Source organism: Flagellimonas maritima, from assembly GCF_003269425.1.
Lineage (GTDB): Bacteria > Bacteroidota > Bacteroidia > Flavobacteriales > Flavobacteriaceae > Flagellimonas > Flagellimonas maritima.
This window is the reverse complement of the sequence record NZ_CP030104.1, coordinates 634,387-985,000: the sequence shown is the minus strand read 5'-3', so window position 1 is coordinate 985,000 and position 350,614 is coordinate 634,387. Positions and strand designations below refer to the sequence as shown.

Genomic DNA, 350,614 nt, shown 5'->3' with positions numbered 1-350,614 from the left:
GACGTTCACCGGGCTTCTTTTCCCAATATACTTCTGAAGTAATAAGTCCTGTTAAGTTACCATCTTGATCACCTATAAATTTTTTGGTCAAAATACTGAAAACTCGTTCAGCTCCTTCTTTATGTGATGAACTTGTCCTTAATCGCATGGGCCAAAATGGCCATGGTTGTCCTTCGGGTCTATGTATAGTTGATTTGGGCATGATTTCAAAATTAATAACTGAAACTGCTCCTTGGCGAATAGAAGTTCCAATACAATCAGAACCTGTGTCTCCTCCACCAATGACAATTACCTTTTTTTCTTTGGCGGAAATCTCTTCACCTTTATATGGAATATCATCAACTTTTCTATTGTTTTGAGGAAGAAAATCCATGGCTTGTACTATGCCTTTTAACTCTGAACCGGGTATTGGAAGATTTCGTCTAATTGAGGCACCGCCACAAAGTACAATTGCATCGAACTTCTTTTGGAGTTCTTTAGCTTCAATATCAAAACCAATATGTACACCTGTTCTAAAGATAATTCCTTCTTTGGTCATAATATCAAGACGTCTATCAATTATGCTTTTTTCCAATTTAAAATCAGGAATACCATAACGTAATAAACCACCAATTTTTTCGTCACGTTCAAAAACAGTAACGGAATGCCCTGCTCTATTTAATTGCTGGGCCGTAGCAAGTCCAGCAGGACCTGACCCTACAACAGCAACTTTTTTGCTAGTTCGATTAATCGGGGGCTCTGGTTTGATCCAACCATTTTCAAAAGCTGTTTCAACGATGTTCTTTTCGATGTTTTCTATAGAAACAGGGTCTTCATTTATGCCCAGCACACAAGATTCTTCACATGGAGCGGGACATAATCTACCTGTAAATTCCGGAAAGTTATTGGTTGAATGTAGAATTTTAGTAGCTTTTTCCCATTTTCCCTGGTATACCGCATGGTTAAAGTCTGGGATTAGGTTTCCTAAAGGACAGCCGCTATGACAAAAAGGAATACCACAATCCATGCAACGGGCACCTTGATTTTTTAATTCTTTTTCCTTTAATGGAACAGTAAACTCATTATAATTCTTAATTCTTTTTTTGACAGGTACATAGGCTTCTACTTTTCTGTCAAATTCCATAAAGCCAGTAATCTTTCCCATATCTCAAATTATAAAGTTTGTAATTTTTCTTTTTCTAGTCTAATTAGAGCTTGTCGGTATTCTTCTGGAAAAACTTTTACAAATTTTGATAGGTGTTTTTCCCAATTTTCTAAAATATTCTGTGCCAAAGGGCTTAACGTGGCATTGTAATGATTCTCTATAAGTTCTTTTAACTGTCTAATATCAATATCCTCTTCAACGGGCAGAAAATTCAATGTTTCCGCATTGCATCTTTTTTCAAAAGATCTATCCGTATCAAAAACGTAGGCTATACCACCACTCATGCCAGCTCCAAAATTTCTTCCCACACTACCTAAAATCACAGTAATCCCTCCTGTCATGTATTCGCAACCATGATCACCTATACCTTCAACTACGGCCTTTGCTCCAGAATTTCTGACACAGAAACGTTCTCCTGCCTTACCGTTGATATATGCTTCTCCTGAAGTGGCGCCATAAAGTGTTACGTTGCCAGTAATAATATTATCTTCAGGTTTCAAAGTAGATTTATAAGGAACTTTAATAATCAGTTTTGCTCCAGAAAGTCCTTTTCCTAAATAATCATTTGTATTTCCATTGACCACCATAGTAAGTCCTTTTGTAGCAAAAGCACCAAAACTTTGCCCTGCCGACCCTGTAAAATTGAGTTTCAGCGTATTGTCCGGTAACCCATCTGCACCATAGATTTTAGAAATTTCGTTACTAATAATTGCTCCGACAGCACGATCTGTATTATATATGGGGAAATCTAAAGAAATCTTTTCTTTTCTGAACAACGCTGGGTGAGCCTGGGCTATAATATCAAACTCTATGGATTTTTCAATATTATGGGTTTGTTTATCAGTGTTATGGAATTTAGTTTCTTCAGGCACGTCTACTTGATAAAGTATCGGACTTAAATCAATACCCGCAGCTTTGTAATGTTCTATTGCCGATTTTCTGTCCAATTTTTGTACCTGGCCTACCATTTCGTCAATGGTTCTAAAACCAAGTTTGGCCATGATACCACGCAGTTCTTCCGCAACAAAATACATGTAATTAACTACATGTTCTGGTTTCCCTTTAAACTTTTTACGAAGTTCGGGTTTTTGGGTAGCTATACCTACGGGACAGGTGTTTAGATGGCAAACACGCATCATAATACAACCTGATGCCACTAGGGGCGCTGTGGCAAAACCAAATTCTTCTGCTCCTAAAAGACAGGCTACGGCAACATCCCTACCAGTTTTCAATTGTCCATCGCATTCCAAGACTATTCGATTTCTCAAATCATTCATGACCAAGGTTTGTTGTGCCTCGGCTATTCCTAATTCCCAAGGGAGACCAGCATGTTTTAATGATGTAAGTGGTGATGCACCAGTACCCCCATCGAACCCCGATATCAAAATAACGTCGGCTTTTGCTTTTGAAACCCCTGCTGCGACCGTTCCAACCCCAACTTCTGAAACTAATTTTACGTTGATCCTTGCATCTCTATTGGCTGATTTTAAATCATAGATCAGTTGTGATAAATCCTCTATGGAATAAATATCGTGATGTGGCGGTGGTGAAATTAATCCTACATATGGGGTTGAGTTCCTTGTTTTGGCAATGGCGGGGTTAACTTTTGGGCCTGGTAATTGACCGCCTTCTCCAGGCTTGGCACCCTGTGCCATTTTTATTTGTATTTCTTTGGCATTGGTCAGATAATCTGATGTTACACCAAACCTGCCTGAAGCTACTTGTTTAATGGCACTGTTCTTCCAGTCACCAGTTTGATTTTTATAGAAGCGTTCAGAATCTTCGCCACCTTCACCGGAATTACTTTTTCCTCCGATTCTATTCATGGCGATGGCCAGATTTTCATGTGCTTCTTTGCTAATGCTTCCATACGACATGGCACCGGTCTTAAATCGCTTTACAATTTCTGTCCATGGTTCCACTTCTTCAATTGGAATAGGGTCATAGTTGGAAAATTCGAACAGTCCCCGTATCGTCATTAAATTTTTGGATTGTTCATTTACCAATTTAGAATATTCTTTATAAGTATCCGGTTCGTTATTTCGTACCGACTTTTGAAGCTTTGCAATACTTAATGGATTGAACATGTGTTTTTCCCCGTCTCTTCTCCAGCGATATTCTCCACCAATCTCAATGTTAAGATTTGCTGCCAAATCTTGGCTCTTGAAAGCTTTTTTGTGGCGCTTTGCTATTTCTTTTTCAATTTCATAAAGACCTATACCCTGAATACGAGTTGGTGTATTTGGAAAATATTTATCTACCACTTTTGTATTGATGCCTATACACTCGAACAACTGAGAACCTCTATAGGAATTCAATGTGGAGATTCCGATTTTGTTCATCACTTTTAAAATTCCTTTTCCAACCGCCTTATTGTAATTTTTTATAGCTTCATCAAAAGTGTATTCCGTAATGTCGTTTTCTTGGATTTGTTCTCCAATAATCTCATTTACCAAATATGGATTGATGGCACTTGCACCAAATCCAAATAACAATGCAAAGTGATGTACTTCCCTAGGCTCCGCAGATTCAATTATGATACTGAGCTTGGAACGCTTTCTTAATTTCCTTAAACCGCTGTTCACAAATGAACATGCCAAAAGGGCGGGTATTGCAGCCATTTCGGAACTTACCATTCTGTCAGATAGAATAATGATATTGGCACCTCCGTCAATTGCAATTGAGGCTTGTTTTAGAACTGATTCCAAAGCCTCTTCCAATCCATTATGACCTTTTGCAATTTCATATAGAATGGAAATAGAGATAACCTTATAATCCGGACTTGCATCATAATTTTTTATTTTATCCAAATCTTCTTTAGAAATTACCGGATTTTGAATTTTTAGTTTTCTACAATGCAGTTCTGTGACATCAAAAATGTTTTGGTCACTGCCCAAAGTCAAACTTATATCCGTAATCAGTTCTTCCCTGATGCCATCCAACGGGGGGTTAGTGACTTGGGCAAATAATTGCTTGAAGTAGTTATAAAGCAATTGTGGTCGTTCGGATAAAACGGCTATTGGTGTATCTGAACCCATAGAGCCAATAGGTTCCTTACCATTTTTGGCCATGGGCAAGATAATAGTATTAATATCCTCAAGAGTATACCCAAATGCTGCACGTCTGGTATCCAAAGGAAACTCCCCAAAAAAAACGGGACACTCATTATATGGAATATCCTTTAAGTGTACCAAGTTGTTCTTGAGCCATTTTTTGTAAGGATGTTTTCCAGCAATCGATTCTTTTATTTCTTCATCATTGATTATTCGACCTTCCTCCATATTGACCAAGAACATCTTTCCTGGTTCCAGCCTTCCGTGGAATTCGATGTCCTCTGGCTCCAATTCAACCACACCGGTTTCTGATGACATGATTACATAACCCTTTTTTGTAACCGAATATCTTGAAGGCCTTAAACCATTTCTATCCAAAACGGCGCCTATATAGTTTCCATCTGTAAATGGAATGGAAGCAGGTCCGTCCCATGGTTCCATTAAGCAAGAATTATATTCATAAAATGCTCTTTTGGATGACGACATTTCTGCATTTTTTTCCCATGCTTCAGGAACTAACAGCATCATAACCTCTGGTAAAGAACGACCCGTCATAAGCAAAAGTTCGACAACCATATCCATACTTGCCGAGTCTGACTTTCTTGGCAGTACAACTGGTAATATTTTTTTAATATCATCGCCAAACCAATCGCTTTTTAGCAGTTCTTCCCTGGAACGCATTCTAGATACATTTCCTCTAAGAGTGTTTATTTCTCCATTGTGGCACATGTAGCGGAAAGGTTGGGCTAAATCCCATGTTGGGAAAGTATTGGTCGAAAATCGCTGATGTACTAGAGCTAATCGCGTTACTACCCTGGGATCCAAAAGGTCTTCGTAATATCTGCTAATGTCATTTGGTACCAATAATCCTTTAAAAATGATGATTTTGGTGGAGAGACTTGGTAGATAGAAAAACTGATGTTGTGAAAGTTTACTTTTTATGATTGTGTGTTCTGTAATTTTTCTGGCGATAAATAGTTTTAAGTTAAATTGAAAATCGTCAATAGCATTGCCTCTGCCAATAAAAACCTGTTTCACATAGGGCTCTGTTTCGCTAGCAATTCTTCCAGGTACAGAACGGTTCACGGGTACATCTCGCCACCCCAATAACACTAGGCCTTGTTTTTTTATATTTTTTTCTAAGCTTGAAACACAAAAATCCCGTTGATTCTCTTTTCGCGGAAGGAAAACGTTGCTTACAGCATATTCACCTGCTTTTGGGAGATTAAAATTACACACTTCCGTAAAGAAATCATGAGGGATATCAATTAGTATTCCTGCTCCGTCCCCAGTCTTGCCATCAGAACTTACAGCCCCTCTATGCTCTAGTTTGTCTAAAATTTCAAGAGCTTTATGTATAATATCATTGGATTTTCTGCCTTTTAAACTACAGATAAAACCTGCTCCACAATTATCATGCTCAAATTCAGGAAGGTATAAGCCTTGTTTTTCTAACCTCATTATTATGGTATTTATTCAAAAATATCATTATTAATGAATAAAAATCAATATTTTGAATCATACTCAAAAGAATAATCAAGGTTTTGATTAAATGGTTAAAAAATGTTCAAATACAAAATTTGAGATAGGTTAAATTGAGATTATCTCAAAATAGATGTAAAAAAGTACAGGGATATAGTAAATTACGGGGTGAATCATTATTATGACAATAAATTTGTCCTTGAGTGCTAGAAAAATAATGCCAAAACACTTTAAAAAAAGTTATTAATGGCATAAGCCCCTATTATATATAGGGGTATAAAAATACGTTCTTCAAATAAACTTCTTATTTTAAAATACTCCTAGAAATAACGATTTTTTGAATTTCGGATGTACCTTCATAAATCTGGGTGATTTTTGCATCTCGCATTAATCGCTCTACGTGATAATCCTTTACAAAACCATTTCCACCATGAATTTGAACAGCTTCTACTGTGGTTTCCATAGCTACTTCTGATGCATATAATTTGGCCATGGCACTAGAGAGCGTGTAATCAGCACCATTGTCTTTATCACATGCAGCCTGGTAGACCAAATGGCGTGCTGCTTGAATTTTGGTATGCATGTCCGCCAATTTAAAAGCTATTGCTTGGTGGTTTGCTATCTCCGTGCCAAAAGCTTTTCGTTCTTTTGCATATTTTTTTGAAAGTTCATAGGCTCCGGCAGCTATACCCAAAGCTTGGGCCGCAATTCCAATTCTCCCGCCAGCTAGGGTTTTCATTGCAAACTTAAACCCAAACCCATTTTCTCCGATTCGATTTTCTTTGGGAACCTTGACATCGTTAAAGATTAAGGAATGCGTATCGCTTCCACGGATTCCCAGTTTATTTTCTTTTGGTCCTATTTCAAAACCCTCCATACCTTTTTCAACAATTAGGGCATTAATGCCCTTATGGCCTTTTTCAACATCAGTTTGGGCTATTACCAAGTATATTTCTGCTGTACTACCATTTGTTATCCAGTTTTTGGTGCCATTTAAAATATAGTGGTCACCTTTGTCTAATGCCGTTGTTTTTTGCGAAGTGGCATCGCTGCCTGCCTCAGGCTCAGAAAGACAAAATGCTCCTATGATTTCCCCAGTGGAAAGTTTTGTAAGGTACTTTTGCTTTTGCTCTTCGGTACCAAAAGTTTCCAATCCCCAACAAACTAAAGAGTTGTTCACCGAAACGATTACTGAAGCCGACGCATCTATTTTAGAAAGTTCTTCCATGACAAGGACATATGAGAGTGTATCAAGCCCGCTTCCACCGTACTTTTCGTTAACCATCATTCCCATAAAACCGAGTTCCCCCATTTTTTTTACCTGTTCTGTAGGGAATTTTTGAGCATCATCTCGCTCTATCACTTCGGGAAAAAGTTCATTCTGGGCAAAATCTTTTGCAGCCTGTTGTACCATTAACTGCTCTTCGGAAAGTGTGAAATCCATAAAATTGTGAAATAATTAAAAATGGACTACAAATATAACTTTATGATAATAATTTCTCGATAAATAGTTGCAAAAAGCGAGAATGATTCAATCTTAATTCTATAATTAGGCTAACCAAGAGATAAACATGTTTTTTCATCATTTTTCTAAGATTTAGATTATGAGGGAAAACTCATTTTGAATATCTTTAGCAAAGTGGATTACATTTAATAAAAAGTTTTACATAAATAAACCAACTAAATATGGAGACCGTTCTAATTGCCGTATTCGTCATCGGATACCTCGCTATTACCATTGAACATACTATTAAGATAGATAAACTCATTCCCGCTTTGGCAATGATGGCTATCTTGTGGGCGCTTATAGCATTTGGAATTGACGGCTTTACAACTTGGTTTGATTCTGGCAAGCATGCACTTTTGGACAATTTTGGTCTTCTAGATCATGAAGAAAAGATGCATATCATGGAAGAATCCCTGTTGCACCACTTGGGAAAAACAGCTGAGATTTTGGTATTCCTTCTGGGAGCAATGACCATTGTAGAAATTATTGATTATTTCGATGGTTTCGCAACAATTAAATCCTTTATAAAGACAAGAAGCAAACGTAGAATACTATGGATTTTTGCTTTCTTGGCATTTATACTTTCTGCTATAATAGATAATCTTACGGCAACTATAGTCTTGATTTCTATTTTACAGAAAATCGTTAGGGAACGAAATGATAGGTTGTGGTATGCAGGATTAATTATTGTTGCGGCAAATGCGGGCGGAGCTTGGTCTCCAATAGGTGATGTTACCACTACCATGTTATGGATAGGTGATAAAGTTACCACAAGTAGGTTAATTGGCTACTTATTGATACCATCTTTAGTATGTATGTTGGTACCGACATTTATAGCATCATTTCTGCCTGCCTTTAAAGGAACTATAGATAGTGAGGAAACAGAGCCGCCAAAATCAAAATTCGGTTCGACCATGTTATATTTGGGATTGGGAGCGATTGTCTTTGTTCCAATTTTTAAAACAGTAACACATTTGCCACCTTATGTGGGAATGATGTTGTCCTTGGCGGTAGTTGCCACTTTCGCGGAAATTTACAGTAATTCCAAGATTACTATCTCATCTGTTGATATGGATAGTGATGCTGAGTCACATAGCGGTCCTGTGCATAGTGCATTGACCAAGATAGAATTGCCAAGCATATTATTTTTCTTGGGTATCTTAATGGCTGTTGCCGCATTGGAATCATTAGGGCTGCTGTTCAATTTTGCGGATAATCTCAAAGAAGGTATTGGTTTGATGGGCACTGAATTGCCGGGAACGGAAGTTTCTGACCTTGTCGTCATTATACTTGGCTTTGGTTCAGCAGTAATTGATAATGTGCCTTTAGTAGCAGCAAGTTTGGGAATGTTTTCTGAGCCTCAGGATAATCCTCTCTGGCATTTTATAGCATACTCTGCCGGTACAGGTGGTAGCATGCTCATTATTGGTTCTGCTGCAGGGGTGGTGGCTATGGGGATGGAGAAAATAGATTTCTTTTGGTATCTTAAAAAAATAGCATGGCTTGCGGCAATAGGTTTTATTGCGGGAGCAATTTGTTTTATAGTTATGCGATATTTTTTATAAAAAATACTTTAGGTCAAAAATCTCCGTTATTATTGCAACTTAAATTGGGGATTTTATATGATTTTTTTTCAAGATTTAGAAGAAGGGGCTGAGATCGGGACATCCATCTCAGAGGAGAAAACCCTATCCGTTATCGATTTGATCGTTAATGGGGGAGCGGGCAGTATTATTATTATAGCAGTGCTTTTTGTTCTTCTTTTTACAGCACTTTACATTTATTTTGAACGGATCTTTGCCATAAAGGCCGCCTCAAAAATTGATAAAAACTTCATGAACCAGATTCGCGATCACGTGATGAGCGGTAAATTGGAAGCTGCAAAACTTTTGTGCGCCCAAACAGATTCTCCTGTTGCACGACTGACAGAAAAAGGGGTGTCCCGAATAGGAAAACCTTTGGATGATATTAATACCGCAATTGAAAATGCAGGAACACTTGAAGTATACAAACTCGAAAAGAACGTGAGTGTCTTGGCAACTGTAGCAGGTGCGGCTCCAATGATAGGATTTTTGGGGACCGTAATCGGAATGATTTTGGCTTTTCATGAAATGGCGAGTAGTGGCGGCCAAGCAGAAATGGGTTCATTGGCTTCAGGAATCTATACTGCTATGACAACGACAGTAGCAGGATTGGTAGTTGGTATTATAGCTTACATTGGCTATAATCATTTAGTGAACAGGACAGACAAAGTGGTGCACAAAATGGAAGCCAATGCTGTAGAATTTTTGGATCTGTTGAATGAACCTATCTAAATTTCAGAATGAAATTAAAAGGAAGAAATAAAGTAAGCCCAGAGTTTAGTATGTCTTCAATGACGGATATTGTATTCCTGTTGTTGGTATTTTTCATGCTAACCTCCAACGCTCCCAACGCTTTGGATTTATTGTTGCCAAAAGCAAAGGGAAAATCTACCAATACACAAAATGTTTCGGTTACAATCAATAAAAACTTGGAGTATTTTGTAAACAATGAAAGGATTAACGAGGAATACATTGAAATTGAATTAAAAAAGGCACTCGAAGGTCAAGAAAAGCCTACAATCATTCTAAGGGCGGAAGAAAGCGTGGCAATTAAAGAAGCCGTAAACGTAATGGACATTGCCAATAGGAATAGTTATAAGGTTATCTTGGCTGTGCGGCCAAAATAATGTCATTTTTAGATACGAGACACAAGAAAAAATCATTCACGCTTACCACATTGTTGTTAAGTGTGCTATTGCTGTTGCTTTTCTATATAGGCTTAACCTACATGGACCCCCCTATTGAAAATGGTATTGCAGTGAACTTTGGCACAATGGATTTTGGCAGCGGTGAAGTACAGCCCAAAGAAAAAGTCCGTTCAGAACCAAAAACAGAACAGGCGACCCCTGCCGAAGAAATTCCAGAACAATTTCAAGAACAAGAAACTGCGGAAAACAAACCCGTAGAAGAGGTTCTGACCAATGAATCTGAAGAAACTATAAAAATCAATCAGCAGAAAGAAGCTAAGCGCAAGGCTGATGAAACTGCTAAAAAGGCAAAGGCCGAAGCAGAGCGTGTTGCACTGGAAAGAAAAAAAGCCGAAGAGCAGAAAAGAAAAGAACAAGAAGCAAAGAAAAAGAGTCTCGATGCCTTGATCGGTGGCATTGGTAAATCTGATGGTACAACTACAGGCAGTGAAGGAGATGATAATAAGGCTGGAGGCAAAGGTCAACCAGATGGTGATCCTTACGCCACAAGCTATTATGGCAGTCCAGGTAGCGGAAGCGGGACAGGCGGTTATGGGTTGAATGGACGCTCTTTGGTGAATAGTGGAAAAGTGCAACAAGAATGCAATGAGGAAGGCCGCGTAGTCGTTAGAATCGTTGTGGATAGAAACGGAAAAGTAATAGATGCCACTCCAGGAGTAAAAGGAACTACGAATAATGCTCCTTGTTTACTGAAGCCTGCAAGAGAAACAGCTCAGCAGCATAAATGGAACTTAGATTCCAATGCTCCTTCCCAACAGATTGGTTTTGTAGTGGTCAATTTTAAGTTAGGTCAATAATTCATGACTTACGCAGCAACTTTGGATTGGATGTTTCAGCAGCTTCCAATGTACCAACAAAAAGGTTCTTTAGCTTACAAGGACAAGTTGGACAATGTTATTTCTTTTTCAAAAGTGCTTGGAAATCCCGAAAAGAAATTTAAAAGTATCCACGTAGCGGGGACCAATGGAAAAGGTTCAAGTAGCCATATGCTTGCTTCAATTTTACAGCAAGCTGGGTATAAAGTAGGCCTGTATACATCTCCACATTTAAAGGATTTTAGGGAACGAATCAAAATCAACGGAGAAAAGGTCAGTGAAGATTATATCCAGAAATTTGTTGATGTCAACAAAAACTTTCTAGACCAAAATGAACTTTCTTTTTTTGAAATGACCGTTGGTATGGCGTTCAACTATTTTGCAAAAGAGAAAGTCGATATAGCAGTAATTGAAGTTGGATTGGGGGGAAGGTTGGATTCTACGAACATTATTACTCCAGAGATTTCACTTATCACCAATATAGGATTGGACCATGTGCAGATTTTAGGCAATACCTTACAAAAAATTGCTTTGGAAAAAGCTGGTATCATCAAAAAAAATATACCTGTAGTAATAAGCGAAAAACAACCTGAAACAGAAGTCATATTTAGGATGATTGCAGCCCAAAAAAATACTGAAATCATTTTTGCTGAAGATATTGATATAAAAAACTACGAAACGGATTTACTCGGCAGTTATCAGAAAAAAAACTGCAAAGGTGTAGTAGCTGTAATAAATGAGCTAAAAGGTTTCAAGATTCAAGATAAACACATAGAAGTAGGACTTAAAAATACTGTTACCAACACCGGACTTTTGGGAAGATGGCAAGTTTTGGGAGAAAACCCTAAAATAATATGTGATACTGCCCATAATAAGGAAGGTCTAACTTTGGTAATGCAGCAAATAGAAAAACTTGGATTTTCACAAGTTCATTTTGTTCTGGGTTTTGTTAACGATAAGAGTCTAGATGACGTGCTTCCCCTTTTTCCAAAAGAAGCTGAGTACTATTTTGTAAGACCAAATATACCAAGAGGACTATCTGCTGATGAGTTAAAAGCTATCGCCTCTAACTTTAATTTGAAGGGTAAAGTCTTTAAATCTGTTGGTAAGGGGCTTGAGGCAGCCGTAAAGAATGCGAAACCAAGAGATTTAGTATATGTTGGCGGCAGTACCTTTGTAGTGGCAGAGGTGGTTTAGATATTTTATCTTTTTCTTTTTGGTAAAGAAAAAATGGTGCTATATTTGCACTCCCATTTGGGAAAAATTAATAGGGCGCTTAGCTCAGTTGGTTCAGGGCATCCCGATTTTGCATCGGGAGGGTTCAGGTTCCCGAAAAATAAAGATTTCGGGCGCGTAGCTCAGTTGGTTCAGAGCACTTGGTTTACACCCAAGGGGTCAGGGGTTCGAATCCCTTCGCGCCCACAAAGGCTTCCCATGTATGGGAGGCCTTTTTCTTTACACGATGTTCTACACCTATATATTATATTCACGGGTCCTCGATAAGTTCTATATCGGGTATACCGAAAACCTGGAAGCCCGCCTTATAAAGCACAACTAGTTCCATAAAGGGTTTACGGGCAGGGCAAAGGACTGGGAGATCAAGTTCGTCGAAGGGTTCGTTTCTAAGACCGAGGCCATGTCAAGGGAAAAGCAGATCAAGCGATGGAAGAGCCGCAAGATGATCGAAAAATTAATAGGGAAGTAGTGTTTCAGGACATCCCGATTTTACATCGGGAGGGTCAGGGGTTCGAATCCCTTCGCGCCCACAAAGGCTTCCCATGTATGGGAGGCCTTTTCCTTTACACGATGTTCTACACCTATATATTATATTCACGGGTCCTCGATAAGTTCTATATCGGGTATACCGAAAACCTGGAAGCCCGCCTTATAAAGCACAACCAGTTCCATAAAGGGTTTACGGGCAGGGCAAAGGACTGGGAGATCAAGTTCGTCGAAGGGTTCGTTTCTAAGACCGAGGCCATGTCAAGGGAAAAGCAGATCAAGCGATGGAAGAGCCGCAAGATGATCGAAAAATTAATAGGGAAGTAGTGTTTCAGGACATCCCGATTTTACATCGGGAGGGTCAGGGGTTCGAATCCCTTCGCGCCCACCTTCGCTCGCCGAAGTTTTCACTTAAAAAAAACTTCGGCGAGCTTTTTTTTCAAGATGATTTTTTGAAGGTTCGCAAGAGTTCGGTCAACTAATCTAGATTTCAACTTTATAGAGAATAGGATTGAATGCTTTAGTGGCAACCATGACTTTATCACCAACACGCAATTGTTGAATTTCAGAATCTAGAACAATGACTTTTACAACACTGGATTGTATAAGAACCGTAGCAATATTGACTATTTCTTGTTTTTCAATCTTGAGAATTTCGCCCGTAAACTTAAATTTGCCGCTTATATTTCTGTTTATAAAAAGGTCATCTGGATTTCCTTGGCGGACGACTTTTCCTTTTTCCAAAAAAATAACATGGTCTGATAGCTTATTGATTTCACCAATATCATGGCTTATGAGCAGGGTAGTTAGATTGAATTCGCGGTGCACTTTTAGAATATAGTCCTGTAGTTTTAAGCGAATTTTAATATCCAATGCGGCCAATGGCTCATCCAACAACAAAATTTCAGGCTGTTCGACCAATGCCCTTGCCAAAGCTACACGTTGTTTTTGGCCACCTGACAAAGTTTCGGGTTTTCTATATTGGAGTTCACCTAGTTCCATAATTTCAATCAGGTCGGATACTTTCTTCTTGTCTTGACCTTTGCTTAATGTAAACTCAAGGTTTTTATATACAGTCATGTTTGGGAACAAGGCATAATCTTGGAACACGTAGCCTATTTTCCTTTTTTGTGGGGGGAGATTGGTTTTTTTATCAGAATCAAACCATGTTTTTCCTTTTACGATGATTTTCCCTTTGTCCGGTTTCATTAATCCGGATAATAACCTTAACGTTGATGTTTTTCCTGCACCTGACTCTCCATAAAGCGTAATCAATTTACCCTTTTCAATGGAGAAATGAAGTCCAAGATTCATTTCTCCATCGGCTGCATGTAATTTTTTATCAATATCCAGTTCAATCATCTTCCTAGTTTATTCAGATGTTTTCCAGTTTTCAAATAAACAGCTAGTAGAATACAAAAAGTTATTGCAAACAGTATAATGGAATATAGGTTCGCAGCTTCATAATTGAGCGCTTCCACTTCATCATAAATGGCAATGGAAGCCACTTTTGTCCTTCCAGGTATATTTCCACCAATCATCAGGACCACACCAAACTCTCCAACTGTATGGGCAAAGGAAAGTACGATTCCGGTAAGCAAGGACGTTTTAATGTTTGGGAGTTGTATTCTGAAAAGGGTCGTCAATTTTGATTTTCCCATAACGTAGGCCGCTTCCTGTATGGATTTGGGTAGATTTGAAAGTCCCGATTGAATGGGATGGACCATAAATGGTAAGCTGTAAATTATAGAGGCGATAACCAGTCCAGGAAATGAAAAAACCAATGTAATCCCTAACCATTCATTGATCCATTCACCAAAAAAATTGTTCGGGCTAAAGGCCATTAAAAAATAAAATCCTATAACCGTTGGAGGTAAAACCAGCGGCATGCTTACCAAAGTTTCCACTATTGCTTTAAAACGGGTTTTAGTATTGGAAAGCCAATAGGCCAAGGGAATGGATAGAATCAACAAAATTACAGTAGTTGCAATTGCCAGCTCAAAAGTTAACAACAATGGATTCCAATCTATCATTCCGAAAGCATGATTTCGTTCAACTTGACCATAGCAAAAACCATATCACCCTTTTTTAAATTTAAATATTCGCAAGAATCGGTACTTATAACAGAGATAAGTTTTCCAGCATCGGAATCGATTGAAACTTTGCTCAACAGCGTTCCTTTTTCAATTTCTTTAATAGTTCCAAGAATTCTATTTTGAAGTGTGATAGCATGATTTTCGTTATTGCCTATAATCACTTCAGTCTCTTTAAAGAAAACCTTTACTGGTTTGCCCGTTTGTAGATAAGGTGCTGTTTTTGGAGTTTCTATAACAATACTTTGTATTGTTGCATTTTTGCCCAAACCAATTGTAACCAATGATAGACTACCATTCACTTTTATATGGGTTATATGTCCATTTAAGCTATTCATTCACCGAATATCCGAAGTTTTCTAAAATTTCCCTGGCTTTCTTACTAAATAAGAAATCATAGAACGACTCGGCCGATTCTTTATTGACCTCTTTATGGATTATCTGCACTGCGCTTTGTGCTATCGGTTCATAAAGGTTATTTTCCAGCTCAACCCAAGTGCCTTTCTTCTTCAATTCTGGTGCCAATACAACGGACATAGCTGTAAACCCCAATTGTGCAGAAGTTGATAATATGAACTGATTTGTCTGTGATATACTTTCCCCATAAACCAATTTGTCTTCAACTTCATCCAAAAGCTTGTAATGGTTTAAAACGGATATTGCCGCCCTACCGTAAGGTGCAATTTTAGGATTGGCTATGGCGATATGGCTTATCGAGTCATTTTTTAGCATGGATATAGCTGGTTTTATGCCTGATTTCATGGTCCAGAGCACCAATTTTCCATAGGCATAAATTTTAGGAGGTTTTTCAGTTAATCCGCTTTCCCATATTTCTTCTGGATATGTTGTATCGGCAGAAACAAAAATATCGTAAGGCGCTCCTTGTTTTATCTGTGCAGTTAAGGTACCCGACGAACTTATTACCAAATTGCATTTTATTCCTGTTTCTTTTGTAAAAGCTTTCGTGAGTTCCTTCAAAGGATACCTCATGTTTGCCGCTGCTGCAATCGTCACCGTTTCACCTGTGTTTTGAATATCACAACTAGAAAATAGATAAAGGAAAATTCCTATGAACGAGTAGGTTATTGCATTAGATAATCTCATATTTTTTATTGGCTCAAAGAAATTTACTGTAAACAGCTATACTTAAACACCTAAATTACATTTTTATGGATAATATTTTAATGATAGTATATCTTATCGATTTATCCGAAAATAGGTAAAGCATCCCGAATATTTCTTACGTAAACCCTTATCGGGCAGAACCTTCACGGAACGCTTATATGATTGTTTTGTGGTTGCAATTGTAAAGGTAAGGCGGTGAGATGCCTTGCTACCATATAAATAGAAACTTTCCATTAAGTTTTGTTTTCGTACTAGGGAGTATTATTTGAATTAGCTATCAAAAACCTTCTCCCGCCTTCCTTTCTCAGTTGCGCTAACTCATTAATTACTAACAAAACTTTTAATTCTATGAAAGTAAAAAAGCTATTTGGGACATTTTTTGTTATGCTATTTTTTATGGCATTTGCACATTCCCAAGAAAAAACAATCACAGGTACTATAACGGACCAAGGCGGAATGCCCCTGCCTGGTGTAAACATTGTGGTAGAGGGCACGGCCAATGGAACCCAATCCGATTTTGATGGCAACTATACCATCAATGCCAGTGAAGGACAAGTATTGGTGTTCACGTACTTAGGACAAAGAACCGTACAACGTACCATTGGAGGTCAAAGCACTATAGACATCCAAATGGAGGAAGATGCTTCACAATTGGAAGAAGTTGTAGTGATCGGTTACGGCAATCAAGAAGAAAGAAAAATCATTCAGAACGTTGGAATAGTAAAGGAAGAGGCTATCGAGAACTTGCAAGTAGTTTCTGCAGATCAGTTGTTGCAAGGACAAAGTGCAGGTACACAAATTGTAAATGCTTCAGGGGTTTTAGGATCTGCTGCTGTCATTAGGGTAAGGGGGGTAAACTCCATAAATTCAGGTAGTCAACCGTTGATTGTGATTGACGGAGTTCCCATTACGGATACAGAAGGAAATACATTGAACAGAGGTGGCAATACCGACATTAATCCACTTTCCTATGTTAATCCAAATGATATTGAATCCCTTACTGTATTAAAGGATGCCGGTGCAACGTCTATTTATGGGTCAAGAGGAGCAAACGGTGTTGTATTGATAACGACTAAAAAGGGTAGACGTAACTCCAAGGCACAGCTTACTTTGGATATAAGTACACAATTTTCAGAATCAACCGATGTTCCGGATATTTTGTCGGCTGATGAATTCAGGCAATGGAAATCAGAAATAGCAACCATCCAAAACGGGACCTTAACAACTCCGGAAGATTTAGGATTGGGCGCGATTGGTTCTGGCGGTACGGATTGGCTGGAAGGTGTACAGCGCACTGGAATATCCCAAAACTATAATCTGGGCGTTAGAGGCGGAGGCGAGAAAACGTCGTACTTCTTTGGTTTGGATTTTCAGGATGCACAAGGATTTGTAATAGGTAACGATCAACAGCGTACTGGAGCTAGAATAAATATAGATTCTGATGTTACAAATTGGCTAAAGGCAGGAATGAATCTGGGGATAACCAACAATCGCCTGGCAAGGGTTTTTGTTGAAAATGAAATCGATGCCCCATTCACAACTGCTTTTCTTCAAAGTCCTGTAGTGCGTGCGTTCGATGATGAAGGTAATTTTTTGCAGTCGGGGTCTTTCATTCCCAATATATTTGCTAGGGTAGCTTTAGATGATAGAGAGCTCAAGACCTTTAGGGTTATCGGTAATGCATTTACTGAAATAACTCCTTTTGAAGGTCTTACTTGGCGTTCAGAATTTGGAATGGATTGGCTTAGTGTAGAAGAAACCACCAGAGAAGCAGAATTCAATACGCCGGGCGGTCTCGGTCAAGTGGTAAGTGTAAGGGAAGAAAGATGGTTGACCAACCAAACTCTTAATTATACACCAAATCTGGGCGAGGACCATAGCCTTAATATATTATTGGGACTCAATTACGAAGAAACCTTAAGAACACGACTCAACGTATCATCTACAGGGTTTTTAACGGACGGTCTTAGAAATTTAGGCTCTGGTTCAACACCATCAGTATTAAATGGAGATCGTTTCCCATCAAGACTATTTGGACTTTTCTCAAGAGCTTCGTACGATTATAAAGGCAGGTATTTGGTAGAGGGCTCACTTAGAAGGGATGGTTCTTCTCGTTTTGGTGTCAATAATCGTTTTGGATACTTCTGGTCCGTTGCTGCGGGATGGATAATTTCTGATGAATCTTTTATGGATGATGTCTCTTTTGTAGACTACCTTTCACTAAGGGCAAGTATTGGAACCGTAGGTAATGACCGATTGGGCACTTTCCCATCTTTGGGACTTTTTAATGCAGGAGCATTTGGAGATTATAATGGTGAGTCGGGCGTGGTTCCCAACCAACCTCCAAACCCAGATTTAAAGTGGGAGGAAAGTGAGACATTGGATATAGGATTAAAATCTACTTTTTTAAATGGTAGACTGAACTTTAACATGTCATATTTCAAAAAAACTACGAGCGATCTTCTATTGAATCAAGTGCTTCCTCCACAAACAGGACTCCGATTTATAAGTAGGAATATTGGGGAATTGGAAAATAAAGGATGGGAATTCGATGTAAGCAGTATCAATGTTTTAACTGAAGATTTTGAATGGAGAACCAGTTTTAACATTACCACCATAGAAAATACCATTACACAATTGAATGAGGATGCCGCCACGGATGCACAAGGAAGAAAAATCATAGACGGGCCGATACAGAGAGCAATTGAAGGCGAGTCTTTAAATAATTTCTTCCTGATCAGGTATGTAGGTATCAATTCGCAAACAGGCGATGCAGAATGGTTGGATGTTAACGGAAATATTACGACGACACCAAATTCTGGAGATCGTGTAGTCACTGGAAGTCCTTTACCGGACTTTTCTGGGGGGATGACAAATTCATTCCGTTTTAAGGATTTTGACCTTTCCGTACTTATGAATTATTCCTATGGAAACGATGTTGTCATTGATGGTCTAAGGTTTGCGGACGGCGCCGATGCCATTGGAGGGATAGTAAATGTTAGAAAGCAAAATCTGAATATTTGGAGGCAACCAGGGGACAATGCCTTTCTGCCAAGCCCCAACAGCTCAACATTCAATCCCTTCAACCAACGGTCCACACAACAGCAATTGGATGCATCTTATTTGCGTGTTAAAAACGTGACGTTGGGTTACAACATGCCGGAACAAGCTTTGGAAAAATTGGGGGGACTTTTCTCTGGAATAAGGTTCTATGCTACGGCCACCAATTTATTCACACTCAAAAAAGATGAAATGAAGGGAATAGACCCAGAAGTTACTGATGATATTGACCCAAGGTTTCAAGGAGAATCTTTCTTTACCGCACCACAGGCAAAATCATATTTAATTGGAGCTAGACTAACTTTTTAATAACAATAGAAATGAAAATATATAAAGCAATAATAATTTTCTTGGGTATAGGCATTTTCTTTGCTTGTGAAGATCGTTTAGACGTTGTTCCCGAGGATAGTGTAGAGATTGAAACAGTTTTTGATACAAGAGGATCAATTAATGGAGCGGTCGTCGGTATTTACAGTAAGAATCAAAGTGGGGATTTAAACGGAAACCCTCAATTGATTTCGGATTTTATGGCCGATGATGTAAATTTTGTGGGGAGTTTTACCAGTTTACAGGAAATAGACCAGTTTGAAACATTGGCTACAAACACGACCATAGATAATATTTGGTTGGATGGATACGAGCTTATTGGAGCTGCAAACAATATCATAGTTAACCTTCCAGATATAGATTTACTGGATTTATCCGAAACAGAGAAAGCACAGTTTATTGGTGAGGCAAAATTTTTGAGGGCATTGACCTATTTTACACTGGTCAATCATTTTGCACAACCATTTCAAGTAAGTGGTGGCAGTAATTTGGGAGTCCCTTTGGTTTTGGTTCCCTATGCACCGGAAGTGGATATTTCTGAATTTCAATTAGAGCGCTCTACGGTAAATGAGGTTCATGCGCTCATTGAACAGGACCTTTTGGATGCTGTGGCAAGTTTGCCTGAAGATAATGGGGAACGCGCAGAAGCTGGAGCGGCAAGAGGTCTTCTTGCAAGGCTTTACCTATATCGAGAAGATTGGGCAAGTGCAGCCAATTTAGCAGATCAGGTAATCAGCTCGGGGGAGTATGCCTTAGCCCCAGATTTTGATTTTTATGATGATAATCCAACCTCGCCCGAAAACATTTTTTCCGTAATCAATACACCTACAGATGGGCCACAAGATGAATCTGTTCCAGGATCGGATGAAGTTTACGTGAACTTTTATAATCCTGCTCCCGGCGGAAGGGGAGATGCTCCCTTTAGTCAAGATTTATTGGATGTTTTCGCTGGCGAACCTGGCGATAGAAGATTTGCCGAATTATCTCAAGCTGCGACGGATGCCGGTGGAAATGACACATTCTTCACTACAAAATATCCAGATATTGTAAATAACGCTTCAGATGGAATGGTCTTGCGCATGGCTGATATGTACCTTATGCGTGCAGAAGCTAATTTAAGAGGTGGTACTGCCATTGGTGATACCCCTTTGAACGATGTTAATACCGTAAGAGCCAGGGCAGGATTACCTGCTTTGGTTACTGTGGATTTGGATGCCATTCTTTTGGAAAGGAGAAAGGAGTTTTGTTTTGAAGGACTCAGAAGAATGGACCTTTTAAGAAACGATAGAAATTTGCGCCCTGCAGGTGGCGCAGAATCAGCACCAGGAGCGGATAAGGTGATTTTCCCCATTGTGGATGATGAACTCACCAACAATCCCAACATAACTCAAAACCCGGGTAACTTTTAAAAAAATGACTAACTAAACTGTAAAGCCACCATTTGTGCATACTAATGGTGGTTTTTAAATTCATAACTGTAAATGAAAAAGATTATATCATATGTGACGAGCATACTTTTTTTAACATCCCTGCAATGCCAAATAGTACAGAATAGTGCTGAAGGTTTAAATGAGCTTGACTTTTTTATACATTTAAACAATACTAAATATGATAATGTAGAAGGTTCTAAATATCTTTTTGATGAGTTTAGACCAGCTAAAATAAATACTATCAAAACTACTCATTTGGTACGATTTGATGTTTTGGAACATATCATTGAGCTGAAGAAAAGTGAAAGCGAGATAATGGGATTATCCAAAAACAAAACTTATTCGGTAACGTTATTGGATGGATCAAACAGAATTTTCTTGACTAAAGATTTTCAGGATGATAATAAACAGGTAAAAAATGGAATTTTTGAGCAGCTTCATCAAAATCAAAAGTTCATCCTTTTTAAAAGGTCCAGAATAAAATTTCAGGAAGCGAAACCTATAAAAAGTAGCTATGAAAAAGCTGTACCTGCTAAATTTATACCATTGGAAGATGTTTTTTATGTTTCCTTTAGAAAAAATGAAGAATATAGTGGGTTAATCAAAGTCCCACAAAAAAAGAAAGCACTCAAATTATTTTTTGGGAAATACTTTGCCAAGATTGAAAAATTGGTAAAAGAAGAAAAATTAAAGTTTGATTTGGAGCAAGATTTGATTAAAATATTTAACTATTACGTAGAAATAAGAAAGGAATAAAAGCTTTATCAGCACATATATTTTTTTGAAAGTCATTTATAGCCTTTGTATAACTAAGGCTTTTTCTATTTTTGTGAAATGATTGCGACGATTTGTAGAAAAGCCCATTTTAATGCAGCACATAGGTTGCATAATCCCAATTGGAGCGATGCAAAAAATATTGAAGTTTTTGGAAAGTGCAATAGCCCTAACTACCATGGGCATAATTTTGATTTAGAGGTAAGGATTAGGGGAGAGGTGAATCCAGATACAGGATTTGTTATGGATTTGGCTGTATTGGGCATACTAATCAAAGAAGAAGTTGAAGATAGGTTCGACCATAAGAACCTAAATATAGATTGTCCTGAATTTGATGAAATTTTACCAACAACAGAGTATTTTGTCAAAATAATTTATGACATTTTGAGACCAAAACTCCAAAAAGAGCAGTTATTGCATATTACGCTTCATGAAACACAAAAGAATTCCGCAGAATATGGAGATTGGTAACTTTTTTACGATATTGCGGCACTTTTATGAAGGGATATTAGCTCAGTTGGTTTAGAGCGCTGCCTTGACAGGGCAGAGGTCACTGGTTCGAATCCAGTATATCCCACTTCCCTACTTAAAACTTACTGTACAGGTTCTGGATTTTCCAAACCATTTTACCCTGTTCTTGGATGCCATGTTGTAGATAGTGTCCCTAATAATTCTTGGGACAAAAGCTAGAAGGGCCGCCACTAATTTCCATTTGGGTATTTTGGAAATGATTTTTAAGAAACCATCGGAGTGTGTGTGTTTTCCGTTTTTATCAAAAAGAATTACAGTTTCAAGTTGTCTTGTTGAAAAGCCATGTTTCTTTAACAATTCTTGGCCTTTAGGAGATTGGAAAGGAACAAAATGAAAGATGTCTTCCGGCGCAAATTTAAGCAGCCACCCCACTACTCCATTGCATAGATTGCATTCCCCGTCAAAAACTATGATACTTTTTTCCATGATTTCAGTTATTGTTCAACTGTTATGTCGAAAAAAGGAGGGAATCATTTCAATATTATATTTTTTTAAAAATATTGATCCATGAGGATGACCTGTTATAGGAACTCCAAAATTCTTTCAAGGGCCATTCCACGAGACCCCTTTATCAAAACATTTCCTCTATCCAGAGAAGTTGTATTGATGTTTTTCTTCAAATCTTCAAAAGAATTAAATTTTTTGAAAAGGGTTTGGGTTTTTGAAAAATTCTCCCCGATAAGGTAGACATCAGTAAAACCAAGTTCTTTTATATAATCCACGATGGCCTGGTGTTCTTTTTCCGCGTCCTTGCCCAACTCAAACATATCACCAAGAAATAAGTATTTCTTGGGTGCATCGACAATTTCAAAATTCTCCAAGGCGACTTTCATGCTGGAAGGATTGGCATTATATGCATCTAAAATAATCCTAAGGTCTTTTTTATCAATAATTTGAGAACGGTTATTTTGTGGTCGATAAGACTCAATTGCATTTTTGATATCCTCTATAGAAACATTAAAATATTTTCCCATTAAAATTGCTGCGCAACAATTGGAAAAATTATACTTGCCGATCAGTTGGGTTTCGACCTTTTCATTTTCAAATTCGATAATAACAAATGGATTTGCGCCCAAGAATTTGATAATGTAGTATTGATGGTCCTCTATGCTGAAGCCAATTTTTTTAGTGTAAAGTTCCAACTTTCGTTTTTGAATGGAATCATCAGCATTTAAAAAGACATATTTATTATTTAAAATTAGATAGTCATAAAGCTCGCTTTTGCCTTTAATGACTCCTTCTACTCCGCCAAAACCTTCTAAATGTGCTTTTCCAAAGTTTGTGATGTAACCGAAATCAGGTTGCGCTATACTGCTTAAGAATGCTATTTCTCTTTGATGGTTTGCACCCATCTCGACTATGGCTATTTCGGTATCTGGCTTTATGGACAATAATGTTAGAGGAACGCCTATGTGATTGTTTAAGTTTCCTTGTGTAGCGATGGTCCTGTATTTTTTTGAAAGTACCACATTGATCAATTCCTTCGTGGTCGTTTTACCATTGCTGCCAGTAAGGGAAATTACTTTTGCCGAACTATGGTTTCTGTGGAAGGTGGAAAGTTTTTGAAGGGTTTCCAAAACATCACTGAACAATAGATGCTTGTCGGATTTTTTATATTTTTCTTCATCAATTACAACATATTCTGCTCCATTTTTGATGGCTTCATCTGCAAAAGTATTTCCATTAAATTTGGGGCCTTTTAATGCGAAAAAAATACACCCTTTGGTTATTTTTCTGGTGTCCGTGCAAACGGTTGGGTGCTTTAAAAAAAGCGTATGAAGCTGTTCCAATGTCATAAATCGAAGATAAAAAAAAGCCCTGATTTTAATCAGGGCTTTTAATAAATTCTTGCGGTATCTATTTGGCTTTTTTGTGCCGGATAGTTTTGTTCTTGCTTTTGGACTTGGAACCTACTCGAGACATAGCACATCTAAATCCAATGTCGTCAGTGGCCATATATTGTGGCAGGTACCTACGTTGAGCAGGGTCTAACCAAAATGCTCTATCTCTCCACGAACCGCCTTTGTAAACGCGAACCTCATCATTTATCAATGAAGTCCTATAGTTGGACGTATCGTATTGTCGAAGGATTTTACCCGTAGAATCACGTTCAACTTTATGTTTTGGTGAATCATACATTTTTCTATTGTCAGACTCATCACTAAATCTCTGAAAGAATCTAGATGAACCTGGGTCACCATCTCTGTAGCCTCTGTTATCACTCTTGGAGAAGTTTGTTCTCAAGTATGTTTCTTCGTCACCAACAGGAATTTCTTTTATTTCACCTGGAAGGTTGAGTGCTATAATTTTGCCATTGGGCAATGTGTCATACAAAATAGAGTCACGTAATATTTGAACCTTTCCATCCTCGCCGATTGCTTTCTTCATAAAGACGTTTCCACGATAGTAATTGAAATCGCTTATTTCGTCATCTACTATTGGACGATATACATCGGCAACCCATTCAGAGACGTTACCTGCCATATCATAAAGACCAAAATCATTGGGTTTGTATGATTGTACCTGTCCAGTAATGTCGGCACCGTCGTCTGACCATCCCGCAATTCCGCCGTAATCACCTTTGGCTTGTTTAAAGTTTGCCAATTGATCTCCACGACCTACGCGCTGACCATTTCTGGTGTAGTCACCTTCCCATGGATATTTTTTTCTCCCCCTATAGTTATTATATTCCCTAGACCCAACAAGTGCTTGTGCGGCATATTCCCATTCGGTTTCTGTCGGCAATCTATATTCAGGCATGATGACACCACTTGTTCTTTTGGCAAAGACACTGATGGAATCCTTTTTGTTCTTTCCTTGTAAAGAATCTATTTGTCCATTATATACGGACTCTGGATTGTTTAAATAAGCTTCGGTACTGAACGTGCCTTCAATTTCACCGTTCATTGCTTTGTATTTGGCATCTTCTGCCAAATACCCTTCACGTTCTAGCATGGCTTCGTTCACTCTATCGGTTCTCCATTCGGCATATTGGGTTGCTTGAATCCAATTAACACCAACAACGGGATATTCCGCATAGGCTGGATGTCTCAAATAATTATTGGTCATGGTTTCATTGAAGCCCAATCTATTTCTCCATACCAAAGTATCTGGCAAAGCTCCAGTATAGATGTTCTTGTAATTTGGATTTTCCGGTGGATAGACCGCTTTCAGATAATCTAAATATTCCAGGTACATTACATTGGTCACCTCTGTTTCGTCCATATAGAAAGACTGAACATGCTGTTGCGTTGCAGTATTGTTCCAATCGTGCATGATATCATCTTGAACCTTACCTTTGGTAAATGTTCCACCTTCTATAAAGACAGTTCCTGGAGGAGTCTCTTGCTCCTTAAAATCAGAATTGTATTGAAACCCACCTTCCTTGGCATTTATTTTCCATCCGGTGGCTCTTGAAACATTCTTGGAAGAGGAAGAAGAGTTTTTACAACTTGAAAAACCTCCTACTATAATAGCGCAAGAAAGTACAACTTTGATAAAGTGTTTTTTCATAATTTGGGCTTGAATACTTTAAAACTAAGGGTTTAACCCCTTGGTAATCTTAATTCGATTTAATTTTTAAAATGCTTTAATGGCAATAAAACGATGTTTTCGCCATAATATTTCATCTTCACAAAATAATTGTTAAAACCTTCATTCTGCAAACAAACTATATTTTAAACGCGGAAGGTTTTAAAATAGTATGTTAAATGAAGGTTTTAATAATAGGGAAGCCCAAAACAAGAATCTATTATACAAACTGTTAAGGATTATCTCAATCTCTGACCAAAAAAATACGTCTTGGTTACAAGAATTTTTGTAAATGTTCGTTTACATGTAATACGTCTATATGTATTCTAATTTATAGTACTTTTAGACTTCGACTTTTACTAAACGCTAAACGCTTAAAATGAAGAAGTTACTTATACTTATCGTGTTTCTTACCATTGCCCCAAAGATAAGTGCACAACAAGAAAGGGTAATTACCACGGCTGTACCATTTTTAACCATAGCTGCAGATGCCAGGGCATCAGGTATGGGGGATATGGGAGTCGCCACATCTTTTGATGTCTTTTCACAACAATGGAATCCTGCAAAGTTCGCTTTTGCCAATCAAAAGACAGGAGTAGGGGTCAGTTACACCCCATATTTGGAAAGTATTGTTAACGATGTATCGCTGTTGAATGCCAATTTTTACAATAAATTAAACGACCGTAGTGCCTTTGCATTTAGCTTACGTTATTTTGGACTTGGTGAAATAGAGCTTCGTCAAACTATAGATGAGGATGCAACTTTAGTTAAGCCAAACGAATTTGCTATTGACGGGTCTTATTCCTTGAAATTGAGTCAAACATTTTCCATGGCCGTTGGTGGTAGGTTCATAAGTTCTAACCTTAGATTTCAAGATGGCGTTCAAGACTCGCAGGCAGCCAATGCCTTTGCAGTGGACGTAGCAGGCTTTTATCGCTCAAGGGAAATTGCTTATAATAGCTTCAGCGGTCGTTGGCGGGCAGGATTCAATATATCGAACCTTGGAGGTTCATTGCAATATGACGCTGGTGGACAGGAAAACTTTTTGCCCACCAATTTAAAACTTGGAGTCGGTTTTGATTTTATAATAGACCAGGACAATGTGCTGGGAGTTCATACAGAATTTAATAAATTATTGGTTCCAACACCCAGGGATTTTAATGGTGATGGTGAGATTACTGCTGCAGATAATGACGAATATCAGCAAATCACGTTTTACAATGGGGTTTTTGAATCTTTTGGGGACGCTCCGGATGGATTCAGTGAAGAACTCAAGGAAATTACTTGGGCACTAGGTACGGAATACAGATATCGAGAAGCATTTATGCTAAGGGCCGGATACTTTAATGAAAACGAGGAAAAAGGTGCAAGACAGTTCTTTACTTTGGGGGCAGGGTTTAAATTTAAGGCAGCACAAATAGATTTATCGTATTTATTTAGCACATCCCAAGTTAGAAACCCTCTTGAAAATACATTGCGTTTTTCGCTTACCTTTAATTTTGGGGAAGAATTTTTTAACGATTGATGAAAATGACTTAAAAATAAGAAAACCTGCCCATCGGCAGGTTTTCTTATTTTTGGTCAATATCCAAACTAATGAAGAAAAAACATATTGGTTTTGAGCTTTCTATCTTTGATAACAAAGATGAGCTATCCCCTGAAGAATTAAAGGTGTTGAAAAAAGCTGAGCAGGCCAGGGAAAATGCCTATGCCCCCTATTCAAACTTTAAAGTAGGGGCAGCGGTATTGCTGGAAAATGGAGAAATCGTTATCGGAAACAATCAGGAAAATTCATCTTATCCTTCCGGGCTTTGTGCAGAGCGTGTAGCAATATTTCAAGCTGGGGCAAGATACCCTGGAGTTGTTATAAAGTCTATAGCCATCACAGCCACCTCAAAGGATTACGACGTAAACTTACCAGCTGGACCATGTGGTAATTGCAGACAATCCATCATAGAGTACGAACAAAAACAAAAATCCCCCATTTCAATAGTATTATACGGTAAATCGGGGCCAATATACAAGTGTAGTTCCATGGCCGATATTTTACCGCTGGCCTTCAACAGTTCATTTTTGAGCGATTCTTAAATCAATTCTTTTCACAAAACAGATATATACGTATTTTTGTTTCTCTTCAATACTGAAGAAATTCAATTAATACAGCCATTAATGAAAAAAATTACCAAAGAAGTCTACCTAAAATGGTATGAGGACATGTTGTTCTGGAGAAAATTTGAGGACAAGCTTGCCGCAGTCTATATTCAGCAAAAAGTTAGGGGTTTCCTTCATTTGTACAATGGTCAAGAAGCAGTTTTGGCGGGTTCTTTGCATGCAATGGACTTGACCAAGGATAGAATGATAACTGCATATAGGAACCATGTACAGCCCATTGGTATGGGAGTTGACCCAAAGCGTGTTATGGCGGAGCTTTTTGGTAAAGTAACAGGTACCTCAAAAGGTATGGGCGGTTCCATGCATATTTTTTCAAAAGAGCATCGTTTCTATGGCGGTCATGGTATAGTTGGCGGTCAAATTCCACTAGGAGCTGGTCTGGCTTTTGCTGATAAATATTTTAAAAGGGATGCCGTAACACTTTGCTACATGGGCGATGGTGCTGTTCGTCAAGGTTCTCTGCATGAAACATTTAATTTGGCTATGCTCTGGCAATTACCAGTAGTATTCATATGTGAGAATAACGGGTATGCCATGGGAACATCTGTTGCGCGCACTTCGCATTCAACAGAAATATGGAAGCTTGGTCTAGGGTATGAAATGCCCTGCGGCCCTGTTGATGGGATGGATCCTTCAATTGTTGCAAAAGAAGTAGATAAAGCCATAGAACGTGCACGTACAGGAGGCGGTCCAACTTTCTTGGAAATGAAAACATACCGCTACCGCGGACATTCTATGTCAGATGCACAGCATTATCGTACCAAAGAAGAAGTTGAAGAATACAAAAAAATTGATCCCATTACTCAAGTTAAAGAAATCTTATTGGAAAAGGGATATGCATCCGAAGATGAAATTAAGGAGATGGATAAAAGGGTCAAGGAATCAGTATCAGAATGTGAGAAATTTGCTGAAGAGTCTGATTTTCCACCAATTCAACAAATGTACGATACCGTGTACGAACAAGAAGATTATCCATTTTTACAACATAAATTATAAGTAAATGGCAGAAGTAATCAACATGCCCAGGCTGAGCGATACCATGGAAGAGGGAACCGTGGCGAAATGGCTCAAAAAAGTCGGAGACAAAATAGAAGAAGGCGATATTTTGGCAGAAATCGAAACTGATAAGGCCACTATGGAGTTTGAATCCTTTCACGAAGGAACTTTGCTGCATATAGGTATTGAAGAAGGAGATGGAGCGCCTGTTGATTCTCTTTTGGCCATTATCGGTGAAGATGGAGAAGATATTTCGGGATTGCTTAATGGAAGTCAGGAACAATCCAAATCCGAGGAATCTTCTGAAGAAAATGAAAAGTCTGAAGCAAAAGATGATAAACCGGAATCCACAAGTAATACAGATACATCTGAAAGTACTGATATCCCCGAAGGTGTAGAAATTATCTCAATGCCAAGGTTAAGTGATACCATGGAGGAGGGAACTGTCGCAACCTGGCTCAAAAAGGTTGGGGATGCCGTTGAAGAAGGTGATATTTTGGCTGAAATAGAAACCGACAAGGCCACCATGGAGTTTGAATCTTTTTACTCGGGAACTTTGCTCTACATCGGAATTAAAGAAGGAGAATCCGCACCCGTAGATGAAGTTTTGGCGGTCATAGGGCCAGAAGGAACAGATGTCGAGGCTGTACTGAAAGCCCCATCTAAAAATGATACGTCCGAAACTACTTCAAAAGAGGAAGATACTACTAAAGATGAGGGTCCTGATGAGAAAGAAACGGCCGACGATACAATTGCTTCAAAAGACGGACAGCGAATCTTGGCCTCTCCATTGGCGAAAAAAATAGCGGAAGAAAAAAGTATAAACCTTTCAGACGTTAAAGGTTCTGGAGACCACGGAAGGATTATAAAACGTGATATTGAAAATTACCAACCTTCAGAATCTGCTGCTACAGCTTCAGCGGAACCAGCTAGTGCTTCGCCTGCTGAAACTCCAATGGCACCTATTGATCTACCTGTTGGAGAAGAAAGTACCGAAGAAGTCAAGAACTCTTCAATGCGCAAAGCAATTACTAAACATTTGAGCGCATCCAAGTTTTCTGCCCCACATTTTTACCTTACCATAGAGGTAGATATGGATAATGCAAAGGCATCCCGCGCACAAATAAACAGCTTGCCCGATACTAAGGTATCTTTCAATGATATGGTGTTAAAGGCTTGCGCCATGGCATTAAAAAAACACCCACAAGTTAATACGACCTGGACCGATGATGCTACAATTTATAAGCATCACATTCATATGGGTGTTGCCGTAGCAGTTGATGAAGGACTCGTAGTACCCGTAGTAAAGTTCGCCGATCAGCTTAGCTTGACCCAAATAGGTGGAGCGGTAAAGGATTTGGCAGGAAGGGCAAGAACCAAAAAGATAAAACCCGATGAAATGGAAGGTAGCACATTTACTGTTTCCAATTTGGGCATGTTCGGTATATTGGAGTTTACATCCATTATAAACAAACCAAACTCTGCGATTTTATCCGTTGGGGCGATTGTTGATAAACCTGTAGTAAAAAATGGGGAAATCGTTGCCGGTAGTACCATGAAGGTAACTTTGGCCTGTGACCATAGAACCGTTGACGGTGCAACGGGTGCACAGTTCCTTCAGACGCTGAGGGCTTATTTGGAGAATCCTGTAACAATGTTGGCTTAACCCAATAGTCTTTAGAACGATACCCCGAAATCGTTTAGACTGATAATCAGAAACAATAATGTTTAGAAGCATCCTAAAATAGGATGCTTTTTTTATCTTTAGGAAAATTAAGCAAAGTACAGATGGTTAAAATTTTAAGCTTCTTTCTTATAGTTTTAATGGGTTGCGGCTCCACCCAAACAGTGGAAACCACAATTGTTCAACCTTCTGGTCCAGAGGGTGTAAAAGGAAGTATTGTTGAAGAAGTACCCAAAACTGAGACCAATTCCATTGCAAATTCAAATTTTTCGAATACTGAGCGAGTTAGGGATATCATGAACTATTTGGCATCGGACGATTTAAAAGGACGTGATTCAGGTAGTGAAGGAATCGAAATTGCTGCGAAATACATTGAAAATTATTTTAAATCATATAAAGTAGCTCCCTATTTTGATTCGTACCGTGATACACTTTCCAACTATAAAAAAACTTCGTACAATATTGTTGGAATCGTGGAAGGAAATGATCCTGTCCTCAAAAAAGAATATATCCTTATAGGAGCACATTATGACCACATAGGTATAATAAAAATTGAAAACGGCGACGCGATTGCCAATGGCGCAAATGATAACGCTTCCGGTACTGCAACTGTGATGGAACTTGCGCGGTATTTTGGAACAAAGAAAACCAATAAACGAAGCATTATATTCGCTTTGTTCAGCGCAGAGGAGAAGGGACTGTTGGGTTCAAAACATTTGGCAGAAAAGCTAAAATCACAGAACCTGAATTTATATACAATGTTAAATTTTGAAATGACGGGAGTGCCACTAAAAGGCAAAGACTATTTGGTTTACATCACTGGTTATAAAAAGTCCAATTTAGCTGAAGTTGCCAATAAATATTCAGATGAAAATTTAATAGGGTACTTGCCTACGGCCAGAGAGTATAACCTCTTTCAGCGATCGGACAATTACCCCTTTCATAAAGAATTTGCAGTGCCCTCACATACCTTTTGCACTTTTGACTTTACGAACTTTGCATATTACCATAAAGTGGATGATGAAGTCAAGTTAATGGACTTTGACCATATGACTGCTCTAATAAATAAAATGATTCCTGTTTTGGAAGGAATCTCAACTTCATCTATCCAAGAGGTTAAAGTAAATTGAATTCTTTTCAAGGTATATTTGGACGGATTTAAATTGTCCTTATCATAAACACAGCATCTATTATGGCCAATATCATTATTACTGGAACAAGCAGAGGTATAGGTTTTGAACTTGTAAAGCTATTTGCTGAAGAAGGCCATACTATTTTGGCATTGTCCCGTAATGTCTCGCCCGTATCAAATTTAAACCTAATCAATGTACAGAGTATATCATTCGATTTGGCCAACCCAAAGCATTTTAACGAAATAGATAATGTTCTTGAAGCTTGGGAAACGGTTGACATTCTTATTAACAATGCGGGCAGTTTACTGAACAAACCTTTTTTGGAAACCGAACAGGAAGAGTTTGAGTCGGTATATAAAGTCAACGTTTTTGGAGTGGCCGAATTAACTAAAATTGTATTGCCAAAAATGCCTAAAAATGGTCATGTCCTTACTATTAGCTCAATGGGCGGGGTACAGGGGAGTGCAAAATTCCCTGGATTGTCCGCATACAGTTCCAGCAAAGCTGCAGTTATAACATTGACGGAGCTCTGGGCCGAAGAATTTAAGGAAACCGGTCCAAATTTCAATGTGTTGGCATTGGGTGCGGTGCAAACCGAAATGTTGGAAGAAGCCTTTCCAGGTTATCAAGCTCCTGTAACTGCAGTCGAAATGGCAAATTACATAAAGACCTTTGCACTTACAGGTCACAAACTCTACAATGGAAAATTGTTGCAAGTGAGCAACAGTACACCTTAAAATAATAAGTCTTGATAGGTGAATGTTACATTACAAAAATACCTTCCTGAACGTGCAGTGCTCCCTTGCTTAACCTTGATAGAGCGGCACGGAGTACACCTTAAAATTGTGGATCACAGGGTCACCAGACATGGAGATTATAGAAGATTGCCCAACGGTCTGCACCAAATAACGGTAAACGCTTCATTGAATAAATATCGATTCTTGATTACTTTGGTACATGAGATAGCCCACCTAGTTGCGTTTGAAAAATATGGACGTTTGATAAAGCCCCACGGTTTGGAGTGGAAACGAACCTTTCAGCACTTAATGATACCTTTTATTAGACCGGAAATATTTCCATCTGGATTATTGCCAATGTTGGCAAGACACTTTAAAAACCCTAAAGCCAGCAGTAGCACTGATGCAAAGCTTTCAATCGCTCTAAAAGCGTACGACCCTCAACAATCCCTTGACAAATCTTATGTTTTTGAACTTCCTTTTGGAAGTACATTTAGATTGTATAATGGGAAGATTTTCCAGAAAGGAAAAAAACGAATAAAACGATATGAATGTATAGAATTGTCAACTGGAAAAGTATATTTGTTTCAACCCAATGCAGAGGTCGAGTTGATTCGGTAGCCATTACGCTTTAAAAATATTATCCCGCATCCCTCAAATAGGTTAAAAGTGGAAAAGCATAAAAGTAGTAACAATGAACAAAAATTATTATGCGGTATTAATGGCCGGTGGAGTGGGCTCTAGATTCTGGCCAGTGAGCACATCTGAATACCCTAAGCAGTTCCATGACATGTTGGGAACTGGAAAGACCTTGATTCAAAAAACTTTTGAGAGGCTAAATCAATTTATTCCAACACAAAATATTTTGATTCTTACCAATGAGCGCTACAATGATTTGGTATTGGAGCAATTGCCATTGGTAGATAAAGAACAAGTGGTTTTGGAGCCTGCTATGCGCAATACGGCACCATGTATTCTATATGCCTCACTAAAGATTCAGAAAATGAATCCTAATGCAGTAATAATCGTGGCGCCTAGTGATCACTGGATAGAGGATGAAAAAGCCTTTGAGGAAAATGTAATCACTTGTTTTGAAAGATGCGGGAAAGAAGAAATACTTTGTACTCTTGGTATTAAGCCCACGTTCCCCAACACTGGATTCGGTTATATCGAATTTGAGAAGAACAATGGGGAAAAACTTAAAAAAGTATCTCAATTTAGGGAAAAACCCAATTACGAGACTGCGAAGGAATTTTTGGCACAAGGTAATTTTTTATGGAATGCGGGAATTTTTATGTGGAGTGTTGAAACCATTGTAAGTGCATTTCAAAAGTACCAATCCGATCAGTTTGAACTTTTTCAAAAAGGAAATAGTTGTTATAACACATCCAATGAATATGATTTTATACAGGAAAATTATGCCAAGGCAGAAAATATCTCAATAGATTATGCCATTTTGGAACAATCAGAATCTATTTTCACTTTGCCGGCCACTTTTGATTGGAACGATTTGGGAACTTGGGGTGCTCTATATGATAAGCTTGATAAAGATAATGGCGGGAATGCGGTAGTTAATAGTAAAACTTTGTTAGAGAATGCCAAGAGAAATATGATTAGGTCGCCAAGGGATAAGATTGTTGTAGTGGACGGACTTGAAGATTATATAATTGTGGATAAGGAAGAAGTGTTGCTGATATACCCAAAATCCAAGCAACAGGACATTAAAAAAATTCTTGGACAGGTAAAGGAATTATTTGGTGAAAAATATATTTAAATATGGAAAACAATTTGAATCAAGATAACATAACCCCTACGGAGAAAGATGAAAGTGGAGAGGATGTAAAAAGAGATTTTAAAGGACTTTTGAGCAGTACAAGAAGGTTTCTTTTTGAACTTTTGGAGATTCGTACAAATACTGATGCATCCGCAACCAAAGAATCAATAATTGCAGATATCCCATTTAAGGGGCACACATCTTGGATTCTTATTTGCTCAATTTTCATAGCATCTATAGGTTTAAACGCCAATAGCACTGCCGTGGTAATTGGAGCAATGCTTATCTCGCCGTTAATGGGGCCAATTCTGGGAATGGGACTTTCCTTGGCCATAAATGATATTGATACGCTCAGAAGATCGTTAAAGAATTTTGCCGTAATGGTAGTACTTAGTGTAATAACGGCGTTTTTATTTTTCTATCTATTTCCATTGCGTGATGAATCCTCAGAGCTTTTGGCAAGAACGAAACCTGATATACGTGATGTTCTTATAGCATTTTTTGGTGGATTGGCATTAGTAATTGCAAGGGCAAAAAAAGGAACTATTGCCAGTGTTATTTTTGGTGTTGCAATTGCTACTGCACTTATGCCACCACTCTGTACGGTAGGTTTTGGCTTGGCCATAGGAAAACCTTGGTATGCAGCCGGGGCAATGTACCTGTTTACCATTAATACCATATTTATAGGGCTTGCAACGTTCTTGGTCATTAAGTTTCTACGGTTTCCCATGGTTCGTTATGCAAATTCAAAGAAAAGACGCTTTATAGCACGGGTCGCATCTATTATCGGTTTTGCCGTTATGATCCCTGCCGGTTTCACTTTTTATAATGTTTTTCAAGAATCTCTTTTTAAAAAACAAGCTCAAGAGTTTTTAAATGAAACTATTGAGGTTTATCAATTTAATGACTCTGGTCGTTACGTGGACAACCTAACTAAAATTCAGTATGTGGATGATGGAACATCTTTGATAGAAGTGGTTTGTATGGGGGATGAATTGATTCCAGAGAATGTTATCAATACATGGAGAATCCAAAAGAACGATTACTCAAGATTAAAGGATGTTGAATTCAGGATTTTACAGGGAGGAAGGGACGACTCTCAAGAAAAATACAATTATATAAGTGAACTTTATGAGAGAAATAAGGCAGATTTGCTTACTAAGGATGAGCAAATTCGATTATTGGAAGAAGAAGTTTCCAATTTGACAAAAAACGTTGGGAAACAAATTCCATTCAACAATATAAGTTCAGAAGCGAGGGCCAATTACGGCAATATTGCCAGTTTGGGTTTCTCTTACCAAATACGAACAGATTTTAATAAAATTGATACTATTCCTGTTTTTGAAGTAAAGTGGAAAGATGAAACAAGGGAAAGTCAAAAAAAGTCTGATTCTGAAAGGATGTTGGCCTGGTTAAAATTAAGGATTCAAGATTCTACGCTTGTTGTTAAAGAAGTAGATTAGCAGTCAGTAGAAAATTTGCGAACCTAAAAAGAAAATTATTTTCAGTTCCGCTCTTCAATATACATTTGGCGTACTTTTTTAAACAGGTCTGAAGAATACACAAAATCGGTTACGGCATCATTATCAGTTTTAAAAATCTCTTTATTGGTGCCTTCCCATTCTTTGAGACCATTTTTCAGAAAAATAATTTTCTCGCCAATTTCCATTACCGAGTTCATATCGTGTGTGTTTATAATTGTAGTGATATCATATTCCCTAGTAATTTCTTGAATCAATGTGTCGATCATAATCGCAGTTTTGGGATCTAGGCCAGAATTAGGTTCGTCACAAAATAAATAACTCGGTTTCATGACAATAGCTCTTGCAATTGCCACTCTTTTTTGCATACCGCCGGAAATTTCTGAAGGATATCTTTTATGCGCGTCAATCAGATTGACACGTTTTAAAACAAAATCAACACGCTCTTGCTTTTCTGTTTTGGATTGTTTTGTAAACATATTCAGCGGGAACATCACGTTGCCTTCAACGGTCATCGAGTCGAAGAGAGCACTCCCCTGAAAAACCATTCCCATTTCTTGGCGCAGGTTTCGCTTTTCTTTTATAGTGAGTTTGGAATACAAACGCCCATTATATTTAATGTTCCCTTGTTCAGGTTCAAAAAGTCCCAAAAGACACTTTATAAAAACGGTTTTTCCAGATCCACTTTGGCCTATGATCAAATTGGTTTTACCACTTTCAAAGGTTGTGCTGATTCCCTTTAAAACTTTAGTTTCACCAAAGGATTTATGAACATTTTCTACTTCTATCATTAGCCCAACATTAATTGTGTGAGAATATAATTTAAAATTATGATGACCACACTGGTCCATACAAACGAAGTGGTACTTGCTTTACCAACTTCTAGCGCACCACCTTTCATATAATATCCATGGAAAGAGGGTACTGTGGCAATCACATAGGCAAATAGGAATGTTTTGATAAATGCATAGGTTACATGAAACGACTCAAAATCCAATTGAAGCCCCTTTATAAATTCTCCACTTGGTGCATAACCTCCAAAAACAGCAGCGATCCACCCACCCAATATTCCTACGAACATCGCTATAGCGACAGCAAATGGATACATAAACATTGCCACTATTTTAGGAAAGACCAAATAGTTCAAGGAATTGACGCCCATTACTTCCAAAGCATCGATTTGTTCGGTCACTCTCATGGTTCCAATACTTGAGGTAATGTAAGATCCAACTTTTCCCGCCATTATTATGGAAGTGAACGTAGGGGCAAATTCCAGAATAACCGATTGTCTTGCCGCAAAACCAATAAGGCTTTTGGGCAAAAAAGGATTGGTAAGATTCAACGCGGTCTGTATGGTGACTACCCCACCAATAAAAAATGCAATGAAAATGATGATGCCCAAGGAACCGAATATCAATTCATCGATTTCTTTTAAAATGAGGGTTCTCATGATTGGCCATTTCGTAGGCTTCTTGAATACTTCCCATGCCATGATGAAGTATTGTCCAATCGATTCAAGGTAGTTCATTAACTAAAAATAGACTTGTAGCCATAAAAATAAGAATATTGTAGAGCATTTAACCTTCATTTAAAATTTAATAGTTTTAAATGAATAGTTTTGTGTTTCTTCTTATTTGACCATTCATGAAAAAACATACGCTTTTACTACTACTTATAGTTCTTTTAACGTCAATTTGTTCAATTGCACAACGCAAGAAAAAGAATAACGTTGCAGAGGAAACGCTCCAAATTGCACATTCTCCAAAATTGGTTGTAGGTATTATAGTTGATCAAATGCGATATGATTATTTAACAAGGTTTTGGAACCACTATGGTGATGGAGGTTTTAAACGTTTGATCAAAGATGGATTTATTTGCAAGAACAATCATTTTAATTATGCACCTACCAGTACAGGCCCTGGACACGCCTCGGTATATACAGGCACTACACCAGCTGTTCATGGAATCATAGGTAACAATTGGTATGAGAAAGAGGGGAATACAACATTGTACTGTGCAGGTGATGATTTATGTAATTCTATAGGATCAAGTTCAATGGCTGGGAAAATGTCGCCGCGTAACTTGTTAACTACAACTATTACCGATCAATTACGGTTACATACGCAGAAAAGAGGTAAAGTAATTGCGGTTGCTTTAAAGGATAGGGGAGCGGTATTGCCGGGCGGACACATGGCCAATGCTGCATATTGGTTCGAGGGAGCTGATGAAGGAAAATGGATCAGCAGTTCTTATTATATGTCAGAACTTCCTAAATGGGTAACGGATTTTAACGCATCCGGTAGAATAAAGGAGTACAAAAAACCATGGAATACTCTAAAGGACATTGACACATATCTGGAAAGTGGCAGTGATAACAATAAGTATGAAGGCACGTTCGATGATGAAAAGACACCTACATTTCCACATAGTACACCTAATTTATTGAGCAAGGAAAAGGACTTTGAAATCTTAAAATATACACCGTATGGCAATAGTATTACTGCAGATTTTGCTTTGGAAGCACTCGAAAAAGAAAATTTGGGAAAGGATGCCATTACTGATTTTTTGGCAATAAGTTTTTCAAGCACGGATTATATTGGACACAAATTTGGAGTAAATTCAAAAGAAATGCAAGATGCGTATTTACGATTGGATCTAGATCTGGAAAGAATTCTACTGGCGCTCGATGAAAAAGTTGGTGAGGGGTCCTATACAGTTTTTCTAACTGCGGATCATGGAGCAATAAATGTTCCAGCTTACTTGAGGGACCAGAAGATACCTGCCGGTTATTTGAACCTAAAAGAGTTAAAAATAAAATTTAATGAATTTTTAAAATATAAATACGGCTCTACAGATATTGTCAAGAATATTTCCAATACTCAGGTTTTTTTGGATAAAAAGATAATTGATAATCTAGATATGGATTTAAATGATGTGGAAGAGGAAATTGCTCAAGAACTACTGAAGCACGAGGACATTGCACAAGTGTTTACGGGATATCAGATGTGGAACAATGCTTATAGTTCTGGGTTACCTTACATATTGCAAAACGGTTGGAATCAAAAAAGATCAGGTGATATTATATTCGTTCAGAAGCCAGGCTATGTTGTTTCATACAGAGAAACAGGTTCTACCCATGGATCACCTATGATCTACGATACTCATGTGCCACTTCTGTTCTTTGGGAATGGCATCAAGAAAGGTAGTACTGCCAAAAGAACAGAAATTCCAGATATTGCACCTACAATTTCCACTTTACTGGGTATAGCTTTCCCTAATGGAACAACTGGAACACCCATAGAAGAGGTTTTGGACTGATTTGAGAACAAAAATCTTTTATTCCGATGATTTGGTATCCTGATATTAAGAATGAATAGGTTATATCATTTTCTATTTTAGAAATAATTGTTTCCTATTTACTTATAGCGATTTTCTTTATGAATTTCCTTAAATTCTTTGAATCCAGAAATATCAGCGTATAGACTCCTTCCTGTAACTGGTCAAGATTCAATATATCCTGAACCTCATCCACAAGCACCAATCTTCCATTACCATCAAAAACCGAAACCTTATATAAGGTATTTTCCGGTCCGGAAATATACAGCAGTTCTTTAGTAGGGACAGGATAAATCACAAAACTTTTATCTTCAGGTTTTTCAGTGATTTCAGTGATACCCGTATCATTTTTGTCCAATGTTGTCGCATCGCAATCATCGTCAATACCATTATTTGGGATTTCTTCGGCATCAGGATTTATTGTCACATCGTTATCGTCGCAGTCGTCTGCGTTGACAAAACCGTCCCCGTCAAGGTCATCGTCTGGCGTATCGGGGTTGCAATCGTCATCAATGCCGTTGTATGGAACCTCTTCAGCATCTTGATTTATAGCGGCGTCGTTATCGTCGCAATCGTTGACGTTAATGAATCCGTCCCCGTCAAGGTCATCGTCGGGCGTATCGGGGTTGCAATCGTCATCAATGCCGTTGTATGGAACCTCTTCGACATTTGGATTTATGGTCGCATCGTTATCGTCGCAGTCGTCTGAGTTGACAAAGCCATCCCCATCCAGGTCATCGTCTGGCGTATCCAGATTGCAGTCATCATCAATGCCGTTGTAGGCAATCTCTTCGGCATTTGGATTTATTGTGGCGTCTGTATCGTCGCAATCGTTGACGTTAATGAATCCATCACCGTCAAGGTCATCGTCGGGCTTATCGGGGTTGCAGTCGTCATCAATGCCGTTGTATGGAACCTCTTCGACATTTGGATTTATGGTCGCATCGTTATCGTCGCAGTCTTCTGCGTTGACAAAACCGTCCCCATCGAGGTCATCATCGGGCGTGTCCGGGTTGCAATCGTCATCAATGCCGTTGTATGGAACCTCTTCGGCATTTGGATTTATAGCGGCGTCGGTATCGTCGCAATCATCGACGTTAATGAATCCATCACCGTCAAGGTCATCGTCTGGCGTATCGGGGTTGCAATCGTCATCAATGCCGTTGTATGGAACCTCTTCGGCATCAGGATTTATTGTCACATCGTTATCGTCGCAGTCGTCTGCGTTGACAAAACCGTCCCCGTCAAGGTCATCGTCTGGCGTATCGGGGTTGCAATCGTCATCAATGCCGTTGTATGGAACCTCTTCAGCATCTTGATTTATAGCGGCGTCGTTATCGTCGCAATCGTTGACGTTAATGAATCCGTCCCCGTCAAGGTCATCGTCGGGCGTATCGGGGTTGCAGTCGTCATCAATGCCGTTGTATGGAACCTCTTCGACATTTGGATTTATGGTCGCATCGTTATCGTCGCAATCATCGACGTTAATGAATCCATCACTGTCAAGGTCATCGTCTGGCGTATCGGGGTTGCAATCGTCATCAATGCCGTTGTATGGAACCTCTTCGGCATTTGGATTTATTTGTGCATCGGTATCGTCACAGTCGTCTGCGTTGACATAGCCGTCCCCGTCGAGATCATCATCGGGCGTATCCAGGTTGCAGTCATCATCAATGCCGTTGTACGGAATCTCTTCGGCATTTGGATTTATTTTTGCATCGGTATCGTCACAGTCGTCTGCGTTGACAAAACTGTCCCCATCGAGGTCATCATCGGCCGTATCTGGATTGCAGTCGTCATCAATGCCATTGTATGGAACCTCTTCGACATTTGGATTTATGGTCGCATCGTTATCGTCGCAGTCTTCTGCGTTGACAAAACCGTCCCCATCGAGGTCATCATCGGGCGTGTCCGGGTTGCAGTCATCATCGATACCGTTGTATGGAACCTCTTCAGCATTTGGATTTATTTGTGCATCGGTATCGTCGCAGTCTTCTGAGTTGACAAAGCCATCCCCGTCAAGGTCATCGTCTGGCGTGTCCGGATTGCAGTCGTCATCAATGCCGTTGTATGGAACCTCTTCGGCATTTGGATTTATTGTGGCATCAAAGTCATTACAATCTACATCGCTTAAAGCGCCATCGTTATCAAAATCAATTATGCCGATACCATAGTGCAAGCTTAAAAATTGGTGTAAGGAAAGTGCTGCGGATACTGCAAATTGTTGTCTAGCTTCCTCCCCACCATTGATTCTAATATTTTGATCACATTCAATTTGAAACGAATCGATAGGACCACCATTATTTCTAGATCCATGCAAAAACGTATTATAGCCTCCATTAAAGAAGGGATCGTCTGCTAATGGAAAGAAATCTTCTGGGCTGGGTACTGCGGGATAGCCTTTTTGCACGAGCAATGAACCAAAACTCAAAGGGCCTCTTAATAATTCTGAATGTTCCAATGATAATTGATTGTCATAAATCAATGATCTAATGCTGTTATTATTAATATTTAATGGTGTGTTCAAAGTTTCATCGGTATAGGCTAATTGCGTATTGTCCAATATATAGCCCAACTCCACTCGTTGTTTGGGGTGGCCATGCCCGTGAAGTTCTACGAATAATCCCCTATCGAAATCTTGAATAACATCTTCTTTTGCCGATTCTATAAAATCTTGGTGGGCTTCCCATGCTTGCTCAGCAATTAAATCACCATCCGCACCGGTATCGATTGAGCGATTAGTATCTAATTTACGCCTATGGAGCAAGGTTATAATGACATGGGGATAGTATCCTGTTTGATTGAAAAACGACTCGGTTATTTCCTTTCCCAATTCTTGTGTAAATAAATCCGGCTGATAGGTACATCCATTACAATCCCTATCCGCTATTTCATCAGGCTGCAAATATCCTCCATGAGGAACAGATATAATAAGGGGGTAATTCCCGTAAATATATTCAATGTGTCCATTATCATCAAAATAGCTTTCACCCGGTACCTGGGCATTGACAGATTGTATTTGTAAAAAGTAAAAAAAAGTTAAAATAAAGCTGCAAAAGATTTTCCCTATAGATAGATTTTGAGTTATTATCTGAACTTTTTCCATTTTGTAAGTAAATTTCAATAGTTGTTCTATTCTCAAATTACTTTTTCAATATGGTTTTAAAGGGTCTTAATTGATGAATGGACATTTTGAGTTAACCTATTGGTTATCAAATATATAATTATGGTGAAATGTATTTAATTTTTGATATGTGTTGAAAGCAATGTCTTTTAAGGCTATCAGAAAATAACTCAACTTTTAAATAGTATTCGCTTCACTTTCTTGTAGTCCTATTGATTGATATTTTAAATAAAATCAAAATTATAAGACAATAATTAATCTCTTTTTAGGATTGGCTAGAGAAATTGTTTCTGGATATTTTGCTCCAAATACCCTTCCACCGATACTTTCGTATAAAAATACCTTCTTCCTTGGAAACATATCTTGGTAATTGACGGATGGCCGCTTTGGAATGACCAATGAGCATTTGAAAAAAAAGATTAGGATTTTTTGCTTGCCAGGCCATCTTAAGCGCAGCTATTTTTGTGAGCAGGATTCCGTAGCGCATTTTGTACAATGCTTCGCCCTTTGCTTTATAATTTTTGGAACTGTATCCATGTCCCGTGGGGCGAAGATGCTCTACTTTTAGACTTGAATCGGTTTTGATTTCAAAATCGTGGTATTTGGCCAAAAGTACATCCACGGTATCCCAACCTACTCCTGGACGTAATCCATCAATTTTATTGAAACAGGCTTTGTGATATAATTTTATGGGGCCTCGAATATGGTCTTTATCAGCTATATTTTCATAGACCCATTTTTTTTCTTTATTAACGTAGAGCAATCCAGAGCACATTCCCAATTTCCAGTTGCTTTGAAAATGGTTCAGCATGACTTCAAAATAGTTGGGTGGAAGTATTATATCGGCATCGAACTTTCCTATTAGGTCGAAGCCCGAAGCATGTTGCAGTCCAAAATTAAAAGTATCCACCACCTTTTTTCCGGGAATATGTTCGTCTATCGATTTTCGTTGAAACACTCGTATCCAATCGAACTTGTCCGAGTATGTTGAAGCAATGGAAAAAGTATCATCACTGGAATTGTCGTCTACAATCAACACCTCATCTGGAGTAGAGGTTTGGGCAACAAGAGCATCCAAACAATCGCCCAAATATTTAGCTTCGTTATGTGCAGGAATGATGATGCTTATTCGCATATGCTAAAATTCCAAAAAACCGACCACTTATCCGAAAGAAATTTTATGTTCTTTGAAAATAGGGGATGAGTGATTAACCTTTCGTACTTAACTCCTTTATGATGAATACTTCGCCTAATAAAATATTTCTCGACTGTGCTCGGAATTGTAAAGGTCAGGACTTTCGCTCTGCGTAGACGATGTAATACCGAGGTGTAAAAAACCGCAATAATGGCCTAACCCCTATTTTCTTGGTTGGATTTGTCCATTTGGCACTGTCCTTTATAGTCCACCCTGCTTTTTCCAAAAGCCAATCAAACTGCCAATCCTCAAATTCGTGATAGTGTCGGTCCCAAGGATCCGTCTTGCTTCGGTATGCGGATGTAAACCATAACCGCATAGGTATGCTAGCTACCAATTTTTTTGCCCTCGTTTCTTTTAGCACATTAAAAGGAGCGACCAAATGTTCGAAAATCTCAAAAGCGGTAATCACATCGGCGTTACTATTGGTGACTGTTTCAAAATCAACGTCCAAATCCTCTCCTCCTGTGTTTTCAACCTGATATCCTTTAGACTTCATGATTTCTGAAAACGGATTTTCCACACCCAAATCCAAAATAGATTCCGAAGTAGCTATGTGCTTTTGCAAAAATGCCAATGTGTGTTTATAACGTTTGTTGGGAAAGTTGTTTTCGTACATTTAATATCTGTAAACAATGGCGTTGATGTTCATACCAGCGCCAACGCTTGCAAAGATAACAACATCTCCCTTTTTTATTTCATGTTGGTCCAGTTCCCCCTTTCGTACCAAATCAAATAATGTTGGGATAGTTGCCACGGAACTGTTGCCCAGTTTATGGATGCTCATTGGCATAATGTCTTTTGGAGCTTCCTTATCATATATTCTATAAAATCGCTTTATAATGGCTTCGTCCATTTTTTCATTGGCTTGATGGATAAAGACTTTTTTTATCTCATCTATGGACACTCCACTTTCATTCAAGCAAGTGGCCATGGCTTTGGGAACATGGGTACATGCAAATTCATATATTTTTCGCCCGTGCATTTTTATATACCTCGTATTCGAGCATCCCTCACTATCATTGGTTTTATCGAAAAAGAGGTAATATGCTTCTTCATTGGCGTAAGTGGCAGAAATATGTGAAAGTATTTCGCTCGATTCTTGATCAGCTTGGATTATAGCTGCACCTGCACCATCTGAAAAAATCATACTATCACGGTCATATTCGTCTATGACCCTGGAAAGTGTTTCGCCACCGATAACAAGGCATTTTTTTGCCAGACCACTTTTGATAAATGCATTGGCTTGGATGACTCCTTCGATCCAGCCAGGGCATCCAAAAATCATATCATAGGCCACACACTTTGGGTTTTTGATTTTCAACAAATGTTTCACCCTTGTTGCCAAACTAGGTAATGTATCGCCTTGGATTTTTCCAGGTGTCAAATCTCCAAAATTATGTGCAAAAATGATATAGTCCAGCGATTCCTTCTCTATCCCTGCATCTTCAATCGCCCTTTCTGCGGCCAAATACCCCAAATCCGAGGTTTTTAATTCAGCTTGGGCGTAACGCCGTTCTGCAATTCCTGTGATGGACTTGAATTTTTCAATGATGACAGGATTGTTGTCCCCAAAAGTTGCTCCATCGCTCCCTAAAAACTCATGGTCTAAAAAGTCTTCATTTTTTGTGATAATCGATGGAATATAACTTCCGGTACCGGTGATGCCAATTTTCATATTGAGGTTTTAAGCGTAAAGTTAGTTACCATATTTTATTTTATTATGCATGCATAATAACACCTACGATGTTCAAGTGTACTATTCTTGGGCGAGAAAAGATAAAAGTCCTTGATTTACCAAAGAAATCAGTGGTTTTTATAGCTATATCAATACCCGGGCTATGCTTCGGCATAAGCCTCAATAGGTGCACACGTACAAATTAAATTACGATCCCCAAACGCTTCATCGGTTCTTCTGATTGATGGCCAAAACTTATTTTCGTGAACATAAGCTAACGGAAAAGCAGCTTTTTGCCTGCTGTAGGGATAGTCCCAATTATCGCTTGTCACCATTTCTAAGGTGTGTGGTGCATTTTTAAGCACGTTGTTGTGGTCTTCTGTACTCACCTCATCTATCTCTTCACGAATAGCTATCATTGCATTGCAAAATCTATCCAATTCTGAAAGACTCTCACTTTCCGTAGGTTCTATCATCATGGTCCCAGCGACAGGAAAGGATACGGTGGGTGCATGAAAACCGTAATCCATAAGGCGTTTGGCAATATCTGTTACTTCTACGCCATTTACTTTAAAAGGTCTGCAATCGATAATCATTTCATGGGCAGCTCTTCCTTTTTCCCCTGCATAAAGAACATCAAATTTACCTTTGAGCTTTTCTTTGATATAGTTGGCGTTCAAAATCGCAATTTCTGTGGACGCTGTTAGTCCTTTTGTCCCAAGCATTTTAATATAACCGTACGAAATCAGACAGGCCAGAGCACTCCCCCAAGGTGCTGCCGATATTGCGGTAATTGCCTTTTCTCCTCCGGTTTCAATCACTGGGTTCGTGGGAAGAAAAGGTTTTAATTGCTCGGCTACGCATATTGGTCCCACACCTGGGCCACCACCACCATGGGGTATGGCGAAAGTTTTATGTAGATTTAAATGACACACATCGGCACCGATGACGGCTGGATTGGTAAGTCCTACTTGGGCATTCATGTTTGCGCCGTCCATATAGACCTGACCACCGTTTTTATGGATCAAATCGGTTATGTGAACAATAGAGGATTCAAAAACGCCATGGGTGGAAGGATATGTTACCATTAAGGCGGCAAGATTTTCGGAATGTAATTGTACTTTTTCTTTTAAATCTGCAACATCGATATTTCCTTTTTCATCGGTTTTGGTAACGACCACTTTCATACCTGCCATTACGGCCGATGCAGGATTGGTTCCGTGAGCTGATGCTGGGATGATGCAGATATTGCGATGTTCTTCGCCGCGGGATTTGTGATATGCCCTAATGGTCATCAATCCAGCATATTCACCTTGCGCTCCCGAATTTGGTTGCAACGACGTTGCAGCAAATCCAGTAATGACATTCAGTTGTTTTTCAAGTTCATTTAGAACAGATTGATATCCCTCAGCCTGATCAAGCGGTACAAAAGGATGAATATTGCCCCAATTTGCCCAGCTTAAAGGAAGCATTTCAGATGCCGCATTCAATTTCATGGTACAACTGCCCAAGGAAATCATCGAATGGTTCAATGCAAGATCTTTTCGCTCCAATTTTTTGATGTAACGCATCAATTCTGTTTCGGAATGATAGGAGTTGAAGACTTCGTGCTCCAAAAACGGAGCTTTTCTTTGCAAAGAACTTGGAATTACGTCCGTATTATCGGCAGAAGAATTTTTCTGTTCCGTATTTTGGAATTCGGAAAAACAGGAAATTAAAAGTTCGAGGTCATTTTGGGAAACAGCTTCGTTCAGGGAAACGGAAACTGTTTCAGCATCGATATAATTGAGATTGATGTTGTTTTTTTCAGCAATGGCCTTTAGTTTTCTTGAATCCGGGACCTTTACTTTAATCGTATCAAAAAAGGCAGTGTTTGTTTGTTCTAATCCCAGTTTCTTGAGTTCTTTGGAAAGAAGTTTGGATGTATCGTGCACCTTGTTGGCGATGAATTTTAATCCGTCCGGTCCATGGTAAACCCCGTACATTCCCGCCATCACGGCCAGCAGGACCTGAGCCGTACAGATATTGGAAGTCGCTTTATCCCTTTTAATATGTTGCTCCCTGGTCTGTAGTGCCATTCGCAATGCACGATTACCGTCTGTATCTCTTGTAACCCCTATGATTCTTCCCGGAATACTTCTTTTGTAGGCTTCTTTTGTGGCAAAGAACGCTGCATGTGGCCCGCCATACCCCAAAGGAATTCCAAAGCGTTGCGTTGTGCCTACCACTACGTCCACGCCCCATTCACCAGGAGGGGTCAATAAAACCAAGCTGAGAATATCTGCGGCAACGGCAACTGTAATGTCGTTAACTTTTGCCTTTTGCACAAAATCTGCATAATCATGTACTTGACCATGTTTGCCGGGATATTGTAGCAATGCACCATAAAACCCTTCGGAAAAGTCAAATTCCTCATGGTTGCCTATCACCAATTCAATTCCAAGTGGAGTAGATCTTGTCTGAAGCAAGCTTAAAGTTTGGGGCATCACTTCTTCGGAAACAAAGAATTTAAGTGCACCGTCTTTCTTTTGTTGTCTTGAGCGAACGTCAAACAACATGGTCATTGCTTCAGCAGCAGCAGTACTTTCATCCAAAAGAGAAGCATTTGCCAACGCCATTCCCGTTAAATCGCATACCATGGTCTGAAAATTCAACAAGGCTTCCAAGCGGCCTTGGGCTATTTCGGCCTGGTATGGCGTATAAGCAGTGTACCAGCCCGGGTTTTCCAGAATGTTTCTTTTGATTACGGACGGTGTTAAACTCTCATGATACCCCAATCCTATATAGGTTTTGAAAACCTTGTTTTTTTGTGATAATTGCTGAATATGGGAAAGGAACCCATGTTCGCTTATTCCTTCTGGGAGTTTCAACGGTTCTTTTAGTCTAATATCATCTGGGATAGTTTCGGAAATCAATTGCTCCATGTTTTCAACCCCAATAGTTTTAAACATATGATGAAGGTCTTTTTCTGAAATGCCAATGTGCCTTTGGGCAAATACTTCTGTATTCATAGCTAGTTTAATAAAGTCCACAAAATTAGGGATTAATTCGATGAAAATAAGCAATTTTGAAAACAGTGGATTCAAAGTTTGCAACTGGAAATCAACTTTTTTCCAAGCCCGCTAATTCTGTTTAATGAAATTATTAAAGGACCTATTTAATTTTTATTTGGACGCTAGTATTCATGTAGCGTTGGCCGTGGTTTCTTTAGCAGGTGTAACTACCCAAATGTTAAACATTTCATCAAATCTTTACTTAAGCGGTTTTATATTTTGTGGTACTATTGTGTGCTATAATTTTGTTAAATACGGGGTGGAGGCTGAGAAATATTTAATTGTATCCAATACATACCAAAGGAATATCCAGGTTTTAAGTTTTTTGAGTTTTTTAATGGCATTTTATTTTTTGATGCATTTAAAGCAAGAAATATGGCTGGCGACTGCTATTTTGGTTTTAATTTCCACGCTCTACGCTGTTCCGCTTTTGCCCAATGCAAAAAACTTGCGAAGCCTTGGCGGGTTCAAAATTTATATTGTGGCTTTGGTATGGGCCGGGTTCACTGTTTTATTGCCCGTTCTGGATGCTGAACTAGGCTTTAACAATAACGTTTGGTTTTATACAATGCAAAGGTTCATTTTTGTACTTATACTTATTTTGCCCTTTGAGATACGGGATATGGAATGGGATGCTAAAAGTTTGAGGACATTGCCTCAGGTACTGGGTGTCAAAAAAACAAGAATCTTGGGTTTTTTGTTGATTATCATTTTTTTTGCAATAAGTTTTTTAAAAGACGATTTCACCACAAAAGAAATCTTGTCCAATCTCGTGGTATCCGTTATTTTAATGGGAATATTTACTGCAAAGGCTAAAATGAAACATAACTATTTTGCTTCATTTTGGGTAGAGGGTATTCCGGTAATTTGGTTTTGCTCAAATCTGATTTTAAATAGGATGTTCTAAAGATGTTCTTTCAGTTTTTTGCGCATTTCATCTTTATCATTTTCAGAGAGTATACTAAGGCCCGCCTTATCGCAAAGCGAAGTCAACACAGTATTTTTTCTTGAGAATTTTGCGCATGTTTTGCACATTAGTATATGGAGCTTCAGTTTTTGTATTTCCCAAAAACTAGCTTCTTGGTATTGTGATTTGTTACATATGGTCGAGGCTTGCTCGCACGAAATCTTCATAACTAAAACCAATTTTGATTTAGGCAGCCCATAAGTGCTGTACGTGCTCTATGGATCATAACCCACAAGTTGGACGGATTAATTCCCAATTCATTACAAATATCTTCGGTGCTCATTCCCTGAATGGTCTTCATGCTAAAAACCAAAGATTGCTTTTTCGGTAATTTGGAAATGCATTCCTGAATGGCGACACCAAGTTCCTCGTTTTCCATTGCACTGTCACCTTCCTTGCTAAAAGGGTCCGCAACCTGTTCTTCTAGCCAATCTCCTTCAGAATCTGTGCTGGCATTATAATTTACACGAACTTCTGCTTTTCCTTTTTTAGAATTTATTTTTCGGTAATGGTCAATAACTTTTCTTTTTAAAATTGCAATCAACCATGTGCGTTCGGCTGCGTCCCCTTTATAATTTTTTGCTGAATTGAGTCCCGCAAAAAATGTTTCTTGAACCAAGTCCTTTGCGATTTCCGCATCGCTAACTCTTGCCACCGCATAGTTGAAGAGGTAGTCGGCATAAAGGTCGATCCAAGTGTCCGGATTAAGTTCGTTTGCTGCCATATCTTTTAAGAAGTACCAAAAGTACTGGATTTTAGTTAATGATTTCTTGCTTTGTTCACTACAAACGACTTTAAAAAGTATCACAAAAAGTTCATGAACCTGGAATTTGGCTTTTTGTTATGATTTTATGGTAAGAACTCATATGCAACACAAAATCTTCAACAGCTTTTAATCATATTATTTAGTACAAGTAATCAAATAATACCCAAAACTTTTCATATGCAAACCGGATAGTAAAGCATAGAACGAACCTTTGAGATTATGCAAGCTTTCCTTTTTTAACGTTCTGTTTTTCCAAAGTTTTTTGAACATAAAGCCAACTATGGCAAAGGGAACATGAAATACGGAGGGAGCAACTCTAAAAGAGACATCTTCTACCGCTACATTTTTAAAACCTACATTCTTTAAATCGTTGATTACGCTTTTGATGTCTCCCAATTTTTCAAGACTCCAATGGTCACAGAGTTTGTTGTATGCCATGGAACTGCCATAACAAAGCTGTTCTGCATCTTTCTTTAGAAATGCATCGGCAATTACAAATTTAGCGTTGGGTTTTAAGATTCGATATGCTTCGGCAAACGAGGATTTGGTATGTCCTGAGTGGCAGAAACTTTCTATGGCGATGGCACCATCATAACACTTAGAGGTCAAAGAAGTTCGATTGTAGTTTTCCTTTAAAATAACCCCATTTAAATCCTTCAAAAGTTTATTGCCTTCGTTGACTTGGAATTCGGATATAGTAACGCCAATAGCGGAAAGGTTTTTGTTCCTTTTTAGCGCATACCTCATACTCCCACCCATTCCACACCCTAAATCCGCTAATAGGTTTTTGCTTTTATCCATATTCAGCCGACTTAGAACTTGTTTGTTCATCTCGTTCAGCATTTCGTCCCGTTTAAAAGGATTTGTTTTAAAAAGATTGAAATACCCAAAATGCATATTAAAATCCTTGCTCCAAAATTCGTAGTCCTCCGTTGCTTCATTATAGAAGTCGATGATATCAACTTCTGTTTTTGAATTGTTTTCAGTAGCGTAATATTGTTTTTCTAGGATTAGATTTTTCATAACTGAAATTTTAACTATTAAAAAATTGAATGCAATTGTTAACGAATAGCCAGGCAAAGACAACTGCGAAAAGCGTGAATAACATATTCATTAGGTAACTGCCAAACTTGAATATTGGTTGTTGCGGGATAGTGTACATTGGGTAATACGCTATTTGGGTAGCAACTTTCCCTATCCAATAAGCTCCAATTAATCCAGTTAGGGCCATGGCCAATCGGGTTCCGTTTTGTAGATCGGTGGTCAAAAGAATGGCAATGCAGCCAAAAGAAAAGTTTAGACCTTGAATGTATCTGCCATAGGTTTTTGCAATTTCTTGATTTAAAGGTTTCAGCTGTTTTACATCATTGTACCAATCAAAAACACTGTGTCTTATATAGGGATAGATCAGTGCGGTAAAAATTTGACCGACCCCACTTAAAATGATAAGCCAATTTGGAACATTATATTTCATAATATATATTTTTAAAGTTTCAGAAAATATTGAAATTAAAATTTAAAAAAATTATTTCAATAGTTTGAGCAACGTATTGCTCATCCAATTTTGTTTATGATTCACTGCCTTATCCAAAAGGTTATCTGCAGTTTTTGCTAAATCGTGCAAAGCTTTTGTTTGTTGGATCAACTCTTTTGTTTTTTCGGTGCCATCGTCCGTTATTGAACTTATTTCCTCCAAAGTCTTGATTACGGGTTTTATTTCTCGTCTGCTACGTTCTTTGGCGATTACCCTAGCCAATTCCTGTACATCTTTTTCGGTGGTAAAAAATTCTTTGCGTTCTCCTGCTTTTAGCTCTTTGGTCACAATGCCCCAATCGATTAATTGACGCACGTTCATGCTTGTGTTACCCCTAGAAATTTGAAGTTCCTCCATAATTTCTTCTGTGGTCAACGGTTTGGTAGAAATAAAAAGTAAGGCTTGAATCTGGGCCATGGCTTTATTTATGCCCCAGAGGGTACCCAAGCTCCCCCAGGTACTTATAAATTTATTTTTTGCTTCTTGATATTTCATATGGTAAAGATAATAATATTTCTATACTTTCAAAAATTATTGAAAGTATAAAATATTAACTTGATTTTTCCACAAGCCCAGCTCGTTCCAATAAAGGTTCTATTTTAGGCTCTGCACCTCTAAAACGTTTGTAGAGTATCATTGGATTTTCCGTACCACCTTTGGAAAGTATATGTTCCTTGAATTTGTTAGCTATTTCTTTATTGAAAATGCCATTTTCCTTAAAGAATGCAAATGCATCGGCATCCAAAACTTCTGCCCATTTATAACTATAGTAGCCAGAGGAATACCCTCCTTGAAAAATATGGGAAAAGGCTGTGCTCATACAGGTCTCTGGGATATTGGGGAATAAGTCGGTTCCTTTAAAAGCTTCAGATTCGTAGCTTTTTACATTCGTAATATGTGTAGGATCTGTTCCATGCCATGCCATGTCCAAAAGACCAAAGCTCAATTGGCGGAGCGTTGCCATTCCTTCTTGAAACGTAGCGGATTGTTTTATTTTCTCCACCAAATCCATGGGAATGACTTCACCTGTTTCGTAGTGGAAAGCAAATAATTCCAAAGCTTCCTTTTCATAGCACCAGTTTTCGAGTACTTGACTTGGTAGTTCAACAAAATCCCAATACACCGATGTTCCTGAAAGACTGGGATAGGTGGTATTTGCCAACATGCCGTGCAATGCATGGCCAAATTCGTGGAAAAGTGTAGTAACCTCGTTAAATGTTAAGAGGGATGGTTTGGTATCGGTAGGTTTGGTGAAATTACAGACATTGGAAATATGCGGTCTGCTGTTTTTGCCATCTAGGGTATATTGTGGTTTATAGGAGGTCATCCAAGCTCCGCCTCGTTTTCCAGGTCTTGGATGAAAATCGGCATAAAATAGTGAGACCAGATTTTTTGAACTATCATAAACCTCAAAGGTTTTCACCTCTTCATGGTATTTTTCAATACTGGTTACTTCCTTAAAGTTAAGGTCAAACAGTTTTTCAGCCACTTTAAAAACACCATCGATTACATTTTCCAATTTAAAAAAGGGCTTCAATTTTTCGTCGTCCAAATCGAACAGCTTTTGTTTCAATTTTTCCGAATAATAGGAGCTGTCCCATTTTTCCAATTGCGAGAGGCCATCAAGTTCTTTTGCAAAACTCGCTAATGCTTCAAATTCTTTTTCGGCGGCTGGTTTTGCTTTCTCCAAGAGCTCTGCTAAAAAGGCATGTACTTTTTCAGGTGTTTCCGCCATGCGTTCTTCGAGAACAAAATGTGCGTGGGTTTGGTACCCTAATAGGTTGGCTCTCTCGTACCTGAGTGTGGCAATCTTCAGCACGTTCTCTTGATTATCCAGCGCGTCATTGTGAAATCCTTTACTGCCGAAGGCGAGTGAAAGTTTCTTGCGCAGCTCCCTGTTTTCGGCATATTTCATAAAAGGAATATAGCTAGGGTAGTCCAATGTTATGAGCCAACCTTCTTTATTTTTGGTTTTTGCAAGTTGAGCTGCTGCTTCTTTGGCTCCGTCAGGGAGGCCATTTAAATCTTTTTCATCCGTAAGGAACAATTCGAATTTATTGGTTTCTGCTAGAACGTTTTCTCCAAACTTTAATTTCAGTTTTGATAATTCGGCATCGATTTCCCGAAGCCTTTTTTTAGCATCATCACCAAGATTCGCACCATTGCGACTGAAGCTTTTGTACCTTTTCTCCAACAAGGTTTGCTGTTCTGTGGAAAGATTCAAGGAATTTTTTTGTTGGTAGACTGATTTAATTCGTCTAAAAAGTTCCTCATTCAACGTGATATCATTACTGAACTCGGATAATAGTGGAGAGATTTCTTGCGCGATTTTTTGAATTTCATCATTGGTTTCGGCTGAATTCAGATTGAAGAAAACACTGGAGATTCTATCCAACTGACGACCTGAAAAATCCAGAGCTTCCAAGGTGTTTTCAAAAGTGGGAGGATCTGGGTTCTTGGCAATTTTATCAATTTGAATCTTAGCGTCTTCAATAGCCCGTAAGAAAGCTGGTTTAAAATTCTCATTTTTTATTTGCTCAAAGGGCGCTTGGTCAAAAGGTTGAAGAAGGGGATTTTGCATGGCTTAGATATGAGATTTTAGAATTGAGTATTGAGAAAAATAGTCTTAAAATAGATTGTTGGATTTTTAGGCTGTTGGACTTTTTGATTTTATAAAATTGATTTATAATATATGTTTTAACGAACAACGAACAACGGACCTTTTACCTCTTACCTCTTACCTCTTCGGCTCCCTTGATAACTTTTTCCTTTAATCCTTGTTTGTAGACTTCAACTTTATCCAGCACACATTTGTCCGAAGCCCCAATAATCTGGGCTGCAAGAATACCTGCATTTTTGGCTCCGTTAAGAGCTACAGTGGCAACGGGAACTCCACCAGGCATTTGAAGTATGGAGAGTATGGAATCCCATCCATCAATGGAATTACTGCTTCTTACAGGGACTCCTATTACGGGCAAAGGCGATAAAGAAGCCACCATGCCAGGTAAATGGGCTGCACCACCTGCCCCAGCTATGATAACGGAATATCCATTTTTATGGGCATTTTTTCCAAAATCAAAAAGTTTTTCCGGGGTACGGTGCGCTGAAACGATATCGACATCCACCTCAATGTCAAAACCCTTTAAGATTTCAACAGCATCTTGCATTACGGGAAGGTCACTTGTGCTTCCCATGATTACGGCTACTTTGCTCATATTAATTAAATTTTCTTATGGTATAAAGATTCGTCTTTTTGTCAAAATAAGCATAGAAATATTTATTCTGAAATTTAAATTGGATTTCCCCTTTTGGTAGGTCTTTATTTGGATCACTAAATTTTTTTCCAAGAATTCGACTTTGATTGAAAAAAGATTTTTTTCGAAAAGCTTCAATTTTTTCAAAAGGATGGTATTCCATTTCACTGTCTTTAACAGAAAAATTTATGTCTAAAACAAGCCTTATGGATTTCGCTATTTCGTAGGAATAGATTGAATTTAAAGCACTGCCCATAGAACCTCCTATACTATTTCTAAGACCACTGCTTTCTTCGTAACCTCCTAAAGTTAAATAATACACGCTATTCAACTTATTAATTTTCAACCCAACCCTACTTAACTTGAGGATTGAATTTATTTTTTTTTGTGATACTTTTTTGTCGTTTACAGCGTCGTTTACAAACCATTCTTTAAGAATGCTCTTTTTTGCATCGGTATCAATAATCGACAATAAAAAATTGTCTTTAAATCCTACTATGGCAAATAACGTATTGTCTTGCAAATAAGAACAAGATTTTTTAAAAGATTTAAATCTATCATCAGATTTGGGTAAATCAATTTTATAATTATCCGATATGTATTTAAATTCTTTTAAATCTATCTTTAATACACTGAAATTCAAATGATTTTCATCTTTCTTTGGATTTAATGTAACTATCAACTTGTTGTCAAGAATGTAAAATTTGTTTTTACGAGAAATTTCCTTGACTGTATTGACTTGTTGATAGCTGATTTCATCAAATTTCTCATTGAGAAAAATCTTTTTAATGGAAGATCTAGTTTTTATGTCAAAATTTTTAAACAATAGCGCAAGGCTAAATTTTCTTGTCGTTATGTTTAAATTAGTATCTACCATATTCAAAATCAATTCATTTTCTTTTTTATTGTAACCTAATTGATAAAATATACTAGAATTGATGAATGCACCGATAAACCTGCTTTTATCAAATTTGATAATTTTCTCCTGTTGTTTGTCACTACTATTACTGAAGAGAAATTTATTATCATCAAATCCCTTATAAACCAACCAATGATTTTCTTTTGCTCCGAAGCTCTCTATAAAATGTCTAAATTCTTCATTTCTATTTTTTTTAAATTGAACTTTTAAAGTGTTAAAGTTCTCATCAATTATGAAGCTGTGGCTGTAATTATTCCTTGTATAGTCAATGATCAAATAATTTTTTAAATCTGATACTTTGACATTAGTACTTAAAAAACTATTAGGACTGTTGAAAATATTATTTGGATTATACTCAAGTTCAGAAGAAAAAATAATTTCTTGTCCGTAAGCATTATTAAATAGAATTAGTAGGTATAGTATTAAATATTTGGGCATATAACAGTTTTATTTACTTATAACTTTAATCGTTTCCTTCACTTTTTGTGCAATGGCTCTGGCTTTGCCCATATCCTCATCAACAATCGTAACATGTCCCATTTTCCGAAAGGGTCGTGTTTGTTTTTTTCCGTATATGTGCGGGGTCACTCCATCCATTTCTAAAATGGCATCTATATTTTCATAGACAACGTCTCCCATATGTCCTTCCGCTCCTACAAGATTTACCATTATTCCCGCCACTTTGCTTTTCGTTTTACCCAAAGGTAATCCCAATATAGCTCTAATGTGTTGCTCAAACTGATTGGTGTAACTGGCCTCGATACTATAATGGCCACTGTTATGGGGTCTTGGCGCAACTTCGTTCACTAAAATTTCATCATCCTTGGTTTGGAACAATTCTACAGCAAGTAATCCGACGTGCTCTAATTTTTCAGATACCCGTAAAGCGACCTCTGTAGCTTTTTTAGCTACGGCTTCTTCAATCCTGGCGGGACAGATAACATATTCCACTTGATTGGCTTCGGGATGAAATTCCATTTCAACTACAGGATAGGTTTTTACCTTACCGACCGTATTCCTCACAACGATAACCGCCAGTTCATTTTTAAAATTGATCATTTCCTCAGCAATACATTCAACATTCGGAAGTTCATCTAAATCTGCCAATTTTCTTATAATCTTTACGCCCTGTCCATCGTACCCGAACTGAGCACTTTTCCATACAAAGGGGTACCGAAGTCCGCCATTGGATATACTATCCTCTATTTCCGAAGTGTAGGCAAATCGAGTAAATGGAGAGGTAGGGATGTCATTATCCGTATAAAACAACTTTTGTGTTGCCTTATTCTGAATAGTTCTCAATGTTTTTGTGGGAGGATATACTTTCACACCTTCATGCTCCAACTTTTCCAAGGCATCCACATTAACGTTTTCAATTTCAATGGTAAGGACATCTACATCTTTTCCAAAGTTATAGACCGCATCAAAATCCAAAAGGTTGCCCTGTATGAATTCATTGCATGCTATTCTGCAAGGGGCATCCGTGGAAGCATCCATTACCTTAGTGCGTATGTCCCATTTTCTGGTTTCATAGAGTAACATTTTACCTAGTTGCCCGCCACCGAGAATGCCAAGTTTAAAACTGGAAGAGAAAAAATTCATTGAACTGTTTTTGCAAGGAAAACAAAAATACATGAATTCCTTTAAGGGATAAAAGTATGAAGCGGTAAAGCGCCCCTAAAGTGTTATCTTTGCCAACCCAATAAAAGTAAGAAGGCATTGATTAAGCTTCATGACAAGGTTTTTAAGCCCTATTTGAAAGAGGAAGAAATTCTGGCGGCCGTAAAAAGGATTGCGTCGGAAATCACTGCCGATTACAAGGACGATACCCCTATTTTTGTTGGGGTGCTCAATGGAGCTTTCATGTTTGTCTCCGATTTTCTAAAGGCATATCAACATCCTTGTCAAGTTTCCTTTGTGCGATTGAGTTCTTATCAAGGATTGACTTCCACAGGAATTGTAGAGACTTTATTGGATGTACCCGAAGATATTGAAGGACGTAGCGTAATCATTCTCGAAGATGTTATCGATACTGGCAGAACCTTAAAAAAATTGGTGCATCTGTTTTCCCAAACCAACGCAAAAGAATTCAAGATTGCTTCATTGTTTTACAAGTCGGATATTTATAATGGCGAGTACACCATTGACTATGTGGGCATGGAAATTCCTGATACGTTTATCGTGGGATATGGATTGGACTATAAAGAATTGGGCAGAAATTTAAGAGAAGTATACCAACTAAATCAAACAACTATGATCAACCTAGTGCTTTTTGGAAAGCCTGGTGCAGGAAAAGGAACCCAAGCTGATGTTTTAAAGGAAAAATACAATCTAAAACATATATCAACAGGAGATGTTTTTAGATATAACATAAAAAACGGCACTGAACTAGGCAAATTGGCCAAGTCGTTTATGGACAGAGGTGATTTGGTGCCAGATGAGGTAACCATTGATATGCTGAAAGAAGAAGTGGAGAAAAATCCTGATGCCGCAGGTTTTATTTTTGATGGTTTTCCAAGAACAACGGCCCAGGCGGAAGCATTGGATAACTTTTTAGGTTCTAAGGATATGGAAATCAACGCCACTATTGCCTTAGAAGCAGATGATAATATTTTAGTTGCCCGTCTGTTGGAACGTGGAAAGCTTAGCGGACGTACCGATGATCAGGATGAAGGTAAAATACGAAATCGATTTGATGAGTACAATCAAAAAACAGCCCCTTTAAAAGCTTACTACGAAAAACAAGGCAAGTTCCATTCGGTAAATGGAATAGGTGAGATTTCTGAAATTTCCGAGCGTTTGGGTGCGGTTGTCGACACCCTATAAATTCATTTCGTTTAGACCATTTTTTAAAAAGAACCATGACCGAAGGTAATTTTGTCGATTATGTTAAAGTAAATGTAGCTTCTGGTAATGGAGGTAAAGGATCCGTACACTTGCATCGTGAAAAGTATATCACCAAAGGTGGGCCAGATGGTGGTGACGGAGGCCGTGGCGGACATGTGATCGTTCGAGGTAACAGCAATCTTTGGACATTGGTCACCTTCAAATTCAAAAAACACTTTAAAGCAGGCCATGGAGAGCATGGCAGTAAAAATCGTAGTACTGGAGCAGATGGTCAAGATGTTTATATGGATGTACCATTGGGCACTGTGGTCAGAGACAGCGAAACAAATAAGATTCTTTTTGAAATTACCGAGGACGGAGAAGAAAAAATTGTGGCCAAAGGTGGAATGGGAGGTCGAGGTAATTGGCATTTTAAAAGTGCTACCAATCAGACTCCACGGTATGCCCAGCCAGGAATCCCCGGTGAAGAGGCTCAGGTTACTTTAGAATTAAAGGTGCTGGCAGACGTAGGACTTGTAGGTTTTCCCAATGCCGGTAAATCGACCCTGCTATCCGTGATGACCTCTGCCAAGCCAAAAATCGCTGATTATGAATTCACGACCTTAAAACCTAATCTGGGAATTGTGGAATACCGTGATTTTAGAAGCTTTGTTATGGCCGATATTCCCGGGATTATTGAAGGTGCTGCTGAAGGAAAAGGATTGGGCCACTACTTTTTAAGACACATTGAGCGTAACGCGACCTTACTTTTTTTGATTCCTGCAGACAGCAATGATATTTTTAAAGAATATAAAATCCTGCTTGATGAGTTGAGGCGTTACAACCCCGAGCTTTTGCATAAGGAAAGATTGGTTGCAATTTCTAAAAGTGACATGTTGGATGAAGAGCTAATGGAAGAAATGAGTGTTGAACTTGATAGGGATTTCAAGAGTGTTGGCTATAGATTTATATCTTCAGTGGCACAGCAAGGTATTCAAGAACTTAAGGATGACCTTTGGAAATTGTTGAACGAATAAGCGCGTTCATAGTTCATTCGAAACTAATTTTGATTAAATTTATATCAAACAGTTCTATGTTTTTGTAATGGCTGCTCTCAAGTTATGCTGAACTCGTTTCAGCATCTCATATAGTAGTAAGCCGAAAATTTTGATGTTACCCTGAAATAAATTCAGTGTGATGATTGATAATAAGAAATTGTTGATATTGATTTTATGAAGACTCTTGAATGTATAAAGCCTTTTTTAATTTTATTGTTTTGCTCAATTTTTTTGGCCTGCAGTAGTGTTCGGGTTAATTATGACTATGACAAATCCACAAACTTTTCAAACTATACCAGCTATAATTATTTTTCCGATATCAATTCTGGATTGAGTGGGTTGGATGAAAAAAGATTATTTAGGATTTTAGACTCCACTTTACAATCAAAAGGATATCTTCTGGCAGAAGAACCAGATCTCTATATCAACATTCTCAGTAATCAATTTAGGAACAATCCCAATAATAACGTTGGCGTTGGTGTTGGGGGAGGTGGAAGAAATGTAGGAGGTGGAGTTTCCTTTGGAATCCCTATTGGAAATTCGGGAATTCAAAGAATGATACAGTTTGATTTTGTCGATGCGGAAAAAGATGCACTTATCTGGCAAGCCTCCAGTGAAAGTGGATTTCGGGAAAATGCCTCGCCCAGCGTACGACAAGAAAAATTGAGGGCGGTCGTTAAAAAAGTTTTTTCAAAATTTCCTCCTGAAAATAATTAAAATCCGTTGACCTTAGTTAATTTACCGCTTGTCATAATCTATTTTACTTATTTTCTTTTCTAAAAGTATATTTACTTCCATAAACATGTAACGCTAATGTTATAAAACAGTCATATTAGAAACTTATTTTAAACTACTATTAATTTATTTAAGCACAATGAAAACACTATCTAATTTTAAAATTATCGGTAGTATCCTCTTTCTATGTATGGGGATGACCACATTTGCACAGGACATTGCAGGTTCTTGGCAAGGTACACTAACTGTACAAGGCAACGAAATGCCTCTTATTTTTGATATAAACCAGGAAGCGGGAACATTAAAAGCTACCATGGATAGCCCATCGCAAGGTGCAACAGGTATTCCTATGGACGAAACTTTATTTGCGGACAACCAACTAACCATTGTCTTTAAGCAAGCAGGAATTAAATACGTGGGTACGCCCGAAGGTGCTATGATGAAAGGTACATTTTACCAAGGAGGAATGGAGTTTCCCTTGAATTTGGAAAAAAAGGAGAAAACTGTTCCTGGAAACCCCTCATTGGTAAGTTCGGATGAGGAATTAAAAGCTTTGGCAGCATTGGATAAAGGTGATTACAGGTATACGGTAGAAGATTATTTTGCAAGGCCCAAAGCCTCGACCTTCCGTTTTTCTCCCGATGGTACATATATGTCCTATCGTGAAAAAGATGAAAACGGAAAAAGGCATGTAATGGTCAAGAACATTTCAACAGGAGATGTAAAAAAGGCCATTGAGGAAAAAGAAGAATTGGTTAGGGGGTACGCTTGGCTAAATAACGAGCGTTTGGCCTATATTATGGATAAGGGCGGCGATGAAAACTACCATGTATATGCAGTGGATTTGGATGGATCTGATTTAAAGGATTTGACTCCGTTTGAAGGGATTCAAGCTCAGTTTACTGAACTTCTTAAGGAGGATAAAGACCATATCATCGTCTCTATGAACAAAAACAACCCTCAGGTTTTTGAACCCTATAAGGTAAATGTGGTTACCGGTGAGCTAGAACAACTATTTAATAACGATGACCCTGCAAATCCAATAGCGGGCTATGATTTTGATAAAGATGGCAATCTAAAAGCTTATACTAAAATGAGGGACGGTGTTGAACAGGACCTGTATTATGAAGATGGAAATGGAGGATATAAGATTGTAAAAAGCCTTAACTGGAAAGATTCTTTCGGTATTCTGGATTTCAACTATGCCACTGAAAATCCTGATGATGCTTATGTAATATCCAACCTGGATAATGACAAGGCCGAGGTTGTTCTTTATGATTTAAAAGAGGGAAAGATTCTTAAAAAGGTTTTTTCCAACGATCAATATGATGTACAGGATATGCACATATCCAAAAAGCGAGGATACGAATTGGATTATTTTATGTACGAGGGTGAAAAAACAGAGATTGTACCCATAAGTGAATCTTACAAAAAACTACATAAAAAAATTACTGATAAATTCCCGAACAAACAATACACCATTGCCGATGCAACTGATGATGAAAATAACATTTTGATTTTCATACAAAGTGATAAACTATATGGAGAATACCATTCTTACAATGTAAAAGACGATGAGTTTAAATTCTTGTACAACCTAATGCCACAGCTCAAGGAAGAAGATATGTCAGAAATGCGCCCTATCACTTTCAAGAGTAGGGACGGCATTACCTTACATGGTTATATTACTTTGCCCAAAGCAGCATTGTCCGGACAAAAAGTTCCGGTAATAGTTAACCCACATGGAGGTCCACAAGGTATCCGCGATTCATGGGGCTTCAACCCTGAAGCCCAATTGTTTGCTAGCAGGGGATATGCCACACTCCAAGTTAATTTTAGGATTTCAGGGGGTTACGGAAAGAAGTTTTTGGAATCTGGATTTAAGCAGATTGGAAGAAAGGCCATGGACGATGTGGAAGATGGATTGGCATACGTGGTTGACCAAGGTTGGGTAGATGCCGATAAGGCAGCAATATACGGAGGAAGTCATGGTGGTTATGCCGTTTTGCGCGGATTGACAAAAACACCGGATTTATATGCCTGTGGTGTTGACTATGTTGGTGTTTCTAACATTTTCACATTCATGAAAACCATTCCACCATATTGGAAACCTTATCTAAAAATCATTAAGGAAATTTGGTATGATGAGGATATTGCCGAAGAAAAGAAAATAATGGAGGAAGTATCACCAGTGTATCAAATCGACAAAATCAAGAAGCCTTTATTCGTGGTTCAAGGTGCTAATGACCCAAGGGTAAACATTGATGAATCTGACCAGATTGTCAGTGCACTTAGAGCTAAAGGGTTCGATGTTCCCTACATGGTCAAGTATGATGAAGGCCACGGTTTTGGCAAAGAAGAAAACAGGATAGAACTCTACAAGACAATGATGGGCTTTTATGCCAAGCATTTAGGGGACAAAGAAATTCCTACGCCTTTAAAAGACTAGTTTCAAACTTTTGATTAACGAACAAAAAGGAGCCACATGGCTCCTTTTTGTTTTTGCATTTTGTTCAAAAAGTAGCTTTGCCGTTCGCGGTTTCAATTTTACCATTGGTCATAATCTATTACAAATAGCAGTGTATAGACTTTATTTTTGAAGTGTAATCAGTAAAACAATAATCATGATAGCATTAGCCAAATTAATCATCTCATTACTTGTAACGGTTCTTGTATAAAATTCTACGTTTTAAAATCTAAAATAGCGACCATGAAAAAATTGAATGTAACTCAAAAGGCAATATTGATTTCGGGAATAGTGGGAATATGTATTGGTATTTATGGAAAATGGCTAGGCTGGGAATATAAAAGTTATTTTATACCTCTTTATATAGGAACTTCTTTTATATGGATCGCTTTTCTGAATACTGACAATAAATGTGAATACCGATTCCTAAAGAGGATTTTTAAAAGATGATAAAATGGATAAGAATAAAAAAATAATAGAAATCATGGCTATCATTCTATTTGGCTTGGGATTTGGTTTAGGAAAAATTCTATTCCATACCTTGCATTAAATCTCAATTTCCCAAAGAGCTATATTTTGACCTTTTTTGATTTGATTTATGGAAATAAACAAAAGAAATAGCAATTCTATTTTTTGGCTACTTCAGTTTTTAGGATGGGGTTTCTTGAACTCGTTGTCTTTTTTCACATTGAAAAACAGTAGTTCAGAATTTATGATGTACAACTTTGTGGGTGGAATTTTTATTGGTATCTCATCAACTTCACTATTGAGATACTATTTAAAGCGCAATATTTCTTTTGAAGATTTTGGTGTCTCGGACATAATCAAAATCATAATTGCTGGCCTAATCGCCTCTTTATTATATGGACTATTAAACGTAGGACTCGGCTATTTGTACCATACTTTCGGAACTTCGGTTTCTGAAGAAGAACTAAAAATTTTAAAAGCCTATAATAAAGTATGGCTGCTCATTATTAGTTCGCTTTTCATGATTTTTGCTTGGGTAGTCTGCTATTTGGTCATAAAACTATTACTTAAACTGAATAGGGATAGGATTGAGCGTTTGGAGTTGAATGCAAACTTAAAACAAGCTCAACTCAATACGTTAAAAGGACAGATAAATCCCCATTTCATGTTCAATAGTTTAAACAATATAAGGGGATTAATGTTGGAAGATATTGAGAAATCTAGGGAAATGCTCACAAAACTCTCAGAGATTCTACGCTACTCCCTGACCAAAAACAATACAAATGCAATTTCAGTTGAAGAAGAATTGGATATGGTGGACAACTATATCGATCTATCAAAAATACAGTTCGAAGATAGATTGGAATTCAACAAGGACATCGGTAAGGAAACACTGTCCTTGCAGATACCGCCTATGATTGTTCAATTATTGATTGAAAATGCCGTTAAGCACGGAATCTCAAATCTAAAAAATGGAGGTAGAATAGTTTTGAGTTTGAAGCAAGAAGGGCAGCAACTTATAATCGAAGTCAGGAATAGTGGAAAGCTTCAAATAAATAAGAATAGTACACAACTGGGATTGAAAAATATAAGACAGAGATTAAAATTGTTATACGCTGAAAGGGCTTCATTTCAAATTAATGAGGTTGATGGCGAAGTTGTAGCGAACATCAAAATTCCTTTGGTATGAATATAAGGGCCGTAATAGTTGAGGATTCCAGGTTAGCTCGCAATGAGCTAAAGGAACTGATAAAAAAACATGATGGAATAGAATTGTTGGGTGAGGCTGAAAATGTTGATTTAGGTTATGAACTCATACAAAAAGAACGACCGGATTTGTTGTTTTTGGACATCAATATGCCGGAAAAAGATGGTTTTGAACTTCTTGAGATGCTGGATGACGTGCCCATAACTGTATTTACTACCGCATTTGACGAGTACGCTATAAAATCTTTTGAATACAATGCCCTAGATTATTTATTGAAACCCATAAACGAAAAGCGTTTTGCCATGGCTCTGGATAAAGTAAAAGCAAAACTGGCAGGTAATAAAGATGGTATAATAAAGACAGAACAACTTTCATATAATAGTCAGATTTTTATTAAGGACGGAGAGTCATGTTGGCTTGTCAGGATTAGGGATATTTCACATTTTGAAATCGTAGGGAATTATACCAGGGTATTTTTTGAGGATAAAAAACCTTTACTCTATAGATCATTGAATCAAGTAGAAGAAAAACTCCCTGAACAGTCTTTTTTTAAGGCAAATAGACAACAAATCGTAAATACCAATTTTATAAATAATGTGGTACCATGGTTTAATGGTAAGTTGAAATTGCAAATGAAAAACGGAGAAGAAATTGAAGTGTCAAGAAGGCAGTCCTATATATTTAAAGACAAAATGAGTCTGTAGGATGACTTTTTCAATGTAATTTAAGTCGTGGCAGAAAAAAATGTATAGAGCAGAAATTTTTAAATTCTCAATGATAGTTGCATTGCCAGCACTTATTATTGGTAGCATGGTCATGCTAACAAAATCTGTATGGTTTCAAAACAGTCCAGATATATTGGCATTAGGTATCACCTTTGATATATTATTGACTGCACCATTTGCATATTTTTTATCGATCAGAAAAACAAATATTCCAAATACTACGGTTATCCCTTTTTTGATTCTTGCAACAATTATTTGTTCAATCGTTCTCCCCCAAGAAAATCAATTTTATTTGGGACTTTTTAAAGTCTGGTTTCTTCCGGTAATCGAATTGTTCATTTTAACTTTTGTGCTTTATAAACTATATGGAGCAATAAAACGGTTCAATACTGAAAAAAGAAATTCTTTTGATTTCTTTTTTACCCTTAAAAAAGTATCCGCTGAAATTCTGCCTAAAGCCGTAACGATGCCCGTTGTTATGGAAATCTCGGTTGTCTATTATGGCTTTTTGTATTGGAAAAAAAGAAATTTAAGAGAAAATGAATTTTCTTATCATAAAAATTCGGGAACAATAACCTTGCTAGCTTCAATAATTTTCATTGTGGCTATAGAAACCGTTGTGTTTCATGTTATCATTTCCAAATGGAGCGTTATTGCCGCCTGGATTTTAACTTTTTTGAGTATTTATTCAGGAATTCAAGTCTTTGGGTTCTTAAAATCCATGCTCTTTAGGCCTATATCCATTGAGGGCGATAAGCTCTACCTAAGATATGGAATTATGAACGAATCCATTATCGATTTGAGCGATATTGACGCTATTGAATTGTCATCGAAGGAAATTAAATTGAATCATGAAACAAGGAAATTATCCTTCTTAGGAGATTTAGAGTCCCATAATACGGTAATCCGATTAAAAAATGAAAACATTCTAATTGGACTTTATGGAATTAAAAAGTCCTACAAGAATCTAGTTCTATTCGTAGATGACCCTATGAATTTTAAGAATGCTATTGAGATTGCCCTAACAAAATAATCCGTAAAAACTAAAAAAGGGTAACCCCATTAAAGCGACTTCAATAAACCACCATCAATTGGAATATTGGTCCCGGTAATGTAAGCGGACTTTTCCGAAGCTAAGAATGCCACTAAAAAACCGTATTCATGAGGATTTCCGATACGTTGTGCTGGAACTTGATTTTCCATATTAGAACGAACCTCTGATTCTAAAACTCCTAGTTTTTTGGCTTTTTTTGCGTTGAGTTGTGTAATACGGTCAGTATCAAAATAACCTGTGAGTACATTGTTTATCGTAATTCCGTTTTTTGCAACATCGATGGAAAGACTTTTTGCCCAAGTGACCACTGCTGCCCTTATCGAATTTGAGAGCGCTAAGTAACTTAAGGGTTCCTTAACGGATATCGAGGCCACATTGATAATTCTTCCCCATTGGTTTTTTATCATGTTTTTTAAGGCAAGTTCCGTAGTGAAAACAACAGATTTGAACAATAGATCAAACGCTTGCTGGTAATCTTCAACATTCTTTTCCAGAGCTCCTCCTGCTTCGGGGCCTTGCGTGTTGTTTACCAATATATCGATAGTATTTTCTTGGAAAAACTTGGAAATTCTTTGTTTAAAAGCTTCAAAACTTGAAAAATCGACAACCAAGTAGTTATGCTTTTGTCCTTGCTCAGAGTCAAACTCAGTAATGAGTCTCTTCATTTTGGTTTCATTCCTAGACATTAAGGTTACATTGGCACCACTTGCGGCCAGTTGTCTCGCAATGGCCTCTCCAATACCTTTGCTGCTGCCACCTACGAGCGCATTTTTTCCTAATAATGAGATTTCCATATTATTTGTATTCCTCCCTTACAGGACTAAATACATCCATCAATTTACAGGGCGTCAGTGCTTTTCCGCTATGGGGTACGTTGGATGGCACTATGACCACATCACCGGATTGATAAATTGCAGTGTTTCCTCCAAGCGTAAATTCAAAACTACCTTCCAGAACATGCATAATTTGCTCGTGCACATGATAATGTTCTGGTACTTCTGCATTCTTTTCAACATCCCAAAAGGCCCAGGTCATGGATTCGCCATGTACCATTCTTCCATGATACCCTGGCATAATCTCCTTAGATTTTATGGTAGATAGATTCATAATTTCTTATTTACCGAAAAATAGCAATAAGAAATGAATGAAATACTGTAAACGGAGTTTTTTAAAAAATCATTTCCATTTAACGATAACAAATTCGCAACGTCTGTTCCGTTCATGATCTTCTTCGCTGCAATCATTTTCTATTGTACATTCAATAAGTGGTCTTGATTCTCCATATCCTTTCGCTATCACTCTATCTTGGTCTATTCCTTTGCTTATTAAGAATTTTTTTGCCGAATCGGCACGTTTCTGGGAAAGTCCTTGGTTATAGTTTTCGTTTCCTCGGATGTCGGTATGCGTACCAATTTCTATCACCATGCTAGGATTACGTTCCATTATCTGGACAACAACGTCCATACGATTTCTAGCTTCTTTTCTCAAATACCATAAATTGTAATCAAAATATATTTTCTCGGTCTTGATTAAAGTTCTATCCTTTTCTTTTATAAGAACACTTTCATCACCAGTGATATCTCTACCATTATCAGGAGCATTCAAAGGCAATAATTGCAATGACCCATCGAAAGTCTTTTTTCGTTCCTTGGTACTTGCTATGCTTTTTGAACTGTCTTTATAACCCAAACGGCTTCCATGGACCTTAAAATTGGAGGAGCAAGAGATTTTAAAATTATATTTTGCCTCTTTGCCCGTCAGTATTTCCCTCAATACATTTCCATGGCTGTCCAATAGCTTTACCGTGCCGTTTGAAATGGGTTTCTTAGTTGTTTTATCGGTAAGAGTTCCAGCGATAAACTGTTGACAATCTTTTATGATTAGCGGCTTAGTCTCATAAAAGGAATAAATATCGTCACTGCCTTTTCCAGATGGCCTGTTTGATGCAAAAAAACCATCTTTTTTAGAGTGAAACGAAATTGAAAAATCATCATAACCGCTGTTTATGGGCAATCCCAAATTATCGGGTTTACCATGATTTCCAGAACTATAAACAGATTTGAAAATATCCAGTAGACCAAAACTTGGATGCCCGTCAGAAGCAAAGTACAGGTTGTTCTTCACATCCAAATATGGAAATTGCTCTCTTTGAGTTGTGTTAATATCGTCTCCGAGGTTTTCTGGATTTCCAAAATGACCGTTTGGAAGGATTGAAACCTTGTAAAGATCAAATGAGCCGTAGCCACCTGGCCGATTGGAAGAAAAATAAAGTGCTGTCTCTTCATTGTTCAAAGCAGGGTGTTCCGTAGAGAATTCTTTGCTATTAAAGGGCAGTTCAGTAATGTTGGTCCATGCCGTACCGGACCGTTCCGCCCTATATATTTTCAAATTGTTTATTTTATCGTCATCAGTACGTTTTTTACCGTTTAAAAAGTTGTTGCGCGTAAAATAGATTGTTTTTCGGTCCTTGGTCATTGCAAAGGTACCTTCGTGCATTTTGGTGTTGATGTTTTCAGAAAAACTTTGACTTTCAATTTCGGGTTTGTGTATTTTGTCAATAGGATGTGAATAGATGTCAAGATAACCTTGGTTGTTCCACCTATATATCTTTTTATTCTTGTTTCTTTTTGATGCGGTGTATATTAAGCTGGAATCTATTTTCATGGCAGAAAATTCAGATGCGGGAGTGTTCAAGGCCAAGTTTTCAATATCAAACCGGTTTCCAATGGCACTCACGTTCTCTAAATATTTTGATCCTTGAAATAGCTTATTTTGTGAGGCGATATCGTTTGATCGGGTATAGAAATCCTCCAAGATTTTTTCGGCTTCATCATATTTGCCCAGTGCCTTCAGGGATTGGCTGTACTTGAGATGATAGGATTCATCCAGATTCTCGCCATACTTGGAAAATAGAATCTTGTACCATCGGGCTGCCGAGCCTAGGTTATAAACGCTATAATAAGAATCTGCCAAATTTTTTAGCACTTTTTTGCTTCGGTCATTAACCACTATTTTTTCATATAGTGGAATCGCGTCAGCATAAAAGGCCCTTTCAAAATAGGTATTGGCCCTATGCAACTCTTGTTGAGCCGATATCGACTGTAATACTGAACAGAAAATGACGAATAGAAGTGTTCTTATCATATTTTAATAAAATCTGGGGGATTTATCATATCCTTTTTTGAGACCGAAAAGGTCAAGATCGAACAGAGCAAAAATCTCATGGGTACCCGAACTGAAATCTCCAAGATTGGATAAAGTATAATCGTATGCATATCCCAAGCGAATGGATGGGAGCACATAAAAATTGAACATGGCCGCTATTGAATCTTCCCATCTATAGGACAGCCCTCCTTCAAATTGGTCATTGAACAAAACATTAAAGGAAGCATCAAAAGAAATGGGCGATCCTTGTACAATTTTACTCATGATGGATGGTTTTAATTTTAAATCGGGGTTTACCTCGTACACATATCCCGATGTAAAAAACAGATGAATCTCTTCGGAACCTATCCTTTTTATTCCATCTTGATTGTCCAAATGTTTTGAGGTTAAAAGGTTGGGTGCAGATATACCGGCGTAAAAATTGGGCCTCGTATAAAAAGCTCCAATACCGACGTTGGGGAAAATACTGTTGATATTTTCATTGAATGCGGAGTCATCTTGAAATTCGGGGAGTACAAAACCATCAAAATTAGCTTCAAAACTTGTGAAGCCCGCTTTAAGTCCAAGTGATATATTACTTTCGCTATCCATTTTTAACACATAGGCAAAATCGGTATAAAAGTTACTTTCCTTTAATGCACCCTCCCCAATTTCATCGCTTATTATGGAGAATCCGGTTTCTATTTTATCGTTTAGTGCGGCATGTGCAAAGAAAGTGATTGTCTGTGGTGCTCCAACAACGTTTTGCCATTGGGAACGGTACAGGGATCCTAAATTTACGAGCCCTCTTTCGTTTGTGGTATAAGCGGGGTTTAATACGCTCATATTGTACATGTACTGGGTGTATTGTGGATCTTGTTGGGCTTTTGCCATAAGGGCGTATAGCACAAAGGTGATGGCCACCTGTATTTTTTTTATTTTCATGCTCATTTATTGATTGAGATACAGTCTGCCCTGTCTTGGTTCAAAACCTTCACGATTAAAGTTTATAATGAAGAAATATATTCCATTTGGAGCCATGTTTCTGCCCACTTCCGAACCGCTCCAAGCTGGATTGCCAGCATCTCCCTTAAAAATGGAATTGCCGTAGCGGTTGAATATTTCAATAGTAAAGTCAGGGAAAATAATTTCAATGTTCGGAACATAGAACGTGTCGTTTCTTCCATCACTGTTGGGAGAGAAACCATCAGGGATGAAAAACCCGTATTTTTCTGGATCGCAATTGTTCAAATCTACGGTAACGGGAAATCTTTCAAGGTTGATACAGCCAGTTTCAATATCTTTGCTTTGCGCATAATAAATGGTGTCATCGAGTAGAAGTTCTGAACTTGATACTACATTTTCTCCTTCTTCTTCCAAGAACCACTCAATCTCGACACCATCAATGGGGATTTCTAAGTTTTCAAGCTCCACTACCGTGGGATTGTCCAAGGCACAAAGTGTAAGTTCACTGGCCGTTAAGTCTGGTAGTAGAGGATTTACGATAGTTGGCGTGATTTCTAATCGTATTTCACTTTCGCAGAATCCGCCCAAGATTTCCGCTGCAAAATATGATTGGTTATCGATAAGCGTTTCTGTGATATCCAATGGTGCTCCTCCCGAAGCTGAATCGTACCATATTATACTTCCGTTATTGGGAGAACTTACCTGTATATCGGTCAACATTGGGTTTTCACTACCGCACAGTACCGGGTTTGGATTTTCCGATGTTGGGGTTGATGCTTGTATGAGGGAAACTACTATCCTTATCCTTTCGTCAGGGGAACAATTATCGTTTTCGTTCTCGCTGAAGACATAATAGTCTTCACCATTTACCAGAAGGGTATTCAGTGGAAGGGGAATATCGTTTTCGGCGTTTTCATAGAACACTACATCTCCAAGTGTATTGACCTCCACATCGACTAGCGTGGGCACGCCATCGTTTAGGCAGAAGGTTTGACTACTTTCCGCATCAATTACCGTAGGGGATCCTCCAATGGTGAAGCTTTCCTCTAGTTGAAATTCGAATACCTCTCTACAAGGAGTATTGTCATTCTGGATGCTTTGTAGCAACACCAGGTAATCACCATCGGGCAAATTGGCTATGTCTATTTCGTATTGTGCAATTCCACCTGCAAAATTTATAGAATTATCGGTTAGTATCTCCATAGAATTTTGTTCCACCACTTCGTAATCTATGGTATAGCTCCCATTAACAAGTATGGGCGCATCTACCAAAACATCTATTCCTGTTGCATCACAACTATTGTCCACTATGATTTGTAGTTGAATTTCTTCAGGGGTTGGTATAACTTCAATATTGGTACTGATCGTACAATCTAGGTCGTAGCTATCTTCAATCTCTATGTCCACAGTATACGAACCATCTAGGTTAAAATTTGAAGATGGAATGGTAAATGAAACCACACCGTCCGTAAAATCAAGGCTTCCAGTAGTGAGGTCTGTGGATGTATTGTCAGGGAATGTCAGGGAATAATTAACAGCATGAGATTCATTGGATAGATTACCACCCATGTCCAAGATATTTTGCAATTGAATGTCCACTTCATTGTCTGGGCATACGCTTTCACCTGTTGCGGAAGGGCTAGCGGTTAAAAAGCTTACTTGAGGAACGTCAATATTAGTACAGACATCTCGTTCTGGCACTTTACCAATAATGCCGATAATATTCAAATCTACATCTTCATTTAGAGGTACTGCCGCTGGAAGTACGTTGAAGGTGCCAGATCCATTGTTAAATGGAATGGAGATTATGATATCTTCCATGCCCTGTGAACTTGTTACCCTATAAGTAAGATCATAGGTTCCAGCAGGTAAAAGGGAATCATCATACTCTAGGGAAACTTCATAATCCGAGCCAGCACAATAGTTATCCACTTGCATGTTCCCTTGGAGCGTGGGCAGAATAACAATGGATATTGTAGTAGAAGCTTCTGAACAAACGGGGTGGTCCGGCAATACTGTATAGGTAAAATCATATACCCCATATCCAAAATTTGCATTGATTTCCTCTACATTTATGATATCGTCCAAGATTCCGTCAATCTGGTTTGTAAAAGCTTCGCTCCAAGTACCGTTCATGTCTTCCCCTACAAGTAGACTATTCAGATTTAAATTGGTAAAACCAGATAGATCATCCGTTGTACAAACCACAAATTCCAAAGGATCTCCCGATTCGGGTGCTTTATGAACCTCTAGAAAGATAGTTGATACGCTGCCTAGGCAAGCATCGACATCAGGTACTGTGTAAGTGAAGATATATTCCCCTGGTCCAGCCAATGTGGTGTCAAAGATATTTCCGCTCAAATCTCCTGTTGCGGTCATGGGGTCTTCTTCCCATACACCATTCGAATCTGGAATAGCACCATCTACTAAACTACCGAGAAAGTTGAACATGTTTGTAGGCATATCACTGCATGCATTCGCACTTCCATCCACATTGTCTTCTCCAGAGTATCCACCTAATAGTAAAGTAACGATTGCGGATTCTCCACAATTCCCGTTGGTATAGGTAAATTGATGTTCGCCAAACTCATTAATCAGCCACAGGTCTAAAGTTCCTGTATTGATATTTAAAGCATCTAGATTAGCGGAATTGGTTGTTGACCAAGTACCGCCCATTTGGGGCATACCGTTCAGGTTTGAAAATAAATCAAAGTTTTGGTTGGAAATATCCAAAAATTTATCACATACGGTAACAGTATTGTCCTCTCCGGCACATTGGGACTTTCCTACATATATGTTCAAGATAAAAGCAATCGTTAACCATATATAGGTTTTCAAGCTGTTGTTCTTCATCTAAAATAGTTTTTTGCTAAATCTTGTTGGGTGTTGCATATTGGAAAGTTGCATCTATTTCATGCGTATAGTGATAAAAATTATAGTTTAAGCCATCCTTGTAAATATTCTTCAAAATTGACTTAAAGGCCAATATCGTTAATTTCATTTCATGAACTTTTTTAAACTGATAGAATAGCGATATGAGTTCATATAAGCCTTGTTTCATTTGACGGATTTAAGTGAGCTTTATTATTTTAGATGTAAGATTCGCATTAAATGTCTATGAGTATATTTGGACATTTATTAAGACCAAGAAAATGCAGATACATTTTATAGCTATCGGGGGGAGTGCCATGCACAATTTGGCCTTGGCCTTGGAACACAAGGGGTATGTGGTTACAGGAAGCGATGACGTAATTTTTGAACCTTCTAAAAGCCGTTTAGAGCAAAAGAATTTGCTGCCTTTGGAATTTGGATGGTTCCCAGAAAAAATCCATGATGAATTGGATGCCGTTATTTTGGGAATGCATGCCAAACCTGACAATCCTGAATTGCTAAAGGCACAACAATTGGGATTGAAGATTTACTCTTACCCAGAGTTTCTTTTTGAACAATCAAAGCACAAAACAAGAGTCGTTATTGGGGGAAGTCATGGCAAAACGACGATAACCTCAATGATTCTTCATGTATTGGACTACAATGATATCAATGTAGATTATATGGTAGGTGCACAATTGGAGGGTTTTGATCGAATGGTTCATCTTACGGAGGAGAACGATTTCATAGTTTTGGAAGGTGATGAGTATTTATCCTCTCCAATCGATAGAAGACCAAAGTTTCACTTATATCAACCGAACATTGCCCTTTTAAGTGGAATAGCATGGGACCATATCAACGTTTTTCCAACCTATGAAAATTACGTAGAGCAGTTTCGGATTTTTGTAGATAGTATAGTCAAAGGGGGAAGCATTACTTATAATGAGGAAGATAGCGAGGTAAAAAATGTAGTTGAGGCTACTGAAAATCCCATTCGTAAATTTCCATATATTACCCCTAAGTATAGGGTTGAAGAAGGTGTTACTTTACTGGATACGCCTGAAGGAGAAATGCCCATTGAAGTTTTTGGGAAGCATAATTTAAACAACCTTGCGGGGGCAAAATGGATTTGTCAACAAATGGGTGTTGACGAAGCTGATTTTTACGAGGCTGTAGCATCATTTGTAGGAGCATCAAAACGATTGGAAAAAATTGCAGAAAGCTCAAATAAAGTGGCATATAAAGATTTTGCGCATTCGCCAAGTAAGGTAAGGGCAACTACTATGGCCGTAAAAGAACAATATCCACAGCGAAAATTAATAGCCTGCTTAGAACTTCATACATATAGCAGCCTTAATCTGGATTTCTTAAAGGAATATGACGGAGCTTTGGATTCGGCGGATGAAGCGCTTGTTTTTTATTCGCCCGAGGCCATTAAAATAAAACGATTGCAAGAAGTCTCTTCAGCACAAATTGAAAAGGCTTTTAATAAGCAAGGGGTTAACGTTTTTACGGACGCAAATACTTTTAAGGAATATTTGTTCAGCCAAGAATTTGATGAAACTGCTTTGCTATTAATGAGTTCAGGAAATTATGGAGGGTTGGATTTTGGCAAGCTTAAATCCCACTTTCAATGATAAAGTATAAGTTTATTGCACTGAATTAAACCCCAAACTGTCTTAAATGATGGTCTAGATGTTTATATTGCATTTGTCCCCATTGCTCATGCGTGAAAGCACCAAAAGCAGGATGGGGCTCCCACGACTTTTTATTTTTTTCTCTGTGAAAGTCATTGATAAGCGATATCAATTTTTCTTTTTCTTGATCAAACCCTTTTTCTACTTCTACTTTAAAAGGACTAGGAGTGGGTAAGCTATGTTTCCATAATTTATCATTGTACATACTCTTTTTAAAGCTTTTGAACAAGAGCTTCATGACAGGGTTTGGTTTTTCCATCTCATACCTTCCCAATGCTAAATTTAGGGGAAATTGACAATGGTAGAGCATTTGTCCAACCTTCATTTTGCCCCATTGGGGTTTAGTAGATTTATCCAATTGATTTATACGTTCAATAATTTCGTTATGGGATTGGGTCTCAAACAGGGATTTCATATATTTCGATTTGTTGATCTTCAAATTACGAAGTTCATAATTCAGTTTCAAGTTCCTATAGAATTTTTGTATAAAAACCTTGGACCGATTCGGTTATCGAGCTTTAAAGCAATCTAAATTCCATTATATTTAGACCATGCAAGAAAAAATGGTTTCTTTTCCCATAAAAAGATGGGCAGACGATGATAGACCAAGAGAAAAGTTGGCGCACAAAGGACGATCAGTACTGTCTGATGCAGAATTAATAGCAATATTGATAGGTTCAGGAAATAAGGAGGAAAGCGCTGTACAGCTCGCCAAACGTATTTTGGCATCGGCAAACAACAATCTCAACGAGCTTGGCAAACTTTCCATAAACCAACTGATGCAGTTTAAGGGTATCGGAGAAGCAAAAGCAGTTTCAATAGCAGCCGCTCTCGAGGTAGGGAGACGAAGAAGGGGCGAAAATAACGAAAAAGTATCTAAAATTTCTGGAAGTAGGGACGCCTTTGAACTTTTGTATCCTCTAGTGGGCGATTTGGAACATGAAGAGTTCTGGATCGTGTATCTAAACAATTCCAACAAGGTAATCCATAAAGCCCAATTAAGCAAAGGTGGCATAACGGGAACTTTGGTAGATGTTAGATTGGTATTAAAACAAGCTCTGGAGCTTGGTGCAGTAGGTATAGTGTTGGCACACAATCATCCATCGGGCACACTAACTCCGAGCACTGCGGACAAACAAATCACCCAGAAGCTAAAAAAAGCCTCAGAGGCTTTGGATATAAAGATATTGGACCATTTGATACTTACAGGGAATTCATACTTAAGTTTTGCCGATCAAGGAATACTTTAGTCGATATAGCTATGTTATTGATATATACCCATAAAATCACTAACCGTCTCACATTTGTGACAAAGCAGATTTTTGAGAACATTCTTGGTCTGGAAATAACGTTTACGACAAAGGTTGAAGATTTTATAAAACACTCTGGTCCTAAAATAACCTATTCAAAAAAACCGCTGCAAAACGAATTCTTCATTAGGTGCAATGACCTATTATTTGAGCAGGGGATCAACGATTTGGACATTAAAATTTCTGATTGGGACGGTATGCCCTGCTTTTTTTCTTGTGGGGAAAATAGTTCAATACCATATGATGTTTTTTCAGCAAGTTTTTTTTTATTGAGCAGGTATGAAGAATACTTGCCTCACGTAAAAGATAGTGTTGGGAGATTTCCTGCTAAAGAAAGTGTGGCGTACCAAAATAAATTTTTGGAGCTTCCTATTGTTGATATTTGGGCCTATAAACTCTTAAATTCCCTTCAGCAACGTTTTCCAGACATTAAAAGTGCCAAAAGAACCTATAGTTTTACGTCGATAATTAATGTTACCACTTCGCATTGCTACGCATTGAGAGGTTTTACGAGAAGTGTTGGGGGGTTCTTTTTAGATCTGGGAAGTTTAAAATTTAAAAGTTTGGTCAATAGGATGTCCGTATTATTAGGACTAAAGAAGGACCCGTACAACAATTTCAGCGAATTGGTGGAAATCCATAAAAAATTTCCCATAAAAACTATGTTCTTCTTTCAGTTTGCAAAATATTCCTCTCACGATAAGAATATTTCTCCAAACAATAATAAGTTTGGGTATCTGATTAAATCAGTGGCAGATTATAGCACAGTATCTTTAAGTACTTCTTTTCTGTCATCTACGGATAAGATTGTATTAAAAGAGGAGAAGAAGCAACTAAATAATCTGATCAATAGACCGATAAATTATTCACGACTCAGGTATAATAGAGTAAATGTTCCAAGTACATATAGAAATCTAATAGAAGTGGAGTTTACAGATGATTTCTCTATGGGGTATACACATGAAATCGGTTTTAGGGCTGGAACGTGTACGCCATTTTATTTTTATGATATAAATATGGAGGTAAGGCAGCCTTTAAAGGTACATCCTTTCGCCATGCATGATTATGCTATGATACATTATAAAAAAAGAGAAGAAGTCTTCAGCAAAATGGATAGCATTTATAGAAATGTAAAGCAAGTAAATGGACAATTGGTAACAGTTTTTTCCAATGAGCTGCTGGGCAGTAACCATAAATTGAACTGGTTGGAACTCTATCAGTCTTTTTTGAAGCGTTATTATGTTTAAAGAAACAATCACTGATATTTTTTTTGATTTGGACCATACACTTTGGGATTTTGAAAAGAATTCGGCACTTACATTCCAAAAAATCCTGAAGAATACTAACATTGATGTTCACTTGGATGATTTTCTGAAAGTTTACGTACCTATCAACTTTGATTATTGGAAACTATATCGAGAGGAAAAAATCAGTAAAAAAGAACTCAGGTATCAACGATTAAGAAAGACTTTTGATACTATGGGCAAAACCGTTTCAGATAGTTCAATTAATACTTTGTCCCATAAGTATATAGAACAACTATCTGTTCACACCCATCTTTTTCCGCACACCATTGAGGTCTTGGAATATTTATCGCCAAAATACCGGTTGCATATTATAACAAATGGATTTCAGGAAGTTCAAGAGAAAAAACTGAAGAACTCAAGAATCCATAAATATTTTCAAAATATAATAGATTCTGAAACTGCAGGCGTTAAAAAACCGCATCCATATATTTTTGAACTGGCCCTTGAAAAAGCCAATGTTAAGCAAAAGAATGCTTTGATGGTGGGCGATAGTTTAGAGGCAGATATTAAAGGTGCGCAAGCAATTGGAATAAACACAGTGCATTTCAACTCACATAATGAACAGCTGCACGATTTATGTAAAATCATCAATAATCTCATTGAAATAAAAAGTATATTGTAGAGTTATATATGGTATAACAACTTTCTTTTGCGCCTTCTTAAAAAGCCTCAACCCCCATGAGAAAATTGCTATTTTATTTATTTATTGTTTTTTACTCTTTGATATCATCGCTTGGATGTTCTGACGAGCAGGACTTCGACCAAATTGACGATTTGGACGTAATTTCAAATGTAGCATCGAGTATTTTTTATCTAGAATCTGACGAACAATTTATAAACTCGGCGACAACAATCCAATCATTTTATTCCCAAACTTTCAGTTTTGATGCATTTAACGAGGAATTCGTAGCTGAACGATTATTGGAAGGTGTAATAATTTATGAAATAGAAAATACTACGAGTAAAAGAATTAGAGTTACTGTGGAATTTCTTGATGAAGCTGGCAACGTAATTGATTTGGAACTGTTTGAGATAGAACCCACGCCAGCTCAAATGCAGCGCATTGAAGTGCCATACGGTCCCAACGGCAAAGATTTAGGTATTCTCACCACTACCTCAAACCTTAGGGTAACTGGAAATAATTTAAGCGATACCTCTAGTACTTCTTCAATCTCAGAACCAAAAATTATCTTCAGGTCCGCTGCTGATTTTATATTCGGAATAGAATGAGATTTATCACTCTATCTTTTTTGATAACTTTTTTTTGGGCGATATTCCTGAGCGCCCAAAATAAGCAACTACTTTATGACTTTTATGAGATTCCCCAGGCTATCATGGTAAACCCTGGAGTAAAAACCCAACAAAAATGGCATGCAGGGATTCCAACCTTGTCCGGTCTTTCATTTCAAGCTGCTACAAGTGGAGCCACAGTAAATGACCTTTTTGCCAACGATGGAATAGATTTTACCACAAAATTTAGAGAAAGGTTAATAGAGGGAATGAGCCAAAAAGATGATTTTAGCACTACTAGTCAAATAGAAGGGTTCAATATAGGGTTCAGAGGAAAAAACAGGCCAGAAAATTTTTATTCCTTCGGGATGTACGGTGAAACGGATTTAATTGCATATTGGCCCAAAGATCTTGCAACATTGGCTTTTGAAGGTAATGGGGGTGCCAACATTGGAAGAAGCTTTGACCTTGGTCATCTGAATCTTAGGGGAGAAATGGTCAGCGTATTTCATTTTGGTATCAATCGTAAGGTCAATAACGAGTTGACTATTGGGGGTAGAGCCAAGATTTATTCCAGTATTTTTCACTTTAGGTCTACAAAAAACTCAGGTTCTTTCAGTACAACTGAGGGTGTGAATAACATCTATGCAAATTCCATTACGGCAGATATGGAATTACAAACATCCGGCGCTGATGGCTTTTTAGATATTATAGATGATGATACATCTTCCTCAAGAAGAGATGACCTACAGCGTTTGTTCACTAAAAGGGTTTTATTTGGGGGAAATTTAGGCTTGGGTTTCGATTTGGGATTTTCATATAACTTAAGTCCGCAAACGACCATCACGGGCAGTATATTGGACATTGGGCTTATTTATAATTCAAAGGACGTTCGAAATTTTACTCTAAGGGGAAGTGCAACCAATGAAGGTATAGAAGTTGTTTTACCCGAGGATGTTACCAATTTAGGAGTAGATCTTTGGCAGGATTTGATAGATGAAATTGAAGCAACCGTGCCTTTCGATGAAAATTCTTCAGGGTATATATCGTTTAGGCCGATCAAGCTTTATGGCTCTATTCGCCATAATTTTGGACAGCGGGAAAATTCATTTAAAAATTGTGGCTGTGCGGTTAATACCACTTCTGGTCAAAATGAAGATTTGTACGGAAATAGTGTGGGCGGACAATTGTTTCTTATGAAAAGACCTTTGGAAATACAGGCAGCACTCACTGGTTTTTATCAGAAAAGATTGGGCAGAACCCTTTCTTTAAAAACTGCATACACGGTGGACAAGTATTCTTTTACCAATATTGGATTAGGCCTAAATTTACAAGCGGGCCCTCTTAATTTTTATATTTTGGGAGACAACCTTCTGGCATATAGAAATGTTGCCGACAGCCATTACGCCTCTTTACAATTTGGATTTAATATTATATCTTGGAACAATAATTGATTACTTGCATTATATGAATTCGAAACTAATGTTTTTAATGGTTTTTGCGATGGTTTTAAGTAGTTCTGTGTATGGACAGCTTAACGATTATAAATATATTATTGTGCCAAAGAAGTTTGATGCATACAAAACTGAGAACAAACACCAGACCAGTACGATGATAAAGCACCTTTTTGCACAAAAGGGATTCAATGCAGTCTATGATGACGAATTACCGGAGGATTTGAGCAGGGATAGATGTCTGGGGCTTTTGGTAAATCTTGAGGACAATTCATCGATGTTTAGTACAAAAACTGTTCTAGTAATGAGGGACTGCACATCCAATGAGATTTTTAGAACATTGGAAGGTAGAAGTAAAGTAAAAGACTATAGAGCGGCATATTCAGAAGCTATTGAAAAGTCATTCGGTTCTTTTGATGGACTGCAGTACAAATACGAACCAAGGAAAAATATAGAAGTAACCGAAAAACCTATAACAGTAAGTTTTAAAAATGATGTGAAATCATTGGATGAAGCATCAAAACCCAAAATGGTCGTTCAAGAAGCTACTCCAGAGAACCAGAGCTTTAAAAGTATGGAGCCCAAATCTTCAAACTTTAAAAAAGCGGAAACCAAGATGAATGAATCCTTTACTTCTGAACTTTTATATGCGCAACCTATAGAAAATGGCTATCAACTTGTGGACAGTGCTCCTAAGGTTAGGATGAAATTGATAGAAACCTCCATAGAAAATGTTTTTTTGATAGATTATAAAGGAATAAGCGGTGTTGTCCTAAAAAAAGAAAATAGATGGTTCTTAGAATATTTGGAAGGGGGTACCAAGAAAATAGAAGAGCTCAACATCAAGTTCTAAAATTGGTATTTATCCTTCCAACGTTTTTTTAAAAATTCCTTCATAGCTTTTTCTCTAGGATTTTCTCCAGGTCTATAAAATGTTGTTCCGGATATTTCTTCAGGTAGAAACTCGATATCAATAAAATTGTCCTCATGGTCGTGGGCATAGCCGTAACCTTTTCCATAACCTAAATCCTTCATCAGCTTTGTTGGAGAGTTTCTAATAGCTAATGGAACGGATAAATCCCCTGTTTCCTTTACTTTTTGTTGTGCTTCTTTTATGGCCAGATAGCTTGCATTGCTCTTCGCGGAACTTGCAAGGTAGGTTGCACATTGGCTAAGGATTATTCTAGCTTCTGGATATCCAATCGTATTTACCGCTTGAAAAGCTGATGTAGCCATTACCAGTGCTGTTGGATTAGCATTTCCTATATCTTCAGAAGCCAAAATGACCATTCTCCTTGCAATAAACTTAACATCTTCTCCACCTTCAATCATTCGTGCCAACCAGTATACTGCAGCATTTGGATCACTTCCTCTAATGGATTTAATGAATGCAGAGATAATATCATAATGTTGTTCTCCTGTTTTATCATAAAGAACCGTATTCTTTTGAACTTTGTTAAGCACCAAATCATTGGTTATGATAACTTCTATATCTCTTTCAGAATTGATGATCAATTCAAAAATGTTCAGCAGTTTTCTTCCATCACCGCCAGATAATCGCAACAAGGCTTCAGTTTCTTTAAGGATTATTTTTTTTGACTTGAGCATATTGTCAGTATGCATAGCTCTGCTCAAGAGAGCTTCCAAATCTTTTTTTTCAAAAGGATTCAAAACATATACTTGACATCGGGATAACAATGCTGGAATAACTTCAAAACTTGGATTTTCGGTAGTGGCTCCAATAAGTGTGACCCAGCCTTTTTCAACCGCACCCAATAAAGAATCCTGTTGAGATTTACTGAAGCGATGGATTTCATCAATAAATAAAATAGGATTTTTGGAAGTAAACAAACCTCCACTCTGTTTTGCTTTTTCAATAACTTCCCTAACATCCTTTACCCCACTGCTTATTGCACTCAACGTATAAAAAGGTCTCTGGCTCTCGTTGGCTATAATGTTTGCGAGTGTGGTCTTACCGGTTCCGGGTGGCCCCCACAAGATCAGTGATGGTATAATCCCGTTCTTGATTTGGTTGGTTAAGGAACCTTGCTCGCCGACCAAATGGTTTTGGCTTATGTACTCTTCGAGTGTTTTAGGACGTATTCGTTCTGCAAGAGGTTCGTTCATAAAGATAAAAATAATATAAATTTACAGTATAGCTATATGGTTTTCTCTGTGTAGAAATGTAGATTACATGACAATTTGTAAAGGCTCAACGGTATGGTCAGGTAATTGCTTACCTTTTTCGATATGACAACGAATAATCATTTCAATTTTTCAAATTGGGTTATATTGGCTCCTCTGTTAGCCATATTGACTATTTGGACGGTTTTTTTGATTGAGCTTAGATTGGGCGCTAATTTTAATGAATATGGTATTTATCCCAGAAACCTTTCAGGATTGAAAGGTATTCTGTTCAGTCCTTTTTTACATGGTTCCGTGGAACATTTATATAACAATACCATTCCATTGGCGGTTCTTATTTCATTTTTAATGTATTTCTATAGGGAGGCAGCTTTAAGAACACTTATTCTGGGCATTTTTATATCAGGAATTTTAACATGGATAATTGGAAGGCCTTCCTATCATATTGGTGCAAGCGGGGTAATATATGTCTTGGCAAGCTTTATTTTTTTTAAAGGTGTTTTTGCAGGACATTTTAGATGGATAGCACTTTCATTGGTTATAGTTTTCATTTATGGTAGTATGATTTGGTATATTTTTCCCATTAAAGAGGGTATTTCATGGGAAGGACATCTTTCAGGCTTCATTACAGGTCTTCTTTTGGCAATCTTGATTAAAGTGAGAATTCCTTTGGAAAAGAAATATGATTGGGAAAAAGAGGATTATGACGAAGGAAAAGATACTTTTCTAAAACATTTTGATGAAAACGGAAATTTTATTGAAAATGGTGTGGATGAGTTGGATGATGAGAAAGTCAAAATCAATTATCATTATAAAAGGAAACCCACTGATAAAATCTAAGCCATCCTTTGTCGTACTGCTTCATAAAGAAATACTCCACAGGCCACAGAAACATTTAAGGAACCAATTTTACCAAGTAAAGGCAATTTGGCCTTATGATCTACCGAATCTATAATTGAAGACGATATACCCTTGCCTTCGGCTCCCATGATGATGGCGCATGGTACATTGAAATCAATGGCATAAACAGTGCTTTCTGTTTTTTCAGTAGCCGCCACAATTTGGATTCCCGAAGATTGTAAGTAGAATATGGCATCTTTTAAATGATCTACTTTTGAAACGGGAACATTAAATACCGCTCCCGCTGATGTTTTTACAGTATCTTCCGTTATAGGTGCTGCCCCACTTTTGGGAATTATGATTCCATCAACACCACAACATTCGGCAGTTCTTATGATGGCACCAAAATTTCTGACATCGGAAACTTGGTCCAGAAGCAAAAATAAAGGCTTATGATCCTTTTCAAGAATTCCTTCAACTAGTTCCTCAAAATCATGAAAATCAACAGGTGAGATATTTGCAACGGCGCCTTGATGATTATTTTTTGTTAAACGATTCAGCTTTTCAACGGGAACATAAGAGCAACTTATGCCATTTTTTCGTATTGAAACTTCCAATTCTTTAAACAATTCACCTCCCAAGCCTTTTTGAAGAAAGATTTTATTGATTGGACGTTGGGAGTCGATAGCTTCTATAATGGCGCGTATCCCATAAATTTGGCTGGTTTTTTGCATAAAAGCAAAAATAGGCAAAAACGTAGGTTCTTAAATATTGAAACACCAAAACTTAGCGCTAGAGGATTTTCATTTAATTCTAAAATGTGAAAAATTGACAAATGCTCCTAAAAAAAAATTGATATATTCATTTTTGTAAAAAGAAGCCTATAACTCTTTTCATATCTTTAAAGAATAATTCTATAATCAATTAAGTAATAAACAAATATCAATCATGAAGCGAAGTTTTTTTTATATCACACTTGGACTACTATCCGCTCAGTCCGTTTTGGCACAAGGAGCTGACTACAATGCAGATAATGAGTCTTTTGGAAATCAGCCTATGTTACAATATGCTTTTCAACAACTAAGCAGTAAATCATTGCAAAAAATTGATGAAGCTAACATTAAGGGATCGCCTTTTTATAGAAGGGGTTTTTTAGAGGGCTCAATTTATAGTAAAGATGGCCTAGAGGGCAAAAGTCTTATGCGCTATGATGGTTATAACGATGAGGTGCAAATAAAAATTAATCCAAAGGATACGGCCATAGTTAAATTGACACAGAATAAAGACATATACTGTGTTTTAGGTAGGGAAAAAATAGTTTACAGGGAATATTTCAATAAAGATGGTGAAGCTATAAACGGACATCTGTTCAAATTGGCAGAGGCAGACGATTTGGCACTGTATGAGCGTAGAATGAAAAAATATAAAGAAGGAAAAGCAGCTACAACATCTTTTGAAGTACCTGTTGCAAGCCGTTTCGTTTTACAGACAGAACTCTATTACTTGGATAAGGATGAAAATAAAATTCGGTTCTTTAAACCTTCTAAAAAAAATTTAATGACGCTGTTTAAAACTGATGATAAAACCAAAAATGAAAAATTGAAAAAATTTATTTCGGGTCACAATTTAAATCATAAAGATACACGGGATATTGTCCAAGTTTTTTATTTCTACAATAATTTATAATAGACCTTAATTTAAACATAAAAAAACCGCGCTCTTAGCGCGGTTTTTTAATTAAGCTTATTTATGGATTTCTTTAGTTATTTCCTAAAAATATAGCTGGCCAATCTTCACCACCTTCTCTTGTAAGTACTACACTTCCTGTATCACCTAGAGAATTGGAAAAGTCAATAGTCATTACTGGACCAACAACACTTGTGATTTCATATCCATAGGTGAAATCAGTATCATCGTTGTCATCATTGGGAACCACAACACTATCTTTTAAGTAAACTTCGCCATCAGGATTTAAACTTATACAATCCCATATGATAGTTACGTCTTCACCAGTTGCTGGACCTCTACCTGGGTAGCAGCTTTCAAACTGGCCAAAGCTCATATCTGAGGAAGAATACTCTCCAGATATAGGACTTCCTTCTCCGCCAGCAATTTGTGTCCAAGTAACATTTCCTGCAACTATGGTACCTTGTGAGCAACCTATTGGAACATTATCTCCAGGAGGCTCTTGACCGGGTGCAGTAGTATTTATAGTCGTTACATAGCTGTGCGTTCCGGATAAATCATCAGTGATGGAACAAGCTATCACTGGGAAATATTCAAAAGGTGCAGAGAAATAAGCTCCTCCACTTACTGGACCACCAACATCTGAATTCGTATATACTTCACCATTGGTCAATGATAGCACTAGACGGAATTCAAAACGATCTTTTCCTACAATCATAGTCTCATCAATACCAGTAGCAGCTATCAACTCGTCGGCAGTATATGAAACGGTTGCAACAGGAAGTCCTCTCTCACCATCCGTAAATTCGCTTGCTGTAAGTGTTTGTAATAACACTTCTGTAGTGGAGATGTCGGTACCATCATCAGAATTATCATCAAAGTTCACATAAACCTCTACACTTTCCAAAAGGTCGCCACTTTCTTCATCCTGTTCTTCTAAATCTATTGTATATGATGATCCATCCTCAAATTCGTTGGTATCAAAATTGTACACAAGATTATTGTCCTCATCTATGGTTCTTAAAACTGCTCCAGTACCCACCTGTGCGAGAATCTCATCAACGACCTTTTCTTCATCATCACAGGCAATTAGGGTAGCGAGCGCCAAACCTAAAATTGCAATTTTATTATTATATGTTTTCATATTTTTTTTTATCAAAATTATTAGTTTGCTGGTGGAAATTCTGGAAAGTCTCCATTGTTATCCCAAAAAACCTTTACAGTTTGATTAGGCTTAGGATCTTGAGAAGAATTATTGTTCACAAAATCGGCTGGATAATTCAATGACCTGATAAATGCTCCTGGATCAGGTTCAAAATTTGGTTGCAATGTAGTTGGATAGCCGGTTCTTCTATAATAATTGTAACCATCTATACCATTTCCGAACAATGCTACGAAATATTGTTCTGCAACAAGATCCCATTTAGCATCATCATCAGCTGCATTGTCAAAATCTTGATCAATTTGATTTACAAAATTAGTTACGTCACCTGGTGCAGCAGCGAATGAGTCATCAGCTCCACTATCCAGTGAACCGAATGTAAGCACTTTTTCGATAGACTTTCTTGCTCCCTCAATCATAAAAGCTTTACCTGCATCTATATCAGAAAGCATAGCTTCCTCTGCTCTCCAGAAATCTACCCAAGAAGCCAGTAGAATAGGTGTTACACCGGCTCCACCACCACCCGAGCCTACGGATAAGCCGTCAAAGCTACTATCATCAAATTTTCCTCCTGATGGATAAACACCATATACGGTTCTTAGAAATCCATCTGGCGGAATACCTGCGTTTTGTCCGTGATCTCTTCCCCAGTATCCATTGGGAAGGAAACAAAATGTGAACCCACCATCTATGTAGTGTGCAGGAACAGGTTCTAAAGAACATGCCAAAGTCTCTTCATTTGGTGGAGCTTCTGCTCCAGGAGTAGCTGAGTTTTGACGGTAAAAATAGTAACGGATCCTTGGATCACTACTTTCGTTCATATAGTTCATCAACCAATTTGGGAGATAATCCCCACCGCCCGAAGGAGTATAATTCTGCGCGTATCGTGGATGTCTTGCATCTGGCTGTACCGGATTCGATCCCCATTGGAATTGAAAATCCTCAGATGTCTCGTCGATATAATCCCCAGAATCCAAGATGGCATTAAAGCTGGCAATGGCGTTAGGCTCCACCAATCTTCTTTGTAAATGGATTTTCATTTTTAAAGTGTTGGCTGCCTTGATCCAATTGTCCCAATTTCCATTATAATAAAAATCATTGGCAGGCTCATTGGGTGCATCGAGTTCAAAATTTGCAATGGCATCGTCCAAAAGTGCCAATGCCGCATCATAGATACTGGACCCTGAATCTACATTTGGATTTAGGATTGGAGTTTCCGCATCACCTTGTAATGCCTCAGAATAAGGAATGTCCCCAAAGAAATCTACTAATGTCACAATAGTATAGGCTTCGATAACCTCTCCAATACCTATATGATGATACAAATTACCTTCTACAGCAGCTGGGGTCATCGCTCTAATATCAGCTAAAATTCCGTTGAATTCAAGACCGCTGGCCAAGGTTTGGTTGGCATCTGCTTGAAAAGCTATTTGCCACTCTGCGTTAAGCTGATTTGGATTGTAGTTAACGACATTTTGATAGTTACGTCCGTTCATGTAACCAATTCGTACCAAATCTCCTCCATTCCAACCCATCAGTTCTGTGAAGGTTGCAAAATCAACTTGAATGGAGTTCAAGAATAAATCTGGACTCGATTGGTCTGGTCGAAGTTGATTAGGATTTTCCGTTAAATCTAGTTCCACGGTCTCACAGGAGGTCATGAAGAGTACTCCTGAAAACAACACCAAACCTAGATATTTATATATGTTTTTCATTGTCATAATTTTTTACTGTTGTTTTACTTAAAAAGTAGCTTTTATACTTAAACCATATCTTCTGCCACTAGGTCCTGCCAAATAATCAAAACCTCTACCGTTACCTACACCTAAACCAGCTTGGTTAGGGTCGAAATTAGTTCCATCAGGCACATTCAAGGCTTTGTAAAATAAATTCTGACCTGATACCGTAAAGGTCAAGGCTCCAAACGGAGTCTTATCCAAGAATTTGGAAGGTAAGGAGTAGCCTAATGCAACTTCCTGTAAACGAATCACAGTACCATCAAAAATTCCAAGCTCATCAGGTCCGAACAACACGTTATTAAAGTAGAACGTGGAGTTATTGATTTGTTTTGTATTTACACTACCATCAGATTCTTGAACTCCAGGTAAGATGAATGTATTGATACGGTCAACTGTATCAGTTGTTAAACCTCTACCGAGCAGTGTGGAAACTGTTCTTGAATAAATATCGCCACCTTGTGTGTAATTCATCAAGAATGAAAAATTGAAATTCTTGAAAGAGAAATTATTGCTAACGTTCAATACCCAATCCGGATTAGGATCTCCGATTACGAACTGTCCTTGTTCAACAACATAATCTCCACCACTATCTACTAAGAATTCACCTGCATCGTTTCTGGCAATTCTATTTCCTACTATTACACCCAGTTGTTCCCCTTCTATGGCAGCATTACCTAAACTGTTAAGCGTACTGGCACCTGCATAAACAATAATATCGGTATCTTGACCCAAATCATCGACTGTGGTGTTATTGGTCGTGAAGTTTCCGTTGATTGACCAATTCACGCCATCTGAATCATTCCTGAAAATATCTACACCAAGATCAACTTCCAATCCATCTCCGCTGATTTTACCAACGTTGGTCTGTTGTGCATAAAATCCAGTAGATGGATCAAGCGGACGTGTTACAATTAAATCTGTTGTTGTTCTGTTGTAATAGGATGCTTCAAGAGAAACCCTATTGTTAAAGAAACGGGACTCTATCCCAACTTCGAATTCCCTTAATAGTTCAGGCTGTAGGTCAGGATTTCCCAAAAGATTTCCAACAGAGTTGGTCACTATATCGTTCCCGCCATTTTGAAAAAACTGTGTATTGATGTTTAGAACAGAAACCGTTGGATATCCGGTCGGGAAGTTTGCAGATGTTCCGTAACCAGCTCTAAACTTTAAATAGTTAAGTCCTTTTTCACTTTTAAGCCCATCAATTACTGTTGTAGGTATAAAAGACAAACTTGCACTAGGATAAAATGCTGACCTGTTCTCAGTAATTAAATTTGAGACCCAGTCATTTCTGGCGGCAAGCGTCAAATATATCCAGCGATCATAGTCGATATCGGTCTGCGCAAAAACACCTGCAATATTACGTTCTTGAAAAGACTGTATCTCATTTTGATTAGCAAAGTTCACGTGTCTAAGAACATTGAATACTTGTTGACCGTTACTGGAAACTCCATTTTGATCAAAAACTTCTCTTCTGGAAGTAAGCCCAGCATTGAACGTTAGGCCAACTTTGTCGGAAATATCATAATCACCATTTAAAATAATATCATGGTTTTGAATGGTATTGGTGTTGTTCCAAGTTTGATAAATACCGCTTACCAGTGCAGCATCTTCTTGTCCACGACCACCCCTGTTCTGATAATTCGTGTTGTTTTCACTATAGACATCCAAGCCAAAACGGTAAAGGATGTTCAAGTTATCATTAATGTTATAGGTAATTGAAGATTGCCCAAAAACTCTATTTACATTCTGTCTGAAACCTGAATTATTCACGGTCCAAAGTGGATGTTGGATACTATTGTTCTGTCTGTAGTAGGTACTGGAACCATCAATTGGATTCTGAAAAGGCAAGCCTTGTATATCAACACTTCGCGGTGTGAAGAACAGTTCCCCAAAGATTGATGAGCCTGTACCTGTAGCACCGTTACCTTCACTTGCGGCAACAGGAGGTGACCTAAAATCCGTATTCGAGAAGTTAAGTGTTCCTGCTACAGTGAATTTATTGGATAAAATTGCTCTACCTCCAACCCCTAAAGTGTATCTTTTAAGGTTGTTGCCAGGCGTAAATCCAGTATCATCCAAGTGGCCAAAGTTTGCATTATAAGATACTTTTCCATCTTCAGATGAACCTCTTACGTTAACCGAGTTACTCGTAACCGCTCCTGTTCTAAAGAAATTCTCGACACTATCATAAGGTCTCCAATCATAACGAGCACCTGCAAATTCTGGAAAAGCAGCTGGAATTCCAGTCGCTGCTGAAGCTGTGGAATATGGATGCGCCAAGGTGCCATTTTCATCAAAACCTACATTTGGTCTTGCATCTATACCATTCCCCCAACCTGCTACTCCATCTCTATCAAAACCAGGTCCCCAGTTACTGAAGAACCAACCAAATGCTTGATCAAATCCGTTACCAAACTCATCTTGGTAATCAGGCAAGGAGGCAATTTCGTTAAAGAACAAAGAAGAATTAACGGTTATTTCCGTTTTCTTTACTGCTCCGGATGCAGATCCGTTTTTGGTAGTAATAAGGATTACACCATTACGCCCTTGCGTTCCGTATAAGGTGGCTGCAGCCAAACCTTTTAGAATATTTACACTTTCAATGTTATTTGGGTCTAAGTCCAAAAATCTACTGGATCCCGAGTTACCGTTGAGGAAATCATCCCCAGAAGCTCCGGTTGCAGCTCCAGATGAATTCGTCTCACTGGAGAAAGGAACGCCGTCAACTATAAACAGTGGTTGGTTACTTCCGCTAAAAGAGCTGAAGCCACGTATTACAATATTCGTTCCCGAACCGGAAAGACCACTTTGTTGGGTAATGTTAAGACCTGATGCCTTACCAGTTAAAACCCTTCCGACATCTCCTTCAGGTCTTTGCTCCAATTCTTCGCTTCCAACTTCAGATACCGCATATCCTAAAGCTTGCTTTTCACGCTTTATACCCTGGGCGGTCACAATAACCTCTTCAAGTGCTTGGGCATCTTCGGACATCTGCACGTTAATCGTGGAACTGGCTCCAACTGTTTGTCTTTGCTCCTTTTGACCTATATAAGTAAAAAGAAGTGTTTGACCTGTACTGGCCGTGATGGAATAATTTCCATCAAAATCTGTTTGGGTACCATTAGTAGTACCTTCCACGACAATGTTAACTCCAGGCAACGGTAATCCATCGGAATCCGTAACTGTACCTGAAATCGTCTTGTCTTGTGCAAAGGTTACCTGCACAACAAACGCCAATAACAGCGTTAACAATCCATTAAGTTTTGTTCTCATTTTTAAATTTATTTGAATTAGCTGGCCCTAAAGTCATAATTTCATGTTAATAATCCAAACTAATGTTACTAATTTTTTAAGAAATCTTTGGCAAATGTGTTTTAATCAAAATCAGATTCAATTTTTAAAGAGTATTCAATAGGGTGGGTAAATTATTGATAGGATGATAAATAGGAATATAATTTGAGACTATTATATTTAAATAAAAAACGATTACTCGTGGTATTTATCATTCAATAAAATTATTTTTAAATGTGTTGCTGGTAATATATATGTTGGATTTATAATTATACCTTAATATTATATGTACTTTTTTTATCCTTTTTATGTTGATTGGATTTTAATATCAAAGAATATAATCACTCAAATCCGTAAAAGCTATCAATAGCTCAAAAGCTTTTAAATAAAGCTGATTTCATATTTTTTTTCTATATGTTTAAAATTAATCTTCTGGGATTTGAATTATTCCGAAATATCACTACATTTGCAGCCCTCAAAAAGAGGGTTGTTTACATTTTTAATAGAAATTTTAATGCCAACAATTTCACAATTAGTACGAAAAGGAAGAGTCACAATTACCAAGAAGAGTAAATCGGCTGCTTTGGATTCGTGTCCTCAACGAAGAGGGGTTTGTACACGTGTATACACAACCACGCCAAAAAAACCAAATTCTGCAATGCGTAAAGTTGCAAGGGTTAGGCTTACAAATGGAAAGGAAGTAAATGCGTATATCCCTGGTGAAGGTCACAATCTGCAAGAGCACTCGATAGTATTGGTTAGAGGTGGAAGAGTAAAGGATTTGCCAGGGGTTCGATATCATATCGTCCGTGGCGCATTGGATACAGCGGGTGTTGCAGGTAGAACGCAACGTAGATCTAAGTATGGTGCAAAACGTCCTAAAAAATAAGAAGAGATGAGAAAAAAGCAGGCAAAGAAAAGGCCATTGTTGCCAGACCCAAGATTTAATGACCAATTGGTTACACGTTTTGTGAACATGATGATGTGGGATGGAAAAAAATCAGTTGCTTTCAAGGTTTTTTATGATGCAATCGATATTGTAGAAGAGAAAAACACAGACGAGGAAAAAACTGCTTTGGAATTGTGGAAAGATGCACTTTCCAATGTAATGCCACATGTTGAAGTGAGAAGTAGAAGAGTCGGTGGTGCTACATTTCAGATTCCAATGCAAATACGTCCAGATAGAAAAATATCTACAGCCATGAAATGGTTGATCAGTTACTCTAGAAAGCGTAACGAAAAATCCATGGCTCAAAAATTGGCTGCAGAAGTTTTAGCTGCAGCAAAAGAAGAAGGTGCAGCAGTTAAGAAAAGAGTGGATACTCACAAAATGGCTGAAGCCAATAAAGCATTCTCTCACTTTAGATTCTAGTTGGTAAAATGTCAAGAGATTTAAAATATACAAGGAATATAGGAATTGCAGCGCATATTGATGCTGGAAAAACCACCACTACAGAGCGTATACTTTTTTATACAGGTGTAAGTCATAAAATTGGTGAGGTGCACGATGGTGCGGCCACTATGGACTGGATGGAGCAAGAGCAAGAACGTGGTATTACCATTACCTCTGCTGCAACCACCTGTACATGGGAATTTCCTATAGAAAATGGAAAGCCTACAGAAGATACCAAAGGATACCATTTTAATATCATTGATACTCCTGGACACGTTGATTTTACTGTAGAAGTGAATCGTTCACTACGTGTCTTGGATGGTTTGGTTTTCTTGTTTAGCGCAGTTGATGGTGTTGAGCCACAATCAGAAACTAACTGGAGATTGGCCGATAATTACAAAGTTCCAAGAATTGGGTTCGTTAACAAAATGGACCGTCAAGGATCTAACTTTTTGATGGTTTGCAAGCAAGTGAAAACCATGCTTGGATCTAATGCTGTTCCAATTGTACTACCAATTGGAGACGAGGCCGATTTTAGAGGTATTGTCGACTTGGCCAAGAATAGGGCTATAGTTTGGCACGATGATAATTTTGGTTCAACATTCGATGTTGTTGATATTCCAGAAGAAATGAAAGGTGAGGTTAAGGAATATAGAGCTGCCTTAATTGAAGCCGTTGCAGAGTACGATGAAGAATTGATGGAAAAATTCTTTGAAGATGAAGATTCTATCACAGAAGAAGAAGTGCATGCCGCATTAAGAGCAGCTGTAATGGATAGGGCTATAATTCCCATGATTTGTGGTTCTTCATTCAAGAATAAAGGAGTTCAGTTTTTATTGGATGCCGTATGTCGTTATTTGCCATCACCAATTGACAAGGACGATATTGTTGGGACTGATCCAGATACAGGTAATGAAATTACCAGAAAGCCAGACCCAAAGGAGCCATTTTCTGCTTTGGCATTTAAAATTGCTACAGACCCTTTCGTAGGTCGCTTGGCATTCTTTAGGGCATATTCCGGTCGCTTGGATGCAGGTTCTTATATCTTGAATAATCGTTCAGGAAAAAAAGAACGTATTTCCCGTATTTACCAAATGCATTCAAATAAGCAAAATGCTATCGACTATATAGAAGCTGGTGATATTGGAGCTGCTGTAGGTTTTAAGGATATAAAGACTGGTGATACTATGTCTTCCGAAAAGCACCCTATCATACTTGAAAGCATGGATTTTCCAGATCCTGTAATAGGTATCGCAGTGGAGCCTAAAACCAAAGCTGATGTCGATAAATTGGGTATGTCTTTGGCAAAATTGGCCGAAGAAGATCCTACATTCCAAGTAAAAACGGATGAGGCATCTGGCCAGACCATTATTTCCGGTATGGGTGAACTTCACTTAGATATTATCGTTGACCGCTTACGTCGTGAGTTTAAAGTTGAGGTTAATCAAGGTCAACCTCAAGTTGAATACAAGGAAGCGATTACACAATCTGCCGATCATAGAGAAGTCTACAAAAAGCAATCTGGTGGTCGTGGTAAATTTGCAGACATCGTATTTACTATGGAGCCCGCTGGTGATGATGTGGAAGGATTGGAATTTGTAAATGTTATTAAAGGTGGTAACATACCTAAAGAATATATTCCATCTGTAGAAAAAGGATTTAAAGAGGCTATGAAGAATGGTCCATTGGCCGGGTTTGAGATGGATAGTATGAAGGTTACTTTAAAGGATGGTTCTTTCCACCCTGTGGATTCAGATTCACTATCCTTCGAGTTGGCCGCAAAAATGGGATACAAAGCCGCTGCAAAATCTGCAAGGTCAGTATTGATGGAGCCTATCATGAAAATTGAGGTATTAACCCCTGAAGAAAACATGGGTGATATTGTTGGCGACCTTAATAGACGAAGAGGAACAATTAGCGATATGAGTGATAGAGCTGGTTCCAAAGTAGTTAAAGGTGAGGTGCCTTTATCAGAAATGTTCGGTTATGTTACGTCATTGAGAACATTGTCTTCGGGTAGAGCAACTTCAACTATGGAATTTTCGCATTATGCAGAAACTCCAACCAATATTGCAGAAGAAGTTATTAAATCAGTTAAAGGAGTAACCGCTTAATTTTTCAGCAAGATGAGTCAAAAAATTAGAATAAAACTTAAGTCTTATGATCACAACTTGGTGGATAAATCTGCTGAGAAGATTGTAAAGACAGTTAAGACAACAGGCGCTGTGGTTACGGGTCCAATTCCATTGCCAACGCACAAAAAAATATTTACGGTTTTGCGTTCACCTCACGTGAACAAGAAATCCAGAGAGCAGTTCCAATTGAGTTCTTACAAGAGGCTCCTGGATATTTATAGCTCTTCATCAAAAACCATTGACGCACTTATGAAGCTTGAGCTTCCTAGTGGCGTTGAGGTGGAGATAAAAGTGTAAGTTATTAAACTACCTTGTTAAAAGGTGGTGGACATGTCCTGAGCGTTTCGCAAAGGAAAAATGGTGAAAGAAAAAAATCTGGGTCAGAGGATTTTCTTGACCCAAATTTTTTTGCCAACAAATTGGCACAATAAAATTTAAACAATTAATAATTATAAATATGTCTGGGTTAATAGGAAGAAAAATCGGTATGACCAGCATCTTCGACGAGAATGGAAAGAACATTCCATGTACCGTTCTTGAAGCTGGACCATGCGTGGTTACCCAAGTCAGAACCGAAGAGGTCGACGGGTACAGTGCCCTTCAGCTTGGTTTCGATGACAAGGCAGAAAGACGTGCAAACAAGGCTGAATTGGGTCATGTTAAAAAAGCAGGTGCTTCTCCTAAAAAGAAAGTCGTTGAGTTCCGAGATTTTGAAGGTGAGTTTAAATTAGGAGATACTTTAAATGTTGAGCTTTTCACAGAAGGAGAGTTTGTTGATGTTATTGGTACATCAAAAGGTAAAGGTTTCCAAGGTGTTGTTAAAAGACACGGTTTTGCCGGTGTTGGTCAAGCAACCCATGGACAGCACAACAGATTAAGAGCCCCCGGTTCTATTGGTGCTGCCTCGTATCCTGCAAGAGTTTTTAAAGGAATGAAAATGGCAGGTAGAATGGGTGGTGAAAGAGTAACAGTTCAAAACTTGAGAGTATTGAAAGTGGTTCCTGAGAAAAACCTTATCGTAGTGAAGGGTTGCGTTCCAGGTCATAAAAATGCTTACGTAACAATTGAGAAGTAATGAAGGTTGCAGTTTTAGATATTAAAGGAAAAGAAACAGGAAGAAAGGTTGACCTTTCTGATGATGTTTTCGCTATAGAGCCCAATGAGCATGCTATATATTTAGATGTTAAGCAGTATTTGGCGCACCAAAGACAGGGTACCCACAAAGCTAAGGAAAGAGCTGAAATAGCCGGTAGTACTAGAAAAATCAAGAAACAGAAGGGCACTGGTACAGCTAGGGCAGGTAGTATCAAATCTCCTATTTTTAGAGGAGGTGGTAGAATTTTTGGCCCAAGACCTAAAAATTACCAGCAAAAATTGAACAAAAATGTTAAGCGTTTAGCTCGTAAATCAGCCTTAACATTAAAGTCAAAAGAAAAGTCTATAATGGTGGTCGAGGACTTCAATTTTGAAGCTCCAAAAACTAAGGATTTCAAAGCATTTTTGACTTCTCTTGGAATAGAAAATAAAAAGTCTCTTATCGTGTTGGGCGATTCAAATAATAATGTATATTTGTCGTCGCGCAATTTAGAGCGTTCAGAAGTCATAATCAATTCAGAATTAAGTACTTACAAAATAATTAATGCTAAAAATGTAGTATTGACCGAAAGTGCTCTGGAAGGAATAGAATCGAACCTAAAGAAATAAGAATATCATGAGTGTGTTGATAAAACCAATCATTACGGAAAAAATGACCGCGGACAGCGAGCTTTTCAATCGTTATGGTTTCTACGTTAATCCAACGGCCAACAAGCTTCAAATTAAAGATGCTGTTGAGGCCACCTATGGTGTTTCTGTGAAAAAGGTTAGAACTATGAATTATGGTCCAAATCGTAAGAGTCGTTATGCCAAAACAGGAATCCAACACGGAAAAACAAATTCCTTGAAAAAGGCAATTGTTGATGTAGTGGAAGGCGATATTATTGATTTTTACAGTAATCTATAAAGACGAGAAATGTCAGTTAGAAAATTAAAACCGATAACCCCTGGACAGCGTTTTAGAGTAGTAAACGGATTTGACGCGATTACTACTGATAAGCCGGAGAAAAGTTTGCTTGCTCCGTTAAAAAAGTCGGGCGGTAGGAACAGTCAAGGAAAAATGACCATACGCCATAGAGGTGGAGGTCATAAAAGAAGGTATCGTGTTATCGACTTCAAAAGAGATAAACAAGGAGTAGATGCTAAAATTGTATCTATACAGTACGATCCCAATAGAACTGCATTTATTGCGCTAGTCGAATATAAAGATGGTAAGAAGAGATATGTAGTTGCCCAAAATGGAATGCAAGTAGGTCAGAAGATATCTTCAGGATCAAAAGCTTCTCCAGAAATAGGAAATGCACTTCCATTGAGTGAAATTCCATTGGGTACTATTATTTCCTGTATCGAATTAAGACCTGGTCAAGGAGCCGTTATGGCTAGAAGTGCAGGTACTTTTGCACAGCTAATGGCTAAGGATGGAAAATTTGTCACTATTAAATTGCCATCTGGTGAAACACGTATGATTTTAGCCAACTGTTTGGCCACTATTGGAGCTGTTTCCAACTCTGATCACCAATTGTTGGTATCCGGTAAAGCAGGTAGAAGCAGATGGTTGGGCAGAAGGCCAAGAACTAGACCAGTAGCAATGAACCCTGTCGATCATCCAATGGGTGGTGGTGAAGGAAGGGCTTCTGGAGGCCATCCAAGATCTAAGAACGGTATTCCTGCCAAAGGATTTAGAACCCGATCTAAGACAAAAGATACGAATAGATATATCATAGAACGTAGAAAGAAATAAAAGTAAAAGAAAATGGCACGTTCATTAAAAAAAGGACCTTACGTTCATCATAGTCTGGAAAAGAAAGTCCAGAACAACATAGATTCAGGTAAGAAAACGGTTATCAAAACATGGTCTAGAGCCTCAATGATAACGCCAGATTTCGTAGGACAAACCATAGCTGTACACAATGGGAGACAATTCGTTCCTGTTTACGTTACGGAAAATATGGTGGGTCACAAGCTTGGGGAATTTTCACCTACTAGATCTTTTAGAGGTCATGCAGGAGCTAAAAACAAAGGTAAAAAGTAAGTAAGCTATGGGAGTTCGTAAAAGACAGATGGCCGAAAGGTTAAAAGAAGAAAAAAAGCAGCTTGCTATTGCCAAGTTGAACAATTGTCCTACTTCACCAAGAAAAATGCGTTTGGTCGCCGACTTGGTAAGAGGAAAACAAGTAGAGATGGCACTCGCAATTTTGAGATTTAATCCTAAGGAAGCTTCAAGGAAGCTAGAGAAATTATTACTTTCCGCGATCGCCAATTGGGAATCGAAGAATGAGGAGGCCAATATTGAAGATGCTGACCTTGTTATAAAGGAAATCCGTGTGGATGGAGGTACTATGTTAAAAAGACTAAGACCAGCGCCACAGGGGAGAGCACATAGAATTAGAAAACGTTCCAATCATGTTACCATGATTTTGGAATCCAATAACAACGTTGAAAGCTAGAGTATAATATGGGACAAAAGACCAATCCGATAGGGAATCGTTTAGGAATCATCAGAGGATGGGAATCCAACTGGTATGGTGGTAACGATTATGGCGATAAGCTGGCTGAAGATGACAAAATAAGAAAGTACATTCATGCACGTTTGGCAAAGGCCAGTGTATCAAGAGTAATTATTGAAAGAACTTTAAAACTAATTACCATTACTATTACTACAGCTAGACCTGGTATTATTATTGGTAAAGGTGGGCAAGAAGTTGATAAGCTTAAAGAAGAGCTAAAGAAAATCACCAATAAAGAAGTTCAAATCAATATTCACGAAATAAAAAGACCTGAAGTTGATGCCAATCTGGTTGCTGCTAGCGTAGCACGACAGATTGAAAGCAGGATTTCATACAGACGTGCCATTAAAATGGCAATTGCAGCAGCAATGCGTATGAATGCAGAAGGTATAAAGATTCAAATCTCCGGACGTTTGAACGGAGCTGAAATGGCACGTTCAGAATCGTACAAAGATGGCAGAATACCTTTGTCTACATTTAGGGCAGATATTGATTATGCTTTGCATGAGGCGCATACTACTTATGGTAGGCTTGGAATAAAGGTTTGGATCATGAAGGGTGAAGTTTATGGTAAAAGAGAACTATCCCCGTTGGTAGGATTGTCAAAAGGTCAAGGAAAAGGCGGCAAACAAGATGGCAAAAAGCCACAACGCCGTAGAAAGTAATTAAGATAAAGTAAAGGTAAAATGTTACAGCCAAAAAGAACAAAATTTCGTAAAGCCCAGAAGGGACGTATGAAAGGTAATTCACAAAGGGGGCACCAACTTTCCAACGGAATGTTTGGTATCAAGTCCTTGGATTCACACTTCATAACTTCCCGTCAAATAGAGGCTGCGCGTATTGCTGCGACAAGGTATATGAAGAGGCAAGGTCAACTTTGGATTAAAATATTTCCGGACAAGCCCATTACCAAAAAGCCTCTTGAGGTACGTATGGGTAAGGGTAAGGGTGCTCCAGAATATTTTGTAGCGGTTGTCAAACCTGGAAGAATTATGTTTGAAGTTGCAGGTGTTCCCATGGACATTGCAAAGGAAGCTTTAAGACTTGCAGCTCAAAAATTGCCCGTGAAAACTAAATTTATCGTAGCTAGGGATTATTCCGCTTAATATTTAGAAGAAAGATGAAACAGTCAGAGATAAAGGAACTTTCAATTGAAGAGCTAAAAGAACGATTGGCCGAGTTGAAAAAGCAGCATGCCGATTTAAGGATGGCACATTCGGTTACACCTTTGGAAAATCCATTACAGATAAGAAAAACAAGAAGGACGGTAGCAAGACTTGCAACAGAATTAACTAAAAGGGAATTACAATAATTGGTTCTGCCTTATGGAAAAAAGAAATTTAAGAAAAGAAAGAGTGGGCGTTGTTACCAGCAACAAAATGGAGAAATCAATAGTGGTTTCTGAGGTAAAGCGTGTAAAACATCCAATGTACGGTAAGTTCGTTTTGAAGACAAAGAAATATGTTGCCCATGACGAGAAAAATGATTGTAATGAAGGTGACACCGTCAAAATAATGGAGACAAGACCATTGAGCAAGACTAAATGTTGGAGATTGGTTGAAATCCTTGAAAGAGCTAAATAATTATGTTACAGCAAGAATCTAGATTAAAGGTCGCGGACAATACAGGTGCAAAAGAAGTTTTGACCATTCGCGTACTGGGAGGAACAAAAAGAAGATATGCTTCTCTGGGAGATAAAATAGTGGTTACTGTCAAAGAGGCCGCTCCAAATGGAACAGTAAAAAAAGGTTCTGTCTCTACGGCTGTTGTAGTTAGAACAAAAAAAGAAGTAAGAAGACCTGATGGATCTTATATTCGTTTTGATGACAACGCTTGTGTTTTGCTGAATCCAACAGGAGAAATGAGAGGGACCAGAGTATTTGGACCAGTTGCCAGAGAATTAAGGGACAAACAGTTCATGAAAATAGTTTCACTAGCTCCAGAGGTGCTTTAAAAGAAATTTCAGACAGATGAAGTTGAAAATTAAAACAGGGGATACGGTTAGAGTCATTGCGGGAGACCACAAGGGCACAGAAGGTAAAGTACTTCGGGTTGACCGTGAAAAGAACAAGGCTATCGTTGAAGGTGCTAACACAGTTTCCAAACACGAGAAGCCAAGTGCTAACAACCCTCAGGGAGGAATTGTAAAAAAGGAAGCCCCTATCCATATTTCCAATCTTTCGTTGATTGATCCCAAATCAGGAGAAACAACAAGAATAGGTTATGAAGTAAGGGATGGGAAAAAAGTAAGGCTTTCCAAAAAATCCAATGAAGTAATTTAGTTATGAGTTACATTCCAAGATTAAAAAAAGAATATAAAGAACGTGTTGTTAAGGCACTTTCTGAGGAATTTGGTTACAAAAATGTAATGCAGGTCCCAAAGTTGGAAAAAATAGTGGTAAGCCGCGGAGTTGGAGCTGCAGTATCTGATAAAAAGCTTATTGACCATGCTGTTGATGAGTTGACAAATATCACTGGTCAAAAAGCCATTGCTACAATGTCCAAGAAAGATGTTGCGACCTTCAAATTGAGAAAGGGCATGCCTATTGGAGCTAAAGTTACACTACGTGGAGAAAGAATGTATGAGTTTCTGGATAGATTGATTACTTCCGCTCTTCCCCGTGTTCGTGATTTTCAAGGAATCAGAGCTACTGGTTTTGATGGTAGAGGAAATTATAACCTTGGTATTACTGAGCAAATTATTTTCCCAGAAATCAATATAGACAAAATCAACAGAATAAATGGGATGGATATCACATTCGTAACTTCTGCAGATACAGATAAAGAAGCAAAATCATTGCTAAGCGAATTGGGATTACCCTTTAAAAAGAACTAGTATGGCTAAGGAATCAATGAAAGCCCGTGAGGTAAAAAGGGCAAAAATGGTTGCAAAATACGCGGAAAAGAGAAAAGCTTTAAAAGAAGCTGGCGATTATGAAGCTTTACAGAAGCTTCCTAAAAATGCTTCTCCGGTTCGTATGAGAAATCGTTGCAAATTAACAGGTAGACCAAGAGGATACATGAGAACATTTGGTATATCTAGGGTTACTTTTAGGGAGATGGCCAATCAAGGCTTGATACCAGGAGTTAAAAAAGCAAGTTGGTAAATAGATAAAGAAAAGAAATGCTTACAGATCCAATTTCAGATTATTTGACCAGAATAAGAAACGCTAGCAGTGCGGGTCATAGGGTAGTGGATATCCCTGCTTCCAACCTAAAAAGACAGATTACTAAAATATTGTTCGATCAAGGATATATATTAAGTTACAAGTTTGAGGATAACAAAGTTCAAGGGAACATAAAAATTGCCTTAAAATATGACAAGTTTACCAAAGAACCAGTAATCAAAAAATTACAAAGAGTCAGTAAGCCAGGACTTCGTAAATATTCAGGTTCAGGTGAGCTTCCAAGAGTGCTTAACGGGTTGGGTGTGGCCATAGTCTCAACATCATATGGTGTTATGACAAGCAAACAAGCAAAGCAAGACAATGTTGGTGGCGAAGTATTGTGCTACGTTTATTAATTGAGTAAAGAGAAAAAAAATGTCTAGAATAGGTAACAATCCAATTGCAATTTCAGAGGGTGTCACTGTAGAAGTGAATGAGAATGTAGTTACCGTAAAAGGTAAATTGGGGGAGCTTTCCCAAGAATTTTCAGGAGTTGCTATAAAAGTTGAGGAAGGAAATGTTCATATAGCTCGCCCATCTGATTCAAAGGAGCACAAAGCAAAACATGGACTATATCGCTCCTTGGTAAGCAATATGGTAGACGGTGTTTCTAAAGGATGGACAAAAGAATTGGAATTGGTAGGTGTAGGGTATAGAGCAAGTAACCAAGGTCAAAAATTGGATCTGGCTTTGGGTTTCTCTCATAATATCGTATTGGATATAGCTCCTGAAGTAAAAATCGAGACGATTTCTGAAAAAGGAAAGAATCCTATCGTAAAACTAACGTCTCATGACAAACAATTGGTAGGTCAAGTAGCGGCGAAAATTAGGGCTTTCCGTAAGCCTGAGCCTTACAAAGGAAAAGGAATTAAGTTTGTCGGTGAACAATTAAGAAGAAAAGCAGGTAAATCAGCATAATTAACAGTACTATGGGATTATCTAAAACTGAAAGAAAATTACGAATCAGAAGAAGAATACGAAAAGTATCTTCTGGTACTGAAACAAGACCAAGATTGTCTGTTTTTAGAAGTAATAAAGAGATATACGCTCAATTGATAGATGATATTAATGGAGTTACGTTAGCAGCTGCATCATCACGAGATAAAGGTGTAGAAGCTAAAGGAACAAAGACTGAGATTGCTACTCAGGTTGGTAAGGCAATTGCAGAAAAAGGAAAAAAGCTAGGTATAGAAGCTGTAGCTTTTGATAGAGGCGGAAACCTTTATCACGGTAGGGTAAAATCATTGGCAGAAGGCGCAAGAGAAGCAGGACTAAAATTCTAAAAAGACTATGTACCAAAAATATAAAAACGTAGAAACAGTCAAGCCAGGAGGACTGGAGTTGAAAGACCGCTTAGTAGGTGTCCAAAGGGTCACTAAAGTTACTAAAGGTGGTAGAGCATTTGGTTTTTCGGCAATTGTTGTAGTTGGTGATGAGAACGGGGTTGTTGGACATGGATTGGGAAAATCCAAGGAAGTTGCCACTGCCATTGCAAAAGCAATTGAAGATGCAAAGAAAAATCTAATTAGAATTCCTTTAAATAAAGGAACGCTTCCACATGAGCAAAAAGGTAAATTTGGAGGTGCACGCGTGTTTATTAAACCAGCATCGCATGGTACGGGAGTAATTGCAGGAGGTGCGGTTAGAGCAGTACTGGAAGCAGTTGGCGTTAACGATGTATTATCAAAATCGCAAGGTTCTTCCAACCCACATAATGTTGTTAAAGCTACATTTGATGCTCTCTTACAACTAAGAGGAGCTCAAACCGTTGCCAACCAAAGAGGTATTTCTTTGGAAAAAGTCTTTAAGGGATAAATAGAAGGATACAATGTCAAAGATTAAAGTTAAACAGGTAAAGAGCGCTATTAAAAGAACCCAGAATCAGAAGAGAACTCTGGAGGCATTGGGACTGCGTAAGATTGGGCATGTTGTTGAGCACGATGCAACCCCCAATATCCTTGGAATGATCAATAAGGTAAAACATTTAGTTTCCACTGAGGAGGCTTAAAAATATATAACGGTAATGGATTTACATAATCTTAAACCAGCAGAAGGCGCTGTAAACAGAGATGGAAAACGTTTAGGAAGAGGCCAAGCCTCTGGTAAGGGCGGAACTGCAGCAAGAGGTCACAAAGGAGCAAAATCCAGATCTGGATATTCCAAAAAAATTGGTTTTGAAGGTGGACAAATGCCTTTGCAAAGACGTGTTCCTAAATTTGGTTTTAACAACATCAATAGAAAGGAATATCAAGGAATCAATTTGAGCAAATTGCAAGAGTTGGTAGATAACGGTACTATAAAAAATGAAGTAACGTTGGATACCCTTGTAGAAAATAGATTGGCCCGCAAAAACGATTTGGTGAAAATTTTAGGGGATGGCGAGTTAAAAGCATCTTTAAAAGTATCCGTACATAAATTTACTGCTTCAGCTAAATCTGCGATTGAAGCTGCAGGAGGAGAGGCAATAAGTCTATAAGGAATAGAATAGCATGAAGAAATTTATTGAGACCATATCAAATATTTGGAAGATAGAAGAACTAAGGCAGCGAATCCTCGTTACTCTTGGTTTGCTTATAGTGTATCGTTTTGGTGCCCAAGTCGTCCTTCCCGGTATTGATACTTCCCAATTGGCACAATTAAACAGTGCTGCCGGTGAAGGAATATTGGGCTTACTTAATGCTTTCACAGGAGGTGCTTTTGCAAATGCTTCTGTATTTGCATTGGGTATCATGCCTTATATTTCAGCTTCCATTGTAGTGCAATTGATGGGTATTGCGATTCCTTATCTTCAGAAATTGCAGAAGGAAGGAGAAAGTGGTAGAAAAACCATCAATCAAATCACACGTTGGCTGACTATAGGGATTTGTATCGTTCAAGCTCCTGCTTATTTGTTCGGTTTGGGTGCTCTGGGTGTTCCTGACAGTGCCTTTGTTTTAGGGAAAGGTTTAGATTTCATTATCCCAGCGGTAATAATATTGGTTACCGGATGTGTTTTTGCAATGTGGCTTGGTGAAAAAATCACCGATAAGGGTATCGGAAACGGTATTTCTTTATTGATTATGATTGGAATTATAGCCACTATGCCACAATCATTTGTTCAAGAATTTATTTCAAGAACTACAAATAACACTGGTGGTATCATGTTCATACTTATCGAAGTGATTCTTTGGTTCTTAGTGATTTTGGCAAGTGTACTACTGGTAATGGCAATAAGGCAGATTCCCGTACAATATGCTAGAAGAACTGCTTCAGGAGGATATGAAAAAAACATTATGGGTTCTAGACAGTATATTCCATTAAAACTGAATGCATCTGGAGTAATGCCTATCATCTTTGCACAAGCTATTATGTTTGCGCCAAGTCTATTGGGCAGAACTTTTAATGACACAGCTGTAGGACAGTGGATGGAAGTGCAGTTTGCAGATATTTTTGGACTGGCGTATAATATATTGTTTGCAATATTGATTATCATATTTACCTACTTCTATACTGCCATTACAGTTCCAACAAACAAAATGGCAGATGATTTAAAAAGAAGTGGCGGTTTTATCCCTGGAATTCGTCCAGGTAAAGAAACTGGTGATTACTTAGATAAGATTATGTCCTTGATAACACTTCCAGGCTCTGTTTTCTTGGCACTGCTCGCAGTTTTACCTGCAGTGGTCGTAAAGTTAATGGACGTTCAAGCTGGTTGGGCATTGTTTTATGGGGGGACATCATTATTGATTATGGTAGGAGTTGCGATTGATACAGTTCAACAAGTAAATTCATATTTGTTGAATAGGCATTATGATGGTTTGATGAAAACCGGTAAAAATAGAAAAGTAGCATAGTTAGTTAATAGTTGATAGTTGATGGTAAAGCCAACAACAGCAACGAAAAAACAAACAACTAAATAATATGGCAAAACAGCCAGCAATAGAACAAGACGGAACTATTATAGAAGCATTATCAAATGCTATGTTTCGAGTAGAATTGGAAAATGGGCATGTGGTTACGGCACATATCTCTGGGAAAATGCGAATGCATTACATAAAATTACTTCCTGGTGATAAAGTAAAGTTGGAAATGAGCCCGTATGATTTAACAAAAGCAAGAATTACTTACAGATACTAATTACGATGAAAGTAAGAGCATCAATAAAGAAGAGAAGTGCCGAATGCAAGATAGTTCGCAGAAAAGGCAGATTATACGTGATCAACAAAAAGAATCCTAGATTTAAACAAAGACAAGGGTAATTATGGCAAGAATCGCAGGTGTAGATATACCTAAACAAAAGCGTGGAGTTATTTCACTTACCTACATTTACGGAATTGGCAAAAGTAGGGCCGAAGAAATTTTGGAAAAGGCACAAGTAAGTGTAGATACCAAAGTTTCGGACTGGAATGACGACGAAATAGGAAGGATAAGAGAGGCCGTGTCTTCTTACACTATAGAAGGTGAACTCCGCTCAGAAACACAATTGAACATCAAAAGATTGATGGATATTGGGTGTTATCGTGGAATTCGCCATAGATCGGGATTGCCTTTAAGGGGCCAGCGTACCAAGAATAACTCTAGGACAAGAAAAGGAAAAAGAAAAACGGTTGCCAATAAAAAGAAAGCAACTAAATAATAATTAGATAGTAGTCATTAGTATTTAGACGTTAGAAGAATCTGTTCGAAATGTAAAAGTCTAGGATTCCAATAACTAAGAACTAACAACTAGAAACTAACAAATATGGCAAAGGCAAGCACTAAAACAACTAAAAAGCGCAAGGTAGTAGTAGAATCTACAGGTGAGGCACATGTTACCGCTTCATTTAATAACATCATCATATCCTTGACAAATAAAAAGGGAGATGTAATTTCTTGGTCATCTGCTGGTAAACAGGGATTTAGAGGTTCAAAAAAGAACACACCCTATGCAGCCCAAGTTGCTGCGGAAGATTGTGCTAAAGTAGCACACGAAGCAGGTCTTAGAAAAGTGAAGGTTTATGTTAAAGGCCCCGGAAACGGTAGAGAGTCTGCAATACGAGCTATTCATAATTCAGGAATAGAAGTTACCGAAATAATAGATGTTACACCATTGCCACACAATGGTTGTAGACCACCCAAAAGAAGAAGAGTTTAATTTTAATAATTACGTACCCGATAGGGTTTTCAAAAAGGTGCTTTATTGATTATCGAAGGATAAGCCTTAATTCATAATCGCACTTTTTAATTTAAAGAAGATGGCAAGATACACAGGACCAAAATCAAAAATCGCTAGAAAATTTGGAGAAGCGATTTTCGGAGACGATAAAGCCTTCGAAAAGAAAAGTTATCCTCCAGGACAACACGGCAATAATAGACGCCGAGGAAAAAAATCTGAATATGCAATCCAATTAATGGAAAAGCAAAAAGCCAAGTATACTTATGGTATATTGGAAAAACAGTTCAGAAACCTATTCGAAAAAGCTAATCGTAGTAAAGGAGTTACAGGTGAAGTTTTACTTCAAATGTGTGAATCCCGATTGGACAACGTTGTTTACAGGATGGGTCTATCCCCTTCAAGAAGTGGTGCTAGACAGTTAGTTTCCCATAGACATATAACCGTTAATGGTGAAATTGTAAATATTCCATCATATGCCCTAAAACCAGGTGATGTTATCGGAGTTAGGGAAAAATCAAAGTCCGTTCAAGCAATTCAAGATTCATTGGACAACAATAGTAGCGTTTACGAATGGATTACCTGGAACACTGAAAAGAAAGAAGGTACATACGTAGCTATTCCAGAAAGAATGCAGATTCCTGAAAATATCAAGGAACAATTAATCGTCGAGTTATACTCTAAATAAAATCAACATTGATCCAATATGGCATTACTTAATTTTCAGAAGCCCGATAAAGTTATAATGATAGATTCTACAGATTTCGAAGGGAAATTTGAATTTCGCCCTTTGGAACCTGGCTATGGATTAACAGTTGGGAACGCGTTGCGAAGAGTTTTACTTTCCTCTTTGGAAGGTTTTGCAATTACTTCAGTACGTATAGACGGAGTAGAACATGAGTTCTCTGTTATACCGGGCGTTGTAGAAGACGTTACAGAAATGATTTTGAACCTTAAGCAGGTTCGCTTTAAAAGACAAATCGATGATGTTGAAAGTGAGACAGTTTCTGTTTCAGTAAGCGGAAAAGGTCAGTTGACTGCTGGAGACTTCCAAAAATTTATTTCAGGATATCAAGTTCTCAATCCAGATTTGGTGATCTGTAACATGGATCCCAAAGTAAGTATTAACCTTGAGGTTATTATTGAAAAAGGTCGTGGTTACGTTCCTGCGGAAGAAAACAAAAAATCCAATGCACCTTTAGGAAGCATTGCTGTAGATTCTGTCTATACTCCCGTAAAAAACGTAAAATATAGCATAGAGAACTTTAGGGTAGAGCAAAAGACCGATTATGAAAAATTGGTTTTTGAAATCGTAACAGATGGCTCTATTCATCCTAAAGATGCATTGACCGAAGCTGCAAAAGTTTTGATTCACCATTTTATGCTGTTTTCAGACGAACGCATCACTTTGGAAGCTGATGAAATTGCCCAAACAGAAACATATGACGAAGAATCGTTACATATGCGTCAGTTGTTAAAAACCAAATTGGTAGATATGGATTTGTCCGTTAGGGCATTGAACTGTCTTAAAGCTGCTGAAGTTGATACTTTGGGAGATTTGGTTTCTTTCAACAAAAACGATTTGATGAAGTTCAGAAATTTTGGTAAAAAATCATTGACCGAATTAGAAGAGTTGGTTATTAACAAGGGGCTTCAGTTTGGAATGGATCTTTCCAAATATAAACTGGACAAAGACTAATAATCATATTTTGCTCTCCCGATAGCTATTGGGATTTAGAAGCAAGATGATAAATAAATAACATGAGACACGGAAAAAAATTCAACCATTTAGGTAGAACGGCCGCCCACAGAAAAGCAATGTTGGCAAATATGGCCTGTTCCCTAATAGAACATAAAAGGATCAACACAACCGTTGCGAAGGCAAAAGCATTAAAGCAATTTATAGAGCCGTTGATTACGAAGTCCAAAACCGAGAACAACCAAACTACCGAAAAAGGTACACATAACAGAAGGGTTGTTTTTAGCAACTTAAGGGATAAATATGCGGTTACCGAACTTTTTGGAACCGTTGCAGAAAAGGTTGGGGATAGACCAGGAGGATATACAAGAATCATTAAGTTGGGAAACCGTCTTGGTGATAATGCCGATATGGCTTTGATAGAACTGGTTGATTTCAACGAGCTTTACAATGCTGGAAAATCTACCAAGAAAACTACAAGAAGAAGTAGAAGAGGTGGTAGTAAAAAAGCAGAAACTGTAGTTCCTGTAGCTGAAACCAAAACTACAGATGATTCAGAAGAATAACAATATGTTATTAACTATTGTATTAGTAAAAAAAGGATAAGTGGAAACTTATCCTTTTTTTATGTTTTTTTGTCAAATCGAAATTTAAAACCAAAATGAAGTATCACTCAAAGAAAAAAGCAATAGTACTACTTGCAGATGGTACTATTTTTTATGGTAAGGCCATTGGGGACAAGGAAGGTACAGCCGTAGGAGAAGTTTGTTTTAATACGGGTATGACAGGTTACCAAGAAATATTTACAGACCCATCTTATTTTGGACAATTAATGGTCACCACTAACGCACATATTGGTAATTATGGAACCAATCCAGATGAAGTGGAATCTGATTCAATTAAAATAGCTGGGCTCATTTGTAAAAATTTTAGTTATGAATATTCTAGGCCAAGTGCAAATATGAGCTTGCTGGAATTCTTGGAAAAAAACAATCTTTTTGCAATTTCAGATGTAGATACAAGGGCCTTGGTGAGTTATATACGGGATAACGGCGCCATGAACGCTTTAATCTCCACTCGGGTCAACGATATTGAAACATTGAAAAAAGAATTGGCAGAAGTGCCTAGCATGGAAGGTCTTGAACTTTCTTCGAAAGTGTCCACAACGGAACCTTATTACTTCGGTGAGGAAAATTCAGCATACAAAATTTCTGCTTTGGATATAGGGATAAAGAAAAATATACTGAGAAATCTTGCTAAAAGAGGTGCCTATATAAAAGTGTTTCCTTACAATACCTCATTTGAAGAAATGTCTAAATGGAATCCTGATGGCTATTTTATTTCTAACGGTCCAGGGGATCCAGAGCCTTTGACCGAAGCCATTTCAACCACGAAGGAGATGATCGAATCCAATAAACCACTTTTCGGCATATGTCTAGGTCACCAAGTACTTGCATTGGCAAATGGCGTATCCACCTATAAAATGCATAATGGGCATAGGGGCATTAATCATCCTATTCTAAATTTGGTAACGGGGAAAGGTGAAATTACTTCACAGAATCATGGTTTTGCAGTCAATAGGGAACAAACAGAAGCAAATTCAGCTTTAGAGATTACACATGTGCATTTGAATGACGATACGGTTGCTGGTATAAAAATGAAAGGTAAAGAGGTCTTTTCAGTTCAATATCATCCAGAAGCAAGTCCTGGACCACATGATGCAGATTATTTGTTCGATCAGTTTTTTGAAGCAATTAAGACAAGTCGCAACTAAGGGATTTTTCCAAACCACTTTAGCAAAGCTATATTACATTTGATACCTCCTATGCCCTTCGCTCAGTTAGCATATTAAAGTAGGGCAAAAAGTACATTAAAATTTTGTACATATTAAAAATGGTTTCTCAAACGTTATAGTTTATTTTTTAGGTTTTCATCCATGTTTTTATGACCCTTATCATGAAGGTTAAAACCTCTCCTTTCGTATCTTAGCCGAATTAATTTCAACCATAAATACTAAGTTCAGATGAGCATTATTATCAACATCCATGCAAGACAAATTTTAGATTCAAGAGGTAACCCTACCGTAGAGGTCGATGTAATTACCGAAAACGGAATTTTGGGAAGGGCAGCAGTGCCATCGGGCGCTTCTACCGGTGAGCATGAAGCCGTTGAACTTAGAGATGGTGGAGATTCATTTATGGGAAAAGGAGTGACGAAAGCGGTAAACAATGTAAATACAACTATTGCTGAAGAATTAGTGGGTACTTCTGTTTTTGAGCAGAACCATATAGATGAAACCATGATTGCTTTGGATGGAACACCCAATAAATCAAAATTGGGCGCAAATGCGATATTAGGCGTTTCACTTGCAGCCGCAAAAGCTGCCGCTAATGAATTGGGGATGCCATTGTACAGATACGTAGGCGGGGTAAGTGCGAACACATTACCCGTTCCTATGATGAATATTATAAATGGCGGCTCCCATTCTGATGCCCCCATAGCATTCCAAGAGTTTATGGTGATGCCGGTCAAAGCAAATGACTTTAGCCATTCCATGCAAATGGGTACGGAAATTTTCCACAACCTGAAAAAAGTATTGCATGATAGAGGGCTTAGCACTGCAGTTGGTGATGAAGGTGGATTTGCCCCAACCCTTGAGGGAGGAACGGAAGATGCACTCGATACCATTGCCAAGGCTGTTGAAAAGGCCGGGTATACATTGGGAGATGATGTAATGATTGCATTGGACTGCGCCTCTGCAGAATTTTATGTTGATGGAGCCTATGATTATACCAAATTTGAAGGCGGCAAAGGTGTTGTTAGAACATCAGAAGAACAAGCACAATATCTTGCGGATCTTTGTGAAAAATATCCCATTATATCCATAGAAGATGGGATGGACGAGAACGACTGGGACGGTTGGAAAATGTTGACCGATAAAGTTGGGGACAAGGTTCAGTTGGTAGGTGACGATTTATTTGTGACCAATGTGGAAAGGCTTTCCAAGGGTATTGAAAATGGTATTGCAAACTCTATTCTGATCAAGGTCAATCAAATTGGAACACTTTCCGAAACCATAGCTGCGGTCAATATGGCTAAAAATGCGGGATATACCTCAGTAATGTCCCACCGTTCCGGTGAAACAGAAGATAATACTATTGCGGACTTGGCGGTCGCCTTGAATACAGGACAGATTAAAACAGGTTCTGCATCCAGAAGTGATAGAATGGCAAAATACAATCAATTGCTAAGAATTGAGGAAGAATTGGGAAGTACGGCATATTATCCACAAGAAAAAGCCTTCAAGGTGAAGTAATGATAATGTTTTTTTAGCATAGCAAAAGCCTTTCCCAATTAGGAAAGGCTTTTTTTTGTTTCAGAAATAAACTTTGGTTAACTTAAGAGACTAAACCAAATGTAACTTATCAAAATTAACTTAATGAACAATTTTCTCTTTGTCGCGGCAGAAAATGATGCCTTGGCCAATTGCAAAGCGGGTGGAATGGGTGATGTTGTTAGGGATGTTCCAAGACAAATTTCCGAACGTGGCGATAAGGTCCACGTTGTAGTTCCTTCCTATAGTAGACTTCATCATAATGGCCTGTTTAAAACAAGTCTAAATTTTAGTTTAAGAGGGTTGTCATATACTGCAGAGCTCTATGAGGTCAAACCCAAGAAGGAATTTTCCAATATTGTTCACTATGTACTGCATCACCCAGAAATAGAAGCTGGGGACATAGCGCATATATACCACAATGACCCTGAAGAGCCTTTTTATACAGATGCCATAAAATATTTTATCTTTTGCACCGGTGTCGCAGAAGCAATAAAAAAGGGTGCTTTTGGAAATTTGGACATCATACATCTACACGATTGGCATTCGAGCTTATTGTTGTTTCTAAGAGAGTATCACAATAGCTATAAAAATTTAAAAAGTATACGGACTGTATATAGTATCCATAATTTGGCCATTCAAGGTATTCGCCCTTTTGCCGATAATTATTCCTCCTTAAAAAATTGGTTTCCAGAAGTGCCGATAGATTACAAATCCTTGATGGATTATCGATACCAAGATTGTATCAATCTAATGGCCGTGGGCATACGTTTTGCGGACGCTGTACATACTGTTTCCCCTTCCTACAAAGAAGATGTGCTGTTGCCCAGTTCTCCGCCAGAATTTATTGGGGGGGAAGGTCTCGAAAAAGATTTGGGAAAAGCTGATAATGAGTGGCGGCTGTTCGGTATCTTAAATGGGTGTAATTATAAAAATATCAATCAAGAGGAAAAAGGCTTCATTTATAGAAATACCGTCAAAGCACTGTTTAGATGGCTCCAAGAAGAATCTAAAAAATATAAAGCGGATTTTTTGGCGCATACTGGAGAAAAGATCATGGATTTTGTTGATAATAGGCCAAAATTCATAGCTTCTAGCGTAGCACGATTGACCGAACAGAAATTTTATTTTTTCAAGCGTTCACCAGAAGCATTTGTTGAAATCTTGGAAAAACTAAAAAGAGTGGATGGAATTTTTATGTTATTGGGCACAGGTGCACCGGAATACGAGGAGCTGTTCAGGCAATTGAGCTATGAGCACAAAAACTTTGTATTTACCAACGGACAATCCGAGAGTCTGATAGACTCTATTTACTTGGAATCCGATCTGTATTTTATGCCCAGTCTCTTTGAGCCTTGCGGTATAAGCCAAATGCTGGCCATGCGGAATGGCAATCCCTGTTTGGTTCACCATACGGGTGGTCTTAAGGATACCGTTTCGCACATGAAAACTGGATTCAGTTTTGATGGAAATACCTATGATGAGAAAATCAAGAGCATGCTAAAAGGTTTTGATATTGCCTTGGATGTCTTTAGCAAAGACAAGCCTACATGGAAAAAAATCCAGTCCGCGGCCAAAAGGAAAAGATTTACTTGGAAGAAATCGGTTGACAATTATTACAGAGACCTTTATGGTTTTGGCAATATTTGAACCCCTTTGAACTTAACATTTTTTTGTGCTTTCAACCTTGCAGAAAGAAAGTGTATAAATTGTTAATGGTCTTGGTTTTTCGTAATTTTCCCTTTCTATTTTTTTAATCTTTTAAATTATACAATGTCTGATAAAGCTACACTTGAGTACGAGGGTAAAAAATATGAATTCCCAGTTATAAAAGGCACTGAGGACGAACTAGCCATAGACATAAAAACACTTAGAGCTATAAGTGGTATGGTGACCATTGATCCAGGTTATAAAAACACGGGTTCTTGTGAAAGTTCTATAACTTTTTTGGACGGGGAAAAAGGTATACTTCGCTATAGGGGCTATGCCATAGAGGATTTGGCTGAAAAGGCAGATTTTCTAGAAGTAGCTTATCTATTGATATTTGGTGAATTGCCCAATAAAGAACAGCTCACTACTTTTCACAACGATATCAAAGAAGAATCCCAAGTTGATGAAGAAATGAAAAAGATTTTGGATGGTTTTCCAAAATCAGCACATCCTATGGGCGTTCTGTCATCATTAACAAGCGCTTTGGTAGCTTTTAACCCAACCTCGGTAGATGTATCATCAGATACTGCAATGTATAATTCAATCGTCCGTATTCTCGCTAAATTTCCTGTACTTGTAGCATGGACACAGCGAAAAAAGAAAGGATTGCCCTTGGATTATGGTGATGATACTTTAGGCTATGTGGAAAACATCCATAAGATGATGTTCAAGAAGCCAAACCAAGAATATAAAAAGGATCCTATTGCCATCAACGCACTGGATAAACTTTTGATTCTTCATGCCGATCACGAACAGAATTGTTCTACCTCAACGGTCCGTATTGTAGGTTCATCACATGCTGGACTTTTTGCTTCGCTTTCTGCAGGGATTTCTGCACTTTGGGGGCCTCTACATGGTGGCGCCAACCAAGCAGTATTGGAAATGCTCCAGGCCATTCAAGAAGATGGAGGTGATACTAAAAAATACATGGCCAAGGCCAAAGATAAAGACGACCCGTTTAGATTAATGGGTTTTGGGCATAGAGTATACAAGAATTTTGACCCAAGAGCAAAAATCATCAAAAAATCCGCTGATGAAGTTTTGGGAAATTTGGGTATCCAAGACCCCATACTGGATATTGCCAAGGGCTTGGAGAAAGAAGCCTTGGAAGATGATTACTTTGTAAAGAGAAAATTATATCCAAACGTAGATTTTTACTCAGGAATCATCTATCGTGCTTTGGGGATACCTACTGAAATGTTTACGGTAATGTTCGCTTTGGGCAGGCTGCCAGGTTGGATTGCACAATGGAGAGAAATGAGATTGCGCGGAGAGCCAATAGGCAGACCAAGACAGGTATATATAGGAGAAAATCTAAGGTCTTTTGTAAAACTGGACAATAGATAAGATGGAATTATTTGAAAATTGCGATTAAAAGTAGTTTTTTTAAAAAGTAATTGCAGTCACATTTTTTTTGCTTAAATATTTTGGCAAATAAATATTTATCATCGGTTTTGACGGCCTAAATCTGATAACTCTATTGAACTTTGATTTTTTTTGGAAAGCCTCTGTTTTATTTGTGCTTTAACAAATTTTTGTTCGAATCCAAGTTTAGATACTTGTCCTTTTCGTAACACATTTTCATTACATGGAAGTTGTAATATAATTGAATCTCTGACCGCAGGTTCTTGCGGATTTTATTTTCACATCTTTCAAATTCATTGTGTAGAAATTCGTGTGCATCAATGGCATTTAAATTTTTTACTGTAGCATCCAACGAAACTTCATATTCTTTCAGAAATCTATTTATTTCCTTTAAGAAATCAGGTTTTTTGGGAAATGGTTTATCCAAATCATAATCATCAAAATCTGAAAAATTCATTTCGCTGATACAATCAGAATACTTCACGGAATATTCCGATACTGAATTTTTACCATCCGCGAATATATTCGAAAAACTAGTTTTACCAGAAAAAGAATTCATTGATAAAATGCCTACACCGATCATAGCCAAAAAACATAAAGGGAAAATAGATTTTTTCATCCTCAAGCTTTTTTCTTAAGTTAAACATAGCAATTTATTCGTGTTCCCAACGGCTTCACAATTTAAATATATGTATTTTTATTGACTTTATGTAGCTGCAAATCAGATAGTTGAATGATTAAGATAAAAATTTAAATGGTATTACGGAAACCCATAATTTGACTAATTATTTTTCTGTGTGCAGAAAAGGAAAATCGCAAGTAAAGCACTAGTTTTGCCTTAGATTTTTTAAGGATTTCCTTTAACGGCATATTATATATTCCTAAGCTATTAATTATAATTTATGATGCGATTGCATATTCAGAATGAAACAGATTCTTTAAAGGCAGTGGTTTTAGGTACGGCAAAAAGTAGTGGACCCATACCTGATCCGGACGAAGCGTATGATCCAAAATCTTTGGAACATATCTTGGCAGGGACTTATCCCAAAGAAGATGATATGATAAAGGAAATGGAGGCTTTTGCAGCGGTTTTTGAAAAATATGATATAACGGTTTTTAGACCTGAGGTATTAAAGGACTGCAACCAGATATTTTCTCGGGATATCGCTTTTGTGATTGAAGACAAACTGTTTCATGCTAACATTTTACCGGATAGGGAACGCGAATTTGTGGCAATCCATGAGGTTCTGGAAAAGATAGACCCAAGCAAAGTTATCAGACCACCCGAAGAAGTTCATATAGAAGGTGGTGATGTAATGCCATGGAACGAATATATTTTTATTGGAACATATACCGGAGAGGATTATGCAGACTTTATTACAGCAAGAACCAATAAGGAGGCTGTGGAATATATACGCGAACAATTTCCACATAAAAAAATAAAGTCTTTTGAGTTGAGAAAGTCCAACACCAATGCCAAAGAGAACGCCCTACATTTGGATTGTTGTTTTCAGCCCATTGGCAAAGGCAAAGCCATACTTCATAAAAACGGATTTTTGATTGAAGAAGAATATCAATGGTTGGTAGATTATTTTGGAAAGGAAAACATCTTTGAGATTACCAAGGATGAAATGTACAGGATGTTCAGCAACGTCTTTTCCATTTCACCTGATATTGTGGTTTCGGAGCAAAATTTTACACGACTGAACTATTGGCTCAGGGAGCAGGGTTTTATCGTAGAAGAAATTCCATATGCGGAAATTGCAAAGCAAGAAGGACTTTTACGTTGTAGCACGCTGCCTTTAATAAGGGAATGAACCAAACCAAATCAATGCAAGTAACAAATACAATTCTAATGATCAGGCCCGTCAACTTTCGTATGAACGAGCAGACTGCGGTCAACAATTACTTTCAAGAAGATTTAAGTATAAGGAACGACCAAATCAACAAAAAAGCGCAAAAGGAGTTCGATGATTTTGTGAACACCTTGCGAGATCATGGGGTCAATGTTATAGTTGTAGACGATAAAAAAGAGACCGATACGCCAGATTCCATCTTCCCCAATAATTGGATTTCATTTCATAGTAACGGAATTGCCTGTGTTTATCCCATGTTTGCGGAAAATCGTAGAAAAGAGCGTAGAGCGGATATTTTTGATATTTTGGAAACGCATGGTTTTCGCATAGACAATGTTGTCGATTATACCGCTGCAGAGGAAGAAGGTGTTTTTCTTGAAGGAACAGGTAGTATTTTAAAGGACAGAGTAAACCAAAAAGCATATTGTGCATTGTCAGAACGTGCTCATGAAGAACTTTTTATAGAATTTTGTGAGGACTTTGATTGTTTCCCGGTGATATTCACGGCCAACCAAACTGTTGAGGGCGAACGTTTGCCCATTTATCATACCAATGTTATGATGGCAATGGCGGAAACCTTCGTAGTAATCTGCCTAGAGACCATTGATGATAAAAAAGAGCGAAAGAATGTAGTGGAGCATATTAAAAAGGACGGTCGGGAAATCATTTCGATTACCGAGCAGCAGATGTACCAATTTGCGGGCAACATGCTTCAGGTAATAGGTGCCGATGACCAACGTTTTATGGTGATGAGTTCCGCAGCTTATAAAAGCTTGGAGAATTCACAAATAGAAGCCATTAAAAAACATTGCGCCATTATTCACAGTCCATTGGATACTATTGAAACCTGTGGTGGTGGCAGTGCACGTTGTATGATGGCAGAAGTGTTTTTGCCGAAAGCGTGATTTTTGTTGACTGATGACAGTTGACTGATGATTGATGACGGTTGACAAATGACCGATGACAGTTGCCTCATAACGGATAATGGCTGACGGTTGACAGGTGACGAAATGCAGTTGAACTTATACTTGAGCTTGCACTTATTTTTTGAGCTTGAACTTGAACCTTGATTTTTGTCTTTGAACTTGAGTCCTGACTTCAGCTTCTTAACCCAATTATCAACCCCCTCATAGCCGAAACCACTTCTTGTACTTCTTTAGGCTCAAATGAATCAGGCTTCAGATAAAACAGCATTTCAATACCATAATCCAACACTTTTGCTAATTCTTCAGGAATTCCATAGGTGTCTTCAATCCATTGTATTAAAACTTTATCGTTGGTCACGCTTGCTCATTTTATAAGCAAGGAAGCTTATTTTTAGCAGTTATTAAATGTCATATATGACAAGTTAAAAAAGAATGGTTTAGAGAAAATTGGTAAAATATCAACTGTATTCGCTTAAAGAAAGGGCTTGCACAAGTGGATTTGGTGGACAGAATTGAAGCGAGAATTGATACAACAAATATTTCCAGAATAGAAAAAGGTCGTACCAATGCAACTGTTCATACCTTGTTCCGTATCAGCCAAGCTTTGGAGGTTCCGCTTTCAGAAATCTGTAGTCTTAAATCTACTCAACCACAGTAAACTCCCGTATCGCTTGGTTGGGTTCCATTATAGTATAGCCCTTCCAAAATTCTGGATTGTAGGCCGATAGATAAATTGCTTTTACGGTTTCATCTTCTTCCAGGTTTTCCAAACTGGATTTTGGGACCACATCAGAATCAAAAACCACCATTTCAAATTTTTCAGTGTTATAATTGATAATATCCAAGGCAAGGGACAGTTCGTTTTGTTTTCTTCGCCCCTTGACATGTTTATTCTTTTCAATCACTTTTAAAGGTCGGTCCACACCCATTTTACGTCCAAAGGTCAATGCCATAAACTTGGGCACATATTTATCTTTGCCAAATTTGGAAAAAACGGTAGTGCCCTTATAGGTATGTTCTTGGTAACTGAACCCCAGTAGTTTAATACTTTTTAAGGATTTTACATTTTCGTAGTCTATGCGCATGATTGCAAAATCCTCTATGTTCACAAAAAGTTTGCCCCTGAAATCTGCACGCCGCGAAGGTTCGTAGCCGATTACATAAACTCCTTGGTTTTCCAATTCTGAATATCCCAGAAGCTCAAAATCATAACGATTTAATTTTTTTGCTACATCCAATTTGGATTTCTTTCCGAAGAATTGATTATGGATTTGATTTAGTACATACTTCCTATTTCCTAAAAAATCGGTCTTTTCAGGTTCTTTTAATTCTGCTTCCAATTCTGAAGCCTCATCTTCTGCATCCAAAATGGAATCCACTTGTACTTTTTGCCCAAATATGCCTGATTTTATTTTTAAGTATGAGTCAGGTTTTACGTTGGCCTTAAAAATGGCTTCCATTTTATCTGAAAGTGCCTCCATGGAACCTTCATTGCTTTTGTCATAAAGCTCGGCCGCCTTGATGACTTCAAGTTTGTTCAATTCTTCAGAGCGGTAAAAATCGCCTAGTGTTTCAGTATAATACTGCGCATTTCTGGGAAGGATTGAGATAATGCTGTCTATCAATTTTTTGTTCAATTCTTCTATGGTGGATTTTTTGAACTCAATGTTGAGCTTCTGCATGGTATTGAAAGTGGACTGCCGTAGAAAAAACCGCTGTTTTATCGGTGCTTTATTGTAATTAATGGGAAGACGTTCTTCTACTCTTTCCATAATGTCATCAACGCTGAGCTCTTTGTCAAAAAGATATACACCGCTCAGTTCAATGGCTTTAGGGGTAATTGATATAATACTGTCCAATGACTTTTGAAACGGGAATCCAGTTTTGGCATATCCTATACTTGAGATATAGATAGAATCCAAATACTGTACGGATTCTTCCAACTCAAAACTAAAACGTCCTTCTTCGTTCGTGATGACACCTAGGTTCTCACCGTATTGAACGGTGGCGTATGGAATGGGCTCTTTGGTCTTGCCATCAATTATTTTGGATGCTATTGTCTGTGCGGATAGACACTGGCAAAATAGCATAACGAATAGGGATGATACGGTAGGTTTGAGTAACTGCATAGTGTAAATTTTCTATAACTTATATTGGAAAGACAGTATTTTGCGTAGAAGGGTTGCTTTCAACTTTAAGATTTGACGATATATTGGGGAATTTGTTTCAAAATTTGGACCGGAACGTTATGTTTTGGAAAGATTTCTGATCATTCCTCCAAAAATAAAATAATGAAAAGGCAATACGCTGTACCAATAGAGCCTGCCCCTAAGTCCTTTTGGCCTAAAGGTTGCTACTTGGTGAAGAACATTTTTATCGTCTATTTTAAACTCTAGCCATGCTTCTCCAGGCATTCGCATTTCAGCAAAAAGCAGTAAGCGTTTTGCTTTCTTATCGGCAAGCAATACACGCCAAAAATCAAGGGCATCCCCAGGAAAAATTTTATCAGGATTGGTACGTCCGCGCCTTAAGCCCGGACCCCCGTTCAGCTTATCCAAAAAACCTCGAATTTTCCAGAGCCAATCGCCATAATACCACCCTTGCGAACCACCTATACGCCAAATATTGTTCAAAACTTCTTCTTCATTTTTGATGGGCATTTTTTTTACATCTTTCAGCACCCCGTATTTTGGCACTTGAATGTATTTTTCCAAATCATCACTGATTCTTCCACTTGCTATACTATCTTTCCAACTGCTAAGAACCAGGTTCTGCTCAATTTTTTTGAATGCCATTTCGATAGCCTGTTCATACGAGTGGGTTTTCAATCCCAATAACTTCTGTAATTTGTTATCCTTTGCAACCACCTCCATCTTCATACTATCAACCAGGTTTACGGCTAATTTATAGGATGTTGACGTTACAAAATATAGCCAATAAGAAGATAGTTTGGGCGTCATTATGGGAACGGTAAAAATCCAGTTTTTAAAACCTCTTACCTTGGCGTACCTATGCAACATTTCTTTGTAGGTAAGCACATCTGGCCCACCAATATCAAAAGATTCCCCGTAGGTTTTTTTGTTGCCAAGTACATCCGTTAGAAAATTGATGACGTCCCGTATGGCAATGGGTTGGGATTTTGTCAAAACCCACTTTGGCGTTATCATAAAAGGAAGTTTCTCACACAGATCACGAATAATCTCAAAAGAGGAGCTACCAGAACCTACGATGATACCTGCCCTAAGAACGGTCAAATTAAAATTTCCTTTGTATAAAATATCCTCTACGTTCTTTCTGGAACTTAAGTGTCTGGAGAGTTTTTTGTCATTTACAATACCACTCAAATAAATGACCTGCTCAATATTGGTCTCAAAGACATATTCATTAAAAGTTTTGGCGGTTATAGCCTCTTTTTCATCAAAATCATCAATAGACGAAGCCATGGAATGAATCAGATAGTATGCAGCATCGATATCTTTTGGAATCTTTGTTTTATCCAACTCTTCCAGAAAATCAATTTCCACCACCTGGATTCTTTTACGGGTTTCTTTATCAACGGACAACCGTTTTTCATCCCTTACGGCACAAACTACTTCGTGCCCTAGTTCCAGCAATCTTGGCAAAAGACGCATTCCTATATAACCATTGGCTCCAGTCAATAGAATTTTCATAGGTCTTCTATTGATGTGGGCGCATTGTCAGCTTTATAGTCCAATAGTTTTCTAAAATACTTTTGTATGGCCTTGGTATCGGACTTTACTTTTATAAAATAATGATCGCGATATATAGAGTAGATTGCTAAATCGCCTTTGTAAATAGTGAGTTTGTAATAGGGGATTATTAAGCCAAATGTTTCCAACAGGGACCTAAATCGTACCACGATACCTTTAGGACGCATTTCAATATTGCATACGTTCAGGTTGTTGTCCAAAATCAATAGATTCTGGATTTCTACACTGGCCTCAGTAATAAAAAGTTTTGGGGAACCTATCCCTTTCAGTGCGAAACGCTCTTTTAGGGTAAACGGTTTGCCAACGGCTTCATCAATTTTCTTTGTAATTTTCCTGTTATTGTACGAGACATTTAAAAGCATTCCTAAAATTAACAAAAGCAGTCTGATCAAAGGGGCAAAGGATAATAATCTTATCATAAAAGCACAAAAAAAGTGTAGTTTTGCAGCCTGAAAAGGCTTTCTACATGAGTTTACAAAAAGTATTGTCCCAAAATGTTATTGAAGCGGTTTCCAAATTGTACGGTAAGAGTTTGCCTTTGGTGGAATTTCAACCTACGCGCAAGGATTTTGAGGGGGATATTACAATAGTTATTTTTCCCATGTTGCGCACTGTTAAAGGTAATCCTGTCGAAATAGGAACCAAAATCGGGGATCATCTTCAAAAACATGTTGATGAAGTATCCAAATTCAACGTAGTCAAGGGTTTTTTGAATATTGTTATAGATGATAGTTTCTACCTGAAATTCTTTAATTCAATCTTTGAAGAGAAAGATTATGGCTATTTAAAAAATGCATCTGATGATGCCGTTATGGTAGAATATTCTTCACCTAACACCAATAAGCCTTTACATTTGGGCCATATTCGTAATAATCTTTTGGGGTATTCGGTTGCGGAAATCCTAAAAGCTTCAGGCAAGAAAGTCTATAAAACACAAATAATCAATGACCGTGGCATCCATATTTGTAAAAGTATGTTGGCATGGCAGAAATTCGGTAAAGGCGAGACTCCAGATTCATCAGGAGTAAAGGGAGACCACTTGGTAGGCAAATATTATATAGAATTTGATAAGGTCTATAAGGAGCAAATTGGCAAGTTGGTTTCAGAAGGGCTTGAGAAAGAGCGTGCTGAAAAAGAAGCGCCCATTTTGTTGGAAGCCCAAAAAATGCTTCGTAAGTGGGAGGCTGGTGATACTGATGTCGTTGTGCTTTGGAAAAGAATGAACGGTTGGGTCTACAAAGGGTTTGATACCACTTATAAAAACCTTGGCGTTGATTTTGATACACTTTATTATGAAAGTGACACCTATCTTTTGGGAAGGGACGTTGTTAAAGATGGACTTGAAAAGGGTGTATTCTTTAAAAAAGAGGACGGAAGTGTTTGGATAGACTTGACGGATGAAGGTCTGGATGAAAAAATTGTATTGCGATCTGATGGAACTGCTGTCTATATGACACAAGATATAGGTACAGCAATCCAAAGGGTGACCGATTTCCCCGATATTAATGGAATGGTGTACACTGTTGGAAATGAACAGGACTATCATTTTAAAGTTTTGTTTCTGATTCTTAAAAAGCTAGGGTATGATTGGGCCAAACAGCTTTATCATTTAAGCTATGGCATGGTAGATTTGCCAAGCGGCAAAATGAAAAGTAGGGAAGGTACTGTTGTTGATGCCGATGACCTTATTGATAAAATGACCTTGACCGCCAAAGAAATTTCTGAAGAACTGGGAAAACTGGAGGGTTATTCGATACTAGAAAAAGAAGAATTGTACAAAACCATTGGTTTAGGGGCCTTAAAATATTATATTCTTAAGGTGGACCCTAAGAAGCGAATTCTTTTTAATCCAGAAGAGTCCGTTGATTTTCAAGGGAACACGGGTCCATTTATTCAATATACCTATGCGAGGATACAATCCATTCTAAGAAAAGCTGATTTTAATGTCTCAGCACCGTTGGACATCAATTTTGCTTTGCACCAAAAGGAAAAGGAACTTTTAAAACTTTTTCAAGTTTTTCCCGAAACGATACAATTGGCCGCCGAGAATTACAGTCCTGCACTGATTGCCAATTATACCTATGATTTGGTCAAGGAGTTCAACTCTTTCTACCAGCAAGTATCCATTTTAGGGGAAGTTGATGCCAATAAAAAACTATTCAGGGTACAACTGGCCAAAAAAGTGGGAGAAGTAATTCGGTCTTCATTTAAGCTTTTGGGAATTGCTGTGCCAGAAAGAATGTAAAAAGAGGTTGTTTAAAAAGTCTACCGTCATTAAATCTATCAGGTTGAGCCTATTAAAACCAATATTGAATATCAGTTAGTTAAAAACATTTGGACAGGCTCAGTGTGAATTAGTATTACTTTCTAAACAACCTCTTTTTTCTTGACCAACTAAAACGGACAAGAAAGGTTATTATTGATCGATATTTTTATACCTCCAATGTTTTCTCGCTTTGAGAAACTGCAAGACCATAGATTACAAGCCCAAATCCAATCTTGTTGATTGCATCACCTATATTGTAAACTACATTTAAATCCAGACCTCCAAAGATTCCGTCGTACCAACCAGGAGTGCCGGCCATATAACCCACTGGATATATTGCCCATCCAACCAGTACAAACCAACACAATGTTTTGTGGGCTGTCAATACAGAACCTCCTGCTTCAATAGCGAGTTTTTTGGCTTTGCCCAGCCAAATATCATAGACTATTACGAAGTAAGCAATTCCTGAAATAAGCCCCCATAACCATGCATTGTCCCTATCGACTGCTTCACCAACATATCCTGTTACCAGCATGATTACTGATAAAACTATCAACCTCCACATTAAAGAGGTTTTTGCCCCGGCCACTCGAAGGATTAAAAAGAACTCAACACACATTAATGGCACTGTCAATATCCAGTCTACGTATCTAAAGAATGTTGGCGATTCTGCAAATCCGGACCAATAATCCCTCATATACCAATAATGTACCGCAGCAATAAAAGTAATTAATCCTGATACTAGAATAGAAGTTCTCCATTTTCTATCAAAACTGTTCATTGATAAAAAGAAAAATGCGGAAGCCGCCATCATGGCCATACAACCTACAAAGAAGGTAAAGCCTACATAGTCATCGGTAGCCATCCTTGCTACCATAGGTAATGATGTAAATAAATTTTCCATGCTATTTTTTTGATTTTGTTTAATCAAATCTATCAAAAAATAAACAAAAAATTCATAATTTTGTTCATTATTTTTTATAAATGATTCAACAAAGTGATTTTAATTTTGTCAAATTGAGAAATATTTTGCTTTTGGTTACCATATTTGCATTATGGTTTTCTGTGTTCTCAAATGAACAAATTGAAGGAACCATTGCCTATGTTCTTATATTTTCTTTTGGAATTCTCCATGGCTCTAACGATATACTCTTAATACAGGTTGCTAGTAGGGAATTATTTGGTAATCACCATAAAATCAAAGTACTTGCCTTATATATAATGACAATTTTGACCATATTGCTACTATTTTCCTTTCTTCCAAAGTTGGCATTGCTCTCTTTTGTTTTAATCAGTGGTTTTCATTTTGGAGAGCAACACTGGGGAAAGAATTTGATAGGAAAAGACCATTGGGACAAGCTTTTTTTTACTTTATATGGGTTGTTTATTCTGTTTATGATTTTTTATATAAAAAGTGAACAAGCGTCAGATATTATAAATGATGTTTCAGGTTTTTCAATAAAAAAGGAAACTTTTCTTATCATTTTAAGTATAGTTGGAGCGTTACTGGCAATACAATGGATTCTTTATGTTTATATGAAGAGATTAAAAGCCAATGTTTTTGAGGAATTGTTCTTTTTAGTTGTATTTTTTGTTGTTTTCAGCACAGCTACTTTGCTTTGGGGATTTAGTATTTATTTTATAGTATGGCACAGTGTACCTTCATTGATAGACCAAATGAATTTTCTGTACGGTAGGGCTAACCAAAAGACCTTTTTTAAATATTTGAAGTCATCATGGTGGTATTGGTTGATTTCTATTATAAGTCTTATTGGATTTTATTTTTTGCTAAGAGACGATAACGAGTTCTTTACATCAATATTAATATATTTTTTGGCAGCTATTACTTTTCCGCATGTAATTGTAATGTCAAAGTTGGAAAGCAGCTAGTAACTAACTCTTAAGCTTACGTTTGGGGTAAATCCCAATGAGGTATTGTCAACGGTTTCAATTTGATTGTCATCTGTAACTCTATAGTATCGATTTAGTGAGTTATTTCGATTTGTTAGATTTAAAAGAGAAACCCCTGCACTTGCTTTGATTCCTCTATTTAACTTAAACATATATATTGCAGAAGCATCCACTCTAAGATATTCGGGCAGCCTACTACTATTTGGAGATTTAAAATTGATTCTTGCAGGAAAAACGGAAGTGTTTAAAGCAGAATCGCCGTCTTGCGGTTCGGTAAAAGGCCTTCCAGTGCGGTAGTTAAGCCCCAGGCCTATTTTTAAATCTTTGTGGGTGTATGTACCAGCAAGAGAAATGGTGTGTGTTATATCCAAATTATTTGGAAAGTTGTTCGGTTGAAGGGAATCAAAATCGTAATCGTTTTTGTTATAGGTATAGCTTAACCAAGTGCTGTAGTTGATACCCTTTTTATTTATCAAAAATTCCATGCCCCTAACATCATAACTGCCAATTTCTCCATTAAATTGATTTTGGTTTTGAAACCCCTGTGTGCTCGTACTAATCCCGTCCACTCTTTTATAAAAACCTTCCAATCCCAAATAAATACTGTTTTTTTCGTAGTTTAATCCTATTGAGCCTTGTTTGCTTTTGGTTATTGGCAACATGTTATCATCAGATAGAATCCATCTGCGTTTTTCTATTCCCAAAAAATTTTGCTCAAGGTCGACAATTTGGTTGGTAGTCTGACTTTTAAATTCCCCCAGTATTTCAGCTCTAAGATGATTTGCCAATCCAAAATTCAAATTCAAACGGGGTTCAACTATAATTTTTGAAAATGTTCCAAGGTTTTCTATATAATTAAGGCGAAATCCCGTCTTGCCTATAAATTTATTATCAATAGTGCTATAGCCTATTTCGGTAAAAGGAGCGTGAATTCGAATTACACCCTTTACATCACTGTTAAATGGCGGCTGTGTAAGATTGGTTGTATTTATGATACCCGTTTCAATATATTGGTATCCATTGTTCCAAACTACGTTATCGTTGATTGTGTAATTTGTATTCAATTTTATAGCTGTCTCGAGTACGCGATTATTTTGAAACAATAATTGGATTTGATTGCCAAAACGATTTTGGGAATCCAGATTGTATCGACTGTAATACACGTTTAAATTAGACGAAAATCTATCCGTCCACTTGGTGAGCAACTGGCCACCTATTGATAAATTTATTTGTTCAAGAATACTTCTAGTCGTTTCAAGCTCATCCAGATTGGTTTCGGAATATTCAAGTTTATTCGCAATCGTTATAAAACTCAATCTTAGTTTATGTTTTTTATCGATGTCATATAAAAATTTTCCAGAGAAATCATAAAAGAAGAAATTTTCGTCCCTTGTTATTTCCTCATCTACAGAAATATTATTTTGATTGGTGACTTCACTATCCTGAAAGGCCCTATCAAAGAAATTACCATAAGTGGGTGTTTTCAGAAAGTCTGTGGAAGAGCGTCTTGCGGAAAATTGAAAGCCAATTTTTTCTGTCAATGGAATCTGACCAAAGACATCACCACTGATAAAGTTAAAACCCGCACCACCAGAGAAATTATTAACAAGACTGTTATTGGTCTCCATTTGTATTACACTACTTACGCCATCACCATATTCCGAAGGGGTTCCGTTTTTTATAACGGTGATTTTATCGGTGAGATAGGGATTGAAAGCAGAAATAAGACCAAAAAAATGACCTGATTGATACATTTTAATTCCGTTCCAAAGGATAAGATTCTGATCGTTAGTGCCTCCACGAACATTTATGTCCGATACGGTTTCGTCAATACTTTTAATGCCAGGTAAAGCCTGAACCGTCTGTAATATATCGGGTTCAATTAAACCCGGCAAAATCCCGAAATCAGCAGTATTTAAGGTTATACTTGCATCCTTCTCTTTAATAAGGCCAGTTGTCAAAAATTGATATACAATTACTTCTTTCAACTTTTCATAATGCTGAGCCATCAATATTTTTGCACAACCTTGATTTTTTAATATTTCATCAACAGTTACATATTGGGTCGTGTAACCTAGGTATCTAAATTTTAATGATTTATTTCGGGGAACGTTCTCTAATGTAAAAAAACCTTTTGCATCTGTATCTGTAGCTATTGCTGTTCCAACCACTTCAACTGTAGCCCCCGGAACTGTATTTTCGGCAAAGTTGTCCAAAACTGTTCCGCAGACCGCAACATTTGGTATTTTGATAAAGCTGTAATACCGTTCATCCAGCTTTTCAATATCTACTTGCAGTTTCTTCTCAATATAGTTTAGGATATCATCTAACGCTATAAGATTTTTGGGTATGGAGATAGTAAAGTTATCCAAATCTTCATTGATGTATGAAAACTTGACATTGAACCGATCCTCCAGATTCTTTATGTAAGAGACCAAAGCCATTGGCCTGTCCTGTACATCCTGAGCTATTGATTTTGGGAAATACAAGAAAAAGAAGAACCATAATAAAAGGTAGGAATACCTTCTAAGGCATATTTTCTGCATAAAAAAGTACATTATCACCCTCAATTTTGTATTTAATCCGAGATGGGGTACTAATACTTTTTAACGCGGTATTTAAGTCCGTGTTGCTGAAAGATCCGGTGAATAGTAACTTTTCATCAACATTTTTTAAAGAAATATCAATTTTATACTGCCTTTCGAGCTCTGCGAAAACGAAACTCAACGGAGTGGCTTCAAAACTACTTTCATTGTTCATCCACGATGGTTTCGTTGAATTTGGTTGGCCTGCGTCCACAATTTTATGGTTGATGACCAAAAAAGTATTGCCTGCAGGTAACATGTTTTCTTTATTATTATGAATAACACGCACTAAACCTTCATAACAAGTGACCTCAAAAAAACCATCTCTATTTTCCACGTTGAATTGGGTGCCCAGAACAGCTATGGTTCCTTGATCAGTGGAAACAGTGAATTTTTTTCCTTTAGCAACCTTGAAAAATGCCTCTCCTTCCAAGCTGACATTTCTTTTTTGGTTCCAATCTTTTTTACTATACGAAATCTTGGAATCGGCATTTAGGAAAATTTCGGAATTATCCGGCAAAAGCACTTCGCCACGTTCCGCAACTTCTGTAGTAATAGATGTGTTGAACGAATTGAAATAAAAGTAAGAACCTACAAGTAGTATTGCGATTGCTGCTGCCACACGCAAAAAATTTCTGTACGGATTAAGTGCCACAATCTTTGGTGTGTTCTCAATACGCTCTTTTTTCAATTGCTCTAAAACTGTATCCGTATTGTAATCTGGTGCTTGCAATGTATCGGAAACTTGTTTAAGTCTCTGATAGGAAGCATACGAGTCGGATTTTTTGAATTCCGCAAGGTCTTCCTCAGAAAGGTCTCCACTTAGCCATTTGGCTAGATAATTTTCTTGCATGGGTGCTATGCTTTACATATTAATAACAACACTACTATAAAAAACCCTACTTTATAGTTGTTCGTTGTTCTCAACAAAGAATTTAAAGATAGTTTCAATTTACTGGATTTCCTTGGAACATGTAAATGGAAATTTATACAAATCATTGATAGATAAATAATTATATTTTTAGGTTGAAAGATATCAAGATTTTGAATATTCCTAACTCCTAACTCCTAACTCCTAACTCCTAACTCCATTAAATCCCATCAATTTGTTCTCTCAAACGCTTTAATGCCAGATGCATTCTCTTTTCGATAGCTTTAACGCTCACCCCTTCCATTTCGGCAATTTCAGCATATTTTTTACCATCAATTCTATTTAGCAGAAACGTTATTCTCTGGTTTTCCGGTAAATCGTTCAATGCTTTGTCCAATTTTGCTTTGTATTCTTTTTCTTCTAGCAAGAATTCTGGAGATTCATTGGAATGTTCTAGAGTAGGCTTGGCATATTTTAATCTTACTTTTTCTGCTTTGATTACATTTAAATATAAATTGTTCGCAACAGTGTATAGGTAGGATTTAGCTTTTTCTGGCAGGACTTTTTCACAGTTTTCCCATAACTTTACAAAAGCTTCTTGAACCGCGTCACTTGCCTTTTCCTCATTACCGAACTTATAATAAATATAGTTGAAAATCGTTTTGGAGTTAGCCCTGAATATTGAGCTGAAGACCTGATCCTCACAGACGTTGTTCATTAAAACAAGCTTTATAGTTTTGTCCAAAGGTATTTTAAAAAAATAAATTGTAAGTAGGGTTTTTTTTTAAGAAGTTGTTTTAGGGGTGTAGTATAACCCTAAATTCCAAATCGTTATGAAAAAATTTATAACCAAATTATTTTACACAGCTATTTTTGCAATGGCGCTTAGCTTTGGCGCCTGTCAAGAAGAGTTTGAGGAAGTAGCTGGAGTAGATGACCAAGAAACAATCACCGCCAATTCATCCACTGCCACATTGATTAAGAAAACTTCATCCAAAGATGGTTCTTTTGATAATATAGTGGACGGTGCAAGTTGTATAGCCATTAATTTTCCATATACAGTAGAGGTCAATGGAATTCAGATTACCATAGATGCTGTGGAGGACCTCCATACCATAGAAAATATTTTTGATGAGGTTGATATAGATCAAGATATTTTGGACATTCTTTTCCCAATTACAATTACCCTTGCGGATTTTACCGAAATTGTAATTGAAACCAAAGAAAGATTACGAGAATTGGCTGCAGTCTGCTTGGAAGGCGGCAGTGATGATGATATTGAATGTATTGACTTTGTATATCCGATAACACTTTTCACTTTTAATATAGATAATCAACAAACTGGGGAGATCGTAGTTAACAAGGATTCAGAATTGAGAAGATTTTTTGCCCAGTTGGAAGAGAATGCTTTAATCAGTATAAACTTTCCATTGACTTTAAAAAAGTTTGATGGCACTGAAATAATGGTTGATAGCAATGCAGAATTGGTCAACGCTTTGGAAAGAGCAAAAGACGAATGTGATGAAGATGATGATAATGATTATAATGATGACGATTTTACAAAAGAGCGCTTGGATAATCTCTTGGTTGAATGCCCTTGGTGGATAGAAGGTATATGGAGAGATAATCTTGATATGATATCCGATTTTGAACAGAACTTGATTCAGTTCAATGAAGACGGTACGGTAACAATACAAAAAACAGGTGCTATTTTTTCTGGAACTTGGGAGTCAAAAATTAAAGATTGGAGAGTTGCTCTGACCCTAGAATTTGAAAACGTGGTCGATTTAAATTTGGAATGGTTTGTATATGAGATTGGTGAAGGTAAAATAAAGCTTTTCAAAGATGGAGCCAACAGGATAATACTGGAAAGCGCCTGTGATTATGAGAAGGAGTCCTGTACGGACGAGGAAGTGGTTAACAACTTGTCCGGATGTAAATGGATTGTTGCCAATGCAGAAGAAGGCAGCTTCCTTACAGACTTGACCTTGGACTTTTCGAATATGAATATCCATGTACGAAATCCCAATGAAACGGTAGTTGATGAAGGAAACTGGGAAATTGAAAATGGTACGCTCACCTTTAATGACTTGAGCATGGTACTGGCAAACTATATCGGCGAATGGGTAATAATTGATTGCAGGAGTGACCGTTTAGAAATAAAACGTGGAGAAGAAGTTTTAGTGATTGAAAAAGATTGCGATTGATAGTTTTATAAAATTTCAGCTTTTTTGCCCCAATAATTTAAGTAGCGCCTGTCGAAAGACAGGCGTTTTTCATGCATAATTTATTCAAATATTTATCTAATTATCAAAACCCTTGTTTTTCAATGTTCTATTGGGTTAGGTTTTTATCTTTAATTTCAACCTACTTTTTTTGTAGAGAGATTGGAACAAATGCCTTTTGTCTGACCATATTTTTCTAGCGGTTTCCTTCTTGTTCCCTAGGTTATTCTTAAATTTGCCTTTCTTCAAAATTAAACAGGAGTATGTTCGATAATTTAAGCGATAAGCTGGACAAAGCACTCCACGTCCTAAAGGGGCATGGACAAATAACGGAGATCAATGTAGCGGAAACTCTTAAAGAAGTTCGAAGAGCCCTTTTGGATGCCGATGTCAACTTTAAGATAGCAAAGGAATTTACCAATCGTGTTAAAGAAAAAGCACTTGGTCAAAACGTACTTACAAATTTACAGCCTGGCCAACTTATGGTCAAAATTGTAAAAGATGAGTTGACCGAGTTAATGGGCGGAGAAGCAGAGGAAATTGATCTTACGGGGAACCCTTCCGTAATTCTAATGTCTGGCTTGCAAGGTTCCGGTAAAACCACCTTTTCAGGAAAATTGGCCAACTATCTAAATAATAAAAAAAGCAAAAAACCACTTTTGGTCGCTTGCGATGTCTATCGCCCTGCAGCAATTGATCAATTGCATGTAGTAGGCGAACAAATTGGTGTTGAGGTTTTCTCAGATAGAGAAAACAATGATCCCGTTTCAATTGCAAAGTCAGGTATTGCATATGCAAAGACAATAGGATGCAACGTAGTAATCATTGATACGGCAGGTCGTTTGGCAGTAGATGAACAAATGATGAACGAAATTGCCAACATTCATAAAGCTATAACTCCCCAAGAAACCTTGTTTGTAGTTGATTCCATGACAGGACAAGATGCCGTTAATACTGCTAAAGCCTTCAATGACATCTTAAATTTTGACGGCGTTATCTTGACGAAATTAGATGGTGATACTAGGGGCGGTGCTGCTATTTCCATAAAATCCGTAGTGGACAAACCTATCAAGTTCATTGGTACTGGAGAAAAGATGGAGGCTATAGATGTCTTCTATCCTTCAAGAATGGCGGATAGGATATTGGGAATGGGAGATGTTGTGTCTTTGGTCGAGCGTGCACAAGAACAATTTGATGAAGAACAAGCTCGAAAAATTCAAAAGAAAATTGCTAAAAATAAATTTGGATTCGATGACTTCTTGAGCCAGATACAGCAAATCAAGAAGATGGGCAATATGAAGGACTTAATGGGTATGATTCCTGGTGCAGGAAAAGCCATGAAAGGATTGGATATTGATGATGATGCTTTCAAACATATTGAAGCCATAATACATTCTATGACCCCTGATGAACGTTCTACACCAGCCAAGTTAAATGCAAGTAGGAAAAAACGAATTGCCATGGGCAGTGGGCGAACTGTACAAGAAGTGAACCAGTTATTAAAACAGTTTGAACAAATGAGCAAAATGATGAAAATGATGCAAGGTGGTGGTAGCAAGAAAATGATGCAGATGATGCAGAACATGCGTTAATTTCACTTAGTAGTCAGTAGTCAGTAGTCAGTAGTCAGTAGTCAGTAGTCAGTAGTCAGTAGTCAGTAGTCAGTAGTCAGTAGTCAGTAGTCAGTAGTCAGTAATCAGTAGTTTATAATTCGTTACTTAAATAAACCATCCAAATGGAAATCCTAGACGGAAAAAAAGTATCCAACGACATAAAAAATGAAATTGCGGCAGAGGTGGCAAAAATGAAGGAAAAGGGAGAAAAGGTTCCCCATTTAGCAGCAGTTATTGTTGGTAACGATGGCGCAAGTTTAACTTACGTGGGCAGTAAGGTGCGTTCATGCGAACGTGTGGGTTTTGAATCTACCTTAATCCGTTTGCCAAGTACGACTTCCGAGCAGGAACTGCTCAAAAAAATCGAGGAACTTAATGAGGATACAAATATTGACGGATTCATAGTACAATTACCACTTCCGGAGCAAATCGATACCCAAGAAGTGATTATGGCTATTCATCCTGATAAGGATGTTGATGGTTTTCATCCAACCAATTTTGGCAAAATGGCACTGGATATGAGTACGTTCATTCCCGCAACCCCATTTGGAATATTGGAACTTTTGGAACGCTATAATGTCGATACCAAAGGAAAACATACCGTAGTAATCGGTCGCAGCCATATTGTAGGGAGGCCAATGAGTATTTTAATGGGGCGTAAAGGATGGCCCGGTAACTCTACGGTAACGCTTACACATAGCCATACCAAAAATATTACTCAGATTATATCACAGGCAGATATCGTAATTTCTGCACTGGGAGTTCCCAAATTTTTAAAGGCCGAGATGGTAAAGGATGATGCCGTAATAATTGATGTAGGGATAACACGTGTTCCAGACGATTCGCGCGAAAGGGGATATTATATAACTGGAGATGTGGATTTTGAAAACGTCAGTAAAAAAGCATCTTACATAACACCGGTACCTGGAGGCGTAGGCCCTATGACCATAGCCATGCTGTTAAAAAACACCTTATTGGCACGTGAGCGCCATAGAATGAAGAAATAAGCACTTATTTCTTCTTTAATTGTGTCTCTTCTTCTGGGGTCAATATTTCTAGGTCCTGATCATCCTCGTCATTTGTGCAGCTTGTAACTGCAAAAGAAGAAAACAATACCGTTATAATCAGTAAAACTTCTTTCATCATTTGGTAATTTAGTAGGTATGGTACCCTATGATTATTACATATATAACGTTTAAAAAAGAGAAAATAGTATCAATTGTATCCAGATGCGAAAATTGGTTTGAACAGGGTTGTTAAATTGAGTATCTTTTGTTTAAAATAAACCAATCATGAAAATTCAAGCTTACCTGTACTTATCTTTTTTAATTATTTTTTCTTCTTGTACCCAAAAGGATACTACAAACCGTATCTCGGTTTCATTCTCAAATGATGCCAGTGGTGATTCATTGGATGGACGTCTGTTATTGATGCTTTCCACAAATGATGAAGATGAACCTCGTTTTCAAATTAATGCAGGTCTTGGTGCCCAATTGATTTTTGGTATGGATGTAGAGGACATGAAAGCGGGAGATAATATAATTTTTGATGATTCGATTTTCGGGTTTCCGTACTCGAGCTTAAAAGAAGTACCGCAAGGCGAGTATAATGTCCAAGCACTATTACATACATACGAAACATTTAACTTGTCTACGGGCCATACCGTTAGTTTGCCCATGGACAACGGTGAAGGACAGCAATGGAATAAATCCCCTGGAAATCTTTATAGCGAACCCTTTAAGATTACTGTTGGTGAAAATGGTATTCAAGATGTTGATGTTGTTATGAACAAGGTAATTCCTCCAATTGAAGAGGCTAAAGACACCAAATGGATTAAACACATCAAAATAAAATCAAAAAAACTCTCTGATTTTTGGGGAAGGGATATGTATTTGGGGGCTCATGTCCTCCTTCCCAAAGGTTTTGAAGAACATCCGGAAGCCAAATATCCCCTAATGATTTTCCATGGTCATTTTCCTGATGATTTTGGGGGATTCAGAACGACACCGCCAGACCCAAGTACAAAACCTGAGTATTCTGAGCGCTTTGGTGTAGAAGGTTACAATATTGTTCAACAACAAGAGGCTTATGACTTCTATAAACGTTGGAACGAACCGGACTTCCCTAGGTTTCTTATTATTGAAATTCAACATCCTACGCCTTATTACGATGATTCTTACGCAGTAAATTCCGCCAGTCAGGGACCATATGGTGATGCAATTACCCATGAGTTGATTCCATATATTGAGGAAAAGTTTAGAGGTATGGGAGAAGGTTGGTCACGATTTTTATACGGAGGTTCTACAGGTGGCTGGGAGGCGTTGGCAGTTCAGGTAAAATACCCAGAGGAGTATAATGGCTGTTTTGCAGCTTGCCCGGACCCAATAGATTTTAGGGCCTATTGTTTGACCAATATTTATGAAGATAAAAATGCTTATTACTATGATAGTGACCACAAAAAAATAGAAGTTCCAGCACATCGGGATTATTTAGGCCATGTTCAGACCACTACCCGAGAGTACAATCATTTGGAATTGGTTTTGGGAACCAAATCACGCTCCGGTCAACAATGGGATATTTGGGAAGCCACATATTCACCACAGGGAGAAGATGGCTACCCAGAACGCATTTGGGATAAAATGACAGGAGATATCAATCCAAAAGTAGCAGATTATTGGCGCGAGAATTTTGATCTCAGACACATTCTGGAACGGGACTGGAACAAATTGGGCGATAATTTAAAAGGAAAGATTCATATCTATTGTGGCGATATGGACAATTACTATTTGAACAATGCGGTTTATTTAATGGAAGATTTTCTTGAGAGTACTACAGACCCCTATTATGAGGGTGAAGTACTGTATGGGGATAGAGCAGAACACTGCTGGAACGGGGATCCAGAATTGCCCAACCATATTACCCGTATGCGTTATAATAGTATGTATGTGCCCAAAATCATGAACCGTATTGCAGAAAGTGCCCCAAAAGGTGCCGACTTAAAAAGCTGGAGATACAAATAAGCGATGAAAAATTCGACGAACAAGGTAGCTTGGTTCATTTTTGCCTTTTTGGCATTGGGTGTGGGGCTTTATCCGCTAACTTATGTATTCGCGGGTAAGGATATAGGTCTGTTGCTTTCAAAAACTCCTGAACTCTTATCAAATGTTATTTGGAATATTGGTTTTTATGGACACATAACTTTTGGTGGGTTGGCATTAATGACGGGATGGTCCCAATTCAGTAAAAAAATTCGTTCAAAAAATTTGAGGCTCCACCGCAATCTTGGTAAAATATATGTTGTTGCAGCTATGGTCAGCGGTATATGTGGTATCTACATTGCTTTTTTTGCTACGGGAGGACTTATTACTACGATTGGATTCCTCTGTTTGGGCATTATATGGTTATATACGACATTTAGGGCTTACATGGCAGTAAAATCAAAGGATTTAACATTGCACCAAGGCATGATGATTTATAGCTATGCGGCATGTTTTGCAGCAGTCACGCTTCGAATTTGGTTACCACTTTTAACTGTAGTTTTTGGAGCATTTTTACCTGCATACAAAATAGTGGCTTGGCTTTGTTGGATACCAAACATGATATTTGCCTTCTTTTGGATTCGAAAAAAGGGCATTATTTTGGCGTAAACTTATTTTATAAACGACTATTCCTCTTAAAGCTATTCATAAAACACACAAATACATTTTGAATATATAGAGTATATTATATACAAATGGTATACTTGAAACAAGAATAAAATATTGATACGTTCACTATGAGAAAAAATATTGATATTGATGAATCCATATTAATGAAACTTTAGATTCTTTTCAACCTTTGAAGATATGAGTGTTAAAGCACTTATGGAGAAAGCGGTTTTTTTGTAGAACAAAAGGAACGTGAGCGTTTTGAAAATTTATTGGATGAGAAAAAGGAAGATTTGGGATTACTATTGCTAATGCAGCAAGCGGATAGAAACGGAACCATAGATTGTGAATCTATTATGAATTTATTGGACGAATGAATGTTGTCTTTTTAAAAAGTTTTCAGAAGGATTTGGAAAAAGTAGCGAATAAAAAATAAAGGCGAAATTAAAACATATCATTTTAGAACTTGAAGACGCAGCCACCCTTTCCAATATCAAGAATATTTACAAGATTAAGGGACATCCACAAGCTTACCGAATCCGTTTGGGTGTATACCGTATAGGTCTTTACAAAGAAGGGAATAGGCTTGAACTTGTGAGAATTTTAAAGAAAAAGGATATTTATAAACTTTTTCCATAGCGTGAATCCCATCTTTAAAATTATAGTTCTCTTGTCTAAAAATTAGAATTACTACAAATTATTCACTTTGCGAACAATTGCCCAACATCTTTAAATGCTTTAAACTCTAGGGCATTACCCGAAGGGTCCATAAAAAACATGGTAGCTTGTTCACCAACCTCGCCTTCAAACCTTACATAGGGCTCAATAACAAACTCAACACCTTTGGATTTTAATTTTTTGGAAAAAGACTGAAAAGTATCCCACGGTAAAACTACACCGTAATGTGGCACAGGAACATTTTTTCCGTCCACTGCGTTTGTGTGCAATTCTTCTTTCGATTTTGGTTTATAATGAATAACGACTTGGTGGCCGAACAAGCTAAAATCTACCCAGAGGTCGCTACTACGGCCTTCCTCACACTCCAGCACATCTCTATAAAAAGTTCTGCACTCATCTAAATTGTGAACTGGAATTGCAACATGAAAAGGAGCAATATTTTGCATAATTTATACTTTTCCCGAAAAGTAGGATTTCTTTATCAAGCTTGCAAAAATTCAACAATTTGATTGTTGACTTCTTCTTGGTGCATAGAATGTCCCAAACCTTCAGTAGTGACCAGTTTACTGTTTCTCCAATTTTCATGTACTTTTTCAGAAGCATGGTAGGGAGCTATTAAATCAAATCTATCATGGAACAATAGGCCCTTTTTTGTATTTTTTAAAGCAAATTTTGATGTCGAAAAATCACGGATATGAAACCCAAACCGCTTAAAGATATATGCATCCAAAGCTTTCATCACCCTATCATTAAACTTTAACAGACTTTGGTAATGTTCCATGATTTCATGAAATTCTGAAGGAGCACCAATAACAACAATTCTTTCAACTGTGGGATTTGGATTTTTATATTCGTTGTACATGAGCGTCATTCCGCCAACAGAATGCCCAATAAGATATTTGGGATTATACTTTTTTATCATATACTGTACCGCTTCTTCATATAAAGGAACATACAGTTTATTTCCCGAAGAGTAACCATGCGAAGGTGCATCAAAAGCGATGATGTCAAAATTAGCGTTTTGTAACTTCTCTATAAGATTTCTCCAACGATAAGTATTACTTTCCCACCCATGAACGAGTAAAACGGTTTCTTTATCACCTGACCAGTGGTAAGACTGCAGCCGATGTCCTGCTATTTGTTCCATTGTATTTTTAACTGGGTCCAAATATTTTTTTTGTTGGGGCAACACCCGTCCTTTTCTAACCGTGCAAAATAGGTTGAATGCCTTTTTGGCCGTTTTTTGTGGCGCAAAAAGTGAGAGCGTATTGAAATACTTTCCATATACAAGTGGAAGTATTGCCAAAATATGTTTTTTCATCTGGTTACTTTTTGTAACTTACTCTATAAAGGAAATTAAAAATACAGATTACTTTTCAAAATAAATAGCGTTACTAAAAACAAATCAAGTGTAAATATGGAAACTGTAGTTGATAATCAGAAAGTTAGAACTGTAAAAAAGTTAGAAAAAATGTTTGGGCATATTGATTTCAAGCATCCTCCGGAACTCTGCCCAGTAAGGGATGTTATGTCAGTGGCATCAGATCAGTGGAGTACTTTAATCATCCTATGGCTGGGATACTTTCCAGTAATGCGATTTAACAAGCTAAAGAAATATGTTTATGGGATATCCAATAAAGTCTTGAGCCAACGCTTGAAGGTCTTGGAGGCAGATGGATATATTTCAAGAAAAGCCTATGCCGAAGTACCGATACGTGTGGAATATAGACTTACAGATTTTGGGCAATCTTATGTAGAGAAACTTTTGGAACTTACGGAATGGATGCAGACCAATAGCCCCAAGGTAATTGCCAACCGTGAAAGATATGGATTGGTTTAATAAATTAAAAAAGCTATTCCCACCCAAGCATAAGATATTTCAATTTCGCATCGTTTGGAATCTGAACCGCTTCAATATCCTTATTGGTATATTGCAGATTAGAGGGTAATTCTTTACGGTCTATAGTAAAATAAAAATTGCTCGCTTTTGGAAAAACAACTATACTGTTCAACGTAGTGACCACTTTTTTAAAGTTATAGTTTTGCTGAATTTCTCCAAATCTGCTGTTTAGGCCTATACCTTTCTCCGTTTTATAACGCGGATCAAATATTCTTATATTTTCTACGGTAGGCACACTATCAAGATTTGGACTGAGTGTTAGTAAATGTTTTCCGCCTTTTTCAAAAATCTTGATTTTCTTGTTCTTTGTTCCAATATTTAACCTTAAGGTATCTTTTACAATGGAATCTTGAGCATAAATGGTTTCCAAATCATCAATTGGGGTTGTACTCAAAAGTGGACCAATACTATTTTCCGTAATTAAGAATGTAGTATCTTTTTCTTCACATCCAAAGGAAAATAGGAGACCTAAAAAACCAAAAATCAATTGTTTTTTTTTCATTTTACTGATAGCTAACTAACGAATAACTTTTTTTAAAACTCCGAGTACACCGCGAATAAATGTAGCACTGGTCAAAACCTTTACAACGGGGTTCATTCGTGTACTCCTACGGCTAGAGGTGCTTCTTTTTGAAGTTGCTTTTCTTTCTTTCACTTTTTCCGCCTCTTTCTCAGCAATTTCTATTTTTTCATTCAGGATTTCATAGGCACTTTCCCTATCAATATCCTCGTTGTATTTTTTTATCAATTTTGATTTGCCCAAAGTTTCTTTCAGTTCAGCATTTGTCAAAACATCCATCCTGCTCATCGGAGCTCGTAGCATGGTTGCCGCCAATGGGGTAGGTCTGCCTTTTTCATCCAAGGCGGAAATCAAGGCTTCGCCTATTCCCAATGAGGTCAGCACCTCTTTTGTGTCATAAAATTCAGAATCTGGATAATTTTCAGCGGTAAGTTTGATGGCCTTTCTGTCTTTTGCTGTAAAAGCCCTGAGCGCATGTTGCACTTTAAGTCCCAATTGCGCCAAAACATCATCCGGTACGTCCGTAGGATTTTGGGTTACAAAATACAGTCCGATACCCTTAGATCTAATCAATTTTACGATACTTTCAATTTGATCCAAAAGTGCTTTGGAAGCTTCTTTGAAAATAAGATGCGCTTCATCAATAAAAAGAATCAACTCGGGTCTGTCGCTATCGCCCTGTTCTGGAAACGTACTGTAGATTTCGGCCAAAAGGCTGAGCATAAATGTTGAAAATAGCTTGGGCCTATCTTGGATATCCGTAAGACGAATAATATTGATGTAGCCTCTGCCATTTTCATCGATTCGGACCAAATCATCGACTTCAAAAGATTTTTCACCAAAGAACATATCTGCTCCCTGCTGTTCCAGCTCTATGATTTTCCTTAAAATTGTTCCTGTAGAACTAGTGGAGATGCGACCATAGGAAGCTTGAAACTCTTTTTTGCCCTCACCCGTGGCATATTGCAATACTTTCTTAAAATCTTTTAGGTCCAACAGCGGTAACTTATTGTCATCGCAATATTTAAATACAACGGCAACAATTCCTTCTTGTGTGACAGTTAGGTCTAAAATCCTTGAAAGTAGAACAGGGCCAAATTCGGACACCGTAGCGCGCAAACGGACACCATCCTGTTCGGATAGGGATAAAATTTCGACAGGAAAAGCACTTGCATTAAAAGGGATTCCTATCTTCTCATGGCGCTCCTCTATTTTTGGATGGCCAGGGCTCGGTTGGGCTATTCCGCTCAAATCACCCTTAAGGTCCATCAATAATACGGGAATCCCCTTGTCCGATAAATTTTCCGCAATCACTTGAAGCGTCTTTGTCTTTCCCGTACCTGTGGCTCCGGCAATCAATCCATGCCTATTGAGGGTTTTCAAAGGAATTTTCACAAAGGCATTGGTCACTGTTTCTCCATTCAGCATTCCTGAGCCCATGGTTATAAAGTCCCCTTTTGTTGTGTAGCCTTTTTCTATATGTTCAAAGAATTCCTCTTTGCTGCCCATGGACTTCAATTTCCGATAAAAATAGGGTAATTTTAAGCAAATTTAAAACTTGCACCATGAAACCGATTCATCGTATTTTTCTTTTCATTTTGACAGTGGGAATATGTACTACTTCATACGCTCAGGATACCACAGAAATTGTTTTTCACAAATCTCACGAAGTTAAAAAACAAAATGCTCCTTTCAGTGATGCCGTACAAGCAGGGAACCTATTCTTTTTGGCGGGCCAAATAGGGATGGACCACACTACCAGAACAATGGTTGATGGCGGAATTAAAGGCGAGACCGAACAGGTGATTAAAAATATTGAAGCAGTTTTGGCACAACATGATATGAAGTTGGGGAATGTTGTAAAATGCACCGTGATTTTAAGCACCATGGAAGATTTTGGAGATTTTAATGAGGTATATTCCAAGTTTTTTACAAAAAAACCTGCAAGAACTACTTTTGCCGCGAGTGGATTGGCAAGAGATGCCAAAATTGAGATAGAGGTGGTAGCTGTACGATAGCTAAAGACCTTTAAGAAATCAAGCAATTTCAATTGTAAGGGTTGATTCCTCAACTACTACCATCAAAAAATCCAGCCAACCGAACTATCTTTGCAAAATGGTTTCAGAAAAGGTCATGGATTTGGTCGGTAAGGGATTAATGCTTCCACTAATGGAAGAATTCTATACCATTCAGGGAGAGGGATACCACAAAGGTACTGCTGCTTATTTTATTAGAGTTGGAGGTTGTGATGTTGGCTGTCATTGGTGCGATGTAAAAGAAAGCTGGAATGCTGAGACGCATCCACCCACCGCAATAGAGCGTATAATTGATAATGCCTCAAAATATTCGAATATCATAGTAATAACTGGTGGAGAACCCCTTACTTGGGATATGGGTCCCTTGACCTCTGGACTAAAGAACAAAAACCTACAGATTCATATCGAAACTTCAGGGGCCTATCCACTAACGGGCAAATGGGATTGGATATGTCTCTCACCAAAAAAGAACAAACTTCCCAAGAACAAAATTTATGCCTTGGCAAACGAACTTAAAATCATTGTTTATAACAAACATGATTTTATTTTTGCTGAAGAGCAAGCCGCACAAGTAAGCGAAGATTGTATTTTATATTTACAGCCAGAATGGAGTGTTCGTGATAAAATGGTTCCAGAAATCGTAGACTATGTCATGAAGAATCCAAAATGGAAAGTATCCTTACAGACCCACAAATATTTAAATATACCTTAACAGGTGTTACTAACGACCTCCGTTACTCTCAAGATCTAGAAGACATTCAGCATCAAGTAACGGCACCGCAGCGAATCCTCTAGAAACATTACTTTCCAGTATTTTAAGTACCGAATTTCCGTTTAGATTACACGCAGATCGAATAGTCGAAGCTTTCCCGGTTAAATTTTGTGTTCTTGCCGTAGCACCAAATTGCAATTGTGCCCGCATGAGGCAACCATCCACTATGCAATGATTATCAGCTTCTGGATCTTCATGGTCATTAATGGCATCAGTTCCCAAGTTCACCAATCCAAACAGATGTCCAAACTCATGATTTAAAGTGGCCGTTTCCAGTTCTGTAACACTTACCAAAGAACTTCTGCTGGCAAGATTGCGTATAGTGGATTCGTAGATGATCATAGATGTATTCTGGTATACAGCGCCCAAAGTGACCAGACCTTCATCTAAATCGTCACCATCAGAAGGGGCATCGGCAAAATAAATGTAAATGGCCAAAGTGCTTCCATCATTATATGCAGTTCTGTTTTCTTCCTCCAAATCCGCAATCTCTTCCAATACCAAAGTTTCTTCATTTGGAGAGGGCAACTCGGTGTAAATGATTTCAATGTCCTGTTTAAAAGTCCTGTCCCGTAGAAAATCAACAAAATTGTTCATAGCTGTTTGGGTAGGCCTGAATCCTGTAACAAAACCTATTTCAATTCGCAGTTCATCAAAATTTGCATTGGATAAAATATCGTTGGCGGAGGCTCCCGTTGCCAATAGATTTGCTGACCTATCAACTCTTACGGTTATTGTCTCGGAATCATCGGAATCGTTAGAACAGCTAAACACGAATCCTAGACAAAAAATCATTATAAAAAGGGTTTTCTTTTTCATAGGGAAAAGATATATAATGAAAACGACATGCGGTAAAATCTATTATACACTTAACGAAAGTTTTGCTAAATAGTCGTAATGTTTGCCCTTACTTACGAGTTCACAATTAAAACCATTGCTTTTACAGACTTTTTTTAACGTATTGAAATCAATATAGAGCCACTCAAAAGGTGAACTTTTCTGTCCTTTATATTCCATGGTAAAAGTTACCTCCCCATAATAACTTCCAGTATCGGGAACCCAAAACCCTCCATCCTCATCTTTGTCGAACATGTAAATAATATCACTTGAATCCAATAATATTTGACCGTTTGGATTCAATAAAGTTTTTAAGTGCTTTAAAAAATAGCCTAAATCAATAATTTTTCCAGCAAGACCAATTCCATTCATGAGCAATAAGAGCGTATCGAATTTGAAATATTCAAAATCAAGAATTTTGCTGTGAATCATTTTTTTTACACCTCTTTTTTCGCAAACTTTCATCGCTCCTTTTGATGAATCCAAAGCAGAAACATTCAACCCCTTATTTTGAAGATATAATGTATGACTTCCAGCACCACAGCCAATATCAAGAACATTTCCTTTTGCCAATTCCAATGCTTTTTGCTCTAATCGTGGCATTTCATCAAAGCTGCGAAAGAGATAGGGCAGGAGAATGGAATCAACCTCATCAAGAGATGAGTACGTTGTAATATCTTCTGTGTGCTTACCAGCTTGATAGTCCAAAAGGGCATTTCCAATTATATCTTCCATATTCTGTAATAACATGGTACAAAAGTGGGACTTTAATCATATATAATGGTTTAATGGAATTCAATTTTTTAAGTTTGCCCTACTATGCAGCAACGTCTTGAACAGTTACCTAAGAAAGCCGAGGAAAAACATGCGGAGAACAGAAGATTTTTTACGAAGCTTAAAAAAAGGCCTCCAAAAGATTTGGATTATACCATGCAGAATCTTCATAATGAAGAGTTTGAACAAACAGATTGTCTTACTTGTGCCAATTGCTGTAAGACAACAGGGCCTCTTTTTACCAATACCGATATTGGCCGTATAGCCAAGTACTTTAGAATGAAACCTTCAAAATTTATTGACAAATTCTTAAGGGTAGATGAAGAAAACGATTATGTTCTAAAAGGAGTCCCATGTACTTTTTTGGGAGCTGATAATTACTGTTCCATTTATACGGTGCGTCCGAAAGCATGTCGGGAATTTCCGCACACAGACCGAAAAAAGTTTCATCAGATATCAAATCTTACCTTGAAGAATGTTACTATTTGTCCTGCTGCGTTCAATATCGTTGAGAAAATGAAAAAGACAATCAAATTTTGATGATTTCTTATATTTGGTACTATGGAACAATTGATTACGTATTTTGAAAGCATTCCCCCTTTACATAGAAGTCTTATTTTAGTTGGGGGTATCACTTTCTTCTGGATACTGGAAGGTATCGTACCTCTATTTAGCGTAAATTACAGAAAATGGCGCCATTCCGTTCCTAACTTCTTCTTTACGTTGACGACTATCATCGTCAATTTTCCACTAGCATTTTTGTTGCTAAAAACCGCGGATTGGTCCGTAGAAAACCAATTCGGAATCATCAATTGGCTGCCAGAAATGCCCTTGTGGTTGTACGTGCTTCTCGGTGTTATGCTTCTGGATTTGATAGGGGCTTATACGGCACACCTTGTAGAGCATAAGGTAAAGCCGCTTTGGATGGTACATTTGGTGCACCATTCCGACCATAATGTAGATACGACAACGGCTAATCGCCATCATCCCCTGGAAAGCTTGATTCGATATGCTTTCACTTTAACAGGTGTTTTTCTTGTTGGGGCGCCAATAGGCATAGTTATGTTGTACCAAAGTCTGTCCGTAGTGCTTTCACAGTTCAATCATGCCAATATTCGATTGCCAAAAAAATTGGATGACGCCATAAGTTGGATTATAATAAGCCCCGATATGCACAAGGTGCATCATCATTATCAACTTCCCTATACAGATTCCAATTATGGTAATATCTTTTCAATTTGGGATAGGCTTTTCGGTACTTACATGAAAATGGATGTGGACAAGATAGTTTACGGTGTCGATACTTTCCCCGATGAAAAGGAAAACAGCAGTATATGGGGCTTGCTAAAGCAGCCTTTCCATAAATATAGAAGACCCACTACAAACAATTAATCATAAATTAAGTACTTTTCTCTAATTATTTTAAAAAACTCCAAATCCTTCTGCCAGGTTGCTTTAATTTCTGATTCTGAGAGTCCCGCTTCAATTTGTTTCTGCAAACTATTGGTCCCTACATGTTTAGTGAAGGATTCAGTTTTGAAAATCTTTGATTTATCCGAAGCATTGATATATGCATCCATCAACCATTGTAAGGAAACAGTATTCATCTGTGCATGTCCTGATAAATCTTTTCCAAAACACTTTTCGCCCTCTTCTTTTGGATTTTTGGAACCAAAATTAGGTTTGGGAACATAGCTAAAATCGTATAGATTACTATCCAAAAATGATGCTCCGTAGCGTTGAAACTGGAACTCGGTTCCCCTTCCTGCATTAACGTTGGTACCTTCAAAAAGGCCTAGACTTGGATAGAGATTGATGGCAACATCGTTGGGGAGGTTTGGCGAGGGTCTAATTGGGATGTGGTACTTGGATTGATGGGAATAATTTTCAAGTGGGATTATGGTCAAGTCCGCACGGACTTCTTCACGCAACCATCTTTCGGAATTGATCATTTTCGCATATTCTCCAATAGTCATTCCGTATACTAAAGGGATAGTGGTCATCCCTAAAAAGCTTGTATGCTCTTTTTGCATAGTAGGGCCGTCTACATAATGCCCGTTGGGATTAGGCCTATCTAAAACAACGATTGGAACATTATTTTCTGCACAAGCTTCCATGACCAGTTGTAGCGTTGCGATATAGGTATAGAACCGAACACCAACATCTTGAATATCAAAAAGAATAATGTCCAGACCTTTTAGTTGGTCTTCGGAAGGTTTTTTGTTCTTCCCGTAAAGTGAAACAATGGGGAGTCCAGTTTTGGTGTCCACACCATCTTTGACCAATTCGCCTGCATCCGCTCTACCACGAAACCCATGTTCCGGCGCAAATACTTTTTCAATATTCGTCTTCAAGGAAACCAATGAATCCACTAAATGGGTGTATCCATTTTCTTTAAAAATCACACTGGTCTGATTGGCCACCACTCCAACATTTTTATTTTTGAGTAATGGTAGATATTCCGTTGTTCTATTCGCAGCAACTTTAATTGCCGATAGAGTATCTTTTTCTTTATGGTCGGCGGTATGCACAATTTCCTTTTCCTGTCCCCTGCATGAAGAAAACAGTAAAAACAACAATAAAGCAGTATTTTTGAAAATAGATAAAACGGACATTCGTTGAATTTAGAATTGTTTATTGCCAAACGCCTGATTACAGGGAAGGAGCATAAAATTAGTATTTCCGCTCCTATAATAAAAATTGCCATAGCAGCAATTGCCATCGGTATCGTAATGATGTTGATTGCCATTGCAACAGGTGTGGGGCTCAAGCAAAAAATCCGTGAAAAGGTTGCTGCCTTTAATGGCCATATCCAAATCTCCAATTTCGATAACAATACTTCCGAAGTTTCCGTAGTGCCTGTTTCTTTGGAACAGGAGTTTTATCCCAAATTCAAGGATGTCGATGGCATTTCACATGTTCAGGCCATTGCTACCAAAGGTGGGATTATAAGAACTGAAGATACGTTTGAAGGGATGCTTGCAAAAGGTGTGGGCCAAGATTACAATTGGAATGTTTTCGAGGAATTTATAATTGACGGAAGGTTGCCTGATTATTCGAAAAATCTAAATGATGAGGTTTTGGTTTCTAGAATCATGGCAGATAGATTGCAATTAACGGTCGGAGACTCATTTTTTTCTTTTTTCTTGAAAGATGGGGACGCTTCTAAAGTTCCCAATACCAGAAAATTCAATATTGTTGGTATTTACGACAGTGGTTTTGAGGAATTTGATACTACCTATGTTTTTGTTGACATTCGCCACCTACAACGTATGAACAGGTGGAAAGCTGATGAAATTGGAACTTTTGAGGTTTTTTTGGAAGACTTTGACGAATTGGAAGAAAAAAGCAATGAAATCTACGGAAAAACACTTTCCAGTTTAGATACGCAAAATATCAAGACCAAATATTTTAGAATATTCGAATGGATAAGCCTTTTCGATTTTAATATTGCACTTATCATTGGTATCATGATTATTGTTGGAGGCATCAATATGATTACGGCATTGCTCGTACTTATTTTGGAACGTACCCAGATGATAGGTGTTCTAAAAGCATTGGGGTGTGAAAATTGGAGCATTCGAAAAGTTTTTTTGTACAACGCAGCTTATCTAATCTCTATAGGTTTGCTGTGGGGTAACGGTATTGGTTTGGGTTTGTTATACCTTCAAGATAAATATCGCTTGTTCAAATTTCCAAATCCTGAAGAGTATTATATCGAATACATTCCTGTGCACATTGATGTTCCAATGATTTTATCTTTAAATCTGGGTGTAATGCTCTTATGTTTGTTGATGCTTTTGTTGCCTTCGTACATTATTACTAAAATAACCCCGGTAAAGGCCATTAAGTTTGAGTGAGGGTATAGGTTCAAACATAAAATTCAAATACAAAAATTAAACTCAAATACAAGTTCAAAAATCCAAGTATAAGCTCAAGTTCAAGGTATAAACACAAGTTCTAATTTTACTTTTTTAGCCGAAACCCTAGACCCTAGACCCAAATACAACTACAAACTCAATGTTCAAACAAAAGTTCTTTTTGAATGCCGAACAATGTCTCTAAATAACGAACAAGAAACAAGGAACAAGGAACAACTACATCTTGTTTGATTATCTTTGCGGCGATTATGGAATACGCTAAAAATATACTCGAAACTATTGGAAAGACTCCTTTGGTCAAACTCAATGCTTTAACTGCTGACCTACCTTGTTTAGTGCTGGCAAAATACGAAACATTTAATCCTGGGAACTCCGTAAAGGACCGGATGGCACTTCAAATGATTGAAGATGCCGAGGCTGCAGGAATCCTTAAACCAGGAGGAACGATTATAGAGGGCACGTCTGGGAATACTGGAATGGGATTGGCCTTAGCAGCAGTTGTAAAGGATTATAAAATGATCTGTGTCATCAGTGACAAACAATCCAAGGAAAAGATAGATATTCTAAAAGCGGTTGGTAGCGAAGTTCATGTCTGCCCTACAGACGTAGCTCCAGAAGACCCTCGTAGTTATTATTCTACTGCCAAACGCTTATCCAAAGAGATTCCCAATTCTTGGTACGTCAATCAATATGACAATCCGTCAAATTGTAAGGCCCATTATTTGAGTACGGGACCGGAAATCTGGGAGCAAACCCAAGGTAAAGTGACCCATTTTGTGGTCGGTGTAGGCACAGGTGGTACCATTTCCGGTGTAGGCAGCTATTTAAAAGAAAAGAATCCCAATGTAAAAGTATGGGGCATCGATACTTACGGCTCGGTTTTTAAAAAGTTCCATGAGACGGGTATTTTTGATGAAAACGAAATCTATCCCTACGTAACCGAGGGGATAGGAGAAGATATATTGCCCAAAAATGTACGTTTTGAAATTATTGATGGTTTCACCAAAGTGACCGATAAAGATGCAGCGGTTTATACCCAACGTTTAGCAAAAGAAGAAGGCATGTTTCTGGGTAACTCTGCCGGGGCGGCCATCAAAGGATTGTTACAGTTAAAAGAGCACTTTTCAAAAGACGATGTGGTCGTAGTATTGTTTCACGATCACGGTAGTCGATATGTGGGCAAAATGTTCAATGATGATTGGATGCGAGAGAAAGGATATATCGATTAATTTTCTCTAAATTAGGGGCAAAATCCGATTTTATGTCAATTAAGAACCTCCTCACTGTTAGCAGTTTTTTGCTGACCATCACTCTAGTTGCCCAAAATCTTTCAAGAATAGAAAAGAAAATTATTGCATCAGTTGAAAATAATAATACCGATGCAATCTCCTTTTTGGAAAAAGTGGTCAACATCAATAGCGGCACACTAAATTCTGAAGGGGTAAAAGAAGTGGGCATGGTCTTTAGTAATGCCTTTGAAGAAATTGATTTTAAGACTACCTGGATCGAAATGCCAGAAAAAATGAATCGTGCAGGCCATCTCTTTGCTGAAACGTCCGGGAATAAAGGAAAGAAACTATTGCTCATTGGTCATTTGGATACCGTTTTTGAAGAAGATAGCCCTTTTCAAGAATTTACAATGGTGAACGATAGCATTGCCCACGCTCCAGGTGGAAACGATATGAAAGGTGGCAATGTCATTGTATTGTATGCATTAAAAGCACTTCATGAAAACGGATTGCTAAAAAATGCACAAATAATCACCGCTTTTACAGGGGATGAAGAAAGCACGGGCAAACCTTTGTCCATCAGTAGAAAGGATTTGATAGATGCTGCAAAACGGAGCGACATTGCACTGGGTTTTGAAACCTCAACAGGTTTTAACTATGCCACTGTGGCAAGAAGAGGTTCCTCTGGTTGGGCTGTTGAAGTGGAAGGCAAGCGGGCACATTCCTCTGGAATTTTTAATGATAGGGTGGGAGCAGGTGCTATTTTCGAGATGTCGCGAATCCTGCATCAATTCTATACCGATGTTAAAGGAGAAGATCTGCTCACCTTCAATCCAGGAACACTTTTAGGAGGAACCTTCGTAAATTTTGATAATACCACCAGCAAGGGGGACGTTTTTGGAAAGACCAACGTGGTTGCCCAAGAAGCATTGGTCAGGGGAGGACTTAGGTTTATTTCTGAAGAGCAGAAAGAAAGGGCAAGGGGGAAAATGAAGAAAATTGTATCGAATAACCTTCCAAACACTTCGGCAACAATATCCTTTACAGATAGTTATCCAGCCATGAAGCCTACAGAAGGGAATGAAGCTTTATTGAATATTTTGAACGAAGTAAGTATCGATTTAGACCAGGGAAAGGTTTTGGCATACGACCCCGGTAAAAGGGGAGCGGCAGATGTTTCTTTTGTTGCCGAGTACGTAGATTGTTTGGATGGCTTGGGCACTATGGGTTCTGGTGCACATACGCCAGAAGAGACAGTCAATCTGAACACTATAGAAGCGCTGACCAAACGTACCGCAATTTTGATCCACAGACTTATCAATACCAAACAATGATTTTATTAGAAAATGTAAATAGCTCGGTTGGGATAGATGGAGGAGAACTTGTTAGTTTTAAGGTAAGTGGCCATGAGTTTATACATCAAAAGGGTAGTCCGGGATGGTCAAGTTCAGATACTGAAATGTTTCCGATTATAGGACCGGTAAACGAAGCTGATTTTAGGGTACAGGTCTCCAAAGGTAACGCTATACAGGATCAACATGGTATTCTGCGCGAATTGGATTATCAACTGATTTCCAATACCGATACGTCAGCTATTTTCAAAAAAGAATACATTGCGGGAACACCTGTCAAAAATTCCAAGTATCCTAAAAAATCTACCGAACAATGGCTAATGTGGCCTTTTACTTTTTGCTTTGAAAAAACCTTTGAACTGAACAATTCAACTCTGGAAATTATCTTTAAAATCTCAGGAGAACGCAATATGCCATTTATGTTGGGATATCATCCTGCATTTAAACTGTATACCGATAGCCCAATCATTAGCACTGGTCAAAGAGAGATTACTCTGGAAGAGGTGTTGAAGGTCGGTAGTAGGGCTTTGCAAGTTGCTGACTGTAATTCAATTATACTAAAAGATAAAAAATCAATTGCAATTGAAACCGAAGGTTTTGGGCACTTTATGTGTTGGACGGAAGTAAATAATATGGTCTGTATAGAACCTATTACTTTTTATCCCTACGTAGTTGAACAAAGAGAACTACATGAAGGATTCCAATACGTAATGGATATTGAACATTTCAAGGTCATTTTAAAAATGGTCGATTAAATTTTGTATAATCTACTAGCTAGTTTTAATCCTAGTATTTATTTACAGCTTATGAAGAATTAACGCTAATACATAAGTTCGATACTATCTGCAATAGCATATCTTTCAAATCATATCCCAGATTTTTTTTTGAATAGTTAAAAAGTAATTGTTTAAGACATAATATCTAGAACATAATATTTCTAAAAATTAACTGTAGTTTCCGCATGAGATACCAAAATTCTTCAATCTAAAATCAGTTTGTTGAAATATCCCAATTGGAAGCATTTTTAACTCTAACGCTTTTTTGTTAAAAAAATCACAATTTTTTTAAATGTTTCAACGTTATATTGGGTATATTAGAGGGTATAATCTTACGAAATACGCTTAATGTTCCGAAAATTTATTGAGAGGATTGGAGTGATGAATTGTATTATGCTTCTTGTGGTAATTTCTATCATCATTGTTTCCGAAACACTTTTCCTTCAAGGAAAAAAATTGGATGCCATTTTTATTGCATTCTGGGCACCTACAATGTTGGGTTTTATGAATTACTTGAAATATAAAAAGTAGTGGATTTTGTGCTGATATATTCAATCGTGATTGCCATCATCTTTTTGATATGGTTCATTTTCATTGTACATATGTACAGGAAAATAAAGGATTGACGTGTTTGGTTTTTAGCTTGAATACACAGGAATTTTTTTGCTCAGAACATTTTTTTTCAGTAGATAAGAATTTATGATTCTATTTGTCTCCAAAGTATTTTTTTGTGGAATTATAAAAGCCTCGATATCTTCCTTTGTTGAAATTTCGGACTCATTATCTATAAATCCATAACCTTTATAGATTCCTTCGTCAATCAATACAACAGCATTTTCATTACTATTTCTTCCTTCCTCCTTAATGATTCTTGCCTCTGAAAGAGTTGCTTTTATGCTTGTGATGGCCGCTTTCACTTTTTTATTATAATCGACCACAGATTCTTTGGAAGTGCAGATGCCCTTACAAGAATTAATGAAATGGTGAGAGCAAGGAGAATTGGTATCTTGTAGATTACAGTATTTGGGACAAAGAGAAAAAATTTGGCAGAGCTCTTCTAAAAAAGCCCTGCAATCTGTTTGATTATAAAATATTCTTAAAGGGTTGGGTGTACCTTTTAAGGCGTTATAGGCAAGGTGTACTATACCCTTTCGGTCTTCATAGCCAAAAATGGCATATTGTTTTGTTATCCTTTTTTGCGACCTGTTATATTTTGGAAAATAGTCTTTTATATCCGTTGATTCCATTAGAAGTGCAAGCAACTCACTGCCAGAAAGCTTAAAATTGATATTTACTGTTTCATTGCACATTTTAATCTCTTTTGTGCTCTTATCGTAGAAATGCCCCAAAACCCTGTTTTTTAAATTATTTGCTTTTCCTACGTAGATAATTTCTTTTTTTTGATTTATAAAATGATAGACCCCAGGCTTTTGTGGGATATTGTTAAAAATTGATTTAGGGAGATGTGGTGGCAGTGTGGCTTCTTGACTTCTTGCATTCAAGAATTTTTGGAAGATATCTGTTGCTTTGGGAGCGTTTATTAATTTTTGAAAAAGCAATACTGTCGCATGTGCATCACCTCTTGCCCTATGTCTATTTGTTAAAGGAATATTTATGGCCGAACATAATTTGCCTAAGCTGTAGGATCGTAAACCTGGTATTAATCTTCGGGACAAACGGACGGTACACAGCTTTTTTCTGGTAAAATCGATTCCTATTTTTCTGAACTCTTCTTTGATGACGCCATAATCAAAATTAACAGAATGTGCCACAAAAATGGAATCCTTGGTAATTTCGTTTATTTTATTCGCAACCTCTTCAAAAGTGGGAGCGTCCCGAACCATTTCATTATCAATTCCCGTTAATCCTGTAATAAAATATGGGATGGGACAACAGGGATTTACCAATGATGTAAACTCATCAACTATTTTCTCGCCATCATACTTAAAAATGGAAATCTCGGTTATCTTGTTTCCCTTTATTCCATTTCCAGTGGTCTCTATGTCTATAATTGTATACAAATCCTAAAAATCAATTTTTATTTGAATTTAGGAATAAAGTGAAGCGCAACCAAATGGAAGTGCTTAACGAGAATACTGTATTTTCTGTTTTATCTTAAATTAAAAAGGGGGCCTTTATTTATTACAAGAGGATTTCCCTGTTTATAACAGCCAAAATAAAATAAATGGTTATGGAAATTATTAGACAGCTAATGGCCGCCGTCATATTATCTGGAGTAAACTCTTTCTTAATATTTTTTAGTAGGATTTTCATGGGATTTGTTTGTTACAAAGATGCCAATGGTTAAGATGGTAGCATAAAGCAATCGTTCTACGAAAAAAAGAATGGATAAAAGGTATGGACGGAGAGTTTCATCGAAAATTATATCTTTTTCATCTAATTTATAAGGACAAACTTCTCGATAATATTCAATAACGCGAATTAGATTTATCATGAATAAAAAGCCATCTTGATAGAGGTGGCTTACATTATGTGGGACGGTTAATGGAATTCTCAAAGTGGGATTTCCTTAAGGAATATTTGGAATAGGTTCTGTTTTTAATTATTGCTTTATTAATAAGAACAGGTCCCATTTTTAATCTTCCAATATCTCTTAGATTGGATTCAAAAGTTAAAAATGATTTTTGTGTTAATACATCAAAACACCATTTATTGACTACCTTTAAGAAGCAATCGCTTTCACTTTCTTCAAGAGCATTAGAATCCTATTATTCAGCGCGGAAACCTGTTTTTAATTTTCTGGGATTTAAAATATAAAAGTCTATTGATGGTTATGTGCCAGCTAGGTGACCACCTTTATTTTTAAACTAAGGATATGAGATTATATATAAAATACATGGTCAGTCTTCGCTGTAAAATGTTGGTAAAGGAAGAACTGATAAAGTTGGAACTGGATTACGTTAAATTGAATCTAGGCATGGTTGAAATTATGGGAGAAATTGCCCATGAAAAGCGAATTCAACTCAAGAATAATCTGCTCAAGTCCGGATTGGAATTGTTGGATGATAAGAAGAGTATATTAATCGAAAGAATAAAAAATGTAATAGTTGAAATGGTTCATTACAATGATGAAATTCCAAAAACAAATTATTCTGGTTACTTAAGCGAAAAATTGGGATATGATTATACCTATTTGGCGAATACATTTTCTGAAGTGCAAGGAATCACCATACAACACTATATTATCAAACATAAAATCGAAAAGGCGAAAGAATTATTGCTATACAATGAGCTTAATTTGGCCGAAATTGCTTATAAACTCCACTACAGCAGCCCATCGCACCTGTCAAATCAATTTAAAAAAGTTACTGGTCTCACACCATCTTTTTTCAAAAAAATGAAGAAAAAAAGACAGCAAAATTTGGAAAACCTGTGATATATGTAAGGTTCACAAATATTTATATAGCAAAATTCCCTTGTTTCTGTCGCATCTTTACTCGCTGTTATAATGTTAATGAACATTACTAAATACACAACATTTATGGACATATTCGAAAAGAACAATTTGGTTTACGGGATTCTCAAAAAATTAGAGATGTCTTTAGGCCCGTGTTCGATAATGAAAACCAAGAAACTGCAAGATGGAAGGAATTGGAGAAAAACCTAAAACCCAATTTGATCAGAATCAAGAAATGACTTCGGGAAATTTCAAAAACATGGCCTGAACAATACTGGGAGGAAGAGAATTTAATTTTGTTTGTTGATAAGTGCTTTTAGATTGTTAAAGGCACAAAAAAGAGCAGGAACTAAAAAATACTGCTCTTTTTTTTGTGAAAAGCAAAATGGTCTGGTATTGTAGCAACCATTGTTTTGGTCAAGCGATTTTGTATCGCACACAGCAATTATAAATAAACACCGTGAGAAAATGCGCTATTTGTTTTGTGCTTTTATTAATAATGTTGGGGGTCGCTGTTTCAATTTCATAAAGCAATAAAAGTAAAATATATGTCAAGAGAAAAAGAAGGAAAACAGAAATTAGGAAAAACAACGCCCTCTAGTACGCCTAAAGAGAAAAAAGCCGCCAAAAGAGCAAAACGGGATGCCAAAAAAAGAACGGAGTAGAACAAAAGGAATACTATATTATATTTTAAATTATGGACACAGGTGAATTTGAAGAATTCATTACGTTTAACTTAGCTGCAATATTGGAGTTCAAGTCTAATGCTATTTTCGTAAAAACATAGGTGTTCAGAATAATTGTGGCATACAGGCATTCGCATTTGATTTTGTTAAGATATTGCCCCACAAGGAATCCCCATTTATCTGCTTCATCCATAGAATTGAAGGAAAGACCGAGGTTGTTATAGGAGGTAATCCCAACTTTATGCAGAAAAGGGATTCCATACTTATCCCTGCATGTTCTTCCAATTCAATTGAAGCATATCATAATCTCAAGATAATCTGCACCACTATTAAGAATCAACCATAACGCATGAATGGATTATTGGTATAATCAAAAAACGGTTCAGGGTCAGCTAACGCTAATGCATAGGTTTGTTTTGATAGAGAATTAAAACCTTTTGAGGTAGTACTATAGATTCGGACAACTAAACAATATAACTTATGAGAGCTAAGGCTTTAATTTATTGCGAGAATGAATTTGGATATATAGATGGTAAAGTGGCGAATGGACTTATTCGGCAGTCGGAGACCTATGATATCGTTGGGGTCATAGATAGTTCAAAGGCTGGTCAGGATGCAGGAGAATATCTTGATGGTGTAAAAAATGCCATTCCCATCTTTGAAAGTATAGCACTAGCCTTAGAAGAATTAAACGCTATCCCTGAATATTTTATCTACGGCATCGCCCCACTCGCTTCCTTTTTAAACGATGAACAAAAAGAAATGATTTTTACCGCTATGAAAAGTGGGATGAACATTGTTAATGGTCTTCCCGAATTTTTTAGCGAGAATTCTCAATTTGCCCGTATGGCCCGTAATTATGGAGTAACTATACTGGATGTTAGAAAGCCTCCAAAACGTGAAAACCTCCATAATTTTTCGGGACGTATTCAAGAGGTAAAGGTTCCGATAATTACGATAATGGGCACTGATTGTGCGGTGGGTAAAAGAACTACGGCATTAGTATTGGTAGAAGCCTTAAGAAATGAAGGTCTTAACGCTGTCTTTGTGACAACTGGCCAAACAGGCCTGCTCCAAGGCTCCAAATACGGAGTGGCCATAGACGTCTTAACATCTGGGTTTGCTACTGGTGAGGTTGAAAACGCCATCTTAAATGCCTATGAGCAAGAACAACCCGATATCATTGTTGTTGAAGGACAGGGAGCATTAAGCCACCCTGCGTTTACTTCTTCAAGTGCCATTATTCGGGGGGCAATGCCCGATGCAATCATACTACAGCATCCCCCAAAGCGGAAAAGTTATTGCGACTACCCTAAAATTCCTTTGTTGGACTTGGTAGACGAGATTGAAATGATAGAGGTGTTCTCCAAATCAAAAGTTATAGCCATCACCATTAACCATGAAAACATGACCCAAGCAGAAGTGGGTCATGTAATAAATCAGTATGAATCAGAATATAATCTACCTGTTTCGGATGTCTTACTGCACGGATGCGATAAACTGGTAAAACAGTTGGTCAAAACATTTCCAGAGTTAAAAAGAGAGTCGGTGTTGATTTGAACCTTCCCAGAATCGATATTGATTTAGCAAAGATTGCCCACAACGTGCAACAGTTGAAAAAACTGTATGGTTCTAAGGGCATTGATATAATTGGGGTGACCAAGGTAATCGGGGGCAATCCAATAATCGCAGATGTTTTGGTTCAAAATGGTATTGAAATCCTTGCAGACTCCAGAATTGCGAATATCATAAAAATGCGTAGAGCAGGTATAAGGGCACAATACCTGTTACTCCGAACACCAGCACTCAGCCAGGTAGAAAATGTGGTTACCCATACGAACATAAGTCTAAACTCTGAATTGGAAGTTCTAAAAAAACTTTCGGAATATGCATTAAAGAACCATATCATACATAAGGTTGTTCTTATGGTGGAGCTTGGGGACTTACGGGAAGGGATTATGCCATCGGAAATGGATGCCATTGTAAAAGTGGTGTTGAAACTGAAAGGCCTGGCCTTGGTAGGCATAGGAACAAATCTTGCCTGCTTTGGAGGAATAAGTCCTGATGAGGACAAAATGAACGAATTGTCTTCAATAGCGATCCGTTTGGAAGAAAAATTTAAAATCACCCTGGCCATGGTGTCCGGCGGAAACTCCGCAAATTACAAATGGTTTACATCTTCAAAAGATGTGGGCAGAATAAATAGCTTACGAGTGGGGGAATCCATTTTTTTGGGTAGAGAAGCACTTTGTAGAAAACCGATACTAGGACTTTTTACAGATATCTTCACTCTAATGGCCGAGGTAATCGAAGCAAAAAGAAAACCATCACAACCCTATGGGACAGTATATCAAAATGCAAGTGGTAATACCCCTCGGTTTAAGAACAAAGGCTTTATGGATAGAGCCGTTCTTGCAATTGGAACACAGGACGTTGTTGTTTCAGGAATTACCCCAAAACAAGAAATAATTGTACTGGGTGCCACCAGTGACCACATGTTGATAGACAATACTAAAACAAGTCTAAGAGTTGGGAATACCGTAGCGTTCAATCTGAATTATAGCGCATTGTTAAGCGTATTTTGCACCCCTAGCATTGTAAAAAACACGATCAATCAATATGAATGTGCAAACATACTGTGAAGCTGTCGAGGCAAAAGACCTTCAGCATAAACTTCTCGCACCCTCCATTTGGATAAGGGAAAATCATTCACCATTAGTGAGTTTGATGCACACGAATTTTAATTTGATTTTTGAGCCATCCATTTTGGAAGATTATCAATATTTGATCAGAGAAGATATGGTTGAAAAAATAGGCCGAATCAGCAAGGTGTTGGACAAGCAGGATAAAATCCTGATTATTCGCTCTGCTTGGAGGTCTTATCAACATCAGCAACTTCTTTGGGATACTACATTTACTTCCTTTAAAAAAAAACATCCCAAAAAATCCAATAGTGAAATCAAAGAAACCATAAGCTATTTTATTGCTCCCCCAACTATGACCATGCATGCCACAGGTGGGGCAGTGGATGCCTTGATTTATGACAAACTTGAAGATAGCGTGATGGATTTTGGAACCAACAATGGTTTGGAAATCGATCTTTCAAAAAAATGTTATCCCAATCATCCAAATATTAGTACTAAAGCGAGAAAAAATAGGGCCTTACTTATTGGTCTATTTGAAGGCGAAGGTTTTGTATGTGATTTGAAGGAATATTGGCATTTTGATTATGGCAATGTTGTTTGGGCCATTGAAAAAGAAAAGGAGTATGCCATTTATGGGCCCATAACCTAGATATATGAACCGACTGAATGAAAAGTAAAGGTTTAATTACTATCACCAAACCCTTGGTTGATTTTCCTCTTACGACCAAAAGACGTTTGCTATATAATAATTACTTCACAAGACGAAACAAAAAAAAGGGCGAAAGCCCTCTTTAGCATTCCTAGTCACTAAGAAAACCGTATTAATTTTAAGGCAGTATGCCTACGGTTATTTTTCCAACTCTCATGACGGGACAATGGCCTTTCAAAACCACTATTGCTGTCCTGAAACCCCTTCTTTATCTGCTTCATAATTCCTTCTCTATTAACTTATTTGTGATAGGCGTAATACACACCTTTATCTACACAAATCTTAAGTCGCAAAGATACTGGAAACATAACACTATTAGGGTAAGTTTAACACGGTGCTATGATAGATAAAATAAGTGATACAAGCTATTTTGGCACCTAGAATTTTGACTCAGTTCGCCTGCCCATAGCACCGTTTAAAGCCAACTCATCCTATATTGACGTTACTCACTCTTAAAACACCTCGAGAATAGCTTAAAATGCCCTTTATATTAAGAATAGTCTTTCGCTAGAAGTTAAATCGCATACTTTATTTTCCTTTGGAATCGCTTTTTTTTCATAGCGATAAACTTTATAATTAAGAGAACTTAGACTAATGGGATCTTGTCCCTAACAGACCACGTGTGATTTATGTAAGATTTGCTTGAATTAGTATAATATGCTTAGGTATGGGAAAGCCTATCTTTATAATTAAACCTAAATTACTATGGATAATGATCCTATGGGAGATATAAAAAATATATTAAAAAAAGGGCAATCGAGAAACCTGATCATTATTGCAGCATTGGTGGTATTGCTGTTTGCATTTAGACCATGGGTTCAAATTGGTGCAGGTGAGCGGGGAGTTGTCCAGAATTTTGGTGCCGTACAGGACAAAGTGTTGAATGAGGGAATCCACTTTAAGATACCGATAGTACAAACGGTCATCCTAATGGACGTAAAAATTCAAAAGGCAATGACGGATGCGGCCTCTTCATCTTCTGACCTGCAGGATGTAGACCTATCCGTAGCACTTAATTATCATATCATACCAGACAAAGCCAATTTGGTATATCAAACCATTGGCGTTGAATTCAAGGAGCGTATCATTGACCCTGCAATTCAAGAAGTAATGAAAGCAGTTTCTGCCAGATATACAGCAGAGGAATTGATTACTAAGAGACCTGCTGTAAGCACCGAGATGCAGCAAGCACTTACATCACGGTTACTAGCTTCCAATATATCCGTAGACGCTTTTTCGATCATTTCATTTAGTTTTTCACAAACGTTTACCGATGCCATCGAAGCTAAGCAAACTGCTGAACAAAATGCATTGAAGGCAAAAAGAGACCTAGATCGGATTAGGGTCGAAGCCGAACAGACAATTGCAGCGGGAACAGCCGAAGCCGAGGCGTTACGATTACAAAAAATGAATATTTCCCCGGACCTTATTGAGCTAAGAAAGATAGAAGCGAACCTTAAGGCCATAGAAAAATGGAACGGAATCCTACCTGAAGTAACAGGTGCAGGGGCCATCCCTTTTATTGGCGTAGGAGATGCAATTAAGAAAAAATAGTGTGGGAATATCCAAGGATTTGAATGCAGGATCTATCATTACGATGCTATTGTTTATTCACTTGATAGTGGGCATCGTTAGAGGGTTATATAGATATCATATGATTGAAAAATACCAATATAATTATTATGGCGACCCTCCCATGAATATTTTTGGAAAATTGGCACACAATTGGTTGGCCGGTACTTTTAGTTCTACCACTTTTATCCTTTCAGCTTCTATTACCGTAATGCTTTTTTCGTCCTTTTAAAAGATGGAATGAGAACAAAAAGTCATTCTTAAAGTTTATTTTCAATTAAACTAGAAGTTTTGTCGGCATACACCCCAAAACACCAGATGCTCAAAATCGTAACATCTTCTTCTTCTGATTCTTAGGTAAAAGTTGACGCCGTAATTTTCAAACTTTCACCCTTTAAGGTGCTGACCTGGCATAAGCTTTTGTAAGCGTATAACTGTGGATGTTTTCTCCTTATCATCTCGCCAAATCATTATACTCTCAATAAACGAGATGATAAAATTTTCCCCAATGTATTTATCTTCATGTAGTGGATACTTTTCAAGTATAACTGACAGGACCTCATCAAAAATAACTATTTGTTCCATACCCAATGCTGTTTTGCCACAAAACGAGTATCCATTCTCAGCACGCCCAAGAAAGACCCCTTCTATTTTTTTTATTTGGCTTGTTTCTTGAATAGGGGAAATACCCAATGAAATCAGAAATATAAAAATCAACATCGTTCTCATCATTGTCTTAATTTTGTTTGAAAGGTAGTTTAACTGTTGCGAATTATGTTCAATAACTCTCCTGCCATGCAGATATCTCGTTTACTGATTAAGAAAATAACAGACAATATTTAAAATGCCACCTTTAAAGGTGGCATTTTAACTTATAAGGAAATTAGAGGTTTTTTAGGACAACTTCACATTTATCGCGTTCATTCCCTTTTCGCCTCTCTCCACAGTGAATTTGACACTGTCATTTTCACGAATTTCGTCAATAAGACCGCTTTGATGGACAAAAACGTCCTCATCGGAATCTTTGGGTTTAATAAAACCAAAACCTTTGGCACTATTGAAAAATTTTACTGTTCCTTCTTTCATTACTTTGTATTTATGGTTTACTATTTTGTTCAATATTCGTTTTACAATGTTCATTTATTTGTTTAATTATGTTCTTAAAATTGGATTATTCGGTATAGTAATAAGCTGTATTTTTCTTTGCATTTGGAGAAAACCTAAGGAAAAAGATAAACTTATATCATCATCGGCCTCTTTTATATTGGTATAGAAATGGTGCAGATAATTGTGTTGGATTTTCCATGCCGTAGCGTTAGCGCCTATGAGGTTCATGGTGTAGCCTAAGTACTTGTTTACTTTTTTGCTTTTGCAATACGAGCCATGTATGGCGTTGTGCATCATGAATATGCCAATTCCTGGCATCCCTATTCCACTTGTGATGTACAGTATAAAAAGCAACCATGGACTTATCAAAAGGCTAATATTGAACATAACCAATTGACCGAAGAACAAGGTTAATATTGCTACATTCTTTGTAATCATTCTTTTGTTGGTATGCTTACTAATGTTCTTTGTTTTGAAATAATTGTTAACCCTTCTTCTCAATATCCTTGAGAAATCAGTATTTGTTCTTTCTGAAAAAGTTGGATTTTTGATACTACTAACGTTTTTGTTTTGAATCCTCCAAGCCTATGGCCTTAAGAATTATGGATAAGCATAAAAAAGGATGACGTACACAAAAAAAATCTCATTGTGCAAACTGTGTCCCAACCACAGTCATTATATCTATGTTTAGCTTAAAATTATTTTTTGCACTATTGCTTTAAAAATGAAGAGAGCTGAAATGAATTGTGAATCTTGGAAGACTAAATTAATCGGAGCTTTCCGAATTTTAACGTAATAAAGGTATCTGTTATTTATGCAATGTTCCCCAATTGTATGTTAAATACTGATATTCAATATTTTATTATTTAAAATAGGACAATAGATTAAAAAAGTAATGAGACAGTTCTTTGGTTTAAATGTACCCGTTCACGGGATGGTCTATCCCAAAGATGGTAGTTCATCGTATTTTATCAAGCGTTTTGATTGCCATGGTAAAGGGAAAAATTTACTGTCAAGGATTTTGCACAACTGACTGGAAACACGAGGGATACCAAAAATGGTTTTACCATGGAAAAATTGGTTCCGGTCCTTGATGAATTCTGCTCATTTCCTTTGGTCGAAAAGACCCCTTTTTTTAAAAGGGTTATCTTTTGTCATGTTAATGGAAATGAGGATATGCAGCTAAAGAACTTTTGCCTCATCCCAGAAGATGGAAAAACAACCTTGCCACTGGCTTACGATTTGTTGAATACCTCAATTGCCATCAAAAGTCCTGGTGAAGAAATTGTATTGACCCTTAAAATGAAAAACACAATTTAAAGGCACCGGACTTTATAAACTATTATGCAAAAGAGCGATTACAACTCGGCGAAAAAACAATAACGGTAATTCTTAGAGAAATGCAGGGAAGAATATCGGAATGGAAAGAGTTGATAGAAATCTCGTTTCTTTCAGATGATATGGAGGGGGAGTGCTATAAATTGTTGGAATCAAGGTCTGGCATGTTTTGACATATAGATGTTATTTTACCCTGTATCCCATTACCGCAAAAAATCTTGACAAAGGCTTTGCAGGAATTTATTATATTTAGAACATTCGGGCGAGTCCAGGTCTGTTGTATTTTGGCAATGATTCTGATTTTTCATTGATTTCTATAGATTATATAATCTACTTTAAATGTAAAGCATCAAATTTCTATAGCTATTGATAATTACTAAACAAAATCATACTTTAAAAAAACTTTTTTACCACTATATGTTTTTAAGTTCTTGATTTGGATGAAGATTTGCTGCGACAAACATATTTACCTCATAAAAACAATTCATTTGTATTTGTAATGGAAATTTCTCTAAATCCAATTATTTTAGCCTTAAACGCAAATAGAAATGAAGCGTAGAGATTATTTGAAAACAATTATACTTGGTTCGGCAATACCTTATCTATCGAATTCGGTATTTTCAAAGACCTTTACTGACCGATGGCCTTATCCAGTAGGGGTAGAATTTCAGAGTGAGTGGCAAAATTGGCCGGACATGAAATGGGTAGGCCCGGAATATTGGGGAAATCGGTTACAAGACTGGACAATTAAGGGCGGAAAAGCCGTATGCGGTGTAACAGCTCCGAACAGGAATTTACACCTGCTTCCCATTCAAATGCCTGAAAAACTTTTAGGCTTCAATACAAGCGTAAAGGTTTCTATTTTAAATAACGCTTTACAGCAATTAAAAAACGGATGCTATGGCATTCGTTTGGGAGCGAAGGGTCCGGTGGATGATTATAGATCCGCCGCCGTATTTGGAGTGGGAACGGATATTGGTTTAAATCATAAAGGAAATCTGGTCATAGGAGAAGAGACCATCCTCACGAGTCTGGGAATACTCCCCGAGGAATTTGTATTACTGGTAAAGGCAAAACCTTTGGACGACAATTATCTGCTTGAAATTCAAATCATTGATTCTGACACTGGTAAAATACTATTTTCCTATAATAAAAATGATTTCCCTAAATCAAAGATTACCGGAAACTTTGCCCTTGTGGCACACAGTACCGACGGGAGTCGGCGTTTTGAAGAAGATATACCTTCGGTAGCTTTTGAAGAATGGTCGATCAGATCGGAAGAATTGACATTCAACGATGCGCATTTTTTTGGTCCCATATGTTTTGCCCAATATACCCTTAATCGAAAAAAACTAAAATTGACGGCCCAATTGGCCCCTGTTGAACAGATTGAAGGTCATCAAGTACGATTTGAAATCAAAGAGAACAATTCTTGGCAGACCCTTCAAAAAACTGACATATCCCATGAGGGGAGAGCCATCAACTTTACCATAGATGATTGGGTCAAAAAATTCGACGTTCCATACAGAATCGTCCTTTCACTTCCCATTGCAAACAAAGTAAAAGAATATATATACGGGGGCACTGTCGCCAAAGAGCCAATACATGACAAAACGTTAAAGACCGCTGTGTTCAGTTGTAACTTTCATTATGGTTTTCCCGATAGTGATATACCGCAAAATGTCGGAAAATTAGCTCCTGATGTCATTCTCTTTTTGGGAGACCAATTCTACGAGGGAACTGGAGGGTTTGGAGCTGTTTATAAAGGTGATTATGACAAGAGCTGCTTGGACTACCTTAGAAAGTGGTACATGTTCGGCTGGTCGTACCGTGAACTGTTTCGACATAGACCCTGTGCCATAATACCTGACGACCATGATGTATACCATGGAAATATTTGGGGTGAAAGTGGAAAGGAAGCCGATACAACCAACGGCTTTGGTGCCTCTGCCCAAGATTCAGGAGGGTATAAAATGCCCGCCGATTGGGTCAATATGGTACAATTTACCCAGACCAGCCACTTACCGGATGCGTTTGATCCCACACCTGTGAAACAAGGAATCGGTGTCTATTACGCACATTGGAACTATGCTGGTATAAGTTTTGCCATTCTTGAGGACAGAAAGTTCAAATCAGCACCTAAACATATTCTTCCCAGAGAAGCCCAGGTCGAGAATGGTTGGATTATGGCCGATGATTTCGACATAAAAAAATACAAGAACCTAGAAGCCGATCTACTAGGTGAGCGACAAGAGCACTTTCTTGAAACATGGGTCGGCGATTGGTCAGAAAATGCTGAAATGAAAGTAGTGCTGTCCCAAACCAATTTTGCAACGGTGGCCACACTACCTGAAGGAGCCAAGACAGGTGCAGTAATTCCTTCATTGGATGTCCCCGAAAAAGGGGAATACATTAAAGGTGACCGACCCACAGTGGATATGGATTCCAATGGTTGGCCATCATCAAAGCGCGACAAGGCGGTAGAGATTATTAGAAAAGGGTTCGCTTTCCATATTGCCGGGGACCAACATCTGGCCAGTTTTGTACAATATGGCGTAAAAGCGCATGGCGATAGTGGTTTTGCCTTTGCAGGCCCCGCCTTGAACAATATTTGGCCCAGAAGGTTTTGGCCTGATGTTGATTCTTTGGGGCATACTTATGAAAATCCCGCATATACAGGCAAACATATCGACGGTTTTGGGAACAAAATGACGGTATTGGCCGTAGCCAATCCCCATAAGAACCACAAAGAGCCCGCTATACTGCATGATAGGGCCGTGGGCTATGGTCTTGTAACCTTTAATAAAGAGAATAGGACCATAAAGACCCAATGTTGGCCTAGATTTGTAGATCCGACCGCAAAGGAAAACAAGCAATATCCGGGTTTTCCCATTACCATTCTACAGGAAGATAATTATGGGCGAGAGGCTGTGGCCTGGCTGCCTAGCATTAAACTGAAGGGAAATCAAAAACCAACGATTACCATCTTTGATGAAAATAACGGTATGGTATATTCCATTAGAATGGGAAACAGCTTTTTTAAGCCCAAAGTTTTCAAAAAGGGTTATTACACCATCCTTATAAAAAATGACGTATCTGGATTTGAAAAGAAAATGGAAAGGGTAAAGGCAAAAGCCGGACAAAGAAGGACTATTGAATTGGACCTTGAAAAGAAAAACTAAGGGAACGATCGGCAAAGCATTTTTGACCATACGTAGTCTCCCTATCTGTAAATAAATTTTTGGAAAATGTTTCTTTGAATATGGCCCGTACCGTTTGATGTAAAAGAAAAGTAATCGATAAATCTTTTATAGAAATCAATATCGAAGATTATCATGGCCATTTTTGATCTAAAATAACGGGCGCCAAAATACCCCTGCCCAGAACGAGCCTATTATTCGTGGCTATCGATTGGGGGAAACACTTTCCGATCACGGTTCGGTTTTCAGAGGCATGTACGAATCGAATGTATCATTTTCCAGGAATCTTAAATGGACTTGAGTCCATACTTTTTAAATAAGGCGTTCATGTCCATTTTCTGTCCTTCGTTCTTCATGGATTGGGGTGCAGTTCCAAATTCGCCCCTAAAACATTTTGAAAAATATTTGGAATCTTTGTAGCCCACCATGAAGGCTGCTTCAGAAATGTTATAACCATTTTCGACGATTAAAAGCGCAGCCCGTTTCATTTTAAGGCTTCTATAATATTCGACCAGGGTTTTTCCAGTAATTTCCTGACATTTTCGGTAGATAACGGAATAGCTCATGTTCATTAGATCGGACAGTTGTTCCAATTTAAAATCTGAGTCATCGATATTATTGTTGAGATTCTTTACCAAGTCCTTTAAAAAAGTATGGTCTTTGGATTCGGGCAGTTCACTTGCCCCACTACTTATGAAATCTGTTTTGACCTTTGAAATGATCTGTTCTTTGCTCTTTAGGAGATTTTGGATTTTGAACACCAATTCTTGTGGATTAAAAGGTTTGTTGATATAGGCCACGGCTCCAGATTGAAGCCCTAATAATTTTGATTTTGTCGTATTCTTTGCCGTAAGCAGTACCAAGGGAATATGGGAAGTTTTTTTGTTTCGTTTCAACAATTGGCTCATTTCAATTCCATCCATTACAGGCATCATAATATCACTTATAATAAGATCTGGCACCTGTTCTTTCGAAAATTCAAAACCTTCCTTTCCATTTTCCGCTATAGTTATCTCATAATCCTTTATCAATAGATCCTTAAGGAAAATCTGCATTTCAACATTGTCCTCTACGATCAAAACGCGATGATTTCTGTTTTCCTTGGATATTTCGCTTTTTGAAGGCTCGGACTCGGGGGCATTAAACTCATCTTCCTGGTGGTCGTGCAGCACACCACTATGATTATCGTTTATTTTTTCTTCATTACTAAAAACATCTTCACTTGTTGGAAGATATATATGGAACGAGCTGCCCTTTCCTTTGGAAGAGTTTACTTTGATCTTTCCATGGTGTATACTTACCAATTCTTTGGTCAACGCCAACCCAATACCAGACCCACTGAGATTTTTATCGGAATCTGAACGATAAAACAAGGTAAAAATATCTTTGAGCTCTTTTTTTGGAATACCTGAACCTGTGTCGATTACCGAAATTTTTATTTGTTCCTTTTCTGCGTTCTCAGAAATTTTCAAGGTAATCGTACCCTCAGAGGGCGTGAACTTAAAAGCATTTGACAAAAGATTGTACATCACATGTTCAATCTTGTCGCTGTCGTACCACATTAAGATTCCGTGCTTTGGAAGCTCTTGGATAAAATCTATTTTTTTGAACCTGGCCTGCTCATCAAAAGACATTGCAATATTTTTTATATCCTTTACAATGTCATTTTTTAATGCCTTTAATTTGAGCTGGTTCAATTCCTTATTTCGAACGGTGGTCAGGTCCTTTGATATCCTTGAAAGCCTTTCAGCGTTTTTTTTGATGAGCGTAAGTCGCTGCATCAGTAATCGATTCTTGTTGACAGTCGCATTATGGAGCATATCATCTATGGGGCCTAAAATAAGAGCAAGCGGGGTTTGGATTTCATGGCTCATTTTTGCGAAAAAATTCATCTTCAAGGCGTATAGCTCTTTTTCATTGTTGTACAGTAATTCTTCTTGGTGTAGTTTGTTTCTTAATTGAAGCCACCGGTATGCCCCAAAAAACAAAAGCGTTGCAACAAGGGCATATATTAAATAGGCCCAGATGGTCGACCACCATGGAGGCGAAATTGAAATGGCAAGTTGTTTTGGCCCAATATCCCAATTATTGATTTCTGTACCCGCCTTGACCCTAAAAACATAATCGCCAGGCGGCACATTGGTATAGGTGGCCCTTAAGTCTGATTTAGGCACGATCCATTCCTCATCAAATCCTTCGAGTTTGTATGTGTAATTGTAATTTGTACTTAACAGATTATCGATTGCGGAAAAGCGGAATGAAAATGAGGATTGGTTCGACTTCAGTTTTAACGATGTTATGGATTCATAACTCCCATCTATCTGCTCCGGTATCAATTCTTCGGCAGGTTTGTGCAAGATATCGATGCCATTGATATAAAGGTTCGCATCATGGACTTTATCGATAAGATTAGTGGGATAGAATGCATTTGCACCGTTGTTTCCACCAAAAAATAGTTTGTTTTCATCGGATTTGAACGAACTGCCCCTTTTATATATATCGCCCTGAAATCCATTGGTAGCATAATAAGACCGAAGGACGCCCTTTTCGCTATCGAATTTATGGAGGCCCGATGTACTTCCTATCCAAACCTTGTCCTCGGCATCCAATAAAAGCGAGAGCATATTGATATCGTTCAGAATTTCGAGTTTTCCGTGATCCATATAACTCAGGTCACGTGTGTTCAGCTGTATCAATGCTCCACCTCGTGATGTAAACCATAAATTTTCCTGGGAATCCAGATTTAGGTTAGAGACCGTCACACCATCATTTTGTTCTGGACCATCCTTAGAAATGGGAACGTGCTCAAAAGTCGATTCCGAAAATGACACACTATCCTCTTTAAACCTGAACAACCCACCATTAATGACACCTATCCATAACGTTCCATCTTTGGACTCCAAAATACTTTCCGAGATAGTTCCCTTAAGCCCTTTCCCATCAATGGCAAAAGATGTAATGGCTTTTTGCTTGTCCGAGAACACATGGAGTCCCAGACTTGTTGTCGCCCAGATTCTACCCTTTGAATCTTTGTAAACACATCGTATATCGGAGACGGCCCTACCGTTTTGGTCTCGAATAGGTATGCGCTTAAATTTATTGTTGGCCCTATCGTACAGATGCAAACCATTCTGATAGGTACCCATCCAAATATTACCTTTATTGTCTTCCTCTATAGATTGTATGAATTTTCCCTGAAAGTATTCGTTTCCTTCTTTCTCCATACTATATTGCAAGATTCGTCCATCCGTTAGAATCCTACTCAGCCCAAAACCATCTGTGCCTAACCAAAGCTCACCATAAGTTGTCCTCAAAATCGATAATATTGGTTTTGGGGCGCCATTTTCGGAGCCACTGTAATAATCCACACCTTGGTCTACCTTTGGTAAAACATCTATAAAGCCATCTTTGGTCAAGAGCCAAATATTTCCATTGGGGTCTTCATTAATTTTTAATACAGTGTTGTTGCTCAATGAAAACCTATTTGAACTCTTATAGGTAAAATGGTCTATTTTATTGTTCGTGATGTCTATCCTATACAGACCATCGCCATCGGTACCGGCCCATATTTTGCTAGTACCATCAAAATAGATGGAGATGAAAAGGGGTTTGGTCCGATTTTCTTTTGATAGGGTCACTGCATAATCAAAAAACTTGGAATCATTGACATTATAAACATAAAGCCCCGTATTTTCCGAAATTATCCAAAGCCTCCCATTGTTGTCCGCAACAAGCTTCGTAAGCCCACCCATAGGAGTGTAATAAGGACCTTCCAGCTTTTTCCAAGAAGCTCCTGATCCTGTCTGCTGATACTGAAAGACCATTCCGGAAAAAGTGCTTGCCCATAAGGTCCTTGGATCGGTAAACGCAATTGTCCTGATATCTTGCGGTTTGCCATCATTATAAGGTATGGTAGCTATGCTATCTATTTTAGAGGTACTGTAATCATAGCGGTAGATACTACCGTTCGATGTACCAAACCATACGAAATTCTCTTCGGGTTGTATTGTGGAAATCCGTTGATGTATTTTCCGGTCTATTTTAAAGGAAGTGTAGTTTCCGATACCTCTCATACGTATTAGGTCACCATCGATAGTTGCCAACCAAAAGCCCTGTTCATTATCTTTTTTGAAAATGAGGTTTCGGGTGTTGACCGACTCCTTATTCATAATTTCAGAATAGGGTGTTAAAAAATAATCGTATCCATCATATTTATACAATCCTTCATTGCCAGATATCCATGCATAGCCCAGTGAATCAAAAACAACTTGTGAATCTTGCCTAAACGTGCGCTCAAAATGCTTGAAACCGATAGCCTGTTGTGCCGTTAACATACCAATACTGGTTACGTTCACCATAAGAAACAGACGGATTGCTATAAGCTTTTTCCTATAAAAAGAAAAGAGTTTTATTCTTGTGGATTCAATTAAAATAGTATCTGTCAAATTGCACATGGCCATTTATCTCTACTTAGATTTAAGGTACTTTTTTAACTTCTAAAAAACTAAAAATCAGCGTACAAATTAATAGTATGCATTTTGGATATTGACGTATTCGTCAAAAAGGGATGACATATTCCCAAAACCTTACTGAAAGCGAATACGTATAGGGTATTCAACCAATTACTCTCCCAATTTGTTAAAAAATATGTTAAAATTTGGGAAACTTTACTTCATACTAGAAATCTTAATCCTGCTAGCATAAATGAACAAAAGACGGAACTTTATAAAACAGACCACTACTCTCTCCGCTGGATTGGCCATGGCCCCCACCATGACCTTTGGGATAGGAAAAGCAAATACCCTAAGTAACCTTAACATCGGCCTTATCGGTATAGGCCTTCGCGGGACAAATCATCTCAAAAACCTATTGTTACGCGACGATGTTACTATAACGGCCTTATGTGATGTTGATTCCGAAAGGATTGACCTTGCTCTTGAGAAAATCAAGAAATCAAGAAAACCAAAACCTGCAGTTTATGGTAAGGACAATTACGATTATCGTAATCTTTTAAATTCTGAAAATATTGATGCGGTCATCATTTCCACACCTTGGCTCTGGCACACAAGAATGGCTGTTGACAGTATGAAAGCGGCCAAATACACCGGATTGGAGGTGTCGGCAGCAAACACTATTGAAGAATGTTGGGATTTGGTAAACACACACGAAGCAACGGGTGCCCACTTGATGATTCTTGAAAACGTGAACTATCGGCGCGATGTCTTGGCCGTTTTGAACATGGTAAAACAACACGTGTTCGGTGATTTGGTCCACTTTAGATGTGGTTACCAGCATGATCTAAGGCACGTGTTATTGAATGATGGCAAAACTGCATACGGTAAAGGTGTTGAATTTGGGGAAAAAGGAATTTCCGAGTCCAAATGGCGCACGCAACATTCCGTATTAAGAGATGCCGATGTATACCCTACCCATGGTTTGGGGCCCATAGCTGCCATGAACGATATTAATCATGGCAATCGGTTTCTTTCATTGACCTCCCATTCCACTAAAAGTTTGGGACTTCATAATTACATTGTTGAGAACGGTGGTGAGGACCATCCCAATGCCGATATCAAATTCAAAATGGGAGATGTTATTACCAGTACGATAGAAACTACAAACGGGGAAACCATAATCGTTACCCATGATACCACTTTGCCAAGACCCTATTCATTGGGTTTCAGGGTCCAGGGGAGCAAAGGATTGTGGGAAGTGGATGGAAATCGAATATATATAGAAGGGAAATCCAAGCCCCATAAATGGGACGAGGCCGATTCATGGTTAAAGGAATATGACCATCCACTTTGGAAAAAGTATGGAACGTACGCCCAAGGTGCAGGACATGGAGGAATGGACTTCTTTGTGATGAACGCCTTTGTGGAATCTGCCAAGCAAAATATAGCACCTCCTATGGATGCTTATGACGCGGCAGCATGGAGTGCTGTAACCCCTTTGTCCGAAGCATCTATTGCAAACAATGGCGAGCCACAGGATTTCCCGGATTTCACAAGGGGAAAATGGATTGTACGAAAACCCTACAATTGGATAAAGGAAACCTATTAATAACCAATACCTAATTCTAAATGAGAACCAATATGAGAAAGTCAATTAGAAGAGCACTCTTGCCCATAGTATTCTTATGGGCTTGTTCGATGTTCTCTCAAGAGATCACTGTGACAGGAACAATAACGGACGGATCTGGGGTACCTATCCCAGGGGCAAGCGTTGTTGAAAAGAACACCTCAAACGGAGTTTCGGCCAATTTTGATGGTGAATATACGATAACCCCCCAATCAAATGCCATTTTGGTTTTCAGTTCTGTCGGGTTTGTATCAAGAGAGATTTCCGTCAACGACCAAACAGCGATCAATGTCTCTTTACAAGAAGACGTATCGGCGCTGGACGAGGTAGTCGTCGTTGGTTTTGGCACACAAAAGCGGGAGAACGTAACGGGTGCGGCCTCCTACGTTCAAGTGGATGAACTTATCAATGATCGCCCTATTTTAGATGCTACCCAAGCACTGCAAGGTGCGGCCGCCGGTCTTCAGGTAGTACAAAGTTCAGGGCAACCAGGGGACGAGAGTACTTCGATAAATGTGAGGGGTTTTACCTCTATCAACGGTGGAAGTCCCTTAATACTCATTAATAACGTGCCGGGAGACATTGAAGACCTGAATCCGAGGGATATCGAGTCGATATCGGTACTAAAGGATGCAGCGGCCTCTTCCATTTATGGGGCAAGGGCAGCCTTCGGTGTAGTATTGATTACAACAAAGAGTGCTTCCCGTAATAAAAAAGTGCAATTCAGTTACGATGTTACCACAAGTATCGCAAGAGCGATTGACCAACCTGAAAAAGCAACGACACGCCAGTTTGTGGAAGCATTGGACACCTTTGGGGAAAATGCCTATTTCGCCGGACAGAACGTGGACCGCTGGTTGGAACTTCTAGATCAATACGATACTGATCGAAGCCAACTGAATCTGGTATCGGACCCTGTTACGGGTCAACAATATCCAATACATTTAGAGCAATCAAGTGAACAATTCTATCCCTTGGACGACTCTGATATCATCGAAGACTTTATTGGAAATTTCGGCTATTCCACCATTCATAATTTCACGGTTTCAGGCGGTGGGGAAAAATTGGGATACCGTCTTAGCACGGGGTACGCCTTTGAAGACGGTGTAATGGTGACAGACAAGGATTCTTTTAAAAAATACAACATCAATGCTCTTGTCGACGCAGATATCACCCCCAATCTAAAATCGACCTCGAATATTTTGTTTCGTTCAAGTATCCAATCCAGACCAAACGCACGTTATGACGAGGCATTGCAGTTGCGCATGTTCGATCCTACTGGTTTTTTTGACGATGGTAGTGGCGAAGTGCTTCCTTTTTCAAGTCCGGGGAATATTGTGCGTTTCTCCGTACCTGATAAGATAGATGATGACAACCTACGTCTTTTCCAAAGATTGGAATGGAAACCATTTGACAATTTCTCCCTAACAGGGGAATATACCTTTGAAAAAAACTATATCAATAGGGTAAACATAAATAATGCACAGCGCTACTATAGTAGCTTCAGGTTCAATACGAACGAAAACGAAGAAGATGCATTAAGGAACTCAAGCCTAAGAAAATCACAGACTACGAGAATCTACAATGGGTTGAACATATATGCCAAATACAACTTGACTTTTGAATCCCATGATCTGAATTTTTTGGTCGGGTTTAACAGGGAGGGTGAAAAGCAGGATTTCTTTTCGGGTTTCAGAAATGATTTAATAGATCCTGAAACACCGTCCTTCAATTTGGCACAGGGCGATAATTTCTCTTTAGCTGATTCATTCTATGAATGGGCCGTAATAGGATATTTTGGGCGTATCAATTACAATCTTTTGGACCGCTACTTTGTGGAAGGAAACCTACGTTATGACGGTTCCTCGAGATTTGCTTCGGGAAGCAGGTATGCATTATTGCCCTCCGTATCCGTCGGGTGGGACATCAGTGAGGAACCTTTCATGGAAAAAATAGAATTCATTAACCTTTTCAAGCCCAGGGCTTCTTGGGGTAAAATAGGTAACCAGGAATACAGGAGACCTGATAATAACGCTCAAGAGTACTATCCATCCATTCCAGGATACGAAAGCTTTTTGGCACAGTGGATCAATTTATCGAACGACCAGCGGTACATTACCTTTAGTCCCGCCCAGCTGGTCAGTGATACCTTTACTTGGGAAGAAGTGGTGACAAAGAACATAGGTGTAGACCTGGCCTTCCTCAAAAACCGCCTAAGCGCTTCCTTTGATATGTATGAAAGGGAAACTTTGGGAATGCTGAAAGCGGCCCTCCCTCTCCCGGCTATCTTGGGTACCGATGCTCCTTTACAGAACGATGCGAACCTTAGAACCACGGGATGGGAGGTCGAAGTGGGATGGAATGATAAAATAGGTGATTTTAGCTATGGGCTGAATGTAAACTTATTTGATAATCAATCAGAGATTACCCGTTTTGATGCAGCGGAAAAATTGATAGGGGAATTTTACGAAGGCCAAGAAATAGGTGAGATTTGGGGCTATGTAACCGATGGCTTCTATACCGTTGAAGATTTTGTGGAAGGTACGCTGGATGCCGATTTATCAGGGGACAATCGGCAGCTTAGAGACGGTGTGGTACAAATTGAGAACGAACCAGTACCCTATCCCGGTGATGTCAAGTTTAAGGATTTGAACGGTGACGGCCTTATCAACGACGGCAACAATACTGTTGACGATGCAGGGGATCGTCAACGCATAGGCAATTCTACCAGGCGCTATCAATTTGGTATTAACGGATTCATGGGCTATAAAGGATTTGATTTTTCCTTTGTTCTTAGTGGCGTGGGAAAACGGGATAGATGGAGGGCCGTTGGTGGCGACCAAGACATCATCTTTCCGTACCCATCAACATTCGACCATATTTATGCCCATCAACTGGATTATTGGACACCTGAAAACCAAGATGCCTTTTATCCTAGAATTTACGGCAATGCAAGTGCCGGGAATATAGATAGCAATTACAACCTTAGCAGAAGGGTGCAGACCAAGTACCTGAGCGATGAAGCTTATCTAAGGATACAGAATATCACTTTAGGATATTCCATCGATTCCCAAGTTTTGGATAAGTTCAATATCAATAAAATGAGAGTGTTCATTGCGGGGAACAATCTCTTCACCTTTGATAAATTGCAAAGGGGATTGGATCCCGATCAGGTCAATAGCAATGATGGCATAAGAACAAGATATCCCATTCTAGCTCAATATTCTGTTGGTTTAAACGTATCATTTTAAAAAAAAAAGGACTATGAAATGTATAAAATTTATTTTTTCGATTTTATTTTTTGCAGTACTTGTCTTTAACCTAGGCTGCGAAGAGGATTTGGCTCTCGAGCCCCAAGACGAACTGTCTGAAGTGACCATTTTTAAAAATTATAATAACATTCGTACATATGCATGGGGCTTCTACGATTTCTTCGATACTTTCGGTTCAAGTATTACATGGGCGGCAACGCGCGACTTGCCCGGTGATTTGATGCAAAACGGTAATAGTAGCGTATCACCAAATTATATCAACCAAAGCTTCGAGATTCCTGTAAATAGTTCAAATACAGTATATGGGGAATCCTACGTTAACATTCGTCGAGTAAATATTATGCTGGATCGTTTGGACGGTGCCGAGATGAGCGATGAGGACAAAACGCATTGGAGAGGGGTAGGATTGTTCTTTAGGGCACATGAGTTTTTTGATCTTCTCAGTAGGTATGGTGGGGTAAAATGGGTCGAAAACGAACTGACCGATGTAGATACCGATATTTTATTTGGCCCCCGTGACAGTAGAGATGTAGTGGCCAACAATATATTGCGAGATTTGCAGGAAGCAATTTTGAGTATTAAAGAAGAAGGTGACGGTCCTAATACGGTAAATCCAAATGTGGCCAGAGCACTTTTGGCAAGGTTTGGCCTTTTTGAAGGAACCTGGAGAAAATACCACGGTCTTTCGGACGCCGAGAAATTTTTGAACTCGGCAATTACCGCTTCAGATGAATTGATACAGGAATTTCCCAATTTACATCCCAACTACGACGAGGTTTTCAATAGCCTCGATCTTGGTGGGCGTGAAGGCATCATTCTTTATAAACACTTTGTAATAGATGAACTTACGCATAGGGTGTCTACCAATACACGTTCTACGAACAATAAATATGACATAACCAGAAAGGGTATCGACAAGTTTTTGACCAAGAACGGAATGCCCGTGACAAACCCCTTGAACCCCCAATTTCAAGGCGACAGGGATTTTTATGCAGAATTTAGGGACAGGGATGATAGGCTTCTTATATTGAGCCCACCTCCCTACAAGGTAGACGGTGACGGTAGCCGTACTTGGACGCCTACGGGAAATCCTGCCGACGCCGAATATTTTCCGATTCTAGAAGCAATAACCAGTGGTTTTCCCTACAAGCAGTTACCAGACCGTAATTGGTCGCTTAGGGTGACCGGCGAAGTACCGAACTTTGACAGATTGGTGCCGACAAGGACAGGTAACGGATATCGTTTCTGGAAAATCTGGAACGATCACAACGAGGCTGTATCATCTAGGGATTTGAACGATGACCCAATTTTTAGGATGGGCGAAATTCTCTTGATCAACGCAGAGGCAAAATTTGAAATGGACCAGTTTGATCAAGGTGTGGCCAATACGACCATTAATGCCCTCCGGGCACGTGGAGGTGTCGCACCCTTAATACTTGCCAATATAACTGCCGACTGGGATCCTTTACGTGACCCTAGCGTAGACCCCGTACTTTGGGAAATTCGCCGTGAACGTGCCGTGGAAATGATGGGCGAGGGTGTTCGGGTCGATGATTTGAGAAGATGGAGAAAGATGGATTATGCCACCGAGGTCAAATTGGGCAGGTGGGTAACCCAGGCAGACTATGCTATCAATCTTCCCATACAGAATGGTGCTCCGGAAGGATATATCCAATTGGTTCCATTAACGCCCCCGGCGTTCCCCGACTTTTATTACCTCTACCCGTTGCCATCCGATGAATTGGCGTTAAATCCACAATTACAACAAAATCCGGGATGGTAATACAACACAAAATAAAATGTAAGACATGAAAAACTATATGACCCTATTGAGAATACTCCCAATCGCAACACTTATTGGCCTTATTGCCTCTTGTTCCCGCAATGATGATGGATATCCGAGGGATCAGGGTGAAGTAGATTCTTCATCATTGCCCGTTATTGAGTTTAGCGCATCTTCGACAATGGTCTTTGCCGAAGAATCGGTACAATTTTCCAACACTTCAACAAATGACCCTTTTCTGTTTACTTGGACCTTTGAGGGAGGTTCTCCCACGACAAGTACAGAAGAAAACCCAACGGTAACCTATCTGGCCCAGGGTACTTTTTCAGTAACGCTAAGGGCGCGTAACGATTTTGGCGTCAGTGAGAACATAAAGGAGGGGTTGATTACAGTAGAAGCACCGCCAATTCCCTATGTGGTAGATTATCCTTTTGATGGCGATTTAACGGATGTTGGATCTGTAGGTGCAGATGCGGTATCGAACTATGGAAATCCACAGTTTGGAGAAGATAGGAAAGGCAACGCTACAGGAGCATATCAAGCAACGGGCATAGCTGATGAATTTTTGACTACACCAGGCTTTAAGGGAATTGAAGGGACAGCCGCAAGAACGGTTATGGCTTGGGTCAAGATACCTTCAGAATCAGTGAATCTTAGGAATACCATAGTTTCATGGGGTGTCAACGATGCTGAAAAAATGTTCAATGTAATGGTACACCAAGGAAGAATAAGGATCGAGGCTGGGGCCTCAAACTTGAGAAGCGCAGAAAATTTCTTGGCCGATAATGCATGGCATCATATTGCCGTGAGCTATGACCCTGCCGATGGCGAATTCCTCAAGGACGTAAAGCTTTATATTGATGGTAAGGCGGCTGTCAACGAACCCGATGCGGGAGCTTCGTTCAATTCTGAAATAAGATTGATAAATACGGTATTGGATGAAGACATGTATATTGGGCAGGCCATATATTCGGCAAACCATAGATTCAACGGCTTCATTGATGAGGTAAGGATTATTGATAGGGCGTTGTTGCCCGGGGAAATATCCGCCGCCGCTTTGGAATGATACCGGCAATGATAGATTTAAAAGAGAAGTTTATTTAATTCAAGTTAGTCAGCAAATGCCCAGTAACATTTTTTACCTAAAATAGAGTTGCTGGGTATTTTGAATGTACGACCTGAAATCAATATGTGGATGAAACTTTCGAAATTGGACAATTAAAGAACAGTATACTTTTATACAATGCTTGCTGTTTTTTATTTGTTCTAAAATATATGGATAAGTTCACGATAGTACGTGAAGAAAAATTGGAATTACGATAATTAAAGGTGGATGTCCATTAACACATAAGAAGGTATTCGAATTATAAAGTGAAAGGTTAAAGTACATTGAGCGTGGTTTTTCTTAAAAGCATATAGCTACAGATTTTCTTGTTAAAAACCGATCAAGAGGTACAGAACTGTGGATGGTACATTCCATAGTAAGGTATATCAAACCCCAAACTAAATTCTATGCTGCAATGTTTTAAATTTGGAGATATAGTGCGAAAAAAATATCAAGAACCTACTTTTGGTAAAATCAATTCGGACAATCCCGATTATCAAGGCTTTTTTTTGGCATAGTCGATATCAAGATAACATGAGCATACGGACAAAATCGGTTTTGGTGAAGAAATTATTTCTAAATATGGGTCTTTTGGTTATGGCTATCCATCTTTTTGTAGGATGTAGTGTTCAAGAAAATAAATACCGACGCCCCAATATCGTTCTTATCAATATTGATGATCTGGGTTGGGCGGACACTTCGTTTATGGGAAGTGAATTTTACGAGACACCCCATATCGATGACCTTTCGAAACAGGGGATGTTGTTTACCAATGGATATGCGTCTGCTGCAAATTGTGCGCCCAGTAGGGCGAGTTTAATGACGGGCAAATGGGTACAACGACACGGAATCTATACAGTAGGTTCATCTGAACGTGGCAAGACCCAAAATCGAAAATTAATACCTATTGCCAATACCAACACCATAAAGGATGACTTTGTCTTATTGCCTCAAATCTTAAAGGAAAATGGATACGCTACCTGCCATGCCGGTAAATGGCATCTTTCGGATGATCCATTGAAAAAAGGGTTTGATGTGAACATAGGGGGCAGCCATGTGGGTCACCCATCAAGTTATTACCCCCCTTATGGAAATGTTAATTTAGAAGCAACCGACAAAAGACTGACCGACCTTGTAATGGACAAGACAATCGATTTTATAGATTCAGTATCCGGTCCTTTCTTTGTCAACTATTCGCCATACGCCGTACATACACCGATTCAACCCGTCGATAAATTACTCGAAAAGTATAGGGCAAAACAGGGTCCGAAGGGCGCCAGTAATGCAGACTATGCCACCATGGTTCAAAATCTGGATCAAAATATTGCACGCTTGGTCGACGCTCTTAAAAATAATGGGGCGTTCGAGAATACTTTCATTGTTTTTACTTCCGATAACGGAGGGCTTTTCGCGGTGAGCGATCAACACCCCCTACGTTCTGGAAAGGGCAGTTATTATGAAGGCGGTATTCGGGTGCCTTTTTTCTTTTTATGGAAGAATAAGATCAAGCCCCATCAAAAATCAAAAGAGCCAATTTCCAACCTGGATATTTTTCCAACGCTTTTAAAAGTAGCCGGTATTACAAAACCAAACGGGTTGCAACTGGATGGTATGGATTTGTGTGGATTATTGGTAAATAATGAGAGGTCTAAAGAGAGGGCCTTGTTCTGGCATTTCCCGATTTATCTGCAAGCCGTAAGAAAGAAGAACGAAAACCGTGATATGATGTTCCGTACACGACCAGGGTCCGTAATCCGACAAGGTAAATGGAAGCTCCACTATTATTATGAGGATAATGCAGTCGAACTTTATGACCTAGAGGATGACCCTAGTGAACAATTGGAACTTTCCCAACTGAACATGGAAAAGACTGATGAACTAAAATACAAACTCAGTGACTGGCTGGAAAAGACCAAGGCCCCTATCCCCAAATTGTTAAATCCAGAATTTCGCGCGAATGCTAAATCCGAAATTATAAAAAATCAATGATAATGCTCAAGTACAGTTATTTTTTAATCCCTTTCCTTTTACTGCTTCGTTCCTGTGATTCATCGAATAAGGAAATCTCAAGAACAATGGAAAAACCCAATATCATCTATATACTTGCAGATGATTTGGGTTATGGCGAGCTAGGAGTCTATGGCCAAGAAAAAATTGAAACCCCAAATATAGACGCTTTGGCAAAAGAGGGCATGATTTTCACCCAGCACTATACCAGTGCTCCCGTTTGTGCTCCCGCCCGGTATATGTTGCTTACCGGCAAACATGCCGGGCACTCGTATATTAGAGGCAATGACGAATGGGCGGAACGTGGTGATGTTTGGAACTATAGAGCGGTAATCAAAGACTCTACGCTCGAAGGCCAGCGACCGGTTCCCAAGTCAACGGTTTTTTTTCCTAAACTTCTCAAAGAAAGAGGCTATGCCACCGGCATGGTAGGCAAATGGGGATTGGGAGCTCCCCATACAGAAAGCATTCCGACCAAAATGGGGTTCGATTTCTTCTATGGATATAATTGTCAAAGACAGGCCCATACCTACTATCCCGTGCATTTGTACAGAAATGAAAACCGCGTATACCTGAATAATGATACCATCGCACCGCGCAAGGAGCTTAAAAAAGGTGCGGACCCATTAAATCCAGAAAGTTACAAAGAGTATAGGCTGAACGAATATACCCCCAAATTAATCTTTGATGAGATGATGATGTTTATAGATGGTCACAAAACCAAGCCGTTCTTTATGTATTGGGCTAGCCCAATACCACATAACCCCATCCAGGCCCCACAAAAATGGGTGGACTATTACAAGCAAAAGTTTGGTTCGGAAGAACCATATCTAGGACAGCGGGGATATTTTCCAAATCAATACCCAAGGGCTGCCTATGCGGCCATGATTTCCTATCTCGATGAAAATGTGGGTAAATTGATAGATTACTTAAAAAAAGAGGGGCTTTATGAAAATACACTAATTATGTTCAGCTCTGACAATGGCGTTACGTATTCGGGAGGTACGGATGGTAAATTCTTCAATAGTTCCGGTGAGTTTGGTGAGGCATATGGAGAGGCTAAGGGATTTGTTTATGAAGGTGGTATACGTGTTCCGATGATCGCTACCTGGCCCGGTTATATCCAACCCAACACACAGACCGACCACATTTCGGCTCAATATGATGTGATGGCTACTTTATCGGATATAGTCGAATATGAAACACCTTCCAATTCGGACGGTATAAGTTTTCTACCGACCCTACTTGCAAAAGAAGGACAGAAAGACCACGAATTTCTTTTTTGGGAGTACCCGGAATATGGTGGTCAGGTAGCCATAAGAATGGGTGACTGGAAAGTGGTGCGGCAACATTTAAAGGACAAGGAAACACCGACCCTGGAATTGTACAATTTAAAGGTTGATCCGTCAGAATCACATAATATCGCGAATAAACATCCCGACATCATCAAAAAAGCCGCACTAATCTTTGAGAAAGAGCATGAGAATGCATCATCCGATAGGTTTAGAATCCCTATGATTGAAAATGGGTTGATAGATGACATAAAGTCAGAGTTCAGGTAACCGCCAGTGCATAATGAAACGAGACAATACATCCAGAATATAGAAATTCAAAGAATTCCCTTAGTTCCAAGATTTGCTTTGCACTATTTTGATGATAAGTTACGTTGTGTTTTTAGAAGTGGATGTCGGTCTGCGACAACCCTTAGGCATGAAAAATAATTTGGATAATTGACTGATTGTAAAAGATTAATGTTTTTGAAAATATCCAATAATGGAAAAATCTAAATGGATTAAGTTCCATTGGATAGAACGGATATAGCATGCCAATCCAGATAGCCGTTCCAATGGAGCGGGGTTACGGGCTTATCCATTTTAATATCAATCACGCGGACAGAAGAATTTGTAAAGTCCTGAAGTCAATGGAATAAAATACTGCGGTTTTTTATTGAAAAATCCGTGATAGAAGATTACCAGTTCAATGCAGTGGGATATTCCTTCTCTAAAAAGTTACGCACTCGCCCAATATCCAGTTTTGAGGTAAGGTCCGGTACGTGTTCCGCTATTGGAATCGCCTTGATTGATTTTGGTTCGTCATTCAACATATTCATCAGTGCAGTAGGCAGTTCCTTCTCATTTCTATCAGGATGTACAGGGCAATCTCTCAAGTAAGTGAAAAATGTTTTTCCATCGAATTTGAAGATGTTCATACTAACTCGCAGTTTACCATCAAAATCTTCATACTTATGGACTTCGTCTACCGGTGGTTTTTCTACGATATCGACCAAAAATTGATTTTCATCGATAATCATTAGGGCAAAACGTGATATACGTTCCGGATTATAAAGTAGCGATTCACAATCATAGGCCATCAATGCATGCTTTGCTGAGGTTTCATTGAGTTTGCGCAATGCCTCCACGGAATATAGATTATCGCTGTTACAGACCGTAAAGGCCTTGGTTTGCAATTCGGGAAATTGTTCCAAGGTCTGGTAAACGGCGTCTGCGGTACCAAAAGGTTTGGTTCTTCCTTCAGGCACGTATTGTCTTGCAAATGAAATAGACAATCCATTAAAGATGTTGTTCTTGACTTTTTTACCGTAGATTTCCTGAAAATGGGTATCCTTTTCGCCAATAAGAATATAAATGTTCCTATATCCTGCCATTTTTGCATTATAGAGCAGATAGTGCAAAAAGGGAAGCCCTTGTTCACCTACACCTATCAATCCTTTACTTCGGGAGTTGGCTTGTTTGATGTCCGTTTGGCTTAGATTATTGGCGGCGTTATCTTTTTTCATTCTGGAAGAAGCGCCACCGGCCAGTATTATTAAGTTGTTGTGCATATCGTCTTATTATCTTGTCATTCTTGTACCTTTGGAAACCTTAATTTTATAGGCATTTACCGCACCTGCATTTTTTATGGCTTCAGCGACTTCATCGCCATTGTTGGGCGCAATGGCACATATACTCCCTCCTCCTCCAGAACCTACTATTTTTGCTCCTAATGCACCTGCTTTTAGTGCGGCCAAAATCATATCGTCTATTCTAGGTACCGTTATTTTCAGAACATTTTTTAGAATATTATGGTGTTCGTTCATCAACTCACCAACATACTTGATATTCGGCAATCCTTTTTTAAACTCACCAAGTGCCTTCTTTGTAATGATATGGTTGTGTACCGCAGCATAAAAATAGGGAGCATGTTCTTTGTGCAACACCGATTCAAAGACCTTATATTCATTTTTCGTTATCTTGGACAAATCAAAATCAGGGAAACGCTTGCTTAAAAAATGTATTGCTTCCAGCGCCAGTGATTTTCTGTTGCCCAAAAGGCCCAAAGTATCTTTTGGAATACCGGATTCTCCTACTACCAAGCCTTCCAATGCATTACCTACAATTTGAAAATTTGTGTGTTCGCCGGTTTCCAAATAAATAATATCTCCTATGCCAATACTGTACTGGTCCATTTTACCGCCAGGGCTGCCCTGTTCCAAAACTTCTGCTTCGTAGGCAATCTGGGCCATGTCGGCAGATGTAAAGTCTTTCGCTTTGCCAAAAGCGTGAACCAAAAATTTTGCCCAGCCAACAACCAATGCGGAAGAGCTGGACAACCCTGCATTGATCGGCACATCGCCCCTGATTTCGATATCGTAGCCTTTATCTGGAATACAGCCCTTTTTTCGTAGCAACTTTAGTACTGCCCCAAAAAAATCGCTTTTGTCTATAACATCAAAAATTTTGTTGATGGGTATATCCCTGGTTCTCCCTAAATCCAAAAACTTGATTTTAAGATAATCCGAATGGTTCGGTTCACCAATAATCCTGATATATCTATCGATAGCGCACGCTATTACAGGAAGCCCCAGATAATCTTGATGGTCTCCAAAAAGACAGATTCTTCCGGGAGATTGTATCGTTATGGAATTTGTTTTCAATAGAATGTTACTTTAGTAGAAGTAAACGGGTATGGAAAAAGCTCTTCGGTGAAAATAAACATTGCCCTGACTTTTAAATCCCCGTCTTTATAATTAGCGTTGATTTTCAAACATTTTAATAAAGGTAGTGTAATATGACTCATTTCTTTCCATTTTTATATTTGTAAAAAAATCGCTTTGGCTACCTTGATACTCTCCTCATTGCATTTTTCCAAATCTATATCTGTTGGAGCTTGCCCATTAAAATTTGTGTTCGGTTTATCTATGAATTTTTCTTATCTCGGAAGATAGAAACTTTTTGGCATACCGCCCCATTCTCTATGGGCATAATCGTTTAATCCATCATCGGATTTGGTCCAGGTGTAAATCAAAAGTTTTGTCTTGTTTCTGTAGAGCTGCTTCGCTTCTTTCAAACGCGCTTTTTCTTTACCCGAAATGGTAAAAGAAGATAAAATCAAGGCAAAGTGTAATGATGGAGTATTAGCATCCATCTTACCAAGAAAGAAGAGGCCATTCAAAAAACCCACCAAGAAGTATTAAAATTTCATAACCTTAAACAAACTTTAGAAGTTTGGTATTGCCGGCCTTTATTAATCATACTTATCCTTTAAAATTTAAAGTTAGAAGTTGGAAATGAAGTATAGAACCTATAAATAACTAAAGACGAAACAATATATAATTATACTATTAGCGACTTAATTAAGTATAGGTTGCAATAGTCAGGAAAAAAAATAAATTAATATTTTTTGTAACTTATTAATATATTGAAATCTATGATGCATTCGATGTTACTTAATTTTGCATATACAACTGTTAAGGCTTTAAATAGTCTTGATATCTAAAAACAAAAATCCCAAACAAGCGAGCTTGATGGGATTTTTATATTTTTATCCACAACACAGTTGTGAATGATGTGGAGCCGGAGGGACTTGAACCTGCCTTTCAAAACCCCTATAAATAAAGACCTTCAGTGATTACAAAAAATATACTCACCGAATAGGTGCATTTTTCTTAGAAAACAAAGTTCGATTCCTTACATAAACCTCAATAAGCATAATTCTTAGTATAGAGATGAGTGTTTTGTTAATATATTCGTTATTCCTAAAATAGTTCTTTTTATGGTGCAAAGGAAATTAGGTAGCTCTTTTTACTTTCTGTTATGATAATGTACAAGACTAAGTGCTTTAAGTGCTTGTGCAGCCTGCTCAGGTGTAATATCACGTTGGGGATTTGCCAACATTTCATAACCTACCATAAACTTTTTAACCGTAGCCGAGCGTAGTAATGGTGGGTAAAAAGCCATATGAAAATGCCATTCTGGATATAATTGGCCGTCAGTAGGAGCTTGATGAATCCCAGCGGAATATGGAAAAGATACTTCAAACAGATTATCGTACATTATGGTGAGCCTTTTATAAGCTTCCGAAAGGGCCATTCGTTCATTCTTTGATAACCCAAGCATATTGGTCACATGGCGCTTACTGATAATCATGGCCTCAAAAGGCCAAATTGCCCAGAAGGGTACTAATCCTACGAAATGTTCATTTTCAAAAAGAATTCGTTCTTCCTTAACCAGCTCCTTTTCAATATAATCTTGTAGCAGTGACTTTTTATGTTTTTCATAATACTTTAACAATTGTTTCCCTTTCTTTTTGGGGTTATATGGAATGGATTCCTGTGCCCAAATCTGTCCATGTGGATGAGGGTTGGAACACCCCATGACCGAGCCTTTGTTCTCAAAGATCTGCACATGGTTTATGTAATCCAATTTTCCCAAGGCTTCATATTCTTGTGCCCAGAGATCGATTACCTCTTTAATGGAGGGTAAATCCATTTCAGGAATAGTCAAATCGTGCCTTGGTGAAAAACAGATTACTTTACATATGCCTCGCTCACTTTTCGCCCTAAATAAGGAGTCTTTCTGAACTTCACTCGCGGGGATGTCAGGTTGCAATGCAGCAAAATCATTAACAAAAGAAAAAGTGTCCGTGTACTTTGGGTTTTGCTTGCCGTTAGCTCTGGTATTGCCGGGGCACAAATAGCATTTGGAGTCATAATCAGGTCGCATAACTTCACTTACCTTTTCCTCTTGTCCCTGCCAAGGACGTTTGGCACGATGGGGTGAAACTTGAACCCATTCACCGGTTAGCGGATTATAACGACGATGTGAATGTTCTTGTAGATTGAATTGATTCATACTTCTTGGTTGATGATATGCGTGCCGTTGGTCAACTGTATCTGATAACACTCTAGATGAATTTGATATACTTCCAAATAAGCTTTTTGAAATTCTTCTGCAACTTTTTCGATTTCCGATTTTTTTACCAAATTAATGGTACATCCTCCAAAACCACCACCCATCATTCGGGCGCCTATAACTGCTGGATGTGCTATGGCCAAATCTACGAGGAAATCCAATTCTTTACAGCTAACTTCATATTTTTCGGATAGGCCTTTATGCGATTCATACAATAATGACCCCAATTGGAGTGCCTGCCCTTCCTTAAGTGCTGTACTGGCTTTGAGAACTCTTTTGTTTTCTTCAATGACATAGGAACAGCGTTGAAAAATTACTTCTAAAAATTGTACTTTCATTCGCTCCAACATTTCAATACTGACATTTCTTAAGCTTTTAACTTCGGGGTGGGTCTTTTGCAAGATTCTGACTCCTGTGTCACATTCCAATCGACGTTGGTTGTATTGGGATTCCGCCAATGAATGTTTGACCTTCGAGTTGCACAAAAGAATCTGATAACCTTCAATGGCCCAAGGAGAATAAACATAGTCCAAAGACCTGCAATCCAATTGAATCAAATGGGCTTTCTTTCCCATGACGTTTGCAAATTGATCCATTATGCCACATTGGACTCCTACAAAATTGTGCTCGGCTTGTTGTCCCGCTTTGATAATTTCTAACTTCCCTAGATTTAAATTAAAAAGATGGTCCAGTGCAAATCCAGTACCACATTCCAAGGCAGCTGAAGAGGAGAGGCCCGCTCCAATCGGAATGTCGCCACCAAAGACCATATCAAATCCCAAAATTTTACATTGAGCTTTTTGCAATTCTTCAACCACCCCCAAAATATAATTTGCCCACGGCAGGGAAATCGGTTGGACTTCATTCAATTTTACATCAGTTTCCTCACCCAAATCCAATGAATGGAGTCTTATAACATCTTGATCATTTTTGGCAATTGCAAAATAAATTCCTTTGTCAATTGCGCCAGGCATCACAAATCCTTCGTTATAATCGGTATGTTCGCCAATAAGATTGATTCTTCCTGGTGAAAAAATCAACTTGAAGACTTCGCCGTATCGTTCTCTGAAAGCATTTTGTACAGTATTGAGGATATTCTTATCGTATAGTATCATTCTATTGTGAAAAGTGTATATAAATAAAAATTACCAAGGCACTTATCGATACGCTCGTTACGCTGATATATTTAAAAGGGTAAATTCCTATATCCTTGGTGTAGACTTGTCGGTAGGCTTTATTTCCTATCAATAAAACAATACCTAAAGAGAAAACTATACTTATATTCACTTTTTGTAATATTAGGGTTGTTGTGAATCATTAGGAGGGGACACCCGGCTTTTAATGCTATCATCTTCAATAGGTTGGATAAAGTATCTGTAACTATAATCTTTGGCGGGTACCCTAAATTCTTCATGAGGCAATGCATTCATGGACCAGCTGTCATCACCGCCCACTCCCATCTGCATTAAATCAATGTTCAATGTAATATAATCTTCAGGTTTGAGATCATAGGTATGAAGGGCCTCATCAATGTTTTTGGTAGAGTAGGGCCATGCGCTTACACTAAGATTGGTTTCAATTCCTCCTATATATAAGCCTTTCCCCTTATTGTTGGAAAGTGTGAACCAACGTACATCGGTTTTGTTTCCACTCTCTTGAGGTCTTATGTATGATTCATAATCTTTTGACACCGATTTGGAATAGTGCCCAACGGCCGCTCCCAGATTTCGGTCGTTATAGTTTTCATGGGGACCTTTTCCATACCATTGAAAACGGTCCAAATCTTTGGTAACTTGAACTTGCATTCCATACTTAGGAAGCATGGGTAGATTAGCATCTTTTTTGACTTTGCATGAATTTTCAATACTTATGGTACCATCTGAGAAGATGTTGTATTCTAGGTCCAACTTCATTTTTGACGCCGCAATCTGATAAGAAATAGATATAGAGTAATGTCTGTCATCTATCTTTTTAGTCCTAAAGGATATCAACTCTCTAGCTTCACTTGCCTTTTTCCAGATAGAAAGCTTTTCGGGTGTTCTCCCTCCACCACGGTCATTGTCAGTGGTAGGGCGCCAAAAATGGGGAATCATTCCTCCAATAATTAATACTGAACCTTTATAGGTATAGGAAACAAGCTCACCTGTGTTTTGATTAAGGGATACCGAAAATGCATCGGTTGACAAGGTGATATTGGTATCCGTCTCATTGACATGAAGTGTGGTTGTTTTTTCAATAGCCCGATTTTGTAGCTCTATTTCATATGGAAGCTTGAACTGTTCCCATGCCACTTCGTGTCCTTTTGATGCCCACGGCGCTGCTCCTTTAAGCGTGAAGGACACTTTAAGAAAATACTCAACATTTGCCTTTGGCTCAGGTTTGGAGATGGGCAACTTGATTTCCCGTGTGTTTTTTGGTTTTATGTTAAGGTCATCCACTTTTCCTGATTGGATGGTGACGCCATCTTCTTGCACTTCCCAAATTAGTTCGAAGGCGTTAAGGTTGGTAAAATTATGGTGGTTGTGTATTTGAATTATTCCTTCCCCAATATTGATGTCGGTAACCTCTATCGGCTGAAAGATTTTTTTGCATTCCCAAAGGGCCGGTTGGGGAGTACGGTCTGGATTTACGATACCATTCAAACAAAAGTTCTTATCGTTGATCTTGGTATCGCCCATATCACCTCCGTAAGCATAATATGGCGTTCCATCTTTGGTCTTTTGTAACAAACCTTGGTCCACCCAATCCCAAATATAACCTCCAATCATCCGTTTGTTGGCGCGGATGGCATCCCAAAACTTGAATAAATTCCCGGTGGAATTTCCCATCGAATGTGCATATTCACACCAAATTACAGCCCTATGGTCTTCTTGTAAATTAGCCATTTCCACCATAGGATCGATGGGCATGTACATCCTGCTCATCATATCCACATAATCGGGGTCTTTTAAGAATTCCTTTCCTGCATGGTTCAAGGTCTGCGCCCCTTCGTAGTGAACAAAACGGGTATTGTCATAATTCTTTATCCACCCAGCCATAGCTTGATGGTTTGGACCGGATCCCGATTCATTGCCCAATGACCAAAAAATGATGGACGGATGGTTTTTATCGCGCTCGACCATTCTTGTGGCCCTTTCCAAAAAAGCGCTTCCCCATTCCGATTGATTGCTAAGAAACCCTCCAAGTTGATGGGTCTCCAAATTGGCCTCATCCATTACATAGATGCCGTATTCATCGCATAGCTCATACCACCTAGGGTCATTTGGATAATGCGAGGTTCGAACGGCATTGATGTTGAACCGCTTCATGGTAAGGATATCTTTTAGCATCAAATCCTCATCTATTACCTTACCGTTTACAGTGTCATGATCATGTCGGTTAACGCCATAAAGTAATACCGAAACACCGTTGACAAATAATTCCCCATCTTTTAATTCAACCTCCCTGAAACCAATTTTTGTACTTCGATATTCTTTTATGGAACCTTCACGATCCTTAAGGTAAAAGACCAAGGTGTACAGATTGGGCCGTTCCGAACTCCACTTTTTAGGATTTGGTATTTCCACTTCGAACAGGCCGAATTTTGGCTTTCCACGCTGGTTATAATATTCACGGGTTATTTCTTTTAAAGACTTGGTAAGATTTTGACTAAGAACAGGATTCGCTTCATCATCAAAAAGCTGGGCTTCAAGTTGCCAACCCTCAATATCCTGGTTGTTATGGATTTTGATTTTTGGACGAATCTGTAGTGTTGCATCCCGATAGGTTTCGTCCAGGTCCGTCTTCACAAAAAAGTCGTAAAGTTGCACTTTGGGCGATGCAGTTATAAAAACATCCCTTTGGATGCCACTAAGCCGCCAATGGTCCTGATCCTCAAGGTAGACACCATCGCTCCATCGGTAAACCTGAACGGCCAGTAAATTTTCACCTTCTTTTAAATAAGGTGTAATATCATATTCTGAAGGGAGCATACTATCTTGACCATATCCTATATGGTTTCCGTTCACCCAAACATGAAATGCTGAACTTACCCCTCCAAATTGAAGCGTAATTTGCATGTTTTTCCAGTCTTCGGGAACCTCAAAAGTAGTGCGATAGCTTCCCGTGGGGTTATCATCATCTGGCACCAAAGGTGGATTTACGGGAACAAACGGGTATCTAACATTGGTGTAAATAGCGGTGCCATACCCGTGTAATTCCCAATTGGAAGGCACCGGTATTTCATTCCAGTCGGCATCAGTATAGTCTTCCTTAAAGAAATTATTTGGAGCCTCTTCCGGAATAGGAGCCCAAGAAAATTTCCAATTTCCGTTCAACGACTTGTAGCGTTTGGATTCTTTTCGAATGGCTTCAAGCGCTGCCCCTTCGCTTTCGTATGAAATTGAAGTAGCACGTGAAGGCAATCTGTTGATTGAGGTAATTGTGGGATCTTCGTAGTGGTTGTTTTGTGGCTGCTGAAAACCAAATGTTGGGCATGTTAGAAAAAAAATACCTATTGAAGAAAAGAGTCCGGAGAAATACATACGGTGCAAATAATTCATAAAAATAAAGATACCTACGTCTTAACGAATGCTTATCCTGTACTCTCCTGTATCCGTTTAGTTTGTTTACTCTGGAATATTTTACTGAAGATTAGATATAATGCTCCACAACATAACCAAGCGGGTAGCGTGACAAAGGAAAGAAAAACATCAAATACTTCGGATATTGTATAGAATATTCCAAAGCTGATACCCCAAGCCAATAGTACGGATACGTTAAAGGACACTTTTGTCAATTCTGCATAAAAGGATTGAATTCCAAAGCGCTTTGCGAAAAAATGTTCAAATACGATTATGGCTCCAAAAGGTGCCAAAATGAATCCATAGAGAGCGACAAAGCCTAAAAGCTTCATCGCAAATGCAGGAAAAATTCCGGCAATAGTTGCCACTGTCCCTGCAATTATGGTGACCCAAAAAGTGGATACCTTGGGAATAATGGCCTGAAATGCCAATCCAGCCCTGTAAATTGTTGGATTGGCGGTGGTCCAGCCTGCCAATACTACAGCAATCAATCCAAAAATACCTATAGCATTGTTGGCCAATGGTCCCGGAGCCACGGGTGGAGCTTCCCCATTGGAAAGGAATGCCTGTGCCTCGGGAGTCCTTAAATATACCGCATAAAGTAAGGCTGCTGCTATCCAGGCCATATAGTGGCCTACGTACATACCAGCGGCAGTGGTCCATCCCGAACTTGCTTTTTTTGAAAACCGAAAAACAGAAAGATCGGACATCCCAATATGCATAGCAGCATTCGCGAACCATGACCATAACACCACATGCCAAAAAGTATATTTTATCTGTCCTGGAAAAGGCTCTGAGCCCGAACCCCAAATATTCCAAAAATCGGTAAAACTTTTTACTCCTAACTGATTTAGTGCAACTATTCCACATGCCAAGAAAGCGATTACAATCGAAGGTGACATCCAATTGGCAGCTTTGGAGACTGTGTCATAGCCACGCGCGGCAATCAAAGAAATCACTGCCCCAATAGCAACAACAATAAGTATCCACGTAACTCCGTTAGGCATGGTGTCCGACAATCGCGGCATTTCAATAGCAAAGGGAATCCCTACAGCGGTAGCGGAAACGGTAATCATAGATCCCGCCAAAAAACAAAAAAGAATACCGTTGGCTAGATTATAACCTGTAACCAGTTTTTTACCACAAATTTTTTCTAAATGGTAATATAGGGTCAATCGATATTTTGTCGCAATTTCTGCTGTGAGAAAACGCCAACTTAGAACGGCTAAAAGGTTGCCAATCAATAGTCCAACTATTAGATCAAAGGCACTTACACCAGCTGTTAGGAATAGAGGTCCGATCATAAACTCGGTTCCAGCCGCGTGTTCGCCGGCATACATTCCCAAGAAACTCTTCCATCCTTTCCGTTTTTTCGATGGAACTGGTGCTCTTTCGAATTCGCCGCCTGCAATTTCCTCTATGTCCTCGTCTATGTTAAACTGACTCATATGGTTGTATTAAGCCCAATGGACTGATTGAATTCTTTGGTTTGTTTCTGTTCATGAATGAATTAAATGCTTTGGAAAATCCTCAACTTTTTCACAGCAAAGCTGTTCCATGACCTGTTGAAGTTGGGTCTTTAGGATAGCAATAGTATGGTTCCCACCCTGTTTTCCAAGTGCTGCTACTCCGTACATAAATGATCTTCCCAAAAAGGTAAATTGTGCTCCACTTGCCAAGGATCTGGCCATATCGGGACCAGAGCGTATTCCGCTGTCCATCATTACAGTAATTTGCTCTCCATATTTGGCAGCTATTCTGGTCAACGGTTTTATGGATGCTTCGCCGGCATCCAACTGTCGCCCCCCATGATTGGAAACAATGATACCGTCCAATCCCAAGCTAATAGCTTTTTCGGCATCTTCCTCATTGGCCACACCTTTCAAAACAATTTTGCCTTTCCATAAATCGCGTATGGGCTTAATGCGTTCTTCGTTCAATCTTCCGTTAAAGGTTTGGTTCATAAATTGCCCCAATTGCTTCAGATTCAAATTTTTGGGCATATATGGTTTCAGTGATTCAAAACTGGGTTGTCCAATACGTAAAGTTTCTAACGCCCATGTAGGTCTTCCAAGAACTTGAAAGATATTCTTGAGCGACATGCTCGGTGGCATGGCTAGTCCGTTTCGAATATCCCTTGGTCGATATCCAAATGTGGGTACATCGCATAGCAGGACTAGTACTGGGTACCCTGATGCCTCGGCACGTTGTAAGATATCGTCACGTAATTCATCTTTGGCAGGTCTATACAGCTGGAACCAAGCTTTTCCCTCGGTAAGCTCACCGATACGTTCTATACCACTCGTAGTCACCGTACTGAGTATAAAGGGAACATTGTGCTTTAGGGCTGCCTTTGCCAGTATTTCAGGTGAATTTGGCCACATCAATCCCTGTAGGCCTACTGGCGCAATTCCAAAAGGGGCATCATACTCCACGCCGAAAAGTGTTGTCTTCATGCTTGACTGTGTATGTTCGGTCAAGTAGTTGGGGCGAAGGGTTATTTTTCGAAGTTGGGCGGTATTTTGATAAAGGTTGACATCTTCATTACAACCACCGTCAAGATATTCAAAAGCAAACTTTGGAATACGTTTCTTAGCTTTTTTTCGAAGGTCCTCAATGGAAGGATAGTTTTTGTTGTAGTTCCAGGTCATGGTTATCGTTTGTTCTCTAGAATTTGTAAGGGCATTAGCTTTTTCATTCGATACCGTTCCTTAAAAAAGCTTTTGTCCAATTTTTCGTTGCCCATTACCATGGCAGCGCCCAGGGCAGAACCCAATGGTGACTGCGTGGTACGTACTTTGTATTGTTTGAAATGATTTGCGATTAATTTCACAAAGATGTCATTGTCGGTAAAGCCACCGTCAATATAGATTTTCTTGATGGGTGAATTACCAATAGCACGTTTTATGGTTTGGTATTGTAGTCGCAACAACTCGAACATCAACTGGTGGTAACCTTCTTCAAAACTGTCAAATACACTTAAATTGGTATTTTTGGCCCTTTCATGTTTCAATTGAATGCCTTCAAACTTAAAGTGTGGAGCGGTATTTTCCTGTATTTTTCGGTAGATATCAAAATCGAACTTCATTCCTCGATGATGGCCATCAGATTTGTTGAAATGTTCTGTCAACTTCTTTACTTGCAACTTGTATTCATTTCCCATAAAAAAGCGTGAAGCCCGTACAGGATTACCATCAATGCGCATATAATGTAAGCAGTTATGCCCTAGGTCTTCGATGGTAAGAGAATTTTCGGTAAAAGGATTCATGGCAACCGACCAAGTGCCCGTCGAGAGCAGTAAAAATGGTTTATGTTCTCCCATAAGATAGGGAAAGAGGGCAGCGGAACTATCGTGAATGCCAACTCCAATTTTCAAAGACGCACCTTTATGGTGCAAGTTGACACTGGTCTTGGTAGAAACTACAGGCGGAAGCATGGTTTCCAAACCTTCATCATAGACCCATCGGTGATAATCTTGCTTGCTATAATCCCATAAATTGGTATGGCAGCCAATGCTTGTGTAGTCGCTTACCGGAATTCCTGTAAAAAGGTAAGATAAATACTGTGGAAGATGCAACGAATAGCGTATTTGTTGAAAAATACCTGGTTGCACTCGCTTCAACCAAAACAATTGCAATCCTGAATTGAGCATGCCTGATTGTGGTGAAGCTGTTTCAACAGCTATATGGTCTTTACTTCCATATTTAGCGTAAAATTCCTCTAGAATATGCGAAGGAATGGGTTTTAAATAATTATACAAAGGTGTAAGTACTTTGCCGTGCTTATCTAAATGTACCAAACTGGCACCGTAGGTTGAAAAATTAATGCTGCCAACGTTGAACTTTTTGGCGTGCGAGATTCGGTCAAAGCATTCCTTGAGCCAGGTTTGAAGTGCAGAAAGGTCTTCTGTTGGGAAACCATCTTCATCTGCAATTTCGTCAAGCCGTACATATTCTTTATGGACCTCTCGGTAGTTTTTATCAAATAGGAAGAATTTTTTATTGGTCCTGCCGATGTCAAATATTGCTGTTACGTTTTCTTTTGCCATAAAAAAAATCCTTAAAGTCCTGATGCCACAGTATGCAATCCCCGTTCTTTAATCAGCTGATTTCGAATATTCAAGGAGCGATAAGAGGCAATAGGTTCTATGGCGGCACTGCTGCACAAACGTGCTTCTCGTAATAATGGTCTCACATCGGTACGATAGGCATCTTGTAGAATTTCTTGACAAAGTGTTGCATCTTGTTGTTTTTGAGCTTCTTGTAAACCCTTTTGGTCGACCAATAATGCTTGTGCATAGGCAATTTGGATGGCTTCTAGCGATTGCAAGAGGTCTTCTAGCGGGTCTTTGATATTGTGACTGGCATCAATCATCCAAGCAGGCGATGGATTATTGGGATTGTTCTCCATTCCATAAACCAATTCATTCCAAATTAAAAAAAGAGCATAGGGTTTTACAGAACCTACGGTAAGGTCATCATCACCATATTTACTGTCATTAAAATGGAACCCACCAAGCTTACCTTTCATCATCAAAGTGGCAACAATCTGTTCAATATTGGTATTTGGTAAATGATGGCCTAGGTCTACGAGAGTATATGCCCGTTGACCGCAACCTTCGGCCAGCATCAAGGAAGTTCCCCAATCTTGAATAACAGTGCTATAAAAGTTAGGTTCATAGGGTTTGTATTCGATGAAGAGCTTCCAGTCATCGGGCATGGACTTATAGATATGCTTTAGACTCTCTTTAGTGTTTTGCAATGCTTCCTGAAAATTCTGCTGCCCAGGAAAATTACTTCCATCCGCCAACCACACTGTTAGACTATTGGAGCCCAGTTTTTTGCCAGTATCAATGACTTCAAGGTTATGCTGAATGGCAATTTCCCGAACAGAGGAATCCGTATTGCACAAAGAGCCGAACCTATAGCTTTTATTCATGCTCGGCTGGTCTTGGAAAGTATTGGAGTTGACCGCGTCAAACTTTATATCCAAGGAGGCAGCCAATTCTTTGATAGCGTTGTAATCTTTAGGGATATCCCATGGAATGTGTAGCGATATGGCACCTGCCGTGTTGGTTAGTGCGTGAATTATGCCTACATCACTTATTTTATTTTCTAAAGAAGCGGGTTCACCTTGATATGAAAACCTTCCAAAACGAGTACCTCCTGCACCCAACGCCCAACTGGGGATGGCCACTTGTAGTTCTTGTAGCTTTTTTATAACGTCATTTACTTGAACACCTTTTTTTTCAAGACTCTGCGCAAGAAAATGATATTCGGGTTTATGGGTTTCGATGAACCTACTGTTTTGTTCATTCAGTATTTCTGCGTTTAACTTCATTTCCATTTTTTTGAATGATGGCAAAGAAATGTCGAACTCTATTAAAGGTACAACATCCACTGGTCTTTGTTGCTGCAAAGACGGGTTAGCGGACAAAGGCGTTGGCCATTCCACCATCAACGTTTATGGTGTTGCCCGTACTTTTATCCAATATGGCCACCAAGGAAAATACAGCATTGGCCACATCCTCCGGTAAAATAATCTCGTTAAGTAAGTTACGCTTTGCATAATGGCTTGGCAGTTCATCAACCGAAACACCATAAGCTTTTGCCCTTCCTTCGGCCCATTCGCCTTCCCATATTTTGCTTCCAACAATAACTCCATCAGGATTTACGGTATTCACGCGAATCTTATCAGCACCAAGTTCAGCTGCTAAAAGTCGGGTCATATGTAGTTGTGCTGCTTTGGCCGTCCCGTAACCAACATTGTTGGGGCCGGCGACAAGTCCATTTTTACTTGCAATGTTGACCATGTTGCCTCCCAAACCTTGTTTTTTCATGATGTCTGAACCAAATTGTGCCAATAGAAACTGCCCTTTAACCAATACATCCTGTAATAATTGCCAATCCGTCATAGTGGTTTCTTCCAAAGGTTTGGAAATGGCTAAACCGGCGGAATGGATTACGACATCAACCCCTCCAAAGTTCAAACAAGATAAATCGAACATTTTTTCAATGGAAGTGGTATTCGTAACGTCGCAAATGGTTTGTATGGCCTCATCCTTGCCCATCGACTTGGTCGTTTCTTTCAAGGCTTCTTGATTGACATCGGTCATTACCACGTTGGCACCTTCCGCAACTAATTTTTCCGCGATGGCTTTTCCTATGCCACCTGCAGCGCCAGTTATGATGGCTATTTTTCGAGAAAGAGGCTTTTCCTTTGGCATTCGCTGTAATTTTGCTTCTTCCAATAACCAATATTCAATATCGAAGGCCTCTTGCCTTGGTAGTGCAACATATGTTGAAATGGCTTCTGCACCCCGCATCACGTTGATAGCGTTGATGTAGAACTCACTTGCTACCCGTGCCGTTTGTTTGTTTTTTGCAAAGGTGAACATACCGACTCCTGGATAAATGATCACCACCGGATTTGGGTCACGCACGGCAGGGCTATTGCTGTGTTTGCATCCTTCATAATACTCCTTGTAATCATTGCGATAATCTTCAAACTGGGGCTGAAGTATCTGGACCGTTGCATTGAAGTTGTCCAAGCTTTCTTCCTTATCCAAGGACAAAACTAAGGGCTTGATTTTAGTACGAAGGAAATGATCAGGGCAAGAAGTACCAAGTGGTGCAAGTTTTTCAAGGTCGTTGCTATTGATGAACTCCAGTACCCGCTCTTCATCGGTAAAATGCCCAATCATGTTATTTTCACTTGAGCAAAGACCCCTTAAAATGGGTGCTAGTTTAGCGGCTTGTTCTATTCGTTTTCCCGATGGAAGACTTTCAAGTTTTTGTCCGCCAAATACTTTGCCATTCTTTTTAACGTGACCCTCTATATATTCCGAAGCTATCTCGATGACCTCAAGGCTGTTCAAGTAACACTCATACGAGCTATCGCCCCAAGTAAAAAGACCATGGCTCTCCAAAACAATTCCTCTAATGCCGGGATTCTCTTTTAGACATTTTTCAAGTTGTAACCCTAAATCAAAACCAGGCCGTTGCCAAGGTACCCAACCCATGGTATCGCCCCATATCTCTCGCGTAATTTTTTTACTATTCTTCGTTGCCGCTATTGCAATCAAAGCATCAGGGTGTAAATGGTCTATATGCTTGAACGGGAGGAGTCCATGCAAAGGTGTATCTATCGAAGGTGCTTTACTATCCAAATCAAACAGGCAATGGTTGAACAATCCTACCATTTCATCTTCATGTTCAAGTCCTCGGTACACATTTTTTAAGTTTCTCAGTCTTTCCGTGTATAGACCAGCAATACCTTGCCTGGTTAAGGTGCCTATATCGCCACCAGACCCTTTCACCCACATTACCTCTACTTCTTTATTGCTCAACGGGTCTTTTTCGATGGTTTTACAGCTTGTATTTCCACCTCCGTAGTTGGTTATACGTAAATCTGAACCTAAAATATTGGAACGGTATAAAAAAAGTGCCACTTCGTCATTTTCTAACGAAGCGGCCTTTGTATCATCCCATAAATAATCGACGTGATTATATGTTCTTGTTTGCATAGTTTTGAAGTGTTTTATACCACTTTCAAGACGAAAATAGGATAAGCGATGGGTTTAGGCATCCTGTACTATACTGTCTTGTCAAGATACTCAAAACTTATGAATCTACTTTTTATTAATACTTTTGAATTTGAATTTATTTCGAATAAGACCTAAATAGAATACAGAGTCATGGCTTTCAATAGTATCGAACATATCAAGGTGGATGTAAATTCTAGGATTCCAAAGTATAGACAGATTGTCGACTCGATAATGGAAGCGATTGGAAAGGGTTTTTTGGAAAAAGGCGAAAAGATTCCCTCGATAAATGAAGTAAGTGAGGAGTGTTTGCTTTCACGTGATACAGTGGAAAAGGCCTATGGTATTTTGAGGAAACAAAACATCATCGAATCTGTAAAAGGAAAAGGATATTATGTAGCAAGGGCCGATTTTTCATCAAAGACCAAGGTTCTGTTCCTTATCAATAAACTGAGTTCGTACAAAATGAGAATCTTCAACTCTTTTGTGCAGGCTTTGGGATCAAAGGCTCAAGTGGATGTGTATATATACCATTGTGAGCCTTCGGTATTCAAAAATATATTGGCAAAGAAGGCGAAAGAGTATGACCAATTTGTGATTATGCCCCATTTTAAAAATGAAAACTTGCAGCATATGGGGTGTACTGATGAAATTTTGGAGGTAGTCCGAAAAATTCCTGAAGAAAAATTGATTATTATGGACAGAAATATCTTGAGTCTCTCCATGAAAGCCGGTCGAATCTACCAAGACTTTTCGGGGGACATTTACGCTGCATTGTCCATTGGACTGGACAAACTAAAAAAATATCAAAAAATCATTCTCGTCTACCCCTCAAAATCGGTGTATCCCTATCCCAAGGGCATTGTTACGGGTTTCAAGAAATTCTGTATTGAACACACTTTTGATTATGAGGTTTTGGATGAAATTTATGATAGTATGGAGCTACAGCTCAAAGATCTGTTTATTATTATTGAAGAAACGGATTTGGTAAACCTCGTTAAGCAATTAAGGGATCGGCATTATAAATTTGGCGAGGATATTGGAATTATCTCCTACAATGATACCCCACTCAAAGAACTTTTGGGAATAACCGTAATCAGCACGGATTTTACAAAAATGGGAACCGAAGCTGCGAAAATGATTTTGGAGAACAAGAAGACCAAAAAAAAAAACGACTTCAATCTTATAGACAGACATTCCGTCTAATACTTTCTTATCCTTCAAAAATTTCGAAGCACTTTCTTGGATTTTACGCATTGCTTAAATCAAAATACCCCCACAGTACAGTACAGGATGGATAGTATTTTGCAAGGTTATATTATTGTTACGTGATTGATAAATATGCAAAAATAAGTGTAGGTTTTTGACTACATGAAAATTTATTTGGCATATTTCAGATTTTTTCGCAATGGAATTCAAACAACTAAACGAACTAAGGATGAAAGAAAAGCTACAAAGGAAGCCCTTACCTAAGGGTCTACCTTTTTTTTTAGTGTTTTTGACACTAGTCCTCTATAGTTTTTCCGCTTACGGACAAACTAGGACAATAACAGGCAGCATATCTGCAGAAACCGGTGAACTGTTACCCGGGGCCACGGTTATCGAAAAAGGCACTACAAATGGAACACAGACAGATTTTGACGGTCAATATTCCATTACCGTCTCCGAGGGTGCTACCCTAGTGTATTCTTATGTAGGTTTTGTGGAACAAGAAGTGGCCATAAATGGAAGAAACACAATAGATATTGTTTTGATGGAAGATACTGCCCAACTTGACGAAGTGGTGGTCATTGGGTATGGTACCAGAAATAGAGAAGATCTGACCGGTGCCGTTTCTACAGTGCAAGCTGCAACCATTCAAGAGCAACCCATAACCACTTTTGAACAAGCCCTTTCCGGTCAGGTTTCGGGGGTACAGCTTCGTCAGAATGGAGCACCCGGTGGAGGTCCGGAAATTTTAGTCCGTGGTGTGGCCTCGACAGGAGCCAATAATGCACCTTTATATGTGGTGGATGGAATTCCATTGGGAAACGTCAATAGCCAGCGTGATAATTTTGTATTAAGTTCCATTGATCCCAATTCCATTGAATCCATAAGTGTCTTAAAGGATGCCTCTTCCAAGGCCATCTACGGGTCTAGGGCATCCAACGGTGTAGTGGTAATAACCACAAAGCGTGGAAAAGTTGGAAAACCGACCATTACATTTGGTGTATCCACAGGTTTTCAAAGCATCCCTGAATTTGAACAACCCAATATATTGAATGCTGAACAATTACGACGCTACAGAATAGAAATTTTTGAAGACCAGCGTTTCGCCACAGGTTCTTTGGGGCCAGGCGAGGAAACAGAATTGGACCGTTTGATTGCATTGGGCGATTTGGGAGAAGGCACTAATTGGTTTGATGTGATTACCAGAAATGCACCGATTTCCGAATACAATATTGGTATCAATGGCGGTACCGAAAATGTTCGTTACAATATCTCCACAAATTATACCAACCAAGATGGTACGTTGATAAATACCAATTTTAAAAGATATAGCATCAGAGCTAACATTGATGTAGACGTGACCGATAATATTCGGGTTGGCCTTAATCTAGCACCCACTCAAACCATTGCCACGGGAGGGCGCACAGATGCCGGTCGTGAGAACTTTCAAATTTTTAATGCAGTACCTTTATCTAGATGGCTTGACCCCTCCGCTCCTGTATTTGATGAGAACGGTGAGTTGACCAATATAGCCCGGGGAGATGTACTGCCTTTTTACAATGTAAACCCAGTATACCTATTAACGGAAAGGGAAGATAACCGCCGTACCAACCAACTTTTGGCGGGAAGTTTTTTGGAGTTGGATATCATAGAAGGGCTTACAGTTAAAACCTTCGGATCGATCCAGTATACCGATCGTAGAAACACGTTCTTTGAACCTTCGGATTTTCCAGGGAGTAATTTGACCCCTAATTTATTGGGAACTAGGCAGGCAAGGGCAGGCATCGACGAGTTGACCAATTTTAATTGGATTTGGGAAAACACGTTAAGATATTCTACCACCATTGCCGAAAATCACCGTATTGACGCCTTGGTCGGGGCTAATTTAGAGGTAAGGCGCTCTGATAATACAATTGTCCGTGCCGTAGATATTATTGACCAATCCATTCGGATTCCCAATTCTGACAACGTGAATCCTGAGAACATTAACAATTTTACAGGAAGGGGTGAAGCTAGTGAAAATAAACTGGTTTCCTTTATTGGCCGTTTGGATTATGCCTATAAGGATAAGTATTACGTTACCGGTACCATACGTCGCGATGGTTCTTCACGTTTTGGTGCTGATACACGTTTTGGTAATTTTCCTTCAGTGGCTGCTGCTTGGCGTATATCAAATGAACCCTTTTGGAAGAATATTAAAAACACAGTTTCAGAATTTAAACTGGAAGGCGGGTATGGTATTAGCGGTAGCAATGCCAATATCGGCGATTTTCGGGCACAAGGTCGAATAAATCCATCCGATCCCAATACACCTAGGCCCGATTACGTTTTTGGAGGGAACAATGCTCCAGGAAGCGCGGTGACCAGTCTTCCAAACTCTTTGTTGACCTGGGAAGAAGCCGAAGAAACCAACTTCGGGGTCGATTTGGGCTTTTTGAACAACAGAATCTTTTTGGGCGTAGATTATTATAATATTGAAACCGAAGGTTTTTTAGAAGATTTACCCTTACCAACCACCTCCGGGTTCGGTTCAATATTGACAAATTTGGGTAGCATTCAAAATAGGGGTGTTGAAATTGAACTGCAACTGAAAAATGTCTTTGGTGGTAAGGAATTTCAATGGGATGCCAACCTTAATTTTACCCGCAATCGAAGTAAGGTATTGGAATTGTCCGCAGATGCAGGATTTATAAGACGAGGTGTCATTGCTCGTGAATTTACTGAAACAGCAGTTGGGGAAGAAGTTGGACTATATCGAGGTTTTAAGGTTACGGGCCTGTTCACCCAAGAGGATTTGGATAACCCCGATGTACCTAAATATGATGATAATTCGCAACAGGTAGGTTCTTTAAAGTATGAAGACGGTAATGGTGATGGTATTTTGGGTGATGCAGAGGATTTCATGATTATCGGTAATCCAAATCCCGATTTTAATTATGGAATGGTGCATACGTTTAGATATAAAAACCTAGACCTCAACGTGATTTTTGTGGGTGTGGTCGGACAACAAATATTCAATGGTTTTACACAGTTTAACGGCAATCAAGATGGGGTGTTCAATGTTGACACCAGACAATTGGAAAGATGGCGACCAGGGCAAGACCCTACTTTGGGCGGGATTCCTGGAACTGCTAGTGCAAGAAGTCGCCAGCGGTTTCGGCAACCCAATTCATTTTATGTAGAGGATGGTGATTATCTATGGGTTCGTAATATTACTTTAGGATATAACATCAAGGGTGAAGATTCGGGTAATTTCTTTAGAAATGCACGTCTTTACACCAGCGTTCAAAATCCATTTCTTTTTACCGAATATGAAAATGGCAATCCAGAAATCAATAGGTCTGGAGATACTGCATTGGTACGTAATGTCAACTACGGTGCCTTTCCGATAGCAAGGGTATTCACTTTAGGACTCGATGTAACTTTTTAAAAATATTAGCATGAAAACCAGATTATCACTATACATAATTACGGTCGCTTTGATAGCTGCCAGTTGCGACGAATTTTTGGATGAAAGCCCAGAAACCTTTCAGACCCCTACAGCTTTTTTTCAGACCGAGGCCCAGATAGATGAAGCGGTAGCAGGCATTTATAATACGAATAGGGGATTAAACAATGGCGCCCATTGGCGCTTTGGGGAAAACAGATCGGACAATACCTCTTTTCAATTCAACCCTGGAGACCGAGGAGGACAAGGTAATGAAGATGTGGACCTTTTCTTGATGCTATCTGCAAATGGAAATTTGTCATCTTATTGGAATACCTCATATTCGGGCATTTCAAGGGCCAATTTTGTATTGGAAAATATCGATGATGTTGAATTCATCAATGAAGACAATAGGGACATTAGGCGGGGTGAAGTATTGTTTCTTAGAAGTTGGTTCTATTTTAATTTGGTACAGCTTTTTGGAGATGTTCCTTTTGTAACCTCAGCCGGAGATTCCCCGGACGAAATTCTTTCCGATGAGTTTCTGGAAAGAATACCGATAGCACAGGTGTATGCCAATATTTTGGGTGACGCACAGACTGCAATCGACCTTCTTCCTGCCCCGGGCGCCACAGAAACCGGAAGGGCCAACAGGGGAGCAGCATTGATGTTAAAGGCAAAAATGCATATGGTATTACAAGAGTTTGCTGAAGCCAGACCACTATTGGAACAAATACAGGGCCTGGGATACTCTTTACAGGCTACATATCCGAGCGTTTTTGATCCAGCAAACAAAAACAATAGCGAGTCCATCTTTGAAATCCAGTATTCTTTTGCCTTGGGGCAGGGGTCTAACTTTGTTTCCAATTTTGTGCCCTTTAATAGCGGTAACGATATCTTGGGGGAAAATGGTCCACCAAATTCTCGTGCTGGGCAAAATCAACCGACCCAAGATTTGATAAACCTTTACACCCCTGAGGATGCCCGCTTTTTACACAACATATCCTTCTATGACGATGGAATGACCATAGAGCCATGGATGAGCAAATATAATTTTGGATTTGAGGCTCAAGGCAATAATACTCAAGACGTCAATTTTCCTATGTTCCGCTATGCGGATGCTCTTTTATTATTGGCCGAGGTATATAACGAAGTAGGCGGTGGAGATCCTGTAGCCTTGTTGGAGCAAATACGTGCTAGGTCGCTGACGGACGCCAGTCTAAGTCCGGAGGAACTGGCAGATTTGGAACAGACCATTGCAGACGAACGGCGTAGGGAACTCGCTTTTGAAAACCATAGATGGTTTGATTTGTTGCGAACAGGCAAAGCCGTTGAAGTCATGACCGCCCATGGTGTCGAGCAGCGTGCATTAAGAGCAACAGACCCACCTCAAGCCTATACCAACATCAGAACTTTATTGGGAATTCCCTTAGGCCAAGTGGAGGAATTCGGTTTCACGCAAAATGAAGGCTGGTAATGAACAGTGTTTACCAAACTATACTTAATAACTTGATACAAAACATTATAAAATGAAGACCAAACTTAATTCTGTGCTGATTCTTCTTTCAATCCTAACAATCGTTTTTTTGGTTGGGTGCGATGAAGATGATCCAAGCGTAGATGAGCCATACACCTTATTTACGTTCAATGTGACTGATTTAACTGTCACATTTAGAAACGCATCGGTGGACAATCCTCAAAGTTATAGCTGGGATTTTGGTGATGGACAAACATCTGCTGAAGAAAACCCGATTTACACTTATCAGGAAGGAGGTACATACACCGTTATATTGACTACCAGCAATAGTTCAGGGGAAGACCAATTCGAAAGGACAGTTACGGTCATCGAACCTGAAGAACCATTACCACCTATAGTTTTTGAAACGTTCGATAGTTTTACGGCCGATGCTACCGTAGAGGGCCAGGGTACCGCTGCTGATGGATGGGCAGGGGCATGGACTAGATTGGATGGAGATGATGTAAATGTGGTGTCCGGTGGTATTTTAAATAATTCACTTGCCGTGGAATCTTCAGGAAATTCCATTTTACTGGACGCAAGCGGTGCTAATACGCGCTATAAACGTAATTTCTCGACTCCATATACGGATAATGGCAATACGTACTGGTTCGCTTTTCAAGCCGAGTTTACTAATACGGATTTGGATGGAGGTGAAGTACAGGTGATGCTGGTTGATAACGATGCGGAAAGTTTTGGGGCAGGTGGCGGCGATGGCCAATTTTTGGGAATCGGTAAAACTATTAACCCGAGTGCGGTGGGTCTAATGACCTTTGGACCATTTAATAATGTAGAGGCAACCGACGTGACGGCTGATGGTGCGCTATGGTTGGTAGCCAAGATTGAGACCAATGGGACTGCTGATCCCGACCTTGTCCGATTGTTTGTCAATCCTACTCCCGGTACCGAACCTGCAGATGGTACGGAGGCTGTATCCTTTGCTGCCCCTGAGCTCAGTGGTGGATGGCAGGGAGTTGGCTTTAAGTATACCGGCGGAAATGTCTCCTCAGTAAAAATTGATGACATCTACGTAGGCAATACGTATCAGGATGTTACACCCCTAAATTATCTAGACCTCCCACCCGTAGTTTTTGAAACCTTCGATAGTTATACGGTTGATGCTTCCGTTGAGGGGCAAGGTGCTGCCGAAGATGGATGGTTAGGCCCATGGGCTAGATTGTCCGGCGGTGATGTAAATGTGGTTTCAGGGGGAATTGTAAACAATACACTCTCAGTAGAAACAACAGGCAATTCCTTATTACTGGATGCCAGTGTTGGCGCAACACGCTACAAAAGGGGATTGTCGGAAACCTATCTGGATGATGGGCGTACGTACTGGTTTGCCTTTCAAGCAGAGTTTGCTGGTGCAACCGATGACACTGGTGAATTGATAGTGATGCTGGTCGATAATGATACAGAAGACTTTGGCGGGAGTGGACCGAACGGTCAATTTTTGGGAATTGGTAAAACGATATCCCTTGGTGCCCCTCTTGGTATGATGACCTTCGGACCCTTTAATAACATAGACGCAACAGACGTGTCAGTAGAGGATGGCCCATTATGGTTGGTTGCCAAGATTGAAACCAATGGAACCGCCGACCCTGATTTGGTTCGGGTGTTTGTCAATCCTACTCCAGGCAGCGAACCCGCCAACGGAACAGAAGCAGTTTCTTTTACAGCTCCCGAACTGAATGGTGGCTGGCAGGGAATTGGTTTTAAGTTTAGTGGAGGTACAACCACTGCGAAAATTGATGACATCTATTTAGGTTTCCGCTTTGCAGATGTTACGCCTGAAAACTATTAGGAAATGGTAGAAGCATATACCAACAAAAGCACTTTAATAAGGATGATACCCTTGGGTCAAGTGTAGAAGTTTGGATTTGAACAAGTCCCTGGATGGGAATAAAGAGAATCTCATAAGTAATTTGAGTTAGTTTAGTTAATTTCTTAGCGGTACGGCTTTAAATGCAGTACCGCTTTTTTAAATATGAAATCAACATATTTTAATTTTTCTTTTTTTTGTATAGCTGTTTTGATTTGTGTCTTAGGATGTAATCGTAGCAAAAGGGATATTAGGTCACAAAATGAAAACAATACCCCAAACATCATCTTCCTCCTCACTGATGACCAACGTTGGGACGCACTTGGCTATGCGGGAAATTCAGATATTATAACACCAAATCTCGATACTCTGGCAGCTGAAAGTGTGTATTTCAAGAATGCATACGTTACTACCTCCATCTGTGCAGTTAGCAGAGCCAGTATTTTAACAGGGCAATATGCTAGAAGGCATAATATTTGGGGGTTTGCCAAAAACTTTTCAGAAGAGCAACTCCAAAATACATATCCTTTATTATTAAGGAAAGCTGGATACCATATTGGTTTTATTGGCAAGTACGGGGTGGGCAATAAATTACCTTCTAAACACTTTGACTATTGGAAAGGATTTCCAGGTCAAGGTACTTTCAATGAAAGAGACGAAAATGGGGATTCCATCCACTTGACTAAAAAAATTGGTAAACAAATAGTCGATTTCCTAGAGTTACAACAAGGCAATGAAAAACCGTTTTCCCTATCTGTTAGTTTCAAAGCGCCTCATGTGGAAAGTGATCCGGGACATTTCAATCCAGATAGGGCGTATGATGATTTATATGTCACCGATAGTATGAACATTCCTAAAACATCTATTGAAGCCTTTCGGAATTATTTCCCGGAAAGATTTACGGAAAATAACGTGGCAAGAAACAGATGGGAAACTCGTTTTGCCAATCCTACGATGCAGCAAGAATCCATAAAGGATTACTATCGTTTGATTTATGGTGTTGACCAAGTGGTAGGGAAACTACGCAAAGAACTCGAAAGGCTAAACCTGGATCAAAACACCATCATTATTTTTACCAGCGATAATGGTTTCTATTTAGGCGAATACGGCTTGGCCGGAAAGTGGTATGGTAGCGAACCTTCCATTCGTGTTCCGATGATAATCTATAATCCGAGTGATACGATAAACGCCCAGAAAACAATCAACGACAAGGTACTCAATATAGACATTGCACCTACCATACTCTCCTATGCGGGAATACAGCTCCCAGAGCAGATGCAGGGCAAAGACCTATCTGAACTAATTGATGGAAAGAATAATAATTGGCGGAACGAATTCTTTTACGAGCATATTTGGGAATCTTCTGAAGCCTATTATATTCCTAGTACTGAAGGCGTGGTAAGTGGTGACAAAAAGTACATGAAGTACTTCATGAATCGCGATACAACCGATGTCATTTTTGAAGAGCTCTATGATTTGTCCAAAGACCCTAAAGAAATCAACAATTTAATTGGAAAACCTGAGGCAAACGGATTAGAAATGGCGCTACGAAAGAAATACGTAGCATTGAAAAAAGCAGGGGAATAATGAGCACCAAATCGTTACACATAGTTTTTCAACTCTTTTTTTTGGTATTTGCCTCCCAACCGTATGCCCAGACCAAACCTCATTGGCAAAATCCTGAGGTGGTTAACGTTAATAAACTTCCTGCAAGGGCAACATCTATATCTTATCCCGATGAGAAACTGGCCATTGCTGCAGATAGGGATGCTTCTCCAAGAAAGCTATCATTGGATGGAGCTTGGAAGTTTCATTTTGCCGAGGCACCTTCCAAAGCACCTCAAGACTTTTTTCAACCCACTTATCCCGATAATAATTGGAATGAATTACCCATACCCTCCAACTGGGAGCTATATGGCTATGGCAAGCCTTGGCATCGTCTAACACACCAAATTTGGGAAAATAAAGGGGTAGAACAACCCAATATCCCAGAAGATTATAATCCAACAGGAAGCTACCGAAAGAACTTTACCCTCCCAAAAGAATGGAAAGATATGCAAGTAACGCTGCATGTAGGGGCAGCTTCTTCTGCTCTTCGTGTATGGGTCAATGGCAATTACGTTGGGTATAGTGAGGACAATCGCTTGCCAGCAGAATTTGATATCACACCCCTCCTCACCCCAAAAAAAGAGAACCTGATTGCTTTGCAAGTGCTGCAATGGTCAGATGGTAGTTATTTGGAAGACCAGGACCATTGGCGTATGAGCGGAATTACACGTGAAGTCTATCTGGAAGCAGCGCCCAAAGTACAGTTGTATGATTTTGGGGTTAGAACGGATTTGGATGAAAACTATGAAGACGCTGAACTCCAGATACGTCCGGAAATTGTAAAGTTTGGGAATGTTGACACCAAGGATTGGACAGTCGCCGCACAGCTCTATGACGAAGAAAGTCAGCCTGTTTTACCTAAGGCTTTGGAAATAACTGTGGAAAAGATTTTGAAAGAACATTATCCCCAGATTGGCAACCGACCCTTTGAAAACCTAATGAAGGTTGATGTAAAGAACCCAAAAAAGTGGTCGGCAGAGTTTCCTAATCTGTATACACTTGTTCTTTCTTTGCGAGATGCCAATGGTAAGTTGGTTGAAGCCCGAAGCACACGTATTGGTTTTCGAGAAATCGATATTTCAGATGGCCAGTTTAAGGTAAATGGAGTTCCTGTTTTGCTCTACGGAGTCAATCGGCACGATTGGGATGCCATTACTGGCAAGGCTGAAAATAAAGAAGCCATGCGTCGCGATGCAGAACTGATGAAACGGTTGAATGTGAACGCCTCCCGCTCTTCACACTATCCAAACCCACCATACTGGTACGAATTGTGCGATGAATACGGTATTTACGTAATGGACGAGGCCAACATTGAGAGTCATGGTAAAGGTTCTCTTTTTAGTAATATTCCAGCTTGGCATAGTGCTTTTTTGGAACGCGGCATCCGTATGGTAGAGCGCGACAAAAACTATCCATCCATCGTTAGTTGGTCTTTGGGGAACGAAGCCGGTTTTGGACCCAATCATGCGGCACTTTCAGCTTGGATAAAGGAATTTGACCCAACACGTCCCATTCATGCGGAAGGTGCGCAAAACATCTATGGCTATAACTGGCCAAAGCCTGAACCAAAAGACCGAGTTTATACTGATTTCCTGAGTAGAATGTATCGTCTTACGGATGACATGATTGATCTTGCAACGAAATCTGATGATAATCGACCAGTGATTTGGTGCGAATATGCTCACTCTCAAGGCAATTCAACAGGAGATTTAGAAGGATATTGGAAGGCAATCCGAAAATACTCCCGACTTGTAGGAGGTTTTGTGTGGGACTGGCGGGACCAATTGGTTTTTAAGGAAAGTAAGGATGAAAAACCATTGTGGAAACATGGGCAAGACTTTGGTCAGGAACAAGCCGATTTAAATCCTATTCAAAAGGGATTGATTTCTGCCGATGGAAAAATAAAATCAGGGGGGTGGCAGGCCAAATATGTATGGCAACGGGTCAAAATTGCTGCCGATAGTATTTCCAAAGGGTTATTTACGGTTGAGAATCGACATTTCAGAACAAATTTGAATACTTATGATGTGGTTTGGGAAATCACTGAGGACGGAAAAGTGGTCAAAAGCGGAAGCATTGATTCTCCAGATATTGAAGCAGGGACTTCGGGAAAATTACGGTTGGACCTTCCCAAAATAGATATGAAGCAAGGGTTCTATTACCATTTGAAGATTTCCTTTACATTGAAAGAAGATAAACCCTGGGCCAAGAAAGACTATGCCATAGCTGGTGAACAGTTTTTGTTAAATTACATTCCCATCTCAAAGACTACTGAGAAAAAATCTGCTCCCCAACTCATGGAGTCTTCATCTGAAATCATAATCACCACACAAACCACCAAATTGGTATTTGATAAAAGAGGCGGTAGGTTGGTGGTTTATGAAATGGATGGCAAAAACCTCATTAGCTCTGCTCCCAAGCCCAACTTTTGGCGTCCGCCTACGGACAACGATCTTGCTTCAGAGATTATTAAACGTCAAGGCTTTTGGAAAGCGGCATCCATACAACAAAAGCTTATTGCCATATCTACAACGAAGACCGACAAGGATATTAGGGTAGTTATGGCTCACAAATTGGCGAATTCCGAAGCAACGGTAACGCAGACCTATGTTTTATTGAAAGATGGCACTTTACAGGTAGACCATCATTTTCAACCGGAAGCCAATATGCCCGAAATGCCAAGACTGGGTTGGCAGTTACAGATTCCTTCGGAATATGATCAAATACAATGGTTTGGACGAGGACCTTTGGAAAGCTATTCCGATAAAAAAACCGGTGCCTTTTTCGGAAATTATCAGAAATCGGTTAAAAATGATTTTACCTACTATGTTCGTCCACAGGAAAGTAGTAACAAGGCCGAAGTATACTGGGCGGAATTGAGGGATTCTAATGGAAGAGGCCTTCGCATTGAATTCGTTGGTCATCCATTAAGTTTCAGTGCCTGGCCCTTTACCCAAGAACAGATTGAAAAGGCCAATCGTATTGAAGAATTGATTTTTGAAGAAACGATTACCTTGAACATAGATTACAAACAAATGGGAGTAGGGGGAGACAACACCTGGAATTTGGATGCACGTCCGCATGAGGCTTTTCGGATTGGTGCTAAGCCTCACGCGTACAGCTTTAAAATTATTCCAGTAAAAGATTAGACAATATTAGAACATATTTAATGAAAACTATTTATGATATCAAGCTTTCACTTTATTGTATTGATTTTTACCTCCAACGCTTTGTTCGGACAACCAGGGAAGGTTTTGGTATATGATACATATCACAATCACTATGACCTAAGTAAGGAGTATTCGGAGTTACTTTCCGACACTGCTAAAATAGTTGTCAATACCAAAGAAATATCAAGCACAACATTGAGTAAAGCTTATGGGTTGCTCCTATTGTTTCCTAAAACTAAATTGAATGTGTCCGAAAAGATGGCAATTGTGGATTTTTTGAATTCAGGAGGGTCATTGTTATTGGTTTTTGATGAAGGAAAAAGAACACCCTTCAACCGCATCAACGATGTTATCTCATCATTTGGTATTGAAGTCACTGAATATGATCTTCCTTACCTTCACAATTGTGGTGCCATGGCACCTAGGAGCAATATTTGTGCCAACCAAAGGGAGATACCTTACAGTGGAGGCCGTGCTGTTATTGGGGGGACGGCCATAAGTAAAGTATTGATGGAAGGGGATTTTGTCCACAGTGCTTACGTGGAATTAGACGCTGGGTGAAAAATCATAATCATGGCAGACGGAATGGCAGCTCTATTAATGGGAACACCAAGTGGAAAGAGATTGACCGGGACAAAACCAGAAAATACTAATTATTGGGGTAAGGACAGTAAAATTTTCATGAAAGAGGTATTGACCTTCTTTCTAAAGTAGTAGAAGTAAGAAAGGAATTTTGGTCATCACAAGGACACCTCAAGATAGTTGAATCAGACATATCAAATAAATTGCAATAGCATCTTATTAATAACTACATATTATGAAATGGTACTTAATGCTCCTGTCTATATATTTAGCATCTTGCAAAGGAGATTACTCCCCACAGGCCAATGCTTTCCAAAACTCAGATGCTAAAGAGTGGCAAGCAAACTGGATTACTGCCAAAGATTCCCTAGCGGATAAAAACGTATGGATTGCTTTTCGAAAGCAATTTTCCGTCGAAAATACAGAGACTCCCACAATTTTGCGCATCGCAGTGGATTCCAAATACTGGCTTTACCTTAATGGTGAAATGATTGTTTTTGAGGGAGGATTAAAACGCGGACCTACTCCAAATGATACCTATTATGATGAAGTAGACCTTACGGGAAAATTACAAAAGGGAGAAAATACTTTGGCAGTACTACTTTGGTACTTTGGTAAAGAGGGCATGACTCATAAATCAAGTGGTCAAGTTGGAATGATGGGCGAATTGTATCAAAACAATCAGTTGATGGTTCAAACTGACGATACTTGGAAAGCAATACCCCACTCTGCCTATATTTCGGAAAGTGAGGACCCCCAACCTAACTGGCGGTTGCCCGAATCCAATGTAGTTTTTGATGCGCGGAAAGATATCTCGGAATGGGTGAATCCTGGATTTGATGACAATAATTGGCCTTCTGCAAAAATACTTGGAACAGGAATAACCGAGCCTTGGAACAGCCTGGTAAAACGACCAATTCCTTTTTGGAAGGATTCAGGTTTAAAAGCCTACAAAAATGAAATGAACTTTCCTTTTGTTAGCACTGGGGATACTATCACGTGCACGCTGCCTTACAATGGTCATTTCACCCCTTATCTCAGTATCAATGCAAAAGCAGGTGAAAGAATTACCATGCTCACTGATAACTATAAAGGAGGCTCGGAATACAATATGCGAGCAGAGTACATATCAGAAGAAGGCGAACAAACCTATGAGTCATTGGGTTGGATCAATGGGCATGTAATGTACCATGTGATTCCCAGGGGGGTTGAAGTTCTTGATTTAAAATATCGCGAAACCGGATATGACACCGAATTCGCAGGAAGCATTTTGGTGGATGATGATTTTTATAATCAAATGTGCAAGAAAGCAGTACGTACCTTGTATGTAACTATGCGAGACAATTATATGGACACCCCTGGTCGCGAACGTGCCCAATGGTGGGGCGATGTAGTATTGGAAAGTGGCGAAGCCTTTTATGCGCTAAGTCGTTCATCAGATGCATTGATGCGAAAAGGAATGCTGGAACTGATGAACTGGCAACGCCCCGACAGCACTATTTTCTCTCCAATTCCCACGGGAATCTGGGATCAAGAATTGCCCGGACAGATGTTATCCAGCGTGGGACATTATGGTTTTTGGAACTATTATCTGAATACCGGTGACTTGGAGACCATAGCACAGATTTACACACCAGTAAAACGCTATCTTTCTGTGTGGAAGTACACGAAAGAAGGTGTTGTCAAAGAAAGGCAAGGTGGTTGGAACTTAGGTGACTGGGGAGAGAACAAGGACATGCCAATAATCCAAAACACCCAATTTTTCATGGCCTTAAAGGGATATGCGAACATGGCGGAAGCTTTGGGCAATAAGACAGAAGCAGATAGTGTTCGAAAAGAGATGAAACGTTTTAAGAAATCCTTTAATGAAACCTTCTGGAGAGGCGATCATTACAGATCGGCAAATTACAAAGGAGAAACGGACGACCGTTCCCAAGGGTTGGCCGTGGTCGCAGGGTTAGTAGATGCCGACAAGTATAAAGCTATTTATAAGGTCCTTCAAAAGGAAAAACACGCTAGTCCCTATATGGAAAAGTATGTGTTGGAAGCATTGTTTCAAATGGGCTATCCAGAGTATGCGCTACAACGAATGAAAGAACGGTTCTCAAAAATGGTGTTGGATACCACCTATACGACTCTTTGGGAAGGGTGGGGTATTGGAGCAGAAGGCTATGGTGGAGGGACCACCAACCACGCATGGAGTGGTGGAGGCCTTACTTTGTTATATCAGTATGTAGCGGGCATAGCACCTACATCGCCGGGATGGGAAACCTTTCTGATTAGACCACAACTAGGTTTTTTAAAACATATCTCCGCTGTGGTTCCTACAGTAAAGGGAACCATTAAGGTAGAGGTGAAAAATGAAGAAACGTATCAGCTGATTATGGAAGTTCCAGCAGAAACAAAAGCAAAGGTTTATATTCCCTCGAAATACAAAGACATAAAGATAAATGAAACGGAAGTGATTTATACCGAAAAAGAAGGTTTTAAATTATTCGAAATTGATTCAGGCTATTACAAAGTTGAAGCAACAGAATAAAAGATTTAAATAGGAAGTTTTCAGATTATATATTAAGTAGACTATTCGTAATGATTAAAACAGGATTATTTGGTATTGGCTTGGATACGTACTGGGGGCAGTTTGAAGGGTTACGAGAACGATTGATTGGATATCAGAATATCATAAAGAAGAGAATTGAAGGGTTTGAAGTAGAAGTCATTGATGCTGGAATGGTTGATAATCCTTACAAAGCAAATGCTGCAGCTACTCTTTTTAATAAAAGTGATGTTGACTGTATTTTTCTGTTCATTTCTACCTACGCGCTTTCCCATAACGTGTTGCCCGTAGTGCAAAAGACCAAGGTACCGATCATAGTGCTTAACCTTCAACCAGAAAAAGCCATTGATTACAAAAAAATCAATGCGATGGGAGATAGGGGTAAAATGACAGGTGAATGGTTGGCCTATTGCCAAAGTTGCGTTGTCCCGGAGATCTCAAGCGTATTTAATAGGGCTCGTATTGACTTTTACCTGGTTTCTGGTTATTTGGAGGAAAATTATGTGTGGAATGAAATCAAGGAATATGTTGATGCCGTTATGGTTGTCAAAACCATGAGCAACACTCGTGTAGGAGTTTTAGGGCACTATTATAATGGCATGTTGGACGTCTATAGTGATTTGACCCAACAGGCTGTTGTTTTTGGAAACCACTTTGAGATTTTGGAGTTTGGCACGTTGAAAAATCTACGGGAACAGGTCTCGAATGAAGAAATAAGCCAAAAAATAGAGGAGTTCAATACACTGTTTAAAGTATCAAAGGATTGCGATTATTACGAATTGAAACGGGCGGCACAAACATCGGTAGCGTTGGATAAGCTAGTGGAGAAGTTTCAACTTGGCTCATTGGCATATTATTATGAAGGAGATGGAGACCCTGGTTATGAAGATGTTGTCACTTCCTTGATTCCGGGTTTTACTGCCCTTACAGGAAAAAATATACCTGTTGCTGGAGAGTTGGAAATCAAGAATGTTCAGGCCATGAAAATTATGGATATTCTAAGAGCCGGAGGCTCTTTTTCAGAGTTTTATGCGATGGATTTTGAAGATGATGTCATTCTCCTTGGGCATGATGGCCCTGCACATTTTACCATAGCTGAAGGGAAAGTTGGATTGGTCCCTGTACCTGTATACCATGGAAAGCCAGGTAAAGGATTGTCCATTCAGATGAAAGTTGCCAGTGGTCCCGTAACACTGCTGTCAGTATGCCAAAACAGGATAGGAGAAATCTATTTGTTGACCGCAGAAGGCGAATCCGTTGATGGCCTAACACTGCAGATCGGAAATACAAATTCTCGATACAGGTTTCCAATTTCCATAAGGGATTTTATAAATCAATGGTCAATGGCCGGGCCATCACATCATTGTGCAATAGGCGTAGGGCATAAATCTTCAACCATTGGCAAAATTGCGAATTTGTTAAGCGTCAGACATGTCACCATTTGTTAAGGGTACGGGAACCTATCGCTTCATATATATCATTTCATGATAAATTCAGTATTAGGCATAGTTTTTCATGCCATCGGAGGTTTTGCTGCGGGCTCTTTCTACCTTCCTATTAAAAAAATTAAAGGATGGTCTTGGGAAAGTGGTTGGCTAGTCAATGGCTTTTTTGCTTGGTTGATCGTTCCATGGGTGGTTTCCTTGCTTACAGTACCGGAAACTCTGACTATTTTATCCAAAGCGGAATTTTCTACGCTGTTTTGGACCTATTTATTTGGAGTGCTTTGGGGAATTGGGGGGTTGACCTTTGGAATGACCATGCGTTATTTGGGAATGTCTTTGGGGATGGCACTGGCTTTGGGACTTACAGCAGCTTTTGGAACCTTAATACCTCCTATCCATGAAGGGAAATTTAATTCGCTTTTGCAAACCACTTCAGGCCAGGTAGTGTTAATAGGAATTGGTATTTGTCTTGTCGGAATCGTGATTTGCGGCAGGGCTGGGATTCTGAAGGACAGAGAACTATCTGATGAAGAAAAACAAAAGGGTGTTAAAGAATTCAACCTCAAAAAAGGAATTATCGTCGCCATGTTTGCCGGTATAATGAGTGCTTGCTTTGCTTTTGGGATTGCCGCGGGAAGCCACATCTCGGAACTGGCCATTCAGAACAATGCTCCGGTCTTATGGCAAAACGGCCCTGTTTTTATTGTTATCCTTGCAGGGGGGTTTACTTCCAATTTGATTTGGTGTGGCTATTTGAATATTAAAAAGAAGAGCTATAAAGATTATAGTAACAAGACAACACCATTAAAAATAAACTATTTTTTCGCCGCCGTTGCAGGCAGCACTTGGTATTGTCAATTCATGTTTTACGGTATGGGAACCACACAAATGAGTGAGCATGATTTTGCCAGTTGGACATTGCATATGGCTTTTATTATCATTTTTAGTACAATGTGGGGCTTAATCACCAAAGAGTGGAAGGGCGTAAGCAAAAAAGCCACTCTGATATTGAGCGTTGGCCTAGCCATATTGATTGTTTCCACAATCGTAATCGGTATTGGGAACCAGTTGACCTAGCCTTTATTTTTTGGCTTCTACCGACCAGGTGTGCTGCCACTTCATAGGTTTAATTGAGCCATCCTCGTAAAATTCCAAAGGTTTGCTCCAATATTGGTAATCATGCCCCTTAATGTTATCTGAAGCCGAACCCCATAGATCACCCATCCATATAAATTCTTCACCTTTATCCGTATTCAATTTCATAACGTAGGTCTGTTGTGCGGGAATAATAGGTTGTGGCCTGATTTTTTTACCAGTTATAAAGACCTCAAAATCATCCCGTTTAGTTTTATGGTTGTCTTTTTGCATGATTTCCACCTCATTAACATATACTTCATCAAAGGAATAATCGATAGTGAATGGTTGAATTTTAAGGTGATTGGCTTCTGTGGTTTCCAATGTTAACGTTAGCCCGTTCTTTAACGTACTTTTCTGAATGTTTTGCGAGGTGATTTTCATCTCAGACCATTCGCCATCTGCTTTTTTGAAAACCTTGAAAGAAGGAACCTCTATTTTAGGATGCACTCGTGGATTGCTCACATCGCCACAATTCTCCCGGCGATTACCAGTGAACAAGTGAATATTCAAGGCATTTACTCTTACATTTTTTTCAAGCCTAATTTCCACAGCATCGAAGGCATCCCCATGCTTAGCTAAGGTTTCGTATAGCGTACCGGTGTCAATACCATCATTCAAAATACCTGAAAATTTGCCAGGATAACGATTTATGTTTCCTTTAAGTTTATATCTCGTCATAGGGTTTTCTGAGATATACACCCGTGCCCCGGAACCATAATTGCAAAAGCAACAAGTATAGTCTGTAAGTAGATAATATTTGCCATTCCTCTTAAACATGGCACCAGCTTCCATGTGCTTGGCTATAAAACCTCCATTCTCTTTAGTGGACGACAGATAATCATCGGAAAGCTTTTCTACAGAAACTTGATGGTCTTTAATGGTGTTGTAACTGACATAGGCAGTACCGTCTTTATCTACAAAGAGCCCCAGGTCCCCCAAGCCAATATCAGAATGCGCCATGGAAGTGTTGTCATTCACAATAGTAAATGGCCCCTCTGGGTTTTTACTAACGGCCACTCCGAACTGACCATCCCATAATTTGGGGTACCAATTGTACCATAGCACATAGTTCTTTGTTGTTTTATTATAGATCACATGAGGACGATAGTGAACTCCAATAGGCTGATTTTTCAATAAGGGGCCATGACTTTTCCAGTTCTTTAAATCGGAAGAACTGTAACATACATACTGGTTTTTTGTGGTAAATCCATTCGTATCGCCGTAAGCGGTACCATACCAATAGTAGCGGTCACCAAATTGAATGATTCTACCGTCATGCGCATCTACAATTTGGCCTTTTTCATCCAATCTGGGCATAGTGTTGTCCACAGTAATTTTTTGGGCAATCAAAAGCAAAGGATAAAAACATAGAAATACCGAGATGACATTTCTGAATAAAACTTTCATAGTCTAGGAGTTTAGACTTTAAAATTCCTGCTTTATTCTTTGAAAAGTATCCTGTAGCATATGGTACACCATGATACAGGAGAGTACATGATGCAACTTCGTTTACGCTTCACTACTTTTAGCCGTGTAACATTCTCAATCAAAGTCCATAATGATTATTCGTTGCTACAAGACTTTTTTGAAAACGACACTGTTTTTATGTTTATTCATCTCGTGTAGTGAAAAAAAAATATCCGAGAATCCAAACATTATCATGATTGTCGCTGATGACCTTGGGTGGTATGACTTGGGCTGTTATGGGAATGATTTTATTGAGACACCAAATCTGGACAGATTGGCTTCCGAAGGTATTCGATTTACCGACGCCTATGCTGCAGCACCACTTTGCAGCCCTTCGAGGGCAAGCTTGATAACAGGATTACATCCTATCACAGTTAATATTACGGAGCACATCCATGGCAACCATCCTGCAGGGCCTAATCAAAAACTCCAGACGCCGTCCATCGCACAACAATTGGATTTAGAGTTCGAAACTATTGCTGAAGCGTTGAAAGAAAAAAATTATCATACAGCCTTTATAGGGAAATGGCACCTTGGTGGTGGAAAATTCAAGCCCGATAATCGTGGATTTGATTTGAACATTGCAGGTGCTTGGAATGGACTTCCGCAGAGCTTTTTCTATCCGTTTTTTGCACCAGGTGAAAAACCAGAGATTCAAAATACTTCAAAAGAAGGGGATTACCTTACTGATGTGTTGACAAATCAAGCTATAGATTATATCACTAAAAAAAAGGATTCAACTTTTTTTATGAGCCTCAATTACTATTCGCCCCATGTACCCATTGAGGCCAAAGACAGTTTGGTTGAAAAATATCGAAAAAAGCGGGGTGCCGTTGATGAATCCCTATTGCCTAATATCCACTATGCGGCAATGGTAGAAAGTATTGATATCAATGTAGGTCGAATTTTAAAGACGCTTGGTGAACTGAATATTGATGAGAATACAATTGTCATCTTCACTTCTGACAATGGTGGATTGTCGGTGGAAGAAGTCCCTGCCTTCGCAAAACATACACCCCCCACGGACAATGGAATGCTTCGGGAAGGAAAAGGGTATGTCTATGAAGGTGGTATTCGCGAACCTTTGCTGGTACGTTGGCCTTCTGCAATCAATGAAGCCAAGTTGGATTCAACACCGGTAGTGGGTCAAGACTTTTTCAATACCCTTATGGAAGTTGTCGGCATTGAAAAAAGAACTTCCGATGGTGTCAGCCTTGTACCTTTGTTTGAGGGCGGCACTTTACCTAAGCGTGGGATTCTTTGGCATTTACCACATTATAGTCCGCAAGGGGGTAAGCCTTCTACCGCTTACAGGGAAGGTGATTGGAAAATAATAGCTCACTATGAAAGGAATATATATGAACTATACAATCTAAAGGATGATATTGCTGAATCGAACGATTTGTCCCAAGAGGAGACAAAAAAGTTTCAAGAGATGAAAAAAGCAATGGATTCAGTACTTCTAGAATTAAACGCAAGGTTTCCCCAACGTAATCCTGATTATAATCCTAGTAAAACTAGAGTATAGAAAGTTATGAAATTGAAGAAATTGGCACTATAATTTATTCATTTGCTTTCTTCAACGTTAACACATCAAGGAATATCTGTACGAAATACAATATTATGTGTGGTGTTTCGATTTTTCAAGTTTAATTTGATGAGCTTTTAGTATAATTTCAACCTTCGTAATTTTCATTAACTATTTCCACTTGGAAGAATTCCATAACTATTCTTGCAATTAATTGAAATTCATTTTTAGAACATTGAGCAACACGTGTTTTGAGAATGTATGAGTGTTGCTTTATTTTCCAAGCTTATAGCCTATTGATATTAGGTATTAAGTATTAATTTAGTAACAATCATCAATAGGATTAGAAGTGGTATTGGGAAGTTGATATCGCTCTATGGCATTTATATACTCAAAGTGAATATACACACACTGAAAAACAAACATGGTCTCAGTGCCAGTTTCATTACTTATGGTCAACGGTTAACCTCTTTAAGAGTTCCTGATAAAAATGGTGATTTTACAAATATCGTATTAGGCTATCAAAACCCTGAAGAATATATCAGGAACGAACCAAACTATTTTGGGGCACTTATTGGAAGGTACGGAAATAGGATTGGAGGCGGTCAATTTTCTATTGAAGGTAAAGTATATAAGTTGGATATCAATCAGGGTGAAAACCATCTTCACGGTGGAATAAATGGATTCCATTCCAAAACATGGGATATAAAACATTTAAAGGAAAATAAAATTGAATTTTTCGGTGTTTCGTCCCACATGGAAGATGGTTATCCAGGAAACCTAAATATAACGGTTACATACACTCTAACGGATGAGAATGAATTAATCATTCAATACAGGGCGTTCACGGACATAATTACTCACGTAAATCTTACGAACCATTCCTTTTTCAATCTTAAAGGAGCAGGAATTGGTACTATAGAGAATCATGTGGTGAAAATAAACTCTGAATCTTATATACCTGTGGATGATGCAATGATACCCAAAGGTAATATAGCCAGCGTGGCAGGAACTCCTTTTGATTTTAGAAAACCAAAACGTACTGGTAAAAATATCGATGATAAAAATGAACAACTTGTATTTGGCCAAGGTTATGATCATTGTTATGTTTTGAAAAAAGAAAAGAAAAATCTATCTAAGCCACAGTTTGCTGCTAAGGTTATAGAACCCAGCAGTGGGCGCACTTTAGAGGTACATACTGACGAACCGGGTATTCAATTCTATACTGGAAATTTTTTATCTGCAGATAAAAATGGCAATTCATTTATAAAGCGTGGAGCACTGTGTTTGGAAACCCAGCACTTTCCCGACTCACCCAACAACCCAAACTTTCCATCTACACTTTTATCACCAAATGAATTGTATACTTCTACATGCATATATAAATTCGGTTTGGCACACATATGAAAGTTTAATAGAGTTATCCCGCAATCTTAGAGATTCCAAATCAATAAAAATCTCTTGTCGATTCCCTCAAGATCAATTTGTGTTTTACTATCGTTTGGTTTTGGTTTTGCGGTTTGGTGGTCTTTCGGGTTATTTGTCGCAATAGCCTCTTTAGCGCAATAGCTCCCATGATGTTCGCATTTTGGCTTATCGTGGTTAGGGAAGGATCGGAATTTTGTGATAGCTGCCCATCTGTAAAACCTATGACCGATATATCCCCAGGTATCCGAAGTCCCTTCTTTTTTATAAAGTTTATTGCCTTTATTGTCGTGAGCTCCTCGGCTGCCAGTATCCCATCAATTTGGTATTGTTCCAGAAAAGCATCCAGTTCACGGTCAAAATTTCTATATCCGTTAAGTTCCAACACCATTTCTTTAGTACTGGTTTCATGAAGTTTTTTCGGAGTGCGGATTTATATCCCTTTTTTCGTTCCTTTCCTACATTGGTCTTGGGAATCGTTGAAATAAATGCAGGGTTTTTGCAACCCGTACTTATCAAATGTTCCACGGCATGTTCCGATGCTTCAAAGTCATTGATACAAACTTTCTCACATTCAATCGAGCCACATTTCCTATCTGCCATTATAATGGGAATCCCTTGGTCCATCAGGCTTAGGATATGCTTGTACTCCCTTAGTTGCTGGGTCTGCTTGGACATGGAGATTATAATGCCGTCCACACTTCCATTACAAAAATTTTGAACGATCTCATGTTCGGTCGTAAACGAATCCCTTGAAAAACAAAGTACGCTCTTAAACCCTCTTTTGCTCGCATTTGTCTCTATCGCCTGTACCGATTTTGGAAAGAATTCGCTCGATATTTCGGGTACGATGACTCCTATATGATGTGTTGCGCTTTTTTTCAATGCCACTGCCGCACTGTTAGGGATATACCCTACTTCTCGTGCTATTACCTTTATTTTTGCAGCTGTTCGAGAACCAATTTCAGGACTATTGTTGAGTGCTTTGGAGACCGTAGATACGGAAACGTTCGCTAAACTGGAAATATCTTAATCGTTGCCATACACTATGGTGTATTTGGAATAATGCGTTGTAGGAAGTTTTTTCAATATATCCGCCGCCTGTTCCGCCGTTATATCGCGTTGCGGGTTGGCGAACATCTCATAGGCGACCATGAACTTCTATACCGATGCCGATTGCAGCAAGGGCGAATAGAAGGACATGTAGAAATGCCATTCGGGATGTCCGACACCGTCCGTAGGCGATTGATGGATGCCCATGGAGTAGGGAAAAGAAGTCCCAAAAAGATTGTCGTATCTGGTTGTCACGTTTTTGATGACCTTTGCAAAACTCGCCTTTTCATCGTTATTGAGCTGACCAATGTGCGCCAAATGTCGTTTTGGGGCAATCATTCCCTCGTATGGCCAAACGGACCAGTAGGGCACCACCGCAATAAAATGGTCATCCTGAAAGAGCACCCGTTCCATGCGTTGTAGTTCCTGTTCAATGTAATCCCCTAATAAACTTCTTTTCTGCTCTTTCCAATACGCCAACTGGTGTGCCGTTTTTTTCCCGACTTCTTGGGGAACGGAACATTATGCCCAGATCTGGCCATGTGGGTGCGGATTGCTGCACCCCATAATGGCACCTTTGTTCTCAAAAATCTGTACATGTGCTATTCCCTCCATTTCCCCTAAAAGTTGATATTCCCTTTACCAAAGGGCTATCACTTGCCCGATATCGTTTTCTTCCATTAAGGGAAGTGTCAAGGAATAATCAGGTGAAAAGCAGATGACCTTGCATATACCATTCTCGCCTTTTGCGTTGAAAAGACCGTCCTTAACGATATCGGCGGGCGTGTCCGGTAAAAGTGCAGAAAAGTCATTGATGAAACTATAGGTCGACCTGTACTGAGGGTTCACGGTTCCATTGGCCCTTGTATTGCCAGGGCACAAATAGCATTCCGGATCATAGTTCGGTTTTTTTTCCTGTCCCGTTTTTTCCTGTTTCCCTTGCCATGGTCTTTTTGTACGGTGCGGCGAGACCAGGACCCACTCCCCCGTAAGGATATTGAGCCGTCTATGGGGATGTTCGTTGAGTTCCAGCTTCATAACGTGTCATTTACTAGTGAGGTCCCTTGGCTCGGAACGGTCTGGAAATGGGCCAGCTCGATACCGAACTCATCTTTATAGGCTTTTGAAGCTTTTTTGACAAACGGTTCTATGGCATCCATATGTATAAGATTTAATGTACAGCCCGAAAATCCCCGCCCATCGTCCGCGCTCCAAGGATTTGTGGTTCTGTTTCGGCAAGTTCGGCCAAAAAATCCAGTTCGGGGCAGCTCACCTCGTACTTTTCACTAAGACCTTTGTGGGTCCTGTACATAAGCTTGCCCAATACCTCCAGATTATTTTCCTTGAGTGCCCCGACCGCTTCCAAGACCCTATCTATTTCCTCAACGACATAGGAATAGCGTTTATGCAATAGGGCTCCAAGTTCGTCTTTGGTCTCATCGAGCATTTTTTTGGTGACGTTTCTAAATGGTCTGTCAATGCCGAACCGTTCGGCCAACAGGTCCAAGCCTTTTTCACATTGTGCCCTGCGAATATTGTATTCCCCTGTGGAGAGGTTGTGGGAAACCTTTGTGTTCAACCCGATAACCGATGCGAATGAAATTGAGGACGCTATGGGCAGTTCAACCATAAACACCATGAACATTGCTTTGACCGTGGGAAAGGAGAATGATATACTCACATTGACCGACACGCAAAACAGGATTGCCCGTATCGTCGGTATCGATATCAGGGTATCAAACGGAATACTGCATATCATAAACAGTGTGCTATTGGGGCTGGGAGAACCCAGCCCAGGACAGGGACCAACACTGTATGAAATTATAGCATCACATCCTGACTTAAAAATTTTACCGCAGCTTTTGAAAAATTACCCAATGTGAGGGATATCTAAAATGATGATTCCGACTTAATCACCAAAGCCGACTCCTTCAGTGTCTTCGTACCCACCGATAATACCTTTGATGCTTTTTTGTTGGAGAATGGTTTTGATGGGATAGAGTTCGTCAACACAGAAAACCTTGACCATATGGACTTTTTGACCGTATTTATCCATAATCATGTCACTCTGGAAACCACTCCGCGTGAGGTTCTTGAAGGTGAAGGGTTGGGGTTTCTTACAACAAATACGCAACAAGAAATGGATATGTTTTTCGATGTCACAGAGGGGAATATCATTTTAAATGGGGTTGCTTCGGTTTTATCGGATACCGATGCCCACAATGGCATTGTTTATATCGTGGATGATGTGGTTCCCGTTCCTACCCTTGCCACTTTTATTGCAGCGAATCCGGAATTTCAAATTATGGAACAGGCATTGACCATCGCCGAGGGTGAAGCGGGGTCTACCATAAAAGCTGATTTATCAACCGCTCCAGAATATACCATGCTCGTTCCTACGGACCTGGCTTTTGAAAACCTCTTTTATGAAATCAATAATAACTCTGGCGGTAACTTTACCAGTATTAATCAACTTGGGGCCAATATCGTGGAGGACATTGTTGAAGTACATGCCATTACCTTTACGGAATTTGAAGGCTCGGACATTACAAGTGCGTTGGGGGAAACAATTCTTACACTGACCGATGAGCTGGAAGTTGGTATGGATGGCTACAATTACACCTTAACCGATCCGCAGGGAAGGACGGCTACACTCACCAAAATGGATGTCAGAGCCACCAACGGCTTTATTCATATTATTGATGGGGTCCTTTTGGGAAATTGATTGCATAGAACATGTTGAAAATGAAAAGGGTCTTCTGACGGTGGCGGAAGGCCTTTTGCTTTTGACAAATAACCTTGAAAACATGGAAGAATCACCGATTAAAAGAAATAAATGGGAGAAATTCTTGATGTCCTTTAAATCGGCCGTTTTAGAGCACAGTTTTACTGAAATGGATTATAGTTTAGCGAATGGTCTCATTTTAGGTATTTTTTATTAGTATCGAAAATACACTTTGTTTGGTACATTTTTTATGAATTATAAACTCCCGAACCTAACTTTTAATGACTTGGTCTGTTGGCATTTTAGAGTATTGGCTTTTTTGTGGTCACCGAATAGGTGACTTTCATTAAAGTGCAATTGCCATATCCCAAGGCGGAGTACTATGGGCGGTTAACATACCACGGAATATTGCACTTAGATGTTTATGAAATACCACTAAGAAGCCCCCGAGTATGTAGACCTCTGGGTATTAAACTACTGATTTCTGATTGGCTCATATAGGGCATTCCTACAAGTGCCACTTAAATTCAGTTAAAATCATCTACGGCAATTAGATTTGTCAGTACGGCAACATCTTGAAGTCCCATCTGTTGGAAGCTATTTGTATTCGTAAATATTCCATATTGCGATATGCGATATTATAAAACTTAGATAATAAACTTGATGACTTTTAAATTATCCCTTATGTGTAAAGCCAGTTTTTAGTTCTGGTTCTAGTTTTAATTTTAAATATCTGTATGCAATTCATAAACCAATTGAATTACACTCAGATATGATTCCGTTTCACTTAGAAATTAGTTCATATTCTTTGCTTTTTTTACAAATAATTATTCGCATACATTACCATTCTTGTATCTATAAAGTAAAGGCCCTCCTTTAACCCCTGGTTTTTTCTCGCCAGTACTTGTTAGAACATCCATTTGAAAAATTTTCTTTCTAAAATTTCGTTTGTCCAATTTTATTTTAAGAATACGTTCGTATAAATTTTGAAGCTCCGCAAGGGTAAAAGTTTTTGGAAGCAGTTCTCCAAAAATAAGTCTCTCCCTTAAGTTAAGTTGCAGGTTTAAGTTGGCATCATGAATAATTTGCCTATGGTCATAGCCTATTTTCTCTGGTAATCTGTCTATATCGAACCAAGAAATACGTTCAACGTTCCCGCCAATTACTAAAGAGTGGTTTTCAGGTTTTACAAGCGCGTAAAAACTTTGGGTGATTACCCTTTTAAGGGGATGCCTTTCCAGCTCACTGTATATTTTGACTTGTTCAAAATGGATATTACGAAATCCCGTTAGCTGGTAAAGTACTTTTTTAGCGCAATCATCTAAAGTTTCGTCGGCTTCCATAACACCACCGGGCAACAACCAATGGTTCATAAAATATCCAGATAAGCGTTTAATCAGGAGTACTTTTAGAGAATTTTCAATAAAGCCAAAAACTGCAACATCGGTGGTTATAGAACATTCAAAGGAATTTCTATCTACTTGAATACGTTTCAATTTTTCTTGTTCTACCATTAAGGAAATATTTTAAAATAAGCGCATAAAAAAAATGGTTTTACGTGCTCCGATTAAATTAAATAATGCTACTTTTATATCTGTGTATAAAGTACACTCTTTATAAGGTATTCAATTATTTTATACTACTGATGACTTGGAAAAATCCAAAAACATGGAAGATACTAAATATAGGGAATTGAAAAATAAGGTGGTCGTCATTACCGGCGGCGGCGGTATATTGTGTAGTACTCTGGCACGATCTCTTGGAGCACAAAACGCTAAAGTAGCTGTTTTGGACCTTAAGGAAGAGGTTGCACAAGAGGTTGCCAAGACAATCAATAAAAAGGGGGGTGCTGCAATTGGTGTGGTGGCGGACGTACTTGATATAAACAGTTTAAAAGCTGCCCATAAACGAGTATCAAAAGAACTTGGCAAATGCGATATCCTCATCAATGGTGCTGGAGGCAACCATCCTTCGGGAACTACAAGCAATCCCTTTTTAGAAGAAGAAGATTTATCTTTAAGTAATCTCAAGACTTTCTTTGATTTGGAGATGGAGGGTATTCAATTTACGTTCAACCTAAATTTTATTGGAACTCTCTTGCCAACGCAGGTATTCTCTAAGGATATGATCGGCAGGTCAGGATGCAGTGTCTTGAATATTTCCTCAATGAATGCTTTTACCCCTTTGACAAAGATACCTGCCTATAGCGGTGCAAAGGCAGCGGTCTCAAATTTCACACAGTGGTTGGCGGTCCATTTTTCAAAGGTCGGAATACGGGTCAATGCTCTGGCACCAGGTTTCTTTCTTACAGATCAGAATAGAAACTTGTTGACAAACAAAGATAGTTCCTTGACCCTTAGGGGGCAAACGATAATTGACCATACGCCTATGGGCCGCTACGGAAATCCAGAAGATATCGTGGGGGCGACATTATGGCTTTGTGGAGAGGGAGCCTCATTTGTGACAGGTGTAATTATACCAATTGATGGAGGTTTCAGCGCATTTAGCGGCGTTTAAATTGAAAAAATGGGTTTAGAACAAACATGGCGGTGGTACGGACCCAATGATCCAGTATCGCTTGCGGATATTAAAATGGCGGGCGCAACGGGCATAGTAACGGCACTGCACCATATCCCCAATGGGGAAGTATGGCCCATAAGCGAAATAAAAAAACGAAAGGATGCCATTGAGACGGTCGGCCTTAGTTGGTCTGTGGTGGAAAGTATTCCCGTGCACGAAGATATCAAAAAGCGGACCGGGGAACACAAAAGATATCTTTCGAACTACAAGGAGAGTATCCGCAATCTAGGACAAATAGGGGTCGATACGGTCTGTTATAATTTCATGCCAGTATTGGACTGGACGCGTACGGACCTTTCCTTTGAATTGCCCGATGGTTCCAAAGCCCTTCGTTTCGATGCATTGGAGTTTGCGGCTTTTGAACTTTTTATGCTCAATCGTACTGATGCATACTATACTTATACAAAACGGGAAATAGAACTTGCAAATATTGTTTATAGAAAGATGGATACGTTGTCGCAAGAACGATTGGTAAACAATATCATAGCAGGTCTTCCAGGTGCCGAAGAGGGCTATACCTTGGAACAGTTCAAAGAGGTATTGGATACCTATAAAGAGATAGGGGACAAAGAACTTCGCCAAAGCCTTTATGAATTTATTCGTGAAATAGCTCCTGTTGCGGAACAGTCGGGAGTTTTTCTGGCCATTCATCCGGACGATCCGCCCTTTTCCATATTGGGCCTTCCAAGGGTCGTGAGCACTGAAAAGGATGCCCGGGATTTGTTAAAGGCCTACGAGAGTCCCCACAATGGGCTTTGTTTCTGTACAGGATCTTACGGTGTCCGTAGTGACAATGATTTGGCAGGTATGGTCAAAAGGCTGGGCAAACGGATCAATTTCATTCATTTGCGCAGTACCTCGCGAGACGGACAGGGAAATTTTTATGAAGCCGACCATTTGGATGGGGACGTAGATATGTACACCGTAATAAAAGGTCTTTTGAAGGAACAACAAAAACGAATCAAAAACGGGCGTCAAGACCAGAGGTTGCCCATGCGCCCCGACCATGGCCATCAAATGTTGGACGACCTGAAAAAAAAGACAAACCCAGGCTATTCGGCCATTGGCCGCTTGCGGGGCCTTGCCGAACTGCGGGGATTGATGTTGGGCATTGAAAAATCAGCAGTATTATGAGCTTTATCGATGATAATTTTCTACTAGAGACTGATTATGCCGCAGAGCTGTACCATGACCATGCCAAGGATATGCCTATTATCGACTACCACAATCATCTGCCTCCAGAGCAAATCACCAACCACCATAAGTTTAAGAACCTGACCCAGGCTTGGCTAGCGGGCGACCACTATAAGTGGAGGGCGATGCGCACATTGGGTATTGATGAACAGTACATTACCGGAAATGCAACGGATGAAGAAAAATTTTTAAAATGGGCGGGGGCGGTTCCCTATACAATAAGAAACCCCTTGTACCATTGGACGCATTTGGAACTGCAGCGCTATTTTGGGATAAAAGGAATGCTATCAGATACCAATGCGGCGCAAGTCTATGAAAACGCCAGCGGCCAACTCCAGCAGAAAAGCCATTCTGCGAAGGGATTGTTGAATCAAATGAACGTTGAGGTCGTATGCACTACGGATGACCCATCGGACACTTTGGAACACCATATAAGTGCCCAAAAGAATAACATGGTGCCAAAACTGTTGCCAACCTTCCGGCCGGACAGGGCGTATGCCATAGAAGACGGCGGTTCTTACCAAACTTATACAGAAAAGTTGGGCAATGCTGCGGGAATGCAGATTGCAACGTACCAAGATCTGCTAATGGCCCTGAAAAGAAGGATTGCCCATTTCCATAAAATTGGTTGCCGTCTATCGGACCATGGACTGGAGCAACTTTATTTTTTTGAACTGGGGATTTTTGATATCGAATCAATCTTTAAAAAGGTGCTTTCGGGAAAAGTAATCAGTATTGAGGAGATAAAATACTTCAAATTTGAGACCTTATTGCATCTGTGCAAGGAATACCATAAAAAGGGATGGGTGCAACAGTTCCATTTGGGGGCATTGCGCAATGTAAACCAACGAATGCATTTCAAATTGGGTCCCGATACTGGTTTCGATTCCATTGGTGATTTTAGGCAAGCCTTGCCCTTGGGTAGTTTTTTAAACCTATTGGACAGTACCGACCAACTTCCAAAGACGATTCTTTACAATTTGAATCCTTCACAAAACGAGGTTTTCGCCACTATGGTCGGCAATTTCAACGATGGTAGTATTAAGGGTAAGATACAATTTGGATCGGGTTGGTGGTACATGGACCAACTAGATGGAATGGAAAGACAGTTAAACACACTATCAAATATGGGACTGTTCAGCTGTTTTGTGGGCATGTTGACGGATTCCCGTAGTTTTCTCTCCTTTTCAAGGCACGAATATTTTAGGAGACTCCTCTGCAATATGTTGGGCAATGATATCAAAAAGGGCCTATTGCCCAAAGATATGGTGCATATCGGAAAAATTGTACGGGATATCAGCTATTATAATGCGAAGGCATATTTTAAGTTTTAGAACTGTATTGATAAAAAATAATTTGAAATGAAGAAAGTAATTACCTTCGGTGAAATCATGCTAAGGCTATCTCCTCCCGGATCTTTGCGCTTTTCACAGGCGAACAGTTTTGACGCGGTCTATGGAGGAGGGGAATCCAACGTAGCAGTCTCTCTTGCAAATTATGGTGTTCCCGTTGATTTTGTGACAAGATTGCCAAAGAACGACATTGGGTACTGTGCCCTTATGGAAATGCGCAAACGCGGTGTAAATACGGGGAACATAATTTTTGGGGGAGAGCGTTTGGGGATTTATTTTTTGGAGACGGGAGCGGTAAGCCGCGGGAGCAAAGTGATTTACGATAGGTCAAATTCCGCCATCAGTGAAATTGGCCCCGGTACGATCGATTGGGAAAATGTATTTGATGGTGCGGGATGGTTCCACTGGACCGGAATAACCCCCGCCATCTCCCAAAGTGCGGCCGATGCCTGTCTGGAGGCCGTCCAAGTCGCAAAAGAGATGGGACTGACCATCTCTACCGACCTGAACTACAGGGCCAAACTTTGGAACTATGGCGGTGACAGGGAGGCCATAATGACCGAGCTCACCTCTTATTGCGACGTTATTCTGGGCAATGAGGAGGATGCCGAAAAGCATTTTGACATAAAGCCCGAAGGACTTGATGTCACCACGCAGGGACACGATGTAAAAGCTGGGGCCTTCCTCTCGGTCTGCCGGCAAATGATGGGCAAATTTCCCAATGCCAAAAAAGTGATCACCACGCTACGTGGTTCAATCTCGGCATCGCACAATACATGGGCGGGTGTTCTCTATGATGGAAAGAATGTATTTGAATCCCCCAAATACCAGATAACCCATATCGTGGACAGGGTCGGTGGCGGGGACTCCTTTATGGGGGGATTGATATACGGTCTATTGAAGTATCCCGGGGACGACCAGAACGCACTGGACTTTGCGGTGGCCGCATCGTGTCTGAAACATACGATAAAGGGGGATGCCAATCTGGTAACGGTAGCCGAGGTCGAAAAATTGATGGGCGGCGATTCTTCGGGTCGTGTAGCCCGATGAGTCGAGTTAGTTTAGTTTTTTTAGCGGTACTGGGCGGAACGATCTTCGCCCGGTGCTTAAAAACAGATAAGAAGACAGCAAATGGCAAATTATACAAGATTAGAGGTAGTATCGGTCATGCGGAACAGTGGAATGGTTCCCTTGTTCTACCATCCAAATATTGAATTGGGCAAACAGGTGCTGAAAGCCTGCTTTGATGGCGGGGCACGAATATTGGAATTTACCGCAAGGGGCGATTTTGCCTTTGAGGTATTTTCGGAACTGAACAAATATGCCCTTGCCAAATTACCGGGCATGGTTTTGGGGGTCGGTTCCATCACCGATGCCCCAGCTGCTTCACTGTTTGTTCAAATGGGCGCCAATTTTATAGTGACCCCAAGTTTGCGCGAAGATATTGCGCTGCTATGCAACAGACGGAAAGTACTGTGGAGCCCGGGGTGTGGATCGCTCACCGAGATCAATAGAGCAGAAGAACTGGGCTGTGAAATCATTAAGCTTTTTCCCGGGTCGACTTACGGACCGGGATTTGTAAAGGCCATAAAAGGCCCGCAACCTTGGACAAGTATGATGCCTACGGGCGGTGTCAGCACCGAAGAATCCAACTTAAGGGCTTGGTTTGATGCGGGTGTTACCTGCGTGGGAATGGGCTCCAATTTGATTTCTAAAGAAATCCTGGAAAAGAAGGATTTTGATGGATTGGCCCGAAATGTCGAAAGGGTCTTGAACTTGATAAAGACCATAAAACAGCAATCACCATGAGGAACCTCATCTGTCTTGGTCTTATCTATATATTTTTGAATTGCCTTTTGGGATGCAAAGAGGTTGAAGATGTCAAGGTGCTACGGTTGGGCCATGGCCTGGACGTAAGCCACTCTGTACATAAGGCCATGACAAAGATGGGCGAGGATCTGGCAAAACTATCCAATGGAAAATTAAAGATTGAGATCTATCCAAGTCAGCAATTGGGGACCGAACGACAGTGTTTGGAGCTTTTACAGATCGGCAGTCTCGACATGACCAAAGTTTCTGTTGGAGTGCTCGAAAATTTTGCGCCAAAATTGAAGGTGTTGGGATTGCCCTTTTTGTTTCGTAACCGTGAACATTCCTTCAAAGTATTGGATGGACCTATTGGCAGGGCATTGCTTGACGAAGGCGAGCAGTACTGGCTCAAAGGTTTGGGGTATTACGATGCGGGAAGCCGTAGTTTTTACACAGTGGACAAACCCGTAAAAAACCCTGCCGACCTGGAAGGACAGAAAATACGGGTAATGGAAAGTGCTACCGCCATGGATATGGTTCGAGATCTGGGTGGTTCGCCAACACCCATTTCTTGGGGAGAGCTCTATACGGCACTGCAACAAGGCGTGGTAGATGGTGCGGAGAATAACCTGCCGAGCTTTTACCTTTCCAGGCATTACGAAGTGGCCAAGTATTACACGCTTGATGAGCATACGATATTGCCCGATGTTCTTTTGGCTGGTACACAACTATGGAACAAGCTTTCGGTAGAAGAGCAAGGTTGGTTAAAACAGGCCGTGGATGCTTCTATACTATACCAACGAAAACTTTGGTTGGAGGCTGAAAATGAAGCTTTGGACGCAGTGGAAAAAGCAGGGGTCCAGATCATAAGGCCCGATAAAAGTCTCTTTTCTAAAAGGGTCAAGGACTCGTTCGATAAATATAAGGAAGATGAAATCTTTTACGAACTGATAAAGGACATCCAGGCAACCAATTGATAAAACAACAAAACTAGTGCGATTGCGAAAAACCATCGATAAGGTACTTGCAAATATATTGGTCATTATCATGGCACTTATGGTGCTAAATGTACTATGGCAAGTTGGCAGCCGCTTTATATTAGGCTCTCCAAGTTCCTTTACGGACGAGTTGGCCCGTTACCTTCTGATATGGGTCGGAATCTTGGGTGCCGCCTATATTTCCGGTCAAAATATGCACGTGGCCATTGATGTGTTCCCCAGACGCTTGGGTCCAACTGCACAAAAATGGCTTAAGGTCATTGTGCGCTTACTGGTCATTGTTTTCTGTTTGGCGGCCATGGTCGTAGGTGGATCTAGGTTGGTTTACATCACTTACGCATTGGGTCAAAATTCACCGGCGCTTCAGGTACCGTTGGCAGTGGTCTATATGGTCATTCCCATCAGTGGATTATTGATTATCTATTACAAGATTTCTGATATTATAAAAAAACAATAGCCCATGGAATACGTTCCCATACTCGTTCTTGTACTTAGTTTTGTGTGCCTGTTGGCTATTGGGACACCTGTGGCATGGAGTATCGCGATGTCATCGTTTTTGACATTATTGGTCAGTATCCCCTTTCTACCTGCCGCAACTACGGTATCGCAAAGAATCGGGACGGGCCTGGACAGCTTTGCACTTCTCGCCATACCCCTTTTTATTCTTTCTGGGGAATTGATGAACAAGGGAGGTATTGCCCATAGGCTTATTGCCTTTGCCAAAACCTTGGTCGGCGCTCTCCCGGGAGGATTGGCACTTATCAATATTATCTCTGCGATGTTGATGGGTGCGATTGCAGGATCGGCCATGGCCGCTGCATCCGCTATGGGAAGTATTCTAGGTCCCGAGATGGAAAAAGAGGGGTATTCCAGAGAATTTGGGGCAGCAGTGAACATAACCGCTGCTACCACTGGCCTGGTCATCCCCCCAAGCAACGTCTTGATTGTTTATTCTTTGGCGAGTGGAGGGGCCTCCATTGCGGCCCTGTTTCTTGCAGGCTATATACCTGGCATACTTACCGGGCTTTTTCTGATGATTGTAGCTTCCGTTTGGGCAAAGAAAAAAGGGTATAAAGTTGGAAAAAGAAGCAGATTAAAAAAAGTTTTCAAAACTTTCATCGATGCCCTGCCCAGTCTTTTCATGCTCATAGTAGTGATTGGTGGGATCGTTACGGGAATATTTACGGCGACCGAGGCCTCTGCGATCGCAGTGCTGTATAGTTTTCTATTGGGGCTCTTCTATAGAGAGATTTCTTTGCCCAAAATGCCACGGATCTTATTGGATTCCTCTACTACAACGGCCATTGTGATGTTGTTGATCGGTGCCTCCATGAGCATGTCGTGGGCCTTGAGCTATGAGAACATTCCACAGGAAATCAGTACTGGTCTATTGGCCTTGAGCGACAACCCTATTGTCATACTATTGGTCATCAATTTGCTTCTGCTCTTTGTGGGCATTTTTATGGACATGACCCCGGCAGTACTGATTTTCACCCCCATATTTCTACCAGTGGTAACGGCCCTGGGTTTGGATTCGGTCCATTTTGGAATCATCATGGTACTCAATTTATGTATAGGGCTCTGTACACCGCCCGTGGGCTCAGTACTCTTTGTTGGCGTCGGCATCGCGAAAACATCGATTGAAAAAGTGGTGAAACCCTTGTTGCCACTCTTCATCGCAATGGTAATCGCATTGTTCCTGGTTACCTATTTCCCCGAATTGAGCCTTTGGTTGCCTAGACAGTTTGGATTGTAGCCTTTATCAACTTAGTTATTCAAGTAATAAAATTTCAGAAGGTCAAAAGACCGTTAGAGGCACTATTGGATAGGATCTTTGTCTACCTTATCTCGCATTATTTTAAGTTTTTCTTTGTATTTTACCACGAGAGCCGCAGCACTTGGTTCTTTTGAAATATTTGTATTCTGTTCGCTATCAGTATTTAAATTGTACAGCATATTGCCTAGGTACTGTCCGTCTCTATAAAATTCAGTATAGGAATAATCTATATCTACTACTGCTTCACCTTCCTTATACCTGGTATAAATTTCGGTTTTTAATATTTTCTCAGGATTTGTTAATACTGGAATCAAACTCATTCCATGTAAATAATCGGGAGCGTCCAATTGGGCGATATCACATAATGTCGGGTATATATCTACGAGTTCTGTCATCGATTGTGTGGTTTGATTATTTTTATACTTGGACGATGAGATGATAAGCGGTATTTTAATAGCTTCATAAAAAGTACTATGTTTACACCACATCCCGTGCTCTCCTAGGAAAAAACCGTGATCGCTCCATAAAACAATGGTTGTATTCTCTCTTAAACCCAAGTCGTCTAAACTCTGAATAACCTCTCCTATTAACGCATCCATATAGCTAACGCTAGCATAGTAACCATGAACAAGATTCCGCGAAAGTTCATCATTAAGGTTTCCTTTCTTAGGTATATCCAGGTACATATTTCTCAATTCTGAAGAATAATGTTGTGAAGCCATTGAGATATAAGGTGCATTTTCAGGTTGATAACCATTCTTGGCCAGTTCTATGGATTCATGATTATATAGGTCCCAATATTTTTTTGGTTGTATAAAGGGGAGATGGGGCGCTACATATCCCAAAGCCATAAAAAAGGGCTTATTGGAAGTTTTTAATTCTCTTAATTTATTGATGGCTTTTTTTGTGACTTTTCCATCATTGTAAGAATAATCAGAAACATCGGGGTATTCAATGACCGGACCTTTTTTGCCATGAGATCCCAATTCTCCATTCAAACGTTTGGCTATTGAATTCAAATCTTGATAATCATTTTGTTTTGAACCATTGTCCATTTCTGTCCAGTGTTCTTTATTATCATCGGGATGATGGTATATTTTACCATAAGAAATGGTTTCGTAGCCATTTTCTTTAAAGAGCTGATTTAATGTCACCGCATTGGGAACGTCGGTCGATGCCCTGCTAGTATAATCATTGAATCTTCTATAGCTCGGTCTTATACCGGTCATGATACTAGCTCTACTTGCACCGCACACTGCAATATTTGTAAAGGCATTATTAAATTGAATTCCTTCAGATGCAAGCCTATCAATATTGGGCGTTACCATTTGAGTCTCTCCATAAGAACTTATCATTGGTCTAAGATCGTCTATAGCTATGAACAGTATGTTTTGTTTTTCTGCATTCGCTTCTGTTCCTGACTTAGAATTAAGTGATAGGCTCTTGCCAGATTTAAAACCGCAACCCACTACTATAAAAAGTGTAATAAGAGCAATGAAATTTTTACTTTTTAATTCCATGATATTTAATATTTTAATAATGCTTCTTCTCCATCAAAACTTGTAAGTTCGGTTCGAAATATTGCTTTTTGTTATCCTTGACCATTTTAGCCACTAAGATCATAGCTTTTTTTATCCGACAACGAAATGTATACCAAACACCTGTTCATCATCAAACATCAATAATGTAAATTCATATAATCCTCTTGGTGCAGCTTTCCTTCAAGTTCTTTAGGGACAACGTTCCATTTGCTCGGTATGTCCAACGGATGTAATGTTGGTTTTATCAATGGCATTTTCTCGGTTATCAAAAAATCTTTTTGAGCGATCATCCAATTGCTCAATTCTTCGGATAGTGTATTTTTTTCAAACTCATACTTACTATCTAATGCCAAATTTTTATTTTGGTACGGGTCTTCTTTTAGGTCGTAGAGTTCTTCATAGGGGATATTTGGAAATGACTCTGAACCCAGTTTGATAAATTCATTGACGATAGCGTTCTTGCCCAAATTGGATTGTGATACTTCCATTGCATTGTAATTACGTATTAATTTGAATCTTTTGCCCCTGGCCATTCTTGATGGAAATACTTTGCAGTTTTGAATATTTTGTTTAGTAGCTATACCAAAAATGTGGTCATGAATTTCTTCTGTGTTACCTTTTAAGTTCTTAAGAAAACTTTTACCGTCTATCGATTTTGGTATTTCAGCCTTTGCTGCTTCTAAAAAAGTAGGTAATACGTCTATAAAAGAAAGCAAAGTATAATTCGTGGAATTAGGTTTCACAATCTTAGGCCATCTTACAATAAACGGGACCTTCAAACCTTCCTCATTTAAACCGTACTTGCCAGAAATACCGTGATCGGCAGCATATATAAATATAGAGTTATCCCTTAATCCATAAGTGTCTACCATATTTAAGATTTTACCTAACTGAATGTTGTCATCGAGAATGTTCTGGTAATATCCGGTCCGACGATTCTTGGTTTCTCCTTTATAGTATGGTAATCTGAAAATATCTGCTTTTGAATATTGTGAAATTTTAGGGTATGGCCCATGGGGGTAGTCAGAAGTTATAAAAATGCAAAAGGGCTTTTTTACATTCGCCAGATAGGATTCAATCTTTTTAAAGGGTAGATATCTATGGTCAATGGATTCAAAATAATGCGTCCAATTAAACACTGAATTTGGTGCAACATGGTTTTTGCCAGCCAAAACAACGTCATAACCTTCAGCTTTAAGAAGATTTACCACGCTTGAAATATTTTCTTTTACAGGCAAATGATTTGCCATACACCCATTCTTCATCGGGTACATTCCTGTAAAAATTTGCGATCTGGCGGGGGCACAAATAGCCTGTGCTGTATAAAAATTTGTGAAACGCATACCCTGTTTTGCGAGTTCATCCACATTTGAAGTGTTTACTTTGGGATTTCCATAGCACCCATAGTCCAATTGGTCTTGGTCATCGGCCAAGTAGAAAAAGAAATTTGGCCTATCTTCAACTTTATGCGAATTTTTTGGATTGGTCTCAACCACTGATTGATTGTTCTTACAGCAGCAAAAAGCGACCAAAATGGTTAAGAGAAAAAATTTTATTTTAATCATGGCGGATTGTGATTTACTGTTTTAAATAAAATTTCACGGTCTTATTATATGTTAAAGGGCATCGATGTACTAGAATATTTATAATCAAGAATTTCCAAAATAAACTGTCCAAAACTTTTTTGATAGAATTCCTAAGGTATAAACTTGACATATTTGCAACTACTCAAATGGATTTGTATGTATTTCCAACATTGTTTTTAGAAAACGGTTTTTTAGAATTAATTCTCAAACAGCTCTTATGTTTTTCTAGACACAATCTTAGTAGATTCCAAGTATGGAATCCCTGACTTCCACATTATTCACAGCCAGTTTTGTATTGCTCTTAATACTTTTCAAGATGGCAAAACAAGAACCAAAACAGTAAGGGTTTAGTATCTGAAATCGCTACCCTCTCGACTCATAAAAGTCGATTTATTCCACTTTGCCAATTCAGATTTTAATTCTTTTGCTTTCTCTGCTTTCTTATCTATAATATTGTTTGACTCTTCAGGGTCCTTTTTTAAATCGTAAAGTTCCTCTCGTCCTCCATCTATCAAGTACTTAAATTGATTATCCATTATGGCTTGCTGGTTTATTTTATTATAAAGACGCTGCCAAGCGAAAAAAAGGTAACCTGTACGTTCTTCGTCCGGGTTTTTTAGCTTAGCTGTCATATCAATTCCGTCCAGTGGCACTTTGGATTTATAATCGCTATCGATCAAACTTAGGAGAGTTGGCATCATATCGCTGGTAGTGGCCATAAAGGTGGTCCTGAGAGGTGCTATGCTGCCTGGCCATTCCAGAATTGACGGCACGCGGATACCTCCTTCATAAATGGTATGTTTAGAGCCCCTAAATTTACCAGCAGAGGCTATACCCCTTTCTGTTGGGTAAGATGAGGGGCCATTGTCGCTCACAAACCAGATAATTGTATCATCTGCAATGCCCATCTCTGTTAACTTTTTTCTCAGCCTACCGATTTGTTCATCCATTGCAGTTATCGCTCCTAAGTAATGCTGCTTTTCTTCCGAGTATTGTGCGTACATAGCCCTATATGCAGGTCCGGCCACGACGGGTTCATGTGGGGTATGCAACCAAATACAGGCTAAAAACGGAATGTTTCGATCAGCTGCTTTCTCTACAAAAGGAACGACCCTATCCATAATAACCCGACTATCATCCCCGGCCAAATTATCTTTCACTAATACCTTATCCTGAAGATAAAAAGAGGTCGTCCACATTTCACCTTCCTTGTTGGCCCACATGTCCCAAGGGGTTACGGTTGGATTCCAAGTGGGCATTGCCGATTTGGTTACGAAACTTTCATCAAAACCGTGATGCCAAGGTGGTGAATAGAAGCCTCGATCTTCAACTTCGGCGTCGGGCATTATCCAACCTAGATGCCATTTTCCAAAAATACCTGTAGTATAGCCTTCTTCCTTCAATATCTCGGCAATAGTGGTTTCACCTGTTCGAATGCCTGCGGTGTGCGGGCCAAAAATACCTTGCCTCATAGCATTTCTTCCTGTTAATACGCTTGCTCGGGTGGGAGAGCAAATAGGTGCGGCAGCGTAGAACCTATCAAAGACCAACGCCTCAGAGGCCATTTTATCCAATTCCGGGGTTTTAATAAATACATTGCCATTAAAACCTACATCACCAAAACCAAGGTCATCTGCCATGATAATGATTATATTGGGTTTTTTTAAAGCGTTATTTTGACTATAAAGAATATCTGGTAATAGAAAGAATAATATAAATGCTATCCCGAAAAATAAAATCACAGAGTTTACCTTTTGAAAAGAATGTTTTATAGATAGCTTTATCATTATGATTACAAAAAAATTAGACAGTTACAGTGGATTCTATAATCTATCCTCTGATTGCTGAGGACGTTTTAAGAAAATAAAGATGCTTGAAACTATGTATTATTTACAACAATGTTTTCTTAAACAATAATCCTAAATTAAATCTTGGGCCAAAGCCCAATTCTAACAAAATTTAAATTTGTTAGTGAGAATCGTTAATTAAAGCTTGGTCTATCTGGTAAAGATTGACCCTACTGTTTTTACAAATTGTAAATTTATCTACATAATATTATCCAGATATGTTTTAAAACCTCTCCAAAGCCACGCATATTAAATCGCAGTATGTTTTAGAACATATCCTTGTAATGACTTTACTCAACCATTGAGAATAAAATTTAAAGCATATTACTCATAGCACATTGAATTTAAATTAACTCCAGACATTTACTACATAAATATAATGTTTGACCAGTTTCAATATCCAATACTCCATTTTTAATACGTATTAATCTGACGACACCCTTGGTTTAAGTTTAATTATTTCTGTAATGAGTGCCATATCAAGATGTTTTTAGGAATAAAAATGTGAAGACTTTCCTACGATAGTTAGTTTAATTGTAGCCTTCCCTAAAAATAGGACAGCTTAAAATCGAGGTTAATATTGAAATTCACTCCTGTAGAAACTTATTACCACAATTACTTTAATAGTGCGGATATAGCCTTGGTTTGATACAATCTAATTAAATCTAGTCCTACGGGAATGTCAGCAGTTTGATGGCTACGACTTTTGTTGATTAGTGCTGAAATTATTTTCCTGAACCATTTTCAAAACGGAATTTATTGATAGTAAAATAATATTTTTTATAAAATAGTAAGGGTCTTGTAATATTTGCACGTAATAAATAAGAATACATCAATAAAAGGTAATACGAATTGAATAATTGTTGAATTGAATAAGTGGGTTTTAGTCGAAGATTATTTTACTCAGAATAGTTCTAGTTATACATCTATATTATTCAGTATCGAACCAAATTTCCGTGTTCTTAAAAATACAAGTTTTTTCAAACAATTTTTATTTTAAATTTAAAATATAGCCATGGTCAAGAAAACAATTTTAGGGAGAAAGTTTCCTTCGAATATTATATTGCGTAAAAGATTTATAGCTACGAAACTATGTAGGAAATTATTTTTTTTACCGTTTTTGATGTTAATTGTTACAGGTTGTTCGGTTGATAATGATAATGAGGAAGTTGGTTTTAATCAAGATGTTGAAAATAATGATGCAAAGTTTTCAACCAGTCTAGAAGCCAGTAGTTCATCGGTGACTATTAACTGGAACAATGAAAAACAGACTATTCAAGGTATTGGAGCAAGCGATGCATGGTTATCGGATGACATCGAAAATCATAATAAGCGAAATGAGATAATAAATCGCTTTTTTAGAACTGACGGAAATAATATAGGCCTATCGATATTAAGACAGAGAATTGACCCAAACGTTAGGCCTGACTCTAATACATGGTTATGGTCCAATCCCAAATTTAAAGCCAATGCATGGGTAGCCAACCAAGCTAAAAATAGAGGTGTTAACAAAATTTGGGCATCTTGCTGGACTGCTCCAGCCTGGATGAAAACCAATAATAGTAAAACTGATGGCGGTAAATTGAAAACAGAAAATTTTTCAGACTATGCAGTCTTCCTGTCTGAGTATGTAAAGAGGATGAAGAATTTTGAAAATGTGGACTATTATGGAATTTCCCCCCAAAATGAACCTGGCTATAAGACTTGGGAGTCAATGATTTGGGATTATGGAAAATTGAAGGACTTTATTGCCGATGACTTAACATGGAGGATGAATGCCGCAGGTCTGGGTTCAACTAAAATATTCTATCCCGAAGAAACCAGATGGGGAGATATAGACAATGAGAAATGGAAACTTACAAGTTCTGATATTCAAAATAACGTAGATATTATATGTGGTCATAGTTATGGACCAATTAGTTTTGAGGACTATTCAAATTACGGCAAACCAATATGGCATACCGAATATTGGATTGAAAACCTGCAGGAAATTGATGGTGCAATCAAACTTGGCGAATATATACACAAGTATTTTGTTCAAGCAAATGTTGAAACATTCCACTATTGGTGGATGGTGACAAACCATCCATCAAAATTAAACGGTTTAATAAGATTGGACGGGTCTACAAATTATACGATATACAAAACATTCTATGCGTTAGGACAATTTTCAAAATTCATAAAACCTGGTTGGAAAAGAATTAGTGTCTCAAACGCAAGCCCGTATTCAAACATTTATATTTCTGCTTATAAAAATAATAACAATAGCAAAGTTACCATTGTAGCGGTTAACAATTCTTCTCAATCTCAGGATGTAGATATCAATTTTAATGGATTTAATAGCTCTTTAACTCCATACAGAACTTCAGGTTCAGAAAATTTGGATGAAAAATCAAGTATACCAAGTACCAGTAGTATGATAGTGGCACTGCCCAAAAAATCAATTACTACATTTACCGGTTCTGCTTCTGAGTCATCGCCTTTACCTCCAACTGGCGTATGGTTGCGACTAAAAAATCGAGAAAGTGGGAAGTTTGCGTATCTAAAATCGGATGATTCCAATAGACTTCGTGGAAATGGCCAAGGTAGCGGAAATGCCGCTTACTGGATGTTTCTCGATGCTGGAAATGGCTACTATAAAATTAAAAATCAAAGTACCAATGGATTTGCCTATAGTAAAAATAATGATTCATTTAGAATACGTGGGAATGGAGCTGGAGCCTCTGATTCAGCATTTTGGAAACCTGGAATTGTCAATGGCAATTGGTTTAAACTAACAAATAAGGAAAATGGCGCCAATATGAGGTTTTTAAATTCTGATAATAGCCGACTTAGAGCCGATAATAACTCAACAAATAATAGTGCACAGTGGGTCTGGGAGTTACTATAGAACCTATTCCTCAGTGCATAACATTAAGAATCAAAATAAGATTGTCCTTATGGAATGTTGAAGAAGGTGAGCGTATTTTAATAGTTCTGTAATATGCTGTCCATGGAGCATAAGCAAAAAGTACAAATCTCAAGTCCAGATAGAATTTGAGTAGTTCAAATTATATAAATTTTAAAAAAATGATAATTCAAAAAGTATGATACTATCAGCATTAGAGCTATGTATTCTATCAGAAGCGAAAATTTTATAAAGGAATATTCTTTGAGGTAATCAACCTATAAGCTAAATTGAGATAAAAAATAGTTTGATTGATGTTTAGGGCAATGATTATGGCTTTGTGTTAGGAAATACGAGCTAGATTAACAGTTATCAAAGTTCAAAACCTTTACCAATAACCTCACGTTGTTGAAGGTCCAGAAAATAGTATAAACAATATATTATTGTACATATCACCCAATTTATAGCTCAATATTTTATAGGCCTTAGTCATATGTCCTTCAATAGTCTTGGTTGAGATACCTAGATAATCGGCAATTTCCTTATGCGTAAGGCCTTCTTTTTTATTTAATAGAAAAATTTTCCGACATTTTGTTGGCAGCTTATTAATTTCTATATCCAATTTTACTAAAAGTTTATCGAAATTTTTGTAATCGTTTTCTACTGTTCGCTCTAATGATTCCAAGTAAATCTTTTCTAAATACAATACTGGTTTGTTTTTCCGATATTGGTCAATAAATTCATTGTAAACGGATTTATATAAAAAACTTTTTATAGAAAGTTCAGGGTTAATATTCTTTCTGGAAATCCAAATATTCGTAAAAACATTTTGAACTATATCTTCAGCCTTGCACTGTTCATTTATCAATTTGAGGGCATAGACGTAGAGGTTATTGTAATACTTCTCTATCAATAAATCGAAAGCATCGTAATCACCGGAACGGAGCCTGTTGGCTAAATAATAATTTTCGTCAATTTCCATATTGCCTAGATAAAGTATTTGAAATATACATGTAAATATTATTGAAATCAAAAAAAAAGTTTGAAAAAAGGAAGGGGTGTATAAAAATTACACGTAATAATTAATAGATTCGGAAATATGCTAAATTCAAAACTAAATAAAATTTTAGTAAAGTTTTTAAATGGTGAGGCTGACTCCAAAGAACTACAAAAGCTTGACTTAGCTCTTAAAAATAAGGTCAATGCCCCATCAATTTATAATTATGTCCGAATAGAATTCCTAATATCCTTATGCATGCTAGATAATGATTTAGATAGTAAAAAGAAATCCATCAAAAGGAAGGTAAGATTGGCGGAAAAAAAATCGATGATCAAGAATTTTAAAAGGATAGCAATTGCCGCCTCTATACTACTTGTAATGGGACTGTACTTTAATCGTCAATACCGCACCGAAGCTCTAATAACTCCTAAATCAAATATCAAAATTGGAGCAGACAAGGCAACATTGACTTTGGAGGATGGACAAAAAATATTGTTGGAGAAAGGAAAATCGTTTGATAAAGATTACGCCAGTAGCAACGGAGAACACTTAATTTATGACGATGTTTCCGATGACGGCGAAATTAGATACAATTCATTGAAAATTCCAAGAGGCGGCGAATTTTTTGTGCAATTGGCAGATGGTACCAAAGTGTGGTTAAATTCAGAATCTGAGCTCAGATATCCAGTCTCTTTTAAAATTGGGGAACCACGAAAAGTAGAGTTGGTTTATGGAGAGGCATACCTGGAAGTTTCCTCGAGCACAGATAATGAAGGTGCACCCTTTTTGGTTATGACAGGTAATCAGCAAATTAAGGTTTTGGGAACCGAATTTAACATTGAAGCTTATAAAAACACGAAAGAAATACTTACCACATTGGCTGGAGGAAAAATACGTATCAGGAAAGGTATATCAGCAAAGGATCTTTTGCCCAATGAACAATCAAAAACCGAATTGGAATCCAATACTATAGAAATCTATCCAGTAGACGCTTCTAAAGAAATTGCATGGGTCAAAGGCTTGTTCAATTTTGATGAAGAACCATTGAGTGAGATAATGGAAACTTTATCAAGATGGTATAATGTAGAAGTATTCTTTAATTCTCCAAAATTAAAGAGTATTAAATTCTCTGGAGTTCTGGAAAGGACAAATTCAATTGAGGATATTTTGAAGTTATTTGAAACTACCAGTGGAGGAGAAGTTGCCTTTAAAACAAAGAATAATGTAGTGATTATAGAATAAAAAAAGGAAAAGGCTAATCCGTACCACCGTCATAGCCTTTATCCATACCATTTAATTAAATATGAAACCTAACTAAACTATGTGAATTTATGGAAATTAACTTAATTGAAAGAATATCTAATTCAAGATTTTCTTTTCTGAACATTATTATGAGAACTTGTCTGTTTCTGTTTTGTACCATCGCTTTTGCACTAGGTCCAAAACATGGTTTTTCCCAAAATGCAGACATAAAGATTGATCAAAACCAAAGGATGACAATTAAACAAGCCTTGAAAGTGATCAACCTTCAAACAAGTTACAATTTTGTATACCAAGATGATTTACTGGAGAAGGCCCCAGTATTGGATTTAGAAAAGGGCGTGATTAAAACTAGCATACTGCTCGAAAGATTTTTACTTCCGATCAATATGACTTATAGTTTTATTGATTCAAAAACTATAGCAGTTGTAAAAAAATCCAAAAATCAAAGTGCTGATTTCGAAAATAGAGATAATCGGGATATTTTAATTCAACAAATTATTACAGGAAAGGTATTGGATACGCAAGGACGACCCCTACCTGGCGCAAGTATAATTGAAAAAGGTACTACCAACGGAACACAGTCTGATTTTGATGGGAATTTTTCAATAAATGTAACAAATCGGAGTTCAGTACTGTTAGTTTCTTATATAGGTTTTACTCCCAAGGAGATACCGGTAGGTAACGAATCCGAACTGACCATAACCCTTCAAGAAAGTACTGCTCTTTTGGATGAAATTGTAGTAATAGGTTATGGTTCCGTAAAGAAAAGTGACTTGACAGGGTCAGTATCCTCTATAAGCGAAGAAGAGTTGAGCGTTCAGAAAACGACCTCAGTGGACCAGCTTATACAAGGTCGTGCTGCTGGTGTACAGGTAACACAGGTATCTGCAGCGCCAGGTGGTGCTATGAGCATTCGTATAAGAGGTGGAAATTCAATTGTGGGAGGAAATGAGCCATTGTATGTGATAGATGGTTTCCCAGTCTATAACACTGCCAACCGTAACCTTACCAATCCGCTATCTGCAATCGATCCGAACAATATTCAATCCATAGAAATTTTGAAGGATGCTTCTGCAACAGCAATATATGGTTCCAGAGGTGCTAACGGCGTTGTTATAATCACTACAAAATCCGGTAAAAAGGGTAAGGGAAAAATACAGATCAATTCCTTTACAGGTGTTCAGAAAGTTCGTAGAGAATTGGATTTGATGAACAGCCAACAATTTGCCGTCTTGGCAAATGAGCGTGCTGTCAATGACGGCGCAGACCTTCCTTTTCCTGATTTATCCGCTGTCACTACAGACACTGATTGGCAGGATGAAATTTTTAGACAAGCCTTTATTACCAACATAGGAATCTCTTTTTTGGGAGGAGGGGATAATTCAACCTACGCAATAAATGGAAATTTCTTTGACCAAGAAGGGATTATTATCGATACAGGATTTAAAAGGGCGTCTATAGGCCTAAACTTGGACCAAGGAATTAACGACTATCTAAAAGTCGTCACAAGTATAAATGCCAGTAAATCCGTAAATGACAGGCCAGAAACAGGATTCGGGACTTTAGAAAATACAGTCAATGCTGCCATACACGCCTCTCCCACTCTTACTCCAAGGCAGGAAGATGGTTCATATACCAGTTTGGAGGATTACGTATATAGCGGTCCTGTAAGCAATCCATTGGCTCAGGCGCTGGATGTAAATAGAATAACGGAACTTTCAAGACTATTGGGAACGACGGCAATCGAAATCGATTTTAGCGAGGCCTTTAAATTTACAAGCCGATTCGGAATTGATTACCTAAGTAGTTTTGACACAAACTATCAAGGCCGAACCGTCCGTTTTGGTGAGCCGGCTGGGCTTGCAACTAGAACCCATAGAGAGGATACGTCCTATCTGATAGAATTGCTTATGGATTATAAGAAAGATATTGGTAATCACGATTTTTCTGCAACCGTAGGTTTCACTTCTCAACAAGATAAATCCATATTCACACTCGCCAGTGCGTCAAATTTTTTGTCGGATGATTTACAAGGCGTTGATTTAAGCGCAGGGGAGGATATCAATACACCAAATTCCGGTACCTCAAAATCCTTGTTATTATCCAGTTTGGCAAGAATAAACTATATCTATAAAGATAAATATCTCTTCACCCTAACGGGAAGGGCCGATGGGTCTTCTAGGTTTGGAAGGGATAGGAAATGGGGATTTTTTCCTTCTGGATCTTTCGCTTGGCGGATAAGTAATGAGGAGTTCTTGAAGGATTCAAAAACCATAAATAATTTAAAATTAAGGTTGAGCTATGGTTTAAGTGGCAACCAAGAAATCGGTTCCTATCAATCATTGGAACGTATAGAGGCAAACAATTATATTCTTGGTACAGATGACGGTTTAGTTATCGGATTGTCGCCAGCCAATATTGGAAATCCGGATTTAAAGTGGGAAACAACTTCACAATTTAATGCAGGTCTTGATTTAGGACTATTGGGTGGACGTGTAAGTTTTGTTGCGGACTACTATGTTAAGAATACTTCTGATTTATTGGTCAATCGACCTTTACCACCAACTGCGGGATTTTCTTCAGTACTTGAAAACGTTGGTGAAATTCGTAACGAAGGATTTGAGTTTGCTATTAATGCTTTACCATTTGCAGGTGAATTTTCTTGGAATATAGATGCGAATATCTCTTTTAATAGAAACGAGGTAATTTCTTTAGGAGATACTAACGAATTCTTTGGGAATACTATTGCCTCGAATTTTAGATTCCCGGTAAATATTGTTAGGGAAGGAGAAGAGCTTGGAACTTTTTTCGGATATGAGACCGAAACATTGTTAAGTGAGACAGGAGATATTGTTTATGCTGACCTGAATGACGATGGAGAAATAAATTCTGATGACAGAACTATAATCGGCAGTCCATATCCGGATTTTATTTATGGTTTTACCTCGACTATGGAGTATAGAAATTTTGATCTGAGCTTTTTCTTACAGGGTGTTCAAGGCGGTGAAATATTTAACTTTAACAGGTTCCTTTATGCCAATCCAACAGGCAATCGCAATCAGATTACAGCTGTTCTAGACAGGTGGACTCCCGAAAATCAAGACAGAACAGCGCAATTTCCAAGAGTTTCTGGAAACTCTCCGCTCCTACCTTCAGATCGTTTCTTGGAAAGCGCCTCATTTCTAAGATTACGGAATATTACATTAGGCTACAGAATCAAACCTGAAAAATTAAAGTTTTTTAGCAGCGCGAGGTTTTATCTTACTGGGCAAAACTTAATCACTATAAGTGACTATAGCGGATATGACCCAGAAGTAAATACATTCGGTGGTGGAACCGATTTACGCTTAGGCGTTGATGCAGGGGCATATCCTACCAACAAATCGTATCTCTTCGGATTGGAATTGGAATTTTAATACAACCATAATAATATATTATATGAAAACTAATTATATCTTATTGATTATTATATCACTCTTATATGTTTCTTGTAATGAAGCTCTAGAGGAAGAAGTGATAGATTTTAGGTCGACCGGCAACTTTTACCAAAACGAGGATGATGCTGTAGCTGCAGCTAATGCCATGTACAGACCTTTGCAGATAAATGTGTACCGAAGATGGTACAGCACCCTTACCGAATTGAGGTCAGACCATGCCAAACATGAATTTCCCAATCCCGCTTTGACCAGTGTTGATATTTACACCATGGATGCTGCAAATTCTCAAAATGCTGAAATGTGGACAGGGTATTACTCTAGTATTAACCTGGCTAATATTGTAGTACAGCGTGTAGCGGAGATTTCCGAAATTCCAGACGGTAGAAGAAATGAAATTGTTGCCGAGGGAAGGTTTGTTAGGGCATTTTCCTATTTTGAATTAGTTCGACTTTATGGAGGAGTACCATTAAGACTTGACTATACGGAAGGTCTGGACAATATTGCGACACCACGGGCGACAGTCGACGAAGTATATGAGTCCATTTTAGCTGATTTGCAATTTGCAAGGTCAAATCTGCCCATAACTGTTTCAGATTCAGAACAGGGCAGGCCTACACGAGGTTCGGCTTTGGGACTTCTTGCACAGGTTTATCTCACGCTTGGTGATTTCGAACAAGCCAAGACCATAGCTCAGGAAATAATCAATACTGGGATGTATTCGCTACTTCCCAATTACGAGAGTGTATTTAGTATCGACAATGAAGGTCACAATGAGTATTTGTTTTCCATAAAATATTCCAACCTAAGAAATTATGGGAGTGGTTTACCGGCGTGGTTTGCGAATGGCGGCAGTAATAACCCTTATGGTAGTGCTGCCTTTAGGGTGATACAAGGTGATGACGAGGCCGAGATATGGACAGACTGGGATGAAAATGATCCTAGAAGGCAATATGCATTATATGAAACTTTTATAGGTGATAATGGTCAGTTCGTGAATCTTAGGGAAACAAATAGTCCGTTTTATGCTTTTGGAAAGTACAGAGATCCTATAGGGTCGCAAGGTAGTACCAACCATGCCACCGATTATCCAATAGTTAGATATGCTGAGATTCTTTTGATTCTTGCCGAAGCAGAAAATGAGATCAACGGTCCTACACCGCTAGCTTACGATGCCCTCAACAGAGTACGAAGGAGGGGCTATGGGTTTCCCATCATCTCACCATCTTCGGTCGATTTGAGTAGTTTGTCACAGGAAGAGTTCAGAAATGCTGTTTTCGACGAAAGGAGCCATGAGTTGGTTTCCGAAGGAAAAAGATGGTTTGACCTATTGCGAACAGGTCAAGCGATACCTATACTTTCGTCTAAAAATAGAACTTCCGGAATCAGTGAAAATGATTTGGTTTTTCCTATTCCACAGGACGAAATCGATAATAATGCTGCCCTAGACCAAAGTGATCAGAATCCTGGTTACTGAAAATGATTAATAGTTTGAGTTAGTAGGGGAACGGGTTGCAATAATAACGCAACTCTGTTCCTTTCATTATTGACAATTGATCGGTTCCTTGCATTTGCATAATAACCATAGTTTAGGAATTGAATGTATGACCATAATTTGCTAGTGAAAATGTTAATCTATTTTAAACAGTACACGCATTCATCTCTTACAATTCTTAGTCTCTCTCTATTGTTCTTTATTTCTTCTTGTAAAGGACAGAAGAAGGAATACGATAAAAGTCGTCCACCAAATATAGTCATCATACTTGCAGATGATTTGGGTTACGGCGATATAGGGTACTATAACGAAAACTCATTGATTCCAACATCTAATTTAGACAAGTTGGCATCTGAGGGTATTAGCCTTACAAATGCCTACTGCCCAATAGCAGTTTGTTCCCCGACGCGTTACGCCTTAATGACCGGTACCTATCCATGGCGAAGCTGGAATGAATCTGGAGTCATGCGCAACTATGAACGTTCAATGATTGAGAAAGACCAGCTAACCCTTCCCGCAATGTTAAAGCAAAATGGCTACGTAACCGCTGGTTTTGGAAAGTGGCATTTAGGAACTTCGTTCCAAACCACAGATGGTCAACATCCAGTAGGCTATGGAATGTTTAAAGCTGATAAAAACGGTGCCAACTTGGATATTACAAAACCCGTACATGACGGCCCAATTGACCATGGATTTGATAAATGGCTTGGATTTAGCTGCGCTAGTGAATGTTGGATTTTGGATGGTAAGAAAATTGTGGCAATCTTAGACCATCCTTATTACACGACCGAAGCAGCTCAGGGTACAGAACATCTTGAAGCCATTGCAATGGAAGACTATTTATCCTACATCACCAATAGTAGTTTGAATTTTATAAGAGAACAAAGTACTGAAACATCTCCTTTCTTCCTTTATTTTGCCCCCTACGTTCCACATACGCCTTTAGCGCCAAGTGAGAATTTTAAGAATAAGACCCAAGCAGGCCAGTATGGTGATTATGTCAATGAGCTAGACGATTCAGTTGGTCAACTTCTAAATGCTCTGGCCGAAAATAATCTGACCGATAACACCATTGTTCTGTTTGCTAGCGATAATGGTTCCGCCTTTAAAATTTCCTATAAAGGTATTGAGGACTCCGATAAGCGTAATCGAGGTGGTGGACATCCAGTGGATATAGATAATTATCCTACTAAGGAATCCTTGAATCCTAATGGATTTATTGCGCACTATCCCAATGGTAATTTAAAGGGTGCAAAATCTACTGCATGGGAAGGTGGAGTAAGAACACCGCTTATAGTAAGGTGGCCTAAACAAATTCCTGCTGGTATTAAAAGTCATCAATTGTTTGCATTGAACGACGTGATGCCTAGTTTGGCAGGTATCTTAAATATCGTGCTACCTGATGATGCAGCTTTGGATGGATTCGATTTAACGGGAGTTTTGAAAGGGGAGTATAAGGGTCTAAGAAGGTCTGTAATTGTTCAGTCCAGCAATAATATTTTTGGATTAAGAATGGGCAAATGGAAGTTCATTCATGGCTCGAAACGGGATCATAATAGTGCTACCGATGAATTGTATGACTTATCCATAGACCCTTCAGAATCAAAGAATTTATTAAAGGAAAGTCCTGAGATTGCTAAAATGATGAAACGAGAATTGCTCAAATTACTAAATAGTAAAAGAACAAATTTTAATTGAAGTAAAAAATTGATAATAAATATGAGACTCTTAGTCTACCTAACAATTCTTATCACGCCATACCTTTCCTGTGATAGCCAAGATAAGCAGCCTAGCAATAAAGCCAATAGTGCGGATGTAATTATTTATGGAGGGACATCTGCAGCCATCACAGCTGCCGTTCAGACCGTAAAAATGGGTAAATCCGTAATTGTAGTTTCCCCTGATATTCATCTTGGTGGTCTATCATCTTCTGGACTTGGCTTTACCGATACTGGCGATAAAAGTGTTATTGGCGGCTTATCTCGAGAATTCTATCAAAAAGTCTATAATTATTATGATAAGGACGAAAACTGGAAATGGCAAACCCAAGAAAGTTATGGAAACGTGGGTCAGGGCACACCCGCTATCGACGGCAAGAACAAAACCATGTGGATTTTTGAACCCCATATCGCCGAAAGTATCTTTGAGGATTTTCTAAAGGATTACGATATTACCGTCCATCGTGATTCCTATCTAAACCGTGAAAATGGGGTTAAAATGAAAGATGGCAAAATCAACTCGATAACTACCCTAAACGGAACAGTCTATCAAGGTAAAATTTTTATCGATGCCACTTACGAAGGCGATTTGATGGCAGCCGCAGGAGTGAATTATCATGTTGGACGGGAGTCGAATAAAATTTATAACGAGGAATGGAACGGTATCCAAGTAGGAATTTTGCACCACAAGCATAATTTTGGTGATAGAAAAATAAGTCCTTATAAAATACCTAACGATGCCTCAAGTGGTATCCTCCCTAAGATATCCGGCGATGACCCAGGCGAAAGAGGGAATGGTGACAAAAAGTTACAGGCCTATTGTTTTAGGATGTGTTTGACCAACAATCCTGAAAACCGTAAACCGTTTGATAAGCCAGACAATTATGACCCCCAACAATACGAGCTATTGGCACGGGTTTATGAAAGTGGATGGAATCAAACCTTTAGAAAATTTGATGCTATTCCGAACTTAAAAACAGATACTAATAATCATGGTCCTTTCAGTACAGATAATATTGGAATGAATTATGACTACCCAGAAGCTTCCTACGAAAGACGCCGAGAAATTATTAAAGAGCATGAAGACTACCAAAAAGGATTAATGTATTTCATAGCAACGGACTCGCGAATTCCTGCCGACGTGCAGTCAGAATTTAATACTTGGGGCTTAGCAAAGGATGAATTTGAGGATAATAATAACTGGCCACACCAAATATACGTAAGGGAAGCACGGCGAATGGTTGGCAACTATGTAATGACCGAACATGAAATTCTCGGTAAGACCCCAGTCGAAAAATCTATTGGGATGGGATCCTATACCATGGATTCACATAACGTGCAGCGCTATATTACCCCAGAGGGTCATGTTCAGAATGAAGGGGACATTGGTATAAAACCAAAAAAGCCCTATCAAATTCATCTAGGTACTATTTTACCAAAAAAAGAAGAGTGTTCCAATCTAATAGTTCCCGTAGCAGTTTCCAGTTCACATATTGCTTATGGCTCTATCCGTATGGAACCTGTTTTTATGATTTTGGGACAAAGCGCAGCAACTGTCGCAGTTTTGGCTTTAGAAAATAATAGTACGGTGCAGGATGTTTCTTATACTGAAATAGCCAAACAGTTGAAGAAAGATGGTCAGGTCTTAATATCTCCATCAAAAGAATAAAATCTAAAAAATAATATTGAAACAAATTATGATACACCAAAAATTTAGCATTAATCTAAAAAACGTTGAGATGATATGTTTAATTTTTTCTTTAATGTTTTTATCTCTTAATAGCTGTCAAGAAACAAAGGATACAGATAGTACTGAATTTTCAAAGTCTATAACACTTACCTCAAAGAAGCATCACGAAGGCGATTATAATTGGCAAATGGCTCCGGACAGTTTAGTAAGTGATAACGGCGAGTTAATAGCGCAGTCTGATTATAATAGCAAAGATTGGCTATCTGCTATCGTACCGGGTACGGTTCTAACGAGTTTAGTCGCTAATGGATCTATGCCAGACCCCTACTACGGACTCAACAATAAAAGGGGCAAGGGAGACATCCCCGATATATATGACAAAGGCCGTGAATATTATACCTATTGGTTCAGAACTACCTTTGATTTTCCCGAAGATAAGGAAGGTGAACGAACTTGGCTTGGCTTTGAAGGAATCAATTACATAGCCCAAGTATATTTAAATGGAAAAAAACTCGGTAACATTAAAGGTATGTTTGTTACAAAAGAGTTTGATGTTACCGATGTAATGAAGAAGGAGAAAGAAAATGTACTGGCGATTCGCATTGAGCCCGTAGAGCATCCAGGAACCGAAATGAGCAGATTCAATAAACGAACTTCGAAGATGGTGGAAAACGCAAACGGTGGCAACGGTGAGCTGGGAAAGGACGTGACGATGTTGATGTCAGCCGGTTGGGATTTTTCATTTTCTGACGGCATTCGCGATAGAAATACCGGCATTTGGAGAGACATTAAACTTTATACGACTGGCAACGTAAAGTTGCATGACCCTTTTGTTAAATCAGACCTTGAATTGCCTTCACTGGAGGAATCAGCGCAAACATTGAGAATTTCGGTAACCAATGTAGGGGAAACGGCTCAAAGAGGTTCTGTATCTGCCAATATTGAAGATACCGATATTACCGTGAAAAAAGAAATTTCATTGAATCCAGGTGAGACCAAAGACGTAATTTTTTCTGCCGAGACTCATCCGGAACTTCTTATAAAAGACCCTAAAGTTTGGTGGCCACTGAACAAAGGAGAACAGCATCTGTATAGAGCTACGTTTAATTTTGAATCGGAAGATGGTCAAAAATCCCGCCCTAAGTCTACCAGATTCGGTATCCGCTCCATAACAAGTGACCAGAACACACCGGATAGTAGTAGAGTATTTTATGTCAATGGAAAACGATTGTTTGTTCGTGGCGCAAATTGGATTCCTGAGGGAATGTTGAAAACATCAGACCTTCGATATAGAACTGAATTGAACTGGACTAAAGACGCTGGCATTAATATGCTCAGACTTTGGGGCGGTGGTATAAGTGAGTCGGATTTGTTTTTCGATTTATGTGATGAATTAGGGATTTTGGTGTGGCACGAATTCTGGATGACCGGAAACACGAAACCTCCTGCCGATAAGGATTTGTATTTCAAAAATGTAGAGTCAACCATTAAACGTTTGCGTAATCATCCTAGTTTGGCGTACTATGTCTCTTCCAACGAACAGGAAGCAGTCATCGAAATTGAGCCGATTTTAAATGCCTTGGATGGTACAAGGGGATATCAATATGAATCGGAGTGTTGTGGAGTGCATGATGGTAGTCCTTATAAATACGAAAACCCCATGCAGTATTACGACAATACGGCCTCTAAACGAGGTAGTAGGATAGACGGCTTTTGCCCAGAATATGGCACAGCTACCTTGCCCAATGTGGAAATCCTCCGAGAAATGATGGACGAAGAAGATCTTTTCCCGCCGAATAAGGAAGTTTGGGATTATATGGACGGTAATGCCTTTCATAATATGACCACAAAAAATGACAATGCCATTCAACAGTTTGGTGAAAGTAACAGTATAGAAGACTACGCTTTAAAAGGGCAACTCGTAGGTGCTACGGCCTTTAGGAGTATCTGGGAGAATTGGAACTATAATAAATTGGATGCAGGAGATCGTTTTGCCTCGGGTGTCCTGTTTTGGTATCATAACAGTCCTGTAAAACAAGTATGTAGTAGGATGTGGGATTGGTCCTTAGACAAAAACGCAGCATTCTATTACAGTAAAAAGGCATTGCAGCCCTTGCATCTTCAGTTTGATTTCATTAAAAACACAGTGACTCTGGTAAATGATTATCCAAAGGAATTCAAGAACTACAAATCTAAAATTGCCATATATAATTTGGACGCAAAAAGAGTATACAGCGATAGCATAAATGTTGATTTTAAACCAGAAGAAGTATTAAACGATATAATAGCTGTTGAGATGCCGAAAAATCTATCACAAGTCCATTTTATTCAACTTCAATTGGAAGATGCCTCGGGCAACGAAGTCTCTGAAAATTTCTACTGGAGATCAAAGGATAAATACGAAGGGCCTTGGACGACTACTGGCCCTTTATACAGCGGATTTGAAGCCCTGAACGACTTACCAAAAGTTAATTTGAAAATGACAATGAAGTCTCAAAATGACGATAAAGGTCTGTATAGGGTTACCCTTGAAAACCCAACGACCGATATTGCCTTTTTTAACAGACTTAAATTTCTTGATGAAAATCAAAAATTAGTTCGACCTGTTTCCTTTTCAGATAATTATTTCTCATTGCTGCCAGGAGAGAAAAAAACAGTAGATGTAGAATTACTAAATACATATAATCTGCCCGACACAATGACCTTAGAACTAGAGGGCTGGAACGGGCTTGCAAATTCAGTAGAACAGGAAATAAAAAATAATAATCAGTAGTTTTAAATGAAAGGAGGAGCTGGATATCGATATTTAACAAGTTTGCTTTTAGGATGTTTGTGTTCTATTGCAAGTTGTCAAAACAATACATCTTACAATTCGAAAGATTCAATTATTGCACCTGCAAGCGTAAAAAGCGATACGGCTGAATTGCCTAATATAATTATTATTCTCGCCGATGATCTGGGCTACGGAGATTTGTCTTGTATGAGTGCTACAGATTTAAATACCCCAAACATAGACGCCATTGCAAATGAAGGGCTAAAACTTATGAGTTTCTATGCAAATTCAACGGTATGCTCACCAAGTAGAGCTTCATTGCTAACTGGTATGTATCCCGATCTGGCTGGAGTTCCTGGAGTAATCCGTCAAAACGAAGGGAATTCATTTGGCTACTTAAGAACGGATGTGCCCTTAATCTCAAACACCTTAAAAGAGAAAGGTTATAATACTGCCCTAATAGGGAAATGGCATTTGGGCTTGGAGAGCCCAAACCTACCAAACGAAAGAGGTTTTGATTTTTTTAAGGGCTTTTTGGGAGACATGATGGATGATTACTACACCCATCTTAGAAAAGGGAAAAATTGGATGAGGAACAACACTGCGGAAATCAACCCAAAAGGGCATGCTACGGATGTCTTTACGGATTGGGCGGTAGATTATCTGAAATCTCAAAAAGAAGAGAACCCTTTTTTTCTGTATCTCGCCTATAACGCACCCCACTATCCCATTCAACCTCCAGAAGATTATTTAAAAAGAGTGTTGGAAAGAGAACCGAACGTCACTGAAAAAAGAGCAAAAAACATCGCTTTTGTTGAACATTTGGACGATGCAATCGGTAGAATTACAAAAGCACTAAAGGAAAGTGGTAACGATAAAAACACGATAATAATCTTTACCTCCGATAATGGCGGTGCCCTTCGTTATGCGCAGTCCAACGGAAAGCTTAGAGGTGGTAAAAAAGATATGTATGAAGGCGGTATTCGAGTCCCAGCTATAATAAAATGGGGCGACAAACTGGGCAAGGGAAAAGTTATAGACGAGCCTATAATGCTTATGGACATTTATCCCACCCTTTGTGAAATTGTCGGTTTGCCCATTGCCGAACATATTGATGGCAGAAGTGTATTTAAAATTTTGAACCTTAACCAAACAAAAAAAGCGATGCCTTTTACCATTTGGGTACGTAAAGAAGGAGGGTTTTATGGAGGCCTCACGTATTATGCTGCGAGAGAGGGAGATTTTAAGCTTGTACAGAATACGCCCTTCGAACCCTTTCAATTTTTCAATATTGCTAAAGACCCTTTCGAAACGAACCCATTGGAATTAAGCGATAGTGAAATTGGCAAAAATTTACGACGGAAATTGCGATGGCATATTATTAAGTCAGGATCTGTTAAATGGCAAAAGTAAATGATGGCTTTCAAATGGAACATAAGAAATTAATAGAATCTATCTGAACTTTAATTGAACTCATCTTGACTTTTAGTTTTAAGCCGAAAATGAGAAGAGATTTTATCAATAGAGTCTTTTTTGGATAGCATAGTCATAGCTACGGTAGATAAAAAGGCAAAAAGTGAAGAAATTTATTTTATTTTTTAAGCATCCCGAAATTTCGGGAGAAAAAGTTAAGATGAGTTGACTAAAAATTTTTTATAAAATGAAGAGTGTAATGAAATACTCGTTTCTATTTATAGTGATGATTTTATTTGCTGATTGCAGTAAGCAATCTGTGACCTTAGATAAACCAAACATATTATTCGTAATTAGCGACGACCAATCCTTTGGACACACAAGCTTTGGTGGTAGTTCATTTATAGAAACTCCCGGTTTTGATAGGATAGCTAGAGAGGGCATTTATTTTACTAATGCTTACGCCGGTTCGCCAGGATGTGCGCCTTCAAGAAGTGCTATCGTAACTGGTCGCCATCATTGGCAGAACGAGCACTCAGGACAGCACGCGTCGTCTTGGATGAAAAAACATGTTCCCTTTGTAGATGAATTATCGGCTTCGGGATATCGAACAGGTAAGACTGGAAAAGGTGTTGACCCTTTTCAGTACGCGCGTAATGATTCTGATTCTTTGTGGAGAACAACCAATGCGGCGGGCAGGGATTATTCCTCTATTAAATATGATTCACATGCTTACGAATTACCTTCAGATAAAATATCGAAGATTAATTATTTTGAGAATTTTAAGGAATTTGTAAATAGTACGGAGAAAGACCAACCCTTCTTTTTTTGGTTCGGAGCAAATGAACCCCACCGTGCTTATGAGAAAAACTCATGGAAAAAAACCGATAAGAAACTATCTGATGTAACAGTACCTGAATTTTTACCGGATACAGACGAAGTAAGAGGGGATATGCTCGATTACGCGGTCGAAATAGAGTGGTTTGATAGTCATTTACAGAAAATGATTGCTTATCTGGAGGATATAGGTGAACTGGGCAACACCATAATTATAGTAACATCAGATAACGGTATGCCTTTTCCACGAGCAAAAGCCAATAGCTATGAATATGGCGCCCATGTTCCCTTGGCAATTAGATACCCCAAAAAATTTAAATCGGGAAGAACTATTGATGACCATATTCAATTCGTTGATTTTGCACCTACAATTTTGGATTTGGCCAATAGAAACCCCCAAAATATGTTGCCAATTACTGGTACTAGTTTTGTGAACGTACTTGAAAACAAAAAAGATGAAACTGTAAATGGAAAGCGAAAATATAGCTTTGTGGGACGAGAACGTCATTCGTGTTCAAGACACAATAATTTGGGCTATCCACAACGCGCGGTTTTTACTGATGAATTCGTTCTCATTTGGAATATGAAGTCACAACGCTGGCCGGCAGGTGCACCACAGAGATTTAGTCCTAATGATGCAACGGAACTACTTCCATATTACGGATTAGATGCTACTGGAACTTACATAAATAAATCTGCTTTTTTAGATGTGGATGATTGTCCTACAAAAACTCAATTGATAGAAGAAAAAGACAGTTTGAAACTATATTTTGATTATTCCTTTGCGAAAAGACCAGAGATTGAATTGTACAATACCAAAAAAGACCCAGCATGTCTTAAGAATTTAGCAGAGCTAAGAGAATTTAAGGACATAAAGGAAGAACTTTTTAAAATCCTTAAAGAAGAGTTGGTAGAAACAAACGACCCGAGAGTGATGGGGGAAAATCCAGAAATTTTTGATACTTATAAAAGATATTCCAAAATGAGAAAATTTCCTGAACCAAATTAATTTCAGCAATTAGTATTGTAGAAAAGCTTCTGGTTTTTCAATGAATTATGAGTTTAATAAAGTAAAATTTAACAGTTTAATTACAAATCATATGTTCAAGATGTTTGTAGATAAAAACCTTTCAATTACGTTAGTCCGATGCCTCTTGGTATTAAGTGCATTAACTGTTTATTCTTGCAAAGAGTTGGACGTTGAGAAAACTAATTTTAGCAAAACCCAAAAAGTCGATGAAATTATCAAGCGTATAAAACTTCCTATTATCGGTTCTGAGGTCATTGCAATAACAGATATGGGAGCGATAGGTGATGGGCTTGCTAACTGTAAACCTGCAATCAGTAAAGCGATAGCGGAAATTTCTGCCAAAGGAGGTGGTAAAGTTGTTTTCCCAAAAGGGGATTATTTTTGTGAAGGACCAATACATTTGGAAAGTAACATCAACTTACATTTTGAAGAAGGTTCAACACTGACCTTCAGTCAGAACGCCGATGACTATTTACCCGTACAATTGGTTCGTTGGGAGGGTGTTGAATTATATAATTATTCACCCTATATCTACGCAGACAATAAAACGGATATCGCCATAACGGGTAAAGGTAAACTTAACGGCAGTGCCATTGGAGGAATTGCAGAATGGCGCACTAAACAAAAACCTGCACAAAACAAATCAAGGCAAATGGGTACGGACTTAGTTCCTGTGGAAGAGCGTATTTTTGGTAAGGACAACTATCTGCGAATGTCCTTTATTCAATTGATGAATTGTTCCAACATTCTAATTGAGGACATCACTATAGAGAATGTACCGTTTTGGGTCATCCATCCCACGTATTCTAATAATATTACGATTAGAAACGTAGAAATCAATAGTACAAGAATAAATAATGACGGGATAGATTTAGACTCTTGCTATGATGCATTGGTCGAAAACTGTAAGTTCAACGCGGGTGATGATGCTATTGCCATTAAATCTGGTAGAGACCAAGACGCTTGGAGAGTAAATAAATCCAGTAAGGACATTGTAGTACGAAACTGTCTGGCCGAAAATGTATTGCACGGTATGGCTTTTGGCAGCGAAATGTCGGGAGGTATCGAGAATATTTACGTTGAGAATTTTTTTATGAAAAATGTCAAAAAATATGCAGTTCAATTTAAATCCAATAGAGATAGGGGTAGCTATATACGCGATGTTTTTATAGACGGCGTTTTTATTGATACTACCTCAACCGCTGTATTTTTTACTAATGATTATCATAGTTACCGAGGTGGCAAAAGTCCATCGGACTTTAGTGACATTGAAATAAAAAACTTGACTTGTAATTTTGCCTACGGAAAAGCTATAGATGTTCAGGGACTTTCCAGTAAGCCAATACGAAATCTGAAATTTGAAAATATAATTATAAACAAGGAAATGGATTTATCTACTGTAAAAAATACCACAGATGGTTCTTATAAGAATGTTCAAATTCATAAAGAAGAATCCGATTTTTCCAATTGAACGGTTTCTCAAATAAAGATTTATTCTATTGGCAATTTTCGATATTGTTTCAGATAATTAAAAATAAAAAATCCCTCATGAAGTTTAAAATCAAGACAAATAGCTCAAATAGATTTGTATTGTTAACCTTGTGTTTAATGGCATTATATTCGGGGTTCGCCCAATCATCCTTAATCCAGAATATTGATAACAGAACTACTGTATCCTTGGACGGTACATGGCAAATCATTATAGACCCTTTGGAAAATGGCTATTATAACCACCGCTACCAGCCGAAGGATAACGGATTCTTCATGAATGAGAAAATGCAAACCCCTTCCGATCTTATTGAGTATAATTTTGATGAAGGTTACGAATTGCAAGTGCCAGGCGATTGGAATACCCAAATGGAAAAGTTGTATTATTATGAAGGGACTGTATGGTATAAGCGTTCCTTTGATTATGACAAAAAGGACGGTAAGCGTGTTTTTGTACATTTTGGAGCGGTCAACTATGATGCTAAAGTGTACCTCAACGGAAAAAAGCTGGGAGACCATATCGGGGGTTATACCTCTTTTAATTTTGAAGTTACCGACCTGCTAAAAGCCAAAGACAACTTTTTAGTTCTCAAGGTCGATAACACTAGAAAACGAGAGGCAATACCAACGGTAAATACAGACTGGTGGAATTATGGCGGTATAACGCGTTCAGTAACATTAGTAGAGACTGAGCTAAATTTTATCAGGGATTATTTTATACAGTTGAAAAAAGGAAGCAAAGCAAACGTCGAAGGTTGGATTCAATTGGATAGGCCATTAGAGACCAATGTTTCTATTGAAATTCCCGAACTCAATATCTCAAAAAACTATAGAACAGATGCCAACGGTAGGGCTTTAGTTTCGTTTAACGGAGCGTTTGATTTATGGTCTCCACAGAACCCAAAACTGTACAAATTGGAATTGGTCTTTGCGGGCAACAGTTTGGAAGATCAAATAGGGTTCAGAACGGTCGAGACCCGAGGCCATAAGATACTGCTCAATGGCAGTCCATTATTTCTAAAGGGCATTAGTGTACATGAAGAGGCGCCGTTCAGCGCTGGTAGGGTAACCACAATGGAGGAGTGTGAGGTGCTTGTATCTTGGGCAAAAGAAATGGGCTGTAATTTTATTCGCTTAGCACATTACCCCCATAGCGAACAAATGGTCAAAGCAGCAGAAGCTGCCGGTTTGCTGGTCTGGTCTGAAATTCCGGTCTATTGGACGGTTCCGTTTGATAATCCTGAAACCTATGCCAATGCGGAAAATCAATTGACCGATATGATTTCCCGTGACAAAAACCGAACCAATATTATATTGTGGTCCGTGGCCAATGAAACTCCCATAAGCGATGCACGGATAGCGTTTCTTTCCAATCTTTCCAAAAAGGTAAAAAGCTTGGACAATACGAGACTTACAACAGCGGCCCTGGATACCCAAAGTTCCGCGGACGGCTATAATATGATAGATGACCCGCTCGGTGAGCATATAGATGTTATAGGCATAAACCAATACTGCGGTTGGTATTTTGACAAACTATCCAATTGTGCCAAGGGCAAATGGAAAACAAGTTATGACAAACCCGTAATCATTAGTGAATTTGGTGGAGGAGCATTACAAGGGTATCACGGAAGCGAAGATGAACGATGGACCGAGGAATATCAGGATGCCCTTTATAAATATAACCTGCAAATGCTTGACAACATAGAGTTCATGGCGGGAATGACCCCTTGGATATTAAAGGACTTTTTGTCTCCAAGACGAAACTTGAAAAGGATACAAAACGATTTTAACCGAAAGGGACTGATTTCAGAAGAAGGGATCAGAAAAAAAGCCTTTTATAGGATGCAAGATTATTATAAGGGTAAGAACTGAAAATAGTTCAGATTAAAACCATGGATTAAAATTGTTATCAGCAATTTGATTCTGTGAGTGATCCAACAATTTTGAAATGAAATTTATAATGATAAATAGACAATTTTTATATTCCATATGTTTCTTTTTCCTTGTCAGTTCATATTCGTGCAGTAGTCAAAGAAAGGGTCAAATTAAGCCGCTAAATGCTGAAATTGATTCTGCCCCAAATATCGTTTGGATTGTGGCTGAAGATATGAGCGCGAATATTGCAGCCTTTGGCGATTCTACGATAAGCACCCCTATTCTTGACCAACTTGCTAAAGAAGGAGTTAAATATAATAACGTTTATACGCCATCGCCAGTATGTTCACCAGCGCGATCGGCATTAATCACAGGAATGTACCCAACAGCACTCGGCACTCACAATATGCGTACAGGTCCTTGGTGGGATGGAGTACCATCACCTGCCCGATTGGAAAGATATGAGCGGTTTACACCTAAGGGTGTTATTGCCTACGAAGCGGTGCCGCCCCCAAAGGTTAAAATGTTTACTGAAATTTTAAGAAAGTCAGGCTACTATACCTCGAATAATTCAAAAGAAGACTATCAATTTTTAAAAACAGCAACTGCATGGGATGCTTGTGATGATGATGCGGACTGGCGTGGCAGAAAATCAGACCAGCCTTTCTTTTCAGTTTTTAACTTATTTGCAACTCATGAGTCACAGATATGGGAAAGGGCAGAGGATAACCTACTAGTCGATAAAGACCTCGAAGTGCCCGTACCTGCCTATTTACCAGATACAAAAATTTCCAGACGGGATATACGTAGAATGTATTCCAATATTGTGGAAATGGATAAACAAGTGGGCGACATTCTTGATAAATTGGAAGCCGACGGTCTATTGGACAATACGATTATTATGTGGTATACCGATCATGGTGGGCCATTTCCACGTCAAAAGCGTTCCCTGCACGACTCTGGAATTAAGGTTCCCATGATTATACGCCATCCCGATAAGCAGCTAGTCGGAACAGAAGATAATCGAATGATCAGCTTCGTTGATTTTGCACCTACCATTTTATCCCTCGTAGGAATAAAACCACCGGAATATATGCAAGGAAAGGCATTTTTGGGTGATTTCAAAAGAGAGCAGGAGCCGAAATACATCTATGCAGCAACCGACCGGTTCGATAAATTTTACGATCAGGCCAGGGCAGTACGTGACAAACGTTTCAAATACATTAAATACTATCGACCGGAAATCCCGATTTTCTTTCCGATAGGCTACAGGGAAAATATGGCGATGATGAAAGAATTGCACCGATTGCGCGAAAAGGATAGCTTGACCGAAATCCAGAAAATCTGGTTCAAGCCTACAAAGCCGTCAGAAGTACTATATGATACCGAAAAAGACCCCCATGAAGTGGTAAACCTTGCGGGTAACCCCGAATACAGGGAAATGCTTTTGGAATTAAGGGAAGAGAACGCGGTATTCGTTAAAAGCATTGATGACCTTGGATTTATTAATGAAAAGGAATTGATTGAAAAATTCTGGCCGAATGGCATCCAACCGCAAACCGAGCAGCCCATAATAGACATCGATAACAACAATATTGTCAGCATCAGTTGCGAAACCAATGGTGCCACAATCGGCTATCGCTTAAATGCCAGCCCAACGGTCGGCTCAACAGATAGCTGGAAAATATATTCGGGGGAATTTCAGATAAAAAACGGTGATGTTATAGAAGTCGTAGCACATAGGATCGGTTTTCAACCAAGTACGGTAAAGACAGTTCAACATTCCCGAAGTAAAAATTAATCATCGGGTTCATGAAATGAATTAAACAATCAATCCCGCAGTTCGTGAGCCTTTTTGCTCTCAACCCAAAGTGAAGTTGCCAACCATAGCCCCGTTGAGGTATAAACCAACAGATTAAAATGATGTCCATTAAATTCAAAAAAATGTGTTCGTCTTTCCTATTGAAAGTGATGCTATTATTTCTGTTTTCCGGCCTTATCGCATGCGCCCAAAAAAACGCGCAGAAAAAGAAAGATCAAAGACCTAATATTCTCTTTATTATGTCAGATGATCATGCATACCAAGCTATAAGTGCCTACAGTGATAAATTGATAAAAACCCCCAACATAGACCGTATAGCATCAGAGGGCATTCTGTTTACCAACGCCAGTGTTACCAATTCCATTTGTGCGCCATCCAGGGCGGTAATCCTTACAGGGAAGCATAGCCATATCAATGGAAAAATAGATAACCACACCCCTTTTGATACTACCCAGGTCACCTTCCCGCAGCTATTTCAAAAAGCGGGGTATGAGACGGCGATGTTCGGAAAATTACATTTCGGCAATAATCCAAAAGGAGTGGATGAATTTATGATACTTCCGGGTCAAGGTCGATATATCAACCCCGATTTTATTAGCAAGACAGAAGGTAGAATCACTAAAAAGGGCTACGTAACCGATATCATTACTGACGTATCCTTGAGATGGTTAAAAGAAGAACGAAATCCAAACAAACCATTTCTAATGATGTACATGCACAAGGCACCGCACCGCCCTTGGTGGCCCCGTGCAGACAAGTTTAAGGAATTTTCCAAGAAGACGTTCCCATTACCCAAAACTCTTTTCGATGACCATAAAAATCGGGGTACCGCAGCCAAAACCGCAGAAATGAGCATTTTGTACGATATGCGATACGAAACCGATAGTAAGCTGTATCCAGAAACCCTTGCAGAAATGGAAAATTTGGAACCTATGGTACCTAGAAAGAAAAACGGTTTTTGGGGACCTTTTGGTCGTACAGATTCTATTCAGCGTGCAGAATATACACCTGTTTTGGATTCGATCAACAACGACTTTAAGGATAATTGGAGCAGTTTTTCCAAAAAAGAAAAATTAATATGGAAATACCAGAGATACATGCAGGACTACCTTGGTACCATCTCTTCTGTTGACGATAACGTAGGTAGAGTATTGGATTATCTTGATGAAAGTGGACTAGCCGAAAATACCATAGTAATCTATACATCGGATCAGGGGTTTTATCTAGGCGAGCACGGTTGGTTCGACAAACGCTTTATCTATAACGAATCTTTTAAGACACCTTTGTTAATCCGTTGGCCCAATGTGATAACTCCGGGCACTACGGAAGATGAGATGGTCCAGAATCTTGATTTCGCACAGACATTTTTGGATGCAGCAGGTATAAAGGCTCCAAGCGATATGCAAGGGGAAAGCCTCGTCCCATTATTGAAGGGTAACAGAGACTCATGGAAGCGAAAGTCCGTTTATTACCATTACTATGAATATCCCAGTATACACATGGTAAAGCGCCATTATGGTATCGTCACCAAAGAATATAAGTTAATCCATTTTTACTACGACATTGACGAATGGGAACTATACGACAGAATAAATGACCCCGATGAATTGAACAATGTATTCCATCACCCAGACTACGCAGAAGTGGTTAAGGACTTGAAGGCTCAATTAATAACACTGAGGAAAAAATACCAAGACTCAACAGAGTTGGATGAGAGATTTATAAATGCATACGACAATAGGAATCATTAAGGCGAATGATACCGAACGGTAAGCTTTTTCATTCTTGTTCCAGAAAATTCAACGGTTGGTGGTAGCACGTCGTTCATTGGGATAGTTGCAACAAGTGTAACGCCACCAATTCTGAAAGCAGTTTCTCCTGAAAGTTCACGGTTGTCGCCTTAACGCAAGAGTGCTTTTTCTAATTTGGAATGCCGTGTTTCATTATTACTTCGAAAATACCAATAACTAAAAGTCCAGAATAAATTTTTGTTTTTTAAATCGAGCATATTCTCTTTGGTCAAATTCAAAGAGATTGGCTGATCTATGGGCGACATTGGTCTGTTTGCCACTACTTTTTTTTAGGATACCTGTCTTAAGGATCTTTCTTCTGAAATTCGGCTTGTCCAGTTGCATTTGCAATATCGATTCATAAATCTTTTGTAGCTGTAGCAAGGTAAATTGTTTGGGCAATAGATTAAAGCCTATAGGTTCTTGTTTAACCCCGTTTTGAAGCTTTAAAAGACCACATGCGAGAATTTGATTGTGGTCATACAATAACTTTCCGACGCTATCCAGTGACGACCATTTTACTTCGGAAGCGGTAAAACCGGGAACCAAACCGATTTCATCCGAACGTATCAAAGAATAATAGGACACCGTGACGACCCTTTGGCCTGGATATCTATCAACATCTCCAAAAGCCTTAAGTTGCTCCAGATAAATATTCTTCAGACCCGTGAGAAGAAATAGAATCCTGGTGGCGGCATTGTCAATAGATTCATCGGTACCGACCCAACCTCCGGGCAATGCCCATTTTCCCTTATTTATCCCTTCGGCGTGCTTGGTGAGCAAAACCTTCAATTCCGTATCGAATCCGAAAATCACGCAATCAATGGATAAGTTGGGCATTAGATTCTCCATAAGGCAAATTCAATTAAATTCTTATAGTCAAATTGACAATATGTCGATAAATTCCATATTTTCACCAAATGTATTATTTAGGAATCGATTTGGGAAGTTCTTCCGTAAAAATAGCCTTGGTCGAAAAGACTACAGGTGCAAGTATTGCCATAGTCCAAGAACCCGAAAATGAAATGTCCATATATGCTGAAAAAAAGGGGTGGGCGGAACAATCGCCTATTGATTGGTGGAAACACGTCTGTAAGGGCATACGAAAGATAAAAAATGGATTTTCGGTTTCAGAAAATGATATAGTCGGGATAGGTATTGCATATCAAATGCACGGTCTGGTCATCGTTGATAAAAAGGGAAAGCCTTTAAGGCCATCCATTATCTGGTGCGACAGTAGGGCGGTCAAAATAGGTGAGCGTGCCTATCAAGCTATTGGTGAGAGGTTATGTGACTCGCGGTTGCTTAATTCCCCAGGTAATTTTACGGCATCCAAATTAGCATGGGTACAGCAGAACGAACCGGATGTATACAAAAGGATTCATAAATTCATGTTGCCGGGGGATTATATTGCCTATCGACTATCAAATACCATTAACACAACAATTTCTGGACTTTCAGAAGGGGTTTTTTGGGATTTTGAAACGGAAGGCATTTCCAACTCGGTGTTGTCGCATCTTAAAATAGATGCTTCGTTAATACCGGATATTGCAGAAACCTTTGGCGAACAAGTCTTTGTTTCAGCAGAAGGAGCCAAAGGTACAGGTTTAAAAATAGGTACCCCGATTATGTACCGCGCCGGCGACCAACCGAACAATGCCCTATCGCTAAATGTCTTCGAGCCAGGCGAAATTGCCGCCACGGGCGGCACTTCGGGTGTAGTTTATGCCATTGGCGACAAACAATCTATAAGGGAAACTTCAAGGGTCAATAATTTTGCCCATGTAAATTACGGTAAAGAGGGTAGAAAATATATTGGAAAGTTGCTCTGTATCAATGGAGCCGGGATACTTTATAAATGGCTGAAAATAAACTTCGGTATAGCATCGTATGGGGAAATGAACGACTTGGCCTCTACGGTTCCTATCGGTTCGGACGGCATTATAATCATTCCATTTGGAAATGGATCAGAACGTATGCTAGAGAACAAGAAGACAGGTGCCAGACTGTTAAATCTCGATTTCAACCGCCATACTAGGGCGCATATCTTTCGGGCAGCATTGGAGGGAATAGCGTTTTCCTACGTTTATGGCATGGAGTTGCTAAAAAATGATGGGATAATAGCAAATGCTATTAGAGTGGGCAATGATAATTTATTTCGATCAGGGATATTTTCAGACATCATCGCAACATTATCAGGCCTAAAAATTGAAATGTACAATACCACTGGTGCAATAGGTGCAGCACGGGCATGTGCCATATTCGAACACGGAAATAAAATGTTCAGTTCCTATATTCAAAATGATTACGTAAAAACGTTTGAACCGTCCCGAACAAGAACCGCTTATGAAACAGCTTACAAAAACTGGAAAACCGAACTAGGAATCATATTAAACCAATAACAATGGCACTTTTAGGCGATAAGGAATTTTTTAAGGGAATCGGAGAAATCAAATATGAAGGGCATGAATCCGATAACCCGTTAGCGTTCAAGTATTACAATCCCGAGCAAATGATAGCGGGCAAAACCATGCGAGACCATTTTAAATTTGCCATGGCCTATTGGCATACGCTCTGTGGAACCGGTGGCGACCCTTTTGGTCCTGGCACCAAAAAATTTCCATGGATTACCGCTAAGGATCCCATTGAGGCAGCCAGGGACAAAGCCGATGCCGCTTTTGAATTTGTAACAAAAATGGGCTTTGGATACTATTGCTTCCATGACTTTGACCTAGTGGATGAGGCGACAACACTTGTAGAATCTGAAAAACGAGTTCTCAAAACCGTAGAATATCTTCAGGAAAAACAAAAAGCTTCTGGGGTGAAACTGCTTTGGGGAACGGCAAATTGCTTTTCCAACCCTAAATATATGAACGGCGCAGCTTCAAACCCAGATTTCAACGTACTGGCAATTGCGGGAGCCCAGGTAAAGATAGCATTGGACGCAACAATCGCTCTTGGTGGTGAAAACTATGTGTTCTGGGGAGGTCGCGAGGGGTATATGTCCCTTTTGAACACCGATATGAAATTGGAACAGGATAATATCGGCCGGTTTTTGAATATGGCGAAAGACTATGCGAGAAGTCAAGGCTTTGAGGGGACATTTTTTATTGAGCCAAAACCTATGGAACCGACCAAGCACCAATATGATTTTGATGCCGCCACTTCCATTAAATCCATTAGGGAGTACGGGCTTGAAAACGATTTTAAACTCAATATAGAGGTCAACCACGCTACTTTGGCGCAACATACCTTTCAACATGAATTACAGGTTGCCGCCAATGCAGGTATGTTGGGAAGTATAGATGCCAACAGGGGCGATTACCAGAACGGCTGGGATACCGATCAGTTCCCCAACAACGTGACCGAGACCGCAGAAGCTATGTTGGTACTATTAAGGTCGGGCGGGTTGCAGGGTGGAGGCATCAATTTCGATGCCAAGACCAGACGCAACTCCACAGATTTGGAGGATATTTTCTTGGCCCATATCGGGGGTGCGGACACGTTTGCAAGAGCTTTGTTGGTTGCCGATGCCATCATTAGGAAATCTCCCTATGAACGTTTGCTGAATGAGCGGTATGCGTCTTTTCAATCCGGCATCGGGGCAGATTTTGTATCGGGCAGATTGTCCCTTACAGATTTATCGGATTATGCCGTATCGCATGATAATCCCGATCAAATAAGTGGTAAACAGGAAATGTTTGAAAACCTTTTGAACCAATATATCTAAACAGTCCAATATGGAATCTATCTTAGAAAAAGCGGACTGGTGGGTACTTGCCATTTACCTTCTTGCCTTGGTTGCGGTCGCGGTCTGGGTGGTGCTTCAAAAAAATAAGGATACGGCCGATTATTTTCTTGCAGGTAGAAATGTGGGGTGGTTCGTCATAGGAGCGTCGATTTTTGCGTCGAACATCGGCTCGGAACATGTGGTCGGATTGGCGGGCACCGGTGCAGAATCCGGTATGCCCATGGCCCACTACGAGTTGCATGCGTGGATAGTCTTATTACTGGGCTGGCTTTTCCTCCCATTTTATTTTAGGAGTAACGCTTTTACCATGCCCGAATTCTTGGAGAAACGCTTCGATGGTAGGTCCAGATGGTTTCTTTCGGTCTTTTCGCTGGTTGGATACGTAATTACAAAGGTGTCGGTCACCATCTATGCAGGGGGAATAGTAGTTTCCGAGCTACTGGGAATCCCTTTTTGGTACGGGGCCATAGGCATTGTAATCTTCACCGGGGCGTATACCGTAATCGGGGGAATGAAAGCAGTTATCTATACCGAGACCTTGCAGACGGTAATACTCATAGCGGGTTCGTTAATCATTACATATCTGGGATTGGAAAAGGTCGGAGGGTGGCAAGAGCTACGGTCAGTGGCGGGGAGTGCCCACTTTAATATGTGGCGGCCCATCTCTGACCCCGATTTTCCTTGGACCGGAATGTTATTCGGTGGCACCATCGTTGGAATATGGTACTGGTGTACAGATCAGTATATCGTTCAACGCACATTGGCTGCCAACAACATAAAAATAGGTAGAAGGGGAGCTATTTTTGGTGCTTATCTAAAGTTGCTGCCAATCTTTATTTTTCTGATACCCGGAATCATTGCCTTTGCTCTTGCAAAGCAAGGTGTGCTGACCTACGAAAAAAGTGATGAGGTCTTCCCTGTTTTGGTAAAAACGCTCTTGCCCGTCGGCCTTAAAGGATTGGTTGCGGGCGGTTTAATGGCAGCCCTGATGAGTTCCCTGGCCTCGGTCTTTAATTCTTGCTCCACAATTTTCACTATAGACATTTATAAAAAGTTGAGGCCGCTCACCGAAGAAAAAAAACTCCTTTGGATAGGTAAGATGGCAACATCGATAGTGGTGGTACTTGGTATCATTTGGATACCCATCATGGAAAAAATAGGTGGAGGGGTGCTGTACCAATATCTCCAAAGTGTACAGTCTTACATAGCACCTCCCATAACCGCGGTATTCCTGTTGGGCATTATATGGAAGAGGGTAAACTCCCAAGCAGCAATAACCACTTTGTTTTCGGGGCTTATCATGGCCGCTTTGCGAATTCTGTCTGAAATATATCAGGATAGTCTGTCAGGACTATTGTTATCGTTTGCCACCATCAATTTTGCAAATATGGCCATTTTCATGTTCATTTTCTCCTTGGTAGTCTGTATATCTGTAACTCTGGCCACGGCAGCTCCGGATTATGGTGCCATTAAAGGATTGGCATTCGGCACACTCGGGATGGATGAAAGAAGGCTGAAAAAGGATAGTTTTTCAATCTATGATATTATTTTTTCGGTCTTTTTAGTAGTGATTGTCATCTTTGTGCTTATTTACTTTAGCGGATAGGCGAGAATGCAAGTTTTTTTTAATCATAGTAGATATGTTATTATCCAAAAATGCCCTTAACGCCAGAAGATTCCATAAAGTTGATATCACTTCCAATTACTGAAATTATTAAGACTTTGATTGTAAAACTTTTTGTAAACAACATGTTATGAGACTTAAAGGCGCCACAGTTATTTCAATTTTATAGCGGCCGTATCTTAATTTAACTATAAACCAAACTATGAAAAAGCAATTGTTGATTTTTAGTATCGTTACCATTGGATTCACAACTTTAAATGCCCAATTTAAATATCTTGATTCTACTGTGGATATAGAAGAAAGGGTAGATGATCTGATAAATAGGCTCACCCTTGAGGAGAAGGTCGATCAAATGCTAATGAACACCTCTGGGATTCCTCGTCTTAATATTCCTCCATACGATTATTGGAACGAAGCCTTGCACGGCGTTGGACGCTCGGGGAAAGCTACCATTTTTCCGCAAGCTATCGGCTTGGCGGCTACTTTTGACCATGATTTGATTTATATGGTTTCTTCGGCTATTTCGGATGAAGCACGCGCTATGTACAATGTGGCTCAAGCTGCTGAAAATTATAAAAGATATGCCGGATTGACTTTTTGGACTCCCAATGTCAATATATTTAGAGACCCACGATGGGGGCGTGGACAGGAAACCTACGGGGAAGACCCGTATCTAACGAGTTTATTGGGCGTTGCCTTTGTAAAGGGTTTACAGGGAAATCATCCTAAGTACCTCAAGACTGCCGCATGCGCAAAACATTTTGCGGTGCACAGCGGTCCTGAAAAATCCAGACATGAGTTTAACGCAATAGTAAGCCAAAAGGATTTAGGTGAAACTTATCTACCGGCATTTGAAGCGCTTGTAAATGCAGGTGTGGAATCTGTTATGTGTGCCTATAACAGAACCAACGGAGAGCCATGTTGCGCAAGCAGCTCCTTGCTTAACGATGTGCTGTTTGATAAATGGGGCTTTAGGGGACATGTTGTCAGCGATTGTTGGGCCTTGGTGGATTTCTACTCGGATAACGGTCATGGTACGGTTTCCAATAAAACCGAAGCCGCTGTATTGGCATTAGAACATGGTGTAAATCTCAACTGCGGAGATACCTATACTGCCCTCGTGGAAGCGGTACAGCAAGGCTTGGTGGATGAATCACTTATCGACCAAAGGCTTAAACCCCTGCTTGAAACTAGATTTAAACTTGGGATGTTCGATCCGCAAGACCTTAATCCGTACAACTCAATTTCGTATGAGGTAGTGGATAGTGAAGCGCATAGAGCACTTGCCCGTGAAGTTGCAACCAAATCTATGGTCCTGCTTAAAAATAATGGCATACTTCCCCTAGAAAATGATTTGGACAGGTATTACGTTGTAGGTCCTAATTCAGCCTCTATCGACGCTCTTTTGGGCAATTATTTTGGAGTAAATTCAAACATTGTTACATTTTTGGAAGGAATCACCTCAGCAGTCGCGCCTGGTAGTCAGGTTCAGTACAGTCCAGGAACGACACTGGACAGAAAGAATGTCAATCCCGTGGATTGGTCTACAGGAGTAGCCGCCGAATCTGACGTAACCATTGTAGGTATGGGTTTAACCAGACATCTTGAAGGGGAAGAAGGGGAATCCATCTCATCGCCATATTATGGAGACCGGTTGGATTATAATATCCCGGAAAATCAGTTGGAATATCTTAGAAAGATCAAGGAGCAAGACAAACCGGTTATTGCCGTAATTACAGGTGGGTCGCCAATGAACCTTTTTGAAGTTCACGAAATAGCCGATGCGGTTTTATTGGCTTGGTATCCAGGGGAGGAGGGTGGCAATGCAGTTGCCGATATATTATTTGGGAAGGTTTCTCCATCCGGTAGACTGCCCATTACTTTTCCAAAATCGCTTGAACAACTGCCCCCGTACGAAGATTACACCATGAAAGGTAGAACGTACCGGTACATGGACCAAGAACCTATGTACCCATTTGGATTTGGGTTAAGCTATAGTTCATTCTCATACAGTGAACTGACGCAATCAGCATCGAAAATTAGTCAGGGAGAAACCGTCGAAATCGCCTGTAATGTAACAAATGTTGGTAAACATGAATCAATCGAGACGGTCCAACTGTATATTACCGATAATAAAGCCAGCGTTGCAACACCATTTTTTTCCTTGAAAGGAGTCAAGTCTATCATTTTAAAACCTGGCGAGAGCAAAACCGTAGTGTTCAATATTACCCCAAACATGCTAGAACTGATTGATAATACGGGTAATCCAATCTTGGAAAAGGGAGATTTTACCATGATTATGTCAGGTAGCTTGCCAACAGAGAGAGCAATAGAGCTCGGTGCTTCCAAACCTGTAAGCGCAAAGCTGACTTTGCATTAGATTGCCATATATAACCCGTAATACTTTTTGTAATTTTGACCTTAAGTCTTGAATTGGGAAGTTTGGAAGTTGAAGTGATAGAAATCTTTACAAGAAGTAAGGGTAAAATTCACTGAACACACATAAAAGTCTTATCTTATATAGGAAAGAACGGGAATGTCTGCATACAAACGTCTTTATGATATAGAACTCGTTCAAAGTTGAAAATTGAGCATTGTCAGCATAAACTGGTCAGAATAGACCTAATTGTAGATGGGGACGACAGAATGGTTCTGTTCCAAATGGTCCGCAGAAAGTAATTCAAACTTTTTCCATAATTGAAAATCCCAGAATTTCTATGACTTACTCAAGGCGTACTATAATAACCAATTTCATTCTAAATTTCTATCTTGGGCTTAACATGTCGAATTATCAATTGTAATCGTTTGTTTTTAATGGAATGCACATATTCCAAGTTTTATCGAATTGCCTCCCAATTCCGTTGGATTTAGTGCCAGTCGCAATAAACATATGTGTAGGCCGACCATTTTCAATGAGTAGCTGAGGACGTTCAAAACGAGCTTGCATGGTTTTAACACCATCGTTCCAAAGGACTTCTTTACTATAGGCTTTAGGGGGGGTTGATATTTTCCAATCTATTCCATCTTGGGAGGTGGCATGGATGCCACCTCCCTTTTCACCGGCAATACTACCTGTCATATCTTTCATAATCAACTCAAACGAATTGCCATTGTACCACATATAAGGGTCTTCGACATGCTTGGTATCATTAGCATCCATATCATCAACTTCATTATTAAAATCAAAGATTGGTTCATCACTCAATCTATAATACTCACCATCGTACTTATCAGCAGTAGCGAGTCCTAGTTTCAACAACCCCGATTTGTGCGAAGCGGACTTATATACAAGCAAAACCTTCCCGTTAGGTTTTATGCATACCGAAGGGTTAACCGTAAGGTAAGAATCCCATTTATTCGGTCTTACGTCCAAAATCGGTTTATCTTTTCTTTTCCATGGTCCAAATGGGGACTTAGAGGTAGCCAAACCAATTCTTTGATAACCTCTTACTTCCCGTTTAAGTTCATTTGGAATCTCTTCTTCCGGATAAGGAAAGTCATAGGTAGCGCCGATGTAATACAATAGATACGTATCTCCAACTTTTTGGATAGTTGGATTGTGGGTCATCATACCGTCCCAGAATTGAGGACCTCTTCTCTCAAAGACTACCTCACTAAATTCATATGGTCCTTCTGGATTTTCTGATGTCGCATGGACGATTTGAGAATTGGTTACCCAATTAGATGCAAAGGGAACATTGTTTTTCCAGGCTGATGCATATCCGTGGTATTTACCATCATTACCCTTAATTACGGACATTCCCCAAACCCAATACCCATCCATTTGAAACCCACCGTCTTTTGGAGCGGGCAACAATAAATCCATAAAGGAGCGATTTGTCTTCTTATTAGGACTTGTACTTTTTTTTATTCTATCACCACATCCAACGATAATAAAAATTAATAATAAACGTAATAAAAATTTCATTTAGTGAATTTTTAAACTGCTTCAAATTTCGCTTGTTATTGTTTTCGATTTTAAATGAAGATAATATTATAATTTAGATTACAAGTACCTCGAAAGTTAGAATTTAAGAGAGCTTAAGAATTCCTGATTTTATGTTGCCAAAATATAAGTGGTTTTTTGCGTTTCTTTAGATTGAAGGTTCTAGTTTGTATAATTTTAAGTTGATTTTCTAGATTTTGGCATCTTTATTTTTGGTCTATCATCCAGCTTAATTGAGGCCATGTTTCAGGGCCATCATTTTTCTGAATTTCTCCTTCCGTACTTCTTCCATTGGATACTATTGCTGAAAGTTCTTTTCGATATTGTTCAAATAGTTCAGGTTGTTCGTTCAATAAATTGTGTTCTTCACCGATATCATTATTTAAATTATATAATTGAAATTTAGGTAAGCTGTCAATAGCTTTATCATTAGGTCTGGGAAAACTCCACCCGCCTGAACCTGGGCAAAAAATGGCTTTATAGTCTCCCTTTCGGTACGCAAAAGAACCGTTGATGGAGTGATGAACGATACTTTCCCTTTTTGGAAAGCTAGATTCAGCACCGAGTGATGATAAGAAACTGTAACTATCCTCGGCAGTATCGTCACTTAACGACGACTTAAGAATATCTACGGTAGTAGCAAAAAAGTCCGTAGTACAAACCAACTGATTGGATTTTCCCGATTGAATCTTAGAAGGCCATCGAACTATAAATGGCACTCTGTGCCCTCCTTCAAATATATCGGCTTTATGCCCCCGAAACTCATCACTGGGGTCATGATTCTTTGTTGCCAATTGGCTAAAGTTCGCTCGAGGGGAACAGCCGTTATCACTTGTAAAGACTACTATGGTATTATCGGCAATACCTTGCTTCTCCAATGCACCCATTATTTCGCCCACCACCCAGTCTACCATCAATACAAAATCACCATAGGGATTTTCTAATCCGCTTTTGCCTTTAAATTGATCTGTTGGCAAAATAGGCGTATGGGGAGCCGGTAAGGGCATATATAGAAAAAAGGGTTGATCGCCATGGGCATTTTTATTTATAAAATCAACGCTCCTTTTAGTAATATCCGGTAATATTTGTTCATGTACAAAATCATCGGAAGTTAGTCCCTTACGCCACATAGCCTGCCTGCCAGCACCTATAGTAAACTCAGTTGGCACCATTGTGGGTTGATTATTTTCTACCCATACATATGGTGGCATGTCCAACGAGCCATTAAATCCATACCAATAATCAAAGCCATTGGTAGTAGGTCCATTTTTTATTTTTTTAGAAAAATCAACAGAATCCTTTCCTTTTTCGATATCTGCCCAATCCCATCCCAAATGCCATTTACCAATACCTGCTGTTGCATAACCGTTTGTTTTTAAAAAGCCTGCAATAGTCGTTCTATCCGATGCAATTAAAGCTTCGCTATAACCTTTTAAAACATGTTTTTTCAAAGTAGAACGCCAATTATAACGACCAGTCAAAATACCATAACGCGTTGGGGTACATACAGCACTACTGGTGTGCGCGTCTGTGAAAAGAACACCTTCAGAGGCAAGTTTATCGATATGGGCAGTTTGTATTTTGGAATCTTCATTGTAACTTGATACATCGCCATACCCTAAATCATCAGCTAAAATGAAAATGATGTTTGGCTTGCTCTCTACATTTTTAGTTTGGGCTTTTTCACAACTACAAAATGATAAGACTAGTAATTGCAAAACGAATATGCAACATAATTTGTTTTTCATTATAATTATATTTTGAAATTAAACTGATTTAAACTCCCCCTTTTTCTTTAAAAATATTATTATTATTCAACATTAAGACTTTGGATGCTATTTAGTCATTTTTATGAGCTCAAAATTAGTTTGATTATTAGCAAACTACTTTTAATTAAAGCCTCTTTACGGTTATACGACATTGCAAATTTATAGGTAGATTAAGGTCAAAACTTTACGGGATTTATTGGGAAAGACTGGGCCACAAAACTAAAGAAATCTGTTCTGCCCCCTTCCAAAATATTTTATTGACATACACCAGGGCTTGCGCTATTGGCCCAAGAGATTGATTGAAGTTATTTTAAGTCAGAGTTTGCACCTCTCTACTTCAGGGTTGGACAGCCTGGCATGCCGATTCTTTTCCAGATTAGAGAAAAGCTGAAAGAGCCAGCTAGCGCGCGCTATGGCATTTGGTAAAAGTGGTAATAGGCGGTCGCAGATAAGAGTTTATAACCCAGAAAACAGGTGGGAGAGATTCAAGTCACGATTGCCGATACTGATGTCAAGTATAAAACGCAATATCACAAACGCAAGGCATGGATGCTCTTCAGGGGCAGGACGGCAATCGAGCCAGTCATCGGTCATATTGAACCCGTGCATCATTTGCATAGGAACTTCCCGAAGGACCGCATCTGGAACAATATGGAATTGAGTCCCAGAGACCTTGGTGAGATTTGAATACAATAGAATATCCATAGGAAATAAATTTTTGGAAATCGGACTTGAAGGGGTTTGCGTATTTTTTTAATCGGAGTTTTTTGGTGATTGCCCTGAAGAAGATCATCCATGTGGTCAAGAGTACCATGCCGAGCGAGTAAAATATTTCGTATGAATACAAAGGCCGAACGGATATTTTGAGGCGGCATTTTTTGTATCAAGGGCGATTACCCGGATACTTTGGGTGATACGCCAGTGTATAGGAAATCAAGAAATACCTTCAAAATCAATGCAGAATGAATTATGTAACATTATACTAAAGTAAGCTAAAACTACTTGAATGCTCCGATGGGTTTACGTAAAGGTACTCCATTCCAACTATTTTATTTTCAATAGACCCAGGATGATTATTTTGAAATGTTGAATCATTGATAGTTTGTTTTTCCGAAGGAGATACACAGATATAGCTATGACCTCTGACTGTAACAAGATATACTATCAGAAGTTAGTTCATAGGCTCGTGTATCAATCTATTTCATAAGATTATTTTCTATATTCATGCCTTTTACAATTGGCCCCATGAAAAATTGTACAGTATTCCTATGCATATTGATAACGTCTGTTTGCAGTGCCCAATCTTTTGACGATGCAAGACATAAAGTGGATAGCATATTGTCCTATCAGAATGATGGCAATGGGCAAGCGATAAAGGTACGGACACTTCTTGAATTGATAGAAGGGTATAATGTGATGCAAAGCGATTCAGTCCTGTACTACGCAGAAATTTTATTTGAGCTTGCTGAACCTGAAGATTTTTTACAGAAAGCAGAGGCAAATTTAGAACTCCAAAGGTATTATACCGAGCGTATAATTTTGGATAAGGCCGACAAACATAACAGGGAAGCGCTCAGATTGGCCAAGAAAGCGAGGGATAGTGCACTTATGTTTAGGTGCGAGTACACCAGAATTGCCATCTTCTTTAGAAAGCACGAAATGGATTCGATTGCCATCGCCATTAAAGACGCTGAAAAATTGATTGACAATGCCGGAGATGAGCTTCAAGTTGCCCATTTCTATCAATTGAAGGGACTATATTTAAGCAACAGGAATAATTTGGCAAAGAGTTTAGAGCAACACTTGGCGGCACTTGACATATATAAAAGGCATGGAGCCTATCGTTATACGGCGACCGCCTATGACAATATTGGGAATAACTACAATTCTGAAGGACGATTCAATGAAGCTCTCGAATATTATAAAGCGGGATTGGAACTTAACACAAAATACAATTATCCCCGCAAAATAGTGGGCAGTAGCCTAAATGTAGCTTCAACGTATACGGATTTAGGGGAATATCTTAAGGGCATAACATTATTGATGGATATTATTCCCCTGGCACAAGAGTTGAACGCAAACAGGCAGCTCGCCATGATATATAACAATCTTGGATACGCTTATGGTAAAAGTGGCTTTCAGAAATTGGCCATTGAGAACTATTACAAGAGTTTGGAAATGAGAGACAAGCTAAATGATAGGGAAGGTTATGTAACATCGGCCATAAATATAGCGGAAAGCTATATTCTTTCACGTGATTATAGCATCGCTGAAACATTTCTGGTCAAAGCCCATGCAACGGCCCGTACATTTAAAGTATATACACAAATACCTAAAATTCTTCGACTAACGGCAAAAATCGATTCAGCAAGGGGAAACTATAAGCAAGCCCTTAAAAGCTTTATGGCATCTTCCGCATTGAAAGATTCGTTGGACAATATCAGCGATCAAGCTACTTTAGAGGAATTACGTACCAAATTTGAAGTCCGTGAAAAAGAAAGTCGTATCAAAGAGCTCAATCTTCTGAACAGGGCCAATGAACTGGCCAAAACCAGAAGTAAGTATCGCAACTATACATTATTGGCCATATTAGTTTGCGTGATTGCAGGTGCCATGAGCATATATCTCCGTTTAAAAACCAAATCGAAGCTTACGGCACGATTGGCCGAGAAGAACGAACAAATTGAATCCAGTAATATGGAGCTTACCGAAAAAAGCTCGCAACTTAAAGATGCCCTAGCGGAACGGGAAATCCTGATCAGGGAAGTACACCATAGGGTAAAGAATAACCTACAACTGGTCACGAGCATGCTAAACCTTCAGGGAGGCTCTTCGAAGAATACAGAAATCCAAGATTTCCTGGAGTACAGCGGCAATAGGATACAGGCGATGGCATTGGTACATCAGACCCTCTACGACAATGATGATTTCCGTACCATAGACTTTGGTATATATTTAAAAAATCTTGTTCAGGCCATTTATGATTCCTTCTACTCCAAGGATAGCAACATTACCTATGATATGGATTGCCAGAATCTTTCTTTGGACATCGATACCGCAATTACATTGGGCATTATAGCCAATGAACTTGTTCATAACGCTTTTAAACATGCATTTACCGAAGACTCACGAGGACACCTCCAGATTCATGCATACAAAAAGGGTACAGTGCTTTATCTAAAGTTCGAGGACAACGGAAAAGGTTTTTCCGATACCCCCAGAGCCGAGTCTTTTGGGCTTGACCTTGTCAATATTCTCATAGAACAGTTAAAGGGTACTATTAAATCCGAATCCAATAAAACGGGCACACGGTACTTGATAACCATGCAGATTCGTAATCGCGAAAATGGATAGCAAAAATATTTTGATCGTAGAGGACGAACTTATCATTGCCAGGGACCTTGAACGCATCTTGACAACACAAAACTGGAACATTGCAGGGATCTGCACTACAACGGGCGATGCCATGGAAAAGATTTCGGTGTACGCTCCAGACCTGGTATTAATTGATATAGGACTCAAAGGAAGAAAAGATGGGATAGCAATAGGACGGTATTTGACCTTGAACACAAATATTCCCTTTATTTACATCACTTCATATACAGATAGATTGACAATAGATGCAGTCAATACAACATTACCTTCGGGATACGTGGTAAAACCTTTTAGGCCAGTTGATATCATCATGACCGTTGAAATAACTTTTGCAAGGAGGGATGCCGTTTCAATCCAAAAAATGAACCAGTTGGAAACTCCACGCAAGATTCCGATAGATTTGGAAAATGTAGCAAAATACATACGATCCAACCTCAATTCGCAGTTGACGGTGAACGAGCTTTATAAAATGTCCAGTTGGAGCAAGCACCAGTTCATAAGAAATTTCAAAAAGTACCTGGGGGATACACCCTATCAATATATTTTAAAATGCAGAATAGAAAAGAGCAAACAACTATTGCGCAATACGGACATGCCAATCTCGGAAATTGCCGTATCTGTCGGGTTCTTAAATCATTCAAGTTTCAGTACGGCCTTTCTCAAACTCGAGCAGCGGACCGCCGCAAACTATAGAGATACTTTTGGTTGATTCCCATCTAGGAAAATTTGGATTATCAATTATTCAAAATTGCGCTGTTTTTTTCAAAATAGCAGTTTCACAGAACCGTTTATCGAATTTTACGAGCATTTTAACGGACAAATCATAATAGGAAGCAACTTTATGTATGGTTCCGTTGCAAGTGCTATGTTATGGAATCCGTATAAACCTCTAAATCCTATTATATGAAGAATTTTACACTATCGATTATTTTTATTTTATTTCTGCCCATAAGTTTTCTTTCGGCGCAACAGGTCTTAAGATTGGATGCCAATTCCAGTTATATCAAAGGTGATGGTTCAGGTAACCAGGCCTGGGGTCCTGACATCACCATGAATGCCTTGAAAATCGACGGAACACCGGGGAAGTTGGCCTTTGAAACACAATTTGAAGATGACGGCTTTGGGGTTGCGGGGGGTAGATGGTTACAAATTGATTACTATAGAGTCTATCAAGACCAAGAAGTAAATGCAAGCGAAAAATTAATTATCGAATTTAGAGAACCTGTTACGGACGTAATATTGCAAGTGGGGCAATTGGATCCCAACGAGGGGTACTTGCGCAGCCCCAACAATAATTGTAGAGATCGTGAAGGTCGCACCAAAATAGATGAATCCGGTATGTATACCGCTTATAACGGTAACAATGAGATAATTGGTTCGGACTTGTTGGTACCTGATAATTCTATCGGAGGAAAAATACCTGGTTCCGCAGGTGGTTTTAATTTTGAAATCAAGAGTTCGAACGACCAGCCTATAAAGAAAATAGTTCTCGAAGCTACGCAGTGGGGCGGGGATAATGAGCTTGTCTGTTTAAAATATGTAAACTCATACAGAGATCAAAAAACAAATGATAGTGGTAACACCGAGAACAATTCTGATTTCAACGTAAGTGCGATAACCTACACAAAAGTCGATAACAATGGTCTGGAAGAGGTTTCTATAAACCAAGACGCTGTTATAGTCTCCAAAGCAAATCCAGGAGTTGTCCTTCAAGTGGACGATGCGGACAATAGAACAAGTGTCTTGGCAGAAGTTTGTTCTAATCAGGGTACCGTGTGGACAATCAGTGATCGTGGTAACGGGTACCATAAAATAATGAACGATTTTGCTAATAAGGCTATGGAAGCCTGGGCCCGTAATCCGGAAAATGGGGATGATGTTACTATATATTCATCAAACAATAAGAACTGGCAACAATGGGAAATTATAAATGTGGGCGATGGATATTTTAAAATTAAAGGTAGATATAACAACAGATTTATTACTTTAAACAATACCAACGTTACGGTTCAGGATTCGAACAATCAGGACAATCAATTGTGGCAGCTCATAGAACCGTCAGAATTTGAATGTAATGCAACTCAGGAGAACAGTGCGCCCGTAGCTGTTGATGATGGAGCTTTTTTTGGCAACCCGGATTTTACGGTTTCCGTAGGCCAGACCGTTACAGTACCATTCTCAGAGCTACTTGCAAACGATTCCGATCCTGATGGCGATGTACTTACCATAGAGGCCATAGAAACTATTAGAGGGGGTTTTCCTAGGATTGTGGGGAATTCTGTTGAATTTACAGGTATAAGTGAAGGAGTAGGAGCTCTCTTCGGCTATTCCATAAATGACGGTAATGGAAATACAGCTTTTGCAACGGTAGCATTTCAGGTAACGGAAGGAATATCCCTTGGAAGCGAAAGTCTATCCGGCAATGATTTGAACATATCTCTTGGGACCGGCCCTATACAATGGGGGGATTGTACGGATATATCGGCCATTACAATAAATGGTGGGCCGGGAGAGCTGAACCTCGACAATGGAAGAATCGGTGTAAGGAACGGGAGGTTTGATAAGCAATTGGATTACGATGCAAACAGTGACAGTTCAGAACGTATAGAAGTTGAATTCAGTCGCCCTGTCGGTGAACTTTCTTTTACTTTGGGAAATTTGGAAACAAATGAAATCGGGGATGCCGATGAAGCCGGTACCTGGGAATTGCTGGATGCGGCAGGCAATATCATCGGCTTTGGGAATATTTCGCCTTTTTCTGGAATTGATGAAGGAAATAGCACTTATCGTTTCGAAACAAATGAAAATTCTGCGATTGCCAAACTTGTTCTGAAAGCTACAAATTATATAAATGATGGCGGACAGGTAAGTTTTGGCAATAATTCTGATTTTTCACTGATTTCCATAGATTATGTAATCTATGATGAATGTGATACTGGATCTTCCGTATCCCAAGTGACAGCATCCACTGTGGAAGAAAACGAGGCACCATTATTAGTAAGGCCAACTATATATCCTACAGTTTTTGAAAATACGCTCTCGGTCAAATTCCCATCTACAACAAGCACTAACAAATTTTCAATGACTATTTATGATATTACTGGGGTTATGGTATATCAGGATAAAAATTTGGAGAACAACGAAAAACCAATTGATGTAAGTAAACTGAAATCAGGTATTCATTTTGTGAATGTAAATGTTTTGGGAACTACTTTTTCTTATAAATTAGTAAAGGAGTAATTTCGTTTGACCGTCATGTTTCATAAAATTTGGAACGCGCACTGCTGTCCATGAAGGTTTATAGTATTATATGGATATTATTTTCTTTTTTTGGTCAAGAAAGTAAATGAGGTGCTGATTAAATAGCGATTGCTTATGGTTTGCCGAGAAAGTCATCTTCAATCAAATAAGAAATTTTAAAATGGACAAGATCGTTCTGATTACAGGAGTAAGCAGGGAGCTAGGCCTTGGATATGAGACAGCAAAACAACTAAAAGAAGCTGGGTACAAAGTTATAGCCACGGCGCGAGACCTCGCAAAGGTATCGGTGCTTGCAGACAAGATTGGTGTAACGGCCAAGGAATTGGACATTACAAATGATCACTCTATCAGAAAACTTTATAACGAACTTCAAGAAAAATTCGGTAAGATAGATGTATTAATAAATAACGCAGGCTCATTCTTTGACCAAGGTGGAAATCCACTAACGTCGAATATAGAATTTATAAAAGATGCCCTTGATACAAACCTCTTGGGTGCTTGGAGAATGATACAGGCTTTCCATCCCTTGCTTAAAGAAAGTGACCGACCGAGGATTGTAAATGTCTCGAGTGGTGCAGGTTCGTTCGGAGACGCAGTTTTTGGTCTTGCCCATCATTTCAGCAAAGTCCCTGTTTATGGTATTACTAAACTTGCCTTAAATGGTTTAACAGTAAAACTGGCAAGTCAGTTCAAAGACGGTAGCATCAAAATAAATTCCGTTGACCCAGGTTTTACGGCAACATATCCAGGGACGGAAAAATGGGGAGCGAGACCTGTCGAAGAAAGCGCGAAAGGAATTATTTGGGCGGCTACCCTTCCTGAAGATGGACCATCCGGGGGCTTTTTTAAGGATGGGGAATCAATAGATTGGTAGTAAATATTTGAAATTTTTAAGTATGATTAAGCGAAGCACATAAGTGGACAGTAAAGCTCTATATGGATTCTGTGGAATCATAAGCTTGATTTGACCGATAACATTTATGCTTTTGTCAAACAAAAGAGATTATACTGAAAAGAGGATTGGATTTTGGCAGTAATCTTCATCTCACCTTCCGCATTTGTATTCTATTTATTATTCGAGCCAAAAAGAGCTAGAAAAATACATACTAATCTTCACCAAAAGGAGGCTTCCAATAAGGGATGAACTCTGCAGGATTGTCGCTTCCCTTGCGAAGATATATGTAAGAGACAATCTTAGAATTCCTCAATAAAAAGTATAGCTCTGACTTATTGTGTATAAAGACCAGAACCTAAATTTTAAACAGCTTAGTTTATTGGGGTTTGAATGTCTTAGAAGTTTCATACTCACCGAATAGGTCACTTTCTATTATATTCAATAACATATATTTTGTCTCTTTGCATATAATTCTGCCATAGTATCTAAATCCCGTTCAGCACTTTACCACTCCATTGCATTTCGGATAAAGAGCCTCTCCGTAACAGGTCTTGGACACAATTCCCAATTTCAGCTTTCCATTCCGTTAGCCCTTCCGGCTGCACTGGGAAGGAATACTTCATTCCTGAGCAAAATTGTGAATTGAGTCCGCTTTCTAATCGGAAAGCCAAATCCTTGGTTTTTTAACAGAACCATCGGCAAAACCTTCTTAACCTTTGCTCGATACTTCTTAAAAACCAAGGCTTTGACTTGGTCATTTTAAGGGGTTTATAATGGATAAAGCCCTTGTTTGTTTTTCGGGGCATCGAAAAACAGGCATGCAATAAGCAATTCCAATCAGCACAGTCCCCCTGCACTCGCTTAACTTTCCGTACGCTCCCTTGTGTGACGGTGTGGAGGAATTGCTAATCACATTATGGAACTTGTCAAGACCCTGCAAGTTTTATAAAAAAATAAGGTTTCTACTTCCTTGAAAACCTACCTGCCTGCAGGCAGGTTTTACTACGTCGCAGACACTCCTGATTTTGTTCTAAAAGTCTTGACAAAACCCACTTTATCCATTGTGCGGTGCACGAAAGAAATCAAACAAACACCCCTTAAAATTTTAGTTCAATGGAACAAAAAAATAAAGGGGAAATCTTAATCATTTAAATCTTTTTATCATGAGTACATTAAGAAACAAAGTACAGTTGATCGGCAATGTGGGTCAAGACCCAGTAATTACCAATCTAGAAAACGGGAAGCGGGTGGCACGTTTGACCATGGCTACCAACGAACATTACAAGAACAATGAGGGGGAGCGTGTCACCAATACCCAATGGCATACCGTTATTGGGTGGGGGAAGGTGGCTGACATCATCGAGGGATTTGTGACCAAGGGCAAGGAGATTGCCGTGGAAGGGAAACTCACCTCCCGTTCCTATGAGGATAAGGAAGGGAACAAACGCTATGTGACCGAAGTGGTGGTGAGTGAGATTTTATTATTGGGCGGTAGTGAATAATCCAAAAAAGAGGGTGCTACATTACCTATATAGTGCCTTCTTTTCTGTTCACACCAAAAAAATAAATCATGGAACACACCGTAAATGAAATACAGATCAGTTACCGAGAGAAGCTCGGCACCTTGCAATCGCCCTCCCTTTCCAATTCCAATGAAGTGGCCCAACTGCTTTTTAAGAACTGGGACAGCAATACCATAGGAGTACATGAAACCTTCAAGATCTTGTTGCTCAACCAGTCCAACAAGGTCAAAGGAATATATCCCTTGTCCATTGGAGGAATATCCGCCACTTTGGTTGATATGCGAATCCTCTTTGCCATTGTATTGAAAACCTTGTCCGTAGGGATTATACTGGGCCATAACCATCCTTCTGGAGAAATGAAGGCCAGCGAGGCAGACCGTCAGCTTACCCGAAGAATCCAACAAGGGGCGCAGCTCTTCGATGTCAAGATACTGGATCATATCATCTTGGCTCCCGATGGACAGTATTACAGTTTTGCGGACAATGGGATTTTATAAGCTGCCCGTTTTGGATGAAATCATAAAATAGAAACTAGAAATCAGAAATCATGCAAACCCGTATAAGAAAAGTGCTGGAAATCCCGGCCAGAAAACGGCAGGGACATCAAACCAAAAAGGAGAGCAATGCAGAAAAGGTCTTTTTGTTGGTCATCAACCTTGGGGTCTTCCGATTTGAATACACCAAGGAGCAAACAATGCCCGAAGACTTCCAGTAGGAATGGTCGTAGAAAAGGCTCTCAAAAGAGGGTCTTTTTTTTGGTCATTCGGTCAATAGCTGACGTTTTGGATTTCCCAAAATGATGTTCACATAATATTTGATGCAAAACCCTACCAAATGTGCTTACTATGTGTTTTTGTCTTAGTGGGTTAGTCGCTACATTTATGTGGTGGTACTATGACACATGTACGGCATTGGATTTTAATCCCAACGGTGGACCGATTTGACTTTCCCAAAGCCCGTACAAACAAAAGATTTTTAGAACCGATGCAACTGGTTTTCAAACCAGGTTGTGCGCTGCTTTTTGGTCCTGCGGGGCAAAAAGGAGAAGCAAGAGGGTAGCGTGCTCGCGCAGCGCTACCGATCATGATTACTCCGTAAGGCCTCTGTTTATTGATGGTTTGGGGTATTGTTGAAAATGATGGCAAGAGGTTTTTAGCATAAAAGTGCTCTCAACCTAGTAAAACCAAGGAATTTTTAAGCTAAAAATGGATAAGGGATACGAAAAGGAACGATTTCGGACAGTGGGTATCAAAAGCTCAGTGCTCAAGAAGTTCAAAAGCTTTTCAAAACGTCAGGGAAAGTCACTGTCCATGACGATGCTTGCTATGGTGGAGTTCTTTGAACATAATGGGATTTCACCAGATGAGCGGATGCACGAGACCATTGCCAGCCTTAAACATTTGATTAAACGCCGTTTCAACGCCATGGTCGCCATCATGCGGAGTATCGAAAAGGAGCAGACATTGCCCACGGTCAGCATGATACAGGCCCTATTTGAACAGGAACTGGAGTCCGAAGGGGAGGAATGGGAAGGGGACTTTGATTTTATCGAGCAACAGTTGACGGAGACCAAACAACCCGAGGAACACGAACCATGGGACATGGAAATTACCGTCCCCAAGATCCGGTATGACCGATTGGAAGAGCAAATGGAAGCCTTGAAGAAGGATTTTACATATGTCCTGAACCAAGTGTCCGTTGTGAAGAACCGATTTGGAAAAGACCACCTCAAGTTGGACCTAAACTCTGGGGCCATTGAAAAATACCGTACAAAACTCAAAAACCTATAGGTATGTACATCGCTATAACACGACAACAATTGGGGGACAATTTTCGGGGAAGTGTCCAGGACTTTGTCAACTACCTGGAAAAGGAAAATGAAGGCAAATCCATGGATGGGCAAGAGCTGTACTTCAATCAAGAGGAAAACAATATTGATGCCGAAAGGGTCATAGCCGAGATCGATGCCAACACTGCTAAGCTTGGGAAACGGGACCCCAAGTTCTATTCCTTGGTTATCAGTCCCTCGCAAAGGGAACTCAAACATATCGGAGACAATCCGGAGAAATTGAAACACTATGCCCGGAAACTCATGAAAGCCTATGCAGCATCCTTTTATCGGGACAGGGAGGTGACCGTCAAGGATATATTGTATTTCGCCAAGTTGGAGCGGGAACGGACTTTTTCCGAACGGGACCGTGAGGTGCGAGAGAACCAGCCCTTTGCCACCCAAATTTTGGAACTCAAACACCAGATCAGGGATATGGAGCGTGTGGAAGGGCAAGGAAATATCAAACGGCTTCAGGACAAGGTACAGGTATTGGAAAGAGATGCGCCCCACCAACAAAACGGAAAACGTATCGTACCCGGAATGGCAAAGGAAGGCCACCAGAGCCATATACATATTATTGTCAGCCGTAAGGATGTGACCAATGCCCATAGCCTTTCCCCGGGATCCAAGTTCAAGACCTCTGAGACCATCCTCAATGGGAAAAGGGAAAAGCAGGGATTTGATCGGGATCAATTCTTTCGGGCCGCCGAAAAGACCTTTGACAAGCATTTTGGATACCGCAGGAACTTTGTGGAGACCTATCATGCCCGTAACCTCTTGGACAAAGATCCCAAACGCTTTTTTGCCCTGTTGTTGGGCCTTCCGACCAGTGAGAAGCAGGTGGCGCGCCAATTGCTCTTCAAGGCAGGGGTACGTGTACCCACCATCCCTGGCAATAAGGTACAGTTGGCCTATAAAGCCCTGATGCAATTAAAAAGAGGTATCGGAAAGGCCATGGAATCAGGAACGATAGGGATTTAAAACTGAGGTATGGAAGATATTGGATGGATACAAATTATGGTGGCGCTGTCTTTTGGGAGCGGGATTTCCTATGCTGCGATTAGATTTGTGAAGTATGGAGGTGCTGTGGTACCACTCATTTTAGTGCTATTGGCCACAATCAATTGGGCGTTATGGGGTATGGAAGGTTTGTTGAAGGGTCTGATGCTGTTATGGGCACCTCTTTTGTTCATACATACCGTTATTTTTGGTTTGGTGGGAAGTGGTGATGAATCCCAAAAAGAATCCAAGGTCTTTCAAGTGAAATTGAAAGTCCGTGGCCGTCCCTTGGTTCTTGGGAACATCCGTCGGGGAGTTTCTGTGATCGCCTCTGCGGGGAGCGGGAAGACTGAAAGTGTTATCTATGGGTTTTTGACGCATTTTCAAAAGGAGGACTTTTCCGGAATCATCCATGATTACAAGGATTTTGAGATAACGGAAATGGCCTGTCCGTTGTGGGAAGATACAAAAGTGCCTTTCCATATCGTATCCTTTGACCCTATTTATAACCGGGTGAACCCCATAGCCCCAAGGTACCTGCCCGATGAGGAAAGTGTGCACGAGGTCTCCCGGGTCCTTTTGGAAAACCTTATGGAGCTTAGGGATTCCGACGAGAACAGCACCTCCCGCTTTTTTAAGGATGCCGCGGAAGGGCTGATCAGTGGGTTGATTTGGCGATTGAAAAAGGACTATCCCGATTATTGTACCTTGCCCCACCTGATGGCCCTTTACCAGCAGTTGGGCATCAAGAGCCTGATCAAGTTCCTACGGGGCAACATTACCTCTCGGGCCATGGCCGATGCCTTTATCAGCGGGGTGGGGTCGGAGCGGCAGACTGCAGGGGTACTGAGCACCTTGGCCAATGCCATCAAAAAGATCAGTACCCGGAAGATATTCACGGTACTGTCCGCGGATGAGATTCCCTTGGATATCAATAACCCCGAGAACCCTGCTGTCATTGCCCTGGTGAACAATCCGCAAAAGGACGCCTCGCTCTCACCAGTGATCGCCACCATTATCCATACCATTTCCAAACAAATGTCCCAGAGACACCGGAAGCCCTCATTTATGTTGTTGGAAGAGGCTTCGACGCTTAGGCTACTGAACATGCACCGGATACCGGCTACTTTGAGGAGCTATGATATTGTTAGCCTTTATGTGCTGCAGGACAAGATTCAGAACGATATGATGTACGGCGAAAAGGCCAGTAAGGCGATTCTATCCAATCTGTCCTATCAGTTTTTCGGTAAGGTGAACAATCCCGATACCGCCAAATACTATGAACGTTTTTTTGAGATTGTTAAACGCCCCACACGGAGCGTGAGCAAAAGTTCAGGGCTGAGTCTGGAACGACGGATCACCGAAGGGGAAAAGGAAGTCTCCAAGCGGAGGGCCGAGGTGTTCTTTCGGTTGAAGCAGGGAGAGTTCGTGGTCTTTGCGGACGGGAAGGATCGGAAGGTACGGTTTCCAAAACCGAAGATTAGTAGGGAATTGCCCAAACCTTTAAAGGTTACGGAAAAGGATTTGGAGCAGCATTACCTAAAGGTGCATGGGGAAATCAAGTCGATATTTCAATAGGGAAGCTTTGGACCTATAGTTCCAGTTGTGCATAACGCTTCTCCAATACGGCCACGTATGCGGCCTTCATTTTTTTGGAAAGAAAGGAATCTTCCACCAAAGACATTGCCGTATCCCTATTTTTGGCCATCCGGTCAAATGTACCCTCGATCTGTTTCTGGGTGAGTCCCAGATCTTGGCCCAATTGTTCAAAATCACTGCGCTTGAGCTTCTTTTTTTTACCACAGATGGTGAGGGCCAGTTCTTCGGTGTCCTCTGGCAGGACAATGGTTACGTTCAATAGGTCATAAGCCTTGGCCAAGACCCATCCCGAGGGACTTTCGGTCATGGAAAAGTTTTTGAGGTGCATGTCATTGTTTCCTGTCAAAAAACAGAAGAGCGCCAGTTCAAAATAGAGCACCTTGTCCAAGAGGGTATTGCTCGAATAGGTATCCAGTGCCTTGCCCACTTTCTCCATGGAACTCTTGTACTTGTCAAAGGCCTCGGTAATCTGGAACATATCAATCATATGGATTTTTTGCCCATCCTCGGTCCGGTCAATACGTTTGGTGATATAGGAGAGCTCCCCCGATGCCAAACGGATCAAGGAACTGGGGACCACACGGATGCCGAACTGCTCGGCCATACACATGGTAAGATGTTCGTTTTCCGGCATTTCCGGATACTTTTCCGAAGGGGGCTTGAAAATAAACTGTCCCCCCAAGGCACCTACCACGGTCAATCTATTGTCCGATTCCGCTTTGGTTCGTCGGATCAGGGAAAGGGACAATTTGGGTTGTACACCGGGTACGGCAATACTGCGTTCCACCACATTCTTGGCCAATTCATCCATTTGGTCCAAGGTATATGGAATATGCGGGGGAGCAGGGGTGCCAAAGAATTCCTGGGAACATTTTTGATGGAAATCGGTTCCTGCCTCCACGGCTTTATAACAGTAAAGACATCTATGTGCCATCGGTTTCGGTTATAGGTTGAACACTTACGGCCCCGATACAGTTTTGGCAACAGGCCAACAAAAGGCCCATACGGTCGTTGGGGTTGATCTTCCAGTTTTTGGAAGCAATGTCCAATAACCAACCTTCTGGAATCAAGCCTTCAAAAAAGGGAAAGAGGCGATTGTCCACATACGGAGTTTCACTTACGGGCATCGTAAAGGTGATGAAGTCGGTGGGGTGTTCCCTTACATATTCCGGTCTGTACTGGAATACATAGTCCCCATCATCGGTTTCAGTGATTACCCCTGCCCATTGGTCTTTATAAAATACCTTACCCTGCCTCATGATTCAAATCTTTACGGTTTACGGGAGCAAGCTCATGACCGAACATGCGGAGGACCAGATTGACCTTGTCCATGTTCAGGTTGGTCTTTCCCTGTTCTATTTTACGTACCACGGTCAGGGCCACTCCCGCACGCTCGGAAAATTCTTCCTGGGTGAGGTTGACCTCTTTTCTTCGTTGTTTGACAAACGTATCCAATCGTTTCATTATATGCTTTTGAATATAAAAACGTTTAAAATTACAAAATTATATGTAATTAGATATAATAATGTTTAAAAATATCAAACTATACGTATTTGCATATAAAAAAAAGAAATATAACGGGATTAAACGTAAGGGGCTCTACGAAGTTGGTTTGTGCAAAACGATTGGGATTGCAGCGCACGGTCCAATAGCATACTTTCTATGTACGGTGACTGGAACTGAAATCCTGTTCCCTAGTTTTTTATCCCCATCAGATAATCCGCAATACTGCGAACCTCCGATGTATCGAATATCGGTTCAAAACGTTCTATATACCCATTGAGTTCCCTAAGGGTTTTGATAGCGACATAGTTGAACTGTTCCTTGGGCCTGTGGTGGATCATGGCCACAATACTTCTTATGGTCAGTTTCTTATGGCCCCAATGATGTTGCTTCAATACTCTGTTTCCTTGTTTGTTGCCATTAAGGAGCACAAAAAGGGCAAAATTAGCCCGTTGTATCTGTTGTACTGGGGACCTAAGGTTATTTCTGGCGACGGATGCCTTGCTCCAGTTCTTGGTTTCAATAATAAAGATACCCGCATGGGTGACTAAAAGGTGGTCGATCTGGATACTGAAGATCCGGTCATTCTCCTTTTTGTTGTAAATGGGTTTTTCGAAAGAGAGTGAAAAATCATTGATCAATACATAGTCATCGGATAGCTTTTCCAGTTCCTTGGCCACCAGATTTTCACCAATGGCCCCGGCAATCAAATTATCGAGTGCAGTGACTGTTGTTTTTGCATGTTCAAGTTCCTTAAATTTTGGGCTGCAGCGAGCAGAGATGATTTCTTGTCTGTTAATTGCAAAATGGTTGATTCTTTCTAGGGCCAATTTCAGGTGCTTTTGTGTTTTATGGGTTTTAACCTTGATGATTTTATTGAAGCTTTTTACCAACAGGAATTTGATGGCAAGGAAGCATTGGAGTTGGTACCAATGCAGCAGTTCCATTACGGCATTTTTGGCAGGGCCGGATAAGGTTGTGCACTTGGTTTTGAGGTTGTTTATCCTATCGTTGAGTTTTGTTTCTGCTTGGCTTTTTAGGGTGTCATAGTGCTTTTGAAGATGAAACCCCTCTGCTTGAAGGGTGTCCAACTCCAAGTCAAAATCCCGTTCGGTGGTAAAGAACAGTGCCTCTTTTTCATTATCATAGTTTTTAAGGAATCTGCGTATATCACCAACGGAATTGAATATAGTAATCCCGTTTTTGTCCAAGGTTTCCCGGATTCTTTTTAAGGATTCTATTTGGCCGTGGATGTGTGTCATTGTTGTGCATAGTTACGAATAGTCTATTATATCCGTCGTGTTCTGAAACATCTTCAAGCTCCAAGTATTCAGGAAATTTAATCACATATCCAATTCCACCACTAGATTGAGAATCGTACATCATTGAACCATCACAATGAATATAAATAGCACGATAATCAAATCTTTGCATAATGTTTTCAAATTAGCTCTAACTTGTTTATATACTTAACTTTCTTGTGTATATACCACCAACTTTGTGGGCCATACCAAAGTTTTTGCGTTAATCAAACGGCATAGCAGATATCTTGTTCAATAAACTTTGGGGGAGAATAAGATATAAATGTAAGAATATTTAGTAAAAATGTTGTAAGGAAATGGTGCTAATTCAATGGGTAAGGCTAAAATATAATTAATGACCTTTTCCGACTAACTTAAATTTTTCTTCAATTTCTCTTTTAAGGGAATCGTAGAACTTCATTTTTTCCTTGGTAAGTTTGTCCTCATACTGCAAAGTTTCTTCAACGACTGACAAAAGAGATTCTTTGCTTCGTAGTTCAAAAAGTTCACAAAAATTAAAATCTAGTTCTTTACAGATGACGAGAATTTTTTCCCAACTGGTTTTACCTTTGAATCTTTCTATTCTTCCAATCATTGTTGGGTTTGAGTTTATCAGAAGTGCTAAATCAAGTTGAGAAAGCCCCTTTCTTAATCTGGCTAGTCTTAGCAAGCTACCTATTTGGATATTTATTAGTTCTATGTCTGCAGTGCTAATTTTTCCCATTTAGTAAAATTTGAGAAAAACACAAAGTTTATTCGATACATATTTGTATCGAATAGGGTAATTTGGTATATTGCCAATGAAATACATAATTTGCGATTCTTCGTTTAAAAATATTTGAAGCTATCGCTTGGAATCTCATAGTAGAAAACTGGTAATTTAATGCAGATGGGAGGATAAGCGGATTGCTCACGACCCGGGCGTGGGCTCTCTTATCATCTGCAAGGTATACCAGTACCTCTACTATGGTAAGTTGAGTTCCGCGCCTTTTTTAGATTTCGGTTCATCTCAACTTTTTCTTAGCGTTAGGTTTCTTTTTGTCTTTTTCGGGGTGTCGCCCAACCAATAGGGTTATGGGAAACATTGGATTTTATTTTCTAAAAAGGGTTGCTTCGCTCGCCTGCTCTATTTTTGGAGCAATGCCCTCGGTGTTCGATATCCTCTTTAAGAAAAAGCCCAAAAACCCCATTTGATCAACCCTAGGCTATAGTTATGGGATACTTGCTCATTTATTTCCGGTAATCGATATCCCTTTGTCCCATAACTGACGACTCCATTTTTGGGCGACCAGCCCATGCACAAAACAATAGCCACTAACTTTTAAGGAATCCCATTTCCAAGGAGCATTACACCTTGGACAGGATGGCCTTTGCCCAGATCCTTGCCCATGGCCGTTTTGGCCATAGGGAACACACAAAACCCTCCACACACTTTGACGAGTACATGGAGGGCGGTCTAATCCATTTCAAAAAATAGTCAAACCTTTTAAAATTATGAAAAAATTACCGATTTGTACCTACAGGATATCCCTGTACCTAGTTTTTTATGTATTGTTTTCACCTTGGCTCACCGAAATGGTCTTGGCGGATACTCGAATAAAGATTGAAGTCATGCTCCGAAATGGAGCGTTTCAATCCTCGGTTAAGGGTGTTGTTACCAACAAGGAGGGAGAACCTCTAATGGGGGTGACCGTACAAGTGGCATCATCGAAGCGGGGAACCATTACGGATTTGGACGGTTCTTTTCATATTCAGGCCAATCCCAATGACAGCCTTATTTTTTCAGCCTTGGGCTTTAGGGCCCAAACCGTTGTTGTTTCCGGTCAAAAACAGATACATGTACAACTGGAGGAAGACGTGACCCAATTGGATGAGGTGGTGCTAAATGCAGGATATTATACGGTTTCGGAAAAAGAACGGACAGGCAATATAGCTGTTATAAAGGCCGCTGTCATGGAAAAACAACCGGTGGGGAATCCCTTGGCGGCCATGCAGGGGCATTTGTCCGGGGTGAACATTGTCCAGAACACCGGGGTTCCCGGGGGAAGTTTTGAAATAGCCGTCCGTGGCAGGAATTTTATCAATGGTGTTTCAGACCCCTTGTTTATTGTGGACGGGGTTCCCTTTGGTTCCCAATCCTTGGCGGCATCGAGGGTCTCCAGTGAGATCATTGGAGGGGGCATCAGCCCACTCAATGCCATTAATCCCAATGATATTGAAAGCATTGAGGTATTGAAGGATGCCGATGCCACGGCCATCTATGGCTCCAGGGCGGCCAATGGAGTAGTGCTGATCACCACCAAAAAGGGAAAATCGGGCAAAACCCGGTTCGATGCCCATTTGAGCACTTCCTTGGGCAGGGCGTCCCACTTTTTGGACCTGATGGATACCCAACAGTATTTGGAGATCCGCATGGAGGGAATCGCCAATGACGGGCTTGCCGACCTGTTGGAGAATCCCGTGTTTGATTTTTTCTGGCCCGATATCAAGTCTTGGGACAATGATCGCTATACGGATTGGCAGCAGGAGCTTATCGGAGGCACGGCCTATCGGAACAATGCCCAACTCTCGGTTTCGGGAGGTAGTGTCGGCACACAGTTTTTGGTCAGTGGTGCCTATCAAAAGGAAACTACCGTATTTCCCGGGGATGCCAATTATAGGAAGGCCAACATCCATGGCAATGTGAACCATCGGTCAGAAAATGAAAGGTTCAGGATGAACTTTTCCACCAGTTATACCCATGAGGACAACCGATTGCCGGGAGCGGACTTTACCCTCAAGGCCTATTCCCTGGAGCCCAATGCTCCCGCAGTATATGACGATGAGGGGAACTTGAACTGGGAAAACAATTCGTGGGACAATCCACTGGCCGCTTTGGAGGAAAACTTTGAGGCAAGGATCAATACCCTAATATCCAATATGTTGATTTCCTATGCCATCTGGCCGAACTTGGAACTGAAGTCCAGTATGGGTTTTACGAGTTATCGATTGGATACCCATAGGGCCATGCCAAGCTCGGCAAGAAATCCCAGTTTGGGCCTCACGCCCCAAAACTATTCCAACCTGACCACCAATGCCTCCCAAAGGGAGTCGTGGATCGTGGAACCCCAATTGAACTGGAGGGAGCGATGGAACAATTTTTCCCTCGATATGCTAGTGGGAACAACCTTTCAACAGGAGACCACACAACAGCTGGTGATACGGGGAAGGGGCTTTCCCAATAATGAGCTGGTGCACAATCTGGCTACCGCAGAAACCTTGGAAATCATTTCCGATGTGGATAGTGAATATAGATACAGCGCGGTCTTTGGGCGCATCAACCTGAACCTGTCGGGTAGGTACATCCTTAACCTGACCGGGCGTAGGGACGGGTCCTCCCGGTTTGGCCCGGGGAAGCAGTTTGGGAATTTTGGGGCTGTTGGACTTGCATGGGTTTTTTCCGAAGAACCCATTTTTGGGGAAAGCTCCCTTTTGAGCTTTGGGAAATTGCGTGGCAGTTATGGTACCACGGGCAGTGACAATATTGGGGACTATCGGTTTCTGGACACCTATACGGTTTCTGGTGATGAATATGATGGCACCACGATCTTGGAGCCTACGGGCATTTTTAACCCGCAGTTTGGTTGGGAGTCCAACCGAAAACTGGAAACGGCCATGGAACTGGGCTTTTTCAAGGACCGACTGCTGATCAATACCTCATGGTACAGGAACCGGTCTTCCAATCAATTGGTGGGGATACCCTTGGCAGCAACCACTGGGTTCCCCGAACTTAGGGGAAATTTTGATGCAGTTGTGGAGAACTCGGGCCTTGAGGTGGACCTACGCTCGGTCAATGTGCGGTCAAAGGGGTTCAAATGGAGCACCAACTTCAACCTTACCGTGCCTAAGAACAAACTGGTGGCCTTTGATGGATTGGAATCGTCCACCTTTTCCAACCGTTACATCATCGGACAGCCCTTGACCATCGTCAAGCTGTACCATGCCCTTGGTGTGGATACGCAGACCGGGATCTATCAGTTCGAGGACTATGATGGTGACGGAAATATCAGTAGTTCAGGGGATCTGGAATGGGTAGAGGATTTGGCACCCAAATTTTATGGTGGTCTGGGCAATTCCCTAACATTTGGGAATGTGACCTTGGATGTCTTTTTTCAGTTTAAAAAGCAGAAAGCCTATAATACCCTTCGATTTGATGCCACCCCGGGGTTCAAGGGCAATGTCCCGGTGGAACTGTTTGACCGATGGCAACAACCGGGGGATGAGAACCCCATCCAAAGGGCTTCCAGTGGATTTACCACGGTCGAAGACTTGGGATCGTATCAACAAAGGAGCAATGCCGCTGTTTCGGATGCCTCCTTTATTCGGTTGCGGAACATTTCCCTTAACTATAAGGTGCCCACATTTGATAATGGTTTGGATGTTAATGTATATCTACAGGGACAGAACCTTTGGACCTTGACCGATTATACGGGACCAGATCCCGAACGGCCCAACAATACCCGTTTGCCCCCTTTGAGACAGCTCACCTTGGGCCTCCAGATCAGTTTTTAATCCGAATAAAAGAATGATGAAAAAAGTAAAGAACAATAAAAATCGAAAACTGGCCTTTCCGGCCCCATTTTTAAGATGTGATCCATTGGGTCATTACCCTATCCTTCTAGTGGTGATGTTCCTACTGATGGGGTGCTCAGATTTTGTGGAGGTAGAAGCCCCTAAGAACATACTGATATCCGAAACCGTGTTCAATGATTCCGCAACTGTGGAGTCCGCTTTGGCAAATCTGTATTATGATATGCGGGAACAGGGCATGGTAGCTGGTACCTATGGCCTGACCCCCGTATTGGGGATGTATAGTGATGAGCTGGATTATTATGGGTTCAATGCCGATTATACCCAATTGTTCCAGCATAACGTATTATCCAATAACACGATTATCTTGGATTGGTGGAAACAGGCCTATCATCTTATTTACGGAGCCAATGACATAATCAAGGGAGTAGTGGCATCGGATGTACTGACCCCTGATGAAACAAAGGTGTTCAAGGGACAGGCCCTGTTTGTCAGGGCGTATATCCATAGTTTGTTGGTGTCCCTTTTCGGGGATGTTCCCTATATCAAAACAACGGATTACCGGGAGAACAATATCGTGTCCCGGATGCCCCAGATAGAGGTATATGAAAATATCATATCGGATCTTGAGGAGTCCATTGCGCTGTTGGAAGGTGTGGACACTATTTCCCCAGATCGGGTATTGCCCGATGATTTTGTGGCCAAGGCTCTATTGGCAAGGGTGTACCTGTATGTCCAAAATTGGGAAAAAACGGCATCCTTGGCCACTGTGCTTATCAATGCTTTCCAGTTGGAGACCGATTTAGATCGAGTGTTCCTCAAGGGTTCCCAAGAGACGCTATGGCAGCTCAGGGCGGATGCGGATTTTCCGAAGAATACGCGGGAGGCCGTACAGATGATCATCCAGACCATTCCTGGTCAGACCTATGCCCTGACCGATGATTTATTGGGGGTCTTTGAAAATGGAGACCTGCGTTTGGACCATTGGGTAGGAAGCCAGTCGGATTCCGATAATACGATAACCCTGTATTATGCCCATAAATACAAGGCTGGTCTTAATGAAACAGAATCCTTGGAATATTCCATTCTGTTTCGATTGGCCGAACAGTTTTTGATCCGTGCAGAGGCCCGGGTACATATGGAGGATATACTTGGTGCAAGGACCGATCTGGATGTCATAAGGAACCGGGCCGGCCTGCCAAACACCACGGCTAATACCGAAAACGATCTTTTGGAGGCGATACTTCGCGAGCGTAGGGTGGAACTGTTCACGGAACAGGGCCATCGTTGGTTCGACCTAAAACGAACCGATAATGCTGGAAGTATATTGGGCGCCATCAAACCAAATTGGCAAGAGACCCATACGCTGCTTCCCATTCCCGAAACGGAGTTTGAGGCCAATCCCAAGCTACTGCCTCAAAACCCAGGGTATTGATACCGCTAAAAAATACAGCTAGACCCTATGGATTGGTAGGGTCTAGCGTATTGGATTTTCAATTTCAAATAATTTAAGCTTATGAAACATTTTATACTACTCTTATTTTTTGCACTATATATGTCTGCCCATGCAGACAATCAAGTATATGTCGCGCAGGGGCTAGTGCCAACTGCCGGGTTTCTTGACGATGAAAGCTTTCTGACCTCTTTTATGGAAGGGGACCAACTCTATTTAAAGGTTCCCAAAATGATACTGGACAAGCCCATGTTATTTGTATGCCACTCTGATAAAAGGCGCAGCCATATGCAGGTGGTCTGGTCCCTGCTCAGGGATAAAATACTCTTGAAATCCCAGAGCATCAAGTCTACTGCGGGGGTGATTTTGCCCGTTGCCAAGAACCTTACCCTTATGGATAATGTCATAGCCGCATTTCCAATCGAAAAGAATGGTGGTAAACAGGGAAGTTATTGTATCAATATCACCGACCTTGTGCTACAACAGGATATAGCGTGGCCCCAATGGTTTGGGGTGTCCTTTGGAAAGCCCATTTCGGATATATCGCTGCTCTTGGAAGCCAAGAATTTGGAGAATGAGGTCATTATCAAGACCCGTCGGGGGATGGTCAAATATAAATCCAAGGTATCGGTACCCTTATATTTTGGTTTCTGTGCCTTGGGCAAGCCCATAAAGGGCCGGCGATATGATTATCGGATGGGTTTTATCAATGAACATTTTCAGGATATTACCCATGGAATACAGGTAAATGGGGTACATAACAATAGGGCCAATATCAGCCGATGGCGTTTGGAAAAGAAGGACAGCGACCAATCGATAAGCGTTCCCCTAAAGCCCATCACTTTTATATTGTCCCCTGAAATCCCAAAAAAGTGGAGATCTTTTGTAAAGGCCGGTATCATGGAATGGTTGCCCGCATTTGAGGCGGCCGGATTCAAGGATGCCATTGTGGTCTCGGAGGTCGATAGCTTGAGTGATTGGCAACGGAACAGCATTGGGAACAATATTGTTTATTGGGGTCGTGAACGCTATTTTCGAGATTCCTACCATAAGGAATATGGTGGTACGGCTACGTTGGTGACGGATTATAGGACCGGAGAGATCTTGAAAAGTGATATTTTTTTGAACGCAACCCGGCAGAACCTTGAAAATCGTTATTTCACTAGGGCGGCCCCTCTTGACAAAAGGGCCCAAAGCTTTCCCTTTCCCGATGCATTGATAGGACGATTGTTTCAATGTTTGGCAGCACATGAAACGGGCCACGCCCTTGGCCTTAATGATGGCAATTTTGGCGAGTACAGTTATCCGGTCGATAAAATGAACGATACGGATTGGTTGGGGACCATGGGGCACACCCCGAGCATCATGAACTATACCAGGCCCAACAACATTGCACAACCGGAAGATGGGATTCCCCCGTCATTGCTTGTTCAGAAAGTGGGCCCAGCCGATATTTATGCCATCTGTTGGGCCTATAGGGAATTTCCGTCCAAGACTTCGCCCGATGCTGAATCGGCTGCGCTCGAGGATATGATAAGATTACAGGATTCCATTTCTTGGTATCGGTACAATGATTCCCAATTTGAGATCATAGGTCCCGGTAGGACAGATGAAGTGGTCGAGACCAACGATCCCGTAAAAAGCACGGTATTGGCGCTAAAGAATTTGGAACGTGTAATCGAACTGATTCCCGGAGTCTGTGCCGACCAAAAGGACAACGCCAGATTGATACGTCTCTACAACAAATCCGTGGAGTTATGGTATCACCATATGCGGCATGTGGTCTCCGTTATCGGGGGACATGGGATTCATTATAAATCCATCAACCAACCAGGGAGAATGTTCGTTCCAATTCCATTGAAATCTCAATGGGAAGCCCTTGATTTCTTGATGCACAATGCCTTTAATCCACCGAAGTGGTTGACGGATCCGAAATTCCACGCACGGACGAGGCACTCCACATTTCCGGATAAAGTGTTGGAGTATGAACAAAGATTGGTCATGGAACTGATTCGGTCTTCCAGATTGAAACGATTGGAACAAATGGAAAATACCTTTGGGAACCAAGGACTGGTCCAAGATTATTTGGGGCAATTGCAATTTGGGCTGTTCATGGAGTTGTGGGAAGATTTTGGTAATGTGGGTCGCAGGAGACAGCAAATTCAAATGACCTATATCGAGGCTTTGGTAGGAGCGTTGGAAACAAAGGTGTCTGGATTTGATCCTAACGGACAATTCTTCGCCTACACCGATTATTCCAAAGGTCTTTTGATGTTGCAATTGATGGACTTGAAGACGGATATCGAAAAGGGGTTAAAAAAGAACAGGAATGTGGCCACTTTGGGGCATTGGCAATTATGCTTGAAAAAGATCAATACAAGTTTGTAGAAGGACGGATGGTATGCCATGGGCTGGTTCTAGAGTTCATATGTCCATGGTTGGGAGATTTTTGAGTTAGCGAAAAAGGTGCCTTTTCTAGGCACCTTTTTTTGATGGGTATTGCAAGTCCTGTTTAGGGTTTGCGCAACTGTATACTTGCAAAATCAGGTTCTGAATACAGTTGTATGCCATTGTATTCGCAGGGTATGCTACTTCCCTGGTAGCATTCATCTTCCACCGTGGTGGATTGCCAACCCTGACCTGGCAGGAAGTAATGGGCTTCTTGGGCAACAGTGGTATGCTCCGTGGCAAAGGCAAAGCCAACGGCCAACAAAATGGCGAAGGCGGGTAAAATGAATTTAAAAACGTTTGTTTTCATGATATTAAATTTTAATTATTGAATGCCTACTCTTTTTTACAGGTTTTCAGCTTCTCCTGACACTACGTAGTATTTTGATTTAATGCTTGTCTTTTGGATTTTTTGGTGACCAGTAGTATGCCCAATAGTGCAAGGAGCATAAAGGAAGTATTGAACAGAATGTGGTCCTTCCATCCCAAGGCCGACAATGCCCCACCACAGGAGCATGGAATGGAATCACTGAAATGGAGTACGGTGACGATATAGGCCGTGAAAAGGAACAGCAAAGTAAAACTGGAACAAAGGGCCGTCAATAGATATCTTGGGACAAGAAACAGTCCGACAATGACCAATTCAACAAAGGGCACCCCAAAGGCAATCCAAACGCTATAGGATGAAATAAATGGAAAACGATCCAAGCGATTTTGAAATTGGCCCAATTGCATCAATTTACTGCTGGCAGTATATACAAAAAGGATGATGAACAATACCTTGATAAATTGTAAGATGATAGGATGATTTCCTTTGAAGGCCATAATTTTTGTATTGATATGGTAAAGTTCGTGGGCCGAATTTACTTCTCTGGGATGATTGCTTATCCAAGAGGGATTTAATTTGAGGATTTATGGGTCTTAGCCCCGAAGGTCACTGGGAGACCTACCGTATTTTTCCTTGAAGGCCCTTGAAAAATGGGGAACGCTCTTGAATCCGGCCATGTGGGCAATGGTCTTGATGGACAGGCTGGTATATTGGATCAGCGTCTTCGCCTTTCGCAAACGTTCCTGTATCAAGAATTTAAAAATGGTCGTGCCGTAGAGTTGTTTGAAACCATACTTCAGTTTGAACTCGTTGGTGCCTATTTGAAGGGCGAGGTCCTTTAGTTTGGGAAGGTCATTTTTCACATTGTGGATAATCATGTCATGGACCTTACGGATCATTTGAATATCCTCTTGGCTCAATCGGACTTTCGGATTGCCGACCCCCTTGCTCACCTTAAGCGGATTTTTCCAAAGCCCTTTGCCGAAAGGTTCTCCTTTTGAAAAAAACACGGTGTCCAGAAGAATTTTCCGGCCAGTGCCATCAAGGGCCTGAAAAATGGATATGGTGCAATCTTTCTTTATTAATAGTCCCTCAGGGGTATTAAACTCCAAGTTCAGGACCGTTTCAGAATGTTCCTTTTTTAAAAGGCTGGGCAATTTTTTGATCCACTTTCTTTGTGAGCTTTCGGTCAAGAGCTCCGTAAGGGGATGTCCAATAATGTCCTTTGGTAGACGGGACAGGAGGGAACATACCTTATTGTTGATCATTTCGATATTACCTTGTGAATCCATAAGTAGGGACATCTGAATGACATATTGTGGTGTGGTGTGTGCATTTGCAAACCCTTGGTGGATAAAGGACGCCCTGATTTCCTCATTGACCATGTTGAGCATAACAACCAAAGAAGCCACATTATCGTTCTTGCCGGAAGGTTCCAAACTATAGAAAAAATTGCCCTGTGCCATTTCCAACAGCATTCGCTGTATACGTTTTACTCGGAAATCATCTTTGTTGGGCATGTCAATCCAATTGGTTCAACTATGTATGCCAATGGGGATAATGCATAAAATGGCAATCATCACCATGGAGGCCTTTAAGAAACCTAAGGCCCCCGATGTTGTGGAAAATGATTGGGTCGGAACAGCGTGGGGGTGGGTGCCCAGATAAAATGCACTTATGACATCCGTGACCGGAGGGTCGATCAAAAAGGCCAAGGCCTTGATTAATAAAGATCCATCCAAGGCAAAATAATCCCTTGCAGGTTTATTGACCATGCGTACTTCACGAATATCACAGAGTACGGGCATTTCTTTGCCTTCCTGGACCATCATTCGATCTCTGACAATTACCTGTGCCGCCTTAAGGTCAATATAATGCCCTTTCTTGTAGATGATATGTAAAAGGTCATCGGTCAACAGATAAATCGCATACTTGTTCTCATGGGACTTTTTCATGTTGTGAAAACTGGTAATGGGAATGAATTTACAAAAATATTATATCTGATTTCCTATACGGGAGTAAAGAACACCATCTAAAAAGGGTTTTGGTTATCTGAAAAGGAATTTTGCTTATCTAAAACGGAGTGATATTATTATTGATCATGGTTAATCTGACAAATGCCATTACTTTTTATGACAATTAAAACTAAAGAAAATGGCAAAGATCAAACACCACAATTTTTTGAACACCGTTCACGAGGTCTTTTCCGATGCAAAGGAAGCCGGGGTGTTGCACCTCTATGCAGGGGGCACATCCTTTTCGGGCAGGACCATTAAGGTCAACGGGAAAGAACTGTACCATTTTGGGACAACGGGATATTTGGGCCTTGAGCAGGATTTGAGGCTGAAAAGGGCCGCCATGCAGGCCATAGAGCACTACGGCACCCAGTTTCCCTTGTCCAAATCCTATATTTCCAATCCCCTGTATGGGGAACTGGAGCAATTGGTCACCCGAATGTACAACGCCCCGATCATCATTACCAAGAACAGCACCTTGGGCCACTTAGGTGTCATCCCAAGTGCAGTGGACGATCAAGATGTGATCGTGTTGGACCATCAGGTCCATTGGAGTGTCCAGAATGCGGCCAAGATGCTGAAGACAAGGAGCGTTCCCATTGAAATGATACGCCACAACAATTTGGGGATGTTGGAAGAGAAGATCAAAAAGTACAGGGATTCAAAAAGGCACATTTGGTATATGGCCGATGGCATCTATTCCATGTACGGGGACTATGCCCCGGTGAACGATTTGATGGTACTTGCAAGCAAATACCCACAACTACGATTGTACTTTGATGATGTGCACGGGATGAGCTGGGTGGGCAAAAATGGAACGGGCTATGTGCTGGACCAATTGGGCAAATTGCCCGAGAACGTCCTGTTGTTCGGAACCCTGAGCAAGACCTTTGGTGCCAGTGGTGCCGTATTGGCCTGTTCCAATCCTGAAATGTACGACAAGATCAAGACCTTTGGCGGTCCCTTGACCTTTTCGGCCCAATTGGAACCGGCATCCGTGGCCGCGGCCATAGCCTCGGCCAAAATCCATCTTTCCCCTGAGATCTATCAGTTTCAGGAAGATCTACGACAACGGATAGACTATTTCAACAATTGCCTGATGGAAACGGACCTTCCCTTAATCGATCATAACGAATCCCCAGTATTCTATATCGGAACGGGAATGCCAAAGACAGGGTACAATTTTGTCAACCGGTTGATGCAGGAGGGGTTTTATGTGAACCTTGGTATCTTCCCTGCGGTCCCGGTCAAGAACACCGGAGTGCGGATCACCATTTCAAGACATAACCAACCGGAGGAGATCAAAGGATTGGTGGAGGCCATGACCCATCATTTTCCTAAGGCTTTGGAAGAAACACATACCAGTGCAGAACGGGTTTTCCATGCCTTTAAATTAAACCCAAAGGTCAGGGAAGAACCCAAAAAGCCAAAAAACATGATAGTGGAAGTGAAGGAGTCCATTAATCAAATGGACAAAGCAACTTGGAACCGATATTTGGGCGGGCAGGGTGTTTACGATTGGGAGGGGCTGAAATTCTTGGAAACGGTATTTCAGGGCAATGAAAAAAAAGAACATAACTGGCTATTTCGCTATGTCATCATCAAGGATGATTTCGGTGTTCCTGTTCTGGTGACATTTATGACCTTATCCCTTTGGAAGGATGATATGTTGGCCGATGCCCAAGTTTCGAAGGGCGTTGAGGAGGAAAGAAAGAGCAATCCCTATCACTTATCCTCAACAGTGCTTTCCATAGGATGCCTGTTCACGGAAGGGGACCATCTGTATTGGGATGCTTCACATGATAGGGCGGACCAAGCCTTATTTGTGTTTTTGGAACTTATGGAAAAGAAAGAGCTGGAGTTTGGTGCCAAGATGACCGTTCTCCGGGATTTTCCTGAAAAGACAGATTGGAACAAACCTTTGTACGGCAGTGGTTTCTTGAGGGTACGGATGCCCAGATCGAGTACGGTAGACCTCCAAGGAATTCATACCATGGAAGCTTATATGGCCCAACTTTCGGCAAGGAACAGAAGACACTTTCGAAAGGATATACAGGCATATTTTAAGACTTCCCAAGTGAAAGTGATTTCCAAGGGTACTCCTATACAATTGTTGCAATTCAAATCTTTATTTGGCGAGGTTCAGTCCCGTAACTTGGGACTCAATACTTTTCCATTTCCCGATGTTCTCTTTGAACAAATGAATGAAAGCATACTTTGGGAGTTTATTGTCCTTACCCCAATTGGGGAATCGGAAAGAATATTAGGCGTTATGTTCTGTTACAACAATTCGGGTCAGGTCTATGTGCCGGCCTTTGTGGGGATGGATTATGGTTTCTTGGATAAATATGGCACCTACCGTCAGTTGTTGTACCGAACCATTGAACGTGCCCTGGAACTGGGTGCGCCCAAAATTGATTTTGGGATGACCGCTGCTTTTGAGAAAAGAAAATTAGGTGCCAGGGTCCATGAAAAGTATGCGTACCTCCAGACTAGGGACAATTTTATTTTGGAACTTTTGGGAGTCATGGAAGGCCAGCATTAATGGAATGCAGGCATGAAATATCAAAAGCTGCTATCGGAATTTGAGGGTCAATTGGATGCGTTGGAAAGTGGGGGCGGTGATGTTCTTTTCAAGGCAGAAAAGGGAATTGTGCTGGTTGAGAAAAGCATCCGAAAACTGCAAAAGGAAATTACGGGCAAAACCTTTGCCGCCCAAGCAGATGAGATTTACTTCTTCAAACATGTCAAGCCTCAGATCTTCAGCAAGCTTATCTATTATGTCAAACTGTTCAATATTGAGAGCAAACGTCCCAGGGGGAACAATGCTGCCCAGATCAAATATCTTCAGCACCAAATCGATAAGTTCCAGACCTTCTTTAACGATAATCTCGAATTTTACAATTATTACCGTCGTGGCGCCATGTCATTGGATGAACAATATTTTGTCCGGGGGAACCGTGACTTGAGGCTTCCCTTGGAATCGTTCCATTTTCTGATCGATGACCAATTTTCGACCTGTCAGGATGGGACGGTGGCCACCATTATGGCCTACGATATGCTGATCGTGTACCTTAGAAAGGAAGTGGATGACCTTAACAATACTCTGGAACCCCCAAAAAACATAGCTATGGAAAAACCATCAAAATTATTCTGGACCGGAAGCAAGACCGATCTGATAGAACTATTATATGCCCTCCACGCCAGTAATTCCATCAACAGTGGAACGGTTGATATCAAGGGACTGGCCTCCCATTTTGAGCATTTTTACAACATTGACCTTGGCAATTACTACCATACCTTTATCGATATACGGTCAAGGAAGACCAGTAAGACCCGCTTTCTGGATAAGTTGATCGAAATGCTGAACAGACGTATGGAATCCTTGGATGAATGAACATTTGATTTCCCCCCAAGTAGGTACCCACTTGGGAGTTTTGGAAGTTAAGGTACTGAGGCCCCATTTCCTCTTTACCTAGGTTTTTTTACAAGTTTCAAAGTGTGATAATGCCTTCAATCCGGGTCAAAATATATAGGTGAAAAAATCCCCCACCTTGTTACCAACTGTGGAGTTTGTTCCCGTTTTCTTTTTGAGTTTTGTGCTACGAAAGTCAAATCACGACAAAGCCGCCCCTTAAAAAAATAAACCATGGCGGCTTTGTTTTTAAAGCAAAGAAAATGGGCGCAACAATTATTACAACAGAAGACCTGCGAGAGTTTAAGCTTGAACTACTCGACGACATCAAGCAACTTTTACAAAATCAAAACGGACAACCTGCCAAGAAATGGCTTAAATCACCAGAGGTCAGAGAACTTTTGGGAATCTCTCCAGGCACTTTGCAAAATCTACGTATCAATGGCACGTTACCCTATACCAAAATAGGAGGGGTATTGTATTATGACTATCAGGAAATTATGCAAGTTTTAGAGCAAAACAGGATTCATAATAAATTCTAGCTATTGGTTTGAGAGACATCAACTATATCAAGCACCTCAATGGAGTGTTTGAGCAATTTTCTAAAGACAGCCGACTAAACCCTACACATATCAGTTTGTATGTAGCCTTGTTTCAGATTTGGAACTACAATTTCTTCAAGGATGAATTCTACATCAACCGAGAAGAAGTGATGGCATTCTCAAAGATTGGCTCAAAGTCTACGTATCACAGATGTATCAAAGAATTGAGCCATTGGAATTATTTGCTCTACACACCATCGCACAATCCATTTAAAGGGAGTAGAATCAAGATGTTCAATTTTGGGACAAGCATCGAACAAGCACTGTACCCAAGCAGTACCAATATTGGGACAAGTACTGGACAAGCATTGGTACCTATAAATAAACATATGCAAACTATTGAAAACAGTAAAAACATAAATAAACGTGAAAATTTTAAAAAATTAAATTCTGAAAATGATGAAAACCATCTGGGAAGTGTCCCATATCAGGACAACCTAAAGACCAATTCAGATAAAAGCTATGGTGAACCCTTATGAGTTATCCAAAGCCACATATCATTGTTGAAGGAGCTGTGCAGTATACGTTGGGTATGATGAAGGGCAATCAAATTGTCTATGATTTTGATAAGATGTTGGTCTATCTGGATGCTAAAGGGAAATTGTTGTTTGGGAAGAAATTCAAAATCTACAAAGAAGACCGAGATGTTCTCTACAAACTATGCCTCTACTTTATCCAGGATGGAATTTCCTGTAAAGAATTTGGGATTGATATTGATAAAGGTATTTTGCTTTCTGGCCCTGTTGGATGTGGAAAGACTTCTTTGATTCGGTTGTTGAAAAATCTAGTGCCACATCGAAAGCCTTATGAGGTTGTGCCTACACGAAATATCGTTTTTGGTTTTAATCACCTTGGTTATAAAACTATTGAAGATTATGGCAACACCCAATTTTTCTGTTTTGATGATTTGGGAGTTGAACCTATTGGAAGGCATTATGGAAAAGACTGCAATGTAATGGGTGAAATCCTGCTGTCTCGTTATGACCTATTCTTAGATAAAAAAATTAAAACTCACGCTACTACCAATCTAAATGCTCAAGAGCTAGAAGATCTTTACGGCATTCGTGTTCGTAGCCGTATGCGACAGCTTTTTAATTTGGTGGCTTTTGAAAATAGTAGCGTAGATAAAAGAAAATAAATTATCAAAAATAGGATAGTTCTTACCATTGATAAATCTCATTCTCATTAAAGCTTAATTTATGGAACTGTTCTTTAAACCGATGGAAAGGTTTATACTCTTTACAAAAAGCGGATTTTGTAAAGAGTGCTTCTTTTTTTGATTATAGTTTAGAGAGTTTAACCCTAATTCTAATACTATGACTAAAAGGCGTAATGTAAAGAGTTCTCAAAGAGAGACTATAAATTTCCATGAGAAGGGAAAGGATTATCCTCGATAAATAATATCAATAAAATAACTTATGAATTATATAAGAGGTCATCATATCTTACTGCTTTGTATATCTAAAAAGTAGTCCTATTTTTACAAGAGCACCAACCAAAGACTTTCTTGAACGAAAAACAAACACGTATAGAATTAATTGATAACCACCTCAAGACAGCAGGATGGAATGTCAATGACTATACTCAGGTTGTTGAAGAATATTCGGTGATTTCGAAAGCAAAAGAACCTTCGCCAGATTATAATAATACGTTTAGTGATTATGTTCTTTTGGGTAAAGACGGCAAGGCCCTTGCCGTTGTGGAGGCAAAGAAAACTTCCAAAGATGCTGAAATTGGAAGGGAACAGGCAAAACAATATTGTTTAGGTATTAAAGAAGAAACAGGATTATTTCCCTTTTGCTTTTATACCAACGGACTGGATATTTTTTTTTGGGACCTGAATAATTATCCTCCTAAAAAAATTATTGGTTTTCCTACCCGTGATGACTTGGAACGATACGCCTTCATTAGAAAAAGACGAAAACCACTTGCTGCCGAATTAATCAATACAGCTATAGCAGGAAGGGATTACCAGATACAAGCTATTCGTGCAGTGATGGAAGCCATTGAAAGGAAACGCACAAAGTTTCTTTTGGTGATGGCCACAGGTACAGGAAAAACTAGGACTTGTATAGCATTGACAGATGCTTTAATGCGTGCAAGCTGGGCAGAACGTGTATTGTTTTTGGTAGATAGAATTGCATTACGTGACCAGGCTTTAGATGCTTTCAAAGACCACTTGCCAAACGAACCTACTTGGCCTAAAAGAGGGGAAAAGTCAATTGCTACTGATAGGCGTATTTACGTATCTACCTACCCTACAATGCTCAATATCGTAAAAGATCAAGAGAATACCTTGTCTCCTCATTTTTTCGATTTAATCGTAATTGACGAAAGCCATCGTTCCATTTACAACACCTACCAAGAGGTTTTAAATTATTTTAATACGATTACATTAGGACTCACAGCGACTCCGACCGATGTTATCGACCACAATACTTTTCAACTATTTGAATGCGAAGATGGCCTGCCGACCTTTGCGTATTCGTATGAAGAGGCGGTAAACAATATTCCGCCTTATCTATGCAATTTTGAGGTGATGAAAATCCATACGAAATTTCAAGATGAAGGCATCAGCAAAAGAACTGTCTCGCTTGAAGACCAAAAGAAGTTATTGTATGAAGGCCGTGATATTGAAGAAATCAACTACGAAGGTGACCAACTCGAAAAATCCGTACGGAACCGGGGAACGAATGCGTTGATCGTTCGCGAGTTTATGGAAGAATCCATAAAAGACCCATACGGCGTGCTTCCAGGTAAAAGTATCTTTTTCTGCCAATCCATTCAACAAGCAAGACAAGTTGAAGAAATTTTCGACAAACTCTATCCGGAGTACAACGGAGAGCTGTCTAAAGTTTTGGTTTCCGATGACCCTCGGGTGTATGGCAAAGGTGGGTTGTTGGATCAATTCAAACTGAACAACATGCCCAGAGTGGCGATAAGTGTGGATATGCTCGATACAGGTATCGATATTCGCGAACTCGTCAATTTGGTCTTTGCAAAACCTGTGTTTTCGTATACTAAGTTTTGGCAAATGATCGGGCGTGGTACGCGTTTGTTAGAACCTACCGCTATGAAACCTTGGTGCGTTGAGAAAGACGTTTTTCGAATTATTGACTGCTGGGATAACTTCGAATACTTTAAACTAAGCTTGAAAGGGGTGGAGAATAAACCACAAGTACCTTTACCGGTTCGCTTTGCAAGTCTGCGCATAGATAAAATAGAACTTGCGCTAGAGCTTGATGAAATTGACATTGCATTCAAAGAAATTGAACTATTCAGAAGACAGCTAAAAAAATTGCCTCAAGATTCGGTTGCAATCCAAGATGCGCAATCTGCTTTGTTCAAGGCCAGGAAAGCCGAATTTTGGGAAGGGTTGGATGCTAAAAGTTTTGAGTTTTTACGCGAAATCATCTTGCCCTTGTTCAGAACGGTTTCACAAGTCGATTTTAAGGCGATGCGTTTTGAAAAAGATGTTTTGGAAACCTCTTTGGTGCATTTGGAAGATAATGCTGAACGGTTGGAAATTCTAAAGGAAAACATTCAGGAACAGGTGTCAATGCTGCCGCAATCCGTAAATACCGTAGCTAAACATACCTCCTATATCAATCAAGTTTTGTCAAACAAGTATTGGGCGATAGTCAACGATACCGAATTTGATATACTATCCGAAAAACTGGCGCCCTTGATGCGCTATATCGATCGCCGCCCTGTGGGGAACGGAATGGATCAGTTGAATCTAAAGGATATCGTAACCACCAAAGAGTTTGTAGAATTCGGCCCGCAACACGAATCGGTCAGTATTACACGCTATCGCGAGATGGTGGAACAAAAGGTTGCCGAAATGCTAGAGCGAAACCCCATTCTCCAAAAAATAAAAAATGGTGCCGATGTCTCTCCGGAAGAAGCAGACCAACTAGCCGAAGAACTGCATCTAGAAGATCCACATATTACCGAGGCCTTGTTACAAAAAGTCTATAAAAACCAGCGCGCCAGTTTCCTGCAATTTATAAAGCATATATTGGGCATCGAAATATTGGAAAGTTTTGATGCCGCCGTAAGCAAAAAAGTGGCCGCTTTTATTCAAGAGCATACAACGCTTAGCACAAGACAAATTGAATTTTTAAACCTTTTGCGGGATTATATCATTGAGCGTGGCCAAATACACAAACGCAATTTATTGGAAGCACCTTTCACGGTAATTCACCCTAAAGGAATACAAGGGGTATTTAACCCTCAAGAAATAAAAGAGATAGTAACATTAACAGAACAACTGGTAGCATAAATGAGCTTATTACAAAGTAACCCTGAAATAAAATCCAAAATTCAAGAACTCTGGAACAAATTCTGGAGTGGTGGCATCTCTAACCCATTAACGGCCATTGAGCAGATTACTTATCTGCTTTTTATGAAAAAACTGGATACAAATGATACCGATGCCCAAGCAAGGGCTGAGTTTACCAATGACCCATTTACCTCTCGTTTTGAAGGAGAGTTTCAATTACCAAACAGCGATTTAAAAATTGAAAAGCAACAATTACGATGGAGCGAGTTTAAGCGATTACCCGGTGAAGAAATGCTGCAACGGGTACAACAATATGTGTTTCCATTTATCAAGACCTGGGATACTGATGATTCTCCCTTTGTAAAACATATGCGTAATGCGGTCTTTATCATTCCCAAACCTTCGCTGTTGGTGGAGGCCGTAAAAATTATCGATAGCATATATGAAGAAATGGAAAGAGATGCCTCTGAGAAAGGGCAGGATTTCCAGGATATTCAAGGGGATGTTTATGAATACTTGTTAAGCGAAATAGCCAGCGCGGGCAAAAACGGACAATTCAGAACCCCACGCCACATCATAAAATTACTGGTAGAACTGGTGGCCCCAAAATTAGGGAATAGGATAGCAGACCCAGCCTGTGGTACCGGAGGTTTTTTATTGGATGCTTACCAATATTTAGTGACCCAGTTGGATAAGGATAATAAAAACCGAGAGAAGGACGAAGATGGATTTATACGCTCCAGCAAGGCTTCACGGTTTGATGAAAAGACCAAGGCTATTTTAAACCAAAGTCTACAGGGGTATGATATAGACCAGACTATGGTGCGGTTAGGGTTGATGAACTTAATGATGCATGGTATTGATACCCCTCAAATAGATTATACCGATACGCTAAGCAAAAGCTACAATGAAAGTAGTCAATATGATATAGTACTCGCGAACCCGCCTTTTACAGGCAATATAGATAAGGGGGATATTAATGAAAGCCTACAGTTGGGCACGACCAAAACCGAACTGCTTTTCATTGAACGTATTTATCAAATGCTTCGCATGGGTGGCACGGCCGGTATAGTTGTACCCCAAGGGGTCCTTTTTGGTAGCGGAAAAGCCTTCAAGGAAGCTCGTAAATTGATGATAGAAAAAAGTGAGTTAAAAGCGGTAATAACGGCCCCAAGCGGAGTGTTTAAACCCTATGCCGGAGTTAGTACGGCCTTACTTATTTTTACTAAAGGTGGAGAAACCGAAAATGTTTGGTTTTATGACATGCAGAGCGATGGGTATAGTCTGGATGACAAACGGGCTAAATTAGAGGGGTTTGGAGATTTACAGGATATTGTCATCAAGTTTAAAAGTAAGAAGCCTGACTCTGAAAATGATAGAAAACGTAACCATTTTACCGTACCTAAAAAGGAGATTGTCGCAGAAGGCTATGACCTGAGTTTTTCCCGTTATAAAGAAGAGGTATATGAAGAAATCGAATATGAAAAACCTGAGAAGATTCTTTTAAAATTATTGGGAGGTAAAGATGAAAATGGAGATGAAATAAAGGGATTGGAAAAGGAAATTTCAGAGAAGTTAAAGGAATTAAAGGAATTGTTTTGATGGAAGTAAAAAAATACAGACTTACCGATGTCTGCGACTTTCAAGGCGGTTCCCAGCCACCCAAAAGCGAATGGACGAAAACGTTAAAGGATGGTTATGTCAGAATGCTTCAGATTAGGGATTTTACGCAGCCCAATAAAGAAAATATCGAATATGTAAGAATAACTAACAGAATCAAAACTTGTAAGAGCGAGGATATTCTTATTGGTAGATATGGGGCTTCTGTTGGTAAAATTTTAACTGGACTTGCTGGGGCTTATAATGTAGCCATAATGAAGACCATTCCCGATCAGAAAAAACTTTTAAAACCATATTTACGACATTTACTTGTAAGTCCTTCATTTCAAAATTATATTTTGAATGTAGGCGGTAGGGCAGCCCAGGCAGGCTTTAGCAAAAGCGACTTGTCTCGTTTTGATGTTTTTTTACCCTCTTTGGAAAACCAAAAACGAATTGCCCAAGTCCTTACCGATTGTGAAGAGCTCATTGCCAAACGTAAGGAAAGTATTGCGCTTTTAGACGAGCTTTTAAAAAGTACTTTTTTGGATATGTTTTGGAAAAAAAACTTAGATTACCAGAACTGGGAAAGAGATACCATTGAAGGTTACGCTTTAAAAAGGAAGGCAAGTATGCGCTCTGGACCATTTGGAAGCAGTTTGCTTCATGAAGAGTTTTCTGAATCCGGAGATGTTAAAGTATTAGGTATTGACAATGTAGTCAACAACTTCTATGAGGAAGGAAAACCACGATACATAACATTTAAAAAATATGAAGAATTGAAACGTTATACAGTTCACCCTGGTGACGTATTGATAAGTATTATGGCAACCAACGGTAGATCAGCGGTAGTACCCCAAAATATACCACTAGCTATCAACTCAAAGCATTTAGCAGCTATTACCTTGAATCAAAAAAAAATACTTCCATTCTATTTAAAATATTCCTTTCAATATCACCCTTTGATTCTTAAACAGCTTTCAAAAAGAGTAAAAGGTGCAATAATGAGTGGGCTAAATTTGACTATAATAAAGGAACTCAAATTACCTCAACCACCCCTAAGTTTGCAAGAAAAATTTTCTTCAGTTGTTTTAAAAATAATCGAAACAAATAAGCTCTATCACAATAATCTATTAGAATTGGAATACCTATATGGTCGCCTAAGCCAAGATGTTTTTAAAGGAGAATTAGATTTGAGTAAGGTCGCATTAAGAGAAGAGTTCAAAAAATGAAACTTAAACGGCTTAAAATAAACGTTCCATATAAGAGCCTGCAAGCAGGGTTTGAAATAACCTTTCGGCCAAATTTACAGTCAAACACTATTGACCCACTTTGTTTCGTAGGTCCAAATGGAAGTGGGAAGTCAAATCTACTAGAGGCTATTGCAGATATATTTTATTATTTGGAATGTCATTTATTTGAATATACCACAGTTAGTAATTTTCAAGTACCAATAGAATCTTTTGAAATTGAATACTATAAGCCCTTTATGGCAGCAGGAGGAATTATGCAAGTTTTCAATGATAATCCAATTATTTCAGGGCAACATTACCATATAAAAATTATTAAAAATCAAAGGCAACAACCAAATTACTTTCTAATAAATGATTTAGAGGAAATAGAAATAACTGGAGAATCCCGAAGCTATGCTCTACCAAAACGTATATGGGGCTACTCCTCTGGAGAAAATGAATCACTGAGCCTTCCTTTCAGAAGAATGGATTTGTTTTATTTGGAGCAAGCCGCTATAAACATTAAAAAAAATGTAGGCGAAATCATAGGGGATAATCGTCTTCATTTTGTTGATTATGACACTACAAGTGCATTAGTTTTATCTAATTTCTTGATATATGGCAATCCCAATGAAACTGATCAAGACAAAATAAACAAACTCAAAATTTTCAAGGATAAATTTGGTATTGAATCAATAGAGTCTTTTAGAATAACTATTCGCTTTCAATATCGTAACAAGTTTAAAATGCCTATTGACAAGGCCGTTCAAAATTTCATTAAAACTTTAAAAGATCATTTTGATGTTTCAACAGAACGAAGAACTGATGAAATATCTATAAATATAGATTTAAGAAGTGTGGAAAATTTTGAGGTCTTTGGAAGAATGGCTGCTGATGCAGGTGGATTATATAAATATTTTGAGAAGTTAATGCTCAGAAATAGTTATACTATCCCGTGGGAAAGAAGGCAAAAGGTATTGTATAATAAAAACGTTTACAGTGCTCAAAATGATATCGGCCATGTGCCAAACGATGAGCAATTGTTTATTCTAGATAATATCATGCTCAAAATGGATGGGGTAGAATCACCAATACCGTATGAATCAATTTCGGACGGAGAGCATCAGGCCTTGACAATATTCAGCCTTGTAAATCTTATTGATGAAATTGATGTGCTTTGTCTTTTTGACGAGCCTGAAACTCATTTAAATCCAAAATGGAAATACGAATACATAAGCAACATAAACGATATTCAAAAACAAAAAGATAGTCATATTCTAATGACTACACATGACCCCATTTTTATATCTGGTCTTAATAAGGAGCAAGTAATTTTATTTCAAAAACGTGTCAATTTGCCTGAAGAGGTGCCTAGATGGTCTTTTGCAGAAGAAGATTTAAAGGGTAAAGGTGTTGATGCAATATTAAAAACAGACTTATTCGGTTTTCAGAATACCGTCGATCAGGGAACCAGCAAACTAATATATGAACGGCGGGAATTACTATTGAAAATTGACAATCTTAACGATGAAGAAAAAAATAGATTAAAAGAATTGACTAACATATTAAGGAATATTGATTATGCCGATCCTTTTGTAGATCCATTTTTTAAAGAGTTTTATAGACGACTAAACAACAAGGAATTATATATAAAAAGGGAGTTGTCGGAAGATGAAAAAAAATTGAGAAAGGAGAATGCAGATAACCTATTTGAGGAACTTTCAAATGACTTAGATTTATGAGGCATATCGAATTGAACAATCTACATCTTCCAAATTCTTGGAAGAAGAAGGCGAGTCGTGTGCACACACGCAGAATAAGGGCCAAATCATCTTTGCAAGAAATAAAGGAATATATCAAATCAAATGGAACAAGTGTTTGGAAGCCAACAAAAAGATATTTGATGAAATTTTCGCATAATAAATGTTGGTTCACAGAAGCCAATAATGCGATATCTTCATTTCATATTGAGCATTTTAGACCTAAAAAAAAGGTCAAAAAACTCAAAGGAACTTGGAAATATAATGAACAAACTCGAAATTGGAATGTTGGATATTGGTGGCTAACATATAACTGGCGTAATTATCGATTATGTTGCGATATTTTAAATTCCCATAAGGGAAACTATTTCCCTCTGTCTATTGGTAGTTTAGTTGCAACAAATCCAACAATAAATCATTCTACCGAAGATTATGTTCTTTTAGATCCAACGGTTTCCAATGACGTCAAATTACTTGGTTTTGATGTTGCAACTGGGGAAGCTATTCCCAAATATGATGAGCGCAACTATCCAGTTGAATATTCAAGAGCAAGAATATCCATAATTGTTTATCATTTAAATGAAGATGTTTTACTGTTAGAAAGCAGAAAACAAAAACTTAAAGAATTGGATAAATTAAAAAAAAGAATAGTCCAGAATATATTTAAGTTTAAGCAAGTTGATGCTCAAAATCTTGCTGCAAAGAAAGTGATTTCAGATATCTTGTCTGATTATTTTCAGGACCTAGTAGACTTATTAAACCCAAAGCTTTTAAATTCCACATATACTGCAATGGTAAAAGTTTATTTAGATGAACTTGCATTAACAGAGTCATGGGTAGGTAAATATGTCTTTCCTAGAGCACGGAAGCAAAATCTAATTTAGTTTGGAGAAAATAATTTATAACTATATCGTCACTAATAATCAGCCATTTCAACGCTATAATTCTTGGAATCATTGTTTTAAAGCCTTTGATACTATAGACGATCAAAAATTACTGAGCCTGCATCTAGGGTTTTACTTGGCCAGTTGGGGTATGTATAGAGGGTCTAGCAAATTACTGGAAAGAGACTATTTAGTACATGAAGATGCTATTGAAATCATTGAAAAATATAAGTATTTACGTTGTGGTCTAGAGCAAGAAATTGCTCTTCATAACTTGGAAGGAATTCTTAATCTTATCCAAGATCTTTCGTTCTACTATAAAACCACTCATGATGTTACCCCTACAGATACCCTTATCAGTAAAATTATATTAGGAACATTAGGTTGTTTGCCTGCTTTTGATCGCTTTTTCATAGATGGAGTTAAGGAAAAAGAATACTCATTCAAGACTTTAAAAAAGAAAAGCTTAGAAAGCCTTTTCACATTTGTTGAGACCAATCAACTTGAACTTAAGAACATACAAAAACTTCATCCACAATACCCAATTATGAAAATAGTGGATATGTATTATTGGCAAATCGGGTTTGAAAAAAGTAGAGTGGAAAATAGATGAACTTTAGAGAAAAGTATAACATAGTACCCTATAAGGCATTAAATTCAAGACAACGTGAGAACTATAATTTTCACAAAGTTTCAGCAACCTTAGCGGATTACGGCTTTAATTCTTTGCGCTTAAACGATGATTGGCAGGGTGCGGATTTTATAGCTGTGCATATTTCTGGCGAAGACATGATAAAGGTTCAGTTAAAAGGGCGCTTTACAATAAATCTAAAATATAAAGGGAAAGACATCTATATTGCCTTTATCGAAAACGAGAAGATTAAAATTTATTACCATGATGATGCCCTAAATATGATTCCCGAAAACATTGAAAATTCTGAATCATGGATAAGAGATGGTCTTTATACTTGGGGGAAAACCCCAAAAATTTATGATGATATTATTTCTGTTTTAAATTAAATATGCAACTCACCAAAACCGACTTCATTCATTACCTGCAGTGCCCAGAAAGTTTTTGGTTGGCAAAAAAAGAGCCGGAAAAGTACCCTAAAGGTGAATTTTCAATCTTTTTACAAAAGTTAATAAGAGAAGGGTATGAGGTAGAAAGTTATGTAGGTGAATTGTTCCCAAACGCTATGGTGTTGGATAATTTTGCAGATCCAAGAGAAACGAAGGAGGTTATTGCGCAGGGGGGTAAGTTATTCATGCAACCTGCTTTTGTAACCGAAAGGGAAGTTTTTGCGAGAATTGACGTACTGGAAAGATTGGAAGATAGAACATGGCATCTATATGAGGTAAAATCTTCCGTTAGGGTTAGTGAAAAGCCATCACATAATCACATTTATGATGTTTGCTTTCAAAAGTACGTATTGGAGCAAAACGGGTTATCAGTTTCTAAATGCAGTATTATTCATTTATATGAAGATTTTATTAAGGAAGGTGCAATCTCCGCCAAAGACCTCCTGACAGTTACAGATGTGACTGATAAGGTAGAAAATGCTTACTCAGGTATTGTTAATGAAATACATACGGCCGTGGGGCTTTTGGATAAAATGCCCAACTTAAATCACTGTTCATGTTTGCGAAAAACCAGGGCCAATCATTGCGAAACCTTTACATATTTTAATAAGGATTTGCCGCAACCCTCCATTTACGAACTAAAACGTTTATCGGAAAAGAAAATTAATGAATTGGTAGATAGGGGAAATTTTGGTCTCATTGATATTCCGAAAGACTTTGAGTTATCTGCCGGTCAACAACTGCAATATGATTCTTTTGTTCAAAATGCACCTATCATTGATAAGAAGTCTATTCAAAAAACTTTAGACGACTTAAGCTATCCCCTACATTTCTTTGATTATGAGGCTTATGGTAGTGCTGTACCTAAATTGGATGGCCTTAAACCCTTTGAGCAAGTGCCCTTTCAGGTGAATATTCATACTATGCAATCCGATGGTTCTATAACACATTTTGAATATTTGGCCGAAAATTTAGAATTTCCAAAATCAATGTTGGAACAAATGCAAGCTTTCACTAGAATGGAAGGAACATTTGTATCCTGGTATGCTTCCTATGAAATAGGGGCCAATAACAGAATGATTCAATGGTTGCCAGAACATGAAGTTTATCTGAATTATATCAATACCCATATGTTTGATTTGGAAAAGGTATTCATTTCAGACTATGTAGATTATCGTTTTAAAGGGTCTTCATCAATTAAAAAGGTGTTACCCGTTCTAGTACCCGAGTTGAGTTATAACCAGTTAAATGTTCAAGATGGTACTATGGCTATGGATACGTGGGGAAAGATTGCTTTTGACTCCATTGGCCAGGAAGAAAAAAAACAAATACGCCAAGACCTTTTGGAATACTGTAAACTTGACACATTGGCAATGGTCAAAATTTTCAATTACTTAAAGACTTTATGATATAAGAATCGTTTTGGGTTTTTGTAGGATAAAGAATGCCATTTGTTACTACCCATCATATTTTTCATGTCTATCCAGTACTGCTTTTCTGTTTTTTGATTACTAACGACATAAAAGTCAGTTCCAAATAACACTTTGTTTTCAACTTTAGGGTGGTCCAATATTTCCGCGAGAAGATTTAAATACTTGTTTTCGTGGGTAGTATAACTTATATCAGTATATACATTTTCAAATTCAATCATCATTGAACTGATTAAACTAAACCAATCCGTATAATGCCAATGCCTGTAAAGATTTGCCAAATTCAAAAGATCACTTGCGAGATTCAATCCGGTATTTGGTTTGTTTAAGATTTCATTTGCTTCTTGTTCGCGGTCTTTCGACAAAAAGACATCCCAATTTTCCGAACCTCCATAGTGAGCCAAATTTATTTTTAGCGTGCTTAAATTACGTTCCAGTTTGTTTTTTGAATAGCCGAATAGAAACTGAAGATGTTTGTATTCTTTCAGTTCTAGAAGGCCTTTCAAATATTTCGGCAATAATAAACAGGTATAGTTCAGTGGATGGGTAAAATTTGCCTGAAAATCTTTGTTCTTAATCTGTTGCAATCGTAATTTTTCGATTTTCTTGGGTTGGTTATCTTTTTCATTTTGGATTACTTCTTCGAAAATGGGATGTCTATCCCATTCCACTTTTTTTTCTCCACGATAAAAAATGGGGCCTACGGAACAGTGGGTAGTTATTGGTATTTCATTCTGTGCACAATATAGCCACAAGGGTAATAGATTTTTGTCAAATGGATAATAACCCAAAGCGGGATAAATTTTTATACCGCACGCTCCTCCATCTAGATATGTTTTTAGATGGCATTTTTCTAGTTTAATTTCAGTAGGATTGGTTGCATCATACTTAAAGAATGGGTCTTCATCAGTTTGATTCTCAATTCGTCTAGGGTCAACAAAAACAAAAGGAAAAATAACATCCTTATTATTACTTTTTAAAATCATTAAATCATCCATTTGTTTTATATAGGGTTCTGGAACTTTATCAGCTTCCATAAATTCCATATCCATAGGTAGAACCACAAATTGGGTGTTTGGAGGATATTGTTGTTTCAGTTTTTTAAAAATCTCCCCTTGCGAAGCATATCCAGAATATCGTAAGAGATTTTCAAATCGAAGTAGGTATTCAAGCCTATCACTACCAATGATTTTTATGAATCTACTTTTTAGTAATTTCCAAATTCCCTTACGTACAAATTTGAAAGCAATAGCTATTAAAAAAAGTAATACGAATATGTTCCATGAACTTTCAATCAAGGGTAAAATGTAATCCAGTGGAAACAATATAATTCCATATATAATTTTACCGACAATTGATTTGAAAAGTAGTGGTTTAACCAATTGAAAAAAGTAATAAACAAATAGTAACCAAGACAAAATTTTAATAAATAAGACACTATATCTTAAAATTGGGTTTCGCTTAATTTTAATCTTACTCTGATATGCATCCCATCGTTTATTTCTTTGGGTATAGGAGTAATGATCCTCAGTTGGTTCGTAGTACTTTTTTAATTTGCTTATTACTTTCGAAGTCTTTAACCACTTATAAATTGGTCCTGGTACAAATTGACGTGCCAAATGCTCGGGCACATGGTCTTTGGTAAAGACATGGGTATGGCTGTTAATAAATCCTAGCGACTCTTTTGATTTTTTGGCCATTTAGGTGTTTTGGAATTTTAATGCGCGAGCAATTTTCAATTTACAGTAGCATTCCAATTTAAATCCTTGAGAAGTCGGTAAAATTGAACAATGGAATCAGGTGATCTAGATGACATAAATTCATCTTTTTTTGCAAACAATATGCTGCGAAATTTTATAGTCAATTTGTTACCAGATGAATTGTTAACTTCAGCCGACCAGCCAGCCCCAATTTTAGGAATAACGGAAGCAGGTGCAATTTCTAAAGATGCATTTTGTGTACCTTTTTCTGAAGTTGTAAGATTAAGTTCAACTGTAAATTCTGAAGGTACAAGGCCATTATATTTTGTTGTTTCAAGGTCTCCTGCATGATTTAATGCTTCAATAATATCTTCTATCCCCTTTTTAAGGGTGATAGGTTCAGTTTGTTTAACATCATAAGCTTTACAGCTTGCTAAAAAGATTATCAAACAAAAAATAATTGGCTTCTTCATATTAAAATGGTTAGGTTAATAGCCTAAAGATAAAAATGTTATGTAATAAAAAAAATCTTTGTTTGTAAGTATCTTACTTCATACGTTAGATGTGACTGGTTTATGTAAAGCTGATAAAATTATGTAGCAATAATCCACAGTACATTCTGCTAAAAATTAATTTGCTCAAGAAGAACTGCTAGTGGGGCCAATATCCTCGATCCTCACAACCAAAATCAATATATCCATAAGGATGATCCGAAAAGAAAAAACATCATTTATCTTGTCGATATTAACAAGATGAAGATTCATTCTTGGTAATTAATTTTAAATACAGACAAAATTATTAATTGTGCAAAAGAGAAACCCTTCAATTTCTTTATGAGCTTACTCCATTGTAAGCGGTCAAACTTGGACTCAAATTGAGAATCTCTGATAATGAAGAAGAAAGCATAATTTCTCAGTCTCAACTTTTTCTTTGAAGACTTTATAGTTTTTATTTTCGAAGTTGGACATCACAATAACTTATTAAGAATATCTAAACTCTTTACAAATTGCACCTTTTGTAAAGAGTTTACTATTTGCAACAAATTTTTAGTATCTGCCTTACGGGTTCAAATAAAGGTGAAATTATTTCAACTATAGCTTAACCTCTATATAGATTTGATGCGTGATACCTTTTAGGTTTTCAAGGATTTTATTGCGCAATTCTTTCATAATCCATAATTTAAATAATTCATAATACCCATCAAAACAGACAAAGCCATAGCCTTAATATTCTTAGGTTTCAAAAAATAATCAACTTCATTACGGTTGGTCATAAACCCCATTTCTACAAGTATTGATGGACAAAATTTGATGGTTTCGCGTAACACTTGAAAGTTGGCAGTCTTTAAACCTCGCTTTTTAAAACCTAAATTTCCAGTACTTTCATTCAGAATAGAAACACCAAGAATAATAGACTCTTTGACAAACCTGGAATTAGAATTGTGCATATAAACTTCAATACCTTTAGCATTTGAATTTTTAGCATGATTACAATGCAACGATACAAATAAATCGGCTTTTAAACTTCTAGCCAAACGACTTCTATCGGATAATGAAATCAGTGTATCGGTATATCTAGTCAAGTAAATATCCAGTTCATTTTTAAAAAGTGATTTATTAAGACTTAAAATTTCCACGGCAACATTCAAAACCACATCTTTTTCCAAGACTTTATTTACACTTATTGCACTGGAATCTTTTCCGCCATGTCCGGGGTCTATAACAACTACTTTTTTCTGACCGAGAACAAAACAGATTTTCAGCAGCAAAATCGCAAAACTGACGTTTTTGAGGGTCACGCGATTCAAAAGTTTTAGAGTTATCAACATAGGCGTTTCAATTTTTAATATGATTTGATGTCAATTCACATCATTAAAAATCAATCTGTTATAAATAATATTTTATTCACAAAATACTGATTATCAGTATTTTGATATTCAATATAGTGTATTTTTCAAACAGCGAAATCCAACAAATTTTAAATCAATTTCGATATGAAAAAATCACTATTCCTGACTGCTTTTTTATTGCTTATTTCCAATACCATATTTGCACAGATTGGAGGTATCGAAGATTCCGTTAACGATGTTTCCGATACCATAAGAGCCATCTTTCCCGTTATTCTGGGAGTCATCTTCCTAATAGGTTTCCTGTTCAATGCAGGACACTTTTTTGGTGAGAATGCAGACCTCAAAAAAGGGATTACCCGTGTTTTGGTATTCGTACTTATTGCAGGTGCAGTCGTGGGCATATTTACCTACCTCATAGGTATCGTAGTGTAGTATGAAACGCTATGAAATCTATAAAGATATCCGAAAGCGAGCAGTGATTATGGGATTGCCTATTTCATTATTCGCTTTGATGATGACATCAGTTATCGGGTCATTACTGTTCATCATCTTTTCCTTCAGCTTATTGGTCATCATATCGGTATTCCTTTTTAACGGAGGTCTATATGTGATATTGACACAACTGACCAAACACCCTGCCCTTTTGCATTTCAAAAAAGTATTCCCAACCACTATCAGTAACAAACGAGAAAGTCAACTCCAGTATGAAAAAGATTAATCTATCGGCATACCATCCCATTTTGAGCATAGAACAACACATTGTTTTCGCCAGTAATGGTAATGTAGTATTGTGTTATGAAGTAGACCTGCCAGAAATCTATTCCCTATCCTCAACCGATTTTGAAGACATACACGGCTCTTGGTTTCAAGCATTCAAATCCCTACCAACAGGTACTGTCATCCACAAACAGGATATTTATAGGAAAACCGCTTTTGATGCTAAGTATATTCCAAATGAAAGCTTTCTGGAAAAGACTACCTATCGACATTTTAAAGGGCGGGAGTGCCTAACGCATCAATCTTATTTGTACTTGACGCTACCATTGGATAAGGCTTTGAACGCTTCCAAGTTTACCAATCCGTTCCGCAGAGTGGAAAAAGGTATTCATAAGCAACTGGACCATAATGTCCAGGAGTTTATTGCTTCGGTAAATGATGCAGTTTCCTTTATCAATAACAGTCGTAAAGTGTCCCTGAAGCCATTAAACGAGAATCAAATACTAAATGTATGCGATGCATACTTCAATGGGTTTAATGAAGGTTTTGATACCGATATTCAATTAAAGAAATCAGCAATTGAAATTGGTGAGAACCATTTTGATGTACTGGCAGTAAATAGCGAACTCTGTTTTGGGGATGTGGTACAAAGCAGTAAGACCAATGACAAATTCACTTCAGATGATTTTGTCTTCCATCAAGGCTTTATTGATGGATTAGGATTGAACCTGAACGAGAACCATACTATCAATCAAATTATTTATCTGGATGACAAACACAAATGGAGAAAACTACTGGACAAGAAAATTGAAGAGCTTAACAAGAGTTCCAACTTCGGAACACAGAACAAATTCATTCAAAAAAAGATTGAGGCCATTGTTGCTAAAATTAATGAAGATGACAGTTCAAGAATTATACGCGGGCATCTCAACATTATTTTCTGGTGTCCGGAAGCCGGACGGCTAAATACAATAGCATCAAAAATCAAAACGGAATTTAAGGAGCTCGACATCGTACCGTATTATCCAAAAGGGGAAGAACGGAAGCATTACTTCCTTAACTCCTATTGTTGTTTCAGCTCCAATTTTTCCAACGAGGACTTATACGTAACCGATTTAAAACATGCCTTGTGTCTATATATCAATAACAGCAACTATAAATCGGATGAACAGGGTATCATCTTTAATGATAGACAATACAATATTCCTGTTTTAAAGGATGTTTGGGACGAACGCAAGAAACGTATAAAGGCTCGAAACTTTGCCATTTTCGCCCCAACAGGAGAAGGCAAATCCTTTTTAGCAAACAACATACTTCGGCAGTATTTTGAGAAACAAGTCCGATTGGTGATTATTGATTTGGGAGGTTCGTATTCCAAATTCGCTAAGCTGTATCCGAACGACCATATCATCTTACGCTATAAGCAGGGAAAGAACCTGGGTATCAATCCCTTTTATATTTCCAATGAAGCGGATTTAACCCTTGAACGGTTGGAAGACCTGGCCATTTTCTTGTTAGAGCTTTTGGCAGAGGGTAACCAAGTATCAAAGGCCAAGGAAGTCGCCATTAAAAAAGTACTACTACATTATTATAAGCATGTCCGATTAAATCACTCACTGGCTTCTTTGTATCAATTTATAGATGACAAAAAAGATTCCCTTATTGAAGAACTTAAAATACGAGAGGAGCATTTTAGCGTTTACAATTTCCTGCATATCCTTTCAGAATATGTGGATGATGGATTGTACAGTTTCCTCTTCAATGTGAGCGAAGACCAGACCTATAAAATCGAGGATAAGCAAATGATTGTTTTTGAACTGGATGAAGTGAAAGACAACAAGGAAATTCTTTCCGTAATGCTGAAACTCATCAAATCAGCCATCCAACGCACAATTTGGCGTAATCGTTCCGAAAGAGGAATTATTCTTTTTGATGAGTTTGCCAAACAGCTCAAATTTGATAATGTATTGGAGAGTGTAGAATTCTACTATCAGGCTATCCGAAAACAGAATGGTGCTATTGGTATCATTTTACAATCCATCAATCAATTGCCCAACAATTCCACATCGGCGAGTATTCTGGAGAACACACAGGTCATCTACAGTTTGCGGAATGAAAAAGGTTACGATGAACTTCAAAAGCGATTGAATCTTTCCAGTCATGATTTAAACCAGTTAAAGTCCATTCGCAACAACCTCACAGGCGATAGAATATACACCGAAATGTTCATCAAGATTGGAAAGGAGAGCAACATCTTTCGTCTCGAAGTACCCAAAGAAGTCTTTGCAGCATACCTCACAGACGGCAAAGAAAGTGACCGCATAATGCGGATTTATGAAAAAACAAATGACATGAAAGAAGCCATAAACACATTCATTAACAATTATAAATCTAAAAAACGAGAATCATGAAACACAAATTCAAACTCTTAGGGATAGCCCTAACCTTTGCCCTTCTAATGCCAGCAGGCGTTGCCTGCCAAGGAATGCCGGTATATGACAATACCAACTTTATCAGTTTTACAAAATCCCTGATCGAATCTGCAAAACAAACTTCTGAGTTATTAAAGACCGTGCAGTTTTTAAAGCAACAAAAAGAGAATATTGAAAAGGTCAATAACGTCATTAAGCAGTTAAAGGCAGTTCGCGAGATGGCGAGGAACAACCAAAAACTATTTGATATTGTCCAGGACGATTTACGGGAAATTCTCAATTCGCCTTATATCAAAGCAGATGAAGTTGATAGAGTTTCAGAATCCTTCAATGCCATTATTGAAAACTCTTTGGAAGGATTGGACTATATAGACCAGATACTTTCAAGTGATAACTTAAAAATGACTGATGCCGAACGTGCTGGAGTGTTAAAAGGTATGGAATTGCAATCCAAGGAGATGGTAGCGGAAATTGAAGCCAAGACAAGACGGTATCGAGAAATTATTGCTTTTCGTGAAATGCAGGATAAAATTAATAACAGGGAAACCAATTACTAATGGCGGGTATCTTTTTGGGCATAGGATTGGAATATGTTGATGCGGTTTTTACCACCATCAAAAACAGTGACTTCTCTCAGTACATCATTACTGGAATGAAGACGTTGGCCATTCTATTCTTCCTAATCAATATCCTAAAAAAGTACAATGAGGGCGTTGCCAACAATGAAGGTTATACCTGGGGATTGACCCCTGCAGAGCTGGCAAAGAATTTTGCAGTGGTTATCCTGGTTATATTTTCAACACAGGTATTGACCGTTTTTGATACGATTCTGGTTGCTATCGAAACCCAATACCGAAACACGGCTCCTGCGCTCCTCCCGTTACAGATGCAGGACATTGATTTGGAGCAGGATGTGGGCGCATTGGAAGCCGCCAAAAAAGCAATGGCCATATTATACGAAGCTTTGGTAACGCCCCTGTACGGCTTGAAAATGCTTGCTTTTATCATCGGGATATTCCTCTGGTTGTTGGATCTATTTATCTATCCCTTATTCTTGGCGGAACGTTATTTCTTGTTAGGGATTATGCAGGCCTTTTTCCCTTTGGTCATTAGTCTTGCAGTATTTGAAAAGTTCCGCTCTTTAGCTTATAACTTCTTCAAACTATACGCCGGGGTTTATATGCTAGTACCTGCTTTTTTCTTGGTCAATGTATTTGTAAACAACCTCTATACGGAGATCAATATCAACTTTTGGGGCAACCTCTTTGGTACGGATTGGGGCAGCAATTTCTTTGCCCCATTGTTACAGTTTGGTTCAATAGGATTTATCGTCTTGCTCAAATTCAAGCTCTACCGAAGGGCGACCTCATTTGTGTTCAAACTTTTCACCGCCTAATCACATGAAAACACCATACAAGAATATATATAAAGTACTTCGCTTGAATCGATTTATTGTTTTGTCCGTGGTTATTGGAGCAGTTTTGACCTGCATTGTTTCAGTGCTAATGGTCATTAAGCTCCACAAAGAATCCGTTAACAATGCCTTTGTGGTCAATGCTGATGGGAGTGTTATACCCCTTAAAATGGTACAACAGCATGAGAATCTCGAAGTTGAAGTGTTGGATCATTTAGAGCTGTTTCACACTTATTTCTACCATATCGATGTCAGTAATTATGAAAAGAACCTGGAGAAAGCCTTATGGCTAGGGGATAGCTCTGTAGATGCATTGTACAGACAGAAAAAAGCAGATGGCGTTTACAACCGATTATTGCAATATTCTTTGGTACAGAGAGTATTGAAGATAGAATCAAAGATCGACATCCAACAAGAACCGTATCGTTTTGAGACTACCATCATCTTTGAAATCAATAGAGGTTCTATCGTCGATACCTATGAGCTAATCACCTCAGGAAATGTAATCCATGTAAGCAGGAATTTCCCCAATAACACCCACGGTCTATTGATAACCGATTTTTTTGAAAACAAACTAAAAAAAGTCCATAGTGGACAGTAGAAATTATGAAGATAGAAAAAAATAAAATCGTGTTCGCCGCGGTCATTTTATGCGTGGTGCTTTTCATCGGCTCATACTCGGTAATTATGCTGGGCGATGGGGAAGAACCAACGATTGAAACTAATCAAATTCCTGTTCCTGAACTGAATGATGAACAAAAGGAATATGATTCCAAATTAGAGGCTATAGATGACCTAAAAGAAGTTCGACAGACGAATGCACCGAGTATCTATGATGAACGTTTGTTGGATTCCACAGGAGTCTATGATCCAGATTTATTGGATAAGGAAAAGATGCGGATTGTGGACAGCATTTACAATGAAGGTCGTATCAGTTATTCCGATAGAAGTTTTAGAAAGCCCAAGGTCAAAATTGAACCAAAACCACTTCAGAAAGATTCTGTTTCCGAGATAGATATGAAAGAAGAGAGCATTGTTCCTAAAGAGCTAGGGCTGGAGCATCAACTGTTTTTTGCTTCAAATCCGTTGGAAATTGAAAACCTAATAACTCAGAATACTGACGCGTTCATTTATGTGCGAGTGGATGGAACACAAACGGTTCGGAACAACTATCGTTTGCAAATGCGTTTGACCAAAGATGCACTCATCAATGGCAGTACTGTCCGAAGAAATACACCCATTTACGGTTTTGTAAGTTTTAAGCCCAATCGAACCATCATAGAAATTGAAAACATCAATCACAAATCTGTTAAACTAAATGCTTTTGACCTTCAGGACGGAAGTGAGGGCATCTACATTGAGAATAGTTTCAGGGCGGAAGCTCGACAAGAAGTAGTTGGAGATATTGTGGATGACATCAATATCGTGGGAGTGCCACAAGTAAGCGGAGTCAAAAGGATATTCCAAAGAAACAACCGCACCGTAAAGGTTACCGTAACCGATAATTATCAACTTATTTTAAAACCCATACTATGAAAACTATAATCGTAATTGCAATAACACTATATACAAACCTTGTAGTTGCCCAACAAACATTGGATACTATTTATGCCAATGATAGAAAGAATGTCGCTCTTTTTTTTCCAGAACCTATTCGTCAGGGAATTACAGGGACATCCAATTTTGTCTTTACGTATAACAGAGAAAAAGAACAATACTTTGGCTTGCTACAAGCCACTCCAGGAACGGAAAGTAATTTATTGACAGTGACTAAAAATGGGCAAGTCTATTCCTATATTTTAAAGTATAAAGAACAGTTATCGAAACTGAACTACTTTATTACTAACAAAGAAAGTATCGGGAGTGAGCGGCCTTTGATTTTAGAGCAGAAGCCAATTGTTCAGCCTACCAGTAGATTGAATTATTTCAAAAAGTTCAGTAACCATTTGTTGAAATCCAATTCTGGTTCCATCGCAACCAAGCGAAAAAAAGGTATCAAATTACAGTTGCAAAAGATGGTTTATAATGCATCTGAAGTTTATCTGGTATTAGAAATCAAGAACAAGTCAGAAATCGATTTTGAGATAGATTACTTAAATGTCTACAGAGTTAACGGTAACAAAAAACGTAAAGCCTCTTATCAAAAACTTTTGATACAAGCTGATTATAAGCACGAAATGCCCGATACTATCAAAGTGGGAAGATCACACAGATTTGCATATGTGTTGCCCAAGTTTGTTTTGGCGGATGGGGAACGCTTGGAACTTGAGTTGAGGGAGAAGGGCGGAAGTAGAAAACTTGTTGCCAAGTAATGTTAAATTTCATGTAATATTGGAAATATTCCATAATTTAGGATATTTTCCATTTATATATGAACCGTACCATCCTCCATCTAGATTTGGACACCTTTTTTGTCTCCTGTGAACGGCTTCTGGACAGTAGGCTCAACAACAAACCTGTCATTGTTGGGGGTACGGGAAACCGAGGTGTGGTAAGTGCGGCAAGCTATGAGACCCGTAGTTATGGTGTGCATTCGGGCATGGCCATGAAAATGGCACGCCAATTGTGTCCCCATGCCGTTTTTATCCGTGGTAATGCTGGTACTTATACCAAGTTTTCAAAGCAGGTGACAGAAATCATCCAAGGTCAAGTGCCCATACTTGAAAAGGCCAGTGTGGATGAATTTTATGCGGACTTATCGGGTATGGATAGGTTTTTTGGTTGTTACAAATTTGCCAGTGAACTCCGCGAACGTATCATCAGGGAATCGGGTCTGCCCATTTCATTTGGACTGTCAATCAACAAGACCGTATCCAAAATAGCCACCAATGAAGCCAAGCCCAATAATCAGCTTAAGATTGACAATGGCTATGAAAAAGCATTTTTGGCCCCTTTGTCCATACAGAAAATCCCTATGGTCGGCCAAAAGACCTATCATACCTTTTGCAATATGGGAATACGGTACATCCATGTGGTACAGCAGATGCCCTTGGAGATGATGCTTTCGGTATTCGGAAAGAACGGAAGGGTAGTCTGGGAACGGGCCAATGGTATCGATCAAAGCCCAATTGTGGAATACCACGAACGTAAGTCCATATCCAGCGAACGTACCTATGGCAGGGACACTACGGATATTACAAAACTGAAAACGACCATTATGGCCATGGCGGAAAATTTGGCCTTCCAGCTCCGCAGAGGGGGCAAGCTGACCTCGTGTGTGACGGTCAAGATCCGTTATTCAGATTTCAGTACGCATTCCAAACAGATGAAAATTCCTTATACATCTGCAGATCATCATTTGATGCCTAAAGTGATGGAGCTATTTGAGAACCTTTACAGTCGAAGACTGTTGATACGCCTTCTTGGTGTTCGTTTCAGTGGACTTACATCCGGGACATATCAAATCAATCTGTTCGATGATGAAAAGAAAACGGTCAATCTGTATCGGGCCATGGACAAAATCCGAATACGGTATGGTGATAGAAGTGTCATGAGAGCAGCTGCCATGGGAGAAGGGGCGCGAACCATTGGCAATTTTACCAATCCGTTCAACGGGGAGCCGCCCATTGTCCTGGCACACCGTCACCAATAACCCTTATGCTATTGAATCGTGTACCTGAACAACCATTCATACTACAGTTTGCGCTACGGCACCATCTCAGAAGTGGAACTGTTGGCGATGGCCAAAGAGCAGGGATGTGAACGTTTTGCATTGACGGATATCAATAACACCTCTGCTTGTTTGAACTTCATTAGGCGTGCTCCGGAATTTGGTATTACCCCAGTTGTGGGAATTGATTTCCGTAATTCAGCAAAACAACTCTACGTGTGCTTGGCAAAAAACAATGAGGGATTTTTGGAGCTTAATAGTTTTCTGTCAAAACATTTGCACGACGGTTCGGACTTTCCTGATGTGGCCCCGTCTTTTGCCCACGGTATTGTCATATATCCTTATGAGCGTTTACTGGAACTGGACAAATACTATTTTGGTGAGCAGGAATATATAGGAGTTGGAATTAGGGATATCAACAAGTTACGCTTTTCCAAGCTGTCCAAATACAGGGAGAAATTGGTCTTTTTGCATACGATAAGTTTTAGGAACAAACGGGATTTCAATACCCATCGGTTGTTACGGGCGATAGATACCAACATGCTATTGAGTAAGTTGCCCAAATCCCAACAAGGGAACCTTGACGATAAAATGGTTCCCTTGACAACTATCGAACAGGTTTTTGCGGAACACCCGCATATATTGAATAACACGGGACAGGTGTTGGGCTCCTGTGGTATCCATTTTGATTTTTCCAAAGAACGACAGAACCAGAACCTGAAAACGGTCTTTGGAAACAGTTCCGAGGATTGTGAAACGCTTATCAACTTATGTGAAGCGGCATTGCCCAAACGATATGAAGTGGTAGGCGAAACCATACGCAAACGACTTCATAAAGAATTATCATTGATAAGAAAACAGGGTTTTGTCAGTTTCTTTCTGATCAATTGGAAGATTGTTGAATATGCCAAATCGCAGGGGTATTACCATGTGGGGAGGGGTAGTGGGGCAAACAGCATTGTGGCCTATCTGTTGGGGATTACCGATGTGGATCCCATTGAACTGGATTTGTACTTTGAGCGTTTTATGAACCTCTATCGTTCCAGTCCCCCGGATTTCGATATTGATTTTTCTACTTGGGACAGGGAAGATGTAACACGCTTCATATTTGAAGAATTTGGAAACCAAGGACAAGCTGCTCTACTTGGGGCATATGTAACCTTCAAACATAGTGGCGCGGTGCGAGAATTGGGAAAGGTCTTTGGTCTTCCCAAGCATGAGATTGACAGATTGAGTGATGGGAGGTTCAACCCGAATGCATTGGATGATATAGCAAAGCTGGTTCTCAGATATGCTTCGTATCTACGCGGTCGTCCCAACTACTTGAGCATACATGCTGCAGGAATCTTGATTTCTGATAGCCCCATACATTATTTCTCTGCTACACATTTACCACCAAAAGGTTTTCCGACTGTGCAATTCGATATGCACACTGCCGAGGATGTAGGACTCTACAAATTCGATATTTTAGGACAACGGGGTCTGGGCAAGATCAAGGACGCATTGGCCATTGTGGAGCAGAACTATCCAAATGTAACATTGCCCGACATCCATAATGCCAAACCGCTTTTTAAAGACCCGAATATCAATGCAATGATAGAACGTGCGGAATGTATTGGGTGCTTTTATGTAGAATCGCCTGCCATGCGGATGCTCTTAAAGAAATTGGGAGTGAACAATTACCTCGCCTTGGTAGCGGCAAGTTCCATTATTCGTCCGGGAGTGGCAAAGAGCGGAATGATGCGCGAATATATCTTACGCCATAAAAACGCTGGGCGTAGAAAACAGGCCCATCCCGTCATGTGGGATATTATGCCCGACACCTATGGGGTCATGGTCTATCAAGAAGATGTAATCAAGGTGGCCCACTATTTTGCAGGACTTGACCTTGGTGAAGCGGATGTATTACGTAGGGGTATGAGTGGCAAATACCGTTCCCGTGAAGAGTTCCAAGCGGTCAAGGCCAAGTTCATTTCCAATTGTAGGGAAAGGGGAGAAACGGACGAGGTTATTTTTGAGGTTTGGAGACAGATAGAAAGCTTTGCGGGCTATGCCTTTGCCAAGGGACATTCAGCCTCATATGCTGTGGAATCCTATCAGAGTATGTTCCTGAAATGCTACTATCCAATGGAGTATATGGTGGCTACGATTAATAACGGAGGAGGTTTCTACCGTGTCGAGACCTATATACATGAAGCAAGAAAACACGGTGCACGCATTCATCCGCCCTGTATCAATCGCAGCGCTATTGAAACAATCATCAAAGGAAAAGATATTTTCTTGGGGTTTCAGCATTTACAGGGGCTTGAGAAAAGAACCATGATAGCTATTGTTGAGGTTAGGGTCAATGGCAAATTTCACTCGCTTGAGGACTTTATTGAACGGGTGCCGTTGGGAATTGAACAACTTGACATTCTGATACGTATTGATACATTTAAATGTCTTGGAAAAGAAAAGCGCAGTTTGTTATGGCAGGCACATTATGCATATAACAATATGACCGTCCATAGAGAACAACAACCTCTATTCAAAGTGCAGCATAGGCATTTCACCCTACCTAAATTTACTGTCACTGATTTGGAGAATGCCTTTGACCAAATGGAATTACTTAAGTTCACGCTTTGCGACCCATTTTTATTATTGGAAAAACCTCCAACCAATAAGTTGCTCAGTATGAATTTAGCTTCACATTTAGATAAAGAGGTGATGATTTATGGCTATTTGGTAACTGCAAAGAATACATCTACCCATAAAGGAGATGCGATGTATTTTGGTACATTCTTGGATCAAGCAGGGGAATGGATTGATACTGTGCATTTTCCACCTGTGGCCAAGAGTTATCCATTTAGAGGTAAAGGTATTTATCGAATTACAGGTAAAGTAGTGTCAGAGTTTGGTTTTTTGAGTATTGAAGTTGCCAAGCAGGAACGTATGGCATACATTCCCGATCCGCGATATAATTCCAGAATGGATTCACTACCTATGACTTCTTGAATTTGTAGTCCTATTATTTTGGACTATATGTTTTTAAATTGCTACGATAACTTGCTGGTATATAACTATGGAAGATGTTATTGTTATTTAAGTCATGACCATCAAATAAAAGCTACATTCCCGCCAACTTTTCCTTTAAAATTGCCATATCCTCCTCCACTTTTGAATCAATAATCTTAGCATAGTGCTGCGTAGTCCGCAAATTCTTATGACCAAGCATTTTTCCAACAGTTTCAATAGGTACTCCGTTGGTCAAAGTTACTGTAGTGGCAAAGGTATGACGGGCCAAATGGGTGGTAAGATTCTTTTTGATATCGCACCGATCTGCTATTTCCTTCAGATAGGCATTTGATTTTTGGTTGCTTAGCACGGGAATCACACAGTTCTTGTTGACTACTTTCGGATGACTTTTGTATTTCTCAATAATGGCCACTGCTGTTGGTAACAGTGGAATAGTAAAGCCCGTATCAGTTTTAGAACGTTTGGATTTAATATAGTACCCTCCTTCTTCGTTTTGATAGATTTCATCCGGAGTCAAGGTTTGAATATCCACATAGGCCAAACCCGTAAAACAGCAGAGCACAAACATATCCCGCACGATGCCTAACCGTTCCCCGTCTATTTTTTTATCAATGAGCTTTTGTAACTCTTCTTTGTTCAAAAACTCGCGCTCCACTGTCTTAAATTGCACTTTGTAATTGTAGAAAGGATCTTTCGCAATCCAATCATTGGCCACTGCAATCCGAACAATCTTTTTAAAGTTGTTGACATACTTAAGGGCCGAGTTGTGGTTACAGGCTTTGGTGACTTTTAGAAAGTACTCAAAACCCTTGATGAATTTCAAATCCACATCCTTTACTGGAATGTCCTTTTTACGATACTCTGTATTCAAATATTCCGTAACATGGCTTTTGGTGGTATGATATCGCTTCCAGGTACCCAACGCAAATTCAATACCCACCAGTTTTTCCATTTGTTGGTTATGTTCCTCAAAGAGCTCCAGCAACATTTTGTATTTCTTGTCCTTTCCAAGGTATCGGTCCTTAACATCGTGAACCGTAAAAGGGTCGCCCTCTTCAATAAGCTGATGCTGAATCTTGTTTACCTTATGACGAATGGTAGTCATAAACCGATTTAATTCTTCCGCTTCAACACCTTTCCCCTTCAATTTATTCATCCGGGAATCCCATTTGGACGGATCAATCTTTCGGTTCAAACTAATGGACGTTCGTCGCCCATGTACCGTAATTCTTAGGTATAAGCCCGCTTTTCCATTTTTGTCACGACGCTCATCCTTAAGGTAAAAGAGGGTTGAAAATGAATTCATCGTTTTTTAGGTGTCGATTTACACCTGATAAAGATATAAAAAAGAAATTATATAAATTTGTAATTATCTAAAAAAGAATAAATTACAAAGAAATCGACACCACTTTTTATTTTTAAAATAGGTGTCGATTTGGTGACTTATAAAATGCCATTATTTGGTATTAAATGAAACTAGATAAAATAAAAAAATCCTGTAAATCAGATGTTTACAGGATTTTGTATCGTTTTGATACCTAAAAAGTGGAGCCGGAGGGATTCGAACCCTCGTCCAAACAAGCAATTACAATGCTTTCTACATGCTTAGACTTTGTTTGGTTTTCGATGCACGACCGACCAAAGACCGCCTATCGTGCACTTAGCTTCTTAAAGTTTTAGTGGTATTGCCAAAGCGAACCATACCCTTATGTTGACTTTTCTGGTGCTCCTAAATGGGTCGCCATCAACAAGGGCTACCCAGGAACATCTCGCTTCGCTACCTTGTAGCGACGAGGCAAATCCTACTATAATTCAGATTATGCGGCAAGAGCGTAATTATTATCGCCAATTAAAAGTGTGAAATATGAGATTAACGAGCTGTATCCCAGCGCTCGACATGCTTACATTGCCATTGGTCTCGCTGTCAAAACCGGTCGGCCCCATAATGAGTTAGGTAAGCTTTGCTTACCGTAAACGAATTATGTCCTATGCGTAGTCGAAGGACCTATTCATCCCATTGTTTTTTCAAAGAACTATACCCTTAAACCTGTTTCAGGGTCTGCCTATTCGTGGCAGTATACTATTTTGGGCGTTCCCCTCGCTAAAATGCTCGGGTCGGGCTATCGGCCGTACGAGGTACCTGCCTCTATCCCTAACGCAAACCCATACTCCATAGAGCATGGTCGAAAAGTATGGAACCGGCGGCAAAGGTAACTTTTATCAAGCAAACCGTAAAAAAGTTTGTGCCCCCTTCCCAATACCCTTATTTTAGGACAATAATTATACCAGAATCATATGAAGTTCGGAATCATTAGGGAACGCAAAAACCCGCCCGATAGAAGAGTAGTGCTGTCACCGAAAGAGTGTCAAAATGTCCTTTCGCAATTCCCTCAAGCACAAATAAAGGTGGAATCCTCGCCAATTCGTGTGTTTAAGAATAACGAATACGAAGCAATAGGCATTCCCGTTTCTCAGAATGTTCAAGATTGTGATGTACTGCTCGGGGTTAAAGAAGTGCCTATCGATTCACTTATTCCCAACAAGAAATATTTCTTCTTTTCGCACACCATTAAAAAGCAACCATATAACCGTGATCTGCTCAGGGCGGTATTGGAAAGAAACATTGAGCTGTACGATCATGAGGTAATCACAAATAGCAAGGGGCAACGCTTGGTTGCTTTTGGTCGTTATGCAGGTATTGTAGGTGCTTATAATGGGGTACGTACCTACGGACTAAAATTTGATATGTTCAACCTTCCGAAAGCGGAAACATTAAAAGACTTGCAAGCGTTAATTTCCGAATTAAAAAATGTGGGTTTGCCCAACATCAAAATTTTATTGACGGGTAGGGGCAGGGTAGGTAATGGTGCGCGTGAGATATTGGATGCGATGAGAATACGAAAGGTGAACGTAGCGGAATATTTAAAGGAGACTTTTCAGGAGCCTGTTTACTGTCAAATAGATGCATCGGAATACAACAAACGTAAAGATGGCGTTCGTGGCAACAAGACCGATTTTTTTGAAAATCCAGAAGAATACAAATCAGATTTCTTTCGCTTTGCCGAAGTAACGGATTTTTATATTGCAGGGCATTTCTATGGGGATGGAGCCCCCTATCTGTACACCAGGGAAGATGCGAAACATCCCGATTTTAAGATAAAGGTGGTCGCGGATGTGAGTTGTGACATAGACGGTCCCGTAGCTTCCACAATAAAACCTTCAACAATTGCCGACCCAATTTATGGGTATGACCCGCAAACCGAATCCGTGACCGATTTCAAAAACGACAAGGCCATAGCGGTAATGGCAGTGGATAATCTACCCTGTGAGTTGCCAAGGGATGCTAGCAACGGTTTTGGAGAGGCATTTTCCAAACATGTGATTCCAGCCTTTTTTAATGATGATGCGGATGGAATCCTGGAACGCGCCCGCATGACCAAAAACGGGAAGCTAACCGAACGCTACGGTTATCTGCAGGATTATGTTGATGGACTGGAATAGGGGCGTTTAATCGAAGAGTATCAACAATTCATCATTCAATTGCTATTTTTTGCTATCTTGGGAGTTCCTAAAACAACCAATTCAGTGAAATTCAACTGGGTAATTTCAGGAGATGCCAATCCTACCATAAAGAAAACCTGTATCGATTTGGAGTATCGATTACGGCCTAGAATCACCAAATTTCTATTGTCCCGATTGGATAGCGAACACCTTGACGATTTTTCCTGCTTCTATTTTGATGTCGATATTAAAAACCAATGGGTCTGGATTTCGGAAAAAACTCCTCACGACTACATAGAAAAGATAAAAACCGACTTTGACAACGAGATAAACGGTTCGGCATTGTTTTCGGTAGCTTAAATTCTTGTTTTAACTTTTATCATAAATAGAAAAGGCTTCAATACAGAACCTGATTTTTTTCTTTTACCCAGCGAAGCATCGTAAAGACCATCCAAAAGAACAAACCAAAAGCCAATGTCATCAGCCAAGCCCTGGTTTCCATTAAACTATGTAAAATCGCTTCCGTCAGCAATTGTGGTCTAAATAGAATATCCCAAGAATTAAAACGAAGAAATCTACCCAAATAAATACCGTACCCACTCAACAAACAAATGCAAAAGATGATGAACAGCGCCCATTTTTCCCTAAAATGATATTGTAAAAAGCCAAGTACATCGTTTAAGGATAATATTCCGAACAACAGCCCATTAAAGGCAAAAACAAAAACAATGAAAAGGTCGAGCCATTTCCAAAAAGAATATTGACTTTGCAAGTGTATCAAGTCCGTAATAATGTAGGGAGCATTTGGAAGGAGCACCAACCATACGACAAACAATGCTAAACGGAAAAACGTATTGATTCTTCCATAGGAATACCAAAACACGGTTTGGGTTAAAAGATAGGGCAACACGGCCAAAAATAAGTTCCAGATTAAAAATGTATAAAAAAGAGAACCTGTCATTACAACTCTTATAGCTACCAATGCTATGGCAAACACTAAAGAAAGCAATAAGCTTTTATAGTGGACAAACGTAAATAATAGAATTCTACCCATGATAAAGATATATGATAATTAAAATGCACTGTTCCAATATATTGGAACAGTGCGTATGGATTTTTAGTCAACTTGTTGGGTACTTGTCCAGTCTATTTTTCGTGAAGTAAACATGATGATTCCCAAAATGATGAATAATCCAATACTCCCTACCAATAATGCATAATCCTCTAATTGGATAATAACGAATATGAATGTATAGAGACTGAACATGGACCCGAATATCAAAAGGGTAAACTTCAGATTTTTTAAGATGGACCTAGAATATAAAGTTATCAAGGATACCACAGCCGTAGCTGAGACCAGATATGCAAAAAGGTAGTTTTTATGTTCTGAAATTGAAATCAATAATGTGTAGAACATGACCAAGGCCAAACCTATCATCAAATATTGAAAAGGATGAATGCCAATTTTACTGCTGATCTGGATCAGAAGAAACACCAATAACGTCAGTCCTATGATCATAAGGCCATATTTACTGGTGCGCGATGTTTTTTGGTAATCGTCCACGGGAACCAAGAATGCGGTTCCAAAAGAAAACTGTGATAAGTCCGGTAATGTATCGAAAAAAGATTGTCCAAACCTACGATTGGTTTCCAAAACCTTCCATTTGGCCTCAAAACCATCTGGGGAAATCTTTTTCCCTTCGGTATCGGGCAAGAAATTGCCATTGAAGCTTGGGGAATGCCAGTTGGATTTCATGAAGACCTGCGTCTCTCTTCCAATGGGGACAAACTGTAGGTTATGGCTTCCGTTGACTTCCAGACTTGACTTAAAAACCAAAGATTGATTTTGTGGTTCATCTAGATTTTTTAAAAAACCCGACTCCAACGTATTCATAAAGGAATTGTCGAACTTGGGCTTTAAATCATAGGCTTCTTCCCCTAATTTAACCTGGATGGTATTTCGTATTCCTTTTAGGTTACTTGTTTTAAAAAGCAAGGTAGCCTTGTCCCAGAGAATATCTTCCTTACTTATTTCCTTTCTGGAAAAATCAGGATTGATGAATTTTCCGTCCATTTTCAGCATTGCCGTATATACCACGGATTCATAGATGCCTCGTTCCAAAGGCTGTGTTTTTACTTTGGAATCTATATTGAGTTCCCCGGGAAAAAAATACGCGTTATTTTTTTGCGCTTTTAGGGTCTTCAGAAATGTTTTGGTCTCCTCATCAAATACTTTCTCTTCAATATAGGTTTGATAGGGAACTTTTAGAATAGGACCGTAGATCACAACTTCCTTACCCCATTTTGTATTGATTTCCTCAATTACTTCTGATTGTCGATACCCTCTTTCGCGTATCAAATCGCCAACGAAACTTAAGGGAATCAATAGTATTAGAATTAAAAAACCAACGGTAATCATTTTGGCTGTAATCGAATTTTTTAGCCAGTTTCCAATTTTTTGCTTCTGTGATGTCATAATTATAATTTTAAAGTACTTTGCATTTCAAAGTGGATTGATAAAAAAATTTAGTTTTGATTCTTAATGATATTTTCCAAGGCTTCAATATGTTTTTTGAACGATAACTTTCCCAATGGGGTAGCGGCATATCGTGTATTGGGCTTTTTTCCTATAAAAGATTTTTCAATTTTAATATATTCAGCTTTTTCAAGGGTTTTGGTATGGCTCGCGAGATTACCGTCGGTGACGTTCAACAGTTCTTTTAGCCGATTAAAATCAACTTCTTCGTTCACCATAAGAATGGACATGATGCCCAGCCGAATGCGATGGTCAAATAATTTGTTTATGTTGTCTATGAGCCCCATGTTAAGCTTTGGCCTCTTTTAGATACATTAAACTACCATAAATAATATGCAAAACACCAAAACCCAGAACCCAGAACCAAAATCCGTAGCCTGGGAAAGCAGCGCACAACAATCCGAGAACTATTTCTGAGTAACCTAAGTACTTTACCTTACCAATAGTATATTTTGAAGCGTTTACCAAAGCAAGCCCATAAAAGATCAACATGAGTGAAGCCGTTAGTCCATAATGTTGGCTATTCAATTTTATTAGAATATAGATACCGCCTGTTATTAAGGGTACAAGAAAACTTACCAAGAGTCTTTTAGTGGTAGCATCCCAAATTTTCTCATCGTTTTTTTTCGCTTTTTTGGTCGTGAGTAGGTAGGCGGAAACAAAACTAAGAACTGCAACGGCAATTAAGATTGCAATGAGCATTCTAAAGTTCCAACTATGAAGAATTACATATCCGTTATTTTTTGGCAATAAAAACAGATAAGCCACAACCGCACCTGTAATGGCGTAGATGCCCGCCAATATTCCAGATAGCCCGCTCAGTGATATAAAACGGGAGGATCTGTTCATTAAATCCTTGATTTGGGATATGTCTTCCAAGTATTTTTTTGATTCCATTTTAAAGTACTTTGAATTTCAAAGTTAAATTAAAATTTGAATTGTGAAACGATTTTTTTAATTATTCGATCAAAATCATGTTATTTTGATTTGTGAACCCTGCCGAAGAATACATCCTGAGTAGAGATGAGCCTTACCGTAGTATATTGCTTCACCTTAAGGCAATAATTGAATATGTCGTTCCTGAGGTCGATATGAAATATAAATGGAGCATTCCCTGCTTTTATGCAGGCAAACACCCCATTTGTTATCTGAACGCTTCCTATAAAGGTAAATTCGTGGATATTGCTTTTTGGAATTCCGCCCATCTCACCAAACACGTTGAACTTATGTTTTCTGAAAAACGAAAAGTGGTCAAGTCTTTTCGGTATGCAACTTTGGAAGAAATCAATGATGAAATTCTTATTGAGGTTTTGGAAGAGGTATATTCTTTAAAGGAAAAGGGTTTTTATAAGCGAGATAAGTAAAAGGCCATCTTAATTCTCACGAGTCAAAACCATTCACCGTTTCCCTAAGCGCTACCAAATCCGTCAATAGTTTTTCAAGTAAACTTAAATCCAACATATTGGCTCCATCGCTTTTAGCATTGGAAGGATCAAAATGCGTTTCCATAAAGAGACCATCAACACCCGCTGCGATTCCAGCCCTCGCCATGGTTCCGATAAGTGCGGGTCTTCCACCTGTAACTCCAGAGGATTGATTGGGCTGTTGAAGGGAATGGGTCACATCCAAGACCACGTGAGCATATTGTTTCATGGTCGGGATTCCCCTAAAATCGACAATCATGTCCTGGTATCCGAACATAGTGCCACGATCTGTTATCCATGCATTGTCACTCCCTGAATCTTTCACTTTAGTAACGGCATGTTGCATACTTTCTGGACTCATAAACTGTCCTTTTTTCAAATTGACCACTTTCCCCGTTTTGGCCGCAGCGACTACCAAATCGGTTTGGCGTACCAAAAACGCAGGTATTTGCAGTACATCAACATACTCAGCGGCCATAGTTGCATCCGAAACCTCATGAATATCCGTTACCGTCGGTACCTTGAAAGTTTTGGAAACCTTTCCCAAGATTTTCAGCGCTTTTTCGTTTCCAATTCCTGTAAAGGAGTCAATTCGACTTCTGTTCGCTTTCTTAAAGCTTCCTTTAAAAACGTATGGAATCTGTAATTTATCCGTGATGGAAACAACCTTTTCAGCAATTCTTAATGCCATGTCCTCACCTTCAATGGCACAAGGTCCGGCCAGCAGAAAAAAATTATTGCTATTTGTATATTTTAATTGTGGAATCACTTCTAATTGCATGGACTAATCTTTTTGTAAAAATACTATTTTGAAAAAGTATATGTTATAGTACTAGTAAATTAACCTACAATGCATAAAGTTTTATTGTTCATAATTTTGTGCAGTTGCGCAAACATTTTTGCTCAATTCGGCAAAAATTGTGAAATCCGACAGATTAAAATCAATCTATTCAATCCTGGACTGGAATATGAAATGGGACTAGGTGTAAATAGTACGTTGGATTTTAGGGTTGCTTGGCAAGCAGCTTTAGAGCCTGCCAGTATAAAACCTTTGGAGAATTACGATTTTTTCCCAGCTATAACTGTTCAAAACCGATACTACCACAATTTCAATGGGCGTGATAGGAGAGGTAGACAGATTTATGGTAATTCCGGAAATTATATAGCTCCAACTATCGCACTATTTTCCCCTGGAGAAAGAATTGTTGAAAATAATCTTATAGAAGGTCTACATGGATATGGAGGATTGGTTTATGGTCTTCAAAGAAGCTATAATTCTGGTTTAAGTTTTTCTGTTGACGCTGGTGCTGCGTATTATATTGGCCCTTTTAGAGGAGGAATTCATCCTGTTGTCAATCTTAGTATTGGATGGATTATAAGTGAAAAGCGTTGGTGTGTTGGGCGTTGAAATAATTAAAGCATAATTTTTTTTATAGCGTCCAAATATCCCCTGCTTACTCGCACCACTTCATCATTTTGCATGGTTACATCATAACTTTTTCCGTATTTGTGAAGTTCTTTGACTTTATCAAGATTGATAATATACGAACGATGTACCCTAAGAAATAATTTTGGGTTAAGTTTTTTTTCTAAATCCGAAATGCCATAATTACTCAAGAATATGGAAGCGCTTGTGTGTATTTTGGAATAATCGCCATAGGCTTCTACCCAGATAATATCACCAAGGGCAATTGTAATCAATTTTTTGTTTTGTTGCACCAAGACACGTTCAGGATAATCTTCTTTGTCCATAATTACGCTTTGTGCCAATCCGGAAACATCCATGTCTCCTTTCTCTAATCGTTCTATGGATTTTGCAAAGCGTTCTTTGGTATAGGGTTTTAACAAATAATCGACCGCATGTACTTCAAATGCTTGTAGCGCATATTGGTCGTAGGCGGTTGAAAAGATTATTTGTGGTATCTCTTCTAGATAGGGTAGGACTTCAAAACCTGTTTTGCCCGGCATTTGAATATCCAAGAATATTAAATCCGGTTTAAACCGATTGATTTCTGTTATGGTGTCCACGCCATTGTTCACTTCACCCAGCAAAACAAGATCAGGATAATCTTTTAAGTATTCTTTTATTAAAGACCGCCCAGCTTCTTCGTCATCGGCTATGATAACTTTTTTCATATGGAGAATTTTACGGTGAGTCCTTTTGGCGAATTATCCATCAGTTCAATTTGACTTTGATACATTTTTTGTAATCGTAATCTTGTATTTGAAAGTCCTACGCCCATATTAAAAACTGCCAGTTTATCTTTTATTCCAACTCCGGTATCGGATATTTCAAACTTTAGTTTTCCAGCTTCCTTAAAGATATATAGCGATATTGCGCCACCCTCGATCAGACTTGACAGCCCATGTTTTACGGAATTTTCAACCAAAGGTTGCAGTAACATCGGCGGGATTTTTTCATCCATCAAATCATTGGAAACTCTAATTTCTATATCAAGTCGGTCCTTAAAACGCTCCTTTTCCAGTTCCAGATATTTTTTTACAAAATCGAGTTCCTCCCTTAAAGTGACCAAATCGCTTTTTGAAGCTTGCAATTGATATCGGAACAAATCTGAAAGCTGGGCAATCATATTCCTAGTTCGTTCATTTTCTGCAGGCACGGAAGCATTTATAGTATTGAACACATTATAAAGAAAATGTGGGTTCAATTGCGCTTTTATGGCAGCCAATTCGCTTTTTAGGGCTGCTTGCCGCAATTCCCCCTCCAGAACCAATTTGCGCTGGTTTTCCCTGTAATGTTCATAGGCATGGAAAATTCCGAACTGAATAAGATAAAATAGCCCTGGAATATAAAGATCCCATACTTGCCCCGTACCCTGAAGATGGCCCCAACCGAAAGTTTCTGCAATAGTATAATACAGCGCTCGGGTACCAAAAATAAAAATAGGAAGAAATATTATGTGCAACAACAAGCGTTTCCAAATTTCAGTTCCCTTCAAAAAAACAAAGATAGACCACCAAATAGGTATGGTGAACAATAGGAATATTCCATAATGAAGACCACCGCCATCAATAAAAGCGGTTACGCCGAAAAGTGTCATGACTTCACTTGTTTTATTTGGGATGCTCGCCCAAACAACAAAATGATAACAAAACGCGGACAGTATATAAAGCAACAGAACCATTAAAAGTTCTCCCCGTGTTATCCCCCAGATTATTTTTTTGTTCATCACCTAATTTTTATGAAAATAGCAAAAACTATTAGCGAGATAAAAATATAAAAAGTTGAATGGTCCTATATTCCGATGAACGGGCGAGTCCATTCGCCAGCTTATAGGTACACTCGACAGATTCTCCTTTTACGAGTGTATACAAAATCCAAATTTTGCATATCCATTCAAAACAACCGAAATGAAAAACCTAACTTTTGTATGTTTTCTTACCCTATCGTTCTTTTCGCAGGCCCAGAACATATCTGGCGACGTAAAAACTGAATTTGGGGACCCTATTCCATATGCAGCGGTGACTTTGAACAGGGTTTCAGATTCAATCTTGGTAAAGGCCACCACCACTATTGAAAGTGGGACTTTTATTCTAAAGGATATTTTGACCGAAACGTACTATCTTAAAATTTCCAGTATCGGTTATGCGGACTATCTTAAAAATATAGATTACAATGGTAAATCACTCAATTTGGGTGAAATAATCCTAGCAGAGCAAGCCGAGGACTTGGATGAGGTGACCGTAGTTGCGGAAAAGCCTATGGTCCAGGTTTTGGCCGACAAGACTGTTTTTAATGTTGAAAATACAATCAATGCAACAGGAACTTCAGCGTTTGAGCTGTTGCGCAAAGCCCCTGGAGTCATTGTTGATAATGGAGGAAGTATTATAGTGGAAGGTAAATCCGGAGTACAGATTTTTATTGATGGAAGACTTTCGGTGCTTCAGGGAGAAGACTTGACCAACTATTTGGAAAGTTTACAAGCGACGGACATTGAAGCAATCGAAATCATAACACAGCCTTCTTCAAAATACGATGCTGCGGGCAATGCCGGAATTATCAATATAAAATTAAAAAAGGACAAAAGTTTAGGGGTAAACGGTTCAATAACATCCGGTATGACCGTGGGCGATTTTGTTAGGCAAAACAATAGTATCAATTTTAATGCTAGAGGTAAAAGAGGAAATTTGTACGGCACCTATAGTAATCGCTTTGGAAAGAGCACTAATTTTTTAAACCTTATTCGCGACCAGTCAGGAACTCGTTTTGGTGCTAGAACAAACAGTGTTTACGATAGAAATAGCAATAATATTAAATTGGGCTATGATTTGTACGCTTCAGAAAAAAGTACTTTCGGCGCCATATTCGATGGTAATTTTAACAATAATTCCAGTGAAAACAATTCAAGAACCCCGATCAGACCTTTAAATGCCGTGGCTAATGACAGTGTTTTGGTTTCGGACAATAGATCATCAAATACATCGTATAATATGAACGCAAATTTGAATTATCGTTATGCAGATACCTTGGGCTATGCAGTAAATATCGATATGGATTATGGAAGATATGGTAGTGATAGGATCGCTTCGCAACCGAACATATACTTTAACGGTTTAGAAACTGCGATTATCCGTCAAAATCCCACGAGCCAAGATACCCCAATAGATATTTCCATAGTTACCTTTAAAACAGATTATGAACAAAATCTCTTCAAAGGAGATTTGGGACTGGGAGTAAAAATTTCGTATGTGGATACGGATAATACCTTTGATTTTTTTAATGGAATAAATGACGAAGCTGTTTTCGACCCCACTCAAAGCAATGTGTTTCGATATACAGAACAGATAAATGCCGCATACATCAATTACAACTACAAAAAAAACAAATGGAACTTCCAAGTTGGACTCCGAGTGGAAAACACAATTTCAGATGGAAACCTCGAAAGTCAGCAGGAAGGTGATAATGCAAGGGTAGAACGGAACTATACCGATTTCTTTCCTTCTGGTGGATTAACGTACCAAATGAATCGTAAAAATCAATTGGCATTGACTTATAGTAAGCGAATTCAGCGACCTAATTATCAATCCCTGAATCCGTTCGCCTATGTAATCAATGAGCTTTCATTTAGACAGGGCAATCCGTTTCTTCAGCCCCAGTATACCGATAACCTTAAATTATCGCATACTTTCAATTATCGCTTAACGACTTCTATAAGCTATAGTTACGTTTCCGAATTTTTTGCCCAGGTTACCGTAGCGGAATCCAATGGTCGAAACTTCATAACTACGCTCAATGTGGCCGATAACGAGGTTATCAATCTGGGTGTTTCCTATCCGAAGAATATAAAAAAGTGGTGGAATCTTTATCTGAGCCTTAATGCATATGTCAGCAATTATAAAGCCAATAGCCCTGAATTTCTTCCTGTAAAGCAAGAGACTTTAAGTTTTTATGCACAAAACACATTTACTTTGCCCAAAGAACTCCGTATGGAAATTTCTGGCTGGTACAGTTCTCCCTCGGTGTGGGGCGGAACCTATCAAACACAGGCGCTAGGCTCATTGAACGTTGCTTTTCAAAAAAAATACTTTAAAGAGGAATTGACCGCCCGCCTCGCGTTCAATGATATTTTATATACCGTACCCTGGCGCGGTACCACACAATTCGGCGAACTGTTTATTAATGGCAGTGGCGGCAGCGATAGTAGGCAGGTCGCCTTTAGTTTAAGCTATGATTTTGGTCGAAGCGAAATCAAGAAAGCTAGAAATCGAAAAACAGGACTGGAAGATGAAAAGGGCCGAATAGAGAATTGAGAATATAAATCTTTGGTTTGGCTTAATCTTTGAGGGGTTGGTAGCGTAGCAAATAACCTTATCCAATGAAATATAGTATCACGATTTTCCTATTGGTATTTCATTTTCTAATTAATGCCCAAACCACACATAACGTTGAAGGCCATCAATTCAAAATCAATATCATCAATCTTGGTCTTGAATATGAGATTGGAATAGCCCAAAACCAGACTTTGGATTTTGGCGCGGGTTTACAATTTGGCGCAAATTCGGCAGGCTATGCTTTTATACCAGCATTGAATGGCCAGTACAGGTACTATTACAATTTTGAAAGACGCTTGTCAAAGAATAAGCGTGTTAATGGAAACTCGGCAAATTATGTAGCGGTATCGGGGACATTCTTTTTAGAGGAAGTGATTATTGGGAATCTAGATTCTGGAGATGGATATTTTGGGTTTGCGGGACCCGTTTATGGCTTTCAAAGAACATATCCCAAAGGATTCAATTTTAATTTGGAATTTGGTGTTGGTTATTATTTTGATAGCTTCTTCGATGATGATGGTTTCGGACCAACGATCAGCTTTAGTATTGGTTGGGTGCTGGGAGATAAATAGGCGGATAATTTTTGTCATCAAACTTCCTCAAAATCAATAAGATAAAAATAACATGACATTAGGTAAATAAGCCGGGAAATCGCAGTATCTTTGCGCGCTTAAATCCAGGTTATGTCCAAAATCAAGAATATTGCCATTATTGCCCACGTTGACCACGGTAAAACTACATTGGTCGATAAGATCATGTACCATTGTCAATTGTTTCGAGATAACGAGAACAAAGGTGATTTGATTTTGGACAATAATGACCTTGAACGAGAACGTGGTATTACCATCGTGTCTAAAAATGTTTCCGTAGTCTATAAAGACACCAAAATTAATATTATCGACACTCCCGGTCACGCTGATTTTGGTGGTGAAGTTGAGCGTGTACTTAATATGGCAGATGGTGTTTTATTATTGGTGGATGCTTTTGAAGGGCCAATGCCTCAAACACGCTTTGTTTTGCAAAAAGCGATAGATTTAGGTTTAAAACCTTGTGTTGTAATCAATAAGGTCGATAAAGAAAACTGTACGCCGGAAGAAGTGCATGAGAAGGTTTTTGATCTAATGTTTGAGCTTGGTGCAGAAGAATGGCAGTTGGACTTCCCCACTGTGTATGGTTCTGCCAAACAAAACTGGATGAGCGAAGACTGGCAAGAGCCCACTGAAAATATAGAGCCACTGTTGGATATGGTCATTGAGCACGTACCTGAGTTCCAACCACAAGAAGGTACGACCCAAATGTTGATTACCTCATTGGACTTTTCATCATTTACAGGACGTATTGCCATTGGTAGGCTGACGCGAGGATCGTTAAAAGAAGGTCAACAGATTTCATTGGTAAAACGTGACGGAACTATCGTAAAATCAAAAATCAAGGAACTTTTTACTTTTGAAGGATTGGGCCGCCAAAAAGTACAAGAGGTCAAAACTGGCGATATCTGTGCCATAGTGGGCATGGAAGGTTTTGAAATAGGTGACACTGTTGCGGATTTAGAAAATCCTGAAAAACTAAAAACCATTGCCATCGATGAGCCGACCATGAGTATGCTCTTCACTATCAATGATAGTCCATTTTTTGGTAAAGATGGAAAGTTCGTTACTTCGCGCCATATCAAAGAACGCTTAGAGAAGGAATTGGAGAAAAATTTGGCACTTCGTGTTGAAGAAACCGATAGTGCAGATAAATTCATGGTTTTTGGACGTGGTGTATTGCACCTTTCCGTTTTGATTGAGACCATGCGAAGAGAAGGTTATGAACTTCAAATTGGCCAACCTCAGGTAATCATTAAAAAAATAGATGGGGTAAAATGCGAACCTATAGAACATTTGACCATAGATCTACCTGAAGAAGTTTCAGGCAAGGCGGTTGAAATGGTATCTATCCGTAAAGGTGAAATGACGAGCATGGAAGCCAAGGGGTCTCGCATGCTTTGCGAATTCATGATTCCCTCCCGTGGAATTATTGGCTTACGAAACCAATTATTGACAGCTACTGCGGGTGAGGCTATAATGGCGCACCGCTTTTTTGAATATCAACCTTTGAAGGGAGAAATTGCGCAGCGTCAAAATGGTTCATTGGTTTCTATGGAAAATGGAACGGCAATTCCTTATTCTATTGATAAATTACAAGAAAGAGGTAAATTTTTTATTGATCCGGGCGAGGATATTTATGAAGGACAAGTAATAGGGGAAAACTCACGCGGAGATGATATGACGGTGAATGTGACCAAAACCAAAAAATTATCAAATGTACGTTCTGCCGGTGCAGATGACAAAGCCAAAATAGTACCTGCTATCAAATTTTCATTGGAAGAAGCGCTTGAGTACATCCAAAAGGATGAATATGTTGAGGTAACGCCACATCACATTAGACTTCGTAAAATCCATTTAAAAGAAGTTGATAGAAAACGGAATAAGACTGATTAAAATTCTTTCCTTCGGAGAGTAATCTAGAGAGATGGATATTGAAAGGATGCTGAGCGCAGTCGAAGCATCCGTGCGGAAT

The 350,614-nt window shown here is 39.1% G+C and carries 295 protein-coding genes, 4 tRNA genes, 1 other RNA gene and 3 pseudogenes (1 of these 303 cut by a window edge); 195 read left to right on the top strand and 108 right to left on the bottom strand.

The annotated features are described in order from the left end of the window. The 3 genes from HME9304_RS04335 to HME9304_RS04325 form a co-directional block, all read right to left on the bottom strand. On the bottom strand, positions 1-1,144 hold the 5' portion of the coding sequence (locus HME9304_RS04335) for a glutamate synthase subunit beta (RefSeq protein ID WP_112377416.1). It extends 323 nt beyond the left edge of the window; the window shows 1,144 of its 1,467 coding nt (coding positions 1-1,144); its start codon is at positions 1,142-1,144; its stop codon lies off the left edge, out of view. An 8-nt stretch (positions 1,145-1,152) separates the two neighbouring features. Next, complete coding sequence (gene gltB, locus HME9304_RS04330) at positions 1,153-5,658, bottom strand: glutamate synthase large subunit (protein ID WP_112377415.1); 4,506 nt, start codon at positions 5,656-5,658, stop codon at positions 1,153-1,155. Between the two features lie 325 nt (positions 5,659-5,983). After that, positions 5,984-7,123, bottom strand: coding sequence for an acyl-CoA dehydrogenase (locus HME9304_RS04325; protein ID WP_112377414.1), 1,140 nt, complete (start codon positions 7,121-7,123; stop codon positions 5,984-5,986). A 242-nt stretch (positions 7,124-7,365) separates the two neighbouring features. Here HME9304_RS04325 and nhaD point away from each other — a divergent pair, with 242 nt between their 5' ends. From nhaD to HME9304_RS16885, 10 genes and pseudogenes are all read left to right on the top strand, one after another. Further along, the gene (gene nhaD, locus HME9304_RS04320) at positions 7,366-8,751 is read left to right on the top strand and encodes a sodium:proton antiporter NhaD (protein WP_112377413.1); all 1,386 of its coding nucleotides are present in this window, start codon (positions 7,366-7,368) and stop codon (positions 8,749-8,751) included. Positions 8,752-8,808: 57 nt separating this feature from the next. Further along, on the top strand, positions 8,809-9,501 hold the full coding sequence (locus tag HME9304_RS04315) for a MotA/TolQ/ExbB proton channel family protein (RefSeq protein ID WP_112377412.1): 693 nt from the start codon (positions 8,809-8,811) through the stop codon (positions 9,499-9,501). Between the two features lie 8 nt (positions 9,502-9,509). After that, positions 9,510-9,896, top strand: coding sequence for an ExbD/TolR family protein (locus HME9304_RS04310; RefSeq protein ID WP_112377411.1), 387 nt, complete (start codon positions 9,510-9,512; stop codon positions 9,894-9,896). Beyond that, on the top strand, positions 9,896-10,774 hold the full coding sequence (locus HME9304_RS04305; protein ID WP_112377410.1) for an energy transducer TonB: 879 nt from the start codon (positions 9,896-9,898) through the stop codon (positions 10,772-10,774). Before HME9304_RS04310 ends, HME9304_RS04305 begins: the two co-directional genes overlap by 1 nt. A gap of 3 nt (positions 10,775-10,777) precedes the next feature. Beyond that, positions 10,778-11,989, top strand: coding sequence for a bifunctional folylpolyglutamate synthase/dihydrofolate synthase (locus tag HME9304_RS04300; protein ID WP_112377409.1), 1,212 nt, complete (start codon positions 10,778-10,780; stop codon positions 11,987-11,989). A 150-nt stretch (positions 11,990-12,139) separates the two neighbouring features. Then, positions 12,140-12,214, top strand: a tRNA-Val gene (locus HME9304_RS04295). Positions 12,215-12,230: 16 nt separating this feature from the next. Continuing rightward, positions 12,231-12,497 (top strand): annotated as a pseudogene (locus HME9304_RS04290) (GIY-YIG nuclease family protein). Continuing rightward, positions 12,489-12,558 (top strand) — tRNA-Ser (locus HME9304_RS16890). The pseudogene HME9304_RS04290 and the gene HME9304_RS16890 overlap by 9 nt, the downstream one beginning before the upstream one ends. Positions 12,559-12,574: 16 nt before the next feature. After that, positions 12,575-12,841 (top strand): GIY-YIG nuclease family protein, encoded by a 267-nt coding sequence (locus tag HME9304_RS04285; RefSeq protein ID WP_239023385.1) that lies wholly within the window; start codon positions 12,575-12,577, stop codon positions 12,839-12,841. Then, positions 12,833-12,902: transfer RNA gene (locus tag HME9304_RS16885), tRNA-Ser, on the top strand. Before HME9304_RS04285 ends, HME9304_RS16885 begins: the two co-directional genes overlap by 9 nt. A gap of 95 nt (positions 12,903-12,997) precedes the next feature. On the opposite strand, the gene HME9304_RS04280 is transcribed toward HME9304_RS16885, so the two are convergent. The 4 genes from HME9304_RS04280 to modA are packed head-to-tail and all read right to left on the bottom strand — an operon-like array spanning position 12,998 to position 15,711. After that, positions 12,998-13,876 (bottom strand): sulfate/molybdate ABC transporter ATP-binding protein, encoded by an 879-nt coding sequence (locus tag HME9304_RS04280; protein ID WP_112377407.1) that lies wholly within the window; start codon positions 13,874-13,876, stop codon positions 12,998-13,000. Next, positions 13,873-14,544, bottom strand: a complete 672-nt coding sequence (gene modB, locus HME9304_RS04275) for a molybdate ABC transporter permease subunit (protein WP_206170510.1) — start codon at positions 14,542-14,544, stop codon at positions 13,873-13,875. Before modB ends, HME9304_RS04280 begins: the two co-directional genes overlap by 4 nt. After that, positions 14,544-14,945, bottom strand: a complete 402-nt coding sequence (locus HME9304_RS04270; protein WP_112377405.1) for a TOBE domain-containing protein — start codon at positions 14,943-14,945, stop codon at positions 14,544-14,546. The genes modB and HME9304_RS04270 overlap by 1 nt, the downstream gene beginning before the upstream one ends. Continuing rightward, positions 14,938-15,711, bottom strand: coding sequence for a molybdate ABC transporter substrate-binding protein (gene modA / locus HME9304_RS04265; protein WP_112377404.1), 774 nt, complete (start codon positions 15,709-15,711; stop codon positions 14,938-14,940). Before modA ends, HME9304_RS04270 begins: the two co-directional genes overlap by 8 nt. A 369-nt stretch (positions 15,712-16,080) precedes the next feature. Here modA and HME9304_RS04260 point away from each other — a divergent pair, with 369 nt between their 5' ends. The 5 genes from HME9304_RS04260 (at position 16,081) to HME9304_RS04240 (ending at position 21,900) form a co-directional block, all read left to right on the top strand. Next, on the top strand, positions 16,081-19,101 hold the full coding sequence (locus HME9304_RS04260; RefSeq protein ID WP_112377403.1) for a SusC/RagA family TonB-linked outer membrane protein: 3,021 nt from the start codon (positions 16,081-16,083) through the stop codon (positions 19,099-19,101). A gap of 11 nt (positions 19,102-19,112) precedes the next feature. Next, complete coding sequence (locus HME9304_RS04255) at positions 19,113-20,528, top strand: RagB/SusD family nutrient uptake outer membrane protein (protein ID WP_112377402.1); 1,416 nt, start codon at positions 19,113-19,115, stop codon at positions 20,526-20,528. A gap of 72 nt (positions 20,529-20,600) precedes the next feature. Next, entirely contained in the window at positions 20,601-21,305 is a 705-nt protein-coding gene (locus tag HME9304_RS04250) for a hypothetical protein (RefSeq protein ID WP_112377401.1), read from the top strand. A gap of 78 nt (positions 21,306-21,383) precedes the next feature. Next, positions 21,384-21,794 carry a 6-carboxytetrahydropterin synthase gene (locus HME9304_RS04245; RefSeq protein WP_112377400.1) on the top strand — a complete coding sequence of 137 codons (411 nt, stop codon included), beginning with the start codon at positions 21,384-21,386 and terminating at the stop codon, positions 21,792-21,794. Positions 21,795-21,825: 31 nt separating this feature from the next. Further along, positions 21,826-21,900: transfer RNA gene (locus tag HME9304_RS04240), tRNA-Val, on the top strand. Between the two features lie 5 nt (positions 21,901-21,905). Here the strand turns inward: HME9304_RS04240 and HME9304_RS04235 are convergent. The 3 genes from HME9304_RS04235 to gldJ all read right to left on the bottom strand — a co-directional run bounded on the left by HME9304_RS04235 (position 21,906) and on the right by gldJ (position 25,367). Continuing rightward, the gene (locus tag HME9304_RS04235) at positions 21,906-22,280 is read right to left on the bottom strand and encodes a thiol-disulfide oxidoreductase DCC family protein (RefSeq protein ID WP_112377399.1); all 375 of its coding nucleotides are present in this window, start codon (positions 22,278-22,280) and stop codon (positions 21,906-21,908) included. Between the two features lie 95 nt (positions 22,281-22,375). Beyond that, the gene (locus HME9304_RS04230; protein WP_112377398.1) at positions 22,376-23,650 is read right to left on the bottom strand and encodes a UDP-N-acetylmuramoyl-tripeptide--D-alanyl-D-alanine ligase; all 1,275 of its coding nucleotides are present in this window, start codon (positions 23,648-23,650) and stop codon (positions 22,376-22,378) included. A gap of 61 nt (positions 23,651-23,711) precedes the next feature. After that, complete coding sequence (gene gldJ / locus HME9304_RS04225; protein WP_112377397.1) at positions 23,712-25,367, bottom strand: gliding motility lipoprotein GldJ; 1,656 nt, start codon at positions 25,365-25,367, stop codon at positions 23,712-23,714. Positions 25,368-25,764: 397 nt separating this feature from the next. Here gldJ and porV point away from each other — a divergent pair, with 397 nt between their 5' ends. The 9 genes from porV (at position 25,765) to HME9304_RS04180 (ending at position 35,344) form a co-directional block, all read left to right on the top strand. Further along, the gene (porV, locus tag HME9304_RS04220) at positions 25,765-26,910 is read left to right on the top strand and encodes a type IX secretion system outer membrane channel protein PorV (protein WP_112377396.1); all 1,146 of its coding nucleotides are present in this window, start codon (positions 25,765-25,767) and stop codon (positions 26,908-26,910) included. 71 nt (positions 26,911-26,981) lie between these two features. After that, complete coding sequence (gene cdd, locus HME9304_RS04215; protein ID WP_112377395.1) at positions 26,982-27,473, top strand: cytidine deaminase; 492 nt, start codon at positions 26,982-26,984, stop codon at positions 27,471-27,473. Between the two features lie 81 nt (positions 27,474-27,554). Next, entirely contained in the window at positions 27,555-28,553 is a 999-nt protein-coding gene (gene pdhA, locus HME9304_RS04210) for a pyruvate dehydrogenase (acetyl-transferring) E1 component subunit alpha (RefSeq protein WP_112379722.1), read from the top strand. A 4-nt stretch (positions 28,554-28,557) separates the two neighbouring features. Continuing rightward, a complete protein-coding gene (locus tag HME9304_RS04205) occupies positions 28,558-30,219 on the top strand; it encodes a pyruvate dehydrogenase complex dihydrolipoamide acetyltransferase (RefSeq protein WP_112377394.1) in 1,662 nt (553 codons plus the stop codon). Between the two features lie 122 nt (positions 30,220-30,341). After that, the gene (locus tag HME9304_RS04200) at positions 30,342-31,367 is read left to right on the top strand and encodes a M28 family metallopeptidase (RefSeq protein ID WP_112377393.1); all 1,026 of its coding nucleotides are present in this window, start codon (positions 30,342-30,344) and stop codon (positions 31,365-31,367) included. Between the two features lie 62 nt (positions 31,368-31,429). Then, on the top strand, positions 31,430-32,107 hold the full coding sequence (locus tag HME9304_RS04195; RefSeq protein ID WP_112377392.1) for an SDR family NAD(P)-dependent oxidoreductase: 678 nt from the start codon (positions 31,430-31,432) through the stop codon (positions 32,105-32,107). Positions 32,108-32,125: 18 nt separating this feature from the next. Continuing rightward, positions 32,126-32,728 carry a SprT-like domain-containing protein gene (locus tag HME9304_RS04190; RefSeq protein ID WP_112377391.1) on the top strand — a complete coding sequence of 201 codons (603 nt, stop codon included), beginning with the start codon at positions 32,126-32,128 and terminating at the stop codon, positions 32,726-32,728. A 73-nt stretch (positions 32,729-32,801) separates the two neighbouring features. Beyond that, a complete protein-coding gene (locus HME9304_RS04185) occupies positions 32,802-33,881 on the top strand; it encodes a mannose-1-phosphate guanylyltransferase (protein ID WP_112377390.1) in 1,080 nt (359 codons plus the stop codon). A gap of 2 nt (positions 33,882-33,883) precedes the next feature. After that, the gene (locus HME9304_RS04180) at positions 33,884-35,344 is read left to right on the top strand and encodes a DUF389 domain-containing protein (protein ID WP_112377389.1); all 1,461 of its coding nucleotides are present in this window, start codon (positions 33,884-33,886) and stop codon (positions 35,342-35,344) included. Positions 35,345-35,385: 41 nt separating this feature from the next. On the opposite strand, the gene HME9304_RS04175 is transcribed toward HME9304_RS04180, so the two are convergent. Both HME9304_RS04175 and HME9304_RS04170 read right to left on the bottom strand, forming a co-directional pair. Further along, positions 35,386-36,153 (bottom strand): ABC transporter ATP-binding protein, encoded by a 768-nt coding sequence (locus HME9304_RS04175; RefSeq protein WP_112377388.1) that lies wholly within the window; start codon positions 36,151-36,153, stop codon positions 35,386-35,388. Beyond that, positions 36,153-36,890 (bottom strand): MlaE family ABC transporter permease, encoded by a 738-nt coding sequence (locus tag HME9304_RS04170; RefSeq protein ID WP_112377387.1) that lies wholly within the window; start codon positions 36,888-36,890, stop codon positions 36,153-36,155. The genes HME9304_RS04175 and HME9304_RS04170 overlap by 1 nt, the downstream gene beginning before the upstream one ends. 116 nt (positions 36,891-37,006) lie before the next feature. Between HME9304_RS04170 and pafA the strand changes: the two genes are divergently transcribed. After that, positions 37,007-38,680, top strand: a complete 1,674-nt coding sequence (gene pafA / locus HME9304_RS04165) for an alkaline phosphatase PafA (protein ID WP_112377386.1) — start codon at positions 37,007-37,009, stop codon at positions 38,678-38,680. Between the two features lie 94 nt (positions 38,681-38,774). On the opposite strand, the gene HME9304_RS04160 is transcribed toward pafA, so the two are convergent. From HME9304_RS04160 to gcvP, 5 genes are all read right to left on the bottom strand, one after another. Further along, positions 38,775-41,804 carry a T9SS type A sorting domain-containing protein gene (locus tag HME9304_RS04160; RefSeq protein ID WP_112377385.1) on the bottom strand — a complete coding sequence of 1,010 codons (3,030 nt, stop codon included), beginning with the start codon at positions 41,802-41,804 and terminating at the stop codon, positions 38,775-38,777. A gap of 283 nt (positions 41,805-42,087) precedes the next feature. Further along, a complete protein-coding gene (locus HME9304_RS04155) occupies positions 42,088-42,957 on the bottom strand; it encodes a glycosyltransferase family 2 protein (protein WP_112377384.1) in 870 nt (289 codons plus the stop codon). 154 nt (positions 42,958-43,111) lie between these two features. Further along, positions 43,112-43,636: a class I SAM-dependent methyltransferase gene (locus HME9304_RS04150; RefSeq protein WP_112377383.1), complete on the bottom strand. Its 525-nt coding sequence runs from the start codon at positions 43,634-43,636 to the stop codon at positions 43,112-43,114. Next, positions 43,637-44,695: a 3-oxoacyl-ACP synthase III family protein gene (locus HME9304_RS04145; RefSeq protein ID WP_112377382.1), complete on the bottom strand. Its 1,059-nt coding sequence runs from the start codon at positions 44,693-44,695 to the stop codon at positions 43,637-43,639. 161 nt (positions 44,696-44,856) lie between these two features. Then, a complete protein-coding gene (gcvP, locus tag HME9304_RS04140; RefSeq protein ID WP_112377381.1) occupies positions 44,857-47,706 on the bottom strand; it encodes an aminomethyl-transferring glycine dehydrogenase in 2,850 nt (949 codons plus the stop codon). 124 nt (positions 47,707-47,830) lie between these two features. On the opposite strand from gcvP, the gene HME9304_RS04135 reads away from it, so the two are divergent. Next, entirely contained in the window at positions 47,831-48,655 is an 825-nt protein-coding gene (locus HME9304_RS04135; protein ID WP_112377380.1) for a UbiA prenyltransferase family protein, read from the top strand. On the opposite strand, the gene HME9304_RS04130 is transcribed toward HME9304_RS04135, so the two are convergent. The 9 genes from HME9304_RS04130 to HME9304_RS04090 form a co-directional block, all read right to left on the bottom strand. Continuing rightward, positions 48,652-48,882, bottom strand: coding sequence for a hypothetical protein (locus HME9304_RS04130; RefSeq protein ID WP_112377379.1), 231 nt, complete (start codon positions 48,880-48,882; stop codon positions 48,652-48,654). The genes HME9304_RS04135 and HME9304_RS04130 overlap by 4 nt on opposite strands. A gap of 2 nt (positions 48,883-48,884) precedes the next feature. Then, positions 48,885-49,439: a sigma-70 family RNA polymerase sigma factor gene (locus tag HME9304_RS04125; protein WP_112377378.1), complete on the bottom strand. Its 555-nt coding sequence runs from the start codon at positions 49,437-49,439 to the stop codon at positions 48,885-48,887. A 177-nt stretch (positions 49,440-49,616) separates the two neighbouring features. Next, positions 49,617-50,504, bottom strand: coding sequence for an SAM-dependent methyltransferase (locus tag HME9304_RS04120; RefSeq protein ID WP_112377377.1), 888 nt, complete (start codon positions 50,502-50,504; stop codon positions 49,617-49,619). Between the two features lie 10 nt (positions 50,505-50,514). Then, positions 50,515-50,955, bottom strand: a complete 441-nt coding sequence (locus HME9304_RS04115; protein ID WP_112377376.1) for a hypothetical protein — start codon at positions 50,953-50,955, stop codon at positions 50,515-50,517. Positions 50,956-51,006: 51 nt separating this feature from the next. Continuing rightward, on the bottom strand, positions 51,007-51,510 hold the full coding sequence (locus HME9304_RS04110) for a GbsR/MarR family transcriptional regulator (protein ID WP_112377375.1): 504 nt from the start codon (positions 51,508-51,510) through the stop codon (positions 51,007-51,009). 55 nt (positions 51,511-51,565) lie between these two features. Further along, the gene (locus HME9304_RS04105; RefSeq protein ID WP_112377374.1) at positions 51,566-53,596 is read right to left on the bottom strand and encodes a M3 family metallopeptidase; all 2,031 of its coding nucleotides are present in this window, start codon (positions 53,594-53,596) and stop codon (positions 51,566-51,568) included. 142 nt (positions 53,597-53,738) lie between these two features. Continuing rightward, positions 53,739-54,230, bottom strand: coding sequence for a 5-(carboxyamino)imidazole ribonucleotide mutase (purE, locus tag HME9304_RS04100; RefSeq protein ID WP_112377373.1), 492 nt, complete (start codon positions 54,228-54,230; stop codon positions 53,739-53,741). A 1-nt stretch (position 54,231) separates the two neighbouring features. Next, positions 54,232-55,626 (bottom strand): hypothetical protein, encoded by a 1,395-nt coding sequence (locus tag HME9304_RS04095; RefSeq protein WP_112377372.1) that lies wholly within the window; start codon positions 55,624-55,626, stop codon positions 54,232-54,234. Between the two features lie 9 nt (positions 55,627-55,635). Next, entirely contained in the window at positions 55,636-56,790 is a 1,155-nt protein-coding gene (locus HME9304_RS04090) for a 5-(carboxyamino)imidazole ribonucleotide synthase (RefSeq protein ID WP_112377371.1), read from the bottom strand. 117 nt (positions 56,791-56,907) lie between these two features. On the opposite strand from HME9304_RS04090, the gene HME9304_RS04085 reads away from it, so the two are divergent. The 7 genes from HME9304_RS04085 (at position 56,908) to HME9304_RS04050 (ending at position 65,707) form a co-directional block, all read left to right on the top strand. Beyond that, complete coding sequence (locus HME9304_RS04085; protein WP_112377370.1) at positions 56,908-58,014, top strand: adenylate kinase; 1,107 nt, start codon at positions 56,908-56,910, stop codon at positions 58,012-58,014. A 35-nt stretch (positions 58,015-58,049) separates the two neighbouring features. Next, complete coding sequence (obgE, locus tag HME9304_RS04080; RefSeq protein WP_112377369.1) at positions 58,050-59,051, top strand: GTPase ObgE; 1,002 nt, start codon at positions 58,050-58,052, stop codon at positions 59,049-59,051. A 195-nt stretch (positions 59,052-59,246) separates the two neighbouring features. Continuing rightward, positions 59,247-59,789: a DUF4136 domain-containing protein gene (locus HME9304_RS04075; RefSeq protein ID WP_164674757.1), complete on the top strand. Its 543-nt coding sequence runs from the start codon at positions 59,247-59,249 to the stop codon at positions 59,787-59,789. Positions 59,790-59,997: 208 nt separating this feature from the next. Then, positions 59,998-62,256 carry a S9 family peptidase gene (locus tag HME9304_RS04070; RefSeq protein ID WP_417935254.1) on the top strand — a complete coding sequence of 753 codons (2,259 nt, stop codon included), beginning with the start codon at positions 59,998-60,000 and terminating at the stop codon, positions 62,254-62,256. A gap of 616 nt (positions 62,257-62,872) precedes the next feature. Then, positions 62,873-63,931, top strand: coding sequence for a sensor histidine kinase (locus HME9304_RS04060; RefSeq protein ID WP_112377367.1), 1,059 nt, complete (start codon positions 62,873-62,875; stop codon positions 63,929-63,931). Beyond that, positions 63,928-64,653 (top strand): LytR/AlgR family response regulator transcription factor, encoded by a 726-nt coding sequence (locus tag HME9304_RS04055; RefSeq protein ID WP_112377366.1) that lies wholly within the window; start codon positions 63,928-63,930, stop codon positions 64,651-64,653. The genes HME9304_RS04060 and HME9304_RS04055 overlap by 4 nt, the downstream gene beginning before the upstream one ends. 40 nt (positions 64,654-64,693) lie before the next feature. Next, a complete protein-coding gene (locus HME9304_RS04050; RefSeq protein ID WP_112377365.1) occupies positions 64,694-65,707 on the top strand; it encodes a hypothetical protein in 1,014 nt (337 codons plus the stop codon). A 29-nt stretch (positions 65,708-65,736) separates the two neighbouring features. Here the strand turns inward: HME9304_RS04050 and HME9304_RS04045 are convergent, their stop codons facing one another. The 6 genes from HME9304_RS04045 to HME9304_RS16815 all read right to left on the bottom strand — a co-directional run bounded on the left by HME9304_RS04045 (position 65,737) and on the right by HME9304_RS16815 (position 72,899). Continuing rightward, positions 65,737-66,522 carry an SDR family oxidoreductase gene (locus tag HME9304_RS04045; RefSeq protein ID WP_112377364.1) on the bottom strand — a complete coding sequence of 262 codons (786 nt, stop codon included), beginning with the start codon at positions 66,520-66,522 and terminating at the stop codon, positions 65,737-65,739. A gap of 1 nt (position 66,523) precedes the next feature. Continuing rightward, positions 66,524-66,835, bottom strand: a complete 312-nt coding sequence (locus HME9304_RS04040; protein ID WP_112377363.1) for a cupin domain-containing protein — start codon at positions 66,833-66,835, stop codon at positions 66,524-66,526. Between the two features lie 69 nt (positions 66,836-66,904). Continuing rightward, positions 66,905-68,872: an OmpA family protein gene (locus tag HME9304_RS04035; protein ID WP_112377362.1), complete on the bottom strand. Its 1,968-nt coding sequence runs from the start codon at positions 68,870-68,872 to the stop codon at positions 66,905-66,907. A 3-nt stretch (positions 68,873-68,875) separates the two neighbouring features. Continuing rightward, positions 68,876-69,817, bottom strand: a complete 942-nt coding sequence (locus HME9304_RS04030; protein ID WP_112379719.1) for a PorP/SprF family type IX secretion system membrane protein — start codon at positions 69,815-69,817, stop codon at positions 68,876-68,878. Between the two features lie 6 nt (positions 69,818-69,823). Then, entirely contained in the window at positions 69,824-72,691 is a 2,868-nt protein-coding gene (locus HME9304_RS04025; RefSeq protein WP_112377361.1) for a gliding motility-associated C-terminal domain-containing protein, read from the bottom strand. 16 nt (positions 72,692-72,707) lie between these two features. Next, entirely contained in the window at positions 72,708-72,899 is a 192-nt protein-coding gene (locus HME9304_RS16815; RefSeq protein WP_123877341.1) for a hypothetical protein, read from the bottom strand. A 91-nt stretch (positions 72,900-72,990) separates the two neighbouring features. On the opposite strand from HME9304_RS16815, the gene HME9304_RS04020 reads away from it, so the two are divergent. Beyond that, on the top strand, positions 72,991-74,346 hold the full coding sequence (locus tag HME9304_RS04020; protein WP_112377360.1) for a UDP-N-acetylmuramate--L-alanine ligase: 1,356 nt from the start codon (positions 72,991-72,993) through the stop codon (positions 74,344-74,346). Between the two features lie 25 nt (positions 74,347-74,371). On the opposite strand, the gene HME9304_RS04015 is transcribed toward HME9304_RS04020, so the two are convergent. Then, a complete protein-coding gene (locus HME9304_RS04015) occupies positions 74,372-74,821 on the bottom strand; it encodes a DUF1569 domain-containing protein (protein ID WP_112377359.1) in 450 nt (149 codons plus the stop codon). Between the two features lie 136 nt (positions 74,822-74,957). Between HME9304_RS04015 and radC the strand changes: the two genes are divergently transcribed. From radC to HME9304_RS03985, 6 genes are read left to right on the top strand one after another with little or no spacing between them, the layout of a single operon-like run. After that, complete coding sequence (gene radC, locus HME9304_RS04010) at positions 74,958-75,656, top strand: RadC family protein (protein ID WP_112377358.1); 699 nt, start codon at positions 74,958-74,960, stop codon at positions 75,654-75,656. Positions 75,657-75,667: 11 nt separating this feature from the next. Continuing rightward, the gene (locus HME9304_RS04005; protein WP_112377357.1) at positions 75,668-76,963 is read left to right on the top strand and encodes a polysaccharide deacetylase family protein; all 1,296 of its coding nucleotides are present in this window, start codon (positions 75,668-75,670) and stop codon (positions 76,961-76,963) included. Further along, positions 76,956-77,645, top strand: a complete 690-nt coding sequence (locus HME9304_RS04000) for a YjjG family noncanonical pyrimidine nucleotidase (RefSeq protein WP_112377356.1) — start codon at positions 76,956-76,958, stop codon at positions 77,643-77,645. The genes HME9304_RS04005 and HME9304_RS04000 overlap by 8 nt, the downstream gene beginning before the upstream one ends. A 56-nt stretch (positions 77,646-77,701) precedes the next feature. Further along, positions 77,702-78,253: a hypothetical protein gene (locus HME9304_RS03995; protein ID WP_112377355.1), complete on the top strand. Its 552-nt coding sequence runs from the start codon at positions 77,702-77,704 to the stop codon at positions 78,251-78,253. Continuing rightward, on the top strand, positions 78,250-79,707 hold the full coding sequence (locus tag HME9304_RS03990) for a DUF5723 family protein (protein ID WP_112377354.1): 1,458 nt from the start codon (positions 78,250-78,252) through the stop codon (positions 79,705-79,707). The genes HME9304_RS03995 and HME9304_RS03990 overlap by 4 nt, the downstream gene beginning before the upstream one ends. A 13-nt stretch (positions 79,708-79,720) precedes the next feature. Next, complete coding sequence (locus HME9304_RS03985) at positions 79,721-80,560, top strand: hypothetical protein (protein WP_123877338.1); 840 nt, start codon at positions 79,721-79,723, stop codon at positions 80,558-80,560. On the opposite strand, the gene HME9304_RS03980 is transcribed toward HME9304_RS03985, so the two are convergent. Continuing rightward, the gene (locus HME9304_RS03980) at positions 80,557-81,834 is read right to left on the bottom strand and encodes a replication-associated recombination protein A (protein WP_112377352.1); all 1,278 of its coding nucleotides are present in this window, start codon (positions 81,832-81,834) and stop codon (positions 80,557-80,559) included. The two genes, HME9304_RS03985 and HME9304_RS03980, sit on opposite strands and share 4 nt — an antisense overlap. A gap of 123 nt (positions 81,835-81,957) precedes the next feature. Between HME9304_RS03980 and HME9304_RS03975 the strand changes: the two genes are divergently transcribed. Beyond that, entirely contained in the window at positions 81,958-82,692 is a 735-nt protein-coding gene (locus tag HME9304_RS03975) for a rhomboid family intramembrane serine protease (RefSeq protein ID WP_112377351.1), read from the top strand. Here HME9304_RS03975 and rlmB read toward each other — a convergent pair. Further along, positions 82,689-83,426, bottom strand: coding sequence for a 23S rRNA (guanosine(2251)-2'-O)-methyltransferase RlmB (gene rlmB / locus HME9304_RS03970; RefSeq protein WP_112377350.1), 738 nt, complete (start codon positions 83,424-83,426; stop codon positions 82,689-82,691). The genes HME9304_RS03975 and rlmB overlap by 4 nt on opposite strands. Before the next feature lie 214 nt (positions 83,427-83,640). On the opposite strand from rlmB, the gene HME9304_RS03965 reads away from it, so the two are divergent. Next, positions 83,641-84,378, top strand: a complete 738-nt coding sequence (locus tag HME9304_RS03965) for a hypothetical protein (RefSeq protein WP_112377349.1) — start codon at positions 83,641-83,643, stop codon at positions 84,376-84,378. A gap of 73 nt (positions 84,379-84,451) precedes the next feature. On the opposite strand, the gene HME9304_RS03960 is transcribed toward HME9304_RS03965, so the two are convergent. Genes HME9304_RS03960 through HME9304_RS03950 form a run of 3 tightly spaced genes read right to left on the bottom strand, consistent with a single transcriptional unit; the run spans position 84,452 to position 90,555 of the window. Then, complete coding sequence (locus HME9304_RS03960; RefSeq protein WP_112377348.1) at positions 84,452-85,522, bottom strand: hypothetical protein; 1,071 nt, start codon at positions 85,520-85,522, stop codon at positions 84,452-84,454. 20 nt (positions 85,523-85,542) lie between these two features. After that, a complete protein-coding gene (locus tag HME9304_RS03955; RefSeq protein ID WP_112377347.1) occupies positions 85,543-87,255 on the bottom strand; it encodes a SusD/RagB family nutrient-binding outer membrane lipoprotein in 1,713 nt (570 codons plus the stop codon). Between the two features lie 27 nt (positions 87,256-87,282). Beyond that, positions 87,283-90,555 carry a SusC/RagA family TonB-linked outer membrane protein gene (locus tag HME9304_RS03950; RefSeq protein ID WP_112377346.1) on the bottom strand — a complete coding sequence of 1,091 codons (3,273 nt, stop codon included), beginning with the start codon at positions 90,553-90,555 and terminating at the stop codon, positions 87,283-87,285. 532 nt (positions 90,556-91,087) lie between these two features. Here HME9304_RS03950 and rpsL point away from each other — a divergent pair. The 36 genes from rpsL (at position 91,088) to HME9304_RS03770 (ending at position 114,091) form a co-directional block, all read left to right on the top strand. Beyond that, positions 91,088-91,462 carry a 30S ribosomal protein S12 gene (rpsL, locus tag HME9304_RS03945; RefSeq protein WP_031445118.1) on the top strand — a complete coding sequence of 125 codons (375 nt, stop codon included), beginning with the start codon at positions 91,088-91,090 and terminating at the stop codon, positions 91,460-91,462. 6 nt (positions 91,463-91,468) lie between these two features. Further along, positions 91,469-91,945 carry a 30S ribosomal protein S7 gene (gene rpsG, locus HME9304_RS03940; protein ID WP_112377345.1) on the top strand — a complete coding sequence of 159 codons (477 nt, stop codon included), beginning with the start codon at positions 91,469-91,471 and terminating at the stop codon, positions 91,943-91,945. 8 nt (positions 91,946-91,953) lie between these two features. Beyond that, positions 91,954-94,080 (top strand): elongation factor G, encoded by a 2,127-nt coding sequence (gene fusA / locus HME9304_RS03935; RefSeq protein ID WP_112377344.1) that lies wholly within the window; start codon positions 91,954-91,956, stop codon positions 94,078-94,080. 12 nt (positions 94,081-94,092) lie between these two features. Beyond that, positions 94,093-94,398, top strand: a complete 306-nt coding sequence (rpsJ, locus tag HME9304_RS03930; protein ID WP_007094989.1) for a 30S ribosomal protein S10 — start codon at positions 94,093-94,095, stop codon at positions 94,396-94,398. A gap of 160 nt (positions 94,399-94,558) precedes the next feature. Continuing rightward, entirely contained in the window at positions 94,559-95,176 is a 618-nt protein-coding gene (gene rplC, locus HME9304_RS03925; protein ID WP_112377343.1) for a 50S ribosomal protein L3, read from the top strand. Next, positions 95,176-95,805, top strand: coding sequence for a 50S ribosomal protein L4 (gene rplD / locus HME9304_RS03920; protein WP_112377342.1), 630 nt, complete (start codon positions 95,176-95,178; stop codon positions 95,803-95,805). The genes rplC and rplD overlap by 1 nt, the downstream gene beginning before the upstream one ends. A gap of 7 nt (positions 95,806-95,812) precedes the next feature. Then, the gene (gene rplW / locus HME9304_RS03915; protein ID WP_112377341.1) at positions 95,813-96,103 is read left to right on the top strand and encodes a 50S ribosomal protein L23; all 291 of its coding nucleotides are present in this window, start codon (positions 95,813-95,815) and stop codon (positions 96,101-96,103) included. A gap of 9 nt (positions 96,104-96,112) precedes the next feature. Further along, positions 96,113-96,937: a 50S ribosomal protein L2 gene (gene rplB, locus HME9304_RS03910; RefSeq protein WP_112377340.1), complete on the top strand. Its 825-nt coding sequence runs from the start codon at positions 96,113-96,115 to the stop codon at positions 96,935-96,937. A 12-nt stretch (positions 96,938-96,949) separates the two neighbouring features. After that, entirely contained in the window at positions 96,950-97,228 is a 279-nt protein-coding gene (rpsS, locus tag HME9304_RS03905; RefSeq protein ID WP_097047030.1) for a 30S ribosomal protein S19, read from the top strand. A gap of 7 nt (positions 97,229-97,235) precedes the next feature. Beyond that, a complete protein-coding gene (gene rplV / locus HME9304_RS03900; protein ID WP_112377339.1) occupies positions 97,236-97,643 on the top strand; it encodes a 50S ribosomal protein L22 in 408 nt (135 codons plus the stop codon). An 8-nt stretch (positions 97,644-97,651) separates the two neighbouring features. Then, a complete protein-coding gene (gene rpsC / locus HME9304_RS03895; RefSeq protein ID WP_112377338.1) occupies positions 97,652-98,368 on the top strand; it encodes a 30S ribosomal protein S3 in 717 nt (238 codons plus the stop codon). Between the two features lie 21 nt (positions 98,369-98,389). Further along, entirely contained in the window at positions 98,390-98,809 is a 420-nt protein-coding gene (gene rplP, locus HME9304_RS03890) for a 50S ribosomal protein L16 (RefSeq protein WP_112377337.1), read from the top strand. A gap of 14 nt (positions 98,810-98,823) precedes the next feature. Next, positions 98,824-99,015 (top strand): 50S ribosomal protein L29, encoded by a 192-nt coding sequence (rpmC, locus tag HME9304_RS03885; RefSeq protein WP_112377336.1) that lies wholly within the window; start codon positions 98,824-98,826, stop codon positions 99,013-99,015. 13 nt (positions 99,016-99,028) lie between these two features. Then, positions 99,029-99,286: a 30S ribosomal protein S17 gene (rpsQ, locus tag HME9304_RS03880; RefSeq protein WP_112377335.1), complete on the top strand. Its 258-nt coding sequence runs from the start codon at positions 99,029-99,031 to the stop codon at positions 99,284-99,286. Positions 99,287-99,288: 2 nt separating this feature from the next. Continuing rightward, positions 99,289-99,657, top strand: coding sequence for a 50S ribosomal protein L14 (rplN, locus tag HME9304_RS03875; protein WP_055397059.1), 369 nt, complete (start codon positions 99,289-99,291; stop codon positions 99,655-99,657). A gap of 16 nt (positions 99,658-99,673) precedes the next feature. Beyond that, positions 99,674-99,985, top strand: a complete 312-nt coding sequence (rplX, locus tag HME9304_RS03870; RefSeq protein WP_112377334.1) for a 50S ribosomal protein L24 — start codon at positions 99,674-99,676, stop codon at positions 99,983-99,985. A gap of 2 nt (positions 99,986-99,987) precedes the next feature. Next, positions 99,988-100,539, top strand: a complete 552-nt coding sequence (gene rplE / locus HME9304_RS03865) for a 50S ribosomal protein L5 (protein WP_112377333.1) — start codon at positions 99,988-99,990, stop codon at positions 100,537-100,539. Between the two features lies 1 nt (position 100,540). Continuing rightward, positions 100,541-100,810: a 30S ribosomal protein S14 gene (gene rpsN / locus HME9304_RS03860; protein WP_073180998.1), complete on the top strand. Its 270-nt coding sequence runs from the start codon at positions 100,541-100,543 to the stop codon at positions 100,808-100,810. A 17-nt stretch (positions 100,811-100,827) separates the two neighbouring features. Further along, complete coding sequence (rpsH, locus tag HME9304_RS03855; protein ID WP_112377332.1) at positions 100,828-101,226, top strand: 30S ribosomal protein S8; 399 nt, start codon at positions 100,828-100,830, stop codon at positions 101,224-101,226. A 19-nt stretch (positions 101,227-101,245) separates the two neighbouring features. After that, positions 101,246-101,788 (top strand): 50S ribosomal protein L6, encoded by a 543-nt coding sequence (rplF, locus tag HME9304_RS03850; protein ID WP_112377331.1) that lies wholly within the window; start codon positions 101,246-101,248, stop codon positions 101,786-101,788. A gap of 11 nt (positions 101,789-101,799) precedes the next feature. Beyond that, positions 101,800-102,153, top strand: a complete 354-nt coding sequence (gene rplR, locus HME9304_RS03845; protein ID WP_112377330.1) for a 50S ribosomal protein L18 — start codon at positions 101,800-101,802, stop codon at positions 102,151-102,153. A gap of 7 nt (positions 102,154-102,160) precedes the next feature. Continuing rightward, the gene (gene rpsE / locus HME9304_RS03840) at positions 102,161-102,685 is read left to right on the top strand and encodes a 30S ribosomal protein S5 (protein ID WP_112377329.1); all 525 of its coding nucleotides are present in this window, start codon (positions 102,161-102,163) and stop codon (positions 102,683-102,685) included. A 13-nt stretch (positions 102,686-102,698) separates the two neighbouring features. Then, the gene (rpmD, locus tag HME9304_RS03835) at positions 102,699-102,878 is read left to right on the top strand and encodes a 50S ribosomal protein L30 (protein ID WP_055397075.1); all 180 of its coding nucleotides are present in this window, start codon (positions 102,699-102,701) and stop codon (positions 102,876-102,878) included. Positions 102,879-102,893: 15 nt separating this feature from the next. Then, the gene (rplO, locus tag HME9304_RS03830) at positions 102,894-103,346 is read left to right on the top strand and encodes a 50S ribosomal protein L15 (RefSeq protein WP_112377328.1); all 453 of its coding nucleotides are present in this window, start codon (positions 102,894-102,896) and stop codon (positions 103,344-103,346) included. Between the two features lie 13 nt (positions 103,347-103,359). After that, positions 103,360-104,703, top strand: a complete 1,344-nt coding sequence (secY, locus tag HME9304_RS03825) for a preprotein translocase subunit SecY (RefSeq protein WP_112377327.1) — start codon at positions 103,360-103,362, stop codon at positions 104,701-104,703. 67 nt (positions 104,704-104,770) lie between these two features. Then, positions 104,771-104,986: a translation initiation factor IF-1 gene (infA, locus tag HME9304_RS03820; protein WP_014031991.1), complete on the top strand. Its 216-nt coding sequence runs from the start codon at positions 104,771-104,773 to the stop codon at positions 104,984-104,986. A 5-nt stretch (positions 104,987-104,991) separates the two neighbouring features. Further along, the gene (gene ykgO, locus HME9304_RS03815) at positions 104,992-105,108 is read left to right on the top strand and encodes a type B 50S ribosomal protein L36 (protein WP_013621733.1); all 117 of its coding nucleotides are present in this window, start codon (positions 104,992-104,994) and stop codon (positions 105,106-105,108) included. 2 nt (positions 105,109-105,110) lie between these two features. Beyond that, on the top strand, positions 105,111-105,485 hold the full coding sequence (gene rpsM / locus HME9304_RS03810; protein WP_112377326.1) for a 30S ribosomal protein S13: 375 nt from the start codon (positions 105,111-105,113) through the stop codon (positions 105,483-105,485). Positions 105,486-105,590: 105 nt separating this feature from the next. Next, on the top strand, positions 105,591-105,983 hold the full coding sequence (gene rpsK, locus HME9304_RS03805) for a 30S ribosomal protein S11 (RefSeq protein WP_112377325.1): 393 nt from the start codon (positions 105,591-105,593) through the stop codon (positions 105,981-105,983). Between the two features lie 100 nt (positions 105,984-106,083). Next, on the top strand, positions 106,084-106,689 hold the full coding sequence (rpsD, locus tag HME9304_RS03800; protein ID WP_112377324.1) for a 30S ribosomal protein S4: 606 nt from the start codon (positions 106,084-106,086) through the stop codon (positions 106,687-106,689). Positions 106,690-106,707: 18 nt separating this feature from the next. Next, positions 106,708-107,700: a DNA-directed RNA polymerase subunit alpha gene (locus HME9304_RS03795; protein WP_112377323.1), complete on the top strand. Its 993-nt coding sequence runs from the start codon at positions 106,708-106,710 to the stop codon at positions 107,698-107,700. 62 nt (positions 107,701-107,762) lie between these two features. After that, entirely contained in the window at positions 107,763-108,266 is a 504-nt protein-coding gene (gene rplQ, locus HME9304_RS03790; RefSeq protein WP_112377322.1) for a 50S ribosomal protein L17, read from the top strand. Positions 108,267-108,361: 95 nt separating this feature from the next. Next, the gene (gene carA, locus HME9304_RS03785; RefSeq protein WP_112377321.1) at positions 108,362-109,474 is read left to right on the top strand and encodes a glutamine-hydrolyzing carbamoyl-phosphate synthase small subunit; all 1,113 of its coding nucleotides are present in this window, start codon (positions 108,362-108,364) and stop codon (positions 109,472-109,474) included. A gap of 249 nt (positions 109,475-109,723) precedes the next feature. Continuing rightward, entirely contained in the window at positions 109,724-111,016 is a 1,293-nt protein-coding gene (gene eno / locus HME9304_RS03780) for a phosphopyruvate hydratase (RefSeq protein ID WP_112377320.1), read from the top strand. 123 nt (positions 111,017-111,139) lie between these two features. Next, entirely contained in the window at positions 111,140-112,684 is a 1,545-nt protein-coding gene (locus HME9304_RS03775) for a glycogen synthase (RefSeq protein WP_112377319.1), read from the top strand. 123 nt (positions 112,685-112,807) lie between these two features. Continuing rightward, complete coding sequence (locus HME9304_RS03770) at positions 112,808-114,091, top strand: citrate synthase (protein WP_112377318.1); 1,284 nt, start codon at positions 112,808-112,810, stop codon at positions 114,089-114,091. 166 nt (positions 114,092-114,257) lie between these two features. On the opposite strand, the gene HME9304_RS03765 is transcribed toward HME9304_RS03770, so the two are convergent. Continuing rightward, on the bottom strand, positions 114,258-114,728 hold the full coding sequence (locus tag HME9304_RS03765) for a hypothetical protein (RefSeq protein WP_123877335.1): 471 nt from the start codon (positions 114,726-114,728) through the stop codon (positions 114,258-114,260). 283 nt (positions 114,729-115,011) lie between these two features. On the opposite strand from HME9304_RS03765, the gene HME9304_RS03760 reads away from it, so the two are divergent. Both HME9304_RS03760 and ctlX read left to right on the top strand, forming a co-directional pair. Continuing rightward, positions 115,012-115,926, top strand: a complete 915-nt coding sequence (locus HME9304_RS03760; protein WP_112377316.1) for a dimethylarginine dimethylaminohydrolase family protein — start codon at positions 115,012-115,014, stop codon at positions 115,924-115,926. A gap of 14 nt (positions 115,927-115,940) precedes the next feature. Continuing rightward, on the top strand, positions 115,941-116,870 hold the full coding sequence (ctlX, locus tag HME9304_RS03755; protein ID WP_112379718.1) for a citrulline utilization hydrolase CtlX: 930 nt from the start codon (positions 115,941-115,943) through the stop codon (positions 116,868-116,870). 193 nt (positions 116,871-117,063) lie between these two features. Here the strand turns inward: ctlX and HME9304_RS03750 are convergent, their stop codons facing one another. Beyond that, on the bottom strand, positions 117,064-117,249 hold the full coding sequence (locus HME9304_RS03750) for a hypothetical protein (RefSeq protein ID WP_112377315.1): 186 nt from the start codon (positions 117,247-117,249) through the stop codon (positions 117,064-117,066). 99 nt (positions 117,250-117,348) lie between these two features. Here HME9304_RS03750 and HME9304_RS17285 point away from each other — a divergent pair, with 99 nt between their 5' ends. Beyond that, positions 117,349-117,549, top strand: a complete 201-nt coding sequence (locus HME9304_RS17285) for a helix-turn-helix domain-containing protein (RefSeq protein WP_112377314.1) — start codon at positions 117,349-117,351, stop codon at positions 117,547-117,549. On the opposite strand, the gene HME9304_RS03740 is transcribed toward HME9304_RS17285, so the two are convergent. The 3 genes from HME9304_RS03740 to HME9304_RS03730 form a co-directional block, all read right to left on the bottom strand. Beyond that, complete coding sequence (locus HME9304_RS03740) at positions 117,533-119,020, bottom strand: carboxypeptidase-like regulatory domain-containing protein (protein ID WP_112377313.1); 1,488 nt, start codon at positions 119,018-119,020, stop codon at positions 117,533-117,535. The genes HME9304_RS17285 and HME9304_RS03740 overlap by 17 nt on opposite strands. Positions 119,021-119,137: 117 nt before the next feature. Beyond that, a complete protein-coding gene (locus HME9304_RS03735; protein ID WP_112377312.1) occupies positions 119,138-120,562 on the bottom strand; it encodes an SDR family oxidoreductase in 1,425 nt (474 codons plus the stop codon). Continuing rightward, the gene (locus HME9304_RS03730) at positions 120,559-120,984 is read right to left on the bottom strand and encodes a hypothetical protein (protein WP_112379717.1); all 426 of its coding nucleotides are present in this window, start codon (positions 120,982-120,984) and stop codon (positions 120,559-120,561) included. Before HME9304_RS03730 ends, HME9304_RS03735 begins: the two co-directional genes overlap by 4 nt. Positions 120,985-121,088: 104 nt before the next feature. Between HME9304_RS03730 and argS the strand changes: the two genes are divergently transcribed. Beyond that, the gene (gene argS, locus HME9304_RS03725) at positions 121,089-122,867 is read left to right on the top strand and encodes an arginine--tRNA ligase (protein ID WP_112377311.1); all 1,779 of its coding nucleotides are present in this window, start codon (positions 121,089-121,091) and stop codon (positions 122,865-122,867) included. Between the two features lie 187 nt (positions 122,868-123,054). On the opposite strand, the gene HME9304_RS03720 is transcribed toward argS, so the two are convergent. Continuing rightward, complete coding sequence (locus tag HME9304_RS03720; protein WP_112379716.1) at positions 123,055-123,792, bottom strand: bacteriorhodopsin-like; 738 nt, start codon at positions 123,790-123,792, stop codon at positions 123,055-123,057. Positions 123,793-123,905: 113 nt separating this feature from the next. On the opposite strand from HME9304_RS03720, the gene HME9304_RS03715 reads away from it, so the two are divergent. Continuing rightward, a complete protein-coding gene (locus HME9304_RS03715; protein ID WP_164674755.1) occupies positions 123,906-124,778 on the top strand; it encodes a Brp/Blh family beta-carotene 15,15'-dioxygenase in 873 nt (290 codons plus the stop codon). Here the strand turns inward: HME9304_RS03715 and HME9304_RS03710 are convergent. From HME9304_RS03710 to HME9304_RS03700, 3 genes are all read right to left on the bottom strand, one after another. Further along, the gene (locus HME9304_RS03710; protein ID WP_239023384.1) at positions 124,775-127,345 is read right to left on the bottom strand and encodes a TonB-dependent receptor; all 2,571 of its coding nucleotides are present in this window, start codon (positions 127,343-127,345) and stop codon (positions 124,775-124,777) included. The genes HME9304_RS03715 and HME9304_RS03710 overlap by 4 nt on opposite strands. Next, positions 127,326-128,237, bottom strand: coding sequence for a FecR family protein (locus HME9304_RS03705; RefSeq protein WP_112377308.1), 912 nt, complete (start codon positions 128,235-128,237; stop codon positions 127,326-127,328). The genes HME9304_RS03710 and HME9304_RS03705 overlap by 20 nt, the downstream gene beginning before the upstream one ends. 238 nt (positions 128,238-128,475) lie before the next feature. After that, positions 128,476-128,973, bottom strand: a complete 498-nt coding sequence (locus tag HME9304_RS03700; RefSeq protein WP_112377307.1) for an RNA polymerase sigma factor — start codon at positions 128,971-128,973, stop codon at positions 128,476-128,478. A gap of 115 nt (positions 128,974-129,088) precedes the next feature. Here HME9304_RS03700 and HME9304_RS03695 point away from each other — a divergent pair, with 115 nt between their 5' ends. From HME9304_RS03695 to HME9304_RS03685, 3 genes are all read left to right on the top strand, one after another. Next, positions 129,089-130,462, top strand: a complete 1,374-nt coding sequence (locus tag HME9304_RS03695) for a hypothetical protein (protein ID WP_112377306.1) — start codon at positions 129,089-129,091, stop codon at positions 130,460-130,462. Between the two features lie 281 nt (positions 130,463-130,743). Continuing rightward, a complete protein-coding gene (gene ffh / locus HME9304_RS03690) occupies positions 130,744-132,072 on the top strand; it encodes a signal recognition particle protein (RefSeq protein WP_112377305.1) in 1,329 nt (442 codons plus the stop codon). Between the two features lie 143 nt (positions 132,073-132,215). Then, positions 132,216-133,100: a bifunctional 5,10-methylenetetrahydrofolate dehydrogenase/5,10-methenyltetrahydrofolate cyclohydrolase gene (locus HME9304_RS03685; protein WP_112377304.1), complete on the top strand. Its 885-nt coding sequence runs from the start codon at positions 132,216-132,218 to the stop codon at positions 133,098-133,100. 4 nt (positions 133,101-133,104) lie between these two features. Here the strand turns inward: HME9304_RS03685 and HME9304_RS17205 are convergent, their stop codons facing one another. After that, positions 133,105-133,239 (bottom strand): hypothetical protein, encoded by a 135-nt coding sequence (locus HME9304_RS17205; protein WP_262510370.1) that lies wholly within the window; start codon positions 133,237-133,239, stop codon positions 133,105-133,107. Positions 133,240-133,385: 146 nt separating this feature from the next. Between HME9304_RS17205 and HME9304_RS03680 the strand changes: the two genes are divergently transcribed. Both HME9304_RS03680 and HME9304_RS03675 read left to right on the top strand, forming a co-directional pair. Next, positions 133,386-135,113, top strand: coding sequence for an alpha/beta hydrolase-fold protein (locus HME9304_RS03680; RefSeq protein WP_112377303.1), 1,728 nt, complete (start codon positions 133,386-133,388; stop codon positions 135,111-135,113). A gap of 3 nt (positions 135,114-135,116) precedes the next feature. Further along, a complete protein-coding gene (locus HME9304_RS03675) occupies positions 135,117-135,740 on the top strand; it encodes a DUF2306 domain-containing protein (protein ID WP_112377302.1) in 624 nt (207 codons plus the stop codon). A gap of 701 nt (positions 135,741-136,441) precedes the next feature. On the opposite strand, the gene HME9304_RS03665 is transcribed toward HME9304_RS03675, so the two are convergent. Both HME9304_RS03665 and HME9304_RS03660 read right to left on the bottom strand, forming a co-directional pair. After that, on the bottom strand, positions 136,442-136,864 hold the full coding sequence (locus HME9304_RS03665; RefSeq protein WP_112377301.1) for a VOC family protein: 423 nt from the start codon (positions 136,862-136,864) through the stop codon (positions 136,442-136,444). 35 nt (positions 136,865-136,899) lie between these two features. Beyond that, on the bottom strand, positions 136,900-137,739 hold the full coding sequence (locus HME9304_RS03660; RefSeq protein ID WP_112377300.1) for an alpha/beta hydrolase: 840 nt from the start codon (positions 137,737-137,739) through the stop codon (positions 136,900-136,902). Positions 137,740-137,835: 96 nt separating this feature from the next. Between HME9304_RS03660 and HME9304_RS03655 the strand changes: the two genes are divergently transcribed. Further along, the gene (locus HME9304_RS03655; protein WP_112377299.1) at positions 137,836-138,258 is read left to right on the top strand and encodes a winged helix-turn-helix transcriptional regulator; all 423 of its coding nucleotides are present in this window, start codon (positions 137,836-137,838) and stop codon (positions 138,256-138,258) included. Positions 138,259-138,271: 13 nt separating this feature from the next. Here the strand turns inward: HME9304_RS03655 and HME9304_RS03650 are convergent, their stop codons facing one another. Together HME9304_RS03650 and HME9304_RS03645 are read right to left on the bottom strand one after the other, a co-directional pair. Beyond that, positions 138,272-138,820: a hypothetical protein gene (locus tag HME9304_RS03650; protein ID WP_112377298.1), complete on the bottom strand. Its 549-nt coding sequence runs from the start codon at positions 138,818-138,820 to the stop codon at positions 138,272-138,274. Positions 138,821-138,835: 15 nt separating this feature from the next. Beyond that, positions 138,836-140,347 carry a helicase HerA-like domain-containing protein gene (locus HME9304_RS03645; protein ID WP_112377297.1) on the bottom strand — a complete coding sequence of 504 codons (1,512 nt, stop codon included), beginning with the start codon at positions 140,345-140,347 and terminating at the stop codon, positions 138,836-138,838. Positions 140,348-140,403: 56 nt separating this feature from the next. Here HME9304_RS03645 and HME9304_RS03640 point away from each other — a divergent pair, with 56 nt between their 5' ends. Continuing rightward, complete coding sequence (locus tag HME9304_RS03640) at positions 140,404-140,856, top strand: Rid family detoxifying hydrolase (RefSeq protein ID WP_112377296.1); 453 nt, start codon at positions 140,404-140,406, stop codon at positions 140,854-140,856. A 97-nt stretch (positions 140,857-140,953) separates the two neighbouring features. After that, the gene (locus HME9304_RS03635) at positions 140,954-141,586 is read left to right on the top strand and encodes a 7-carboxy-7-deazaguanine synthase QueE (protein ID WP_112377295.1); all 633 of its coding nucleotides are present in this window, start codon (positions 140,954-140,956) and stop codon (positions 141,584-141,586) included. Between the two features lie 9 nt (positions 141,587-141,595). On the opposite strand, the gene HME9304_RS03630 is transcribed toward HME9304_RS03635, so the two are convergent. Beyond that, positions 141,596-142,465 carry a hypothetical protein gene (locus HME9304_RS03630; RefSeq protein ID WP_112377294.1) on the bottom strand — a complete coding sequence of 290 codons (870 nt, stop codon included), beginning with the start codon at positions 142,463-142,465 and terminating at the stop codon, positions 141,596-141,598. A 42-nt stretch (positions 142,466-142,507) separates the two neighbouring features. Then, on the bottom strand, positions 142,508-143,218 hold the full coding sequence (locus HME9304_RS03625) for a class I SAM-dependent methyltransferase (RefSeq protein ID WP_112377293.1): 711 nt from the start codon (positions 143,216-143,218) through the stop codon (positions 142,508-142,510). 84 nt (positions 143,219-143,302) lie between these two features. Here HME9304_RS03625 and HME9304_RS03620 point away from each other — a divergent pair, with 84 nt between their 5' ends. Both HME9304_RS03620 and HME9304_RS03615 read left to right on the top strand, forming a co-directional pair. Continuing rightward, the gene (locus HME9304_RS03620) at positions 143,303-143,797 is read left to right on the top strand and encodes a YkgJ family cysteine cluster protein (protein WP_112377292.1); all 495 of its coding nucleotides are present in this window, start codon (positions 143,303-143,305) and stop codon (positions 143,795-143,797) included. A 21-nt stretch (positions 143,798-143,818) separates the two neighbouring features. Beyond that, complete coding sequence (locus HME9304_RS03615; RefSeq protein ID WP_112377291.1) at positions 143,819-144,649, top strand: sterol desaturase family protein; 831 nt, start codon at positions 143,819-143,821, stop codon at positions 144,647-144,649. On the opposite strand, the gene HME9304_RS03610 is transcribed toward HME9304_RS03615, so the two are convergent. After that, the gene (locus HME9304_RS03610) at positions 144,646-145,872 is read right to left on the bottom strand and encodes an exo-beta-N-acetylmuramidase NamZ family protein (protein WP_112377290.1); all 1,227 of its coding nucleotides are present in this window, start codon (positions 145,870-145,872) and stop codon (positions 144,646-144,648) included. The genes HME9304_RS03615 and HME9304_RS03610 overlap by 4 nt on opposite strands. Before the next feature lie 3 nt (positions 145,873-145,875). Between HME9304_RS03610 and HME9304_RS03605 the strand changes: the two genes are divergently transcribed. The 4 genes from HME9304_RS03605 to HME9304_RS03590 all read left to right on the top strand — a co-directional run bounded on the left by HME9304_RS03605 (position 145,876) and on the right by HME9304_RS03590 (position 150,474). Beyond that, positions 145,876-147,117, top strand: a complete 1,242-nt coding sequence (locus tag HME9304_RS03605; protein ID WP_112377289.1) for an ABC transporter permease — start codon at positions 145,876-145,878, stop codon at positions 147,115-147,117. A gap of 269 nt (positions 147,118-147,386) precedes the next feature. Beyond that, positions 147,387-148,367: a PLP-dependent cysteine synthase family protein gene (locus HME9304_RS03600; RefSeq protein WP_112377288.1), complete on the top strand. Its 981-nt coding sequence runs from the start codon at positions 147,387-147,389 to the stop codon at positions 148,365-148,367. A 32-nt stretch (positions 148,368-148,399) separates the two neighbouring features. After that, the gene (locus tag HME9304_RS03595; RefSeq protein ID WP_112377287.1) at positions 148,400-149,701 is read left to right on the top strand and encodes a M20/M25/M40 family metallo-hydrolase; all 1,302 of its coding nucleotides are present in this window, start codon (positions 148,400-148,402) and stop codon (positions 149,699-149,701) included. Beyond that, complete coding sequence (locus HME9304_RS03590) at positions 149,698-150,474, top strand: aldose epimerase family protein (protein WP_112377286.1); 777 nt, start codon at positions 149,698-149,700, stop codon at positions 150,472-150,474. The genes HME9304_RS03595 and HME9304_RS03590 overlap by 4 nt, the downstream gene beginning before the upstream one ends. A 659-nt stretch (positions 150,475-151,133) precedes the next feature. Here the strand turns inward: HME9304_RS03590 and HME9304_RS03580 are convergent. Both HME9304_RS03580 and HME9304_RS17200 read right to left on the bottom strand, forming a co-directional pair. After that, complete coding sequence (locus HME9304_RS03580; RefSeq protein WP_112377284.1) at positions 151,134-152,516, bottom strand: exonuclease domain-containing protein; 1,383 nt, start codon at positions 152,514-152,516, stop codon at positions 151,134-151,136. 121 nt (positions 152,517-152,637) lie between these two features. Then, complete coding sequence (locus HME9304_RS17200; RefSeq protein WP_262510369.1) at positions 152,638-152,769, bottom strand: hypothetical protein; 132 nt, start codon at positions 152,767-152,769, stop codon at positions 152,638-152,640. 562 nt (positions 152,770-153,331) lie between these two features. On the opposite strand from HME9304_RS17200, the gene HME9304_RS03570 reads away from it, so the two are divergent. From HME9304_RS03570 to HME9304_RS03540, 6 genes are all read left to right on the top strand, one after another. Next, on the top strand, positions 153,332-153,892 hold the full coding sequence (locus HME9304_RS03570; RefSeq protein ID WP_112377282.1) for a helix-turn-helix domain-containing protein: 561 nt from the start codon (positions 153,332-153,334) through the stop codon (positions 153,890-153,892). A gap of 1,187 nt (positions 153,893-155,079) precedes the next feature. Further along, entirely contained in the window at positions 155,080-156,159 is a 1,080-nt protein-coding gene (locus tag HME9304_RS03560; RefSeq protein WP_112377280.1) for an N-acetyltransferase DgcN family protein, read from the top strand. Next, positions 156,156-157,241 (top strand): alanine/ornithine racemase family PLP-dependent enzyme, encoded by a 1,086-nt coding sequence (locus HME9304_RS03555; protein WP_164674754.1) that lies wholly within the window; start codon positions 156,156-156,158, stop codon positions 157,239-157,241. Before HME9304_RS03560 ends, HME9304_RS03555 begins: the two co-directional genes overlap by 4 nt. Then, complete coding sequence (locus HME9304_RS03550) at positions 157,225-157,893, top strand: M15 family metallopeptidase (protein ID WP_164674752.1); 669 nt, start codon at positions 157,225-157,227, stop codon at positions 157,891-157,893. Before HME9304_RS03555 ends, HME9304_RS03550 begins: the two co-directional genes overlap by 17 nt. Before the next feature lie 765 nt (positions 157,894-158,658). Then, entirely contained in the window at positions 158,659-159,507 is an 849-nt protein-coding gene (locus HME9304_RS03545; RefSeq protein ID WP_112377277.1) for a prohibitin family protein, read from the top strand. Further along, positions 159,488-159,757, top strand: coding sequence for a hypothetical protein (locus HME9304_RS03540; RefSeq protein ID WP_112377276.1), 270 nt, complete (start codon positions 159,488-159,490; stop codon positions 159,755-159,757). Before HME9304_RS03545 ends, HME9304_RS03540 begins: the two co-directional genes overlap by 20 nt. 155 nt (positions 159,758-159,912) lie before the next feature. Here HME9304_RS03540 and HME9304_RS03535 read toward each other — a convergent pair whose 3' ends face one another. From HME9304_RS03535 to HME9304_RS03525, 3 genes are all read right to left on the bottom strand, one after another. Then, the gene (locus HME9304_RS03535) at positions 159,913-160,257 is read right to left on the bottom strand and encodes a hypothetical protein (RefSeq protein WP_112377275.1); all 345 of its coding nucleotides are present in this window, start codon (positions 160,255-160,257) and stop codon (positions 159,913-159,915) included. Positions 160,258-160,419: 162 nt separating this feature from the next. Further along, positions 160,420-160,611 carry a cold-shock protein gene (locus HME9304_RS03530; RefSeq protein WP_112379715.1) on the bottom strand — a complete coding sequence of 64 codons (192 nt, stop codon included), beginning with the start codon at positions 160,609-160,611 and terminating at the stop codon, positions 160,420-160,422. A gap of 66 nt (positions 160,612-160,677) precedes the next feature. Further along, positions 160,678-161,070: a fatty acid desaturase family protein gene (locus HME9304_RS03525; protein ID WP_239023383.1), complete on the bottom strand. Its 393-nt coding sequence runs from the start codon at positions 161,068-161,070 to the stop codon at positions 160,678-160,680. Positions 161,071-161,661: 591 nt separating this feature from the next. Between HME9304_RS03525 and HME9304_RS17150 the strand changes: the two genes are divergently transcribed. Then, on the top strand, positions 161,662-161,952 hold the full coding sequence (locus tag HME9304_RS17150) for a HipA domain-containing protein (protein ID WP_239023424.1): 291 nt from the start codon (positions 161,662-161,664) through the stop codon (positions 161,950-161,952). A 566-nt stretch (positions 161,953-162,518) separates the two neighbouring features. Further along, positions 162,519-165,152 carry a metallophosphoesterase family protein gene (locus HME9304_RS03515; protein WP_112377274.1) on the top strand — a complete coding sequence of 878 codons (2,634 nt, stop codon included), beginning with the start codon at positions 162,519-162,521 and terminating at the stop codon, positions 165,150-165,152. A gap of 305 nt (positions 165,153-165,457) precedes the next feature. On the opposite strand, the gene HME9304_RS03510 is transcribed toward HME9304_RS03515, so the two are convergent. Next, the gene (locus HME9304_RS03510) at positions 165,458-169,630 is read right to left on the bottom strand and encodes an ATP-binding protein (RefSeq protein WP_112377273.1); all 4,173 of its coding nucleotides are present in this window, start codon (positions 169,628-169,630) and stop codon (positions 165,458-165,460) included. 244 nt (positions 169,631-169,874) lie between these two features. On the opposite strand from HME9304_RS03510, the gene HME9304_RS03505 reads away from it, so the two are divergent. The 6 genes from HME9304_RS03505 to HME9304_RS03480 all read left to right on the top strand — a co-directional run bounded on the left by HME9304_RS03505 (position 169,875) and on the right by HME9304_RS03480 (position 180,980). Then, on the top strand, positions 169,875-171,233 hold the full coding sequence (locus HME9304_RS03505; protein WP_112377272.1) for a Gfo/Idh/MocA family protein: 1,359 nt from the start codon (positions 169,875-169,877) through the stop codon (positions 171,231-171,233). 32 nt (positions 171,234-171,265) lie between these two features. Beyond that, the gene (locus tag HME9304_RS03500) at positions 171,266-174,502 is read left to right on the top strand and encodes a SusC/RagA family TonB-linked outer membrane protein (RefSeq protein ID WP_164674750.1); all 3,237 of its coding nucleotides are present in this window, start codon (positions 171,266-171,268) and stop codon (positions 174,500-174,502) included. A 13-nt stretch (positions 174,503-174,515) separates the two neighbouring features. Beyond that, entirely contained in the window at positions 174,516-176,306 is a 1,791-nt protein-coding gene (locus HME9304_RS03495; RefSeq protein WP_112377270.1) for a RagB/SusD family nutrient uptake outer membrane protein, read from the top strand. A gap of 25 nt (positions 176,307-176,331) precedes the next feature. Beyond that, complete coding sequence (locus HME9304_RS03490; protein WP_112377269.1) at positions 176,332-177,372, top strand: LamG-like jellyroll fold domain-containing protein; 1,041 nt, start codon at positions 176,332-176,334, stop codon at positions 177,370-177,372. A gap of 600 nt (positions 177,373-177,972) precedes the next feature. Next, positions 177,973-179,400 (top strand): sulfatase, encoded by a 1,428-nt coding sequence (locus tag HME9304_RS03485; RefSeq protein WP_206170497.1) that lies wholly within the window; start codon positions 177,973-177,975, stop codon positions 179,398-179,400. A gap of 2 nt (positions 179,401-179,402) precedes the next feature. Further along, a complete protein-coding gene (locus HME9304_RS03480) occupies positions 179,403-180,980 on the top strand; it encodes an arylsulfatase (RefSeq protein WP_112379713.1) in 1,578 nt (525 codons plus the stop codon). Positions 180,981-181,387: 407 nt separating this feature from the next. Here HME9304_RS03480 and HME9304_RS03475 read toward each other — a convergent pair whose 3' ends face one another. The 3 genes from HME9304_RS03475 to HME9304_RS03465 form a co-directional block, all read right to left on the bottom strand. Further along, positions 181,388-182,260: a sugar phosphate nucleotidyltransferase gene (locus HME9304_RS03475; protein WP_112377268.1), complete on the bottom strand. Its 873-nt coding sequence runs from the start codon at positions 182,258-182,260 to the stop codon at positions 181,388-181,390. A gap of 9 nt (positions 182,261-182,269) precedes the next feature. Continuing rightward, the gene (locus HME9304_RS03470; RefSeq protein WP_239023382.1) at positions 182,270-183,352 is read right to left on the bottom strand and encodes a mevalonate kinase family protein; all 1,083 of its coding nucleotides are present in this window, start codon (positions 183,350-183,352) and stop codon (positions 182,270-182,272) included. A gap of 275 nt (positions 183,353-183,627) precedes the next feature. Next, positions 183,628-183,810, bottom strand: a complete 183-nt coding sequence (locus HME9304_RS03465) for an alpha-N-acetylglucosaminidase C-terminal domain-containing protein (protein ID WP_164674748.1) — start codon at positions 183,808-183,810, stop codon at positions 183,628-183,630. Here HME9304_RS03465 and HME9304_RS17280 point away from each other — a divergent pair. Continuing rightward, positions 183,788-183,892, top strand: a complete 105-nt coding sequence (locus HME9304_RS17280) for a hypothetical protein (RefSeq protein ID WP_112377266.1) — start codon at positions 183,788-183,790, stop codon at positions 183,890-183,892. The two genes, HME9304_RS03465 and HME9304_RS17280, sit on opposite strands and share 23 nt — an antisense overlap. A gap of 607 nt (positions 183,893-184,499) precedes the next feature. On the opposite strand, the gene HME9304_RS03455 is transcribed toward HME9304_RS17280, so the two are convergent. The 8 genes from HME9304_RS03455 to HME9304_RS03420 form a co-directional block, all read right to left on the bottom strand. Next, complete coding sequence (locus HME9304_RS03455) at positions 184,500-185,549, bottom strand: UDP-glucose--hexose-1-phosphate uridylyltransferase (RefSeq protein WP_112377265.1); 1,050 nt, start codon at positions 185,547-185,549, stop codon at positions 184,500-184,502. Then, on the bottom strand, positions 185,546-186,724 hold the full coding sequence (locus HME9304_RS03450) for a galactokinase (protein ID WP_112377264.1): 1,179 nt from the start codon (positions 186,722-186,724) through the stop codon (positions 185,546-185,548). The genes HME9304_RS03455 and HME9304_RS03450 overlap by 4 nt, the downstream gene beginning before the upstream one ends. Before the next feature lie 183 nt (positions 186,725-186,907). Beyond that, positions 186,908-190,150 carry a beta-galactosidase, LacZ type gene (lacZ, locus tag HME9304_RS03445; RefSeq protein WP_112377263.1) on the bottom strand — a complete coding sequence of 1,081 codons (3,243 nt, stop codon included), beginning with the start codon at positions 190,148-190,150 and terminating at the stop codon, positions 186,908-186,910. A 32-nt stretch (positions 190,151-190,182) separates the two neighbouring features. Beyond that, a complete protein-coding gene (locus HME9304_RS03440) occupies positions 190,183-191,619 on the bottom strand; it encodes a purine-cytosine permease family protein (RefSeq protein WP_112377262.1) in 1,437 nt (478 codons plus the stop codon). A 51-nt stretch (positions 191,620-191,670) separates the two neighbouring features. Further along, the gene (locus HME9304_RS03435; RefSeq protein ID WP_112377261.1) at positions 191,671-192,822 is read right to left on the bottom strand and encodes an alpha-hydroxy acid oxidase; all 1,152 of its coding nucleotides are present in this window, start codon (positions 192,820-192,822) and stop codon (positions 191,671-191,673) included. A 2-nt stretch (positions 192,823-192,824) separates the two neighbouring features. Beyond that, positions 192,825-194,219: an FGGY-family carbohydrate kinase gene (locus HME9304_RS03430; RefSeq protein WP_112377260.1), complete on the bottom strand. Its 1,395-nt coding sequence runs from the start codon at positions 194,217-194,219 to the stop codon at positions 192,825-192,827. Between the two features lie 11 nt (positions 194,220-194,230). After that, on the bottom strand, positions 194,231-195,511 hold the full coding sequence (locus tag HME9304_RS03425) for a sugar isomerase (protein WP_112379711.1): 1,281 nt from the start codon (positions 195,509-195,511) through the stop codon (positions 194,231-194,233). A gap of 85 nt (positions 195,512-195,596) precedes the next feature. Next, positions 195,597-197,696: a bifunctional aldolase/short-chain dehydrogenase gene (locus HME9304_RS03420; RefSeq protein WP_112377259.1), complete on the bottom strand. Its 2,100-nt coding sequence runs from the start codon at positions 197,694-197,696 to the stop codon at positions 195,597-195,599. Between the two features lie 171 nt (positions 197,697-197,867). On the opposite strand from HME9304_RS03420, the gene HME9304_RS03415 reads away from it, so the two are divergent. From HME9304_RS03415 to rhaT, 11 genes are all read left to right on the top strand, one after another. Continuing rightward, complete coding sequence (locus HME9304_RS03415; RefSeq protein ID WP_112377258.1) at positions 197,868-198,920, top strand: GntR family transcriptional regulator; 1,053 nt, start codon at positions 197,868-197,870, stop codon at positions 198,918-198,920. Between the two features lie 232 nt (positions 198,921-199,152). Continuing rightward, positions 199,153-202,353 carry a SusC/RagA family TonB-linked outer membrane protein gene (locus HME9304_RS03410; RefSeq protein WP_164674746.1) on the top strand — a complete coding sequence of 1,067 codons (3,201 nt, stop codon included), beginning with the start codon at positions 199,153-199,155 and terminating at the stop codon, positions 202,351-202,353. A gap of 10 nt (positions 202,354-202,363) precedes the next feature. Continuing rightward, positions 202,364-203,827: a RagB/SusD family nutrient uptake outer membrane protein gene (locus HME9304_RS03405; RefSeq protein WP_112377256.1), complete on the top strand. Its 1,464-nt coding sequence runs from the start codon at positions 202,364-202,366 to the stop codon at positions 203,825-203,827. 52 nt (positions 203,828-203,879) lie between these two features. Further along, positions 203,880-205,670 carry a PKD domain-containing protein gene (locus HME9304_RS03400; RefSeq protein WP_112377255.1) on the top strand — a complete coding sequence of 597 codons (1,791 nt, stop codon included), beginning with the start codon at positions 203,880-203,882 and terminating at the stop codon, positions 205,668-205,670. A gap of 183 nt (positions 205,671-205,853) precedes the next feature. Beyond that, the gene (locus HME9304_RS03395) at positions 205,854-207,275 is read left to right on the top strand and encodes a sulfatase family protein (protein ID WP_112377254.1); all 1,422 of its coding nucleotides are present in this window, start codon (positions 205,854-205,856) and stop codon (positions 207,273-207,275) included. Continuing rightward, the gene (locus tag HME9304_RS03390) at positions 207,275-210,445 is read left to right on the top strand and encodes a glycoside hydrolase family 2 TIM barrel-domain containing protein (protein WP_112377253.1); all 3,171 of its coding nucleotides are present in this window, start codon (positions 207,275-207,277) and stop codon (positions 210,443-210,445) included. Before HME9304_RS03395 ends, HME9304_RS03390 begins: the two co-directional genes overlap by 1 nt. 33 nt (positions 210,446-210,478) lie before the next feature. Further along, complete coding sequence (locus tag HME9304_RS03385; RefSeq protein WP_112377252.1) at positions 210,479-211,027, top strand: hypothetical protein; 549 nt, start codon at positions 210,479-210,481, stop codon at positions 211,025-211,027. A 12-nt stretch (positions 211,028-211,039) separates the two neighbouring features. Beyond that, a complete protein-coding gene (locus HME9304_RS16880; protein ID WP_164674745.1) occupies positions 211,040-211,180 on the top strand; it encodes a hypothetical protein in 141 nt (46 codons plus the stop codon). A 103-nt stretch (positions 211,181-211,283) separates the two neighbouring features. Then, positions 211,284-213,587: an alpha-L-rhamnosidase-related protein gene (locus tag HME9304_RS03380; RefSeq protein WP_112377251.1), complete on the top strand. Its 2,304-nt coding sequence runs from the start codon at positions 211,284-211,286 to the stop codon at positions 213,585-213,587. Positions 213,588-213,637: 50 nt separating this feature from the next. Then, positions 213,638-215,053: an L-fucose/L-arabinose isomerase family protein gene (locus HME9304_RS03375; protein ID WP_112377250.1), complete on the top strand. Its 1,416-nt coding sequence runs from the start codon at positions 213,638-213,640 to the stop codon at positions 215,051-215,053. Positions 215,054-215,089: 36 nt separating this feature from the next. Continuing rightward, positions 215,090-216,127: an L-rhamnose/proton symporter RhaT gene (gene rhaT, locus HME9304_RS03370; protein WP_239023380.1), complete on the top strand. Its 1,038-nt coding sequence runs from the start codon at positions 215,090-215,092 to the stop codon at positions 216,125-216,127. Positions 216,128-216,130: 3 nt separating this feature from the next. On the opposite strand, the gene HME9304_RS03365 is transcribed toward rhaT, so the two are convergent. Further along, positions 216,131-217,594: a family 43 glycosylhydrolase gene (locus HME9304_RS03365; RefSeq protein WP_112377249.1), complete on the bottom strand. Its 1,464-nt coding sequence runs from the start codon at positions 217,592-217,594 to the stop codon at positions 216,131-216,133. 253 nt (positions 217,595-217,847) lie between these two features. On the opposite strand from HME9304_RS03365, the gene HME9304_RS03360 reads away from it, so the two are divergent. Together HME9304_RS03360 and HME9304_RS03355 are read left to right on the top strand one after the other, a co-directional pair. Next, complete coding sequence (locus tag HME9304_RS03360; RefSeq protein WP_164674743.1) at positions 217,848-219,182, top strand: sulfatase; 1,335 nt, start codon at positions 217,848-217,850, stop codon at positions 219,180-219,182. Positions 219,183-219,578: 396 nt separating this feature from the next. Then, complete coding sequence (locus tag HME9304_RS03355) at positions 219,579-220,589, top strand: aldose epimerase family protein (protein ID WP_206170495.1); 1,011 nt, start codon at positions 219,579-219,581, stop codon at positions 220,587-220,589. Positions 220,590-220,629: 40 nt separating this feature from the next. Here HME9304_RS03355 and HME9304_RS17275 read toward each other — a convergent pair whose 3' ends face one another. The 5 genes and pseudogenes from HME9304_RS17275 to HME9304_RS03330 form a co-directional block, all read right to left on the bottom strand. Beyond that, on the bottom strand, positions 220,630-220,998 hold the full coding sequence (locus HME9304_RS17275; RefSeq protein ID WP_112377246.1) for a substrate-binding domain-containing protein: 369 nt from the start codon (positions 220,996-220,998) through the stop codon (positions 220,630-220,632). Next, positions 220,890-221,498 (bottom strand): substrate-binding domain-containing protein, encoded by a 609-nt coding sequence (locus HME9304_RS03345; protein WP_112377245.1) that lies wholly within the window; start codon positions 221,496-221,498, stop codon positions 220,890-220,892. The genes HME9304_RS17275 and HME9304_RS03345 overlap by 109 nt, the downstream gene beginning before the upstream one ends. A gap of 21 nt (positions 221,499-221,519) precedes the next feature. Continuing rightward, a pseudogene (locus tag HME9304_RS17270) lies at positions 221,520-221,633 on the bottom strand (LacI family DNA-binding transcriptional regulator); the annotation flags it as partial. Between the two features lie 3 nt (positions 221,634-221,636). Next, a pseudogene (locus HME9304_RS03335) lies at positions 221,637-222,698 on the bottom strand (UDP-glucose--hexose-1-phosphate uridylyltransferase). A 133-nt stretch (positions 222,699-222,831) separates the two neighbouring features. Next, the gene (locus HME9304_RS03330; RefSeq protein ID WP_112377244.1) at positions 222,832-223,299 is read right to left on the bottom strand and encodes a galactokinase; all 468 of its coding nucleotides are present in this window, start codon (positions 223,297-223,299) and stop codon (positions 222,832-222,834) included. Between HME9304_RS03330 and HME9304_RS03325 the strand changes: the two genes are divergently transcribed. Continuing rightward, positions 223,298-223,543: a fasciclin domain-containing protein gene (locus HME9304_RS03325; protein WP_112377243.1), complete on the top strand. Its 246-nt coding sequence runs from the start codon at positions 223,298-223,300 to the stop codon at positions 223,541-223,543. The two genes, HME9304_RS03330 and HME9304_RS03325, sit on opposite strands and share 2 nt — an antisense overlap. 89 nt (positions 223,544-223,632) lie before the next feature. Further along, entirely contained in the window at positions 223,633-224,385 is a 753-nt protein-coding gene (locus HME9304_RS03320; RefSeq protein ID WP_112377242.1) for a fasciclin domain-containing protein, read from the top strand. Between the two features lie 827 nt (positions 224,386-225,212). Here HME9304_RS03320 and HME9304_RS03310 read toward each other — a convergent pair. Continuing rightward, entirely contained in the window at positions 225,213-225,899 is a 687-nt protein-coding gene (locus HME9304_RS03310) for an NUDIX hydrolase (protein ID WP_112377240.1), read from the bottom strand. A 154-nt stretch (positions 225,900-226,053) separates the two neighbouring features. Between HME9304_RS03310 and HME9304_RS03305 the strand changes: the two genes are divergently transcribed. From HME9304_RS03305 to HME9304_RS03270, 8 genes are all read left to right on the top strand, one after another. Further along, on the top strand, positions 226,054-226,902 hold the full coding sequence (locus tag HME9304_RS03305; protein ID WP_112379709.1) for an SDR family oxidoreductase: 849 nt from the start codon (positions 226,054-226,056) through the stop codon (positions 226,900-226,902). Between the two features lie 9 nt (positions 226,903-226,911). Then, positions 226,912-228,099, top strand: a complete 1,188-nt coding sequence (gene uxuA, locus HME9304_RS03300) for a mannonate dehydratase (RefSeq protein WP_112377239.1) — start codon at positions 226,912-226,914, stop codon at positions 228,097-228,099. Next, positions 228,096-229,493 carry a glucuronate isomerase gene (gene uxaC / locus HME9304_RS03295; protein WP_112377238.1) on the top strand — a complete coding sequence of 466 codons (1,398 nt, stop codon included), beginning with the start codon at positions 228,096-228,098 and terminating at the stop codon, positions 229,491-229,493. Before uxuA ends, uxaC begins: the two co-directional genes overlap by 4 nt. Before the next feature lie 27 nt (positions 229,494-229,520). Continuing rightward, the gene (locus tag HME9304_RS03290) at positions 229,521-230,561 is read left to right on the top strand and encodes a sugar kinase (RefSeq protein WP_112377237.1); all 1,041 of its coding nucleotides are present in this window, start codon (positions 229,521-229,523) and stop codon (positions 230,559-230,561) included. 81 nt (positions 230,562-230,642) lie between these two features. Continuing rightward, on the top strand, positions 230,643-231,320 hold the full coding sequence (locus HME9304_RS03285; protein WP_112377236.1) for a bifunctional 4-hydroxy-2-oxoglutarate aldolase/2-dehydro-3-deoxy-phosphogluconate aldolase: 678 nt from the start codon (positions 230,643-230,645) through the stop codon (positions 231,318-231,320). Next, entirely contained in the window at positions 231,317-232,297 is a 981-nt protein-coding gene (locus tag HME9304_RS03280) for a TRAP transporter substrate-binding protein (protein WP_112377235.1), read from the top strand. The genes HME9304_RS03285 and HME9304_RS03280 overlap by 4 nt, the downstream gene beginning before the upstream one ends. Before the next feature lie 16 nt (positions 232,298-232,313). After that, complete coding sequence (locus HME9304_RS03275; protein WP_112377234.1) at positions 232,314-232,775, top strand: TRAP transporter small permease; 462 nt, start codon at positions 232,314-232,316, stop codon at positions 232,773-232,775. 3 nt (positions 232,776-232,778) lie between these two features. Further along, positions 232,779-234,074 (top strand): TRAP transporter large permease, encoded by a 1,296-nt coding sequence (locus HME9304_RS03270; protein ID WP_112377233.1) that lies wholly within the window; start codon positions 232,779-232,781, stop codon positions 234,072-234,074. Between the two features lie 62 nt (positions 234,075-234,136). Here HME9304_RS03270 and HME9304_RS03265 read toward each other — a convergent pair whose 3' ends face one another. The 3 genes from HME9304_RS03265 to HME9304_RS03255 all read right to left on the bottom strand — a co-directional run bounded on the left by HME9304_RS03265 (position 234,137) and on the right by HME9304_RS03255 (position 239,009). Beyond that, positions 234,137-235,615, bottom strand: coding sequence for a sulfatase (locus HME9304_RS03265; RefSeq protein WP_112377232.1), 1,479 nt, complete (start codon positions 235,613-235,615; stop codon positions 234,137-234,139). A gap of 158 nt (positions 235,616-235,773) precedes the next feature. Beyond that, positions 235,774-237,201 carry a sulfatase family protein gene (locus HME9304_RS03260; protein ID WP_112377231.1) on the bottom strand — a complete coding sequence of 476 codons (1,428 nt, stop codon included), beginning with the start codon at positions 237,199-237,201 and terminating at the stop codon, positions 235,774-235,776. A gap of 368 nt (positions 237,202-237,569) precedes the next feature. Continuing rightward, positions 237,570-239,009 carry a sulfatase-like hydrolase/transferase gene (locus HME9304_RS03255; protein WP_262510368.1) on the bottom strand — a complete coding sequence of 480 codons (1,440 nt, stop codon included), beginning with the start codon at positions 239,007-239,009 and terminating at the stop codon, positions 237,570-237,572. 1,183 nt (positions 239,010-240,192) lie between these two features. On the opposite strand from HME9304_RS03255, the gene HME9304_RS03250 reads away from it, so the two are divergent. Further along, positions 240,193-241,959: a glycoside hydrolase family 30 beta sandwich domain-containing protein gene (locus HME9304_RS03250; RefSeq protein WP_164674741.1), complete on the top strand. Its 1,767-nt coding sequence runs from the start codon at positions 240,193-240,195 to the stop codon at positions 241,957-241,959. A gap of 397 nt (positions 241,960-242,356) precedes the next feature. Here the strand turns inward: HME9304_RS03250 and HME9304_RS03245 are convergent, their stop codons facing one another. Further along, entirely contained in the window at positions 242,357-242,938 is a 582-nt protein-coding gene (locus HME9304_RS03245) for an RNA polymerase sigma factor (protein WP_112377229.1), read from the bottom strand. 273 nt (positions 242,939-243,211) lie between these two features. Here HME9304_RS03245 and HME9304_RS03240 point away from each other — a divergent pair, with 273 nt between their 5' ends. From HME9304_RS03240 to HME9304_RS03185, 12 genes are all read left to right on the top strand, one after another. Continuing rightward, a complete protein-coding gene (locus tag HME9304_RS03240; RefSeq protein WP_164674739.1) occupies positions 243,212-244,198 on the top strand; it encodes a FecR family protein in 987 nt (328 codons plus the stop codon). A 251-nt stretch (positions 244,199-244,449) separates the two neighbouring features. Continuing rightward, positions 244,450-247,635 carry a SusC/RagA family TonB-linked outer membrane protein gene (locus HME9304_RS03235; protein WP_164674737.1) on the top strand — a complete coding sequence of 1,062 codons (3,186 nt, stop codon included), beginning with the start codon at positions 244,450-244,452 and terminating at the stop codon, positions 247,633-247,635. A 22-nt stretch (positions 247,636-247,657) separates the two neighbouring features. Next, positions 247,658-249,130, top strand: coding sequence for a RagB/SusD family nutrient uptake outer membrane protein (locus HME9304_RS03230; RefSeq protein ID WP_164674735.1), 1,473 nt, complete (start codon positions 247,658-247,660; stop codon positions 249,128-249,130). A 150-nt stretch (positions 249,131-249,280) separates the two neighbouring features. Beyond that, on the top strand, positions 249,281-250,846 hold the full coding sequence (locus HME9304_RS03225) for a sulfatase family protein (protein WP_206170493.1): 1,566 nt from the start codon (positions 249,281-249,283) through the stop codon (positions 250,844-250,846). A 21-nt stretch (positions 250,847-250,867) separates the two neighbouring features. Continuing rightward, positions 250,868-252,535 (top strand): FAD-dependent oxidoreductase, encoded by a 1,668-nt coding sequence (locus HME9304_RS03220; protein WP_112377224.1) that lies wholly within the window; start codon positions 250,868-250,870, stop codon positions 252,533-252,535. Positions 252,536-252,629: 94 nt separating this feature from the next. Continuing rightward, entirely contained in the window at positions 252,630-255,329 is a 2,700-nt protein-coding gene (locus HME9304_RS03215) for a glycoside hydrolase family 2 protein (protein ID WP_206170492.1), read from the top strand. Positions 255,330-255,335: 6 nt separating this feature from the next. Continuing rightward, a complete protein-coding gene (locus tag HME9304_RS03210) occupies positions 255,336-256,742 on the top strand; it encodes a sulfatase family protein (protein ID WP_112377222.1) in 1,407 nt (468 codons plus the stop codon). Positions 256,743-257,001: 259 nt separating this feature from the next. After that, positions 257,002-258,588, top strand: coding sequence for a sulfatase family protein (locus tag HME9304_RS03205; protein ID WP_206170491.1), 1,587 nt, complete (start codon positions 257,002-257,004; stop codon positions 258,586-258,588). Between the two features lie 91 nt (positions 258,589-258,679). Further along, entirely contained in the window at positions 258,680-260,080 is a 1,401-nt protein-coding gene (locus tag HME9304_RS03200; RefSeq protein WP_164674733.1) for a glycoside hydrolase family 28 protein, read from the top strand. A 137-nt stretch (positions 260,081-260,217) separates the two neighbouring features. Next, a complete protein-coding gene (locus HME9304_RS03195) occupies positions 260,218-261,969 on the top strand; it encodes a glycoside hydrolase family 2 protein (protein WP_206170490.1) in 1,752 nt (583 codons plus the stop codon). 76 nt (positions 261,970-262,045) lie between these two features. After that, a complete protein-coding gene (locus HME9304_RS03190; protein ID WP_112377219.1) occupies positions 262,046-263,773 on the top strand; it encodes a sulfatase family protein in 1,728 nt (575 codons plus the stop codon). Positions 263,774-263,892: 119 nt separating this feature from the next. Beyond that, a complete protein-coding gene (locus HME9304_RS03185; RefSeq protein ID WP_313789991.1) occupies positions 263,893-265,545 on the top strand; it encodes a sulfatase/phosphatase domain-containing protein in 1,653 nt (550 codons plus the stop codon). Between the two features lie 216 nt (positions 265,546-265,761). On the opposite strand, the gene HME9304_RS03180 is transcribed toward HME9304_RS03185, so the two are convergent. Then, the gene (locus HME9304_RS03180) at positions 265,762-266,436 is read right to left on the bottom strand and encodes an NUDIX hydrolase (protein ID WP_112377217.1); all 675 of its coding nucleotides are present in this window, start codon (positions 266,434-266,436) and stop codon (positions 265,762-265,764) included. Between the two features lie 68 nt (positions 266,437-266,504). Between HME9304_RS03180 and HME9304_RS03175 the strand changes: the two genes are divergently transcribed. From HME9304_RS03175 to HME9304_RS03160, 4 genes are all read left to right on the top strand, one after another. Further along, on the top strand, positions 266,505-267,986 hold the full coding sequence (locus HME9304_RS03175) for a xylulokinase (protein WP_112377216.1): 1,482 nt from the start codon (positions 266,505-266,507) through the stop codon (positions 267,984-267,986). Positions 267,987-267,988: 2 nt separating this feature from the next. After that, positions 267,989-269,314 carry a xylose isomerase gene (gene xylA, locus HME9304_RS03170; RefSeq protein ID WP_112377215.1) on the top strand — a complete coding sequence of 442 codons (1,326 nt, stop codon included), beginning with the start codon at positions 267,989-267,991 and terminating at the stop codon, positions 269,312-269,314. A 10-nt stretch (positions 269,315-269,324) separates the two neighbouring features. Further along, positions 269,325-270,941, top strand: coding sequence for a sodium:solute symporter (locus tag HME9304_RS03165; RefSeq protein ID WP_112377214.1), 1,617 nt, complete (start codon positions 269,325-269,327; stop codon positions 270,939-270,941). A 220-nt stretch (positions 270,942-271,161) separates the two neighbouring features. Then, positions 271,162-273,339: a glycoside hydrolase family 3 C-terminal domain-containing protein gene (locus HME9304_RS03160; RefSeq protein ID WP_112377213.1), complete on the top strand. Its 2,178-nt coding sequence runs from the start codon at positions 271,162-271,164 to the stop codon at positions 273,337-273,339. Positions 273,340-273,750: 411 nt separating this feature from the next. Here HME9304_RS03160 and HME9304_RS03155 read toward each other — a convergent pair whose 3' ends face one another. Together HME9304_RS03155 and HME9304_RS03150 are read right to left on the bottom strand one after the other, a co-directional pair. After that, positions 273,751-274,887 carry a glycoside hydrolase family protein gene (locus tag HME9304_RS03155; RefSeq protein WP_112377212.1) on the bottom strand — a complete coding sequence of 379 codons (1,137 nt, stop codon included), beginning with the start codon at positions 274,885-274,887 and terminating at the stop codon, positions 273,751-273,753. A gap of 224 nt (positions 274,888-275,111) precedes the next feature. Further along, the gene (locus HME9304_RS03150; protein WP_112377211.1) at positions 275,112-276,653 is read right to left on the bottom strand and encodes a sulfatase family protein; all 1,542 of its coding nucleotides are present in this window, start codon (positions 276,651-276,653) and stop codon (positions 275,112-275,114) included. Positions 276,654-277,919: 1,266 nt separating this feature from the next. On the opposite strand from HME9304_RS03150, the gene HME9304_RS03140 reads away from it, so the two are divergent. From HME9304_RS03140 to HME9304_RS03125, 4 genes are all read left to right on the top strand, one after another. Beyond that, a complete protein-coding gene (locus tag HME9304_RS03140; protein ID WP_164674729.1) occupies positions 277,920-280,028 on the top strand; it encodes a histidine kinase dimerization/phosphoacceptor domain -containing protein in 2,109 nt (702 codons plus the stop codon). Next, positions 280,021-280,758: a response regulator transcription factor gene (locus tag HME9304_RS03135; RefSeq protein ID WP_112377208.1), complete on the top strand. Its 738-nt coding sequence runs from the start codon at positions 280,021-280,023 to the stop codon at positions 280,756-280,758. Before HME9304_RS03140 ends, HME9304_RS03135 begins: the two co-directional genes overlap by 8 nt. Positions 280,759-280,952: 194 nt before the next feature. Further along, positions 280,953-283,289: an RICIN domain-containing protein gene (locus HME9304_RS03130; RefSeq protein WP_112377207.1), complete on the top strand. Its 2,337-nt coding sequence runs from the start codon at positions 280,953-280,955 to the stop codon at positions 283,287-283,289. A 181-nt stretch (positions 283,290-283,470) separates the two neighbouring features. Continuing rightward, positions 283,471-284,184 (top strand): SDR family NAD(P)-dependent oxidoreductase, encoded by a 714-nt coding sequence (locus tag HME9304_RS03125; protein WP_112377206.1) that lies wholly within the window; start codon positions 283,471-283,473, stop codon positions 284,182-284,184. 506 nt (positions 284,185-284,690) lie between these two features. On the opposite strand, the gene HME9304_RS16875 is transcribed toward HME9304_RS03125, so the two are convergent. Beyond that, entirely contained in the window at positions 284,691-284,828 is a 138-nt protein-coding gene (locus tag HME9304_RS16875; protein ID WP_164674727.1) for a hypothetical protein, read from the bottom strand. Positions 284,829-285,368: 540 nt separating this feature from the next. Between HME9304_RS16875 and HME9304_RS03120 the strand changes: the two genes are divergently transcribed. From HME9304_RS03120 to HME9304_RS03100, 6 genes are all read left to right on the top strand, one after another. Next, the gene (locus tag HME9304_RS03120) at positions 285,369-285,707 is read left to right on the top strand and encodes a single-stranded DNA-binding protein (RefSeq protein WP_112377205.1); all 339 of its coding nucleotides are present in this window, start codon (positions 285,369-285,371) and stop codon (positions 285,705-285,707) included. 68 nt (positions 285,708-285,775) lie between these two features. After that, positions 285,776-286,225, top strand: coding sequence for a JAB domain-containing protein (locus tag HME9304_RS03115; RefSeq protein ID WP_112377204.1), 450 nt, complete (start codon positions 285,776-285,778; stop codon positions 286,223-286,225). A gap of 50 nt (positions 286,226-286,275) precedes the next feature. Beyond that, positions 286,276-286,443 (top strand): hypothetical protein, encoded by a 168-nt coding sequence (locus HME9304_RS16870; protein ID WP_164674725.1) that lies wholly within the window; start codon positions 286,276-286,278, stop codon positions 286,441-286,443. Positions 286,444-286,933: 490 nt separating this feature from the next. After that, positions 286,934-287,518, top strand: a complete 585-nt coding sequence (locus tag HME9304_RS03110; protein ID WP_112377203.1) for a BfmA/BtgA family mobilization protein — start codon at positions 286,934-286,936, stop codon at positions 287,516-287,518. Between the two features lie 2 nt (positions 287,519-287,520). Continuing rightward, entirely contained in the window at positions 287,521-288,540 is a 1,020-nt protein-coding gene (gene mobB, locus HME9304_RS03105; RefSeq protein ID WP_112377202.1) for a MobB family relaxase, read from the top strand. A 9-nt stretch (positions 288,541-288,549) separates the two neighbouring features. After that, entirely contained in the window at positions 288,550-290,136 is a 1,587-nt protein-coding gene (locus HME9304_RS03100) for a type IV secretory system conjugative DNA transfer family protein (protein WP_112377201.1), read from the top strand. Positions 290,137-290,149: 13 nt separating this feature from the next. Here the strand turns inward: HME9304_RS03100 and HME9304_RS03095 are convergent, their stop codons facing one another. The 5 genes from HME9304_RS03095 to HME9304_RS03075 all read right to left on the bottom strand — a co-directional run bounded on the left by HME9304_RS03095 (position 290,150) and on the right by HME9304_RS03075 (position 293,685). Continuing rightward, positions 290,150-291,091, bottom strand: a complete 942-nt coding sequence (locus HME9304_RS03095) for a HipA domain-containing protein (RefSeq protein ID WP_112377200.1) — start codon at positions 291,089-291,091, stop codon at positions 290,150-290,152. Beyond that, positions 291,081-291,416, bottom strand: a complete 336-nt coding sequence (locus tag HME9304_RS03090) for a HipA N-terminal domain-containing protein (RefSeq protein WP_112377199.1) — start codon at positions 291,414-291,416, stop codon at positions 291,081-291,083. Before HME9304_RS03090 ends, HME9304_RS03095 begins: the two co-directional genes overlap by 11 nt. After that, a complete protein-coding gene (locus HME9304_RS03085; protein WP_112377198.1) occupies positions 291,403-291,621 on the bottom strand; it encodes a helix-turn-helix domain-containing protein in 219 nt (72 codons plus the stop codon). The genes HME9304_RS03090 and HME9304_RS03085 overlap by 14 nt, the downstream gene beginning before the upstream one ends. A 230-nt stretch (positions 291,622-291,851) precedes the next feature. Beyond that, the gene (locus tag HME9304_RS03080; RefSeq protein WP_112377197.1) at positions 291,852-292,922 is read right to left on the bottom strand and encodes a nuclease-related domain-containing protein; all 1,071 of its coding nucleotides are present in this window, start codon (positions 292,920-292,922) and stop codon (positions 291,852-291,854) included. 391 nt (positions 292,923-293,313) lie between these two features. Beyond that, on the bottom strand, positions 293,314-293,685 hold the full coding sequence (locus HME9304_RS03075) for a helix-turn-helix domain-containing protein (protein ID WP_112377196.1): 372 nt from the start codon (positions 293,683-293,685) through the stop codon (positions 293,314-293,316). Between the two features lie 770 nt (positions 293,686-294,455). Here HME9304_RS03075 and HME9304_RS03070 point away from each other — a divergent pair. The 3 genes from HME9304_RS03070 to HME9304_RS03060 all read left to right on the top strand — a co-directional run bounded on the left by HME9304_RS03070 (position 294,456) and on the right by HME9304_RS03060 (position 301,371). Further along, positions 294,456-297,512, top strand: coding sequence for a SusC/RagA family TonB-linked outer membrane protein (locus tag HME9304_RS03070; protein WP_239023377.1), 3,057 nt, complete (start codon positions 294,456-294,458; stop codon positions 297,510-297,512). Between the two features lie 13 nt (positions 297,513-297,525). Beyond that, positions 297,526-298,965 (top strand): RagB/SusD family nutrient uptake outer membrane protein, encoded by a 1,440-nt coding sequence (locus tag HME9304_RS03065; RefSeq protein ID WP_112377195.1) that lies wholly within the window; start codon positions 297,526-297,528, stop codon positions 298,963-298,965. A gap of 81 nt (positions 298,966-299,046) precedes the next feature. Continuing rightward, complete coding sequence (locus HME9304_RS03060) at positions 299,047-301,371, top strand: zinc-dependent metalloprotease (RefSeq protein ID WP_112377194.1); 2,325 nt, start codon at positions 299,047-299,049, stop codon at positions 301,369-301,371. A gap of 124 nt (positions 301,372-301,495) precedes the next feature. On the opposite strand, the gene HME9304_RS03055 is transcribed toward HME9304_RS03060, so the two are convergent. The 4 genes from HME9304_RS03055 to HME9304_RS03040 form a co-directional block, all read right to left on the bottom strand. Further along, on the bottom strand, positions 301,496-301,741 hold the full coding sequence (locus tag HME9304_RS03055) for a DUF6520 family protein (protein ID WP_112377193.1): 246 nt from the start codon (positions 301,739-301,741) through the stop codon (positions 301,496-301,498). Positions 301,742-301,803: 62 nt separating this feature from the next. Then, positions 301,804-302,256, bottom strand: a complete 453-nt coding sequence (locus HME9304_RS03050; protein WP_112377192.1) for a MauE/DoxX family redox-associated membrane protein — start codon at positions 302,254-302,256, stop codon at positions 301,804-301,806. A gap of 96 nt (positions 302,257-302,352) precedes the next feature. After that, entirely contained in the window at positions 302,353-303,279 is a 927-nt protein-coding gene (locus HME9304_RS03045; RefSeq protein ID WP_112377191.1) for a helix-turn-helix domain-containing protein, read from the bottom strand. A 15-nt stretch (positions 303,280-303,294) separates the two neighbouring features. Further along, positions 303,295-303,714: a DUF7793 family protein gene (locus HME9304_RS03040; protein WP_112377190.1), complete on the bottom strand. Its 420-nt coding sequence runs from the start codon at positions 303,712-303,714 to the stop codon at positions 303,295-303,297. Positions 303,715-303,913: 199 nt separating this feature from the next. Here HME9304_RS03040 and HME9304_RS03035 point away from each other — a divergent pair, with 199 nt between their 5' ends. The 13 genes from HME9304_RS03035 to HME9304_RS02975 all read left to right on the top strand — a co-directional run bounded on the left by HME9304_RS03035 (position 303,914) and on the right by HME9304_RS02975 (position 320,040). After that, complete coding sequence (locus tag HME9304_RS03035; protein WP_112377189.1) at positions 303,914-306,319, top strand: aminotransferase class I/II-fold pyridoxal phosphate-dependent enzyme; 2,406 nt, start codon at positions 303,914-303,916, stop codon at positions 306,317-306,319. 12 nt (positions 306,320-306,331) lie between these two features. Next, complete coding sequence (locus HME9304_RS03030; RefSeq protein ID WP_112377188.1) at positions 306,332-307,171, top strand: RteC domain-containing protein; 840 nt, start codon at positions 306,332-306,334, stop codon at positions 307,169-307,171. Positions 307,172-307,452: 281 nt separating this feature from the next. Then, the gene (locus HME9304_RS03025) at positions 307,453-307,731 is read left to right on the top strand and encodes a helix-turn-helix domain-containing protein (protein WP_112379705.1); all 279 of its coding nucleotides are present in this window, start codon (positions 307,453-307,455) and stop codon (positions 307,729-307,731) included. Positions 307,732-307,739: 8 nt separating this feature from the next. Further along, positions 307,740-308,270, top strand: coding sequence for a hypothetical protein (locus HME9304_RS03020; protein ID WP_112377187.1), 531 nt, complete (start codon positions 307,740-307,742; stop codon positions 308,268-308,270). Further along, complete coding sequence (locus HME9304_RS03015) at positions 308,267-308,929, top strand: P-loop NTPase family protein (RefSeq protein ID WP_112377186.1); 663 nt, start codon at positions 308,267-308,269, stop codon at positions 308,927-308,929. The genes HME9304_RS03020 and HME9304_RS03015 overlap by 4 nt, the downstream gene beginning before the upstream one ends. A gap of 369 nt (positions 308,930-309,298) precedes the next feature. Next, positions 309,299-312,076: a type I restriction endonuclease subunit R gene (locus HME9304_RS03010; RefSeq protein WP_112377185.1), complete on the top strand. Its 2,778-nt coding sequence runs from the start codon at positions 309,299-309,301 to the stop codon at positions 312,074-312,076. Further along, positions 312,077-313,678, top strand: coding sequence for a type I restriction-modification system subunit M (locus HME9304_RS03005; RefSeq protein WP_112377184.1), 1,602 nt, complete (start codon positions 312,077-312,079; stop codon positions 313,676-313,678). After that, complete coding sequence (locus tag HME9304_RS03000) at positions 313,678-314,907, top strand: restriction endonuclease subunit S (protein WP_112377183.1); 1,230 nt, start codon at positions 313,678-313,680, stop codon at positions 314,905-314,907. Before HME9304_RS03005 ends, HME9304_RS03000 begins: the two co-directional genes overlap by 1 nt. Then, positions 314,904-316,649, top strand: coding sequence for an AAA family ATPase (locus HME9304_RS02995; protein WP_112377182.1), 1,746 nt, complete (start codon positions 314,904-314,906; stop codon positions 316,647-316,649). Before HME9304_RS03000 ends, HME9304_RS02995 begins: the two co-directional genes overlap by 4 nt. A gap of 92 nt (positions 316,650-316,741) precedes the next feature. After that, entirely contained in the window at positions 316,742-317,551 is an 810-nt protein-coding gene (locus tag HME9304_RS02990; RefSeq protein WP_123877329.1) for an HNH endonuclease family protein, read from the top strand. A 1-nt stretch (position 317,552) separates the two neighbouring features. Next, positions 317,553-318,164: a hypothetical protein gene (locus HME9304_RS02985; RefSeq protein WP_112377180.1), complete on the top strand. Its 612-nt coding sequence runs from the start codon at positions 317,553-317,555 to the stop codon at positions 318,162-318,164. After that, the gene (locus HME9304_RS02980; RefSeq protein WP_112377179.1) at positions 318,161-318,571 is read left to right on the top strand and encodes a hypothetical protein; all 411 of its coding nucleotides are present in this window, start codon (positions 318,161-318,163) and stop codon (positions 318,569-318,571) included. The genes HME9304_RS02985 and HME9304_RS02980 overlap by 4 nt, the downstream gene beginning before the upstream one ends. A 2-nt stretch (positions 318,572-318,573) precedes the next feature. Continuing rightward, positions 318,574-320,040: a DUF2779 domain-containing protein gene (locus tag HME9304_RS02975; protein ID WP_112377178.1), complete on the top strand. Its 1,467-nt coding sequence runs from the start codon at positions 318,574-318,576 to the stop codon at positions 320,038-320,040. Here the strand turns inward: HME9304_RS02975 and HME9304_RS02970 are convergent. The 3 genes from HME9304_RS02970 to HME9304_RS02960 form a co-directional block, all read right to left on the bottom strand. Beyond that, entirely contained in the window at positions 320,022-321,761 is a 1,740-nt protein-coding gene (locus HME9304_RS02970) for an amidohydrolase family protein (RefSeq protein WP_112377177.1), read from the bottom strand. The two genes, HME9304_RS02975 and HME9304_RS02970, sit on opposite strands and share 19 nt — an antisense overlap. A 35-nt stretch (positions 321,762-321,796) precedes the next feature. Then, positions 321,797-322,234, bottom strand: a complete 438-nt coding sequence (locus tag HME9304_RS02965; RefSeq protein ID WP_112377176.1) for a hypothetical protein — start codon at positions 322,232-322,234, stop codon at positions 321,797-321,799. A 692-nt stretch (positions 322,235-322,926) separates the two neighbouring features. Beyond that, a complete protein-coding gene (locus HME9304_RS02960) occupies positions 322,927-323,589 on the bottom strand; it encodes an N-acetylmuramoyl-L-alanine amidase family protein (protein WP_112377175.1) in 663 nt (220 codons plus the stop codon). Positions 323,590-323,754: 165 nt separating this feature from the next. Between HME9304_RS02960 and HME9304_RS02955 the strand changes: the two genes are divergently transcribed. Genes HME9304_RS02955 through HME9304_RS02910 form a run of 10 tightly spaced genes read left to right on the top strand, consistent with a single transcriptional unit; the run spans position 323,755 to position 334,777 of the window. Then, entirely contained in the window at positions 323,755-324,042 is a 288-nt protein-coding gene (locus tag HME9304_RS02955; RefSeq protein ID WP_112377174.1) for a hypothetical protein, read from the top strand. A 1-nt stretch (position 324,043) separates the two neighbouring features. Then, positions 324,044-324,328 (top strand): hypothetical protein, encoded by a 285-nt coding sequence (locus HME9304_RS02950; protein ID WP_112377173.1) that lies wholly within the window; start codon positions 324,044-324,046, stop codon positions 324,326-324,328. Continuing rightward, positions 324,315-326,738: a TraG family conjugative transposon ATPase gene (locus tag HME9304_RS02945; protein WP_112377172.1), complete on the top strand. Its 2,424-nt coding sequence runs from the start codon at positions 324,315-324,317 to the stop codon at positions 326,736-326,738. Before HME9304_RS02950 ends, HME9304_RS02945 begins: the two co-directional genes overlap by 14 nt. Then, positions 326,735-327,316: a TrbJ/VirB5 family protein gene (locus HME9304_RS02940; protein ID WP_112377171.1), complete on the top strand. Its 582-nt coding sequence runs from the start codon at positions 326,735-326,737 to the stop codon at positions 327,314-327,316. The genes HME9304_RS02945 and HME9304_RS02940 overlap by 4 nt, the downstream gene beginning before the upstream one ends. Next, positions 327,316-328,155 carry a hypothetical protein gene (locus HME9304_RS02935; protein WP_112377170.1) on the top strand — a complete coding sequence of 280 codons (840 nt, stop codon included), beginning with the start codon at positions 327,316-327,318 and terminating at the stop codon, positions 328,153-328,155. Before HME9304_RS02940 ends, HME9304_RS02935 begins: the two co-directional genes overlap by 1 nt. Before the next feature lie 4 nt (positions 328,156-328,159). Further along, a complete protein-coding gene (locus HME9304_RS02930; RefSeq protein WP_112377169.1) occupies positions 328,160-328,774 on the top strand; it encodes a conjugal transfer protein TraK in 615 nt (204 codons plus the stop codon). Positions 328,775-328,779: 5 nt separating this feature from the next. Beyond that, positions 328,780-329,709 carry a conjugative transposon protein TraM gene (gene traM / locus HME9304_RS02925; RefSeq protein WP_112377168.1) on the top strand — a complete coding sequence of 310 codons (930 nt, stop codon included), beginning with the start codon at positions 328,780-328,782 and terminating at the stop codon, positions 329,707-329,709. Beyond that, on the top strand, positions 329,706-330,485 hold the full coding sequence (locus tag HME9304_RS02920; RefSeq protein ID WP_112377167.1) for a DUF4138 domain-containing protein: 780 nt from the start codon (positions 329,706-329,708) through the stop codon (positions 330,483-330,485). The genes traM and HME9304_RS02920 overlap by 4 nt, the downstream gene beginning before the upstream one ends. A gap of 59 nt (positions 330,486-330,544) precedes the next feature. Then, positions 330,545-331,765 (top strand): DNA polymerase IV, encoded by a 1,221-nt coding sequence (gene dinB / locus HME9304_RS02915; protein ID WP_112377166.1) that lies wholly within the window; start codon positions 330,545-330,547, stop codon positions 331,763-331,765. A gap of 18 nt (positions 331,766-331,783) precedes the next feature. Next, positions 331,784-334,777 carry a DNA polymerase III subunit alpha gene (locus HME9304_RS02910; protein ID WP_112377165.1) on the top strand — a complete coding sequence of 998 codons (2,994 nt, stop codon included), beginning with the start codon at positions 331,784-331,786 and terminating at the stop codon, positions 334,775-334,777. Between the two features lie 112 nt (positions 334,778-334,889). On the opposite strand, the gene HME9304_RS02905 is transcribed toward HME9304_RS02910, so the two are convergent. Together HME9304_RS02905 and ssrA are read right to left on the bottom strand one after the other, a co-directional pair. Further along, complete coding sequence (locus tag HME9304_RS02905) at positions 334,890-336,104, bottom strand: site-specific integrase (protein ID WP_112377164.1); 1,215 nt, start codon at positions 336,102-336,104, stop codon at positions 334,890-334,892. Positions 336,105-336,341: 237 nt separating this feature from the next. Then, positions 336,342-336,740: a transfer-messenger RNA gene (gene ssrA, locus HME9304_RS02900) on the bottom strand. A gap of 353 nt (positions 336,741-337,093) precedes the next feature. Here ssrA and HME9304_RS02895 point away from each other — a divergent pair. Beyond that, positions 337,094-338,299 carry an NAD(P)-dependent oxidoreductase gene (locus HME9304_RS02895; RefSeq protein WP_112377163.1) on the top strand — a complete coding sequence of 402 codons (1,206 nt, stop codon included), beginning with the start codon at positions 337,094-337,096 and terminating at the stop codon, positions 338,297-338,299. 84 nt (positions 338,300-338,383) lie between these two features. Next, positions 338,384-338,659, top strand: a complete 276-nt coding sequence (locus HME9304_RS02890) for a hypothetical protein (RefSeq protein WP_123877326.1) — start codon at positions 338,384-338,386, stop codon at positions 338,657-338,659. A 37-nt stretch (positions 338,660-338,696) separates the two neighbouring features. On the opposite strand, the gene HME9304_RS02885 is transcribed toward HME9304_RS02890, so the two are convergent. The 4 genes from HME9304_RS02885 to HME9304_RS02870 form a co-directional block, all read right to left on the bottom strand. Further along, positions 338,697-339,353: a DUF1361 domain-containing protein gene (locus tag HME9304_RS02885; RefSeq protein ID WP_112377161.1), complete on the bottom strand. Its 657-nt coding sequence runs from the start codon at positions 339,351-339,353 to the stop codon at positions 338,697-338,699. A 63-nt stretch (positions 339,354-339,416) separates the two neighbouring features. Beyond that, positions 339,417-340,775: a cell envelope integrity protein CreD gene (gene creD, locus HME9304_RS02880; protein WP_112377160.1), complete on the bottom strand. Its 1,359-nt coding sequence runs from the start codon at positions 340,773-340,775 to the stop codon at positions 339,417-339,419. Positions 340,776-340,825: 50 nt separating this feature from the next. Then, entirely contained in the window at positions 340,826-341,122 is a 297-nt protein-coding gene (locus HME9304_RS02875; protein ID WP_112377159.1) for a winged helix-turn-helix domain-containing protein, read from the bottom strand. 1 nt (position 341,123) lies between these two features. After that, positions 341,124-341,732: a hypothetical protein gene (locus tag HME9304_RS02870; protein WP_112377158.1), complete on the bottom strand. Its 609-nt coding sequence runs from the start codon at positions 341,730-341,732 to the stop codon at positions 341,124-341,126. A gap of 92 nt (positions 341,733-341,824) precedes the next feature. On the opposite strand from HME9304_RS02870, the gene HME9304_RS02865 reads away from it, so the two are divergent. Beyond that, the gene (locus HME9304_RS02865; RefSeq protein WP_112377157.1) at positions 341,825-342,199 is read left to right on the top strand and encodes a DUF1801 domain-containing protein; all 375 of its coding nucleotides are present in this window, start codon (positions 341,825-341,827) and stop codon (positions 342,197-342,199) included. Positions 342,200-342,215: 16 nt separating this feature from the next. Here HME9304_RS02865 and kdsA read toward each other — a convergent pair whose 3' ends face one another. Beyond that, complete coding sequence (gene kdsA / locus HME9304_RS02860; RefSeq protein ID WP_112377156.1) at positions 342,216-343,040, bottom strand: 3-deoxy-8-phosphooctulonate synthase; 825 nt, start codon at positions 343,038-343,040, stop codon at positions 342,216-342,218. 69 nt (positions 343,041-343,109) lie between these two features. Here kdsA and HME9304_RS02855 point away from each other — a divergent pair, with 69 nt between their 5' ends. After that, complete coding sequence (locus HME9304_RS02855) at positions 343,110-343,667, top strand: hypothetical protein (protein ID WP_112377155.1); 558 nt, start codon at positions 343,110-343,112, stop codon at positions 343,665-343,667. 5 nt (positions 343,668-343,672) lie between these two features. Here HME9304_RS02855 and HME9304_RS02850 read toward each other — a convergent pair whose 3' ends face one another. Then, complete coding sequence (locus HME9304_RS02850; protein WP_112377154.1) at positions 343,673-344,395, bottom strand: LytR/AlgR family response regulator transcription factor; 723 nt, start codon at positions 344,393-344,395, stop codon at positions 343,673-343,675. After that, positions 344,392-345,450 (bottom strand): sensor histidine kinase, encoded by a 1,059-nt coding sequence (locus HME9304_RS02845; protein ID WP_112377153.1) that lies wholly within the window; start codon positions 345,448-345,450, stop codon positions 344,392-344,394. Before HME9304_RS02845 ends, HME9304_RS02850 begins: the two co-directional genes overlap by 4 nt. 181 nt (positions 345,451-345,631) lie before the next feature. Here HME9304_RS02845 and HME9304_RS02840 point away from each other — a divergent pair, with 181 nt between their 5' ends. From HME9304_RS02840 to typA, 3 genes are all read left to right on the top strand, one after another. Beyond that, complete coding sequence (locus HME9304_RS02840) at positions 345,632-348,031, top strand: TonB-dependent receptor (protein WP_112377152.1); 2,400 nt, start codon at positions 345,632-345,634, stop codon at positions 348,029-348,031. A 65-nt stretch (positions 348,032-348,096) separates the two neighbouring features. After that, positions 348,097-348,624, top strand: coding sequence for a DUF3575 domain-containing protein (locus HME9304_RS02835; RefSeq protein WP_112377151.1), 528 nt, complete (start codon positions 348,097-348,099; stop codon positions 348,622-348,624). A gap of 111 nt (positions 348,625-348,735) precedes the next feature. Then, complete coding sequence (gene typA / locus HME9304_RS02830; protein WP_112377150.1) at positions 348,736-350,535, top strand: translational GTPase TypA; 1,800 nt, start codon at positions 348,736-348,738, stop codon at positions 350,533-350,535. Positions 350,536-350,614 lie beyond the last annotated feature (79 nt).

Bases quoted from the DNA above. Each gene is read 5' to 3' on its own strand.
- HME9304_RS04150 (WP_112377383.1), bottom strand. From the start codon at position 43,636: ATGTACGAAAACAACTTTCCCAACAAACGTTATAAACACACATTGGCA.
- HME9304_RS03720 (WP_112379716.1), bottom strand. From the start codon at position 123,792: ATGGAAAATTTATTTACATCATTACCTATGGTAGCAAGGATGGCTACC.
- HME9304_RS03125 (WP_112377206.1), top strand. From the start codon at position 283,471: ATGGACAAGATCGTTCTGATTACAGGAGTAAGCAGGGAGCTAGGCCTT.
- rplB (WP_112377340.1), top strand. From the start codon at position 96,113: ATGTCAGTTAGAAAATTAAAACCGATAACCCCTGGACAGCGTTTTAGA.
- HME9304_RS04045 (WP_112377364.1), bottom strand. From the start codon at position 66,522: ATGGAAATCTCATTATTAGGAAAAAATGCGCTCGTAGGTGGCAGCAGC.
- HME9304_RS03325 (WP_112377243.1), top strand. From the start codon at position 223,298: ATGAACATTGCTTTGACCGTGGGAAAGGAGAATGATATACTCACATTG.
- HME9304_RS03985 (WP_123877338.1), top strand. From the start codon at position 79,721: ATGAATTCGAAACTAATGTTTTTAATGGTTTTTGCGATGGTTTTAAGT.
- uxaC (WP_112377238.1), top strand. From the start codon at position 228,096: ATGAGCTTTATCGATGATAATTTTCTACTAGAGACTGATTATGCCGCA.
- rplC (WP_112377343.1), top strand. From the start codon at position 94,559: ATGTCTGGGTTAATAGGAAGAAAAATCGGTATGACCAGCATCTTCGAC.
- rpsN (WP_073180998.1), top strand. From the start codon at position 100,541: ATGGCTAAGGAATCAATGAAAGCCCGTGAGGTAAAAAGGGCAAAAATG.
- HME9304_RS04260 (WP_112377403.1), top strand. From the start codon at position 16,081: ATGAAAGTAAAAAAGCTATTTGGGACATTTTTTGTTATGCTATTTTTT.
- HME9304_RS03385 (WP_112377252.1), top strand. From the start codon at position 210,479: ATGATATCAAGCTTTCACTTTATTGTATTGATTTTTACCTCCAACGCT.
- rpsG (WP_112377345.1), top strand. From the start codon at position 91,469: ATGAGAAAAAAGCAGGCAAAGAAAAGGCCATTGTTGCCAGACCCAAGA.
- HME9304_RS02870 (WP_112377158.1), bottom strand. From the start codon at position 341,732: ATGGAATCAAAAAAATACTTGGAAGACATATCCCAAATCAAGGATTTA.
- HME9304_RS04205 (WP_112377394.1), top strand. From the start codon at position 28,558: ATGGCAGAAGTAATCAACATGCCCAGGCTGAGCGATACCATGGAAGAG.
- dinB (WP_112377166.1), top strand. From the start codon at position 330,545: ATGAACCGTACCATCCTCCATCTAGATTTGGACACCTTTTTTGTCTCC.
- HME9304_RS03775 (WP_112377319.1), top strand. From the start codon at position 111,140: ATGAACAATTTTCTCTTTGTCGCGGCAGAAAATGATGCCTTGGCCAAT.
- HME9304_RS03405 (WP_112377256.1), top strand. From the start codon at position 202,364: ATGAAAACCAGATTATCACTATACATAATTACGGTCGCTTTGATAGCT.
- HME9304_RS17280 (WP_112377266.1), top strand. From the start codon at position 183,788: ATGGTAAAAGAAGATAAAATCAAGGCAAAGTGTAATGATGGAGTATTA.
- HME9304_RS03705 (WP_112377308.1), bottom strand. From the start codon at position 128,237: ATGCAAGAAAATTATCTAGCCAAATGGCTAAGTGGAGACCTTTCTGAG.
- HME9304_RS03290 (WP_112377237.1), top strand. From the start codon at position 229,521: ATGAAGAAAGTAATTACCTTCGGTGAAATCATGCTAAGGCTATCTCCT.
- HME9304_RS02980 (WP_112377179.1), top strand. From the start codon at position 318,161: ATGAACTTTAGAGAAAAGTATAACATAGTACCCTATAAGGCATTAAAT.
- HME9304_RS03600 (WP_112377288.1), top strand. From the start codon at position 147,387: ATGGAATACGCTAAAAATATACTCGAAACTATTGGAAAGACTCCTTTG.
- HME9304_RS03990 (WP_112377354.1), top strand. From the start codon at position 78,250: ATGAGATTTATCACTCTATCTTTTTTGATAACTTTTTTTTGGGCGATA.
- HME9304_RS04130 (WP_112377379.1), bottom strand. From the start codon at position 48,882: ATGAAGATTTCGTGCGAGCAAGCCTCGACCATATGTAACAAATCACAA.
- HME9304_RS04005 (WP_112377357.1), top strand. From the start codon at position 75,668: ATGTTATTGATATATACCCATAAAATCACTAACCGTCTCACATTTGTG.
- HME9304_RS04120 (WP_112377377.1), bottom strand. From the start codon at position 50,504: ATGAAAAATCTAATCCTAGAAAAACAATATTACGCTACTGAAAACAAT.
- radC (WP_112377358.1), top strand. From the start codon at position 74,958: ATGCAAGAAAAAATGGTTTCTTTTCCCATAAAAAGATGGGCAGACGAT.
- rpmC (WP_112377336.1), top strand. From the start codon at position 98,824: ATGAAACAGTCAGAGATAAAGGAACTTTCAATTGAAGAGCTAAAAGAA.
- HME9304_RS02960 (WP_112377175.1), bottom strand. From the start codon at position 323,589: ATGTTGATAACTCTAAAACTTTTGAATCGCGTGACCCTCAAAAACGTC.
- rplD (WP_112377342.1), top strand. From the start codon at position 95,176: ATGAAGGTTGCAGTTTTAGATATTAAAGGAAAAGAAACAGGAAGAAAG.
- HME9304_RS02845 (WP_112377153.1), bottom strand. From the start codon at position 345,450: ATGAACAAAAAAATAATCTGGGGGATAACACGGGGAGAACTTTTAATG.
- HME9304_RS03330 (WP_112377244.1), bottom strand. From the start codon at position 223,299: ATGGTGTTTATGGTTGAACTGCCCATAGCGTCCTCAATTTCATTCGCA.
- HME9304_RS03395 (WP_112377254.1), top strand. From the start codon at position 205,854: ATGAAATCAACATATTTTAATTTTTCTTTTTTTTGTATAGCTGTTTTG.
- HME9304_RS02895 (WP_112377163.1), top strand. From the start codon at position 337,094: ATGAAGTTCGGAATCATTAGGGAACGCAAAAACCCGCCCGATAGAAGA.
- HME9304_RS03365 (WP_112377249.1), bottom strand. From the start codon at position 217,594: ATGAAAGTTTTATTCAGAAATGTCATCTCGGTATTTCTATGTTTTTAT.
- HME9304_RS04110 (WP_112377375.1), bottom strand. From the start codon at position 51,510: ATGAAATATCAAGAAGCAAAAAATAAATTTATAAGTACCTGGGGGAGC.
- traM (WP_112377168.1), top strand. From the start codon at position 328,780: ATGAAGATAGAAAAAAATAAAATCGTGTTCGCCGCGGTCATTTTATGC.
- HME9304_RS03280 (WP_112377235.1), top strand. From the start codon at position 231,317: ATGAGGAACCTCATCTGTCTTGGTCTTATCTATATATTTTTGAATTGC.
- secY (WP_112377327.1), top strand. From the start codon at position 103,360: ATGAAGAAATTTATTGAGACCATATCAAATATTTGGAAGATAGAAGAA.
- rpsH (WP_112377332.1), top strand. From the start codon at position 100,828: ATGCTTACAGATCCAATTTCAGATTATTTGACCAGAATAAGAAACGCT.
- HME9304_RS03265 (WP_112377232.1), bottom strand. From the start codon at position 235,615: ATGGAATTAAAAAGTAAAAATTTCATTGCTCTTATTACACTTTTTATA.
- HME9304_RS03310 (WP_112377240.1), bottom strand. From the start codon at position 225,899: ATGGTAGAACAAGAAAAATTGAAACGTATTCAAGTAGATAGAAATTCC.
- HME9304_RS03545 (WP_112377277.1), top strand. From the start codon at position 158,659: ATGGATAATGATCCTATGGGAGATATAAAAAATATATTAAAAAAAGGG.
- HME9304_RS03645 (WP_112377297.1), bottom strand. From the start codon at position 140,347: ATGGGCAGCAAAGAGGAATTCTTTGAACATATAGAAAAAGGCTACACA.
- HME9304_RS03260 (WP_112377231.1), bottom strand. From the start codon at position 237,201: ATGATTAAAATAAAATTTTTTCTCTTAACCATTTTGGTCGCTTTTTGC.
- HME9304_RS04135 (WP_112377380.1), top strand. From the start codon at position 47,831: ATGAAATTATTAAAGGACCTATTTAATTTTTATTTGGACGCTAGTATT.
- HME9304_RS03035 (WP_112377189.1), top strand. From the start codon at position 303,914: ATGGCAAAGATCAAACACCACAATTTTTTGAACACCGTTCACGAGGTC.
- HME9304_RS02955 (WP_112377174.1), top strand. From the start codon at position 323,755: ATGAAAAAATCACTATTCCTGACTGCTTTTTTATTGCTTATTTCCAAT.
- HME9304_RS03050 (WP_112377192.1), bottom strand. From the start codon at position 302,256: ATGGCCTTCAAAGGAAATCATCCTATCATCTTACAATTTATCAAGGTA.
- HME9304_RS16880 (WP_164674745.1), top strand. From the start codon at position 211,040: ATGGCAGACGGAATGGCAGCTCTATTAATGGGAACACCAAGTGGAAAG.
- HME9304_RS03955 (WP_112377347.1), bottom strand. From the start codon at position 87,255: ATGAAAAACATATATAAATATCTAGGTTTGGTGTTGTTTTCAGGAGTA.
- HME9304_RS03190 (WP_112377219.1), top strand. From the start codon at position 262,046: ATGAAATTTATAATGATAAATAGACAATTTTTATATTCCATATGTTTC.
- gcvP (WP_112377381.1), bottom strand. From the start codon at position 47,706: ATGAATACAGAAGTATTTGCCCAAAGGCACATTGGCATTTCAGAAAAA.
- HME9304_RS03065 (WP_112377195.1), top strand. From the start codon at position 297,526: ATGATGAAAAAAGTAAAGAACAATAAAAATCGAAAACTGGCCTTTCCG.
- HME9304_RS03150 (WP_112377211.1), bottom strand. From the start codon at position 276,653: ATGAAAAACAAATTATGTTGCATATTCGTTTTGCAATTACTAGTCTTA.
- HME9304_RS04255 (WP_112377402.1), top strand. From the start codon at position 19,113: ATGAAAATATATAAAGCAATAATAATTTTCTTGGGTATAGGCATTTTC.
- rplX (WP_112377334.1), top strand. From the start codon at position 99,674: ATGAAGTTGAAAATTAAAACAGGGGATACGGTTAGAGTCATTGCGGGA.
- HME9304_RS03680 (WP_112377303.1), top strand. From the start codon at position 133,386: ATGAAAATTCAAGCTTACCTGTACTTATCTTTTTTAATTATTTTTTCT.
- HME9304_RS03205 (WP_206170491.1), top strand. From the start codon at position 257,002: ATGAAATACTCGTTTCTATTTATAGTGATGATTTTATTTGCTGATTGC.
- gltB (WP_112377415.1), bottom strand. From the start codon at position 5,658: ATGAGGTTAGAAAAACAAGGCTTATACCTTCCTGAATTTGAGCATGAT.
- HME9304_RS04195 (WP_112377392.1), top strand. From the start codon at position 31,430: ATGGCCAATATCATTATTACTGGAACAAGCAGAGGTATAGGTTTTGAA.
- HME9304_RS03765 (WP_123877335.1), bottom strand. From the start codon at position 114,728: ATGAAAAAATCTATTTTCCCTTTATGTTTTTTGGCTATGATCGGTGTA.
- HME9304_RS03530 (WP_112379715.1), bottom strand. From the start codon at position 160,611: ATGAAAGAAGGAACAGTAAAATTTTTCAATAGTGCCAAAGGTTTTGGT.
- HME9304_RS02855 (WP_112377155.1), top strand. From the start codon at position 343,110: ATGCATAAAGTTTTATTGTTCATAATTTTGTGCAGTTGCGCAAACATT.
- HME9304_RS03090 (WP_112377199.1), bottom strand. From the start codon at position 291,416: ATGAGGCAGGGTAAGGTATTTTATAAAGACCAATGGGCAGGGGTAATC.
- HME9304_RS03250 (WP_164674741.1), top strand. From the start codon at position 240,193: ATGTTAATTGTTACAGGTTGTTCGGTTGATAATGATAATGAGGAAGTT.
- HME9304_RS03115 (WP_112377204.1), top strand. From the start codon at position 285,776: ATGGAACACACCGTAAATGAAATACAGATCAGTTACCGAGAGAAGCTC.
- HME9304_RS04095 (WP_112377372.1), bottom strand. From the start codon at position 55,626: ATGCCCAAATATTTAATACTATACCTACTAATTCTATTTAATAATGCT.
- HME9304_RS04185 (WP_112377390.1), top strand. From the start codon at position 32,802: ATGAACAAAAATTATTATGCGGTATTAATGGCCGGTGGAGTGGGCTCT.
- HME9304_RS04325 (WP_112377414.1), bottom strand. From the start codon at position 7,123: ATGGATTTCACACTTTCCGAAGAGCAGTTAATGGTACAACAGGCTGCA.
- HME9304_RS03400 (WP_112377255.1), top strand. From the start codon at position 203,880: ATGAAGACCAAACTTAATTCTGTGCTGATTCTTCTTTCAATCCTAACA.
- rpsS (WP_097047030.1), top strand. From the start codon at position 96,950: ATGGCACGTTCATTAAAAAAAGGACCTTACGTTCATCATAGTCTGGAA.
- kdsA (WP_112377156.1), bottom strand. From the start codon at position 343,040: ATGCAATTAGAAGTGATTCCACAATTAAAATATACAAATAGCAATAAT.
- HME9304_RS03015 (WP_112377186.1), top strand. From the start codon at position 308,267: ATGAGTTATCCAAAGCCACATATCATTGTTGAAGGAGCTGTGCAGTAT.
- HME9304_RS04040 (WP_112377363.1), bottom strand. From the start codon at position 66,835: ATGAATCTATCTACCATAAAATCTAAGGAGATTATGCCAGGGTATCAT.
- HME9304_RS03230 (WP_164674735.1), top strand. From the start codon at position 247,658: ATGAAAACTAATTATATCTTATTGATTATTATATCACTCTTATATGTT.
- HME9304_RS02905 (WP_112377164.1), bottom strand. From the start codon at position 336,104: ATGAATTCATTTTCAACCCTCTTTTACCTTAAGGATGAGCGTCGTGAC.
- rplQ (WP_112377322.1), top strand. From the start codon at position 107,763: ATGAGACACGGAAAAAAATTCAACCATTTAGGTAGAACGGCCGCCCAC.
- HME9304_RS02835 (WP_112377151.1), top strand. From the start codon at position 348,097: ATGAAATATAGTATCACGATTTTCCTATTGGTATTTCATTTTCTAATT.
- creD (WP_112377160.1), bottom strand. From the start codon at position 340,775: ATGACATCACAGAAGCAAAAAATTGGAAACTGGCTAAAAAATTCGATT.
- HME9304_RS03610 (WP_112377290.1), bottom strand. From the start codon at position 145,872: ATGTCCGTTTTATCTATTTTCAAAAATACTGCTTTATTGTTGTTTTTA.
- HME9304_RS03255 (WP_262510368.1), bottom strand. From the start codon at position 239,009: ATGATAAAGCTATCTATAAAACATTCTTTTCAAAAGGTAAACTCTGTG.
- HME9304_RS03675 (WP_112377302.1), top strand. From the start codon at position 135,117: ATGAAAAATTCGACGAACAAGGTAGCTTGGTTCATTTTTGCCTTTTTG.
- rpsE (WP_112377329.1), top strand. From the start codon at position 102,161: ATGTACCAAAAATATAAAAACGTAGAAACAGTCAAGCCAGGAGGACTG.
- HME9304_RS04285 (WP_239023385.1), top strand. From the start codon at position 12,575: ATGGGAGGCCTTTTCCTTTACACGATGTTCTACACCTATATATTATAT.
- HME9304_RS03630 (WP_112377294.1), bottom strand. From the start codon at position 142,465: ATGAAAAAGAAAACCCTTTTTATAATGATTTTTTGTCTAGGATTCGTG.
- mobB (WP_112377202.1), top strand. From the start codon at position 287,521: ATGTACATCGCTATAACACGACAACAATTGGGGGACAATTTTCGGGGA.
- HME9304_RS03695 (WP_112377306.1), top strand. From the start codon at position 129,089: ATGAAAAAATTTATAACCAAATTATTTTACACAGCTATTTTTGCAATG.
- HME9304_RS03590 (WP_112377286.1), top strand. From the start codon at position 149,698: ATGATTTTATTAGAAAATGTAAATAGCTCGGTTGGGATAGATGGAGGA.
- HME9304_RS03185 (WP_313789991.1), top strand. From the start codon at position 263,893: ATGATGTCCATTAAATTCAAAAAAATGTGTTCGTCTTTCCTATTGAAA.
- HME9304_RS03200 (WP_164674733.1), top strand. From the start codon at position 258,680: ATGTTCAAGATGTTTGTAGATAAAAACCTTTCAATTACGTTAGTCCGA.
- HME9304_RS03700 (WP_112377307.1), bottom strand. From the start codon at position 128,973: ATGAACAACGTCTGTGAGGATCAGGTCTTCAGCTCAATATTCAGGGCT.
- HME9304_RS02935 (WP_112377170.1), top strand. From the start codon at position 327,316: ATGGCGGGTATCTTTTTGGGCATAGGATTGGAATATGTTGATGCGGTT.
- typA (WP_112377150.1), top strand. From the start codon at position 348,736: ATGTCCAAAATCAAGAATATTGCCATTATTGCCCACGTTGACCACGGT.
- HME9304_RS03095 (WP_112377200.1), bottom strand. From the start codon at position 291,091: ATGGCACATAGATGTCTTTACTGTTATAAAGCCGTGGAGGCAGGAACC.
- HME9304_RS03210 (WP_112377222.1), top strand. From the start codon at position 255,336: ATGAAAGGAGGAGCTGGATATCGATATTTAACAAGTTTGCTTTTAGGA.
- HME9304_RS03540 (WP_112377276.1), top strand. From the start codon at position 159,488: ATGCAATTAAGAAAAAATAGTGTGGGAATATCCAAGGATTTGAATGCA.
- cdd (WP_112377395.1), top strand. From the start codon at position 26,982: ATGAAGAAAAAACATATTGGTTTTGAGCTTTCTATCTTTGATAACAAA.
- rplP (WP_112377337.1), top strand. From the start codon at position 98,390: ATGTTACAGCCAAAAAGAACAAAATTTCGTAAAGCCCAGAAGGGACGT.
- rplR (WP_112377330.1), top strand. From the start codon at position 101,800: ATGGGATTATCTAAAACTGAAAGAAAATTACGAATCAGAAGAAGAATA.
- rpsJ (WP_007094989.1), top strand. From the start codon at position 94,093: ATGAGTCAAAAAATTAGAATAAAACTTAAGTCTTATGATCACAACTTG.
- HME9304_RS04070 (WP_417935254.1), top strand. From the start codon at position 59,998: ATGGGGATGACCACATTTGCACAGGACATTGCAGGTTCTTGGCAAGGT.
- argS (WP_112377311.1), top strand. From the start codon at position 121,089: ATGAGTTTACAAAAAGTATTGTCCCAAAATGTTATTGAAGCGGTTTCC.
- HME9304_RS02970 (WP_112377177.1), bottom strand. From the start codon at position 321,761: ATGGCCAAAAAATCAAAAGAGTCGCTAGGATTTATTAACAGCCATACC.
- HME9304_RS04030 (WP_112379719.1), bottom strand. From the start codon at position 69,817: ATGAAAATAAAAAAAATACAGGTGGCCATCACCTTTGTGCTATACGCC.
- rlmB (WP_112377350.1), bottom strand. From the start codon at position 83,426: ATGCAAAAAACCAGCCAAATTTATGGGATACGCGCCATTATAGAAGCT.
- HME9304_RS03660 (WP_112377300.1), bottom strand. From the start codon at position 137,739: ATGAAAAAACATATTTTGGCAATACTTCCACTTGTATATGGAAAGTAT.
- HME9304_RS03510 (WP_112377273.1), bottom strand. From the start codon at position 169,630: ATGGCCATGTGCAATTTGACAGATACTATTTTAATTGAATCCACAAGA.
- HME9304_RS02940 (WP_112377171.1), top strand. From the start codon at position 326,735: ATGAAACACAAATTCAAACTCTTAGGGATAGCCCTAACCTTTGCCCTT.
- HME9304_RS03525 (WP_239023383.1), bottom strand. From the start codon at position 161,070: ATGATTACAAAGAATGTAGCAATATTAACCTTGTTCTTCGGTCAATTG.
- rplN (WP_055397059.1), top strand. From the start codon at position 99,289: ATGTTACAGCAAGAATCTAGATTAAAGGTCGCGGACAATACAGGTGCA.
- HME9304_RS03240 (WP_164674739.1), top strand. From the start codon at position 243,212: ATGCTAGATAATGATTTAGATAGTAAAAAGAAATCCATCAAAAGGAAG.
- HME9304_RS03080 (WP_112377197.1), bottom strand. From the start codon at position 292,922: ATGACACACATCCACGGCCAAATAGAATCCTTAAAAAGAATCCGGGAA.
- HME9304_RS03155 (WP_112377212.1), bottom strand. From the start codon at position 274,887: ATGAAATTTTTATTACGTTTATTATTAATTTTTATTATCGTTGGATGT.
- rpsL (WP_031445118.1), top strand. From the start codon at position 91,088: ATGCCAACAATTTCACAATTAGTACGAAAAGGAAGAGTCACAATTACC.
- HME9304_RS03055 (WP_112377193.1), bottom strand. From the start codon at position 301,741: ATGAAAACAAACGTTTTTAAATTCATTTTACCCGCCTTCGCCATTTTG.
- HME9304_RS04000 (WP_112377356.1), top strand. From the start codon at position 76,956: ATGTTTAAAGAAACAATCACTGATATTTTTTTTGATTTGGACCATACA.
- HME9304_RS03735 (WP_112377312.1), bottom strand. From the start codon at position 120,562: ATGAAAATTCTATTGACTGGAGCCAATGGTTATATAGGAATGCGTCTT.
- HME9304_RS03665 (WP_112377301.1), bottom strand. From the start codon at position 136,864: ATGCAAAATATTGCTCCTTTTCATGTTGCAATTCCAGTTCACAATTTA.
- HME9304_RS03030 (WP_112377188.1), top strand. From the start codon at position 306,332: ATGAAATATCAAAAGCTGCTATCGGAATTTGAGGGTCAATTGGATGCG.
- HME9304_RS03130 (WP_112377207.1), top strand. From the start codon at position 280,953: ATGAAGAATTTTACACTATCGATTATTTTTATTTTATTTCTGCCCATA.
- HME9304_RS04305 (WP_112377410.1), top strand. From the start codon at position 9,896: ATGTCATTTTTAGATACGAGACACAAGAAAAAATCATTCACGCTTACC.
- HME9304_RS04105 (WP_112377374.1), bottom strand. From the start codon at position 53,596: ATGCAAAATCCCCTTCTTCAACCTTTTGACCAAGCGCCCTTTGAGCAA.
- HME9304_RS02885 (WP_112377161.1), bottom strand. From the start codon at position 339,353: ATGGGTAGAATTCTATTATTTACGTTTGTCCACTATAAAAGCTTATTG.
- rpmD (WP_055397075.1), top strand. From the start codon at position 102,699: ATGTCAAAGATTAAAGTTAAACAGGTAAAGAGCGCTATTAAAAGAACC.
- HME9304_RS04180 (WP_112377389.1), top strand. From the start codon at position 33,884: ATGGAAAACAATTTGAATCAAGATAACATAACCCCTACGGAGAAAGAT.
- HME9304_RS04235 (WP_112377399.1), bottom strand. From the start codon at position 22,280: ATGGAAAAAAGTATCATAGTTTTTGACGGGGAATGCAATCTATGCAAT.
- rpsC (WP_112377338.1), top strand. From the start codon at position 97,652: ATGGGACAAAAGACCAATCCGATAGGGAATCGTTTAGGAATCATCAGA.
- HME9304_RS04200 (WP_112377393.1), top strand. From the start codon at position 30,342: ATGGTTAAAATTTTAAGCTTCTTTCTTATAGTTTTAATGGGTTGCGGC.
- HME9304_RS03560 (WP_112377280.1), top strand. From the start codon at position 155,080: ATGAGAGCTAAGGCTTTAATTTATTGCGAGAATGAATTTGGATATATA.
- fusA (WP_112377344.1), top strand. From the start codon at position 91,954: ATGTCAAGAGATTTAAAATATACAAGGAATATAGGAATTGCAGCGCAT.
- pafA (WP_112377386.1), top strand. From the start codon at position 37,007: ATGAAAAAACATACGCTTTTACTACTACTTATAGTTCTTTTAACGTCA.
- HME9304_RS03195 (WP_206170490.1), top strand. From the start codon at position 260,218: ATGGCATTATATTCGGGGTTCGCCCAATCATCCTTAATCCAGAATATT.
- HME9304_RS04090 (WP_112377371.1), bottom strand. From the start codon at position 56,790: ATGAATTTTTTCTCTTCCAGTTTTAAACTTGGCATTCTCGGTGGCGGG.
- HME9304_RS03710 (WP_239023384.1), bottom strand. From the start codon at position 127,345: ATGCAGAAAATATGCCTTAGAAGGTATTCCTACCTTTTATTATGGTTC.
- HME9304_RS02875 (WP_112377159.1), bottom strand. From the start codon at position 341,122: ATGGGGCTCATAGACAACATAAACAAATTATTTGACCATCGCATTCGG.
- HME9304_RS03235 (WP_164674737.1), top strand. From the start codon at position 244,450: ATGACAATTAAACAAGCCTTGAAAGTGATCAACCTTCAAACAAGTTAC.
- HME9304_RS03515 (WP_112377274.1), top strand. From the start codon at position 162,519: ATGAAGCGTAGAGATTATTTGAAAACAATTATACTTGGTTCGGCAATA.
- HME9304_RS03595 (WP_112377287.1), top strand. From the start codon at position 148,400: ATGTCAATTAAGAACCTCCTCACTGTTAGCAGTTTTTTGCTGACCATC.
- HME9304_RS04155 (WP_112377384.1), bottom strand. From the start codon at position 42,957: ATGCGAATAAGCATCATCATTCCTGCACATAACGAAGCTAAATATTTG.
- ffh (WP_112377305.1), top strand. From the start codon at position 130,744: ATGTTCGATAATTTAAGCGATAAGCTGGACAAAGCACTCCACGTCCTA.
- HME9304_RS16870 (WP_164674725.1), top strand. From the start codon at position 286,276: ATGCAAACCCGTATAAGAAAAGTGCTGGAAATCCCGGCCAGAAAACGG.
- HME9304_RS04055 (WP_112377366.1), top strand. From the start codon at position 63,928: ATGAATATAAGGGCCGTAATAGTTGAGGATTCCAGGTTAGCTCGCAAT.
- HME9304_RS03380 (WP_112377251.1), top strand. From the start codon at position 211,284: ATGAAATGGTACTTAATGCTCCTGTCTATATATTTAGCATCTTGCAAA.
- HME9304_RS03960 (WP_112377348.1), bottom strand. From the start codon at position 85,522: ATGAAAACATATAATAATAAAATTGCAATTTTAGGTTTGGCGCTCGCT.
- HME9304_RS03480 (WP_112379713.1), top strand. From the start codon at position 179,403: ATGCTCAAGTACAGTTATTTTTTAATCCCTTTCCTTTTACTGCTTCGT.
- HME9304_RS03040 (WP_112377190.1), bottom strand. From the start codon at position 303,714: ATGAAAAAGTCCCATGAGAACAAGTATGCGATTTATCTGTTGACCGAT.
- HME9304_RS02920 (WP_112377167.1), top strand. From the start codon at position 329,706: ATGAAAACTATAATCGTAATTGCAATAACACTATATACAAACCTTGTA.
- HME9304_RS03165 (WP_112377214.1), top strand. From the start codon at position 269,325: ATGGAATCTATCTTAGAAAAAGCGGACTGGTGGGTACTTGCCATTTAC.
- HME9304_RS04280 (WP_112377407.1), bottom strand. From the start codon at position 13,876: ATGATTGAACTGGATATTGATAAAAAATTACATGCAGCCGATGGAGAA.
- HME9304_RS03110 (WP_112377203.1), top strand. From the start codon at position 286,934: ATGGATAAGGGATACGAAAAGGAACGATTTCGGACAGTGGGTATCAAA.
- HME9304_RS03685 (WP_112377304.1), top strand. From the start codon at position 132,216: ATGGAAATCCTAGACGGAAAAAAAGTATCCAACGACATAAAAAATGAA.
- HME9304_RS17200 (WP_262510369.1), bottom strand. From the start codon at position 152,769: ATGAAAATCCTACTAAAAAATATTAAGAAAGAGTTTACTCCAGATAAT.
- rplV (WP_112377339.1), top strand. From the start codon at position 97,236: ATGGGAGTTCGTAAAAGACAGATGGCCGAAAGGTTAAAAGAAGAAAAA.
- HME9304_RS16875 (WP_164674727.1), bottom strand. From the start codon at position 284,828: ATGAAGTATTCCTTCCCAGTGCAGCCGGAAGGGCTAACGGAATGGAAA.
- HME9304_RS04025 (WP_112377361.1), bottom strand. From the start codon at position 72,691: ATGAAGAACAACAGCTTGAAAACCTATATATGGTTAACGATTGCTTTT.
- HME9304_RS03135 (WP_112377208.1), top strand. From the start codon at position 280,021: ATGGATAGCAAAAATATTTTGATCGTAGAGGACGAACTTATCATTGCC.
- ykgO (WP_013621733.1), top strand. From the start codon at position 104,992: ATGAAAGTAAGAGCATCAATAAAGAAGAGAAGTGCCGAATGCAAGATA.
- rpsD (WP_112377324.1), top strand. From the start codon at position 106,084: ATGGCAAGATACACAGGACCAAAATCAAAAATCGCTAGAAAATTTGGA.
- rpsK (WP_112377325.1), top strand. From the start codon at position 105,591: ATGGCAAAGGCAAGCACTAAAACAACTAAAAAGCGCAAGGTAGTAGTA.
- HME9304_RS04125 (WP_112377378.1), bottom strand. From the start codon at position 49,439: ATGGCAGCAAACGAACTTAATCCGGACACTTGGATCGACCTTTATGCC.
- lacZ (WP_112377263.1), bottom strand. From the start codon at position 190,150: ATGAATTATTTGCACCGTATGTATTTCTCCGGACTCTTTTCTTCAATA.
- HME9304_RS03640 (WP_112377296.1), top strand. From the start codon at position 140,404: ATGAAACCGATTCATCGTATTTTTCTTTTCATTTTGACAGTGGGAATA.
- HME9304_RS03625 (WP_112377293.1), bottom strand. From the start codon at position 143,218: ATGGAAGATATAATTGGAAATGCCCTTTTGGACTATCAAGCTGGTAAG.
- HME9304_RS03450 (WP_112377264.1), bottom strand. From the start codon at position 186,724: ATGATACTATACGATAAGAATATCCTCAATACTGTACAAAATGCTTTC.
- HME9304_RS03390 (WP_112377253.1), top strand. From the start codon at position 207,275: ATGAGCACCAAATCGTTACACATAGTTTTTCAACTCTTTTTTTTGGTA.
- rpsM (WP_112377326.1), top strand. From the start codon at position 105,111: ATGGCAAGAATCGCAGGTGTAGATATACCTAAACAAAAGCGTGGAGTT.
- HME9304_RS03060 (WP_112377194.1), top strand. From the start codon at position 299,047: ATGAAACATTTTATACTACTCTTATTTTTTGCACTATATATGTCTGCC.
- HME9304_RS04015 (WP_112377359.1), bottom strand. From the start codon at position 74,821: ATGAAATCCCTGTTTGAGACCCAATCCCATAACGAAATTATTGAACGT.
- rplO (WP_112377328.1), top strand. From the start codon at position 102,894: ATGGATTTACATAATCTTAAACCAGCAGAAGGCGCTGTAAACAGAGAT.
- HME9304_RS02930 (WP_112377169.1), top strand. From the start codon at position 328,160: ATGAAAACACCATACAAGAATATATATAAAGTACTTCGCTTGAATCGA.
- HME9304_RS03305 (WP_112379709.1), top strand. From the start codon at position 226,054: ATGGAAGATACTAAATATAGGGAATTGAAAAATAAGGTGGTCGTCATT.
- HME9304_RS04115 (WP_112377376.1), bottom strand. From the start codon at position 50,955: ATGAAATATAATGTTCCAAATTGGCTTATCATTTTAAGTGGGGTCGGT.
- rplE (WP_112377333.1), top strand. From the start codon at position 99,988: ATGAGTTACATTCCAAGATTAAAAAAAGAATATAAAGAACGTGTTGTT.
- HME9304_RS03795 (WP_112377323.1), top strand. From the start codon at position 106,708: ATGGCATTACTTAATTTTCAGAAGCCCGATAAAGTTATAATGATAGAT.
- HME9304_RS03760 (WP_112377316.1), top strand. From the start codon at position 115,012: ATGATGCGATTGCATATTCAGAATGAAACAGATTCTTTAAAGGCAGTG.
- HME9304_RS03635 (WP_112377295.1), top strand. From the start codon at position 140,954: ATGGTTTCAGAAAAGGTCATGGATTTGGTCGGTAAGGGATTAATGCTT.
- HME9304_RS03950 (WP_112377346.1), bottom strand. From the start codon at position 90,555: ATGAGAACAAAACTTAATGGATTGTTAACGCTGTTATTGGCGTTTGTT.
- HME9304_RS03650 (WP_112377298.1), bottom strand. From the start codon at position 138,820: ATGAAAAAAAAACAATTGATTTTTGGTTTTTTAGGTCTCCTATTTTCC.
- obgE (WP_112377369.1), top strand. From the start codon at position 58,050: ATGACCGAAGGTAATTTTGTCGATTATGTTAAAGTAAATGTAGCTTCT.
- HME9304_RS03495 (WP_112377270.1), top strand. From the start codon at position 174,516: ATGAAATGTATAAAATTTATTTTTTCGATTTTATTTTTTGCAGTACTT.
- HME9304_RS03455 (WP_112377265.1), bottom strand. From the start codon at position 185,549: ATGAATCAATTCAATCTACAAGAACATTCACATCGTCGTTATAATCCG.
- HME9304_RS03375 (WP_112377250.1), top strand. From the start codon at position 213,638: ATGATTAAAACAGGATTATTTGGTATTGGCTTGGATACGTACTGGGGG.
- pdhA (WP_112379722.1), top strand. From the start codon at position 27,555: ATGAAAAAAATTACCAAAGAAGTCTACCTAAAATGGTATGAGGACATG.
- rhaT (WP_239023380.1), top strand. From the start codon at position 215,090: ATGATAAATTCAGTATTAGGCATAGTTTTTCATGCCATCGGAGGTTTT.
- HME9304_RS03005 (WP_112377184.1), top strand. From the start codon at position 312,077: ATGAGCTTATTACAAAGTAACCCTGAAATAAAATCCAAAATTCAAGAA.
- HME9304_RS03615 (WP_112377291.1), top strand. From the start codon at position 143,819: ATGGAACAATTGATTACGTATTTTGAAAGCATTCCCCCTTTACATAGA.
- rpsQ (WP_112377335.1), top strand. From the start codon at position 99,029: ATGGAAAAAAGAAATTTAAGAAAAGAAAGAGTGGGCGTTGTTACCAGC.
- HME9304_RS03965 (WP_112377349.1), top strand. From the start codon at position 83,641: ATGAAGCGAAGTTTTTTTTATATCACACTTGGACTACTATCCGCTCAG.
- HME9304_RS03220 (WP_112377224.1), top strand. From the start codon at position 250,868: ATGAGACTCTTAGTCTACCTAACAATTCTTATCACGCCATACCTTTCC.
- HME9304_RS04250 (WP_112377401.1), top strand. From the start codon at position 20,601: ATGAAAAAGATTATATCATATGTGACGAGCATACTTTTTTTAACATCC.
- HME9304_RS16815 (WP_123877341.1), bottom strand. From the start codon at position 72,899: ATGAAACAAGGCTTATATGAACTCATATCGCTATTCTATCAGTTTAAA.
- HME9304_RS04230 (WP_112377398.1), bottom strand. From the start codon at position 23,650: ATGACATTGGAACAGCTTCATACGCTTTTTTTAAAGCACCCAACCGTT.
- carA (WP_112377321.1), top strand. From the start codon at position 108,362: ATGAAGTATCACTCAAAGAAAAAAGCAATAGTACTACTTGCAGATGGT.
- HME9304_RS04270 (WP_112377405.1), bottom strand. From the start codon at position 14,945: ATGAATAGCTTAAATGGACATATAACCCATATAAAAGTGAATGGTAGT.
- HME9304_RS04310 (WP_112377411.1), top strand. From the start codon at position 9,510: ATGAAATTAAAAGGAAGAAATAAAGTAAGCCCAGAGTTTAGTATGTCT.
- HME9304_RS04170 (WP_112377387.1), bottom strand. From the start codon at position 36,890: ATGAACTACCTTGAATCGATTGGACAATACTTCATCATGGCATGGGAA.
- HME9304_RS03000 (WP_112377183.1), top strand. From the start codon at position 313,678: ATGGAAGTAAAAAAATACAGACTTACCGATGTCTGCGACTTTCAAGGC.
- rplF (WP_112377331.1), top strand. From the start codon at position 101,246: ATGTCTAGAATAGGTAACAATCCAATTGCAATTTCAGAGGGTGTCACT.
- gldJ (WP_112377397.1), bottom strand. From the start codon at position 25,367: ATGAAAAAACACTTTATCAAAGTTGTACTTTCTTGCGCTATTATAGTA.
- HME9304_RS03430 (WP_112377260.1), bottom strand. From the start codon at position 194,219: ATGGCAAAAGAAAACGTAACAGCAATATTTGACATCGGCAGGACCAAT.
- xylA (WP_112377215.1), top strand. From the start codon at position 267,989: ATGGCACTTTTAGGCGATAAGGAATTTTTTAAGGGAATCGGAGAAATC.
- HME9304_RS03270 (WP_112377233.1), top strand. From the start codon at position 232,779: ATGGAATACGTTCCCATACTCGTTCTTGTACTTAGTTTTGTGTGCCTG.
- HME9304_RS03180 (WP_112377217.1), bottom strand. From the start codon at position 266,436: ATGGAGAATCTAATGCCCAACTTATCCATTGATTGCGTGATTTTCGGA.
- HME9304_RS03420 (WP_112377259.1), bottom strand. From the start codon at position 197,696: ATGCAAACAAGAACATATAATCACGTCGATTATTTATGGGATGATACA.
- HME9304_RS03045 (WP_112377191.1), bottom strand. From the start codon at position 303,279: ATGCCCAACAAAGATGATTTCCGAGTAAAACGTATACAGCGAATGCTG.
- HME9304_RS03215 (WP_206170492.1), top strand. From the start codon at position 252,630: ATGTTTTTATCTCTTAATAGCTGTCAAGAAACAAAGGATACAGATAGT.
- HME9304_RS03140 (WP_164674729.1), top strand. From the start codon at position 277,920: ATGAAAAATTGTACAGTATTCCTATGCATATTGATAACGTCTGTTTGC.
- HME9304_RS02965 (WP_112377176.1), bottom strand. From the start codon at position 322,234: ATGAAGAAGCCAATTATTTTTTGTTTGATAATCTTTTTAGCAAGCTGT.
- HME9304_RS03175 (WP_112377216.1), top strand. From the start codon at position 266,505: ATGTATTATTTAGGAATCGATTTGGGAAGTTCTTCCGTAAAAATAGCC.
- HME9304_RS03570 (WP_112377282.1), top strand. From the start codon at position 153,332: ATGAGATTATATATAAAATACATGGTCAGTCTTCGCTGTAAAATGTTG.
- HME9304_RS03425 (WP_112379711.1), bottom strand. From the start codon at position 195,511: ATGAAGTTAAACGCAGAAATACTGAATGAACAAAACAGTAGGTTCATC.
- HME9304_RS02995 (WP_112377182.1), top strand. From the start codon at position 314,904: ATGAAACTTAAACGGCTTAAAATAAACGTTCCATATAAGAGCCTGCAA.
- HME9304_RS02975 (WP_112377178.1), top strand. From the start codon at position 318,574: ATGCAACTCACCAAAACCGACTTCATTCATTACCTGCAGTGCCCAGAA.
- HME9304_RS04020 (WP_112377360.1), top strand. From the start codon at position 72,991: ATGCAGATACATTTTATAGCTATCGGGGGGAGTGCCATGCACAATTTG.
- HME9304_RS02950 (WP_112377173.1), top strand. From the start codon at position 324,044: ATGAAACGCTATGAAATCTATAAAGATATCCGAAAGCGAGCAGTGATT.
- HME9304_RS03410 (WP_164674746.1), top strand. From the start codon at position 199,153: ATGAAAGAAAAGCTACAAAGGAAGCCCTTACCTAAGGGTCTACCTTTT.
- HME9304_RS17205 (WP_262510370.1), bottom strand. From the start codon at position 133,239: ATGATGAAAGAAGTTTTACTGATTATAACGGTATTGTTTTCTTCTTTT.
- HME9304_RS03770 (WP_112377318.1), top strand. From the start codon at position 112,808: ATGTCTGATAAAGCTACACTTGAGTACGAGGGTAAAAAATATGAATTC.
- ctlX (WP_112379718.1), top strand. From the start codon at position 115,941: ATGCAAGTAACAAATACAATTCTAATGATCAGGCCCGTCAACTTTCGT.
- HME9304_RS04315 (WP_112377412.1), top strand. From the start codon at position 8,809: ATGATTTTTTTTCAAGATTTAGAAGAAGGGGCTGAGATCGGGACATCC.
- HME9304_RS03160 (WP_112377213.1), top strand. From the start codon at position 271,162: ATGAAAAAGCAATTGTTGATTTTTAGTATCGTTACCATTGGATTCACA.
- HME9304_RS02840 (WP_112377152.1), top strand. From the start codon at position 345,632: ATGAAAAACCTAACTTTTGTATGTTTTCTTACCCTATCGTTCTTTTCG.
- HME9304_RS03490 (WP_112377269.1), top strand. From the start codon at position 176,332: ATGAAAAACTATATGACCCTATTGAGAATACTCCCAATCGCAACACTT.
- HME9304_RS03440 (WP_112377262.1), bottom strand. From the start codon at position 191,619: ATGAGTCAGTTTAACATAGACGAGGACATAGAGGAAATTGCAGGCGGC.
- HME9304_RS04245 (WP_112377400.1), top strand. From the start codon at position 21,384: ATGATTGCGACGATTTGTAGAAAAGCCCATTTTAATGCAGCACATAGG.
- HME9304_RS03655 (WP_112377299.1), top strand. From the start codon at position 137,836: ATGGAAACTGTAGTTGATAATCAGAAAGTTAGAACTGTAAAAAAGTTA.
- HME9304_RS03975 (WP_112377351.1), top strand. From the start codon at position 81,958: ATGACAACGAATAATCATTTCAATTTTTCAAATTGGGTTATATTGGCT.
- HME9304_RS03535 (WP_112377275.1), bottom strand. From the start codon at position 160,257: ATGATGAGAACGATGTTGATTTTTATATTTCTGATTTCATTGGGTATT.
- HME9304_RS04035 (WP_112377362.1), bottom strand. From the start codon at position 68,872: ATGATAAGAACACTTCTATTCGTCATTTTCTGTTCAGTATTACAGTCG.
- infA (WP_014031991.1), top strand. From the start codon at position 104,771: ATGGCAAAACAGCCAGCAATAGAACAAGACGGAACTATTATAGAAGCA.
- HME9304_RS03740 (WP_112377313.1), bottom strand. From the start codon at position 119,020: ATGCAGTTACTCAAACCTACCGTATCATCCCTATTCGTTATGCTATTT.
- HME9304_RS03500 (WP_164674750.1), top strand. From the start codon at position 171,266: ATGAGAAAGTCAATTAGAAGAGCACTCTTGCCCATAGTATTCTTATGG.
- HME9304_RS03070 (WP_239023377.1), top strand. From the start codon at position 294,456: ATGAAAAAATTACCGATTTGTACCTACAGGATATCCCTGTACCTAGTT.
- HME9304_RS03025 (WP_112379705.1), top strand. From the start codon at position 307,453: ATGGGCGCAACAATTATTACAACAGAAGACCTGCGAGAGTTTAAGCTT.
- rplW (WP_112377341.1), top strand. From the start codon at position 95,813: ATGAGTGTGTTGATAAAACCAATCATTACGGAAAAAATGACCGCGGAC.
- porV (WP_112377396.1), top strand. From the start codon at position 25,765: ATGAAGAAGTTACTTATACTTATCGTGTTTCTTACCATTGCCCCAAAG.
- eno (WP_112377320.1), top strand. From the start codon at position 109,724: ATGAGCATTATTATCAACATCCATGCAAGACAAATTTTAGATTCAAGA.
- HME9304_RS17275 (WP_112377246.1), bottom strand. From the start codon at position 220,998: ATGGTGTTGGAACTTAACGGATATAGAAATTTTGACCGTGAACTGGAT.
- HME9304_RS03075 (WP_112377196.1), bottom strand. From the start codon at position 293,685: ATGGGAAAAATTAGCACTGCAGACATAGAACTAATAAATATCCAAATA.
- HME9304_RS03360 (WP_164674743.1), top strand. From the start codon at position 217,848: ATGATTGTCGCTGATGACCTTGGGTGGTATGACTTGGGCTGTTATGGG.
- HME9304_RS04175 (WP_112377388.1), bottom strand. From the start codon at position 36,153: ATGATAGAAGTAGAAAATGTTCATAAATCCTTTGGTGAAACTAAAGTT.
- HME9304_RS04075 (WP_164674757.1), top strand. From the start codon at position 59,247: ATGAAGACTCTTGAATGTATAAAGCCTTTTTTAATTTTATTGTTTTGC.
- HME9304_RS03995 (WP_112377355.1), top strand. From the start codon at position 77,702: ATGAGAAAATTGCTATTTTATTTATTTATTGTTTTTTACTCTTTGATA.
- HME9304_RS04060 (WP_112377367.1), top strand. From the start codon at position 62,873: ATGGAAATAAACAAAAGAAATAGCAATTCTATTTTTTGGCTACTTCAG.
- modA (WP_112377404.1), bottom strand. From the start codon at position 15,711: ATGAGATTATCTAATGCAATAACCTACTCGTTCATAGGAATTTTCCTT.
- uxuA (WP_112377239.1), top strand. From the start codon at position 226,912: ATGGGTTTAGAACAAACATGGCGGTGGTACGGACCCAATGATCCAGTA.
- HME9304_RS03475 (WP_112377268.1), bottom strand. From the start codon at position 182,260: ATGCACAACAACTTAATAATACTGGCCGGTGGCGCTTCTTCCAGAATG.
- HME9304_RS03285 (WP_112377236.1), top strand. From the start codon at position 230,643: ATGGCAAATTATACAAGATTAGAGGTAGTATCGGTCATGCGGAACAGT.
- HME9304_RS03245 (WP_112377229.1), bottom strand. From the start codon at position 242,938: ATGGAAATTGACGAAAATTATTATTTAGCCAACAGGCTCCGTTCCGGT.
- HME9304_RS02945 (WP_112377172.1), top strand. From the start codon at position 324,315: ATGAAAAAGATTAATCTATCGGCATACCATCCCATTTTGAGCATAGAA.
- HME9304_RS02850 (WP_112377154.1), bottom strand. From the start codon at position 344,395: ATGAAAAAAGTTATCATAGCCGATGACGAAGAAGCTGGGCGGTCTTTA.
- HME9304_RS03730 (WP_112379717.1), bottom strand. From the start codon at position 120,984: ATGCTTTTAAATGTCTCGTACAATAACAGGAAAATTACAAAGAAAATT.
- HME9304_RS04145 (WP_112377382.1), bottom strand. From the start codon at position 44,695: ATGAAAATTGGCATCACCGGTACCGGAAGTTATATTCCATCGATTATC.
- nhaD (WP_112377413.1), top strand. From the start codon at position 7,366: ATGGAGACCGTTCTAATTGCCGTATTCGTCATCGGATACCTCGCTATT.
- HME9304_RS03100 (WP_112377201.1), top strand. From the start codon at position 288,550: ATGGAAGATATTGGATGGATACAAATTATGGTGGCGCTGTCTTTTGGG.
- HME9304_RS03225 (WP_206170493.1), top strand. From the start codon at position 249,281: ATGTTAATCTATTTTAAACAGTACACGCATTCATCTCTTACAATTCTT.
- HME9304_RS03415 (WP_112377258.1), top strand. From the start codon at position 197,868: ATGGCTTTCAATAGTATCGAACATATCAAGGTGGATGTAAATTCTAGG.
- HME9304_RS03085 (WP_112377198.1), bottom strand. From the start codon at position 291,621: ATGAAACGATTGGATACGTTTGTCAAACAACGAAGAAAAGAGGTCAAC.
- HME9304_RS03435 (WP_112377261.1), bottom strand. From the start codon at position 192,822: ATGACCTGGAACTACAACAAAAACTATCCTTCCATTGAGGACCTTCGA.
- purE (WP_112377373.1), bottom strand. From the start codon at position 54,230: ATGAGCAAAGTAGCCGTAATCATGGGAAGCACAAGTGACCTTCCCGTA.
- HME9304_RS03120 (WP_112377205.1), top strand. From the start codon at position 285,369: ATGAGTACATTAAGAAACAAAGTACAGTTGATCGGCAATGTGGGTCAA.
- HME9304_RS04050 (WP_112377365.1), top strand. From the start codon at position 64,694: ATGTATAGAGCAGAAATTTTTAAATTCTCAATGATAGTTGCATTGCCA.
- HME9304_RS04300 (WP_112377409.1), top strand. From the start codon at position 10,778: ATGACTTACGCAGCAACTTTGGATTGGATGTTTCAGCAGCTTCCAATG.
- HME9304_RS04160 (WP_112377385.1), bottom strand. From the start codon at position 41,804: ATGGAAAAAGTTCAGATAATAACTCAAAATCTATCTATAGGGAAAATC.
- HME9304_RS03980 (WP_112377352.1), bottom strand. From the start codon at position 81,834: ATGAACGAACCTCTTGCAGAACGAATACGTCCTAAAACACTCGAAGAG.
- HME9304_RS03505 (WP_112377272.1), top strand. From the start codon at position 169,875: ATGAACAAAAGACGGAACTTTATAAAACAGACCACTACTCTCTCCGCT.
- HME9304_RS03620 (WP_112377292.1), top strand. From the start codon at position 143,303: ATGCAGCAACGTCTTGAACAGTTACCTAAGAAAGCCGAGGAAAAACAT.